Below are 458451 nucleotides of genomic sequence, written 5' to 3' on the forward strand. Positions count from 1 at the left end.
ACCCGCGATGCCGGTGGCCGTGTAGTCGTCGGTGATGTAGACCTTCTGCACGTCGCGGCTGGCGATCATGTGGCCCTGGGTGGCCCGGCGGTCGCCGGCGATCAGCACGCCGCCGGGATACTTGAGCGCCACGATGGTGGTGCCGTGCGGCAGGTCGGCACCGCTACCGGTCTGCTGCGCCCCCACAGTGGGCAGCAGGTGGGGCGCTTCGCGCTGCAGATGGTCGGTGAACGACGACAGGTTCGAGGTCAGGGAACTGGGGGTCAGGCGGTCGGGGAACTGCCAGGTCACTGGCCACCCTTTTGGACGTATGCCCGCACAAAGTCCTCGGCATTCTCCTCCAGGACGTCGTCGATCTCGTCCAGCAGGTCGTCGGTTTCCTCGGTCAGCTTCTCGCGACGCTCCTGGCCCGCGGCCGTGCTGCCGGTGAGGTCGTCGTCATCGCCGCCGCCACCGCCACGCTTGGTCTGCTCCTGAGCCATCGCTGCCTCCTCTAACTAGGTGGTTCCACACTACCGGTTGACACCCGTCATGCCCGGAGCTAGGGCGCTTCCGACACTAATTCGTGAGTTGTTCGACGAGTTCGGCGGCACTGTCCACAGAATCCAGCAGGGCACCGACATGTGCCTTGCTCCCCCGCAGCGGCTCCAGGGTGGGAATGCGCACCAGCGAATCGCCCCCGAGGTCGAAGATCACCGAGTCCCAGCTGGCCGCGGCGATGTCCGCGCCGAACCGGCGCAGGCATTCCCCACGGAAGTAGGCCCGGGTGTCGGTCGGCGGGTTGTCCACGGCATCGAGCACCTGCTGTTCGGTGACCAGCCGCTGCATGGAACCGCGTGCCACCAGCCGGTTGTAGAGGCCCTTGTCCAGGCGCACATCGGAGTACTGCAGATCCACCAGGTGCAGCCGCGGCGCCGACCAGGCCAGGTTCTCCCGGTTGCGGAACCCTTCGAGCAGCCGCAGCTTGGCCGGCCAGTCCAGCAGGTCTGCGCACTCCATCGGGTCGCGCTCCAACAGGTCCAGGACATGCGCCCAGGTCTCCACCACGTGCGACGCGCGGGGATCGGGGTCGCGGCTGTCCACCAGCTTGGCCACCCGGTCCAGGTAGATGCGTTGCAGCGCAAGCGCAGTCAACTCGCGGCCGTCGGCCAGCGCCACCGTGGCCCGCAGCGACGGGTCACGGCTGACGACGTGCACGGCGTGCACCGGCCGGGCCAGGGCCAGGTCGGAGAGGTCCAACCCGTGCTGGGGGCCTTCTTCGATCAGGTCCAGTACCAGGCTGGAGGCTCCGACCTTCAGATAGGTCGACGTCTCGGCCAGGTTGGCATCGCCGATGATGACGTGCAGGCGGCGGTACTTGTCGGCATCGGCGTGCGGCTCGTCGCGGGTGTTGATGATCCCCCGCTTGAGGGTGGTCTCCAGACCGACCTCGACCTCGATGTAGTCGGCCCGCTGGGACAGCTGGAAACCAGGCTCGTCGCCCGAGGGTCCGATGCCCACCCGCCCGGAACCGGTCATCACCTGCCGGGACACCAGGAAGGGCGTGAAGCCCGCGATCACCGCAGAGAACGGCGTCTGGCGGCTCATCAGGTAGTTCTCGTGCGTGCCGTACGAGGCGCCCTTGCCGTCGACGTTGTTCTTGTAGAGCTGCAGCCGAGCCGCACCGGGCACGCTGGCGACGTGGCGGGCCGCGGCCTCCATGACCCGTTCGCCGGCCTTGTCCCAGATGACGGCGTCCATCGGGTCGGTGACCTCGGGGGCCGAGTACTCCGGGTGCGCATGGTCGACGTAGAGCCGGGCACCGTTGGTGAGGATCATGTTGGCCGCGCCCACCTCGTCGGCGTCGACCACCGGCGGCGGACCCGAGGCCCGGCTCAGGTCGAAACCGCGGGCGTCGCGCAGCGGGGATTCGACCTCGTAGTCCCATCGCGTGCGCTTGGCCCGCTGGATTCCGGCGGCCGCGGCATAGGCCAGGACCGCCTGGGTGGAGGTGAGGATCGGATTGGCGGTCGGGTCGGACGGCGAGGAAATGCCGTACTCGACCTCGGTCCCGATGATCCTGTGCATGGGACCAGCCTAGAGAGGGCCGGGCCGGATCGGCTGGGTGGCCCACCTGACGGGCGGTTGTGTGGTGCAGTAATGCCCGACATGGACGCTTACCTGCTGCACAACACGACACTGATCGACGGCACCGGCGCCGACCCCGTTCCGCAGGCGGCGGTGCTGGTGGAGAACGGCACCGTCAGCTGGGCCGGACCGGAGGCCGACTACACCGGGGCCGCCGTGACCCGGGTGGATCTGGGCGCCAACACGCTGTGCCCTGGGTTCTTCGACTGCCACGTGCACTTCGCGCTGCCGGGCGCCTCCGGTTCACCCCTGGAGCACGCCCTGAAGCCGCCCTCCTACGAGATGTTCCGGCTGCTCGAGCGGCTGCGGGTGACCGTCAGCAACGGGGTGACCACCGCCAGGGACCTGATGGGCATCGACCCCGGGGTGCGCGACGCGGTGGCCGACGGACTGATCGTGGGCCCCCGATTGCTGGTCGCGGTCGAGATGTTGTCGCAGACGTCCGGGCATGCCGATTTCCACCTCCCGTCGGGCCTGAACCTGGGGCCGCTGATCGGTGCATCGCTGGTGGACACCGTCGACGCCGCGCGGCTGCGCACCCGGGAGCTGATCCGCGCGGGCGCCGACGTCATCAAGGTCGCCTCCAGCGGCGGGGTGTCCTCCCCCAATGACGACCCGTCCTGGCTCGGCATGCGCCGGGAGATGATCGCCGCCATCGTCGAAGAGGGTCGCAACTACGGCGGCCGGCCGGTGGCCGCCCATGCCATCGGCTACCCCGGTATCCGCGCCGCTGTCGAAGCCGGGGTGCACAGCATCGAACACGGCTACGAACTCGACGACGAACTACGCGCTCAGATGGTGGACCAGGGAACGTTCCTGGTGCCGACGCTGCTGGAGACCATGACGCCGGTGACCGCATCACCGCAGGGCGCCGCCAAGAGCGCAAAATGGCATGCGATGGCCCACGATTCGATTGCGGCATCGGTGGCGGCCGGGGTCCGGGTGGCGGTGGGCACCGACGCCGGACTGTCCCCCGACCACGGCACCAATCTCGCCGAGCTGGGTCTGCTGGTGCGCTTCGGCGGGCTGACCCCGCTGCAGGCCATCGTCGCAGGAACCAGCACGGCGGCCGAATTGTGTGGGGTGGCTGACAGATTGGGCTCGGTGGTGGCAGGCAAGCTGGCCGATCTGGTGGTGGTACGTGGCGACCCCCTGGCCGACATCGACGCCGTGGGCAAGCCGGAGAACATCCTGGCGGTGATCAAAGACGGCAAGCCGGTCAGCAATCGCGGCGGCTTCGGAGTTCCGGTATGAGCGGCGAGCGCGACGCCGCCGAACGCTGGTTCCTGGCTCACGGGTTGCCCGCGGTACTGCGCCCGGGCGCGCTCGCTCGGCGCGTCTGGCCCCGCTCCGCCCCCGCGCTGGCCGGTTTTGCGGTGCTGATGGCCAATTCGGTGCTGATCGTGATGGTCACCGGTCAGCACACCATCGACATCGACGGCGCGCCCACCCGCACCGAGTGGTTCGTGCTGGGCCTGCTGCTGGTGGTGTTGCCGGTGGCCGCGGTGGTGGGCTGGGCGGTCTCGCGACTGGGACAGCGGGGACGCACGGCGGCGTCCGCGGTGTCGGTGCTGATCATCTACGCCGGCGCCATCCTGGGCGGCCTGAGCCCCCGCGACCCGGTCAACCTGGCGCTCGACACCGTGGTGCTGGCGCTGATATTCGGTTGTACTGCAACAGGTCTGGGTTCCATCCTGGGGTGGGCTGCGCGCGTCACGGTGCAGAACCTGGCCGCGGTGGGCAACCTGTTCATCCGGGCACTGCCGGTGGTGCTGCTGACCGTGCTGGTGTTCTTCAACACCTACGTCTGGCTGATGGCCGCACTGGTGAGCCGCGCGCGACTCTGGTTGGCCCTGGGGTTCCTGTTCGCGGTGGCCGCGGTGTTCCTGGTGTCAAGCACCCTGGACCGGGTGCGCCCCATTCTCGACCCCGACGCGAAAAAGGCCGAGGACGCCGCCACGCTGACCGGCACGCCGTTCGAGCACATGCCGGACCGCCCACGCCGGGTGCCGCTGTCTCGCGCCGAGCGGATGAACGTGGGTATCGTGCTGGCACTCTCGCAGATCGTGCAGGTCCTCACCGTTGCCGTGGTGACCGCGATGATCTTCTTCGTGCTGGGGCTGATCCTGCTGAGCCCCGAACTGCTGGCGGCCTGGACCCGCGACGGCGCGTCGGACGGCACGTTCCTCGGGATGACGATCCCGGTGCCGCAGTCGCTGATCCAGATCACCATGTTCCTCGGAGCGCTGACATTCATGTACATCAGCGCCCGTGCGGTGGCCGATGCCGACCAGCGGTCCCGGTTCCTCGACCCGCTGGTGGAGGATCTGCGGCTGACGATGGTGGCCCGCGATCGATACCGCACCTTCACCGCGTCACGCTGAGACACTGTGACCGTGCCTGACATGCAGCGCGTGCACGACTGGTTCCTGCAGCGTGGCCTTCCACTGGTGCTGACCCGGCGCGTGCGCTCCCACGCGCTCATCACCCGTTCAGCACCCGCGGTGGCCGGGGTGGGAGCGCTGACCGCGGTGATGATGCTGCTGGCCGATCTGACCGGCGACACCCATGACTACGCCTACGTCACCCGTCTCGCCGTCATCGCCGTCGTGCTCGTGGCGGCACCCTTCGTGCTGGACATCCTGCACCGGCGCGACACCGCCGCATCCGAACGGGGCCGCCGCACCGCAGCGCTGGCGGTGATGGCCATGTACGTCGTCGTGATGCCACTGGCCGTCGACGGGTGGTCGGCAGCGGCGCTGGCCGAGGTACCCGCTTTCCTGGTGGTGACGTTGCTGACCATCTGGCTGACCTACCTCGGTTTCGGGTCGATCGCGTTGTGGGCACTGCGGTTTGCCTCGGTGCAACTCGGCGCGCTGGGCAACCTGATGAGCCGGGCGCTACCGGTGCTGATGCTGGTGGTCGTGGTGTACTTCACCGGTGAGCTGTGGCAGCTCGCCGCCCGGATGAGCCGCGAACGACTCTGGCAGACCATCGGATTCCTGTCGCTGGTGGCGTTGCTGTTCATGGTCACCACCATCCGGGACGAGGTGCGGGCGCTGCGCGAGGACCGGTCCGAACACAGCGATCCGTCGACGCTGCTGGTGGGCACGCCGTTCGCCGACGGCGTGGTCCGCCCGGTGCCGCCCGAGCGCACACCGCTCTCGCGTGCCGAGCAGTTCAACGTCGTCGCAGTGATGGTGGTGTCGCAGGCCATCCAGGTGGTCTTCTTCACCACCGGCATCTTCGTGTTCTTCCTGGCGCTGGGCATCATCGCCGTGCCCGACGACGTCACCGTGCTGTGGTCTTCGCAGCAGAGCTGCCCGGTGGGCGAACCACCCTGCGCCGGAACATGGTTCGGTATCCACGTCCCCGTCCCGCAGACCCTGGTGCACACCTCACTGTTCGTCGCCGTGCTGTCAGGGCTGTACTTCACCGTGAGCACATCGGTGGATCCGTTGTACCGGCAGCGTTTCTTCGACCCGCTGATCGCCGACGTGGCGGTCAGCCTGGCCGGCCGCGACGCCTATCTCGAGATGGAGGGCGAGCCCTAGTCGTAGATCACGGCCTCGCCGCGGCGGCGCAGCTCCGCCAGTCCGTCACGCATGGCCTGCAGCTGCTGCGCGGAATGTCCCTCCCAGTCGGTGATCTCGCCGACGATGCGCACCGGCTGCCTGCTGCGGTAAGACCGGGTGGGATTGCCCGGGAGCTTCTTGTCGGTCACGTTGGGGTCGTCCTCGATGGGGCCCAGAGGCTCGACGAGGTAGATGTGGCCACGCCCGTCCCCCGGGGCCAGCTCCGCACCCCACACCGCGGCGTCGAGGGTCTGGGTCAGGTAGATGTGGTTCATGATGCGGCCGGGCTCGTAGTTCGACTCCCGGCCCGGAACCAGGAGATCGCCCACCGCCAGCTCGGCTTTGGTGCCGTGCAGGTACGCACCGGACTCGTGCACTTCGAAGGGTGTGGGCACGGCCTCACACCCCCGCATCCACAGCCACTGCCGCTCGGCAGATCCCACAGACCTCCAGCCGACGCCTCTTCCAGCGCGCCACCGGCACGAAGAACAACGTGAACTGTTTGAACTCCTCCATCCGCTGCCAGACCGTGGTGTTGTGGCAGCGCGGGCAGGTGCGCGTCTCGCCGGTCCCCAGGGACTTCTGCTTGACGCCATAACCGAAGAGGAAGAAGAACACCCCCTCGAGGATAGTGAAGCCGCTACAGGCGCACGGGCTGGCGGCTGTGCCTGGACTCCCCCGTGCTCGCATCGAAGAAGTAGGTCCGCTCCGGCGGCAGCACCAGACCGATGGTGGCACCGGCCGGCAGATCGGTGCCCGCCGGGGCGTGCACCATCACCCGGGTCTCACCCACCAGCGCGGTCACCAGGGCATGGCTACCCAGCGGCTCCACCACGTCCACCCGGGCCGTCACTGCCCCGTCGTCGAACGCACCGAACCGCGTCTCGAGGTGTTCGGGCCGGACACCCACCGTCACCGGACCGTCCGGTTCAGCCACCGGCCCGACGGCCGCGCCGGCGATGTGCAGGATCCCGTCTGTGACCTCGGCGGGGATCAGGTTCATCGGAGGGCTACCCATGAACGCCGCCACGAAGGTGTTGGCGGGGCGGTTGTAGATGTCGTCGGTGGTGCCGATCTGCTGCACCGTGCCTTTGGACATCACGCACAACCGGTCCCCCAGCGTCATCGCTTCCACCTGGTCATGCGTGACGTAGATGGAGGTGACGGGGAACTCCCGGTGCAGGCGCTTGAGGTCACCGCGAACCTGGTTGCGCAGCTTGGCATCCAGGTTCGACAGCGGTTCGTCGAGCAGGAAGGCCTGCGGCCGGCGCACCAGCGCGCGGCCCATCGCCACCCGCTGCCGCTGTCCACCGGAGAGCTGGCCGGGCTTACGATCCAGCAGGTCGGTGATCTCGAGCAGTTCCGCGGTGTCGCGCACCCGCCGGTCCACCTCGGCCCGCGGCGTCTTGCGTTGGCGCAGGCCGTAAGCCAAATTCTTGTACACCGACATGTGCGGGTACAGCGCATAGTTCTGGAACACCATCGCGATGTCACGCTCCCCTGGCGAGAGGTGGTTCACCACGTCCCCGCCGATGCGGATCTCGCCCGACGTCGGGGTGTCCAGGCCGGCCAGCAGCCGCAGTGCGGTGCTCTTCCCGCACCCCGACGGACCGACCAGGACCAGGAACTCCCCGTCGGCCACTGTCAGGTTCAGCTTCTCCAGCGCTACCAGGTCACGGCCGAAACTGCGGGTGACATCACGGAACTCGACTGCTGCCACGGCTTTCCCCTCAACCCTTGATGCCGGTGCTGGCCACCGACTGAACGAAGTATTTCTGCGCACCGATGAACACCAGCAGCATCGGCAGCAGGCTCATCACGTTGGCCGCCATCAACAGTGGCCACTTGACCCGGTGCGCTCCCTGGAAGTAGCTCAGTCCCAGCGGAACCGTCATCTGGTCCTGGGAGGTGATGACGATCAGCGGCCACAGGAAGTCGTTCCAGGACGTCAGCACCGTCAAGGCGGCCAGCGTGGACAGCGCCGGCAACGACAGCGGCAGCACCATCTTGAACAGCACCCCCAGTCGGGACGTGCCGTCGACGCGGGCGGCTTCCTCGAGTTCCACCGGCACGGTCATGAAGAACTGGCGCAGGAAGAAGATCCCGAAGGCGGTGGCCAGATTGGGCAGCATCAGAGCGCCCAGGTGGTCGATGCCCAGGCCCTCCCACACGGTGTCACCGAACCACTTCACGATCAGGAACACCGGGATCATGGTGACCTGGAACGGCACCATCAACGTGGCCATCAGGGTGACGAACAGCGCGCCGCGGCCCAGGAACCGGACCCGGGCGAAGGCGTAGCCGGCAAGACTGCACACCAGCAGGTTGCTCACCAGGACCACTGCTGTGACCGTGAGGCTGTTGAGGAAAAAGTGGCCGAAAGGCGCTGCGGCCCAGGCCTCGGAGTAGTTCTCGAACCGGGGACTCTCCGGGAACAACACCGGCGGGAAGCGGTTGGCCTCCCCCTCGGTCTCCAGTGACGTGACCAACATCCACAGCAGCGGCACCAGCAGGATGAAGGAGACCGGGATCAGCACCAGGTGCCAGGGACTGAAGGGCAGCTTCAGCCGCCGCCGGCGAGGGGCAGGTGCGGGCACCGGCTCGACGGCCGGTGTGGCGGGGGCGGTGAGTTGGTCGGTCATGAGTAGTGCACATGTCTGCGAGCGAGGCGGAACTGGATGCCGGTGATCACCAGGATCACCACGAACAGCGCATAGGCCATGGCGGCGGCGTAGCCCGCATCGAACTGGACGAAGGCGCGGTCCCACAGGTAGTAGACGATCACGGTGGTGGCTCGCAGGGGACCACCCCGGGTGGTGGCGTACACCTCGTCGAACAACTGCAGGGCATTGATGGTCAGCCACACCACCAGGAATAGGTTGGCCGGCCCCAGCAGCGGCACCGTGATGGTGCGGAACCGGGTGGCCGCCGAGGCGCCGTCGATGGCGGCTGCTTCGTGCAGCTCGGCCGGGACCCCCTGCAGGGCGGCCAGATACACGATGACCGAGAACCCGGTCCACCCCCAGATCGTCATGGCCACGATCACGAACAGCGCCTGCGACGGGGAGGCCAGGAACGGCTGGGACGGCAGACCGACGGCGTTGAGCCCGGCGTTGACCAGTCCGTAGTCGCGGTCGGTCAGCCACAGGAAGATGATGCCCTGGGAGATCGTCGACACCGCCATGGTGACGTAGGCGGCGGTGCGGTACACCGAGATGAACCGCAGGGAGCGGTTCATCGCGGCGGCGATGAGCAGGCCCACCAGCATGGTGCCGGGCACGAACAACGCGGTGTAGACGATGGTGTGCTTGACCGATTCCAGGAACATCGGGTCTTCGGCGAGCTTGCGGTAGTTGTCGAAGCCCACCCAGGGTGTCCTGTCCGACAACAGGTCCGAATCCTGGAAGGACAGCTGCAGCGACATCAGCACCGGCAGCAGCCCGAAGACACCGATCAGCAGCGCCGCGGGGCTGACCAGCGCCCAGCCGCTCACGGTGTCCGAGCGGCCGAGCCTGCTCATCAAGGTCGTCATCCGGCGCTACTTGCCTGCCAGTGCGTCGTCGGCGGTCTGCGCCGCGGCGTCCAGTGCCTCCTTGGGCTGCTGCTCACCGAGCAGCACCGACACGATGGCCTGGCCCAGGGCCTCGGAGATCGCCGGATACTGCTCGACCGTCGGCCGGGCTTTCTCGACATTGCCGAGATTCTCCACGAACACCCCGACACCGGGCAGGCCTTTGTCGAGTTCGGCCACGAACGCCTGGTCTTCACCCACGGATGCCCGGGTGGGCAGATCGCCGGTGCCCAGGGAGAATTCCCTGACCTGCTCCGGGGCGGTGAGCCACTGCACGAAGTCGACGGCCGCCTGCTTGCGCTCGTCGCCGTTGTCGAACACCACCCAGTTGTCCGGGCCCGAGATGGTCTGATGTCCCCCGGACGAGCCGGCGAAGGTGGGCATCACCTGCACCCCGTACTCGATGTCGGACAGCGAGCTCAGATCCCACGGACCGGTGATCAACATCCCGACCTTGCCGCTGTTCATCAGCTTGGGCCCGGTCTCGTTGGTGGTGTCCAGGTACAGCGACTTGTCGGTCACGGCCATCTGCTGCAGCGTCGTCAGCGCCTCGACGCCGGCCTCGGAGTTGAACGCCGCCCGCTCGTTGTCGTCGGTCAGGATGTCGCCGCCGGCCTCCCAGAGCATGGGCAGGTAATGCCACACCGTGTCCTCGCTGCCGTCGGCGGGGATCAGCCAGCCGTACTGCCCCTTGGAAGGATCGGTCAGTTTGGCTGCGGCGGAGCGGAAGTCGTCCCACGTCCAGTCGGCGCTGGGCGGCTCGATACCGGCCTCGGCGAACAGCTGCTTGTTGTAGACGATCGCCAGGTTGTCCACCAGCGCGGGCACCCCGACCACTTTGTCGCCGACGGTGGCCGCGGCGCGCTCTCCCGGGTAGAAGTCGTCCCACTGCCACGCCGGCTCGGAGACGTAGGAGGACATGTCCACCAGCTGCGGGATCGCCGCGATGTTGGGGGACCAGGAGCCGAACATGTACGCCACGTCGGGGGCGCTGTCGCCGCGGACCGCGGTGAGCACCTTCTGCAGCACCAGGTCGTTGCTGGAATAGAGCTCAGAGATTTCCACATCGGGATGCTCGGAGTTGTACTTGTCCACCAGGGACTTGAAGACGGTGCCCTCGGTGTCCTGGAAGCCGTGCCAGACGGCGATCTCGGTGGGACCCGATGACGAGGAGTCACCACCGCCGCCGCAGGCGGACGCGGCGAGGGCGACCACGGCCCCCAGGGTGGCGAGAAGGCGTGAGCGTTTCACAGTCAGAACTCCTTCGTTGAGGGGACACGCAGGGCTTCGGGTAGCAGATCACCGTGGGCGGTGGTCAATTCGTCGCACAGCTGCCAGATCTGGTCGACGGTCAGGGTGGCCGCGGTGTTGGGATCCACCATGGCCGCCGCCCGGACCAGCCGCGGATCGCCGTCGAGTGCGGCCTGCACCGTCAGATCCACCGGACCCAGGAAGTTGCGGTTCAGCGCGGCGCACTGGGCCGGCAGGTCGCCCACCTTCATCGGGTGCGCGCCCAGGGCGTCGAGCACGGTCGGTACCTCGACGGCCAGCCCGCCCGGCAGATTGGTGATGAGGGCATCGTTGGCGACGTTGGCGGAGATCACCCGCACCGTCCCGGTCTCCAGGGAATGGATGACCTGCGGGGCGTATTCGGTGGAACTGGTGTCGATCTCGAGGGTTCGCCCGTGTTCCAGCTCGGACCGCACGCGAGCGTACTCGGCGAGGTTGGCCGCGCTGATGTCGACGTACTCACCGACATTGAGCCGCAGCCGCTCGACTTCCTCGGGGTGCCGCAAGTACCACGGCACGTATTCACTGCTGTGCTCGCTGGTCTCGGTCGGGTAGTAACCGAGCCGGCGGTACATGTCCACCCGGACCCGTCGGCGCAGTTCGGGGTCGGCGGCGATGCGCTGATCCAGCAGCGGGTAGAGATCCTGGCCGGCCCGCTCCCACTTCAGCACCCACGCTTGGTGATTGACCCCGGCCGACCAGTAACTCACCTCGTCGTAGGGCACGCCGACGATCTCGCAGAGGCCGACCATGGTCCAGTACACCGAGTGGCACAACCCGAGCACCTTCAGCTGCGGCGCCACCCGGTGCAGATAGGTCACGTTCATGGCCATCGGGTTGGTGTAGTTCAGCAGCCACGCGTCCGGGCAGACCTCCAGCATGTCGCGGGCGATGCCGTCCAGCACCGGAAATGTGCGCAGTCCGCGGAACACCCCGCCGATGCCGATGGTGTCGCCGATGGTCTGGTGCAGGCCGTACTTCTCGGGGATCTCGAAGTCGCGCACGGTCGCGTCGTGCATGCCGACCTGGATGACGTTGATGACGTAGTTCGCGCCGTCGAGGGCCCGGCGGCGATCCAGGGAGGCGACCACCTCGGGGGTGGCCCCGGTCTGCGCGGCGGTGGCGCGGGTGATGGCTTCGGCGGTCTCCAGGCGCTCGGCGTCGATATCGTGCAGTACCACCCGTACCGAGCCCAGCTCGGGGAAAGAGAAGATGTCGCCGAGCAGTTCGCGGGTGAACTCCACACTGCCCGCTCCGATGATGACGATGCTGGGTTTCATCGGACGTGCTCCCTGGATGCGCCGACCGCGGGTGTGGGTGCCTCGCCACGCTTTTCGTCGCTGTACACCATGAGCGTCGACCCGACCAGCGCCAGCACGATGGCGATGGCGCCGTAGGGGCTCGGCAGAGTCTGGTAGGCGATCAACGAAATGATCACGGTGAGTGTGGGTGCCAGGGCATTGGTGGTGGGCGCGACGATGGCGGCCTTGCCTCTGGCCAGCGCCATCACCAAGAACAGGGCGCCGGCCGCGTTGAGCACCTGGGTGGCTGCCGTCAGTGCCGGTGCCTGCCACGGGAAGTCGGTCGGCAGGCCGCCGAGCGAAATGAGCGCGACGGGAATCAGGAGCAACCCGCTGATCGTCATCCAGCCGAAGGTGGTGGCTTCGTTGACCCCGATGGTCGCGGTCTTGCGCATGAAGTAGGCCTGCACCCCCCACGCCACGCAGATCAGGATCGCCAGCAGCAGCCACGGGCCGGAGGATTCGTCGGATTCACCACCGGTGATCGTGAAGAGCACGATGGCGGCGAGGGCCAGGACGAGGCCGACGACGGCCAGCGGTGAGATGCGTTCGCGCAGCAGCACCATCGCCATCACGACGGTGATCGCCGGCGAGATCGAGATGATCGGGAAGATCAGGTAGGCCGGCCCCATGGTCAGCGCCTGGAAGAGCACGAGTTGGCCGCCCGCTCCGGTGAGCCCGATCAGCAGGCCGTAGATGGTGGCGGCCGGGCGGCGGTCCCACTTCTGCCCGCGCAGGATGAACGCGGCGGGAATGATCATGGTCAACGCCCAGATGCTGTAGATCATCTCGTCGGGGTAGCCATACCAGGTGGCGGGCAGCGCGGAGAACGCTCCCCACACGCCCCAGAACAGGATGAGCAGCGCCGCGTAGAAGATCCAGCTGCGCCTTCCGGTGGTCGATGCGGTGGTCATGACGACCTCTTCTGTAGTTGGTGGACGGCTGCGGAGGTCAGCGGATGACCCGCCCGCTTGGCCGCGTAGAGGGCAGCCCCGGCGGCCGGATCGAGAATGGGAGGCTGCAGGTCGTACTTGGCGGGCAGCAGCTCCAGGGCCTGCCGGAAAGCGTGGAGAAAGCCGGTGTCGGTGAACATCCCGCCGGAGTACGACACCGGGATCCGGTCGAATTCGGTGAATCCGACGACAGTGCGGGTGGTCTCGACCAGCTGGACCAATTCGGCTGCCGCCGTGGTGATGATCTTGGCGGCCGCCTGGTCGCCGTGGCGCACCGCCTCGCACACCGTGGTGGCCAGCGCGGCGATGGAGCCCCGGTTGCCCTCCCACTGTTCGATCACCAGGCCCACCACGTCCAGGTCGCCGGCCAATTCCAGCCGCTCGCGCAGCAGGCCGTAGAGCGGACCCTTGACCAGCCGGCCGTCGCTCATCCGGCTGAATGTGTTGAGACCCTGGGTGGCAACCCAGTAGGCCGAGCCCTCGTCACCGAACAGCTCGCCCCAGCCGCCGACCCGGCGCCCGACTCCGAGCCGTTCGCCGTAGGTCATGGACCCGGTGCCACAGATGACGTTGATGCCGTCTTCGCCGGCCAGTGACCCTGCCCAGCCGCACACCATGTCGTTGTCACAGTGGTAGCGGTGGTGTCCGAGCACCTGTGCGGGCACTGCGTCGAGCTGTGCCAGATCAGCACTGGCCTCGCCGTAACCGGGCAGCCCGAAGAAGGCGAAGTCGATGTCGGCGGCCGAGATCGCCGCCGCCGCGCACACGTCGGAGACCCCTTGGCGCAGAACCTGTTCCACGACCTCGAAACCCTTGGCGAAGTAGTACGAGCTGGCCGCGGTTGCGCGGGCCAGGGTCCGGCCGTCGTCATCGACGAGCGCGAAGGCGGTCTTGGAACCTCCGCCGTCGACTCCCAGGTAGCGGGCCATGGCTGCTCACCGCTCCATCGGGTAGATGGTGACACCCTTGACGACGCGGCTCACTTCGCCGGAAGGGAAGGGATTGTCCGGCGTCTTGTGGTATTCGAGCGAGGTGAAGAGGGCCAGGTATTGGGCGAACACCAGATAGGCCACCGCAACGGTGGAGTCGTCGAGGCCCTCGAGTCCGGGCAGCACCACGACATCTCCGGCTGCCGCCGGCACCGGCTCAGTGCTGAGTACCACCACACTCTCGCTGCCCAGCTGGCCGCGGATCTCGGCCACCATGTCCAGGTCGTAACGCCGGGTGTGCGGATCAGTGGACAGGTAGACCACCGCCAGGGTGTCACTGTCGAGCACCGATTTGGGGCCGTGGCGGAAACCCAGCGGAGAGTCGAAATACGTGACCACCTCCCCCGCAGTCAGTTCCAGGAGTTTGAGGGCGGATTCGCGGGCCAGCCCCACCAGGGGTCCGCTGCCGAGATAGACGAACCGCTGTTTCTTCGCCTGCGCCAGGGCGCGGATGTCGGCTCTGCGGTCGATCACGGACTGGGCCGCCCGGGCCAGCGCGTCGACCGCTGCGGGGGCGGTGCCCGCCAGCGTCAGCAGGCACGCGAGCATCATCGACGTCAGGCTCGAGGTCATCGCGAATCCGGCATCGTTGGTGCGCTCGGGCATGTACAGCACCAGCGAATCGGCGCGCCCGGCGTGGGCGCGGCCGAGCTGACCGTCCCGGTCACAGGTCAGGACCAGATGCCACACCCGGTCCACGATCTCGTCGGCGAGCGCGGTGGTGGCCAGGCTCTCGGGGCTGTTACCCGAGCGGGCGAACGAGACCAGCAGGGTCGGGGTGTGAGGTTCGAGGTGGTCGAGCGGGCCGGCGACGATGCTGGTGGTCGCGATCGCTTCGACGCGGCAGTTCAGGTGGCGGCGCAGTGCCGGAGCGACGATGGTGCCTGCGAAGGCGGAACTGCCCGCACCGGTGAGGATGACCCGCAGCCCGGGCGCGGCGGTGACCTCGCGCAGGAACCTGTGCGCCGTGTCGTCGATCCCCGCGGCGAGCTCCCGCCAGGCCTCGGGTTGCTGCCCGATTTCCAGAATGGTTGCGCCGCCGTCTACTTGGGCGGGTACGACAGAGTGGTTCATCGGGCGACTCCAGTGTTCAGGCAGGCCAGGGCGTAGGGACGGAGGGCGTCACGGACCCGGTCGATCACCAGGTCCTGCGGATCGGGTCGAAGGTCGCCGGCCCGTATTCGGTCGTATTGGCTGGGGAGATACTGGCTGATCAGCGGCATCGGTATCCCGGTGCCACGCAGATTGGCCAGCAGGGTCTCCCGAGCCGCCTCGATCTCGGCGTCCGGCCAGTAGTAGCGGAGCCGGTCGCTGTAGCTGTACCGGCGCGCGGTGCGCTGCGTCAGCGGGTCGCCGTGGTAGTAGCCCCGCCAATAGGTGGGGTCGGCCAGCATCTGGCGCTCCACCACCTCGACGAGGTTGGACCGCCGGGTCGCGGGGACGAGTTCTGACTCGATGTCGGCGAGCGCGAACAGCGCCTCTCGCATCGCGAAGGTCAGGCCGGGCCCCACTTTCAGGATGGCCCAGTGGTCTTCGACCAGTTCGCGCAGTTGGGCCGGGCGCTGATAGTCCGTGGAGTGGGCTTCGAACACCAGGTTGTCCTGATCATCGAGGACGTGGCGCAGCTCGGCGGTGGCGCTGTGCTGATAGTCCACCACGGCCAGATGGTCGAACTCGACCCCGGGCTGCACCACCAGCGCGATCACCCGCGGCCAGACGTCATCGTGCCCCACCTCCGCGAATGCCGACCGGTGGGCCGCCAGGGTGCGGCGGGCGTGCGCGGCCGGTGTGGGGGTCAGTCCGTGCAATGTCTCGTGCGCTCCCCCGGGCACGGGCACCTCGGTGCCGATGACGTAGACCGGCCCGGGCAATCCGGCGCGGTGCGCCGTGCTTTCGGCCACCCGCAGCAGCCGGGCCGACCGCTGCGCCACCGTCTCGTCGGTCAGGGTGTCGGGGTCGTCCGCGCAGGACATGCTGCAGTCCAGGTGGATCTTGGTGTAGCCGGCTTCGACGTAGGCGGCGATGAGGTCCTCGGCCTTGGCCATGGCGTCCTCCGCAGGCTCGCCCTGCCATCGGTTGGGGCCCAGGTGGTCACCGCCGAACACCACCTGTCCCCGGGCGAAACCGCGGCGGTCGGCGATGTCGAGAACCCGGTCGCGAAAGTCCGCCGGACGCAGGCCGGTGTAGCCGCCGAACTGGTCGACCTGATTCGACGTCGCCTCGATCAGGAGGTAGGAGCCGTCGGCGGCCGCCTGATCGATCGCGGCCTCCACCACGGTGGGGTGCGCCGAGCACACCGAGTAGACCCCGACGGGCTCACCGGCCTTGTGCCGGTGGATGGTCTGCAGCAGGGGGTTCATCAGGGACGTCGGGCTCATCGCGCACCCACCTCACCGACCGCTGCGGCACCGACGGCCCGGCACAGCTGCGCCACGGTGGCCGTGATCGCGTCCCGGCCTGCCGCGAGATAGGGCCGTGGATCGGCGTTGTCGCCCAACGCCTCTCGCACACCGGCGGTGAACGCGACGTTGAGCGCGGTGCCGATGTTGATCTTGCGGACCCCCCGCTGCGCGGCACGCCGGAGTTGCTCATCGGACACCCCGGAAGATCCGTGCAGCACCAGCGGGACGCTGACGGACCCGGCCAGCCGGCCGATCAGATCGTGGTCCAGTTGGGCTGCGCGCGTGGTCATCGCGTGGGTGCTGCCGACGGCCACGGCCAGGGCGTCGACCCCGGTCGCCGCGACGAAGGCGGCAGCCTCGTCGGGATCGGTGCGGGCACCGGAGGCGTGGGCGCCACCTTTGCCGCCGATCTCACCCAACTCGGCCTCGACCCACAGTCCGGCGGCGTGCGCATCTCCGGCGACCGCGCGGGTGCGGTGCACGTTGTCCGCGTAGGGCAGGTGCGCGGCGTCGATCATCAACGACGAGGCACCGAGTGCGACGCCGGTGGTGATGACCTCGCGGACCAGGGCCATGTCCTGCAGGTGATCCAGGTGGATGGCCAGGGGCGCCGAAGACTGTGCCGCGATCTGGGCGCACGCCGCCAACAGCGGGGCGACGCGTCCGCCGTGGAAGGCGACGGTGTTCTCACTGATCTGCAGAATGGCTGCGGCGCAGGCCTGTTCGACACCGGCGGCGATGCCCTCGATGTGTTCGAGGGTGATCACGTTGAAGGCCGGGACGGCAGTTGCGGCGGCGGCGGCCGCGGTCACCAGTTCGGCGGTGGCGGTGATGGTCACGGCTGCGACAACCAACCGGTGTGACATGGATAACGCATGCCTCGATCATGAGAAGATCGCTCACAACGCGCAACAGAACGCGCAGAAGCGATCAGTAAAACTGAGCGTTTGGTGTGTGCGGACGAAGGGAGCAGGCGGCGATGTCGATCAGGCGGACTGACCGCATGCGAGAAGTGTTGGCGCTCTTGCGCGGCCGCGGTGACGTCGGATCCCGCGAACTGTGCCTCGAGCTCAACATCTCCCCCGCCACCCTGCGCCGGGATCTGAGCGAACTGGAGGAGCAGGGGCTGCTGGTCCGCACCCACGGCGGCGCCCGGGCGCTGGACCCCAGCGGCAGCGAGATCCCGGTGCGACTGCGCGATCACCGCACGGTGGCGATCAAACGGCGGATCGCCCAGCACGCGGCCGCGCTGGTGCCCGCCGGTCCGCAATCGGTGGCGCTGACCGGCGGCGTCACCACCGGCGAGGCCGCCCGGGCGTTGAAGGGCAGGCCGAACATGACCATCGTGACCAACTCCCTGACCATCGCCGCGGATTGCGCCGTGGACGCCCACATGAAGGTGATCATGACCGGAGGCCTGGTGCGGGCGAACTCCCTGGAGGCCGTCGGCCCGATGTCCGAACACGCCTTCCAGGTGATCACGGTGGGCACAGCAATCCTGGGCGCGGACGGGATGTCCGCCGAAGTGGGCGCCACCACCTTCGACGAAGCCGAAGCCAGGACCGCAATCGCCATGGCCGCCAACGCACAACGCGTTGTGGTGGCCGTCGACGGCTCCAAGATCGGCGTGGTGACACTCGCCAAGATGGCCACCTTGGACCGTCTCGATCACCTGGTGACGGACTCCACCGCCGACCCCGGACAACTGGAGCGGATCGAAGCGGCCGGGGTGCGGGTGCACGTTGTCGATGTGGTGGACGTCTGACTCAGCCGCGGGCCTCGCGCTGCAGCATCGCGGCCAGCTCCGCGGTGGCCGGGCTCACCCGCTCGGCCTGGGGCGCAGCGAGATACACCTGCCAGAGCACAGGGCGGGTCAGAGGCACGGCGACGAGATCCGGGAACCGCGCCGCCTCGCAGGCCGGCATGAACGCGGTGCCCAGCCCGTGGGCCACCAGATCGGCCAGTGCCGCGAACCCGGCCGGCACCTCGTAGCGGGTGCGCGGCTGCACGCCGGCTGCGTGGAACGCGCCGTCCATCAACCGACGCAACCCGAACTGCGGCGGGAAGCCAACCAGGTCCTCGTCGGCGAGTTCGCCGACGCCGACATCGGCGCGCGGGGCCGCGGGGTGATCGGTGCGGCAGACGAACGTCATCGGTTCCTCGAACATCAGGCGCAGGTCCAGCTGAGCCGGCCGACGGTCGGGCACCGACACCAGCGCCAGGTCCAGCGCCCCCTCCAGCAGGGCCCCGAGGTAGGCCGAGGCGCCGGACTGGTCGAGCCGCAGACGCAACGCGACGAAGGGATGCGCGCGGTGGAAGTCGCCGAGTACACGCGCGACGTCCATCGGACCAAAAGAGATCAGTGATCCGAATTCGACTGTTCCGGAGAGACTTCCGCGAAATTCGGCGACGGAATCTGCTGCGCTGCGGGCCGAGCGCAGCACGCCCTGGGCATGACCACGGAAGCGCTCCCCCGCCGGGGTCAGCGTGATCTGCTGTCGGCTGCGGTCGAACAGGCGGACCCCGAGTTCACGCTCGAGTTTGGCCACCGACGTCGACAGCGCCGACTGCACCACGTGAATGCGGTGTGCGGCCCGGGTGAAGCTGAGCTCACCGGCGACGGCGACGAAGTGTTCGAGCTGGCGCAGTTCCACGGCGATCACATTATCTCTGATCGCGATGACTCGTATTGATGATGATCGTTGGACTTGATGGTTGCGACGCGGTGAACTGATCGCATGGATGTCAGCAGGCGCAGAGTGATCCAACTCGGCGCGGCGACGGCCGCAGGCGTCGCCGCCGTTGCCACCGCCGTAGCCCCCTCCCCGGCCCTCGCCGGGCCGCCGCCCGCGCCCGGCCACCTGCTCGGGCCCGTACGCCAGATCGACGCCGGGGACCTCACCGTCGGCTACACCGACGCCGGCCCCGCCGACGGCACCCCGGTGCTGCTGCTGCACGGCTGGCCCTACGACATCCACAGCTACGCCGACGTCTCGGCCGACCTGGCCCGCCGCGGATTCCGGGTGATCGTGCCGTACCTGCGCGGTTTCGGCTCCACCCGCTTCCGATCGGCGTCCACCGTCCGCAACGGCCAACAAGCCGCACTGGCCCACGACGTCATCGCCTTGATGGACGCCTTGCAGATACCGGCGGCGATCCTGGGTGGTTACGACTGGGGTGCGCGGACAGCCAATATCGTTGCGGCACTGTGGCCGCAGCGCTGCGCCGCACTGGTGGCCGTGAGCGGCTACCTGATCGTCGACCTCGAGGCCAACCGAGAGCCGCTACCGCCGGCGGCCGAACACGAATGGTGGTATCAGTACTACTTCAGCACCGACCGCGGAGAGTCCGGATACCGGCGTTACACAGACGATTTCAACAAACTCATCTGGCAACTCGCCTCACCGTCGTGGCAATTCACCGACGCCACCTATCAGCTCAGTGCGACGGCGTTCGACAATCCCGACCACGCCGACATCGTGCTGCACAACTATCGATGGCGGCTGGGTCTGGCCGCCGGGGAGGCGCGCTTCGACGCCGACGAACGCCGCCTGGCGGACGCCCCGCCGATCACCGTTCCGACGATCACCATCGGCAGCGACTTCGACGGCGCCGCGCGCACCGGCGACTCCTACAGGTCCCACTACACGGGCTGGTACCAACACCGCGTTCTCGACGGAATCGGCCACAACGTTCCCCAGGAGGCGCCCGACGCATTCGCCGCCGCCGTGATCGACGTCAACAACGAGAAAGGTTCACCCCGATGACACCGACCCCACTCGCTGGCCGTACCGCACTGGTCACCGGCTCCACCTCCGGCCTCGGCGCCGGGATCGTCGCCGAATTGGCCGCTGCCGGAGCGCACGTCGTGGTCACCGGGCGCAACCGCACCCGCGGCGCGGAACTCACCGGCCGAATAGAATCCGCCGGCGGCCTGGCTACCTTCGTTCCCGTCGACTTCACCGCCGGGGCCTCCGCCGTGCGAGAGCTGGCCGCGGTGGCCACCGAGGCCGTCGGGGGCCGCCTCGACATCTTGGTCAACAACGTCGCGACCCTCGTGCAGCCGGCACCCACCGCAGAGGTCACCGAGGACGAGATCATGTCCACCTTCGGTGTCAGCGTCGTCGCGCCGTTCCTGCTGACCGGTCTGCTGGCCCCGCCGATGGCTCAACGCGGCGACGGCGCCGTGGTCAACATCGGGTCCATCAGCGGCATCCTGGGATCGCCCGGTTCAGCGCTCTACGGCGCCACCAAGGCGGCGGTGCACTCACTGACCAAATCCTGGGCCGCTGAATACGGACCGCGGGGTGTGCGGGTCAACGCGGTCGCGCCCGGCCCCATCGCCACCGAACGCAGTGCCGACTTCGCCGACGCCATCGCACCGGTCCTGCAGAGGCTGCCCTCTCGGCGGATGAGCACTGTTGCCGAGATCGCCGCCGCCGTGGTGTTCCTGGCCGGGCCCCAGGCCGGCAACATCCACGGCGCCGTCCTGTCGGCTGACGGCGGATGGTCGGCGGTCTGATCAGAATCCCCGACAACGACGCGTCCGGCGCCTAGATTTGGCGCCATGAGCGACTCCATCTACGGCAAACGCTACGGCGAGGTCCTTCTGGTGCGAATGACCGAGCAAGGCCCGGAAGCCACGGTGTACAACACCTTTCCGCTCAACGACTGTCCCGAGGAGCTGTGGTCGAAACTCGACGCCACGGCCATCGCCGCGGAGAACCAGGCGGTGGCGGCGCTGCTGAACGGCCCGCGCCATTGGCTGATGAGCCACATCGAGAAGGACGGCGGAACCGAACAGGAGCGCAGGACCTTCGGCGGCCTCGAGATGCTCAGGCAGGCCACTGTGCTGCTGTCGTCGATGAACCCGGCGCCGTACACCGTCAACGAGGTGGACCGCAAAGCGGTGTTCGTCTACGACGCCGGCCAACCGGTGTACGAACTCCACGACCCCGAGGGCCGCACCTGGGTGATGCAGACCTACCGCACCACCGTCGAGCCGGGAGAACTGCCGCAAGGTTGGACTTATCACACCCGCACACTCGAGCACGAGCTGCGGATCGACACCTCGACGGTGAAAGCACAGGTGCTACAAGACGATCAGGCCAACAGCTACTCGCTGCTGGCCTGATCGACGTGCGTGCCTACAGGTACTGACCCAGATTCGACTCGGTGTCGATGGCCCGGCTCGCCGACGAGCTCTTGCCGGTGACCAGCGTGCGGATGTAGACGATCCGCTCGCCCTTCTTGCCCGAGATCCGCGCCCAGTCGTCGGGGTTGGTGGTGTTGGGCAGGTCCTCGTTCTCGGCGAACTCATCGATGATCGAGTCGAGCAGGTGCTGGATCCGCAGACCGCGCTGCCCGGTCTCCAACACCGACTTGATGGCGTTCTTCTTGGCCCGGTCGACGACGTTCTGGATCATGGCGCCGGAGTTGAAGTCCTTGAAGTACATGACTTCCTTGTCACCGTTGGCGTAGGTGACCTCCAGGAACCGGTTGTCGTCGATCTCGGCGTACATCCGGTCGACGACCTTCTCGATCATCGCCTTGATGGTCAGGGCCGGGTCGCCGGAGAACTCCGAGAGGTCGTCGCTGTGGATCGGCAGGTCCTCGGTGAGGTACTTGCTGAAGATATCCTGCGCCGACTCCGCGTCGGGGCGCTCGATCTTGATCTTGACGTCCAGGCGGCCGGGCCGCAGGATCGCCGGATCGATCATGTCCTCGCGGTTGGAGGCGCCGATCACGATGACGTTCTCCAGGCCTTCCACACCGTCGATCTCCGACAGCAACTGCGGAACCACCGTGGTCTCCACATCCGAGCTGACGCCGGTACCGCGGGTGCGGAAGATCGAGTCCATCTCGTCGAAGAACACGATCACCGGTGTGCCCTCGGAGGCCTTCTCCCGAGCCCGCTGGAAGATCAGGCGGATGTGTCGCTCGGTCTCACCGACGAACTTGTTGAGCAGCTCGGGACCCTTGATGTTGAGGAAGTAGGACTTCGCCTCGCGCGAATCCTCACCCCGCAACTCGGCCATCTTCTTGGCCAGCGAATTGGCCACCGCCTTGGCGATCAGCGTCTTGCCGCACCCCGGGGGGCCGTAGAGCAGCACACCCTTGGGCGGGCGCAGCGCGTACTCGCGGTAGAGGTCCTTGTGCAGGAACGGCAGCTCCACCGCGTCGCGGATCTGCTCGATCTGCCGGGTCAGACCACCGATGTCGTGGTAGCTGACGTCGGGCACCTCCTCGAGCACCAGGTCTTCGACCTCGGCCTTGGGGACGCGCTCGAACGCGTACCCGGCCTTGGTGTCCACCAGCAGCGAGTCACCCGGGCGCAGTTTGCGCGGACGCAGGTCCAGCTCGGCCTCCGACAGGGTGGCCGCCACCTCTTCAGGCAGGTCATCGGGGGCGATCAGCGGCTCGGCCAGCCACACGATGCGCTCCTCGTCGGCGTGCCCGACCACCAGGGCGCGGGCGCCGTCGGCGAGGATCTCGCGCAGGGTGCTGATCTCACCGACCGCCTCGAAGTTGCCTGCCTCAACGACCGTGAGCGCCTCGTTGAGCCGGACGGTCTGCCCCTGCTTGAGGGCCGAGACCTCGATGTTGGGCGAGCACGTCAGCCGCATCTTGCGCCCGGAGGTGAACACATCGACGGTGTCGTCCTCATGGGTGCTCAGCAGCACGCCGTATCCACTCGGGGGCTGCCCCAGGCGGTCGACCTCCTCGCGGAGAGCCAGGAGTTGCTGACGGGCCTCTTTGAGGGTCTCCATCAGCTTGGCGTTCCGCGCCGCCAGCGAGTCGATGCGGGCTTCGAGTTGATGGACGTCGCGGGCAGCGCGGGCGCCGCCGGTGTTCCCTGCCGCGGTGTCGAGCTGGTCACGCAGGATCGCCGCCTCGCGACGCAGGGATTCCAGCTCGGCAGCATCTTCGGCGGAAAAGCCCTGCGGGTTCTCGCCCGAACGCTCTGATGGACTCATGCTGCGCTCCTCCCCCGCACCGAAAGTTGGTGCGGTAACAACTTCAAAGCTACCGGCGATTCAGACTTTGTGTGCGGTGTAGGAATTCGACACACCAGAGACACTGTTAGCCTCTCAACCAGAGGCCGGCCGATCGAAAGGACAGCCGTGAACCTGAAATCCCTCGCCACCGGTGTGGCAACCGCCGCCGGTGCGGTAGCCATCGTCGGCGTTGCGGCGGCAGGTGTGACATCCATTGCCACTGTGACGACCGCCACAGGAGCGCCGGCAGTTCAGCTGGCCACCTGGGACGTCCCTGCGCCTGCCGCGCCGGCCCCCCAGTTGCAGGGTGCGCTGACCCAGACCCTGAACGCACTCACCAGTGGCACGTTCAGCCCGTATGTCGAAGGCGGCCTCGGACGCGGCGAGCAGATCCTGGCGGATCGCGCCTACCGCAACGCCCGCGCGCAGGGGTACTTCCCGGTGACGTTCAACGTCGTCGACATCGACCAGAACGGCCCCGTCGCCACGGCCAACGTCACCGCCACGGCGGCCAACGGTGCGGTCACCTCCCGTCCGCTGACCTTCATCGCGGCGCCGAGCCCCACCGGCTGGGTGATCCAGAAGGGCACCGCGATCGCGTTCCTGGGTTCGCTGGGCTGACCCTGATCCGACTCGCTGTACCGGGCGCCGCCACGATCCTCGTGGCGGCGTTCGGGCTGTCGGGGTGTTCTGCGCAGCCGGCGCCGCCCCCTGCAGCTCCACCGCCGCCGATGACCTCCACCCAGGCCGCCGCGGCGCCGGTGCCCCAGCCCTCGGTGCTGATCGAGGTGCTCACCCGTGTCACCGACCCTGCGGTGCCCGGGACCGACAAACTCCCGCTGATCGAAACCTCCACCGATGCCGATGCGGCCGCCCTGGACCGGTTCACCCGGGCGCTGGTCGACAATCAATTGACACCGCTGGAGATCTCGGCCCGCGATGTGGCCGCCGTCGACGACCGTCCCGGGCTGGTGGTGGCCGACGTGACGATCACCCCGGCGACCCCTGATGCCGCGCCCTTCAGCTTCCCCATGGAGTTCCGCTTTTCCGACGACCACTGGCAACTTGCCCGGCAGACCGCCGACATGCTGCTGGCTTACCAGGGCTGACCCGCACGTGTGGATCGGGTGGCTGGAGTTCGACATCCTGCTCGGGGATGTGCACTCACTGAAGGAGAAGCGCTCGCTGGTGCGCCCCATCGTGGCAGAGCTGCGCCGCAAGTTCAGCGTGTCCGCGGCTGAGACGAATGCCACAGATCTACACCGGCGCACCGGAATCGGGGTGGCGACCGTCTCCGGTGACCGCGCGCACGTCGTCGAGGTGCTCGACGCCGCCGAACGCCTGGTGGCCGCGCGCCCGGAGATCGAATTGCTCGCAGTGCGCCGGGGGTTGTCCCGCAGCGACGACTAGGCCCAGGGATCCCGGCCCGCGACGGGCTCGGCGGCGAAGTCCATTATCTGGTCGCCGAAGCGCGGCCACCTGGGCAGCCCCGGCCCATTGGGGTCCCCGGAGCCGGCGAAGTTCACCAGATAGCCGCTGATGTCGCGCCCCACCCCGCGGTCCTGGTCGGTGGTCTGCTCCCCGTACTTCACGTCCTCGGTGTGCAGGAAGAACGGCACATCGGAAGCGTGCTGGGCGCCGTCGGCACGGTCCGCGGAGGCGGCCACATAGGAGAACCGGTAGTAGAAGGTAGGGACCTGCCCGCCCAGCAGGCCGGCGACGTCGCGGGCGCCGGCCACCATCCACCCGTCGGGTCCCCCGATATCGGCACTGGTGGCACCGACCATCACCGGCACCCGGTCCCATGCACCGCTGCGGTAGGCCTGCACCGGGTCCACGGTGACCACCCCGTCGGCGAAGGGGGCGGCGAAGTCGCGGTCGCCGGAGCCGAACAGCGCCGCCATGTCCAGGTCGCCGCGGATCTGCTCGGCGGTCAGCGCCCGCAGCCGCGCCAGGGCGGCCGGGTCATCGGCGGCGATGCCCTGCGATGCGGCGAACCGGACACCGACCTGCTCGACGTCGGCCAGGGTGGCACCGTCGGTGGTCGCGTCGCCGCCGGACATGATCACCGCGCCGTGCGCCAGCCCCCTGGCCCGTGGAGAGGTCAGCAGGGAGTGGATGGACATGCCGCCGGCGCTCTCCCCCACCAGCGTGACCTTGCCCGGGTCGCCGCCGAACGCCGCGATGTTGCGCTGCACCCACTGCAGCGCGGCGATCTGGTCCATGCTGCCGTAGTTGCCCAGCAGATCCCCGTCTGCCCGGGCGGCGGTCAACTGGGGGTGGGCGAAGGTGCCGAATCGGCCCAGCCGGTAGTTCAGGCTGACCACCACCGTCCCCTGGCGGGCCAGGGCGGCGCCGGAATACACCGCCGGTGAGGCGCCGCCGTTGACGAAGCCGCCGCCGTGGATCCACACCACCACCGGCAGCGGGGCATCCGTGGCGGCCGGGCGCCACACGTTGAGGTACAGACAGTCCTCGGCCGGGGTGGCCCCCAGCGGCGCGGCATCACTGGGAAACGGCCGCTGCATGCAGTCGTTGCCGTACTCGCGTGCATCGCGCACGCCGGGCCAGGCGGGCGCGGGCTGCGGCGCCCGCCAGCGCAGATCACCGACCGGCGGCGCGGCGAACGGGATCCCCTTCCAGCTCTGCACACCGTCGTCTTCGGTGCCGCGCAGCGCTCCGGTCTCGACGCCGATCACCGGGTCGGCCGCCGCCCCCGGCGCCGTGGTCAGCGAGAACAACACGCCGAGAACCAGACTCAACGACCCGAGGCGTCTCACACCTGCTGCTTACGCCGCTTCAACGGAGTCGGGGTGATGGTGTCGGGCGCCAGCCGGCGGGCCGAGATCAGGAAGGCGGTGTGCCCGCGCATGTTGTGCTGGGGCCGCACCGCCAGGCCGACCACATTCCAGCCGCGCTGCATGGTTTCCCACGACCGGGGCTCGGTCCAGCACTGCTGTTCGCGGAGCGCCTCGACGGTCTTCGACAGCTGCGTCACCGTGGCCACATAGATCATCAGCACGCCCCCGGGTACCAATGCCGCCGACACCGCGGGCAGCACCTCCCAGGGCGAGAGCATGTCGAGCACTGCGCGGTCCACCTGGGGCCCGCTGTACTCGGCGAGGTCGCCGATCACCAGGTTCCAGTTGGCCGGCCGTTCCCCGAAGAAGGTCTCGACATTGCGGATGGCGTGCACGGCGTGGTCGTCGCGCACCTCGTAGGACGTCACCTGACCGGTGGGTCCGACCGCACGCAGCAGCGAACAGGTCAGCGCGCCGGAGCCGGCGCCGGCCTCGAGCACGTGGGCCCCGGGGAAGATGTCTCCCTCGTGGACGATCTGTGCGGCGTCCTTGGGATAGATCACCTGGGCGCCCCGCGGCATCGACAACACGTAGTCGATGAGCAACGGCCGCAAGACCAGGAACTGGTCGCCGTTGGTGGACTTCACCACGCTGCCCTCGGGAACGCCGATCACCGAGTCGTGCGGGATGGCGCCGCGGTGGGTGTGGAACTCCGCGCCCGGGGCCAGCACCATGGTGTAGTGCCTGCCCTTGGCGTCGGTGAGTTGCACCCGGTCACCAACGGTGAACGGTCCGGTCAACGACACGTGCTGTACTCCTCCAGGATTGTCCGACCCCCTGCATAAGCTGCCAAGTATGGCCGACGACGCGCTGATCACCGAACGGGTTGCCTCCCGTCCGGCGCTCTCGCCGTCACGGGCCGCCGATTTCAAACAGTGCCCGCTGCTCTACCGGTTCCGGGCGATCGACCGGCTGCCGGAGCCGCCGTCGGTGGCCCAGCTGCGCGGGTCGTTGGTACACGCGGTGTTGGAGCAGCTCTACGGGCTGCCCGCGCCGGAGCGGGGAGCTGACACGGCGTTGGCGCTGGTGGGGCCGGCCTGGGCGCAGGTGGTGGCGAAGGACCCGGCGCTGGCAGACGTGCTGGCCAACGACCAGCTCGAGCAGTTGTTCGCCGAAGCCGCGGCGCTGCTGTCGGGGTACTACCGGCTGGAGGATCCCACCCGGTTCGATCCGGACTGCTGCGAGCAGCGGGTCGAGGTGGAGCTGGCCGACGGCACGCTGTTGCGCGGTTTCGTCGACCGGATCGACGTGGCCGCCACCGGTGAGGTGCGGGTGGTGGACTACAAGACGGGCAAGGCACCGCCGGAGGCCAGGGCGCTCGCCGAGTTCAAGGCGATGTTCCAGATGAAGTTCTATGCGGTGGCGCTGCTGCGGTCGCGCGGTGTGCTGCCGACGCGGCTGCGGCTGATCTACCTGGCCGACAGTCAGGTGCTGGATTACACGCCGGAACTGGGTGAGCTGCAACGGTTCGAGAAAACGCTGACCGCCATCTGGCAGGCCATCCGAACTGCCGGTGAGACAGGCGATTTCCGGCCCAACCGGACGTGGCTGTGCACCTGGTGCGCGCATCAGAGCCGCTGCCCCGAATTCGGCGGCACCCCACCGCCGTACCCGGGGTGGCCACGGCATCCGGCAGACTCGGCGGCGTGAGTTCCTCGTATTACCGGCGCCGGCCCGACGGTGTGTTCGACTCGACCGACCTGACCCGCAGCAACTGGACCCCCGAGATCCAGCACGGCTCACCGCCGCTGGCCCTGCTGACCAAGGCGATCGAAGAGCACCTCGCGGACTCCCCGCTGCGCATCGGCAGGCTGACCCTCGACATCCTGGGCGCCATACCCGTCGAACCTGTCCTGGTGCGGGTCTGGGTGGAGCGGCCCGGTCGCCGCATCTCGCTGCTGGCGGCGGAGATGACCCCGCAGGGCCAGCAACGACCGGTGGCCCGGGTGACGGCGTGGGCATTGGCCGTCAGCGACACCTCGGCGGCGGTCACCGACCGTCATCCCCCGCTGACCGAGGGCTCGACGGTCGAGCTGCCCGACGGCTGGTGGAATGCCGACGGTTACCTCGACTCGGTGGATTTCCGCCGTCAGCAGGATGATTCGGGCTCGCGGGTGTTCTGGATGACACCGAAGGTGGCGCTGGTCGATGACGAACCCAGCACTGCGCTGCAGCGGCTGACCATGGTGGTGGACTCGGCCAACGGGGTGGGTTCGGTGCTGGATCCGCAGCGGTATGTATTCATGAACACCGATACGGTGCTGCACCTGCACCGCCTGCCCACCGGAGCGGACTTCGCCGTCCGGGCGCGCGCGTCCATCGGGGCCGACGGCATCGGTGTCACCACCGCCGAGGTGTTCGACCGCGACGGCTTCGTCGGCACCTCCGCGCAGACCCTGCTGGTGCAACAGCGGTCATGACGTGAGCCGGTGCGAAGCCTTGCCCATCTGAGCCCTGCGGCGAACGACGCTGGGAGCCACGCCATATCGCTCGCGAAAGCTCCGGGAGAAGTGTGCCGTGGTGCGATACCCCCACCGCGCCGCGATGTCGGAGACCGCCAAGTCGTGTAGGACGGGATCGGCCAGATCACGACGACTTCCGTTCAGCCGCTGATCACGCACCCACGCACCGAAAGTGGTCCCCTCGGTGGCGAACAATCTGTGCAGCTGACGAGTCGACACCGCGCACGCCGCTGCCACGTCCGCGGGTGCGAGGTCGCAGTCGCGCAGGCGCAGTCGGGCCTCCCGCCGGATCCGATCCAACATCGTGGCCCTGGGCGTGGAGTGCGCTGCGCTCAGGTGATGCTCAAGGGCACAGGCGAGCAGCTCGAGTCCCGCGTCGAAGAACCGGCGGGTCAGAGCAGACCTCCAGTCCGGGGCGACGATCGCCTGGAAGTAGGGGCCCAGCACCCGTCCTGGTCCTGACGCCGCCGCGAAGGTGACGGGAAGGCCGCCTGGGCGATCCCGCCGCCCGCCGTCGAGGCGCGCGCGGGGGACCCCGATGACGACAGCCTCGACCGGATCGTTGTCACCCAGCGCCACACCGAAAGGCTGTGCGGCGTCGAGCACCAACAGGTCGCCGGCGTGCACGATCCGACGGCTTTCCCCGGTGGCCGCCACCACCACCCCATCTCGCGCGATCAGCACCACATAGTCATCACGGTGGTCGTGTGTGATGTCCGCCGGGGTGCGGTAAGCGTGCACGGGGCCGCCCGAAAAGTGGACGACCCGCACGCCGTCCGGTTCCCAGGTGCGTAGCCAGGTCGCCCGATCATCGGACCTGCCCGCAACCGGAGCCAACGCCCGCAGACCCAGCAGGTCGCGCATCGCCCAGATCAGATCGGGTGGATGGGCACCGGCCACCGCCTCGTGCCGCGGGTACCGAATCGGCTGCTCAGCACACACCCCGTCCACGCCACAAAGCCGACCCACCACACTCCCCTTGTTCGCTCATCGTTTCCGACCCGCCGACAGGAGTGCGGACAGACCACGCAACCGTTACGCGCCCTGGCAGACCTCACATCGAGAATGGCGGCACGTTTATCCCGTAAGCCGCGTTCTCCTCCGCCGAGCACAAGGTGTGGCCGTACTCGGCGCTCTTGCGCATGAACATAGCCAGCTGTTCCGGGGTCGGCGGAGTGGGCGGATCCGTCAGGGGCCGGCCCACCTCGGTGAAGAACCGGCCCATCCGCGCAGTCGTGATGATGAGGTCTATCACCGGCTCGTGCGAGACGTTGCGATGGGCGTGCACCGCATTGCCCGGCACCTTGATGTAGTCACCGGGATGGACCGAAACCCACGCCAGTCCGCCCCCCTGCGGAATCAGCACCTCTTTGGAGCCCGCCAGGACGTAGAAGTCCTCGGGATCCTCGTGGCGGTGCATCGGCACCACCACCCCCGGCTGCACGACACCCCGGATCACACATGTCTCACCACAGGTGCTGAGTATTTCCACGGTGGCACCGAGTACATCAAGCGTCGGTCCGGCTGCGACGGCGGGCAGGTTGCGAAACAGTGCGCTTGAACACGCAGAAGTCACGTCGGTGATCCTTTGATGAAAGACGGGCGCGCGTGAACGGCGACGCGGCGCTTGGGCTCCTGGCCCGAGTCCGACGGTAACCGCGCAGGCGCCACCGAACGTGATGCTGGCACTGCGGGACAACAACTCTGGCACGCCGACGCAGCGCCACCGCTACGTCACGTCAGCGGGGTGAGGTCCTCGAGCATGGTGGGCACCAGTTCACTGACGGTGGGGTGGATGTGCACGGTGTGCGTCAGCGTCGTGTAGGGCGCCTTGGCCGCCATGGTGTCCAGGATGCAGTGGATCACCTCGTCGCCGCCGACGCCCAGGATCGCCGCGCCCAGAATCTCCCCGGAATCGGCGTCCACGAACACCTTCATGAAGCCCTGCGTCTCACCCTTTTCCACCGCCCGGCCCACGCGCGTCATCGGGCGCTTGCCCACCAACGCTTTTCGACCCGACTGGCGGACCTGGGCCTCCGACATCCCGGCCCGGCCCAGCGGCGGGTCGATGTAGAGGGCATAGGTGGGGATGCGGTCGCTGACCCTGCGTGGCTCGTTGTCGAGCAGGTTGGCGGCGACGATCTCGAAGTCGTTGTACGAGGTGTGGGTGAAGGCGCCCTTGCCGTTGGAGTCTCCCATCGCCCAGATGTGCTCGGCGGTGGTGCGCAACTGGTCGTCGGTCACGATGTAGCCGTGCTGATCGAGCTCCACGCCCGCGAGGTCGAGGCCGAGGTCGTCGGTGTTGGGTCGACGGCCCACGGCCACCAGCAGATGCGAGCCGGTGACGGTGGGTCCGGACGCCGAGGTGTGCACTGCAACACCCGCGCCGTCCTTGGCCACCCGGATGTCATCGGCGCCGAGATGGATGGTGATGCCGTCCTTTTCGAGGATGTCCTTGATGGCGGCACACACGTCGTCATCTTCGCGGGAAGCCAGTCGCTGTCCGCGTTCCACCACGGTGACCTGCGCGCCGAAGCGGCGGTACATCTGCGCGAACTCCAGGCCGATGTAGCTACCGCCGATGATGACCAGATGCTCGGGCACGGTGTCGAGATCCAGCACGCCGACGTTGGTGAGGTAGTCGACCTCGTCGAGGCCGGGGATGGCGGGTGCCACGGCACGACCGCCGGTGTTGAGGAAAAAGCGGTCAGCGGTGAGGGTCTGGCCGTCCACGTCGAGGGTGTGGGGGTCGGTGAAGCGGGCGTGACCACGGATCAGGGTGCAGTTGTCCATGCCCTCGAGCCAGCTCTCGACGCCGGTCCGGTCGCCGGTGACGATGCCGTCCTTGCGGGCCTTGACCTTGCCCATGTCGACGGTGACCTCACCGGTGCCGATCCCGAAGTCGGCACCGCGGCGGGCGATGTGCGCCGCGTGGGCGCTGGCCACCAGGGTCTTGGTGGGAATGCAGCCGTAGTTGACGCAGGTGCCGCCGACCAGTTTGCGTTCGATGACGGCCACGGACTGCCCCGCGGCGCTGAGCCTGCCGGCCAGCGGCGGCCCGGCCTGGCCCGCACCGATCACGATTGCGTCGTAATGCACTGTTGCCTTTCCGTTTTCTGTCACAGCGCGGACGCCAGAGCGACGACCACGAAGCCGCCGACGACGGCCACCACATCCTCGGACAGCGCGGCGGGCAGGTCTTTACCCGCTTTGGCGGCCACCGCGCCGCGGGCCCAGGCACCACCGAGAGTACCGAGCACCGCGCCGATGACACCGGCCCCCAGGCACGCCCACGGGTGACCCCAGGCCGTGCCGATCACGGCTCCGGCGAAGCCACCGCTGATCAGCCTCGCCGCGAACTGCGGGGGCACCTTGCGGCTCGGCGTCTTCGGCAGCTGATCGGTGATGAGCTCACCGAGCAGCAGCACGGTGAACACCGCGAGGGTGATCGGGTGGGCCACCCACTGGGCCCAGGTGCCGTCCAGGTTGATCCAACCGAGGAATCCGCCCCACGCCACCGCGGCCGGCGGGGTCAGCGCCCGCAGTCCGGCGACCACGCCGATCAACAACGCAAGCACGATCACCAGCACCTGTGTCATGAGACCCCCTGTCGAAGCGTCAGGGGGAAACTAACACGTCAGCGGGATTCCAGCCCGGGTATCAGAACCGGCAGAACCTGATGTCGGAGGCCAGAATTGCCTTGGCGCCGATTCCGGCGAGCTCGTCCATGATCGCGTTGACAGCCCGGCGCGGCACCAGCGCCCGCACCGCCACCCAATCGGGATCGGCCAGCGGAGCGATGGTGGGCGACTCCAGCCCCGGCGTCACCGCGGTGGCCTTGTCCAGCACCGTGCGCGGGCAGTCGTAGTCCAGCATCAGATACTGCTGGCCGAACACCACACCCTGGACGCGGGCGGCCAACTGATCGCGCGCGCGGTCCGAATCCGGCCCGACACGTTCGATCAGCACCGCCTCGGAATCGCACAGCGGTTCGCCGAACGCCACCAGGCCGTGCTGGCGCAGGGTACGACCCGACCCCACCACGTCGGCGATGGCGTCGGCCACCCCCAGTTGGATGGAGATCTCCACGGCTCCGTCCAGCCGGATCACCGTGGCGTCGATTCCCTTGTCCGCCAGGTCTTTCCGCACGAGGTTGGGATAGGCGGTGGCGATCCGCTTGCCGGCCAGCTCGGCCGGCGTCCACGGGGTGCCCGCCGGTGCGGCGTAGCGGAACGTCGATGACCCGAACCCGAGGGCGAGCCGTTCTTGGACCGGCGCATCGGACTCCAACGCCAGATCGCGGCCGGTGATGCCGAAGTCCAGCTGCCCGGAGCCCACGTAGATGGCGATGTCCTTGGGGCGCAGGAAGAAGAATTCGACGTTATTCACCGGATCGATGACGGTGAGATCCTTGGGATCGGTGCGGCGTCGGTAGCCGGCTTCGGAGAGAATCTCGGCAGCCGATTCGCTGAGCGCACCCTTGTTGGGCACCGCCACCCGCAGCATGGCGCTCACAGCTTTCCGTACACGTCGTCGAGGCTCAGCCCGCGCTTGACCATCAGCACCTGGGCCCAGTAGAGCAGCTGGCTGAGTTCCTCGGCCAGCGCATCGTCGGACTCGTGTTCGGCGGCCAGCCACACCTCACCGGCCTCTTCGAGGATCTTCTTGCCGATGGTGTGTACGCCGGCGTCCAGGGCTGCGACGGTGCCACTGCCTGCGGGCCTGGTGCGCGCGCGTTCACCGAGTTCGGCGAACAGTTCCTCGAAGGTCTTCACGGCCTGCGATTCTTTCACGCGGCCGTGGCCCAGCGGAAACCAGTTACCGGTCGGCGCCGGTCTTGTCGCCTCCCAGGATCTCGCCGTGCATGTCCTCCAGGGACACTCCCTTGGTCTCCATCACCCATCTCCAGACGAACAGGCCGGAGAGCACCGCGCACAGACCGTAGAAGCCGTAGGCCAGGCCGAGGTGGTCCCGCAGGCCCGGGAAGGTGACTGTGATCAGCCAGTTCGCGGCCCACTGACCGGCAGCGGCCAGCCCCAGTGCGGCGGCGCGGATGCGGTTGGGGAACATCTCGCCCAGCAGCACCCAGACCACCGGGCCCCAGGACATGCCGAACGCCACCACGAAGAGGTTGGCCGCGATCAGCGCGATGACGCCGGAGGCGCCGGGCAGGCTGGGATTGCCGTCGGGGCCCACGGTGGCGTTGGCGAAGATGACCGCCATGGTGATGAGGGTGACCGCCATGCCCGAGGAACCGATCAGCAGCAGCGGCTTGCGGCCGATCTTGTCGATCAGGGCAATGGCGATCAGGGTGGTCAACACGTTGATCACCGAGGTGATGACCGTGTAGATCGCGGACTCGTCGGCGCTGAAACCCACCGCCTGCCAGAGCACATTCGAGTAGTAGAAGATGACGTTGATGCCGACGAACTGCTGGAAGATCGACAGCCCCAGACCCACCCAGACGATCCCGTAGATACCGCCGGTGGGTTTGCGCAAGTCCTTCCAGGACGGCTTGTCCTCGCGCTCCAGCGTCTCCTTGATGCGAGTGATGGTGATCTCGAGGTTCTTCTGACCCAGCAGGCTGCTCAACACCCGGCGCGCTTCCGGGATCTTGTGGCTGGCCACCAGATAGCGCGGTGATTCGGGGATGGTGAACGCCAGTGCGCCGTAGACGACTGCGGGGACGGCCATCACCAGGAACATCCACCGCCAGGCGTCCATCCCCAGCCACAGCGGTTCGTTGGGGCCCCCTGCCAGCCATTGCAACAGGTAGTTGACCGCGAAGGACAAGAAGATGCCCGACACGATGGCCAGCTGCTGCAGGGAGCCCAGCCGTCCCCGGATGGAGGGCGGTGAGGTCTCGGCGATGTAGGCGGGTGCGATCACCGAAGCGACGCCGACGCCGATGCCGCCGACAACCCGGAACACCACGATCGCCCACACCTCGTGGCCGAAGCCGGTGCCGAACGCGCTGATCAGGAAGAGCACCGCGGCGATCTTCATGACGGCGATGCGGCCGATCTTGTCAGCCAGCCGGCCGGCGGTCATCGCGCCGAGAGCGGCACCGAGCAGCGCGGACGCGACGGCGAAACCCAGTTCGGCGTTGCCGATGCCGAAGTCTTCCTGGATGGAATCCACCGCGCCGTTGATCACGGCGCTGTCGTAGCCGAAGAGCAGGCCACCCAGGGCAGCCACCGATGCTATTCGGATGGCGGTTTTCCCGGAGGAGAAGTCGGCGTCGGTTATGGCCGACGGAGTGTTGTCGACGGGACCACCCTGACCAGCCATGACCAACCTTCTTTCCGCAGCGTTGCGCAAAAGTGTTACCCACACGATTGCACAGTCACACCGTGAAATTGGCTGTATCGGGGCCCGGTTTCAGCCCAGCTTCGCGTGCACCGCCCGCAGCGCATCGACGTCCAACGACGTCAAGGACGTCGCGTGGTGGCGCCGCGGACTCACCGGTACCTCCACGTCGTTGGGAATCACCAGGACCGGGCAGCCGGCGGTCTCCGCGGACAGCGTGCCGGTCACCGAATCCTCGACGGCCAGGCACTCGTTCGGGGTGAACCCCAGCAGTTGCGCGGCCCGCTGGTAGATGTCCGGCGCGGGTTTGCCGCGGGGCACCTCGTCACCGCACACGGTGACCGTAAAGTACTGGCGGCCAATGCTGTTGAGGGCCTTCTCGGCGAGATCGCGATAGGTGTTGGTCACCAGCGCCATCGGGACCTCCGCGGCCAGCAGCTCGTCGAGCAGCTCCCGGGCGCCGTCGCGCCACGGCAGACCCGAGGAGAACAGCTCGCCGGTGTAGGTGAACAGCCAGTCCATGGACTCGGCCATGGCCACGGGATCCGGCTCCAGGCCCAGATCGTCGTAGACGATGCGCATGACGCTGTGGCCGGACCCGCCGATGGTGGAGTCCCGCACCGCGGGGGTGAGCACCCCACCCATCCGTTCGTAGAGGGCGTGCATCGAGACATCCCACAGCTTTTCGGAGTCGACCAGTGTGCCATCCATGTCCCACAGCACTGCACGCATGGGCGTCATTCTCTCATGCCGTTGCGCATCAACCACATTCGACAGTCGCGCGATGATCCCGGTCACCCTCGCCGCCCCGGGGCGACGAGATTCACACCACGGCGGCGCCGGGGCTAATTTTGCGCCCTGGTGTGAATCTCGACCCGCGAAGGAAGTTCAGTCCTCCGGGTTGTATCCCAGATTGGGGGCCAGCCAGCGTTCGGCCTCCTGCAGGGTCCAGCCCTTGCGGCGGGCGTAGTCGGCCACCTGGTCCTGGGCCAGCCGCCCCACCACGAAGTACTGCGACTGCGGATGGGAGAAGTACCAGCCGCTGACCGCCGCCCCGGGCCACATCGCCATCGACTCGGTGAGCTCGATCCCGGTGCGCTCGGTGACGTCCAGCAGCTCGAACAGCGTCGTCTTCTCGGTGTGCTCCGGGCAGGACGGGTAACCGGGCGCCGGGCGGATGCCGACGTACTTCTCGGCGATCAGCGCGTCGTTGTCGAGCTGTTCGTCGGGCTGATAACCCCAGAACTCGGTGCGCACCCGCTGGTGCATCCGTTCGGCGAACGCCTCGGCCAGCCGGTCGGCCAGCGACTCCAGCAAAATGGCGCTGTAATCGTCGTGATCGGCCTTGAACTCGTCGATCTTGGCGCTGCTGCCCAGGCCCGCGGTCACCGCGAAGGCGCCGATGTAATCCCGCAGGCCCGTTTCTTTGGGGGCGATGAAGTCGCCCTGCGAACGGTTGGGGATGCCCTCGCGGTGCTGACCCTGCTGACGCAGGTTGCGCAGGGTGGTGAGCACCTCGGTGCGGCTGTCGTCGGTGTAGACCTCGATGTCGTCTCCGACGGCGTTCGCGGGGAAGAAGCCGATGACGCCGTTGGCGGTCAGCCACTTCTCCTTGATCAGGGTGTCGAGCATCTCCTGGGCGTCCTCGTACAGCTTGCGGGCGGCCTCACCCGAGGCCGGGTTGTTGAGGATGTCCGGGAAGCGGCCCTTCATCTCCCAGGCGTTGAAGAAGGGCTGCCAGTCGATGTACTCGCGCAGCTCGGCGATGTCGTAGTCCAGGAATTCCCGCACCCCCGTCCCCTGCGCGGGCACCGGCGGGGTGTAGCCGGCCCAGTCGATCGGGGTCCGGTTGGCGCGGGCCTTCTCCAGCGTCAGGGTCGGCCGCTCGTTCTTCTGCGCATGCCGCTCCCGCAGCGATGCGTAGTCCTTCTCGGTGGCCTCCAGCAGCGCCGGGCGCTGCTTGTCGTCCAGCAGGGCGGCGGCGACGGGAACCGAACGGGAGGCGTCCTTGACCCACACCACCGGGCCGCTGCGGCGCGGGGAGACCTTGACCGCCGTGTGCGCGCGCGACGTGGTGGCCCCGCCGATCAGCAGCGGGATCTGCAGCCCTTCGCGTTCCATCTCGACGGCGAAGTTGACCATCTCGTCCAGCGACGGTGTGATCAGCCCGGACAGCCCGATGATGTCGGCGTTGTGCTCCTTGGCCGCCTCCAGGATCTTGGCGGCCGGCACCATCACACCGAGGTCGATCACCTCGTAGTTGTTGCACTGCAGCACCACGCCGACGATGTTCTTGCCGATGTCGTGGACGTCGCCCTTGACCGTGGCCATGATGATCGTGCCGTTGGTGTCCTTGGTCTTGGTGGCGGACTGTTCCTTTTCCGCTTCGATGAACGGCAGCAGGTAGGCCACCGCCTTCTTCATCACGCGCGCCGACTTCACCACCTGCGGCAGGAACATCTTGCCGGAGCCGAACAGGTCGCCGACGACGTTCATCCCGTCCATCAGCGGGCCCTCGATCACCTCGATGGGGCGACCACCGGCCGCGGCGATCTCGGCCCGCAGTTCCTCGGTGTCGTCGTCGACGTGGGCGTCGATGCCCTTGACCAGCGCGTGGGTGATCCGCTCGCGGACCGGCAACGAGCGCCACTCCGCAGCCTTCGGGTCCTCACCCTTGTCCTTGCTGTTGAAGCGCTCCGCGATCTCCAGCAGCCGCTCGGCGGCGTCGGGACGCCGGTTGAGCACCACGTCCTCGATCCGGTCGCGCAGCTCGGGGTCGATCGAGTCGTACGGCACCAGCGCACCGGCGTTGACGATGCCCATGTCCAGGCCGGCCTTGATGGCGTGGAACAGGAACACCGCGTGGATGGCCTCGCGCACCGGGTTGTTGCCGCGGAAGGAGAACGAGACGTTGGAGATGCCACCGGAGATGTGCACCCCGGGCAGGTTCTCCTTGATCCACGCGCAGGCCTCGATGAAGTCGATGCCGTAGGTGGCATGCTCCTCGATGCCGGTGGCCAGCGCGAAGCAGTTGGGGTCGAAGATGATGTCCTCGGGCGGGAAACCCACCTCCTCGGTGAGGATCCGGTAGGCCCGTCCGCAGATCTCCTTGCGGCGCTCCAGGTTGTCGGCCTGGCCCTGCTCGTCGAAGGCCATCACCACCACCGCGGCACCGTATTTGCGGCACAGCCGGGCCTCGCGGACGAACTTCTCCTCGCCCTCCTTCATGGAGATCGAGTTGACGATCGGCTTGCCCTGGACGTTTTTCAGGCCGGCCTCGATGACCTCCCACTTCGAGGAGTCGATCATCACCGGGACACGGCTGATGTCCGGCTCGGCCGCGATCAGCTTGGTGAAGCGATCCATGGCGGCAACGCCGTCGATCATGCCCTCGTCCATGTTGATGTCGATGACCTGCGCACCGACCTCCACCTGCTGCAGGGCCACCGACAGTGCGGTGTCGTAGTCCTCGGCCTTGATCAGGTTGCGGAACCGGGCCGAGCCGGTGATGTTGGTGCGCTCACCGATGTTGACGAACAGCGAGTCGTCGGTGATGTTGAGCGGCTCCAGACCCGACAGCCGGGTGGCCACCTCGATCTGCGGCAGCGCGCGGGGCGTCTTGCCATCGACCACCTTGGCGATCTCGGCGATGTGCGGCGGCGCGGTGCCGCAGCACCCGCCGACCAGGTTGACCAGGCCGTCCTCGGCGAAGCCGGCGATGTAGGACGCCTGGCGCTCCGGCGATTCGTCGTACTCGCCGAAGGCGTTGGGCAGCCCGGCGTTCGGGTAGCAGGACACGAAGGTCTCCGAGATGCGCGCCATCTCGGCGATGTAGGGCCGCATCTCGGGGGCGCCGAGGGCGCAGTTGAGGCCCACCGCCAGCGGACGGGCGTGCCGGATCGCGTTCCAGAACGCCTCGGTGACCTGACCGGACAAGGTGCGCCCGGACGCGTCGGTGATGGTGCCCGAGATGATCACCGGCCAGCGGCGCCCGCGCTGCTCGAACAGCGTCTCGATGGCGAACACGGCCGCCTTGGCGTTCAGCGAGTCGAAGATGGTCTCGACGATGAGCAGGTCCGAGCCGCCGTCCACCAGGCCGTTGGCCGCCTCCAGGTACGCGGCCACCAGCTGGTCATAGGACACGTTGCGGGCGCCGGGGTCGTTGACGTCCGGGGAGATCGATGCGGTGCGGGTGGTGGGTCCGATGGCCCCGGCGACGTAGCGGGGCTTGTCGGGGGTGCTGAACTCATCGGCGGCCTTGCGGGCCAGTGCGGCGCCGGCGTAGTTGAGCTCGTAGGCCAGCTCGGCCATGTCGTAGTCGGTGAGCGAGACCGCGTTCGCGTTGAACGTGTTGGTCTCGAGGATGTCGGCGCCCGCCTCGAGGTACTCGCGATGGATGCCCTCGATGATCTGCGGCTGCGTCAGGGTCAGCAGGTCGTTGTTGCCCTGCAGCGCGGTCGGCCATTCGGTGAACCGGTCGCCGCGGTAGCCCTCTTCGTCGGGGCGATCCCGCTGGATGGCGGTGCCCATCGCGCCGTCGATCACCATGATCCGCTGACGCAGAGCTGCGGTCAGTTCCTCGGTGCAGTCCGGCCGGATGTTGGGTTCCATGACGATCACATGCACTCCTTCCTCAACGGAAGGCGTCCTTGACTCTGCCGAGCGTGGCGGACACCAGGGGCTGGTCGACCCCCCGACAACCGTTGCAACGCCTCTCGACCTCGACGAGTCTAACCGGATTCCGCCGGTCGGTATTTCATTGCCGGGTCGCCGTGCCGAGTGGCGCCGCCACCTGACGCAGGCCTTACGCTGGACAGGTGGCACCCCGGGATCCGCGCAGCACCGATCTGCCGACGCTGCACAACACCATCGTTGTGGCGGCGTTCGAGGGCTGGAACGACGCCGGCGACGCCGCCAGCGATGCGCTGGAGCACCTGGATGCCATCTGGGAGGCCGAGACCATCGTCGAGATCGACGACGAGTCGTACTACGACTACCAGGTGAACCGGCCGGTGATCCGCCAGATCGACGGCGTCACCCGTGAACTGGTCTGGCCGTCCATGCGCATCTCACACTGCCGCCCGCCGGGCAGCGACCGCGACATCGTGTTGATGCACGGGGTCGAGCCCAACATGCGGTGGCGGACCTTCTGCGCCGAGCTGCTGGCGATCGCCGACAAGCTGAACGTCGACACCGTGGTGATCCTGGGCGCGCTGCTGGCCGACACGCCGCATACCCGGCCGGTCCCGGTGTCCGGGGCGGCCTACTCCCCCGAGTCGGCGAAGTTCTTCGGACTCGAGGAAACCCGCTACGAAGGCCCCACCGGTATCGCCGGGGTGTTCCAGGACGCCTGCGTGACGGCCGGCATCCCGGCCGTCACATTCTGGGCCGCAGTGCCGCACTACGTGTCGCAGCCGCCGAACCCCAAGGCCACGGTGGCGCTGCTGCGTCGGGTCGAGGACGTGCTCGACATCGAGGTGCCGCTGGCCGATCTGCCGGCCCAGGCCGAGGAGTGGGAGGAGGCGGTCACCGAGATGACCGCCGAAGACGAGGAGATCGCCGAGTACGTCGCCTCACTGGAGCAGCGCGGCGACGCCGAGGTCGACATGAACGAGGTGATCGGCAAGATCGACGGCGACGCCCTGGCCGCCGAGTTCGAGCGCTACCTGCGCCGCCGCGGCCCGGGCTTTCGGGGCTGACTCACGGCTCGGGGGGGTACGCGGTGCCGCTACTCGACTTTCTCCGGTTCGGGTGCCTGCCACGTGCCGTCGAGCGCATCCGGCTGGGGCCAGTACAGCCGTAGGACCAGGCGGAAGGGGCCTGCCGGGGCCGGCAACCAGTTGGCCTCCCGCGCAGCACCCGGTGAGTCATGTTGCACCGCAAGGGTGTAAGCACCGTCAGGATCGGCGACCAGGCCGGGCAGCATCGACGAGTTGATCAAGTAGCGCCCGATGGGGTTGTCCACCAGCAGACTCTGCGGCATCTGGTACATCGTCAGCGACCAGAAGGCATTGACCGGCGGCAGCTGGTGGGGCGCAAAACGGTAGGTATAGCGGTTGGCGCCGGTGAGCGGGGCGCCGGCGGCGTCGACGTCGGTGGCGGGATAGACGGCCTCCTGCGCGGTGTTGCCGTAGATGCCGAGGACTGCGCCGGCCATCCGGTACAGGTACTTGTCGCCCATCTGCTCCGGGGATCCGAAGAGGTCGGCTGAGCTCACCTTTCCGGTCTGCAGTTGTTCTTTCTGGAACGCCTGCAGCTCGGTCCAGGCGTCGGCCATGCCATCTTCGACCTCGGCACGCAACTCGGGGGTGAGCGCGTCGGCCTGGAAGTCCCCGCCGGGTCGGATGCCGAGGGGAGCGAAGCGGGCCAGCAGATCCTGTTCGCCCCGGCGCCCGGGTGCGAATTGCATGGCGAAGTCCAGGATCTCGAAGAATTGTGGTGAGGTCTTCTGCTGCTCCGGACTCAACGGCGGCACGAAGTCGATGGGCGGCGCCGGGGCGGGCGGCGGCTGGACCAGGTACGCGGACAACGGTTCGACGAGGTATCCGGCCTGGATCTTCTGCACCTCGGTGAGGTCCGACGGCCCGAACAGCTGGGTGCGGTAGATGACCAAGGCCAGCTCGGTGTCGGAGCGGATCACCTCGTTGATGCCCTCGGGGGTGTCACCCTGCCAATTCGGGCCCGCAAGAAGGTATCTGCCGCCGCTGTTGCCGGTGGTGCGGCTGCCCACGTAGGCGATGTTGGCGGTGTAGCCGTCGACGAACTGCAGTGAGTAGTAGCGATCCCGGGCGATCGGCGGCACGGTCAGCACCAGCGGTTCGGCCCGCAGGTCTGCGCCGAGCATCGAATACGGGGTGTCGGAGTTGGGTGTCTGAATCGCTGTGTCCTGCGGGGTGAACAGCCTGGCTGTACTGTGCACCCGGTTCCATGGGCCTTTGTACTCGGGCCCCTCCCCGTCGGCGAAATAGGAGTACATGATGCGGTAGTTGTCGACGATCGGAAACCCGTAGATATAGGCCTCGGCGGCGGTGGCGCGGGCGTGTTCCATACCAGAAAGCGTGGCACGCCGAGCGTGCGTTTCTGTACGCCGAGATCGGCGTGTTGCCGTACAGACGCGCACGCTCGCCGGGAGGTCAGAGTTTGATGCCCAGCAGAGCGTCGACGGCGGTCGCCACCAGCTGCGGCGCCCGGCCGTCGTGGCCCCCGAATTCGAGCGCGTCGGCGACCCAGCCGTCAAGGGCAGCAAGCGCTTTCGGGGTGTCCAGATCGTCGGCCAGATAGCGGCGCACGCGGGCCACCACGTCCGCGGCGTCCGGGCCGGCCGGCAGCGCCGTGGCCGCCCGCCAGCGGGAGAGCCGATCCACAGCCGTGGCGAGCACCTCCGGACTCCAGAACCGGTCGTCGCGGTAGTGACCGGCGAACAGCCCCAACCGGATCGCGCCGGGGTCGACTCCCTCGGCGCGCAGCCGCGACACCAGGACCAGATTGCCGCGGCTCTTGGACATCTTGTGGCCGTCCCAGCCGATCATCCCGGCGTGCACGTAGTGCCGGGCGAAGCGACGCTCACCGGTCACCGATTCGGCGTGTGCGGCGGAGAACTCGTGGTGCGGGAACACCAGGTCGCTGCCGCCGCCCTGGACGTCGAGTCCGGTTCCGATGCGGCTCAACGCAATTGCGGCGCACTCGATGTGCCATCCGGGACGGCCGGGACCGAAGGGCGACGGCCAGGCCGGCTCACCGGCGCGCTCGGCCCGCCACATCAGCGCATCCAACGGGTCCGCCTTACCCGGGCGGTCGGGGTCACCGCCGCGTTCGGCGAACAGCGTCAGCATCGTCTCGCGATCGAACCCGGACTCGTAGCCGAACTGCGCGGTGGCGTCGGCGCGGAAGTACACATCCGGGTAGCGGGGGTCGTCCACCACGTAGGCCGCGCCGGAGGCCAACATCTTCTCCACCAGCTCCACCACCTCGCCGATGGCCTCGGTGGCGCCGATGTAATCACGGGGCGGCAGCACCCGCAGCGCGGCCATGTCGTCGCGGAACAACTGGGTCTCGCGGTCCCCCAGCTCACGCCAGCCGATGCCGTCGCGGTCGGCGCGCTCGAACAGCGGGTCGTCGATGTCGGTGATGTTCTGCACGTAGTGCACCCGGTGGCCGGCATCCAGCCACAGCCGGTACACCAGATCGAAGGTCAGATAGGTGGCGGCGTGACCCAGATGGGTGGCGTCGTACGGCGTGATGCCGCACACGTACATGGTGGCGGTGTCCCCCACCGCAACCGGACGCACCTGCTGGTCGGCGGTGTCGAACAGACGCAGTGCGGGCCCCTGCCCGGGTAGTTGGGGAACCTCGTCGGCCGACCACGATCGCATGGATCGACTCTATCGGTGACCGGCGTTGCGCCCGGTTTCAGCCCGCCAACCGCATGGCACCGAGCAGCACGTCAGCCAGTTCGGGCCGGCAGAACAACAAGTCGGGCAGGTAGGGATCCTCGCGGTTGTAGAGCATCGGCGAGCCGTCGATGCGGGAGGCGTGCAGGCCCGCGGCGAGCACCACCCCCGCGGGGGCGGCGGAATCCCACTCCCACTGACCACCGGCGTGGATGTAGGCGTCGACGTCGCCGCGCACCACCGCCATCGCCTTGGCGCCGGCCGAGCCGATGGGCACCATCTCGAAGTCCACCTGCTCGGCGATCCGGTACAACACCCGCGGCGGGCGATGGGTGCTCGCCGTGATGCGGATGGGCCCGGCCTTCGTGCGGGGACCGGCGGTCACGGTGTCAGTGCGGTAGACCTCGCCGCGGGCGGGCAGCGCCACGGCCGCGTCGGTGATCCGGCCGTCCCGGCCGCCGGTGCGTTGCCACAGGGCCACGTGCACAGCCCAGTCGGCGCGGCCGGGCAACGAGTACTCGCGCGTGCCGTCCACGGGGTCGATGATCCACACCCGGTCTGCCGCCATGCGGCGCGAGATGTTGTCGTGAGCTTCCTCACTGAGCACCGCGTCATCGGGGCGTTCGTCACGCAACCGGCGCAGCAGCAGCGTGTTGGCGCGGCTGTCGCCTTCGTCGCCCAGTGACCACGGGTAGTCGAATCCCACCTCGTCGCGCAGCGCGAGCAGCAGTTTTCCCGCGTCCTGCGCCAGGTCGGCTGCCAGCGCCGCGTCGGTCTGAGGGGTCACCTGCCCAGTATCCCCGGTGCAGCTGCCACGATTGACACCGTGGCAACGCTGGGGCGGGTCGGCTGGGCGGAAGTGGGCGTGTGCGCCCTGATGGTGGCGGGGTGCGCCGGGGAACCGGAACCGCGGTCGCTGGAGGGCACCAGCTGGCGCCTGGTCCAGGTCGAATCGAACAACGACGCCGACGGCGTGACGCCGGTGCCGGAGCCAGCGGCGTACACGGTCTCCTTCGGCGAGGGCGGGCAGGCCACCTTCGAGCTGGACTGCAACACGGGAACGGGTATCTACGACGCGACGCCCACCGGCGACGGCGAGACCGGCACGCTGACGTTCGGCACCATCGCCGTCACCGAGATGGGCTGCCCGCCGTTGTCACCGGATCAGCCGTCACTCGACCAGGAGGTGGGCGCGGCGCTGCCGAGTGTGCGGGGCTACCGCTTCATCGACGACCGACTGCACATGTCGCTGATGTTCGACGGGGGCATCCTGAGCTGGGAACCGCTGCAGTCCTAGAAGGCCGGCCAGGGAATCGGGCGTCTGCGGTCCGGGGTGGGCATCACCGGGTTCTCCAGCATCTCGGTGGCCCGCACGCCCAGTGCCACCACCTCGGTCTCGGTGATGTGCTGGGCCAGTTGGTTTCCGAAGTCACCGTCGACGGCATCGACGAGGCGGGCCACGGCCTCGAGTGCGTCGTCGTCGACGGGTTTACCCGCCCAGCCCCAGAGCACGGTGCGCAGCTTGTCCTCGGTGTGCAGGCACAGCCCGTGGTCCACCCCGTAGACGCGGCCGTCGACGCCATCCAGGATGTGCCCGCCTTTGCGGTCGGCGTTGTTGACCAGCACGTCGAACACCGCGACCAGCTGCAGGCGGGCGTCGTCGGCGTGGATCAGCAGCACGTCGTCGCCGGCGTAGTCCTGCGCCCGCAGCACCGGCAGGTATCCGGCGGGCAGGTGCTCGACCGGGCACAGATCCACCAGGTCCGGAACCCGGGGCTGCTCGTCCTCGGGTTCCTCGGGTTGGTCCACCCACAGCTGACACATCCCCGGGCCCGCGGGTCCGTCGCGAATGATGGTGTGCGGCACGATGTTCCAGCCCAGCTGAGCCGAGACCAGGTAGGTGGCCAGCTCCCGGCCGGCCAGGGTGCCGTCGGGGAAGTCCCACAGCGGCTGCTCCCCCGCCACGGGCTTGTAGACGCAGTGCGCGGTGTCGCCGTCGAAGGCGGCTTCACACAGAAAGGTCGCATTGCTGGCCGAGCGGATGCGCCCGAGAACCGTCAGCTCCCCGTGTACCAGGACGTCAGGGGGTGGGGTCATCGTCTGACCCGAACAGTTCGGCGCGCTTGTATCCGTTGGTGCGCACGCAGATGTGGCCTTCGGGATCCAGCGGTTCCTCGCACAGCGGGCACGGCGGGCGGCCGGCCGAGATCACCCGGTTGGACCGGGTGGCGAACTGCCGGGCCGACTCCGGGGTGAGGAACACCCGTACCGCGTCCGGCCCGTCCTCGGCGTCGTCGAGCACCACGGAGGCGTCGAATTCGGTGTCGGTGACGGCCAACAGCTCCACCACAACGGTCTGCGCGTCGGAATCCCAGCCCAGACCCATGGTGCCCACCCGGAACTCGGCGTCGACGGGGGTGATCAGCGGGTTCAGATCCTCCACGGCGACGGTTTCCGGCGGCAGCGGCGTACCGAAGCGCCGGTTCACCTCCAGCAGCAGCGCATCGATCCGCTCGGCCAGGACGGCCACCTGCTGCTTCTCCAGGATCACCGACACCACCCGCGCGTCGTGCACCGCCTGCAGATAGAACGTGCGGTTTCCGGGCTGCCCAACGGTCCCGGCGACAAAGCGGTCGGGAGTTCGGAAGACGTGAATTGCGCGCGCCATGACTACTCCAAAATACCGTTAGTCGGTGGATCCGCCGACCACGGCGTCGGACTCCGGGGTGGATTCCTTGGCAGGTGGTGCGTTCAGCGCCGAGGCCAGCGCGCCGCCGGTGTGGTTGACGTGGACGACGAACGGCCGCAGCGTGGTGTAGCGGATCACGCTCATCGACGCGGGATCGGCGGTGATTCGCTGGAAGCTGTCCAGATGGGTGCCCAGGGCATCGGCAAGCACACTCTTGATGACGTCGCCGTGGGTGCAGGCCACCCACAGCGCGTCGCCGCCGTGCTCGTCGGCCAGCCGTTTGTCGTGTTCGCGTACGGCGGCCACCGCCCGGGCCTGCACCTGCGCCAGCCCTTCCCCGTCCGGGAACACCGCGGCGCTGGGCTGTTGCTGAACCACCGCCCAGAGCGGCTCTGTGACCAGATCGCCGATCTTGCGTCCGGTCCAGGCGCCGTAGTCCACCTCGGCGAGGCGGTCGTCGACCACAGGCTCGAGCCCCAGGGCCGCCGCCAGCGGCTCCAGTGTTCGCCCACAGCGCAGCAGCGGCGAGCGGATGAGCGCCTTGATGGGCAGCCCGGCCACCCGGGCCACCACACCGTCGGCCTGCTCGCGGCCCTTGTCGTCGAGGTCGACGCCCTCGGCTCGGCCGGCCAGCGTATGCGCGGTGTTGGACGTCGAGCGCCCGTGCCGCAACAGGATCACTGTCATGTGGCGGCCACCACCCCGGTGCCCAGCAGGATCAGCACCACGGTGCCGAGGATCACGCGGTAGCCGACGAACCAGTACATCCCGTGGTTGACCAGGAATTTCAGGAACCAGGCGATGGCGGCGTAGCCCACCACGAAGGCGATCAGGATGGACACCAGCAGCTGCGCTCCGGTGGCGCTCATCCCGTCGGTCACCGGCGCGAAGGCATCGGGCAGGGAGAACAGCCCGGAGGCGAACACCGCCGGGATGGCCAGCAGGAAGCCGAACCGGGCCGCGAGTTCGCGCTCCATCCCGAGGAACAGGCCCGCGCTGATGGTGGCGCCAGAGCGCGACACCCCCGGGATCAGCGCCAGACACTGGGAGAAGCCCACGATCACGGCGTCGCGCCAGGTGAGCTGTTCCACCTTGCGGGTCTGCCTGCCGACGTATTCGGCGGCGGCGATGACGAACGCGAACACGATCAACGCTCCTGCCACCAGCCAGAGATTGCGTGCGCCGCTGCGGATCTGGTCTTTGAAGAGCAGGCCGAGGATGCAGATCGGGATGGTGCCGATGATGACCCACCAGCCCAGCCAGTAGTCGGCGTTGCGCCGAGCGGCGTCACGCAGACCCGCGAACCAGGCGACCAGGATGCGGCCGATGTCCTTGGCGAAGTACACCAGCACAGCGACCTCGGTGCCCAACTGGGTCACCGCGGTGAAGGACGCGCCCGCATCGTCGTCGAAGAACACCCGGGAGACGATCGCGAGATGGCCCGATGAGGAAACCGGCAGGAACTCGGTGAGCCCCTGAACGATCGCCAGCACCACCACCTGCAGCCACGACATTGCCGCCACTGCACTGTCCAATGCTGAGCTCCTCCCCGGTTGCGGCCCCGGGGAAGACCGTACCGTGGGCGGCGGGTCGGCTCAGCGGGAGATCGGCTGGGCGGCGAACACCGCGTCCCGCACGGCGGCGGCGATGCTGCGTTCATCGGTGACGTCGATGTCGACCAGCCCCCGACTGGCGGTGGCCACCACGTCCTCTGCATGCGGGACGGGTCCGGACAACCGAGGCCGGTACACCTCGACCACCAGCAGCTGCCGCTCGATGTGAAAGGAGAAGGTGCGCCCGTCGCCGACCTCACCAAAGCCGCTGGCGTGGATTCCCGCGGTGATGTCCTCGAAGAAGAAACCGTCGCCCCGGACATCCAGGGGGTGGCGCTCAGGGGCCAGCGTCATGAATTCACCATACCGTCAATACGCAACGCGCAGTAGCGTTTCTTATCATTGGCCGGCCAGGAAGAAATCGTCCGCACGCGCGAGAGTTACCCGTTGCCTTTTGCATTGAAACGTACAAGTGTCAGTTCCGCCAGGGTGCGGGCTGCCGCGCTGGTCGCGTTCGCGCTGGTGGGCGCCGGATGTTCGTCCGACGCCGCGGATGACGCCCCGCCCACCATCGAACCGGCCCGCCCCGCCGCGTCCCCCCCGGCGGCGGCCACCCCGGCCGGCGCGGTGCAGCCGCTGCCAGGCCGTCCAGCCGCCGCGGTGTTCGACGCCGGCGCAGGCGCACTGGTGGTGCTGACCCCCGGCGAGCCGAGCGCGCTGCGCGTGCTGGGCCCCACGCCTGCCACCATCGACATCCCTGGCGAGTCCACCGCCCTGACCAGCGACAACCGCGGTACTGCCTACGTCGCCGGGCGCGGCGGCTACAGCCGGGTGGACCTGGCCTCCGGCGCGGTGGTCCGGGTGGACCTGCCCGGCGCCGCGGACACCGAGTTCACCGCCGTCACCCTCCGGGCCGACGACGGCCCCGTGCTGGGCAGCGCCACCGGTGCGGTCTACCTGCTCAACCCGGACGGCTCCGACGTCGAGCACCGCGAGGAGATCTTTGCCCGCGTCGACGCGCTGGCCGCTGTGGGCAACACCACCGTGGTGCTCGATCGCGGGCAGACCTCGGTGACCAGCGTGAACTCCGACGGAGACCGGCAGCAGGCGCTGCGGGCCGGCGACGGCGCCACGTCCATCGCCACCGACCCCGAGGGGCGTGTGCTGGTCACCGACACCCGCGGGGGCGAGCTGCTGGTGTTCGGGGTGGACCCGCTGATCATGCGCCAGCGTTACCCGGTGCCGGCCGCGCCGTACGGCATCGCCGGGTCAACCGACCTGACCTGGGTGTCACAGACCGCGACGAACACTGTCATTGGATACGATCTGGCGACCGGAATACCTGTCGAAAAGGTGCGTTACCCCACTGTGCAGCAACCCGACTTCGTGGCGTTCGACGATGCCGCCGACACCCTCTACGTGGTGAGCGGCTCGGGCGCCGGCGTCCAGGTGATCGAATCCGCGAGCCGGCCGTGACCGCCGCACGGCGCGGCCGGATGCCGGTGGGCTGGGACACCGATCTCTCCGACGACTACGAGTGGGTGCCGTTGCGGCTGCCCCCGGACGTCACCAGGCTGACGGCCTCCACCCGGCTGTCCATCGAAGCCGAGTACCGCGGCTGGGAGCTGACCAAGGTGCGGTTGTACACCGACGGAACGCGTCGGGTGTTGTTGCGGCGCAAGAAATCTCAGAGTCAGAATCCCCGCTTCAATTCTGAAGCTGGCGAACTGCCGGAGCTGTAGTGCTCTACGGCGCGCTACGCCGGGCGATGTTCACACTGCCGCCTGAGCGCATCCACACCATCGCCTTCGCCGCCCTGCGTGGCGCCACCGCACCCACCCCGGTGCGGCGCCGCCTGCACCGCGCCCTGGCCCCGTCGGACCCGGTGCTGGCCAGCACCGTCTTCGGGGTGCACTTCCCGGGCCCCCTGGGACTGGCCGCCGGTTTCGACAAGGACGGCCACGGCCTGACCACCTGGGGTGCGCTGGGCTTCGGGTACGCCGAGATCGGCACCGTCACCGCAGCCGCGCAGCCGGGCAACCCGAAACCGCGCCTGTTCCGGCTCCCCGCCGACCGGGCCCTGCTCAACCGGATGGGCTTCAACAACCACGGTGCCGCGGCGCTGGCCGGTCAGCTGGTCCGCCACCCCGCCGACGTGCCCATCGGGGTCAACATCGGCAAGACCAAGGCGACCCCGGCCGAGCACGCCGCGCAGGACTACCGCACCAGCGCCCGGCTGCTCTCGCCGCTGGCCGACTACCTGGTGGTCAATGTCAGCTCGCCCAACACGCCCGGGTTGCGCGACCTGCAGGCCGTCTCGGCGTTGCGTCCGATCCTGGCCGGGGTGCTCCAGGAAGCGGGCGTCACGCCGGTTCTGGTCAAGATCGCGCCGGATCTCGCCGACACCGACGTCGACGAGGTGGCCGATCTGGCCGTCGAGCTGGGCCTGGCGGGCATCGTGGCCACCAACACCACCATCTCGCGAGCTGGTCTCATCACCCCGGGAGTCGCGGATCTGGGGCCCGGTGGCATCTCCGGAGCCCCGGTGGCCAGCCGCGCACTGGAGGTGCTGCGGCACCTGCATGCCCGGGTGGGCGAGGAGCTGGTGCTGATCAGCGTCGGGGGCATCGAGACCGCCGACGACGCCTGGGAACGCATCACCGCCGGGGCATCGCTGCTGCAGGGCTACACCGGGTTCATCTACGGCGGCGGCTTGTGGGCCAAGCACATTCACGACGGGCTGGCCCGCCGGCTGCATGCCGGGGGCTTTGCCACCCTCTCGGAGGCCGTGGGGTCCGCCGCCCGGTAGCCACCGTCGTAGGGTGGAGACCCATGGATGTTTCGTTTCTCGCCTTCGAATGGACGGACACCAGTCGGCACTGGCTGATCGAAGTCCCCATCCGCGTCACGGCCTACCTGGTGGTGGTCCTGATTCTGCGGTTGATCTTCCACCGGATGATCGACCGCGCCACGGCCGTCCGCAGCGGCAAAGACCCCGACCGTGAGCGCGGGGCGCGCACACCCCCGCTGGTGCGGTACCTGCGCGACCGCGTGCCCTCGACGGCCACCAGCGAACAGGTGCTGCTGCGTCGCCAGCAGCGGGCGCAGACCATCGGCTCGGTGCTGAAGTCGACGGTGTCGATCGTGCTGCTGGTCTGGGTGGTGCTGGCGCTGCTGAACGTGTTCGGGGTCAACATCGCGCCGTTCATCGCGTCCGCCGGCGTGGTCGGGTTGGCCATCGGCTTCGGCGCGCAGAACCTGGTCCGCGATTTCGTCACCGGTGTCTTCATGCTGCTGGAGGACCAGTACGGCGTCGGTGACACCGTCGATCTGGGCGAGGCCGTCGGCGAGGTGGAAAGCGTCGGATTGCGGGTCACCACCGTCCGCGACATCGACGGCACGCTCTGGTACGTGCGCAACGGGGAGATCGCCCGGGTGGGCAACATGAGCCAGGAGTACGCCGTGGCCCGCATCGAGGTGCCGGTGGCACTGACCGCCGACGTGGAGCGCGCCGAGCAGGTGGCCGTGGACGCCGCCCGGGACGCCGTGGCCGACGGGCCCATGGCCGGCAAGGTGATCGGCGAGCCGCAGATGCTGGGCGTCCAGGAGCTCTCCCCGGATCTGATCAAGTTGCGGATGACGGTCAAGGTGCGCCCGAATGCGCAGTGGTCGGTGCAGCGCGGGCTACGCCGGGCCATCCTGCGGGCTTACGACGAACACGGCATCGACCTGCCGTACCCGAACGGGCGGGCGGCCGCCGTCGGCGAGTAGGTTCACAACGCGGTCAGCCAATAGGCCCACCGCGGGTCGGACATCTTCAGCCGCGCCCGCATCAGCTTCCACAGCCCGTACTTGTGGTAGTCGAAATCCCAGGTGGTGTTGAGCTGTTGGTTGACCACCGCCCACAGGCCCCACTTGGTGTCGGCCAGGGCGCAGCACACCTGCACCCGGGCCACGGTGGCGAAGTCGGTGTTGCCGTAGAACTGCTCGATGAGTTCGAGCGCCTGCTCTTCGGTGTAGAACATCTCGACGATCAACAGCGCCAGCTCGTAGGCCCGTTCGTTGTTGGACGCGAACTCGTAGTCCACCATCCGCATCGGCAGGCCGTCGGCCACCAGGAAGTTGCCCGGCATCGGGTCGTTGTGGCAGGCAACGAGATCGAGGCCACCCGCCAGTAATGCCGACTTGGCCTGCTGGTACTCCCCCAGGATCAGGTCGGCGTCGACGGGCAGGCGCACGCCCATCTCCCGGGCCTGGCCCAGGTGTTCGTCGATCATGTCGAACATGGTCTTGGTGCCGCCGAGCAGACTGCCGTCGTGCAGCTTGCGGTAGATGCCGATGATCTCGCGCGGCACCTCCGGCCGTTTGAAGTCGCCGTTGGTGCAGGCCCGGTAGCCCTCCAGGAACTCGATGACCTCGACCCCGGTCGCGGCGTCGAAATGCACCACCTCGGCGCCGATCCCACGCTCACCGGCGCGGCGGGCGGCCTCATTGGCCAGGCTGCGATCGATGAAGGCGTCACTGCCATCGCCCGGGATCTTGAGGAAGTACCGGGTGTCGCAGCCTTCCACGGCGATGCGCCAGTTGCTGTTCATCAGACCACCCAGCACGGGAGCGTAGGTCAGGGTACGACCCTGCCAGCGCTCGATGCCGGTCAGCACGTCCTCGACGCGGCGTTCCACGGCGGTGCGGGCCGAACCCACCGTCCGCTCGCCCGCCCGGTCGGGGCGCTCGTCGGTCAGCGTCACAGACTCTCCAATCGATCGTGGAAGTGCCCGTCGGCCAGGCCGGCCCGGGCCCGCAGGAACTGCCAGTCCGAGAGTTTGGAGTACTCCAGCGTGCCCGGGCGCGCGGCGTCGGCGTACGCGCCGATCAGGCCCCAGCGCACCAGGTCGACGATGCCGTACACCCGGGCGCGGTCGAACAGGCTCTGGTCATAGCTGCCCCAGGCCATTTCGAACGCCGCGCGGGCCTGGGAATCGAACGGGCGGACCTCGGCCAGCAGTACACCGATGTCCTGCAGCGGATCCATCACCGCCGCGACGTCCCAGTCCACCAGGAGCATCCGGCCGTCGTCGGCCAGCAGCACGTTGGAGACGTTGCCGTCACCGTGGGCAGGCACGGAGTCGAAACCAGTTGCCAGGATCTTCTTCTCGGCCATGTCCACCATCCGCAGCATCCACCCGAAGTCCTGCGGCAATGCCACACCGGTGGCGTGCGCCAGAGCGGTCAGCGCTCGGATGTCGTCGAACACCGTCGCCGTTCTGGTGATGCCGGCACCGGTGTGCACCCGGGTCCGGAGCTCGATCAGCGCCGCCAAGGCGTCGGGATCGTCGAACCGGTCCACCGTGGCCGTCGACGCGGTGTCGCAGAGGTTCTCCAGGACCAGCACTCCGGCATCGGCGTCGGCGGCCAGCACCGTGGGCCCGATACCCGACTCCCCCGCCGCGACGGCGGCGCTGAACGCATGCGGGATGTCGACGTACGCCCCGGCGTGGCCGATCATGGTCTTGACGAACACCGCCTGAGACGCCGAACGCACGTCCAGGCATTCGGAATCCGCGCCCCACCAGCTGGGGCTGGCCATCGACGGGGTGGGGTCCGCGCTGACGGCGCCCTGGAGGGACACTCCCAGACCGCCGAGCTGATCGGTGATGGTCACCGCGTGCCTCCTACCCCGGCCGCCACAGGGTGCGGCCAGTCGATATCGAATCCGCGGGCCGTCTCCAGCCACTTGGTCAGCCGCAGGACGGCGCGGTCGGCCAGCCGGGGGCCGATCACCTGTACCCCCACCGGCATGCCGGCCGCAAAGCCGAAGCACACCGCCGACGCGGGCGCGGCGGTCTGATTGGCCCAGGCGGTGAACCCGCAGTGCGCCAACGGGTGTGACTCGTCACCGCCACACACCTCGGCGGCGAAGCCGACCATCGGCAGTACGGGCGCGATGACGAAGTCGTACTCGGCACAGGCGGCGCGCATGGTCTCCGCGGAGCGGGCCACGGCTTCGCTGTCCCGGGTGAAGTCCGCAGCGGTGTGGTCGGCGGCCGAGGCGCACCAGTCGCGGATCACCGGGTGCACCAGGTGGCGGCGATCCTCGGGGATGGACTGCAGCTCGGTGACGGCCCGCACCGCGAACACCCGGTCCAGCGCCGGGTAGGGGTCGCGGTCGAACACCGGCCCCATCGCCGCGATGGTGGCACCCCCCGCGGCCAGTGCCGCGGCGGCGGTGCCCACCACCTCGGCAACGGCCGCTTCGGCAGCGAACCCGGGATTCAGCTCGGTCAGCACACCGATTCGAAGGCCGTTCGGCGACAACGGTTCCGGTGAAGTTGCTCCGGATTCGGCGGCGAGCGCCCAGAGGTCGCGGGCGTCGGGGCGGCTCAGCACGTCGTAGAGCAGCGTCGCGTCTCCGACGGTGCGGGCCATCGGGCCGGCCGAGCGCATGGTCGACGGCGCCAGGTGCGGGATCCGGCCCTGGGTGGGTTTGAGGGCCACCAGCCCGCAGTGCCCGGCGGGCAGCCGGACCGAGCCGGCGATGTCGGTGCCCACCGAGGCGAATCCGATGCCGGCGGCCAGGGCGGCGCCCGCGCCGGAGCTGGAGCCACCGGTGCTGCGGGTCAGGTCCCAGGGGTTGCGGGTGATGCCGTAGAGGGAGCTGACGCCGGCGGCCATCATGCCGAAATCGGGCATGGTGGTCTTGCCGACGATGACGGCGCCGGCCTCTTTGAGCCGCGCGGCCGGCGGGGCGTCGACGCTGGCGTCGGGAACGTCGTCGAAGGCCAGGCAGCCGTGGCGCCAGGGCATTCCGGCGGCGTTCACACTGTCCTTGATGGTCACCGGAACACCGTCCAGCGGTGAGCGCGCGGTGCCCGCGGCCCAGCGCCGTGCCGAGGCGTGCGCGGCCTCCGCGGCGCCGTCGGCGTCGAGGTGGGCCAGCGCGTTGATGGCCGGGTTGCGCTGCGCCACCCGCGCCAGCGTGGCCTCCAGGACCTCCACCGGGGAGGTCTGTCCGCTGCGGTAGGCGCCGGTGAGCGCGGCGATGTCGCCGTCGAGGACGTCGGTCACGTGCGGGCTCCTTCCAGGGCGCCGGTGACCAACCGTGCGGTGGTGGCGGTCAGCATGCCCACGCCGGCCAGCATCTGCGCGTCGGTGCTGAATTCCCGTTCGTTGTGCGAGATCCCGTCGACACTCGGCACGAACAACATCACGGTGGGCACCAGGTCGGTGAGGTTCACCGAGTCATGACCCGCCATGGTGGGCAGCTCCCGGCAGCGCAGTCCCAGCTCTTCGGCCACCGCGCCGGCCAGCCGGACGCCGGCTTCCGGGTAGGCCTTGGAGTGCCGGAGGGTGGCCGACTCCACGGTCACCGTCACCTCCTCGATGGTGGCCAGCTTGGCGCTCAGGCTGGCATGGGCGGCGGCCAGCAGGTCGGCGTCCAGCGCGCGCAGATCGGCGGCCAGGCGGACCCGCGCGGGCACCACCACCGGCGAATTGGGCTCTACGGTGAACTGGCCCACCGAACTCAGCAGGGCGCCGTCGGGGAACTCGCGGGCCACCTCGCGTACCGCCAGCACCACCGAGCTGGCACCCACCAGGGCGTCGCGGCGGTAGCGCATGTGGGTGGCGCCGGTGTGCGACTGTTCGCCGGTGACGGTGATGACGTACTTGTAGGCAGCCCAGTTGCGGTTGACGACACCGATGTCGAAGCCCTCGTCGACCAGGGTGCGGCCCTGCTCGATGTGGATCTCGGCGAACGCCGCGGCCACCAGCGGGGTGTCTCGGCCGTGGAAACCGATGTCTTGCAGCGCCTGCCGCACGGTGGTGCCGTCGGGGGCGGCGGTGTCGAGCACGGATTCGGCATCGAACTTGCCGATGTACACCCCGCTGCCCATCAGGCTCGGCGAGAATCGCGAGCCCTCTTCGTTGAACCAGTTCACCGCGGCCAGGTTCAGGTGCATGCCTGCGGGCGGGTCTGCCTGCAGTCGGGCGGCGGCGTACGCAGCTGCCAGCACCCCGTAGGCGCCGTCGAACCTGCCCGAGGTGGGTTGGCTGTCCAGGTGTGATCCCACCAGAACGTACGGTGCCTCCGGATCGTGCTGTGCGCAGCCGTACATGTTGCCCACCTGGTCCACCAGGGTCGTCAGCCCGTGTCGGGTGAACCAGTCCCGCAGCCACTGCCGGGCCCGGCCGTCGGCCGCGGTGGCCGCTTCACGGTGCACGCCGCCCGCGGCGGTGGCGCCGATGGCCGACAGTTCGGCGAAGTCCGCCAGGAACGTGTGGTCGCTGAGGTCAGCTGAACTCACGGAGCTCCCTGGACCAGTGGTGCCTCAGCGGCGGGAGCACCCTTGACCGAGGTCCGTGCCACGTCGAACATGGCTGTCACCCTGGCCTTTTCGGTGTCATCGGTCTTGATCAACCACGCTGCGCCCAGGAACACCACCAGGTTCACCCCGATGCCGACGATGCCGCCGGTCAGGCTGCCCAGCGCCCGGATGTCGTCGGGGTAGATCCAGGTGAGCACCATGGCGACCAGGAAGCCGGAGACCATGCCCGCGATGGCGCCCTGCTTGTTGCCGCCCTTCCAGAAGATGCCCAGGAACAGCGGCACCGCCAGCTGCACGATGCCCTGGTAGGAGATCTGGGCCAGCAGCTGCAGGCGTTCCATGTTGAACGTCACGTACGCCACCACACCGGCGGCGGCCATGAAGCCCATCATCGACGTCTTCGCCACAAGGGTCAGCTGCTTGTCCGACAGCGGCCGCCGCTCGGTGTTGACCAGGTCGTTGGCGATCTGCAGACCGCACACCTGGACGCTGCCGTCGATGTGGCCCATCGAGGCGGCGAACACGATGGTGACACCCAGACCCAGCAGCCAGGTGCCGCCGTAGTCGCTCATGATGGTGAACCAGCCCATCTGCGGCGCGTCCAGCACGTCGGGCATGACGGTCGCGGCGATACCGACCAGCATCAGCAGCGTGTAGAACACGCCGGAGATCAAGACCGTGCACAACGTGCCGGACTTCACCGACCGGACGCTGGAGGCGGTGTAGATGCGCTGGAAACTGGTGGGCCAGCACAGCGATCCGATCACGCCGGTGAAAATCAGCGCGAAGATGTACAGCGGTCCGTAGGAGCCGCCGTCCCCGGGCAGGGTGAGGAACTCGTCGGCCACATCTCCCAGGACGGCGAAGCTGATGGGCCCGCCGGCCACCCCGGACAGCAGCACCAGACAGACCACCGCGGCGAAGACGTAGGCGACGGTGCCCTGGAAGGCGTCGGTCATGATCAGACCGCGCATCCCCATCCGCACCGTCCAGTACTGCCGGATGATGATGACGGCCAGGCCGACGATCAGGCAGGTGGTCACCGACCATGCGCCGTCGCTGGCCAACTCGAACACCGATCCCAGTGCCTGCATGCCGAGCACCACCCAGGGGAACAGGGACACGATGCCGATCAGGCTGGAGATCACCCGCACGGCAGGCGAATTGAAGCGCTTGCCCAGCAGGTCGGGCTGCGAACGCAGATCGTACTTCTTGCCCCAACGCCAGGCCCGGGTGGCCATGAAGTACATCATCGCCACGCCGAGCGAGGAGTACGCCAGGCCGTAGAGGCCGAACACCCCGGCGCCGGCGGCCAGACCGAAGAAGGCGATGAACGTCGACCCCGGCCACCACGAGTTGACGTAGCTCATGGCCACGTACCAGGGGCCGTAGGCACGGCCACCCACGGCGTACTCATCGAAGCTGGGAGCGGTCTTCTGTTGGGTGACATAGAGAATGGCGACGACGATGGCGTAGAAGACCGCCAGCATGCTGAGCATGATCCACATATCAGCCTCCGAGGCTTCCGGTAACTGGGGCGTTCGATTCGTGTTCGGTCGAGTCGTCGTCGAGCTCGCCGCGGATGTCCTCGACCACGTAGAAGGCCGTCAGCGTCAGCCCGAGGACCAGGGCGTTGACGATCCAGTACATGATGGCGAACGGGATGCCGAGGATCTCGAACCGAATTCCGCTGCCCCACAGATACAGTGGCGGAAAGAGTGCGAACAGCAGCGCCAGCGCATACAGCGTGCCGAAGAACCCGACGATGGTGCGTCGCGGCACGCCCCTGATGAACTCCTTCATGCATGAATCCCTTCGTGGTCGAATGCCGATGACAGCCATGGCAGCAGCTGGTGGTGGATATGTCCGTTGGTGGCGATGCCGTTGCCGGCGTCGAAGACCTCACGCCCGTCCAGGCTGGTGAACCGGCCACCGGCCTCGGCCAGGATCACCGGCATGGGGGCCAGATCGAAGTCGCGCGCGGTGTAGTCGACCACCGCGTCGGCGTGGCCGCAGGCCACCATGGCGTAGCCGAAGGCGTCGCCCCACGTGCGCAGCACCACGTTCTGGCTGTGCAGGTCGGAGATGACCGACGGGTCCCAGTCCTCGAGCCAGGTGGCCATCACATAGGCCCCGTCCAGGCTTGGCCGGTCCGACACCGAGACCCGGGTGCCGTTGCGCCAGCAGCCCTTGCCTTTCTCGGCGTGCACCGCGATCCCTGCGCTGGGCAGGTTGATCATGCCGAAGACGATCTCGTCGCCCTCCTGCAGGGCGATCAGGTTGGCATACAACGGCACCCCGCGGACGAAGGACTTGGTGCCGTCGATGGGATCGACGATCCAGCGGAATCCGCTGGAACCGTGGGTGTCCGGGAACTCCTCGCCGGTGAAGGAGTCCTCGGGGAAATCGGCCTCGACGGCCGCGCGCAGCATCAGTTCGATCTCGCGGTCGGCGGCGGTGACCGGGGACCCGTCGGCCTTGAGGTCGACCGCGAGGTCCTGCGCCTCGAAGTAGCGGCGCGCGATCGCACCGGCCCGGGTGGCCATCGAGAACCCGAGCTCGATGCGGCGGTCTCGTTCAGTCACGGAGTCGACTGTCCGGTTAGACCATTTCTGGTTCGATGAGCCCGGCGTTAAACGCATGTAAACAGCAGCCGCCGCCCCCTGCGGTGGCCGCAGCGCGCCGATAACGTGAATTCATGCTTGCTGTTGCGCATGCGCACGAAGCACTACGACGTCTGGCCGAGGAGCTGGCCGGGCGCGGTGAGGTACGGATGCCCGCCGAACGTGTGCTCGCAGAACGCCTCGGCACATCGCGGACCACGGTGCGCAAAGCGCTGGAACTGCTGGAACGCCAGGGCACCATCCACCGGGTCAAAGGCCGCGCGGGTGGGGCCTATCTGAGCACGGTCACGTCCCGGGATGCCGCACCTGCGGCGTCGCAGCCCTACTGCGGCAGTCGCGGAGTGCTGCGCAGCCTGAACACGGTCAAGGGCATCCCGGAGATCCTGGCGGAGCAGGGTTTCCGCGACGGCACCTCGGTGCTGCGGGCCGGAATGGTCTCCCCCGAGGCCACGGTGTGCCGGGCACTGCAGCTGTCCGCCGGACAGTCGGTGGTCTCGCTGCTACGACTGCGCTTCGCCGACGGCGAGACCCTGGCGCTGGAGCAGATGTATCTGCGCCCGGAACTGGCGGCAGTACTGGACACCGAGATGACGTCGATGTACCAGACGCTGTGGTCGCGGCTGGGCGTGCGCATCTCGGTGGTGGACGAGTCGATCGAGATCGTCTCGCTGTCGGCCGCCGAGGGCGCGCGGCTCGGCCAGCCGGCAGGTACCCCGGTGCTGCAGCTGGAACGGATCGGCTACGACCAGTTCGACCGGCCCATGGAGTACTCGGTGGACCTGTTCCGCGCCGACCGCACCCGGCTGCAGGTGCGCTCGGAGTCCAAGCTCTCCGACGCGATGACGGTCAGTCCGGCAGGAGCCCGTCGAGCGCCACGGTGACCCGGAACCCGCACAGCACCAGGATGTGCAGGATGTAGAGCCACAGCGCCAGTGCGGTCACCGACCCGATGATCGGCATGCCGCCGAACGGCGCCGACCACTCGACGGGAATCGCCAGGAACAACACGAACCCCTGCAGGAACCCGGCCGTCATGGCGCCGGTGCCGAAGGCCCCGAACAGCAGCGCCCGCCGGCCCAGCCGACCGGGCGCGATCAGCGCGAAGACGCCGACCAGAGCCAGCGACACCGTGATCCACACGACGTGGAAGGCCACCACCACCCCCCACACCAGCGTCCAGCCGGTACCCGCATAGAGCGGGCCGACGTAGTGCGCCGACGCCAGCACCCCGAGCACCAGGAACGGTGCCACCGCGGCCACGCCGAGCAGGCCGAAGCGACCGCGCCAGCCGGTGAGCGTGTCGCCGGCCGCGGTCATCTGCCGAAACGCCCGCCGTAACCCTTCCCCGTAGAGGCTGGCCGGGAACAGCACCACCAGGGCCTGCCACCACGACATCGCCAGCGCCACCCGGGTGAGGGTGCGCAGCGCTTCGGGTGTGCCGTGGCCCTGGGGCAACCCGCCGATGGCCGCGTCCATCGCGGCGGTCACGGTGTCGTGGCCGACGAGGGCACCCGCGGCCCACAGCGAGGCCAGCGCCAGCGGCACCAGCCCGATGACGCCGAAGTAGGTGGCCCCGGCGGCCCACAGGGCGATGTCGCTGCCCGGGAACGTCTTGCGGACGTCGGAGGCCATCCTGGTCAACCGGCTCACCGCGGCACCTGGGGTTCCTGGCAGGCTGGCCTCATGACCTCGGACGACAAGGGCTGGTCGGAGCTGCACGGCGGCGTGCAGCCCTCGTTGCTGGTCCGCGGCTGGCTGCGGATGGTGCGGGCGCTGTGTGCCGGGCCGGTGACCAGGATCCCCCCGGATGCGCTGTCGGCTGCGGGTGTGCTGACCCTGGGGCTGGCGTGGGTTGCGGCGGCCCGGGGCCTGCCGGTGCTGGTGGTGCCGCTGGTGCTGCTGGCCGGGGTCTTCGACGGTCTGGACGGGGCGGTGGCCCTGCAGACCGGGCGGGCCCGACCGCTGGGCGCCGTGGTGGACGCGGTGGCCGACCGGCTGGGCGATCTGCTGCTGGGTGCCGTGCTGGTGACACTCGGCGCCCCGCTGGGCTGGGTGGTGGCCGCGCTGACGCTGGTGCTGCTGCTGGAGTACCTACGCGCCCGTGCCCAGTCGGTCGGGATGCCTGGGGTCGGTGCGGTGACGGTCGCCGAACGGCCCACCCGGCTGATCCTGGTCGGGGTGGCCGCCGCCGGCGTGGCGGTGTTCCCGGCCGGAGTCCCCGGACTGGGCTGGGACTGGGCCTTCGGACTGGCCGTCACGTGGACAGCCGTCGGCGTGATGGGGATGCGGCAGCTAATCGTCGGGATCCGGCGGTCGATCCCGCCGCGTTTTCCGCAGGGCCGATGAGGCGCGCGACGATCTCGGCCGACATCAGCACCAGCGGGATGCCGCCACCGGGATGCGCGGAGCCGCCCACCAGGAACAGCCCCGGCACCGGGCTGCGGTTGGCCGGGCGGCGCAGCGCGGCCCGCGGTCCGTGGGAGGCGCTGCCGTAGATCGCCCCGCCGGGCGCACCGGTGCGCCGCTGCAGATCCGCCGGGGTGATGGTTTCGACGAAGCGCAGTCTGCTGCGCACGTCCACCCCACGCCCGGCCAGCACGTCGAGCACCCGTTCGGTGTAGCGCTCGCGGATGCCGGGGGCGTCCCAGTCCACGCCGGATCCCGGCCGGTGCTCCGGGGCATTCACCATCACGAACCAGCCTTCCGAATCGTCATCGGGTCGTAGCGCGGGGTCATCCGGGGCGTGGACGTACACCGTGGGATCGGGCACCGGATGCGGGTGCCTGCCGAAGATCGCGTCGAACTCGGCGTCGTAGTCGGCCGGGAAGTACACCCGGTGTGCGGCACCGGGATGGCGGCCCGAAAGACCCAGCAGCAGAACACAACCCGACATCGAGGCGGCGGTGCGGCGGACCACGCGCCGGGCCACCGGGGCAGCCGCGGCCGGCAACAGCCGCCCATAGAGCACAGCGGCGTCGGCGTTGCACACCACCACGTCGGAGGCCACGTCGCGGCCGTCGACCCGGACCCCGCGGGCCCGCCCGGCCTGCATCAGCACGGACTGCACCGCGGCGCCGGTGACGATCTGTACCCCGAGTTCGACGCAGCGCGCGGCCAGCGCGTCGACGATGCGGCGCAACCCTCCGGGCACGTACCAGGCGCCGAACTCCTGCTCGACGAACGACGTCACCGCCAGCACCGCCGGGGTGCGGCGGGGGTCGGAGCCGGAGTAGGTGGCGTAGCGGTTCAGCCACATCCGCAGCCGCGGGTCCGGCAGCAGTCGGCGCCCCAGGCCGTCGATGGTGCGCCACGGCGCCACGGCGCGCAGGTCGGCCGGCCGCGCACTCATCCGGGCCAGAGCGGGCAGTGAAACGGGTTGGCGCAGAACAGGTTCACCCACCAGCTCCCACAGCCGCGCGGACCGGGCGTGCAGGCGCTGCCAAGACTGACCGGCACCGGCACCCAGCGCGGCGTCCAGTGCTGCGGGCACCTGCGTGGGGTCGTGCGGCATCGTCAGCTCGGTGCCGTCGGCGAACCGGTAGGCACACGCCGGATCCACCGGGGTCCAGCTCAGCTCGGCCGGGCCGCCGGTGTCGGCGAACAGCTGGTCGAGCACCCCCGGCATGGTCAGCAGGGAAGGGCCGGTGTCGAAGGTGAACCCGTCGCGCTCGAGCACACCGAGCTTGCCCCCGACCGCCGGCGCGCTCTCGAACACGGTGACCCGGTGGCCGGCCGCGGCCAGCCGCGCCGCGGTGGCGAGCCCGGCCAGCCCCGCGCCGATCACCACGGCGCGGTTCACAGGGGCCGTCCCTTCCAGTGCAGGGTCCCGGCCAGTCGCCCCACCCAGGACCAGGCGAGCAGGCCGAGCAGGGCCAGCACGGACAGCGGGTGGGCCAGACCGTCGAGCACCGCCGCCGGCCCCCGGTCGCCGCACCAGCGCGCCACCGACACCCGGCCCAGCACGGCGGCACCGTATCCGAGTGCGCCCACCCAGGAACCGGTCAGCATCGCCGCGGCCGGCACCACGTAGACCACCCCGAGTGCGGCGCCGACCGCCACTGCGCCCAGCGGCGAGCCGAACGCCGCCCACAGCGACTTGCGGTACCCGACCGCGAGCTCCCGGCCGGTGGCGTACATGCGGCAGGTCGCCAGCTCGGCCCCGTCGGCCACGGCTGTCCGCGCCCCGGCGCGGCGCATCGCCCGGGCCAGGGCGATGTCGTCGAGTACCTCACCGCGCACAGCCTGCCAGCCGCCGGCGCGCGCCAGCGCATCGGCGTCCAGCACCAGGAACTGCCCGTTGGCGAAGGCCAGCGACGGCCGCGGGGAGCGCTCGGCCACCCGCAGCGGCACGGTGGTCAGCCACGACCAGGCCAGCAACGGCTGGATCAGCCGGCCGAGCACCCCGGCGGTGAGCTGCCGGGGCCAGGGACTCACCAGATCCAGTGGGGTTCCGCGCAGCAGGTCGACGGCTGCGGCGATGGCCCGCGGGTGCAGCACCACATCGGCGTCGACATACACCAGCGTCGAAAAGCGTGCCGCCGCGGCCAGTTGGGCGCAGGCGTGCGGTTTGCCGAGGGTTCCCGGCGGGGGCGGGGTCCCGGCCAGCACCCGCACCCGCGGGTCCGACCGTGCCGCCGCGGTCACCACCTGTGCCGTGCCGTCGGTGGAGTTGTCGTCGAGCACCAGGATCTCCATCCGCGTCGGCCCCTGCTGAGCCACCAGCGCGGCGACGGTGGGTCCGATGCGGTGCGCCTCGTCGCGGGCGGGCACCAGCACGCTCACCCCGTCGCTGTGCGGCGCGGGATCCGCAGGCGGGCGGCGCAACAACCGCCGGTTGAACAGCTGGTGGACGGTACCGACGCACGCCAGCGCGGAGCCGAGGGCGACAATGGTGGAGAACCGGTCTTTGCAGGGTCGCGCGGCGGGCACCTGCAAAGCCTACGGATCCCCGTTCCGAGCGCGGAGGTGCAGACATCGTGGCGTTGGCCCCATCCGTCGCGCCGGTGCGCCTCAGCCAGGTGAGCTGGGCGCTGGTGGTCGCCGCGATCGGAGTCCAGATCGCCTACCCGTTGATCCCCGAATCGTCGCGGACCGCGGTGACCGTGACCAGCGTGGTGGTGTTCTTCCTGGCCGCGGTGGCCGACGTGTTCCGCCGCTACGGGGCATCCGGGGCGGCGGCTCTGGTGGCGGTGGCCGGCGGCGGCGGGCTGCTGGCCGAGTCCGTCGGGGTGGCCACCGGCTGGCCGTTCGGGTCCTACAACTACACCGGCACCCTGGGACTGGAGGTGCTGGGTGTGCCTGCGGTGGTGCCGCTGGCGTGGACGATGATGGCCTGGCCCGCGCTGGTGGTGGCCCGGACCCTGGCCGCCAGACCGGTTGTGGTGGTGCTGCTGGGCGCGCTGGCGCTGTCGGCGTGGGACCTGTTCCTGGATCCGCAGATGGTCGACGCCGGGCACTGGACCTGGCACCATCCCGACCCCGGGCTGCCGCTGGTGCCGGGCATCCCGCTGACCAACTACCTGGGCTGGCTCCTGGTGAGCCTGATCCTGATCGCCGTGCTCAACCTCGCCCTGCCCCGCCAGGACGGGGTGTCCGGTCCGGCGTCGACGCTGTATCTCTGGGTGTACTTCTCCTCCACACTCGGGCACCTGGTGTTCTTCGGGCTGCCCGGGTCCGCCCTCGTCGGTGGTGTTCTGATGGGTGCCATCGCCATTCCGTTCGCTGTGCGGCTCGCGCGCCGCCACTACGCAGAGTGAGGTTCGTTCTGACTCCCCTGACCAGCCGGGCCGCCCCGCTCCGCATGCGACCCCGCCCCTTGGTGACCCCGGACCCGCTGCTGCCCCGGGACGCTCCGCCCGGCACCGAAGCGGTGGTGGTGGGCGGAGGCATCGCCGGCATGTCGGCGGCGGTGATCCTGGCCGAACGCGGGGTCAGCGTGACACTGCTCGAAGCCAACGACCACCTCGGTGGCCGGCTGGGGGCCTGGCCGGAACGGCTGCCCGACGGCACCGAGCAAATGATCGAACATGGTTTCCACGCGTTCTTCCGGCACTACTACACCTGGCGGGCCATCTTGCGCCGCGCCGATCCGCAGTTGACGTTCCTGAAGTCGGCGGGGTCCTATCCCGTGATCTCAGCTTCCTGGCCACCGGAGGATCTCTCCGGCCTGCCCGCGGCGCCGCCGCTGAACCTGGCCGCGCTGATCCTGCGTTCGAAGAGCCTGACCTACCGCGACTTCCTGCATGCCGACCCCAACTCCGGTCAGGCGTTGCTGGCCTACGACCGCGCCACCACCGTCGCCCAACTCGACGATGTGGACGCCGCCGCGTTCCTGGACAGCCTCGGGATGTCCGAGCGCACCCGCAGCATGTTGTTCGAGGCCTTCGCGCGGTCCTTCTTCTGCAACCAGTCCGAGCTGTCGGCTGCCGAGTTGGTGGCGATGTTCCACTACTACTTCCTGGGCAATCCGGAGGGCATCGGCTTCGACGTGCCCGACACCGATCACGGCACTGCCGTGTGGAATCCGTTGCGGCACTATGTCGAACAGCGTGGCGCCGCGGTGCACACCGGCACCCGGGTGAGCACCATCGAACCCGACGGGCCCGGTTGGCGGGTGCGGGCCGGCGGGGCGGAGTTCTCGACCCGGCACGTCATCGTGGCGCTGGATCCCGGGGCGCTGCGCTCGCTGGTGGCGCAGTCGCCGCTGTCGGCTCCGCTGCTCGAGCAGCAGTGCGAGAAGCTCACCGTGGCGCCGCCATTTGCGGTGACCCGGCTGTGGTTCGACCGTGACGTTGCCCCGGAGCGGGCGGCGTTCAGCGCCGTCAGCGGACAGCCGACCCTGGACTCCATCGCGGTGTACTCCCGCCTGGAGAAGCCCAGCATCGAGTGGGCCCGCACGCAGGGCGGTTCGGTGGTGGAGCTGCATTCGTACTCGTGCCCGCTCGATGACGCGCGCTCAGCCGGCGACGCGCTGGCCGCGGAGTTGGCCGTGCTGTGGCCGGAGACCCGGGACGCGGCGGTGCTGCACCGGACCGACCGGCTGGAGGCCACCGCGCCGTCGTTCCCGCCGGGGTCGGCGGGCACCCGGCCGGGGGTGCGCACCGACGCCCGCGGGCTGCGGCTGGCCGGCGACTACATCGAACTGCCCTACCTCGCCGGGTTGATGGAGCGCTCGTCGATGTCGGGGGTACTGGCCGCCAACGACGTGCTGGCCGAGGTGGGGGCGGCTGCCGAGCCGATCATGGGCGTACCGCAGCGGGGCCTGCTGGCCGGGGTGCCGCGACTGCGCCGCTAACTCTGTTCGTAGGTCCCGTGGATCAATGCACGGGCGATGGCTTGGGAGAACAGGTTGAAGCCCAGGTAGGCCGGGGAGGAGTCCTCGGTGACGTCGAGCTTCTCGACCTGCAGCGCGTGCACGGCGACGATGTAGCGGTGGTGGCCGTGCCCGGGCGGCGGTGCGGCGCCGACGAACCGGCGCAACCCGGCATCGTTGCGCAGGGTGATCGCGTCGCCGGGCAGTGAGCTGCCGTCACCCACCCCGGCGGGCAGCTCGGTCACGGTGCCGGGCAGGTTGGCCACTGCCCAGTGCCAGAAGCCGGAGCCGGTGGGCGCGTCGGGGTCGTAGACGGTGACGGCGAAGCTGCGGGTCTCCTCGGGGAACCCCGACCAGCTCAGCTGCGGCGACTGGTCTTCCCCGCCGGCGCCCATCAGGCCGCTGACCTGAGGCTGCGACCACGGCCGGCCGTCGGTGAAGGACTGCGAGGTGACGGTGAAAGTGGGCAGCTTGGGCAGGAAGTCGTACGGGTTGTACGGAAAAGCCATGGTGGTGGGGATCCTCTCGGTCAGCAGTTCTTCAGGAAATGCTCGAGTACCTCGACTCCGAACGTCAACGCGTCAACGTGTACCCGCTCGTCGACGCCGTGGAACAGCGCGGTGAAATCCAACTCCGGCGGCAGGCGCAGCGGGATGAACCCGAAGCACCGAATACCCAGGCGCGCGAAGTGTTTTGCGTCGGTGCCCGCCGAGAGCATGTAGGGCACCGTGCGGGCCTCCGGGTCGACGGCCAGCAGTGCGCTGTTCATCGCCGCCACCAGATCACCGTCGAAAGACGTTTCGTAGGACGGTAACTCGGTCACCCACTCGCGCTTGACGTCGGGGCCGATGATCTCGTCCACCTCCCGCTCGAAGGCGGCCTGGCGCCCCGGCAGCACCCGGCAGTCCAGCACGGCCTCGGCCGTCGCGGGGATGACGTTGGCCTTGTAACCGGCCTTGAGCATGGTCGGGTTCACGGTGTCGCGCAACGTGGCGCTGATGATCCGCGAAATCGATCCGAGCTTGGCGACGGTGCCGTCGAGATCCGGTGACTGCGGATCGAAGTCGTAGCCGGTCTCCTCGGCGACCGCCGCCAGGAACTCCCGCACCGCCGGGCTGAGGACCAGGGGGAACTGGTGGCGGCCGAGCTTGGCCACCGCCTCGGCCAGGATGGTGACGGCGTTGTCGGGGTGGATCATCGAGCCGTGCCCGGCGCGGGCGCGTGCGGTGAGTTTCATCCACAGCATGCCCTTTTCGGCTGTCTCGATCAGGTAGAGCCGGCGCTCGCCGCCGTTGCGGGTGGGTACCGTCAGCGAGTAACCGCCCACCTCCCCCACGGCCTCGGTGATGCCCTCGAACAGGTCGGGACGGTTCTCGATCAGCCACTTGCAGCCGTACTTGCCGCCGGCCTCCTCATCGGCGACGAACGCGAACACCAGATCCCGCGGCGGGACGATGTTTTCGCGCTTGAAGTGGCGGGCGACCGCGACCATCATGCCGACCATGTTCTTCATGTCGATGGCGCCGCGGCCCCACACGTAGCCGTCGGCGACCGCCCCGGAGAACGGGTGCACGCTCCAGTCGGCGGCTTCGGCGGGCACCACGTCGAGGTGGCCGTGGATCATCAGCGCGCCACGACTGCGGTCGGCCCCCTCCAGCCGGGCGAACACATTGCCGCGCCCGGGCCCGCCCGACTCGACGTACTCACACGTGTAGCCGACCTCTTCGAGCTGTTGGGCCACCCAGCGGGCGCACTGCTCCTCGCCCTTGGTGGTGGCCGGCTCACCGGTGTTCGAAGTGTCGAACTGGATCAGCGAGCTGACGAGTTCGACGACCTCTTGCGCTGGTGTGCTCACGGCTTCCTTTCCTACCACCCTGGGTGCCGGGCTCCTGGTTTGGGATCAGGCGGGCAGATCCGTTAGCCTTAGTCGCCCCGCCACGCGTAGTAGCCGAAGCGGGTGCTCACGAAACACAGGTCCGAGTGGCGGAATGGCAGACGCGCTAGCTTGAGGTGCTAGTGCCCTATTAACGGGCGTGGGGGTTCAAGTCCCCCCTCGGACACTCCTGTGGCGGCAATCCGCCGCTCCCAGCATTCTCAGAGCAGGTGGGCACCACCTTCCCACGTCACCGGGGTTTCACGGCGTATATTTTCTCGCCCGCAAAACGCGGCTGCACAGCGTTTCCGCCATTCTTTGCTGCCATTCTGTGTCCAGCGGTCTTCTAACACCGATACCGCCACTGTGCTGCACTTTTGCGGTTACCCTCGCGTCAGTTAGCCCATCGTTGCCCGCCTGATGAATTCATGGTTCAGTATGGCTTCGAGAGGCCCTATTGTGCCCTGAGTCACACACCCGAATTGTAGGGAAATGAACAGCGAAATCCGGTGTTTGCGCTCGTACTTTCGCTCGCATGACCGATATCTCGCACCTCCCCCGTCACGACCTGCACACTCCCGTCACCCGCGGCGCGCCTCGCGTCGCGGGCACCGCCGTGGCCTTCACCCGGCACCGCTATGACCAGACCGACGTCGCGCGTGAGCTCACCACCATGGGTGGCCCGGAGTTCCAGCGCTTCGCCCAGACCAGTGGCGTCGACACCCGCAGCCTCGCGCTGCCGTTGACGCGCTATCCCCACCTCTCCGGTTTCACCGAAGCCAACGACGCCTACCTCGAGGTCGCCGTGGACCTGGCCACCGAAGCCGTGCGCTCCGCCCTCGCCGACTCCCACATCGACCCGTCCGAAGTGGACGCCATCGTGGCGGTGTCGAGCACCGGGGTCGCGGTGCCGACCGTCGACGCACGCGTGGCGACCCGTGTGGGACTGCGCCCGGACGTGAAACGGATCCCGCTGTTCGGACTCGGCTGCGTCGGCGGAGCCGCCGGACTGGCCCGGGTGCACGACTACCTGCGCGGTTTTCCCGACCAGGTGGCTGTGCTGGTCTCCGTCGAACTGTGTTCCCTCACCCTGCAGCGCGACGACACGTCCATCCCGGCGCTGATCGGGGTGTGCCTGTTCGGTGACGGTGCCGCCGCGGTGGTCTGCACCGGCGCCGACCGGGTGCCCTCGCACGCCGGCGTGCACGACGATCCCCGGGTGCTTGCCACCCGCAGCAGGCTGTTCCCCGACACCGTGGACGTGATGGGCTGGAAGGTCAGCTCGGCGGGCTTCGGACTGGTGATGTCGCGCGAGGTGCCTCGAATGGCGGACAGGTATCTGCGGGCGGCGGTGGACGACTTCCTGGCCGAGCACGGACTGACCACCAGCGATATCGACACCTGGATCTGCCACCCCGGCGGACCGAAGGTGATCGATTCCATCGTCGCCGCCATCGAGCTTGACTCGCAGGCACTTTCACACAGCAGCGAGTCGATGCGGGAGAACGGCAACATCTCCTCGGCCTCGGTGCTGGACGTGCTGCGGCGCACCCTGGCCGATCCGCCCCCACCCGATTCGCTGGCCGTGATGCTGGCGATGGGGCCGGGCTTCAGCTTCGAACTACTGCTGCTGAAGTGGTGAGGGCCTGATGTATTACCTGTTCATTCTCGCTGTCGCCGCCGAGCGACTGGTCGAGCTGGTGGTCTCCCGGCGCAACACCCGGTGGTCGATGGCGCACGGCGGCAGGGAATTCGGCCGCGGGCACTACCCCGTCATGGTGGCCATGCACACGCTGCTGCTGGTGTCGTGTGTGGTCGAGGTCTGGGGGTGGCACCGTCCATTCATCGCCTGGCTGGGCTGGCCGATGGTGGCCGTGGTGGTGATCAGCACCGTCGTGCGGTGGTGGTGCGTGGCGACCCTGGGCAAGCACTGGAACCCCCGGCTGATCGTGATCCCGAACGCCCCGCTGGTCCAGGGGGGCCCATACCGGTGGATCCACCACCCCAACTACACCGCCGTGATCGCCGAGGTGGCCGCGCTGCCACTGGTGCACTCGGCGTGGGTGACGGCCATTGTCTTCAGCGTGGCCAACGCGCTGGTGCTCACCGTGCGGATCCGCACCGAAAACACCGCGCTCGGCTACCACGGTGCCACGCCGTCACCGGCCGGATGACACCAACTGGGTCAATCGTTCTGCGGCATCGCCGCCCGGCACCGGCAGGTAGGCGATCACCTGGGTGTCGGGCGCGTCGGCCGGGGTGAGCTGGTGGTGTTCGAGGTGGAGCTCGCCGACCCGGGGATGAAAGAACCGCCGCTCCCGGGAGGCGAACCGCTCGACACTGCTGGCCTGCCAACCCGTCCGGAAATGCGCACTGCCGGCCATCAGGCTGTCGATCAGCCGGGTGTAGGCCGCTTCCCCGACCCGCGGCCCAGCCTCCGCGCGGAACTCGGCCAGAAACCTCCTGCTGTCGATCTCCCAGTCCGGCAACAACTCCCGGATGGCGGGATCCATGAACACCCGCCACAACAGATTGCGGTCACCGGCGGCGTCGGTGTCGATGTTCGGATACAGCGCGGCGTAGGCGTCGTTCCAGGCCGCGATGTCCCAGGTGGGTCCGATCACGAACGCCGGGTAGCCGGCCAGGGCATCGAGGAACCGCTGCAGGTGGGCGGGCGTCGTGCCGTCATCCGGGGTCGTCACCGGTTCGGGTTGGTAGCCACCCAGGGTCAGCACGTAATCCCGCTCGGCCGCCGACAACCGCAGGGCTCCGGTCACCGCGTCGAGCACCTGCTTCGACGGGTTGATGTCGCGGCCCTGCTCCAGCCAGGTGTACCAGGTCACGCTCACGCCGGAGAGCACCGCGACCTCCTCGCGACGCAGCCCACTGGTCCGCAGCCGGGGTACGGCGGGGAAACCGAGTTCGGCCCGGGGTGCAGCCTCGCGGCGGGCGCGCAGGAACTCCCCGAGCGCCAGGCGTTGACGCGCGCGTTTGTCCATCACCTCAGGGTAGTGGTACCAGTACTAGCATCGGTACCGACTTCCCAGGTGGGCGGGCATGCTGCGACGCTGGGTGCCATGGCAGAACTGAGGTCGCGCACGGTCACCCACGGTCGCAACATGGCGGGCGCACGCTCGCTGCTGCGCGCTGCCGGGGTGGCGAGCTCCGACATCGGCAAGCCCATCGTCGCGGTGGCCAACAGCTTCACCGAGTTCGTGCCCGGACACACGCATCTGCAGCCGGTGGGCCGGATCGTCTCCGAGGCCATCTCCGCGGCCGGCGGGGTGCCGCGGGAGTTCAACACCATCGCCGTGGATGACGGCATCGCCATGGGTCACGGCGGGATGCTGTACTCGCTGCCGTCACGCGAACTGATCGCCGACTCGGTGGAGTACATGGTCAACGCGCACTGCGCCGACGCGCTGGTGTGTATCTCCAACTGCGACAAGATCACTCCCGGGATGTTGATGGCCGCCCTGCGGCTGAACATCCCCACCGTGTTCGTCTCGGGCGGGCCGATGGAAGGCGGCACCGCCGTCCTGGTCGACGGCACCGTGAAGACCCGGCTGAACCTGGTGAGCGCCATCGCCGACGCGGTGAACACCGAGGTCTCCGACGCCGACATCGCCCGGATCGAGGAAGCCGCCTGCCCCACCTGCGGATCGTGCTCGGGCATGTTCACCGCCAACTCGATGAACTGCCTCACCGAGGCCCTGGGGCTCGCGTTGCCCGGCAACGGCTCAACGCTGGCCACCCACACCGCGCGGCGCGCCCTGTACGAGGATGCCGGCAGCACCGTGATGGACCTGTGCCGCCGCTACTACGAGCAGGACGACGCGTCCGTGCTGCCGCGGGCCATCGCCACCCGCGATGCGTTCGACAATGCGATGGCGCTGGACATCGCGATGGGCGGGTCCACCAACACGGTGCTGCACCTGCTGGCCGCGGCGCTGGAGGCCGAGCTGGACTACACCCTCGAGGACATCGAGAAGCGCAGCCAGATGATCCCGTGCCTGTGCAAGGTGGCCCCCAACGGACACTTCCTGATGGAGGACGTGCACCGCGCCGGCGGTATCCCGGCCATCCTGGGCGAGCTGTGGCGCGGCGGCCACCTGCACGAGACCGTGCATTCGGTGCACTCCGGCTCCCTGGCGGAGTGGTTGCGGGCGTGGGACATCCGCGGTGGGTCGGCGACCCCGCAGGCGGTGGAGCTGTTCCATGCCGCGCCCGGCTGTGTGCGCTCGGCGTCGGCGTTCTCGCAGTCCGAGCGGTGGGACAGCCTGGACACCGATGCCGCCGACGGCTGCATTCACGATGTCGCGCATGCCTACTCGGCCGACGGCGGGCTCGCCGTGCTGCGGGGCAACCTGTCGGTGGACGGCTGCATCGTCAAGACCGCCGGGGTGGACGAGTCGATCTGGAAGTTCTCCGGCCCGGCCGTGGTGCTGGAGTCCCAGGAGGACGCCGTCGACGCCATCCTGGGCGGACGCATCCATCCCGGTGATGTGGTGGTCATTCGCTACGAGGGCCCCAAGGGCGGGCCGGGCATGCAGGAGATGCTCTACCCCACCTCGTATCTGAAGGGCCGCGGGCTGGGCAAGGTCTGCGCGCTGGTGACCGACGGCCGGTTCTCCGGAGGTTCGTCGGGCCTGTCGATCGGGCACGTCTCCCCCGAGGCCGCTGCCGGCGGCACCATCGCTCTGGTGCAGGACGGCGACCTCATCACCATCGACATCCCGCACCGCAGCATCATCCTCGACGTCCCCGACGACGAGTTGGATCGCCGTCGCGCCGCTCTGGAAACCTCCGGCGGGTACACGCCGAAGGACCGCCAGCGGGTGGTGTCGCCTGCGCTCAAAGCCTATGCAGCGCTGGCTCTGTCGGCGGACAAGGGCGCGGCGCGGGACATCGCGGCGCTCTAGGGGCTCGGCCGGCGAACGCGGTCGCGTGCGTCGCAGTTGATCAGTGGCGCGGGACTTCTCGCGCCTATCAGCAGCACCCTGTGCTCAGCGAGTTGCTATTGCAGTCGATCGAAGTCGAGCATGCGATCAATGCTTGAGGTCGACCGGGTGGCCGAGCGGAATCACCCGGGAGCCACTCAGCTCACGGAGGGTTCCCAGCGGCGTCCTACGCCGCCGCCGGTGGTGGTTGGTAGGGGGTGTACCACCACCAGTCGCAGCGGGCGCCGCCCGGTCCCGGGTGCGGAGCCACTTGCGGTGGCGCTGTGGTGGGTGGCCGGGCCAGGGATCCGTTGGTGAGGTGGCGGCCGGTGGCGTCGGTGACCACCAGTCGGCTGGCCGGCCCGGTCAAGGTGATGCCCCGTGTGTGGTGCAGGCGATGGTGATACGGACACACCAACACGAGATTGTCGAGCTCGGTCGGTCCGCCGTCCTCCCAATGGATCAGGTGGTGGGCGTGCAGGCCGCGCGTGGCGCCGCAGCCGGGCACCACACACGTGCCGTGATCACGGTGCTCGAGGGCTCGGCGTAGCCGGCGGTTGATGGTGCGGGTCTCGCGTCCGGCGCCGATGGGCTGGCCGTCGCGTTCGAACCACACCTCACAGGTGGCATCACAGAGCAGGTACTGACGATCAGCGTCGGCGAGTACCGGACCCAGATGCAGGTTCGCCAGGCGCGATTCGACATCGACGTGAATGACGACGGTGGTGCGCTGTCCGTGCGGGCGTGCCGCGGCGTCGGCGTCCCAGCCGGCGCGCATCAGGCTCAGGAACCCGTCCACCGGGGTGGGGAACGGCGGGGTGGTCTCGGTGAGGTTCTCGGCGTGAGCGCGTTTCCAGTCCGCGACGAGTTTGTCCTGATGGGATTGCAGCCCGGCCTGGAATTCGGCGGCTTCGGCGGTGGGCAGGGTGATGTGCCAGGTGGTCGAGTGCGGGCCCTGGGTGGTGGTGATGGACCGCGGTGCTTCAGGTTCCGGTTCGGGTTCGGGTTGCGGTGCGGGTGGGGGTTCGAGCCGGACCGCTTTGCGGATCTGGGTGACCGTGGCATATCGGGCGAATTGGGCGTAGTGGGCATCGGAGCCGTCAGCGGCGCCGTCGACCACCGCGCCGAGCTGATCCACCGACAGCCAGCCCTCCCGCATCCCGGCCACACACTGCGGGAACTGCTCTGCGCGTTCGGCGACCGCGGTGAAGGTATGCGCCGTATGCGGGGATACCCCGGTTTTGGCGGCCACCAACGAGGCCACCGACCGGAACCCGGTGATGCCGGCCAACCCATCACGGTCGATCTCGGCGATGATCTCCACGATCCGCCCGTCGATGGCATTACGCTGCCCCGACAACTCCGCGATCTCGGCGAACAACACCTCCAGCCGCTGCGCGGGAGTAACCCCGGCAGCGGCCGAAAGTGTTGTGTCGGTGGACATGACCCCATTCAAGCAGAGGCCACCGACAAAAAGCTGGGCTGCGAGGACGCCGAGCGACAAGCATCCCCGTCACCGTGGCACCACAGCGTAGAGCCCGAATCGGAGGAATGGCGCGGCACACATAGCACGGCCACGTTCCGCGGCGCGGGGTCGAACAACCTGAGTCGGAGAAGGTAGCGGTATCGCTAGACGAAGTAGTGCTCGCCCCGCATGTCCTCCAACAACGTCGGGTGCTCCGGCGTCCAGCCGAGCAGCTGCTGAGTGTGCTTGCTCGAGGTCGGATTGTCCAGCGCCGCAACCCAACCGATGAACTGCAGCTGCTCAGTGGCCTCCTCGGGCGACACGCCGACCGCGGGCACCCCGAGGCGAGCGCCGATCACTTTGGCGATGTCCCGAAACGGTATGCCTTCCTCGGCCGCTCCGTGCAGCACCGCCCCGGCCGGCGCCGACTCGATGGCCAGCCGGTACAGCCGCGCGGCGTCGCGGTTGTCGACGGCGGGCCAGCGGTTGGCGCCGTCGCCGATGTAAATCGACTGACCGGTGCGGCGGGCGTTGGCGATGAGGGCCGGGATGAACCCCTGGAGGTCGGTCGGCCCGTGCACGGTGGGCGCCAACCGGATCACGATGGCCCGCACGCCCTGTTCGGCCAGCGCGAGCGCAGCAGCTTCGGACGCCCCCCGCGGGCCCGTACCCACCATGTCCTCGGTGGCGAGCGCACCAGGCGAGGCGGCGGCGAGCGTGGCGGTTCCGGAGGTGTTGATGAACGGCTTTCCGGACCCGGTCAGAGCGGCGCCCATGGCCTCGACAGCCCGCACGTCGGCCTCGGCCGAGGCGGCGTAGTCGGAGAAGTCGTGCTTGTAGGCCAGGTGAATGACGCCGTCGGCGTCCCGGGCGGCGGCGGCCAGGATCTCGAGGTCGTCGAGGGTGCCGCGGACCACCTGCGCGCCGGCGCTGGTCAGCGCGTCGGCCGAGGCCTGCGAACGAGCCAGCCCGACCACGGTATGGCCGTGATCCCACAGCTCGCGCACCACCAGTGAGCCGATGTGTCCGGAGGCGCCGGTGACAAAAATTCGCATGGTTCATCCTTCGTGTCCGTGATGTCAGTGAATGACATCAACCTACGCCTGATGTCAGCGTCTGTCATGGCTCTAGAATTCCCGCATGGCTCGCTGGGAACCCGACGCGCAGGGCCGGCTGGAACGGGCCGCCCTGGAGCTGTACTCCGAGCGCGGGTTCGACCAGACCACCGTCGCGGAGATCGCCGAACGCGCGGGCGTCACCGAGCGCACCTTCTTCCGGCACTTCGCCGACAAGCGGGAGGTGCTGTTCCGCGGCGAGGCGCTCACCCAGGCCATGAACGCCGCCCTGGCGGCAGTGCCGGACTCCACCGCACCGATGGACGCGGTCGCCACCGCCCTGGAAGCGACCGCGGAGTTCTTCGACGAGCGCAAGCCGTACTCGGTGAAACGTCAGGCGGTGATCAACGCCAATCCTGCTCTGCAGGAACGGGAATTGATCAAACTGGCCTCGATGGCCACGCTTCTGGGCGACGGTCTGCGCCACCGCGGTGTCGGCGAACCGGCGGCCAGCCTGGCCGCCCAGGCCGGCATCGGCGTTTTCAAAGTGGCCTTCGAACGGTGGCTCGCCGATAGCCGGGACCGCAACTTCGGCGTGCACATCCGCGAATCGATCGCCGAACTGCGGGCCGTCACCGGCTGAGAGCAGCCGCCAGATACGGTGCGGTGCGGCTGTCGGGGTGGGCGGCCACCTGGGCCGGGGTGCCGGCCACCACCACCTCCCCGCCCTCATCGCCGCCGCCGGGGCCGAGATCGATGACGTGATCGGCGCCCGCCACCACGGTCATGTCGTGTTCGGCCACCACGACGGTGTTGCCGGCGTCGACCAGCCGATGCAGCTGACGTTCCAGCAGTTCGACATCGGACGGGTGCAGTCCGGTGGTGGGTTCGTCGAGTACATAGAGCGTGTGGCCGCGCTTGGCGCGCTGCAGTTCCGACGCCAGCTTGATGCGCTGGGCCTCACCGCCGGACAGCTCGGTCGCGGGCTGACCCAGGCGCAGATACCCGAGCCCGACCTCGCGCAGTGTCACCAGACTCCGTGCGGCAGCGGGCAGATCGGCCAGGAACTCACCCGCCTCGTCCACGGTCATCGCCAGCACGTCGGCGATGGTGCGGCCGCGATAGGTGACCTCCAGGGTCTCCTCCGAGTAGCGGGCGCCCCTGCACGTCGGGCAGGTCGCGTAGGTGCCGGGCAGGAACAGCAGCTCCACCGCCACAAAACCCTCACCCTGGCAGGTGTCACACCGTCCCTCGGCGACATTGAAGGAGAAGCGGCCCGCACTCCAACCGCGGCGCCGGGCTTCGTCGGTGTCGGCGAACGCCTTACGCACCGCGTCGAAGAGCCCGGTGTAGGTGGCCAGATTGGACCGTGGCGTCCGCCCGATCGGTCGCTGGTCCACGGTGACCAACCGGCCGATGAGCTCGGCGCCGTCGGCGGTGACGCCGGCGCTCGCGTCGGCATCGATGTCGAGCATCTCCTCGTCGCCCTCGGCCTCGGTGGCCTCGGTCCGGCCGAGATGGCGGGCCAGGACGTCGCCGAGCACCTTGCACACCAGCGTGGACTTGCCGGACCCGGACACCCCCGTCACCGCGACAAACGCGCCCAGCGGGATGTCGACATCGACGTCGGCCAGATTGTGGAAGCTGATTCCCCGCAACGCCAGCGTGCCCACCGGCGTTCGGGAAGAATTGTGCTGCAGCACTTTCCGGTCAAAGAGGTAGCGGCGCGTGACGGAGGAGTCAACCTCGGCCAGCCCGTCCACCGGACCGCTGTAGAGCACGTCGCCGCCCAGCTCGCCTGCGCCCGGGCCGACGTCGACCACCCAGTCGGCGCGGCGCACCACGTCCATGTCGTGTTCGACGACGAACAGCGAGTTGCCGGCCCGGCGCAGCCGGTCGAGCACCTCCAGCAATGGCTCGGCGTCGGCGGGATGCAGGCCCGCCGACGGCTCGTCGAGAACGTAGAGCACGCCGAACAGGCCCGCGCGCAACTGAGTGGCCAGCCGCAGCCGTTGCAACTCCCCCGGTGACACCGACGGCGTGCGCCGGTTCAGGCTCAGGTAGCCGAGTCCGAGATCGACCAGCACGGCGATGCGGGCCACCAGGTCGGCGGCGATCATGGTGGCCACCTCGGTGAACTCACCGGACTCGGTGGATTCGTAGGCCGCGGCGAATTCGGTTCGGGTGGCGGCCGGTTGCAGCACCTCGGCCAGTACCGTCAACGGCAAGGAGACCAGTTCGGCGATGTTGTGCCCGGCGAAGGTGACCGCCAGCGCCTCGGGTCGCAGGCCCGATCCTGTGCACATCGGGCAGACCACACTGTCGACGTACTGCAACACCCGGCGTCGCATCATCGCGCTCTGCGAATTGGCCAGCGTGTGCCGGACGTGCCGCTCGGCGCTGCTGAAGGTGCCGTTGTAGTAATAGTCGGCGGTCACCGGGTGCTGACTCGGATCGATCTCGACGGTGGGCTGCTCATCGGTGAACAGGATCCAATCACGCTGACGCTTGGGCAGTTTGCGCCACGGCTTGTCGATGTCGTACCCGAGGGTGATGAGGATGTCGCGCAGGTTCTGCCCCTGCCAGGCGCCCGGCCAGGCCGCGACCGCACCCTCCCGGATGCTCAGCGTGGGATCGGGCACCAGCGTCTGCTCGCTCACCCGGTGGATGCGCCCCAGGCCGTGGCACTCCGGACAGGCCCCCACGGTGGTGTTCGGCGAGAAGGCGTCGGAGTCCAACCGCTCGGTGGCCCCGGCCGGGTAGCTGCCGGCCCGGGACAACAGCATGCGCAACAGATTCGACAGCGTGGTGACCGTGCCGACGGTGGAGCGCGAACTGGTGGCCCCGCGGCGCTGCTGCAGTGCCACCGCGGGCGGCAGCCCCGTGATGTCGTCGACCTTGGGGGCGTCGTTGGGGAGCAACAGCCGGCGTGCGTAGGGCGCCACCGACTCGAAGTACCGGCGCTGCGCCTCGGCGTACACAGTGCCGAACGCCAATGACGACTTACCCGACCCGGAGACGCCGGTGAACACCACAAACGCGTCCCGCGGGGCGGCCACGTCGACCGATCTCAGGTTGTGCACACGAGACCCACGCACCCGCACGTAGCGGTCCGGTTCGTCACTCATCGGCTCCATTGTCGCCCATGCGACTACAGGTGGGCCTCCACCACGTCCGCGCCGCGGCCGCTCCCGCCGGCGCGCGCGAAGCCGGCAGCCACCCGCGCGGCGCCCGAGGTCATGCCGATGGCCGACAGCACGCCCGAGCGCAGCCGCGCCGTGGTGAGCCGGCGGGCCGGCAGCCGGGTGCCGCAGCGCGCGACCTCGACCCGGCGGGCCACCTCGAACTGGTCACGTCCGAACGGCACAGCACACACCGGCACACCACGGCTGAGCGCTTTCTGCGTGACGCCCATCCCGCCGTGGGTCACCACGCACACCGCCCGGTCCAGGATGGGGACGTGCGGGGCGAACCGCCGGACGGTGACGCGCGGGTGAGCGGCCAGGTCCAGGGCGTCCGCACCGGCGGGCACGGTAGCCACCACGTGCAGCGGCTGATCGGCCAGCGCCTGCACGGTCGTGCGCACCAGCACCGAATCTGCTTGTGCCACCGACGATGTAGTCACCATGACCACCGGCAGGGTGATGTCGGTGAGCCAGTCGGGCGGCTCACCCTGGGGTGGTTCGAAGATCGCCGGCCCGATCAGGTGCACGTCGTCACCCCAGGTGATCCCCGGGTACTGGAACGGTTCCGCCGTGGCCACCAGCATCCCGTCCGCGCGCCGGGTCAGGTCACCGACCGAGCCCACCCGCGGCAGCCCGAGCCGGGCGCGCAGCGGGTTGACCGCGCGCCGGAACGGCCGATCGAAGATGTAGGAGGTGACCAGCCGGGCGCCCAGATCGCGCACCGTGCCCACCAGATCGGACCGGGGGGCGTAGCCGGGGCCAAAAGGGGCGGCGCCGGGCGCGTCGAGGTACGGGACGAACGGGCTGAACACCAGCTTGGGCAGTCGGCCGGTCTCCGCGGCCGACATGGCGCCCCAGCAGTTCGCGTCGATGAGCAGCAGGTCGGGCTGCGCGTCGACGAGGGCCGCGCGCAGGTCGGCGACTTCGAGCGCCGCGCGCCGGCCCAGCACCTGGACGGTCAGCTCGGCAGCGCGCAGGGTGCTGCCCGACTCCGGGTCCTGTTCCTGGATGGCCTCGATGCGCGGATCCACCGGCTGCGCCGCAAAACCCAGCCCGCGGCACAGCCCCACCCCGGCTGCGAGCGTGCGGACGTGGATCTGGTGGCCGCGGTCGTGGAGTTCACGCAACAACGCGCAGAACGGGTACAGGTGGCCCAGCGCCGGCGACATGTAGGCCAGGATCACCGCCACCGGGCACCGATCCGAGGGCTCGACGGCACCGAATGATGGGCGTGAGCAACAACGGCGCCCCCCACCCCGAGCTGGTGGTTCTGGTCGACGAGCAGGGCCGCAGCATCGGCACGGCCCCCAAGTCCGAGGTCCACCACGACACCACCCCGCTGCACCTGGCGTTCTCGTGTTATCTCTTCGACCCGGCCGGCAACGTGCTGATGACCCGCCGCGCGCTGGACAAGCGTGCCTTCCCCGGGGTGTGGACCAACTCGTTCTGCGGGCACCCCGGCCCCGACGAGGACCTCGACAGCGCGGTGCAGCGCCGTGCCCTGACCGAGCTGGGTGTGCCGGTCACCGACCTGCGTTGCGTTCTGCCCGATTTCCGCTACCACGCGGTGGACGCCGCCGGGGTGGCGGAGAACGAACTGTGCCCGGTATACCGCGCGGTGGCGGCGGGACCGGTGGTCGCCGACCCGGCCGAGGTGATGGACTGGGTGTGGGTGTCGTGGGCGCAGCTGCGCGACGCGGCCCGCTCGCCGTGGCTGATCAGCCCGTGGATGGCCGAGCAGGTGCCGCTGCTCGAGGCCGCCGACGCCCATGTGAGCTGATCCGCTCACGCCGCCGGAGAGCGCAGGCGCGCCGCCCACGCGCGCACGATGCCGGTGCCGGCCACCGCGAGGCGTCGCGCAGTGCCCACGGTCGCACGCCCGGTGAAGATCTGGAAGTCCATCCGCTCGATCTGCTCCAGGATCTGCGAGTAGAGCGTCAGCGCGGCGGACACACACGGCCGCGATTGCGGCGTGAGCATCGCGATGCCCGGGCGTGCCTCGTCATACACCTGCCGGGCCATCGCGTGCTGCTCCCGCAGCGCGCTGCGCACCCGCGGTTCGGTGGTGCCGTGAATCTGACACCAGGACAACAGCTCTCGATCCACCCGGTGGGCAGCCAGCTCGTCGGCAGGCAGGTACACCCGGCCCCGCCGCAGGTCCTCGTCGACGTCACGCAGGAAGTTGGTCAGTTGAAAAGCAGTGCCCAGTGCGGCGGCATGCGGGGCGGCTTCCTCGCGGGGCACGACCGTGCCGAGGATGGGCAGCGTCTGCAGGCCGATGACCTCGGCTGACCCGTACATATACTGTTGCAGCGCAGCACGATCGGGATAGTCGGTGACGGTCAGGTCCATCCGCATGGAGGCCAGGAACGCGTCGAAGAGATCCCACCCGAGGTCGTAGTGCTGCGCGGTGTGTATCACCGCGGTCAGCGTGGGGTCGTCCAGGGTGTCCTTGTCCCCCTTCAGGCCGGCGGCCAGATCATCCGAGAGCACTGTGAGCTCACGGGCCCGCTGCTCGTCGGTGCGGGTGGGATCCACCTCGTCGAGGATGTCGTCGGCCCGGCGGGCGAACCCGTAGAGCGCGTGCACGGCAGGACGCTGTGCGGGTGAGAGCAGGCGGGTGGCCAGGAAGAACGTCTTGCCATGCTCGGCGTTGAGCTCACGGCAGCGCCCGTAGGCCTGGCGCAGTGCGGGATCGGTGATCCCGGCGGCGTCGAGTTCGGATTTCTCGCTCACCGGTGCACCTCGGAGACGGACCGGGCCACCGGGGTCCCGGTGATCCGGTCGGCGGCCAGGCGCCCGGACATGACGGCGGTGGGCACTCCGACACCGGGCACCGTCGAGGACCCGGCCAGCACCACGTTGTCGACCCCGCGCACCGTGTTCGCGGGACGGAACGGACCCGTCTGGGCGAAGTTGTGGGCCAGCGCGAACGGACTTCCCGCGGCCATGCCCTGCCGGGCCCAGTCCGCCGGGGTCACGACGTGCAGCACCTCGGCGTCCTGGCCGACACCCGGCAGCCGGGTGGACACCACGTCGAGCATGTGCTCGACGTAGCTCGACGAGGTGGCGTCCCAATCCACCTGTCCCACTTGGGTGTTGGGTGCCGGGGCCAGCACGTAGAGCAGGTCGCGTCCAGCCGGTGCGAGCGAGGGATCACTGGCGGTGGGCCGGGTGACCAGTAGCGACGGATCGCTCATCACCCGCCCGTCGGTGATGATGTCGCGGAAGGTCTGATCCCAGGCCTGGCCGAAGACGATGGTGTGGTGATCGGGTGCGGCCTCGACGGCGCGGCAGCCGACGTGGGCCACCACCGCCGACGGGGCCGGCCGCAGCGGCACCAACCGGCGCGGGGTGCGCCGCAACAGCCGGTAGGTGTCGGGCAGCTCGGTGGTCAGCACCACCGCGTCGGCCTCGATGCGCTCACCGGTCGCGGTCCGCACCGCGGTGGCGCGCGAGCCGCTCCACTCCAGATCGGTGACTGCGGCGCCGTAGCGGAACTCCACCCCGGCGGCCTGCGCTGCCGCGGCCATCGCGTCGGGCAACGCACGCATGCCGCCGCGCGGGAAGTACACCCCGGCCACGGTGTCCATGTAAGCGATCACGGCGTACACCGCCAACGCGCTCTGCGGGGGCACCCCGGCGTACAGCGCCTGGAAGGTGAAGACCCGCAACAGCCGCTCGTCGTGCAGATAGCGGCGGATGACGTTCTCCCAGCGCCGGAACCCGCCCAGGGCCACCAGTTTGGCCAGGCCGGGGGTGACCAGTGCCAGCGGGGAGTCGAAATTGGACCCGATGAACCCGTCGAACTCGGTCTCGTACAGCTTGGTCAGCCACGCCCGCAGCCGCAGGTAGGCGTCGGCCTCGCGCCGCCCGGCGAACCGCTCGATCTCGGCGTACATCTCCTGGGCTCCGGTGTGCACCGCCAGTGCGTTGCCGTCGGCGAAAGACGCCCGGTAGGCCGGGTGCACCGGCTCCAGCTCGAGGCGGTCGGTGAGCTTCTCCCCGACCGCGGCGAACGCGTCGTCGATGATGTCGGGCATGGTGAGCACCGTGGGACCGGTGTCGATCCGGTAGCCGGCGATGTCAGCCCGGCCGACCCGCCCACCGGGGTGCTGGTCGCGTTCGACCACGGTGACGGTGCGGCCCCGCCCGGCCAGTTGCAGCGCGGCCGACAGGCCGGAGAGCCCGGCTCCCACGACGACCACGCGGTCGGTTCTTCCCCCAACGGTGCGCATCAAGCAGCCCTTTCCGTGCAGACGATGGCCATGTCCTTCAAAGCGGCGCGGGCGGCTTCGGGAATGTCGGCGCCGTCGAGACACTGCAGTGCCTGATCGAGGCGCTCGTCGATGAGCGCCTCGAGCCACGGCACGGCGCCGCTGGCCAGGATGAGCGCCTGCCAGCGTTCGGCGTCGGCCGCGCGCAGCTGCGGTGCGCTCATCAGCCGGGTGAGCTCGCGGCGGCCCGCGGCGTCGGCCAGGTGATGGGCCGCCACGATCACACTGGTCGCCTTCTGGGCCTGCAGATCGGTGCCCACCGACTTGCCGGTGACCGCCGGGGAGCCGAGCACCCCCAACAGGTCGTCGCGCAGCTGGAACGCCTCGCCGATGGCGATGCCGTAGCCCCCGAGGGCGTCGATGACCGGCTCGGTGCATCCCGCCATGGCGGCGCCCAGTTCCAGCGGCCGGCGCACGGTGTAGTTGCCGGACTTGCGCCGCAGCACGTCGAGCACGTCGTCGAGGGTGGGGAACGCTGCTGCGTCGTTGACCAGATCGGCGAACTGGCCGACGGCCAGTTCGATGCACATCTGCTCGAAGCGGGGCTGGGTCCGGGCCAGGGCGTCGGCGTCGACACCGCTTTCCCGCAGCATCGTGGCCGACCACACCAGGCACAGGTCACCCAGAAGCACCGCAGCCGACTCGCCGAACCGCTGGGGTGACCCGGCCAGGCCACGGTCGCGGTGCCACTGTTCGAAGACCACGTGCGCGGCCGGTCGCCCGCGGCGCAGGGCCGACTCGTCCATCACGTCGTCCTGCATCAGCGCGAACGCGTGCAGCAGTTCCAAGCTGGCGCAGGCGCGCAGGACAGCGGGGTCTTCCCGGCCGCCGCAGAGCCAGCCCAGGTACATGAACGTCGAGCGCAGGTACTTGCCACCGTCGATGAATCCGGCCAGCACATCGGCGGCCACATCCACCCGGGTGCCGCCCAACGCGGTGCGGCACTGCCCGGCCAGGAAGTCGTCGAGGTGGCCCCGCACGGCAGTGCGGATATCGCCGCGCCAACCGGCAGGCACGCCTGACGTGTCGTTTGGCACTGACTGATCCTCCTCCGCGTCCGGGCACCTGCATGTCGGATTCGTAGCCGCGGCGCGGCCGGATTGGAGCATCCGTTAATTTCTGATGTGACACCGCTCACCAGCGGGGCAGCGCCGGCGACGTCGGTGCCCATGCTGCCCTAACCTGCGACGCCGGGCGGCGGCGGGTCAGTAGACGTCGCGGACGTAGCGTTTGTCGGCCACCAGGGTGCGCTTGAAGGAATGGGCGGCTCTGACCGACATCCGGCCGTGTTCGGCGACGATTGCGGTCAGGGTGTCGTCGACGTCCTTGGCCATCCGCGCGGCGTCGCCGCAGACGTAGAGGTGCGCGCCGTCGTCGAGCCAGCGCCAGATCTGTGCGCCGTGATCGGCCATCTTGTGCTGGACGTAGGTCCGCTCGGCCTGATCGCGGGAGAAGGCCAGGTCGAGATGGCTGAGCAGGCCGTCGGCGACCATGTGCTGGAGATCGTCGCGATAGTAGAAATTGTGGGCGCGGTGCTGACCGCCGAAGAACAGCCAGTTGCGCCCGGTGTGGCCCAGCGCGCGGCGCTCCTGTAGGAACGCGCGGAACGGCGCGATGCCGGTACCCGGGCCCACCATGATCATCGGGGCGCCGGGGTCGGCGGGCGGGCGGAAGTGCGGTGACTGCTGCAGAAAGACCGGCACCGGGGTCCCCTCCGGCAGGTCGGCCAGGAACGTCGAGGCCACTCCCCCGCGCCGGCCGTCCTGATAGCGCACCACCGACACCGTCAGTTGCACCTCGTGCGGACTGACCTGGGGTGACGACGAGATGGAGTACTGCCGCGGCGTCAGCCGGACCAGGGCCTGCTGCCACTGCTCGGCAGCGGCCCGCACCGGGAACTGCGCCACGATGTCCAACCCGTTGCGGTTGCGCAGCCAGCGGTCGACTTCGGCGCGCGGACCGCGCAGGAACGTGGCTGCCGCGGTGTCGCCGCAGTGCGCGGCCACGAACTCGAGCAGGCCCGGGGTGACGCGGCAGATGTCGTAGCTGTCGGTCAGCGCCCGGCCCAGCGATGTCGGCGCCCCGTCGACGACGACAGACGCCGCTGCGTCCAGACCTGTGGCAGCCAGCCAGGTCTGCACGGCGGAGTCGCTGTTGCGCGGCAGCACCCCCAGGGAGTCGCCCGCGGCGTAGGTGATGCCGTGTGCGGCGACGTGCGCCGAGATGTCGAACCCGAACTGGCGCACCTCCTTGGCTGCCCCTGGCGGTGTGAGCAGGGTGTTGCGCACCAGCGGCGCCAGGACCGGCCGGTTCCTGGTGAACGGTGCGGCTGCCCTGCCCGGCACGGGGGCGGCGGGCTTGCCACCGAGCACACCGGCGAGCGTGTTTGCCCACCCGGTCATCGGGGCCTCGTCCCAGGCTTCGACCTCGGCGCGGTCGATGATCTTGGCGGCCCCCAGATCGGTCAACCGGACGTCCAGCGAGCGGGCGTGGCCGCAGAAGTTCTGGTAGGCCCGGTCGCCGATGCCCAGCACCGCGTAGCGCACCCCGTCCAGGCTCGGCGCCTCCGGCGCGCCGAGCCGCGCCCAGAAATCGGCCCCGTTGTCGGGCGGGCCGCCGTCGCCGAATGTCGAGGTGACGAGGACGATCTCGCGGCCAGGCCGCAGGTCGTCGAGCCGGCAGTCGTCCATGCTGCGCAGTGGGGCGCCCAGTTGCTCGGCCACCCGGGCGGCAAACTCCTCGGCGTTGCCGGTCTGCGACGCCCACAGGATCAACGGGCCGGTGCCGGCATCGGCGGGCCGCGACGGTTGCGCAGCCGGCGGCGCCACCGGTGGCCCGACCGGCCGCAGCAGCACCGCACACGCCTTGAACTCCGGTTGCAGGGAGTCGGGGTCGACGGCGTCGTTGGTCAGGGCGTTGACCGTCAGGTTCTCGCCCTGGGTGTCGTTCCAGTGGAACGGCACCCAGACGGTGCCGGGCAGCACCCGCTCGGTGACCACGGCCGGCAGCACCACCCGTCCGCGCCGCGACGAGACCTCGACGTGCTGACCGTCGGTCACGCCCGCGGCGTCGGCCGGATTGATCTCGACGAACGGACCGGGGTTGAGCTTGTTCAGCGCGGCCACCCGGCCGGTTTTGGTCATGGTGTGCCACTGATGCTGCAGGCGGCCGGTGTTGAGCACCAGCGGGTAGTCGTCGTCGGGCATCTCGGCGGGGTCGATGTGCGGGCGCGGGTGGAACACCGCCCGCCGGGACGGGGTGGCGAACGCCAGCCGGGGCACGGTGCCATCCGCGTGGGTGTGCAGGGTCTGACTCACCCCGTCGTTGAGGTAGCGAATAGGGTTGCGGTCGGCGCCTTCTGGGGCCACCGGCCACTGCACCGGGGCCTGGCGCAGCCGATCGTAAGAGGCACCGCGCAGGTCGTACCCGCTCTTCGGGTTCCAGAATCGCCGGATCTCGTCGAACACCTCGGCGCTGGAGGCGAAGTCGAACGCCGCTCCGAAACCCAGCGCCGCCGCGACATCGCAGATCAACTGCCAGTCCGGCCGGGCCGCGCCGGGCGGTCGGGTGGACTGCTGCAGCAGGGTGAGGGTGCGGTCCGAATTCACCATCACCGCATCGGCTTCCGACCACAGGGTGGCCGGCAGCACCACGTCGGCGTAGGCGTTGGTGGCGGTGTCGCGGTAGGTGTCCTGGGTGATCACCAGCTCGGCGGCCTGCAGACCTTCGATCACCGTCGACCGGTTGGCCACGCTGGCAACCGGATTGGTGCAGATGATCCAGCAGGCCTTGATGTCACCGGCGGCCATCTGCTCGAACATCGCGATGGTGCCGGGGCCGACGTCGGTGCGGATGGTCCCCGGCGCCAGGCCCCAGGCCTGCTCGACGAAATCCCGGTCCTCGGCGTTCAGGACGGCCCGCTGGCCGGGCAGGCCGGGTCCCATGTAGCCCATCTCGCGCCCGCCCATCGCATTGGGCTGACCCGTCAGCGACATCGGCCCGCTGCCCGGGCGGCAGATGGCGCCGGTGGCCAGGTGCAGGTTGCAGAGGGCGTTGGTGTTCCAGGTGCCGTGGGTGCTCTGGTTGAGTCCCATGGTCCAGCAGGACATCCAGTTGCCGGCTTCGGCGATCATGGCGGCGGCGCGGCGGATATCGGCCTCGGCAAGGCCGGTGAGTGCGGCAACCCGGGCCGGGGGGTAGTCGGCCAGGAACTCCGGCATGACCTCCCAGCCCTGGGTGTGCTCGTTGATGAAATCGGCGTCGATGCAGCCGTTTTCGACCAGGAGTGCCAAGATGCCGTTCAGCAGCGCCAGGTCGGTGCCCGGCTTGATCGCAAGGTACAGATCGGCCCGCTCGGCGGTGGTGGTGCGGCGCGGATCCACCACGATCAGCTGGGCGCCCGCCTTGAGCCGGTCGGCCATCCGCAGGTACAGGATCGGGTGGCAGTCGGCCATGTTGGACCCGATGACGAAGAACAGGTCGGTGGTGTCGAAATCGGCGTAGGACCCCGGTGGGCCGTCGGATCCCAGCGACTGCTTGAACCCCGTTCCGGCGCTGGCCATGCACAGCCGCGAATTGGACTCGATGTGGACAGTGCGCAGGTAGCCCTTGGCAAGCTTGGTCGCCAGATACTGCGCCTCGATGGACATCTGGCCCGAGACGTACAACGCCACCGCGTCGGGGCCGTGCCGATCGACGATGGCACGCAGCCGGTTGGCCGCCTCGGCCACCGCGTCGTCCACCGGCGTGGGCGCCGGCTCGTCCCCGCGGGCGGGGCGCACCAGCGCGGTGGACAGCCGCCCGTCGGTGGCGGCCATCAGCTCAGCGTGGGTGGCACCTTTCGTGCACAGCCGGCCGGCATTGGTGGGGTGCAACTTGTCGCCGCTGATCTTGGCGATCACCGGCGCACCCGTGCCGGCGTCGGGGCGGGTCTGCACCGAGATCCCGCACCCGACACCACAATAGGAGCAGGCAGTACGGGTGATCAGTGCGCACCCGCCGCAGCCGGGGAGCGGCCGACCGTCTCACCGGTGGTGGCGGCCCGCCTCATCCGCAGGAACACGAACCACGTCACGAAGGCGCACACCACGTAGAAGCCGAGGAACACCCAGAAGGCGTTGGTGGCGGATCTGGCGTCGCTGACGTAGGACATCCGCAGCACGATGTTGATGCCCACACCACCCAGAGCGCCCACGGCACCGGCGAATCCGATCAGCGCGCCGGACATGCTGCGCGACCACGCCGCCTTCTCGTCCTTGCTCCATTCGTCATGGCTCTGGGCTTTGGCCTCGAAGATCGACGGGATCATCTTGTAGGTGGAGCCGTTACCGAGCCCGGACAGGATGAACAGCAGGATGAATCCGGCCACGTAGGCGAACATCTGGCCACCAGTGGGGGCGCCGGCTGCGGCGTCGTCGAGCACGCCGGCGGCCACCAGCACACCGGCCGCGAAGATCATCGCCACGAACACGTAGAGCGTGATCGTGCCGCCGCCGATCCTGTCGGCCAGCTTGCCGCCGAACGGCCGGGAGATCGACCCCAGCAGCGGGCCCAGGAAGGCGATCTGCGCAGCGTGCAACGCAGCCTGGGCGGGAGTGTCACCGCCGGCGAGGTAGTTGATCTGCAGCACCTGGCCGAAGGCGAAGGAAAAGCCGATGAACGAGCCGAAGGTGCCGATGTACAGGAAGCTCATCACCCACGAGTGCCGGTAGCGCATGGCTTCGACCATGGCGCCGAGATTGGACCGCTGGTTGCCCAGGTTGTCCATGAACAGCGCGGCACCCACCGCCGCCACACCCACGAACACCAGGTAGATGGCGCACACCAGATAGGGGGCGGTGTTGCTGACCGCGGCGATCACCAGCAGGCCGATCAGCTGGATCACCGGGACGCCGATGTTGCCGCCGCCGGCGTTGAGGCCCAGCGCCCAGCCCTTGAGGCGCTGCGGGTAGAAGGCGTTGATGTTGGTCATCGACGAGGCGAAGTTGCCGCCGCCGACGCCGGCGAAGGCCGCCACCACCATGAACGTGGTGTAGGAGGTGCCCGGTTGCGACATCACCCACAGGGTCAGCACCAGCGGGATCAGCAGCAGCAGCGCGCTGGCGATGGTCCAGTTGCGGCCACCGAAACGGGCGGGCGCGATGGTGTAGGGAATCCGCATGAACGCACCCACCAGAGTGGGCATGGCCACGAGGTAGAACTTGCCTGCGGCGTCGATGCCGTAGACGTCCTGCGGCATGAACAGCACCATCACCGACCAGATGGACCACACCGAGAAGCCGACGTGCTCGGCGACGATGGACCAGATCAGGTTGCGTTTGGCGATCTCTTTGCCACCGGACTCCCAGGCGGCGTCGTCCTCGGCGTCCCAGTGCTCGATGGTTTTCCCACGGGTCATGGGAGAGATTTCTACGGAGCGGGCATTCCGCATCGATTGCCCGGCGGTGTCGGAATTGTCAATAGCCGCTCACATGGGTGGCACCCTCGCGGTGAGGGTCTGCGCCATACCGTTACCGGAACCCCGTCCGCTTCGTGACCAGGGCCGTTCACCATGGCCACATGCGTGTTTCCGTGACCCTGTTCGCCGCCGTCAGCATCGTGGCCGCCGGTTGCAGCAGCACCAGTAACGCCGCCTCCCCTGTTCCCGCGCCCACGCTGGTCCCGCGACCGGTGGTCGAACGCGACCTGGACGGGATGCTGCTGACCCCGGGTGAGGTGACGCTGCTGATGGGTGCGCAGATGACGGTCACCGCGGCCGGGGACAGCCACGCCGAGAACACCATGGCCGACAACAGCGCCATCATGTCGCCGCCGGGATGTCTGGGCATCGACGGCGCCGCCGAGGCAGTCGTCTACGCCACCAGCGGTTTCCGCGCGGTCCGCGATCAGAGTTTCACCGACGGCGACGCCTTCCGGCACTACGTCAAACAGTCGGTGGTGCTGTTCCCCTACCGCGCGCCGGCCGAGGCCTTCTTCGCCGCGTCGGTACAGCAGTGGCCGGCGTGCCACACCTACACCCACACGCAGAGCGGCTCGCAGTGGACCGTCGGCGACATCACCACCGACAACCAGGTGCTCAACACGGTCGCTACGCATGTGGATGCCGCCGCGCCCGGCTGGGCCTGCGGGCGCGCGCTGGCCCTGCGCAACAACGTCATTGTCGACGTCAACACCTGCAGCGCCGCGCCCGGTGATTCTGCGGTGCGCATCGCCACGGAGATCGGGGCGAAGGTGCTGCGGCAACGCGGCTGACGCCCGCGACCGGGTAGTGGTCGTTGTTCTCGTAGAGTGATAGCTCCCTGTCCATCGACGAGCCGCGGAGTCAAATGACCGCCCCGAGCAGCAACATGCGGTCGCTGGATCGCGCGTTCGATGTGCTGGCGGTGCTGCAGGACGCCAAGCAGCCGATGCGGCTCAGCGAGATCGCCCGCCACAGCGGTCTGCACATCGCCACCGCACAGCGGATTGTCAACGTTCTGCTGGAGCGGGGTTATGCCGCGCGGACCGGGGAGACCTACACGGCCGGACCCGCCGCACTCGCCGTCGCCCACGCCTTCATGGTGACCAATCCGCTGAGCCTGCTGGCGCAGACCACGTTGCAGCAATTGGCCGCGTCCACCGGCTACACCGCCTCGATCTTCGTCCGGGTGGAGAACTCCCGGGTGCTGATCGGCCGGGTGGAGAGCGACAACCCGCTCAGTTATGTGCTGCCGGTGGGCGAGCGCCTGCCCCTGCACCTCGGCGGGGCGGGCAAGATCATCCTGGCCGATCTGCCGCCCGGCGAGGTGCCGGCGATGGTGCCCCCGGAGGAGATCGCCCTGGCCTCGGGCCGCACGGTGGCCACCGCCGAACTGCTCGCCGAGTTGGACACGATTCGACGCGAGGGCCATGCCATCTCGGTCAGCGAGCGGACCTACGGGATCGCGTCGGTGAGTGCTCCGGTGCGCGCCCCGGGCGGACGGTTGGTGGCTGTGCTCGGTGTCACCGGGCCCGCGGACGCCTTCACCGACACACTGCTGCCCCGCTTGATCACCGAAGTCCGGCGCGCCGCAGCAACGTTGGGCGCCCGCATCCCCGTCACCGGCTGACCGGTCGGCTCCCCTCCCGACGGTGGCGACCGTTGGGGTTCCCACCTGCGCTTTGTGCCTGCGATCACACATCATGCTTGACAAGGCCGCTCCAGTGTGACCACGATTACCACATCAGGTGATAGCAGCTATCACTGTATGAGATTCTACGGAGTGGAGATGTGATGCCCCACGGTGAACCAGACATCCCGGCGTCGGGGGCCGCCGGGTCGCCGACGGCCTGGGAACGGATGTTCGTCCACACCGGCCAGGCGGTGCTGATCGCGGTGGGCGGCTACGTGGCTGCCGAATCCGCGTCGCTCGGGCTGTGGACCACGCTCGGGCCCGGGCCGGGCCTGCTACCGCTGATCCTGGGCGCGGGCCTGGTGCTGCTCACCGCCATCTGGGTGGTTCAGTCGATCGTCGAACTGCGCTCGGGCGCAGGCGGATCCGATGGCGCCGAGCCCCTGGACCGCACCTACGTCCTGGGTGTGGTCGGCGGGCTGATCGCGCTGGCGATCGCCATGCCCTTCATCGGTTTCCAGATCTCCATGGCGGTCTTCCTGTTCACCGAGCTGCTGGTGTTGGGCCGACAACGCTGGTGGATCGCCGCCGCGGTGGCCGTGGTGGGCAGCTTCGGGGTCTTCGTCCTGTTCGACCGGGTGCTGGCCGTGCAGTTGCCACTCTCGTCGTTCCAACTGCTGTCCGGCGTGGGGCTGTAAGCCGTGGACGTGCTGTACGACCTGGCCGGCGGATTCGCCGACGCGCTCACCCTGGAGAACCTGGCCTTCGCCCTGATCGGCTGCCTGCTGGGCACGCTGATCGGCGTCCTGCCCGGCATCGGACCGGTGGCCGGTGTGGCGCTGCTGGTGCCGCTGACCATGAACCTGAACCCGGCCAGCGCCATCATCATGCTGGCAGCCATCTTCTACGGCACCACCTACGGCGGCACCATCACCAGCGTGCTGCTCAACACCCCCGGTGAAGCCGCATCGGCCATCACGGCCCTGGACGGCTACGAGATGACCAAACAGGGCCGGGCCGGCTCGGCCCTGACGATCGCTGCCATCGGGTCCTTCATCGGCGGCACGGCCGCCACCATCCTGCTGGTGATCGCCGCCAAGCCGCTGGGCTCCCTGGGCCTCAAGATCGGGCCGCCGGAGTTCTTCGCCTTGGTGATGGTGGGATTGTCCCTGCTGGTGGCCCTGTCGGGGAAATCGATGGTGCGGGCACTGATCTCGGGTGTCATCGGCCTGCTGATCGCCATGATCGGCATCGACCCGGTGGCCGGGGCGCCGCGCTTCACCTTCGGTTCCGAACGCCTGCTCGACGGGGTGAGTTTCGTGGCAATCGTCGTCGGGCTCTTCGGCCTGTCGGAGCTGCTGATGGCAGGCCGGCACAAGATCGCCGCCGCCAAGGCCCCGGGCTTCCGGTCGCTGATGCCCACCCGCGAGGACTTCCGGCGCAGCACGCCCGCCATCGGGCGCGGCACCGTCATCGGCTCCGCGCTGGGTCTGATCCCCGGCATGACCGGCTCGGTGTCCTCACTGCTGGCTTACGGTGCGGAGAAACGGTTTTCGCGGCACCGCGACGAGCTGGGCACGGGCGCCATCGAAGGTGTCGCCGGCCCCGAGACCGCCAACAACGCCCACGCCAACGGTGCCCTGATCCCCCTGTTCACCCTCGGCATCCCCGCGTCGCCCACCATCGCGGTGCTGATGGGCGCGTTCCTGCAGCAGGGTCTGACCCCGGGGCCCACCCTGTTCGCCGAGGACGCCCCCATCGCCTGGGCCATCATCGCCAGCCTGTTCATCGGCAACGTGATCCTGTTGGCCCTCAACGTTCCACTGGTCAAACTCTGGACGTCGATCCTGCGGATCCCCTACCCCGTCCTGGCCGCGATCATCCTGCTGTTCCTGGTGGTCGGCTCCTACACCATCAACTTCACCGTGTTCGACGTCTTCGTGATGATCGGCGCCGGTCTGCTCGGACTGGCCATGCGGCGCCTGGACATCCCGTTGGCACCCCTGGTGCTGACCCTGGTGCTGGGTCCCCTGATGGAACGGTCCCTGCGCGAGTCCCTGGAACTGTCCCTGGGGGATCCCACGGTGTTCCTCACCCGGCCCATCAGTGCAGTGCTGCTGGTGATCGCAGCACTGATCGTGCTCAGCCCGCTGCTGAAGCTGCGCAAACCGCGCCTGCTGCAAGACGACCCCGAAACCTAGACCCCGAAGCAAGGAGAACGATCATGTCCCGCAACCACATCCGCGTGGCGGTCACCGTCACCGCAGTCACCTCCCTGGCCCTGGCCGGCTGCGGTCAGCGCACCACCGAGGGCGGCAGCGCCAGCGGCGACTTCCCCGGCAACAAGCCGATCGAACTGATCGTCGCCTTCGCCCCCGGCGGCGCTGTGGACACCGCCGCGCGGTTGGTGGCGCCGCAGATCGAGGAGGCCATCGGCACCAATGTCGAGGTGGTCAACCGTCCCGGCGCCGGCGGCCAGATCGGATACACCGAACTGACCAGCGCCAAGGCCGACGGGTACACCATCGGCGCCACCGGATCCCCGTCGGTGGTGGTCTCGCCGCTGGACCCCGCCCGCGGCGCGCAGTACACCCGCGCCAGCTTCGAACCCCTCGGCATGCAGGTGGTGGATCCGGCCGTCATCGGGGTGGCCCCCGACAGCCCCTACACCGACCTGGCTTCGCTCATCGACGCCGCCAAGGCGGCGCCGGGGAGCATCACCGCCACCACCACCGGGATCCAGACCGGTGAGCACTTCGCCCTGGCACAGATCAAAGAGGTCACCGGCGCCGACCTGGCACCCGTGCACTTCTCCGAGGGCCAATCACAAGCTGTGGCAGCGTTTCTCGGCAACCACGTCCCGGTCTACGTCGGCAGCGCCAGCGACGTGATCGATCTGGTGAAGCAGAACAAGATCCGGGTCCTCGGCGTGATGGACTCCCAGCGCAGCCAGTTCCTGCCCGACACACCGACCTTCCAGGAGTCCGGATACGACGTCATCTCCACCACCGCCCGCGGCTACTCCGCGCCGGCCGGTCTGCCCGAGCCGGTGGCCGAGAAGCTGCAGTCCGCACTCAAGGCGGCCATCGAGAACTCCGACGTCCAGGCCAAGATGACCGACCTCGGACTGGAAACCCGCTACCTCGACGCCGGCCAGTACGAGCAGCTGTGGACCGAACAGGAAACCACCTACAAAGAGCTGATGTCCGCCGTCACCCAGGAGAAGAACTGATGAGCACGCACACCCTCGTCGACAGCGGCACCGGAGGACTGGCACCCGAGGTGGCGGCGCGGTGGGCCAAACTCCCCACCGCCAACGTCGGTGACGCCATGCAGCGCCTCGGTGCGCTGAGTTCCCGCATCAAACCCGTGTGGCCCGGCGCCACGGTGGTGGGTACCGCCTACACGGTGTGGACCCGCGCCGGGGACAACAAGGTGCTGCACGAAGCGCTGGGCCTGGCCGCGCCCGGCGACGTCCTGGTGGTCAACGGCGAAGGCGACGAAACACGCGCGCTGCTCGGTGAATTGATGGGCGAGCGCGCCAAGGTCAACGGCCTGGCCGGGTTCGTGGTCGACGGCGCCGTCCGCGACGCCGAAATCCTCGGCGAGATCGGCATGCCGGTCTTCGCCCGCGCGGTCACCCCGGCCGGCCCGTTCAAGAACGGCCCCGGCCGCCTCGGCGTCACCGTCGCCATCGGCGGAGTGGCGGTGTCACCCGGCGACGTGGTGCTCGGCGACTCCGACGGCGTGGTGATCGTGCCGCGCGCCGACGCCGAGACCGTCCTGGCGGCGGCCGAAGCGAAATTCGCCGACGAGACCGCACGCCGCGCCGACATCAAGGCGGGCCGCTGATGACCCAGCCCGGCCGCGTCGCGGTGATCGGACTCGGAGAGGCGGGCGCCAAGTATGCGACCGCGACCGTCGAGCAGGGCTTTTCGGTCACCGCCTTCGACCCTGCGCCCACGGCGACCCCGTCCGGGGTGGCGCGGGCCGCCACCGCCGCCGAGGCCGTGCGCGACGCCGATGTGGTGTTGGTCCTCACCGGCGCACGGGCCTCCCGACCCGTCGCCGAATCGGTGGCCGCGGCGCTGCGGCCCGGGACCTGCTACGCCGACTTCACCTCGTCGTCCCCGTCGGCCATGCGCGAGGTCGCCGCGCTGATGGAACAGCACGGCGCGCGATTCTGCGACGTGGCGATCCTGGGTCCGGTGTCCTGGCACGGCGCCCGCACTCCCCTGATGCTGGCGGGCGCCGGCGCCGCCCGGGTGGCCGAGCTGGCGGCCGGCTGGCAGGCCCCCACCGAGATCGTCGACGGCGAGCCCGGCTCTGCGATGGCCCACAAGCTGCTGCGCAGCGTCTTGATGAAGGGTCTTGCCGGCGTGGTCACCGAAGCGGTCACCGCGGGCGCCGCCGCCGGATACGAATCGTGGATCCGCCAGCAGATCGCCGCGCAGCTGGCCGGGGACGGCCATGCCGTCATTGACCGACTGCTCACCGGTACCCGCACCCACGCCGAACGCCGCGCACACGAAATGCAGGACACGGCAGCCTATCTCGATGAACTGGGGGTGCCGGCCGAACTCACCACGGCGACTGCCACCGCGCTGCGGCGCATTGCCGACGAGGAACGGGCCGCCGCCGCGCAGGCGTGACGGGTTGACCTACCGGCCGTCGAGTGCGCGGTCGAGGTTGATCGCGGCGCTGATCAGGGCCAGGTGGGTGAACGCCTGCGGGAAGTTGCCCACCTGATCACCGGTGGCGCTGACCTGTTCGGCATACAGGCCGACATGGTTGGCGTAGGTGAACATCTTCTCCAGCGCCAGCTGCGCGTCGTCCAGGCGGCCGGCGCGGGTCAGCGCCTCGACGTACCAGAACGAGCAGATGGAGAAGGTGCCCTCCTCCCCGTCCAGCCCGTCGGATTCGGGGTCGTAGCGGAACACCAGCGAGTCGGTGACCAGATGCTCTTCCACGGCACGCAGCGTGGACAGGAACCGCGGATCGGCCGGGGACAGGAATTTCACCATCGGCATCAGCAGCACGCTGGCGTCCAACCGGTCGCCGTTCTCGGTCTGCGTGAACGCCTGCAGGTCCTCGTTCCAGCAGTCCTCCATGATGCGGGTGTAGATCTCGTCGCGCACCGCCGACCAGCCGGCCACGTCACCGGGCAGCCCGCGCTGGCGCGCCATCCGGATGGTGCGCTCGATGGCCACCCAGCACATCAACCGCGACGAGGTGTTTGCCTCCTCGCGGTCGCGGACCTCCCACATCCCGGCGTCGACACGATCCCAGTTCTCGATCACCCATTCCACGACGCGCACCACGTCACTCCACGCGTCGTTGCTGATCCCGGGCCCGTACTTGTTGAACAGGTACACCGAATCGATGATCTCGCCGTAGATGTCGAGCTGCAGTTGGTCCACCGCCGCGTTGCCCACGCGGACCGGCTTCGAGTCGCGGTAGCCGGAGAAGTGATCGAGGGTGAACTCGGTCTCGGGCCGGTTGCCGTCGATGTCGTAGAGCACCCGCAGCGGGCCCAACTCCGAGTCGTCTCCGTCTCGGCCCAGCCGCTCGGAGAGCCACCGCACAAACGCGTTGGCCTCATCGGTGAATCCGAGCCGCAGCAATGCGTACAACGAAAACGCCGCGTCGCGGATCCACACGTAGCGGTAGTCCCAGTTTCGGCTGCCCCCGATCAACTCGGGCAGGCTGGTGGTGGGTGCGGCGATGATGGCGCCGGTGGGTTCGTGGGTCAGCAGCTTCAAGGTGATGGCCGAGCGGTGCACCATCTCCCGCCACCGACCGGTATACGTGCTCTGCGACAACCACCTCCGCCAGAACGCGGTGGTGGCGTCCAGCAGGGTCGCGGTCCGGTCGAGCGAGTCGGGCGAGGGTGTCTCGTCGTCGTCGAGCACCTCCAGGATGAACAACGCGCTGTCCCCGTCATGAAGGGTGAACTCTGCCTGCACCGTGGTCTCGTCGAGGGTCAACTCAGTGGTGCCCGTCAGGCCCAGCCGCACACCGTCACCTTCGATCAGCACCCCGCATTCGGTTGCGTCGGTGCGACTGCGGCAGCGACCGTAGTCGGGCCGGGCGTCGACCCGCATCCGGACGGTGACGGTTCCTCGCACGCCGGTCACCCGGCGCACCAGGCGCTGACGGTGGTCGTCCTCGTGCGCGTCCGAGACCGGCATGAAGTCGTGCACCTCGATCACGCCGTCGGGGGTCAGGAACCGGGTGATCAGCACCGCCGAATTGGGGAAATAGAACTGCTGGGTCCGGCTGACCTCGCCGTCGGGGGCCAGCACCCAACAGCCGCCCTCCTCCGGGTCCAGCAACGCGCCGAAGATGCTCGGTGAATCGAAGCGGGGTGCGCAGAACCAGTTGACGGTACCGGTGGTGCTCACGAGGGCACAGGTGCGTAGATCGCCGATCAACCCGTGGTCGGCGATGGCGGGCCACTCAGTCACTCGCGGATCCGGGCAGGTGCCAACCGCCGTCGATGAGCTGCAGGGCCGCATCGGGACCCCAGGATCCCGGCGAATACGGTTGCACTGCAGGCGGATTGTCGAGCACCGGCTGACAGACCTGCCACAGCCGGTCCACCTCGTCGGCGCGGGTGAACAAGGTCTGATCGCCGCGCATCACGTCCAACAGCAGCCGCTCGTAGGCCTCCAGCGGGGCATCTTCGGGGTCGTCGCCCACGATGTCGAGGCGGAAGGTGCCGCACGTCAACGCCATGTCGGGACCCGGGCGCTTGACGTTGAGGTGGATTTTCGCCGTCGGCGACTCCTCCAGCTCGAGCACCAATTCGTCGGGGCCGTACGCGTTCTCGCCGAACCGGTGGCACGGCGGGGTGCGGAAGCGCAGCGTGACCGTGCGGCGGTTGTCGCCCATCGCCTTGCCGGTACGCAGATAGAACGGCACCCCCTGCCAGCGCTCGTTGTCGACCCAGGCCTCCAACGCCACCAGGGTTTCCACCGTCGAATCGTCGGCCACCCCGTCGACGTCGCGGTAGCCGTCGTACTGGCCGAAGACCACCCGCGCCGGATCCAGCGGCCGCATCGCGGTGAACACCTTGGACTTCTCGTTGCGCAGCTGCACCGCGTCGAGGCGGACGGGCGCCTCCATGGCGATGAAGCCGAGCACCTGGCACAGGTGCGTGGTGACCATGTCGCGGAAACAGCCGGTGGATTCGTAGAAGCTGCCCCGCCCTTCGGCGGTCAGGTCCTCGGGCACGTCGATCTGCACCGACTCCACCGTGGTCCGGTTCCAGGCGGGCTCGATGAGCCCGTTGGCGAACCGCAGCGCCAGGATGTTCTGCACCGCCTCCTTGCCGAGGAAGTGATCGATCCGGTACACCTGCTCCTCACTGACCACCTCTTTGAGCGTGGCGTCCAGCTCGCGGGAGGTCTCCAGATCGGTGCCGAACGGCTTCTCGATGACGACGCGGGCGGCGTCGTCGACGATGTTCTCCCGGCCCAGCATGGTGATCATCGGCTGCATCGCCGACGGCGGCACCGACAGATAGATCAGGGTCCGGACGTCCTCGCCGAGCTTTTTCTGCGCGGCGGAGACCGCCTGCGCCAGGTCGGACCCGTCCTCGGCACTGGAGACGGTGAAGCTCAGCCGCCCGAGCACGTCGTCGGCCAGTGCGCCGTCCAGCTCGCCCACGAACTCCTGCAGCGAGTCCCGGATCTTCGCGCGGAACTCCTCGTCAGAACCCGGCGAATGCCGGCCGGAGCCGATGATCGCATAGTCATCGGGCAACCGGCCGGCGGCCGCGAGGTGGTAGATGCCGGGGAAGAGCTTGCGCTTCGCGAGGTCACCGGTGGCACCGAAGAGCACGAATACGTGCGGTGCGAGTGTGTCAGCCATTCCCGCGGAGATGCCCAGAACCCGCGGCCGTCAAACCACTACTCCTCCGGCTTGACCGCCAGCACCGGTTTGGGGCACTGCAGGATGAGCTGCTGGGAGACACTGCCCAGCAACAGCTTTCCGACGGGGTTGCGATGGCGGATCCCGATCACCAGCATCTCGGCGTCGTAGCGGTCCATCGCCTCCAGCAGGGCGTCAGCGGCGTATTTGCCCACCGGCTGCTCGATCTCGTACTCCACCCCGCAGTCGGTGAGACGGTCCTCCAGCGAGTGGACCTCCTTCTGCTGGGCGAAGGCCGCATCGACATACGAGTCACCCGCGGTGGAGTTCACCACCAGCAGCGTGCTCTGGCGCAGCTTGGCCTCGGTTATGCCGTGTTCGAGCGCGGTGTGCCCGAACTGGTCTGCGGTATATCCGACGACGATCATTGTTGCCCCGCCTTCTCTCGCTGATCCTTGTCGTCTTCCACGATGAGCAGCGACTCTTCACTGCGGTGCATCAGCTTGAGCACCAGCGGAGCCAGCAGCAGCAGCGCCATCAGCACGTACGTGACGATGGCCACCGGCTCGGTGAACAGGCTGCTCCAGTCGCCGCCACCGAGCTGCAGGCTCTGGCGCAGCTGTCGTTCGATGCGCGGGCCCAGGATGACGCCGATGATCAGCGGCAGCACCGGGAGTCCGAAGCGACGCATCATCAGACCCATCAGGCCGAACAGCAGCAGCAGCGCCAGATCCAGCGGCTGGAGGTTGACGGCGAAGGCACCGAGGATGGCGAAGAACAGGATGCCGGCGTAGAGGTAGGGCCTGGGCGTGCGCAGCAGCTTGGCCCACAGCGGCGCCAGCGGCAGGTTGATCACCAGCAGCAGGAAGTTGCCGATGAACAGGCTGGCGATCAGCGTCCAGATCAGCAGCGGTTCCTTGTCGAACAGAGTCGGACCGGGCTGGATGCCGTAGGACACGAACGCCGTGAGCATCACCGCGGCGGTGGCGTTGGTGGGCAGACCCAGCGACAGCATCGGCACCAGAGTGCCGGCCGCCGAGGCGTTGTTGGCGGCCTCCGGGCCGGCCACGCCTTCGATGGCGCCCTTGCCGAATTCCTCCGGGTGCTTGGAGAGCTTCTTCTCGGTGATGTAGCTCAGGAACGTGGGCAGCTCGGCGCCGCCGGCGGGCAGCGCACCGAACGGGAACCCGTAGGCGGTGCCGCGCAGCCAGGGCTTCCAGGACCGGCCCCAGTCCTTCTTGTCCATCCAGGGCCGCCCGACCGGGATGATGTCGGCGGGACGGCGACGCAGGTGAGCCGCCACCCACAGGGCCTCGCCGACGGCGAACACCGCCACCGCGATCACCACGATGTCGATGCCGTCGGAGAGCTGCGGCAGGCCGAAGGTGGCCCGCGGCTGGCCGGTCAGCGAGTCGATGCCCACCAGGCCGATGGCCAGGCCGAGGAACAGCGAGATGGCGCCGCGCAGTTTCGACGAGCCCAGCACCGCGGTCACGGCCACCAGAGCGAACAGCATGATGGCCAGGTAGGACGGCGCGCCCAGGGTGACGGCGAAGCGCGAGACCGCCGGCGCGAACGCGGCCAGCAGCGCGGTGCCGATCGAGCCGGCGACGAACGAGCCGATGGCGGCGGTGGCCAGCGCTTGGGCCGCCCGGCCCGCCTTGGCCATCTTGTTGCCCTCGATCGCGGTGATCACCGACGACGATTCACCGGGTGTGTTCAGCAGGATCGAGGTGGTGGAGCCGCCGTACATCCCGCCGTAGAAGATGCCGGCGAACATGATGAACGCCGCACTGGGGCTGACGTTGTAGGTGATGGGCAGCAGCAGCGCCACCGTCATGGCCGGGCCGATGCCGGGCAGCACGCCCACCGCGGTGCCCAGCAGCACGCCGATCACGGCGTACAGGAGGTTCATCGGAGTCGCCGCTTCGGCGAACCCCTGCATCAACCAGTCGAAGTTCTCCATCTACAGAATCCCGTCCAGAATGCCTGCGGGCAGCGGGATGCCGAGCCCGGAATAGAACGCATAGAAGCTGAGGACGCCCAGCACGGCGCCGATCACCACGTTGCGCACATAGTGTTTGCTGCCCAGAACCGTTGCGGTCCCGGCAAAGAACAGCCCCCCGGCAATGGTCCAGCCCAACGGGTTGACCAGCACGATGACGGCCACGAACAGCGCGATGAGCAGACCGACGGTGCGCCAGTCGCTCTTCATGGTCGGATCGATGTCCTCACCGGCGTCGGCCTCACCCTTGGACCCCCGCGGGATCGCGATGGCCAAGATGACCGACAGCACGATCAGCACCACGCCGATGACCATCGGGAACAGCCGCGGCCCAACGGGATCCACCTTGGCGAAGCCGTCCGCGATGCGCAGCGCGTCGACGATGAGGAAGATGCCCACCGCCACGCACACCGCGCAGACGACGTACTGCCCCCTGTCCTGCGTCCTGTCGATGTCCTTGGGGGTCTTGTCGACCCCGGTCTCGGTCGTCATACCAGCCCCAGATCCGTCAGCGTCGTCGACACCCGCGTGTCCTGTTCTTCGAGGAAACGCTCGAACGGCTCCCCGGTCATGAACGCGTCGGTCCAGCCGTTGGCCACCAGCGCCTCTTTCCACGCGTCGGTGGCATGCATCTCTTCCAGGATCTTCACCATGGCGTCACGGTCCTCATCGGTTATGCCTGGGGGCGCGAGGATTCCGCGCCAGTTGGTGAAGGTGAGGTCGATGCCGGCCTCGGTGAGCGTCGGTGCATCCACCCCCTCGACCCGCTCGCTGCCCGACACCGCAAGCACCCGCACCTGACCGGACTCGATCTGGTCGACGTACTCACCCAACCCTGACGTGCCCGCGGCGATCTTGTTGCCCAGCAGCGCGGTCAGCAGGTCACCGCCGCCGTCGTAGGAGACGAAGTTCACCTGCGTGGGGTCCACCCCCACCGCGCGGGCGGTCTCCATCGGGAAGAGGTGGTCCGGTCCGCCCGGGGACGAGCCACCACCGATGGTGACCCGCGCCGGGTCGGCCTTCCAGGCGGCCACGAAGTCGTCGACCGTCTTGAACGGCGAGTCGGCGGGCACCAGGATGCCCTCCTGCTCCTCGACCATCTTGGCCAGGGCGGTGGCATCGGAGACCCGCGCCGTGGAACCGTTGGTGTACACCGCACCGACCACGCCGAGACCCATCATCATCATGAGGTCGCCGTTGCCGCGCTCGTTCATCAGCCGGGCCATGGCCACGGTGCCGCCGGCGCCGATCACGTTGAACACCTCGACGCGGCCGGTGATGTCGTCGTCTTCCATGATCTTGACCGCGGTGCGGGCGGTGAGGTCGTACCCACCGCCAGGACTGTTGGGCACCATCATGCGCAGCCGGTGCATGCCGGCGGGGTCGTCGCCGCGGGTGACACCGCAGCCGGCGAGCAGCAGCGCGATCAACACGATCGCCGCTGTGCGGACGCCATATGGTCGTCTGGACACCAGATTGCTCCTGAGTTTGGTGGTGATGCTCAGCAATACTGACCCCCTTACGTGATGCACGTCACTCTTTCGGACGCAAAGGACGTTGTGAACATTAAGAACACCCGGCGGGGTGCCAGCCTGGCGGGCCAGTTCCTGGCCTTCCAGCTGGTGGTGGTCGCCGTCGTGCTGCTGGCCGTGGGGGCGGTGTCGGTGGCGCAGTCCACCCGGGAGTTCCAGGAGGTCCGCGGCCAGCGGATGATCGCCGTCGCCGAGAACATGGCGTCCACCCCGATCGTGCGCGAGAGATTCGGCGACCCCTTCGCCGCGCAGGTGCTGGCCCCGGACGTGGACCGGGCCGTTGCGCTGTCGGGGGCGGGCCTGGCCGAGATCATCAGCCCCGACGGGACGGTGCGGGTGTCCACCGACCCCGCGCGGGCGGGACAGCCGGCCGAGTTCGGTGCCAGCGATGTCCGGACGGGACGTGCCTGGTCCGGAGACGTCGACATCGCCGGTGTACACAGCATCGTCGGGCAGGTGCCGATCCTGGGGATCAACGGCGAGGTCCTGGCCATCACCTCGGTGAGCGAGCCCTACCCCACCGTATGGCAGTTGCTCTCCGGCGCCGGGGAACGGTTGTTGGTGTACCTGGGGCTGGGGGCCGTGCTCGGGCTCGCCGCGTCGTGGTTGCTGTCGCGGCGGATCAAGCGGCACACCCGCGGTCTGGAGGTCGCCGAGATCGCCAGCCTGGCCGATCACCGCGAGGCGCTACTGCACAGCATCGGTGAGGGGGTGGTGGCGGTGAACACCGACGGCGAGATCACCCTGCTCAACGACAGTGCGCGCGACCTGCTGGGGCTCGGCGAGGAGGCGATCGGGCGCCGCGTCGACGCGGTGGACATGGATCCCGCGGTGGTGGAGTTCCTGCAGTCCGGGGACACCGACCACGCCGTCATCGCCACGCGCACCCGGGTGCTGGCCCTGCATCGCCGGCCGGCCAGCAGTTATGGACGGTCGATCGGTACGGTGACCACGATGCGCGACACCACCGAGCTGGCCACCATGAGTGGCCAGCTGTCGTCCCACAAGAGCGTCACCGACACGCTGCGCGCGCAGACCCACGAGTTCGCCAACCAGCTGCACACCATCTCCGGCCTGGTGCAGCTCGGCGAATTCGATGCGGTCCGCGAATTGGTGGGTACCTTGACCCGGCGCCGCGCCGAGATCAGTGACGCCGTGACACAACGCATCTCCGACCCCGCGGTGGCCGCTCTGCTGATCGCCAAGACCACACTGGCCGCCGAACGGCGGGTGGCCCTGGAGATCTCCCCCGAGTCGACGCTGCGGCCGTTGGACCCGGCACTGGCCACCGATGTGATCACCCTGCTGGGGAACCTGATCGACAATGCGGTGGACGTCTCGGAGGGCTCGGTACACAGTCGGGTGGTGGTGGAGATGCGCGGTGAGAGCGCGGGGCTGTCGATCACGGTAACCGATTCCGGACCGGGAGTGCCCGAGCATCTGCGGGAATCGATCTTCGCCCGCGGCGTCACGTCCAAGCCCGATGTGCCCGGCGGGCGGGGCATCGGCCTGGCCCTGGTGCGCCTGGTGACCAATCAGCACGGCGGCTCGGTGAACGTCACCGATGCCCCCGGCGGCGGCGCCCGGTTCAGGGTGCGGATTCCGTTGAGCGAGAACGCCCATGCGTGACGTCCTGGTAGTCGACGACGACTTCATGGTCGCCGAGATCCACCGCCGGTTCGTCGAACAGGTCGACGGTTTCCGGAGCGTGGGCGTGGCGCGGACCGGCGCCGAAGCGCTGGAGGCGGTGGCGGAGCTGAGCCCCGACCTGCTGCTGCTGGACGTGTACCTGCCCGACATGACCGGGCTGAAGGTGTTGCAGCAGTTGCGTTCTGCCGGCAACCGCGTGGGCGTCATCATGATCACCGCAGCGCGCGAGCTGGACACCGTGAGCGCCGCACTGGACGGCGGCGCAGCCGACTATCTGATCAAGCCGTTCGAGTTCCCGCAGTTGCGGGCCAAACTCGAGGCGTTCGCGGCGCGGACGGCCGCGTTGCGCGCCGAGCAGCATGTCGATCAGAGTGTGGTGGACAAGTTGTTCGGCAACGCCGGCGGCCCGGTGCCCGAGGCGCTCCCCAAGGGCCTGGGCGCCGAGACCGGGCAGCGGGTGCTGGACGCGGTGCGCGCGGCCGGTGAGGTGTCTGCGGCCGAATGCGCCGAGCTGGTGGGGATCTCGCGGGTGAGTGCCCGACGGTACCTGGAGCACTATCTCAGCGCGGGGACGGTGGAGCTGCGGCTGCAGTACGGTGCGGGGCGTCCGGAGCGGCGGTACCGGGTGGTCTGAGGGCCGCGGGGGTTATCCCCCACCAAGGCGGGGGTTTTCCCCGGCGACACCCGGATGTGCGCGCAGCATGCTGGTGTCATGACACTGATGGGACGCCGTAACTTCCTGGGCGGGGCGGCGGCACTGAGTGCCGGGGTCGGACTGTCGGCCTGTGCCACGTCCACTGATACCGCATCAACAGAGGTGTCGGACCTGTCGGCGCGGGACCCCGACCTGCCCTTCATCGCCACGGAAGAGACTTACACCACCGATGAACTGATCTCCCTGAATGCGTTCAACGATGATCACATCGAATACCTCAGGGAGACAGGGCTTGCCGAACTCGGGCCTGGCCGCATCGGCGCCATGGATGAGGCGGGTGTCGCTGTGCAGATCCTCTCTGCACATACGCCGGGCGTACAGGATCTCGCCGGCCGGGAGGGCAACGATTTTGCCTACCGTCTGAACAGGATGATCGCCGAGGGTCCGATGGCCAGGTATCCGGGGCGGTATCAGGCCTACGCGACCCTGCCCCTGCAGGACCCCGAAGCATCTGCAGACGAATTGGAACGCGCCGTCCGCGAAGACGGCTTTGTCGGTGCCATGACCAATGGCTTCATCGGGACCAGGTTCCTCGACCACCAGGATTTTGAACCCGTTCTGGCCCGCGCCGAGGCACTTGAGGTTCCGATCTACCTGCATCCGGGCTTTCCGCCCACAGAGGTGTTCGACATCTACTACCGGATTGACCGCCCTGGATTCAACGATGAGTACCAGGACTACATTTTCAGCGGTTCAGGATATGGGTGGCATCAAGAGGTGCTCACCCAGTGTCTTCGCCTGATCATGACCGGCGTGTTCGACAGATTCCCCCGACTGCAGATGATCGTCGGCCACATGGGCGAGGGCCTTCCCTTCTATTACGAGCGCATCGTCGAAGACCTGGGAGATGCGACCGAGGGTTCGCTGAACAAGCCTGTCGCGCAATACTTCAACGACAATTTCTGGTACACGACCAGCGCATTCTTCCAGGACGAACTGCTGCACCTCTTGCTGAAGTACATCAGTGCCGATCGAGTGATGTTCGGGACCGACTACCCATTTGCGGATATGAAGGAAGGCACCGACTGGTTTCGGGCAGTGAACCTGCCACGCGAGACCAAAGAGAAGATTGCGTTCCGCAATGCGGAGAAACTCTTCGGCATCAAACTCTGACGCCGTGCGTGTCAACGACCGGGCCTACCGCCCCGACTCGAGCGAGAGGATCGAGATGTCGGGCGGGGCACCCACGCGTACCGGCGGGCCCCAGAAGCCGGCACCGCGGGAGACGTAGAGCTGGGTGTCCTGGTGCGTCGACAGCCCGGCCAGCGACGGCTGTACGGACTCCACGATGTACTGGAACGGCCAGGTCTGGCCGCCGTGGGTGTGGCCGGACAGCTGCAGGTCCACTCCGCGGGCGGCGGCTTCCTCAACCATCACGGGCTGATGCGCCAACAGCACGGTGGCCTGCGACGGATCCACCCCGGCCAGGGCGCGGTCGTAGTCGGGCGGGTCGCCGCGCTCTTCCCCGGCGAGGTCGTTGACCCCGGCCAGGTTGAACCCCGCACCGCCACGGCGGATCAGGGTGTTCTCGTTGCGCAGCGGCGCCACCCCGAAACGTTCCAGTTCACGCAGCCAGGGCGCGGTGTCCTCGACGAAGTACTCGTGATTGCCGGTCACGAAGAAGGAACCTTCACGAGACACCAGATCCTGCAACGGTTCTGCGGCGTGGCCCAGCTCCTCGACCGAACCGTCCACCAGATCACCCACGATGGCCACCAGGTCCGGCTCGGTCTCGTTGATCATCGACACGATGCGCTCGGTGTGCCGACGGCCCAGCAGCGGGCCCAGGTGGATGTCCGACACCACCGCGATGCGGAACCCGCTGAACGCCGGATCGAGGCGGCCCAGCCGCACCGGCACCTGCAGCACCTGCGGCGGCCCCAGCGCGGTGGCCGCGCCGTAGCCCACCAGGCTCACCGACGCGGCGCCGGCGGCGACCGCGCCGGCCCTGGCCAGGAACACCCGGCGGTTCACCCCACCGGGATCCGGTGCTGGTAGCTCCTCGATCGCGGGCGCCGCCGCCGGGACAGCGATCTTGGGTTCGACCGAGCGCTGACGCCGGACCCAGGGCAGCAGCACCAGCCGGATGGGCTCCAGGACCAGCAGCGCCAGCAGCAGGTACCCCACCACGGCGAACCAGAGGTAACCCGGCCACGCCAGCAGCGGCGACTCCGCGACGTCGAAGACGCGCGGCACGAACAGTGTCGTCAGCAGCAGCGCCGCCAACGCCAGGAACACCGTGGTCAACACGCGGCGGGTGCGGCCCGGCCCGGTGGTGTCCTTGATCAGCCGTTTCCAGATGTACAGGTGCGCCAAGCCCAGGACGGCGCAGACGATGACGATGAACATGCAGGCAGTCAGCCGTGCTTCCGGACCCGGTGCATCACACCAGACTAGCCACGGGTTGCGGGTGCCCCGACTCGCGTGATCGCGCTCACCAGCAACCACGAGGCCACGACGGTCGCAAACACCAGTGCCTGGACCAGCCCCACGGCATCGTTGGGGTACAGCACCCCCGTCAGGTAGTGCTCGATGAAACCTTCCGGCGGCAGCGGCGCCAGACCGAGATCAGCGCGGGCCCAGCGCTCCACCCAGGTCAGCGGGCAGGGCAATCCGATGACCACGCTGCAGGCACCCCAGAGCACCGCTGCGAGATGCAGCCAGATGCTGCGCGGCCACCGCAGCGCCACGAATCCCCCGGCCACCAGATACGCGAGGAAGGCGAAGTGGCCGGCCACGGCGAGGGCGAGGATAAGCACACTGATGCCTCCGATTGTAAGCTCAGCTGTGCTGTCGGCCCGGTGTTACGCCCTGCTGGTAATAGGTGTGCTGTGCGCGGGATCCGTCAGCCCCACCGCAGGCGCCACACCCGCCGATGCCCTGCGCACCATCGTGACCGACACCATGCGTTCCGAGCACCTCAAGTCGGTCATCGTCAAGGTCACCGTCGATGGCAACGACCTGATGACCGACGCATTCGGTGAGTCCATGACCGGGGTGCCCGCCACCATTGACATGCATTTCCGCAACGGCGCCGTCGCCATCTCCTACGTCTCGACCCTGCTGCTGCTCCTCGCCGAAGACGGCACCGTCGGCCTCGACGACCTGCTCTCGACCTACCTTCCTGACATCCCGCACGCCGACCGGGTGACACTGCGCCAACTCGCCACGATGACGTCGGGGTACGTGGACTACGTCATCGACAACACCGAGTTCGACGAGGCGCTGTACCGGGATCCGTTCCGGCAGTGGCGACCCGAGGAACTGCTGCCATACGCGACGTCGCAGCCGCTGCAGTACCAGCCGGGCACCAACTGGAACTACGCTCACACCAACTACGTGTTGCTGGGCCTCGCGCTGGAGAAGGCCACCGGTCAGCCGATGCCGAAGTTGTTGTCGGACAGGGTTCTCGGACCGCTGGGTTTATCGGAGACCAGGAACTCGTTCACGCCGGAGATCCCGCAACCCGCGTTGCACGCCTTCACCGCGGAACGGGGCCGCTACGAGGAGTCCACGTACTGGAACCCGTCGTGGACCATCACCAATGGCGCCATCCAGACCTCGACCATCACCGATCTGGCGACCACCGCGGTCGGTATCGGCACCGGAAAACTCTTGTCCGAAGCGTCATTCGCCGAGATGTTGCGCACACCGCCGCGGGGCTCGACCAGGCCGTTGCCCGGCTGCACCACGTGTGCCGAGCTGGGCGACATCTACGACTACGGGATGGGTCTGGTGGTCTCGGGCGACTGGCTGCTACAGAACCCGATGTTCTACGGCTACGCCGCGCTTGAGGCATATCTCCCGTCGCGGGGTATCGCCATTGCCGTCGCGGCGACGTTCGAGCCCGGTGCGTTCGACGACACCGGTGCCTACACCAATGCCGCGGACACCCTGTTCCGCCGCATCGGCGCAGAGCTGGCGCCCGAGAATGCGCCACCGGTGCGCTGAGCCAGTATCGTCGTCGGCGTGGCACGCACCGTCCTGTTCATCTATAACGATCCGAATGCCCCGGAAGCGGTTCTGGGTGACGTCTTCACCGAGCAGGGGTTCGACGTTGACACCGTCAACGTGGTGCCCCTCGAGCGAGCGGACGATCCGGCGTCGGTGACCCCGGTGTTCCCGGATCCGACGCGCTACGACGTAATCGTGCCGCTGGGGTCGCGCTGGTCGGTGTACGGCGAGCAGTTGCGCGCCGGTTGGGTCGGCACCGAGGAAGCGCTGGTGCGTGGCGCGATCGAGGCGGGTGTCGGGGTGCTGGGCGTGTGCTTCGGCGGCCAGCTGGTGGCCCAGGCGCTCGGCGGATCGGTGCGCAAGGCCACCACCCCCGAGCTGGGATGGTACGAGATCAGCACCGACACAACGGAACTGATCCCCGAGGGACCCTGGTTCGAATGGCATTCCGACCAGTTCACCCCACCCCCCGGGGCCACCGAACTGGCCAGCACACCACACGCGGTTCAGGCGTTCAGCTACCGCACCGCCCTGGGGTTGCAGTTCCACCCGGAGCTCAACCTGCCCCTGCTGGATCTCTGGCTGGCCGACGAGGTGGGCGACAGCAGCGACACCGCCCGGCTGAACATCGACGTCGACGCGCTGCGGGCCCGCACCGTTGCCGAACAGGACGCCGCCGCCGCCCGACTGCGCCGTCTGGTGGGCGGATTCCTGGATCGGGTGGCCCGCCCCGTCTATCAGTCGTGACCGAGCTGGTGCGCCAGCGCGTCGGTGACGTCGGGATGGCGGAAGTGGTGCCCGAGTCCGGCCAGCTTGGTCGGCAGCACCCGTTGATTGGCCAGCGCCAGCTCCCGCACCCCGTCTGATCCGAGCAGCAGCTTGGGCCCGACCGCCGGGACGGGCAGGAGGGCGGGCCGGTGCAGCACCCCCGCCAGCGCCGCGGTGTATTCGCTGTTGCGCACCGGCTCCGGACCCACCGCGTTCACCGGACCCGAGAGCGCGGTGTCGTAGAGGGCGCGGTGGTAGATGTCGGTGAGGTCGTCGATGCCGATCCAGCTGAGCCACTGCCGGCCGTCGCCGAGGCGCCCACCGAGGCCGGCGCTGAACAGCGGGCGCAGCAGTTGAAGCGTCCCACCCCGGGCCGCCTGCACGATTCCCGTGCGCACCAACACCACTCGCGCTCCGGCGTCGACTGCCGGCGCGGTGGCCGCCTCCCAGTCGGTGACCACCTCGGCCAGGAAACCCTCACCGCGGGAGCTGTCCTCATGCAGCAGCTCGTCGCCGCGGTCGTAGCCGTAGAAGCCGATCGCCGAGGCGCTGACGAACACCCGTGGCCCGCCCGGGCGGGCGGCGAGTTCGGCAAGTCGACGGGTGGGCTCGATGCGGCTGTCCCGGATGGCCGCCTTGTGGCTGTCGGTGAACCGTCCGGCAATCGACGCGCCGGCCAGGTGCACCACGGCGTCCACCCCGTCCAGCAGGTCGGCCGCGGGATCAGCCGGATTCCATTGCCGCTCATCGGTTCCCGAGGCAGATGTGCGGGTGAGCTTGACGACCCGGTGGCCTCCGGTGGTCAGGAACGCGGCCAGGGCGGTGCCCACCAGCCCGGAGGCGCCGGTGATGGCGACCGTCAGCGGCGTCATTCCGGCCTGCGCCGCAGTGCGGTGCGCCGCGAGGTCGTCGGCGGTCTGCCGGTGCCGATACCGAAATGTCGAGCGCAGCAGCCGGGCCGGCACCGGGGTGTCGACCGTATCGCTGAGCAGGGTGGTGCCGTCTCCGCGGTCGGTGAACTCGTGGGTGTGGCGCCAGCGCCGGGTGGCGAGCGTGGGCCACGACCGCGGCCCACCCGCGATGAGTTCGTCGGCGAAGCGGCGCGGCGGATCGTAGGCATCGGCGTCGTGCTGGGCGTACCACCGCAGCCCGCCCGGCAACCCCAGCACCGCGCGGCCGTCGCGCAGTGAGGTCGCCTCCTGCACGGCGGTCATGGGTTGCCAGGGTGGGATCAGCCGATGGATCGCGCCGGGGCGGGCATGCCAGCCGAACACGTCGTCGATCGGGTGGTCCAGGATGCTGCTGTGCTCGATACCCATAGTGAGCAGTACATACCCGCCGCGGCGAAATCTGACGCTCGTGGGGTTTGACAGGTGGGCGGACGGTGAACCCGGCGCGCATGGCCGGCCGTCGCCTGCGCCGCCGAGGCTTCGTGGATCGCCCCGACGCCGGTCACGCCCTGGCCGAGGCGCTGGGTGAGCGGCCGCCTGACACGGTGGTCCTGGGCCTGGCCCGCGGCGGCGTGCCGGTGGCCGCGGTGGTGGCGCGTGAACTCGGCGCGTCCCTGGATGTCATGGTGGTCCGCAAGCTGGGTGCCCCGGGGCACCCGGAACTGGCGCTGGGCGCCATCACCGCCGAGCGCCGCGTGCTCAACTCCCGGCTGATTGCCGATCTCGGTGTTTTGCCTGCGGACCTCGACGCAGTGGCCGAGCGCGAGCAACTCGAGCTGCGGCGCCGCGAACAGACCTATCGCCAGGGCCGGGCCGCGCTCGACCCGGCCGGACGCCCCGTCGTGCTGGTGGACGACGGAGTGGCCACCGGGGCAAGCATGCGGGTGGCGGCCCTGGCGCTGCGTGAGACCGGGGTGGCCAGGCTGGTGATCGCGGTGCCGACGGGCCCGGCGAACGTCGGCATGCTGTTCTCTGACATTGCCGACGAGGTGGTGTGTGTAGACACCCCGGTACCGTTCACCGCAGTCGGGTTGTCCTACCAGCACTTCGACCAGGTGGACGACGCGGGAGTGCGGGCCGCCCTGGGCGAGACCTAACTGGGCTTGGGCTCCTGCTGCTCGGGCTCGTGTTCGGGTTCAGGTTCTGGTTCTTGGGTGGCGGCGGCCAGTTCTTCGGTGGCCGGGCCGCCCTCGATCACCTGCGTGGCAGGTTCCTCGTCCGGATACTCGGCGTCGAAATTCTGGTAGGTGGCGTCGATGGCCTCACCGCGCTCGGCCTCCTCCGCCGCCTCGGCGGCTTCGGCTGCCCCGCTTTGCCGTTCGCGAACGGCGTCGACGATCAGAAGGATCACGCCGATGACACTGGCTCCGATACAGACCCACGCCACCACCGCATTACTGGTGACCACGGCGGTCACCAGCGCCGCCAGGCCGACGACGGCAAGGATCAGCGCAACGATGAGCATGGCGATCCAGCCGGTTAGTTGTTGCCCCGGTTGAACTGGTTGAAGCCACCGTCATTGCCGGCGCTGGAATCGACCGGCGCTGCGGAACCTCGCTGACCGAGCTCTTCGAGCTGAGATTCGAGGTAGGTCTTCAGGCGGGTGCGGTATTCGCGCTCGAAGGTGCGCAGCTGCTCGAGGCGGCCTTCCAGCACGGTGCGCTGCTGGTTGATGGTGCCCATGATCTCGGAGTGCTTGCGCTCGGCGTCGGCCTGCAGGGCGTCGGCCTTCTCCTGCGCCTGGCGCAGCTGGGTCTCGGACCGGGTCTGGGCGTCCGACAGCAGTGCGTCGGCCCGATTGCGGGCCTCCGTGGTGGTGGCTTCAGCGGTGCGCTTGGCCTCGCTGACCAGCGACTCTGCGTTGGCGCGGGCATCGGCGAGCAGCTTGTCCGCCTCGGCCTTCGCGGTACCGGTGAGCCGGTCGGCGGTGTCCTGGGCCAGGGCCAGCACGCGGGCGGCCTTGAGATGGGCCTCTTCACCCTGCGGCGCGGCGGCGACCGGGGCGGGCGCGGGCGGGGCCTCGTATGCGGGCTGCGGGGCAGGGGTGGGCTCCGGCTCCGGCTCGGGCTGGTACTGCGGGATGGCCTGGGTGGCCGACACGCCTCCCCCGGCGCGCGCTGCGGCCAGCTCCTGGTCGAGCTCGCTGACCCGCTGCTGCAGATCGGCGTTCTCTTCGATGAGCCGCGTCAGCTCGTTCTCCACCAGATCGAGGAAGGCATCGACCTCGTCCTCGTTGTAGCCGCGCTTGCCGATCGGCGGCTTACTGAACGCAACATTGTGCACGTCGGCTGGTGTAAGCGGCATGTTCTGCCCCCTCGGGTCTGGACGGTCGATCCGATCTCGGTGTTAGAACGATAGACCAAGCTGGTAGCCGTGCTGTAACTGGCGTCCATCCTGTCACACCCGACTCGCCGGTTGCGGATCAGCCGAATAATTAAGGCCGAATTTCAAATTTGGTCCGAATACGGTCACGTACAGGCAAAACGGCCGTGATCAGACCGCCGCACCGAAGGCCAGTTGCATGCCGATGAAGGCCAGCAACAGCAGCACCATGATCGACAGATCGAAGCGCACCGCGCCGATGGTCAGCTGCGGGATGATGCGGCGCAGCAACTTCACCGGCGGATCGGTGACCGTCATGATGATCTCCAGGATCACCACCGTGAAGCCGCGGGGATGCCAGTCCCTGCTGAACGAGCGAATGAACTCGACGACGACTCGAGCGATGAGCAGCAGCCAGAAGACGAACAGCGCGAAACCCAGGATTTCGAAGAAGAGCGCCAACGAGAGCCGACCTTACTGACGAGGGGTGTGATGTTGCCGACACCACCTCACGAGACGGTGGTGACGACGTGGAAGGACGCAGCCAGCCTACCGATCCCGCAGTGCGCGAGCGGCGTGGGATCTAGTTGTAGAACCCGGCCTCGGCCATCCGGCGACGCTCCTCGGGGGTGACCTCCACGTCGGCCGGCGACAGCAGGAAGACCTTGGTGGCCACCTTGTCGAACGAACCGCGCAGCGCAAAAGCCAGGCCGGCGGCGAAGTCGACCAGCCGCTTGGCATCGGCGTTGTCCATCGACACCAGATCCATGATCACCGGGTTGCCGTCGCGGAACCGCTCACCGATGGTGCGGGCCTCGCTGTAATCCTTGGGGCGCAGCGTGGTGATCTTGGACAGTGGGCTGCCGGCCTCGAAGATCTCGGCCATCCGGCGAGGGTCCATCGCCAGGGCGCCGCGGGTGCTGGCGCCGCGCAGGCCGCCGAGACGGGGAGCGGGGCGCTCGAACTCACGCGGACGGAAGCGCGGCTCGTCGCCGTAGGCACCGCGGTAGGACGGGGCGTACTCGGGCTCGCGGGCCTCGCGCAGATCGTCGTAGTCACGCTCGCGGGGATCGCCGTAGCGCTCGTAGCCCGCCTCTTCGGCGCCGAAACGCTCTGCGCGACGCGGATATCCGCGACCGGCGCCACGCTCGTCGTCCTCGTAGTACTCGTCGTCGTAGTCCTCCAGCGGAGCCATTCCGAAGTAGGCCTTGACCTTGTGCAGTGTGCTCATCGTGGGACCCTTCTCCGATGCTCTGACTGTGTGGTGCGTGATGAAGATGTGACTGGAGTGACTACTCACGGTGACGTTAGAGGACGACTTCCCAGAAGCGCGGTTCCGACACGCACACACGTCGAGCCATGTTTGATCGCCACCTCGAGGTCGCCGGACATGCCGGCCGACAACCCGAGGCGACGCTGATGGAAGGGCTGTACCCGGTCCCGCTCAGCAGCCAAACTCGCGAAAGCGGCATCGGGGTCGGCGGCCAGCGGCGGGATGGCCATGAAGCCCACGAATTCCAGTCCGGGCGTGGCGGTCACTGCGTCACGCAGCGCGTCGATCCGGTCCGGCGCAGCGATGTCCACTCCCCCGCGCGACTCGTCGCCGTCGAGGCTGAGTTGCAGATAGATCTGAACCGGCTCGGTCCGGGCGCCCTCGTCGAGGGCAGCCTGCGCGCCCCGGCCCAGCGCGGTGATCACCTTGAGCGAGCTGACCGAATGCACCACGTCCGCCCACGACGCGATGTGGCGTGCTTTGTTGCTCTGGATCTTGCCGATCATGTGCCAGCGCACCTCGGCCGGGATGCGGCCGGCCAGCTCGGCCACTTTGGCGGCCGCCTCCTGATCGCGGGACTCGCCGAAGGCGCGGCACCCCAGGTCGGCCAGCAGGGCGACGTCGGAGGCCGGGAAGAACTTGGTCACCGGCAGCAGCTCGATGTCAGCCGGGTCGCGCCCCGCGGCCTCGGCGGCGTCGGTGAGCCGTGTTCTCAATGTGGCCAGCGCACCGGCCAGGTCATCACGACGGCTCATTCCATCCACACCACCGAGGCGAGCCGGCCGGTGGGTGCGCCCCGCCGGTGGCTGAACAGTGTCCGGTCGGCGACCGTGCAGCGCGGATCCACCGCGACAGCCGTGATCCCCAGAGCACGCAGCTGCCGGTCGATCCCGGCCCGCAGATCCAGTCCGGGGGTGCGCCGCGCGGTGAGTGTGCGGCTGCCCGGCAGAGCCGCCTCGACCTCGGCGGCCATGGCTTCGGGTACCTCGTAGTTGGCCCCGCTGACGGCAGGCCCGAGCAGCGCCGAGATGTCCTCGGGGTGGGCCCCCGCCTCGATCATGGCCTCGACCGTACGGACCACCACCCCGTTCTGGGCGCCGACCCGGCCCGCGTGTGCCGCCGCCGCCACGCCGGCGCGCGCGTCACCCAGCAGCACCGGCACACAGTCGGCGGTCACCACCACCAACGCCAGCCCCGGCGTCGTCGTCACCAAGGCGTCGGTGGCGTCCACCGCGGACGTCCGGGGTTCGTCGACCCGTTGCACATGCGCACTGTGGATCTGGTTCATCCACACCAGGTGATCGGGCGCCAGCCCGATCCCTTTCGCCAGTCGGGCCCGGTTGACGGCGACGGCCTCGGGGTCGTCGCCGACATGATCACCGAGGTTGAACGAGTCGTACGGCGGTGCGGAGACGCCGCCGGCCCGCGTGGTGGAGACCCGGCGGATCACCATGTCAGTGACGCATGAAGGGCGGCACGTCAACGTCGTCGTCATCGTCGGGACCACCGACCCTGACGGTGGCGCCGTTGGTGTGCACCGGGACGCTCGCCGGGTCGGACGGTTCGAACAGCGACGAGGACACCTTGCCGGCCCGGCCCTGCGCGACCTGCTGCTGCGGGGTCCCGGGCGCACCCACCGCCGGTTTGCGGCTGGCCGCGCCGGTCTCGAAGCCCGCGGCGATGACCGTCACCCGCACCTCGTCGCCCAGCGAGTCGTCGATGACCGTACCGAAGATGATGTTGGCGTCGGGGTGCGCGGAATCCTGGACCAGCGAAGCGGCCTCGTTGATCTCGAAGAGGCCGAGGTCACTGCCGCCGGCGACCGACAGCAGCACGCCCTGGGCGCCCTCCATGCTGGCCTCGAGCAGGGGCGAGTTGATCGCGATCTCGGCGGCCTTGAGCGCACGCCCGTCGCCGCGGGCGGCTCCGATGCCCATCAGCGCGGTGCCCGCGCCGCTCATCACACCCTTGACGTCGGCGAAGTCGACGTTGATCAGACCGGGCGTGGTGATCAGGTCGGTGATGCCCTGCACGCCGTTGAGCAGCACCTCGTCGGCGCTGCGGAACGCATCCATCAGCGAGACCGCGGCGTCGCCCATCTGCAGCAGCCGGTCGTTCGGGATGACGATCAGCGTGTCGCAGCTCTCGCGCAGCGCGTTGATTCCGGACTCCGCCTGGTTGCTGCGGCGTTTGCCCTCGAAGGAGAACGGCCGGGTCACCACGCCGACGGTCAGCGCACCGAGCTTGCGCGCGATGGTGGCCACGACGGGCGCGCCGCCGGTACCGGTGCCGCCGCCCTCTCCGGCGGTGACGAAGACCATGTCGGCGCCGCGCAGCAGCTCCTCGATCTCGTCCTTGGCGTCCTCGGCGGCCTTGCGGCCCACCTCGGGGTCGGCGCCGGCGCCGAGGCCGCGGGTCGAATCGCGGCCGACATCGAGCTTGACGTCGGCATCGCTCATCAACAACGCCTGGGCGTCGGTGTTGATCGCGATGAACTCGACGCCTTTGAGGCCCTGCTCGATCATCCGGTTGACGGCATTGACGCCGCCGCCGCCGATGCCGACCACCTTGATGACGGCGAGGTAGTTGTGCGGGGGGGTCATGGGTCGCCTTCCTCCCTGAGTGGCTTGCGGACTGCAGATGGTCCTCAACAAGGGGTGTCCCTAAACCCTCAACCTCAACCATAGGCTTAGAGTTATGTCAAGTAGATCCGCGCAAACAGAACGGTAGGGCCGGGCCCCGCCGCCACCCCGCAGGCGCGCCGACGACACGCGGGTGAATTTCTGCACCCGTCAGATCAGCCGCCCGCGCGGTCGGCGTTCGCGTGAATTGCCGCGCGGCAGAAGGCCGCCAGGCCCGGTAGCCCGAAGGACTCGTCATAGGTCCCGACATACCGCGGGTCGCTGACGTACATGTCCCCCAGGCAGCGGTGAAAACTCGGCGGGCAGTCGTAGAACCAGCGTTCGACGTGGCGCCGGTGGCCCTCCGCGGCAGCCACGGCCGCCTCGGAGTCGGCGGGCAGACCCGCCCGGAACGCGTCGGCCAGGGCCCTCTCCACCTCCTGACCCTCGGCTTTGATCCGGATCCAGTCCTGCTTGTCGTAGGTCTGCGCGCGGCGCTGGGATTCCTGCCATTCCGGGGTCTGGCCCCACTTCTGTTGCGCCTCGGTCTGATAGTCGTCGAAACCGTCGCCGAACAGTTCGCGCATGTCGTCGTCGGACATGGGTGTCTTCGTCATCGCTGCCTCCAGTGCGTGATCGATGGCCTCCAGGAGATCGGACATCTCGTGGAGTCGGGCTGTGACGCGGTCGCGCTGCCGGACCAGGTGGCTGATCTGGTCACCGTCGTCGAGCAGGTCAGCGATCTCGGGGAGCGGAAGCTCGAGCCTGCGGTAGACGATGATCAGCGACAGCCGCGTCAGATCCGTCTGCGTGTAGAGCCGGTATCCCGATGCCGAGCGCCGACTCGGGGTCAGCAACCCGATGTCGTCGTAGTGGTGCAGCGTCCGGACCGTGATGCCGAAGCGCTGCGCCACCTCGCCGACGGTCAGTCCGTCCCTCTCATGCGTCACAGCCACCAGGCTGGCACCTCACGCCGCGTGAGGGTCAAGGCCTTGTCCGCTATTTGACGGTCGGCAGATCCGGGCTGGACACGTCGTAGGTCTGACCGGGCTGCGTCAGCAGCGCCGCCAGCTTGTCGGCCTTCTCCTGGGTGCGGTCCTCGGTGCCCCACACCACCACCCGGCCGTCGGTCAGGGTCAGCGTGATCGACGCGACCGACGGTGCGGCCACCCGGGCCACCTGTCCGGCGACCTCCGGGCGCAGCGCGGTCAGCACCGCCAGCGCCGCCCGAGTGGGCAGATCGTTGGGGCCGGGGTTGTCGACGTCCAGGTAGGGCAGCGTCAGCGGCGCCGGGCCGGTGGCGAAGTCCACGCCGTCGCGGTCATAGAGATGCGGACCGTCCGGAAAATCCTTCACCGCGATCGGGATTCGCTCCACGATCGAGATCCGCAGTGTCGACGGGTACTCCCGCTGCACCCGGACGCTGGCCACCCGCCGGATGGCGGCCAGCCGTTGCGCCACCACGTCGGTGTTGATCTGCAGCAGCGGGGTGCCCTCGGTGACCTGCGAGGTCGCGACGACCTCCTCGCGGGTGACCTCCCCGGTGCCCACCACCACGATGTCGCGCGCGGACATCAGCGGTGTGAAGTACAGGATCAGACCCAGCCCGGTGGCCAGTGCCGCCAGCCCGATCGTCCACAGCATCACCTTCAGCCCGGGTACCGCGCCGCGCCGCGGCGGGCGTAGCTCCACCGCAGGCGCACCCAGCACCTTGCGCTTGGCTTCGCGGCGGGCCTCCTCGATGGCCTTGGCCCTGGCCTCGGCCGCGCGCCGCTCGGCCCGCTCCCGCCGGGCCCGCCGGCGCGGCCCCTCGGGGTCGTCGGCCTCCGCCGGTTCGGGATCCGGTTCCGGCGCGTCGGGGTGCGGCGGCTCGGTCACCGGGCCGCCCGCGCCTGTAGTTCGGCGACGATCTCCGGGCCCAGCATGGTGACATCCCCGGCGCCCATGGTCACCACCACGTCACCGGGACCGGCCATCTCGGCCACCGCACGGGCCACCGCCGAGAGATCAGCGATGTAGGTCACCGGGACACTGACGTGCTCGGCCACCGTGGCACCACTGACCCCGGGCAGCGGCTGCTCGCGCGCGGCGTAGACATCGAGGACCACGGCGCGGTCGGCACCGTCCAGCGCGGCGCCGAACTCCTTGGCGAACGTTGCTGTGCGTGAATACAAATGGGGTTGGAAGACGGCGATGACGTGCCCGCCCCCGGCTTGTTCGGTGACCGTTTGCAACGCCGCAAGCACCGCCCGCAGCTCGGTGGGATGGTGGGCGTAGTCGTCGAAGACGCGCACACCGGCGGCGATGCCCACCAGCTCGAAACGCCGGCGCACCCCCTCGAAACCGGCCAGCCCATCGAGCACCGATTCCACCGGCGCGCCGACATCCCGGGCCGCCAGCACCGCGGCCAGCGCGTTGAGGGCCATGTGCCGGCCCGGTACCGCCAGCCGCATCGCCCGCGGCTGCAGCTCCCCGGCCAGCTCGATCTCGGCCACCGCACCGGTGTCGTGCTGATGCCAGCTGCGCAAGGTCCCCGACAGCGGCACCCCGTTGGGCTCGGCGCCGTAGGCCAGTACCCGTACTCCCTGCGCGGCGGCGCGCGAGGCCAGCGCCGCGGACCCGGGATCGTCGGTGCACACCACCAGCGCCCCGCCGGGGACGATGCGCTCGACGAACTGGTCGAACACCGCGCTGTAGGCCTCGACGGTGCCGAAGAAATCCAGGTGGTCGGCCTCGATGTTGGTGACCACCGCGACGTCCGGGGTGTACTCCAGCAGGGAGGCGTCGCTCTCGTCGGCCTCGGCGACGAAGCAGGTGCCGCTGCCGTGATGGGCGTTGGTGCCCGACTCCCCCAGCTCGCCCCCGACGGCGAACGACGGATCGAACCCACTGTGCTGCAACGCCACGGTGAGCATCGAGGTGGTGCTGGTCTTGCCGTGGGTGCCGGTGACCAGCACCGTGGTGTGCCCGGCCATCAACTTGGCCAGCACCACGGGGCGCATCACGACCGGGATGCCGCGCCGCTGCGCTTCCACGAGCTCCGGATTGGTCTTGGGGATCGCGGCGTGGGTGCTGATCACCATGGTGGGCCCGCCGGGCAGCAGGTCCAGCGCGGAGGCGTCGTGGCCGATCCGCACCTGGGCGCCGCGCGCACGCAGGGCCAGCACACCGCGGGATTCCTTGGCGTCGGACCCGGACACCAGGGCGCCGCGATCCAGCAGGATGCGGGCGATGCCGGACATGCCGGCACCGCCGATGCCGACCATGTGCACCCGGCGCAGTTCCTCGGGCAGCGGCACGCTCACCGGCGGGCCGCCCGCGCGACATCGAGAGCAACAGCAGCCACTTTCTCGGCGGCGTCGCGGTGCCCGGCCTGTGCGGCTGCCGCGGTCATGGCGGCCAGCCGGTCGTGGTCGGTGAGCAACCCGGCCACCACGTCGGCCACAAAATCCGGCGACAGCGTGGCGTCGTCGACCAGCAGTCCTCCGCCGGCCTGCACCACCGGCAGCGCGTTGAGCCGCTGCTCGCCGTTGCCGATGGGCAGTGGCACATAGACGGCGGGCAGTCCCACCGCGGACACCTCGGCCACCGTCATCGCGCCGGAGCGGCAGATGGCGAGGTCGGCCGCGGCGTAGGCGAGATCCATCCGGTCCAGGTACGGCACCGCGACGTACGGCGGGTCCTGCGGTGCCGGCGTACGCAGGTCCAGGGTGTTCTTGGCGCCGTAGGCATGCAGGACGGCCACCCCGCGGGCGGCCAGCGACCCCGCGGCCGCCGCGACCGCCCGGTTGAGTGAGGCCGCCCCCTGCGAACCGCCGAACACCAGTAGCACCGGGGTCTGGTCGGCGAAGCCGAAGTGAGCCCTGGCCTGGGCGCGCATCGCCGCGCGGTCCAGGGCGGTGATGGTGTGGCGCACCGGAACCCCGACCACCTCGGCGTGCCGCAGACCCGAGCCCGGCACCGCCGAGAGCACCCGGCGCGCCGAGCGGGCGCCCACTTTGTTGGCGATCCCGGCGCTGGCGTTGGCTTCGTGGATCACCACGGGGACGCGACGGCGCCGGACCCCGCCGCGGGCGGCCAGGTAGGCCGGCAGTGCGACGTAACCGCCGAAGCCGATCACCACGTCGGCGTCGACGTCGTCGAGGATGTAGCGGGTCTGGCGGACCGCCCGGCGCACCCGGACCGGCAGCTTGAACAGATCACCGGTGGGTCTGCGGGGCAACGGAACCGGCTGGATGAGCTCGAGCCGGTAGCCGCGCTGCGGCACCAGGCGGGTTTCCAGGCCGCGGGCAGTGCCCAGCGCCGTGATCCGCACGTCCGGGGACAGGGCGCTCAGGGCGTCGGCCACCGCCATTGCGGGCTCGACGTGGCCGGCCGTCCCTCCCCCGGCGAGCACCACCGAGATCGAATCGTTCACCCGAACTGCTGCTCTTCCAACTACCGGTGACCTTCCAGTGCGCGTGACCGGGCGCTGCGACCGCGCCGCTGGCCGCCTCCATGATGCCCTGTGCGGACCGGCTGACGGTCACCGGTAGGCCGTTTGCGCGGTTGCTTCTTGGCCGGCACCGGCTTGCGGGCCGCGACCTTGGCCTGCGGCCGGGCGGCGGGCCGACGGGTGCGCAACCGGTCGCGTAGTGCCTCCACCCGGGTGGGCACGTACGGCTCGGGCAGCGGCAGGCGCAGGATCCGGTTCATCCGGTCGTCCCGCCCGGCGCGCAGGGCGGCCACCGCATCCGGTTCGTGCCGGGCGGCGTTGGCCATGATGCCGATCATGAGAAGTGTTGTGGACGTGGACGTCCCACCGGCGGAGATCAGGGGCAACTGCAGCCCGGTGACCGGCAGCAGGCCGATGACGTAACCCACGTTGATGAACACCTGGGACAGGATCCACAGCGTGGCGGTGGCCGTCAGCAGCCGCAGGAACGGGTCGACAGACCGGTTGGCGATCCGGGTGCCGGTGTAGGCGAACAACGCGAACAGCAGCAGCAGCCCGAAGGCGCCGATGAAGCCGAGCTCCTCGCCGATGATGGCGAAGATGAAGTCGTTGTGGGCGTTGGGCAGGTAGTTCCACTTGGCGGCACCCTGGCCCAGGCCGTCACCGAACACGCCGCCGTTGGCCAGGGCGAAACGGGCCTGGCGGGCCTGGTAGCCCGATCCCTGGGCGTCGGCGCTGGGGTCCAGCCAGGACTGCACCCGCGCCGAGCGGTAGCCCTCGACCATGGCCAGCACGGCCGCGGCGCTCATCACCGACACCAGCGAGGTGATGAACACCTTCAGCGGCAGGCCGGCGTACCACAGCAGGCCCAGCAGGATGATGCCCATCGAGACGCTCTGCCCGAGGTCGGGCTGGGCCAGGATGAGCGCGAGCGCGATGACCGCGCCGGGCACCAGCGGCACCAGCATCTCCTTGAGCGACGCCCGCTCCAGCCGCCGCGTGGCCAGCAGATGCGCTCCCCAGATCGCGAAGGCGATCTTGGCCAGCTCGGAGGGCTGCATGGAGAAGCCGTAGAAGACGAACCAGCCGCGCGACCCGTTGGCGATCTGGCCGATGCCGGGGACGAGCACCAGCACCAGCAGCACGATGGTGAAGACGAACCCGGGAAAAGCCAAGCGCCGCATCATGTTCACCGGCATGCGCAGCGCCACGTAGAACGCCAGCAGACCGACACAGGTCCACATCACCTGCTTGCCGAACACCGCCCACGGCGAGCCGTCGGAGTCATAGGAGTACACCCCGGACGCCGAGAGCACCATGGTCAGGCCGAGGGTGATGAGCACCCCGGTGATGGCGACGATCAGGTGGAACGAGGTCATGGGCCGCGACAGCCAGCTGCCGAATTTCGTCGACGCCAGGCGCGCGGCCGCCGCAGCGCGGCGGGTCTGACTCGGGGGTCGCTGGGCTTTTTCGGGCGCCGGGGTGATCACCGGGGTGGGTTCGGTGGCGGCTTCGGGCGTCACCTCTGTCGCCCCGGTTGCCTCTGTCGGCTCGGTCGGCGTGGCAGCCTTGTCGTCCATGGCGGCTGCAGGCCTATCCGGCAACGGCGCGCACCGCGGCCGCAAAGGCGTCACCACGGTCGGCGTAGCCGCTGAACTGGTCGAAGGAGGCGCCCGCGGGCGCCAGGAGCACGGTGTCCCCCGGCGCGGCGAGATCGCGCGCGGCAGCGACCACCTCGGTCATCAGCCGGGCGCCGAGGGTGACGGCAGAGGTGTCCGACGGATCCGCGGCACTGATCACACGAGTCACAACTGACCCATCAGTCTCTGTGGCCTCTTGCACCACAGCATCCTCCCCCGTCACAACCGCAACAACGGGGACATCGGGCGCGTGTCGGAGAATCGCGTCGGCCACCACCCCGCGGTCGCGGCCCAGCACCACCACACCCGCCAGCCGGTTTGCGATGCGGGCCACGGTCTTCTCCACGGAGGCGCCCTTGAGCTGCCCACCTGCCACCCAGACCACCCGCGGATACGCCAGCACGGAGGCCTCGGCGGCGTGGGGATTGGTGGCCTTGGAATCGTCGACGAAGGTGACCCCCCCGATGACGGCCACGGTTTCGGCGCGGTGGCTGCCGACCCGGAATTGCGCCAGTGCCTCGGCGATGGCCGGAGCGGGCACGTCCACCGCACGCGCCAGCGCCGCGGCAGCCAGCGCGTTGAGCACGCCGACCGGGCCGGCCACCGGGATGCTGTCCACCGGCGCCAGCCGCACCCCGCCGGGATCGGTGAGCCACCCGTCGCGCACCCCGAAGACATCCGGGCCGGGCTCACCGAGGTGGAAGCCCTGCTTGACCGGTGCTGCGGCGTCGGAGAGCAGGCCGGCCGCCGCCGGGTCGTCGAGGCCGACGATCGCCACCCGGCCGTCGAGCGCGCGGGCCTTCGACTGCGCGTAATGCGGGAAGGAGCCGTGCCAGTCCAGGTGGTCCTCGGCGACGTTGAGCACCGCGCCCGCCTCCGGACGCAGCGACGACGACCAGAACAGCTGGAAGCTGGACAGCTCGACGGCCAGCAGCTCCGAGGGCCGGCGCAGCACGTCGAGCACCGGCTCGCCGATGTTGCCGCACAGCAGGCTGCGCCGGCCCGCGGCGGCCAGCATGGCCTGCAGCATCGAGGTGGTGGTGGTCTTGCCGTTGGTCCCGGTGACCACCAGCCAGGTGCGCGGCGGCCCGAAGTGCCCGGAGCGGTCCAGCCGCCAGGCCAGCTCCACATCGCCCCACACCGGCACCCCGGCCGCGGCCGCTGCGGCCAGCACCGGGGCGGTGGGCGGCAGGCCGGGGCTGGTGATCACCAGCTGGTAGTCGCTGACGTGCGAGACCGCGGAGTCGGCGTCCAGCACCCGCACCCCGTCGAAGGCGAACGGCTCGAGCGCCATCGGGCGGTCATCGGTGAGGTCGGCCAACGCGCCCAGCGGGGTCAGCGCGGCCAGCACCGCCTTGCCGGTGACACCGGCCCCGACCACCAGAACACGGGCGCCGGGAAGCAACGGCTCCACTAGGCGCCGATCGCCGCGAGCCACTCGCCGTAGAACAGCGCCACGCCCAGCCCGCAGGCGATCGCCGTCAGCAGCCAGAACCGGATGATCACCGTGGTCTCCGCCCATCCCACCAACTCGAAGTGGTGGTGGAACGGCGCCATCCGGAACACCCGGCGGCCGGTGGTCCGGAACGCCAGGATCTGCACCACCACCGAGACGATCTCGGCGACGAACAGCGCCCCGAGCACCACGGCCAGCACCTCGGTCCTGCTGGTCACCGAGATGCCGGCGATGATGCCGCCCAGGGCCAGCGAACCGGTGTCGCCCATGAAGATCTTGGCCGGGGCCGCATTCCACCACAGGAACCCGATGCACGCCCCGGCAGTCGCGGCGGCCACGATGGCCAGGTCCAGCGGGTCGCGCACGTTGTAACAGCCCAGGCCCGGTGAGGTGGCGCAGGCGTTGCGGTACTGCCAGAACGTGATCAGCACGTACGCCGCCGACACCATGCCCATCGAACCCGCCGCCAGCCCGTCCAGGCCGTCGGTGAAGTTCACCGCGTTGGACCAGGCGCTGACCAGCACCACCACGAACAGGATGAACACCAGCGGCGGCAGCGCGACGGTGGCGATCTCCCGGACATAGGACAACTCGGTGCTACCGGGTGCCAGCCCGTCGGCGTTGCGGAACCCCAGCACCAACACCCCGAACAGCACCGCCGCGCCGATCTGGCCGACCGTCTTGGCGGTCTTGTTCAGGCCCAGATTGCGGGACCGGCGCAGCTTGATCATGTCGTCCATGAACCCGACCAGCCCGAGCGCGGTGGCCAGCCCCAGCACCAGCAGACCCGACGCCGACGGCCCGTCACCGTCGAGCGCCACCCCGACCAGGTGCGTGCCCAGATAGCCCGCCCAGATGCCGGCCAGGATCGCCACCCCACCCATCGACGGGGTGCCGCGCTTGGTCTTGTGGCTCGGCGGGCCGTCCTCGCGGATCTCGTGGCCCAGGCCCTGCCTGCTGAACAGCCGGATCAGCCACGGCGTCAACAGGATCGACACCGCAAGCGAGATGCCGACGGTGATCAGGATCAGTCTCATTCGCCGGCATCCCCCGCCAGCTGATCGGCCAGTGCCGCCAGGCCCGCGGATTTCGAGGCCTTGACCAGGACGACGTCACCGGAGGAGAGCTCCGCGCGCAACAACTCCAGCGCGGCCTGGGGGTCGGCGACCTGCGTCGTCTCCGAACCCCAGGACCCCTCCATGACCGCCCCGTGGTACATGGCGCTCATAGGCCTCCCGGTTCCGACGACGATGAGTCGACTGACATCTAAGCGCACCACGAGACGGCCGATGCGGTCGTGCTCGGAAATCGCGTCGTCACCCAGCTCCCCCATCTCCCCCAGCACGGCGAAGCTCTTCCGCTTCTGGCCGCCCTCGCCCCGCGACATCCAGGCCAGCGCCTGCAGTCCGGCGCGCATCGAGTCCGGGTTGGCGTTGTAGGCGTCGTTGACGATCGTCACGCCGTCCGGGCGGGTGGACACCGCCATCCGGTGCTGGGACACCGGTCCGGCCCCGGCCAGGGCCGCGGCAAGCTGGGAGTCGGTGGCGCCGCACTCCAGGGCGACGGCCGCCGCACACAGGGCGTTGGACACCTGGTGGTCACCGTGCACGGCCAGGGTGACCGGGACGGCGGCGTCGCCGTGATGCAGGGTGAAGCTGGGCCGCGCTTCGGCGTCCAGGGTGACGCCGTCGGCCCATACGTCGGCGGGCGAGCCGCGGCTGACCCGGACCACCCGGGCCCTGGTCTTGGCGGCCATGGCGGCCACCGCAGTGTCGTCGGCGTTCAGGATCACCACACCGGAGCTCGGCACGGCCTGGGGCAGTTCGGATTTGGTGTCGGCAATGGCCTGCCGCGAGCCGAACTCCCCGAGATGCGCGGTGCCCACGTTGAGCACCACAGCAATCTGGGGCTCGGCAATGGCGGCCAGTGCGGCGATGTTGCCCGGATGGCGGGCCGACATCTCCAGGACCAGGTAGTCGGTGTTGCGGTCGGCGCGCAGCACCGTCCAGGGATGGCCCAGTTCGTTGTTGAACGACCCCGGCGGGGCGATCACGGTGCCCAGCGGCGCCAGCACCGCCGCCAGCAGGTCCTTGGTCGACGTCTTACCCGAGGACCCGGTGACCCCGATGATGGTCAGCCCGTCCTCGACCAACCGGCGCGACACATGGGCGGCCAGCCGGCCCAGCGCGGCCAGGACAGCGGCACCGGAGCCGTCGGTGTCGTGTTCGAGCACGCTGGCGCTGGTGTCCCCGGGGTTCGGGTCCACCACCACCGCGGGCACCCCCACCGGCCGGGCCGCCAGCACGCCGGCTGCACCGTCGGCCACCGCAGCGGCGGCGAAGTCGTGGCCGTCGGCGCGCGCGCCCGGCAGCGCCAGGAACAACCCGCCGGGTGTCACGGCGCGCGAATCGAACTCGACGGTTCCGGTGACGATCGTCGCGGCGGCCTCGTCAGCGCTGATGTCGGCCAACCGACCGCCGGTGATCTCGGCGATCTGGGCCAGGCTGAGTTCGATCATCGGGCGGCGCCCAGGGCTTCGAGCGCGGCGGCCAACTCGGCTCGGTCGTCGAAGGGCCGGGTCTGCCCGGCGGCCGTCTGCCCCGATTCGTGCCCCTTGCCTGCGATCAGCACCACATCTCCGGGTCGGGCCCAGGCCGCGGCGTGGGCGATCGCGGCGGCACGGTCGCCGATCTCGACGAGTTGTCCCGGCCCGGCCGCGGCACCGGCCACGATCTCGGCGCGGATGGCCGCGGGGTCTTCGTCGCGGGGGTTGTCGTCGGTGACCACCACCAGGTCGGCCAGCGCGGCGGCCACCTCGCCCATGGGGGCGCGTTTGCCGGCGTCGCGGTTGCCGCCGGCGCCGAACACCACGGCCAGCCTGCCGTCGGGATGCTGGGAGCGCAGCGTCTGCAGGACGGCCTGCAGCGCGCCCGGCTTGTGGGCGTAGTCCACCAACGCCAGGAACGGCTGCCCGCAGTCCACCGGCTCCAGCCGGCCGGGCACCATGGCGTCGCGCAGCCCGGGTGCGGCCTGTTCCGGCGCCACCCCCACGATGTCCAGAACAGCAAGGGCGACAAGGCAGTTGGCGATGTTGTACCCGCCGGGCAGACGCAGCCCGATGCGATGGTGCACACCGGCGGGATCACACACCGTGAACTCCTGACCGCCGTCGGCGTGGTGCACCACGTCGGCGACGGTCCAGTCGGCCTCACCGGTGGCGCTGACGGTCACTGCGGCCGCGGCGCGCGCGGCCATGGCGCGCCCGGCCTCGTCGTCGACGCAGACCACCGCGGTGCGGGCGTGCACCGGTGACGCGGGATCGAACAGCCGGGCTTTGGCCTCGAAGTAGTCGGCCATCGTCGGGTGGTAGTCGAGGTGATCGCGCGACAGGTTGGTGAACCCGCCGACGGCGAACGCCACCCCGTCCACCCGCCCCTGCGACAACGCGTGGCTGGACACCTCCATCACCGCGGTGTCCACCCCGCGCTGCGCCATCACGGCCAGCAGGGCCTGCAGCGCCGGCGCCTCCGGGGTGGTCAGGGAGCTCGGCACGTCCTGGCCGGCGATCCGGATGCCCACGGTGCCGATCAGGCCGGCGGTGCGGCCCGCGGCGCGCAATCCTGCCTCGATCAGGTAGGTGGTGGTGGTCTTGCCGGAGGTTCCGGTTATCCCGATCACCGCCATGGATTCCGACGGGCGGCCGTACACCTCGGCGGCCAGCGTCCCCAGCACGTCGCGGGGCCGGGGGTGCACCAGCACCGGGACGGAGACGGCGCCCGCGGCGGCCAGTCCGGCCTCGTCGGTGAGCACGGCCACCGCACCGCGGCCTATGGCGTCGGGCAGGTAGCGCGCCCCGTGCGCCCGGCTGCCCGCGAGCGCGGCGAACAGGTCACCGGGCTGGGCGTCCTGCGCGCGCAGGGTCACACCCCGCACCAGCACGTCGGGGACTCTCGCGTCGAGACCGATGGCGGCCGCCAGGTCGGCCAGTGGGACGCCTGTGGTGTCTGCGGGTCGCAGCGCGCTGGACACAGCTTTCACCTCCGATCACGGCTGTTCGTCTGGAGAGAACAGGCTGTGCCACCCTAATGTCAGGTCTGGCGCAGGACCAGCGGCGGGCCCGGGTCCGGGGACAGCGGCACGTTCTCCCGCTGCAGCAGCCACGACGCGATGTTGTGGAACAGCGGAGCCGCCGACGATCCCGGCGATCCGTCGGCAGCGCGGTGCGGGGCGTCCATCATGATGCCCACCACGTAGCGCGGATTGTCGACGGTGACCATGCCGGCGAAGGTGATCCAGTAGACATCGCTGTAGTAACAGCCGCAGTCCGGGTTGATCTGCTGAGCGGTGCCCGTTTTGCCCGCCAGCTGGTAGCCCTCGACCGCGGCCTGCGGGCCGGTGCCCTGCTGGACCCCCATCGGGTCCCGCTGCACCACGGCGCGGAACATGTTGCGCACGGTCTGCGCGGTCTGGGGCGACACCACCCGCACGCCCTCGGGACGCGGCTCCTCGGTGGTGGTGCCGTCAGCGGCGATCGTGGACTTGATGATCCGCGGCGGGATCCGCAGCCCGTCGTTGGCGATGGTCTGGTACATGCCGGTCATCTGCAGCAGGCTCATCGAAAGTCCCTGGCCGATGGGCAGGTTCGAGAAGGAGCTGCCCGACCACTGGTCGATCGGGGGCACCAGGCCTGCCGTCTCACCGGGCAGCCCGACCCCGGTGCGCTGCCCGAGCCCGAACTTCGTGAGCATGTCGGCGAACTTCTCCGGGCCGATCCGCTGGGCCAGCATCAGGGTGCCGACGTTCGAGGACTTCCCGAACACCCCGGTGGTGGTGTAGGGCTCGACTCCGTGGCTCCAGGCGTCGCCGACGGTGACACCGCCCATGTTGATCGAACCCGGAACCTGCAGCACCTCATCGGGATTGGTCAGACCCATCTCGATCGCGGTGGCCGCGGTGATGATCTTGTTGACCGAGCCGGGTTCGAACGGCGAGGACACCGCGGGGTTGCCCAGCTGCCGGTTCTCCTGGCGGCCGAGGTCCTGAGAGGGGTCGAAGGTGTTGTCGTTGGCCATCGCCAGCACCTCGGAGGTCTTGGCGTCCAGCACCACCGCCGAGACGTTCTTGGCCCCGGAGGCGTCCTTGGCCATCTGGACCTGTTGCTGGACGTAGAACTGGATGTCGTCGTCGATGGTCAGCTGCACGGTCGACCCGTCGACGGCTTCGTGCCGGTTGCGGTAGCTGCCCGGGATCACCACGCCGTCGGAACCGCGGTCATAGGTCACCGATCCGTCGGTGCCGGCCAGCACCGAGTCCATGGCGTCCTCGAGGCCCAGCAGTCCGTGGCCGTCCCAGTCGATACCGCCCACCATGTTGGCCGCCAGCGATCCGCCCGGGTACTGGCGCAGGTCCTGGCGCTCCGAGCCGACCTCGGGGAACTTGGTCATGATGGCGGTGGCCACCGCCGGGTCGACCGCGCGGGCCAGGTAGACGAAGGTCTCGTTGCTGCGCAGCTTGCGCAGCACTGTCGCCATGTCCGGGCGCCCGCCCAATTGAGCAGACACCTCCTTGGCGATCTCACGCAGGCGGGTCTGGGGATCCGGAGCCTCGGGCGACTTGGCGCGGGCCTCCTCCAGCTGCTCGCGGATGCGCACCGGCTGGAACGTCAGGGCACGGGCCTCGATGGTGAAGGCGAGTTTGTCGAAGTTGCGATCGACGATGGCGCCGCGCAGGGCCTGCTGGACGTCGGTGACCTTGAGCTGCCCGGCAGCCTCGGCGCGCAGTCCGGCGGCCTGGGGAACCTGCAGGTTGAACAGCTGGGCTGCGGCCACCGCGATCAGCACCCCGATGGCGATGTTGCCGGTGCGCCGCCGGAAGGCGAACGACGCGGTGCGACCGCCGCCGAGCCCGTCGCCGGCGTCGGCAACCGGGCGGATGCGACGTCGGCGCGCCGAATGCCCCTGGGGCGCAGGCGACTTGGGCGCCTTCTTCGGGGTACGACGACCGGCCGGCTGCTGGGCACGCCTCACGCCGGCGCTCCCGGCGCGGGCGCGGGAACCAGCGCGGGGTCAGCCGCCGGCGGGGCGGGAGGCGGGGGCAGTTGCGCCGGATCGGTGGCCAGCGGGGCCGCCGGCGGCAGCAGGGCGGGATCCGCCGCCGGACCCGGCGCAGGCCCGGTGACAGGGCCGGGCAGCGGACCGGTGACGGCGCCCAACGCACCCGCAGGCGGTTCGGCGGCCGGCCCGGCGGGGGCGTGCTGGGCGGCGTCGGGCGCGGGCACTGCTACGGGCACCTCCGGCCCGGCCGGAGCGGGCGCCCCCGGTGCCGTCAGCGGCGTGATCCGCACGGAACGTTCGGGATTGGCCGGATCCCCCGGCGCGGTCAACGCACGCGGGAGCGGCGCCGGGGTGTTCTCGGGCAGCGGCGAGTTCAGCGGCGGCGGAGGTGTTCCCTCGGCAGGCTTGGGAGTGCCCACCACCATCCAGTTGCCCGCCGGATCCTGCACCAGATGGGCGGTGTCGCGAGACGGGATCATGCCCAGACCGCGGGCCGCCTCGGCCAGCGCCGGGGCCGCCTGCGCCTCCAGGACGTCGCGCTCGAGGGCCTCTTTCTGTTGCAGCAGCGCCTGATTGGTCTGGTGGGCCGCGCCCAGTCGATAGGAACGCTCGGCCGCGTCGGTGGACAGCCAGAGGGTGACGCCGAGACCCACCCCGAGGGCACCGATGACCAGCACCACGAACGGCACCCGGGCAGCCAGCGCGCGGGGCCGCAGATCGATGGTCTCCAGCCGGGTGATCAGCCGCTGCTTGAGCGGGACCCGGACCGCTTTGGGCGCTTTGGCCTTGCGCGCCTTAGCGCGAGCCTTGGCCTGGCCGGTGTTCTTGGCGGGTGCCGGTGTGCGCACCGGCGTGGTGGCCGGGCCGTGTGCCGGCGGGGTGCCCAGCCCGCGCGGCTCGCGCTTGGGTGCGCGACTGCGGGCTGCGGGGCGGCCGGCCTTGTCGGCCTTGGCTTTACGTCCTCGCGGAGGGTCGGCCGGGCGCTTGCGCGCGACCGACCCGGGTGCGGCTTTGACCTTGGCCCGACGCCGATCGGGGCTGCGAAGGACGCCGTCGTCGGAGAAATCCGGCTTCTTCGACGTGGCGTTGCGCTTCGTTTTCATGACCCGCCCCTGTCTGTCGGTCGTTGTACGGCACGTAGGCGCACCGCGGCGCTGCGTGGATTGCGATCGATCTCGCGCTGGTCGGCGCGCTCGGCACCCCGGGTCAGCGAGACGAATTCCGGTTCGTGACCGGGTAGTTCGACCGGCAGGCCCGGCGGTGTGCGGCTGGCGGTCGCGGCGGCGAACACGCTCTTGACGATGCGGTCCTCCAGCGACTGATACGCCATCACCACCACCCGGCCGCCGGGGCGCAGCGCGGCCAGCGCGGCAGGCAGCGCGGCGCGCAGGGAGTCGAGTTCGGCATTGACGGCCACCCGCAGCGCCTGGAAGGTGCGCTTGGCCGGGTGCCCGCCGGTACGCCGCGCCGGCGCCGGGATGGCCGCGTAGAGCAACTCCACCAGGTCGCCGGTGGTGGCGAAGGGTGTGCGCTCGCGCCGGCGGATCACCTCTTTGGCGATCTTGCTGGCGAACTTCTCCTCGCCGTACTCCCGCAGGATGGCTGCCAGCGGTCCGTGGTCGTAGGTGTTGAGGATGTCGGCGGCGGTCAGCGGCAGGTCCGGATCCATCCGCATGTCCAGCGGCGCGTCGGCGGAGTAGGAGAATCCACGCTCGGTGCGGTCGAGCTGCATCGACGAGACCCCGAGGTCGAACAGCACCCCGTCCACCGAGTTCTCGGCGGGATGGCCGGCTTCCTCGAGCGCGTCGGCGATGCCGTCGTAGCGGGTGCGGATCAGGGTGACCCGGTTGCCGAAGGGCGCCAGCCGCGCGCCGGCGATCTGGAGGGCGCTGGGGTCGCGGTCCAGGCCGAGGGCGTGCAGTCCGGGCAGATCGCTCAGCAGCCGCTCGGTGTGCCCACCCGCCCCCAGTGTCGCGTCGATGAACAGCGCACCTGTTCCGTCGGCGGCGCGCGCCGTCAGTGCGGGGGCGAGAAGTTCGGTGCACCGGTCCAGCAGAACCGGGATGTGGCCGTATTCGGCTCCCCTGGGTTGCGGATCGTCGGCCACCGCGACACCACTTCCTGTTGTTGCGCTGATCGTCTTCCGGCGGAGCGGGCCCACGGCCCCTGCCCCGAGGTCCCTGCCCGAGAGCGAGAACCTGGCGTCGGGGAAGTACGCCAGGGTCGGCTCGGACAGAGGCCACGTGGCACGGACACGTGCCGGCTCGAATTCCGGAAGGGCCTCCTGATCAGATGATGTCGCTGAGTGCTTCATCGCTGGCCGCGGAGAAGTTCTCTTCGTGAAGCTGCTGGTAGTCCTGCCAGGCCTGGGCGTCCCAGATCTCGAGGTAATCGACGGAGCCGATCACCACGCACTCCTTCGACAGTCCGGCGTAGCGCCGGTGGTCGGCGGACAGGGTGATGCGGCCCTGTGCGTCGGGGTGCTGCTCGTCGGTGCCTGCGGCCAGGTTGCGCAGGAAGGCGCGGGCATCGGGATTGCTGCGCGACGCCTGCGCAGCCCGCCGGGCCACCTGCTCGAACTCCGCACGCGGATAAACGGCGAGGCTGTGGTCCTGACTCTTGGTGACCATCAACCCTCCTGCCAGTGCGTCGCGGAACTTGGCGGGCAGTGTGAGCCGCCCTTTGTCGTCGAGCTTGGGCGTGTAGGTACCGAGAAACACTCGTCACCTCCACGTCTGGGCCCGGTCGGAAAGCTCGGCCTCCTCTGCTGCTCTCTCCGACCTTCGCCACGATACCCCACAATCCCCCACTTTTCTCCAACCGTTGCCACTTTGTGCGCGTCGCGCCCCACTCAGCACAGGAAATGGCCGCGCAACGGGTCGTCCGCTGCGGCCTGACCGGCGGACAGTGGCCCGTCAGCGCGCCAGAACACCAGCTCAGAGCCGTAGTAGGTAGTGGTGGGGTGCAGGTGGGGCGTCGTGGGGGTCTCGGGGGGCCCGCGCCCTACGAACCAGCCCTGAAGCGACGTCTGTGCGGTTTACTCCGCGACACGCCGGTGTGGGCATCGCTGAGCACACATGTGTGCCGGGAAAGAGGCGCCGGACAATGCCGGGCGCACAAAAAACCGGCGCACGTGTCACGTGCGCCGGTCGGAAGAGTCTGCTGAGGGGCTGGCGATCAGCTCACTGGTCGAAGCGCCGCCGGAAACGGTCTTCCATGCGGCTGGTGAAGGATCCGCCGCCACCGCCCTTGGACTTCTTGGGCCGGGCCGAACCACCACCGTCCACCGGACCGGCAGCGTCCTTCGCGATCCCCCGCGGGCCGGTGATGGCATACACCACGCCACCGAACATGACGATGAAGCCGATGACGGACAGGATCGGGAAACCGCCGATCATGGTCGCCTTGAACGCGACGCCGCACACCAGCATCGCCAGCCCGATCACGAAAAGCGCCACGCCCTGGAGGCGACGGCGTGCCGACGGGGCGCGCAGATTCCCACCGCGGACACTGGAAGCGAACTTCGGGTCCTCGGCGTAGAGAGCGCTCTCGATCTGGTCGAGCATGCGCTGCTCATGATCGGAGAGTGGCATTCGTCCCTCCTTGCCGGCACGGCGGGTCTGGACCGGGAGGCTCGTGGGGGGGCCTCGAGAAGGTCGGGTGGTGCGGTGTGTACAACTAGGTGCCCGAATCGGTCGGGCCTCTAACACGATGATACGAGGTGAATCTGAGCCGTACCACCTTGTTCGCACCTCGATTGTATGACGTGCGACAACAGTGAGATGCACTCCCCTCACCGAAGATAATGGGTCGGTCGGGGAAACCCGGCGGGGTACCCCGCCGGACGACGACCGCGCGACCGCAATCGGAGGATTTCCAGCCTTGGCGACATACCTCATCGATCTGTCGCCCGACGCCATGCGACAGCGGCTCGGCGACGCGCTCAGTGTCTACGTCGACGCGATGCGCTACCCGCGCGGCACCGAGGACCAGCGGGCCTCGATGTGGCTGGAACACACTCGTCGGCGGGGCTGGAAAGCGGTGGCCGCCGTGGAGGTGGACGTGGCGGAGGTGGACGCCGACCCGGCCCGGAGAGGCGAGCCTGACCAGGACTTTTCCGGCGCCCCGCTGCTGGGTGTCGCATATGGGTACTGCGGCGCTCCCGACCAGTGGTGGCAGCAGCAGGTGGTGGCCGGGCTGCGGCGCGCGGGGCGCAGCGCCACCGAGATCAGCGCCCTGATGAACAGCTATTTCGAGCTCACCGAGCTGCACATCAACCCGCCCGCTCAGGGCCGCGGCCTGGGCGAGGCCCTGACCCGGCGGCTGCTGGCCGGTCGCGCCGAGGCCAACGTGCTGCTGTCGACCCCGGAGATCAACGGCGAGGCCAACCGGGCCTGGCGGCTGTACCGCCGGCTCGGCTTCACCGATGTGATCCGCGGCTATCATTTCGCCGGCGATCCCCGGGCCTTCGCCATTCTGGGCCGGCCCCTCCCGCTCTGACGCCCGGACCGGTGCCGTCTGGCACTATGACCTGCGTGCGCAACCCGAGACGAACCCGTCGCATCCGCATGCTGACACTGGCGGTACTGCTCCTGGTGGTCGCGCCGCTGGCCGTCGGCTGCGTGAAGGTGCACACCACGCTCACCGTCTCCCCCGACGACCTCGTGTCGGGCCGGATCATCGCGGCGGCCCAGCCCACCGACGATCAGGACGAGGGCCCCCAGCTGCGCTCCGACGTGCCGTTCGCGCAGAAGGTCGCCATCTCGGAGTACAGCGACAACGACGGCTTCGTGGGATCGGAGGCGGTGTTCTCCAACCTCGGGTTCTCCGAGGTGCCCCAGCTGGCCTACCTGAACTCCGAGGCTGCCGGGGTGGACCTGTCCTTCCGCCGCGCCGGCAACCTGGTGATCCTCGAGGGCCGGGTGGACCTCACCTCACTGACCGACCAGAACGCCGACGTGGAGCTAACGGTGTCGTTTCCCGGCGAGATCACCTCCACCAACGGCAACCGGATCGACACCGACATCGTGGAGTGGAAGCTCAAGCCCGGCATCGTCAACACGATGAGCGCCCAGGCCCGCTACACCGATCCCAGCACCCGCTCCTTCGTCGGCGGCGCACTGGTGCTCGGCGTGTCGTCGCTGGTGGTCGCCGGCCTGGTCGGGCTGCTGGCCTGGCTGGCCAGGGACCGCTCCGCCAAGGTGGGCGCCACCCCACCGAACCGGCAGGACAGCTGACTCCGGCTGTCAGACCACCGACGGCCGGCCGAACCGCGCCGTCACACCGGGCGAATAGAGTGCGCGCAGCGTGCCGCCGGACGTGACCACATCGGCGGCTGCCACCAGATCGCTTGTCAGGTCCACAATCTCGGCAGAGTGCAACGGCCAGGGCTCGTGCTCGTTGGGTACCCACCAGGTTCTGCCCGCCTTACGGGTGTGGGCGCCCCAGCGCGCGGTCAACCACACCTCCAGCGAGGTCGGCTCGACGCGCTCGCCGACGTCGACGACGACGCGGCTGCGCAAACCGCGCCGGGGTAGCCGCCGCACGCTGTCGTAGGTCACCCGGTCACCGTCGCGGGACATCGACATGCGCGCCCAGGTGTACGGCACGCCGAGCGACGCCCGGATGGCGGGCACGATCGCCAGCCGCTCGGTCTCCAGCGAGCGGAACAGCACACCGTGACGCCCGGCGTCGTCGGTGGAGTAGAGCCGGACATTGGTCTCGAGGAAGTGCCCCAGGTACGGCACCGCTCGCGGCAGCGCCAGCGTGAGATCCCGCATCGTGAAGGGGATGAGCCCGACGTAGGTGACACCGTCGACCACATCGGGCCGCGTGCCCTGTGGGTAGAGGTGGGCCACGGCGGCAGGTTCCACCGGCCAGTGGATGAACGTCACGTCGGTCCACCGCTGTGAGGTGAAGACCGGCGGCGGTAAGGCAGGCGGGGTGACCGGATAATCGGCCGGCATCGGGCCATCCTGTCATCTGGGGCGCAGGCCGCGCCGCCGGCCCGGCCGGACAGCTAGACCCGCGCCATCATCCCCAGGTTGGCCAGCACCTCACCGGTGGCCCTGGCGAAGTTGAGGGTGCAGAAGTGCAGACACGGCGCCCCCTCGGCGATCAGCCGGGCACTCATCTCGGTGGCCAGCTCGATGCCGACCTTGCGCACCTCGTCACGGTCCTCCTCGGCCCCGGTGCCCGCCGCCGCGGTCAACCGGTCCAGCAGCGCGACGGGGATCTGCGACCCGGCCAGCTCACACTGGCGGCGCAGCACCCGCAGCGAGGTGATGGGCATGATCCCGGGGATCAGCGGCTTGGCGCCCTGCTCCGGATCGGCGGCTACCACTCGGTCGCGCAACCGCAGGTAGTCGTCGACGTCGAAGAACATCTGCGTGATCGAGTACTCCGCCCCGGCCCGCAGCTTGCCCACCAGGTTCGCGGTGTCCTGCTCCAGACCACCTGCGCGCGGGTGACCTTCGGGGAAGGACGCCACGCCCACGTGAAAGTCCCCCAGCCGACGCACCAGGTCGACCATCTCGACGGCGTACTCGAGCCCGTCGGGGTGCTTGACCCACTCGTCGTGCACGCCGCCCTGCGGGTCGCCACGCAACACCAGCACATTGTGGATGCCGCGGTCGGCGTATGCCCCGACCATCGCGCGCAGCTCGGCCACCGAGTGCCCCACCGCGGTCAGGTGCGCCACCGGCAGCAGCGTGGTGGCCTCGGTCAACTCACCCACCACCCGCACGGTGCGGTCGCGGGTGGAGCCGCCCGCTCCGTAGGTCACCGACACGAACGCCGGGCCCATCGGCTCGAACGTCCGCGCCGCACGCCACAGCCGGGCCTCGGCGGCCGCGTCCCGCGGCGGATAGAACTCGACGGAGAACGGCACCCGGTCGCGGCCGACCTCGGCGATGCGGTCGACGACCGAGAGAGTACGGCTGCCGACGTTGCTCACGCTCATCCGAACAGCATAAATGCGGGTGGCGGATGGCACCGACCGTCCCATCCGCCACACCCGGTGGTCTGAGTCACGCAAACCGCTGCCGACGCTCTACCCTTGTATGCGCTCGGGGGTCCAGAGCGGGGGTAGCCAACCTGCACGCAGAAGAAAGGGGCGCCGCGCTGAGCGTCGAAGGAGCGGCACCGTCGGCCGCAGAGCTGGCCGGCGCCGTCACCGAGCAGTTACGGGTCTACCTTCGGGAGCGCCGAGAAGCTGCCGCCTACATCGGCGGCGGCTACGACGACCTGATCGCCCAGCTGGAAGAGTTCGTCCTGCGCGGCGGCAAGCGCATGCGCCCTCTCTTCGCGTACTGGGGCTGGCGCGCGGTGGTACCGGAGCCGCCCGCCGACCTTCTCGACGCCGACATCCTGCGCCTGTTCGGCGCACTCGAACTGCTGCAGGCCTGTGCCCTGGTGCACGACGACGTCATCGACGCCTCGGCCACCCGGCGCGGCTGGCCCACCGTCCACGTGCACTTCGGCGAGCTGCACCGCAGCCAGGGCTGGCGCGGTTCGGCCGGCCAGTTCGGGCTCTCGGCGGCCATCCTGCTCGGCGACCTGTCGCTGTGCTGGGCCGACGACGTGATCGCCACCGCTCCCCTGTCCGTGGGCGCACACTTGCGGGTGCGCCGGGTGTGGTCGGACATCCGCACCGAAGTGCTGGGTGGTCAGTACCTCGACATCATGAACGAATCCAGCGGCGACGAATCCATCGAGGCCGCCATGAAGGTCAACACCTTCAAGACCGCCTCCTACACGATCGCCCGACCGCTGCAGCTCGGCGCCGCAGCAGCCGCCGACCGCCCGGACGTCCAGGCGGTCTTCCAGGAGGTGGGCAACGACCTGGGGGTGGCGTTCCAGCTGCGCGACGACGTGCTCGGGGTGTTCGGCGACCCCGCCGTCACCGGCAAACCCTCGGGCGACGACCTGCGCTCCGGCAAGCGCACCGTGCTGCTGGCCGAAGCGCTGCACCGCGCCGACGGGGCGGACCCGGTGGCCGCCAAGCTGATCCGCACGTCCATCGGCACCGAGCTGAGCGATCCCCAGGTCAGCGAGCTGCGCCAGGTCATCGAATCCGTCGGCGCGCTGACAGCCGTGGAGAGTCGCATCGAGATGCTGTCGCGGCGGGCCACCGACATGCTCGAGGCCGCTCCCATCGATGCGCAGGCGAAGATCGGTCTGGCCGAGCTCGCCAGATTGGTCTCCAACCGGTCCGCCTGAACCCGATGTCCACCCCCACCACGTCCTCCTCGACCGCCGGACACCTGGCCAAGCTGCGTGAGTTCGCCCGCACCGACGAGGCCCGGCCCGCGCTGCTCGGTTTCCTGGGCGCGCTGATGATCACCGCCGGCGGCCTGGGTGCCGGCAGCACCCGTTCACATGACCCGGTGCTGGAGTCGATGCACCTGTCCTGGCTACGCTTCGGCCACGGCCTGGTGCTGTCCTCGGTGCTGCTGTGGGGCGGCGTCGCGCTGATGCTGGTGGCCTGGCTGTGGCTGGGCCGACGCATGCTCGACCACGGCAGCAGCGAATACACCATGCTGGCCACCACCGGGTTCTGGCTGGCGCCGCTGTTGCTCTCGGTCCCGCTGTTCAGCCGCGACACCTATTCCTACCTGGCGCAGGGCGCCCTGCTGCGCGACGGCTTCGATCCCTACGTCGTGGGACCGATCGAGAATCCGAATGCCCTGCTGGACAACGTGAGTCCGATCTGGACCACCACCACCGCTCCGTACGGACCGGCGTTCATCCTGGTGGCCAAGTTCGTCACCATGATCACCGGCGACAACGTCATCGCGGGCACCATGGTGTTGCGGTTGTGCATGCTGCCGGGACTGGCCCTCCTGATCTGGGCCGCCCCCCGCATCGCCCGCCACATCGGCGCCAGCGGCGCTGTGGCCCTGTGGATCTGCGTGCTCAACCCACTGGTGATCATTCACCTGATGGGTGGAGTGCACAACGAGATGCTGATGGTCGGACTGATGGCCGCCGGGATCGCGCTGGTGTTCAGCCGCCGGTTCGTCGCGGGCTTCGTCGTGGCCACCGTGGCCGTCGCGGTGAAAGCCACCGCGGGGCTGGCCCTTCCGTTCATGGTGTGGGTGTGGATACGGGCACTGCGGGAACGCGGCCACCGCCGCCTGACCGCCTTCGCCATGGCCGCCGCCGGTTCGATCGCCATTTTCGTTGGCGTGTTCGCCGTGCTGTCGCTGGCCGCCGGCGTCGGCCTGGGATGGCTGACGGCACTGGCGGGTTCGGTGAAGATCATCAACTGGCTGACCGTGCCCACCGCGATCGCCAACGTGACCAACGCCGTCGGCGGACTGTTCTTCGGCGTGAACTTCTACGCCGTGCTCGACGCCACCCGCATCGCCGGGATCATCATCATCGCCGTCAGCCTGCCGCTGCTGTGGTGGCGGTTCCGCCACGACGACCGCGAGACCCTGGTGGGCATCGGCTGGGCCATGCTGGTGGTGGTTCTCTTCGTGCCCGCCGCGCTGCCCTGGTACTACACCTGGCCGCTGGCGATCATCGCCGCCATCGCCCAGTCGCGGCCCGCCGTCGCGGCCATCGCCGGGTTCTCCACCTGGATCATGGTCATCTTCAAACCCGACGGGTCACACGGCATGTACGTCTGGGTGCACGTCATCCTGGCCACAGTGTGTGCGGTGGCGGCCTGGTACTACCTCAAGCGCGCGGAACAGCCCACCGCTCAGTAGGCCATGGCCTGGGCCCGGCGGACCACCTCGCGGGCCTGGTGGGAATGCAGCGCATCCGCCGGCCTGGCGTTGGACACCGGCTCCCGGTCACCGTCGAACGTCGCCGTCAGCGACGAGTCGGCGGTGAACAGCCAGCGCAGGATCTCGGTCTCGTGGTATCCGCCGTCGCGCAGCACCGCCAGCAGCCCCGCCAGCGGTTTCACCACCGTCCCGGAGGAGGTGAAGAACACCTGCGGCACCACCACCACGCCGTCTCGGCGCAACGCCACCAGATGGCCGTCGCGCAGGTGCTGGTGCACCTTGGTGACCGGGATACCGAGCATGTGGGCGACGGTCGGGAGATCGTGGACCGGCTCGTCCGCATCGAGGACGTCGTCGCCAGCGGGAATGCTGCTCACCGGAGCAGTGTAGGACGGCGGGCACCACCCGTGCACATAACATTGGCGCGGTGACCGCACCGACGCCGCACGACCCCCTGGACGGGATCCTGCTGGACGGCCGCTACCGCGTGGAGACGCCGATCGCCACCGGAGGGATGTCCACGGTGTACCGCGGCACCGATCTGCGCCTGGACCGGCCCGTCGCGATCAAGGTGATGGATTCCCGCTACGCCGGCGATCAGCAGTTCCTCACCCGGTTCCAGATGGAAGCCCGTGCGGTGGCCCGGCTGTCGCATCCCGGCCTGGTGGCCGTCTTCGACCAGGGTCTCGACGGTCAATACCCGTTCCTGGTCATGGAACTCGTCGAAGGCGGCACGCTGCGTGAACTGCTGCGCGAGCGCGGACCCATGCCCCCGCACGCCGCGGCGGCGGTGCTGCGCCCGCTGCTGGGCGGGCTGGCGGTGGCCCACCGCGGCGGACTGGTGCACCGCGACGTCAAACCGGAGAACGTGCTGATCTCCGACGAGGGGGACGTCAAGCTGGCCGACTTCGGCCTGGTGCGCGCCGTCGCGCAGGCCGGCATCACCTCCACGAGCGTGATCCTGGGCACCGCCGCCTATCTGTCCCCCGAACAGGTCAGCAGCGGCAACGCCGGGCCGCGCAGCGACGTCTATTCCCTCGGCATCCTGATCTACGAGATGCTGACCGGCGCAACACCTTTCACCGGCGACACCTCGCTGGCGGTGGCGTACCAGCGGCTGGACCAGGACGTGCCACCGCCCAGTGCGGCGATCGCGGGCATTCCCCCCGAATTCGACGAGTTGGTGCTGCACGCCACCGCACGCGACCCGGCGCAGCGCTTCGCCGACGCCGTGGACATGGGCACCGAACTGGACGCCATCGCCGACGAGCTGGTGCTGCCGCCGTTCCGGGTGCCGGCGCCCCGCAACTCCGCTCAGCACACCTCGGCGGCACGACACCACAGCCGGGCCACCGAGGCGCCCCGCAACCCCACCCGCGCATTCACCCGCGGACCCGACGACTGGGTGCCGCCACCGACTCCCGCCGCCGAACCGGCACAGGTCCCCGAATTCGACTCCCCTGCCGGGCAATTCGCAGGCATCGAGATCTCGGAGTTCGAGTGGGCACGGCAGCGGGCCCGCCGCAGCACGGTGATCTGGTTACTGGTGGTGCTGATCCTGACCGGCGGGGTGGCCGCCGGCGCCTGGACGCTGGGCACCAATCTGCAGTCGCTGATCTGAGGCCGGCTAGCCCCTCAGCATCTCCGCGACCAGGAAGGCCAGCTCCAGGGACTGCTGGGTGTTCAGCCGCGGGTCGCACGTGGTCTCGTAGCGGCCGGCCAGGTCGTCGTCCGAGATGTCCTGGGCCCCACCCAGACACTCGGTGACGTTCTCGCCGGTGATCTCGACGTGGATGCCCCCGGGATGGGTGCCCAACCCGTGGTGCACCTCGAAGAAGCCCTGCACCTCGTCGACGATCCGGTCGAAATGCCGGGTCTTGTAGCCGGTGGAGGCCTCGTGGGTGTTGCCGTGCATGGGATCGCACTGCCAGATCACCCGGTGTCCGGTGGCCTCGACCTTTTCGACGATCGGGGGCAGCAGATCGCGCACCTTGCCGTTGCCCATGCGGGTCACCAGCGTCAGCCGGCCCGGTTCGTTGTGGGGGTCCAGGCGCTCGACGTACTCGACGGCCTGCTCGGGGGTGGTGGTGGGCCCCAGCTTGATGCCGATCGGGTTGGCCACCACCTCGGCGAACGCGATGTGGGCGCCATCGAGCTGGCGGGTCCGCTCCCCGATCCAGATGTAGTGCGCGCTCAGGTCATAGAGCTTGGGCTCGGACTCGGTTTCCCCGTACGTGTCGGTGGACAACCGCAGCATGGCCCGCTCGTAATCCAGCACCAGCGCCTCGTGACTGGCGAAGATCTCGGCGGTCTGCAGGTTGCGGTCGGCCACCCCGCACGCGCTCATGAACCGCAGCGCGCGATCGATCTCCCCGGCCAGCGCTTCGTAGCGGGCGCCCGCGGGCGAGGTGCGGACGAACTCGCGGTTCCAGTCGTGCACCAGATGCAGCGATGCCAGCCCCGACGAAGTCAGCGCCCGCACCAGGTTCATCGCGGCGCTGGCGTTGGCGTAGGCCCGCACCAGGCGCGACGCGTCGTGTTCGCGCACCGCGGCGTCGGGGGCGAAGCCGTTGACCATGTCGCCGCGGTAGGACCGCAGCCCCAGGGCGTCGATGTCCGAGGAGCGCGGCTTGGCGTACTGGCCGGCGATCCGGGCCACCTTGACCACCGGCATACTCGAGCCGTAGGTCAGCACCACGGCCATCTGCAGCAGCGCGCGGATGTTGGCCTTGATGTGCGGTTCGGTGTTGTCGGCGAAGGTCTCGGCGCAGTCGCCGCCCTGCAGCAGGAACGCCTCTCCGAGCGCCACCTGGGCCAGCAGCCCCTTGAGCTTCTCCACCTCAGAGGGCACCGTCACCGGCGGGACGCTCTCGAGCACCGTGCGCATGGCCGCGGCCTGCCCGGCGTCCCAGGTGGGCTGTTGCGCCGCCGGCTTCGACAGCGCGGCGTCGAGACGCTGGCGCAGGCCATCGGGCAGTGGCGGAAGCGAGGGCAGCTGCTCGATGGGAACGTCGACGGTCCAGTTCACCCAATCATGGTAACTACCCGCGCCCGGCGGCCCAGCGTGCGTAGTCGTCCTCCATGTCGGACATGATCTGGAAGCGCCGCAGGTTGTGCTGGGCGTCCACCAGTGCGTCATGGGTGTCGCGGGGCCGCGGCGGCATCCGCGGGCTGCCCTTGTCCTCCCAGAGTTGCCGCAGTTCCCGGGTGAAGCGCGGGATCTGCGGCGGCAGGCTGGTCATCGGTCCCCACAGCTGACACAGGGCCACATGGTCGTACGCGGCCACCCAGGCCCACAGTTCGATGGGTTCGTCCCCGTCGATGCCGAAGAACTCCTCGAGGTCCTCGCGGATCTGGCGCCGGGAGCGCCACAGCTGCGACGCCGGCGGCGGCAGTTTCGGCAACACGTTCTTGCGCACCCAGCTGCCTGCCTGCTCGGGCGGGAATTCGTTTGACACCCCGTAGTATTCGCGACCGTCCTCGGCGGCCACACCGATCGAGATGAGCTCGATGGTGCGCCCGTTGTCGATGAACTCGGTGTCGTAGAAGTACCGCACCCCCAGACCCTATCCAGCGCCCGGCAGCGCCGATTCGGCCTGGCGGGCCTCGTCGGCCTCCTGACGCAGCGACGGCGGCGGAGCCGCGGCGTGGATCTCGAGGTCCAGCTGCGCATCCACCTCGGCGTCGTCGGGGAAGTGCGGCATCCCGGCCACGGCGTCCTGCAACCACAGCTTGGCCTGCACCACCGGGCGGCGCATGTAGCGCTCGCGTTCGAGGGCGCGGTGCATCTTCTTGGGCCGGGTGGTGTAGCGCCAGCGCGCCCAGGGCGCGTGCGGGCGGGACAGCCGGATGGCGCCGACGATCAGCAGCGGGTTGAAGAACATCCCGACCAGGCCCGTCCATACTTTGCCCTTGAGCAGCACGATCACCGCCATGGCCAGGGTGTAGACCGCCCCGCCGACCACGAGGGCCCGCGAGGCCACCGAATCGTCCTCACGCCAGATGGTGATGTCGAAGAACGACAGCGGGTTGAACCCCAGCACCAGCAGCCCGGCCACCGCGACGGCCACGAACACCGCGTCCACCGACGTGCGGCCGTCCTCGGCCCAGTACACGTCCTGCAGATGCAGGATGAGCGCGAACTCATCGAGCACCAGCGCGGCGCCGATTCCGAAAAGGATTGCTGCGGCGGTGAATTCACGAACCCCGCCGTCGACGGCCAGGGTCACCATGGTGACGCCGGAGACCATCACCAGCACCACACCGATCACCACGTGGTGGATGTGGGTGCCACCGCTGCCGGAGATGTTGCGCGGCTGCCACCACTTCTTGGGCTTGTCGCTGGCAGCGGTGGCCCGGATGTAGCGCACGATCGTCCGGGTGACCAGGAAGGTGACCAGGAAAGCGATCAGACACCACAGCAGCGGGATCCGGCCTGCCGGGATCTGCGGCACCAGATCCAGATCGAAGTTCCAGTCATCGGACACGAGCTGTGAACTTACGCTCACCTGCGCCGAATGTGGTGCTGAAACGGCCGTCGGCAGCCACCGCGGTCCGACTATCGCACCCTGGGCCCCGATAGGCTGTCGCCTGACATGACTATGCGGTGGTGGCCCGGCGTCGACCGGGTGGGGGTAGAGCGGCTGGGCTGGCGACTGTTCCAGCTGTTGACGCTGGTCGGCTTCGGCTACGCGGCCTGGCAGCTGCTCGGCCACACCCCGTACCGCATCGACATCGACGTCTACCGGATGGGCGGGCAGGCCTGGCTGGACGGCAACCCGCTGTACGCCGACGGCGCCATGTTCCACACCCTCGGCGGGATCGACCTGCCGTTCACCTACCCGCCGCTGTCGGCGGTGGTGTTCGCACCGTTCGCGTGGCTGCCGCTGCCGGTCGCCAGCGCCGCGATGACGGTGATCACGCTGGTGCTGCTGGTGGTCTCGACAGTCATCGTGCTGACCCGGCTGGACGTCTGGCGCCAGGGCCCCGACCCCACCCTGGTGCGGCGGACCTTCGTGGCGCTGGCACTGGTGGCACTGGCGGTCAGCCACCTGGAGCCGCTGCGGGCCAACTTCGAGTTCGGCCAGATCAACGTGGTGCTGATGACGCTGGTGATCGCCGACCTGGTGCCGCGGCGTACGCCGTGGCCGCGGGGTCTGCTGCTGGGTCTGGCGATCGCCCTGAAGCTGACCCCCGCAGTGTTCCTGGTGTACCTCGCGCTGCGGCGCGACGCGCGCGCCGCGGTGGTGGCCGTCGGCTCGTTCGTCGCGGCCACCCTGCTGGGATGTGCGCTGGCGTGGCGGGATTCGTGGGAGTACTGGACCACGACGCTGCGGGACACCGACCGCATCGGCAACTCGACGCTGAACACCAATCAGAACATCGCGGCGCTGCTGGCACGTGAGCAGTACAGCGAGACGGTGCACTTCGTGCTCTGGACGACGGCGTGCTTCGCGGTGCTGGGCCTGGCCGTGTGGGCGGGCCGGCGGGCGGTGCGGGCCGACGAACCGGTGTTGGCACTGATCTGCATCGCCCTGTTCGGGCTGGTGGTGTCGCCGGTGTCCTGGTCGCATCACTGGGTGTGGACGCTGCCGACACTGGTGGCGCTGGTGGTGGCGGCCTGGCGCAGGCGCAGTGTCGTGCTCGCCGCCGTGACGGTGGCCGGGATCGGGCTGCTGGTCTGGACGCCCATCGAGCTGCTGCCCGAACACCAGGAGGCGGCGGCGGCGTGGTGGCGCCAGCTGCTGGGCGGGTCCTACGTGTGGTGGGCGCTGGCGGTCATCGCTGCGGTGGGCGCTGTGGCGACCGCCCGGCTCAGCCCGCCGCGCTCTCCGGCAGGCGCGAGCCCGGAGCAGGAGTCGGCTCAGGCCCTGCACCCTCTTTGAGGCTGGCAGCGTAGATGTCGACGTACTCCTGGCCGGAGAGCCGCATCAGCTCGTACATCACCTCGTCGATGACGGCGCGCTCGATGAAGCGGTTGCCGGCCAGTCCCTCGAACCGCGAGAAGTCCATCGGCTTGCCGAAGCGCACCTGCACGCGACCGAAGCGCCACATCTTGCTCCCGGGTGGGTTCACCACGTCGGTTCCGATCATCGCGACCGGAATGACGGGAACGCCCGATTCCAGCGCCAGCCGGGCCAGGCCGGTCTTGCCCTTGTAGAGCCGGCCGTCCGGAGAACGGGTGCCCTCGGGGTACATCCCCAACAGCTTGTTCTGATCCAGGATGCGCGCGGCGGTGTTCAGGGCGCTCTGCGCGGAGTCGGCGTCGGTGCGGTCGATCGGCACCTGTCCGGCCACGGTGTAGAACCAACGGGTGAACCAGCCCTTGATGCCGGTGCCGGTGAAGTACTCGGCCTTGGCCAGGAAGGTGATGCGTCTGCGTACCACCAGCGGGAGGTAGAAGCTGTCCGCCACCGCCAGGTGGTTACTGGCCAAGATCGCGGGGCCGTCGTGCGGAACGTGCTCCAGCCCTTCGATTTTCGGCCTGCCCAGCAAGGACAACAGGGGTCCCATGAAGATGTACTTGAACAGCCAATACCACATGGACCCTCCCGCGACGGCCGCACCGGACGGTGCTCGGGCCAACTCTACTGAAGAAGTTCTACCCGATCAGGTCAGCCGCCGAACACACCGGTCACTCGTCGATGTCGATGTGGATCGGCTGATAGCGCCCGGTGGGCGTGGGGTCGGGCGCCGACGGGTCAGGCGTCGGCTCGGTCGTCGGTTCGGGCGCGGCGGGGGTGTCCTCGGTCCGCTCGTCGTCGAGCAGCGCGCGCACCACCGCCAACAGCGCCACACTGTGCTGCGAGATGACCGTCAGCAGCGGATGCTCCTCACCGGTGACCAGGGCCGCCAGCGCACACACCGGACACCACAGCTGCTGGCACCTGCCCGGCCCCTCGGTGGCGCGGGCCGCGGCCACCATGGCCGCCGCGCGCAGCGCCGGGTCGATGCGGTCCAGGATGGCCTGCGCCAGCTGACGCAGCTCAGGACCGAGGTCGGCGTGCCCCGTCGGGTTCATGCCGGCCATACCTCCGGATTCGGTGTGAAACGCACAGTCAGTTCTGTACCCCGCAATTGCGCATCCATGACGGTGCACCGCCGCAGGACGGACGCCAAGCGGACCCGGCGCCGCATTCCGCCCACGCCGATGATCAGGTCGTCGTCCACCCGGCCCAGCGTCAGCGAGCCGGTGTCGAGCTGCGGCAACTCTAACCGCATCCGGTACACCGATCCCAGCCCCGATCCGGACTCCAGATCCACCACCGGCCGCAGCGGCCCGGGCGGTGGCGCTCCCCCGCGCCTGCGGGCCATCTCGAGCAGTTCGGCGAGCGCTTTCGGGCCGATGGGCTCCCCGGGCAGATGCGGGGTGAGCACCAGCGCGATCTCACCGGTGCGGGCGCTCAGTTCGTCGAGCACCAGCCGCTGCTCATTGATCCGCGCGGCGTACCACTCGAACGCCGGGTGGTCGGGAAGGTTGCGATACTCGTACGAATCGTCTTGCACCAGAACCTGGTTGACGATCAGCTCGGCGACGCGCACCCCCATCAACGCCAAGGAACCCAGGGTGCGCACCGCCTCGGCGGCCACCACCCGCTCGGGGGTGAGCACCAGGTGGGCACTGACGGCCTCGGGGTCGGTGAGCAGGGCGCCCAGGCGCTCGACGCCCTCGGTGACCCGCTCGGTGAGTTCGATGACCACCGCCGAGGCACCGGTGTCTGCCATGCTGAGCCGGCGATGGCGGGGCCACGCCCGCTCCAGGTAGAGCCCGAACGTCGCGGGCAGGGTGAGCATGCGCAGCGCATCCGCGGTGGAGGCGCAGTCGACCACCAACCGGTCCCAACTGCCGCAGCCTGCCAGCTCACCCACCTCGTGCAGCCCCAGCACCTCCTGGATACCGGGTAGCGCCGAGAGTTCCTCGGGAGCAACGTTTCCCAATTCCGAATCAGGAAAACGCCGGGCCACCGGGCCGGCCACGTCGCGCCAGCGGGCGGCCAGCAACGCCAAGGTGTCCAGCGCCAGCGCATCCAGCGAACCGCCGCCCTCGTCGGCGAACACCCGCACGGGGTCCCGCTCGCCGGTGGGCGGCACCGGCACACCCAGGACGTCGCCGAGTGAATGCGCCTGGTCGGTCGAGACCACCAGCACCCGCTGCCCCGCCTGGGCGGCCCGTACGGCGGTGGCGGCAGCCAGCGTCGACTTGCCCACCCCGCCCTTGCCGACGAACAGGCTGATCCGGGTGCTGGAGTCTTTCAGCCCTCGACTCGTTTCTTCAGGTCCTTCAACGCGGTGTCGGTGAGCCGCTTCTCGGCCTTGCGCTTGAGCAGCCCGATCATCGGGATCATCAGGTCGACCGACAGTTCGTAGGTGACATCGGTGCCAGATCCCTTGGGCTGCAAACGATATGCCCCATCAAGCGCCTTGAGCAGGGTGCTGGAGTCCAGCCACCAGCGCACCGAGCGCCGGTCGGCAGGCCACTCGTACTCCAGCACCATGGTGTCCTTGAGCACCGCGGCGTCGAGCACCAGCCGCGCCTTACGGGGATAGCCGTCGGCGTCGGAGGAGAGCACTTCGGCGTCCTTGTACTCCTTGACCCAATCCGGGTAGGAGCCGATGTCGGCGATCACGTCCATCACCGTGCCCGGGTCGGCATCGATGTAGATGGTCTGCGCCGTCTTGTCCGCCACTGATTCCGTCCTGCCTCGTCGAGCCACACCTACCGTGAACGGTACCCGTTGGGAAGAACCGACCGCCCACTAACGGGGCTGCGGTGCCACCCCGACCGGGCGGTTGCGTTCCACTTCGGCCTTCACGTCGAACGCCATCCGCCGGCCCGCCACCCGGCGCTGATGCGTCAGCTTCGTCAGGTTCAGTTTGGCCAGCTGCCACGCCGCCACCCCGGCGGGCTCGGCGTGCAGGAAGTAGTGCAGCTTCACCCCGTCGAGCACCGGCTGCAACCAGATCTCCATGGTTCCGGTCACCGGGCCGGCCACCGTCCAGCGCACCCCGAGGGGGCCGCGGTCGTCGACCACCTCGAGCAGCAGGTCCGGCCACCACCGGCGCCAGCGCGCCGGGTCGGCCAGCACCGCGGCCACCGTCGCGCCGTCAGCGGCGACAAACGTCTCGTCGGCCACCTGGATGCTGTTCACCGTCCTAGCTTCACATACCGCCGGAGGTTGCCCGCGGCAGACCCGGGAGGTGTCCGCAGTCACATCGACGCCTGGACAGGGATTACTCTCGTGTCAACCGAGGAAAGGGCCGACCATTGCGTGAGTTGAGTGTTCCTGCATCGTTTTCAGTGGGCGAGCACGACAGCGTCGCCGCTGCTGTCTACGAGCACGAGCGCAACAATCCCGACCACGTCATCTACCAGCGGCTGGTCGGCGGTTCCTGGACCGACGTCAGCTGCGCCGAGGCCGCCGCACAGGTCCGCGCCGCCGCCCGGGGACTGATCGCCAAGGGCGTGAACCCCGGTGACCGGGTGGCGGTCCTGAGCGCCACCCGGTACGAGTGGGCGATCCTGGACCTGGCCATCTTGAGCGTGGGCGCGTTGACGGTGCCGATCTACGAGACGTCCTCGGCCGAGCAGGTGCGCTGGGTGCTGACCGACTCGGGCGCGGTGCTGCTGTTCACCGAGACCGACCAGCATGCCGCGCTGGCTGCTGAACTCACCGCCGAGCTGCCGGACCTGCGGGAAGTCCTGACCATCGACGGCTCCACCCCCGCCGCGCTGGACGTGCTGGCCGAGGCCGGTGCGTCCGTCGATGCCGGCGAGGTGGACGCGCGGGTGGGAGCGCTGCGCTCGGATGCGCCCGCCACGCTGATCTACACCTCCGGCACCACCGGCCGGCCCAAGGGCTGCCAGCTGACGCATTCGAACCTGCTGCACGAGATCCGCGGTGCCAAATCCGCGGTCCCGACGCTGCTGCAGAAGGGCGAGCGGTTGCTGGTCTTCCTGCCGCTGGCCCATGTGCTGGCCCGCGCCATCACCCTGGCCGCGTTCCACAACCTCGTCACCGTGGGGTTCACCAGCGACATCAAGAACCTGGTGCCGATGTTCTCGGTGTTCAAGCCCACCATCGTGGTGTCGGTGCCGCGGGTGTTCGAGAAGGTCTACAACACCGCCGAACAGAACGCCGCCAATGACGGCAAGGGCAAGATCTTCGCCATCGCCGCACAGACCGCCATCGAGTGGAGCGAGGCCCAGGACGGAACCGGGCCCGGGCTGGTCCTGCGGCTCAAGCACGCCGTGTTCGACAAGCTGGTGTACGGCAAGCTGCGCGCCGCTCTCGGCGGCGACTGCCGGGCCTCGATCTCCGGCGGCGCGCCGCTGGGTGCGCGGCTGTGCCACTTCTACCGGGGCGTCGGGCTGACCATCTACGAGGGCTACGGCCTCACCGAGACCAGCGCCGCGATCACCGTCAACCAGGTGGGTGCGCTCAAGGTCGGCAGTGTGGGCAAGCTGGTGCCCGGCAACAGCATGCGCATTGCCGACGACGGCGAGCTGATGGTGCGCGGCGGCGTGGTGTTCGCCGGCTACTGGCGCAACGACGAGGCGACCGCAGGCGCTTTCACAGACGGCTGGTTCCACACCGGCGATCTCGGCGAGGTGGACACCGACGGGTTCCTCAAGATCGTCGGCCGCAAGAAGGAGATCATCGTGACCGCGGGCGGCAAGAACGTGGCCCCCGCTGTGCTCGAGGATCAGCTGCGCGCCCACCCGCTGATCAGCCAGGCGATGGCCGTCGGTGATGCGCAGCCGTTCATCGGTGCGCTGATCACCATCGACCCGGAGGCCTTCGAGGGCTGGAAACAGCGCAACGGCAAGGACTCCGGCGCCACCGTCGCCGACCTGGCGACCGATTCCGATCTGATGGCGGAAGTGGACGGCGCGGTCAAACAGGCCAACACCGCGGTCTCGCACGCCGAGCAGATCCGCAAGTTCCGCATCCTGGGGGTCGACTTCACCGAGGACACCGGCGAACTCACCCCGACGATGAAGGTCAAGCGCAAGGTGGTTGCCGAGAAGTTCGCCGACGACATCGACGCGCTCTACGCCAAGGGCTGATCTCCGGCGTTGACGCTGCGCTCAGCGACACGCTGTGCGAGAAGCGGTCGCGGTCAGCGCAGCGTCAACGCAGGAGGTCGGCGGCGCGGGCGGCAATGGTGTCCCAGCGCCAGTGCTCGGTGACCCACTCGCGGCCGCGGCGGCCCATCTTGGCAGCGCGGTCGGGATGCGCCAGCAGCAGGCTCAGTGTGTCGACCAACTGCTCGGCGTCCCGGCCGTCGATCACGTGGCCGGTCTGGCCCTCCAGCACCGTCTCCGGGGCGCCGCCGGAATCGCCTGCCACGACCGGGATTCCGGTGGCCGAGGCCTCCAGGAACACGATGCCCAGGCCCTCCACGTCCAGACCGGCGCCGCGGGTACGGCATGGCATGGCGAACACGTCGGCCATGGCGTAGTGCGCGGGCAGTTCGTCGGCGGGGACCCCATCGGTGAACACCACGTGGTCGGTGACACCGGCGTCGGCGGCGAGGCCGTGCAGCCGGTTGCGGTCGGGACCGCCCCCTACGATCACCAGCGCCGCGCCGGGGACCCGCTCCCGCAGCACCGGCAGCGCCCGGATCAACATGTCCTGCCCCTTGCGCGGCACCAACCGCGACACGCACACCACCGTGGGGCGGCCGCCCAGGCGGTACCGGGCCCGAAGCTCTTCGCGCGCAGCCGCATCGGGGCGGAACCGCTCGGTGTCGACGCCCGAGGGCAGATGTTCCAGGCCGGCCGCGGGCCCGAACGCGGCGGCGAACCGCCCGCGGGTGTAGCGGCTGACGAACGTCACCACATCGGATCCCTCACCGATGCGGCGCAGCGCCGAGCGGGCCACCGGCAGCATGGACCAGCCGACCTCGTGCCCGTGGGTGCTGGCCATGATCCGGCGCGCACCGGCCTCGCGGGCACGCGGCGCCAGCAGCGCCAGCGGGGCGGCCGCACCGAACCACACGGTGTTGATGTCCCGGTCGCGGATCAGCCGGCGCATCCGCGCGTCGACGCCGGGCTCGGGGAGCATCAGGGTGCCGGGGTGGCGCACCACCTCGAAGGGGGCACGGGCGTCGTACTCCGGCGCGCCTTTCCACTGCGGCGCGTACACCGTCAGCTCGTCACTACCGGCCAGCCGCACCACCAGCTGCTCGAGATAGGACTGGATGCCCCCGCGGCGCGGAGGAAAGTCGTTGGTCACCAGGAGGATCCGCGTCATCGGATGTCACGCTAGCCCGTTGCGCACGCACCACTGCTGCCAGCCCCGCAACGCGTCGACCGGCCGCACCCGCAGCACCTCCCACAGCGCGGTGTCGGGGTCGGGGTGGTGCGGGCCGGCAGCGCGGACGTAGAAAGCCCGCAGTGCCGGCGCTCCGTACCGGTCGGCGAGGTAGCGGGCGAACAACCAGGCCCGGTCATAGGCCAGGCTCGGATCGCCCGCGGCGCCGAAGTCCGCGTCCGACGGCAGCGCCACGGGCAGCGGCCACCGGGCGTCCGCGCCCACGGGCGTCGGCCGGGCCACGTAGTCGGCCACCCCCTCGGTGATCCAGCTCGGGGCATCGGCGGCGGTGGAGGCGCGGGCGGCGTAATGGAAGAGTTCGTGGGTCAACACTAGGCGCAGCGCCTCCGGGCTCATGGTCACCGCGCCCGGGGCGAAGACGATGCGTTGGCCGGTCGCCGAGTTCTCCTGCGGGTTCACCGAGTCGGCCACCGTGACTGCGGCGATGTGGGACGTGTCGGCCACTCCGGTGGCCTGCGCGCGGAACTCCGCGTCGGAACCCGCCGCGACGATCACCACCTCGTGCGGCCACTCCGGTCCCCAGAACAGTTCGACGGCGTCCACGGCCGCATCCAGTTCGTCGGCCACCCTGCGCAGCAGGGGGTCGGTGGCGATGCCGCCGAGGCTGACCAGCGTGACCTCGCGCTGTCCACCGGGCGCCGCGCCCACCGCGGCTGCCGCCGGCGGTGCCATCGGTTCGGGGGTTCGGGTCACCACCACGCCCGCGAACAGCAGCTCGGCGGTCAGCAGGGTCGACAAGACGACCACCGGCCAGCGGGGCCGGGAGCTCGGCATGGTGGAGCGATCGGTAGCGACAGGTCCCAGTATCGCCGACGACTCAGTACCGGCGGGCGTTGTAGAACGGTCCCGCACCGTCCAACGGCACGACCTTGACCGGCACACCGTAGGTGGAGGCGTGCACCACCATGCCGTTGCCGACGTAGATGCCGGTGTGCGAGGCGTCGGAGTAGAAGTTCACCACGTCGCCGGGCTGCAGCTGATCCCGCGAGACCGGCTGCCCACCGGCGGCCAGCGCCTGGCTGGAGTGCGGCAGCGACATGCCTGCCTGCTGGAAGGACCACATCACCAGGCCCGAGCAGTCGAACTGGCCGGGGCCGGACCCACCCCACGAGTACGGCGAGCCGACCTTGGTCAGCGCGGCCTGCACGACGGTCGATCCGACGGGGCTACCTGCACCCGGTGCGGGCTCGACCGGCGGCGCGACGTCACCCGGCGGGATGGCGGCGGGCGGCGGCAGGGCGGGCAGTCCGGGTGCGGGCGGTGCGGCCAGGATCGCGGGGTCGCCCGGGGGCGGCGCGGGCAGCGCGGCGGCGGGTGGTGGCGGCACCGGGCCGGGTGCTGCCAGCGCCATCCGCTGGGCTTCGGTCAGGGAGTCGTACTGCGATTTGACGACGGCGATCTTCAGTTGCAGATCGCTCTGCTTGGCCTGGAGCTCGGCGCGTACCGCGGCAGCCTGTTCGGCAGCGGTCTTGGCGTCGGCGGCCGACTGCGCGGAGGCGATCTCCGCCGCCGCGGCCTGCTCGCTGACGCGACGGTAGTTGGCCATCTGGTCGGACAGTTCGCCGGCGATCACCCGCTGCACGGCCAGCCGGTCGATGAGCCCCTGCGGCGACTCCGCGGTGAGGATGGCGGTCATACCGTCGGTGCGCCCGCCCATGTACATGGCGGCAGCAAACTCGTCGACCCCGGTCTGGAAGGTCGCCAGCTGGGCTTTGGCCGCGTCGACCGCCGCCAGGTCATCGGCGTGCTTACGGTCGGCGGCCGCTTGGATCTCGACCTTGTTGTTGAGGTCCAGCTGCGCGCTGTGCATCGCCTCGGTGGTCTGCTCCGCCTGACGCGACAGGTCGTTGAGCTTTGCCAGGGCATCCTCGGCAGGGTCAGCCTGCACGCTCGAGGCCAGGACTCCGGACAGCACGGTGACACCGGCGACCGCGCAGACGAGGCTCTTGCGAGAGCGCTTCGAAACACGCGAGATCCACTGCGAGCAGACGAAACTCAAGATTACGGGTCCTTAAACTGCCTTCGGTGTGCCGCATGCCGCGTCGCCGCCGAATCGCCTTCAGGTCTCAAATAGGTTACGAAACGGCATCGGCGTTGTCCAACAGGAGACGCAAATTTAACAGTCCCGCGTGCGGTTGTCGCGCGTCGTCTCCAGCGCGCCTCACGCTACCCCAGGTTTCCGGTTGCGATGGATGGGCACCAGCCGCAATCGCGGTGCCATACCCACCTCCGCAAGCGCTTCCAGCGCCGCGCGCTCGTCGGCCAGCAAAGTGTCCGGCACCCCGAGCAAGACGCTGACCACGCAGTCTCTGCAGCCGGGGCCGCGCACCGCACAGTCATCGCAGTCGATGGTCACCGGTTCATCGTGGTCCGGCGGGCGTCCGATGGTTCCCATGTCGCGGGTCCTTTCACTCCAGTTCGAGGTTGGTGTCGCTGACGCTAAACGGACCCTCCGACAAGTCACCGGCAGCTGGCGCACAGACGCGCCGGACCCAGCGCTGCCGCACGATGTCGGTGCGACCTCCTAGCGTCTGGTGCTGTGACCGCCGACCGCACCGCGCAGCTGAGCTTCGCGGACATCGACCCGTCGGCCGACCTGTCTCTGCACGAGACGACGTTCGTGGTGGTGGATCTCGAAACCACCGGCGGACGCGCGGTGGCCCGCGGGACCGGCGCCCACAGCGACGCCATCACCGAGATCGGTGCGGTCAAGGTGCGCGGTGGTGCGGTGCTCGGAGAATTTGCCACACTGGTCGATCCCGGACGCGCCATCCCGCCGCAGATCGTGCATCTGACCGGTATCACCACGGCAATGGTCCGCGACGCCCCGCCCATCGAAGCGGTGTTGCCGATGTTCCTGGAGTTCTGCCGCGGCACGGTGCTGGTGGCCCACAACGCCGGCTTCGACATCGGCTTCCTCAAAGCCGCGGCGCAGCAGTGCGACCTGATCTGGCCCCGCCCGCCCGTGCTGTGCACCGTGCGACTGGCCCGCCGCGTGCTGACCAGGGATGAGGCCCCCAGCGTGCGGCTGTCCGCCCTGGCGCAGCTGTTCCGTTCGGGCACCCAACCCACCCACCGCGCACTCGACGACGCCCGCGCCACCGTCGACGTCCTGCACGGACTGATCGCCCGGGTGGGCAATCAGGGCGTCCACACTTACGCCCAGCTGCGCTCGTATCTGCCCAACGCCACCCCGACCCAGCGCCGCAAGCGGGTGCTGGCCACCGGAGTACCGACCACCCCGGGGGTCTACCTGTTCCGCGGACCGGCCGCCGAGGTGCTCTACATCGGCACCGCGGTGAACCTGCATCGCCGCGTCAGCCAGTACTTCAACGGGGCCGATCCGCGGACCCGGATGAAAGAGATGGTGTCGCTGGCAGAGTCGGTCGACCACGTGGAGTGCGCGCACGCCCTCGAAGCCGGGGTGCGCGAGCTGCGGCTGCTGGCCGCCCACGCGCCGCCGTACAACCGCAAGTCGAAGTTCCCGCAGCGCTGGTGGTGGCTGGCGCTGTCCGAGGAGGCGTTCCCGCGCTGGACGGTGGTGCGCGCCCCGGGGGCGCGGGCGGCCATCGGCCCGTTCCGGGCCCGCTCGGATGCCGTTGACACCGGCGCCCTGCTGGCGCGCTTCAGCGGCATCCGCACGTGCACGCAGCGGTTCGGCCGCTCGGCGCTGCACAGCTGCCCCGAGCGGGAGGTGTCCCCCTGCCCGGCGACCCGCGAGGTGGGGGCGGCCGACTACGCGCACACCGTGGCCCGCGCCGCCGAGCTGATGGCCGGCGGCCACGGCGAGGCCTTCGCCGCGGCCCTGGCCCACATCGACGTCCTGGCCGGGCGCGGCCACTTCGAGAGCGCGGCCCGGCTGCGGGACCACACCGCCGCCGCCGTGGACGTGGTGTGGCGCGGGCAGCGACTCCGCGCTCTGGCAGCGGTGGCCGAATTGGTGGCCGCCCAGCCCGACGGTGCCGGCGGCTGGCATCTGGCGGTCATCCGGCACGGCCAGCTGGCCGCGGCGGGCACCGCGCGGCGCGGGGTGCCGCCCATGCCGGTGGTCGACGCCGTCACCGCCGGCGCGCAGACTGTGCTCCCCGAACCCGCTCCGCTGGGTGGCGCCCTGGTCGAGGAGACCGCACTGCTGGTCCGCTGGCTGGCCGTTCCGGGCACCCGCATCGTGCGGACCAGCGACGGCTGGGCGTCGCCGGCACACGCAGCGGGTCGCTGGGCCGGGTGGGCGGCCACGGCGCGCTCGGCGCGACTGGCGGCCGAGCAGGTCACCGAGCCGGACTATGCCGATCTGCTGGCCCCGGTCCGCCGGCGCCTCAGAGCTTCTGGGTGAACTGCACCCACTTGGTCAGCAGCTTCTCCGCGGCACCCGAATCGATGGCCGTCGCGGCCCGCTCGAGTCCGCTCTCCCAGGCCGGCAGCCACTCCGCGGTGGACGTCAGACCGGCGTGCGCCACCATGGCTCCGGCGGCGTTGAGGATCACCGCGTCGCGTACCGGCCCCGTCGCCCCGGCGAACACCGATCGCGCCTCGGCGGCGTTGCTCTGCGCGTCGCCGCCGAGCAGCTCCGAGAGCTGGGCACGGGGAAACCCGAAGCCGGCGGGGTCGAAGGTCAGCCGGTCGATGGTGCCGGCCTGAACCCGGAAGATCGTCGACGTCGTGGTGGTGGTCAGTTCATCGAGACCGTCGTCGCCGTGCACCACCAGCACACTGGAGCGGCGTGCCGCGAACACCCCGGCCATCACCTCGGCCAGGTCCCCGAAGGCGCAGCCGATCAGTCCGGCGCGCGGGCCGGCCGGATTGGTCAGCGGGCCCAGCAGATTGAAAACCGTCGGCACCCCGATCTCGCGGCGGGCCGCACCGGCGTGCCGCAACGACGGGTGGAACTGCGGCGCGAAGCAGAATCCGATGCCCACCTCGGCGACGCAGCGTGCCACGTCGTCGGGGCCCAGATCGATGCGTACGCCCAGTGCCTCGAGCGTGTCGGCTCCACCCGACATCGACGACGCGGCCCGGTTGCCGTGCTTGATCACCCGGACACCCGCGGCGGCCACCACGATGGCAGCCATGGTGGACAGGTTGACGGTGTTCGCGCCGTCACCGCCCGTGCCCACCACGTCGACCGTGTCGGTGCCGATCACATCGGTGGGGACCTTGCGGGCGTGGCTGAGCATGGTGTCGGCCAGCTCGCTGACCTCCGCGGCCGTGGGGCGTTTGATCTTCATGGCCACCCCGAAGGCGGCAATCTGGGCCGGGGTGGCGGCACCGGTCATGATCTGTTCCATTGCCCAGGCCGCCTGGCCGGTCGCCAGCGGCTGGGAATCGGTCAACCGCGCCAGGATCAGCGGCCACGTGATGGAGGGGTTCAGCGTCGAATCGGGCACAGTCACGGGCGCGATTTTCCCATGTCGCGGAAGACACGCCGACAGCGCCCGGGGCTGTTAGACCCCCTTACCAGGAACACAGTTGTTACCAAACCCCTCCCCGGGTGGAGTTCGACAACTACAAAGCGTCATACTTCTTGATGTGACGAGCGCTGTAGGGAGTTCGGGAACCGCCATCACGTCGCGGATTCATTCGCTGAACAGGCCAAACATGGTCAGTGTCGGCACCATCGTGTGGCTGTCGAGCGAGCTGATGTTCTTCGCGGGGTTGTTCGCGATGTACTTCACCGCACGGGCGCAGGCCGGTGGTGACTGGCCGCCGGCCCCGACCGAGCTGAACCTCGCGCTCGCCGTCCCGGTCACCCTGGTGCTGATCGCCTCGTCGTTCACCTGCCAGATGGGCGTGTTTGCCGCCGAGCGCGGTGACGTCTTCGGCCTGCGCCGCTGGTACACCCTGACGCTCGCGATGGGCACGTTCTTCGTGCTCGGCCAGGGCTACGAGTACTACCACCTGGTGCACACCGGGACGACGATCCCCGGCAGCGCGTACGGCACGGTCTTCTACCTGGCCACCGGCTTCCACGGCCTGCACGTGATCGGCGGTCTGGTCGCGTTCGTCTTCCTGCTCGCCCGCACCCGGATGAGCAAGTTCACCCCGGCCCAGGCCACCGCGGCCATCGTGGTGTCCTACTACTGGCATTTCGTCGACATCGTGTGGATCGCGCTGTTCGCCGTGATCTATTTCGTCCGATGAGCTCACCCAGCCCGATGAACAGGAGTGCTCGGTTGAAGATCTCGCGGTTGACCCGATCAGCCGGCACCGACAAGTCACGGCGGCGCACCCGCCGGCGGCTCACCGCCGGTCTGCTGCTGCTGATCGCGTTGACGATGGCCGGCGGCCTGGCTGCCGTGCTGACCCCCAAGCCGCAGGTCGCGGTGGCGGACGAGTCAGCGTCGGCGCTGCTGCGCACCGGCAAGCAGCTCTACGACACGTCGTGCATCTCCTGCCACGGTGCCAACCTGCAGGGTGTCGGCGACCGCGGACCCGCCCTGGTGGGCGTGGGTGAGGCCGCCGTCTACTTCCAGGTGTCCACCGGCCGCATGCCGGCGATGAGCCTCAACGCCCAGGCGCCCCAGAAGCCACCCAACTTCGACGAGTCGCAGATCGACGCCCTCGGCGCCTTCATCCAGGCCAACGGCGGCGGCCCGATGGTGCTCCGCGACGAGAACGGCCAGATCGCCCAGGAGTCACTGACCCATGGCAACGCGGCCCGCGGCGGGGACCTGTTCCGGCTGAACTGCGCCTCCTGCCACAACTTCACCGGCAAGGGCGGCGCCCTGTCGTCGGGCAAGTACGCCCCCGACCTCGGCGACGCCAATCCGCAGCAGATCTACACCGCCATGCTGACCGGCCCGCAGAACATGCCGAAGTTCTCGGACCGCCAGCTGACTCCCGAGGAGAAGGCGGACATCGTCACCTATGTCCGTGGAGCGTCCGAAACCCCCAGCCCGGGCGGTTACGGGCTGGGCGCGTTCGGGCCCACCTCTGAGGGCATGGCGGCATGGATCATCGGCATGGTCGCCATCATCGGCGTGGCGATGTGGATCGGGGCAAGGGCATGAGCGACGAACACGCACGGGGCAACGATCCCGATCAGGTGAACACCGGTACCGACAGCCCCGGGCAGACCCTGGACGCCGGTGACCCCACCGACGAGCAGCTGGCCAAGATGTCGCGCGAGGAGCTGCTGGCCCTCGGCGGCAAGATCGACGGCGTCGAAACCGTCTTCAAGGAGAAGCGCTGGCCCGTCGAGGGCACCAAGGCCGAGAAGCGGGCCGAGCGCACGGTCTCCTACTGGCTGATGCTCGGCGGTGTCGCCGGACTGGCGCTGCTGCTGGTCTTCATCTTCTGGCCGTGGGAGTACAACCCCGACAGCGTGATGTACAACCTGACCACCCCGCTGTACGGCCTCACCTTCGGTCTGTCGATCCTGGCCATCGGTGTGGGCGCGGTGCTCTTCCAGAAGAAGTTCATCCCGGAAGAGATCTCCATCCAGGACCGCCACGACGGCGCGTCGCCGGAGCTGCAGCGCAAGACCGTGGTGGCGAACCTGACCGACGCGCTCGAGGGCTCGACGATCAAGCGCCGCAAGATGATCGGCATCTCGATGGGCCTGGGTCTGGGCGCCTTCGGGGTCGGCACGCTGGTCGCCTTCATCGGCGGTCTGATCAAGAACCCGTGGAAGCCCGTGGTGCCCACCGCCGACGGCCCCAAGGCCGTGCTGTGGACGTCGGGCTGGACCCCGCGGTTCCAGGGCGAGACCATCTGGCTGGCCCGCGCGACCGGTGACGCCCACTCCCCCTTCATCAAGATGCGGCCCGAGGATCTCGACGCCGGCGGTATGGAAACGGTGTTCCCGTGGCGTGAATCCGACGGTGACGGCACCACGGTGGAATCGCACGAGACGCTGGCACACATCCAGATGGGTGTCCGCAACCCGGTGATGCTGATCCGCATCAAGCCACAGGACATGTCCAAGGTGGTCAAGCGTCAGGGCCAGGAGAGCTTCAACTTCGGCGACTTCTTCGCCTTCACCAAGGTCTGCTCGCACCTGGGCTGCCCGTCCTCGCTGTACGAGCAGCAGACCTACCGCATCCTGTGCCCGTGCCACCAGTCGCAGTTCGACGCGTTGCACTTTGCCAAGCCGATCTTCGGCCCGGCGGCCCGCGCCTTGGCGCAGCTGCCGATTACCATTGATCAGGACGGCTATCTGGTCGCCAACGGCGACTTCATCGAACCCGTCGGACCGGCCTTCTGGGAGCGGAGATCATGAGTCCCAAACTCGCTGAAACGATGGCCAAGCAGGGTGACGCGATCGATTCGCGGTATCACCCGTCAGCGGCGGTGCGGCGACAGCTCAACAAGGTGTTCCCCACGCACTGGTCGTTCCTGCTCGGTGAGATCGCGCTGTACAGCTTCATCATCCTGCTGCTCACCGGCATCTGGCTGACGCTGTTCTTCGACCCGTCCATGGCCGAGGTCACCTACAACGGCGTCTACGAGCCGCTGCGCGGCATCCAGATGTCGAAGGCCTACGAGTCGGCACTGAACATCAGCTTCGAGGTCCGCGGCGGCCTGTTCGTCCGCCAGGTCCACCACTGGGCGGCCCTGCTGTTCGCGGCGTCGATCATGGTCCATCTGGCGCGCATCTTCTTTACCGGCGCGTTCCGGCGGCCCCGTGAGGCCAACTGGGTGATCGGCTCGCTGCTGCTGATCCTGGCGATGTTCGAGGGCTTCTTCGGTTACTCGCTGCCCGACGACCTGCTCTCCGGCACCGGCCTGCGCGCCGCGTTCTCCGGCATCACGATGAGCATCCCCGTGATCGGCACCTGGATGCACTGGGCCCTGTTCGGCGGCGACTTCCCGGGCACCATCATCATCCCGCGCCTGTACGCCCTGCACATCCTGTTGCTCCCGGGCATCATGCTGGCGTTGATCGGTGCGCACCTGGCGCTGGTCTGGTTCCAGAAGCACACCCAGTTCCCCGGCCCCGGCCGCACCGAGAAGAACGTCGTCGGCGTCCGCGTCATGCCGGTGTTCGCCGTCAAGTCCGGCGCCTTCTTCGCGATGACCGTCGGCATCCTGGGCCTGATGGGTGGGTTGCTGCAGATCAACCCGATCTGGGATCTGGGTCCCTACAAGCCGTCCATGGTGTCGGCCGGAAGCCAGCCGGACTTCTACATGATGTGGACCGACGGCCTGATCCGTATCTGGCCGGCGTGGGAGTTCTACATCGGCAACTACACCATCCCCCAGCCGTTCTGGATCGCGATCCTGATGGGCCTGGTGTTCACCCTGCTGATCGCGTGGCCGTTCCTGGAGAAGCGGTTCACCGGTGACGACGCGCACCACAACCTGTTGCAGCGCCCGCGTGACGCTCCGGTGCGCACTGCCATCGGCGCCATGGCCATCTCGTTCTACATCCTGATGACCTACGCCTGCATGAACGACATCATCGCCCTGAAATTCCACATCTCGCTGAACGCGACCACCTGGATCGCGCGCATCGCGATGGTGGTGCTGCCCCCGATCGTCTACTTCGTCACCTACCGGTGGGCCGTTGCGCTGCAGCGCGCCGACCGCGCGGTGCTCGAGCACGGCATCGAGACCGGCATCATCAAGCGGCTCCCGCACGGCGCGTACGTCGAGCTGCACCAGCCGATCGGCCCGGTCGACGACCACGGCCATCCCATTCCGCTGGAGTACCAGGGCGCCGCGGTGCCGAAGAAGATGAACAAGCTGGGATCGGGCGGTGCCCCGGGCCGTGGCAGCTTCCTCTACCCGGATCCGGTGACCGAGGACGCCGCACTCACCGAGGCCGAGCACGCGTCGCACCACCGCCAGCTCACGGCGCTCAAGGAGTACCAGGACACCGAACACGGCACCAACGGTTCGTCGAACGGGCACTCCAACGGACATTCGAACGGCCACTCCAACGGACATTCGAACGGTCATCACTGACCGACTCCGGACAGCGAAACGGCTGCGCGCACTTCGGTGCTCGCAGCCGTTTTGTTTGTGCGGGGACCCGCGCGGACCGCTCCCCTCCCCCACCACCGCGGCCCCAGCAGCGCCAGACGTAAACCTGCGCGACCCACACACACCGGCGAGTCGTCACACAGGGTTACGTATCGCGGAGCTCTAGTCGGCCTCAGCGGCCCCGCTACGGCGCGAGACGTAAACCTGCGCGACCCAGACCGGCGAGTCGTCGCAGGCGGTTACGTGTCGCGCCGGACCAGGGCTCTGGTCGACGTCCCGCAGCTGCGCCAGACGTAAACCTGCGCGACCCACACCGGCGAGTCGTCGCAGGCGGTTACGTGTCGCGCCGGACCACGGCTCTGGTCGACGTCAGCGGCCCCAGCAGCGCCAGACGTAAACCTGCGCGGCCCACACTCGTCACACAGGGTTACGTATCGCGGAGCTCTAGTCGGCCTCAGCGGCCAGCAGGCCGCGCAGCTGACGCAGATAGACCAGCGGGATGGCCACCGTCGCCAGGGTGATGGCGCCTGCCACCCCGTAGGCCACCCAGGAGGCGGTGGTGCTGCCCAGCGCCATCAGATAGGTGGCCACCGCCACCGCCACATACGCCAGTCCCACACCGGTCAGCACCCCGAGCCCGCAGCGCAACCACATCCGGTCCAGGAAGGTCGCCGGGACGGCTTCCGGTGAGTGCCGCGCGGGGGTGGGCCCGGGATAGTCCGGCGGGTCCTGATCGGCCAGCAAGGCGCGCGCCTGAACGGTTTTGGGGCCGGTGCGCGGTGGCGGTGCGGGCTCGTCGACGGCGCGCCGGGCGCGCAACAGCAGCGGCACCGCCAAGAGGATCACCAGCGCAGAGACGCCGATGACGGTGTAGAGCAACCACGGGGTGCCGGCGTCTTCGGCCGGCCGGGAGGTGTGCACGGATCCGAGCTTCACCAGGGCCACGCCTGCCGCCACCGCGACGCCCAGGGCCGCCAGCCACGTCACCGCGCAGGCCGCGATCACACCGCGGTCGATCAGCTCGGGTGAGCCCGACAGCCGGTCCTGCGGGCGCCTGTCCATAGAGCTTCCCCCCGATTTCTGCTTCAACAACTGGTCTGCGCCGCGTTGCCGTTGTTCGACGACAGCACCGTGCCGTCGCTGGTGGTGATGGAGCAGTTGAGGCGGCTGACCAGGAACAGGCTGGAGGCCTGCACCGAGCCGACCTCGGACTGCGAGATGGGCGTGACCGTCAGCGACCAGGGGATGTAGACGTTGCGCTGCGTGCGGCTGCGGCCCGACGCGTCGATGTAGGTCACCGAGATGACGTCACCGGGCGCTTTGGTGCCGGTGATGGAGTAGGTGACCTGCCGCGGTCCCGGGGGCGCCGTGGTGGTCGGCGGCGGAGGCGGCGGCGCCTCGGTGGTGGCCGGCGGCGGAGGCGGGGGCTCCTCCACGGGCGGCGGCGGAGGAGGAGGCGGTTCTTCCGGGGTCACCGTGACCGTCTCGGTGGGCGGTGGCGGCGGAGGGGGCGGGGGCTCCGTCGTGGTCGGCGGTGGTGGCGGCGGGGGTGGCGTGGTGGTGGTGATCTCGTCCTGCACCGGTGCCCGGCTGGTGGTGGACGTCCCGGGCGTGGCGAGATCGTCGGTGCTGGTACTGGTGACCAGCAGCGACACCGACACCACCAGGGAGATCGCGGCGATGATGGCGGTGATGCCGACCACCCACGGCCAGCGCGGCGGCTTGCTGTCCTCGGCTGCGCCAACACCGTCGTAGTTGTCGTAGTCGTAGAGGTGGGGATCGGCCGGTACATAGGGTCCCGTGGTGAACTGCTCGGACTCGGGGGCCGAGTAAGCGCGGGACGGAAACTCGGCGGGCACCAGGTCGGTGCCGTACTCCTTGCTGAGATCCTCGACGAAGCCGTCAGGAGTCGACGAGGTGCCCTCGTCGTCCCCGGAATCCGCCCCTGGTGGATTCGGCCCGCTCATGTCCGCCTGTCCTTCTCGAGTCGATCACCCACTCGTGCGTGGGCAACACTACCCAACCGACGCGCCCGGACGATCGCGACAGACCGTGACAAACCAAGCCCGCTCGGACTCAGTGCTTCTCGGGGCCCCAGTAGTACTCGAACACCAGACCACCGGCGCTGAACAACACGAAGCAGACGCCCGCGACGATCAGCCAGGGCAGCCACAGGGCGGCGCCCACAGCGGCGGTGGAGAAGGACAACGCGATCAGGATCGGCCACCAGCTGTGCGGGCTGAAGAAGCCCAGCTCGCCGGCGCCGTCACTGATCTCGGCATCTTCGTAGTCCTCGGGCCGGGTGTCCAGACGCCGAGCCACGAAGCGGAAGAACGTGCCGATGATCAAGGACAGGCCCGCGGTCAGCACGAGGGCGGTGGTGCCGGCCCACTCGATGCCACCGTATTGGTAGAAGTGCGTCAACGACGCATAGACGATGGCTGCGACAACGCAGAAGGCGGTCAGGATCTCGAACAGCCGGGCTTCGATGTGCATGGTGAATTCCTCTCGGTCCTGCTGCCGTCAGTTCCGCAGGGGGGGCGCCTGCTCACCGCGGCGCGTGTCGAACGGCCGGGTGGTGACGGCGACCGGATCCTGGCCGATGGCCTGCAGCGCCTGGGCGTTGGTGGCGTCGGGGTTGTCGATGCGGTACTGCAGATACGCCTTGAAGTCGTTGGGCTCCACCACACGGACCTCGAAGTTCATCATCGAGTGGTAAGTGCCGCACATCTCGGTGCAGCGGCCGACGAACGCACCGGTCTCCAGGATCTCGCTGATCTGGAAGATGTTGTCGGAGTTGTTCTCCCTGGGGTTGGGCAGCACGTCCCGCTTGAAGAGGAACTCGGGCACCCAGAACCCGTGGATGACGTCGGCGGAGGCGATCTGGAACTCGACGCGCTTGCCGGTGGGCAGCACCAGGATCGGGATCTCGTCACTGGTGCCCAGTGTCTCGACTTCGTCGAAGTTCAGGTAGGAGCGGTCCTCGGGGTTCTTGCCCGCCAGCGGCCCGACCTCGGGGTGGCCTTCCTGGCCCTCACCTTCGCCGGCGCGCCCGTCGCCCTCGGCGGGCGCGGAAACCATGGCTTCCTTGCGCTCGTTGTCCACACCGTCGTAGTCGAACGTGCCGTCGGCGAAGGCGACCTTCTGGTAGCCGAACTTCCAGTTCCACTGGAAGGCGGTGACGTCGATGACGACCTCGGGGTTGGGCTCCTTGGCCAGCATGGTCTCCTGCACCACCACGGTGAAGTAGAACAGCACGGAGATGATGAGGAACGGGATGACCGTCAGGACCAGCTCGAGCGGCATGTTGTAGCCGAACTGCCGGGGCAGCTCCGTGTCGGTGGCCTTCTTGCGGTGGAACACCGAAGTCCAGAACAGCAGCAGGTAGACGATTCCGCCGACGACGAAGGACGCCGCGACCGAACCGATCCACAGTTCGCGGTTCAGATGCGCTTCCGGGGTGATGCCCTTGGGCCATCCCAGGGCCAGCGCGTCGGTGAGGCTGCAGCCGCTGAGAACAAAGGCCAGCGCACCGAACGTGGCCGCCAAAGCCACCATCCTGAGCCGACGAGAACGGCCGGTCTTCACGCTGGCGCCTCCTGTATTCCGTCCGCTGGGTTCCCACCGCGGACACGGCGGATTTCCGTCGAATACTACGCAGCGTAGACCACGCCCACTAGCCGAGCTCGAACCACCTGCCGTATGCGTTTCACCGCCGCTTGGCATACTTGGCGGCGATGTGCGGACTCGTAGCTCTGCTGTGTGAACCGGGCCGGCCCGTCACACCCGAAATCGTCGATGCGGTGGCCGGCGCGGCGCACCTGATGCGCCACCGTGGACCCGATGAACCGGGCACGTGGTCCGACGATCGGGTGGTCCTGGGCTTCAACCGACTGTCCATCATCGACATCGCCCATTCGCACCAGCCGCTGCGCTGGGGACCGCCCGACGCACCGCAGCGCTATGTGCTGGTGTTCAACGGCGAGATCTACAACTACCTCGAGGTGCGCGCGCAGCTGAGCGAGGAGTTCGGCGCGCAGTTCCACACCGAGGGCGACGGCGAGGCCATCGTCGCGGCGTACCACCACTGGGGCGTGGACGCCCTGCCGCGGCTGCGCGGCATGTTCGCCTTCGCGCTGTGGGACACCGTCACCGGTGAACTGTTCTGCGCCCGCGACCCGTTCGGGATCAAGCCGCTGTTCATGGCGACCGGCCCGGGCGGCACCGCGGTGGGCAGTGAGAAGAAGTGCCTCACCGATCTGTCGGAAGTGCTCGGGATCGATGTCGGCGACACCGGCCTCGACCACCGCGCTGTCCAGCACTACACCGTGTTGCAGTACGTGCCCGAGCCCGAGACCCTGCACCGGCAGGTCCGCCGGCTGGAGTCCGGCTGCTACGCCCGCATCTCCCCCGGCGGGCAGCCGCAGGTGTCGCGGTACTTCACGCCCACCTTCCCCGTGTCCGCGTTCCGGGCCGGTGGCGAGCAGGCCCGCTACGACGAGATCACCCGGGTGCTCGAGGACTCGGTGGCCAAGCATATGCGCGCCGACGTGACCGTGGGCGCGTTCCTGTCCGGCGGCATCGACTCCACCGCCATCGCCGCGCTGGCCATCCGGCACAACCCGAAGCTGATCACCTTCACCACCGGGTTCGAACGGGAGGGCTTCTCCGAGGTCGACGTGGCGGTCGCCTCCGCCGAGGCCATCGGCGCCCGGCACGTCGCCAAGGTGGTCAGCCCGGCCGAGTTCGTCGCCGCGCTGCCCGAGATCGTCTGGTATCTGGACGAACCCGTCGCCGACCCGGCGCTGGTGCCGTTGTTCTTCATCGCCAGGGAAGCCCGCAAGCACGTCAAGGTGGTGCTCTCCGGCGAGGGCGCCGACGAGCTGTTCGGCGGCTACACCATTTATCGGGAACCGTTGTCACTCAAGGCATTCGACTATCTGCCCCGGCCGGTGCGGCGCTCACTGGGCAAGGCGTCACAACCGCTGCCGGACGGCATGCGCGGCAAGAGCCTGCTGCACCGCGGCTCGCTGACCCTCGAACAGCGCTATTACGGCAATGCCCGCAGTTTCTCCGACGCCCAGCTACGGGCGGTGCTGCCGGGGTTCCGCGCCGACTGGACGCACACCGACGTGACCGCCGAGATCTACCGGCAGTCGGCGGGCTGGGACCCGGTGGCCCGCATGCAGCATCTCGATCTGTTCACCTGGCTGCGCGGCGACATCCTGGTCAAGGCCGACAAGATGACGATGGCCAATTCGCTGGAGCTGCGGGTGCCGTTCCTGGATCCCGAGGTGTTCGCGGTGGCGTCGCGGCTGCCGCTGGAGCAGAAGATCACCCGGACCACCACCAAATACGCCCTGCGCCGGGCATTGGAACCGATCGTGCCCGCGCATGTGCTGCACCGGGCCAAGCTGGGCTTCCCGGTGCCGATCCGGCACTGGCTGCGCTCCGGTGAGCTGCTGGAGTGGGCGCACGCGATGATCACCACCTCGCAGGCCGGTCACCTGGTCGACCTCGCGGGTGTGCAGCGCATGCTCGACGAACACCGCACCGGCGCCGCCGATCACAGCCGCCGGCTGTGGACGGTGCTGATCTTCATGCTCTGGCACGCCATCTTCATCGAGCGGTCCATCACCCCGCACATCGACGAGCCGGTCTACCCCGTCGAGCTCTAGAGCGATTTGCGGAGTCTCACCGGCGCTCACCGCCGGTGAAACCCCTCAAATCACAGCAGCGCGGCGGCAATCTCGGACTCGGCCTCGGTGCCGTAGACCTCGGCCAGGCGCGGCAGCGCGGCCGCCTTGTCCCAGGTCCACTCCTGGGGACCCGGCGCTTCCAGCACCAGGGTGGCCACCAGCGACGCCAACTGCGCAGAGCGCTCCAAGCTCAGGCCCGCGGTGCGCCCGGTCAGGAACCCCGCGCGGAACGCATCGCCGATCCCCGTCGGGTCGGCCTTGTGGGTCTCGGGTACCACGTCGACGTGCACGAAGGTGCCGTCGCGACCCACCAGGTCGACGCCCTTCTCCCCCAGCGTCGTGACGCGCAACTCGATCTGCTGCATCACCTCGGCCTCGGACCAGCCGGACTTCTGCAACAGCAGGTCCCATTCGTAGTCGTTGGTGAACAGGTAGGTGGCGCCGTCGATCAGGCGGCGGATCTCCTCGCGATTGAGTCGGGCCAGCTGCTGCGACGGGTCGGCGGCGAAGGCCAGACCCAGGGAACGGCACTCCTCGGTGTGCAGGAACATCGCTTCCGGGTCGTTGGCGCCGACGATCACCAGCTCGGGCGTGCCGGTGGCCTCGACCAGCTTGGCCAGTGAGATGGTGCGGGCTTCCGACATCGCGCCGGGGTAGAACGACGCCAGCTGGGCCATGTCCTGGTCGGTGGTGCAGACGAAGCGGGCGGTGTAGGCGTCCTGCGACACCAGCACCTGCGAGCAATCCACCCCGTTGGACTCCAGCCACTGCCGGTAGTCGTCGAAGTCCGAGCCGACGGCCCCCACCAGCGTGGGGCTGCCGCCCAGGATGCCGATGGCGTAGGCCATGTTGCCCGCGACGCCGCCGCGGTGCATCACCAGGTCGTCGACGAGGAAGCTGAGCGAGACCTTCTGCAGATGTTCGGCGAGCAGCTGCTCGGCGAAGCGACCCGGAAAACGCATCAGATGATCCGTTGCGATCGATCCGGTCACGGCAATGCTCACCAGCAGCTCCATCCGATTTTTGTGAGGTTTCGGGGTCAGGCGCATCCGACCCTACCGGTGCCTGCGCATCGGCTCATCTCTCCCCCGGTGCGATAGCCTGGCCGTCCACGCGATGTTGTCGGCCCTACCCCGGGAGAAACCATGTCCGGCGTTTACCCGCCCCACCAGGGCGCCGGCATGCCAGGACCCGAGCGCAGACCCGAGCAGCCCGTCTTCCCGCCCAATTTCGGTGGCGCCTGGGGTCCCTACCGTCCTCCGGAGCCGCCGCCCAGTGCGCAGTTCCCGACGGGACCGGTGGGACCACCGCCGTTCCCCGGGCCGGTGCCCCCGCCGGTGCCGTATCCCGACAAGAGTCGGTGGAAACCGATCCTGGCAGCGGTGACGGCTGTGGTGGTGATCGGTGCCGTGGTGGCGGCGGTGACGCTGCTCGGTCGCGGCGACGACGCGCGGGGCGCGGTGCTCACCACCGCCAGCGCCCAGGAGGCCATCCAGGGGTATCTCGATGCGCTGTCCGACAGTGATGTGGAAGCAATTTCGCGCAACAGTCTGTGTGGGCTCTACGACGGGGTGAAAGACCGTCGCGCCGACGACGCGCTGGCCCGGCTGAGCAGTGACGCGTTCCAGAAGCAGTTCTCCAGCGCCCGCGTCACCAGCGTCGACACCATGGTGTTCGCCTCACCCAGCAGCGCCCAGGCCCTGTTCAGCATGCAGGTGGTACCTGCGGTCGGCAATCGCGGCGGTGACGACACCCGCCAGGGGGTGGCCCAACTGCTGGCCTACGGCGACGACGTGTTGGTGTGTTCTTACGTACTACGCACAGCGGGCACGTTCTAGCAGCTGCTAGAACGTGCCCGGCTGGGTGGATCAGACGATCAGTTGAACGAATCGCCGCAGGCGCACGAGCCCGTGGCGTTCGGGTTGTCGATGGTGAAACCCTGCTTCTCGATGGTGTCCACGAAATCGATCGTGGCGCCCTGGACGTACGGAGCGCTCATCCGGTCGACGGTCAGAGACACCCCGCCGAATTCGACGTTGAGGTCGCCGTCCAGCGTGCGGTCGTCGAAGAACAGGTTGTACCGCAGCCCGGCGCAACCACCCGGCTGCACAGCAATGCGCAGCGCCAGATCGTCGCGGCCCTCCTGGTCGAGCAGCGCCTTCGCCTTTGCGGCCGCGGCGTCGGACAGCGTCACACCGTGGGCAGCGGTGGTGGTCGCTGACTCTTCCTGAACAGTCATTACGTCTCCCTCGGTGACATACGTGGTACGGGCGTCAACCCATACAGCTCCAACGGTACCTTCTCCGATGGCTATTCCCGATCTTCGACCGACTTCGCGATCTCCGCCGCCGCCCGGCGCGCCAGCCCGGCAAGCTGATTTGCCGCGTCGTCGATGGCCACCTGCACCGAGCCGGCGTAATCGGCGACTGCGAACGCCGCGGCGATTCCCGCCCCGCGCAGCGCGTCGGTGTCCAAGGTCACCTGACCGGCCAAGACCAGCACCGGGATCTTGTGCGCGCCGGCTCCGCCTGCCAGGGCGCTGACCACCTTGCCGTGCAGCGACTGGTCGTCGAAGCGCCCTTCGCCGGTGATCACCAGCTCGGCCACGGCGACATCGTCGGCCAGCCGGGTGTGTTCGGCGATGATGGCCGCGCCGGACTCCCGGTGCCCGCCCAGGGCCAGCAGTGCCGCGCCCAATCCTCCTGCCGCCCCGGCGCCGGCCTCGGTGCTGACCGGACGGCCCGCCGCGGCGTCCAGTTCGGCGCCCCAGTCGGCGAGCCGCTTCTCCAGGAGTTCGATGGTGGCCGGATCGGCACCCTTCTGCGGGCCGAACACGTGCGCGGCGCCCATGGGCCCCAGCAGCGGGTGCTCGACGTCGGAGGCCACGATCACCTCGACCTCCGCCAGCCCGGCGCGGGCGGCGGTCAGACCGCCGAGTGCCTCGATCATGCCGCGACCGCCGTCGGTGGTGCTGCTGCCGCCCAGGCCGACGGCGATCCGGGTGGCCCCGGCCGCCAGTGCGGCGGCCACCAACTGACCGACCCCGTAGGTGTGTGCGGCCACTGCGGTGGCCACGGTCGGCGGACCGCCCAGCAAGGTCAGCCCGCAGGCCTGCGCGCATTCGATGTAGGCGGTGGGCCGCTCCGGGTCGGTGACGCGGTCGAACACCCACTCGGCGTCCACCGATTCCGCCCCCGGCGAGTCCAGCGGACCGCACACCCGGCTGTGCCGCAGCTCGCCGAGCCGACTGGCCAGCACCCCGACGAACCCGGGACCGCCGTCGGACTGCGGGGCCAGCGTCAACTCGTCACCGGGACGCGACTGCTGCCAGCCCACCGCGATCGCCTGGGCGGCCTCCACCGCCGTCAAGGTGTCACCGAAACAATCAGGAGCGATCAACACGCGCAGAGCTGAATCCTGTGTGACCGTCATCCCTGCAGATTAGGGTGCGCGTTCTCCCGGTGCATTTCCGGGCACGGGCGTGTCCCAAGTAACCTGGCAGTGTGAAACTGCTGGGCCGCAAGAAAGACGACGGAGATCCCGACGACGTCAGCGTCACGACGACGGAGGAGAACCACACCTCGGACGAGGTGACGGCTCCCGGTACCGCGCCCAAGGGCAGGCCCACCCCCAAACGTGACAGCGCCAAGCGGCGTGGCCCCGTGGCGCCCGCACCGATGACCACCAAGGAGGCCCGGGCCCGTCGCAAGGCGATGGCCGGCCCCAAGCTGTCGAAGGAAGAGCGCAAGATCCAGCGCGCCGAACGCCGCGCGAGCACCAACGAGCGTCGCGAACGGATGATGGCCGGCGACGAGGCCTATCTGTTGCCCCGGGATCAGGGTCCGGTGCGCCGCTATGCCCGCGACATTGTCGATTCCCGGCGCAACCTGCTCGGCCTCTTCATGCCCGCCGCCCTGTTCCTGATCTTCGTGATGCTGGCCGTGCCGCAGGTGCAGTACTACATCTCCCCGGCCATGCTGGTGCTGATGGCGATCATGGCCATCGACGGCATCCTGTTGGCGCGCAAGGTGAACAACGCCGTGGACGTCAAGTTCCCGGACAACACCGAGGGCCGCGTCAAGCTCGGCTTCTACGCCGCCGGGCGGGCCTCGCAGCTGCGCAGGATGCGAGCGCCGAGGCCGATGGTCAACCGCGGCGACAAAGTCGCCTGACCCCAGCTGGTGCGCACGCTGGTGCTCGGCGGTATCCGATCGGGCAAGTCACGCTGGGCCGAGCAGGCCATCGCCGAATCGTGCGGTGACGCACCGGTGCGGTACCTGGCCACCGGCCCGGTGGCCGACGACGAGAGTTGGTCGGCGCGCGTGGCCGCCCATCAGCTGCGCCGGCCGCCGCACTGGGAGACCGTCGAAACCTCGGATGTGGCAGCGCAGTTGCGTGCCCACCGGGGCACCGCTGCACTGGTCGACGACATTGGGAACTGGCTGACGACGGCGATGGACCGGGCCGGCGCCTGGTCGGGGGGCCCGGTCACCGCGGACACCGACGCCCTGGTGGCCGCGGTCGAGGAGTTCGGATCACCGCTGGTGCTGGTCAGCCCCGAGGTGGGCTTGACGGTGGTGCCCGACACCGAGGCCGGACGACGGTTCGCCGACGCGCTCGGTGCGCTGAACCAGCAGTTGGCCGCGGTGTGCGACCGGGTGGTCCTGGTGATCGCCGGGCAGCCGTTGACCCTGACCCCGCAGAGGTCGTAGATGGACTCCGCTTCGATGTTCCCCACTGTGGGCGCGCCCGACGCCGACGCCGCGGCCGCCGCGGCCGCGCGCCAGGGCACGCTGACCAAGCCCACCGGCGCCCTGGGCCGGCTGGAGGCCCTGTCGATCTGGGCGGCCGCGTGCCAGGGACAGTGTCCGCCAGCACAATTCGCGCGTGCGCGGGTGGTGGTGTTCGCCGGCGATCACGGCGTCGCCACCGCCGGGGTGTCGGCGTACCCGCCGGAGGTCACCGCACAGATGGCCGCCAACATCGCCGCCGGCGGCGCCGCGGTCAACGTGTTGGCCGACGTGGCCGGGGCGTCGGTGCGGGTGGTCGACGTCGCCATCGATGACGACACCGACACCGAAGCCGAGTACCGGATCCGGCGGTCCAGCGGCAACATCGCCGTCGAGGACGCGCTGACCGAGGAGCAGGTGGAGGCCGCGGTGCGCGCCGGCGCCCGGGTCGCCGACGAAGAAGTGGACGCCGGCGCCGACCTGTTGATCGCCGGCGACATGGGCATCGGGAACACCACGCCCGCAACGGTGTTGATCGCGCTGATGACCAACACCGAACCGGTGGTGGCGGTGGGCCGCGGCACCGGGATCGACGATCACGGCTGGCGCCGCAAGACCGCGGCCGTGCGCGACGCGATGTACCGCGCGTACGGCGACCGGTTCGACACCCTGGCCCTGCTGCGCATCGCCGGCGGTGCAGATCTGGCCGCGACGGCGGGATTCCTGGCCCAGGCGGCGATCCGGCGGACTCCCGTGCTGCTCGACGGCGTGGTGATCGGCGCCGCGGCGCTGGCGGCCGAACGGCTGGCGCCGGGCGCTCGGGCATGGTGGCAGGCCGGGCACCGCTCCACCGAACCCGCACATGCGCTGGCACTGGCGCAGCTGGAGCTCGAACCCGTCCTGGATCTGCAGATGCGCCTGGGTGAGGGCACCGGTGCGGTGGTCGCGCTGTCGGTGCTGCGCGGTGCGGTGGCCACCCTTGCACATATGGCGACCTTCGATTCCGCCGGGGTCACGAGCCGCCAGGAGTCAGATCCGGCGACGCCGTGATGGGCGCACTCGCCAGTGCGTTCTCCTTCGCGACCGTGCTGCCGGTGCGCAGCCAGGCCCCGATCGGCCGCGCCACCGTGGCGCTGCTGCCGGTGGTGGGCATTGCCCTCGGCGTACTCGCGGCGGCGGTGAACGCCGGTGCTGCAGCGCTTTTCGACGGAATGCTGCCGGGCCTGCTGACGGTGGCGGCGCTGCTGCTGGCCACCCGCGGACTGCACATCGACGGGCTGTCGGACACCGTCGACGGACTGGGCTGCTACGGACCTCCCGAGCGGGCGCTGGCGGTGATGCGCGACGGCACGGCGGGTCCGTTCGGCGTGGCGGCGGTGGTGCTGGTGCTGGGCGTGCAGGCGGCGGCGTACTCGACTCTGGACTGGGTGGCGATCGTGGTCGCCGTTGTCGCCGGGCGGGTGGCCGCGGTGGCGGCGTGCCGACGCTCGGTGCCGGCCGCCGCGGGCAGTGCCCTCGGTGGTGCGGTGGCCGGCACCCAGCCGATCTGGTCGGTGGCGCTGTGGGTCGGACTGCTGGTGTGGCTGGCCGCTTTCGCGACGCCACGGCTGTGGCAGGGTCCGGTGGCGGTACTGGCCGGGCTGGCCGTGACCGCGATCCTGGTGACGCACTGTGTGCGCCGGTTCGGTGGGATCACCGGCGACGTTCTCGGCTTCACCGTCGAGGTGACAACGACGGTGGTGGCGCTGGGATTGCTGGCCCGCTAGGCAGGGCTAGGCGCCGATCGAGAGAGTGCCGTCTTCGTAGGCGCGCGTCAGGATCCGGGCCGCGGGTTCCAATGCCGGGTCCGGCGACGCGGCGATGGCCGGAGGCTCCGGAAGCCGCTGCGCACCGAGCTCGGTGTTGATGTCGTTGACCAGCCGTGCCATCTGCAGATCGGCCGCGGCGGCGGCGTCGCGCAGGCGAACCGCCAAGGCCAGGGCGTCGGCGAGTTCGCGTTGGATGCGGAACATCGAGTTCTTCACCAGCGGGAGCGTGGTGTCGGCGATCATCCCCAACCCGGGCTGGTCCGGAATCTGGCGGACCAGCGCACCGAGGCGGTCCAACGCCACGGCCTCGAACGGATCCAATGGCCGCGACAGCTGCACGATCACCGGGTAGCGCGTCGAGTCCAGTCCGTTGAGCTCCCGGTGGGTCTGCCAGCTGGCCTCGGTCAGCCACACCCGGACCACCTCGACACCCACCCCGCGCTGCGTCATGCGTTCACTTCCGGTCCGGACACGCGACCCCCCTCGACGCCCGTCATATTTACGTTGGCGTCGATAATAGTGATTTTGCTTGCCTGCGCAACAGAAAGTTTGCCGCGCCCCACAACGACAGCAGCCACACCACGGTTCCGTGGTGTGGCTGCTGTCGTCGTCGGTGGCGTCAGCCCAGCCGGGCCATCCAGCCGTGGGTGTCGGCGAAGGTGCCGCGCTGGATCCCGGTGAGGGTGTCGCGCAGCGCCATGGTGACCTCGCCGGGCTCGCCGTCGGCGACGGTGAACTCCCCATCTCCGTATTTCACATGAGAGACCGGGGTGATGACGGCGGCGGTGCCGCAGGCGAACACCTCGGTGATCTCACCGGTGGCCACCCCCTTGCGCCACTCCTCGACATCGATCTTGCGCTCCTCGATCGCGAAGCCGGCGTCAGTGGCCAACTGCAGCAACGAGTCCCGCGTGATGCCCGGCAACAGCGAGCCCGACAGTTCCGGGGTCACCAGCCGCGCCGAGCCGCCACTGCCGAACACGAAGAACAGGTTCATCCCGCCCATCTCTTCGACGTAACGGCGCTCGATGGCATCCAGCCACACCACCTGGTCGCAGCCGTGCTCGGCGGCCTCGGCCTGGGCCAGCAGCGACGCGGCGTAGTTGCCGCCGAACTTGGCCGCGCCGGTGCCACCGGGGCTGGCGCGGACATACTCGGTGGACAGCCACACGCTGACCGGCTTGATACCGCCCTTGAAGTACGCCCCGGCGGGCGAGGCGATCACCAGGTAGCGGTACTCCGTCGCGGGCCGGACCCCCAGGCCCGGCTCGGTGGCGATGACGAACGGCCGCAGGTACAGCGATTCCTCGCCCCCGGCGGGCGGCACCCAGGCGCTGTCGACGGCGATCAGTTGCCGCAGCGACTCGATGAACAGCTCTTCGGGGAGCTCGGGAATGGCCAGGCGCCGCGACGAGCGCTGCAACCGGGCCGCGTTGGCCTCCGGCCGGAAGGAGACGATCGCGTCACCGTTCCACCGGTAGGCCTTGAGCCCTTCGAACACTTCCTGCGCGTAGTGCAGCACCACTGCCGACGGGTCGACGGTGATGGGGCCGTAGGGCAGCACCCGGGCGTTGTGCCAGCCCTGTCCCTCGGAGTAGTCGATCGACACCATGTGGTCGGTGAAGTAGCGACCGAAACCCGGCTCCGCGAGGATCCCGGCACGTACCTCGTCGCTTGCCGGTGCGGTGTTGCGGGCAAGGCTGAATTCGAGGTGGCCGTTGGTCATGCAGGTGATTGTATAACTGCGCGCTACCGGGTTTTAACTGCGACGAAGGGCGGCTTCACCAGTTCGCATTCCACGGCACGGCCGCGGACGTCGACGGTGACGTGCGCACCGTCCTGCAGGCCCGCGGCGGTGTCCACCAGCGCCAGCGCGATGCCGGCCTTCAGCGTCGGCGAGAACGTCCCCGAAGTGGTGACCCCGACGGGGGTTCCCCCGTCGAGCACCGTCAGCTCGGGCCGCAGGACGCCGCGGCCCAGCACCTTGAGCCCGCGCAGCAGCCGCGCCGGGCCGGCAGCCTTCTCCGCGAGCAGGGCGTCGCGACCCCAGAACGTGTCTTTCTTCCAGCCCACCGCCCAGCCGGTGCGGGCCTGCAGCGGGGAGATGTCGAGCGACAGCTCGTGGCCGTGCAGCGGGTAGCCCATCTCGGTGCGCAGGGTGTCGCGGGCCCCGAGGCCGGCCGGTTCGCCGCCGCGTTCGCGGACGGCGGCCACCAGCGCGTCGAACACCACTCCGGCCTGGTCCCACGGCGGCAGCAGTTCGAAGCCGTGCTCGCCGGTGTACCCGGTGCGGCACACCCGCACGGGCACCCCGGCGTACTCGGCGTCGGCGTAGCCCATGTAGTCCATGTCGGTGGGCAGGCCCAGTGCGCTCAGCACCTCGCCGGCCAACGGTCCCTGCACGGCCAGCACGGCGTACGAGCGGTGCTCATCGGTGACCGTGATGCCCTCTGGTGCAGCAGCTTTGAGCGCGGCCACCACGGCGGCGGTGTTGGCCGCATTCGGCACCAGGAAGATTTCGTCGTCGCTGACGTAGTAGGCGATCAGGTCGTCGATGACCCCGCCGGACTCGGTACAGCACAGGGTGTACTGCGCTTTGCCGGGGCCGATGCGGCGCAGGTCGTTGGTCAGGGCGGAGTTGACGAACTCGGCGGCGCCCGGGCCGCGCACCAGGGCCTTGCCCAAGTGGCTGACGTCGAAGAGGCCGACGGCGTTGCGGGTGGCGTTGTGTTCGGCGACGGTGCCGGCGTAGGACACCGGCATCAGCCAGCCGCCGAACTCGGCGAAGCTGGCGCCGAGGGCGCGGTGACGGTCTTCGAGGGGGCCCTGCAGTGGTTCGGTCACGGTGCACCACATTAGTGGTTGATAGCTAGGGTGAATCCCGTGAGCACCACACCCGGTTACCAGTCCCCCACCGTCACCGTCGCCACCGCACTGCCCAAACGCGGCATCTCCTCGGCGGTCCTCATCGTGGCGGTCACCAGCACCGACGACGGCGGAGCCGCGGTGGTGTCCACCCCGTTCCTGGACGCCGAGGCCACCGGCGAGATCGAGCGGGCGCTGAAGGCGCTGGGCGCCAAGGGTGGCGCCGAGTCGCTGACCCGGCTGGTGGTGCCGTCCCTGCCGGTGGCCAGTGTGCTGGCCGTCGGGCTGGGCAGCGCCCGCGACGAGTGGCCCGCAGACGTGATCCGCAAGGCATCCGGTACCGCAGCCCGTTCGCTGAACGGCATCGAATCGGTGCTCACCACCCTCTCGGAGTTGGACCTCGAGGCGGCGATCGAGGGGCTGATCCTGGGCGGCTACCGGTTCGACGCCTTCCGCAGCGCGAAGACCGCGCCGAAGGACACCGGACTGCGCCGGATCACTGCGCTGAACTCCGCCAAGGCGGCCAAGTCGGCGGCCGCGCACGCGGTGGCGGTGGCGACCGCGGTGGCCACCGCCCGCGACTTCGTCAACACCCCGCCGAACGCCCTGTATCCGGACGAATTTGCCAAGCGCGCCAAGGCTTTCGGGGAGGCAGCGGGCCTCTCGGTCGAGGTGCTCGACGAGAAGGCGCTGGCCAAGGGCGGCTACGGCGGCATCATCGGTGTCGGCCAGGGCTCGTCGCGCCCACCGCGTCTGGTGCGGCTGAGCTACAAGAGCGGCAAGCGCAAGGCCAAGAAGGTGGCGCTGGTCGGCAAGGGCATCACGTTCGACACCGGCGGCATCTCCATCAAGCCCGCCGCCTCCATGCACCACATGACCTCCGACATGGGCGGGGCCGCCGCCGTCATCGCCACCGTCGCGCTGGCCGCGCAGCTCGAGCTGCCGGTGGACGTCACCGCCACGGTGCCGATGGCGGAGAACATGCCCTCGGCCACCGCACAGCGCCCCGGCGACGTGCTCACCCAGTACGGCGGCACCACGGTGGAGGTACTCAACACCGACGCCGAGGGCCGGCTGATCCTGGCCGACGCCATCGTGCGCGCGTGCGAGGACAACCCCGACTACCTGATCGAGACCTCGACGCTGACCGGCGCGCAGACCGTCGCCCTGGGTGCGCGCCACCCGGGCGTGATGGGCAGCGACGAGTTCCGCGACCGGGTGGCGGCCATCTCCCAGGCCGTGGGCGAGAACGGCTGGCCCATGCCGCTGCCCGACGAGCTCAAGGACGACCTGAAGTCGCAGGTTGCCGATCTGGCCAACATCAGCGGTCAGCGTTTTGCCGGAATGCTGGTGGCCGGGGTGTTCCTGCGGGAGTTCGTCGCCGAGGGCGTGCAGTGGGCGCATGTGGATGTCGCGGGCCCGGCCTACAACACCGGCGGCCCGTGGGGCTACACCCCCAAGGGCGGGACCGGGGTCCCCACCCGGACCATGTTCGCCGTGCTGGAGGACATCGCCGACAAGGGTTAGTGTTCCCGTCACCGCTCGGCCATCTCGGCGGGCAACGGTGGGCGCATGACCACATCCGTCCCACGTCGTTCGCTGCTGCGCGCAGCCCTGCTGGTTCCCGCCGCCCCTGCCCTGACCGGCGCGCTCTTGCACGGGACGGCCGCCGCGTCGCCGGGGCTGCTGCAGGCACGGCCGCAGCTGACCCACGGCGTCGCCACCGGCGACCCCCGCACCGACGGCGTGCTGGTGTGGGCGCTCGGACGTGCCGGCCACCATGATCGTCGAGACCTCGGCGACGGAGAGTTTTGCCAACCCGGTGGCGGTGCGCGGTCCCATGCTGACGCCGGCGACCGACGGCACCGGGCGGCTGCGACTGCACGGTCTCGAACCGGGCGCGCAGGTGCACTACCGGGTGACCCTCGAAGGCGAGGAAGGGGCCCGCAGCGAGGCACTGACCGGGATGTTCACCACTGCACCCGCCACGCGAAAGGACATCAGCTTCGTCTGGTCCGGTGACGTCGCCGGGCAGGGCTGGGGCATCAACGCCGACACCGGCGGCATGACGGTGTGGTCGGTGATGGCCGACCGGCGCCCGGACTTTTTCATCCACTCCGGTGACGCCATCTACGCCGACAATCCGATCGAGGAAACCCAGAAGCAGAACGACGGCCGGATCTACCGCAACATCACCTCGCCGGACAAGGCACAGGTGGCCCAGACCCTGGATCAGTTCCGCGGCAACTACCGGTACAACCTGCTGGACTCGAACTACCGTTACTTCAATTCCGTTGTGCCGCAGATAATTCAGTGGGATGACCACGAGGTGGTCAACAATTGGTTCCCGGGCGAGAGTCTGGCCGGGCAAAACCGCAAGGGCTACCAGGAGACCAGCGTGGATCGGTTGGCGCAGATGGCCACCCAGGCCTGGAGCGAGTGGCAACCCGTGGACGTGCGCGAAGCAGTCGACGGCAAGCTCTACCGCACGATCTCGTACGGGCCGTTGCTGGAGGTGTTCGTGCTCGACATGCGCAGCTACAAGAACCCGAACCCGGACAGCTGGTCCACCGACGAGCGGACCTCGATCCTGGGACCGGCGCAGGCCCAGTGGCTGATCGATTCGTTGCGGGCGTCCACGGCGACCTGGAAGGTGGTGGCCGCCGATCTGCCGCTGAGCATCGTGGTGGCCGACTCGGCGACCACTCCGGAGGGCGGGCCGAAGTCGATGGAGGCGGTCGCTCAGGGTGATCCCGGCGCACCGCTGGGCCGCGAGTTCGAGGTGGCTCGAATCCTGCGCTCCACCAGAGACATTGCCAACATCGTGTACCTGACGGCCGATGTGCATTACACAGCGGCCATCTCCTATCATCCCGACCGCGCCACGGTCACCGACTTCAGCCCGTTCTGGGAGTTCGTGTCGGGACCGCTGAATGCGGGCGCGTTCCCGTCGAGCCCGCTGGACGGCACCTTCGGCGCCACCTACGAATTCGTGCACGCCCCGCAGGAGTCGAACGTCTCCCCGGCCGAGGGTTTCCAGCACTTCGGCCAGGTGCGCATCGACTCCGACTCGCGGATGCTCACCGTCGATCTGTGCGACAGCACCGGAAGGACGTTGTACTCCAAGGCTTTACCGCCACGCTGAACGGAAACTAGACCACCTTGCCGCGCGCGGTGCTGCGCAGGATCTGCGGCGCCACCCGGGACACGCCGTAGACCAGGTGCGCTTCCGGGGTGACGGGCCGCACCGCGCTGTCCTTGCGCACCGAATCCAGGATGGCTGCGGCCACCTTCTCCGGGCCGTAACTGCGCATCCCGAACAGTTTCTGTGCGCGCGCCCGGGCCGCGTCCGCGGCGGCCCGTTTGTCGGCGGGCACGTCGAAGCGGGTGGTCCGCACGATGTCGGTGTCGACGACGCCCGGGCAGATGGTGGTCAGACCGATTCCGGCGGAACTCAATTCGGCGCGCAGGCAGTCGGAGAACATGAACACCGCGGACTTCGACGTGCAGTAGGCATTCATCCCCTGCAGCGGCGCGTACGCGGCCATCGAGGCCACGTTGACGATGTGTCCGCCGGTGCCGCGATCCACCAGGCGGCCGGCGAAGGCCCGGCAGCCGTTGACCACGCCCCCGAGGTTGACGTCGAGCACCCGGTCGAACCGTTCGGCCGGGGTGTCGAGGAAGTCCCCGGCCTGGCCGATGCCCGCATTGTTCACCACCACGTCGGGCACCCCGTGCCGCTCGCACACCTCGGCGGCAAAGCGCTCCACGGCGGCGGCGTCGGAGACGTCGAGCACGTAGGGGTATGCGACCCCACCGGCGGCCTCGATCTGCGCGGCGGTCTCCTTCGCCACGTCCTCGTTGATGTCGCTGACCACCACGTCGGCCCCCAGCTTCGCGAACGCCGTCGCGGTGGCCCGGCCGATCCCGCTGCCCGCGCCGGTCACCGAGACCAGGGTGTCGTCGAACTCCCTGCGCGGGCGGCCCACCTGCGCGCGTCGGAGTCCTCGTGCGGCCGGTGCGCCGGCTAGGTGGTCGGCGAGTTCGGTGACGGCCTGGGCGAGCACCTGCGGATGCGACATCGGGGCCCAGTGCCCGGCGGTGATGTCACGGCGCCACAACCGCGGCACCCATTGCCCCACCGCATCCAGACCGTGCGGGCGCACCACCGGATCCCGGCGGTTGACGATCAGCTGCACCGGCACCGTGACGTAATGGTCGCCGCGGTAGCGGCGCGGGGACTGCCGGACCATGGCGCGGTAGATCTTCAGCGAGTTCACCAGATCGCGGGTGGCGGTGTCCCCGCGGTAGCGGCGGGTGCCATCGGTCAGCAGCACCGAGGCCCGCCGCCCCCGGAACAGCACCCGCATCAGCATCGGGGTCAGCACCGGCACCGACAGCGGGAACATGTACGTCAGCCGCAGCAGCCGCTCGGCGGCCCGCAGAAAGCGGACCGGATGGTGCGGGCGCGCCAGGTCGTGCCAGATGCCCGCTTTGTAGTGGTCGGTGCTCGGACCGGAGACCGAGGTGAACGAGGCCACCCGGTCGGCGGCACCCGGGCGGCCCAGGAACTCCCACGTCGCCACCGAGCCCCAGTCGTGACCCAGGACGTGCACGGGCACCCCCGGGGAGGTGGCAGCGAGGACGGCCTCGAGGTCATCGGCGAAGCGTTCCATCCGGTAGGCGGCCACCGGGGCGGGCACTGAGGAGGCGCCCACGCCCCGGTTGTCGAAGGTGATGATGCGGAACCTGTCGGCCAGCAGCGCCACCACGCCGTCCCACAGCACGTGCGAGTCCGGCCAGCCGTGGGCCAGCACCAGCGTGGGGCCGTCCGGGTTGCCCTGCTCGTAAGTCGCGATGCGGACACCGTCGACGCTGTTGATGAAGGTGGGCTCCATCGGGCCAGTACCTCATACCGTCGGTACCGGAATCAAGGGGTTTCCGTCCGGCGTGCCCGCGCCGAGGCGTAAACCTCTGCGACACAACGCGGCGTGTCGTCGCAGACGTTTACGTGTCGGGCTCGAGACCGCGAATCAGTCCTCGGAGGCCAGCTCGTCACGCAGCGCGCGCTTGCGCTCCACCCGGCGGCGGGCGTCGTGGTCGCGCATGCGTTGGGGGTAACCGACCTTCTGCACGTCGTAGACCGGGATCTTGAGCTGGTCGGACAGCCGGCGGGCGCCCTTCTCACCGCCGACACGCCGTCGCGTCCATTCACCGTCGTTGGCCACCAGCACCACCGTTAGCTCGGTGACCGTGGTCTTGGGTTCGACGAACGCCTCCACGCCGGTGTGCGAGGCGACCCACTCCCGCATGTAGCGCAGGTCAGCGGCAGGGTCGGTGCCGCGCGCAGATCCGCTGCGCCGAAGCCTGTCGAACAATCCCAACGCCGGAACACTCCTTGCCCGATTGATGAGTTGACTCTCACTTCGATAGTGCCAGAGCGCGGAGCAACCCTGAGTGCATGAGGATCCGCCGAGAGTGAAAGGATGGTTGCGCACAAAATGCACCTGGGTTTCTGAACCGGTACACGACGTTGTGGTAAGCCGGAACGCGAACCGCTCGTTTAGTCGAACAACGACTGACCTTCGAGGAGTCAACAGATGGCCGTTTCAGTCCAGATGCCCGCACTCGGTGAGAGCGTCACGGAGGGGACTGTCACCCGCTGGCTCAAACAAGAAGGCGACACCGTCGAAGTCGACGAGCCCCTGCTCGAGGTCTCCACCGACAAGGTGGACACCGAGATCCCGTCCCCCGCAGCCGGTGTGCTGACCAAGATCGTGGCCCAGGAAGACGACACCGTTGAGGTGGGCGGCGAACTGGCCGTGATCGGCGACGCCTCCGAAGGTGAAGACGCAGGCGGCGACACTTCGGGGGATGCGAGCGAGGGCGAGACCACCGAGCCCGAGGCCACCCCCAGCGAAGAAGCCGCTCCCGAGCCGGAGGCCGAGCCCGAATCTGAGCCCGAGCCCGAGCCGGCAGCGGAGTCGTCGGGTGGCGATGGTGAGGGCACGTCGGTGACGATGCCGGAGCTCGGCGAGTCGGTCACCGAGGGCACGGTCACCCGCTGGCTCAAGAGCGTCGGCGATTCGGTCGAGGTGGACGAGCCGCTGGTGGAGGTCTCCACCGACAAGGTGGACACCGAGATCCCGTCTCCGGTGGCCGGCACCTTGCTGAGCATCACCGCCGAAGAAGACGACACGGTAGCCGTCGGCGGCGAACTGGCCAAGATCGGCGACAAGAGCGCCGCGCCGAAGGCCGAGAAGAAGCCCGAACCCAAGCCGGAGCCCAAGCCCGAACCCAAGGAAGAGCCCAAGCCGGAACCGAAGGCCGAGCCCAAGCAAGAGGCCAAGCCGGAACCGAAGCCCGAGCCCAGGCAAGAGGCCAAGCCGGAACCGAAGCCCGAACCCAAGCCGGAACCGAAGCCGGAAGCCAAGCCGGAAGCCAAGAAGGATTCCGAGCCCTCCGGGGACGGCAGCCCGTACGTGACGCCGTTGGTGCGCAAGCTCGCCGCGGAGAACAACGTCGACCTGGCGTCGGTGAAGGGCACCGGGGTCGGTGGCCGCATCCGCAAGCAGGACGTGCTGGCCGCCGCCGAGAGCGCCAAGGCGCCCGCCGAGCAGGCACCGGCCGCCGCCGCGCCGCAGAAGCCGGCCGCCGCCGCCCCGGCGGAGAGCCCGCTGGCACACCTGCGCGGCACCACGCAGAAGGCCAACCGGATCCGCCAGATCACCGCCAAGAAGACCCGCGAATCGCTGCAGACCACCGCGCAGCTGACGCAGGTCCACGAGGTCGACATGACCAAGATCGTGGCGCTGCGGGCCAAGGCCAAGAAGTCCTTCTCCGAGCGCGAGGGCGTCAACCTGACCTACTTGCCGTTCATCGCCCGCGCGGTGATCGACGCGCTGAAGGCGCACCCGAACGTCAACGCCAGCTACAACGAGGACGCCAAGGAGATCACCTACTACGACGCCGAGCACCTCGGCTTCGCGGTGGACACCGAGCAGGGTCTGCTGTCCCCGGTGGTGAAGAACGCCGGCGACCTGTCGCTGGCCGGGTTGGCGCGCGCCATCAAGGACATCGCGGGCCGGGCCCGCTCGGGCAACCTCAAGCCCGACGAGCTGTCCGGTGGCACGTTCACCATCACCAACATCGGCAGTGAGGGTGCGCTGTTCGACACCCCGATCCTGGTGCCGCCGCAGGCCGCCATGCTGGGCACCGGCGCCATCGTGAAGCGGCCGCGGGTGATCGTCGACGAGTTCGGCAACGAGTCCATCGGCATCCGCTCGGTGAGCTACCTGCCGCTGACCTACGACCACCGTCTCATCGACGGCGCCGACGCGGGCCGTTTCCTGACCACGATCAAGCGTCGCCTCGAAGAGGGGGCGTTCGAAGCCGACCTGGGCCTGTAGCGGCCCGGGAGGTCGGCGAACCCACGATGAGCATCGTCGCCGTGGCCGGGTCGTCCGGCCTCATCGGTTCGGCACTGGTCAACGCGCTGCGCGCCGAGGATCACCGAGTGGTGCGCATCGTGCGCAGGGTGCCGTCCAATGCCGATGAGCTGCACTGGAATCCGGTGACCGGCGAACTCGACCCGGCCGGCCTGGCCGATGTCGACGCGGTGGTCAACCTGTGCGGCGTCAACGTCGCGGGGTCCCGGTGGTCGGGGGCGTTCAAGCAGAGCCTGCGCGACAGCCGGATCACCCCCACCGAGGTGCTGGCCGCCGCAGTGGCCGAGGCCGGGGTGCCGGTCCTGGTCAACTCCAGTGCGGTCGGTTTCTACGGCGACACGCGGGACCGGGTGGTCGACGAGGACAGCGCACCCGGGGCGGGTTTCCTGGCCCGGTTGTGCCTGGACTGGGAGGCCGCCACGGTGGTCGCCGAGGCCGCCGGCACCCGGGTGGTGCACACCCGCTCGGGACTGGTGCTCTCCCCCGCCGGCGGCCTGCTGAGTCGGCTGCGGCCCCTGTTCAGCCTCGGTCTGGGAGCCCGGTTGGGCAGCGGACGCCAGTACATGCCCTGGATCAGCCTCGACGACGAGGTGCGGGCGCTGCTGTTCGCCATCGACCACGACCAGCTGTCGGGGCCGGTGAACCTGACGGGCCCGGCTCCGGTCACCAACGCCGAGTTCACCGCCGCGTTGGGCCGCGCGCTGGGCCGCCCGGCGCCTCTGGTCGCGCCCGGCTTCGTGATCCAGGCCGTGCTCGGCGAGTTCGCACAGGAGGGTCTGCTGGTGGGACAACGAGCCATCCCGGCGGCGCTGGAGCGGGCCGGTTTCCAATTCCACCACCAGACCATCGGGGAGGCCCTGAGCTACGCCGTCCGCCGTGGTGAACCGGCGTAGGTTGGCTGTCATGAGTTCCATCCGGTCCAGCTCCGCCCCGGTCGACGTGCAACAGCTGGGCGTCCTCGACTACGGCAGCGCCTGGGATCTGCAGCGCGAGCTGGCCGACGCCAGGGTGGCAGGCGGGCCGGACTCCCTGCTGCTGCTGGAGCACCCGTCGGTGTACACCGCCGGTCGACGCACCGAGCCCGGCGAGCGTCCCCAGGACGGCACGCCGGTGATCGACACCGACCGCGGCGGCAAGATCACCTGGCACGGTCCCGGGCAGCTGGTCGGCTACCCCATCGTCGGGTTGACCGAGCCACTGGATGTGGTGGACTTCGTCCGGCGCCTCGAAGAGGCCCTGATCAGCGTGTGCACCGGGTTCGGTCTGGACGCCGGCCGAGTGGCCGGCCGCTCCGGGGTGTGGCTGCCCGGCGACAGCCGGCGGCCCGAGCGCAAGATCGGCGCCATCGGTATCAGGGTGTCGCGCGGGGTGACCCTGCACGGCTTCGCCCTGAACTGCGACTGCGATCTGGGCTCGTTCGCGTCGATCATCCCGTGCGGCATCACCGACGCCGGTGTGACGTCGCTGACGGCCGAGCTCGGTCGCCCGGTCACCGTCGCCGAGGTACGTGAGCAGGTGGGCGCCGCGGTATGCGACGCTCTCGACGGTGTGCTGCCGGTCCGGTTGGAGCAGCAGGCAAGCGTAGGATCGTCCCAGTGAGCGTCGTTCCCGAGGGCCGTAAGCTGCTGCGACTGGAAGTGCGTAATGCGCAGACCCCCATCGAGCGCAAACCACCGTGGATCAAGACCCGCGCCAAGATGGGCCCCGAATACACCGAGCTCAAAGGCCTGGTGAAGCGGGAGGGTCTGCACACGGTGTGTGAAGAGGCCGGCTGCCCCAACATCTACGAGTGCTGGGAAGACCGGGAGGCCACCTTCCTGATCGGCGGCGAGCAGTGCACCCGGCGCTGCGACTTCTGCCAGATCGACACCGGCAAGCCCGCCGACCTCGACCGTGACGAGCCGCGCCGGGTCGCCGAGAGCGTGCAGGCCATGGGTCTGCGCTACTCCACTGTCACGGGCGTGGCCCGCGACGACCTGCCCGACGGCGGCGCCTGGCTCTACGCCGAGACGGTGCGCTACATCAAGCAGCTCAACCCCGGCACCGGCGTCGAGCTTCTCATCCCTGATTTCAACGCCGTCCCCGAGCAACTCAACGAGGTCTTCGAATCCCGCCCGGAGGTGTTGGCGCACAACGTCGAAACCGTGCCGCGCATCTTCAAGCGCATCCGCCCGGCCTTCCGCTACCAGCGCAGCCTCGATGTCATCACCGCCGCCCGCGAATTCGGCCTGGTCACCAAGTCCAACCTGATCCTCGGCATGGGCGAGACGCCCGACGAGGTACGCACCGCGCTCGACGATCTGCTGGGCGCCGGTTGTGATCTGATCACCATCACCCAGTACCTGCGCCCGTCGGCGCGCCACCATCCGGTGGAACGCTGGGTCAAGCCCGAAGAGTTCGTCGAGCACGCCGCTTACGCCGAGAGCATCGGCTTCGCCGGGGTGCTGGCCGGGCCCCTGGTGCGCTCGTCATACCGGGCCGGTCGGCTCTATCAGCAGGCCGTCGAGAAGCGGGCCCGAAGCGCCGTATCCTGATCGCATGGCAACCCGCAACAAAGCTGAGGCCAAAGAGGCAAAGGCCCAGGCGAAGGCCGCCCGCAAGGCCGCATCCAAGCAGCGCCGCAGCCAGCTGTGGCAGGCCTTCCAGATGCAGCGCAAGGAGGACAAACGCCTCCTGCCCTACATGATCGGCGCGTTCGTGCTGATCGTGGCGCTCGCGGTGGTCTCGGGTATCGCCATCGGCGGGTTCACCATGTACATGCTGATTCCGCTCGGCATCGTGCTCGGCGCGCTGGTGGCCTTCATCATCTTCGGCCGCCGCGCCCAGAAGTCGGTGTACCGCAAGGCCGAAGGCCAGACCGGTGCGGCCGCCTGGGCGTTGGACAATCTGCGGGGCCGCTGGCGGGTCACCCCAGGGGTGGCCGCCACGGGCAACTTCGATGCGGTGCACCGGGTGATCGGCCGGCCCGGGGTGATCTTCGTCGGTGAGGGCAACGCGGGACGGGTCAAGCCGCTGCTGGCCCAGGAGAAGAAGCGCACCGCCCGCCTGGTCGGCGATGTGCCGATCTACGACTTCATCGTCGGCAACGAGGAAGGCCAGGTTCCGCTGGCCAAGCTGGAGCGCCACCTCAACAAGCTGCCGGCCAACATCAACACCAAGCAGATGGACTCCCTGGAATCCCGCCTGCAGGCGCTGGGCACCAAGATGGGGCCCGCCGCGCTGCCCAAGGGCCCGCTGCCCAATGCCGCCAAGCTGCGGGGCGTGCAGCGCAAGGTCCAGCGTCGCTGACAGTTAGCTGAACACCACCCCACCTCGCGCGTGGGGTCTTGCATACATCGTTGACGCACGCGATACTTCGCCAGCCCGCCGACATCGGTTCGGCCAGCTGAGGGGGTACCGACCATGTGCACTGCGTGCGACTGGGCACCGCATTTCGCGGCATACGGGCAGACTCCAACAGCCACCCTCAGCCGTCGCTCGGCGTTGCGCGCGGTCGCGGCGGTCACCGCGACCGCCGTCGGCGCCACCATGGCCGCCGGGTTGGCGCCCGCGGCCCACGCCACACCCGACGCTCCCGGTGTGCCCGGAGGGCCTGCCGACCTGGTGTTCCGCAACGGCTCGGTGTACACCGTCGCCGGCCCGGCGCCGTGGGCGCAGGCCGTCGCCGTGCGCGGCACCACCATCAGTTATGTCGGCGACGACGCCGGAGCCGACGCGTTCGTCGGTCCGGGCACCCGGGTGGTCGATCTCGCGGGCCGGTTGTTGCTGCCCGGCTTCGTCGAGGGCCACACTCATCCGTTTCTCGGGGCGTTCCTGACCTCGGGAGTGGACCTGCAGGTGCCCACCCTGGCCGACGCCCAGACCGCCATCGCGGAGTACGCCCGGCAGCATCCCGACGGCCCGGTGCGCGGATTCGGTTGGCGGGTGGACATGTTCGGACCCGACGGCCCCACCCGCGCTGACCTGGACGTCGTGCTGCCGGACCGGCCCGGCTTCTTCTTCGCCATCGACGGACACAGTCTGTGGGCCAACAGCAAGGCCCTCGAACTCGCCGGCGTCGACCGCGACACCCCCGACCCCATCCCGGGGTTCAGCTACTACGCGCGCGACGCGTCCGGCGATCCGACGGGCTACATCCTCGAGGTCAACGCGGTGCTCGCCGTGGTGAACGCCGTCGAGCCCATCTCCCCGGACACCATGGGCACGCTGTTGCACGACTGGCTCCCAAAGGCGTCCGCCGCCGGCATCACCTCGGTGTTCGACGCCGGCGTCCCGCCCATCGGCGACGACCAGGCCTCGATCCTCCGGCTGTACACCGACGCCGACCGCAGCGGCGGGTTGCCGTTTCGCGTCGTGGCGTCCTACTCGGTGCGCGGCACGCCGGTCGAGGGCACGGTGGAGCAGTTCCAGCAGGTCCGCAGTGAGGTCTCGGGCCCGCATGTGTCGGTGGATGTGGTCAAGATCGTCGGCGACGGCACCCAGGGCGGGTACACCGCGTGGCTGCTCGAGCCCTACGCCGACAAACCGGATTCCACCGGCGGTTCCCCCTTCACCGAGGAGCAGTGGCACCGGCTCGTCACCGACGTCGACGCCGCCGGGTTCGACGTCCACGTGCACGCCTGCGGGGAGCGCACAGCACGAGTGGCCCTGGACGCCATCGAGCGCGCGGGCGCCGTCAATCCACCGCGCGACCGGCGCCACACCGTTGCGCATCTGGTGTATGTGGCCGACAGCGACAACCCCCGGTTCGCCGAGCTGGGTGTGATCGCGCAATTCTCGGCGAACTGGTCCTCGGCGGACCCGGACACTCTCGAGAACATGGCAGCGCGGTACGGGTCGCCCCGCAAGGACCTGATGTACCGCACGCAGGATGTGCTGCGCACGGGCGGACGGGTGTCACTGGGCACCGATTGGCCCGCGGCGGGCTACTACTCCACCTACAAGCCGCTGGATTCCATCCAGGTGGGCGTCACCCGGCAGTTGATCGGCAACCCGGACGCACCGGTGCTCTCCCCCGCCGACCAGCGGTTGAGCGTCGAGCAGGCGGTGCACGCCAACACCCTGGGCGCGGCCTACCAACTGCGGCTCGACGACCGGGTGGGCTCGGTCGAGGTGGGCAAGCGCGCGGACCTGATCGTGCTGGAGCGCAACATCTTCGACATCGATCCGCACGACATCCACGCCGCGAACGTCCAGATGACGCTGATGGACGGACGGATCGTCTTCCAGAACTAGCGCCGCACCACGGCGGTGAACGTGAACTTGTCCTGCATGCCCCGCATGTCGCTGTCCATGAACAGAGCCGGGATCACCAGGGTGAGCAACAGCCCGCGACCGAGCGCCCGGCCGATCCCGACGTGCATGCGGTTGTCCACCGAGACAACCATCAGCCCCAGCGCGTACTGGCCCGGGGTGAAGCTGAACAGCCGGACCGATACCGCGCCCAGTACCAGCCAGATCACCAGCACCGCCGTGGACAGCCAGGGCGCGGAGAACAACCCGAGGCTGATGCACAGGCCGGCCAGTCCGTAAGCGATCAGCCAGTCGACCAGCAGCGCGGCGAAGCGGCGACCCGATCGGGCCACCGATCGGGGCCCTGATTCGGGCAAATCGAACGCTTCTCCCGGGTACGTGGACTGGTGCCCCGAATCCGCAGGTTCAGGGCCGGACAGCCAGGAGGAGAGCGCGCTGGGCATACCCTCAGCATAGAGTGACTTTGATTGCGTAACGTCCGCGCAACATGTGGTTGACCGCAGTGCAACATCGGATCCATACCGTCAGCGCCGGGTTAATTCCACGCACACTGCACCGACAGATGCACAAAGGAGCACTAAGTGGCAGACAAGACTGCTGACGACATCTTCAAGATGATCAAGGACGAAAACGTCGAGTACGTCGACATCCGGTTCTGTGATCTGCCTGGTGTGGTTCAGCACTTCTCGATTCCCGCCGCCGCGTTCGACGAGAGCGTGTTCGAGGACGGGTTGGCATTCGACGGTTCGTCGGTGCGCGGCTTCCAGTCGATCCATGAGTCCGACATGATGCTGCTGCCGGATCCCGCGACCGCCCGCATCGACCCGTTCCGTGCGGCGAAGACGCTGAACCTCAGCTTCTTCGTGCACGACCCCTTCACCCGTGAGGCCTACTCGCGCGACCCGCGCAACGTGGCCCGTAAGGCCGAGAACTACCTGACCAGCACCGGCATCGCCGACACCTGCTTCTTCGGTGCCGAGGCCGAGTTCTACATCTTCGACTCGGTGAGCTTCGACTCCAAGATGAACGGCACCTTCTACGAGGTGGACTCCGAGTCCGGCTGGTGGAACAGCGGCGAGCCGTTCGAGGCCGACGGCTCCCCCAACCGCGGCTACAAGGTGCGTCCCAAGGGCGGCTACTTCCCCGTCGCGCCGTACGACCACTACGTCGACCTGCGCGACCAGATGGCCACCAACCTGCAGAACGCCGGGTTCGTCCTGGAGCGTGGCCACCACGAGGTCGGCACTGCAGGCCAGGCTGAGATCAACTACAAGTTCAACACGCTGCTGCATGCGGCCGACGATGTGCAGCTGTTCAAGTACATCATCAAGAACACCGCCTGGGCCGCCGGCAAGACCGTCACCTTCATGCCCAAGCCGCTGTTCGGTGACAACGGTTCGGGCATGCACGCCCACCAGTCGCTGTGGAAGGACGGCAAGCCGCTGTTCCACGACGAGGCCGGGTACGCGGGTCTGTCGGACCTGGCCCGCCACTACATCGGCGGCATCCTGCACCACGCCCCGTCGCTGCTGGCGTTCACCAACCCCACGGTGAACTCCTACAAGCGTCTGGTGCCGGGTTACGAGGCCCCGATCAACCTGGTCTACAGCCAGCGCAACCGCTCGGCCTGTGTGCGTATCCCGATCACCGGCAACAACCCGAAGGCCAAGCGCCTCGAGTTCCGTTGCCCGGACAGCTCGGGCAACCCGTACCTGGCGTTCGCGGCCATGCTGATGGCCGGCATCGACGGCATCAAGAAGAAGATCGAGCCGCTGACCCCGGTCGACAAGGACCTCTACGAGCTGCCGCCGGACGAGGCCGCCGCCATCCCGCAGGCACCGACCTCGCTGTCCGCCGTGATCGACAAGCTCGAAGAGGATCACGAGTACCTCACCGAAGGTGGCGTGTTCACCGAGGACCTCATCGAGACCTGGATCTCCTACAAGCGGGAGAACGAGATCATGCCGGTGCAGATCCGTCCGCACCCGTACGAGTTCAGCCTGTACTACGACGTGTAATCACCACACGCGCAAAGACGCCCCGTCCATCCGGACGGGGCGTTTTTGTTGTCCAGCAAGACATGGTTTGTCCGTCTAGAGATTTCACGGTCAACCATCGCCGGCGCGGATGTCCGAACAGCGCCTGCGCCGCATCGCGGCGAGGACACTGACAGAGGTCAGTCCTGTGTGAGGAGGAGTCATGAAATACGTACTGACCTGGACCAGCCGGCTCAACGGCTCCGAGCGCGACAACGAAGACGCCATGCGCCGAGGCTCCGAGCTGTTCGCCAAATGGCAGGCACCGGAGGGCACCACGTTTCATCAGTTCGTCGGCCGCGTCGACGGCGCGGGCGGCTTTGCGGTGGTCGAGGCCGACACCATCGACGGCATCCTCGACGGCGTCTCCAAATTCGGTGCGCTCAATGCCTTCGAGGTCTTTCCGGTGGTCGACGTCGCCGACTGGATGGCTGCCGCCCAGGAAGGCATCGCGTTCCGGGAGTCGATCAGCTGAATTCTCCTGCGCATGTGCTGTAGTTGCTGTCCATGCGGGTCCTGCTCCAGCGCGTCACCTCGGCCAGTGTCACCGTCGGCGGACAGGTGATCGGCGCCATCACGCCGAATCCCCAGGGGCTGGTGGCGCTGGTGGGCGTCACCCATGACGACGACGCCGGCACCGCCCGGCGGATGGCCGAAAAGCTCTGGCAGTTGCGCATTCTCGACGACGAGCGCAGCGCCGCGGACGTCGGCGCGCCCATCCTGGTGGTCAGCCAGTTCACCCTCTACGCCAACACCGTCAAGGGCCGGCGGCCGTCCTGGAACGCCGCCGCGCCCGCGGCGGCGGCCGAGCCGCTGGTGACCGCGCTGGCCGACGCGCTGCGCCACCTCGGTGCCACGGTGGCCACCGGGGTGTTCGGCGCCGACATGTCGGTGGCGCTGGTCAACGACGGTCCGGTGACGATCTTGCTGGAACTCTGACCGAGGGCGCCTCGAAAATTAGGGTGTGGCCATGACTTCCAGATTCGACGCCCAGTTGGACAGCCGCTCCCCGCTCGCCCTCGGCGTGTTCCGCATCGTTGTCGGCCTGCTGTTCCTGCTGCATGGCACCTCGAAACTGCTCGGCTGGCCGGGCGGTCCGCAGGTTCCGGTGGGCACCTGGCCGTTCTGGTACGCCGGCATCATCGAGGTGGCGGTGGGTGTACTGGTCACCATCGGCCTGTTCACCCGCATCGCGGCGCTCATCGGGGCGGGTCAGATGGCCGTCGCGTTCTTCTGGCAGCATCTGCCAGAAGATTTCTGGCCCATCAACAACGGCGGTGAACCCGCGGTGCTGTTCTGTTTTGCCTTCCTGCTGCTGGCCTTCACCGGCCCGGGTGCGCTGGCGGCCTCGCGCCGCTAATCCAGCTGCATGTCCCGCCGGAAGCGCGCCATGCCGTCGATCTTGTCGGCCGTCGAGCAGGTCGGCGGTGAGTAGTACATCCACGGCATGGTGATGACGCCGTCGATTCCTCCCGCTTCGGCCCGGGCGAAGTGCTCGGGCAGAAAAGCATCCGTCAGGGGTGTGATGACGGTGAAGTCGTCCATCGACAGTCCGCGCTCGGCGCGCAGTTCCGCCAACCGTGCCACCCGCGCCAGCGCCTCGTCGGTGGAGATGAGATCGCCGATCCAGCCGTCGTGGCGCGCCGCGCGACGCAAAGCGACATCGGAGAGTCCCCCGACGTAGATCGGGATCGGCGGCGGGGTGGGCTCCATCTCCAGCCGGGGTGCGCTGAAGAACTCGCCGCCGAAGTCGGTCCACCCCGGCTGCCACAGTTGTTGCATCAGGGTCAGCATCTCGTCGGTGCGGGCACCGCGTCGCTCGAACGGCCGGCCCAGCAGTTCGAACTCGTCGCGGCACCAGCCCACCCCCACCCCCAGGTCCAGTCGGCCGGCTGCCAGAACCGCCGCCGTCCCAATGGCTTTGGCTGCCGAGTAGGGCTCGCGCATGGCGGGGATGTAGACGGTGGTGATGAACCGCACCCGGGTGGTCACCGGGGCCAGCGCGCCGATCATCACCCAGGGATCGGGCCAAGGGGTGAACGGCTTCCAGCGTCGCCTGCCGTCGTCGGTGTAGGGATACGGTGTCGCCAGCGTCTCCAGATTCACCACATGGTCCGGGATGCCGATGCCGTCGAAGCCCAATTCGTCTGCAGCGCGGGCCACCTCGACGGCCTCTCGGATGTCCAGGAAGGCGATGCTGACATAGAAGCGCATGCCGGGGTCAGCCGGCTTCGCGCGCCCAGGCGGGGGTGATGAACACGCCCTCGGCTTCGACGGTCACCCCGTCGGCATCGGCGATGAATCCCCGGGCGAAAGTCTTCACACCCTCCACCCGGTCGACGAACGCTTCGGCCCGCAGCCGGCCCAGCGGCGTGGCTCGGACGTACCGGCAGGTGATGGTGCCGGTGAAGTTCGGTTTGCGCAGCCCGGAGCTGGCCGCCTCGCCGAGGATGTGGTCGAGTACCAGCGCTGACATGCCGCCGTGCACATGCCCAGGCGGTCCTTCGTAGGCCGCCCCTAGTTCGAAGTCGGCGCTGCAGCGGTCCTGCTCGTCACGGGTGATCACCAACGGTGGCGCGATCGGATTGCGCAGGCCGATCACCGGGTTGCCCCAGGATCGGCTGCGTCCGTCGGCGTTCAACCGGACGCCGTACGCGCCGTCGATCTGTCGGGTGCGCAATCGGGCCGTCACCGCCTCGATGGCGGCCTGGGCCTCCCGGATGACGTCCTCGTCCATCTCGGTGCGGATGGTGACGTCCAACAGGTCGCGGACCGCGTCGGTGAACGGCTCGAAGTACGCGCGCTGCCGCTCGTGTTCGTTGTCACTGGTGACCTCGTGTGTAAACCGCACCCGATCTTCATATCACCGAGGGGTCTGCGAAACCGCGTCAGCCCCTTGAAGACTTCGCGAATCGCCAACGCCGCAGTATGAACGGTGTCAGCCGCACCGAACTCGCTGGTTCACAGCACTCCCGCGCTGGCCCCCAGGTGGAGATAGTGCTGCCACACCTTGCCGGGCCGGTGCCCACCCCGGTCATAGCTCTCGCTGACGGCGGCCACCTCCTCGGTTGTCAGGGGCTGCAATCGGCCGCCGGTCTGCAGCGCCGTGAGCAGCGTTCTGGCGTTCTCCTCGAGGTCAAGGCAGTCCATGAACAGCACGTCGAAACGCTCCGCGACCAGAACTGTTCCGTGTGAGCGCAGCAGGCAGGCGTCTGCGTCGCCCAGGGTCCTGGCCACCGCGTCGCCCTGATCCCGGGTGCGGATGTGAGTGGGATCGGGATGCACAGCGAGACCCTCCGGGTGTTTGTACGCAAAATGCCGCATGGGAACCAACGCCGTGTCGACCATCGAAAATGACGTCGAGAGGGTCGGATGCCCGTGGCACACCACCCCGACATCGGGCCGTGCCCGGTAGACACCGGTGTGGATCGCGGTTTCGGCCGGTGGCGGCAGTTCACCGGCCACGAGCACCCCGTCGAGATCCACTTCGAGCAGGTCATCGGCCCGCAAACCGGCCCTGCTGGTGTCCCGCGGCTGTATCAGGATCCGATCAGTGCCGGGAATTCGCGCACTGACGTGTCCGCTGTAGTCCAGGATGCCGCAGAACACCAGCAGCCGGGTACAGATCACCAGTTCCTCGCGCAGGTCGGGCGCAGCGGTCGAAGCGGTCATGGTCTTCCTTCCTCGGAATTGTGGGCTGCGTGCATGACAAAAGCCTCGGGCCGCAGCAGGCGCGCCACTTCGTCTGCCGGCAGCCCCCCGAGTTCGGTCGCGAGTTCCGCCACCGGACGTCCGGACGCCATGGCCACTTGTGCTATTTGCGCCGCCGCGGCGTAACCGATGACGGGAGTCAGGGCGGTGACCACGCCGATGGAGTTCATCACCGAGTCGCGGAGGTGCACCGGATTGGCGGTTATCCCCTCGATACATCGCGACACCAGCACGCGGCAGGCGGCGTCGAGGTGTCGGATCGACCGGAACAGCGTGTCGGCGATGATCGGCTCGAAGGCGTTGAGTTGCAGCTGACCGGCTTCAGCGGCCATGGTCACCGTCACATCGTTGCCGATCACCTGAAAAGCCACCTGATTGACCACCTCGGGGATCACCGGGTTCACCTTGCCCGGCATGATGCTCGAACCAGCCTGAACAGCAGGCAGATTGATCTCGTTGAGACCGGCCCGCGGGCCCGACGAGAGCAGGCGCAGGTCGCTGCAGATCTTCGACAGTTTCACCGCGGTACGTTTGAGCACTCCGGAGATCTGGACAAACGCCCCGACATCCTGGGTGGCCTCCACCAGGTCCACGGCCACCGACAGCTTCAACCCGGAGATCTCGGACAATCGGCGGCACACCAATTCCGGGTAGCCCGCCGGTGCGTTCAGACCGGTGCCGATGGCGGTTCCGCCCAGATTGACCTCGGTGATGAGGGTGGCGGCTTCGCGTAACCGCTGGGCGTCCTCCCCCACCATCACCGCGTAGGCCCCGAACTCCTGACCGAGGGTCATCGGCACAGCGTCCTGAAGCTGCGTTCGACCCATCTTGACCAGATGGGCAAATTCTGTCGCTTTGGTCCGAAACGCCGACGCAGCTGATTCGAGGGTGCGGATGAGGTCGGACAACTGCAGCTGCAGCGCCACCTTGATCGCCGTCGGATAGCAGTCATTGGTGCTCTGGCTGAGGTTGACGTGGGAGAGCGGGTGCAGATGCTCGTAGGTGCCCCGCGGCAGACCGAGAATCTCCAGGGCCCGGTTGGCGATCACCTCGTTGATGTTCATGTTGGTGGAGGTGCCCGCGCCGCCTTGGATCATGTCCACGACGAAGCTGGTGTCGAGCCGGCCCGCCCGTACGTCGTCGCATGCCTCGACGATGGCCGAGGCCCGGCGGCCGTCCAGGAGACCCAACTGCTGGTTCGCCTGCGCAGCAGCCTGCTTCACCATCGCAAGCGCAACGATGAAGGCGGGGTGGTCTTTCAGCAGCACACCGCTGATGGGGAAGTTCGCGACCGCGCGGGCGGTGTGGATGCCGTAGTACACCCGCGCGGGCAGCGTGATCGATCCGAGGGCATCGGTCTCTAGTCTGTGCGCCGAATCGCCGGCCGTGGCGGGGGCGGCCCCGCCACGGCCTTTCACCACCTCGGGGTGCACCGCCTCAGCCGCGCAGGTGCGGCAGTACTTCGCGCCCCAGCAGTTCGATCTGATCGAAGAAGCGGTCGAACTTGAACCGGAAGTCGAACACCAGGTGCTCAGTGCCCAGGTCTTCGAATTTCTTCACCTCGGCAACCGCCTCCTGGGGGTTGCCCACGATCAGCTGGCCCTCCAGGTCCTCGACTGTCTCGAAACGGCCTGACGGCGGCTTCACTGCGAACTTCGCTTTGTTGGCCCACGCCAAAAGCCCTGGGATGTTGACGTGTTTGAGCGCCTCATCTCGGGTCTCCTCGATGCTCGTCGGGGGGATCACCGCGATCGTGGGCATCGACTTGCCCTGTTCGTCGGCCAGCTTGCGCATCGTGTCTATCCGTTTGGCCATGGTGCCCAAAGCAATTCGGCCCGGCATCCAGCCGTCGCAGAACTCGACGGCCAGCCGCGCCGATCTGGGGGTACCTCCGCAGTACCAGAACGGGATCCGCCCCCCGATCGGCTTGGGTTCGATGGTCACGTTCTCGAAGCTGAAGTTGTCGTCGGAGTAGTCGACGTCGTTCTCGGTGAACACCTTTCGCAAGATCTCGGCGTTGGAGCGCACCAATTCCACCCGATCGCGGTCGCCCCATCCAATGGCCTCGAACTCGTGGTCGAAGGTTCCTGCGCCGAACCCGAGGATCAGTCGCGGGCCGACCAGTTGGGTGATCGTACCCGCCATCAGCGCGGTGATCAGCGGATGACGGAACGGAATCAACGACCCGGTGCCCAGCTCGATCCGATCCGTGACAGCACCGATCGCCGTGAGCGTGGTGAGCGCATCGTAGAAGGTGCGATTGGGCTTCTCCATCTCGCCGTGCGGTTCGAATACCAGATGGTCACGCACCCACACCGAGTCAAACCCGAGATCCTCCGCTAGCTTGGATCCTTCGAGCAGCTTTTCTTTGTCGGCGTGCTCACCGAAATGTGGCAGCAGAAGTCCGAACTTCATGTCAATGTCTCTTTTCTGTCGGGCTGTGGCGTCAGCGGTTGACCGTTGCGAGGCGGCCGTATCCCGGTTTGCCGATCACCTCGCCGCCGCTGAACACTTCCTCACCGCGGACGAATGTCCGGTCGATGTTTGCGCTGATCTCCCGCCCGTCGTACGGCGTCCAGCCGCACCTGGACAGCACTTGGTCGTTGGCGATCGTCCAAGTCGAATTCATGTCGGCCACAACCAAATCGGCGTCCGCACCCACCTGGATCGTGCCTTTGGTACCCCACAAGCCGAACGCTTCGGCCGGGCGCGTGGCCACCAGGGAAACCACTCGATCCAGCGTCAGGTGGCCCTTGTTCACGGCGTCGAGCAGCAGCGGATAGTAATACTGGATGCCGGGAGTGCCGGTGTGGCAGCTCCACATCTTGGTCCACCCGATTTCCTTCTCCTCTCGGGTGTGCGGCGCGTGGTCTGACGAGCAGATGTCGATGGTGCCGTCGACCATGCCTTCCCAGATCGCCTCCCGCCCTTCGTCAGGCACCCAGTAGGACAGTGCATAGGGCCCCAGTCGTTCGACGTCATCCCAGGTCGACAAGAAAGGTGCCCAGTGGTTCACCTCGCAGGTGACGTCGACACCCGCGGCCTTGGCCCGACGCACTGCGTCGATGGATCGCTTGGTTTGCATGTGAGCGATGTGGATCGGACAACCGGACGCCTCGGCCAGCCGGAGGCAGACGTCGATCGCGGTGTCCCAGATGACCCCCGAACGGGCCGCATAGGCGCTCGCGTACGCCTGCGGCGTGTTCTCGCCGCGCGCCAGATATTCGCCCTCGATGTAATCCATGAGTGCCTGGTCATGCGGGTGAATGATGAACCTGGCGCCGGTCTTGGCAATGAGGTCCATCATCTTGAGCAGATGCCCGTGATCGTGCATGCCCGTGCCCGCCGGGTGTGGATAGGTCCGCCCGGTGTCGACCACCATGTAGATCTTGTAGGCGTTGATGCCCATCTCGGCCATCGGTTGTATCTGGTCGTAGTTCGTGGGCGCCGGGTTGTGGTTGTAGTCGACGATCGACGTCCGCGAGTACCGTTCGAACACGTCGGTCAAGGTCTCGACGTCGTTGGTCGGCGGATTCAGGTTGGGCATACCGAAAATGGTGGTGACCCCGCCGACGGCAGCCTGCCTGCTCGTGGTTTCGATATCCTCCTTGTGCTCGAAACCCGGTTCGCGGGTGTGTACGTGAACATCGACCATGCCGGGCAGTACCACCTTGCCGCTGGCGTCGACTGTGCGATCGGCGTCGATGTGCAGCGAACCATCCACCAGCCCGACGATTTTCCCGTCCTGGACCAGCACGTCGGCCGTGAGACCTCCGGAGGGGGTCAGGACCGTACCACCGGTCACCCTCAGATTGACACTCATGACTGTTCTCCTGTCGTGACGGTGGCCGAACCCGATGGGTCGACTCTGCTTCGTATTTCGAGATCTATCCCGCCGACATAGCGGTCGAACCACTCGACGATGCGGGGCGTGGTCTGCTCCCAGTACCGGTCATAGGCGGCGTAGTGCGTCGTGTGTCGTTGCACGATGAGCTCTTTGGGGCCCATCGCCGCCTCATACAACGCTTCTGCGTGATCAGTCGGTGTCGTCGCGTCCTTGTCCACCCCGATGACCAGCAAGGGGGTGGTGAGGCCGGCCGCAGCCGCCAGCGGCTTGTATGCCCGGATCTCCTCCGCGCAGGACAGCGGCACGCTGGTGGGGATCCTGTCGTCCACATCAGCTTTGACTGTGGTGGTTCGTCGTTCGGCGGTGGGAACCATGATTTCTTCCCGGGGGTGCACTCGTCTGCCTGCCCCCTCCAGCACCCGCGTCCTGCGGTCGGCTTCCAGGTCCGCGAGGAAGGCGAGCCAGTCGGATTCCGACCGCATCCGGTGCAGCCAGTCGTCGCCGTCGGCAACCGGCACCTGCGAGACCGCGGCCTTGATCCGGGCGTCCGTGGCCGCGAGCAGAACCGCATTGCCGCCCCCGGTTCCACCGGTGCCGAAAACACCTATGGCATCGGAGATCACGTCGTCGCGAGTGGTCAGGTACGTGACGGCGTTGATCAGGTCATCCAGCTGCCATGCCGGCGAGAGGTAACCCCGATCACCTTCGGAATCACCGAACCCGCGATAGTCGAACACCAGCACGCCGAACCCGGCTGCGGTGAGTGCCTCGTGGTAGCGCACGTACAGCTTGGCGTCTTTGAGGCCGAGCCAACCCGGCCCTTGCACTATCGCCCGAAGCGGGCCGTCGGTGGCATCCGGTGTTCGCCACAGCGCAGCGATCCGCTCGCCCTCGCTGTAGAACGTGACGGGTGTAGTGCGCATCGCGCGAAACTCCTTAGCTCTCAAACCAGCGAACCGCTGCCTTCACATCTTAGATATAAAATCCACTTTGGGGGAAGTGCCTGGGGAAATCCGGGTTCGATCTCACCCTCCCGACTCCCCTGGTCCGGCCCGCTCCAGCGCGCGCTGTGTGCGCGCAACCCTTTGTGCCACAACCGCACTCAGTACGCTGACAGCCGCGAACGCGAAAAAGGTGTCTGGTAGCGACAGGACCAGTGTGCCGGCACCGAACAGTAACGGCGCCAAGAACTTTCCGGCGTTTCTCACCGTTCCGGTCAAACCGACGTATGCCATTCGCGAGCCCACCGGGGCCAGTTCGTTGACCAGAACGTTGTGCGCGACGCCGAAAACGCCGTCCTGGACTCCGTAGATCAGCAGACCAATGGCCACCACCCAGACCGACGCGGCGCTGCCGATGAGTATCAAACTGACGGCGATCAACAGCATGCATGCCAGGATCAACTCCGACGAGCGGAGTCGTGCCGCCATCCGTTCCGACAGCAGGGCGGTGATCACCGCCAAAACACTGGAGACACCGATGATCTGGCCGAGCAACGCAGGCGACATGCCTACCAGGTCGACCGCGAGCACCGGCGCGTAGGTCAACATCGAGAACTTGAAGACGAACCTGGCAGCCGCCAGAACTTGAACTCCTACGATTGCCGGCGCTTTCCACACCGACACCCCCGCAGCCGCTGGGCCCGTGGGGCTGGACGCGTGCGGGCGCCTGGGAGGCAGTACGAACCACGCGACCACGGCCAACGGCAGGGTGGTGATCTGCATTGCGAATGGTGCGTACCAGGACACCGCCAGCAAAAAGCCTCCCGCAACGGGAAAAAGCGCCTCCGAGGCCGCCATCACCACGATTCGCCGACTCTGACCACGATGGGCCATCGGTCCAGACGGAGCCACCGATCCGATGATGCCCACCGTGATCGACAGCAGGGCCCCGAACACGATGCCCTGGCAGAAGCGGACCGCCAACAACGTGCCCAGGTCGTGTGTCACCAGCAGTGTCACTCCCCCGAGGCCGTACACCCCGAGTCCTCCGATCACGACCGGTCGTTCACCGATGCGCTGGGAAAGCCACCCCGCCGCAAACGCCGAGAACACCCCGGGCAACAGATAAACGCCGGTGATGAGACTGATCTCGAAATTGTCCAGTCCGAAATGGTCCCGGATCGCAGGTATGGCCGGGACGATGCCCTGCATGCCCGAGGTGAGCAGGCCCGCCGTCAGACTGGCAACCCAGATGATCGGCCCCGGCCGCTGCGCACGCGTCGTCGGATGCGGCATCGATCCCCCATCTCATCACGGTAGCCGGCCAGAAAGTGATCTTCGAAAGTTCAGTAGGACAACAACATTCCACCCTCCAACGGCACTCCCAAGAACGTGTGGAACGCCAGATAGAACACCGCAGAACCCAGGATCGTTGTCACCACCGTCGTGCGCCAGCTCTCTTTCGTCACCAGCTTCATGAAGCTGAACAGGGTGAAGGGGACCGCCCACTCGACACCGAACAGGACGGTGATCGCCAACATGGCCACCACCAGCGTCAGACTCAGCCGCAGACGACGCTGCATGCCGGTGGATTCCTCTGCTGTGGCACGCTCCTCGACCACCGGTGACTGGGTGAATTCACGCTGTACGGGCTGCCTGGCCCCGCTGCGCCCTCCCGACCCCTCACTCGGGCGATCCACTGATGCGGTGTCGTGCGCGGTGTCGCCTCGAACGGCTACCCCGTGTTCGAGGTGCGCGACAACATGTTCCATACCGCCGCCGTCGGCGATCACCGCGCCTGCACGGACGCGCAGCGCAGGCACGGTCGCGATGAGCAGGTATCCACCGATCAGCAGGATCAGCAGGACGGAAGTGATCATGGGGAAAGTGGCGCCGTCGGTACTGAACTCGGTGGCCATCACCAGTGCGGCGACTGCCACCAGCCCGAAGGCTCCCATCACTGCCAACGCCCATGGGCGCGTCGCCGAATCGACCCCGCGGACCAGATCGGCGGACGCCCGGCTGGCGGTGCGGCGCGCCGAGTACACCTCGTATCCGATTATCGCGACGATGAGTAGGAGCAACACCACCGAGATCGGCCGCGTGACAAACCCCTGCAGACCACCGTAGGTGGAGATGGTCTGCAGATAGGACCGTTCCACCAGCGGTCCGAGGATGAAACCGAGGATGAGGGGGATCAACGGCATGCCCACCGACCGCATGACGTAGGCGACCAGCCCGAAACCGATCGACACCAGCACGTCGATGATGCTGAGGTTCAAGGCAAATGCTCCGACCACGGCCAGCATCAGAACCATCGGCGAGAGAATGGCGGGCTTGATCCGAGTGATGTGCAGAAGCTGCGGACCGAACAGCAATCCGAGACACGATGAGAGCAGACTGCCCGCCACCAGCACCGCTATGGCAATCCAGATGATGTCGGGGCTCTCCCTGATCAAGTTCGGCCCGGGTGTGAGGCCGTGGATCACCATGGCGCCCATGACGATCGCCCAGTCCGAGCTCCCCGGTATTCCGAATGCCAGACTGGGTAGCGCTGATCCGGAGTCTTTCGCGTCATTGGACGCCTCAGGTGCCAGAACGCCGCGCGGATCCCCCTGGCCGAACTTCGGGTTCTTCACGGTGCGAGCAGCTTGAAAGTAAGCCAGGAACGCCGCGACCGTCCCACCCACCGCCGGGATGATTCCGATACCGGTGCCGATAAGAGAGCTGCGGATCAGAAGGAACGGTTGTTTGAGGGTGTAGACCACACCTTCGAAGAGCTGCCGGTAGCCGAACTTGGTCGGTGTTCCCGTGCGAGCCACAGTTTGATTGGTACGCAACAACTCCAGCGCCTCGGTGATCGCGAACATGCCAACGAGGACCACGACAACTTCGAATCCGTTGAACAGCGCGGGCTGATCGAACGCGTACCGGACGTCCCCGCCCACCGGGGCGAATCCGACGAACGAGAACAGCACACCGAGGAGACCCGCCACGATGCCTTTGAGCATCGAGCCGCGCGACGCCATCGCAATGATCACCAGCCCGAGAAGCCCCAGCAGCGTGAACTCGGGAAAAGAGAACGACAGCACCAACGGTCGGACCGCGGGGATCAATGCGATCAGCACCACCGTGCCGATCAACGAACCCAGGAAAGACGCCGAGGCCGAGATACCGATGGCGAATCCGCCCCGTCCCTGCCGGGCCAAGGGGTATCCGTCGAGTGTGGTTGCTGCGCTGGGGGACGACCCGGGGATGTTCAGCAAGATCGCGCTCACCGAACCGGTGAAGGACTGCCCCGCGATTGCCGCTACGAACAGCCCCATGGCAACCGTGGTTTCCATGCCGTAGGTGAACGGGATCATCAGGGCAATCCCGACCGACCCACCGAGCCCGGGCAGGAGCCCGGTCAACATGCCGTTGGCGCACCCGATCAGAAAGGCCACAAGAAATGGCCACGTCATCATCGCGGCGAGCGCGTCAGGCAGCGCACCCATGAAACTCACGTCTGTCCTCGCTCTCCGTCGTCAGATCCTGTCGGCGTGCGAAACCGCCGGAGATCCGCCCACAGTTGCCGACATGGTGCGGGCGACTGTGGGCGAGATGCTCACTTCGTCAGCGATGGAACCAGTTCCTCCATCTGCACGATCTGCGCGTTCATCACCTCGGTGGCCGCCTCCCAGTCGCGCGGAATGATGGGACGGTCTGCCGTCTTTGCCCACTCTGCAAACTCTGGGCTGCTCATCGTGGCGTACACGGCGTCCCGCAGATAGGTGGCTTGCTGCTCCGGCAACCCCGGCGGTGCCACGATCAGTCGTAGTTCGGTCACCGCACCACCTAGGTCCTCGAACCCTTTCGAGTCCGCGCTCGGTACGTCGGCCAGCCATTCCAGTGACTCGGGCCGCTGGTCCTCGGTGCCCAGGAACAGCACCGGTCGGATGTCTCCCGATTCGACGAACCCAGTCACATCTGTGGACCCGTACACGATGAAGTCGGCGTCGCCCCTGATCAACCCAGTGACCACCTCTGCGGAGCCCTCGGCCCCGTAGGTGACATTGGCGTCCAGATCAAGTGCCTCGATGGTGGCCACTCCGGCCAGAGCCGAAGACGACCCCTCCTCGACGGTCAGCGAACGCAGGCCCTGTGCGCTCTGCAGGTCCTCGATGGTCTGATACGGCGAATCACTCGCGACGTAGACGACGTAGGCATTCTCGTCGACGCTTCCGAGCACGGTGAAGTCGCGGGTCTTCCATCTGGCGAGATCAGGATCCTGGATCTCTTGGGCGATGGCGGCCGGCATCGGCAAGATCCCGACGGTGTAGCCGTCTGGCTTGGCGTTGAACATCTGCGTGATCCCCTGCGGCAGAGGGGGCATGTTCCGAATGACGATGTTCACACCGTCAGGTGTCTGGGTCTGCTGCATGACCTGTGAGATGCCGCGGGCATAGACATCGAACCCACCGCCGGCGCTGTACGGGACGATCCACGTGATGTCCTTGTCGGGCGTCCATGCTCCCGCTGCGCCGTCACCCCCGGCCGAACTCTCTGAATTGGATCCGCCGCACGAGGTCACGCTGAGCGCGGTGACCAGTCCGACGGTCAGCGCACGCAAGCCTCGACGCTGCCGTTGTGACAAGGTGTTCTTCATACCGCCTGACGTCCTTTCTGAGGTCGAAACATTGCCTTCACCATTGATTTCCGTGTCCCGTCGCGCGCCCGCGCCGTGCTGTGGTCAGCGAAACGCCGGCAGTATCTCTGCAGCCCACAACTCCATCTGCCGCGTCAGCTCGTCCATGGTGGGATAGATGAACTTGAGCTCGAAGTGCGTCACGCCGGCATCGACGAACTCACCCACGCGTCGTTTGACGTCGTCCACGGAGCCGAAAATGTGCCTGTCCAGGGCGAACTGGATTTGGTCGACGTCGCGTTCATAAGTCTGAGAACTGGTCTGCACAGTGGGAATAGCTCGTGCCATGGCCGCATCGCGGTCGGTGTCGATGACCGTGAGCTTTTCCACCGCTATCGTGATCTTCGAGGGGTCACGATCGTTCTCCATCGCGGTATCCCGCACGATCACGGCACCGCGAGCCATCTCTGACGGCGACAGCCAGCCCGGCACCCAACCATCACCGATTCGCCCGGTGCGCCGAGCTGCCGCGTCTGTCCATCCGCCGACCCATACCTCAGGTCCCGGCCTCTGCAGGGGTTTCGGGTAGATCTCGGCGTCTTTGAACTCGACATGCCGTCCCGAAAAGGTGGCCAGCGGCTGAGTCCAGATGGCCCGCATCGCTTCGACGAATTCGTCTGTCATCCGGGCTCGTGCCGAGAACGGGACTCCGAACACGTCGAACTCGCTCGATTCTCTCGATGCCTTCGACCCAAGACCGACTCCCGCGATCAAGCGGCCACCTGACAGGTGATCAAGAGTTGCCAGTTGCTTGGCAGCGTAGATCGGGTTGCGCGTCGGCATCACCAAGCACGCCACACCAATTCGCACACGCGAGGTCTTGGCGGCCAGATATCCGATCGTGGTGAGCGCCTCGTAGAAATCGGCTGATTGATCGCTGTCGAGGGCCTCGTGTGCACCGGACGAGATGTGGTGACGGTGCATCTCGGTGCTCCACACCACGTGATCATGCAAAAAAATCGAATCGAAGCCCATCTCCTCGGCTTCGACCGCGGCCCGGTTGATGTTGGCTACAGAGGACAACGGCCCGGAATTGGGCACTCGCACTCCGAATGAAATCTGTGACATACGACTCCTTGTCGACACTTGACGAAGGAAGTGTATCCAAAATCTAAGATAAAAGGGGCGGACTGAGTAACACCGACGTAAAGAGATTCACCAGAAAAAAGGCCTCCCGAGATGCGAATCTCGGGAGGCCCGTTGTCGACTGGGTTGTCTCGCGTCGATCAGGCGGTCGCCATCTCCTCGCGAGCCACGATGTCCTGCAGCTTCTGCGAGACTTTGCGGAGGTGGATCACCAGCCAGGCGATCGCCGATTCCGAGTCTCGCGCACGCAACTGGGCAATGAGTTCCTCATGGCTGTGCTGTTCATCGACGCGTTGCAACAGGAGATACCTGCCCACTGACCCGCGCAGCATTCCCACCTGGGCTAGGGCGCGCGGACGCTCAGCACGCTGATAGAGCTTCTCGTAGAGCTGGAAGCGCAGTTCGAGCCGTTTGCCGAGTTCAGTGGTGTCCTCGAGCTCATGCGCGATGGTCTCGAGCTGATCGACCAGGGCGTCATCCAGCGCGGGAATGGCGAGCTTGAGCAGGTACGTCTCGAGCAGAATACGCAGCTCGTAGATCTCGTTGATCTCCTCGGGTCTCAACACCGAGACAGTTGCACCGCGGTGATGATTGATCTGCACCAAGCCCTCGTTTTCGAGCTGCCGAAGGCTGGCGCGAACCGGCATCCGGCTGACGCCGAGCGACTCCGCAATCGCATCGAGGTTGAGTCGCTGCCCCGGCGGAAATATGCCCTGCATGATCGCTTCCCGGATGAAGGCCTGGGTCATGCCTTCCACGGACTGGAATGTCCCCCGAACAGACTGTGCGATCTGACTGAGATTCTGTGAGTCCACATCGGACAACGCATTCTCGGCGCTTCGCGCCATCTTCACTCCTTGTTGCCGACCTGCATCTCGTATTCAAAGCCCCCCTGAGCCCGAATCTGCTCTCTGCATTTTAGATCAACTGACCTACGAACCGGTATCAGTCCTTCAATCCGTCTCCGGCAGGTCGTTGAGGAGCCTCCACACCCGCTCGGGCGTCAGGGGGAGTCGGGTCGGCCACCGCCCGATTGCCTGCGCCACCGCTGCGGCCACTGCACCTCCGATCGGGTTCAGCTGGCCTTCGCCGGCGCCTTTGGCGCCGTAGGGTCCAATTCCGTCCCGGCGTTCGGCGATCATCAGGTCGACGCGGCGTGCCAGGTCCTTGGCTCGAGGCACCCGGTAGTCCACCACATTTGCATTCGCCAGCTGGGGCCCGTCGTAGACGAGTTCTTCGTAGAGCGCCGCACCCAGACCCTGGGTCGCGGCGCCGAGATCCTGCCCTTCGACCGCCTGCGGGTTGATGGCAAAGCCGACATCGGCGCAGGTCACCAGCTGGTCCACGGTGACATAGCCTGTCTCTGGGTCGATTTCGACCGCAACGCCCACCATGCCGGTCTCCCAGAACGGTGGCATCTTCTTCGTGGCACCTTCACGACGTACGGCGCCCACACCCACCACCTCACCGGCCGAACCGCCGAACCACTGACGTACCACCGCGCCGAGGCCCAGAGAAGATCCACCCGGGCCGGTGACGCCCCCCGCGGTGTCGCGGACCTCGGCAGCGTCGCAGGACCACAGCTCGGCTGCCATCGCGCGTAGCTTCCCGCGGGCATCCGCGCAGGCTCGCTGTACCGACAATCCGGCCAGGGTGGTCGTGCGGCTTGCACCCGTTGTCCGCTCGTATGAGGAAGCAGACGTGTCGGATTGGACCACCGATACCGACTGCAGGTCGATTCCGAACTCCTCGGCGACGATCTGCGCGAGTAGCGACTTACTGCCCTGTCCCATTTCGGTGGACCCGGAGAGCACGATAACCGAACCGTCGGTCTCGACCCGCACCTGAGCGGTCGAGATCGGGTATGCCCCGGCGTCGGACGCTGCTGCGCCGAAACCGACACCGTAGTAGGGCACGTCCCGTCTGCCGTCTTCTAGCGAGCCGACAACCATGTCCAGGTCTGCCGGCAGATCGGCGTCGATGCCGCGGTTGCCGGGCAGGATCTCCTCTCCGAATCGGACCAGGTTCAGGCGGCGAATGTCCGCCCGGGACATCCCCAGTCGGTCTGCGGCCTGGTCCATGTTCGTCTCCCCGGCCAGATTGCCCTGAGGAGCACCGAAACCCCGGTAGGACGACGCTGGTGCGGTGTTGGTGTAGACCGAGCGCCCGCGGGCGCGCAGGTTCGGCACCCGGTAGGGACCGAAGCAACGGTTGACGGACTTGGTCAGCACCAGGGGACTGTTGTCGGCGTAGGCCCCCGAATCCATGGTGATGTCGAACTCACGGGCCAGGATACGACCATCGGCATCAAAACCGCTCTTGACGTGAACCACGGCATCGTCGACCCGCGTGGTGTAGATCGCCTCGTCCACCGCGAGCATCAATTTCACCGGTCGGCCCACCAACCACGATGCCACCGCGGCCAGGGGTTCCACTTTGGTATACGACTTGGAGCCGTAGCCGCCCCCGAGATACGGTGCGCTCACGCGCACCTTGGCCAGGGGCAGCCCGAATATGCGGGCCAGATCGTCACGGACCATGAATGGATGCTGGGCGGTGGTGATGACGGTCAATCCGTCCTCACCGTATGACGCCACTGCGTTGTAGGGCTCCATCGCATACGCGTAGAGCATGGGATAGCGGGTGGTGCCTTCGACGATGAGATGCGCCTCGGCGAACGCAGCGTCCACGTCACCCCACCCGATCTCGACTTCGTGGGCGACGTTGGTGAGTTCGTTCTCACCGCCGTCCCCTTCCGAATCGGTCAGCTCCTTGAAGGACGCGTCGGCGGTGGCAGCGTACGCGGTCTCGTGCACCAGAGGTGCACCGCCGGCCAGGGCGTCTTCCGCCGAGAGGACTGCCGGCAACTCCTCGTAACTCACATCAACAAGATCAACGGCATCAGCTGCTGCAGAACGGCTTTCGGCAAGAACGATCGCCAGGGGCTCGCCGAAGTAGCGGACCTTGCCGGTGGCCAGGATGAAGTGATCCGAGATGATGTGGCCGAATCGCGGAAAGAGTTTTTGCAGATCGTCGGCCGTCACCACGGCGGTTACGTCCGGCATCGCCAGCGCTCTGCTCACGTCGATGCCGAGAATCTCCGCGTGGGCCCGATCGGCACGGACCACCTTGGCGTGCAGCATGCCCGGCATCGTGACGTCGACGGTGTACTGCGCGGTTCCGAGCACCTTCTCGACCAGATCGCGCCGGCGCACCGAACGGCCGACGGTCCGGTAGGCATCAGCATGTACCGAACGAAGCTCATGGCGACTGTGCGAAGCGGAATCGTCGATCATCGCTGTCCACCTGTTCGGCGGCGAGCACAGGGCGACAGTTCGGCGGCGACCTCGCAGACGGCATCGATGATCGGGAGATATCCGGTACATCGACACAGGTTGCCTTCGAGATGTTCCACGATCTGTTCGCGGTCGAGCGGTTGCTCGGCCGACTCCAACAAGGCCGTCGACATCATCAGGAACCCCGGTGTACAGAAGCCGCACTGCAACGCGTGGTGATCGACAAAAGCCTCTTGTAGGCGGTTGGGTGCCCCGCCTTCGGCGAGCCCTTCGACCGTACGCACCGCCGCGCCGTCGGCGTCGGCGGCCAGGAAGGTGCACGCGCTGACCGGCCGGTCGTCAACCAGGACGGTGCAGACTCCGCACACCTGGAGTTCGCAGCTGACCTTGGTACCCGTCAGCCCCAGGTCCTCCCGCAGAAAGTCGGCCAGCAGGGTGCGCGCAGCGACGGTTCGCGTGACCACCACATCGTTGACCGTCAACGAAATGTCGACGACAGCGAGTTCCTCGATACTCATGCAGCCTCCACAGCGGCGAGCGCCCGTCGTACGAAAACGGCAGCGACGTGTCTCTTGTAGCGATCAGAACCGGCCAGATCCGGGGTGGGATCCAGTTCCGCCGCAACAGAATCAGGTTGGATCTCCGCCGGCTCACCGAAAGTCCAGAGCGTCTGGACCTCTCCCACTGCCCCGATCACAAGTCGGCAGAGCCCGGCCCGCGGGTCGTGCACCAATGCCACCCCCACTGTCGGACGCTCGGTCACCTGGTACTTGAGATAGACCGCGCGGGTCCCGGGATCCGGTACCGGAACACGTATGTCGACCAGCAGCTCGTCTGGTTCCTTGTCCGCCCAGTAGGGTCCGGCCACGAACTCCGACACCGGTAACCTGCGGACACCGGCTGGGCCCGCCAGGGACACCTCGGCACCGTAGGCAACCAACGCGGTGGCCACGTCGGACTTGGGTTCGGCGAAACACAGATTGCCGCCGATCGAGCCTTGGACACGGACGCGTGCATTACCCACTGCTGCTTCCACTTTCGCAAGCATGGGCAACACGCCTCGCACGGTGGCATCGTGCGACAGGTCGATGTGCCGTTCACCGGCGCCGATGACGACGACGTCATTGTCGCGCCGAACGCCATTGAGCTCGGGTAGTCGCTTGAGGTCGACCAAGGCGGCGGGCCTGTGCAACCCGGCCCGCATCGCCAGCAGTAGCTCGGTCCCGCCGCAGTAGGGGACCTTGTCCTCACTGATCGATTCCAGGGCTTCGTCGAGCGTGCGGGGACGGATCAGGTGAAACGGTGGCAGCATCAGCGACCCCCGAGCTCGCCCGCGGCCGCACCGAAGAATTCGTCGAGTACCTTCTGCGCCTTCTTGTTGATGGTTCCCGGGCCCATGCTGGCCACCTTGCCCGTCACTTCGTAGACCCCGTCGACGACGATGCACGACCCGTGTTCTTCGGGGCGCACCTGCATCGTGGCCAGAACGAGCAGTCTCGAGCCGACCTGTCGGTCCTCACCGCTTGCCCGGACGCGCAATGACCGCCCTGGGTTCACCTCACTGACCGTGACATCGAGGTCGGCGCGCAGTTTGAAGGGACCCAGGCGATCCATCAGCACGGCTGTGTACTTGCTCAACGGTTCCAGCTCCACCGCGTCCTCGACAACGGAGACCCAACCCACCAGGCGAGGCACGTCGATCATCGCGTCCCAGGTCTGCGCCGCATCGGCTTTCACGGGTAGGTCTCGGTGGAACTCGGTACGTGGCATCGTGTCCTCGCAGGGAGTCGTGGATTGAATTTTAGATCCAATCTAAGGGGCTCAGCACACATCTGCAACAGGGCAGCGGTGGAATGCGCTGAATCTGGCCCTCCAGTGAAGCGTCGGCGCGGTGCCGCAAACAAAAATCTACACTTTTGATTTAGTATCCAAAAAGAGCGCGTTCTCGACCGCGCCCCGGCCGGTCTCAACCCGATCACCGCAACGAGGAGGTACCCCACGTGACCGCTGTGGCGCGAGGACCTCTCCCCTGCCTGTCGGGTTCCACTCCTGCTTCCCTGCGTCGGGTGTTGCGGCGGGCGCGGGATGGGGTGGCGCTCAATGTGGATGAGGCTGCGTTGGCGTTGACGGCGCGTGGTGATGATCTGGTGGATTTGTGTGCGTCGGCGGCGCGGGTGCGCGACGCGGGCCTGGAGTCTGAGGGGCGCCGCGGTGCGGGTGGGCGGTTGCCGGTCAGTTATTCGCGCAAGGTGTTCATCCCGGTCACCCATTTGTGCCGTGATACCTGTCATTACTGCACGTTCGTGACGGTGCCGGGTCGGCTGCGTGCTGCGGGCCGGGGCATGTACATGGAGCCCGATGAGATCCTCGAGGTCGCGCGCCGGGGTGCGCAGGTGGGGTGTCAGGAGGCGTTGTTCACCCTGGGGGATCGGCCGGAGGCGCGCTGGCCAGGCGCGGCAGTGGCTTGATGAGCGTGGGTATGACTCGACGTTGGATTATGTGCGGGCGATGGCGATCCGGGTGCTCGAGGAGACCGGGCTGCTGCCGCATCTGAATCCGGGTGTGATGTCGTGGGCGGAGCTCTCGCGGCTCAAGCCGGTGGCGCCGTCGATGGGCATGATGCTCGAGACCACCTCGCGGCGGTTGTTCGAGGACAAGGGCCAGGCCCATTACGGGTCCCCGGACAAGGACCCCGAGGTGCGGCTGCGCACGCTGACCGATGCGGGGCGGCTGTCGATTCCGTTCACCACCGGGTTGTTGGTGGGCATCGGGGAGACCCTGGACGAGCGCGCCGAGACCGTGCACGCGATCCGCCGGGTGCACAAGGAGTTCGGCCACATCCAGGAAGTGATCGTGCAGAACTTCCGGGCCAAGGAGCACACCGCGATGGCCGCGACCCCCGACGCCGGGATCGAGGACTTCCTGGCCACGGTCGCGGTGACCAGGCTGGTGATGGGCCCGAAGATGCGCATCCAGGCCCCACCGAATCTGGTCTCCCGCCCCGAGTGCCTGGCGTTGATCGGCGCCGGGGTCGACGACTGGGGTGGGGTGTCGCCGCTGACCCCGGATCACGTCAACCCCGAGCGGCCCTGGCCGGCCCTCGATGACCTCGCCGCGGTGACCGCCGAAGCCGGCTATGACCTGGTGGCCCGGCTGACCGCCCAACCGCGCTATGTCCAGGCCGGCGCGGCGTGGATCGACCCGCGGGTCCGCGCGCACGTCGACGCACTGGCCGACCCGGACACCGGGTGGGCCCGGGCGGTGAACCCGGTGGGCCTGCCCTGGCAAGAACCCGATGAGGCCACCGAGTCGCTGGGCCGGGTCGATCTGCACACCGCCATCGACGCCCAGGGCCGGTTGACCGATACCCGCTCGGATCTGGACTCGGCGTTCGGGGACTGGGAGTCCATCCGCGACAAGGTCACCGAGCTCGCCGCCCGCGCCCCCGAGCGCATCGACACCGACGTGCTGGCCGCGCTGCGCTCGGCGGAAAAAGACCCCGCCGGGTGCTCTGATGACGAGTACCTCGCCTTGGCCAGCGCCGACGGGCCCGCGTTGGAGGCGGTGACTGCGCTGGCCGACGCGCTGCGCCGCGATGTGGTCGGCGACGACGTGACCTACGTGGTCAACCGCAACATCAACTTCACCAACATCTGCTACACCGGGTGCCGGTTCTGCGCCTTCGCCCAACGCAAGGGCGACGCCGATGCGTTCTCCCTGTCCACCGCCGAGGTCGCCGACCGGGCCTGGGAAGCCCACGTCGCCGGCGCCACCGAGGTCTGCATGCAGGGCGGCATCGATCCCGAGCTGCCCGTCACCGGCTACGCCGACCTGGTGCGCGCGGTCAAAGCCCGCGTCCCCGGCATGCACGTGCACGCGTTCTCCCCGATGGAGATCGCCAACGGCGTCACCCGCGCCGGCACCAGCATCCGGGAGTGGCTGACCGCGCTGCGCGAAGCGGGCCTGGACTCCATCCCCGGCACCGCCGCCGAAATCCTCGACGACGAGGTGCGCTGGGTGCTGACCAAAGGCAAACTGCCCACCAGCATGTGGATCGAGGTCATCACCACCGCCCACCAGGTCGGGCTGCGGTCGAGTTCAACGATGATGTACGGCCACGTCGACACCCCCAAACACTGGGTGGGCCACCTCAACATCCTGCGCGACATCCAAGACACCACCGGCGGCTTCACCGAATTCGTGCCGCTGCCCTTCGTACACCAGTCCAGCCCGCTGTATCTGGCCGGCGCCGCCCGCCCCGGACCCACCCACCGCGACAACCGCGCCGTGCACGCCCTGGCCCGCATCATGCTGCACGGCCGCATCCCCTCCATCCAGACCAGCTGGGTCAAACTCGGCGTCGAACGCACCCAGATCATGCTCAACGGCGGCGCCAACGACCTCGGCGGCACCCTCATGGAAGAAACCATCTCCCGCATGGCCGGCTCCGAAAACGGCTCAGCCAAAACCGTCGCCGAACTCGAAGCCATCGCCGCCGGCATCGGCCGCCCCGCACGACAACGCACCACCACCTACACCGAAGGAGATCGCTTGTGGCTGAACTGAAACTGGGGTACAAGGCGTCGGCGGAGCAGTTCGCGCCGCGTGAGTTGGTGGAGTTGGCGGTGGCCGCCGAGGCGCACGGAATGGACAGTGCCACGGTCAGTGATCACTTCCAGCCGTGGCGCCACGAGGGCGGGCACGCGCCTTGGTCGTTGGCCTGGATGACCGCGGTCGGGGAGCGCACCCAGCGGCTGCAGCTGGGTACCTCGGTGCTGACCCCGACGTTCCGCTACAACCCGGCGGTCATTGCGCAGGCGTTCGCCACCATGGGGTGTCTGTACCCGGGCCGGATCTTCCTCGGTGTGGGCACCGGTGAGGCGCTCAACGAGATCGCCACCGGTTACGAAGGGGAATGGCCGGAGTTCAAGGAACGCTATGCCCGGCTGCGGGAGTCGGTGCGCCTGATGCGCGAGCTGTGGCTCGGTGACCGGGTGGACTTCGACGGCGACTACTACAAAACCAAGGGGGCCTCGATCTACGACGTGCCCGAGGGCGGTATCCCGATCTACATCGCTGCGGGCGGCCCCCAGGTGGCCAAGTACGCCGGCCGCGCCGGTGACGGCTTCATCTGCACCTCGGGCAAAGGCGAGGAGCTCTACAAGGACAAGCTCATCCCCGCCATGCGCGAAGGCGCCGAGGCGGCGGGCAAGAACCCCGATGACGTGGACCGGATGATCGAGATCAAGATCTCCTATGACACCGATCCCGAGGCGGCGCTGGAGAACACCCGCTTCTGGGCGCCGCTGTCGCTGACCGCCGAGCAGAAGCACTCGATCGACGATCCGATCGAGATGGAGAAGGCCGCCGACGCGCTGCCCATCGAGCAGGTCGCCAAACGCTGGATCGTGGCCTCCGATCCCGACGAGGCCGTCGCCAAGGTCAAGGACTACGTCGACTGGGGTCTCAACCACCTGGTGTTCCACGCACCGGGTCACGACCAGCGCCGCTTCCTGGAACTGTTCCAACGGGACCTGGAACCCCGCCTACGTAAGCTGGGCTGAGCAGAGCCGAGTTCGCCTGCGGTATCGGATCATCCCGGTGACCTACTCGACCAGGTCGTGTCGGGGCCGGTCTGGATTGTTCGCGGCACCGGGAGTCACCCCAGGGGTCCGTAAAACGCTCGGGGTGGCTGTCAGCCGTGCGTGGCGGTGACGACATCCACCAGCGCCGGCGTCCGCGTCGTGAGCACGTGCTCAGTCGCAGCTGCCAGTGCCGGGTCCAGTTCCTGCCCCTCCGTCACGGTCCAGGTGGCCGTGATGCCCTGTGCCCGAGCCAGTCCCGCGAAGTCCACCGCCGGATCGTCTATCAGCGTTCCGACGCCGGGGCGGGCACCCGTACGGTTCCGCGCCGTCGCCATCTTCTGGGCGTGCATGAACGAGTTGCCCCACATCCGGTTGTTCTCCACGACCACGAGCAGCGGCACGCGGTGGTGGGCGGCTGTCCACAGGGCCCCGGGTGTCATCAACGCATCCCCATCGGACTGGATGTCGATCACCAATCGGTCGGTGGACCGGTGGGCCAGCGCGGCGCCGACAGACGCACCCAGTCCGTACCCGAGCCCGGCACCACCACTGGATCCCAAGTACGAGCGCACGTGGTCGATCGACCACAATCTGTGCACCCAATTGTGCAGACTTCCGTTGGCCAGCACCGGATCTGAACCCGCAGTGGCGCGTTGCAGGCGCTCGGCCAGAACGGCGGCAGTCAGCCCTGCGTCGTCGGAAGCAGCCCTCTGCCACTCGGCGCGGTGGCGTGCGGCGTGCGCGGTCAACTGCGCCGTCCGCCTCTGAGCACGCGCCCGATCAACGCAGTTGCGCACCTCGGGCAGGAGTACCTCCAGTGTTGCCGACACCTGGGCTGCCACCAGCACCTCGGCAGGTTGTACACGCTGCAGATCAGCGGCCCATGCTTTGGCGGCAAGGCCGGCGGTGGACACCTGGATCACCGGTGCATCACCACAACCGGGGATCACCTGGGTGTCGCGGACCTCCAGCGCCAGTACCAGGTCCGGGTCCTCGTCCAACGGCATGCCGGTGTGGTTGAGCGGATGCTGGGTCGGCATGCACAATTCCGTGCGGTTGTAATCACGCTGCACTTCCAGCACCGGTGCCCCCAGGGTCTCGGCCAGCGCGACCAGCCGCTCGAGCGTCTCCTGGTCACGGTCCACCGATTCCACGGCCAACACCGGTGAGCGGGCGCCCACAAGCCGCTGTGCGATCCGACGAACCACATCGCGACCGGGGTAGAGCGGCTGCGCCACTGGGTATCGGCCGGGCTCGATACCCGACCAGGCCGTCGGCACGGGGCTTTCCTGGATCTCCGAGTCCACCGCGATGTACACCGGGCCGCGCGGAGCGCTCATCGCCAACTGGCGGGCACGCACCAGCGATTCCATCGCCGCAGGCAACGACCCGGGCTGGTCGTCCCACTTGGTGTAGTCGCGCACTTGGGTCGCCTGCACGTTGGCGGTGTGGATCCAGTCGATCCACGGCCGTCGCAACGCAGCGTCGGCGGGGCCGGACCCGCCCAGAAGCAGTAGGGGCACCCTGTCGCACCACGCGTTGTAGATCGCCATGGTGGCGTGCTGCAGGCCCACGATGTCATGCAGCGCTGCCGCAGTCAGCTTGCCGGTCGCCTTGGCGTAGCCGTGCGCCACCGCCACCGAGATCTCCTCGTGCAGGCAATCGATGATCTCAGGGCCATCACCACGGTGGTGTACCAACGAGTCATGCAGACCCCGAAAGGTGGCGCCGGGAGCCAATGGGATGAGGTCCACTCCCAGGTCCACCAAGAGGTCGACGATGGCGTCGGAGCCGTAGAGCGTCATGACAGCACCAGGTTCACGGCCTTGATCTCGGTGTAGCTCAGCAGCTCGTCGGCAGACTCCTCGCGGCCTATACCCGACATCTTGACACCGCCGAACGGTACCCCGGGAAAATGTGTGGAGGTGTCGTTGACCCAGACATAGCCGGCTTCGAGGCGACGCGACATCCGGTGCGCCAGGGAAAGATCCCGAGTCCACACGCTTGCCGTCAATCCGTACTCCACTGCGTTGGCCGCACCCACCACCTCGTCCTCAGTGGAGAAACCGAATAGCGCCACCACCGGCCCGAACACCTCCTCGTTGGCAATCTCCATCTCGGCGGAAACTCCGTCGAAGACCGTTGGCGTGACGAAGAATCCGCCGCCTCCCGCCGGAGTGCCACCGCCGGTCAGCAGGTGGGCGCCCGCCGCGACCGCACGCTCGACGAATCCGTGTGCGCGATCCTGTTGCGCCGCGGACACCATGGGCCCGATCTGGACGCCCGGCGACCAGGGCATCCCCTGGCGGACAGCGTTCACGGCGGCGACGTACCGCTCGGTGAATTCCGCGAGCAACGATTCGTGCACGAACACCCGCGAAGTCGATCCACACGACTGCCCGGCGAAGGCGAAGTTCATCCCCTTGACGGCAGCTGTCAGCGCGGCATCGACATCGGCATCTGGGAACACGATCATCGCGTTCTTGCCGCCCAGTTCCAGCGACACATGTTTGACGCCCACATCGGCGGCGCTGCGTTGGATCGCGCGACCGACCTGATGACTCCCGGTAAAGGCGATGCGGCGGATCTCACGGTGGCGCACCAGCGCATCACCGACATCGGCTCCCCCGTGCACCACCGAGAGCACACCGTCCGGCAGAACCCCCTCGACCAGTTCGGCCATCCGCAGGGCTGACAAGGGCGTCAGCTCCGAAGGTTTGAGCACCACCGTGTTTCCCGCCACCAGCGGGGCAGCGACCTTGGAAGCTGCAAACATGAACGGGTGATTGAACGGGATGATCCTGGCGACCACCCCGAACGGTTCGGGGAACGTCAGGTGCAGATTCCCTGCGCTGGCAGGAATGGTCTGCCCGGTCAACGCGTATCCCAGATCGGCGAACATCCGCATCCGTTCCACTCCCGTGTCTGCGTCTTTGCGCATCATCCACAGGGGTAGGCCGGCGTCGAGAGTGTCGAGCCACGCCAGCTCCTCCCGATGCCGTTCCAAGACATCGGCAACCGCGCGAACCAGCTCGGCGCGGGAACGCGGCGTACGAGCAGCCCAGTCCCCGGAAGCGGCTTTTCCTTGTGCAACAGCACGTTCCACGTCGGCACCGTCAGCATGACGAATACTGCAGAGCGCTTCGCCGGTGGCAGGATTCAGAATCGGATGAGACTGACCGCCCCCCTCCCCCACATCCGGACCGAGGCCCCAGGTGTGCGCCGCGATCCATTCTGTCCAGTATCGCTGACCAGCTTCGGGGTCATCCGTGCCAAGCGCCATCATCGCTCCTTCGTTGTCGGTAGGTCTGGTTGTCAAAGCTGCTTCCCGGGGGCTCGGTCCCGTTCACCGCGTGCGATGGTCGGCAACACCGCTGTGGACACCAACCCAACCGTCCCGGCCACCGCGAAGGCCACGCTCAGCGGAGCCGCCACGGCCACCCCACCGATGACGGCCAGGGCCGCCACCTTGCCCAGATTGCGAACAGAGCCGGTGAGCCCGAAGAACGCCGACCGCCCGGCATCCGGGGCGGCCAGGCTGGCCGAGACATTGTTGGCAACTCCGATGAGACCGTCACCGAGGCCGGTGATCACCACCAGAACCGCCAGCACCATCGCCGACGGCACAGCGGGGAACACCATCAACGGCACTGCCGCACAGAGCAATCCGGAGAGGGTGGGCCACGCCGTACCCCATTGCCCGATCAGAATCGGGGTCGCCCACGCAGCAACGATGCTCGCCACGGCGGTGGCACTGAGCACTGCCCCGATCGCCCAAGGCGACATCGCGTAGTCGTCGGCCGCCAGTAGAGGCCAGTAGGTCAGCACCGCGAACTTGAGGAGAAACCGGATGAAGCCGGGCACCTGGACGGCGGCGCCGAACGGTGTGTGCAACGCCGAGAGTGCAGGCCGTAGACCACGTTGCGCACCGTCCTTGGACGGCACGTCGTCGTCCCCGGTCAGCAGAACCGCGCAGATCAACGCGGCCGGGATGGCGGCCAGTTGCAGCGCCCCGACCACGCGCCAGTTGGCCACTTCGAGGATGCCTCCGGCCGCCAAGGGCAGCACCACCTCGGCGACCGCCATCGCGATGACCCGGGTGCTCTGCGCCCGGGCCAGAGCCACTGTGCCCAGGCCTTTTCCGGTGATTCCGATGGTCACCGCCAGGACCACTCCGAAGGCCGCACCCTGGACGGTCCGGGCCGCGATCAGCACCCAGATGTTCGGCGCACCCATCACGGCGCCGCCTGCCACGCCGAAAACCAGCAGTGACGCCACCAGTACCCGACGCTCCCCCAACCTGTCCGCCAGAGCCGCCACCGGGGCGGCGATCACGGCGGAGGCCAAGAGATAGCCGAAAGTCAGCACAGATGCGCCCGCGTCGTCCAGCGCAAAGGCGTCGCGCATCTCCGGCAGCGCGGGTGCGACCCCCTGAACTCCGGTGAGTACCACCACCGAAGCCAGCGTGGATGCCGCGTCGGATCTACGCACTGTGCGGTCCCACCGCAATGTGCACGTTCAGTTACTGTGCCGCAGGCTCGTTGGCAATCTCGACCGCTCGCTCCAGCGTCTCGCGATCCACCACGTCCGAGGCGTTCATCGGTTCGGTGAGCACGCCCGAAGCGGTGGCCACGTCGATCATGAAGGCCATGCTGTCGTCACTGAGGCCACCGTCGTCGGTCCAGAAGGGGTACTGCTCGATCAAGCCGAACAACACGCGCAGTTCCTCCTCCGAGGGCGGCTCCTCGACGTACTCGTTGACCGCACTCTGGAACGTCGGGAAGTCGGCTTTCAGGGCCTTCATTGCCTTCAGAGTGGTGGCGCAGTACTTGGCGGCCAGTTCCCGATTCTGTTCCAGCCAGGCCGCGTCTGCAGCCTGGGCTTCTTTGATGAAGGTGTCGACGTTCTCGTACAGGGTGGCGATGCGCACCGGTTCGTTGACGTTGGGCGCGGCGGACTCGTACTGGTCTTCGTGAATGACGGTCGAGTCGACGTCGCCGGCGGCCCAGGCCGCGGTGCGCAGGCTCGAACTCTCGATGATCTGCTGTGTCGGGATGTCCCGGATGCCACGGTCTTCGCCCACCCCCATCAGCAGTGCGTTGAGGATGATCGCCCCGGCGCCCCCGGGACTGTCAATGGCAACCCGCGTGGAGGGATCGAACAGTTGGGCCACCGTGGTGACGCCGTTGGCTCCCGTGAGCACAAAATCGTCCATACTCACGTACGGGCAGAAGATCTTGAAGTCCTCGCCTTGCTCTCGTGCCGCCAGGATCGACGAGATCGAGGATCCCATCACCTGAGCCTGCCCGCCGAGCACGGTCTGCGCCGCGGTCGCGTGCGAGTCGAAGATGGTGACGTTGTTGTCGACACTGATGTCCAGACCCACGTCGCCGCCGAAGTTGTCGACACCGTAGACCAGCGGCACCAGAGACGGCTGCGTCTGAGCGGACAGCGCCACGCGCAGCGAGTCCGCGGTGGTTTCTTCAGCAGGCTGGTCCGAACCCGATCCACACGCAGACAGGGCAAGCACACCGGCCATGCCGGCCGCGAAGAATGTCGTGGCGCGTCGGCCATGACAGCAGGTGTTGGACATTTTTCTCCTTGATTGTGTTGGTTGTTGGCGTAACGAGAACCCCCCGGCGGGGAGTGCGGAGCTCACAGATGTAAGTGGCCGGTGGCGCGCCGCTCGATCACCCCCGCCAACGCCATGAGCACCAGGCCCAAGAGCATGACAAAGATGATGGCTGCGAGCAGTCGCGGAATGTTGAGGACCGACCCGGCGAACAGCACAACCTGCCCCAGGTTCGCTGCGGACAACAGCAACTCGGCCGTGACCGCACCCCGGATGGCTCGACCGACGCCGATCCGCAGGCCTACAACGACCAGTGGGAGGGCAGCAGGAATGACGATGCTGGAGTAGACCTTTGACCGACTGGCTCCGTAAGCGCGACCCATCTCGATCAGAGAAACGGGCGTCGATCGGACTCCCGAGATGGTGCTCACCATGATCTCGAAGACACACCACAGCGCGGTCAGCGCCACCCGTCCGCCCAGTTCGAGTCCGGTGTAGATGCCGATGATCGGGATGAATAGTGATACCGGTGTGGCATAGGCTGCGTGGACCAAGGGTTCGAAGACGTTACGAGCAAATCGGGAGCTCCCGATCCACACTCCCATCGGTACGGCGATCGACACGGCGATCGAGTATCCGAACACCATCGTCATGAGAGTGCCGAGTGCAGCTTTCAGGAAGTCACCGCTGACAATCCCCTCCCAGAACGCTTCTGCCACAACCGTGAATGCCGGTATCGCGAAGCTCCCGCGGGATTCCCCGTACCACTGCCACGTCGCGATGAGCGCGATGACCAGGGTGATCCGGGCGATCCAGCCCCACATTTTCCACGGTTCGAGCGAGGGCAGACCGCCCGCTGCGGCGGTAGCGGCGCCAGGTGGAAGCGCGGTGGTACTCATCGGGCCCCCGACACTGCTGACTCGACATCGTCGGCCCACGGGGTGAGGCGCTTCTGGGCCAACAACAGCAGCCCGGTGAGAGTCGCGCCGATGAGTACCACCGCCGCGGCCGTGGCGAAGAATTGGCCGAGCTCACGCGAGTATCCGAGGTTCATCAGTCGGCGCCCAGTGCCCAGCGTCACCCACAACTCCGCGACGATCATTCCCTGGACCGCCTGTCCGATTCCCAACCGAAGACCGGTGATGATGTACGGCAAGGTGCCCGGAAGTGTGATCGACAGCAGCCTGCGCGACGAGCTGATACCGAACGACGTTGCCATCTCGTTGAGCTCACGGTCGATCGCCCGGACACCCGCGGCCGGTGTGATGATGAGGTAGAACACCGCGAACAGGAACACGACGGCTACCCGGAAAGTGAAGTCGGTGCCGAAGATCAGGATGATGAAGGGAAGCAGCGCGACCAGCGAGGTGACGAAGAGGGCGTTGATGAAGGGACCGACAACGAAGTCGACGATCCTGAACTGGCCCATCAGCAGGCCGACGGGGACCCCGACCACAACCGCCAGCAGGAAACCGGACAGCATCTGCGCAAAGCTCGACAGCACCAACAGGTAGGTGCCGTCGGAGAACGACGCGACCGCGCCGGACATGATGTCCGGGATCGATGGCCAGAAGTAGGGGCCGACCTGCATCGCGAAAATCTGCGAGGCCACCAGCAAACCGCCCCACACCAGGGTGCGTTGAAACCAAGCGCGGTGATGCAGAGGTAGTTTCGCGGCGCGCTCGGCAGCCTCGACCACGGGGGTCGGACCACTGACGCGTTCACGCAACGTCATCGGCCATCCCTTTCTGCAAGGCATGCCAGAGTCGGGTTTTCAGCGCACCGAACTCCGCGGTGCCGCGAAGGTCGTATCCCCGGGGGCGGTCGAAGGGGACGTCGATGACGTCGACGACCCGTCCCGGACGATTCCCCATCACCACCACGCGGCCCGCGAGATACACGGCCTCCTCCATGTCGTGGGTGATCAGAATGGTGGTCTTGCGTTGTGCCTGCCACAGCTGCTCGAGGTCCTGCTGGAGCACCACTCGCGTCTGCGCGTCGAGTGCACCAAAGGGTTCATCGAGCAGGAGCATGCTCGGGCTCACCGCGTACGCCCTGGCGATGCCGACCCGCTGCTGCATACCACCGGAAAGTTGTGCCGGGTAGTGGTCCTCGAATCCCGTAAGACCGACGAGCTCAAGCACTTTGGAGGCAGTTTCACTGCGTTCAGCGCGGCCGACCCCATTGCATTCGAGGCCGAACTCGACGTTGCGTCGCACAGTGCGCCAGGGCATCAGACGCGGATGCTGGAAAACGACCCCACGGTCGGGTCCCGGGCTCGTCACTGGCTGACCGCCGAGCAGGATCTCCCCTCCGCTGGGGGTGTCCAGTCCGTCGATGAGCCGTAACAGCGTCGACTTCCCCGATCCACTGGCACCAATGACCGCGACGAACTCGCCCTCGCTGACGTCAAGGCTGATGTCGGCGAGAGCGTGGGTGGAGACCTGCGATCGCCCACGGCGAACGGTGAATGTCTTGGACACGTGCCGAATTGACAGCAACGGCGCCGCCGTCGAGTTACCCGTCGGGTGAGCCATGCGGACGAACCTAATCGCTCGGCGTCAATTGCGCAGTAGATTCTGGATACAAGATTTAGAATTTAACAAATGGCTTACCTCGAGGTTGCCGCCCGCGACCGAGCACGCCGGGTCAGGGCGTCTCGTCCTCCAGCTTCTCCAATACACCGTCTCGCACCAGTTCCAGATGGTGGCAGATGTCTCGGACGGCAGTGTCGACATCATTGCGGGACACCGCCTCGAGCAAGCTCTCGTGGGAGTGTGGCGTCACCTCTACCATCCGCCAGCCGAGAAGGTATCTGCCCACTTTGAGCCGCAGTTGTTCTATGAGTTCCCACAGCGTCGGGTTGTTCGTGGCGTCGTAGAGTTCGGCGTAGAACTCCGAACGCGCGTCCACGAATTCGGGTCCCTCCTGCTCTGCGTCGACCACCTGCGCCAGTTCCCGCAACCGTGCCAGCCGCTGGGACGTCATGCCGACCATGGACACCCGGACAGCATGGGACTCCAGCACCGCCCGCAGTTCGTAGATCTCGCGAACCTGGGCGGCGGTGATGGATCTGACCACCGCACTGCGGCGGCCGCGCAACTGAACCAGGCCGTCGGCACCGAGCTGAATCAGCGCCGAGCGCACGGGAACTCGGGAGACACCGATCTTCTCGGCAAGCACCTCCTGCCGGAGCTTCAAGCCGGGTCGAAGTGTGCCGTCGAGGATCGCCTCCTTGAGGATGTCGTAGACCATCGAACCGATGGACTGGTGCCCCTGAGAACGCCGCGCAGCCAGCAGTCTCAGGTCGTCGTCGCTACCGCCGGGAGGCGGATCTTCCTCGCTCGATCCAGCCCCGCCCCTACCCACAGATTCTGCCCCCATGGGAAGGCGATCCTAGCCGCGGGGAGCCGGCCGGGTGGATTTATGATCAGGAGAGCTGTCGAGGCTCTCCCCGATCGCTCAGCAGGCTCACTCGGGCCTCTCGCGACCGCGGGGAACACCGCGAAACCGCGTCATCCCCCGAACACCTTGCGAACCACGGCCTTCGCCCGCCGCGTCACCCGCAGGTAGTTGTCCAGGAACTCGCTGCCGTCGTCGTTGTGCCACCCGGCGGCCACCGCCACGGCATTGAGCTGCCGTCCCGGCCCGGGCAACTGGTCGGTGGGCTTGCCGCGCACCAGCACCAGGGCGTTGCGCGCCTTGGTTGCAGTCAGCCAGGCCTGCCGGAGCAGGTCCACGTCTCCCTCGGCGATCAGTTCGGCCGCGCCGATGGCGTCCAGGGAGTCCAGCGTCGAGGTGTTGTGCAGGGCGGGGATGCGGTGGGCGAAGCGCAGTTGCAGCAGCTGAACCGTCCATTCGATGTCGGCCAGCCCGCCGCGGCCCAGTTTGGTGTGGGTGTTCGGATCCGCTCCGCGGGGTAGCCGCTCGGCGTCCACCCGGGCCTTGATGCGGCGGATCTCCTGCACCGCCTGCTCGGACACCCCACCCGCCGGGTAGCGGGTGGCGTCGGCCAGCAGCAGGAACTGCTCTCCGAGCTCGAGGTCGCCGGCCACGCGGTGAGCACGCAGCAGCGCCTGGATTTCCCATGGCTGAGCCCACTGCTGGTAGTAGGCGGCGTAGGAGGACAGGGTGCGCACCAGCGGGCCGTTGCGGCCCTCGGGGCGCAGGTTGATGTCGACCTCGAGCGGCGGGTCCGCGCTCGGAGTGCCCAGCAGTGCGCGTACCTGCTCGGCGATCGACACCGACCACTTCACCGCCCGGGTCTCCTCGACCCCGTCGGCGGGTTCACACACGAACATCACGTCGGCGTCGGAGCCGTAGCCCAGTTCGCCGCCGCCGAGGCGGCCCATGCCGATGACCGCGATCTTGGCCGGGGCCTTCCCGTCCGCAGGGGTGTTGGCGCGGGTCACCGCGTCCAGCGCCGACTGCAGCACCGCCACCCAGACCGAGGTCAGCGCCGTGCACACCGAGCGCACGTCGAGCATGCCCAACAGGTCCGCCGACGCGATGCGGGCCAGTTCGCGGCGGCGCAGGGTGCGGGCGGCGGCGATGGCCTTCACCGGGTCGGCGTACCGGCCGGCCGCAGCCACCAGTGAGCGGCCCAACCCGTCGGGTTCGACCTCGAGCAGTTTGGGCCCCGACGGGCCGTCGGCGTACTGCTGGATGACCTCCGGCGCACGCATCAACAGGTCCGGCACGTAGGCCGAGGTGCCCAGCACGTGCATCAGCCGCTTGGCCACGGCGCTCTCGTCGCGCAGGCTGGCCAGATACCAGCGCGCGTCGGCCAACGATTCGCTGATCCGGCGGTAGGCCAGCAGCCCCGCATCGGGATCGGGGGTGTCCGACAGCCAGTCCAGCAGGGTCGGCAGCAGCACCGCCTGCACCCGGGCCCGTCGGCCGCCCTGGCTGGTCAGCGCCGCCAGATGGGTCAGCGCACTGTGTGGAGCCTGGTAGCCCAGGGCGGCCAGCTGCCGCTCGGCCGCCTCGTTGGTCATGCCCTCCCGGCCCGGGCCCACCGTGAAATCGACTGCGCGGTCCACGGATTCGAGCAGCGGCTGGTAGAAGAGCTTGGCGTGCAGCCGCGACACCCGCACGCTCTGGCGTTTGAGTTCCTCGCGCAGCACGCCGAGAGCGTCGTGCTGGCCGTCGGGACGCACGTGGGCGGCGCGGGCCAGCCAGCGCAGCGCCTCGTCGTCCTCGGGTGCGGGCAGCATGTGGGTACGTTTGAGGCGCTGCAGCTGCAGGCGGTGCTCGAGCAGCCGCAGGAACTCATACGAGGCCGTCATGTTGGCGGCGTCGTCGCGGCCGACGTACCCGCCGGCGCCCAGCGCCGCGAGCGCTTCGACCGTGGAGGTGACGTGTAGTGAATCGTCGTTGCGGCCATGCACCAGTTGCAGGAGCTGCACCGCGAACTCGACGTCACGCAACCCGCCGGTGCCGAGTTTGATCTCGCGGCTGCGCACGTCGGCGGGCACCAGCTCGACCACCCGGCGCCGCATCGCCTGCACGTCGGGCACGAAGTCCTCACGCTCACAGGCTGTCCACACCATCGGCATCAGCGCGTCGAGATACTGCTGTCCCAGCTCGGCGTCGCCCACCGCCGGACGTGCCTTCAACAACGCCTGGAACTCCCAGGTCTTGGCCCACCGCTCGTAGTAGGCGATGTGGGATTCGAGGGTGCGCACCAACTGCCCGCGCTTGCCTTCGGGGCGCAGCGCCGCGTCCACCTCGAAGAAGGTCTCCGAGGCCAGCCGCATCATCTCCCCGGCCACCCGGGTCTCGGTGGCATCCGCTCGCTCCCCCACGAAGATGACGTCGACGTCGGAGACGTAGTTGAGTTCCCGCGCGCCGCACTTGCCCATCGCGATCACGGCCAGTCGCGGCGCCTCGGCGCCCTTGCAGACGATCGTGGTGGCCACGTGCAGCGCGGCGGCCAGAGCGGCGTCGGCCATGTCGGACAGGTGCGCGCCGACCGTGGGGAACGCCAGCACCGGCTCGTTCTCCACGGTGGGGGCGACGTCGAGGGCGGCGAGCACCAGCAGGTGGTCGCGGTAGAGCTTGCGCAGCGTGGGAACGACACTGGCCGTGGAGGTTTCGGCGGTGACGTCGGCGACCGCGGCCAGGAAGATCTGCTTGAGCTGCGGTGCCGACGGCAGCTGGATCTGCCCCTGCAGCAGCCGCCACGAATCGGGGTTGGCCACCAGGTGATCGCCCAGGGCCAGGGAGGACCCCAGCACCGCCAGCAACCGGCCGCGCAGCGCTTTGTCCTTGAGCAGCGCAGTGTTCAGTTCATCCCAATTCGGGCCCAGCGCATCGGCCAGACGCACCATCGCCAGCAGGGCGGCGTCCGCATCGGGAGCGCGCGAGAGCGACCAGAGCAGTTCGATGTGGTCGTCGGTGTCCCAGCCCAGGCGGGTCAGGGCGGTCCGGGCAGTCGCCTCGACCAGTCCCAGCCGTCCGACGCTGGGCAGCTTGGGACGCTGCGTGACGGGTTTGGAGGCAGGCACGACAGCACGGTACTGCACTCGGCGGGCCGTGCGGCAATCTGTTGTGCTCCCGATCGGAGCTACAGGGACAGGTAGGTCTCCAGCTCGTACGGGGTGACCTTGCTGCGGTAGGTCTCCCACTCCGTGCGCTTGTTGCGCAGGAAGAAGTCGAAGACGTGCTCGCCCAAGGCCTCGGCCACCAGTTCGGAGCCCTCCATGGCCTCCAGCGCGTAGCCGAGGCTGCCGGGCAACTCGCGGTAGCCCATGGCCCGGCGCTCCTCCGAGGTCAGGCTCCACACGTTGTCCTCGGCCTGCGGGCCCAGAACGTAGCCCTTCTCGACCCCGCGCAGACCGGCGGCCAGCAGCACCGCGAAGGCCAGGTAGGGGTTGCAGGCCGAGTCGGGGCTGCGCACCTCGACCCGGCGCGACGACGCCTTGTTCGGCGTGTACATCGGGACCCGCACCAGGGCAGAGCGATTGGCGGCCCCCCAGGACGCCGCGGTGGGCGCCTCGCCGCCGTGGACCAGACGCTTGTAGGAGTTCACCCACTGGTTGGTGACGGCACTGATCTCGCTGGCGTGCTCGAGGATGCCGGCGATGAAGGACTTGCCGACGTCGGAGAGCTGCAACGGGTCGTCGGGGCTGTGGAAGGCGTTGGTGTCACCCTCGAACAGGCTCATGTGGGTGTGCATGGCCGAGCCCGGGTACTCCGCGAACGGCTTGGGCATGAACGACGCCCGCACACCCTCACCCAGGGCAACCTCTTTGACCAGGTAGCGGAAAGTCATCACGTTGTCGGCCATCGACAGGGCATCGGCGTAGCGCAGGTCGATCTCCTGCTGGCCGGGCGCACCCTCGTGGTGGCTGAACTCCACCGAGATGCCCATCTGTTCCAGCGCGTCGATGGCGTGCCGGCGGAAGTTCGGCGCGGAGTCGTGCACGGCCTGGTCGAAGTAGCCGCCGTTGTCGGCGGGCACCGGGACGCTGCCGTCATAGGGACCGGGCTGCAGCAGGAAGAACTCGATCTCCGGGTGCACGTAGCAGGAGAAGCCGAGGTCGCTGGCCTTGGCGAGCTGGCGGCGCAGCACGTGGCGCGAGTCCGCCCACGAGGGTGATCCGTCGGGCATGGTGATGTCGCAGAACATGCGGGCGGAGTGGTGGTCCCCTCCGCTGGTGGTCCACGGCAGCACCTGGAAGGTCGAGGGATCGGGCCTGGCCACGGTGTCCGATTCCGACACCCGGGCAAAGCCCTCGATGGAGGATCCGTCAAAGCCGATGCCCTCTTCGAAGGCACCCTCGAGTTCGGCGGGCGCGATGGCCACCGACTTGAGGAATCCGAGCACGTCGGTGAACCACAGTCGCACGAAACGGATGTCCCGTTCCTCGAGCGTGCGCAGCACGAATTCCTTCTGACGATCCATGACCGGAAGCGTAGGCATGCGCTGTTAACTCTGTGTTACAGCGGTGAGTCGGCTGGTGCTCAGCAAAAGAGGTTCGCCGGAGGCAGAACCCGATCCACCAGGTAGTCCACCGTCGCGCTGTCCACGCACTGCTGGCCGTTGAACACCACGGTGTGCTGGGTGCCGTCGAAGCTGATCAACGGTGCCTGCAGCTGACGGGCCAGGTCCACCCCCGCCTGGTACGGGGTGGCGGGATCGCGAGTGGTGGAGACCACCAACACCGATCCCGGCGGTGCGGGGGCGGCCGGCGCGGGTGAGGAGGTGGCGGGGACCGGCCAGAACGCGCAGATGTCGCGGGGGGCAAACCCGGTGAAGCTGCCGTAGGACAGGAAGGGCGCCACCTGGCGCAGCCGCTGATCGAAGGCCACCCACGCGGTCGGGTCGGTCGGCACCGGGGAATCGGCGCACCGCACCGCATTGAACGCGTCGCGCCGGTTGCTGTAGTGCCCTTGGGAGTCACGGCCCTGGTACACGTCGGCCAGTCCCAGCAGGTCGTCGGCCGCGGTGCCGCGCTGCAGCCCCAGCAGACCGCTGGTCAGCAACAGCCAGTACCGCGGCGAGTACAGCGCGTTGCCGGTGCCGATCACCGCGTCGGAGTAACTCAGCCCGCGCGGATCGTCGGTGCGACCCGGCTGCTGCACCAGCGGATCCACCAGTTGGTGGTACCGGTTGACCCACTGCCCCGGGTCCTGTCCGAGCGGGCAGTCGGCGGACTTGGCGCAGTCCGCGGCGTAGGTGTTGAACGCCTCCTGGAAGCTGGCGTTCTGGCGCAGGGTCTCCTCCAGCGGCGGCACGGCGGGATCGATGGCGCCGTCGAGCACCATGGTCCGCACGTGTTGGCCGAACTGCTGCAGATACGACGTGCCGATCTGGGTGCCGTAACTGAATCCGAGATAGTTCAGCTGGTCGTCGCCGAGGATCTGCCGCACGGTGTCGAGATCGCGCGCCGCGTCGACTGCGCCGACTGCGGCCAGGAACTCCGTGCCCATCCGGTCGGCGCACTGCTGGGCGAACTCGCGGTAGCGGGCCTCGATGGCCGCCACCCCGGCCGGGGTGTAGTCCACCATCGGGTCGCGGCGCCAGGCATCGAACTCGGCGTCGGTGCGGCACCGCAGTTGCGGGGTGGAGTGCCCGATCCCGCGCGGGTCTACCCCGACCAGGTCGAAGTGCTCGTTGACGGGGCTGCCGGCCAGCGCCCGGCCCATCCCGGCCACGGTGTCCACCGCCGAGGCGCCCGGGCCGCCCGGGTTCACGAACAGCGGGCCGATGCGCTCACCCGACGCCGGGATCTTGATCACGGCCAGCTCCGCCTGCGGCACGCTCACCGTGGTGCACTGGGCGGTGGGCAGCATCTCCGGCCCGTAGCCGAAGCGCGCGCAATCCGTCCAAACCTGTTGCTGGGCAGCCGGTTGCGCGGGTTCCGCCTGCGCGGCGGGGGCTGCCACACCGGCCAGTAGGGCGATCGAGAGCAGCATCGAGCCCGGGAGCCTGGTGTGGAGCATGCGCACATCGTTGCATGCCGGGCGAGGCCCCGAGTGACCCAGCTGGTCACGGCCAGGTCTCATTTACCGCTTGGGCAGCTCAGCACTCGGTGTCGGGGCCCGGCACGGCGCCGTCGACCAGGTATTTCACCGCATAGTCGTCGACGCAGGAGTTCCCGCGGAACACCACGGTGTGCTGGGTGCCCTTGAAGGTCACCAGCCCGCCGCCGAGCTGGTCGGCCAGTTTCACGCCGGCCTCATACGGCGTGGCCGGGTCGCCGGTGATCGAGACCACCAGTGTCGCAGGCAGATCTGGCACCGAGAGCTCGTGCGGCTCGCTGGTGGGCGGCACCGGCCACTTGTTGCACGTGGGCTCGGGGACCAGGCCCGTGAACTCGCCGGTGGCCAGGAACGGCGCGACCTCGCGCAGCCTGCGGTCCTCGTCCACCAGGGTCGCCATGTCGGTGACGCGCTGCTCGTCCATGCAGTTGACCGCCATCCGCACGTCGGTGGCATTGGTGTAGTGGCCGTTGCCGTCACGCCGCATGTACAGGTCGGCCAGGATCAGCAGGGTGTCACCGCGGCCCTCACGCAGTTCGGCCAGGCCCTGGGTGAGGTGGCGCCACAGCGTCGGCGAGTACAGCGCCATGATGGTGGCGGTGGTGGCGTCGTAGTGCGACAGCCCGCGCGGATCGGCGGTGGGCGCCGGGGTCTGCTGCCACGGGTCCAGCAGATCCCGGTACACCTCAACGGCTTTCGCGGGATCGGTACCCAACGGGCAGTCCGGACTCGTGGCGCAGTCCGCGGCAAAGTCGTTGAACGCCGACTGGAACGCCGCCGCCTGAGCGATGTCGGCCTCCACCGGGTCAGCGTTGGGGTCGATGGCGCCGTCGAGGATCATCGCCCGCACGTTCTGCGGGTACATCTCGGCGTAGGTGGTGCCGATCCGGGTGCCGTAGGAGTAGCCGAGAAAGGTCAGCTTCTCGTCACCGACCGCCTGACGGATCCGGTCCAGATCGCGGGCGACGTTGTCGGTGCCCACGTTGGCCAGGAAGTCCACCCCCATCTTGTCGATGCAGCGTTGGACGTATTCCTGGGTCTGCTCGTTGAGGTAGTCCACGCCTTCCTGGGTGTACTCGATCACCGGTTCGGCGCGCTGACGGTCGTTGTCGGCGTCGGAGTTGCACCACAGGGCGGGCGACGAGGACGCCACCCCCCGGGGGTCGAAGCCCACGAAGTCGAAGTGCTCGCGGATCTCGGGCGGCAGCGTCGGCAACAGCCCGAAGGCGGCTTCGATTCCGGACTCCCCCGGCCCGCCGGGGTTGAACACCAGCGACCCGATCTTCTCTCCGGTGGCCGGGAACCGGATCAACGCCAGGTCCAGGGAGTCGCCGTCGGCGACGTCGTAGTCGACGGGGACGGCCAGCAATCCGCATTCCGTGCCCTCGGGCACCTCGATGGTGGCAGGGGCATTCAGCTGGCAGGGCTCCCACGCCACCGGCGCGCTGGCACCGGCTCCTGCCGTGGTGGCCTCGCCATCGACCTGCCTGCTGCAGCCCCCGACGGTGAGCACCAGTCCCGCGATGGTCACCCCGGCCACGGTGGCACGCAGGGACCGACGTCGGGGTAACAGACTCATGGGCAACATGCTGCCATGACGGCTACGCGAAACCTCGAAGCGCAGGTAGGCGGGTCTCAGCGGTTGCAGGCGGCCAGCAGCTCCTCCATGCCGACGGCGAAGTCGTCGGCCATCGACCACAGGTCGGGCAGCAGTTCCGGGCAGGAGATCAGGCCCACGTCCAATTTGCCGCTCAGCGACATCACGGTGATGTTCAGGCCCGAGCCGTGGAAGATCGGCCCCAGCGGATACATGGCCTTGACCTCTGAGCCCAGGAAGTACAGCGGCACCTGCGGGCCGGGCACGTTGGACACCACCAGGTTGTGCACCGGGCGGGCCTCGGTGAGCCGGGAGCTGGCGTACAGCCGCATGGCGGCCCCGAACACCGCGGGGGCGGCAAACTGCGACCAGTCCTGCAGCAGCGTCGCCGCGATCGCCGAACTGTGTTCCTTGGCAACCGAAGTGGCGTCGGCGATGGCACTCAGCCGTTCGGCGGGGTCGCCGATGTGGGTCTGCAGGCTTGCGAACATGCCCGAGACCTTGTTGCGCCCGGGGCGGTCCGAGCGGTCGTGCACCGACACCGGCACCATCGCCACCAGCGGGCTGTCGGGCAGTTCGTCGCGGTCGGCCAGGTAGGCCCGTAGCGCCCCGGCCACCAGTGCCATCACCACGTCGTTGACCTTCACCCCGAAGTGGTTCTTGACCTTCTTGACGTCCTCGAGGTCCAGTTGGGCGTAGGCGACGTTGCGGTGCGGGGTGACGGTGGTGTTGAACGCCGTCTGCGGTGCGGTGAACGGACTGGTCATGGCGGCGCCGGACAGGGCCCGACGCACGGTGTCCACCACCGTGGTGACGGTCGCGGGTAGCGTTTTGGCGGCCAGGTGCACGGGCCGGTTGGCAAAACGCACCAGCCCGGTGGCCGCGAGCTCCAGGGTGTTGGCATCGCCGGAACCCGCCACGGGTTCGGGCGCAGCGGCATCGGCCTCGGTGGAGCACAGCTGCGACATCAGGTTCGCACCGGTCACGCCGTCGACGGCGGCGTGGTGGACCTTGGTCATCACCGCCATCCGGCCGCCGGCGTGCACGTCGGTGCCCGCGACGTTCTCGATGACCCACATCTCCCACAGTGGCCGGGAGCGCTCCAGTGGCAGCGAGGCGATGTGCCCGCAGATCTCGGACAGCTCGGCACGGCCACCGGGGGCCGGTAGCGCGATCCGGTGCAGATGCCGGTCGACGTCGAAGTCCTTGTCCTCCACCCACACTGGGTGATCGAGGTTGAAGAAGCTGTCGGCCAGCTTGTCGCGGAACTCCGGCATGGCGGCGATGCGGACCACCAGTTCGTCACGCAGCTTGTCGAACGTGTAGCCCCCGGGCATCGTCGAGGTGTCGACGTCGAGGATGGAGCACACGTGCAACGGCTGCGACGGAGTTTCGAGATACAGGAAGCTGGCGTCGAGCCCGCTGAGCCGTTGCATCGGCAGATCGTATGTCCACCGAGCGCAAGGTGTGAGGAACTCCACTTAACTCACAGTTCACCTGGGCGAGGCGCGGTGGCAGACTTGACGCGTCAGCCGGCCCGGGGACCCGTAGTGGCCTCGAGGATCGAACCGACCACCTCGTTAGGACAGTGATGTCTGAACAAAGCGGAATGCAAGAACAACGTCTATACGGCGCTTCCTCCGAGCCCAAGAAGCGCATCAAGGTACGCACGCATCATCTGCAGCAGTGGAAGAGCGAAGGCCACAAGTGGGCCATGCTCACCGCCTACGACTTCTCCACCGCGCGGGTGTTCGACGACGCCGAGATCCCGGTGCTGCTGGTGGGTGATTCCGCCGCCAACGTCGTCTACGGCTACGACACCACCGTGCCGATCACCATCGACGAGCTGATTCCGCTGGTGCGCGGTGTGGTCAAGGGCGCCCCGCATGCACTGGTGGTGGCCGACCTGCCGTTCGGTTCCTACGAAGGGGGCGCTGCGCAGGCGCTGGCGACGGCCACCCGGTTCCTCAAGGAGACCGGTGCGCACGCGGTGAAGCTCGAGGGCGGCGAGCGGGTGGCCGAGCAGATCGCCACGCTCACCCAGGCCGGCATCCCAGTGATCGCGCACATCGGCTTCACCCCGCAGAGCGTCAACGGCCTGGGCGGTTTCAAGGTGCAGGGCCGCGGCGACGCCGCTGAGCAGACCATCGCCGATGCCATCGCCGTGGCCGAGGCCGGCGCGGTGGCCGTGGTACTGGAGATGGTGCCGGCCGAATTGGCCACGCAGATCACCGGCAAGCTCACCATCCCCACCGTCGGCATCGGCGCGGGCCCCAACTGCGACGCGCAGGTGCTGGTCTGGCAGGACATGGCCGGCATGACCTCCGGGCGCACCGCCAAGTTCGTCAAGCGTTTCGGCGATGTGGGCGGCGAATTGCGCCGCGCAGCAACCGAATACGCCGGCGAGGTGGCCAGCGGTTCCTTCCCCGCCGAGGAACACTCCTTCTGACGTTCTGTCGAGATTCACTCAGCGGCGGGATTTTACGAGATTTCCCGCCCCTGAGTGAATCTCGGCGCTCGCTCGCGGGCGGTCTGGATTCGTCGGACGACCTGCCCCTCGAGATCCTCGGCCACCACGCGGACGACGATCCAGCCCAATCGATCCAGCTCTTCTCGACGGCGCATGTCCCGGACGTATTGGCGGCGGTCCCTGCGGTGCTGGTCGCCGTCGTACTCGATGGCGATTTTGAGATCGGGCCAGCCCATGTCGAGCCGGGCGACAAAGCTGCCGTGCTCGTCGCGAACCTCGATCTGCGTCTGCACGGGCGGAAAACCCTGCCTCCGGATCAACAGTCGCAGCCACGTCTCTTTCGGCGACTCGGCACCGGCATCGACAAGCCGCAGCACCTCATCGGCCTGCCGCAATCCACGAACGCCGGGGTGTTGTCGAGCGACGGCCCCGACATCGCCGACTCCGATGCGGGTCGCGTTCAGCAGTGCGTCGACGGCAGCAACCACGGGTGCGATGCCGGTCCTCCTGGTCGACACTCGCCGAGCCAGGTCGAACGCGGTCCGCGCGGCGGTGGTGACAGTCATCCCGCGCAGCCGTTCATGTTCTGTCGTGTGCAGGCGGTCGTGATGCGTCCGAACACCAGGCGGGGGCCTGGTGCTGGCGAAATACAGGTCGACATCGACACCGGGATCGACCCACTTGGCACCCAACAGCGCCGACGCTGCAGGTCCGCCGACGATGCCTTGCCGCTTCGACCATAGCCATGCCGCTCGGGTACGTACCTGCAGCGTCGGCTCGACGGCGTTGTCGACGTAGACGCCGGGCAGGACGGGGCGACACCTGCTGCGTAACCGGTGTCGGGTCATGACGCCGGCAGCCAGCGCTTCGGCGCCGATGAAGGGTTCGGCCATACCCCGACGATGGCAGCCAGGACGCCAACTCCGCGTACGGTCATCCACAGGCGGCTCGAGATTCACTCAGGGGCGGGACTTCACGAGATTTCCCGCCCCTGAGTGAATCTCGGCGAGTCCCCCTACGCGAACTTCGGCGCCCGCTTGCCCAAGAACGCCTCGATCCCCTCGCGGCCGTCGGAGCCGTCGGCGTTGGCGGAGATCAATTCCGACTCCAGCGCCATCTGCGTCTCGATGTTGTTGCCATGGGACGCCAGTATGAGTTTCTTCACCGCGGCGTGCGAACCGCGTGCGCCCGTGGCGATCTGGGCGGCCAGCGCACCGGCGCGGGCCACCACGTCACCGGAGACCACCTCGTTGACCAGGCCCCACTCGAGCGCCTCGGCCGCCGAGAGCGTCCGGTTGGTCAGCATCAACTCGGCGGCCCGCCGCGGCCCGACCAGGCGCGGCAGGTAGTACGACGCGCTACCGTCGGGGCTCAGCCCGGCCTTGGTGTAGGCCATGGTGAACGAGGCGGCTTCGCTCGCGAGCACCAGGTCGGCGCTGATGGCCAGGGAGAATCCGGCACCCGCGGCGACGCCGTTGACGGCTGCGATCAGCACGGCGTCCATCCGGGCGAAGGTCGCCACCGCCCGGTGCAGGTTGTCGGCGATGCTCGCGACAAACGGTCCGGGACCGGCGGGTGAGGCTGCCATGGCCTTGAGATCGCCTCCGGCACAGAAGAATCGACCGGCGCCGGTGATCACCACTGCTTTGATGTCGGAGGCCGCCACCGTGTCGGCGACCTCGGCCAGCTCGCGGGTCAGCACATCGTCCATACCGTTGGCGGCCGCGGGGCGGTTCAGGGTGATGGTGGCGACGGCGCCGTCTCGGGCGAACAGCAGAGTGTCGAAGGTCATGCCGTGACGTTAACCGGTGCATCCAGCCGGTCTGCCGTGCCCTGCCGCAGCACCTGGGTGTCACCGGCCCAGCCCAGCACCCGCAGCGCGCCCTCGGCGATCACCCAGGGTTGCTCCGGCGGGCACTGCTGATCATCGGAGCGGCGGTTGATCACCGATTCCACCAGCCGGAACGGCAGGTCCGCGGCCTCGGCGGGGCCGTCGCATTCGTCGATCACCCGCGCCGACAACGCACCGTAGTGCGCCCGCAGGGTGGCGCGCCGCTGCCGGAAGCCTTCGAACCGTGCCACCCGGAGTTCGGGCAGCAGGTACAGGGCGCCCAGATTCCACCGGCTGCCGCACAGTTGGCGCACGTCGCTCACCACCAGCAGGTGCAGCCGCGGGACGGCCGACGACGATTCGGTCAGCAGTTCGCCCGCCAGGGCCAGCGGGGCGTCCACGGTGTCGGCCAGCAACGCGTCCAGCAGGTCGTCCTTGGTCGCGAAGTGGTGATAGAGCGAGGCCTGCCGCATGCCGACCGCGTCGGCGATGGCCCGGGTGGAGGTGCTGGCGAAGCCGTGGGTGGTGAACAGTTCCGCGGCAGCGTCGAGGATCTCCTCGCGGGCGGTGTTGCCCGGCCGTCGGGATTGCTCCAGCCGGGGGCGTCCGCGGCCGTCGGTGCGCATGGGTCACATCCTCGCATCCCCGCCACTCGCACACCTGCACCCTAATTCCTGTCATCTGACAGAAATTGTCATGTGAACGTAACAGCCCAGATACGGCCCCGGAACGGGCGCGTTCAAAACTTTCAGTCGACAGTTAATCGTGCCGAGGAGGAACCATGAGCACCGCGTCGACCGACGGCGCACGATCGCACGCCCGGTCCCAGGCCGGCGGCGCCACCATGCGCATCCCCGCCACCCCGGCCGAGGTGGATTCCACCCGGCTGACCTGGGCTGAGAGCGTTCCTGCCGGGTCCTACACCACCCGGGTCCTGGGCCGCGGCAGCCGCCTGCGTCTGGCCGATCCCGACGGCGGCGCTGCGGCGAACCTGCTGATGTTCCGCGCCGACGCCAACTGGGAGCGCCTCAACGTCGCAGACACCATGAAGGTGCCGTGGCAGGCCTATCTGAGCGTCGGGCACCCCCTGCTCTCCGACCAGGGCCGGGTGCTCGCGACCGTGGTGGGCGACACCTCGGGTCATCACGACCTGGTGTGCGGCATGACGCCCGCCGCCCAGGCCGCCATGCTGCTGGCCGTCGCCAAACACGGCATGGACGTGCGCGACGTCGCCCCGTCCGCGTCCTTCTTCCAGGGCGCGCGGGTGGGCGCCGACGGCGGCCTGCACTTTACCGGATCCGCCGGGCCCGCAACGTATGTCGACCTGCTGATCCACCTGCCGGTCGTGGTGGCGCTGGTGAATTCGGCGCACCCACTGGACCCGGCGCCCGCCACCACCGCGCTCGACGTCCTGGCCTGGCGGGCCGACGCCGACGAACTGAGCACGCCGGTCAACGACGACCCCGAGTATCTGCGGGCGCTGTTCAACACCGAGAGCACCTGGGCCCTGGCCCGCAACAGTGAGGGACTGTGATGACCCTGACCACCGGCATCGTCTCCGACCAGACCGTCGCGGCCTGCGCCCCGTGGTCGACCGTGCTGCGACCCGGCCAGCACCTGCAGATCATCGACCTGGAGGGCAACCAGGCGGTCGACACGCTGTTCTACGGCGTGTTCCCCGGCACCAGCACAGTGGACCCCGCCAAGCGGTACAGCTGCCAGGCCACCGTCACCGCGCAGGGCAACATCTTTCTCACCACCGGTTCGGTGCTGCGCGCCACCGACGGCACCCCGCTGGTGACGATCGTCGCCGACGAGGTGGGCAATCACGACACGTTGGCCGGCGCCTGCTCCAAGGAGTCCAACACCCTGCGCTACGGCCACCACACGGTGCACCAGCATGCGTGCGCCGAGAACTTCCTGGCCGAAGCCGCCAAATACGGTATGGGCAAACGGGATATCGTGCCCAACATCAACTTCTTCATGAACGTACCGGTGGAGGCCGATGGCACCCTCGGCATCGTCGACGGGCTGTCCGCGCCGGGGAAGTCGCTGACGGTGCGCGCCGAGACCGACACGCTGGTGCTGGTCTCCAACTGCCCGCAGATCAACAATCCCTGCAACGGCTTCAACCCGACCCCGGTGCGGATGGTGACCACCGCCCCATGACCGCCAAAGTCGATGTGGTCGAGCCCGGGATGCTGACCACGGTGCAGGACTGGCCGGGCCGAATCGGCTACTGGCACATCGGCGTTCCGCCGTCGGGCCCCATGGACGACCTGTCGTTCCGCCTCGGCAACCGACTGCTGGGCAATGCCGAGGGCGCCCCCGGCCTGGAATGCACCCGCGGCGGTCCGACGTTGCGGTTCCCCGACGGCGCGCGGGTGTGCGTCACCGGAGCACCCGCGCCGGTCAGCGTCGACGGAACCGCTGTGCCGCAGTGGCAGTCCATTACCGTGCCGCCCGGGGGCACGCTGACGGTGGGAATGATCACCGGACCCGGCATGCGCAGCTACGTGCTGTTCTCCGGCGGCCTGGTGGAGCCCGACTACCTGGACAGCACAGCCACTTTCACCATGGCAGCATTCGGCGGGCACGACGGCCGGGCCCTGCGCGCCGGCGATGACCTGACCATCAGCGGTGACCCGGGGGCCGATGAACCGGCACCCGAGCGTGCCGCCCGGGTCGCGATCGAGGAACAGCCCAGCATCGGACACCGCTGGGAGCTGGCGGTCACCGAGGGTCCCCACGGGGCTCCGGAGTTCTTCACCCGCGCCGACATCACCACGCTGCTGAGCACGGACTACACCGTCCACTTCAACTCCGACCGCACCGGCGTGCGCCTGGAGGGACCCAAGCCGCAGTGGGCCCGCACCGACGGCGGCGAGGCCGGGTTGCACCCGTCGAACATCCACGACAACGCCTATTGTGTTGGTGCACTGGACTTCACCGGCGACACCCCGATCCTGCTCGGCCCGGACGGGCCCAGCCTCGGCGGCTTCGTCTGCCCCCTGACAGTGGTGCGCGCTGATCGCTGGAAGCTGGGTCAGCTGGCCCCGGGCGACGCCGTGCGGTTCGTCCCGGTGCGGGCGCAACGCGCCCCCTCGCTGGACCGCCTCGACGTGCAACGCAGAGCGTCGTTCCCGGTGGTGTTCTCCCGGTCCGGTGACGGCGACGACGGCGTGCTGGCCCGCTTCCAGACCCGGGACGGCACCGACGTGACCCTGCGACGCAGCGGCGACGGCGGGGTGCTCATCGAGTACGGGCCGATGCTGCTGGACCTGGCGATGCGCGCCCGCGTCCATGTGCTCTACGAGGAGCTCAGCCGGCGGGGCATCGACGGGATCACCGAGATGGTGCCGGGGGTGCGCTCGCTGCAGGTGCAGTTCGACCCGAGCAGGCTGAGCATCGACGAGCTCACCGAGCTGCTGGCGGGCATCGACGAAACCCTGCCGGCCACCGAGCAGCTGGTGGTGCCCAGCCGCGAGGTCCGCCTGCCACTGTCCTGGGACGACCCGTCGACGCACGAGGCGATTCAGCGCTACATGCACGGTGTGCGCGCCGACGCGCCCTGGTGTCCGTGGAACATCGAGTTCATCCGGCGGATCAACGGCCTGGCCGACGTCGAGGCGGTGCACGACATCGTCTATGGCGCCCAGTACCTGGTCCTCGGGCTCGGCGATGTCTACCTCGGCGCACCGGTGGCCACTCCTTTGGACCCGCGGCACCGACTGGTGACCACGAAGTACAACCCGGCCCGGACCTGGACCCCGGAGAACGCCGTCGGCATCGGCGGTGCCTACATGTGCATCTACGGCATGGAAGGCCCGGGCGGCTACCAGTTCGTGGGCCGTACCACCCAGGTGTGGAACCACCGGCATCCCCGCGATGCCGGTTCCTTCGAACCGGGCACGCCGTGGCTGCTGCGCTACTTCGACCGGATCAGCTTCTACCCGGTCAGGGCTGCCGAGCTGATGGATCTGCGGGCTGACACCGCCGCCGGCCGCGGGGACGTGGACATCGCAGACGGCACCTTCTCCCTGCCGGATTACCTGGAGTTCCTGGCCGCCGACGCCGACCCGATCGCGGCGTTCCGCCGCCAGCAGGCCGACGCCTTCGCCGCCGAACGCCAGGCGTGGGACACCGCCGGGGAGTTCACCAGAAAGTAGCCGTCAGCGTGCGTAGCTCGCTGTTCACCTGGGTGTGGCACTCTGTTCAGATTCTCGGACCCATCCCAGCAGCGAAGGTGGACATGCCAACCGCGAAACCGACCCGGCACAAGGAGATCGAGCGCAAGTTCGACGTCACCGAATCCACGGTGTCGCCGTCCTTCGACGGACTGAACGCTGTCGCCCGGGTGGAGCTCTCCCCCGCCGAGTCACTCGACGCCGTCTACTACGACACCGCCGGCCATGACCTGGCCGCCCACAAGATCACCTTGCGCCGCCGCACCGGGGGCAGCGACGAGGGGTGGCACCTCAAACTGCCCGCGGGCGCCGACGCGCGCACCGAGGTCCGGGTGCCGCTGGAGGCCGGTACCGACACTGTGCCGGCCGACCTGCTCGACGTGGTGCTGGCGATCGTCCGGGACCGTCCACTGGCGCCCGTCGCACGCATCAGCACGACTCGCCACATCCAGCTGCTCTACGGCGCCGACGGGGTGGCGCTCGCCGAGTTCTGCGATGACCAGGTGACCGCATGGGCCACCGACGGTGACGAGCAGGCATGGCGGGAGTGGGAACTGGAACTGCTGTCCCCCGACGCCGACCCCGCGCTGTTGGGCCGGCTCGGCAATCGCCTGCTCGACGCCGGCGCCGCCCCCGCCGCCAGCGGGTCGAAGCTGGCCAGGGTCCTGGGCAGCGCCCCCGCCCCAGCACCGACGCCCGAGGATCCGGTGCACCGCGCGGTCGCCGAGCAGGTCGCCGAGCTGGTGGAATGGGACCGCGCCGTGCGCGCCGACGTCTGGGATTCGGTGCACCAGATGCGGGTCACCACCCGCAAGCTGCGCAGCCTGCTCAAGGAGTCCGAGGAGTCCTTCGGCCTGACCGACGACAGCTGGGTGCTGGACGAACTCAAGGCCCTGGCTGCCATCCTGGGCGTGGCCCGCGACGCCGAGGTGCTCGCCGAGCGGTACGAGAAGTCGCTGGCCGACCTGCCCGCCGAGCTGGTGCGCGGCCCGGTGCACGAGCGGCTGGTCGACGGCGCCCAGAAGCGTTACGCCGTCGGGCACCGCAGGTCGCTGGCCGCCATGCGCACCCCGCGCTACTTCCGGCTGCTGGACGCCCTCGAAGAGCTGGCCACCTCCGAGCCGGTGACCACCGACGGTGCCGAGCACAAGCCGGTGACCGTCGACTCGGCGTACAAGCGGGTCCGCAAGGCCGCCCGGGCCGCCGACGAGGCCACCGAGGACCGCGACGAAGCGCTCCACCGAATCCGCAAGAGCGCCAAGCGATTGCGATACACCGCCTCGGCACTGGGCGCCGACAAGGTGGCCGGCGCCGCCAAGGAGATCCAGACGCTGCTCGGCGACCATCAGGACAGCCACGTCAGCCGCGCCCACCTGCTGCAGGAGGCCGAGGCCGCCCACGCCGCCGGCGAGGACACCTTCACCTACGGATTGCTCTACCAACGCGAGTACGAGTTCGCCGAGGCGGCGCGGCTGCAGGTGGAGGATGCGCTGGCGGCGCTGCAGAAGGCGGTGCGCAAGCTCTGAGGGGCGAACGAGCTGGCCTGTAAGCCGGATTCTGTCCTGAACCCGTGAGGGTTCAGTGGCGACCATCCATCTGGGCACACCGTCGCCGGGTACCTCGAGCGGCCTACCCGCAGACTCGGGCGAGCAACCCTCGAACGTCTGCGCGATCGCGCCCCCACGCGATCTTCTTGGCCTTGCTTCGGGTGGGGTTTGCCTAGCCATCCCGGTCACCCGGGATGCTGGTGCGCTCTTACCGCACCGTTTCACCCTTACCAGTACTGGCGGTCTGTTTTCTGTGGCACTGTCCCGCGAGTCACCTCGGATTGCCGTTAGCAATCACCCTGCTCTGTGAAGTCCGGACTTTCCTCGAAAGATCCGGCCGTCCCTCCTCCCCCTCTGCAGGACCGGTCGGTCTTCCGCGGCCGCCCAGCCAACTCGTTCGCCCAACCAAGGTACTGGTTACCGCAGGCGAAAGGCGAATGAATGACGGCTGCCCCCAGTGCTCGCCGCCCGGTTTCACGGACGGTGTCATGCCGGTCTGGGCCGTTGCTCGGTGTAATCGATGCAACGAGAGGAACCGTGCTTGAGCACCAGCTTTCACCTGCGTCCGGTGGCACTGGCGTCGTCGACGGCCACCATGTCGATCGCCCCCTCGCTGTTGGTGGCTGCCACCGCGGTCCAGATTTCGGCGGATCTGCACCTCGACATCGGTCAGGTCGGTCTGGCGGTCTCGGGGTTCTACGGCGCCACCGCCGTCACCACCGCGGCGCTGGGTCGGCTGGTGTCCCGTCAGGGCCCGCGCCGCAGCCTGATGGCGGTGATGACGGTCAATGCCGCGGTGCTGGTGATCCTGGGCTTGGCGCAGAACATCTGGGTGATGGCGGCCGCGCTGCTGGCGGGAGGGATGGCCAACGGCGCGGTGCACCCCGCCAGCAACGTGGTGCTCGCGGAGGGTGTGCGGGGGCATCTCGGTCTGGCCCTGGGGATCAAGCAGTCGGCGATGCCGGCCGCCGGGATTGCCGGAGGTCTGGCCGTGCCGGCCATCGCCCTGACGGTGGGCTGGCGGTGGGCTTTTGCCGTCGCCGCCCTGGTGAGCTGCGGGCTGGTCGTGGCAGCGTTCTGTCACCGGCCCGACGCCGGTCCGGCCCGACTCCACGTCGACACCGAAGGTGTGTCCGGTGCAGCGTTTCCGCTGCGGCTCCTCAGCCTCGGCGTCTGTTGCGGAGCGGCCGCCGGGACCTCGTTGACGGTGCTGCTGATCTCCGGCACCGTGGCCTCGGGCATGCTGGCGCCCGGGCAGGCCGGCCTGCTGGCCGCAGGCTGCGGCACCCTGGCCGTGCTCGCGCGCATCGGCCTCGGCCGGTACGGCGACCGCCGCCCGCAGCGTGATCCGACGGTGAACGCCGTTGCCCTGCTGTTCCTCTGCTGCGTCGGCGGTGCCCTGATGGCAACGGGGTGGCCTCCGCTGTTCGTTCTCGGCGCGACGCTGGCAGCGGGACTGGGATTCGGGTGGACTGGGCTGGTCCATCTGGCCACCATGCGCGCACACGCCGACGACCCCGCCCGCGCCACCGGAACCCTGATGACGGGCTTTGCCACCGGATCGTTCCTGGGCCCGCTGGTAGTGGCGCAGGTGGCCTCGCAGTGGGGCTACCGGCCCGTGTGGATCAGCGTCGCGGCACTGGCGTTGATCAGCGCGCTGGCGCTGGCGGCCGTAATTCGCAGTGGCCGGCGCAGCCTGGCGCGCACTGCGGGTTAAGGGTCGTCGCCGGGGTCGATGATCCGTTCCGGGTGGTGGAGGTTGTTGGTGCGGGACTGGCCGCAGTCGAGGTGTGGCGGCGGGATCCACTCGGTGACACCATCCTCGGGGCGGTTTCTTGTGGTCCATCCGGTGGTCTCCACCATCCGATTGTTCGGCCCGCACGCCAACGTCAGGTCCTCGATGTCGGTGCGCCCACCGTCCTTCCAATCCTGATTGGCGTGATGCACCTGGGAACGGTAGGCGCTGGCGGTGCAGCCGGGCATCGTGCAGCCCCGGTGCTTCGCGAGCAGCATCAACCGCTGGGCGAGGGTGGCGGTCCGGCGGGCCCGGCCCAGATGCAGCGGTAGCCCTTTGCCGTCGAACAGCGCCAGCCATGGGCGGGAGTGGGCGGCGAACTTCAGCACATCGGCGATCGGCAGCAGCGTGCCGCCGGCGGTCAGCCCGTGGCCGGTGCCCTTCTCCAGATCGGTCAGACTCACCGTGATCACCACGTTCGCCGGTAATCCGTTGACGGTCCCCGTCGGCTGCGTGGTGAGCAGGCGTTGGCACAACGCCAGCAGCGCGTCGTGATTCCGCTTGCCCGTGGTGCGGGTGTCGTTGCGTATCTGCTCTTCTGTGGGTTCACCGTCAAGGCAGGGGTTCTCATCAGCCGGGTTGCACATCCCCGGGGCGGCGTTGCGCTCCAGCAACGGCTCCAGAGTCGCCCAGGCCTCCGGGGTCAACAAGCCTTCGAAGGGCCGCATCCCGTCGGGGCGTTGCTTGCCGACCCGGATGTAGGCCAGGGCTTGACGGTCCTCATCGGAGAGCTCCCCGTCCTGGTTCAGCAGATAGAGCATGTGCGCTGCGGCTGTGCGGAACGCCTCAGGCCCCAGCTCACAGGCATGCTGGGCCAACTTGGCCTCGGCGTTGGCCCGGGTCTGAAAATCCACCGCCAACGGCAGCTTGCTGAAGAACCACCGCAGATGCTTGATGTGCTCGGCGCCGATCAACCCCTGCGCCTGACCGCGCGCGAACGTCGGCATGGAGGGTGCCAGCGGTTCACCGGTCAGCGAGGTCCGCGGCCCCAACAACGCCGCCTCATCCAACCGGCGGCGCGCCTCCGAGGTGGAGATCCGCAGCCGCTGCGACAGCACTGCCGCGTAATTCTTGGCACCCAAGGCCACCGGTGAACTCTGAGACGTGATCCGCTGATACACCCGATGATCGAGCACCGGCTGCGCGCGGTGCACGGCTTCGCGGCGCTGCTGCACATTCAACAACTCGGCATCGGAGAACGCGTCGATGGACAGCCGATTCATCCGGGCGGTCAGTTCTTCGATCTGCGCCAGGGCAGCCAGCATCGCCTCTCGGTCTGCGACTGCCGATCTGCCCATGCCTCGAACATATAGGCGACCACCGACATTTAGATTGAGTGAGTGCTCGCGGACAGCCAGGCTACCGACTGGAACCTTCTGGGATTCCTGATTTCTGAGTGGCTGTCGCGGCACAACCTGCGCGATTCTGGTGTCCCTGTTCGGGAACTTGGAGCCGACTGATGGTTGGACTCCTGCTTATGGAATGTCTGGGCTATGCCAGCCTCGATCGCAGGTTAACCACCCACTTGATCGAAAGGACATGGCATGGAACTGATCCTAGGCATTGATGTCGCCTGCAGGGCTGCTCATCAAGCGTCCCTGGCGCGCCCTGACGGGACCTTCGTCTGGACAGGTCGGCGATTCTTCACTCGCCCCGATGAACTCGAGAAGCTCTGGACCGCTTGCGGACTAAAGAAGCGCGACACCGTACGCATCATCATGGAACCCACCCGCAACGCCTGGGCGCCGTTGGCATCGTGGTTCCGCCACCGAGGTGCACGAGTGTCCATGGTTCCCACGACGCAATCTGCCGATCTACGAGCCTATTACTCCAAACACGCCAAAAACGACCACCTCGACTCCAAAATGCTGGCCCGGCTGCCACTCCTGCACCCCGAAGGATTGCGCGATCACACCGGCGGCGGCCCGGCTGAGCCACTGCGCCGGATCGTCAAAATCCGATCATCCATCGTCAAACGCCGCACCGCGGTCTTTCAACGCCTCGATGCCCAACTGGAGTTGCTCGGCCCGGCCTGGTACGACGCCTTGAGTGCCCGATTCGGCAAGACCGCCCTAGAACTGCTGGCCCGCTACGCCGATCCCAACACAGTGATCCGCCTCGGACATGCACGGCTGACCCGATTCCTGATCCGCCACTCCCGCGGCGCCTGGCGTGAAACCTACGCCACCGCGATCCTCGCTGCAGCTCGGGAATCGTTGCAGCTGTGGGGCTCTGGCGACGACGCGCGCATCGATTTCGCCGAGTTGGCCGCCGATATCGCCGTAGAAGCCGAACAAGCCCTTGCGTTGACCGAACAAATCGACGACCTCGATGAACGAGCCGCCAACCTCTACGCCGAAGCCGACCCCAACGGCATCATCGCCTCCGCGCCCGGCGTCGGTCCGATCATTGGCGCCGTCATCGCCGGCCGTCTCGGGACCCCACCGATTCCACTCGTTAGCTGCCATCCGCGCCTACTCCGGGCTGATTCCCAAGCTCAACCAGTCCGGGCAAACCCATCAACAGACCGGATTGACCAAGGCCGGCGATCCGCTGCTGCGGGAAGCGCTCTTCGCCGCCGCCGATCATGCCCGCAAGACCGATCCCCAGTTGGCCGCCAAGTACAAACGGCTCATGCAAACCGAGCGTCATCATGACTCAGCGCTCTGCCACATCGCCACCATACTGCTGACCCGTATCGCCACCTGCCTCCGCACAGGTCAGCCCTACAAAATGCGGGATATCGACGGCCGACCCATCCACGCTGACGAAGGCCGAAAATTGGTCACCGCCCACCACCGCGTCGACCAGAAGATTCGAGTCAAGGCCGCCGACACCCGCCGCACACAGCGACTCAAAGGAAGGACGGGCCGGGGACAACAGGAGTCGCCAAGCGCTCCAATCCACCGGCCCGTCAACCACAGTCTAGAAGCCGCCTCATGACTTGACATCGCTTAGGAACTCAAAAATCCGCGTGATGTTACACGCGATACTCAAGTGGTACAGGTGTTTTCGATCCCTGCCGCGCTCAGCCCCGGCGCCGCAGCACCATCACATTGTCAGCGATCCGGGCCTGCTGCCCATCGGGCCCGGTGGCGTCGCGCATCGCCGCCTCGGCGCGCACCACCTCCCAGTCGGACTCCGGCAGCGCCAATCCGGCCAGCACCTCCTGCACCGAAGCGAAGTGGTGATCCTGGTGGCGGTGCCCCGACCAGGGCGGCGCCTCACAATGATCGACGAGCAGGAACAGCCCGCCGGGCGCAACGGCTGCTGCGGCACGCCGCAGCAGCGTGTAGCGGTCCCACTCCACCGGCGACTGCAGGAACTGCGCGGACACCAGGTCGAACTCGCCGTCGGGGAAGCTGCGGGTCAGGTCATGGTGCTGGAAGTCGATGCGAGAAGCCAACTCTCCGGCATCCTCGGCAGCCCGCCGCAGCGCCTCATCGGAGATGTCCACGGCCGTGACCTGCCAGTCCCGCGAGGCCAGCCACTTGGCGTCACCGCCTTCGCCGCAACCCAGGTCCAGCGCCCGCCCCGGCGGCAGCGCGTCCGCCACCTCGACCAGCCGCACATTGGCCGCGCCGCTCCAGCGTCGGGCCGACTCGCGGTACATGGTGTTCCAGAGTTCCTGTGTCTCGGCACTGTTCATCGTGCGTCTCCTCGTGGGGGTATCGGAAGTCCGACGTCTTCGGACATCAGTGTCTGCATGATCGCTGCGCCGGCCAGTGCCCCTGCGGCCACTGCGGCGGCCACCTGCGGCATCTGGGTGCTCACGTCGCCGGCGGCGAAGACGCCGGGAATACTGGTGCGGCAGAACGCGTCCACCTTCACCGCGTCCACAACAGCGGGACCCGGCTCAGTGAACTCCACGCCCAGCTGCTGCGCCAGCGCCGAGCGCTGGTGCAGGGTGGTCGACACCAGCAGCCCACCCCGCAGCAGGCGCTCGTCGTCATCGAACACCACCGCCTTCAAGCGTCCGTCCGCGCCGTCGAGGCGCACGATCCGGCGTTCGTCCACGGACACCTTGGCCGCCGAGAGCAGAACCTGTTGTGCGGCATCCAGTTCGGCGCGGCCATTGGTCAGCAGCACCACGTCGTCGCTCCAGCCGCGCAGCAGCAGGGCCATGTGCACGGCGCGATCGCCGTTGGCGCACACCGCCAGCGGCCGGTCGCGGACCTCCCAGCCGTGGCAGAACGGGCAGTGGAACACCGAGTCACCCCACAGCTCCGCAGCGCCGGGCAGGTCGGCGGGCCGATAGTCCATGCCGGTGGCCAGCAGCACGGTGCGGGTGCTGATCTCGGCGCCGTCGTCCAGCCGCGTCACGAACCCGCCGGCCACGGCAGTGGCGTCCACCACGGTCCCGTCCCGCACCTCCACCGTGGGGTAAGCCGTCAACTCCGCGCGGCCGTCTTCGTACAACTGCGCCGGCGCTCGCCCGTCGTGGCCCAGCAACCCGCCGATCCCGTGGGCCGCCCGGTTGCTCTGCCGGCCGGCGTCTACCACCACCACCCGGCGGCGGGCCCGGCCCAGCACCAGTGCGGCGCTCAGTCCGGCAGCCCCGCCGCCGACGATCACACAATCAACATCCATGACTCGAGCTTGCCCACGCAGGACAAAAATGCCAAGGTGATTTGCCATGGAGGCAAAAGAACCGGATGTGGATGCCCTGGTGCGCCGTCGGCTCCGGGAACTGCGGGTCCGCCAGGGCCTGACCTTGGACGACGTGTCCCGCCGCGCTCAGATCGACGTCTCGACGTTGAGCCGGCTGGAATCCGGCAAGCGGCGCCTGGCACTCGACCACCTTCCCCGCCTGGCGGCCGCGCTCTCGGTGAGCACCGACGACCTGCTGCGCGAACCCGAGTTACCGGACCCGCGGGTGCGGGGCGCCTCGCAGACCCACAACCAGGTGACCTTCTGGCCGCTCACCCGCCACGGCCCGGCAGGCGGACTGCATGCGTTCAAGATCCGCGTCGACCCCCAGCGCAACACCCCGCCATCGGAGTTCCCAGTCCATGAAGGTCAGGACTGGATGTATGTGCTGTCCGGCAAGATGCGGCTGATCCTGGGTGACCGGGACTTCACCATCGAACCCGGTGAGGCCGTGGAGTTCACCACGTGGACACCGCACTGGTTCGGTGCGGTCGACGAGCCCGTCGAGGCCATCATGATCTTCGGCGCCCAAGGCGAGCGACTGCACCTGCACACTTAGAGGTGCGAGGTCTGGTTCACCAGCCGCACCGACGCCCCGCCGTCGGGGTAGAACTCGGCGATCGACAACGAGGCCAGGTCCAGGTGCAACCGGTAGAGAATGCCGGGGCCGGCGTCGAGCGCCATCCGCAGCATCGTCTTGATGGGCGTCACGTGCGAGACCACCAACACCGTCTCACCGGCATGCTCGGTCAGGATTCGGTTGCGGGCCTGGCGGATTCGGCGGGCAACAGTGTCGAAGCTCTCACCACCCGGTGGGTCGACGCTGGTATCGCGTAACCATCGCCCGTGCAGCTCGGGATCCGATGTCGAGGCCTCCGAGAACGTGAGCCCCTCCCACCCACCGAAGTCGGTTTCGATCAGATCGTCGTCCACGGTCACGTCGAGCCCCAGCACCTTGGCGGCTGCGGCCGCGGTGTCGTACGCGCGCTGCAACGGTGAGGTGTACACCGCCGAAATCCCGTCGATGCCACCGATATGCGCCGCGGCAGCGCTCGCCTGACGCTGGCCCAGCTCGGTCAGCGGCGGATTGCCGCGCCCGGAGTAGCGCCGCTCCACCGAGAGTTCGGTCTGACCGTGGCGTAGCAGCAGCATCCGCGTCGGCGCACCGCGGGCACCGGTCCACCCCGCCGGATTGGTGGCCACTTCCACCGATTCGGTCGTTGCTGCGGCGTCCATCGCCTCGTTGGCCAGACGGTCGGCGTGCGAGTTCTGCGCACGCGGAATCCACCGGTAACTGATGGCGTCGAACTGCCGGGCCAACTCCTGGGCCTGCTCGAACAGCACAGCCAGATCGGGGTTCTTGACCTTCCACCGGCCCGACATCTGCTCCACCACCAGCTTGGAGTCCATGGCGACCGCCGCCTCGGAGGCCCCCGCTGCCAGCGCCTCGGTCAACCCCGCGATGAGGCCGCGGTACTCGGCGACATTGTTGGTGGCCGTGCCGATCGACTGCTTGGCCTCCGCCAACACCGCCCCGCGATCGGCGGAGAAAACGACCGCGCCGTACCCCGCCGGGCCCGGGTTACCCCGCGATCCCCCGTCGGCCTCGACCAGAACTTTCACGAACCGAAACCCTTACTGCGCAACAGAATTGCACCACACTCCGGGCACCGCACCACATCGTCCTCGGCGGCGGCGGCAATACGCGCAGACTCGCCACGGTCGATCTCGATTCGGCAGGCGCCACACCGGCGGCCCTGCAGCACCCCGGCTCCCGCCTTCTGGTAGAGCGCCACCAACTCCGCATCGAGGCTGTCCACCAACGCGATTCGGCGCTGGCCGGCCACCGTGCGGCTCTGCTCGATCTCGGCCAGCGCAGCATCGCGGTCGGACAGCGCGTGCGCGACGTCGGCCCCCAGTCGGTCGATCTGCTCCTGCTCACCGGACTGCTGGGCCACCAACTCCTCGCGGCGCTCCATCACCTCCAGCAGCGAGTCCTCCAGCGACGCCTGCCGCCGCTCCAGGGTCTCGAGTTCGTGCTGGAGCTCGGAGAGCTGTTTGGGATTCACCGATCCCGAGTCCATCAGTGAGCGGTCGCGGTCTTCTCGCTGGCGCACCCCGTCGATCTCGGTCTCCAAGCGGGCTGCCTGTCCGTCGAGGTCGTCGACGGAGATCTGCAGCACGGCCACCCGGTCAGCAGCGGCACGCTGCTCGGCCTGAAGCTCATCGAGGCGCTTCTGCTCGGCCAAAGTCTTGGCGCGGTGCGCGATCCGGCTCAGATCGGCGTCCAGCTCGGTCAGTTCCAGCAGCAGACGCTGTTGCGCGCTATCGGCTTTCATCACTCTCCACATTCCACGGGTCGGTGCGGATCTCACTGACCCGCACCGGCAGTCGGCCACCGAAGTGGCTGGTCAACAGGGCCGCAGCCTGGTGGCACCAGGGCTGTTCACTGGCCCAGTGCGCTACGTCGACAAGCGCCACCGGCGAACCCCGCCGGTACTCGTCGGCCGGGTGGTGTCGCAGGTCGGCGGTCACGTAGGCCTGCACCCCGGCGTTGTCCACCGCATCCAGCAGCGAGTCACCGGCCCCGCCGCACAGCGCCACCCGCGAGATCAGCGCTTCGGGGTCACCCGAGGCGCGCACGCCCCAGGAGGTGGCCGGCAGCCGTCGTCGCACCCGTGCCACGAACGCCGAGAGCGGTTCGGGCTCGGGCAGTGCCGCCACCCGCCCAATCCCCACGTCCGACGGCAGCGGCGCCAGCGCCAGCACGTCGAACGCCGGCTCCTCGTAAGGATGCGCCGCCCGCAGCGCGGCCAGCACCCGGGTACGCAGGCGTGCCGGCGCGATCACCTCCACCCGGTCCTCGACCACCCGCTCCAGGGCGCCGGGGGCACCGATCATCGGAGTGGCGGCCGCGCCCGGCAGGAACTGTCCGGCGCCCGTCACCGACCAGCTGCACTGGGAGTAGTCACCGATCCGGCCGGCGCCGGCGTCGAACAGCGCCGCGCGCACCGCGTCGGTGTGCTCGACGGGAACGAACGTCACCCACTTGTCCAGCTCCGCGGCCGACTCGGGGTCGAGCACGCGGGTGACCGTCAGCCCCAGCGCGTCGGCCAGCGCATCCGACACCCCGGGCGCGGCGGCGTCGGCGTTGGTGTGCGCGGTGAACAGCGCCGACCCGGCCCGCAGCAGGCGGTGCACCAGGGCACCCTTGGGGGTGTCGGCGGACACGGTGTCCACCCCGCGCAGCAGCAGGGGGTGATGCGCCAGCAGGAAGCCCCCGGCGGGTGAGTCTGCGACCACGGCCGCGGTGACGTCGACCGTCACTGTCGCCGAGGTCACCGTCTCGTCGGGGTCACCGCAGACCAGGCCCACGGAGTCCCACGAATGCGCAAGGTGGCGGGGGTAGGCAGCATCGAGCACCTCGATGACCTCACCCACGCGCGCACTCACACTCAGAAACAGTAGTGGTCGCGGCATCAGGGACAATGGCAGCGTGGCACAACCCCCGGAACCCGTCTCGACGCCAGAGCTCGTGCTGTTCGACCTCGACGGCACGCTCACCGATTCCGCCGAGGGCATCGTGGCCAGCTTCCGCCACGCCCTGGCGGCGGTGGGGGCCGACGTTCCGCGGGGTGATCTGGCCGGCCGGATCGTCGGCCCGCCGATGGCGCTGACGCTGCAGCGTCTGCTCGGTGACCAGGCCGCCGCGGCGCTGACCGCTTACCGGGCCGACTACACCACCCGCGGCTGGTCGATGAACAGCGTCTTCGACGGTGTCGAGGACCTGCTGGCGGATCTGCGCGCCGCCGGGGTGCGGTTGGCGGTGGCCACGTCGAAGAACGAGAAGACCGCCCGGCGCATCCTCGAGCACTTCGGGTTGGCCGGCTACTTCGAGGTGATCGCCGGCGCCGACGGTGCCCGCGAACACAAGGCCGACGTGGTGGCCCACGCCCTGGCGCAACTGGCGCCGCTGCCCGAACGGGTGGTGATGGTCGGCGACCGGCTCCACGACGTGGAGGGCGCCGCCGTTCACGGCATCACCACCGTGGTGGTGGGCTGGGGTTACGGGCGTGCGGATGTGATCGACGCCGCTCTGGGTGCACGGCGGGTGTCCGACATCTCCGAGCTGCGGGAGGCACTGCGTGCCTGACCCGCTGCATGTGACGTTCGTGTGCTCCGGCAACATCTGCCGCTCCCCCATGGCGGAGAAGATGTTCGCGCACCAGATTGCCGAACGGGGCCTGACCGACCGGGTTCGCGTCACCAGCGCGGGCACCGGGGCATGGCATGTCGGCGAGGGCGCCGACCGGCGCGCCAACCGCGTGCTGCGCGAGCACGGTTACCCCACCCAGCACATCGCCGCCCAACTCGACGACGACCACCTGTCGGCCGACATGGTGGTCGCCCTGGGCCGCAACCACCTGCGCATCCTCACCGACCTCGGCGTCGAGAAGGACCGGCTGCGGATGCTGCGCTCGTTCGATCCCCGCTCCGGCGCGCACGCCCTCGACGTGGAAGACCCGTACTACGGCGACCACTCCGATTTCGAGGAGGTCTTCACTGTGATCGATGCGTCCTTGCCCGGGCTGCACGAGTGGGTGGACGAGGCGCTGCGATGAAGCGCTGGGCCTTCGTGTTCAAGCCGCAGTGGCTGGCCATGGCGGTGGTGGTGGGCGCGTTCGCCTACCTCTGCTTCACCGTGCTGGCGCCGTGGCAGCTGGGCAAGAACACCAAGACCTCCCGCGAGAACAGCCAGATCAACGCCGCCCTGACCGCGGACCCCGTGCCGGTGAGAGACGTGCTACCGCAGCAGGATTCCGCGGCGCCGGACCTGCAATGGCATGAAGTAACCGCCACCGGGCGCTACCTGAGCGATCAGCAACTGCTGGCCCGGCTGCGCGTGGTCGAAGGAGAGCCCGCCTTCGAGGTGCTGGTGCCGTTCGCGGTCGACGACGGGCCCGTGGTGCTGGTGGACCGCGGATACGTGCGCCCCGAAGAGGGGTCACGACCGCCGGAGATCAACGCGCTTCCGGACGGGACGGTCACCATCACCGCCCGGCTGCGGGACTCGGAGACCGCACCCGCCGGCCGCGACCCCTTCACCCAGGACGGTTACCAACAGGTGTACGCCATCGACACCCGGCAGGTGTCGACGCTCACCGGCACTCCCCTGGCCGGGTCCTACCTGCAGCTCGTCGACAACCAGCCCGGGGTGCTCACTCCGATCCCGATACCGCATCTGGACGCCGGGCCGTTCCTGTCCTACGGCATCCAGTGGATCGCCTTCGGCATCTTCGCGCCGATCGGGCTGGGCTACTTCATCTATGCGGAAGTCACAGCGCGCCGACGCGACCGCGAAGCCGCCGAGCAGATCGCGGCCGCCGACACCGCGCCGACGGTCGAAGACAAGCTCGCCGACCGGTACGGGAAGCGACGCTGACCGCCAGCACGGCCGCCGCCAGCTGAACCCACCGGGACAGCACCACCGCGCGCCGCAGGTCGACGACCTCGGGGATCCTGCCGTCGCCCAGGGTCGGCCGAATCTGCAGTTCGTGACGGTACTGCGTCGGCCCACCCAACCGGACCTCCAACGCGCCGGCGAACGCCGCTTCCACCACCCCGGCGTTGGGGCTCGGATGCTGCGCGGCGTCGCGGAACCACGCGCGCGCGGCACCGCGCGGGGAGCCCCCGACCAGTGGTGCGCACACCACCGTCAGAAGCCCGCCCACCCGCGCCCCGACGTAGTTCGCCACGTCGTCCAGACGGGCTGCCGCCCAACCGAACCGGGCGTAGCGCGGTGAGAAGTTGCCCACCATGGCGTCCAGGGTGTTGACGGCGCGGTAGGCCAGCACTCCGGGCGCTCCGGCCACCGCTGCCCACATCAGCGGTGCGACGTGGGCGTCGGAGGTGTTCTCGGCGATCGACTCCAGCGCCGCGCGGGCCAGTCCGGCCGCGTCCAGGAACTCGGGGTCGCGGCCACACAGCGACGGCAGCAGCGCCCGCGCCCCGTCGAGGTCGTCGGCTTCCAGGAGGTCGGCCATCCGTGCGCCCGTTGCCGCGAGCGACCGTCCCCCGAGCGCCACCCAGGTGGCCGCGCCCACCCCCGCCGCTCCGGTGAGGGCACTGCCGAGCAGGCCCGCACCGCCCACCAGAACGCCGGTGTACACCGCACCCGCCCACCGGCTGTCCCGATAGAGCGGCCGCTCCAGCGCAGCGGCCGCGGTGCCGAGGCCCGCCACCGGGTGACCCCGCCGGGGGTCGCCGAGAATCTGGTCGGCCAGGTAGCCGGCGAGAATTCCCACAGCTCTGCGCCCAAACACCCCGGCAGCGTCTCACAGCGTGCTTCACTGCCCTCATGCCCATGCCGGATCGCATCCTCACCGCTGCCACCGTCATCACCATGGACGACGCCGTCCCCCGCGCCGAGGCGGTGGCTGTCTCGGCGGGGCGCATCGTCGCCGTCGGGTCGCTCGCCGACTGTCGGGCAGCCCTACCGAATGCCGAGGTGGTAAACACCGGGGCGGCCGCCCTGCTGCCGGGTTTTGTTGAGCCGCACGGACATCCGCTGGTCAGCGGTATCGCCACCCAGGCGCCCGCCCGGTCCATCGCCCCGTGGGACGCCCCCACCTGGGCCGATGTGCAGGCCATCTACGCCGACGCCATGACCAACTCCGATCCCGCCGAGCCGTTGTGGTTCGCCGGCTACGACGCCCTGCTGCTGCAACGTCCGTCGCCCAAGGCGGCCGATCTCGACGAGATCTTCGGCGACCGGGTGGTGATCGTCACCGACAACTCCGGGCACGGGGTCTACTTCAGCAGCGCCCTCATCCGCAAGAACGGTTGGGACGTCGCCCCGCCGCCGGACCCGGTGGCCAGCCGCTACGGACGCAACGCCGACGGTTCACTCAATGGTCAGGGGTTCGAGCTGCCGGTGGTGCTCGCGGTTACCGGGCCCTTGCTGGCATCGATGGGCAACCCGCTGATCGCCGCGGCCCGCTACTACGCCGAGATGGCCCGTGGCGGCTACACGTCGTGTTCGGACATGACCTACGACCCGAAGTTCCGGGCCGGGTACGAGGCGCTGGCCGCGGCGACGTCGTGCCCGCTGCGGGTCAGCATGTGGGAGGTGTCCACCTCGGACACCTACAGCCAGCCGGAGACCTTTGCGACCTCCGAGGACTGGCTGCACAAGGCCGGGGTGAAGCTGTGGACCGACGGATCCCCGTGGGTGGGCAACATCGCCATCTCCTTCCCCTACCTCGACACCGAGACCACCCGAACGGCGGGCATCGACCCCGCGGTGGCCGGCAGCGTTGCCTCGATGAACTACACCCGCGAGCAGTTGGACGCCATCCTGGACAAGGCGGTACCGGCCGGCTGGCAGATGGCGTTCCACGCCAACGGCGACCTCGCCCTCGACCTGGCCCTGGACGCCTATGAGGATGCGCTGACCCGGCACGGTGTGCTGGGCACCGATCACCGCTGGCGCCTCGAGCACGCGGGCGCGGGCACCCGCGCGCACTTCGACCGCGCCGCGCGCCTCGGGGTCCACCTGTCCATGTCGCCGTTCCAGTACTACTACTGGGGCGATCTACTGGACGGGCAGATCTTCGATCACCAGCACGGCAGCCAGTGGCAGGCCTTCGCCGACGCGGTGGCCTCCGGGGCCTGCGTGTCGTTCCACAACGACGGGTCGGTGTCGCCGCCGGCGCCGGTGAACAACATCGCCACCGCCGTGTCGCGGCGGACCCGCGCCGGGGGCGTCCACGGTGCCGAGCAGGCCATCTCCCTGGACGACGCGCTACGCGCCCAGACCATCAACGCCGCCCGCACCCTGCGTCGCGAACACCTCGTCGGGTCGATCAGCGTCGGCAAGCTGGCCGATTTTGTGGAACTGACCGCCGACCCCTACACCGTCGACCCCGCACAGTTGGCGGAAGCAGCGCGGGTGACGGGCACTTGGCTGAGCGGTACACGGATTGATCTGGACGCGTTCCTCGATTCCGTGGGCGATGTCGATCACGCCGAGCACGCGCAACTGACAGCTCATGTGAAGCCTGGCTGCTGCTGAACGAGAGCCGGCGCCAGGATTGGGGTACTCGGTCGCCATGTTGAGCAAAATCCTGCAAGTGGTCGAAGGCCTGCCGAGCATCGTCGGTGTCCGCATCGGAACCGAGGAGCCGTTCTTCGTCGAGGAAGCCACGGTGGGGCCCGTTCAGATCCGCCGGTACGGCCCGCGGATCGCCGCGCAGACGGCGGTCGACGGCGACGGGCAGGACGCCCGCAGCGAGGGTTTCCGCCGGCTGGCCGGTTACATCTTCGGCGGTAATCACCGCTCCACGGAGATCGCGATGACGGCACCGGTGGCTCAGCAGAGCCAGTCCATCGCGATGACGGCACCGGTGGCGCAGTCCCGGACCGCCGATGGCGCGTCGGTGATCCGCTTCTTCATGCCCTCGAAGTACTCGCTGGACACGTTGCCTGAACCCGATGACGGCCTGGTGACCCTGGTCGAGGTGCCCGGCGAGACCATGGCTGTACTGCGGTTCAGCGGTGACCGCAGCGAGCGCGCGGTGGCCACCAAGACCGCGGAGCTGCTGGATCTGTTGCGCGACAGCAGCTTCGCACCCGCCGGCGACCCGGTGGCGTGGTTCTACGATCCGCCGTGGACGCTGCCGCCGCTGCGGCGCAACGAGGTCGCGGTCCCGGTCGCCGCGGCGGCGCCCCAGCCGTAACTACGTCTTGTCCGCCATCCGCGGGTCCGGGATCGCGCGGATGGCCAGTAAACCGGTCGGCGAGGTGTGCAGCGCTTCGTACTTCGCCGCGTCGATCTCGCGAGCCGGCGGCGTGGGGCGCGGTTCGGTCAATCGTTCGATCAGGAATCCGGCGCCCCGCAGCTCCTCGCAGGTCTGCTCCAGCGGTGACAACCACCACCGCACGTGCCAGCCGGCGTTCCAGGTCTCTTCGATGACGCGAGGTTGAAAGTAGTTGCCGCCGTGGCGCAGCCAATCACCGGTTGGATGCATCCGGGAGAGCACCAGCGCGCCGCCAGGCCGCAGCACCCTGGTCAATTCCGCCAGCGCGGCGGTTCTGTCGTCGAGGTACTCCAGTGCCAGCGCCAGCAGCACCAGGTCCACCGAGCCGTCCGGCAACCAGTCCAGCGGGTGCGCCAGGTCGTGGGTGCGGAATTGCGCCTGTGGGACCCGCTGGGTACTCAGCTCCACCATGCGTGGGCTCTGATCGAACCCGATCACCTGGGCACCGCGGCGGGTCAGCTCCGCCGCGTAGTGGCCGGGCCCGCAGGCAGCGTCCAACACGGTCTTGCCGTCGACGTCGCCGAGGAGGTCCAGACAGGCCGGGCGGTCGTAGTGGGCGTTGTAGAAGTTGTCGCGAGCGTGGTCGGCGAATTCGTCGGCGAACAGGTCGTACTGCGGCTGGGTTCCGACTTCCTCAGGCACTCGCGTGAGTCTGCCCCACCGTTGACACTGCGTCCACCGCGACTCCTTCTCGCACTTTCTCGCGCTCACCGCAGTGTCAACGCATAGTTCCTGCCACGGTGGGAGCAATGGCTGCCAACCCGAAATCTTTGCCCTGACCTGCCGGTTATGCCTCTCAGAACGGAGCGGAAAACCCTCCCGAACCGCTGACATAAGAGAGAAGAAGACCATGAAGAATTTCACCGCCGCGACTTTGATCGGCACCGCCCTGACCGCCGCCACCCTCGGACTGGCCGCCCCCGCGCTGGCCGCCCCCACCGGCGCCGGCAACGCCCAGGACACCATCAGCTCGCTGCAGGACCAGGGCTACAAGGTGATCGTCAACCGCCTCTCGACCGCCCCGCTGTCGGAAGCCAGCGTCGTCTCTACCGGCTTCGGCCCCACCTTCAGCCACACCAACACCAACGCCGGCAATCAGGGCGGTTACGGCGCCGCGTCCGACCGCGCTTTCGCCCCGGTGAACACCCAGACCGTGTACGTCAACGTCCGCTGACCCCAGCGTCGCAGAGAAAAGCTCCCCGCACCTGGGGAGCTTTTCTGCTGTCTGGACCATCCCGATGAGTTCCCCTCGACAGCAGGGTCTACCTGGCATGGGATTCATCGACATCGAACTCTTCGCAACTCTGGATCTGGTGGGCCAGGGCCCCGGGGGCCCTGAGGAGGACCCGATCGGGTTTCCGTTCAGCGGGTGGCAGGCCCCGCTGATGAACGAGACGGCGGGCGCGCAGGTGGCCGCGGCGTACGAGGGCACCGATGCCCTGCTGCTGGGGCGACGCACCTACGACATCTTCGCGGCCCACTGGCCACATCAGGACGACGAGTTCGCCCGACTTTTCAACAGCATTCCCAAATACGTGGCCTCACGTGGCATGCCCCAGCTGTCCTGGGCCGGCTCCACCCAACTCGGTCCGGACCTGGCCGCCGCGGTGCGCGAGATCCGCGAACGCCACGAGCGGATCAAGGTGGTCGGCAGCCTGAACCTTGTTCAAACCCTCCTGCATGAACGGCTTTTCGACCGGATCGACCTCTGGTTGCACCCGATCATGCTGGGCGTCGGCAAGAAGGTGTTCGACCACGGCGTGGTGCCCTCAAACCTCACCCTCCTGGAGCCACCTGCCACGTGCCCGACGGGCACGGTATACCTGCGGTACGGGCTGGCGGCCGGTGTTCCCGCGACCGGGGACATGACCGCGGGATAGCTGGCACCCACGTGTGCGCACTGATCGCTACGCTTGACCCAGCACGCCGCGACGGCACACCAGCGCGCGGGAGGGAGATGGCATGGCGACACCGTTATACCGACGTGTGCTGCAATTCACCTCCAAATATGCTGTGCGTCTGCTGATCTCGGTCGCAGCTGTGGTCGCGATCGTGTGCGCACTGGTCACCTGGGGTGGCACTGCGTCGCTCACGGCGTCCGCCTCCGACTGGTGTCCCACCCTGACCGACCACGACGTCGACTGCGGCGTCATCACCCGTCCACTGGTTGCCGGGCAGCCGCAACTGGGCACCATCGAGATCGGCTACGCCTTGGTGCACCACAGCGGCCCCGATGCCACACCCGCCGGCACCATCATGCCCAATCCCGGCGGCCCGGGTCTGCCGACCATCGCCTTCGGCACCGACGTGGCGACACTGCCCGACGACATGCTCGACGACTACGACGTGCTGCTGATCGATCCACGCGGAACCGGTGTGTCCACGCCGATGCAGTGTGGTGTTGACCAACGCGATTTCGAGACCGGCTCACGCGACGATCAGCGCACCGCGGTGGCCGAGTGTGCTGATGACCTGGGTGCCCGGGCGGCTGGATATACCTCGGCAGCCACCGCCGACGATTTCGACGCCGTGCGTGCCCATCTCGGCATCAACAAGGTGATCGCCTACGGATCCTCCTACGGCACCTATTTGATGACCGTGTACGCCCAGCGCCACCCACACCGCGTGCAGTCGGTGATCCTGGCCGGGGCCTACCCGCTGGACTTCGATCCCCTGCAGCGTCCCAACGCCGAAGCCGTCGACCTTGCGCTGCAACGGATCTGCGAGCGCAGCGGGCAGTGCGACGGAGACATCGCTGTCGACGATCTGCACACTGTGGCAGCACAATTGCGCGACAACCCGATACCGCTGGGCCGGGTGGATCTGACCGAGGGCGAGTTCGCGAACCTGGTCTTCGAAAGAGCAACCAGCGGGGTCGGCGGGGATCCCGACTCGATGACGCCGCTGGGCGAGTTGCCGGCGGCGCTGCACGCCGCGGTCAACGGCGACGACGAGCAGCTGCAAGCCCTGATGCTCGATCTGTTGGGCGACGATGACGACGGCGGCGGCGACGGTGATGACCTGTACGTAGCGGTGTCCTGCAACGACTACGTGACGTTGTGGTCACCGGACGCCGATCCGGCCACCCGCCAGGCGCAGTATCAGGCCGCGCTGGCCGACGCCGGTGACCTCGGCGCCTTCAGCGCGTCCGGGTTCGCCCAGGCTCAGCACGACGGCGGCGATGTCTGCATCGACTGGCCGGCCGGTGGCGCGCAACGCCTCGACGCCACCCAGCACCCCCTGCCCGCGGTTCCGGTCCTGGTGCTGTCCGGCGATCTGGATGCGGTCACCCCCGACGAGAACGGTCTACGGGCCGCCCGGCAATTTCCGCAGGGCACGTTCGTGGAGGTACCGAACCTCGGCCACACCCCGGACAACGAACCCAGCGGCTGCGTCGCGGGCATCATCGGCACGTTCATCCGTAATGGCGCCACGGGTGATTCCGCACAATGTCTGGACGACATCCCGGCCATCGACGTCGAACCGGTGTCGTGAGGGCGCTGTCCGCCGGTTTCCGGTGAAGCGGGTGGCGCGGGTTCCGACCCCCCGACCGCCGTTGTGTAGGCGCCACCTGTGTGCACACTGCTGGCACAATCGAAGGACTCATCAGTAGGCCGAAGCGGGCGAAGCGGCCCGCTCTGGCACAGTGGACTCATGACCACAGCCAGCAGCGGAGAAGCCGACACCACCGACCTCGGCACCACGATGCAAGACCCCGAACACATCTACGTCAGCACCGTCACCAACCCCAACGCCGGCAACCAAGTCATCACCGCCCACCGCACCAGAACCGGAGCCGAGGCCCAGGTCCAGGACCTCGCCACCACCTGGGGCGCCGACCCCACCACTCTCGAACCGACCATCCTCGAGCTGCCCCTGCTGCCCTGACCATAGGACAAGCCGAGGGCAGTAACGCACGCTCACAACAACTCCCGCGGGCTGCCCTGGTGTCTCATCGGTCAGCAGCGCGCACATCGCCGGCCTCCTGGGCGGTCTCCTTCACCAACCGAGGCACCCGCGAACCCGCCAAACAGGTTGTCGATCGCATACGGGCAGCGGCGGTTTCAGGAAGCCAGCAGTGACTCGCCCAACTGTTGTCCGGCCTCCACTCCGGGGAGGATGGCGAACACCGCGGACCCGACGGTGGTGATCCAGGGGTTGAACCCGTCGGCGGCTGCGAGGCGCTGCTGCACAGGGATGAACTGCGTGGCAGGGCTCTTCTGGTAGGCCGCGAAGATCAGGCCGCTGTCAGTGGTGTCGCCGGGTTCGGGAGGGTCGTCGTAGTTGTAGGGCCGGCGCAGAAACTGTTCGTCGTCGGTACGGTGGCGAGCCAGGGCGATGTGTGAATGGGGAGCGATGACGGGGATTCCCCCGATGTTGGCCTCGAAGTCGGGTTCGTCGGTCTCCGCACTTCCGGTCAGGGGTGCACCGTCACTCAGCCGGCGGCCGACCACCAATTCTTTCGAATCGCGGTCTAGTTCGTCCCACCCGTCCATATCTGCTCGGATTCGCCGCAACACCAGCACAGTGCCTCCGTTGAACCAGGGTTGCTCGGAGCCGTCGTCCCACACGTGCCGGTCGAACCCCGCCTCGTCGTGGATGTTGACCGTCCCGTCGACCTGTCCCATGAGATTGCGCATGCTCCCGCCGGCCTGATTGGAGCCGTGGGCGTTGCGAAAACCGCTCTGGCGCCAGCGCTGCCGCGTCATCGACCGGACATTCTTCAACAGCACGCGGCTGGCGTGGGCGATCACCATTGGGTCGTCGGCACACACTTGGAGAAGCAGATCTCCACCGCCCCACTTCGGTTGCAGCCGATCGGTGCTGAACGCGGGCAGATCAACCGCAGGTTCGGGTCGTCGGTGCGGCAGTCCGATGCGGTCGAAGATCGTCGGGCCCAGTCCTACGGTGACGGTCAGACGTGCGGGACGGAGCGCGAGTTCGGGCTCGGTGTCGGCCAACGCGGGCTGGCCCTGGGTCAGTCGTTGGGCGTCAGCAGTCCACAGACCCAGGATGGCGGCGAGAGTATCGCGTGCACTGCGTCCTGATTGCGGTGCGAGGTCGAGCCCGAGGAACAGCGCATAGGCTTGCGGGGCCGTGGCGATCCCGCCCTGGTGGTGCCCGTGGAATGGCTCTGTCGAGCTGCCGAAACCATCCACTGGCAAGGCTGATTGGGCTGCGGCGCACCCTGCGACCCCGGCGCCTGCAGCCAGCGCCGCGGCGCCTCCGGTGAGGAGGCGCCGCCGGCTGACGGCAAACCGGGGCTCACCGTGTTGCTCAGCCATGCTTGTGCGGACCCCCCGCCCCGTCAGTGCTCGGCACGTAGTTCTCATTCGCTCCGGCAAAATCACGGACTTGAGCGGTGACCGGCAACGTCGATCCATCCTCGAACTCGACGGTCAGCGTGACGTCGGCGCCCGGCCGTAGGGGTTCGGTGAGGTCCATCAGCATCAGATGGTCACCCCCGGGAATCAGCTCGCGGGTCTCCCCCGCAGGGACGACGAGACCGCCCTCTTTGGACTGCATGACCTTGCCGCCCGCGGCGTCGGGCACGACCTCGTGAACCTCGACGCTGCCGGCCGCCGGCGACGTCCCGGCCACGATGCGCGCGTCGCGACCGCCGGTGTTGGTGAAGGTGCCGAAGACAGCAGTCATGCCCTCATCGGCAGAACCCGCCCACTGATTCTCGAAAGTCACCTGGTCGGCCATGGGTCCGGCGTCCTGCTCAGATGACGAGCAGGACGATGTCAGCAGCACCGAGCCCATGACGAGGCCGGCAAGGATGGAACGAATTGTGTTGTCAGACATGTTCTTTGTTCTCCGTTGCTGGATTGGCGGCCTCGACGAGTGCACCTGCCGGTACCTCTGCAGCATCAGTGAGGTTGCTGTGCTGCGCGGTCGATGGCTCGTGAGCGGCGTGATGTTGGCGCGAGCGGCGTCGGCGGGTGAGCACCGCATCCACCGCGAGGACCACGAGCACCGACAGACCGAAAACAGGGAAGATCACGCCGAGGACCACCGCGGCCACCGACACCGCGATGACGGCACGTTTCGGCGTGTTGGATCGGGTGGCGGTGCTGGTGGCGGTGGGCAGGCCGGCGCCGCCGGCGGGGCGGCGTTTCCACCACATGGTCAGCCCGGTCAGGATGCTGGCCAGCACGCCGAGGCACGCCAACGTTGCCGAGATGCGGGTCACGACGCCGTACTGGTTGCCCATGTGCATGGCGATACCGAAACTCGTCAACCGCGACAATGCCCCGTCCTGCGCGGCGGTGGCGTTGGTGATGGTCTGACCGGTGAACTGATTGAGGTAGAGGGTGCGCTGCTCGGAGGTCTTCTGCGGCCAGGCGTTGACGACGGTGTAGCTGCCGTAGACCGGGCCTGCGCCTGCATCCGAGTCCGTGGGAGGGATGATCGCATAGCCGGGCACCATGTGTTCACCTTTGGCGATGCGATCGATGTCCGCGAATGACATCTGTTGCGGTGCAGCCCCGTTGGAGTCCGATGCAGGGATCGGATCGTCGGTGGCGGCCCAGGGGATGCGTCGGCCCAGTCGGTCGTAGTCACCGAGGGTGGCCGCGGTGGACGGCGCGTCGATGGATTCCGACGGCGCCACCGTGGCCGAGAGGGCGCGCCAGTTTTCGCCCCAGTACCGCGACCAGGTCATCCCGGACAGCACGTAGCAGATGAGCACGACCGACAATCCGATGCCGATCAGGGCGTGCAGATCACGCCAGCGGATACGGCCGCCGCGACTCCACCGGACCTTCAGCAGGGGTTTGGTGGCTTCGATCGCCCGCGGCCACCACAGGTAGATGCCACTGGCCAGCAGCACCAGGATCCACGTCGCGGTCAATTCCATCCAGAGGTTGCCGATGCCCACCGGGATGGTGGCGTCGGGATGGTCCGACGGGGCGATCAGGTGGCCGAGGGAGGGCAGCTGGATCTTCGGCGCGTCGTTGCCGAACATCCGGTGGACCTGATTGGCCCACCCGATCAGACCGGAGAGTTGATCGCGCTGCCCGAGGTACGCACCGGTGTACGGGTCGACGAACACCTGGGTGACGTCGGCCTCGCCGGCGGGATACTGCGGGGCGTCCGGCGCGACGAAATCGACGCGGGTTGATCGGCCGGGGCCGGCGGGCGGGGTGACGGCGTCCAGCGCATAGTCGGCGCCGACCTGCTGTGCGGCAGTATCGACCTGCTCGTCGAGGGGCACCGTGTCAGCGCCTTGCGCGACCACCAACAGGTCGCGGTTGAGCCAGGTGTCCAGCGGCTGGCTGTACAAGATGATCAACCCAGAGCAGGCCAGGACAACCAGGGGCGGGGTGGCGAACAACGCCACCCAGAAGTGCAGTCGCCATATTCGGCGCAGAACGGCGGCATTACCGCGGCGCTGGCTCGATATCGCAGTGCTCATCGACCTCCTCCCGGGGTGGCAGGGGGGGTCACGGTGGAGATACGGGTGCGCTGAAAAAGGCTCACGGAAAAGTTCTTTCGACGTGGGGTGGTCCAGGGACGCGCGACCGTCAGACAGATCTCACGACGTGAGGGGTCGACGCGCGAATACCGCGGCGCCCGCGCCGCGGTGGAAAAGGTCAGGAGAAAGTGCGAACCGCTATGCGGCTGCAGTGGCGGCGCGCGGCGGCGCCCGCATACCCAACCCCGCCCGGCCCAGGACCGGTCGGGCGACGACCACGCGCACAACCACACGCCGCAGGCGCGCCGTGGAACGCTGCGGGACCATGGCGAACAACCGCAACCAGCACAGCAGCGTGCCGCACACCGCGTAGAGGTGTTCGACGACAGCAATCGCCGATCCGAGAACCGCGGCGGCCGCCAGGTGGGCGACCACCATCGACGGTGACAGCTCCAGGCCGCCATGTTGGTGACCGCCGCCGGCCACCAACGTGGCATGCCCCAGGGCTTGAGCGATGACCAGCCCACCAGTGGCGGAGGCCCATCGCAGGCGCGGACCGTCGAACACCATCGCCGCGACCGCGACCCCGACCACCGCGCACACCAGCGCCGACAGGATCAGCGCGGATCCCTGGGGCAGGCCGCCGCCGGCGGCCCCGTGGGCACCGGCAGTGACGACCGCCGAGCACACACCGACCAACGCGCCGCGCAATCCGCGTGCGTGTGACCTCGGTGTGCTCACGCTGCGCACCTTACCGCCCGTGCAGCGACACCACTGAGCGGCGGGCGCTGGGCGGAACGCGGTGTCGGAACGAACCAGTGCCAGGTGGGCCCACCCGTTGGCACACTCTTGGCACAGCGAGGGTTTACCTCGCGGGCCAACCAGAGCCTGTCGAATCAGCCCCAGGGTTTGGTGGCACGGTTTCTCGTGATCGAGCACGGCATGGAAGGCAATCCAGCTTCAGATGCGTCGATTAGTTTCGCACTCGGGGTCGTGAATTTCAGCGCTGTAATTATGTTGCAGGTGTTACCGCTGGTGCAGTTGTGGGATACGCTCACCTACGTACCTAATACGTAGATGTTTGCTACGCGGCCGAAAAGGCTGCCCCAGTCGCGGTGCGACGACCTGATGACCGTTGCTCGCACAGCCGGAGGAAATCAACAATATGAGACCCATTGCCGGTTGCATCAGGTCTGTGGACGTCCGCACATTCGGCAACTCTCCTCGACGTCGGACAATGGCGGTGGCCATTGTTGTGTCGCTTCTGATGGTGTTTTCGCCATCAGTGTCCGCCGAACCGGCCTCAGGGCCGTGGGATCCGCTCCTGCCGAAGACGCCCAGCGCCGGAGCTCCCGGAGATCCGGTCGCCATCGCCAACGCATCGTTGCAGGCGACGTCCGTTGCCACGCAAACAGCCATGGACTTGGGACGCAGCTTCCTCAGCGGCCTCGGCATCATGAAGCCCACTGCAAGCCCGCAGGCAAGCATTCGCGGCAGCCGCGTCTATGGCACGCAGGCGATCGAATACGTGATTCGCAGGGCGGGGACACAGATTGGCGTTCCCTACTCCTGGGGTGGGGGTAGCCTCACAGGGCCGAGCCGGGGTGTGGACCGAGGCGCGGGCACCGTAGGCTTCGACTGCTCGGGATTGACGCGGTTCGCCTTCGCCGGCGTCGGGGTCCTGTTGCCACGGTGGTCCGGTGACCAGTACAACGCCGGCCGAAAGATTCCTCCCTCTCAGGCCAAAAGGGGCGACCTGCTGTTCTGGGGGCCTGGCGGAAGCCAACACGAGGCGATCTACCTAGGTGGAGGGCAGATGATAGAGGCGCAACAAACTGGAGTTCCCATCAAAGTGTCACCCGTGCGCACCGCTGGAATGACTCCCTACGTCGTTCGAGTCATCGAAACCTAGGTCAGAGACGCTCAGTTGCGGCGTCAGCGTGCCCGTCACGTCACTGGCTTCTTCTGCGGTCGTCTCGCCATGCACTCTGCGTTGTAAGACCTCATCCGGCTGCGACCTTGCGCAACAAGCGATTTGAGTAGTCTAGTCCTCTCTGACCCGATGAACCGATGCGTCGGTGGCGACAACGACTTCACCGGTGCACAGGACCAGGATGGCTCGAGAGTGTCGCCAAGCGCCGGGCGTTGCTACCAGTCTTGGTCACTGTCGCGCTCAGAGCTCGGTCCCATCGACGTGCAAAAGCTTTACCAGATCTTGAGGAAACGGCGAGAGGACCCATATTGCGGGTCTGCACGCTGGAAGAGACATTCCCGCCGCCGGGTTTCGCGGTCGTGCGGCGCGGTTGGAGTAAGCGACGTGGGAGAAGGCACTATGCAGATCAAACGATGCGCGGCGGCACTGGGTATCGGCGCGGCCCTGGTCGTGTTGAGCGGATGCTCCGGTTCCGGTTCGGATTCGGCGGAGTCAGCGACCACGCAGGCGCAGGCGTCGTCGGCGGCCTCGAGTGCTGCTCCGGCCACGTCAGCTGCGGACCACAACGATGCCGACGTGACGTTCGCCCAGGCAATGATCCCGCACCACGAACAGGCCGTCGAGATGAGTGACATGGTGCTGGGTAAGCAGGGCATCGCCCCTGAGGTCATCACCCTGGCCAACGAGATCAAGGCTGCTCAGGGTCCCGAGATTCAGCAGATGCAAGGCTGGCTTGCCGAGTGGGGTGTCGAGTCCGGCGAGGGCGGGATGTCGAGCATGCCGGGCCACGACATGTCCACCATGCCGGGCCATGACATGTCCGGAGACGGTTCGATGCCCGGCATGAGCGGGGGCGGCATGATGTCCGAGCAGGACATGACCGATCTGCAGAACGCCCAGGGCGTCGCCGCGAGTCGGCTGTTCCTCACGCAGATGATCGAGCACCACGAAGGCGCTATCACCATGGCGCAGACCGAGATCGATGCGGGACAGTTCCCCGCCGCGGTCGAGATGGCGCGCGCCATCGTCACCTCGCAGCAAGAAGAGATCACGACCATGGAAAACCTGCTCGAGACCCTGTGACCGGAGGTGTCGAGGCGAGTCAGTGACGCGCGCTCAAGGGTCGGGGCCGTCGCGTCCCGCTGCTCGTCGATTCGACCGCTGGTCTGTCCTCGGCGGGCAGGGCGATGCGGAAGGTGGTCCCGGCGCCGGGGCCGGGGCTGCTCGCAGAGATGGTGCCGCCGTGAGCTTCTACCAGCGCTTTGGCAATGGCCAACCCGATCCCGGCACCGCCTTCATCGCGAGCACGGGCAGAGTCGGTGCGATAGAACCGTTCGAAGACGCGCTCGAGGTGCTCAGCTGCGATGCCGGTGCCCGTATCGGCGACCGAGATGACCACATTGGCGCCCTGGTGGATGGCCGCGACCTGCACGACCCCTCCGGCGTCGGTGTGGCGCAGCGCATTGTCGATGAGATTTCCCAATACCTGCAGCAGCCGCTGGGTGTCACCCCACAGCTGCGGTAACCCGTTGTCGGCGTGCGTGTTCAGCACTACCCCCTTGGTGATGAACCGGTCGCGGGCCGCGGTCACGGCACCATCGAGGAGATCGGCGGGATTGATCCACGCGTAGGCCAGTGACGCGGAGCTTTCCTCGGCTTTTGTCAGCGCCGACAGGTCGTGGGAAAACCGGACCAGGCGGCGGGTCTGGTCGTTGAGCATCGCGGTGGTGTCGCTGTCCAGGGTGCGTACACCGTCGCCGATGGCCTCGATATAGGCCTGCAGCACCGCGATCGGGGTCCGAATCTCGTGGGCAAGGTCGCTGAAGAGTCGTCGTCGGGTTTCGTCCACGGTCTGCAGACGGGTCGCCATCTGGTTGAAGGAGTCGGCAAGGGCGTCGAAGTCCTCACCGAGGCGCGGTGAGGACACCCGAATGTCGTAGTCTCCGTGAGCGACTGCGCGTGCTGCGGATGCTACTTCGGCCACCGAGCGCTGAAGCCGGCGGCTGACGTACCAACTCACCGCAAGAGCCGCGAGAACCGATACAGCCAACGCCCCGCCGACCGAGAACGCGGTGGCATAGACGTACGCCTCCTCGGCGTGGAGCTCTTCCATGGAGTTCGCCGGCACCCCGGCTCGGTGCAGGTGCTCGCGAAACAGCGGAGGTCCGATGACGGCGGCGATGACCGCAGTGGTGGCGACTCCGGCGAGCAGAACCATCGCCTGGGCCAGCAACAGCCGTGCTCCGAGTCCGTAGCGACGAGCCGACGTGGGGCCGACGGCCGCTGACGGTCTGGGAAGGTTCATTGGCCGCAGCCCATCCGGTAGCCGACCCCGCGGACGGTCACGACGAAGCGGGGCGCGGCGGGGTCGTCACCCAGTTTGCGGCGCAGGTGGCCGATGTGGACATCGATGAGGTGATCGCTGCCCACCCAGGGTTGGTCACGGATCGCTTCCAGCAGTTGGCGCCTGCTCAACACAAGGTTCGGCCGGTCAGACAGCGCGGCGAGCAGGTCGAACTCGGTGCGCGTCAACAACACTGGTCGGTCATCGAGGAGCACTTCACGGGAGTCGATGTACAGGGTCAGCGCTCCGAACGTGCGCGGAGGGCTCGAAGCTGCGCTGCCGGTGCGGTAGTCGGCTCCAGGGTGTGAAGCGGTGCGCGGTCGGCGCAACATCGCCCGGATACGGGCAACCAGTTCGCGGGGGCTGAACGGTTTGGTGACGTAATCGTCGGCGCCCACGGTGAGACCGACAATGGTGTCCATCTCGGTGTCGCGGGCGGTCAGCATCACCACGTACGCGTCGGAGAAGGTCCGCAGCTGCCGGCACACTTCGAGTCCGTCGATGCCGGGCAAGCCCAGATCGAGGACGACCACGTCGGGATCGAGTTCCTTGGCGATCGTGATGGCCTCGGTCCCATTGCCTGCCACGGTGGCCTCGAACTGTTCGCGTTCCAGGTAGCTGGCAACCACCTCGGCCAGCGGCAGTTCGTCGTCGACGACCAGCGCCCGATAACCCGGTACCGAGGAGGGGGTGGCGTCCATCTGTTCATGGTGCCCGTCGCACCTGCGTCCCGGAACCCCGCACGGCGGTGTGCGCAAAACTTGAACTGATCTTTATCCAACCCCGACGAAGGGCTACCGCGAGCCAACAGGCTGAGACGAATGCCCACACAGCGCCTCGTGAACGACGCGGCTCGGCTACTGCCGGCGCGTGTCCCCCGTCAACGGGATGCGCGGCGGTTACGTTGAACCTCGGCAACGTGGTGTTCCACGCGCGCCTGCGGCGCCGGCCGCCGGTGTACGGGCTGAGAGCGGAGGTGGCGATGCTGGCGCGAGGGTTCGGCGACCTGGAGGCAGCCGTCATGAACAAGATCTGGGACCGCCGTGCGGCGGTCACGGTGCGCGATATCTTCGACGACCTGTCCCGAGACCGCCAGATCGCCTACACGACCGTGTTGTCCACGATGGACAACCTGCACCGCAAGCGCTGGCTGGAGCGGGAACGCGACGGCAAAGCGTATGTGTATCAGCCGGTGATGAGCCGGGAGGAGCGATCTGCGCGGCTGATGCGCGAGGCGATGGAGACCGGCGGCGATGCCGACGCCGTGCTGGCGTTCTTCGTCGAACAGATGAGCCCTGATGAATCCGCGCAACTCAAAGCCGTGATCCGCCGCGTCTCGGGTCGTCGCCGATGACCACCGCGCTGTGGCTGGTGGTCTACGGCGGGGCGTTGACCTGGGGTGCGCCCGTACTGCTGGGCCGACTCACCGCATCGGGGCTGAGCCCTCGGATGGGTGTCGCGGCGTGGCTCACCGCCATTGCGACGGCGATGCTCACCTGGGCGCTCGCCTTGATCTTGATTGCCGACGCGGCAGTGCACGGGGTGACGGATTCCTCGGCGGTCACGCTGTGCCTGGAGCTCTTCGGGTTCCCGGAGCACACGCCGCTACCAGGCCGGATCGGTGCGCTGACACTGATCGTGGGTGGGATGGCGGCGTCGGCCGTTGTCATTGCGCGCGTCGGTCGTTCACTGCGGCACCTGCGCTCGCGGAGTCATGAACATGCACAGGCCGCGCGGTTGGTGGGCCGCCGCACGGACCGTTCTGATGTCGTGGTCGTCGATGCCCCGCAGCGGACCGCTTACTGCGTGTTGGGCCGCCCCAACGCCATCGTGGTGACCTCCGCAGCCTTGTCATCGTTGAGTCACTGCCAACTGGCCGCGGTCCTCGCTCATGAAGACGCTCACATCCGTGGCCGTCACCACCATCTGTTGATGGTGCTTCGCGCGCTGGCTTCGACGCTGCCGTGGTTGCCGCTGCTGCGCCGCGGGAGGCTCGCCGTCGGCGAGCTCCTGGAGATGTGCGCCGACGATGCCGCCGCCCGCCACTGCGGCACGCCCCCGCTACTGAGCGGGCTGCTGACCCTCGCCGGTTCCGGGCCCGCGCCCGCTGACGGGCTTGCCGCCGCCACAACCGCCGTCGTATCGCGAGCACAGCGGTTGGCGGATCCCGCCGGGCCCACACAACAGTGGAAGCAACGAATTGTGTTGACCACCATCATGGTCGGCACCGTGTCCGCGCCCCTGTTCATCAACCTGCTCTGCCATCACTGAGCCTGACCGTCCGTACTCAACCGCGCTGACGGGCTGAGACCTCGGAAACCCTCGCCGTGATACCCCCGTACGGTATGTGCATCACACTGCGCCAGCAGGGTTGGGTTGCACCTGGGACGTGAACAACGTGATCGAAACCTCCTGCCCGAACGGCAAGTACTGAGCAGTTACGGAGATTCGCAGCGGTTGGAGAACAGCGGTCCTTGCATACCCCCCAGGGGTATGGTAGACCTGCTGCTGTCCACAGTTCAACCCCCACCGGAAGGCCACCATGAGCACCACCGTCAAGATCACCGTCACGGGCATGACCTGCGGGCACTGCGCATCCTCGGTCAGCGAGGAGATCCGCAGCATCGAAGGAGTCACCGATGTGGCGGTCAACGTGGGCACCGGCCAGGTCGTCATCCACGCAGATCGCGACCTTGACGCGGCCGCCATCGACGCCGCGGTCCGGGAGGCCGGGTACAGCCTGACCGGCTGAACCACCGGCCCTCGACCGCGAACGAAGGAGTTGATCATGAAACCTGGGACAACCCTGGCGGGCTTCGCCGTCGGGCTGGCCGTGATCTCCGCCGCCGCGATCGGTGTGGGCGCCTTTACCGCATGACGCGCGTGACGGGCCATCCTCGGCGAGGCAACGCCACAGGAACCGCACCCGAGCGCGGACACCAGCTCTGGAGGAAGACAGAAATGACACTGGGAACCCCGTCCCCCGGAACGCAGGAGGCCCACCGATGACCAACCATGACCACCACGGCCATCAGGACATGGGCGACGTCAACTCGATGGCCGTCAGCGCCACCCTGCATTGTCTCACCGGCTGCGCCATCGGCGAGATCATCGGACTCATCATCGGCACCGCGCTGGGCCTCGGCAATCTGGCCACCATCGCCATCGCCGTCGCGCTGGCATTCCTGTTCGGCTACACCCTGTCCACCTTGCCGCTGCTGAAAGCAGGCCTCGCCCTGGGCACCGCGCTCAGCGTCGTCCTGGCCGCCGACACCATCTCGATCGCCACCATGGAGGTCGTGGACAACCTCGTCATGGCCGCCATCCCCGGCGCCATGAACGCCGGACTGGTCAATCCCGTCTTCTGGATCGGCATGGCCATCGCCTTGACTGCGGCGTTCTTCGCCGCGTATCCCGTCAACCGCTACCTGCTCAAACGCGGCAAAGGGCACGCCCTGACACACCAGTACCACCAAGGCGGCAGCCCGGTAACCGGCTTTCGGCGCCTCATCCCGTCGTTCAGCACAGGTGCACTGGTCGCCGTCATCTCCGCGTTCATGGTGGGCGGCTTGGTCGTGTCCGTGGCCGACAGCCTCACCGGACCCGCCTCCAGCGTCCATGGCAGCAGTGCGGCTCCAGGACCAAGCGCGCGCGGATAGGTCGTCCCCCTCGCTCGCGACGTCGTGGGAAGCGCGCGCTGACGACGCCGATCACAGCGACGTTCGAGACCTCAGCGGTCAGTGGTCATGATCGTGATCGGCATGCCCATCGTCCAGCGGCTGCGCCGGCGCAGTCGGGGTTGGTGCGAGTTGTGGCGGTGCCGCCGGAGCCCCCGCCGGTTGTGACGGTCCCGCCGGGGTCCTCACCGCTTCTGCCGGCGCCACCGGGCTTCCGTTGGCTTTCTCGACAGGCGCGGAAGCGGGCGGATGAGGGTGATGGCCCAGGTGTCCATCCGCCTGCTCGACGTGAGGCCCGTGATGATCACTCTCCGCGCCCGCCGGCCCGTGATGGTCGTGCCGGAGGCCGGACGCCACGCCCACCGTGGAAGCCAGCGCGACCACACCTACGGCACCGAGAAGAACCACAGCACTCGCGAAGGCGGTGACCGGCTCGCCACGCAAGCCGCGGTACCACACCCAGCCTGCACCCATCACCACGTAGATCTGCAGCAGGAGAGCACACAGGTCCGCGCCCTGCACAACTTCGGCTTCTCCTGCGTGCGGACCGAACGGGGCTCCCGCAGTCCGCGACAGTGCCCACATTGCGATCGCTGCGATGTTGAGGACAATTCCTGCGGCGAGGACTGCGGTTGTGGCGCGGACGAGCACTGCCCGGGCCCAGATCAGTTGAAAAGTCGCGAGAGTCACGAAGAACGCGCCGGCCGGCATCCATTCGAGCCAGTGGGCCGGGACGACGGCGAAGTGAATGACAGCGGCGCCCAGCGAGGCCAGCGCCGCGAGGCGAGCTGCCAGCCTACTGTCGGTCCTCGGCTCGGTTCTTGGTGCCACTCGTCCGATGATGACAGCAGCGGACTCAGAGGCGATTGTGCGACATCACATCTCAACCGGACCGAGATGCTTCCGTCACCCGATGAGCACGATCACGTACATCTGCATTCGGCCCACACCGGTCATCGGGAGATGAATCTACGGCAACACCTGTGAGGCAGAAAGATTCAATGGATCATCTGTGACTCTGTGTCAGACGTTATCGACCTGGGACGTGGGACTGTGTCGCGTGATCGTGAAAATGTGTACGTCACAGACAAGTACGTATTTACTACGTACTTCATGATTACGAAGATGACGGCACTGCCGTCGCAGGCGACCACAAGAATTGCGTCCGCGTCCGCTGACCCTCGCGAAATCTTCGATGGGTCAAAGACGTTTCCCAACAGTCGAATACGCTCGATCCCTGGCAGTCAACGGCTGCAGACAATCGCAGTGAAGGCTCACGGATAACGCGCTCGGGATGCTGCTCGACCTCGCGTTCGGCGGCGGCGGCCTCTTCCCGAGCGGGTGACGTCCAGAGAATCTGGGACGGTCGATTCAGTGTCGTTGCTCAGTTCAGCATCGCCGTTGACCACGAGGTCCCAGACGCCCTGGTCACCGCCGCTCCCTTCGATGGACTCGCTGGTGAAGGAGTCGTCGCTGGAGTCGCTGTAGCGGCCGGACTGCACCGGGCGTGATCGGGCGACCAGATCTCGGACATGACAGTAGGCTGCGCGCACCGCTTCGCTCTGAACCAGCTCACGGACACTGCTGACAGCAGACGTCCTGTACGCGCTGATCTCTGCGTCCTTGGTCGCTTGATCCAGCATGGACAGCCGCCGCAGCTTGTCGACGGTGCCCACCATGGCCCCGTGGATGAGCAGCGCAGTCCAGCGGGACTCTGTCTTCAACAGCATGGTCGAGCGAGAGCCGCTCTTCCTCCCTGTTGACGTTTGAACGCGCGCTCATTGCTGAACTCGGAATAGTCCACGACGGCTGTCGCCGCCGCGAGGCAGCCGGCCAGAACGCGGAGCCCAACCGGCAATCACCCGACGGGATGAGACCGACCGCAACGGCGGCCGCCGAGGTCCGAACAGCCAACGTCGTCAGTGCGACAGTGAAGGCGACCGCGGTTCTTCGACGGTCTTCATCTGGTCCACCCCACCCCCACCGCGGCGGCATCGCACAACGCAACGACGAGTCATGAGAGCCGACGCGGAGAGCGTCGGAAGAGGCTTGTGCTCAATGCGCTCACTCGTTCCAAACCTCGTGGCGCGTTCGTGGCGCAACGGGGGTTCCGGAATCGACTGCATGTAGGGGCTGCAAGCCTCTGAACAGAACTTTTGTTGGTGGGCGCGGAGGGTTTCGAACCCCCGACCGCTGGTGTGTAAAACCAGAGCTCTACCACTGAGCTACACGCCCGGACCGCAGCAGGTTACACGGCGGGCCACAGGGAGACCAAAACCCTCATTCCGACGACAGCGCCGCCAGCGCGTCCACCCAGAGTCCCTGCTCGCGCGGCTCACCGGGCTGCTTCATCTCGGCGAACGTGATCAGGCCACGCTTGTCCACCACGAACGTGCCCCGATTGGGCACGCCCGCAACATCGTTGAACACGCCGTACTCGGCGGCGACGGCGCCGTGCGGCCAGAAGTCGGACAGCACCGGAAAGGTGAACCCACGCTGGGTGGCCCAGACCTTGTGGGTGGGCGGCGGGCCGACGGACAGGGTCAGCACGGCGGTGGAGTCGTTCTGATACCTCGCCAGGTTGTCGCGGATGGCGTCCAGCTCACCCTCGCAGATGCCGGTGAACGCCAGCGGGAAGAACACCAGCAGGACATTTTTGGCACCCCGGTACGAACGCAGGGTCACAGCGCGCCCGTTCTGGTCCTTCAGACTGAAATCGGGGGCGCTGCTGCCGATCGTCACCATCTAGCGACGAGGAGCCTTCGCGGTCTTGGGCTGCACCAGCCGGCTCCCGATCCAGTCCCCCAGGTTGGCCGAGGAGGTCTGCATCAGCCCCGCGGTGGGCGCCGATTCGGCGATCTCCGCCGGCAGTACGTGCCCCGGCTTACCGGTCTTGGGTGTCAACACCCAGATCACACCGTCGTCGGCCAGCGGGGTGATGGCGTCCATCAGGGCGTCCACCAGATCACCGTCGTCGTCGCGCCACCACATCAGCACGACGTCGATGACCTCATCCGCGTCCTCATCGAGGAGCTCGCCACCGCTGGCATCCTCGACATCGGCGCGGATGTCGTCGTCGGTGTCCTCGTCCCAGCCCAACTCCTGGACAACCTGACCTTTTTGGATGCCCAGACTGCGGGCGTAGTTCGCTGCGTTGTCCGCCGCGACCACCGTGGGACCTCCTAATTGTTCATGACACATGTGCGCTTGTCTCATAGTCGCACAGAGCGCAGGCGCAGGTGACAGCAGACACAGCGGGAGTTCCGCGGGATTGCCGGCACGGCGGGCTCAGTAGAAGCCGTCACACAGGTTCAAAGCATTCGATCGCGAGTCGTTCAGGCCGGTGACGGCGTCGTTGAATTCGCCCGCGGGCACCCGCGTCAGCACCGCCGTGGCGGTGGCCCGGGCGGCATCCACCCAGGCGTTCAGCGCGTCGCGGAGCTCCGGTGGCAGGGTGTCGTCGATGTCTGCGAGCACCACGTCAGCGCTGCGGTTGAGCGCCTCACCGGCCGCCCCCTCGGTGGCGATGCCGTCACCGCCGGCGTTCATCGAGTCCACGTAGACGTTCAGCGCGTCGATGGCATCAGCACTGGTGGTGCTCATGGTCTCGCAGGCGGTGTGTACGGCCTCGACGGTGAGCGATCCCTGGCGTTCGGACTCACGGGCACTCGAGGTCGCGGCCGACGCGGACAGCGACTCCGACACCGAGGTCCGGTAGGCGGGCGCGTCGGAGGCGTCGACGGTGGGCGTACCGTCGGTGATGCTGCTGCAGCCGATCGCCGCCATCAGCATCACCGCGGCCATCCCCAGCGCCACCCGCAGCCGTCCGATCAGCACAGATACAGACGGTACCGGCTCGGCGGCGCCTTCACGGTCCGACCATCACAGATCCGCTCGCCTCAACCGATCCACGTGCGGAAAGATGGGAGAGGTAGGACACCCCCTACGCCCTCAATTTAGGAGTAGCGCGTTGACAACCGAGTTCGTGCGCCAGGACCTGGCCCAAAACTCCGGCACCGCAGCTGAACCAGATCGTGTACGTGTGATCCGGGAAGGCGTTGCCTCGTATCTGCCCGACATCGACCCCGAAGAGACCGGTGAGTGGCTGGAGTCCTTCGACGATCTGGTGTCGCGGTCCGGACCGGCCCGGGCTCGTTACCTGCTGCTGCGAATGTTGGAACGCGCCAGCGAGCAGCGCGTCTCCATCCCCGCGCTGACCTCCACCGATTACGTCAACACCATCCCCACCGAGCTGGAGCCGTGGTTCCCCGGCGACGAGGACGTGGAGCGCCGCTACCGCGCCTGGATCCGCTGGAACGCCGCCATCATGGTGCACCGCGCGCAGCGGCCCGGCGTCGGCGTCGGCGGCCACATCTCCACCTACGCGTCCTCGGCGGCGCTCTACGAGGTGGGCTTCAACCACTTCTTCCGCGGCAAAGGCCACCCCGGCGGCGGCGACCAGGTGTTCATTCAGGGTCACGCCTCTCCCGGCGTCTACGCCCGCGCCTTCCTCGAGGGCCGGCTCACCGCCGACCAGATGGACGGCTTCCGTCAGGAGCACAGCCATCCCGGTGGTGGGCTGCCGTCCTACCCGCACCCGCGCCTGATGCCCGACTTCTGGGAGTTCCCCACGGTGTCGATGGGCCTGGGCCCCATGAATGCCATCTACCAGGCGCGGTTCAACCATTACCTGCACGACCGCGGCATCAAGGACACCTCCGATCAGCACGTGTGGGCGTTCCTGGGCGACGGCGAGATGGACGAGGCAGAGAGCCGCGGCCTGACCCACATGGCCGCCCTCGAGGGCCTGGACAACCTGACGTTCGTCATCAACTGCAACCTGCAGCGCCTGGATGGCCCGGTGCGCGGCAACGGCAAGATCATCCAGGAGCTGGAGTCGTTCTTCCGCGGCGCCGGCTGGAACGTCATCAAGGTGGTGTGGGGCCGCGAGTGGGACGCGCTGCTGCACGCCGACCGCGACGGCGCCCTGGTCAACCTGATGAACTCCACCCCCGACGGTGACTACCAGACCTACAAGGCCAACGACGGCGGTTACGTCCGTGACCACTTCTTCGGGCGCGACCCGCGCACCAAGTCCCTGGTGGAACCGATGACCGACGCGGAGATCTGGAATCTCAAGCGCGGCGGCCACGACTACCGCAAGGTGTACGCCGCCTACCGCGCGGCCATGGAGCACAAGGGCCAGCCCACCGTCATCCTGGCCAAGACCATCAAGGGCTACACCCTGGGCAAGCACTTCGAGGGCCGCAACGCCACGCACCAGATGAAAAAGCTTGCGCTGCAAGATCTCAAGGACTTCCGCGACGCTCAGCGCATCCCGGTCTCCGACTCCCAGCTCGAGGACAACCCGTACCTGCCGCCGTACTACCACCCGGGTTCGGACGCACCGGAGATCCGCTACATGCTGGACCGCCGGCGCGCCCTCGGCGGGTTCCTGCCCGAGCGTCGCACCAAGTCCAAGCCGCTGACGCTGCCGGGCCGCGACGCGTACAAGGCGTTGAAGAAGGGGTCGGGCAACCAGGAGGTCGCCACCACCATGGCGACGGTGCGCACGTTCAAGGAACTGCTGCGCGACAAGAACATCGGTTCGCGAATCGTGCCGATCATCCCCGACGAGGCTCGGACCTTCGGGATGGACTCGTGGTTCCCGACGCTGAAGATCTACAACCGCAACGGCCAGCTGTACACGGCTGTGGACGCCGAGTTGATGCTGGCGTACAAGGAAAGCGAAGTCGGTCAGATCCTGCACGAGGGCATCAACGAGGCGGGGTCCACAGCGTCGTTCACCGCGGTGGCCACCTCGTATTCCACCCACAACGAGCCGATGATCCCGATCTACATCTTCTATTCGATGTTCGGGTTCCAGCGCACCGGTGACGGCTTCTGGGCGGCCGCTGATCAGATGGCGCGCGGTTTCGTGCTGGGCGCCACGGCCGGCCGGACCACGCTGACCGGCGAGGGCCTACAGCACGCCGACGGGCATTCGCTGCTGCTGGCGTCCACCAACCCGGCTGTGGTGGCCTATGACCCGGCGTTCGCCTACGAGATCGCCTACATCGTCGAAGACGGGCTGCGCCGGATGTACGGCGAGAACCCGGAGAACATCTTCTACTACATGACGATCTACAACGAGCCGTACGTCCAGCCCAAGGAGCCGGAGAACTTCGACCCCGAGGGTGTATTGCGCGGGATGTACAAGTTCCGGGCCGCGTCGGAGAAGCGCAACAGCACCGCGCAGATCCTGGCCTCGGGCGTGGCCATGCCGGAGGCGCTGCGCGCCGCGGACATGCTGGCCGAGAAGTGGGACGTGGCCGCCGATGTGTGGTCGGTGACCAGCTGGGGCGAGCTGAACCGCGACGGTGTCGAGGTGGAGAAGCAGAAGCTGCGCCACCCCGATCGCCAGGCCCCGGAAAGCTACGTGACCAAGGTGCTCTCCGATGCCGTCGGCCCCGTGGTGGCGGTCTCGGACTGGATGCGCGGCGTGCCGGAACTGATCCGGCCCTGGGTGCCCGGCACCTACCTCACCCTGGGGGCGGACGGGTTCGGTTTCTCCGACACCCGGCCCGCGGCGCGGCGGTATTTCAACACCGACGCCGAGTCCGTGGTGGTGGCCGTGCTGGAGGCCCTGGCCCGCGACGGTGAGATCGATCCATCCGTCGCCGTGGCCGCGGCCAAGGAGTACAAGATCGACGACGTGTTGGCCGCCGGGGTGTCGTTCAAGGACACCGGCAGCGCGTAACCGGCTCGCCGAGACTGCACCGAGTGCGCCGTCAGCACCCCCGACGGCGCACCGTGTGCAGTCTCGGCGTACAAAAACGCGGCGTAGATTTTAGTGGTGGCCGACAATCCGTTCTCCGACCCGCGGTCGCCGCTGGAGATGCTCGGGAACGTGCCCGAGTCGCTGCGGCGCCGGCTCAAGCAGTACTCCGGGCGGCTGGCCACCGAGACGGTGCAGGCCATGCAGGAGCGGTTGCCGTTCTTCGCCGAGCTGGAGGCATCGCAGCGCTCCAGCGTGCAGTTGGTGGTGCAGACCGCGGTGGTGAACTTCGCCGAGTGGCTCAACGACCCGTCCAGCGACGTCGGCTACACCGCCGAGGCGTTCGCGCTGGTGCCTCAGGACCTCACCCGGCGGGTGGCGCTGCGGCAGACCGTGGACATGGTGCGGGTCACCATGGAGTTGCTCGAGGAACTGGTGCCGATGCTGGCCCGCAACGACGAGCAGTCCAAGGCGCTGACGGTCGGCATCCTGCGGTACAGCCGGGATCTTGCCTTCGCCGCCGCCTCGGCCTACGCCGACGCCGCTGAGGCGCGGGGTTCCTGGGACTCCCGGATGGAAGCCAGCGTGGTCGACGCCGTGGTGCGCGGAGACACCGGGTCGGAACTGCAGTCCCGCGCGGCGGCGCTGAACTGGGACACCACCGCGCCGGCCACCGTTGTCGTCGGCACTCCCCCGCCCGGGCGGGCGGACTTCGCCAGCGAAGACGTCCGCCTGATCGCGAACCGGCACGGACGCGCTGCGCTGACCGACGTGCACGGCACCTGGCTGATCGCCATCGTGTCGGGCCATCTGTCGGCCACCGACAGATTCCTGGCGGATCTGATGAACGCGTTCTCCGACGGCCCGGTGGTGGTGGGCCCGACGGCGCCGATGCTGACGGCGGCGTATCACAGTGCCAATGAAGCGATTTCGGGGATGAACGCCGTCGCCGGCTGGTCCGGGGCACCACGCCCGGTAGCGGCCCGGGAACTGCTGCCCGAGCGGGCCCTGCAAGGTGACCAGTCGGCGATAGCAGCACTGCACACCGACGTGATGCGGCCGCTGGCCGACGCGGGCCCGGCGCTCACCGAGACCCTCGATGCCTACCTGGACTCCGGGGGCGCCATCGAGGCCTGCGCGCGCACCTTGTTCGTTCATCCAAATACGGTTCGCTACCGCCTCAAGCGCATCACCGATTTCACCGGCCGCGATCCGACCACCCCGCGGGACGCCTACGTGCTGCGGGTGGCCACGACCGTCGGCAGGCTGACGCAGCATCTGTATTCATCAAGCACGTCAAACACCTCTATGATCCCGATCACAGAGGCGGCCCCAGCGGCCCCTGGCGCCACACGGGTTCCGTGACACATATCGAGAAGGTGTCGATGACGTCGCATCACATGCCGTTTTGTGGACTTTCCACAAAAAGATAAGACAAGGTTCATAATCTCTTACACCGCGCAAAACCGTCTTCACAATGTTCTCTTAATAACGTGACTCAAACGGCTATCGCGCTGCTCGCACCCGGACAGGGTTCGCAGACTCCGGGGATGCTGTCCCCGTGGCTCGAACTGCCGGGCGCCGCCGAGCGGATCGCGTCCTGGTCCGCGATCAGCGGCCTGGATCTGGCCCAGCTGGGCACTACCGCCACGGCCGAGGAGATCACCGACACCGCGGTCACCCAGCCCCTGGTCGTCGCCGCCACGCTGCTGGCCCACGAAGAGTTGAGCAAGCGGGGCCTGTTCGCCGACCGCGACCTCGTGATCGCCGGACACTCTGTCGGCGAGATCGCCGCGTACGCCATCGCCGGCGTCATCTCCGCCGACGACGCGGTGGCTCTGGCCGCCACCCGGGGCGCCGAGATGGCCAAAGCCTGCGCGGACGCGCCCACCGGCATGTCCGCCCTGCTCGGCGGCGACGAGGCCGAGGTGCTGGCCGCGCTCGACGACTTGGAGCTGGTTCCGGCCAACCGCAACGCCGCAGGTCAGATCGTGGCTGCCGGGCGCCTGGAGGCACTGGCCAAGCTCGCCGAGAACCCGCCCGCCAAGGCCCGGGTACGCCCGCTGGCCACCGCCGGGGCGTTCCACACCCACTTCATGGCGTCGGCACTGGACGGCTACGCGGCCGCTGCCGCCGCGGTGAGCACCCACGAGCCGTCCGGCACGCTATTGTCGAATGCCGACGGTCAGCCCGTCGCCTCTGCCGCTGACGCCATGGAGAAGCTCGTGGCCCAGCTGACCAAGCCGGTGCGCTGGGATCTGTGCACGGCCACCATGCGAGACCACTCCATTGCCGCGATCGTCGAGTTCCCGCCCGCGGGCACCCTCGCCGGTATCGCGAAACGTGAACTTCGGGGGACTCCGACGCACGCCGTCAAGACCCCCGCAGACCTGGACACGCTCGCCGAGCTCTGACCGCCCGGCCAGCCAGGACTAGCAAGAACAGGACCGGATGTGCCGGTCCGACCAGAAAAATATGAAGGGAGCCACGCAGTGGCCGCCAGCCAGCAGGAAATCATCGCCGGTCTCGCCGAGATCATCGAAGAGGTCACCGGCATCGAGCCGTCCGAAGTGACCCCCGAGAAGAGCTTCGTCGACGACCTGGACATCGACTCGCTGTCGATGGTCGAGATCGCCGTGCAGACCGAGGACAAGTACGGCGTGAAGATCCCCGACGAGGACCTCGCCGGTCTGCGCACCGTCGGTGACGTTGTTGCCTACATCCAGAAGCTCGAGGAAGAGAACCCCGAGGCTGCTGCCGCCCTGCGCGAGAAGTTCGCGGAATGAGCCGGCCTTCCACTGCTAACGGCGGTTTCCCCAATGTCGTGGTTACCGCTGTAGAAGCCACGACCTCGGTTGCGGCCGACGCCGAGGGCACGTGGAAGGCACTGCTCGCCGGCCAGAGCGGTATCCGCGAGCTCACCGACGACTTCGTCACGAAGTGGGACCTGCCGGTTCGCATCGGCGGTCACCTGGTCGACGGTGTCGACGACCACATGACCCGCCTGGACATGCGCCGCATGTCGTACGTCCAGCGCATGGGCAAACTGCTGGGCAACCGGCTCTGGGAGAACGCGGGCAAGCCCGAGGTCGACCCAGACCGGTTCGCCGTGGTGATCGGCACGGGCATCGGTGGCGGCGAGAAGATCGTCGAGACCTACGACTCGATGAACGAGGGCGGCATCCGCAAGGTGTCACCGCTCGCCGTGCAGATGATCATGCCCAATGGCGCTGCCGCGGTCGTCGGCCTGGAGCTCGGGGCGCGCGCCGGAGTCATCACCCCGGTCTCCGCCTGTTCGTCGGGTTCGGAAGCCATTGCCCACGCGTGGCGCCAGATCGTCATGGGTGACGCGGACTTCGCCGTCTGCGGCGGCGTCGAAGGCGGGATCGAGGCACTGCCCATCGCGGCGTTCTCGATGATGCGCGCGATGTCGACCCGTAACGACAACCCGGAAGGCGCGTCGCGTCCGTTCGACAAGAACAGGGACGGCTTCGTCTTCGGTGAAGCCGGCGCGCTGATGATCATCGAGACCGAGGAACATGCCCTGGCCCGTGGCGCCAAGCCGCTGGCCCGGATCATGGGCGCGGGCATCACGTCGGACGCCTACCACATGGTGGCGCCGGCCGCGGACGGCCTGCGGGCCGGCCAGGCGATGAAGCGGGCGATGGAGACGGCGGGCTTGGCCCCCGAGGACATCAACCACGTCAACGCCCACGCCACCTCGACGTCGATCGGGGACACCGCCGAGGCCAACGCCATCCGGGTCGCCGGTGTGGGGCACGCCGCGGTGTACGCGCCGAAGTCGGCGCTGGGTCACTCGATCGGCGCGGTGGGTGCGCTGGAATCGATCCTGACCGTGCTGGCGCTGCGTGACGGCGTGATTCCCCCGACACTGAACTACGAGACGCCCGACCCCGAGATCGATCTCGATGTCGTTGCGGGTGAGCCTCGGTATGGCGACTACCAGTACGCCATCAACAACTCGTTCGGCTTCGGTGGACACAATGTCGCCCTGGCGTTCGGTCGCTATTAGTCACGAAATGAGTTCGGAGCTGTAATGGCAGGGGTCAAGGGACTCTCGACGGGGAACGGGTTTCCCAACGTCGTCGTCACGGGATACACCATGACGACGGCGCTGGCGACCGACGCCGACACCACCTGGAGGAAACTGCTCGACGGGGAGAGCGGCATCCGCACGCTCACCGATCCCTTCGTCGAGGAATACGACCTCCCGGTGCGTATCGGTGGTCGCCTTCTGGAGGATTTCGACGACGAGCTGACGCGGGTGGAACTGCGTCGGCTGTCGTACCTGCAGAAGATGTCGACGGTGCTCAGCCGGCGGGTGTGGGAGCACGCCGGCAATCCCGACGTCGACCCCAAACGCCTGATGGTGTCCATCGGTACCGGGATGGGCTCCACCGAGCAGCTCCTGTTCGCCTACGAGGGCATGAAGGCCAAAGGCCTGCGCGCGGTGTCCCCGTTGGCGGTCCAGATGTACATGCCCAACGCCGCCGCGGCGGCGGTGGGTCTGGAGCGCAAGGCCCGGGCCGGGGTGATCACCCCGGTCTCGGCCTGCGCCTCCGGCTCCGAAGGCGTGGCGCAGGCATGGCGCAACATCGTCCTCGGTGAGGCCGATGTCGCGATCTGCGGCGGCGTCGAGACCCGGATCGAAGCAGTGCCGATCGCCGGCTTCGCCCAGATGCGCATCGTGCTGTCGACCACCAACGACGACCCCCCGGGTGCCTGCAAGCCGTTCGACAAGGACCGCAACGGCTTCGTCTTCGGTGAAGGCGGCGCGCTGATGGTCATCGAGACCGAGGAGCACGCCAAGGCCCGCGGCGCCACCATCCATGCCAGGCTGATGGGCGCCTCCATCACCTCCGACGGCTACCACATCGTGGCTCCCGACCCCAACGGCGAGCAGGCCGGCTACGCGATGACGCGGGCCATCCAGCTCGCCGGGCTGCAGCCGTCGGATATCGACCACATCAACGCCCACGCCACCGGGACCTCTGTCGGCGATGTCGCCGAGAGCAAGGCGATCCGCAATGCCATCGGCGACCACCAGCCCGCGGTCTACGCACCCAAGGGCGCACTGGGTCACTCCGTCGGTGCCGTGGGCGCGGTGGAGTCCATCCTCACCGTCCTCGCCATCCGCGAGGGCATCATCCCGCCGACCCGGAACCTGAAGAACCTCGACCCGGAGATCGACCTCGACGTCGTGGCCGGGTCGCCTCGCCCGGGCAATTACGAGTACGCGATCAACAATTCCTTCGGATTCGGCGGGCACAACGTCGCACTCGCCTTCGGCAAGTACTGACGCAACAACGCTAGGAGACTGCATGACCACCATGGCGCCCGAATCGGTGAACGAGTCGCTGGACCCCCGTGATCCGCTGCTGCGGCTGAGCACCTTCTTCGACGACGGCACCGTGGAACTGCTGCACGAGCGTGACCGCTCCGGTGTCCTGGCCGCGGCCGGCACCGTCAACGGCGTGCGCACCGTCGCCTTCTGCACCGACGGCACCGTGATGGGCGGCGCCATGGGTGTGGAGGGCTGCGCACACATCGTCAACGCCTATGACACCGCCATCGAGGAGCAGAGCCCCATCGTGGGTATCTGGCACTCCGGCGGTGCGCGACTGGCCGAGGGCGTCAAGGCCCTGCATGCCGTGGGCCTGGTGTTCGAGGCCATGATCCGCGCCTCGGGCTACATCCCACAGATCTCGATCGTGGTCGGATTCGCCGCCGGCGGCGCCGCCTACGGCCCCGCCCTGACCGACGTGATCATCATGGCGCCGGAGTCCAAGGTGTTCGTCACCGGGCCCGACGTGGTGCGCAGCGTCACCGGCGAGGACGTCGACATGGTGTCGCTCGGTGGTCCCGAGGCCCACCACAAGAAGTCCGGCGTGTGCCACATCGTCGCCGACGACGAGCTCGACGCTTATGAGCGCGGTCGTCGCCTGGTTGGATTGTTCTGCCAGCAGGGCCATTTCGACCGCACCAAGGCCGAAGCACAGGATTCTGACCTCAAGGCGCTGCTGCCGGAGTCGGCACGGCGGGCCTACGAGGTGCGTCCGCTCATCAGCGCGCTGCTCGACGAGGGCGTGCCGTTCGAAGAATTCCAGTCCCGCTGGGCCCCGTCCATCGTCGTGGGCCTGGGCCGGCTGGCCGGGCGCTCGGTCGGTGTGATCGCCAACAACCCGCTGCGCCTGGGCGGCTGCCTGAACTCCGAGAGTGCCGAGAAGTCAGCACGTTTCGTGCGGTTGTGTGACGCCTTCGGCATCCCGCTGGTGGTCATCGTCGACGTCCCGGGTTATCTGCCCGGCGTCGACCAGGAGTGGGGCGGCGTGGTCCGTCGCGGCGCCAAGCTGCTGCACGCTTTCGGTGAGGCCACCGTCCCCCGCGTCACGCTGGTGACCCGCAAGATCTACGGCGGCGCCTACATCGCGATGAACTCCCGGTCGCTGGGCGCCACCAAGGTCTTCGCCTGGCCGGACGCCGAAGTCGCCGTCATGGGCGCCAAGGCCGCGGTCGGCATCCTGCACAAGAAGAAGCTGGCCGCCGCCGCTCCCGAGGATCGCGAAGCGCTGCACGAAGAGCTGGCCCTCGAGCACGAGCGCATCGCCGGTGGCGTGGACTCGGCCATCGAGATCGGCGTGGTGGACGACAAGATCGACCCCGCCCACACCCGCAGTGTGCTGACGCAGGCGCTGGCCGAAGCTGCCCCCCGCCGCGGCCGGCACAAGAACATCCCGCTGTAGGTCACCTTCTCAGCGCGAGCAGACATGAAATCGGGTGGATCCGGCAGGGTTCACCCGATTTTCTGTCTGCTCGATGAGTTCGTGCGCGCCGGATGGTCCAACTCCTATCCACCCACATGAGGAGAACCAGGTGACGCAGTTGCTGAGGGTCCAGAACTTCAATGTCTCCGCGGACGGTTTCGGCGCTGGTGACGGCCAAAGCCTGGAACGGCCTTTCGGCCACGCCGATCCGGGGACGATGTTCGCCTGGTGCGGAGCCACGGCCAGCTGGCCCAATCGCACCGAACCCGGGGGCACCCGAGGCCTCGACGACTACTTCACCCGGGATTTCGCCAACAACATCGGCGCCGAGATCATGGGTCGCAACAAGTTCAGTCCGCAGCGCGGCCCGTGGGCCGACCACGACTGGCGGGGCTGGTGGGGTGACGAACCGCCCTTTCACACTCCGGTGTACGTGATGACCCACCATCTGCGTCCATCGTTCACCCTGTCGGACACCACCTTCCACTTCGTCGACGACGATCCGGCCGAGGTGCTGGCTCTCGCCCGGGCCGCAGCCCAGGGCAAGGATGTACGCCTGGGCGGGGGCGCCACCACCATCCGGCAGTTCCTCGACGCCGACCTGGTCGACACGCTGCACGTCGCCGTGTCACCGCTGGAGCTCGGGTCCGGATCGCGGCTGTGGGAGTCGCCCACGCAGTTGGACGACAGATTCCACCACGACGTGGTATCCAGCCCTAGCGGCGTCACCCACCACCTGTTCTGGCGGGATTAGCCGCCCGCCACAAATTCCTCGGCGGTTGCCAGGGCCCGCTCCCGATCCTCGGCCACCAGCCCGATGCGGGTCCGGCGGTCCAGGATGTCGTCGGCGGTCAAGGCCCCTTCGTGGGTGACGGCGTACTCGAATTCGGCTCGCAAGACGTCGATTCCGTCCGCCACCGGGTCGGTGGGGCGATCGCAGGTGGCTGCGGCGATGACGTCCGCGGCTTCGGCGCCGTAGCGGGCCACCAGCGATGCCGGCAGACCGTCAGGGACGGCGCCGAGTGCCCCGACCAGCGGCAGGTTCCGAGTCCGGCACGGTGCACCCACCAACCCCCGCTTCACCACCGCCTGGTCCAGCACATCTTGGGCCATGTGCCGGTATTCGGTGAGCTTGCCGCCGACCACGCTGATCACCCCGTCGGCCGATTCGATGACGGCGTGATCGCGCGAGAGGTCCGCGGTCCTGCCCGCTCCGGTATCGATGAGCGGTCGCAGCCCGGCATAGGTTCCGCGAATGTCGTTGTGGGTCAGCGCTGAAGACAGCGCGGTGTTGACCGTGTCCAGCAGGAACTGCACCTCCCCCGCCGTCGGCTGCGGCTCGTCGGGGATCGGGCCGGGGGCGTCCTCGTCGGTGAGCCCCAGGTACACCCGGCCCAGCTGTTCGGGCATGGCGAAGACAAACCTGTTGCGCTCACCGGGTATCGGAATGGTCAGTGCAGCAGTGGGATTGCCGAAGGATGCGGCGTCGAACACCAGGTGGGTGCCGCGGCTGGGCCGCAGTGTGAGCGCCGGGTCCACCTCGCCGGCCCACACCCCGGTGGCATTGAGCACCGTCCGCGCACGCACGGTCAGCGTCGCCCCCGTCCTCATGTCGGTCAGAAGCGCCGAATCGCCGGTGACCCGGGATGCCCCCACGTAGGTCAGCACCCGCGCCCCATGCAGGGCGGCCGTCCGCGCCACCGCCGTGACCAGCCGGGCGTCGTCGATCAGCTGTCCGTCGTAGGCCAGCAGACCGCCCGCCAGGCCGGCGCGCGCCACCGTCGGCGCCAATTCGGCGGCACGTGCGGCCGATACCCGTCGCGAGCGCGGCAGCACTGATGCGGGTGTGCCCGCCAGCCGGCGCAATCCGTCGCCCGCCCGAAAGCCGGTGCGCACCAGTGCCCGGTCCGCGGCGCTCATCGACGGCAGCAGCGGCACCAGTTGGGGCATGGGCTTCACCAGGTGCGGCGCGGTGCGGGTCATCAGAACTCCGCGTTCGACGGCGCTGCGCCGCGCGATGCCCACATTGCCCGAGGCCAGATAGCGCAAGCCGCCGTGCACCAGCTTCGAGCTCCACCGGCTGGTGCCGAATGCCAGATCGTGTTTGTCGACCAGTGCCACCGACAAGCCGCGCGACGCCGCGTCCAGCGCGATGCCGGCACCGGTGATCCCGCCGCCGATCACCAGAACGTCCACGGCAGAAAGGGATTCGAGTTCGCGGGCACGGCGCGCGGCGTTCAGCGTTGCCGAGAGTGTCATCAGCGCAGGTATCCGTTCAGGGTGTGGGTGAGTTCGGCGGTGAGCGCGTCGGGAGGCAGCAGCCCCGCGACGATCTGGCCCGACTGGATGGCCGACTGCGCAATCAGCAGCACCATGGCCGCCAGTTGCCGGGGATCGCCGGGGCGCACGCTGCCTTCCCGCTGGGCTGTCTCGAGGTCGGCAGCCAGCGCGTCGATCAGGATGTGCTGGCTGGTGCCCAGCCGTTCGGCGATGTAGACCATGGCCAGCTCGGGGGCGGAGTGCAGCACCGCGGTGATCAGCTCGTCGTCGCGGAGCCGGACCGCGACTGCCACCGCCCGGTCGACGATGGCCGCCCGGTCGGTCCCCCACCGCGGCACCTCGTCCATAACCGACGTCACGCGGAGTGTCAGCAGTGCCGCCAGGAGCGACTGGGTGTCCGGCCAGCGCCGATAGATGGTGGGACGGCTGACCCGGGCCCGGCGGGCTATCTCGGCCAAGGTCACGCGGTCGATGCCGTAATCGCGCACGCACTCGGCGGCGGCAGTCAAGATCCGGTCCCCCACCTCATCAGCGTTACTGATTGACATCATGTGTAAGACTGTAACGCATGAACCGCCCGCCGATGAAGTGGAACGCCTGGGGTGACCCGGCCGCTGCCAAGCCGTTGTCCGAGGGGATCCGCACGCTGCTGTCCCAAGCCCTCGGCGTCGACGCCCCCGACGCACCCGAACCCGGCGCCGAGGAGGTGCGGCTACGCCCCAGCACGTTGACAGCCGCGCACACCGAGGCGCTGGCCGCCCTGGTGGGCGCTACCAACCTCAGCACCGACGACGCGGACCGGCTGCTGCGCGCCGGAGGCAAGTCCACCCTGGACCTGTTGCGCCGCAACTCATCCGAATTGCAGGATGCTCCGGACGCAGTGCTGACGCCCGGCACCGAGGACGAGATCGCCGCCATCCTGGCGTACTGCTCGCAGCACGGCATCGCGGTGGTGCCCTTCGGTGGCGGCACCAGCGTGGTGGGCGGACTGGACCCCGACCGGGGCGCCCTGAACGCCGTCATCAGCCTGGACCTGCGTCGATTCGATCAGCTGCACACCCTCGACGCAGAGTCCGGTGAGGCCGAGCTGGGCGCCGGTGTCACCGGTCCCCGCGCCGAGGAACTGCTGGCCCAGCACGGTTTCTCGCTGGGACACTTCCCGCAGAGCTTCCTGTTCGCCACGATCGGCGGATTCGCCGCGACCCGCTCGTCGGGTCAGGACTCCGCTGGGTACGGGCGCTTCAGCGACATGGTGCGCGGACTGCGCGCCGTCACGCCCATCGGCGTCCTCGATCTGGGCCGCGCTCCGGAGTCGGCCGCAGGCCCGGACCTGCGTCATCTGATGGTCGGTTCCGAGGGGGTCTTCGGCATCATCACCCGCGTCCGGCTGCGGGTGCACCCGGTCCCCGCCAGCACGCGTTATGAAGCCTGGAGCTTCCCCGACTTCGCCACCGGCGCCGCCGCGCTCAAGGCGGTGGTCCAGACCGGGACCGGTCCCACCGTCATCCGGTTGTCCGACGAGGCCGAGACCGGGGTGAACCTGGCCACCACCGACCAGATCGGCGAAGAACAGATCACCGGAGGGTGCCTGGCCGTCACGGCTTTCGAGGGAACCGACAGCCACACCGCGAGCCGTCACCAGGAAACCCGGGAGTTGCTGGAGCAATTCGGGACCTCGCTGGGTGAGGCGCCGGCCAGGGCATGGGAGCACGGCCGCTTCAACGCGCCGTATCTGCGGGACTCGCTGCTGGCCGCCGGCGCCCTCTGCGAGACCCTGGAGACCGCCACCAGCTGGTCCAACCTGCACGCGCTCAAGCAGGCCGTCACCGCGGCCCTGACCGGCGCCCTGGCCGAATCGGGCACCCCGGCGCTGGTGCTGTGCCACATTTCCCATGTGTATCCCACCGGGGCGTCGCTGTACTTCACCGTGGTCGCAGGCCAGCGGGGCAACCCGCTGGAGCAGTGGCAGAAGGCGAAAGCCGCCGCGTCCGAGGCGATCATGGCGGCCGGCGGCACCATCACCCACCACCACGCCGTGGGCGCCGATCACCGCCCGTGGATGGGCCAGGAGATCGGCGAGGTCGGAGTCCAGATCCTGCGGGCGGTCAAACAGTGTGTCGACCCGGCCGGAATCCTCAACCCCGGCAAGCTGATTCCGTGATCTCCCGCGTCACGGTCCTGACCAACCCGGCGTCCGGGCACGGCAACGCCCCGCACGCTGCCGAACGGGCCATCGTCCGGTTCCAGCAGCGCGGAGTCGACGTCACCGCCATCGTCGGCGCCGATGCCGCGCACGCCGCCCGCCTGGTCGCCGAAGCGCTCGACCGCGGTACCGACGCGCTGGCGGTGGTCGGCGGTGACGGCGTGATCGCCCTGGCGCTGCAGGCGCTCGCCACCCGCGACACCCCGCTCGGCATCGTGCCCGCAGGCACCGGCAACGACCACGCCCGGGAGTACGGGCTGCCGACGGACAATCCCGAAGCGGCCGCCGACGTCATCGCCGACGGACACACCGAGACTGTCGACCTGGGCCGGATCACCGCACCGGACGGGTCGATCCGGTGGTTCGGCACCGTGGTGGCCGCGGGGTTCGATTCGCTGGTGTCCGATCGGGCCAATCGGATGCGCTGGCCGCACGGCCGGATGCGGTACAACGTGGCGATGGCCGCCGAGTTGTCCCGCTTGCGGCTATTGCCTTTCCGGGTGTCCTTCGACGGCGGCCCCACCGAGGACCGGGCCCTGACGTTCATGGCGATCGGCAACACGCGCAGTTACGGCGGCGGCATGCTGATCTGCCCGGGAGCGGACCACAGCGACGGGCTGTTGGACGTGACGATGGTGGCCTCGGATTCCCGAGCGCGTCTGGTGCGGTTGTTCCCGACGGTGTTCACAGGCACCCACGTCGACCTGGACTCGGTGACCACGACCCGGGTGAAGAGCCTGACCGTCGACTCCCCCGGCATCAACGCCTACGCCGACGGGGACTACGCCTGCCCCCTGCCGGCCACCATCGAGGCGGTGCCGGGTGCGCTGCGACTACTTACCCCACGCCCTCGCGCAACCAGGTGATCTCCGCGCCGATGTCCCCACCGGTGCGGTAGGGCTCCAGCGCCTCGTCCCATGCGGTGCCCAGCACCGAGTCCAACTCCGACGCCAGCATGTCGGCACCTTCGCGCATCAGGGCGCGCAGACGCATCTCGCCCACCATCACGTCGCCATTGGCACTCATCGCGCCACTCCACAAACCGAGCGACGGCGTGTGGCAGAAGCGCTGGCCGTCGACACCGATGCTCGGGTCCTCGGTGACCTCGAACCGCAACACGGACCACGAGCGCAGCGCATTGGCCAGTGCGGCGCCGGTCCCCACGGGACCGACCCAGTTCGTGACCGCACGCAGTTGCCCGGGCATGGCCGGCTGCGGCGTCCACTTCAAGTTCGCCCTCGAATTCAGGGTCGACGACAGCGCCCACTCCACGTGTGGGCAGACCGCCGCGGGTGAGGCGTGGACGTACACCACACCGGTAGCCGCGTCGGCAAATTGGTTCGACGCACGCATTGGCTGCTCCTTCAGTTCCACGAGGGACGTCTTCCCCAACGACCTGGCAGAACTTCGAGCATTACAAAACGTGTGTCACGCGTGTCTATTGTGCCCTGTGGGGCATGTGTTGCGCTAGTGTGCCGCGAATTCTCTCAGAGCTTCATCAGACACAGCAGGCCACAGCGGGTGGGCCCAGTCACCGAAGTCCCGATCGGTGAGCACCACCAGCGCCAACTGCACCTCCGGGTCCACCCAGATGAAGGTGCCCGACTGGCCGAAATGACCGAAGGTCCGCGAAGAATTCGACGCCCCGGTCCAGTGCGGGGATTTATCCGAACGGAGCTCGAAACCCAGCCCCCAGTCGTTGGGCCGCTGCGCTCCGTACCCGGGCAGCACCCCGTCGAGCCCCGGGAACTGCACCGAGATCGCGTCGGTGGCCATCGCCTCTGACACCAATTCCGGGGTCAGCAACTCCGAGGCGAACAACACGAGATCGGACACGGTCGAGAACCCGCCGTAGCCGGCCGCGGCCGCCCCGCCCTCCACCGTCGACGTGGCCATCCCCAGCGGCTCGAACACCGCTGCGCTCAGATACTCGGCGAAGTCGATGTCGGTGGCCCGCTCGATCGTCTGCGCCAGCACCGCGAACCCGGTGTTCGAGTACACCCGCCGGGTGCCGGGTTTGGCGATCACCTTGTCGTCGAGCATCGCCAGCCCCGAGGTGTGCGCCAGCAGGTGCCGGACGGTGGATCCGGGCGGGCCGGCCTCGGTGTCGAGATCGACCGCCCCCTCCTCGACGGCCACCTGTGCCGCGCGTGCGACCAGCGGTTTGGTCACCGACGCGAGCCGGAAACGACGGTCCAGGTCGCCGTGGGCGGCCAGCACGCCGGAGGGCCCGACCACCGCCGCGGCGGCGGTCGAAACGGGCCAGTCGTCCAGGAGATCGAGTGCGCTCATCGAGGCACGACGTTACTTGTGGCAGACGTAGTAGCTGTTGATCGGATCCGAGTCGATCTCGGTGACGGTGATGTCGGTGAAGCCGGCGTCGCGCAGCATCGCCTCGGCGAGTTGCCGCCCCCACACCGTGCCGAGCCCGGCGCCGTCGTGGTGCAGCGACACCGACATGCAGTGCATGGTCGACACGGTGTAGAGGTAGGTGCCCAGCGGCACCCCGATGTTGTCCTGCAGCCGACTGGATGCCCGGATGTCGACCATCAGGAACATCCCGCCGGGGCGCAGCGCCCGGTAGATATTGGCGAGCATTGCCGCCGGCTGCGCCTGGTCGTGCACGGCGTCGAACGCGGTGATGACGTCGTAGGCCCCGTCGACCTCGAGCCTCGCCACGTCGTGCGCCTCGAACGTGGCATTCGGCAACCCCAGCCGGGCGGCTTCGGAGCGGGCCGCTTCCAGACCCTGTTCGGAGAAATCGATGCCGGTGAAGCGGCTGGCCGGAAACGCCTGCGCCATCACGTTGACGGCATGGCCGCTGCCGCAGCCCCAGTCCGCGACATCGGCACCGTCGTGCAGTCGCTCCGTCAGCCCGGCCAGCGGCAGCACCACCTCCACCAGCGCGGCGTCGAACACCTCCCCGCTCTGCTCGGCCATCAGGGCGTGGAAGCGCGGGTATTCGGCGTAGGACAGGCCGCCGCCGTCGCGGAAGCAACCGAGAATCTTCTGTTCGGTCTCGGCGAGCAGCGGGATGAACTGCGCCACCCGCGCGATGTTGGCCGGCCCGGCGGCGCGGGTCAGAACCGCCGCTCGATGAGGGGGCAGGACGTAGGTCGCCTCGGCGGGCGCGAACTCGATCACCCCCGCCGCGGTGAGTCCGCCCAGCCACTCCCGGACATAACGCTCGTGCAGGCCGGCGGCATCGGCGATCTGCGTGCTGGTGGCCGCGGGCAGGGTGGCCATGGTGTCGAACAGCCCGCTCTGGTGCCCGATGCTGGCCAGCAGGGTCAGGCTGGCGCTGTCGATCGCGGCAGTCATCCGCTCCGCGAACTCCTCGGTGGTCTCCGTCATGTCCAGCATTGTCGCGCCGGCGGCGCGGCTGACGCTGACGAATTTCAGCCCTGCTCCTGCAATGCCACCGTGGGCCCGTCGGCGCTGCGAACCTCGACACCGGTGCATTCGCCGATCCATCCCGACCCCACCTCGACCGTGATGCCGTCACCGCGCAAGAGTCTGGTTCCGTACCAGATGGTGGTCTGATCGACCTGCTGTCCATCGACCACCAGAGTCAGGCGGTTGAGGAAGACCAGCCGTTCGTCGAAGACCACTTCCACACTGCGACCGCGGTATTCACCGCGCCGGCTGCGGCGCGCGAAACCCCAGCGCCTGGTCTGGGCCCGCCGCGCCGCGAGAGTCAGGACGATCAGCAGGACCACACTGACGACCGCGCTGAGCCACGCCGACGCACCCGCGACGTAGGCCAGAGCTGCGCCCGCCAACGCGACGACTGCGGCGCCGACGGAGAACACGATCAGCCGACCTTCGTGCCTGGAATCCATGGTGACCCCATTCCCCGGCACACCGACTGCCACACACGGAGGTGCTCGCACACCGCCCGTCCGGGCACCCCTACCCATTAGGTTGTAGGCATGAGTCAGACAGTGCGCGGTGTGATTTCTCGGTCCAAGGGTGCCCCGGTGGAGGTCACCGACATCGTCATCCCCGACCCGGGCCCCGGTGAAGTGGTGGTCAAGATCATCGCCTGCGGGGTCTGCCACACCGACCTGACCTACCGCGAGGGCGGCATCAACGACGACTACCCGTTCCTGCTCGGCCACGAAGCCTCCGGCACCGTCGAAGCCATCGGCGACGGCGTGGTCAACGTCGAGCCCGGCGACTTCGTCATCCTCAACTGGCGCGCGGTCTGCGGGCAGTGCCGCGCCTGCAAACGCGGCCGCCCACACCTGTGCTTTGACACCTTCAACGCCACCCAGAAGATGACACTGACCGACGGCACCGAACTGTCCCCCGCCCTGGGCATCGGCGCCTTCGTCGAGAAGACCCTGGTGCACGAAGGGCAGTGCACCAAGGTCGATCCCGACGCCGACCCCGCCGTCGCGGGACTGCTGGGCTGCGGTGTCATGGCCGGCATCGGTGCGGCCATCAACACCGGTGCGGTCACCCGCGACGACACCGTGGCCGTCATCGGCTGCGGCGGCGTCGGTGATGCCGCCATCGCCGGAGCCGCCCTGGTCGGCGCCAAGACCATCATCGCCGTGGACACCGACAACAAGAAGCTGGCCTGGGCCCGGGAATTCGGCGCGACCCACACGGTCAACGCCAAGGAGCTGGGCGCGGTCGAGACCATTCAGGATCTGACCGGCGGGTTCGGCGCCGACGTCGTGATCGACGCCGTGGGACGTCCGGAGACCTGGAAGCAGGCCTTCTACGCCCGCGATCTGGCCGGCACCGTGGTGCTGGTCGGTGTCCCGACGCCGACCATGCAGTTGGAGATGCCGCTGGTGGACTTCTTCTCCCGCGGCGGCTCCCTGAAGTCGAGCTGGTACGGCGACTGCCTGCCCGAGCGCGACTTCCCCACCCTGATCTCGCTGTACCTGCAGGGCCGGTTGCCGCTGGAGAAGTTCGTCTCCGAACGCATCGGCCTCGACGACATCGAAGACGCCTTCCACAAGATGCACGCCGGTGAGGTGCTGCGCTCGGTGGTGATGCTCCCGTGAGGCGAGTGAGCAGAACGAGCGCTGGGGGTACCGCCCGCGCGGAGCGCAGGGGGCCGAGAGATGGGAACGAGGCGAACAAATGAGTGACAAGCTGAACATCCAAAGGCTGGTCACCTCCGGCACATTCGAGCTCGACGGCGGATCCTGGGACGTCGACAACAACATCTGGATCGTCGGCGACGACTCCGACGTCGTGGTCTTCGACGCCGCCCACACCGCGGCCCCGATCATCGAGGCCGTCGCCGGCCGCAACGTCGTCGCGGTGGTCTGCACCCACGGCCACAACGACCACGTCACCGTCGCACCCGAACTCGGCGAAGCCCTCGACGCGCCGGTACTGCTGCACCCGGCCGACGACGTGCTGTGGCAGATGACCCACCCCGGCAAGGACTTCCGGAGTGTCGAGGACGGCCAGAGGTTGCAGGCCGGCGGCATCGAGCTGATCGCGCTGCACACCCCCGGACACTCCCCGGGCTCGGTGTGCTGGTTCGCTCCCGAGCTGAACGCCGTGATCTCCGGGGACACCCTGTTCCAGGGCGGACCCGGCGCCACCGGCCGCTCGTTCTCCGACTTCCCCACCATCCTCGACTCCATCAAGAACCGACTCGGCACCCTGCCGCAGGACACCGTGGTCTACACCGGCCACGGTGACACCACCAAGATCGGCGACGAGATCGTCAACTACGACGACTGGGTGGCCCGCGGGCACTGACAAGCGGGCACCGAGGGGCGCTGCGAGGAACAAGCAGGCACTCAGCGGCGCTGACAACATTGTGATCAATCACCCCATCAACGCCGACCTGCTGCGCGGCGCCGCCGAGCTCGAAGACACCGGCCGCGGTCTGCTGCCGCACCGACTGCCGAAAGCCGAGCGGGAGCAGACCGACGATGCTCAGCTGCACACCGCCGAGTCTCAGCCCTCGGGTGTGCGGTTCGTGTTCCGGTCGTCGGCCACGGTCGTGGAACTGGACATCCTGCGTTCGCGGGTTGTCATCGCCGGGATTCCGGACCGCCCGGACGGGGCGGTCGATCTGCGGGTCGACGGCCGCCTGGTCGAGACGGCGCTGACGTCGGGTGGCGAGGTCACCCGTCTCGACCCGGCCACCGGGGCTGTGGATCGCGAGCCCGGCCCGACGGCGACACTGCGCTTTGACGGCTTGCCTGCAGGGACCAAGGAGATCGAGATCTGGCTGCCCCACCGGGAACGGGTCGAGCTGGTGGCGTTGCGGTCTGATGCACCGATCACCGTGGCACCGAGCAGTCGTCGGGTGTGGGTGCATCACGGCAGCTCGATCAGCCAGGGCTCGAACGCCGATACGCCGAGCACCACCTGGCCGGCACTGGCCGCCGCGCAGGCCGGCCTGGAACTGGTGAACCTCGGCCTGTCCGGAAGCGCGATGCTGGACCCGTTCACCGCCCGCGCCATTGCTGCGCAGCCCGCCGACCTCATCAGCGTCAAGATCGGCATCAATCTGGTCAACGCGGACCTGATGCGGCAGCGGGCGTTCCGGCCCGCGGTGCACGGCTTCCTCGACCTCATCCGCGACCAGCACCCCACCGTGCCCCTGATCGTGATCGGGCCGCTGTACTGCCCCATCCACGAGACCACTCCAGGGCCGGGCGCCTTCGACACCACTGCGCTGACTCGCGGCGAGGTGCGGTTCCAGGCCACCGGGGCGCCGGACACCCCCGAAACGCCGGCCGCCCTGCGCCGCCTCACGCTGACCACGATCCGGGCGGAACTCGCTGCGGTGCTGGCGCATCGTCGCGACGCCGACCCGCAGTTGCACTACGTGGACGGGTTGGATCTGTACGGACCGCAGGATGAAGCAGCGCATCCCCTGCCCGACGGGCTGCACCCCGACGGTGACACCCACCGCCTGATCGCCGACCGATTCGTCGCTGCGACGTCCGGCCCGTGGGGGCCGTGGGTCTGACTCCGCCCAGCTAACTGTTTGACGCACCCGTCAGCTGGGTAAGCTGGCCCGGGTGGGGACCGGGCGAATGTCCACAAGAGCGTGGCGGTGGTGCATTTCTGCGCTGGTAGCAACCGCGGCGACGTTTGCTGTCTCGTGCGCCCCCGAACCACAACTCCCGCTCTACCCCACCAACTCGGCAGCAACGAGCCCGTACCCCATGCCCAAGGTGGGCGTCAGCGGCACCGCGCTGACCCTGGACGGTCGGCCGTGGTGGCCGGTCGGCATCAACGCCTACCAGCTGGGCACCAACTGGGACATCAACGCCGGCTGCGGTGCTCAGGTCGATCTCGACCGGTACTTCTCCAGCCTGCCCCCCCATTCCCTGACCCGGATCAACGTCTACTCCAGCTTCGCGGTGAACAAGCGCACGGGCCGGCTGGACTTCTCCGCCCTCGACGCCGTGTTCGACGCGGCACTGCGGCACAACCAACTCCTCATCGCCGTACTCACCGGCGGCGAAGGCGGCTGCGAGAACGAGTGGTTCAAGGACTACGACTGGTACGCCGGTGGCTGGAAGTACCAGATGTCCCAGGACGCTCCAATGCCGTTCGGCGACTGGCTGAAGCTGGCCGTCAATCGTTGGGGCGGCTCCCCCGCCCTGGCCGGGTGGACCGCCGTGGGTGAGCCCGAGCCGGGCGTGTGCACCGACGCCGACTGCGGGTGGCAGACCCGGTTCTGCCCGGCGGATTCCGCCGCAGTACTGCGGACGTTCTTCGACGACGTGGGTGAACAGATCCGGGCGCTCGACCCCGACGCATTGTTGTTCAGCGGTCACACCGGCGGGGGCCAGTGTGGTTCGGTAGGCCAGGACTACGAACTGGTGGCCGCATCCCCCGGCATCGACGTGGTGGAATATCACTACTACCAGTCCACCGATTCGTTTCCCGGCGATACCCGTGACGGGTTGCAGCGACGCATCGAGCAGGCGCACGAGCTCGGCAAGCCCCTGATGGTGGCCGAGGTGGGTGTGGAAGCCGGCGCCCCGTGCACATCACTGGCCGAACGCGAGCAGGAGATCTCCCTCATCGTCGGCGCACAGCGCGCCCATGGGGCCGCGGGGGTGATGTTCTGGTCCTACGTGCCAGACCCTCGGCTGGACCAGTGCACGCTCGACATCGGCCCCAACGATCCACTGTTCCGGATGATCGGCGCCGCCAGCAGCTGATTCCTCACCGGCCTTCGAGCAGGCGGCGTTTCTCCGATTCGAACTCGTCCTCGGCCAGGGCACCGGAGTCGCGCAGCGCGGCCAGGGTCTTGAGTTGCTGGATGCGGATACCGGCCTCGGTCGGTTCATAGGACACCGGCGCATCACGTACCGCGTCGCGGCGGTCCGTGTCCACGTCGGCGAACTCAGGAAAGTCCAGCAGGCTGACGGGCGCAACGGGTTTCGGCTTCGCCCGCGTCACCCAGAACAGTGCAATCACCAGGTCGAGGATGCTGACGCCCATCGCCACGCCGAACACCACCGGCAACCACCCCAGCCCACTGCCGTGCCCGAACGCCAACCGCGGGCTGACGAACGCACCCACCTGCCCGTTGGTGGTGATGTCGTAGACCCCGGCTTGCGGTATCCGGGCCAGCCACACCTGCACCCGGGCGTCGTTGTTGACCGTGGTGGTGGCACCGATGTCCTCGGTCAGCTGCGGGTCGGGCACGCCCTCGGGAGCGATGATGCCCACCGAGATGGGAGGCACCGGCAACGTACCGCCGGAGCCGATGATCTGGGTGTGGAAACTGATCGTCACCTCGCCCTGCGGTAGTTCCAGACTCGCCGACCCGGGTATCGGCACCTCGCCGTAGGCATCGAACTCATCCCAGACCAAGATGTGCAGCAGCAGGGTCGTGATGAACCCGACGATGGACACCACCAACATGGCGACGGCAGCGCCCACCACGAGCTTTGCGACGCTACGCGAGCCGGCCATGGCCGAAGTCTGACACGGCCGGGGGTTCCCGGCGTACATATCGGCGGGTGCCAGGCGCCGTACAGGACTACCGTCGTCGGTATGCGCGAGTCCAGTATCGTGGTGCGGCCCGAGCCCTTGGGCAGCCCCCGCTACACCGAATCCTCCCGGCTGCAGGCAGCCGGATTGCTGGAGGCCACAGCACTTTTCGAGCAGTGCGCCGCGCAGGTGCCACTCCCCCAGGCTCCGCAGCCGGTGGTGCTGGTCGACTACGGCGCAGCCACCGGTCACAACTCGCTGGTTCCGGTGGGTACGGCCATCCGCACGTTGCGCGGGCGAACCCGCAGCGAGCACGCCGTCCTCGTGGTCCACACCGACATCGCGGAGAACGATTTCACCGCGTTGTTCCAGACGCTCGCCGACGATCCCGACAGCTACCTGCGTAACGACGCGGCGACGTTCGCCTCCGCTGTCGGCCGCTCGTTCTACGGCCAGATCCTGCCGTCCAACAGCGTCACGCTGGGGTGGAGCTCCTGGGCGTGCCAGTGGTTGAGCCGGTCGCCCGTTCCGGTGCCCGACCACATCCAGGCGGCGTGTTCGGCCGACGCCGACGTCCGCGCGGCCTACGCACGCCAGGCGGCGCACGACTGGCATGAGTTCGTCGCCTTCCGCGGCCGGGAGTTGTGCCCGGGCGGGCGCCTGGTGGTGCTCACGTTGGCAGTCGACGAGGACGGCGAATTCGGGTTCCGGCCGGTGCTGGACGCCATCCTCGCCGGTCTGGACGCTCTGTGCACCGACGGGTTCATCACCGCAGATGAGCTGGCCGGCATGTCGATTCCGATGGTCAGCCGATCCGCCAAGGACTTCGGCGTGCCGTTCGCGCCCCGGGACCGGTTCGAGGATCTGATCATCGAGCGGGTGCAGGTGTTCCACGGTGAAGATCGCGCGTGGACGCGGTACCAGGCGGACGAGGATCGCGCGGCGTTCGGTGCACACTGGGCGGACCTGGCCGCAGCATCGGTGTTTCCTGCGCTGGCCGCGTCGGTCGACCAGGCGCGCCGTCCCGAGTTCTTGGGCCGCTTGCACACCCACGTCGCTGCCCAGCTGGCCGCCGCACCCCAGCACATCGTGATTCCACTGGCCACCGTGGTGCTGACCAAGGTCGGCCGGCCCGGCTGACGCCGAACTACCCCTGCGGCGCCCCGAGGGCAGGTAACTCGGGGATGATCGGCAGCGGCGGCAACGTCCAGGGCGGCGCTTGGCCGTCCTGCGGCACCGGGTCGGAAGCCGGTGGATCAGGCTGCGGGACAGGCGTTTCGGGCGCCGAACTGGCTGGCGGCGCCGCGGTACTCGGGGTCGTAGAACTCGGAGTGGGGGTGTTCGGCGGTGTCGTGGTCGGCGGAGCCGTCGTGGTGCTCGGCGGAGTCGTGGTCGGCGGAGCCGTCGTCGTGGTCGGCGGCGTCGTGGTCGGCGGGGCCGTCGTGGTGGTCGGCGGCGTCGAGGTCGGCGGAGCCGTCGTGGCGGGCGCCGCCGGCGGTGGCGCTGCCGGCGCGGGCGCCGCGCCCCGGATGACCTTGTTTCGGGTCACGGGTGCCGGCATCCCCGTCACGGGTTGGATCTGCTGTACCACCGGCACAGGTGACGGCGGCTGTGCCACAACCGGTTCGGCTGCGGGCGGCGGTGCCGGAGCGGCCGCCGACGGCCCGGCAGTCTGCGTGGCGGTCGAATCCCCGGTCATCGCGATGCCGACCCCGCCTGCGGTGACCAGCAGCAGCGCTGCGGCGGCACCCACAGCCAGCGCAGGTCGGCGGTGCCACGGGGCCACCACGTCCGCTTCGCCGCTCTGCTGCGGTTCGGCAACGAACTCGACGTACGGGCGGGCCCCGGTCCAGCCGTCGCCGTCGGCCGACTCCGGGACATCATCGGCCTGCGACCAGGCCAGAGCGGGCGCCGGGTCGGGGACCGCAGCCGCCATGGTCGAGGTCATCGACGCCGGGACCATGGCGGTGGTGCCGCTGTCGTCGGCGCTGCGCAGCGCGTGGAGGGCGGCGCCCGTGGCCGCTGCCAGGGCGGGGCGCACAGCGGTGATCACCGGCGCCCGCAGAGCGTGGGACAGCGTTGCGGTGACGGCCACCATGGCGGCGGCGCCACCGACGGTCGCGACGGCCACCACATCGGCCGGTCGCAGCCCGTTGCGCTGGATGGTGTCGTCCAGGGCGGCCAGGACTCCCCGCAGCGGGGCCCGCACCACTTCGTCGAGTTCGGTCCGGGTGAGCCGGACCTCGCCGCGGTGCCCGGGCAGGTCCACCGGCAGCGTTTTCACGGTGGCCTGCGACAGCCGCTCCTTGGCAGACCGGCAACTGCGCCGCAACGCGGTCAGCGATCCGATGGCTGAGGTCGAGGAGAGATCTACGGCGCCGGCATCGGCCAGGCCGCCCATGACATGGGTGAGCAGCGCCTGGTCCACCAGGTCACCGGAGAAGTCGAGGTGGCGCACCGTGGGCCCGATGGGCCGGTAGCCCGCGGCGGCATCGAGCAGCGTGACGCTGGTGCCGCTACCACCGAAATCGCACAGCGCGATCACCCCGCGGGTCGGCAGTCCAGGGGTGCGGTGCAGCGCGATGGCCGCGGCGGTGGCGTCGGGAATCAGCGGGACGGCAGCTCGGGACCACTCCGGCACGTCACGCAGCGCCGCTCGCAGCGCGTCGACTTCCCGGGTGCGCCAGTGCGCGGGATAGCTCACCGCGGGACGCACCTGCGGCCCCAGCCCACCGGCCAGCCGGGTCAGCGACCGGAGCGCCTCGGCCAGCACCCGCTCGCCAAGGTGACTGGACCCATCGGAAGCCAGGATGCCCACCGGGTCGCCCACCCGGTCGACGAAATCGGCCAGCACCCGGTCCTGCGCAGTCGCGCGGCGCTGTGGGTTCTCCTCCGGTGTCCCGACGACGGGCAATTGCCGCTCCGTCAGCGTCAACACCGGTGTTCTCACCACCGCGGTATCAGAAGTCACAGCGGCCACACCGGTGGCGCCGATGGACAGTCCGACCGCCTGCACCGTTTCGCCTGTCATCTCATCCCATCCGGGCCGACACCTGCTTCGGCCCCGAGACTCCCTGTGTTGGGTTTCTCGGTTCCCGCCCGGTCGGTGTTACGTCAGCACATCAGCGGATGGTGCCTGCCCCGGGGATCAGCGGCAGGTCCAGGGCGGTCACCCAGCCGGGCGGTAGATCGTTGACGGCAGGCACCGCGTTCAGCGCGCGCAGACCGGTGGCCAGGCAGCCGGCCGCCGCCGGATCCCGCCCCGAGCCGTCGGTGAACCGGAATGCCGTCTCCTGGAAGATGCTGGGCGTTCCTTCGATGTCGACGCGGTACACGTCGTCCTCGCTGCCCGAGGGCCAGTCCGGTGCGGCGTCGTGGCCGATCCGGTTGACGTGCTCGAGCTGGATCCTGGTCTCGCCGCGGAAGACGCCGTTGATGGTGAACCGCACGGCCGCCACCTGCCCCGGCTGGATGACTCCCTTCACCGTCTTGCGTTCGGTGGGCGTCACCCACTTGTCCCAGGTGGTGGTGATCGTGTCGAGCTCGATTCCGGCGGCGTGCGCCATCATCGGCACCGTCGCACCCCAGGCGAAGATCAGCACCTCGGGGTGTTCCAGAAGCGGGCGAAACTCCGGTTCCCGACCGATGCCCATCTCGAACTCGTAGTCGCCCTCGTAATTGGTGTAATCCAGCAGTTCGGAGGCCCTGACCTTGCGGACCTGCGAGCACAGCCCCATCAGGGTCAACGGGAACAGATCGTTGGCAAACCCCGGGTCGATTCCCGTGGTGAAGCATGACGCGCCGCCCTCGGCGCAAGCCTGCTCGATCGGGGTGATCCAGTTGGGCGGGTTGACGGCCATCGCGGGCCACACCCACGGTGTCATCGCCGTCGAGCAGACGTCGATCCCCGCCCGCAGAAACCGTGAGATCAGCCGGATGTTGTCCTCGGCGTGGGCCGCGGTGGGACCGTAGTGCACCAACGCATCCGGCCGGAGTGCGATCAAGGCATCCACGTCATCGGTGGCCGCGACGCCCACCGGGACGGCCATCCCGCAGATCTCCCCCACATCGCGCCCCACCTTGTCGGGATTGCTGACACCCACCCCCACCAGCTCGAAGTTCGGATGATCGACGATCTCGGGGATCACCATCCGCCCGACAAAGCCGGTGCCCCACACCACCACTCGTTTCGGTGCCATGCACACACAGTGACACGCACATCGGCGCCGGAAGCCGAGATCGGCGAAGTTGTCCCGAACAAGGCGGTTTACCGATTTTTGTTTCCGGGCAACCCCTACGGGCCGTCGTATCCGATCGTGGGGTGAATTCTGATGCGCAGACCAGCGGTGTCCGCCGCTGTCGCTGTGCTGTCTGCAGTACTCCTGCTCGTCACGGGCTGCTCAACCGGCCAACGGGTTGACCTGGGCGCCGGCGCCGGCAACCTGGTCGCGGCGATCGCCGGAGAGCCCGATCAACTGGATCCGCACAAGACCTCGGCGTACTTCTCGTTCGAAGTGCTGGAGAACGTGTTCGACACCCTGGTCGAACCGGACGCCGACCTGGAGATGAAGCCCGCTCTGGCCGAGTCCTGGGAGGTGTCCCCGGACGAGCTCACCTGGACGTTCCGTCTGCGCCCCGGAGTGAGGTTCCACAACGGGGACCCGTTGACCGCCGAGGACGTGGTGTTCTCCTACCGCCGGATCATCGACGAAGGGCTGACCAACGTCGACAAGTTCAGTGCGGTCGCCGACGTCAGCGCGCCGGACCCGGCCACCGTGGTCATCCGACTCGACCGGCCCACCCCCAACTTGCTGACCAACCTCGGCGGCTTCAAAGGCATGGCGATCGTGTCGCGCCGCAATGTCGAGAGCGGTGAGATCGCCACCAATCCGGTGGGCACCGGCCCGTTCGCGTTCGCCGGGCAACGCAGCGGTGACTCGATCACGCTGCGGGCCAATCCGGACTACTGGGGCGGCCCACCGAAGGTTCCCGGTGTCACCTTCCGGTTCATCTCCGAGCCGTCGACCGCGCTGTCGGCACTGCAGGCCGGCGAGGTGGACTGGACGGATTCGATTCCCACGCAACGGGTTTCGCAGCTCGAGGGTGACGATTCGCTCTCGCTGGCGGTGACGCCCAGCAATGACTACTGGTACCTGGCGCTCAACAATGCGAAACCGCCGTGGAACGACGTGCGGGTGCGCCAAGCCGTCGCCTACGGGATCGACCGCGACGCCATCGTGGCGGCCACCAGCTATGGCACCGCGGCCCTGAACCAGTTGGCCATTCCCGAGGGCAACCCGTGGTTCACGCCGTATGACACCTACTCCTACGATATCGACAGAGCCAGATCGCTTCTGCAAGAGGCAGAGTCGCAGCCGCAGAATCTGGACATGCTGGTCACCAGCGAGTATCCCGAGACCGTGACCGCCGCCCAGATCATCGCCGACAACCTCGCGCCGCTGGGCATCACCGTCAACATCCGCACGGTGGATTTCGCCACCTGGCTCGACGAGCAGAACAACGGCAACTTCGACATGTTGATGATGGGCTGGTTGGGCAACATCGACCCGGACGATTTCTACTACGCCCAGCACCACACCGACGGCACCAGCAACGCGCAGAAGTTTTCCGACCCCGAGGTCGACCGACTGCTCGACGCCGGCCGCGTGGAGACCGACCGCGATGCCCGGGCCGACGACTACGCCAAGGCCGCCACCCTGATCGCCGACAACGTGAGCTACATCTACCTCTACAATCCGTCGGTCATCCAGGCGTGGACGCCTGCCCTGCAGGGGTATGAAGCGCGCCGCGACGGCGCCATCCGATTCCGCACCGCAGAACTCAGCGAGGAGGGTGCGGCGTGACGTCTCCGTTGCTGCGCTTCCTGGCCCGGCGGCTGCTCTACACCGTGATCGTGTTGTTCGGTGTGCTGGTGGTCGTGTTCGCCCTGGTTCACCTGGTCCCCGGCGACCCGGTGCGAATCGCCCTGGGCACCAGATACTCTCCTGAAGCCTACGAGGCGCTGCGATCGGCCAGCGGATTGGATCGCCCGCTGATCGAGCAGTTCTTTTCGTATATCGGCTCGGCACTCACCGGCGATCTCGGCGTGAGCTTTCGCAACGGTGATCCCGTCACCCTCACGCTGCTGGACCGGCTTCCGGCCACCGTGTCCCTGGCCGTGGTCGGGATCATCTTCGCGCTGGCCTTCGCGGTGCCCGCGGGCATCTACTCGGCCCTGCACGAGGGCAAGCTCAGCGACGCCATCGTCCGGGTGACCAGCCAGTTCGGCGTCTCGGTCCCCGACTTCTGGATGGGCATCCTGCTGATCGCCCTGTTCTCCACCACACTGGGCTGGTTGCCCACCTCGGGGTACCGACCGCTACTGGGCGACCCGGCGGGATGGCTGCAGCACATCATCTTGCCCGCGCTCACCGTCGGGGTCGTCGCCGGTGCCATCATGGCTCGCTACATCCGCTCCGCAGTGCTGGAGGTGGCGTCGTCCGGGTACGTCCGCACCGCGCGGTCCAAAGGCCTTGCGCCGTCGGTCATCACCCAGCGGCACATCGTCCGCAACGCCCTGGTACCGGTGCTGACCATCACCGGCATCCAGTTGGCCACCATCCTCGGCGGCGTCATCGTCGTGGAGGTGGTGTTCGCCTGGCCGGGCCTGGGACGCCTGGTGTTCAACGCCGTCGCCGCGCGCGACTACCCGGTGATCCAGGGCGCGGTGCTGTTGATCGCGGCGCTGTTCCTGCTGATCAACCTGGTGGTCGACGCGTTGTACGCCGTTGTCGATCCGAGGATCCGGCTGTCATGACCCCGAGCAACACGGCCGAGGCCCGACTGTCGTCGTGGCGCATTCTGCTGTCCAATCCGGTGACGGTGGTCAGCGGCGCGCTGCTTCTGCTGGTGGCGCTCATCGCGGTCACCGCGAACTGGATCACTCCCTACGGCATCAACGACATCGACGTCCCCAATGCGCTCCAGAGCCCCAGTGCGGCGCACTGGTTCGGCACCGACGAGTTGGGCCGTGACGTGCTGTCTCGGGTCCTGGTGGCCATCCAGGCCTCAATGCAGGTAGCGGTGGTCAGCGTGGTCATTGCCGCCGTGGTGGGGGTGACAGTGGGCCTGGTGGCCGGCTATTGGGGCGGCTGGCTGGACGCGGTGTTCATGCGCATCGTCGACGTGATGTTCGCCTTCCCGGTGCTGCTGCTGGCGCTGGCGGTGGTGGCCATCCTGGGGCCGGGGGTCACCACCACCATCCTGGCCATCGCCATCGTCTACACCCCGATCTTCGCGCGGGTGGCCCGGGCGAGCACCCTGAGCGTGCGGGTGGAGCCGTATGTTGCGGCGTCGCGCACCATGGGCACCGGCCACGGCTACATCCTGCGGCGCCACATCCTGCCCAACATCGCCGGACCGCTGATCGTCCAGACCTCGCTGTCGTTGGCGTTCGCCATTCTCTCCGAGGCCGCGCTGTCCTTCCTGGGCTTGGGAATCCAGCCGCCGCAGCCTTCGTTGGGCCGGATGATCTTCGACTCCCAGGGCTTCGTGACGTTGGCCTGGTGGATGGCGGTGTTCCCGGGCGTCGCCATCTTCCTCACCGTCCTGGCCTTCAACCTGTTCGGCGACGGGCTGCGCGACGTGCTCGATCCCAAGCAGCGCACCATCGCCGAGACCCGGAAGACCGGGGGCAGCGCATGAGTGTGCTGCGGGTCGACGCCCTGCGGGTGGGCATCGGCAGACGGGAGATCGTGCGCGGTGTCTCCTTCGAGGTGGAGCGCGAACAGACGCTCGGTCTGGTCGGTGAGTCGGGGTCGGGCAAATCGATGACCGTGCTGGGTGCCACCGGGTTGTTGGACGCCCCCGGCGCCACGGTCAGCGGCTCGGCTCTGCTCGACGGTGAGGTGGAACTGGTCGGCGCCACGGCCCGCGCCCTGCGGAAGGTGCACGGCGGGCGCATCGGCTTCGTCTTCCAGGACCCGGGCACCTCGTTGAATCCGCTACTCACCCTGGAACGCCAGATCACCGAATCGCTGGAGGCGCACCGCAATCAGACCCGCCGCGCGGCCAAGGACCGGGCCCTGGAACTCCTGGAGGCGGTGGGGCTGCCCGATCCGCAGCAGCGACTCGAGGCCTATCCGCACCAGCTGTCCGGCGGTCAACGCCAGCGGGTCATGATCGCCATCGCGTTGGCGTGCGATCCGGCGCTGCTGATCGCCGACGAACCCACCACGGCACTCGATGTCACCACTCAGGCCCAGATCATCGAGTTGGTCCGCACCTTGCAGCACGACTTCGGCACCGCCGTCGTGTGGATCAGCCACGACCTCGGCGTCATCGGGCAGGTGGCCGACCAGGTGACGGTGCTGCGCGACGGCGAAGCGGTGGAGCAGGCACCGGTCCTCGACGTCTTCGATCGTCCGCACCATGACTACACCCGCGAGTTGCTGGCCGCCCGGCCGATGATCGGCGACCGCGGACCCGCCGCCGCGGATCCCGGCGCACCGGTGCTGCTCGACGTTCGGGATCTGGACGTCCGTTTCCCGGTCCGCGGCCCCACCGGGACGTCGGAAGTGCATGCGGTGAAACGGGTTTCGTTCGAGATTCCGCGGGGCTCCACGCTGGGCCTGGTGGGCGAGTCCGGATCCGGCAAGTCGACGGTCGCTGCCGCGCTCACCGGCCAGCTCGCCCCGGACGGCGGCAGCGCCACGCTGGGTGACACCGATGTGTTCGCCGCGTCCGGCCGTGCCGCAGCGGGTCTACGCCGCCGGATCAGCCTGGTGTTCCAGGACCCGTTCTCCTCGTTGAACCCGCGGGCGCGGGTGGGTTCTGCAATCGCCGAGCCGTTGCTGGTGCACAAGCTGGCCGACGGCCGCAGCGGCCGGGCGGCCCGGGTGGCCGAGCTTCTCGAGATGGTCGGGCTCCCGGCCGAATTCGCCGATCGGTATCCCCACGAACTGTCTGGCGGCCAGCGTCAGCGTGTCAGCATCGCCCGGGCGCTGGCCACGGAGCCGGAACTGTTGATCCTCGACGAGTCCACGGCGTCGCTGGATGTCTCCGTGCAGGCCAAGGTGCTGGACCTGTTGGGGCGGTTGCAGTCCGAGCTGGAGCTGACCTACCTGTTCATCGCCCATGACCTTGCGGTGGTGCAGCGCATGTGCCACCGGGTGGTGGTGCTGCGCCGTGGCGAGGTCGTCGAGAACCGCCCGGCGGCTGAGCTGTTCGCCGATCCGGCCGCTGACTACACCCGCGCCCTGCTCGACGCGGTACCCCCGGCGCGACCGCGCGCCGACGTCCGGTGAGAGGTCAGCTCTGCACGGTGGGGCGGATCGTGATGTCGCCGATCTCCACGTCGGCCGGTTGCTCGATCGCAAAGGCGATGGCCCGGGCCACCGCAGCGGCGTCCAAACCGAAGTCCGCCATGGATTTCCGGACCTGCGCGCGCAGCGTGTCGTCCTCGATCGTGTCGGCCAGCTCGGTGGCCACGTAGCCCGGAGAGATGGACGTCGTGCGGATCACGCCGTCGGTGTTCTCCTGACGAAACGCCTCCAGAAGCGTGCGCACCGCGTTCTTCGTCGCCGCGTACACGCCCTGGCTCGGCACGATCTTGAGCCCCGAGGTCGAGATCGTGGTCACGAAGTGTCCCCGCCCCTGCTCCCGGAAAACGGGCAGTGCTGCGGCGATTCCGTGCAACACGCCCCGGAAGTTCACGTCGATCATGGCCGTCCAGCCGGCGACGTCGCGCTCGGCGATCAGCCCGGTCTTCGCGATTCCGGCGTTGCTCACCAGGACGTCGAGGCGTCCGAACTCACGCACCGCCGCGGCGACCAGGGTCTCCATGTCGGCGTACCGGGTGACGTCGGTGACCACGCTGAGGGCGACACCTCCCTGCGCCCGGATCCGTGCGGCCACCCCGTCGATACGCTGCTGCCGCCGCGCCGCCAGCACCACCGGGTGACCCTGGGCCGCCAACAGCTCCGCGGTTGCGGCGCCGATCCCGGTCCCGGCTCCCGTGATCGCCACGACCTTCGCCTCTGCACTCATCTCCATCAACCTCTCGACTAAAGTGGACATTTGTCCGCTTACCGCGTTCCACCGTAGCGGACATGTGTCCGTTTAGCATCCCCCGGGAGGGAGCCACCGATGGCCGAATCGCGCCGACGCGCAGACGCCGTGCAGAACCGCGACCGGATCCTCGAGGTCGCACGTGAGCAGTTGCTGAGCTCAGATGATGTGCGGCTCAACGCCATCGCCAAGGCCGCCGGGGTCGGCCAAGGCACGCTGTACCGGCATTTCCCCACCCGCGAACACCTGCTGGCCGAGGTGTACCGCGCCGATGTCGAGGACCTCACCGCGGCTGCGCCCGCACTGCTGACGGAGTTCGAGCCGGCGGAGGCGCTGTCACGCTGGTTCGACCGGGTGGCCGAGTACGCGCGGGTCAAGCGGGGCGTGTTCTCCGCCGTCGAGGTCGCGGTATGGAGGGATCTGTCGGCGCACAGCCTGGGCCCCATCGGCGACGCGGTGAGCGTCCTGCTCGCCGCGGGGCGCGACGCCGGGCAGCTCAGGGACGATGTCGACGCCCGGGACGTGATCCTGCTGATCGGTTATCTCACCCGCCTGGAGGACGCCGAGTGGGAGCAACGGGCCCAACACCTGCTGCAGGTGATTCTCGACGGGCTGCGTGTGAGACAGTCACACAATGACTGACCTGACGGGCAAAGTGGCCCTGGTGACCGGCGCCTCTTCCGGACTCGGCGCCGCCGTTGCACAACTGTTCGCGGCGCGGGGCGCCTCGGTGTACGGGATCTCCCGCGACGCCGAGCGCATGGCCGCGGTCTTCGACGACGTGCCCGGCGGGGTCTACGAATCCGTCGACATCATCTCGTCGCAGGCGTGCGCACAGGCGGTGGACAACTGCGTCGAGAAGTTCGGCCGCCTCGATGTTCTGGTGAACGTGGCGGGGTTCCACACCATGCGGCACACCCGCGACGTCAGCGACGAGGACTGGGCCTACGATCTGGCCGTCAACCTCAACGGGCCGTTCTTCCTGTGCCGCGCGGCCTTGCCGCATCTGCTGGAATCGGCAGGCAACATCGTCAACGTCTCGTCCATCGCGGGTGTCGAGGGCGAGGTCTACTCGGCGGGGTACTGCGCAGCCAAGCACGGTCTGGTCGGGATGACCCGCGCGCTGGCCATCGAATTCACCGCCGACAAGCTGCGGGTGAACGCCGTCTGCCCCGGCGGCATGGTCACCCCGCAGGCCACCGAGTTCGCCGCACCCGAGAACGCGGACTGGAACCTGATCCTGCGCATCGCCTCGCCGCGCGGACTGATGGATGTCGCCGACGTCGCCAAGACCATCGCGTTTCTGGCCAGCGACGACGCCTCGGCGGTGCACGGTGCGGTCTACGTGGTGGATAACGGGAAAACGGCGGGCTGAGCTGGCATCATCAACGCCGTGCACATGCAAGAGGGCCACCCGGGAACCGAAGACGGCAGCGCAGTCGCCGGTTCCAAGGACACAGTCCACAGCATCGCGGTGGCCGGCTCGGTGGCCACCGTCAGCAGCACTGCGGTCGCCGGGTCGGCGGCCACTGCCGTCAGTGCGGGCGTCACCGCGTCGGTGGGCACCGTCGCCAGCACCGCGGTAGCCGGCTCGTCCGGCACGGCCGGCAGCGTGGCCGTGGCCGCGAGCGTCCTGACCGTTCTCTCGGTCGCCGTCGCGGCCTGCGTCGCGGTCCTCGGATGTGTGGCCTGCACGCGGTGCATCGCCTGCGTCCTGTGCCTGAAGTGCACCGACTGCATCGGGTGCATCGCGTGCTCCAATTGCACCGGCCTGCGGTTCGCCATCGGCAAAACCGACGTGCACGCCTAGTTCAGCGTCGTGCGCATCAGCATCACGCTGTAGGTGTCCCACACCGAGAGCGTGAAGTACAGGTCCGACCCACTGGACCACGGATGGATATACGGGGCGTAGATCCCGCCCGGCACCTGCGCGGTCGTCACGATCGTCTTCGCCTGACTCCACGGGCCTTCCGGTTTGTCGGCAGTCCGCATCACCACATTGTTGAGCGTGTTGGTGTAGAGCATCACGAACTTCTTCAGGTGCTCGTTGTAAGCCACCGACATCTCACTGCCCGGCGCCCACACCACCTGCAGGGCCAGATACGGCGTGTTCCTGATCCAACCGAACGGGGTGAAGTACTCGTACGCCGAGTTGTCGGCCACCTTGTTCTCGGGAACCCGTGACAGGAAAGGCATTCCGCCGCGACCCGCGCCGGTGCCGTAGGCGTAGACGAAGCCGCCCGAACGAACGTACGCGGCCATCTGGAAGTTCTGGAAACCCCAGACGAACGGAACACCGGGGACGGTGTTGAACCAGCTGGGCCGGATTCCGCTGCGCGGCACCGTCCATGTCTCACCGTTGTCGTCAGAGACGGCCACCGCCGAGAAGTTGGTGGACCACTGCCCCGGATTGCCCCACTGACTCACCGACATGAAGTTGACGTACTGACGATTGCCCACCGAGATCCCCGCTGTGGGAATCACCGTCACCTCGGTGGCGGAGACGCCCAAGCTGGCGATCACCTGCCGCGAGAAGTCAGGCCGCTGCTGGGCCACCGGCGAGCCCGCGTAGATGTCCCCGAACTTCGGATCGGGAATCCGCATGCCGTCGGCCAGATTTCGGTCGGCGCTGCGGTACAGGACGTTCTTGCGCCATTCCTGGTCCTGCACAGCGCAGTTGCCGAACGTGTCACCGAAGGCGATGAGGACCTGCGGATCGGTGGCCGAACCGTTGTCCCACGTGATGCCCAGGTCGGTCCCGGAGATTCCGAACCGCTTGTAGGAATCCGTCTCTGGTCCGGTGAGCCACTGCACCCGGGTTGCGGTGGCCGCTGCGGGCGCGGCGGCGGCACGCGCGGTGGTCTCGGGCGCGACGGCGCTGTCGGCCTGCGCGGGGGTGAGGTTGTTCGGATTGGCCACCGCTCCGGGTTTGCGTCCGATGGGTACATGCAGAACCGGCAACTTCGGCAACGCCGAGGGAGCCAGGCCGCGCGTGGACGCACTCGGCGGCGGCACCGAACACGGATCGGCCGCCGCAGGCGCCACCACCACGGCGGGAATGGCCAGCGCTGCCACCAATGCGGACGCGGCTGTCATCGACACGAGTCGCGTGGTCGGAGTCATGGGGCCTTCCGGGCACGAATCACAGCCCACCACAGGGCTTTTGGGTTGTCGAAGTGGGCCATGACGCCGGCCCCGACAGACGGCATCTCCAGTTACAGTAGTGACCGATGTGGCAAAAGTGTCAGCAGCAACGCACCTGACACCCACTCGTGACGGTGCCGTGACTTGACCTCAACGCCGCTTCAGGTCCTACGGTCACGGGCATGACCGACCTGGGACCCTGGGGTATCGCCGTCAGCAACGCCGACCTGGCCGCGGCGCCCGCGCTCGAAGATCTCGGCTTCACCACCATGTGGCTGGCCGGCGGCCAACTCGACCGGTTGAGCAGACTCGACGACCTGCTGACCGCCTCCCGGAACGCGGTGGTGGCATCGGCCATCATTCCGGCGGACGTCTATCCACCGTCCGCGGTGACCGAGCTGTACCGACGCACGGAGGCGAACTTCCCCGGCCGCTTGTTGGTGGGGCTCGGCGGTCCGCAACACACCCCCACGATGGCGGCAGCCGAGGCCTACCTCGATCAGCTCGACGAGGTTCCCCCGCACCGCCGCGTCCTGGCCGCAATGGGCCCCCGCAAACTCGACCTGGCCCGTCGGCGTGCCGCAGGCGCGATCCCGATCCTGGTGACACCCGAATACACCGCCTACGCACGGTCCACGCTGGGACCGGACCGTCTGCTGGCGGTCGGGCTGTTCGTGGTGCTCGACGATGACCCGCGAACCGCCCGGCGGGTTGCGCAGGAGCCGTTACAGTTCCTGCTCGGCCGCGTCCCCACCTATCGGGAGTCCGCGCGCCGACAGGGATTCACCGACCACGACGTGGCCACCTTGAGCGACCGGCTGGTCGACACCCTGACGGTGTGGGGCTCGCCCGACACCGTGGCCGGGAGGGCCCGGGCCCTGCGGGCAGCAGGAGCCGACCACGTGAATCTGACCGTGCTGCCCGCCGGCAACCGCTCAGACCTGCTGTGGGCCGCCGACCGGCTGGCCGCTGCACTGTCCCGCTGACCGCACATCCGCCGGCTCGTCGGAGAACTCCCTGCCGATTACTCCCCGGATGTCCACCAATCCGCCGTAACGACCCTGTAAGTTTGCTCAGCAATCAGCCGGTCGGGGGGCCAGTGATGCGAAGGGGTACTTCTAACCATGGGTGCGACCAAAAACGCGGCAACACACATCGGCCGCATCGGTGGCCTCGCCGTGGCCCTCGGCGTCGGCGCAGCAATTGCCAGCGGAGCGGGCGCCGCCTGGGCAGACAGCACCGACAGCGCCCCCTCGCAGTCCCAGACCTCGGATACCAAGACCGAGTCGAAAACCGAGTCCAAGACCGCATCGAAGGCGGATTCTTCTGACGGCGACAGTTCGACGGAGAAGAACAGTTCGACGAAGAAGAACACCTCGGCGAAGGACGACACCGACGACAAGGACTCCGAGAGCGACACCAAGACCTCCACGAAGTCCGAGCGCTCGAGCAAAGCCGAGAAAAAGTCCTCCTCTCGCTACGAACGGCCCGGCGAAGCCGACTCGGAGTCCTCGCCAGAGCCGGCCTCTGACACCTCCGAGGAGTCGGAGACCACCGATCCGAGCGACGACTCAGAGGACCGTCCGACCACCGCAGTCGTCACCACCGTCGCCGCGTCGCAGAGCCCGTCGGCGGAAACCGAAGCCGCCGAGACCCCACAGGAGCCCGCGAGCTCTCCGGTGACCCCAGCGCTGACGCACATGCTGACCTGGATGCGCAAGGAAACCGCACGCCATTCCACTGTCACACCCTCGGCGGCGAACACCGTCCAGACGGCCGCCGTGGTGGTGGACCCGCTGCCCAGCCGGTTGCCGTCCACGCCGCTGGGCTGGGTCACCGGATCCGGAACACGCTGGCTCGACGGCAAACCGGTCAACGCGACGCAGAACACCTCCACCGAATTCGGCATCGGCAGCACCGATCTCGGCATCATGTGGGACGGCGGCACCATCAACGGTGAGCGTTTCGTCCACGTCGCCTTCGGTGATTCGTTCCGCGGTCCGCGCATGACCGGCGAATGGCTCAACAACGCCCTGCTCATCAGCTATGACCGCGACCTGCAGTCGGGGCTGGAGCTGGCCGATACCGGCCGGGTGCTCGGGCAGTTCATCGACCGTTCCCGTGGCCAGCTCGGACTGTTCAGCTCCGAGGTCACCGTCATCCCCACCGCCGGCATCCAGATCGACGGCACGCAGTACGTGAACTACATGTCGGTGCGCTCCTGGGACACTCCGGGCCGCTGGACCACCAACTACTCGGCGATCACCCAGTTCTATCCGGGCTCCGACGGTGGCGACTGGCGAATCGTTCCGTCCACCATCCGCTCGGCAGGCTGGCTGCGCTCGTCGACCCCGTACCGCGCCGGTGACCAGAACTTCCAGCAGATGGCCTACGTCCTGCAGCCGGAAGACCAAGTGGCCGAAGGGGATCCGCGCTACCTGTATGCCTTCGGCACACCCTCGGGCCGCGCCGGGTCGGCCTACCTGTCCCGGGTCGCCGAGGGCGACGTCACGGACTTGTCCAAGTACGACTACTGGGACGGCAACAAGTGGGTCCGCGGCAATGCCGCCGTGGCGAAACCGGTGATCGGCAGCAACCGTTCGTCGGGTCTGTTCGGGTTTGTCGTCGATTGGGCCAACGACCCCAACGTGTTCGGCGGCTACCTGGGCGGGTTGTTCGGCCCCAAGACCGGCGGCAACGTCAGCGAGATGTCGGTGCAGTACAACGAGTACCTGGACAAGTACGTGGTGCTCTACGGCGACGGCAATAACAACATCCAGATGCGCGTGGCCGACACCCCGGAAGCGGCCTGGTCGGCGCCCGTTCAGCTGGCCAGTTCGGCGGCCTACCCGGGTCTGTACGCGCCCATGATCCACCCGTGGTCGGGTACCGGCCTGCTGGAGGACAGCAGCGGTGACAGCGACTACAACAATCTGTACTGGAACATGTCCATCTGGGGTGACTACAACGTCGTGCTGATGCAGACCGACCTCAGCCCTCTGCGCCCCGTCGAGGTCTGAGCGCCATCACGGCCCGGTAACAAGTGGCCATGCGGTTGATAACGCCGCGCGTGTGCTGTGCGGACATCCGCGTGAGGCGCGGTTAGCTGGCGGACGTGACACGGGTACAGGCGGGCGACAACTGGTTCCGACGCAAGACCACAGCGCTGTCGGTGGCGATGGCCACTGCCGTATCGGCGGTGCTGCTCGGGATGGCGCCCGACGCGTCGGCGTTCTCCCGGGAGGGCCTGCCCGTGGAGTATCTCGAGGTGCCGTCGCCGGCGATGGGGCGCAACATCAAGGTCCAGTTCCAGGGCGGCGGTCCGCACAGCGTTTACCTGCTCGACGGCCTGCGCGCCCAGGAGGACTTCAACGGCTGGGACATCAACACCGCCGCCTTCGAATGGTTTCACGACTCCGGCATCTCGGTGGTGATGCCCGTGGGCGGCCAGTCCAGCTTCTACACCGACTGGTACGAGCCGGCGCAGAACAACGCCGGCACCGTCACCTACAAATGGGAGACGTTCCTCACCCAGGAGCTCCCGGCCTGGCTGGCCGCCAACCGCGCTCAGGACCCCAACGGCAACGCCGTGGTGGGGCTCTCGATGGCCGGTGGCGCCGCCCTCACACTGGCCGCCTGGCACCCACAACAGTTCATCTTCGCCAGCTCGCTGTCCGGCTTCCTGAGCCCGTCACAAGGGTTGTGGCCCACTATGATCGGCTTCGCGATGGCTGACGCGGGCGGCTTCCGAGCCAAGAACATGTGGGGCCCGTCCAACGACATCGCCTGGCAGCGCAACGATCCGACGGTCAACATCCCCCGGCTGGTGGCCAACCGGACCGCACTGTGGATCTACTGCGGCAGCGGGATGCCCGCCGAGTTCGACACCGGCCACGATTTCGGCACCAACTTCTCCGCCCAGTACCTGGAGAACATCACCGTCAGCTCCAACAAGGAGTTCCAGCAGAAGTATCTGGCTGCCGGCGGCCGCAACGCCATCTTCCAATTCCCCGCCAACGGCACCCACAGCTGGGGCTACTGGGGCGCACAGTTGCAGGCGATGAAGCCGGACATGATCCGCATCCTGAACGCGCCGCCGCCTGCGCTGCCTCCGGTGCCCATGGCGCCTGCGGCGCCCGCTCCGGCCGCCGCTCTCCCGGCACCCCCCGCTCCCGCGGCGCTGCCCGCCTCGGTGGTCCTGCCCGCCGGCTGACTCACAACACGGGGCGACCGCCGGTCACCGCGACCCTGGCGCCGGAGATATAACTGCCTTCGTCGGACGCCAGCAGCACGTACACCGGAGCCAGCTCGGCGGGTTGACCTGCCCGGCCCAGAGGGGTGTCGTCACCGAAGGACGCCACCTTCGCAGGAGGCATCGTCGCCGGGATCAGCGGTGTCCAGACCGGACCGGGTGCCACACTGTTGACTCGAATCCCCCTCTCCCCCAACATCTGTGCCAGGCTGGCCGAGAAGTTCGCGATGGCCGCCTTGGTGGCCGCGTAGGGAGCCAGCTGCGGTGAGGGCGAGTCGGAGTTCACCGAGGAGCTGCCGATCACGGAAGCACCGGCGGACATGTGCGGCAGCGCAGCCTTCACGAGGTAGAAGTACGCGCCGACATTGAGCCGGAACGTGTGCTCAAATTCCTCGTCGCTGATCTCCTCGAGCGAATCGTGGCTCATCTGGTAGGCGGCGTTGCTCACCAGGATGTCGATGCCACCAAATTCTGCTGCGGCGCGGTCGATGACGGCCCGGCAATGGGCGGGGTCGGCCAGATCACCGGGCATCAGGACACAGCGCTGCCCCGCGTCCTGCACCAGGGCCGCCACCTCGGCGGCGTCCTCGTCCTCGTCGAGGTAGGAGATCAGCACGTCGGCACCCTCGCGGGCATACGCGATGGCCACCGCCCGCCCGATGCCGCTGTCGCCGCCGGTGATGACGGCACGTTTGCCCTGCAGCCGGCCGGAGCCCCGATAGCTGTGCTCACCGCAGTCGGGCACCGGGTCCATCGCCGACTGGACGCCCGGCACCTGCTGTTGTTGCTCGGGGAAACCCATGGGGAACCTTTCGTCGTGGAGTCCGTGGAGTCGCTGTGCCGCCCCGCCTACCCGCAGCATCGACACCGAAACGCCGCCGGCAGATCAGGGGCGTCCGTCACAGCCGGGTTTGATTCACCGCAGTCGTGGAACCAGCACCACATGACAGAGCACCAGAAGGCCGACCAGGCCCGTAAAGGACTGATCGACACCGTCAAGGGAAAGGCGAAGGAAATCGCGGGTGCGGTGACCAACAACGATTCCCTGACCGCCGAGGGGCAACTCGAGCAGGCCCAGGCCCAGCAGCGTAAAGACGCCAATGCACTGGACGCCGTGGCGGACGCCGAAGCCGCCGAGGCTCGGGAGCAGAAGGTCGACGCGCAGGTCGAGGCGGCCCAGGAACGCGCCGTGGTGAGCGCCCAGACGGCGGCCACCGAGGACGCCGTACGCGCTCAGGAGGCCGAGCAGAAGCGCCAGGCCGAGCGGGCTGCCGCTCAGCAGAAGGCGGCCGCGGCTGTGCGAGCCGATCAGGAGGCCGGCTCGGCCGTGGCCCAGGCCACGGCCAAGGAGCAGGCGCAGCGGCGGGAGGCCACCGAGCAGGTGGTCGAGGCAGCCGAGGAGTACGACGAGCGCACCCTGGCTGCCGAGGCGGACCGGGCTGCCGCCAAGAGCCTGCGCCAGCAGGCCGACGCCATGACCGACGACCACTGACCATCAGGAGTTCACGATGAACATCACCACTGTGCCGAAGGCCGTCCTGCGCCTGCAGTATCAGCTAGTCCGTTTTCCGCTGGGGGTGATCGACCAGCAGATCCGCGCTCGCGTCGACGAGGACGCCCCGGTCCGGCTGATCTTCGAACGGTCGCTGGGCGCCCTGGACGCCACCGTCGGCCAGTTGCTGGGTGACCCGACGCTCACCGACCGGGGCACCACCATGAAGGTGCGCAGCGAGACGCTGGCAGAGGCCGTCGACCTGGAAGCCAGGGCCGAGGCCACCGAGGAGGCGGCCGAAAGCGCAGTCGAGGAGCAGGTCGAGGACGCGCGGGCCACCCAGGAGAAGGCCCGCCAGAATCGCGAACGCGCCGTGGCCGGAGCCAAAGCGGATGCCGCCGAACGCAAGCGGACAGCAGCTGCCAACGCTGACGCGGCCAAATCTGCAGCTCAGCGGCGCGCCGACGAGACGGCGCGCAAGCGGGTCGACGCCGCCGAGGCGAAGAAACGCGCGGAGCAGGACGCCATCTCGAGTGCCGAGCACGCCGTGGTCGCCGACGCCGAGGAGCAACAGGATCAGGCGCGTGAGAAGGCCGGTGCCGCTGCGTCGCTGCGCACCCGGGCAGACCAGGTGGAGGACCTCGCAGACGCCGAGAAGCAGAGTCGCAAGCAGTCCTGACCCACCCGTGCGGGCGGGTAATTCTCAGGACACGGCCGGGGCAACCGGCCTCCAACACCACGGTGGGCGGGCAATCCCCTTAGGGTGCAACCGTGACTCGCCTCGACCGCTTCTTCGAGATCTCCGCGCGCGGCTCCACCATCGCCACCGAGCTGCGCGGCGGAGTCGTCACCTTCATCGCGATGGCGTACATCATCGTGCTGAACCCGATCATCTTGTCGGGGACGCCGGACGTCGACGGAGCAGAACTGGGCTTCACCCAAGTCTCCGCCGTCACCTCGCTGGCGGCCGGTGTGATGACCATCGTGTTCGGGGTGGTCGCCCGGCTGCCGTTTGCGTTTGCGGCGGGGCTCGGCATCAACTCGTTCCTGGCCAGCTCCATCGTGGGAGACCTGACCTGGGCCGAAGCCATGGGTCTGGTGGTGATCAACGGCCTGATCATCGTGGCCCTGGCGGTCACGGGGTTGCGGCGGTTGATTTTCGATGCGGTGCCGATGCAGCTCAAGCTCGCCATCACCGCGGGCATCGGGCTGTTCATCCTGTTCATCGGTCTGGTGGATTCCGGTTTTGTCGGAGCCACCGGATTCGCATCGCCACCATTGGGCCTGGGCAAAGAGGGTGGCGGCTCCATCGCGACCATCCCCACCGTGATCTTCGTGTTCACCTTGCTGGTGACCGGCATCCTGGTCGCCCGCAAGGTGCGCGGCGGCATCCTCATCGGTCTCATCACCGGCACCGTGGTCGCGGTGATCGTGGAAGCTGTATGGCACCTCGGTCCCGGTACCGAGAATCCCGGCGGCTGGGGTCTGTCCGTCCCGACGCTGTCGGGCTCCCCGTTCGCCGTGCCCGACCTGTCGCTGGTGGGCGCGTTCAGCCTGGACAGCTTCGGCCGGATCGGCATCCTGGCCGCCGTGATGCTGGTCTTCACGTTGGTGTTCACCAACTTCTTCGACGCCATGGGCACCTTCACCGGACTGTCGAAGCAGGCCGGCCTGGCCGACCAGCACGGCAACTTCCCGCGCCTGCAGTCGGCACTCGTGGTCGAGGGTGCCGGCGCGGTGGTCGGCGGGTCGGTGTCGGCATCGTCGAACACCGTCTTCATCGAGTCCGGCGCAGGCATCGGTGAGGGCGCCCGCACCGGACTGGCCAGCTTGGTCACCGGCGGATTGTTCCTGGCGGCGATGTTTCTCACGCCGCTGGCCGCCATCGTGCCCACCGAGGTGGCAGCGGCCGCGCTGGTCATCGTCGGTGCCATGATGGCCGCCAACCTCAAGGAGATCGACTACGCCGACTTCTCGGTGGCGCTGCCCGTTGTGCTGACCGTGACGGTGATGCCGCTGAGCTACTCGATCGCCAACGGCATCGGCGTCGGCTTCATCTCCTGGGTGGTGCTGCGCAGCGCCTCGGGCAAGGCCAAGGAGATCAGTCCCCTGTTGTGGGTGGTGGCCGCCGGCTTCCTGCTGTACTTCGGCCGCGGCTGGATCGACACCCTGGTGGGGGCCTGACCGAGTTACCAGACGCGGATGTAGTCGACCAGCATCTGCGCCGGGTAGATGCCGGCGCTGGGGTCGCCGCCACCGGAGCCGCTGACCGCCAGGTTCAGCACCGGGAACATCTGGAAGCCGGGGTCGTTGAACCGCCAGTTCGCCATCGACCCGGCGGGGACGTCGAAATAGGGCGGCATGCCGGGCACCGGGTCTTTCCAGAACCGGATGCCCGCGGCGTCCCATTGGCAACGCCACACATGCCATTCGGGGTCGACGACGATGGGATGGTTGGCGGCCGTGGTGCCGTCCAACCGGGTGTGCACGGTGGATCCGGGACCCCAGCCGCCGTTGCCGAACCACTCGAGCACGTCGATCTCGCCGCCTTGGCCGAGCCGGTCGTTGAGCATCCAGAACGCCGGCCACGCGCCGGGGGTGAGGCATTCCAGTTTGATCCTGGCCTCCCAGGTGTGCCCGATGCCGATCCACTGCCTGCCCTGGATCTTGGCGCCGAAGTACCTGTCGCCCTCCCGGGTGGCCCGGATGACCAGGTTGCCCATGCCGTCGAGGTAGAGGTTCTGCCGGTCGTCGCGGTATTGCCCCATGTTCTCCGGGCGGTCCCAGAACGCCGGGTTGCGAATGGTCTCCCGGGCGGGCACCACGAACCATTTGTTGTAATCCGGTGGCGCGCCCGGGGGTCCGTCGAACTCGTCGGAGAACACCGGCGGCGCCAGGATTTCGGCGCCGGGGAACGGGGGTTCGGCAGCGGCACCGGGCATTTGAGCGGTCCCGGCCAACAGACCGAGCCCGGTCAGCATCAGCAGGCTGCGGCGATCCAAGTTCGGCACCCCCGCAATATAGCGATCTGGGCGCGTTTTCAACCGCTGACCGGTTGAAAACGCGCCCGAATCCCGTTACCAGCCCGGCAGGACGAAGATGCCCCACGCCAGTACCGGTGCGGCCACGATCATCGCCAGGCCCCACCGCAGCAACTGGCCCATCACCCGATCCCGGTCCTCCTCTGCGGCATTGGCCACGATCAGCGCGCCGGTGGTCGAGAAGGGCGAGGCGTCGACGATCGATGACGCCAAGCTCAAGGCGATGAGCATCGCCACTGCGTTGACCTCGCCGGCCAGCAGGAACGGAACCGCCAGCGGCACCAGGGCGCCCAGGATTCCGGTGGTGGACGCAAACGCCGACACCACCGCGCCGATGACGCAGATCAGCAGCGCGATCACCAGCGGCGAATCCAGATGTGCCACAGCGTCAGAGACGTAGGTGACGGTCCCGAGCTCTTGGAGCAGGTTCACATACGTGACGATCCCGACGATCAGGAACACCGAAGGCCAGGCGATCCGGGGCAGTGCCTCCTTGGCCACCGCCGGTGTGAGCATGCTCAGGACCACCGCCAGAGTCATTGCCACAAAACCGATGTCGAGATCGGTGAACATGACGATGCCCACCATGGCCGCCAGCCCGGCCAACGTCACGGCGATCTGGCGGGTCATCGCAGGGCGCACCGGCGCTTCGACTGCGGTGCGTTCGGCGACCAGCTGGCCACCCGTCGGTCTGGTCGCCGCTCCCCCGCTGCCGCCGTCGGAGTCGGCGACGTCCGAGACTGCGCGCCGGCGTGCCCGCGTCGTGATCACCACAAACAGGATGTAACAGAGCACCGCGTTGACCACGAAGCAGCTGAGGAACAACAGTACGGGCGACGACTGCACACCGTTCTCGACGGCGATGTCGTTGACGATGATGCCGAACAGGCCGATCGGTGAGAACTCGCCGGCGCTGACCCCGTTGGCCACCATGAGACCCATCAGCAGCGGGCTGATCTGGTAGCGCTGCGCGATGCGCATGGCGGTGGGGGCGATGATCGCGACGGCTGCCGGTGGCACCGCACCGATTCCGGCCAGACCGGCGGCGATCAGGAACATGATCCAGGGGAACGCCCAGACCCGGCCGTGCACCAGGCTCACCGCACCGTCGACCAGCCAGTCGATGGTGCCGTTGACTTTGGCGATCGCGAACAGAAACGTGACGCCGACGAGGATGACGAACAGACCGGCGGGGAATCCGCTGAGGATCTCCTTCTCCGACATCCCGGCCATGCCGAATCCGACGACGAACGTGGCCACGAACGCCAGGGCGCCCATGTGGACGTTGAGAAAGGTCGCGATCACGAAGACCCCGACGAGCATGGCGATGGAGAGCAATTGAAGCGACATGATGGCCTACTCTTCGTCTCAGTGCTTGGCGATCAAGGCGCCGAATCCGTCGAACTGGTCACCGATGCCCATGGCGCGCAGCGCATGCCAGTAGATCACCGTGCCCACCGCCCAGACCGGTTTTCCGAGTTCTTCCTCCAGCACGGGCGCCAGCCGGCCGAAACGCAGGTTGGTGCCGAGTTGGATGATGGCGTCCGGCCGGTGGGAGTCGGCCACCCGCACCGCCTCGCGCAGCCGGTCCTCGGTCTGCGAGGCGACTTCGATGATGCTGCGGCACTTGAGCCCCTCCACGCCCACCACGTCGAATCCGCGGCCTTCGAAATAGGCGACGGCATTTTTCTCGATCACCGGGTAGTACGGGGTCACCAGGGCGATTCGGCGGGCCCCGACTTCGTGCAGTGCAGCCTCGGACGCCTGGGCGCCCTGGGAGACGTCGACCCCCGACACCTTCCGCAGGTGGTCGAGCAGCGCGAAGCTGCCTTCGACTCCGCCCATGAAGCTCTGTGAGGACATACCGAGCACCAGGTGGTCGATCAGCGCTTCGTTGAGTCGGTGCACCGACTCGTCGAGGTTGGCGGCGACATGCCGCATGATGATCGACCAGTCCTCGTCCTCGGCGATCGACTGGTTCGGGACGTAGTAGCGGTCGACCGCGTTGATCACCCCCTCAGGGCGCAGATCCATCATCTCGTTCTCGACGACGACGTTCGGGCCGGGCGTCATGATCCCGATGACACCGCGCGGTCCCATGGCGTTGCGGTAGCGGGTGCGGTCGTGGGTGGTCCCGGCGATCGAGGCGGACATGGCTTCTCCTGGGTGTGAGTCGGATCACGTGCCCGTGGAGCGTAAGAGCTGTTCGTCTCCATTCAACCCGCCACAATCGGATACGCAGAATCCGATTTCCAGATATTGTCAGCCGGTGCATCTGGATTGGATCAAGGCGTTTGTCGCCGTCGCCGAGAAGGGCGGCTTCCTCCAGGCGGCCCAGTCGTTGGGGCGGGCACAGTCGCGCATCAGCGACCAGGTGGCCAAGCTCGAGGCCGACCTGGGGGTCGTGCTGGTGGACCGGGCGGTGCGGCCGGTGCGCCTGACTGTGGCCGGTGAGCTGTTCCTGGGCCACGCCCAGGACGTGCTGGCCACGCTCGACACCGCTCGTGCCGAAGCGCTGGCGCTCAGCGGATCCACGTACGGCACCGTGCGCCTGGCCTGCATGTCCAGTGTGGCCGGAGCTTTCGTGCCCCGACTCATCGACCGATTCAGCCGGGTGGAACACAACATCGAGGTCAACGTCCTGGAGGGCCCCACCGCCACCCTGCCGGAGGTGCTGCACCGCCGCGACGCGGACCTGGCCGTGGTACCGCTCGCCTACGTCCTCAATGATCCGGAACTGCAATACATTTCACTGTGGGACGAGCCACTGCGGCTGCTGGTGCATCCCGCCCACCGGTTGTCGGGCTCCGACGGGGTGGCCGTATCGGCGCTGACGGGCGAAACGGTGATCACCCCGGGCAGCGGCGACGGCGCCCGCGGGCTGTCCCCCGAAGTCGCCGCCCTGCTCGGTGAGGCGGGCGTCACCGTCGCCTCCGCACGCCGCGTGGCCAGTCCGCACACCCTGGTGTCGATGGTGCGGTCCGGACTCGGCGTCGGCGTGCTCAGCGAGCTGGCCGTACGCCTCACCGGCACCGAGGGCATCGACGTGCTGCGGTTCACCGAACCGGGCGCGATCCGGCACACCGTGCTGGCCTGGCGCCGTGATCGCAAGAATTCCTCGGCAGCACAACAGCTCTGCACCTTCATCGCGACTCACCGTCCGCCGGAGGGAACCACCCGGGCGCGTTAGCGCATTCAGTCCTGCACGGCCTTGGCCACCGCGATACAGGTGGTGAGCCAGGTGCGGTCCAGCGGGCCGGGGTCTGTCAGTGCCCACATCGCGTTGTGCACCATCCGGACCACCACCCAGGCCCGGGCGCGGTCCTCGTCGAACCCGGCGGCCTCGACCGCGGCGTAGAAGCGCCGGCGCACGCCGCCGCGGACATCGCCGGCCAGTTCCTCCCACCGGTTCCACAGCAGCGGCGCCACTTCGTAGTGCGGGTCGCCGCTCAGCGGGATCGGGTCGATGGCCAGCCACGGCTCCCGGTCGGCGGCCAGGACGTTGTCGTAGTGCAGGTCGGTGTGCAGCAGCACGCTCGTCGCGCCGGCGTCGGCGGTGAGGTCGCGACTGTGGGCCTGCGCCTGCTCCACCAGCCGGCGCGGCAGCGGTGCGTTGCGCGGCAGCGCGTCGAGCTCGGCGCTGTACTTCGTGATGGCGTCGGCGAGGCGGTCCAGCTGCGGCAGGGCAGGTACGTGCAGTCGCCCGTAGAGTCCGGCGATCACCTCGCAGGCCTCGACGTCCCACAGGTCGTTGAGGTCCCGGGAATGCAGCCGCTCGAGCAGCAGGGCGCGGTGCGGCGGGTCGGCACTGAGCAGCCGCACCGCGCCCGCGCCGGCCCACCTACGCAGCGCCAAATGCTCGTGTTGCGTCTCAGGGTCGGGGAATCCCAGCTTGAGCATCGCGGGGGCGCCGGCGTCGGTACGCACCGGCACCACCAACGACGCCCACCCGTGCAGCGGGCCACCGTCGGGCGTGATGTTCCAGTGGTCCAGCTGGCGTTCCAGCAGCGTGGGCAGTCCGTTCACCCAGCTCTGCCACTGCGGACCGCGAGTCGCCATCGCAGAGACTCCCGGCGGCAGTTCGATCACGGCCACCATGGTGCCAGCCGGGTGCTGTTCACCCACGTGACGCCGGCGGTGCATTTGCTGTAACACAGAGGTGACAGACTGACCCGTCCTCACCCCAGGTATCAGGAGTAGGTAGTGACCGACACAGCACAGTCCTCGTCAGAGTTGTCCGCCTTCGACGGCCAGCCGGCCCGGCACGAACACTCCCGCACGGGAATGTCGGCTGAGGCCCTGCGCCGCGCGATCTCCGACCACCTCGTGTACTCGATCGGCCGGCCGGCGGCCGCCATCACCACCGCGCACTACTACCAGGCGCTCTCCCTGGCCGTACGGGACCGGATGCAGCAGCGCTGGATGGCCACCACCCAGGACTGGCTGGACCTGTCCAACAAGGTGACCTGCTACCTGTCGGCGGAGTTCCTGATGGGCCCGCAGCTGGGCAACAACCTGCTGAACCTGGGTATCGAGGACGAGGCCCGGGCGGCGTTGGCCGAGCTGGGCCAGGACCTCGACGAGGTCATCGACTGCGAAGAGGAGCCCGGTCTGGGTAACGGTGGACTGGGCCGGTTGGCCGCCTGCTATCTGGATTCGTTGGCCACCCTGGAGCGTCCGTCGATCGGCTACGGCATCCGCTACGAGTTCGGCATCTTCGACCAGGAGATCCACGACGGCTGGCAGGCCGAGAAAACCGACAACTGGCTGGTGGGCGGAAATCCCTGGGAGATCGGCAAGCCGGACGCCAGCTACTTCGTCTGCTGGGGCGGCAAGACCGAGCAGTACACCGACATCGCCGGGAACCTGCGGGTGCGCTGGATCCCCCGCCGCGTCCTGCAGGGCATCTCCTACGACACGCCCATCCAGGGCTACAACACCAACACCTGCAACACCCTGACGCTGTGGAGCGCGCGTTCGGTCACGCAGTTCGCCCTGGACGCCTTCAACACCGGTGATTTCTACAAGGCCGTCGAGGACGAGGTCCTCTCGGAAAAGGTGTCCAAGGTCCTCTACCCCAATGACGAGCCGGAGGCGGGTAAGCGGCTGCGCCTGCAGCAGCAGTACTTCTTCGTGACGTGCTCGCTGCAGGACATCATCCAGATCCACACCGAGCGGGTGGGGCTGCCGCTGAGCGCGCTGCCGGACAAGTGGGCCATTCAGCTCAACGACACCCACCCGTCCATAGCGGTGGCCGAGTTGATGCGTCTGCTGATCGACGAGCACCACATGGACTGGGACGAGGCCTGGCGGATCACCGTCGCCACCTTCGGCTACACCAACCACACCCTGTTGCCGGAAGCGCTGGAAAAGTGGTCACTCGGACTGTTCGGCGACTGCCTGCCGCGGCACCTGGAGCTGATCTACGAGATCAACGAACGGTTCCTCGAGGAGGTGCGGGCCAAGTTCGGTGACGACGAAGACCGGGTGCGCCGGATGTCGCTCATCGGCGAAGACGGGGGCAAGACGGTCCGGATGGCGCACCTGGCCACCGTCGGCAGCCACTACGTCAACGGCGTGGCCGCGCTGCACTCGGAGCTGCTGAAAGACAGTGTGCTCAAAGATTTCTACGAACTGTGGCCCGAGCGCTTCGGCAACGTCACCAACGGGGTCACGCCGCGGCGGTTCCTGGCGCTGTCCAATCCCGGCCTGCGCCAGTTGCTCGACGAGAAGATCGGCGACGGGTGGCTCACCGACCTGTACCGGCTGCGCGAACTGGAGAACTTCGTCGACGACCCGTCCTTCCGGGAGCGGTGGCGAGAAGTCAAGCGCGCCAACAAGGGACGTCTGGCCGAATACGTGCACTCCGCCACCGGCATCGAGCTCGACCCGATGTGGATGTTCGACGTGCAGGTCAAGCGCATCCACGAGTACAAGCGCCAGCATCTCAACGCGCTGCACATCATCACCCAGTACCACCGGCTCAAGACCATTCCCGGTTACACCATGCCGCCACGGGCCTTCATCTTCGGCGGCAAGGCAGCACCGGGGTACTACCTGGCCAAGCGGATCATCAAACTGATCACCGCGATCGGTGACGTGGTCAACGCCGATCCGGACGTCAACCGATTCATGAAGGTGGTGTTCCTGCCGAACTTCAACGTGCAGAACGCCCATCTGATCTATCCGGCTGCCAACCTCAGCGAGCAGATCTCCACAGCCGGCAAGGAAGCCTCCGGTACCGGCAACATGAAGTTCATGATCAACGGCGCCCTGACCATCGGCACGCTCGACGGTGCCAACGTCGAGATCCGTGAGGAGGCCGGGGCGGAGAACTTCTTCCTGTTCGGCCTCACCGAGGACGAGGTGGAGAATGTGAAGGCCGGCGGATACCGGCCGCTGGACCATGTGGACCGGGATCCTGAACTGGCGGCGGTGCTCGAGTTGATCCGCGAAGGACGCTTCACCCACGGCGACACCGAGGTGCTCAAGCCCGTGCTGGACAACCTCATCCACGATGACCCGTTCATGGTGCTGGCCGACTACCGCTCGTACATCGATTGCCAGGACCGGGTGAGCGCTGCCTGGCGGGACGGTAACACCTGGACCCGGATGTCGATCCTGAATTCCGCACGCAGCGGCAAGTTCTCGTCGGACCGGGCCATCGAGCAGTACTGCGACGACATCTGGAACGTCACCCCGATGAACGTCGACATCTGACCGTTCTCAGACGGCGACGGCGTACCCGCGGCTCATCGCGACGCCGGCGAGCAGCTCACGCAGCTGCCGCCGGCCGCGATGCAGCCGGGACATGACGGTGCCCAGCGGGGTGCCCATGATCTCGGCGATCGCCCGGTACGGGAAACCCTCGACATCGGCGTAGTACACCGCCATCCGGTAGTCCTCGGGTAGCGCCGCCAGGGCGTCGGCGATCTCGCTGTCGGCCATGGCCTCCAGCGCTTCCACCTCTGCCGAGCGCAGCATGGTCGTGGCCGGGACGGCACGGTCCTCCCACTGGGAGAAGTCGACGCCGTATTCATCGACCCGCCGCTGCTTTTTGCGGTAGGCGTTGATGTAGGTGTTGGTCAGAATCCGGTACAACCAGGCCTTGAGGTTGGTTCCGGCTTGAAAAGTGCGAAAGCCGGTGTAGGCCTTGATCATCGTGTCCTGGACCAGATCCTCGGCGGCGTAGGGGTCGCGGGTCATCCGCAGTGCCCCGCCGTAGAGCTGGTCCAGCAGCGGCAAGGCATCCCGTTCGAAGCGCTCTGCCAGCTCGTCATCGTCGATAGATCTACGCAGCTGTGTCATCCCCGACTCCCATCTCTGTGTGGATGTCTTTCATCCTGGTCGCCGGGTGGGCGGGGGTCTGCGGTGTTGTCCTGACGGGTTTGCGGGGGTTTTCCCCACTACGAGCGACGGTCGGCTGCCTGGGTCCGGCAGTTCGTAGGGTCACGAGGGTGTGTTCGCGATCGAATCGCGAATTGCCTCGACCACACGACCGGAGATCGCGGGATCGCCGTCGGTGCAAACGCGCACCTCGATCACGAGGTTGGATTTGGCGGCCACAGATTGCGCGCATTCCGGCCGGGCGTCTGAAGTCACCGAATCGGGCACCGTCAAGATGTCGTCGAACATTCCGTACATGCCGAGTAGTCGCGGTGCGAAGTCGCCGCGATACGGCAGAGTCACCATCCGACCATGACATTGCGCCCACATCTGATGAACACTTCGTATGTAGTCCGCAGCAGCCATCGGGTGCTCCCAACGCGACACCTGCTGACGCATCCATAATGAGCCCGCAGCGCTCTCCCGTGTCCGCACGTCCGGGGGAATCGCCACCTCGCGCCCACAGGTGTCACCCCCGGCCGTGCTTAGGACCACACCGCCGCCCACCCCGATCTCGGGGACGTCGGTCACACCACCACCGAGGATCCGTCGCTGGTCCTCGGGACTGAGCAGCATCGCATCAAGCTGTTCAGTCCCGAAGACAGGCACGATCTCGGGACACTGCCAGAACCGAGTGACGTTCTGCCCATGGCCTATCCGTTCATAGAGTCCGTGATGGACGACGGTGGACAAGCGAGTCGCATCCCCGGGCAGTACCGTTACCGTGTAGCCATCGCCACTGGTCCACCCCGCCGGCACCAGAACCCATTCGTCGCCGACCACCTTGACCGCACGCAGGCATTCATACCGCGACATCGGCGGTTGTTGCGGATGGGCGCCGGGCAGAATCGACTCCCGGACCATCCGACCCGGGATACCTAGCGGGACAGCAGAATCCACAATCACACCCACCTCGTCAGACCACAGGTGTTCGGCGGCGTAGGTTGCGCGGCTCTCACCTTCCTCCACCGCGTGGATAGCGGTGACCCAGAACAAGGCCAGCACCATCACTGCCACACCGAGAGCGCCCAGCACCCGACACGCAGGCGTGGTGTCGGCGCCGTGTGCGGCACCGCGGGTGATGCGCAGCAACCAGTTGCCCGCGATCAGTAATGCCGGACTGCAGAAGATCAGCCAAGCCACCTGCCTGGGCGTGGTCTGCACATTGGGCACGCGTTCCAGTACCAGCCAGGTGAACCCGGCCAGCGCGCATACAAACCCTGACATCTGCATCAGCCAGGCAAGGACGCGCAGCAGACCGGTGTGACGTCCCCTCAACGCCAGACCGCGTAGCATCGTTGCGATCGCGACCACCGCGGCGACGGCGCCAAGGAACAACAGTGCGGCAAAGAAGAGCACCCCGAGCGTCTCCACTACGTAGTCGCGGGTGGTCAGGTTCAGAGTTTGCGGATCGATTCCGAAGTACTGCAACCGCGTTCGCAGCGACACTGCACCGAAGAAATAGCAGAGCCCGGTGATCAATGTGGCTGGCGCGACAAAGATCCCGGCCAGGCTGAGCAGGTGCTGCGCAGTTTGCAGCAACGATCTGTTGTCATCACTCATCGGGTGACACCACCGCAGTCGTCGTGTCCGGCACCGCCGAGCTCGGCACCACCGCGGTGGTGAGGGCGGGCAGCGTCGTGACGGTCGGGGCGGGGAGCGTCGTGGTGGGTGGTGGCGATGTCGACGGATAGAAGGCCCCGGATGTGGTGCCAGGCGGAATTTCCGCCCAAGTTCGGACCGTCGAGTTGGATACAGCCGTCGAACCCTTGGTTGAGGGCAACGTCATGGTCGTCGGATCCGGCGGCAGGGCAGGCGGATCGCCGGCTTGGGCGCATGCGCCGGCCCAGAAGGCGCACACGCCGATGATCACGAGCGAGATGGTCCTGACGATGAGGTGCATGGTGTCCCCCGACGGTCGAATGTGACCGATGCTGCCGCAGAAGGCGACGGGGGGTGTGAGTAGCTCACTACTCCATGTCAGCTCGTACTGGGCTCCTCGGCGAGTTTGGCGGCCGCAAAGTCGGCGGCCTGCACCACCATGCCGTCGGAGATGTAGCGGCCATGGGCTCCGAGGTCGCCGCCTTCGGAGCACACGAAGTCGTTGGGCACACACAACTCGATGGTCTTCGGCTGGTACAGGGGGCCGATGCTGACCGACGGCTGCTGGATCATGTTCATGAACCGGTCCGACGGTGTTCCCAGCAGCGCGACGGCCGCCACGTGATCGGCGACGTCCGCGGGCATCGGCGCGGGCACCTCTGATGCCGTAACGCCTTCCGGCACAATCTCATTGGTCACGAAGCCCATGACAGCGGCGCCCTGGGAGAAGCCGCCGAGCACCATCTGGGTGTCGGGGCAGTTCATGGCGATCTCCTGCACATGGGTGCTGGCATCGACGACACCCTGGACACCGGTGGGGAAATCCGGGCTGGCCGGATAGTCGACGGGGTACACCCCGACGGACTTACCGGCCACCCTGGCCCGCAGATCGTCGACGAAGGCCTGCCCCATGGCACCCACGCCCGGGGGCTCGGTGGTCCCGCGCGCGAACACCACCTGGACATCGGGACACCCCGGCGGGGCGGGAGCGGCCACCGGCAGGGCCGGCGGAGGCGCCGCCGGATCGACCGGCATCGACGCCACGGGCGGCGCCGCCGCAGGGGCCGGCACCGGAACGGGGAGCACGTCGGGCGCCGGACCCGGGGCGGGACCCAGCGGCACGGGAGCGGGCACCGGCGGTGGCGGCGGCGCGGGCTCGGCACCCGCAAGGGGCACCCCCACACCCAGCACCAAAACCGGCGCCAGAACGGTTGCGCTGCAAACACGAGTTAGATGAGCTGACAAACCCATACATCGATGGTGACACAGGTGCGCCGGGTGCGCCTGATGCACGTCCGATGTTGCATGCATCTCGCCAGCTCAGGACCACCGCGGCTCGGGACAGCCAAAGGATGTGGTGGCGGCCCCACGTGCACCATCTCCGCCCGCGCCGGCATCCACCCGCGGGCGCTCTGGCACACAAACGCGGCGGCCACCGCGGCCGCGCCGCACCGGCGCCGCGCACCCTCCAGCGAACTCCGGAAGTCGCGGCGAGCAGGCTCACAGATCCCTCCTTGACCTCGTGTGTTGTCAGCACGGTGGCGCGCCACGCCGAGGAATTGACGTTTCTGTAGGCAGGGGTCCGGGTACTTCTGCCCTGCGGACGAGGAGGTCACACATGCCTAGTTGGGGCTGGATTCTGATCGCGGTCGTCGTCGTCATCCTGGCGGTGGTCGCGATCATGGCAACCCGCTCGAAGAGCGGCGGAAAACGCACCGAACGACTCAAGCAGCATTACGGACCCGAGTACGACAGGGCGGTCGACACGGCGGGCGACGAGAAGTCCGCCCAGGCCCTCCTGCTCGAGCGGGAGAAGCAGCACAAGAAGCTCGACATCAAAGGCTTGTCGCCCCAAGCGCGCACCATGTACGCCGAACAATGGCGGCTGGTTCAAACCGGTTTCGTCGACAACCCGACCACCGCGGTCAAGGATGCTGACCTCCTGGTCAACCAGGTGATGCGCGAGCGCGGCTACCCGGTGGACGATTTCGAGCAGCGGGCGGCCGACATCTCCGTCGACCACCCGGGTGTGGTGTCGGATTATCGTGCCGCACACGGCATCTACCTGTCCCAGCAGAAGGGGCAGATACCCACCGAGACGCAGCGTGAGGCCTTTGTGCACTACCGCGCGCTGTTCGAAACCTTGTTGCAGCATGACACCCCCGAGGAGGCCCGAGCATGACCACACCGCGCCAGCACACCGACGCGTATCCCGACCAGCCGAACGCCGATCAGTACCCGCCCCAACAGCAGGGCGGCGACGCCTACCCCGCCCACCCGGGAGCGGAGGCCTACCCCACCCAGCAGGGCGCGGACCCCTACGCCGGCCAACAGGACGCTGACCCGTATTCGGGTCGCCAGGATTCGCCGATCGAACCCCAGGCAGCCGGATTCAGTGACACCACTGCACGCACGGATCCGTCGGCGCAGCAGCATGATCGGTCCACGTCTGCAACTGCGTCGGAGGCTCCCACCGGCGACGCGCTGTTCGCCGACAATGATCTGTCCGAGCTGCGGGCCCGGTGGAACGATGTGCAGGCCGCATTCGTCGACGATCCCCGCGCGTGCGTCCAGAAAGCCGACAGCCTGGTGTCGTCGGCGGTGGACCAACTGACCGCCAACTTCAGCCATACCCGCGCGCAGCTCGAGGAGCAGTGGTCGCGGGGCGAAGATGCCTCAACCGAGGACCTGCGTGTCGCCCTGAAGCGGTACCGGGACTTCTTCGATCGCCTGCTCTCGGTGTAAGCCAGCCACGTTCAATGCCGGTGTGCCAGTGGCACACCGGCATTTGCGTGTTCAGACCAGGCCTGCCAGTGCGACGTCTGACTGCGGGCGACCATCATTCCGCGATGGATCACCACGCGGTCAGCGGGAGCCGTCCCGATAACCTCGGCAGCGCTGGTACCGCGCACCGCGAGCAGATCGGCGCGAGCACCCACGTGTGGCCCGGCCTGCGGCAGGCCCATCACCACCCGCGCCCGGTCGGTCACCATGTCCAAGGCGACCTCGGGATGGACGTGACCGGCGGTCACCGCGAGCATCGCGGTTTCCAGCGCGTCACTGCGACCGAGGGGGTTGAACGGATCACGGACATTGTCCGCGCCCGCGGCCACCGGTACACCTGCATGCTGCAGAGCGGCGATCGCGGTGATGCCGCGTGGCGTAGCGACCGGTGTGTCACGGCCCTGCAGATAGAGATTGGTGATGGGGTTGGTCACCACCCCCAGCCCGGCCGCGGCGAGCTGCGGCAGTAGCACCGCGAGTTCATCCGCGGACATGGTGCCCAGGCGGGTGCAGTGGCTGGCTGTCCGGGTGCGCCCCTGCGGCCACCGGCCGGCGCGCTGTGCGTAATCGGCGATGGTGATGTGGTCACCGAAGAGGAACTCGTCGGTGTGCAGGTCCGCGCCGACTCCCCTGTCCTCGGCAACTCCGAGCAACCGATGCAGCTCTGCCGCTGGATCCGGAGCGTTGTGTGGCGAGCCGCCCACCAGATCGGCCCCGGCATCAAGTGCGGCATAGAGCAATCCGGTGTCGGAGTAGGCCTTGATGAGGGCCACGATCTCGATATCCATCACCTCGGCGAGTTCGCGACGTACGGCATCCACGGCGCGGATTCCGCGCAGCGGGTCGTCCCCGGCGAGCACGTCGACATGGGTGCGCACCGCGGTGGTGCCGTTGCGCAGTGCAGCCAGAGCCGCTTCGCGGGCCCGGCCGCGGAAGTTCGCCTCGTCGAAGCGCACCGACCCCGCCTTCCATGCGGCGATGGCGTCGTTCAGATCGCCCAACGGAGGCTGCAAAGCGTCCCAGGACAACGCCTTGTCCAGATGCGCATGGGGCTCTGCCGGGGCGGTCATCAGCAGATGACCCTGCAGGTCTATCCCGTCCTGAGCCGCCGGGTCGGCGGGGGTCACGGAGGTGATGATGCCCCCGGCGATACGGACGTCCACCACCGCACCGTCGATCAAGGTGGCACCCCGCAGCAACGAAATCGGCTGTGCGGTCACCGGTCAGGTCCGCCGGGTGCGCACGTAGAGCCCCGCCACGTGGGCACAGGCCGCCGACCGCGCCTCTTCGGCGTCGCCGGCCTCGATGGCCGCAACAATGCGTTCGTGCTCGCCCACGGCCAAGCGCCGGTTGAGTTCGGTCCCCCACATGTCGGCCCGGTAGAGATGCGACTGCCCGTCGAGGCGGGCCAGTGCGTCCGAGAGCGGGCGGTTGCCGGCGGTGTCACGGATGAGCGTGTGGAACTCCAGGTCCAACTTCGCGTCCCGCTGCCGGTCGGCCGTCTCCTCGAGGAGTTCGCGCTGAACCTGCACCATCTTGCGCAGTTGCTCCACCACCGCATTGCCGGCGATCAGGGTCGCATGGTGGGCGGCCAGGCCGTCGAGTACCTCACGGACGTCGAACACCGCCTTGACCGCCTCGTCGTCGAGCAGGGTCACCCGCGCCCCGGCATTGCGGGTATGGGTCGCCAGACCCTCGAAGATCAGCTGCTGCACCGCCTCCCGCACCGGGGTTCGGCTGACGTTCAGCCGGGCCGCGAGTGCCGGCACCGACAGCGGACTGCCCGGGGCCAGCTCGCCGGTGAAGATCATCTCCTGCAGCGAGTTGTGCACCGATTCGGTGAGCAGGGCTCCGTTGGACGCTGGCATGGCTGCCCTCCTAGTTCCCGGCGGCCGATACCCGGGCCGCCTCCCGCAGCGGCTGCGCAGGGGCGACACCGGTGCGCAGCCCGGCCACCTTCATCGCGATGTTCTCGGCAACGGTAATCGGTGGGTAGCCCACCTCCCCCTGGGCCAGCGTCCCGGGCAGCGCCTCGAGGACCGCGTCGTAGTTGCCGTCGAAGAAGAACGCCGCCGAACGCCGGCGCTGGATGCGCCCGTCGCAGACGGGTGGGCACACCCGGTGCACCGTCGACAACCACCGGTCGTTGGTCCAGCGCGCCATGGCGTCACCGAGGTTGATCAACAGCGCCCCGTCCGCGGGCTGCACGTCATGCCAGGCACCGTCGCGGTCGAGCACCTGCAGCCCCGGCACTTGGTCGGCCCACAGGATGGTGACGATGCCGAAGTCGGTGTGCGCCCCCATCCCCTGCAGCTCCGCGCCGATCTCCGCATCACCCTCGGGCAGTGCGAAGTTGTTCATCTTGAGGACCTCGATCGAATGGTCGATCATCGGCTCGAAGTACCCCGCGGGTAGGCCGAGGACATCGGTGAACGCGACCATCAAGATCCGGGCCAGCCGCTGCGTTTCCCGGAAGTAGGCCTCGATCTTCGGCTGGAAGCCCGGCGTGTCGGCCGGCCAGTTGTTGGGCGCATAACTGGATTCCGGCAGCTCCACATCGAAGTCGGCGGCCTGGGTACCCACGGTGAACGCCTCGTAGTAGTCGTTCATCTGGTTGGCGGAAATTCCGAGGCTCATGCTCAGCGATTCGCTTTTCGGCGGTGAGTAGCCCCGGTTCGTCGCCGGGTCGCGCCGGTACTGTTTCTTCACCTCCAGTGGCAGCGCGAAGAACTCGTCGAGGGCGTCGGTGAGGCCGGCAACAGCAGCGGGGCTGACACCGTGCCCGACGATCTGGATGAAGCCGACGCTGCGGCAGGCCCGGTCCAACGCGACCGCCACCGCCGCGCAGGTCTGATCCGTGGCGGCGTCTCCGCCGGCCACGTATCCGCTGACATCCAGCACAGGTACTTCGAACACATTCTCTCCCTTCACAGTTGACGTCCCGATTCGTGCCAGCGCCCGACGGCCAGCCGGGTCACCACGCCCATCGCAGCGAACACCAGCACACCGAAAACCGATGCCAGCACTATCGCGGCGATCAGATCCTCGGACTGCAGGCGGCCGCGGTAGACGTCGAGCAGGGTGCCGATACCGGGCTGGCCCTTGGCGAAGAACATGTCGCCGATGATGGCGCCCACCACCACCAGTCCGGCAGCGGTGCGCACTCCGGTGAGGATGGCCGGAAGCGCCGCCCGTAGTTCGAGTTTCACCAACCGGTCCCAGCGGGAGGCGCCGGAGATCGTGAACAGCTCGTGCATGCCGCGGTCCACCGAACGGATCCCGAAGTGCGTGTTGGTGATGATCGGGAACACCGCGATCAGGACGCACACCAGGGTGCGCGCCGCCATGCCGTAGCCCAGCCACAGTCCGATCAGCGGGACGATCGCCAGAATCGGAATCACCTGGATCACCACGGCGTACGGGTAGATCAGCTTTTCCAGCCAACGTGCCTGACACATCAGCACACCCGTCGCGATCCCGGCCGCCACTGCGACCGCGAAACCGACGGCGGTCACCTGGGCGGTGACCGACAACGCCGCCAGCATGGGCTGCAGGTGCGACCAGTCCAGCAGAGAGTTGCGTAGCACGTCCACCGGCGGCGGCAGCATGAACCGGCGGTGCGGTTCCAGTAACAGGTAGCTGACGGCGGACCAGATCACCAGTCCGGCGCCCAGTGCCAGCACCGGGTATCCCACCGCGGCCCGCAACCGGGCGGACCGGGTGGGTTCCGCATCCACCGCGCGGGCAGTGGCCCGCGCCAGTAGGCGCGCGGGCGTGTCGAGAACCGTCATGAGTGCCTCCCGTGCAGCAGCGCCGACACCGCGGCGACGAGATCGGTGAACCGGTTCTCGAAGCGGAGTTCTGCTGACCGCGGATAGGCGAAGTCGATGTCGACCACGCCGGCGATCCGGCCGGGCCGTGATGTCATGACCACCACCCGATTGGCCAGGTACACCGCTTCTGAGACGGAGTGCGTCACGAACATCGAGGTGAAGCCACGCTGGGTGTAGAGCCGTTGCAGTTCGACCTGCATGTCGAGTCTGGTCATCTCGTCCAGAGCTCCGAACGGCTCGTCGAGCAACAGGATGTCCGGGGACAACGTGAGGGCGCGGGCCAGTGACACCCGCATCTTCATGCCGCCGGACAGGGTGTTGGGAAGCTGGTCGGCGAACTGGTCCAGCCCGACCGCCGAAATCGCCTCCGCGGCACGCTGTCTGCTCTGCGCACGGTCGGCCTTGCCGAGTTCGGCACACAGTGCCACGTTGTCTCGCACCGACCGCCACGGCAGCAGCGTGGGTTCCTGGAAGATGAACCCGACCGAGGTGGTGTCCAGCCGGACCTCACCGGTGCTCGGCGACTCCAGCCCGGCGGCCATGCGCAGCAGGGTGGACTTGCCGCAGCCGGAGGGGCCGACGACCGCGACGAACTCACCGCGTCCGATCGCCAGATCGGCCCGTTCGACGGCCACGGTCCCCGTGTCGAATCGTTTGGTCACCGCACTGAATTCGATCCCGGGCCGGCTGCCGGGCGACGGTTCCAGCAGTGACGGGGACGAGGAGGGGGCTGACTCCACGGCGACTCCTGATCAGTCTGCATGCACTTGACATTGCTTTGGTCTCTTTCAGGGTTGATTACATGTATTACGGTCGCGTTTCCCGAGGTGAACCCGATGTAAGAAGATCCGATAAACGTGCAGTTAATGCCGGTACTTCCGCCGATGCCGCCGAGGTTTTACCCAACGGCAACACTGGTCATGATTGCATGTAATTACCGGTCCCGTTGATGCGCCGAAACCGTCCCGCCCCGTCCCGCCCCGTCAGGAGCCACCATGCCCCGATCCCGCCTCACCGGAGGCGCCGTCGCCGCCTGCGTCGCCGTCACGCTGTCGGCGTGCGCCTACAGCAGCGAAGAGACCCCCCAGAAAACCAGTGTCGAAACAGCGCCTGAGGCACAGTCATTGGCTGATGTGTGCCCGGCGAACGTCGGCATCCAATTGCAGTGGCAGCCGCAGTCGGACATGGGCGCCGTCTTCGGATTGCTCGGCCCCGGCTACCAGGTGGACACCGAGGACAAGTCGGTGACGGGCCCGCTGGTGGCGGCCGGTAAGGACACCGGTGTCGATCTGACGCTGAAGTCCGGTGGGCCCGCCATCGGTTTTCAGTCCGTCCCGTCGCAGCTCTACGTGGACGACACCCTGGTGATGGGCATCGTGCACGGGGACCAGCTGATCGCCGCGGCCGCCGACCAGCCCGTCATCGGCGTCACTCCGCTGCTGAAATACAGCCCCGCCATTCTGATGTGGGATCCGGCCAGTCACCCCGACTGGCAGACGGTCGCCGATATCGGCACCACCGACGCCACCGTGGTGGTGTCCAAGGACCAGATCTTCCCGCAGTGGATGGTGGGCAAGGGGATGCTGCAGCAGTCGCAGATCGACACCAGCTACGACGGCGCACCGGCCCGCTTCGTCGGCGACCCCTCCATCGCGCAGCAGGGTTTCGCCAACTCCGAGCCCTACACCTACGAGCACGACACCCCGTCCTGGGACAAGCCCGTGGGCTACGGGCTGATCAAGGATGTGGGCTATGACATCTACGCCTCCAACATGTCGGTGCGCGCCGACAAACTCGACGAACTCGCACCGTGTCTGGAGAAGCTGGTGCCCATCATCCAGCAGTCGGGGGTGGACTACGCCGCCGCACCCGAGGCCGTCAACAAGGTGATCGTCGACGTGGTGTCCCAGGACAGCACGTACTCGCCCTACTCCGAGGGCGAAGCTGCCTTCAGCGCCGATCTTCTGGTGGACAAGGGCCTGCTGGCCGCCGAGGACGACGGTTCCTTCGGCGTCTACGACCCGGCCCGCACCGCCCGCAACGTTGAGGATCTGCGCGGTGTGCTGGCCGGGAGCGGCAATGTGGTTCCCGCCGAGATGACCGGGGACACGCTGTTCACCAACCGTTTCAGCGATCCCTCGATCGCCACCAACTAGCAGGACAGGACTCACGATGACAGAGCTGACCGAACTGCAACGCGAACGCGCCATGGGCGCGCTGGGCACCGAGAGTGACCGCGAGGTGCGACGCATCTCGCTGGCCGGTCTGGCGACCCGGCGCTCAGAAATCGCCGACGAAATCTGGAGCGCAGCAACCGATATCGGCTTCTTCCAAGTGGTCGATCATGGCATCGACCTCGCGGAGGTCCGGGCGGCGTTCGCCATGGCCGAGAAGTTCTTCGCCCTACCCGATGAGGTCAAGGCGCGGTGGCCGAAACGGTACAACTCCGGGTGGGAGCAGTTGACCCAGATCCGGCCGTCGGTCGGCGTCCCCGATCAGAAGGAGTCCTATCAGGTCACGCTGTCGAACATGGACGGCCTCTGGCCCACCGACGCGGAACTGGCGGGGTTCACCTCGACCATGCTGGATTTCGAGCACCGCTGCTGGGAGCTGGCCATGGAACTGCTGTCGTTGTTCGCCGACAAGCTGGGCTTCGACCGTGACTTCTTCACCCGGGCCCACGACCCGTCGTCGTCGACCTACCAGAGCACGCTGCGGCTGCTGCACTACTTCGCGCTGCCCGCAGATGCTGACCTCACCGGAGTGTGGCGCGCGGGTGCGCACACCGACTTCGACTGCCTGACCCTGCTGTTCCAGCGGGAAGGCCAGGGCGGATTGCAGGTGTGCCCGGGCAAGGAGCGCGACGCGCAGCAGTGGACCTCGGTACGACCGTCCGAGGACGCCATCACCTGCAACATCGGTGACATGCTGATGCGCTGGAGTGACGACCTGCTGCCGTCGAACTTCCATCGCGTGAAGAGCCCGGGCCCGGACGACCACCGCGGAGCGCGCTACAGCATCGCGTTTTTCGCCCAGGCCAACAGTGAGGTCACCATCGCCGGGCCGAGCGCCAAGTATCCGGAGATCAGCGCCAAAGACTATCTGCAGCAGCGGATCAGCGCGAACTTCGCGCGCTAGCATCCCACCAGTCCAGGACTCGCAACGCGATCAGCGTGAGCCACTTGGAGGGCTGCCCGGCCGGCACGTCGACGTGGAACCAGACTCGGCCGCGATGGCGGCCGGCATTGTGCCAGGTGCCATCCGGTGCACGGGCGTCCCGGATCATGGTGATGGCGTCGGCCAGCCGTGGATCGGGGCGCCCGACTGCCCGAAAGTAGTCCGCGGCATTGAGCACGCTGTAGCACCAACGGAACGGGAAGCTGAACTCCCCCACCCACGGCGCCACCGGCTCGCCGGTGGACAGGCGGTTGATGAGGCTGCGCTGCAACAGGTACTCCTCGCCGCTGCGGCGAACTGCGGCGTCTCCGTCACAGGCGGCCAGGCCCTTCAGTGCATTCAGCGTCGAATGGAATGACGACCGGGTGGACCCGTTCACCCATTCGCAGTTCCACCCGCCGTCGGGTAGCTGGTGATCGACGAACCAGTCGGTGATCCCGGAGACGTCCACGCCCAGCCACACGCCGCTGGCCAGCGTCCACGCGTTGATGCAGCAGTCCACCTCGCCGCCCCAGAACGGCAGGTCGTCGTACTCCCAGCGGCTGTGGGCGGCCAGTCGCTGCGCCGTGTCGCCCAGCACCGCGGCGTCCACACCCCACTCCCGCAGATCCTTGAGCGCCCAGGTGGTTGCCGTCCACGGCTGCGCTTCCCGGGCCTCGTCGAAGTCGGCGGGAAAGAACGCACCGCCGGCCCACTGGCCATCCGCGTCCTGCTGGGCGAGCAGGCGGGCGCCGAAGCCTTCGACGGCCACACGTGCCCGGGTGGCCTGCCACACCTCGGGCGGTGCGTGCAGCACATCACGTTCGACCTGCCAGCGCAGGGCCGGGTCGGAGTCCAACAGCCAGGCGACCACGGAGTCGTGGAGCATGCGCCGATGGTAATCGGGCAGGATGGCGTCAGGATGACCGACAACGCGAGCCCGGCCCAGCCCAGCCGCCGGAGCCACATTCTGCGCCTGGGCGTGTTCGCCGGGTTCCTGGCGGTGCTGTTCTATCTCGTGGCCGTCGCGCGGGTGATCGACGTCGACGCCGTCCGCGGCGTCATCAGCGCGGCCGGCCCGGCCGCGCCGTTGGTGTATGTGGTGGTGTCGGCGGCGCTGGGGGCGGTGTTCGTGCCCGGGCCCCTGCTCGCCGCGGCCAGTGGGTTCCTGTTCGGGCCGGTGATCGGGACCTTCGCGACGCTGGGTGCCACCGTCGGCACCGCGACCATCACCAGCCTGGTCGGTCGTCGCGCCGGCCGCGAGAGCGCCCGCGGACTGCTCGGCGCGGACCGGGCCGACCGCCTCGACGCGCAGATCGCGCGCCGCGGTCTGTGGGCCGTGGTCGGGCAGCGGTTCGTGCCGGGCATCTCGGATGCGCTGGCCTCGTACGTCTTCGGCGCGTTCGGGGTTCCGTTGTGGCAGATGGCCGTCGGCGCATTCATCGGCTCGGCGCCGCGGGCGTTCGTCTACACCGCCCTCGGCGCCTCCATCGGGGAGTTCTCCGCTCCGCTGGCCTATACCGCCATCGGGGTCTGGTGCGTCACCGCCGTCATCGGCGCCTTCGCCGCCCACCGCGGCTGGCGCGCCTGGCGTGGTCACCGAACGCCCGAAACCGACACACGGGCCCCAAAGTCCGAGTAGCTGGCGGCATCTTGTCGGTCTCGGTGTCGTGGCGAGGCGCAGTCAGTCGAAGTACTCCCGCTCAGCCGAGTGCACTGCAGCCCGCACCGCCTCCGCCAATTCGTCGATCCGATCGCAGTCATCGGGCAACTGCAGCACCGACACCCGCAGCAGCCCACCCGGCGGGTTGACGAACGACGTCGACCCAGCCGCGACCACCAGCCCCTGCCGCGCCAGATTCACCAGCGTCGTAGTCTCATCGGGCACCTGCACCCACACCACGAACCCGTCCGGACTCCCGGTGGCGGTCAACCCGGACCGGGCGAACGCGGCCAGGGCAGCCTGCCGACGGCGCCGATACACAGCGCGGGCCCGGAGCAGCGTGTCGGCAGTCTGCTGATCCTCGATCAGAGCAGCCAGAGCATTCTGGAGGATCCGGCTGTTGGACGCCATGCCGAAGCTGCGCAACCGGATGGTCCTTTCGATCAGCTCGGCGCTGCCGCCCATCACCGCAGTCCGCAGATCGATGCCGAATGCCTTGCAGTAACTTCGGATTCGCAGCACCTGCCCCGGGAGGCAAGTCCCCAGTGTCGCGGGCTCCCCGTCTGTCAGCGGGCCTGCGCTGTCGTCCTCCACAATCCAGGTGTGCGGCGCGCGGTCGGCCATCAGTGCAGCCAGGCGCGTCGCGCGCTGCTCGCTGAGCGCACCGGACACCGCATAAGCGCCGCTGGGTTGCAGCACCACCGCGGTCACCCCGGCGTCCAGCGCGGCGCTCACCGAGGCGATGGTGGGGCCCTCGGCGTCGGCACGCACCGCCACCGGCTCGATCCCGAGACCGCGCAGGATCTCCAGATATCCAGGACTGACGGGCTCCTCCACTGCCACCGGACCGCCACCTGCCGCTGCCGCGGTGGCAAGCACCACCGCCTCGGTGCCGCCACCCACGCAGTTCCACGCCTGCGCCTCGAACGGCCACTCACCGGCCACGCTGCGCAACAGCCGCGGCGTGATGTAGGCCCGCTGCGCGGCATGCAGGTCCGGAGTGTCGAGCGCCCGCACGAGTGCCGCCGCCAGATCAGGCTGCAACGCCGGATCCGGTGTCACCGTCGACATTTCAATCTCTGACCAGTCCAGCACCCGGGGTGCAGCGGCATGCAGGTCCACCACCACAGTCCCGCCGCGGCGACGGGTCGCCAGGCGTCCGGTGTCCCGCACCCGGCTCCACGCCGTCATGACCGTACCCGGGCTCACGCCCGCGGCTCGGGCGAAGTCGCGGATGGTCGGCAGCTGCGCGCCCGGGGCCAACTCGCCCGCATCGATCAACCGGGTCAGTCCGGAACCGAGCGCCTTGGCGCTGGTGCCCGGTAGCCGCTGCGCCAGCCATTCCGCCTCGACCTGGCCGGTCGCGGCGCTTCGGGGCGCCACCGACGGCAAGCCCGTCATGCGAGCGCGCCGGAACCCAGGCGGTGCGGCGCCAACCCGTAGTGCTGCCGCAACGTGCTGCCCTGGTAGTCGGAGTGGAATACCCCGCGGGCCTGCAGCAGGGGGACCACGTGGTCGACGAAGTCGATCAGCACACTCGGTGAGCTGGCCATGTGCAGGTTGAAACCGTCGGCTGCCTCGGCCAGGTACCAGTCGGTGATGGTGTCGGCTACCTGCTCTGGGGTGCCGATCACCGAGACATGCTGGGTGCCGTTGCGGCGCAGCCGGAATACCTCCCGCAACGTGAGGTTGTCCTTCGCTGCCCGGTCCAGCAGCCCGTCGAGTTCACTGGCCGCGGTACGGCTGATCTCGGCATTCGCCAGCAGATCGAACGGCAAGGTCCGGTCCATGTCCAACGCGTCGGCCGGGATGCCGAGCTGGCGGGCGAAGAACGAGACCCGGGTGGCGTCCGGGGTGGCCTCGTCCAGCTCCCGCTGCCGGGCTCGGGCAGCGGCCTCGGTGTCACCGATCACCACGAAGAACCCCGGTAGTACCTTCATGGCATCCGGATCACGTCCGGCGTCGGCCGCCCTGCTGCGCAACAGGTTACGATAGGTCACCCCGTCGCCCAGTTCGGTCTGGTGGGTGTAGACCGCATCGGCGGTGCGCGCCGCCAGTACGATGCCGTGCTCGGACGCCCCCGCCTGGACCAGCAGCGGCCGGCCTTGCGGCGACGGCGGTACCAGTGGCTCCCCGGCCACCTGGATGCGTTCGCCGGCGAACGCCGCGGGCCGCAGGGCGCCGGGCCGCAGGTAGTCGCCGCTGGCACGGTCACCGGCGATCGGGTCGGGCTCCCACGCCTCCCACAACGCGACCACGGCGTCGACGAACTCGTTGGCACGGGCGTACCGATCCGTCTTGGCCAGGGCATTCGGCGCCGAGAAGTTGCGTGCCGCTTTGTCTCCCGCGGTCACGACGTAGTTCCACGCCGCACGGCCACCGCTGACCAGATCGAGCGACGACACCTGGCGCGCCAGGTTGTACGGGTCGTTGTAGGACGTGGATGCCGTGCCGATGAGTCCGATCCGCCGGGTGGCGCCCGCGACGGCAGTCAGAGCGATGAACGGGGTCAACGCCCGCCAGGGGTGATGCCAGTAGGCGCCGTCGAAAGCCGGCGTGTCCGCCAGGAACACCGCCTGCAGTTTGCCCCGTTCGGCGATCTTCGCCAGTTCGACGTAGTGGTGGTGCGTGACGAACCAGGACGGATCGTGCTCGTCGAGCCGCCACGAACCCTTGGCGGTGCCCCCCGGCAGCAGGTTGAGGTTGAGAATCAGTCCCTCGTCAGGCCGTCGCGACATGGACCACCTCCCGCAGCGGCGCCAGCACCTCGGACACGGTGAGCTCCAGGCTGGACTTCCACTGCGCCAGCGTGAGTTTGGCTGGTGCCACCTGGAGCAGCACCTCGTCCACCAGATGCAGCTCCGGGTCGTTGCGCAGGGCGGTGCGCACCAGCTCGGGGTCGCCGTACCAGGGGTCACCGTTGCCATTCTTGCGGTGCAGCGCGATGGCACGCTCCCCCGCAATGGCGCGCGCCTGCGCGGTCGTCTCGGCGACGATCACCGTGCGGGAAGCCGCGATCCGCTGTTGTGGCCCGGCGTGCGCCCGGAATCCGTCGATGGCCTCACTGTGCCGGTGCAGATTGCCCTCGTAGTCCAGCGCTTTCGACGACCGCAACAGCAGGTTGTCCCCGATCGCCCCGATCTCGGCGGCGTGCGCCGGGTCGCTGGCCACCCGCCACAGGCGCTGACGTAGATTTCCCGCCGGTGGGTACAGCCGCTTGCCGCCGCCGAGGTCATCCCCGTCGAGCACCCGGCGCAGGGTGGCCGCCTTCTCCGTGTACACCCGCAGTCGGTCGTCCCAGTCGACACCGAACGGACCGAACGCCCAATCCTCGAGCCCCGAGCCGAGTCCGAGTTGCAGTCGACCGCCGGACAGCGCATCGGCGATCACGGCATCCTCGGCCACCCGGATCGGGTTCTCCAAGGTGATGACGACGACACCGGCGCCGAGCCGGATGCGGCTCGTGCGCTGGCTCGCCGCGGCCAGGAACACCAGCGGTGAGGCGATGGTGCCCTTGTCGGAACGGAAGTGGTGGGAAGTGACCCACGCTGTCGAGAGTCCGAGCTCTTCGGCGTAGGCGATGAGCTCGAGTCCGTCGTGGTACTGACGTACCGGGTCGGCCTCGGTGTCGTTGAGGCGGAAGAAGATCCCGAAATCCGGCAGGGTGGGTCGCGTCATGTCAGCTCTTCCAGGTGTCGTAGGCCCAGAAGTTGGTCATCCCGCGCGGCGGGTCCAGCCACCGCTCGATCTCGTGCACCGCGCTGCTGGCGGCCACGTTGTAACGCTCCGTGTACAGCGGCAGTGTCGTCACCTGATCCACCAGCGCGTACTGAGCCACCCTGTCGTACGCAGCCCTGCGGGCGTCGTCGTCGAGCGCGGTGCGTCCGTCTGCAAGCCAACCGTCCACCTGCGGATCCTCCAGTTTGGGCCCGTTGATGGCACCGCCGGTCTCGTAGATCTTCTCCAACACCACACCGATGTCGACGCCGCCGACCGCGCGGGGGAACGCCTCATAGGTGTTGGTCTCGCGCACCACGTCCACGGTGCCTTCGTCACGGAACTGCAGATCCACGTCGATGCCGGCGTTGGTGCGGGCCTCGGCCTGATACGCCTCGAGCACGGTCGACAGCGGGGGCTTGGGCTCGGTGGCGATCAAGCGGATGGTGAGGCGCTGGCCCGCGGCGTTGGTGCGGTACCCGTCGCTGTCGCGGGGACCCGTCCAGCCGGCCTCGTCGAGCAGCCGGTTGGCCTCATCGATGTTCCCGCCATAGGAGTTCTCGTATTTGGCGTCGTAGAACGGGCTCTGCGGTCCGACGATGCTCCAGGCCCGATCCGAGCTGCCCTGCAGCACGGTGTCGATGATCGGGTTCAGGTCAACCGCTTCCCGCAACGCCCGACGGACGCGGACGTCCTTGGTGTTGTCACCGGTGACGTTGAAATACAGCGAATAGGGCGAGACATTGGACGGCTTCCACTCGAATTGGAAGCCCTCCACGCCGTCGAAGGTCGCGATATCGGCAGGCGCCACCTGGGCGATGGCATCCACCTCACCGGAGGTCAGCAGGCCCGCCCGCACGTTTGGTTCCGGCACGATCTTGACCACGAGCTCGTCGAGGTAGGCCTTACCCTCGTGGGACGCCAGCGCCGAGGGCCAGTTGTAGTCCTCGTTGCGCGTGAATCGCAGCTCGGAACCTTCGACCACCTCGTCGAGGATGAAGGGCCCGGTACCGGCGATGCCCACGCCGCCGGCAGCAGCATCCGGGTTCTCCAGTGATTTGGGTGAGATCTGCCCGCCCTGCAGCGAGGCCAGGGTGTTCAGCCAGTTGGCGGTGGGCTCTTTGAGCACCGTCCGCACCGTGTAGTCGTCCACCACCTCGGTGGCGGCCAGGTTCTGAAAGGTGCTCTTGGCCACCGACGGTGCATACTCGGTGTCGGTGATGATCTTGTCGAAGTTCGCCTTGACGGCCGCGGCGTTGAACGGTTCTCCGTCGCTGAACTTCACGTCGTCACGCAGCGTGAAGGTGTAGGTCAGGCCGTCGTCGGAGCGCTCCCAACTCGTGGCCAGCCACGGGTGGATGGACTCGTCGTAGTCGATGGCCACCAGGCTGTCGTAGACGTTGCGCATCACCTGCACCTCCGAGCAGCAGCCACGCACCTGGGGGTTCATCCCCTCTTCGGGGTAGTCGGCCTGCGCCACGGTCAAGGTGCCGCCGCTGACCGGCTCGCCGCCGGCGTCACCGCCACTATCGCTGCCGCCGCACGCAGTCAGCGCCAGCATCGCGGCGGCCCCCAGGGCCGCCAGCCTCAATCGTCTCTTCACTTCGTGGGTTCCTTTCGTGGGATTTGTGGGGTTCCACCGGCGCTGAGCGCCGGTGAGACTCCACAAATCGCTGGTTTCAGAGCGTGGGGACTGCTTGGAGAAGCGTCTGGGTGTATTCGTCGCGGGGGTTGTCGAACACCTCGTCGGCGGTGCCCTCCTCGACGACGCGGCCGCGGTGCATCACCAGCACCCGGTCGGCGACGTGGTGCACCACTCCGATGTCGTGAGAAATGAACAGCAGACCGGTATTTCGGTCGGCGCGGATCTCCAGCAGCAGGTCCAGGATCTGCGCCTGGATCGACACGTCCAGGGCAGAGACCGCCTCGTCACACACCAGCAGTTCGGGGTCCGAACCCAGCGCGCGGGCGATCGACACGCGTTGGCGCTGCCCACCCGACAGCGAACGCGGATGCCGGTCGATGACGCCGAGCGGCAGGTGCACCAGGTCCAACAGCTCCCGGATCCGGCCTTCCCGCGCGCCCTTCGCATGACCGAGTGCCACGGTCTCGGCGATGATCTCGCGCACCGTGTACCGCGGATCGAAGGAACCCACGGAATCCTGCGCCACGAGCTGGACGGCCCCCAGCCGAGGTGCCGTTCGCCCGTCCCACCGGGTGTCGTTGACCGCGACGTAGCCCTCATCGGGAGCCAGCAGGCCGGTGACGATGCGTGCCACCGTCGACTTCCCGGACCCGGACTCCCCCACCAGGCCGACCACCTCCCCCCGCCGGATGGAGAACGTGACGTTCTCGGCCGCGGTGAACCGCTGACGCCGGCCTTGCCGGTAGTACTTGCTCACACCTGCGACGTCAGCGACCACCTCCGCGCCCACCGAGAACGTCGGCAGCGCAGGGGATTCCAGGTCGCTGAGTCGGCGCCCGCGGGTTTCGCGGCCCGGAACGGCGGCCACCAGCCTGCGGGTGTAGTCGTGCTGGGGGTGGTGGATCACCTCGTCCACCGAACCGCGCTCGACCACCCGCCCCTTGTGCATCACCACAACGTCATCGGCCACCCGGGATACCACAGCCAGATCGTGGCTGATCAGCAGCACCCCACGGCCGTCGTCGGCCAAGGTGCGCAGCAACTGCAGGATGCGGGCCTGCACGGTGACGTCGAGAGCTGTCGTGGGTTCGTCGGCCACCAGCACGTCGGGGTGTCCGGCCAGCGCCGAGGCGATCAGGGCGCGCTGCCGCAGTCCGCCGGAAAGCTGATGCGGGTAGTTGCGGCGCCGGTAGGCCGGCTCCGGGATCCCCACCGAGTCCAGCAGTTCCTCCACCGCCGCGGCACGCTGCCGCCGGGGCACCCGAAGAGCTTCGGACACCTCGGCCTGCACGGTGCGCAGGGGGTCCAGCGAGGTCAACGCGTCCTGCAGCACAAAACCGATCTGCGCGCCGCGGACCTTGCGCCACTGCTTTTCGGTGAACCCCCGGATGTCGGCACCCAGCACATCGAACGTCTCGGCCTGTACCCGGCTTCCGTCCCCGGCCAGCCCGATCAGGGTGCGTGCCGTCACCGACTTTCCGGAACCGGACTCCCCCACAATGGCCAGGATGCGCCCCCGCCGGATGGTCAGGTCGACATCGCTGACCACCTCCAGCGCGCTGCCGTCCTCGGCGCGCACCGAGTCGAAGGACACCGTGAGGCCCTTGATGTCCACCAGGACTTCGCTCACGACACGGCCCGCCTCTCGAAGCGGCGCTGCAGGTTCCGTCCCACGATCGACACGCTGATGACCGTGACGGTGATGAACAGACCCGGGAAGAATCCCACCCACCAGGCGATCCGCAGATCCTGGCGCGCATCGGAGAGCATCGCGCCCCATTCCGGTAGCGGCGGGGTCGGGCCGAAGCCCAGGAAACTCAACCCGGCGGCACCGATGATGGCGGTGCCGATGCCCAGGGTGGCCAGCACCGGAACGGTGCCCAACGCATTCGGCAGGACATGGCGCACCGTGCGGGTGGCCGCCGACGCGATCGCCAACCGCGACTGCGCCACGTAGTCGGATTCGCGGACCCGCAGAGTCTCGGCCCGGACCACGCGGCCGTAGCGCGGCGCCGAGGCGATCGCCAGAGCCGCGATGACGTTTCCGGTGCCGGGGCCGGTGAGAGTGATGAGCATGAGTGCGAACAGCAGGTCCGGGAAGGCCCCCAGGGCGTCGAAGACGCGCGAGATGCCCTCGTCCACCCGGCGGTGCGCCACGCCGGCGATCAGTCCGAACAGCACACCGAGGACGACGGCCAGCGCGGTGGATGCCACGCCGATAAGAATCGAGTATCGGGCGCCGTGGATGACGCGAGACCAGACGTCGCGGCCGAGATGGTCGGTGCCGAAGACGTGTTCGAGGCTGGGTGCGGCCAGGGCGTTGGCCATGTCGCTGGCCAGGGGGTCGCGGCTGGTGTAGAGCCCGGGGAACACGACGGCGACCATCAGCAGCACCAGGATGGCCGCGGCGATCACCAGGCCGGTGCTGCGGAAGCGGGTCAGTCCCGAGGACAGCGACCGGCCGGGAAAGGCGAATGTTGTTGCCATGTCAACGCACCCGCAGCCGGGGATCGATCCAGAGATAGAGGATGTCGACGAGGGTGTTGACGGCCACGTACAGCGCCACGGCCAGCAGGGTGATGCCCAGCACCGTGGGGACGTCCTGCCGGGTGACGGCGACGACGGTGGCCTGTCCGATGCCGGGCCGGCCGAACACCTGCTCGACGATCACGGTTCCGGTGAGCATGCCGCCCACCGACCAGCCGGCCAGGGTGGCCGCCGGGATGAGCGCGTGGCGCAGACCGTGGCGCAGCTTCAGCTGCCACGGTGAGATGCCGCGGGCCAGCGCTGTGACGGCGTAGGGCTGTTCGAGTGCTTTCTCGATACCTTCACGCAGCACCTGGGACAGCACCGCCGCCAAGGGCAACCCGAGGGTGAGGCTGGGCAGGATCAGATTCTCGAGTGTGCTGCCGCCGACCACCGGCAGCAGCCCCAGCTGGAACGACAGCACGGTGATGAACACGATGCCCAACCAGAAGGTCGGGATGGACGCGAAGGTCAGCTCACCCAGATACGTGATCCGGGTGCCGATTCCGCGGCGGCCTGCTGTCACCACCGACACCACCAGCGCCACGGTCACGGCGACCAGCGTGGCGGCCGCGGTCAGCTGCGCACTGGCCACCAGGCGGTGGCTGAACAGGATGTCGGCGACAGGTTGGCGCTGCACGTAGGACATGCCGAAGTCACCGTGCACCAGGCGGATGAGGAAGTCGAGATACTGCACGGGCAGCGACTTGTCCAGTCCCCATTGGGCTTCGATGGCGGCGCGCAGCTCCGGGGTGTCGAACTCCCCCATCAGCAGGGTCACCGGATCGCCGGGTGAGAAGTGCACGGCCAGGAAAGCCGCGGTGGCTGCCAGCCAGAGCACCACCACCGCCGCGAGGATCTTCTCGCCGATGTAGCGGGCCTGGAAGGCGATGCCGGTCCACCGGCTGTCATGCCGGTTCGCCGAGGGGCGGCCGGGTTTCGGTGCACCCACGACGTCAGCGCCGCTGGTGGGCGAACTCTCCAGGATCGTCATGATGAATGCGTACGGCCTCAGCCGAACGCGGCCTCCCCCACTTTGTGACGGCTCTGCACAGGCGGCACGTAGTTCTCGAAACCGTCACCGGGGCGCTCCAGACCCAGGGTGTCGCGCAGCGTGGTTCCCGGGTACTCGGTGCGGAAGATGCCCTTGCGCTGCAGCAGCGGCACCACGTGATCCACGAAGGCGGTGGCGACATCGGGCAGCTGCGCACTCATGATGTTGAAGCCGTCGGCGGCGCCGGCCTTGACCCAGGTTTCGATCTGGTCGGCCACCTGCTCAGGGGACCCGATGGCGGTGACGTGGGTGAGACCTCCGCCCTGGCGGGCCAGGATCTGCTTGACGGTGTACTTCTCGCGGCGCGCAGTGGCGATCAGAGCGGCGAAATGACCACCCTGAGCACCCAATTCGCCGTCGCCGGGCACCAGGTCCCACGGCAGTTCCCGGTCCAGGTCCAGCGCTTCCACCGGCACCCCGATCTGCAGCGCCAGCGCGTTGATGGCGAACTTCTCGGTGTGCAGTTCGCGCAGTTCGATCTCCCGGGCCCGCGCCTCGGCCTCGGTGGGCGCCACCAGCGTGATCAGACCGGGCAGCACCCGGATGGTCTCGGGGTCGCGGCCCCAGCCCTGCGCCTGTTCACGCACGGTGTTGCGGAACGCGATCGCCGATTCGATGGTGGACTGCACGGTGTAGACGGCATCGGCGAACCGCGAGGCCAGCCCGATGCCATCGGGTGACGATCCGGCCTGCACCAGCACCGGATGTCCCTGCGGCGACCGCGGCAACGGCAGCGGGCCCGCCGTGTTGACGAACTCTCCGGTGACATCGACCGAACGGATCCGGCTCTCCTCGACATAGGTGCCCGTCTTGCGGTCGGCCACCCAGGCGTCGTCAGCCCAGCCGTCCCACAGTGCACGCACAGCGGCGACGAATTCGTGCGCTCGGCGGTATCTTTCGTCATGATCGAGGCCGTGTTCACGCCCGAAGTTGCGGGCCACGTCATCGCCGTTGGTGGCGACGATGTTCCAGGCGGCCCGGCCGTTCGAGATGTGGTCGAGGGTGGAGATGCGCCGCGCCAGATTGTAGGCGGAGTTGTAGGAACTCGAACCGGTGGCGACCAGCCCGATGTGACTGGTGTGCTGGGCGATCGCGGCGAACGCCAGGGTGGGATCCAGGCCGCGGAACGGCCGGTACTCACCGCGGTAGCGCCACACCGGGGTGTCGGCCAGGAACACGGCGTCGAATTTGCCCCGCTCCGCGATCTTGGCCACCTCGATGTAGTGCTCGAGGCTGCTGTACTGGCGGGCGTCGCCGCTGCCGGCACGCCACGCTCCGGGGAACACTCCACCGGGAATCAGGTTGAGGTTGAGGGTGATCGATTTTGTGGTCATGACGGTCCTCATTTCTCGATGGGAAAGCCGACGATGGAGCCCCACTCGGTCCAGGAACCGTCGTAGACCCGAACGTTGTCGTAGCCAAGCACCTCGTGCAGAGCGATCCACCCCAGGGTGGATCGATGCGAGAGCCGGCAGTAGTTGACGATCAACCGGGGATCGCCCTGGATCGCGTCCGAAACCAGTTCCTGCAGATCATCTTTGGATCTGAGCCGGCCATGCTCGTCGAGCAGCTGCCGGAAGAACAGCGGTCTGGCGCCGGGGATCCGGCCATGCCGTTCGGCGCCGTGGTCGATGGCGGCAGTGGGGCCGCTGACCCGCTCGCCTGCGTACTCCTGCGGGGTGCGGTAGTCCAGCAGCACCACGTCGTCGTCACCGAGCAACGCCCGCACGTCGTCGCGGCCGATGCGCAACTGTTCCTGCTCCGCAGTGGGCTCCGGCACCGGGAGCGCAGCGGCGGCCGGTTCCCGCTCGACGCTCTCCCGGCCGGTCGGTGCTCCTGCCGCCGTCCAGGCCTCGATGCCCCCGTCCAGGTAGGCGATGTCGGTGAAGCCGCGTACCCGCAGCGTCCACAGCACATACGCCGCGAACTGCGTCGGCTCGCCGGCCAGCACGATCCGCGACCCGGCGCCGGCGCCCAGATCGAACAGCCGCTGCGACAGCAGTTCACCGCCGGCGAGTTCACGTTCCAGCGGATGCCAGGCCAGGTCTTTCCAGAACACCGCGCGCGCACCCGGGATCACCGGGGCGGTCGGGGTCGTGGCGTGCACCTCGATGACCGCCAGACGCGGGTTGTGCAGATCCGCGACGATCTCCTCCACGGAGACGACGGCACGGGTTATCAAAGGCATCGAATCAATCCTTTTGTTTCACGCCATATTTGATACATAACTGGCATCACGTGAAAACATTATTGGCGCCCACAACATGTGTCTAGATTTATTCACACGTGAGTTTATTAGTCAGCCGACACGGATAGAGCTGCTAATTTGGCTGCCATACAGGTGTTTTCGCCGCACGCTCTGCATTCAGCTCACGCCGATTGTTTGTGGTAGCAGGTTGGCTGATATGTGCCGTGAAACATCGACGGAGGAACAGAGGGGACCCCATTGGATGACACACCGCGCGCGGCCAACCTGATCAGCGTGGACGAACTGACTGCACAATTGCCCGGTACCGTCCTGCTCGACGTCCGGCAGGCGGGCGATCGTCCCGACCACCGGGCGTATCTGGACGCTCACCTGCCCGGGGCGCTGTTCGCTGACCTGGATGCCGACCTGGCGGGACCCAGCACCGGCACCAACGGCAGGCGCCCGCTGCCCGGAGCCGAGGAGTTCCAGAAGACGGTGCGCAGCTGGGGCATTTCGGTCGACACCCCCGTGGTGGTGTACGGGGCCCCCGCCTCACCCGCACCGGCGCGGGCGTGGTGGCTGCTGCGGTGGGCCGGGGTGCGGTCGGTGCGCCTGCTCGACGGTGGGCTACACGCCTGGGCCGCTGCAGGCGGCACAGTGCAGCCGGGTGCAGCCGACATTCCCGTCGAGAGTGACTTCGTGATCGAACCCGGTGGCCTTCCTGTCGTCCTCGTCGACGAGGTGCCGGCCTTCGCCGGCCGGGGTCTGCTCCTCGACGCACGCCCGGCGGTCAAGTTCTCCAACCCCGCCGATCCCGAGGCCGGTCACATTCCCGGCGCACGCAGCGCGCCGGTGGCCGAATCATTCGACGACAGCGGCTTTTTACTGCCTGACGAGCAACTGCGCCACCGGTTCGCCGGCATCGGGGTGGGTGCGGGCAGCGAACCGGCCGCCTACTGCGGCACCGGGGTGTCAGCCGCGCTCGAGGTCTTCGTGCTCGCCGTGCTCGGTATCCGCGCCCGGCTCTACGTCGGCTCGGCGTCGGAGTGGACGGCCGATCCCACACGCGTGCTCGAGCGGTGAGCGCACCGGCCAAGAGTCTCTTTCTCGATCTCACCCCGTTCCGGCGCAGTCGCGCCTTCGGACGATTGTGGCTGGGCACCGCACTGGGCAGCATCGGCCAGGAGATGACCGTCGTCACGGTGGCCCTGCAGGTGTATGCCCTCACGTCCTCGACGTTCGCCGTGTCCCTGATCGCCGGAATCGCATTGGGGCCCATTGTGATCATGGGTCTCTACGGTGGCACCCTGGCCGATCGGTTCGACCGCCGCTGGGTGGCGATGTCCGCCTCGGTCATCTCCTGGGGGGCGATCATCGTGTTGACGGTGCACGCCTGGCTCGGCGGCACGTCCCTGTGGCTGCTGTACATCGCGGCCACCGTCAACGCGGCGGCCAACACCGTCGGCAGCATCACCCGCCGCGCCATCATTCCCCGGCTGCTGCCACGCGAACTGTTGCCCGCGGCCGGGGCGCTCAACGGCATCAACGCGGGGCTGATGGCCACGGTGGGTCCCTTGCTTGCTGCCGCGGCGGTGGGCATCGGCGGGTTCGAGGCCGCCTATCTGGTGGACACCGTGCTGCACACCGCGGCGTTCCTGGGTGTCTGGAGCCTCCCGGCACTGCGGCCGTTGGCCGAGACCCGAGGTGTGGGTGTGCTGCGCTCCGTGCGCGAGGGCCTGGCGTATCTCCGGCGGGCCAACAACATCCGGTTCGCACTCACCGTGGACCTGGTGGCCATGGCGTTGGCCCAGCCGCGGGTGCTCTACCCCGCGCTGGGCGCCGTCACGCTCGGTGGCGGGGTCACCACGGTCGGAGTCTTGTCGGCGGCGTTCGCCGCCGGTGCAATGCTCAGTGCACTGTTCTCGGGGTGGACGGGTTCGGTGCGACGTCAAGGTCTGGCGATCCTCGTGGTGTCCTACCTCTACGCCGCCGGTATCGCGGTGGCCGGTGTGGTGGTGCTGCTGGCGGTCATCTGGCCGGTCGACGGTACCCACACCATCGCGATTGTCGCCCTGGCCCTGACACTTGCCGCCGCGGGCGCAGCCGACGGGATCTCGGCGATCTTCCGGGGCGCCATTCTGCAGGCAGCGGTGCCCGACGAGCTCCGTGGCCGCGTGCAGAGCATCTTCTCCATCATCGTCACCGGCGGTCCTCGGGTGGGTGATGTGGTCACCGGCGCGGTCGCCAGCATGCTGGCCATTTGGAGCCCGCTGGTGGCCGGCGGCGTCGCGATACTGCTCGTGATCTGGCTGCTGGCCCGCCGCGTCCCGTCTTTCGCCCACTACGACCGCGACCACCCCGAACCCTGACCCTTCCCCGCCGAACCCGACACACGGGCCCATGTGTCCGAGAAGAATCGGGCATAACGTCGGTCTCGACGCGCGGGTGTCAGGGCATCTCGGGCTGGACGGCCAGCCGGGCCCCGAGTGTGCGGCCTTTGCCCCAGCCCAGCGCGGCGCGGTAGGAGCCCAGTAGGCCCGTTTCGATGACATGGTCCAGATCGCGGAACTTCGAGCCCTCGGGCTCGGGCTGCACCGTCGGCGCCACGAACAACGCGTCGGTCGGGCAGTAGGCCTCACACTGGAAGCAGGTCTGGCAGCTGTCGTGGCGCGCGATCACCGGCACCCCGTCCTCCCCCCGGTCGAAAACCCGGGTCGGGCACACGTCGATGCACATGTCGCAGGCGATGCAGCGTTGCGCGGAGACGATCTCGATCATGCGGCGCGGCCCTCTGAAAGCCACAGCGGCTCAGGGCGACTCCACAGAGTGTCCAGGCCGCCGGTGATCAGCCGGTGCTCCTGGGCCGGGTCCAGGTCGGTGTAGTCGAAGCGGCGGTGCATGCCGCGGCTCTCCGTGCGCTCCAGCGCGGCGTGGTACATCCACCGGGCGTGCGCCAGCATCGCCGTCGCCTCGCGCGCTCGGAACTGATCCTCCCCCACCGCGTGCTCACCACCGCGGGCATCCCACAGCTGGTGCAGCTCCTGCAGCGCGGGCGTCAGCCGGGACTCATGCCGCAAATAGTTGATCTCGTACGGCAGTACCAGTTGCCGTACCCGGGACACCACGTCGCGGTGGCCTGTAGCACCGGGCTCACCGACGGCGTGTGTGCGACCCGATGGCCGACCCCGCTGCAGCGCGAACGCTGCAGCACCCGTGCCGGCCCAGCCGCCCGAGCACGCCGCCCAGGATGCGTTGTGAGCGCCACCGCCGGTCCAGGCGCCGGCGATCAGTTCCCGGGTGGCAGTGTCGCCGGCGGCATAGAGCCCGGAAATGTCCGTCCCACAGTCGGTATCGGCGATCCGCACACCCCCGGTGCCGCGGACGGTGCCCTCGGTGACCAGGGTGATCTCGAACCGTTCGGTGAACGGATCGATGCCGAGGCGATCGAAGGAGAGGAAGAAGTTGGGTTGCGCCAGCCGCATCTGAGTCCGCTCGGCGGCGGTGGCACGGTCCAGACTGGCCAGCACCGGTTCCTGCAACATCACCGATGCCATCAGAGTGCGGTCTTTGGACTTCGGCACCTCGAACACCGAGCCGTCGGCGCGGTAGAACGTCGCCCAGTTGTAGAAGGCGTTCTTGGTCACCGCGGTACCCACCGGTGCGATGGCATAGGAGTTGGAGAACTCCATCCCGGACAGCACGGCCCCGGCCTCCACGGCCATCAGAGTGCCGTCACCGGTGTCGACGTCGCAACCCAGTGTCTTGGACTGGAACGCGCAGCCCCCGGTAGCCAGCACCACTGCGGCAGCCTCGACCCGCACGGTCTTGCCTGACTTGCGCTGCACCGCAACGGCTCCGGACACCACACCGGAATCGTCGACCAATAGGTGCAATGCCGGTGTGTGATCGAGGATCTGCACACCGAGGCGCTGAACCCGCAACCGTTGGCGTTTCATGTATTCCGGGCCCTGCAGGTCGTCGATGATACGCCGCCCGTCGGCGTCGACGGGGAACGGGTAGCGCTGCACCCGGGCCAGCTCGTCCATCCGGGCGTAGGTCTCGTCGAGCACCCGGAGCATCCAGGTGCGGTCGGTCAGCCCGGCGCCCAGGTGCTCGCGCTTGGCGATGGCCGCCTCGCGCCGGGCCGGCTCGACATACCAGACCCCGGTGCCCGCCGATGCGGTGGCACCGCTAGTGCCGGTGTAGCCCTTGTCAGCGAGGATGACGCCGACCCCGGACTCGGCGGCCCTGATCGCAGCCCACGTTCCGGCTGGGCCGCCGCCGATCACCAGGACGTCGGTCGACAGTGATTCGGTCATATCGACGCCAGCGTGCCGTACACGAACTCTGCAGACCACCCAAACGATCGCCGCGATTCTAAGTAACGCCGTCGACACTGCGTCCACCGCGACTCCCACTCGAACTTCCTCGCGGCCACCGCAGTGTCAACGGACGTAGGCCTTGCGCAGCCCGCCTCTTTACTTAGGCTAGCCTCACCTATGAAAGGAAGGTGTATGCGGAATATCCGTGTGGCCGTGATCGGCGCAGGCCCGGCAGGCATCTACGCCTCGGACATCCTGACCAAGGAGCACGAGGGCGCCCGCGTCGATCTCTTCGATCGGCTGCCGGCCCCCTACGGCTTGGTGCGCTACGGCGTGGCCCCCGACCATCCGCGCATCAAGGAGATCATCAAGGCGCTGCGCCGGGTGCTCTCCCGCGACGAGATTCGCTTCATCGGCAACGTGCACTACGGCACCGATCTGAAGCTGTCCGACCTGCGTAGACACTACGACGCGGTGATCTTCTCCACCGGCGCCCGCGCCGACCGCACGCTCGACATCCCCGGCATCGACCTGCCCGGCAGCCACGGCGCCGCCGATTTCGTGTCCTGGTACGACGGGCATCCCGATGTGCCCAGGGACTGGCCGCTGGACGCCAGGCAGGTCGCGGTGCTCGGCGCGGGCAACGTGGCCCTCGACATCGCCAGGGTGCTCGCCAAACCGGCCGACGAGCAACTCACCACCGAGATCCCCGACAACGTCTACCAGGGCCTGAAACGCAACCAGGCCACCGACATCCACGTCTTCGCCCGACGCGGCCCGGCGCAGATCAAGTTCACTCCCATGGAGTTCCGCGAGCTGTCGCACTCCCCCGCCGTGGACGTCATCGTGCATCCCGAAGGGTTCGAGATCGACGAGGCCAGCCAACAGGCCATCAACACCAGCAAGTCCACCCGCCTGGTGGTGGACACCATGCTGAAGTACATGGAGCGTGAGCCGACCGGCGCGCCACACCGCATCCACCTCCACCTGTGCCAGGCGCCGGTGGCGATCCTGGGCACCACGCGCGTGGAGGGACTGCGCACTGAGCGCACCGAACTGACCGGCGACGGAACCGCCCGCCGCACAGGCGAATACTTCGACTGGCCGGTGGACGCGGTGTACCGCGCAGTCGGCTACCTGTCCACGCATCTGGCCGATCTCCCGTTCGACCACTTCGAGGCAGTGGTCCCAACGCCGGCGGCCGCGTGCTCGAGATGGACGGCGTGGAGATGAACGCCACCTACGTCACCGGCTGGATCAAGCGCGGACCCGTCGGCCTGATCGGGCACACCAAATCCGATGCTGCCGAGACCATCTCGAATCTACTGACAGATCTTCCGGGTATCCGGCCGCCGGAGATCTCCGATCCGGACGCCATCCTGGCGCACCTGGCGAGCACCGGCGTGGACTTCACCACCTGGCAGGAATGGGAACGCCTCGACGCCCACGAGATGTCGCTGGGTCAGGGCTCGGGCCGCGAACGGATCAAGGTGGTGGCCCGGGAGGACATGGTGCGCGCCGGTCGGGTGGCCTGAATCCCCGGTGGGTAGGCTCACCCCATGTCGTTCTCACTGCAGCTCAGCGACGATGTGATCGCCGTCCGTGATTGGGTCCACGAGTTCGCCGCCGAGGTGGTGCGACCCGCGGCCGCCGAGTGGGACGAGCGGGAGGAGACCCCGTGGCCGGTGATCCAGGAGGCCGCCAAGATCGGGCTGTACTCCCCCGAACTGTTCGCCCAGCAGGCCGTCGAGGAATCCGGCCTCGGCATGCTGACGGTGTTCGAGGAGCTGTTCTGGGGTGACGCGGGGATCGCGTTGTCCATCCTGGGCACCGGACTGGCGGCAGCGGCGTTGGCGGGCAACGGAACTCCCGAACAGCTGGGTCAGTGGCTGCAGCCGATGTTCGGCACGGCCGAGGAACCCAAGCTGGGCGCGTTCTGTTCCTCGGAGCCCGACGCCGGGTCCGACGTGGGGGCCATCCGCACCCGTGCCCGCTTCGACCAGGCTGCACATGAATGGGTACTCAACGGCACCAAGACCTGGGCCACCAACGGCGGCATTGCCGACGTCCACATCGTGGTGGCCTCGGTGCACCCAGAACTCGGGTCACGGGGCCAGGCCACGTTCATCATCCCGCCCGGCACCCACGGTCTGAGCCAGGGGCAGAAGTTCAAGAAGCACGGCATCCGCGCCTCGCACACCGCCGAGGTGGTGCTCGACAACGTGCGCCTGTCCGAGGACCTCATCCTCGGTGGCCGGGAGAAGTTCGAGGAGCGCATCGCGCGGGTGAAGTCCGGGGCGTCCACCGGCGGGCAGGCCGCCATGAAGACCTTCGAACGGACCCGGCCCACAGTGGGGGCCATGGCCATCGGGGTGGCCCGGGCCGCCTACGAGTACGCACTCGAATACGCCTGCCAGCGCGAGCAATTCGGTCGCAAGATCGGCGAGTTCCAGGCTGTCGCGTTCAAGCTCGCCGACATGAAGAGCCGCATCGACGCCGCCCGGATGCTGGTGTGGCGGGCCGGCTGGATGGCACGCAACAACGTGGCGTTCGACGCCGCCGAGGGATCGATGGCCAAACTGGTCGCCAGCGAGACCGCGGTGTACGTCACCGATGAGGCCATCCAGATCCTCGGCGGCAACGGCTACACCCGTGACTACCCCGTGGAGCGCATGCACCGCGACGCCAAGATCTTCACCATTTTCGAGGGCACCAGCGAGATCCAGCGCGTGGTGATCTCCCGCGCGTTGACCGGACTGGCCATCCGGTAGGGCAACCACCAGGATGGTCGTCATGGAGCATGTCACCTTCATCCCGACCGTCGATCAGCTCAACTACACCTTCGGCGGCGCCGCGCCGGTGATGCGGATAAAGCCGGGCACCGTACTGACCCTGTGGACCGAGGACGCCTACGGCGGACGGATCACCAGTCGCGACGACGTGGCCAGCGTGGCGCTGGACACCGAGGACCTGAACCCGCAGACGGGGCCGTTCTTCATCGAGGGCGCCGAACCCGGTGACACGCTGGCCGTGCACCTGGTGGACCTGACACCGGCGCGCACCTGGGGCGCCTCGACGCTCATCCCGTTCTTCGGTGGGCTGACCAGTGTGCCTGCCAGCCCCACCCTGCAACCGGCACTGCCCGAGCAGACGTGGATCTACGACTACGACTCCACCCGGCGCACGGTGACGTTCTCCGCCCAGCGCAGCGAGTTCGAGGTGGCGCTGCCGGCCAATCCGATGCTGGGCACCGTCGGCGTGGCACCCGGGCGCCGCGAGGTCCGCAGCTCCCTGGTGCCCGACTCGTTCGGGGGCAACATGGACACCCCGGAGATGACCGCCGGCGCCACCTGCTACCTCGGTGTCAACGTGCCCGGCGCCCTGTTCTCCCTCGGTGATGGCCACTACCGCCAGGGCGAAGGCGAATCCTGCGGTACGGCCGTCGAAGGCGCCATGCACGTCACCGCGATCGTCGAACTGATCAAAGGCGGTGCCCCGGCCTGGCCGAGGCTGGAAACCGACACCCACCTGATGACCATCGGTTCGGGTCGCCCTCTGGAGGAGGCGTGGCGAGCCGGCCAGGTCGAGATGATCACCTGGATGGGCGAGCTCTATGGTCTGGATCGCCTGGATGCCTACCAGCTGCTGACCCAGATCTCGCAGGTACCGATCGCGAATGTGGTGGACACCAACTACAGTGCGGTCACGAAGATCGACAAGAGGCTGCTGCCCCCGGCGGTGGCTTTCGGTGGCGTACACACCGAATTACGTTCTGCAGCACGTTCTCTCGGATCGATCAACTACTAGGAGACAGGCACACATGGATCTGGGTTTGGCAGGCAAGCGGTTCCTGGTCACCGGCGGCACCCGCGGCATCGGCCGGGCGATCGTCGAGGGGCTGCTCGCCGAGGGCGCGACGGTGGCTTACTGCGCGCGTACCGTCGAGGATCCGAGCGCGATCGCCGGGGCCACCGGTACCGCGGTAGATGTTGGTGACAATGAAGCACTTTCGAGCTGGGTCAGCACCGCCGCAAACACTCTCGGCGGCATCGACGGTGTGGTGGCCAACGTCAGCGCGCTGGCCATCCCGGAGAACCCGGACAACTGGCGCAGCAGCTTCGAGGTCGATCTGATGGGTACCGTCGGACTGGTGGATGCCGCGCTGCCGCATCTGCTCGAGAGCCGGGGCTCCATCGTCACCATCGCCAGCGTCTCCGGTCGCGAGATCGACTTCGCCGCGGGGCCCTACGGCACCTTCAAAGCCGCGATCATCCACTACACCCAGGGGCTGGCCTACCAACTGGCCGGCAAAGGCGTACGCGCCAACACCGTCAGCCCCGGCAACACCTACTTCCCCGGCGGTGTGTGGCCTACGATCGAACAGAGCGATCCCGAATTGTTCGCCAGCGCACTGGGTCTGAACCCCACCGGCCGGATGGCGACGGCGCAGGAGGTGGCCAACGCCGTGGTGTTCCTGTCCAGCGCGGCCGCCAGCTTCATCACCGGGACCAATCTGCTGGTCGACGGCGCGCTCACCCGCGGCGTGCAGTTCTGAGCCCGACACAAGCAGAAAGGGGCGCCCTCGTGGAGGGCGCCCCTTTTGTGTGCTGTGGGTAAGGGTCAGCGGACGTTCACATAAACCGTGGACGTGGTGACCGGCCCGAACTGCAGGGCAGCACTGCTGTCGGCAGTACCGGCGGCGTGAGTCACGCTGGCTCCTTCGCCCAGTGACACCACATTGGCTTCCGAGAGCGGGCGTTCGGACAGGCGGTTGACCACCACGTGGAACCCCTGCTCTTCGAGCGAGGTGATGGTGGCCTGGGCGTTGGTGTTGGCGCTGGGCGCGGCAACTGCCGGCGCGGCCAGACCCATGAACCCTGCGGTCAGCGCGGACGCACCCGCGGTGGCGATGACGAACCTCTTCATTTGTCGTGCTTCTCTCTGTTACTCATCCGTCGACCGGCCGGCGCCGAGGGGCATACCGGTCGTCAGAGTTAACCCCGTGTTCACACGTTTAATTCCACGCGCACAAAACCCGTGACACGGATTCATGTGAGCCCCAACACATCAGGGGTGGTTCCAGTATTGAAGCCACGGCACGGTACCGAAGAGCAGCAGCCAACCGAGGTACACCGCAGCGACGATCGCGGCCCCGGCCACCGACACCCGCACCGTCGCCCCCGCCACCGGATCGAGCCAGCGCGCGAACAGTCGGGTGGCCACCGGCATCAGCCCGTAGGTCATCGCGCCCACGCACACCACCTGCGTCAACCACGTCGACAACCACGGGTGGGCTCCCCACCCGATCCACAGCGGTGCCAGGAAACGGGTCACCAGCATCGCTGTGGGGTAGAGCACCAAGACGATCAACATCGCGGTCCGCCACTTCTGCGTCACCCGGGGACGGCCGTCCTGGAACCGCAGGATGGATCCGAAGGGGGCGTCGATCGAGAAGTCGCGGGTCAGGTTGGCCCGCAGGTGGGGCACCCGGGCGGCCCGGTCCTGCGATGCGAGCCACGCCGACAACTGGTCGTCGGTGTGGAAGCTCAGGATCGACACCCACTGGTGCTGCCCGGGCAGCGGCGGCAACAGCACCAGCGAGACGAACCCGGGAAAGCCCGCGGTGGCCGCCGCGATCGACTCTTCGGCGGCCATGAACCCGTCGGTGCGCCCGGGAATGACGTCGTGATGGAACACGGCGGTGCCCGGCGGCAGGCGGTGCCCGTCGCCGAACAGCAGAACCGACGACCTGCCGAGCACGTCGTCGGTCAACGCCTCGCGGTAGGCCGGTGAATCGAGCCACGCGGTGAGGTGTTCACCGCTGTCGAAGGTCACCGCCGCCGCACTGGCCAGATGCGGACCCCGAGTGGACAGCCGCACCGCCATGAATCCCGGCATCGCTGCCGCCGAGGCGCTCACCCGCTGCTGCCAGGCGCTCAGCTGCTCCGGTGTCGCGGCGTGCAGGAGGACCACCCCGGTGGCCGGGCTGTCGACAGACACCGGTCATCACCCCAGCAGGACGGTCAGCATCAGATGGCGCAGGGTCGCGCGCGCCAGGGCCGGGTCGTCGCTGACCAGCCGGCCGACGTCGACGGCCAGGGCCAGCGCGGCGTGCACAGCGAACCGCGCTTCATCCGGGGCGAACTCGGTCCGCGCCGCGGCGACCTGACTGGACCAGGCTTCCACGGTGGCGCGTTGCATGTTGTGGAGCACGGCGCGGTCCTCGGCGGGCACGTTGGCCCGCTCGGCGTAGTAGACGTAGGCCAGCTCCGGGCTCGCGATGGAGCGCTGCACGTAGGCGTCCACGAGGCCGATCACCGCCTCGCGCGGGTCCGCCGCGACGGCCAGCACGTCGGCGACGTCCCCGGACACCCGGTCGGCCCCCCGTCGGAACACCGCCGCGAGAATCGCACCCTTGCTGGGAAAGAACCGGTAGATGGACGGCGGTGACATCTCGACGGCGGTCGCGATGTCGTCGACGCCGGTGTCACGGAACCCACGCTCGTTGAAGAGCACCAGCGCGGCCTGCAGGATCTGCTCGTACTCGCCGGCCGCCGCGCCCACCGCACGGCGGCGCGGTTCGGCGGCGGTGACCGCAGGCAGTTCGGTGTCGCGCAGATCGCGGGCGATGCGACCCATGGTGGCCTGCACCCGGTCCGTGGCCAGGCGGGCGTGGTGGTCGGTGATGCTGCCGATGACGCTGAGCACGGCCGACGTCAGCAGCGTCCGGTGCCGGCATGACAGGTCGGGGCGCAGCACCGCGATGGGCCGCTGCAGCCGTCTGTTCACCAGCGCCATGTGCGCGTCGAGCACCTGCTGGTCGTCCGGCTGGAGGAACCGGCCTTCCCAGCGATACAACGGTCCGCTGGTGCGGTTGCGCAGCGCCGAATCCGTCAACGAGGCGACGGCGCGGTCCCAGGTGGCCGCGGCGTCGGCGTCGGGGGCATCCTCCATGTAGGCAGTCAGTTCGATCAGGTGCTCCCCCATCCCGAGTACCGCGGCACGGAACAGGTCGTATTTGCCGGCGTAGTGGCGATACAGCGAGGCCGCTGTCACCCCCACCCGGCGGGCGATGTCCTCCATGCTGACGCCGTGGTAGCCCAGTTCACTGAACGCCTCCGCTGACGCACGGGCGATCTGCTCCTTGCGGTCCTTGGGCCGCGTGCGGCGTTGCGGGGTCACGGGGGCGACGCTGGGCATCCGAACATCGTATAGGTGACCTGCGGCGTTGCCCGGATCGACGAGTCCTGCACCGGGGCCGTGCCACCATCGCTGCATGGCATCGTCGTGGTTCCACCGCATCACCGGCTTTCACGAGGGCGAGTACACCGACACGCAGCGCAGACTGGCTGTCGAGGGTGACGAGCTCGTGTCGCTGGTCGACGGCAGCCGGGCCGGGATCGGCGCGCTGTCACTGCCCACCCTCGCGCAGCTGCGCGACGGCGTGCAGCCGGCCCGCGGCACGCGCAGCACCATCAGCACACTGGTCGGGGACGCCCGGGCGTTGCATTCCGATCCGGAGTTCGCCGGCGCCACGTTCCAGGTCGCCTCGCAGTTCAATGTCCTGGAGATGACGGGTCCGTTCGTCACTCCCGAGCACGGCGTGACCCGCTATGAGTCCGACCCCACGCAGGGCCCGGCGTGCGCGGTCGCTGCGGGCGCGGCAACCATCTACCGCAACTACTTCGCGCCCGTCGGGGATCAGGTGGGTCAGCGCAGCGACCGCCAGCTCGACACCCTCGCCCACCTGGGCACCGAGCTGGCCGCGCTGCTGGACCGCCCGGTCGCCCAGCTGTGGACCATGCAGAACGGATACGCGTTGTGCACCGAGGACGGGCTGACCGCGGTGTCGGAGCTGCTGTCGGGGATGTCCGAACCCGACCGCGACCGGCTGCGGTCGATGCTTGCGGTGGGTGTGCACCGTGACGTGGAGGTCACCGACATGCGCGACGGGCACCGGGTGACGCAGGTGTTCTGCTCGGCGTTGCCGGTGTCCTACGGAGTGCGCAGCCCGCACTGGGAACCGCTGGCCCGCCTGGTGCTGGAGGCCTGCTACGAGGCGACGCTGCTGGCGGCCGCCGAGCGCCCCGGCGCCCCGGTGCTGCTGACCCGGGTGGGGGGCGGAGCGTTCGGCAATGACGACACATGGATCGACGACGCTCTGGAGCGCGCGCTTGCGGTGGTGTCCGACGCCGGGCTCGACATCCGGTTGGTCAGCCGCGGGCAGGTCCATCCCTCGTTCGCCCAGCTGGCCTCGCACCGGTGAGATCAGCTGAGCGGATTCTGCGGACCGTATATGCCGTAGTCGTAGACCCGGGTGCCCTCGCCGACGAACCGGGTGGCCGCGGTCATGTCCAGTGGTTGCAGCGCGACCTCGATGAAACACAGGCGTGGTGCGTTCGCCGCCTCGGCCAGTGCGGCATCCAGTTCGGCCACGGTGGTGCAGACCCGGCTCAGTAGCTGGTCCTCGGCGATGCCGAACACCCTCGGTATGTCGTGGTACGCCCAATTGGCCACATCGTTGTACGCCGAGTGCGCGCCCAGGATGGCCCGTTCGATGGTGTAGCCGCGGTTGTTGAGCAGAAAGATCACCGGGCGATGGCCGCGGCGGATGACGGTGGACAGCTCTTGGGCGGTCACCTGGAACGAGCCGTCGCCGGTGCACAGCACGTGGCGGCGGTCCGGTTCGGCCACCAGCGAACCCAGAAGGGCGGGCAGTGCGTAACCTATTGAGCCCCAACTGGACTGGTTGATGTACCGGGTTCCGGCGGGCAGCGTCATCCCGACGGTGTTCTGCGCCGAGGTCCCGGTCTCGGCGATCAGCACGTCCCCGGCGCACAGGAATTCCTGCAGCCGGGAGAAGAACAGCTCCTCGGTCAGCGTCGCCGCATCCACTGCCGGCGCGGCGACTGGTGCCGGCACGGTCCACCAGCGTTGCCGCTCAACGAGTTTCCCACCGACGGCGGCAAGCAGCTCGGCAATGCCCACGCCGTAGTACACCGCCGAGCCCACCCGCGCCGAGGTCGGGTCCAACCGCACTGTGTCGGCGTAGTCGATCGAAAAGCCGCCGGTGGTCACATCGGAGACGGTGAGCCCGCAGGCGATGATCAGGTCGGCCTCGTCGAACAGGTGCTGGCGGTCCCGGCTGGGCAGCATGCCCTGGAACTGCGGGCGGGCGGGGTCGGCGTGGTGCACCGCGGGCAGCGTGCAGAAGTACGGCAGATCCGTCGCAGTGCAGAACTCCTCGATGGCGGCCAGGGCGCCCCAGCGCACAGCTTGCGTGTCGAACACCACCAGCGGCCGCGCCGCCGCGGCCACTACCTGCGCCACAGCGGCTGCGGCATCGGCGAGCTGCGGGCCGGCAGACGCTTCGTCGCGGACTGTCAGCACTGGGCCGGGCACGGTGATCTCGACGGTCGCCAGGTCCGATGGCAGCTCCAGGCGTACCGGCCGCCGCGAACGGTGCGCCGCCAGCAGGGCATGGTCGATCACCTCGACGGCGTTGGCGGCCGAGATGGTGGCGCCGTACTCGATGAACTCGGCGAAGGCCCGGTGCACGTTGCGGTACCCGCCGTCGAGCAGGCTGTGATGTAGCGGAACACGGTCGCGCACAGCGTGTTCCGGTGGTGCACCGGAGATGTGGATGAGGGGGATGTGCTCACAGTAGGCACCGGCGACGCCGTTGAGCGCGCTGAGGCAACCCACGCCGTAGGTGGTCAGCAGGACACCCGGCCGCCCGGATCGGGCATGTCCGTCGGCGGCGTAGGCCGCGTTGAGTTCGTTGCAGTTGCCCACCCAGTCGATGCCGCGGTGGGCTTCGAGTTGCTCGAGGAAGGCCATGTTGTAGTCGCCGGGCACACCGAAGACGTGGGTGGTTCCGATCTCGGCCAGCCGGCGTAACAGGAACTCACCGATCAACACAAGCCACTCCTGACGATGCTGCGGCCGACGGTGCGGCCGGTGAACAGACAACCTCCGACGAACGTGCCCTCCAGGGACCGGTGCCCATGGATGCCGCCACCCCCGAACCCGGACACCTCGCCGGCGGCGTACAGGCCCGCGAGCGCGTCTCCGGACTCGGTGAGTACCCGGCCCTGCAGATCAGTTTGCACCCCGCCCAACGTCTTTCGGGTGGTGATGTGCAGTTTGACGGCGATCAGCGGACCGGCGCCGGGGTCGAGGATGGGTCCGGGCCTGGCGACCTTGAACCGGTCCGGCCAGTAGCGCCGGGCGTTGGCGATGGCGGCGAACTGCGGGTCCTTGCTGTAGTGGTTGCGCGCCTGGGAATCCCGCGCGGCGATCTCGCGCTGCAGGGTCGCCTCGGGGACCGACATGGCCTTCGCCAGGGCGCCCACCGTCGTGGCAGACACGAAGTCGGCTCCACGCTCCAGGAACTGTCGGTTGGCGCCGCCGATTCTCGGCCGCAGCAGACCTCGGAGCACCGCCCACGGGTGGCGCCCGGTGATCGCCGGGTTCAGCTCCTGACCCGACATCGCGAACTCCCGGCGGAAGATGTCGGCATTCATCACCAACCACGAGTGTGAATACCCGGAATCCATCACGTATCTGACCGCACCCACGGTGTCGAAGTTGGGGAACAGCGGTGCCGGCAGTCGCCGACCCGCGGCGTCGAGCCACAGCGCAGACGGTCCTGCCGTGACGTGGATTCCGTGGCCGGGCCAGATGGGGTCGATGTTGGCGACGCCGTCCGGATAGAACCAGAGCCGGTTGGCATTGGCGATCTTGGCGCCCGCCTCGCGCGCGATGGCGATCATGGCGCCGTCGACGTATGCCGGGTTTCCGCAGAGCATTCCGTCGGGATACCGGCCGAAGCTCTGGGTGAACAGCTCTTCGACCATGGTCGGGCTGCCGCCGACACCGCCGGTGGCCAGGACAACAGCACCGGCCCGGGCGCAGAAGTCGTCCACTTCGCCGTTCGGGGACGGCGCCCCGCGCGGATGGTCGGCGGGTTCCAGGACCCGGCCGTGCACACCGGTGACGACGCCGCCGGTACGGTCGAGCCCGGTGACCCGGTGCCGGAACAGCCGCCGCACCAGTCCACGCGACTCGGCGTCGGTCACCCGGCGGGCGAACACCTCGACCAGCCCGGGTCCGGTGCCCCAGGTGATGTGGAACCGGGGCACGCTGTTGCCGGAGCCCAGCGCCCCGCGCCCGCCCCGTTCGGGCCAGCCGGGGATCGGGAACGCGCGCCAGCCCAGGCCGCGCAGCCAGCGCCGCTTCTCCCCCGCGGCGAAGTCGACGTAGCTGCTCGCCCACTGCCGGGGCCAGTGGTCGTCGTCGGTGAACTGCGCAGACCCCAGCCAGTCCTGCCAGGCCAGTTCCCGGGAGTCCCGAATGCCGCAGAGCCGTTGCTCGGGGGTACCGACCATGAACAGGCCGCCGAAGGACCAGTACGCCTGGCCGCCGAAGTCCTGGGGCCCCTGCTGGTCGATGAGCAGCACCGTCTTGCCCGCCGCAGCGATCTCGTGGGTCGCCACCAGGCCGGCCAGACCGTGACCGACCACGATCACGTCCGCCACCAGCCTCGCCATCGGCACCCTTCCCGTCGCTGTTGCAGCGAACGGTACTCATCGCGGGGAGCAAAACCCGGATGCCACGACGGGCCGACTCTGCGAACAGACGAAGGCGCCCCCGAGTGCATCGGGGGCGCCTGTCGTGGGTGGGTGCGTCTACTTCACGTTGACGTAGATGGTGCGCGTGGTGACAGGCACCATGTAGTCGCTGCTGCTGCCGTCGGCCGCGACGTTGTGGCTGAAGGACGGGCCTTCGCCGACGGAGACGACGTTCGCGTCGGCCAGCGCGGCGGTGGACTGGCGGTTCACCACCACCTTGTACCCCTGGTCCTCCAGGGAGGAGATGGTCTCCAGAGCGTCGCCGTTGCCGCTGGGGGCGGCCAGCGCCGGCGCGGCGAGGCCGAGGGCACCGGCGGTGAGGGCGGTGGCGGCGAGGGTAGCAAATCCGAGGTTCTTCATGATCCGTCTTCTCTCATTATCTGGTTCGGGTGCGATCGCAACACTGCCGAATCGCGCTTCCAGCCGGCGCAGGAGGGGAACTGGCCGATCTGACAGTTCAAACCAGCAGTTCACGCCATTTGATTTCCCGTGGCAGGAATTTGTTGTTGATTGGCAGGATTTTTATGTAACACCGCTCGAGAGAGAATTCACTGGCACGGCACCGGCGAAATATTCCCGCGGTTGTGCAGCTCATAGCAAACACATGAAAGCCGTCATCACGTTCGCGAACAGGAGGTGGTCATGATCACGGTCCACCGCCTGGTGCCCCGCCGCGTCGGTGGGGCGAAAGCGGCGTGAGAGACGCCAGTCAACGCAAGACACGCCTGTTGCGACCCAGGGCACGGACACCCTGAGTTCCATCCCCAACACGCCGCCCCGCGGGGGCAGCGCAGCGCTCGGGTCGCCTATCTTGGACCCTCCGGTGACCATCACGACGACGGTCACGAGAACGACAAGGGGTGGGTAGGTGGACGACGACACAGCCGTGCCGGCCGCCGAACTGCTCACGCTCAATCGGGACATCCAGAGCTCGCCCACGCTGCGCCTGCTGGCCACCACGAACCTGGGGCTGTACGCGACGTTGATGGAACGCCACCTCAGCGGCGGCGTGATGCCCGAGACCGAGCTGGTGGTGGCCTTGGAACGCGACCTGGCCGGCCTCGCCGACGGCGACACCCAGTCCGGACTGGGCCTGATCAAGTCCTGGGCCAGCCAGGGCTGGCTGCACCGGGTGGCCGACACGCGTTCCGGCCACGAGCGCAACCTCTGCTATCTGACCCAGGAGGCGCGCCGCGCCCTGGACTTCGTACGGGGCATGCGCCGCCAGGACACCATCGCCACCGGCGGATCGATCAATGGCATCGCATCCCGGCTCAAGCAGGTGGCGCTGCGGGTGGACACCGATCCCGAGCGGATCCGCCGCAGCATCGAAGCCGAGATCCAGGCGCTGCACGACGAGCTCGACGGACTGGCCTCGGGTGAGATCGAGCGTGCCGAGCCCGACCTCACCGACTCCTATGACGAGGCGCGCGCCATCGCCCTGCAGATGGAACGACTGATCACCGACATCGGCCAGTACGGCACCATGATCGAGCAGGCCACCGCCGCGCTCGACGAACCCATCGACAGCAACGTCGAGTACCGCGACCGGCAACGCCAGATGTACGCCGACTACCAGGCCGCCTGGGACTCCCAGGGCCGCGACTCCCACCGCGCCTTCCTGCGCATGGTCAACGATCCCGACCAGCGCGCGGAGTTCGAGGCCGACGTGGCCGCGGTCGCCGAGGCGCTGCCCGCGCTGGACCCGCAGCTGCGTAAGGTGATGGCCGGGTTCTTCGAACTCGTCGGCCACCAGATCGACGAGGTGGAACGCATCCAGCAGCGCTGCGCCCAGCGCGTCAAACGCTTCACCGCCTTCGGCACCCTGGAGCAGAGCCGGGGCGTGGCCCGCCAACTCAGTGAGGCCATCGGTGCCGCCCGCAACCTGCTCAAGGCGTCGCTGACCGATTCCCGCCTGGACATCGAGCTGCCGCTGGCCCGCCATTCCATCAGTTCCGTTGGCGCACTGAGCTTCCGGATCGGCGACCTGTCCAATCCGAAACCCGCCCACCCCGCGGGCAGTGAACTGGACCTGTCCAGTTTCGCGGCGCTGACCACCCAGGTGGACGCCCCCGCGATGTCGGACATGATCAACACCGCTCTCGAGACCGGGCCGCTGTCTCTGCCCGACGCCGTGGACCGGCTGGACTCGGCCTACCTCGGTCACGTCATCGTGCTGTGGTCCTGGGCGCTCAAACAACCGCACGCACTCGTTCAACCGAACCACGGCGAGGTGCCCGAATCCCACACGGTGCGGTTCCGGTCGCTCGACGGCCGTGACCGCGAGATGGAGGTCCCGCACCTGATGTTCACCGAACCCGTCTCCAACGCCGCAGGAGCACTGCAATGACAGATGCCGACATCGACTTCTCCTCGCTGCCGCAGGTCGACCAGAACACCCGCACCCCGCACGCGAAGCGCCCGCGCTTCGACGGTGATGTCAGCGAGCTGCCCGACCGTGCCTGCTGGGCACTGCAGCAGCTGCTCACCCGCCGCTACATCAGCGCCGAGGCCGACCGCGACCTCTACAGCTGGGTGCTGGAGTACCGTAAGGACCTCACTGTCCGGCTCTCGGAACTGGACCTGCTGCTGCGCATTGTGGAGGGCGTCGAAGTCGCGTTCGTCGAGCAGGCCCGCTACGAATCCGCCAGGGGCGCCAAGCTGTTGCGCCGCGAACCACTGGGCACCTATGACTCCATCCTGGCCCTGCACCTGGCCCAGATGATGCGCGCTTCGGGCGACAGCACAGTGTTGATCAGCCGCGACGAGGTGCACGGCCTGTTCGCCGGGGTGCTCAACGACGTCGACCGCGACACCGTGACCTTCACCGCCCGCATCGACGCCGCGATCGCCCGGTTGGCCGGCCTGGACATCCTGCGCCGCAGCCGCGACGACGAGGACAGCTACACCGTCAGCCCCGTCATCACCGCCGTCATGACGGCATCGGTGATCGCCGAGCTTCAGCAGCAGTTCGAGGTGCTGCTGCGCGGCGGCGCCCCTCAAGAGGAAGTAGTGCTCGATGCCTGAGCAGTTCCACCTGTCCCGCCTGCAGGTCATCAACTGGGGGGTGTTCGACGGCTACCACTCCATTCCGTTCAGCGAGGGCGGCGCACTGATCGCCGGAGCCTCCGGCAGCGGCAAATCCTCACTGCTGGACGCGATCTCACTGGGCTTCCTGCCCTTCAACCGCCGCAACTTCAACGCCTCCGGCGACAACTCCGCGGCCGGCTCCAGCGCGGGCAGGCGCACCGTCGACAAGTACGTGCGCGGCGCCTGGGGCCAGCGCAGTGACGGCGGCACCTCCAAGGTGATGTACCTGCGCGGTGACGGCACCGCGTGGTCGGCCATCGCGGTGACCTACACCAGCAACACCGGGCGCACCGTCACCGGCCTGGTGCTCAAGTGGCTGACCGGTGAATCCCGCTCGGACTCCTCCAGCCGCTTCGTCCTCGCCGACGGCGACCGAGACATCGAGGACGTCTGCAACCGCTGGGCGGCAGGCCGTTTCGACACCGGTGTCTTCAAGGACGACAACTGGCGCTTCTCCACCAAGGTCGAGTCGCAGTACCTGGCCCAGCTGTACGCCACCATCGGCATCCGCGCCTCCGACGCCGCCCAGCAGCTGCTCGGCAAGGCCAAGTCGCTCAAGAGCGTCGGCGGGCTGGAGCAGTTCGTCCGCGAGTTCATGCTCGACGAGCCCGACAGCCTGGCCCGGCTGCCCGAGGCCCTCAAGCAGATCGACCCCCTGGTGGAGGCCCGCGAACTGTTGGCCGTCGCGCAGCGCAAGCGCAAGATCCTCGGCGACATCGAGAAGATCCAGCAGCGCTACGCCTCCGAATCCTCCGACCTGGGCATCATCGACCTGGTGGATGCCCCGATGGTGCGCGCCTACACCGATCACATCCGACTGCAGCAGTGCCCGGCGCAGATCGAGTCGCTGGACAACACCATCGATCAGTTGGGCAACGAGTACGAAGACGTCACCCGGTCGCTGAATCTGGCCAAGGCCGAGGCGGATTCGCTCAACGCCCAGATCAGTGGGTCCAGCGCCAGCATCGGTCCGCTGCAGTCGCAGGTGCAGGCCGCCGAGGCCCAGGCCGAGGAAGTCTCGCGACGCCGCAACGCCTACGAGTCACTGCTGGAAGCTCAGGACATCCGGCCACCGGACAGTGCCGACGACTTCTGGAACCTACGCGAGGAACTCACCACCGCGGCCACCGAACTGATGGCCAAACTGGACCGCAGCCGGGAGGCGTCCACCGACGCCGAGTACGGCCAGAAGGTGGCGCGGATGGCCCGCGATGACGCCGCCAAGGAACTCAAACGTGTCGAGCACGTCGGTTCCGCCCTGCCTGAGTCAGCCATCACCATGCGCGAACTCATCTGCACGGCACTCGGTCTGGACGCCACAGAACTGCCCTACATCGCCGAGCTGATGGATCTGCGACCCGAGCACAACCGGTGGCGGGTGGCAGTGGAGAAGGTGCTGCGCGGTGTCGGCCTGCGCCTGCTGGTGCCCGACCGCCACTACGGCGCGGTGCTGCGCTTCGTGAACGAGACCAACATGCGCGGACGCCTGCAGCTGCACCACGTGCGGGCCTCGCTGGTCGGCAAGGAACCTGACGACGCCGAGCCGAACACGTTGGCCGGCAAGCTGTTCGTCGTCGATCCCACCCATCCGTGCGCGGCCGAGGCCGCCGATGTGGTGGCCGCCGCCGGTGATCACATCTGCGTCGACACCCCCGACGTGTTCCCCCGGTTCCGGCGTGCGGTCACCGACACCGGCCTGTTCAAGGATTCCGACCGACTGGCCGTCAAGGACGACCGACGTCCGCTCAAACAGTCCGACTACATCTACCAGGGTGACGTGCGGGCCAAGATCGATGCGCTCACCGTGGATCTCGCCGCCGCCGAGGAGGCCTACCAGAAAGCCCGCCGCGCTGCGGACGACATCGCGGCCGAACGCCAGCAGATGCGTGACCGCGCGGCCGCCAACAAGGCCATCTGCGAACAGTTTCCACAGTGGAACCACATCGACACCGAGACCGCCGACAAGCACCACGACCGACTGCGCGAACAGTTCGAGATCCTGCTGGCCGATCATCCGGACATCGAGGCACTCTCAGCCCGCTCCGAGGAGTGCTGGGCCGAGATCCAGACGCTGATGACGCGCCGCGGCGCCATCCAGACCCGCCGCGACGACCTGGATCGCCGGCGGACCCAGCTGCTCGAGCTGTCCGAGCGTCTGCAGCCGGCCTTCGTCTCCGAGCCGCTGACCGAACTGCTGCACCGCTACGCCGACGACGTGCCGGTGGCGCTGGAGTTGCTCAACCCCGAACCGCACCGCGAAGCGGTGTTCACCACCATCCGCCGTGAGCGCGAGCAGCTGCGGGAGAGCCGCAGACGCTCCTATGACGAGCTGGCCCGTATCCTCAACACATTCGACACGGCGTTCCCCGACGCGATCCCCAACGACAGCGACGTGTTCGACGAGCGGGTGCACGACTACGTGGCGCTGTGCCGGCACATCGACGAACGCGAGCTGCCCGAGGCCTACGAGCGGATGATGCGCCTGGTCACCGAGCAGGCACCGGACGCCATCCTGACGCTGCACCGGGTGGCCGAGCAGGAGACCCGGCGCATCAGTGAGCAGATCACCCGCGTCAACACCGGCCTCGGCGCCGTCGAGTTCAACCGCGGCACCCGGCTGACACTGCGGGCCACTCCGCGCCACCTGACCGCCGTGGCCGAGCTCACTGACATCGTCAAGGCCATCTCGCGGCGCATCGCCGAGGTGGGGCTGGGCGACAAGCAGGCCATCCTGGACCAGTACGCCGACATCCTGCGGCTGCGCAACCGGTTGGCGTCGACGGCGCCGGAGGACAAGGCCTGGACGCGCGACGCACTCGATGTGCGCAACCGGTTCACCTTCGACTGTGCCGAATGGGATGTGCGGACCGAGGAATTGATCCGCACGCACAGCAATGCCGGCGACAACTCCGGCGGCGAGCAGGAGAAGCTGATGGCCTTCTGTCTGGCGGGCGCGCTCAGCTTCAACCTCGCCAGCCCTGATGCCGGCGACAACAAGCCGGTGTTCGCGCAGCTGATGCTCGACGAGGCGTTCAGCAAGTCCGACCCGCAGTTCGCGCAGCAGGCGCTGCAGGCGTTCCGCAAGTTCGGCTTCCAGCTGGTGATCGTGGCGACGGTGCAGAACGCCACCACCATCCAGCCCTACATCGACAGTGTGGTGATGGTGTCCAAAAAGGAGGCCACCGGCCGCAATGCCCGCCCGGTCGCGACTGTGGCGACCAAGACCATCTCCGACTTCACCACGCTGCGCCGGGAGATGACGGCGGCGGCGCAGGTGCCCGCCGGGGTGTAGCTCAGGTGCCGAGGCCGGCCAGCACCAGATCGACGGCGGCCTCGATCACCGCGTCCGAGGGCCGGGTGCCGAACATCAGGCTCGGACAGGCCACCACCCCGGAGAGCATGGACACCGACGCCTCGAGCCGCGGGCCTTCGGTGATCTCGGCGAGCATGGTGCGCAACGGGCGCTGACCGTCGCTGTTGATCCTGTCGCGCAGTTGTGCCATCTCATCGGCGGATGCCCACTGCGTCATGACCGCCAGGATCTGATCGAGGCGCAGGTCGTCCATGGCGCTGCGGAACACCTGCAATTCGGCGATCAGGTCGGTGCGCAGATCGCCGGTGGGACTCAGGTGGGGCATGTCCCCCAAGGCGTCGAGAGCCATCATGATCAGTTCGAGTCGCGACGGCCAGTGGGTGTAGAGCGTGGTTTTGGAGTAACCGGCGATCTCGGCGACGTGGGCGTGGGTCAGCGCTTCGGCGCCTTCGGTGGTGAGCACATGAAGCGCGGCGCGTGACACATCGGTGCGGGTGCGCGCCACCCGGGCATCCTGGCCGGTCTCCGACACGGAGCGTTCCGCCGGTGTCACCTCATCACCTCCTCACCGATGTCGTCGTTCACCGATCGGACAGAAGTTACTTGATGAACTTTCCGTCCAATACTGGTAGACAAATACAGAGATGAACGGTTTGACCACTACTGTACTGGCAATTCATCTCCGAGGCGGGCAGTTGAGCGACAGCGCCCAGCCACCTCATGTGAGGACCGTGGCTCCAGGGAAGGAAACCCATGTCCGCAATCCTGTTCGGTTCGATCAGCACTCTGGCTGATACCTCCGAGCTGCAACGTCGCGCCTTCAACGAGGCCTTCCAGGCGCACGGCCTGGACTGGAACTGGTCGCGCGACGACTATGCGTCGATGCTCGGCTCCAACGGCGGCCAGAACCGCATCGCCGACTACGCCTCGGCCAAGGGCGTCGACGTCGACGCCGCCGAGGTGCACGCCACCAAATCCTCGATCTTCCAGGAACTGCTCGGCTCGGTCGGGGTGTCGCCGCGGGCCGGCGTCCTGGACACTGTGAAAGAAGCCAGGCAGCAAGGTGTTTCGCTCGGTTTCGTCACCACCACCTCACCGGAGAACGTCGCGGCTCTGCTGTCCGCGCTGTCCCCGGACCTCAGCACCGACAGCTTCGACATCGTGGTCGACAAGACGTCGGTCTCGGACGTCAAACCCGACCCGGCGGTGTATCTGTACGCCCTCGAGCAGCTCGGTGAGGACGCCGGCACCGTCGTCGCCATCGAGGACAACCAGGGCGGCGTGCAGGCCGCCTCCGCCGCCGGCATCAGCTGCGTGGCCTTCCCCAACGAGAACACCGCCGACGGTGATTTCTCCGCCGCCACCACCACCGTCGACACGCTGGACGCCGAAACCGTCCTCGCCCTCATCAAGGAGGCTCGATGAGCACCATGGCTGCCACAGTCACCCAGGACGACAAGGCTTTTCACGTCGTCGGACACGAGACCATCTCCTACGACCTGGTCTATGTCGACGGCGTGTTCGACGTCGGACAGACCGCTCTGGCCGACTGCTACCGCCCCTACGGCCGCGCACTGATGGTGGTGGACGAGTCGGTCTACGCGCTCTACAGCCGGCAGATCCACGCCTACTTCGATCACCACGGAATCACGTTGACCGTGGTGCCCATCCAGATCCGCGAGACGGCCAAGTCGCTGGAGACCTTCGAGCGCATCGTCGGAGAGTTCGACACCTTCGGGCTGGTGCGCACCGAACCGGTGCTGGTGGTCGGCGGCGGGCTGACCACCGACGTGGCCGGATTCGCCTGCGCCAGCTACCGGCGCAACACGCCCTACATCCGCATCCCCACCACCTTGATCGGCCTCATCGACGCCAGCGTCTCGATCAAGGTGGCTGTCAACCACGGCAAGCACAAGAACCGCCTCGGCGCCTACCACGCGTCATCGACGGTGTTCCTGGACTTCTCCTTCCTGGCCACCCTGCCCGAGGACCAGGTACGCAACGGCATGGCCGAGCTGATCAAGATCGCCGTCGTCGGCAACAGCGAGATCTTCGGGCTGCTGGAGGATTTCGGTCCGGAACTGCTGCGCACCCGGTTCGGCCACCGCGACGGCACCCCGCAGTTGCGGGAGGTGGCCCACCGGCTCACCTACCAGGCCATCGCCACCATGCTCGAACTCGAAGCGCCCAATCTGCACGAGATCGATCTCGACCGGGTGATCGCGTTCGGCCACACCTGGAGTCCCACTTTGGAACTCACTCCGGAGCGGCCGTTCTTCCACGGCCACGCCATCAACATCGACATGGCGCTGTCCACCACCCTCGCCGAGCAGCGGGGACATCTCAGTGCCAACGATCGCGACCGCGTGCTGGGCGTGATGAGTTCCCTGGGCCTGGCACTCGACAGCGAACACCTGACGCCGGAGCTGCTGGCGTCGGCCACCGAATCGATCCTGCGCACCCGCGACGGGCTGCTGCGCGCCGCGGTGCCGGACCCGATCGGTCACTGCCGCTTCCTCAACGACGTCACCGTCGACGAGCTGGCCGACACCTTGACGCTGCACAAGAAGCTGTGCCTGGACTTCGACCGTGGCGGCGACGGGTTGGACATGTTCACCCCGGTGGACACCGAGGACGACGCGCGGTGACCGGTGCCGCCCTCACCCCGAGGCCGGTGACCCCGACCAGCATCCTGGCCGCCGAACTCGCCGAGTTGTGCCGCGAACTCGGCACCGTCGCCGGTCTGCCGGCGGCGGTGCTCGACCGCGCGCAGCGGGCCGGCGCCCTGGCCGCGGGCCTGGACCCCTACCTGGACCGGTGCACCTCCCCCGAATCGACCGCGCTGGCCCGGCTGAGCGAACGCACCGCGCACACGGACTGGAGCGCCCGCGCCGACGGTGCGGTGTTCCTCGAGCAGGAGATGCTCTCCGGTCACGTGGAGGGCAAGGCGCTGCAGTTCCTGCTGCACCTCTCGCGCTGCACCCGGGTGCTGGAAATCGGGATGTTCACCGGTTATTCGGCGCTCGCGATGGCCGAGGCCATGCCCGCCGGGGGAACGGTGCTGGCCTGCGAGATCGATCCGGACGTGGCCCGCTTCGCTCGGGAATGCTTCGACGCCTCACCGTTCGGGGACCGCATCACCATCGCGGTGGGCCCGGCACTGGAGACGCTGCACCAGCTGCCCGACACCGAGCCGCCCTTCGACTTCGTGTTCATCGACGCAGACAAAGCCGGTTACCTGGGCTACGTCGACTTCCTGCTGAGCAGCCCGCTACTGGGACCAGAGGCCGTCATCGCCGTCGACAACACGCTGATGCAGGGCCAGCCCTACACCGGCTCGGGCGTGACGGCCAACGGGGCGGCCATCGCGACGTTCAACCAGGCGATCGCCGACGACCCCCGGGTCGAGCAGGTGCTCATTCCGTTGCGCGATGGGCTGACGCTCATTCGGAGAACGCCCGCGTGACCGCCACCGCCACGGTCGCACCGGCAGCGGAGGTGACCCGCCGGCCGGTGGCAGCGGCTCCGGCACGCACTCTGCTGGCGCTGGCAGGCCTGGGTGCCACGCTGCCGCTGGACGCCGCGCTGGTGGGTCTGGCGCTGCTGTTCGTGCGACCCACCACGCCGGCGGCGCATCCACGTCCCCGGACCGTGCTGATCAGCGGCGCCAAGATGACCAAGGCGCTGGCGTTGGCGCGGTCGTTCCATGCCGCCGGGCACCGGGTGATCCTGGTGGAGTCGGCGAAGTACCGCTTCACCGGACACCGCCTGTCCCGGGCCGTCGACCGCTTCCACGTGGTGCCCGAACCCCACGAACCGGGCTACGCCGAAGCGCTGCTGGAGGTGGTGCGCCGGGAACACGTCGACGTGTACGTCCCGGTGTCCAGCCCGGCCGCCAGCGTGCACGACGCCGACGCCCGGGCACTACTCGACGGCGTGTGCGAGGTCATCCACGTCGACTCGCGCATGGTCCGCAATCTCGACGACAAGGTCCGGTTCTCCCGCGCGGCAACAACTCTGGGGCTGCGAGTCCCGGACTCCCATCAGATCACCGACGCCCGCCAGATCCAGGACTTCCCGTTCCCACCCGGGCGCAGTTACATCCTCAAGCGGGTGGCCTACAACCCGGTCGGCCGGATGGACCTCACCCGGCTGTCGGCGGATACACCCGAGCGCAACGTCGCCTTCGCGCGCAGCCTGCACATCAGCGAGGACGATCCGTGGATCCTGCAGGAGTTCATCGCGGGACAGGAGTACTGCACCCACAGCACCGTTCGCCAGGGCCGGGTCCAGGTCTACGGCTGCTGTGAGTCATCGGCGTTCCAGATCAACTACGCACAGGTGGACAAGCCCGAGATCCACAACTGGGTCCAGCGCTTCGCCGCAGGCACAGGCATCACCGGTCAGGTGTCGTTCGACTTCATCGAGGGTCCCGACGGTCACCCGTACGCCATCGAGTGCAACCCGCGGACCCATTCGGCCATCACGATGTTCTACGACCACCCTGGCGTGGCCGCGGCGTATCTCGAGGACGGTCACCCCATGATCGTGCCCAATCCCTCGGCCCGACCGACGTACTGGATCTATCACGAGCTGTGGCGGCTGCTCACCCAGCCGCGCCGGCTGGCCCGCCTGCGCACCATCGTCTCCGGAACGGACGCGGTGTTCTCCTGGCAGGACCCGCTGCCCTACTTCGGGTTACATCATCTGCAGATCCCGGCACTGCTGCTGGGCAACCTGCGCGCCCGAAAAGGCTGGAGCCGCATCGACTTCAACATCGGCAAGCTGGTGGAGCCTGGTGGGGATTGAGACGCGGCGGCGCATCCTGCACCTGATCGGCTCCCCGGTCGATGAGTTCCACGCCGAACTGTCCCGGTTGTACGCCCTGGGCTGCCTGCTGGCGCTCGAGGATCCGCACCGCTACGAGATGCACCTGGCGCACGTCGAACCCGGCGGCACCTGGCGGTTCCCGCGCGCCCTTTCAGCGGCGGCGCTGTCCTCGGCCATCCCGATGTCGCTGTCACACGCGGTGGCGCACATCGAGCAGCTCGAGGTGGATGTCGTGGTGCCGCAGATGTTCTGCCACCCGGGGATGACGGCCTACCGCGCGCTGTTCGACATCCTCGGCATCCCGTACGTCGGCAACACCGCGACCGTGATGGGTATCGCCGCGGACAAAGCCAAGACTCGGGCCATCGTCGCGGCCGCCGGGGTCGCGGTACCCGCCGCACGGGTGGTGAACGATCAACAGCCGGTGGACATCCCGTTCCCGGTCGTGGTCAAGCCGGTCGCCACCGACAACTCCGTCGGCGTCACGCTGGTCCACGATCGCCGGCAGTACGCCGTGGCCGTCGATGCCGCGCTCTGCCACGGCGACACCGCTCTGGTGGAGCAGTACGTAGAACTGGGCCGCGAAGTGCGTTGTGGCATCGTCGCCCGCGACGGTGACCTGGTGGGGCTGCCGCTGGAGGAGTACGCCGTGGACCCGGTGACCAAACCGATCCGCGACAGCGCGGACAAACTCGCGCGCAGCGCCGACGGTCAGCTGTACCTGGTGGCCAAAGACCGGGCCCACGCCTGGCTGGTGCCCGAGGACGATCCGCTCACCGACCGCGTCCGGGCAGCGGCGCGGGCTGCCCACCGGGCGCTGGGGTGCCGGCACTACAGCCTCTTCGACTTTCGCATCGACCCGCAGGGCAACCCGTGGTTCCTGGAAGCCGGACTGTATTGCTCGTTCGCCCCGAGCAGCGTGATCGCGGTGATGGCGGCCGGCGCAGGCACCGGCGTCGGCGAGCTCTTCGCCGGCGTGCTCACCGAACTGGACCAGGAGGCCAAGACGTGCACGCCGAGCCACTGAAACCCGTTGGCGCGCTCATCACCGGCGTCCCCGTCGGTGCGCTGGGGCTGCGTCAGGCGTCGTGGTTGCGAACCCAGCTCGCGGAGCACGGTGTGGTGATCCTGCGTGACCAGAACGCCGACGACGAAGCGCTGCTGGACTTCCTGCGCAGTTTCGGCCGGGTGGTCTTCACCCAGGGTGAGACCCCCGTGGACGGCCATCCCGACCTGAACATCATCAGCAATGTCGGCCGAACCCGGCCGCCGCGCTCCAGCTTTCATGTCGACACCAGTTACGTGCAGGAGCCGCCGGCCTACACGGCACTGCGCGCGGTGCGGATACCGGCCCACGGTGGGCAGACCCTGTTCAGCAACCAGTACCGCGCGCACGACACCCTTCCCGAGCACATCCGCCGGGACCTTGCACGGCGGTCCATCACCCACGTGGCCACCGGGGTCAGCCTGAGCGACGGCGACGAGGCGCAGGCCACCCACCCCGCGTTGCGCACCCACCCGGTCAGCGGCCGCACCGCACTGTTCCTGTCGACTCCCCCGCGGTGCCGGTCGGTGTCCGGGTTGACCGACCGGCAGGCCGGCGAATTGGTGGGTTATCTGTTCGAGCATTCCACCCGTGACGACAACGTGTTGCGGCACAGCTGGTTGCCCGGCGACGTGGTGGTGTGGGACAACCGGGTGGTGATGCACCGCGCCGACCACCAGGGGGTGGTCGGCGACCGGGTGATGCACCGCGGCATGGTCACCGACGGTGCGGCACCGCGTCAGCTCCAGAAGTGGGTGTAGCCCCGGTTGTCGAAGCCGAGCACGAACAGGTCCAGGTTGCTCGGCCCTCGTGACACCGCGGCGATCTGCTGGGTCTGGTTGTCGAAGATGTGCCCGCCCGGCAGCGGGAACCAGTCGGCGGCCCAGGCGCCGTTCCAGAAGTGGGTGTAACCGCGATTGTCGAAGCCGATGACGAACAGGTCCAGATTGTTCGGGCCCCGCGAGACCACCGAGAGCCGCTGCTTCTTGTTGTCGAAGACGTGGCGTCCGGGCAGCGGGAACCAGTCGTTGTTCCACCGGCCGTTCCAGAAATGCGTGTACGCCTTGTTGTCGAAGCCGAGCACGAAGAGGTCCAGGTTGCCGGCGCCGCGGGAGACCGCGGCCACGTGCTGGGTCTTGTTGTCGAAGGTGTGACCCCCGGGCAGTGCGAACCAGTCGCTGTTCCACTGGCCGTTCCAGAAATGGGTGTAGACCTTGTTGTCGAACCCGATGACGAACAGGTCCAGATTGTTGGGGCCGCGGGACACCGCGGCGATCTTCTGGGTGGTGTGATCGAAAGTGTGCCGGCCCGGCAGTGGGAACCAGTCCCTGCTCCAGCCGCCCTGCGCGGTCCAGAACGTGGTGTAGACACGGTTGTCGAACCCGATGACGAACAGGTCCAGGTGGTTCGGTGTGCGCGAGACCGCGGCGATGTGCTGGGTACGGTTGTTGAAGATGTGTTGTCCCGGCAGCGCGAACCAGTCGGAGTTCCACTGCCCGTTCCAGAAATGGGTGTAGACCTTGTTGTCGAACCCGATCACGAACAGGTCCAGATTGTTCGGGCCCCGCGACACCGCGGCGATCCTCTGGGTGGCGTGGTCGAAGATGTGCCGGCCCGGCAGCGCGAACCAGTCACCGTTCCAGCGGCCGTTCCAGAAGTGGGTGTAGGCCTTGTTGTCGAAGCCCAGGACGAACAGGTCGAGGTTGGTGCGTCCGCGGGAGACGGCGGAGATCTTCTGCTTCTTGTTGTCGAAGATGTGCCCGCCGGGCAGGGCGAACCAGTCCGGCGCCCAGCCGCCGTACATGGCCTGGATGGCCAGCCGGTCCCCGACCGACAGTCCGTTCCGCTGACCCATCACCACCCCCGGCGGCAACGGCACCTTGGGGACGATGGTGGGTTGACCGTTGGTACTGAAAGCCGTTGCGGGGTAATGCATGATGGATCCGAAGTCGTACCCGCCTGTGTCGTCACCGTCGCTGATGTGTTGCTGGAAGTTGTGCTGATCCCCCGAGGCGATGTTGGCGAAGTTGACGGTGATCAGCGCGTTGCGGTCCTCCCGGCTCTGCTCGTGCCACAGCCCGATGGCATGCCCCATCTCGTGGATCACCGTCCCGGTGGGTGCGCCCGCGGCGATGCGGATGTCCTGACGCCCGCCCTGGCGGCCCACGCGGGAACTGCTGCCGGTGTCAGGGATGAAGCGGACGTAATCGGACTGTCCGTTGCGCGGCACAAAACGCACCGGGGTGAGCGCCCCGTAGTGCGCCACCGCGTCGGTGACCCGTTGCGGATTGGGCAGATTGGGGTCGACCTCGAACGGGACCACCGCGCCCGGCCATCGGTGGCCGGCCCCGGTGACGATGACGCCCTCCTGCCCCACCGTCTCCCCCAGCACGATGTCGCCCTCGAACAGCGCCAGGCCGTCGATGTCGCTGTAGGTCACCTCGGTGCGGACCCCGCCCGGGGTCTCGACGAAGCCGGTGCCGGTGGTGCCTCCGGACCGGAATTCGCCGCTGTCGTGTTCGGTGGTGGTGTTCTCGATGGTGGTCATGGGTTGCCTGCTTCCTGGTTGAGTCGCGTGTGCCGCGAATGTGCCGTGTGCAGCATCGGTCCGTCACGCAGACGTGGTCGTGCGTAGCGGGCTACCTGTTCACACGGCGACGACGCGCACGGTCAGGCCGGTCACGTCCCCGGCGGAGGCGACGGGGATGCTCTCGACGGACACCAGGTCTCCCGCGCCGAGCTGCTGGGAGCCGGCCAGACTGATCTGACACTGCAGCGAAAGCTGCTGGTGGGACGAGGTTTCCGGCGCCTGCATCGCGAAGTGTTGACGGCGGCCCGGTGATACCGCGGTGTCGGGAAAACTGGCGACGGCGATCTGCGGCGCCTGCGCGTCGGCCCATGAGGTGTCACGCAGTTCCAGCACCATCGCCGCCGTGGTGACGGGGGCGTCCGGTGGCATCACCACTGTCCCGCTGATCCGGCGCATCACCATGCCCCCATCGTCGCCTGGGCCGCGCCGCCGCGGGCAGGTAGCGCACTACTCGGCTCACCGCGCGGCCCCTGTGCCAGCATGGGGCAGATGACGACCAGGCAGTCACCGACCGCACGCGCTGCAGTCACGCCTCGCAGCCCCGGCAAGCTCGCCGATGTCACCGGCCCCGGCCTGACCGACCGCTGGGGCGCCGCGGCCACCGACCTCGGCGCCTCCATCGAGGCGCCCGACGGCAACCTGGTGTCGGTCTTCGGGGACACGTTCTCCGGGGACCGGGTGGGCGTCGGCGACTGGCGTTCTCCGGTGGTACTGATCGGCACCGGTGACGCCCGTCGCCCGGTGCGCTATCACCAGGCCGGCGGACCCGATGCCGGGTACGCCCGTCAGTTGTGGCACTACATCCACGATGACACCGCACCGCGGTGGACCAAAGGCGGTATCAGCACGGTGATCCCGTCGGATCTGCTCCGGGTCGGCGACACGCTCTATCTGCACGCAATCGTCAACCGCGGCTTCGGAAACGCGGTCTGGACGGAGATCTGGCGCTCGGGCGACAGCGGCGTGACGTGGCATCACCTGGGTGAGCGTGCCAAGTTCCCCGCCGCCCTGCACGGTGGCCACGCCCAACTGTGGTCCTGGGACTTCGACCCCGATGATGGCTGGGTCTATGTGGTGTCCACCGGCTTTCAACGCAATAAGGGCATCATCTTGCGCCGGGTCCGCCCCGAGCATCTGGGCGAGCGCACTCGCTACTCGGGGTGGGGGTTCCGCCACGGCGTCTGGGGATGGGGCAACGAGCCGACACCCATCACCCCCGGCGGGGAGACCTGGGGTGAACTGACATTACGCCGGCTGGCAGCCGGAACCTGGGTGCTGGGCGGCTTCCTGTCGTCGAAATATGCACTGGGCTACCGGGTGATCAGCTCGCCGGTGGCCAACATGTTCGCCACCGAGGTCCAGATGCCGGTGCTGGGATGTGGTTGGGACGACGAAGACCACACCCGCAACCGCGTCGCCCAGCTCTACGGCGGCTACCTGCTACCGAATTCGCGCGTCGGCGTACCCGGCGGGGTCGGGCTGATGGTCTCGCAGTGGCACACCCGGGCGCACTGGCCTTACCGCGTCATGCATTTCGGCGTGACACTGCGCGACACCCGGTAGGTCACTCTTTGATGTAAGGCACCAGCAGTGTCGACCAGGCGTAACTCATCCGGTCGTACTCGTCCTCGCACTGGCCGGCCCGTTCCTGCGGCAGCAGTTCGTTGTCCACCAGGTCGGCGTTCATCTCGGGATCGGCGCCGTAGGCCCAGCACAGCAGGTTGAACATCCGGGTCTGGTCCAGCGAGTGTTCGTCGGCGAAGGCCGCCTCGTCCAACTCGCCGTAGTCGGAGAAGGCGGCGAAGAAGCGGGCGTTGTCACGCAGCACGTCCACCGACTCGGGGTCCAGCTGGTCGTCGTCGCCGGGCACCAGCAGCATGAAGGCCGAAAGCTGGTCTGCCACATCTTCTTCGCGTCCTGTGGTGGGCAGGTCGTAGATGTCGATCACCATGTGGCCCATCTCGTGGAAGAAGGTGGCATAGGTGGCATTGACCGCCGAATTCAGCGCGTCCTCCGGGGTGTCACCCGCGTCCAGGAACATGCTCTCGGCGAAGTCGACGTACTCGTAACACATGGTCATGGTCTGCTCGGACGGGCTCCACCAGGCGTTGGGCTCGTCGCACTGGGCGCCCACCAGCGGAATGTCGAAGGGCAGCTTCAGCAGATCGGTGGCGCCCTCGGCCATGTCCTCGAGCATCTTGCCGTCCTCGAAGATCTGCTTGCCGCGGATGGCCTCCGGGGTGGTGGCGTCCTGGTATTCGGGAATCATGTCGCCGGCGTCGGGCACCGACTCGGCGTCCGCCGCCTCGACCGCCGTCGTCTCCGGCTCCGCCGACGGCGCGGGCGCCTCTTCGGAGCTGCCGCAGCCGGCGATCACCATCGTCGCCGCAAACAACGGCAGCCAGAAAGAACGCACCACGCCTGACCTTCCCCAGCGGCGCCGAGCGCCCGCATCACATTCATGAATTCACAAGTTGACGCTCAGGAAGATATCGCAGCAAACATCTCCGCGCTACTGTTCGGGCAAAGTGTCGCTCAGGCCACCAGTGCGGTGCCCGCACCGGCATAGCCCCGGTCGCGGGCCACCTCGGCCAACTGCGAGCGCAGCTGCCGGCGCCCGCGATGCAGCCGGGACATCACGGTTCCCAGCGGGGTGCCCATGATCTCGGCGACCTCCCGGTAGGCGAAGCCCTCGACATCGACGTAGTACACCACCATGCGGAACTCGTCCGGAAGTGTCTGCAGCGCCGCGACGATGCGCGCGTCGGGCATCGCCTCCAACGCCTCGACCTCTGCGGAGCGCAGGCCCGTGGACGAGTGCGCTGCTTCGTCGGCCAGCTGCCAGTCGGTGATCTCGTCGGTGGCGTACTCCGTCGGCCGGACCCGGCGCTTGCGGTACCCGCTGATGTAGGTGTTGGTCATGATGCGGTACAGCCACGCCAGCAGGTTGGTGCCGTCGCGAAAGCTGTGGAAGCCGACAAAGGCGTTGATCATCGTCTCCTGCAACAGATCTTCGCAGTCGGCGCGGTTCTGCGTCATCCGCAGCGCGCCGCCGTAGAGCTGGTCCAGCCTGGGCAGGACGTCGCGTTCGAACCGCTGCCGCAGCGCGGCGTCCCGGCCGGCAATGGCCGGGTGGTGGTCTGCTGCCTCGAGATTCCGTGCCATCGCTGTGCTCCCCTGACTGGACCCGTATTCACTCCTGCGGTTGATATTCGTCCCGCAGCGGCCCGTGGTCGCCCGTGCTGACCCCACTCTCGAACTACCGGCTAGCACTACCCACGTTCATCACCTTCCCCATCGTTACGCAAAAGCCCTTCAGTAGGGATGTATAGGGTAGGTTTCTGTCATGTCTGCGACGATGTACTCGCCAGATGACGTGGCCGACCTGCTCGGTCTGCACGTCCGGACCATCCGCCACTATGTGCGCGACGGACGGCTGCCGGCCGTGCGAATCGGAAAGCAGTACCGCATCTCCGAGGTCGATCTGCGCGCGTTCACCGGTGGTGCGCCCGCGGCGGCGCCACCGCGCCTGGACACCACCACCGTCGTGCGGATCGCCGACATCACCCGCGAACTGATGGACCGGGTGTCCACCCTGGCGCTGGCCGGCGCGAGCGCCGCACGACTGCAGGTGCACACGTCCTACGAACCGGTCCAGCGCACCCTCACGGTCGTCGCCGTGGGTGATGCCGATGACGCCGCCGCACTGTTGTCCATGGTCAGTGCGCTCATCCGGGACGCCGCGTCATGACACGAGACGCCGACGCCGTGCGCGCCGCCCTGCGCCGCGACCTGCTGGCCGCCATGAAAATCCGCGACACCGTTCACGTGGCGGCCCTGCGCACGGCGATCGCGGCCATCGACAACGCCGAAAGTGTTGATGCCGAGGGGGTCACGGCCACTGAGGTGGCCCGGCGCGAGCTCTCGGCCGACGAAGTCCATGCCGTGCTGGCCGGGCACGTGCATGGTTATGCCGTCGAGGTCGACGGTTACGACGCGGTGGGTCAGGCCGGGCCCGCCGCGCGCCTGCGCCGCCAGGCCGCCCTGCTGCGCCGCCACCTCCCGTGATTTCGGCGCGCTGGTAACCGCTGCGCGGTTACCAGCGCGCCCAAGTCACGTGATGCTGTCGTGCGTACACGAATGGTCGCCGCAGAAGTCCCCGATACGCCAGACGGCATTATCCGACGACTCCGATTTGCTGTGTCCCCGCCCCGGTCGAATTGTGTACCGACGCCGTTGCGCTGAGACAATGAGTCCCGGCGCCATTGTCCCGAGAGCAACTTTGCTTGAATTGGCAAAAATACCCGGCTTGACGATTTTTGCCGAATCACGCTGTAAAAGCGTCGATGTCGCTGTCAAGGACGAGTCAGACCCCTCACTTGGGTCAGATTTCGGATTTGCCAGTCGAATGGCGGACGGAATACAGGCACGGCAATAAGATGTATTTGCCGCGATCCGCGACACGTCCGATTAAGGTAGGGCGTCTTGAAGTTGCGGATTTGCGGTATCTGCATCGCGGGTCGGGGGAGGTCCAGTATTGGTCACTGGAGGCGCGCAGCGACGGGTCACAGTTGCGGTCATCGACGACCAAGACGTGGTGCACGCTGGTGTTGAGGCGTGGTGTGCCGCCGCGGACCCGCCCATCGATCTGGTTGGCAACTACCTGCATCCGAAAGAGTTCTTGACGGCCTTTCCCGCCGTCCCACACGAGGTGGACGTCGTCTTGTTGGATCTGCAAATCGAGGGCAGCCGGCCGGACTTCGACATACTGCGCACGCTCAGCCAGGCAGGCCAACGGGTGGTCGTCTACTCGCATCTGGCGGCCGATGAGATCATCCTCAGCAGCTTGGATCTCGGGGCCGTGACCTACCTGGTCAAATCGGAAGGACGCTTACACCTGATCGAGGCCCTGCATTCGGCGGCATCCGGCACGCCGTACATCGGCCCCAGGATGGCCAAAGCGCTGGCCCATGACCGGAACTCGGGCCGGATCAAGCTGTCCGAGCGCGAGATCGAGGTTCTGCGGGCGTGGTTTCAGACCGAGAGCAAGGAACTGGTGGGCAAGAGACTTTATATCGCGCCCACCACCGTGCGCACCCACCTGCAACGGGCCCGCGCCAAGTACGCCGCGGTAGGCCGTCCTGCGCCCACCAAATCGGCCCTGCTGGCGCGGGCGGTGGAAGACGGGATCCTGAGCCTCAACGAGCTCTGATCCTGTCGTACGAACCACCCAATTCCCGAGCTCGACTTCACCGCTGCGCCGACGTCGCCCAGAATCGTCGGCGGCTTCCGGGTATCGCCGGCCCGTCCCGAGACGCTCCGGGTAGGCCTGGGCCGGCTTCCGCAGGTAAGCCAATCCTGGCGTTTCGACCGCCCGCGGGCGGGGCAATCCCCGAAACGCGCGCAGCCCGCGCACGCTCCGTGCAGGCTGGAGCGGACAGCACCAGTGAAAGAGGCCCCCATGGCGATCAACGACGATGACATCAGCACCTCCGCGGCAGGCGGCGGCGAAGGCCCGGCCGACGGCGGCAGCAACCCCGGTGGCCACGACGGTGGCGCGGACGGCACCGCAGGCGGCGAAGGCCCGGCCGACGGCGGCAGCAACCCCGAGGGTCACGACGGCGGGGCCGACGGCACCGCAGGCGGCGAAGGCCCGGCCGACGGCGGCAGCAACCCCGACGGCCACGACGGCGGCGCCGACGGCACGGCCTAGAGTTCGATAGTGCTCAGCCGCTGCATCAGCGTCGACCAGTCCGTCTTCGCCGCGGAGTACTGGGGACGCAAGCCGCTGCTGAGCCCAGCCGGTGCGCTACCCCGCGATTTCGGTGATCTGCTCTCCCCCGACATGGTGGACGAGCTGATCGCCGAACGCGGGGTACGCGCGCCGTTCATCCGGCTGGCCAAAGAAGGTCGGCTGCTGGCCAAGGACTCCTACCTGGGGCCGGCCGGTTTCGGCGCGGAGGTCACCGATCAGGTCGATTCCGCCAAGGTGCTCGAGCAGCTCGCCTCGGGTGCCACGGTGGTCTTGCAGGGTCTGCACCGGTTGTGGCCGCCTCTGATCGACTTCACCCGCGACGCAGTCGACGACATCGGCCATCCGGTCCAGGTCAACGCCTACATCACCCCGCCGGGCAACCGCGGGTTCGACTTTCACTACGACGTGCACGATGTCTTCGTCCTGCAGGTCTCGGGAACCAAGCGGTGGATGGTCCACGAACCGGTGCATCCGCATCCGCTGCCGTCGCAGCCGTGGACCGATCACCGCGAGGCCATCGCCGAGCGGGTCCGGGATACACCGGCGATCGACGCCGAACTGTCCGACGGCGACGCACTGTATGTTCCGCGCGGCTGGGTACACGCCGCGCAAGCCCTGGACACCACCTCCATTCACCTGACCGTTGGTGTCGCGGCCACGACACCCCTGGATGTGGCCCGGGCTGTGCTGGAGGAACTCAGCGCGATCGAGCAGCTGCGCGCGCCACTGCCGCTGGGCATGAACCCGATCGATCATGACGACGTGGCCGCCACCGCCGCCAAGGTGATCTCGCAGCTGAGCACCCACTTGCGTGACAACGCCGAGACGCTCAGCGCGCTGGCGACCGAACGTCTTGTCTCTCAGCATGTTTCACGCACCCGCCCAGATGCCGTGCGTCCGCTGGCTGCACTTCGCGCCGCTGTAGACCCCACCGCGGGACCGGTGCGGTGGCGCCGCGGCCTGCACGCCACCCTGACGCAGGACAGCGACAACCGGGTGGCGGTGCACCTGCCCACCAAGACCATCAGATTCCCCGCGTTATGCCTTGCCGCGCTGACCCATCTGGCCGCCGGCCACGACAGCGACCCTGCGGCCCTGCCCGGTCTGGACGCCGCTGACGGCGCCGTGGTGGTCCGACGGTTGTTGCGGGAGGGCGTCCTGGCGCCCTCGTCGGCCGCGTCGTGACAACCCCGAGGCGGCCGCCGTGCAGCGACCAGTCGCTGGCGCGCGAAGAGCCGATGTACGGCACCGCGTCGGCGGGCTCGGCCTGGCTGCTGCTGGAGGTCGAAGGCGGCTGGGGACCATCGGCGTTCCTGCAGTCGCCCACCAGTATCGACCCGGTCCTCGGGCGGGCGATCGTGCGCCGCGCCGAGGCCGCCGGAATGCGCATCGCCGCGATCCGCCGGCATGGTCGCCGCTCCGGGGCGCCGCGCTGGCGGTGGTTCGTGGCCAGGGCCGACGTCGGTCGCTCGCAGCTGTTCCACGGTGAGGTCGACACCGCCACCGAGTACCTCGACATCGACCTGGACGGACACGACGGCACCCGGGCCACCGGACCGCTGGTGGCCGTCTGCGCCCACGGCCGGCACGACCAGTGCTGCGCGGTGCGCGGCCGGGTCGCCGCCGGCGCCATCGCTGCCGAGTATCCCGAGCTGGTCTGGGAGTGCTCACATCTGGGCGGCGACCGGTTTGCTGCCACGATGCTGATCCTGCCGGAGGGGTTGTGTTACGGCCGGGTGGACGGCACCGACGCCGCTGAACTGGTTCGGCTGTATCTCGACGGGCGCCTCGATGACCGGTTTCTGCGGGGCCGCACCTCGGTCCCGCACGCCGTGCAGGCCGCACAGCATTTCGCGCGGCAGGCGTACGGCGATGACCGGATCGAGGCTCTGCCCGCCGTCGCCATGGAGGGCGGCACGGGGCAGATCCGGGTGGTCCTGGCACGCGAGCGCGGAAACCTGGAGGTGGTGCTCGACGAAGTGGTCTCCGAGCCGTTGTTCTCCCAGTGCTCGGCAACGGTGGCCGGACCGGTCCGCTGCTTCGGCTTGCACTCCATCGCTGCACATCCGCCCGGCTGACCCCCGCCCCTACTGCCGCCCAACCAACTGGTCGGCTAGCCTGTTGAACATCGGTCCAAGATCTCCGACACCGAGCAGGGAGGCCGCTCATGCAGCTGGCGTTGACACCGGAGGAAGCCGCGTTCCGCGACGAGCTCCGCACCATCTACACCACGAAGTTCCCCGAGGACATGCGGGAGCGGAGCCGGACGGAAACGCACCTCAACAAGGACGACATCGTCAACTCCCACAAGATCCTGCACGAGCACGGCATCGCCGTGCCGAACTGGCCCGTCGAGTGGGGCGGCAAGGACTGGACGCCCACCCAACACCAGATCTGGCTGGACGAGATGCAGCTGGCGGGCGTGCCCGAACCCTTGACGTTCAACGCCAAGATGGTGGGTCCCGTGATCGCCGAGTTCGGCAGCCAGGAGATCAAGGAACGCTTCCTGCCGCCGACGGCCGCGCTGGACATTTTCTGGTGCCAGGGGTTCTCCGAGCCCGAGGCGGGCTCCGACCTGGCGTCGCTGCGCACCACCGCGATCCGCGACGGTGACACCTACGTGGTCAACGGTCAGAAGACCTGGACCACCCTGGGCCAGTACGCCGACTGGATCTTCTGCCTGGTGCGCACCGATCCGCAGGCACCGAAGAAGCAGGCCGGCATCTCGTTCCTGTTGATCGACCTGGACACCCCCGGCATCACCATGCGCCCGATCAAGCTGATCGACGGCAGCTTCGAGGTCAACGAGGTGTTCTTCGAGGACGTCCGGGTGCCCGCCGAGAACCTGGTGGGCCAGGAGAACCAGGGCTGGACCTACGCGAAGTTCCTGCTGGGCAACGAGCGCACCGGTATCGCGCGCATCGGCGCCACCAAGGTGGCGCTCGCCGAGGTCAAGAAGCACGCCACCAAGACCGGTCTGATCTCCGATCCGTTCTTCGCCGTGCGTCTGGCCGAGGCCGAGAACGATCTGCTGGCCTTGGAGCTGACGCAGATGCGGGTGGCCTCGGGCTCCAAGGACGGCCAGCCGAACCCGGCGTCGTCGGTGCTCAAGCTGCGCGGCAGCCAGCTGCAGCAGCTCACCACCGAGCTGATGATGGATGTCGCCGGACCCGACGTCCTGCCGTTCGAGGCAGCGGCCATCCTGTCGCCGCAGTGGGCACAGGCCAGCGCGCCGCACTACCTGAACTACCGCAAGACTTCCATCTACGGCGGCAGCAATGAGGTGCAGCGCACCATCATCGCCTCGACCATCCTCGGATTGTGAGGTAAGAAGTGGACTTTCAACTCAGCGATGAGCAGGAGATGCTGCGCGACACCACGCGCGACCTGCTGGCCCACAGCTACGACGCCGAGCGGCGCAACAAGATCATCGAGACCGACCTGGGCTGGAGCCGTGAGGTGTGGAGCCAGCTCGCCGACACCGGAATCCTCGGTCTGGGCTTCGACCCGGAGGAGTCCGGGCAGATCGAGATCATGCTGGTGCTCACCGAACTCGGTCGCCGGCTGGCACCCGAGCCGGTGCTGCACGCCGCACTGGCGCCCGGCCTGGTGATCGCCGAGGCCGGCACCGACGAGCACAAGCAGCTGCTCGACGAGGTGGCCGAGGGCCGGTTGTTGTTGGCATTCGCCCACTTCGAACCGGGCATGCGGGGAGCCGCTACCGCCGTGACCACCACCGCCCGCCAGGACGGCGACGCCTGGATGCTCAGCGGCCAGAAGAACCCGGTGCTCGCCGGCGACACCGCAGACAAACTGGTCGTCACCGCCGCGCTGCCCGACGGCGGCACCGGGCTGTTCCTGGTGGACGGCGATGCTGTCACCAAGACCGGCTACCGCACGTTCGACGGCCAGCGTGGTGCGCAGATCGACCTCAACGGCTCCCCCGCCGTGGCGCTGGGATCCGCCGCCGACGACGCGACGGTCACCATCGAGCGCGCCCTGGTCCGCATCCAGTCCGCCCTGTGCGCGGAGGCGCTCGGCGCCATGGAAGAGTCTCTGCGGCTGACCTCGGAATACCTGAAGAGCCGCAAGCAGTTCGGTGTCACGCTCAACGCATTCCAGACGCTGACCCAGCGGGCCGCCGACATGTACGTGTCGCTGGAGCTGGCCCGCAGCATGACCCTGTACGCAGCGATGTCGATCTCCGACGGTGTGCTGGACCCGACCATCGCCGCACGGGCCAAGCTGCAGGTCGCCCGCTCGGGACGCCACATCAGCCAGGAGGCCATCCAGCTGCACGGTGGCATCGGCGTCACCGCCGAGTATCCGGTGGCGCACTTCGCCGCCCGGCTCACGGCCATCAACCAGACCCTGGGGTCGGCCGACGATCAGCTGCACGTGCTCGTGGACCAGCTCGGCGGATACGAGATCGCCGCGCTCTGAGCGGCGGTCACGTGTAGGCGACGTGGACCCTGGAGATGTGGCCTTCGAAGGGGAACGGTGCGCGTTCGCGGTACTCGTGTGACACGGGCGAGCCGAGGCAGGTTCCGATGTCGAGGCAGTCGTTGGCGGTGAACAGCAACGGGGCACTGACCGGAACCCGCCCCGATGCCACGGTCTGCCCGTCGACGGCCACCGTGACGTCCAGCGGCCCGGCCGGTCGCGGGTCGGCGTACTGGGTTCGTACCTCGATCCGAGCTGTCCCGGCCTCGATCTCGGCGCTCGAGCGCACAACGGTGCGCGACAAGATGAACAGGTTGTACTCGTACACCAGGTGGCCGCCGTCGAAGTAGCACGTCAGCCCGCCTGCAGCGCCGCCCAGTGCGTACAGGACTCCACTGGCGTGCGCCGGGATATCGACATCGATGGTGACGACGTTGTTCTTGTTGCCCAGCGCGGGCGCGCAGAATTCCGGCATCCGTACCATGTCCCCGGCAAACGTCCATTCCCGGTAGGGCGGGGTGATGCGCAGTTCCGGGTGGTACACCGGCACCCACAAGCCACCTCCGATGGGCAGCACCGCGTTACGCGCCGCCTCGATGGCGAACATTTCCCGCATCTGCCCGAGTTTGTCGGGTTCTGCGGCGGCGAGATCGTGGGCCTGCGACCAGTCCCGGTCGAGGTGATAGAGCTCCCAGGTGTCGTGGTCGGGGGTCCAGGTCGCGATGCCCTCGGGCTGTCCCGGCACCCACGGCAAGCGTGGCCCGCGGGCGCAGGCCAACCAGCCGTCGTGGTAGATGCCCCGGCTGCCCATGATCTCGAAGTACTGCGTCTGCTTGCCGCCGGGGGCCGACCGGTCCACCAGGGTGCGCGCGAAACTGGCTCCCGCGAGCGCGGTCTGCGGTTCGCCGTACACCGTGCGCGGCGTCTCGATGCCCACGATGTCGTAGATGGTCGGGACCACGTCGTTGCAGTGCAGGAATACGTCGCGCGGAGTGGTGTCGGCGGTGATCTTCGCAGGCCAACGCACCGCCATCGGATTGCGCGTGCCGCCGAGGTGTGACGCCAGCAGCTTCATGCCTTTGTACGGCGTCGAGCCGGCCCAGGCCCATCCGGCGTGGTATTGGTTGTCCACCAGCGGTGAACCCAGCACGTCCAAGCCGCCGAGTTGGTCGAGGGCATCGATGTGCTGGCGCACCGTGGTGGGAATTCCGTTCTGCGCCAACAGTTCTGCGATGGTGCCGTTCTGGCCCTCACCTGAGGACCCGTTGTCCCCCCAGATGTAGAAGAACAGCGTGTTGTTCCCGTATCCCAGCTCGTCGAGTTCGTCGGCGATCCGGCCCACCTGGACGTCGACGTGCTCGGCGTAGCCGGCGGCCACTTCCATCAGGCGGCGCTGGAACGGCTTTTCGTCGTCGGGAATGTCGTCCCAGGCGGCCAGTGTCGCGTCCCGCTCGGTCAACTCACAATCCTGCGGAATCCAGCCGGTGGCTTTGGCGCGCTCGAAAACCCGCCGGCGGTAGGCGTCCCAGCCGTCGTCGAACTTTCCGGCGTACTTGTCCGCCCACTCCTTCATGATGTGGTGTGGCCCGTGCAGGCACCCGCTGGCCCAGTACATGAAGAACGGCTTGTCGGCGTTGAATGCCTTGTGGCGGCGCAGCCAGCCGATGGCGTCGTCGGCTAGATCCTCCGACAGGTGGTAACCCTGCTCCGGGGTACGCGGCGGGGGCACCACCGTGGTGTTGCGCACCAGATGCGGCTCGTACTGTGAGGCCTCGCCGGCGAGGAACCCATAGAAGTACTCGAATCCCAGCCCCGTGGGCCAGTTCTCGAACGGCCCCGCTGCGGTGGTCTCCTCGGCAGGGGTGTTGTGCCATTTGCCGAATGCCGATGTCGCGTAACCGTACTGCTTGAGCACCTCGGCCACCGTCGCGCTCGAGCGCGGGATCTTGCCCGAGTAGCCGTCCCAGTCGTTGGCCAGTTCGGCGATCTGCCCGTTGCCGATCTCGTGGTGATTGCGCCCGGTCAGCAGGGACGCCCGCGTCGGCGAGCACATCGCCGTGGTGTGGAACCGGTTGTAGGAAACTCCCCCGGCAACGATGCGGTCCAGCGTCGCCGTTGTCACTTCACCCCCGAACGTCGTCGGCAGCCCGGGACCCGCGTCATCGATCAGCACGATCACGATGTTGGGCGTGTCGGGATGCAGACGGCGTGGCGCTTCGCGGGGAGCGTAGCTCGACTCACCCAGCGTGCGCCCCGCCACGCTGCCTGACGGCACCGGCGGGAACGGCAGCACCGCGCCACCGGGCAACGTGGGGGCCACGATCTGTTCTCCGGCCATCGGCTCACTCCTTCTCCACCGGTCGATCGCGATCATTGTGGTCCATCGTGCTGCACGCGGGACGGATTTCCCGCACGGCAGTCCAACGCCGCCGCTGCTGCCGCAAGACCCCGCGACCCGGGCCCTTCGGCCCTGGTGCCGCCGCCGTCGCCCTCGTAGCGTCGAGGGTGGCGTCGGCGATGTCGCCGGGCGTGGGAGAAGGGACGCTGACCATGACGCTGGGTATCGCTGTCGGGGTGGACGGGTCGGACCCGTCGGATGCCGCACTCCGCTGGGCCGCGCGGGAAGCGGCGTTGCACGCCGCGCCTCTGAAGCTGCTGCACGTCGTGACACCGCCGAACATGGTGGCCTGGCAGGAGCCTCTGGCCATGACGGGCTACGGCGAATGGCAGCAGACCCGGGCGCGCGAGATCCTCGACAAGGGACGCCAGCTGGCCGAGGAGGCCGCCCCCGGCATCGACGTGTCCACCGAATCCCTCGCGGGACCGTCTGTCGCGACCCTCATCGACCTCAGCAAGGACGCTCAGATGATGGTCGTCGGTTGCCGCGGGCTCGGTGCTGTCGGGCGCGCCTTGCTGGGTTCGGTGAGCCGCGCGATGGTGCATCACGCCCACTGCCCGGTGGCGGTCGTCCACGACGCCACCGCGCCCGACGATGCTCCCGTGGTGGTGGGCATCGACGGGTCACCGGCGTCGGAGCGGGCCGTGGCCATGGCGTTCGATGAGGCTTCGTGCCGCGGTGTGGGCCTGGTCGCGGTGCACGCGTGGAGCGACGCGGGGGTGATGGACTTTCCCGGGTTCGATTTCACCCCGCTGGAGCAGGACGCCAACGAGGTGCTCGCCGAGCGGCTGGCCGGCTGGCAGGAGCGCTACCCCGACGTGGCCGTCGAACGGATCGTCGCCTTCGACCGCCCGGTGCCACAGCTGCTGCTGCAGGCCAAACGCGCCCAGCTGCTGGTGGTCGGCAGCCATGGCCGCGGCGGCTTCGCGGGCATGCTGCTGGGCTCGGTGAGCTCTGCGGTGGTGCAGTCGGCCACGGTTCCGGTGCTGGTGGCCCGGCAGGCCTGACGGGTACGTTCCTGAGTATGGGTACCGAAATCGTTGTGGGCGTTGACGGCTCGCCATGCTCGCAAGCCGCGCTGAGCTGGGCCGCTGCCGAAGCGAAACTCCGCGGGGCACCTCTGGTGGTGCTGTATGCGGCCGTCCCGGCCACCGTGGCCACCTGGGCCTCGTCGGCGGCCCTGCCGGCCGCGTGGGCCGACCTGCAACGTGACGCCGGGGAGCAGGTCCTGCGCGACGCGACGGCCCGAGTAGGTGCCGACGTCCCGGTCAGCACCGAGTTGGTGCCGCAGGGCCCCGCTGCGGCGCTGATCGAACGGTCCCGCGACACCGCGCTGGTGGTGGTGGGCAGCAACGGTCGCGGGGCCCTCGCGCGCGCTGTCCTGGGCTCGGTCAGTACCGCGCTGCTGCACCATGCGAAGGCCCCGGTGGTGGTGGTCCGCGAACCGGCAGTCCCCGGCGACAAACCGGTGCTGCTGGGGTTCGACGGCTCGGGGTTCTCTCGTCAGGCCGCCGCCCTGGCGTTCGAGGAGGCTGCTCGCCGAGGCGTGGAACTCGTTGTGCTGCATGCGTGGTGGTCACCCGGCGCCTACGATCTGCCGGGTCTGGACTGGGACAGCGTGCAGGCGCAGATCGATGAGGAACTGGCAGCCCAGCTGGCCCCGTTCAGTGCGCAGCACCCCGATGTGATGGTGCGGCGGGTGGTGGTCAAGGACCAGCCGGCGCACCACTTGGTGGAGGCGTCCGACGAGGCCCAGCTGATCGTCGTGGGCAGCCGCGGCCACGGCGCGCTGGCCGGAACATTGCTGGGGTCGGTGTCGTCGGCGGTGGCGCAGGCGGCGCAGTGCCCGGTGATGGTGGTTCGCGAATAGCAACCTCTATGTATACTAATCGTTCATTTCCGTGTGTGGAGGAGGACGCGACGTGCGGCCACGTGCGACGGTCGAGAAGGCAGTGCGGCCGGGACGGGGCCGTCGCCCCGCGTCCGAGGTACGGCAGGCGGTCCTCGAGGCTGCGGCGCGTCTGCTCTACGACGAGGGACTGAGGGCCGTCACCTTCGAGCGCGTGGCCGCCGCCGCCGGTGCCAGCAAGGTCACCTTGTACAAGTGGTGGTCCACCCCGGCGGTGCTGGCGTTCGAGGCATACCATGCCGATGTCATGCCGGGCCTGGCGTTCCCGGACAACGGTGACTTCCAGACCGATCTGCGCACCCAGCTGCACTCGTTCGCCCGCGCCATGATGGAGCGCCCGGGCTCGGGAGCCCGCACCCGCGGGCAGGTGATCGCCGAGATCGTCGGCGCCGCCCACGGAGACGCCACCTTGGCCGACGCCTTCCACGCGTACTACACGACGCCCCGCCGGGAGTTGACCCAGCGGATGTTCCGGCTCGCCCGTGAACGCGGACAGATTCCCGCGCATCTGGACCTACCGGCGCTGGCCGACCAACTCTGGGGTGCGTGCTACCACAAGCTGATGATGTTCGGCGAGCCCCTGGACGACGGTTACATCGACGCGCTGATCGCGAACCTCTTCGGCCGAACGGGCTGAGATCAGCCGAGTTCGGCGAGTTGCCGGACAGCCGGTGCCATGGCGTCGATCCACGCCGCGGGCGTTCCCGAGGTGGGAGTGACGATCACCGTGTGCACGCCCAACCGCGCGTAATCGTCCATCGCGGAGACGAATTCGTCGCGGCGATCGGGTTCGGGCCGCGGGAACGCCGCCGTCACCGTCACGTCGATCTCGGTGTGATCGCGGCCGAGGTCGTCGCAGTGTCGACGCAGCACCTCGATCTTGCGGGCGACGTCCTCCACGGAGGTGGTGAACAGGTTGCACGCATCGCCGTAGCGGGCCACCAGCCGCAGTGTCTTACGTTCTCCCCCACCGCCGATCAGCACCCGCGGTCGCTGCAGCGGCTGCGGCCGGCACAACGTCTCCGCCAGTTGGTAGTGCGTACCCTTGAACGGCCCGTCGTTGTCAGGGTCCCACATCTGGGCGCAGATCTGCAGCGTCTCCTCCAGCCGTTCGAAGCGCTCGGCCAACGGCGGGAACGGCACTCCGAGCCCGCGGTGCTCACGCTCGTACCAGGCAGCGCCGAGTCCGAGTGCCGCTCTGCCGCCGGACAACACGTCCAGGGTCGTCACGATCTTGGCCAGCAGACCGGGGTGACGGTAGGTGACTCCGGTGACCAGCACGCCCAGTTCGACGGTGCTGGTGTGGGCGGCCAGGTAGCTCAGGGTGGTGTAGGCCTCGAGCATGGTGGACTCCGCCGGCAGCCCGGTGGGCTCGATCTGGAAGTAGTGGTCCATCAGGGACAGCCAGCTGATGCCGGCGTTCTCGACGGCGGCCCCCACGCGGGCCAGCTCACCGCTGATGGCGGCGGTGCCGCCATCGATGTCCAAAAAGGGAAGGTGAATTCCGAGCTTCATCGTTGCACTCCTAGTGATTCAGGGCCGGGACGAGTACGTCGAGGCACCATTGCCGAAATGTGGTCGCAGACGAGGATTCCGGGGTGCGCGGCTCGGCGTTGTCCAGCCCGCCGTCTTTGGCGACCGCCATGTCGAGCATGCCCTGGGCCATGGCTGCCGACATTCCGTGACTGCGCATGGTCGCCGCGTAGGCGTCCCCGTCGATCTGCTGGTACCGCACCGGCCGGCCCAGCACGTCGGACATCACCGCCGCCATGTCCTCGAACGAGAGGTCCTGCGGGCCCAGCACCGGCACGCTGCCGGCTCCGGTCCACGACGAGTCGGTGAGCAGCCGCACGGCCGCCGCGGCGATGTCGCGGGTGGCGCAGGTGGGCAGCGCACGCTCACCGCTGATGGGGCCGAAGAACATCCCCCGCTCGGCGATGGCGGCACGCTGGCGCAGCAGGTTGTCCATGAACGACGGCAGGACCAGCGCCCGGTAGGGCACCCCGGTGTCGGCCATCATGTCGTCGACGGCCAGCGTGGCGGTGACAAACCCGGCGTAGGCGGCCATCGGCGTGCCGCGGCCCAGCGCCGAGATGCCCACCACCCGCGCGATGCCGCTGGCCGGCAGGGCTGCGCAGGCGGGTTTGGCGAAGTCGACGTAGGCGGCCTCGACGCTGGCGGCCTGCGGATTCGGCGGTACCAGCCAGAACAACGCCTCGGTACCGGCGAAGGCGGCGGCGATCACGTCGGGATCGGCGTGCGACCCTTCGATGACGTCCCTTCGATGACGTCGACGGCCGCGCGGACGCGATGGGACAGCCGGGCGGGGTCGCGGACGACGACGCGCACCGGAGCCCCCTGCTCGAGGAGTCGGTCGACGACCTGGGCGCCGATGGTGCCCGTGGGTGCGGTGACGGTGATCATGCGGGTGCCTCTCGTATTAGTGTTGTGCTCAAACATCTTTGGCGACGGCGGGCGTGGTGCCGGAGCCGGAGATTGCGGGAACCCTGACCACGGCGAGCATCATCAAGGCGATGGCCGCCGTGATCTGGATGGCGATCACCCAATAGGGGGCTGCGGGTGCGACGGCCAGGTACAGCCAGCCGACCGCGAGCGGGCCGAGCACCTGGGCCAGTGCCATGGTGGCGGACACCGCTCCCTGCACCCGCCCCTGGATCGCGGCGTCCATGGTCGTGGACATCGTGGCGATCAGGCTGGTCTGCACCAGTGGTTGACCGATACCGAAGAGCCCCACCGCCAGATAGATCAGGGTCGCCGACTCGGCTCGGGTGAACAGGGCGATGAGGATGAAGGCCAGGACGGACAGGGCGGCACCGGCCATGGCCAGGTGGATCTCGCGGATGTAGCGCACGAGCAGCGGGATCACCACCAGTTGTACCGACACCACCAGCACTCCGTAGAGCACCAGCACCGAGGCGATGCGGGCGGTGTCCCATCCGCCCAGATCCGTGAGCAATGTCGGCAAGTTCGCCGAGAGCGCGATGACACCCGGCCAGAACAGCAGATAACTCAGCAGCAGCAGACGCAGCTGCGGAAAGCTCAGCAGGTCGCGGAACTGCGCCAGGGGATTCATCTGCGATACGCGCAGACTCGTGGCCCGATGCTCCGACGGAAGACTTTCCGGCATGGACAGATAACCCCACACCAGCGCCACTCCCAGCAGCGCCAGCAGCACGAACAACGGGGTCACCGGACTGGTGGCCGAGAACAGGCCACTGGTGGCCGGCCCGATGATGAAGGCCGATCCGATGGCGGCGGTGAGGAATGCGAAGTACCGGGTGCGCACGGCGGGTGCGGTGGTGTCGGCGACGTAGGAGTAGGCCGTGGCGATCCAGCAGTCGGAAGCGCCGACGATGATCCAGCCGAGGAACAGCATCCACAGCCCGGCCCCGGTTGCCGCGCCGGCGGTGAAAATGCCGAACCCGATCAGTGCGCCGATGAAGCTGGACACCAGGACTGTGCGACGGCCGAATCGGTCACCGAGGGCGCCCAGCACCGGCGCGGAGAGGAACTGCGCCAGTGAGTAACTGGAGAACAGCATGCCGATGGCGAGTGCGTCACCGCCCAGCGGTCCTGCGACGGCCGGCAGGATGGGGCCCAGCAGGGCGACGTAGTAGGTGCTCAGGAAACCCACCCCGAGAACAAAGGGGTGCAGGCGTCGGGGCGCGGTGTTCGTGGTGGACGTTGAGGTCATCGAAGGAGTCACTGTCGTCGGTCCCTGTTCGGTATCGAAGTGCCGGCTATGAATAAACAAGTGGCGCAGACGTTTTCGCGCACCGCGCGACGCCAGTCCACCGTGTTCGGATAGATCCCATATGTGAACAGCTTGTCCATATCTCACTATATACAGATCGTTCATTTACGCAAGGTGGGCCTCGGTGAACCAGGGCAGTAAGGCCGCCGGTGAGGGACCTAAGACTCCTGCGCTCCCGCATCGGCAATTTCTAGCCTGGGAACAACGAATCCAGGGAAGGGACAACGCATGGCCGTTGAACAGCAGCACCGTGAGGACGTCGTTGTCGGGGTGGACGGTTCACCGGCGTCGAAGGTGGCCGTCGATTGGGCCGCCCGCCAGGCGGCATTGCACCGGGTTCCGCTGAGAGTGGTCCACATCGCCCAGCTGCCGACGATGTCGACGGTCATCGAGCCGCTGGTGATCGTCGGTATGTCGGAGTGGCTGGACAAGCACGGGCGCGATGTGCTGGCGGATGCGGTGCGGATCGCCGCCGAGGCCGCGCCCCAGCTGAATGTCAGCACCGAGATGCTCACCGGCTCCGCGGTGTCCGGGTTGCTCGACCATTCCAAGGACGCGCGCATGCTGGTGGTCGGGTGCCGGGGGCTCGGGGCCGTCGGCCGCACCATGATGGGTTCGGTGAGCTCTGCGCTGGTGCATCACGCCCGCTGCCCCGTGACCGTGGTCCGCGACGAAGAGTCACCCACGGCGACGCCTGCGCAGGCTCCGGTGGTGGTCGGCGTGGACGGGTCCGAGGTGTCCGAACGCGCGCTGGCGCTGGCCTTCGAGGAGGCGTCGCTGCGCGGGGTGGGGTTGGTCGCCGTACACGCCTGGAGCGACGCAGGTGTGCTCGACTTTCCTGGCTTCGACCACGCCGAACTGCAGCAGACCGCTCACCGGGTGCTCGCCGAGCGGTTGGCGGGCTGGCAGGAGCGCTATCCCGATGTCCACGTGGAGCGCGTGGTGGCGTGGGACAACCCTGCTCACGCCCTGCTTGAACAGTCGCGGCGGGCACAGTTGGTGGTGGTCGGCAGCCACGGCCGGGGCGGTTTCGCGGGCATGCTGCTCGGCTCGGTCAGCGCCGAGGTGGTGCACGGCGCCGCCGTCCCGGTGACGGTGGTGCGCCAGTCCTGATCTGGCCGGGTCTGTCGGGGGCCACCCGTACCGTCACGGACATGAGGTCTCGCACCGAATCCGAGGAGCTGGTGGTCGAGGGGCTGCGTCAGCCATTGAGCTTGGGCTGGCTGCACGGCTTTTTCGAATACGACCTGCTGGACCACGGCCGGGCCCAGCAGCGCACGCTGGAGATGCTGCGCCATCTGCTCGAACAGGACCTGTTCGTGGTGGGCACCCCGGCCACCATCGGCTACCACCAGTGGCTGATGTCGGTGGACGAGGTGCTCGCGGAGATCACCGCGGTCTACGTCGATCGCTTCGCTGATCGGGGCGGCTGGGCCGAGTGCATCGAGTTGCACCTGACCACCAAGGGAAAGGAGCTCGGGCGCAGTCTGTTTCGCCGGTCGGCCTAGGAGAACGGGTGGACATCACGCCCTCCGCAGCACCAACAACTCCCCCGTCACCGTCCCGTCCGCCAGCAGCCCACCGATGAGCTCACTCTGCTTTTCGGCCAGTTGCCAGGCGCGTTCATTGTGATGGCGGGCCTTGATCTCCTCTGTCACCGCGTCGATCTTGGCTTGCCAGTCGTCGGGGATGTCCGGTAGGTCGGCAGTACCGTGCCAGTGCTCCACACGCAACCCACTGCGGACGATCAGGTCGGTCAGGGTGCTCCGGGTCGGGAAGTTGTTGCCGTCGGGCTGGCCGGCGGGATCGGGTATCTGCGCCATGAACACCAGCAGCCCGATGCGACCCGGTGAGCGCACCACCCGCCGCAACTCGGTGAGGAAAGCCAGCTGGTCCTCGAGTGTGCACATCACGCCCAGCGCCCAGGCGGCGTCGAACATCTGATCCTCGAACGGCATGTCCGTGGCGCTGGCCTGCACCACCGGATATCCGAAGAGCGCCTGGGCCGCCCGGCACGCACCGTGCTCGGGCTCGAGCAGCGTCGGGCGTACCGACCGCCGCTGCACGGCGTACGCGGCGGGCCCGCCGACGCCGGCGCCGCTGTCGAGCAGGCTCTCCCCCGGCACCAACTCGAGATGCTCCATCAACCAGTCCAGCGCGGCCGGGCTGCCGCTACCCCGGCACCCCGCCGGGATGTGGAACGACGGCCCAAAATCGCGCGCCACCTGCGCGGTGAACTCCGCGACCGTGCCGAACTCCGCTTCCATCGCCTCGCTCATGCGAACTCCGTCCGGATCCGTTGCCCCACTTCGGCTTTGATCTGCGCCCCGACACGCGTGCCCGCGCTCGATGCCGAACCCGACAGGTTCACCCCGTCCACGCCGTCGATGGCCAACAGTGCCCGCGCCTCGGCCACCGCTGCGGCGATACCGGCCTCCACCGGGTCCCTGGCGTTGATCACCTGCGCCACCACCTCCTGGTCGAGTTCCAGCCCCGGAAGGCCTTCCAGAATCGCTGCGGACCAGGGGTCGGTGAACACTGCCACCGCGGCCAGCACCGGGATCGAAAGCCCCAGCGCCCGGGCCTCTGCCATGAACGCAGCCACCTGAGCGGGGTACGGCACATGGTTGAGCACTGCGATCCGCGCGCCGGCACGCTGCTTCTGCACCAACCGCGCCGGGCGGCCTGTCACCGGTGGAGCCGTCGGTGTCTCGGGTGCCGCGGCCGTCACGCCCAGCGCGGCTGCCAGCGACAGCAGCCGCGGCCCGTCGAGGTCGAAGGTCTGCGTGACGTCCGGGCGCACGTCATAACCTCGCCCGTCGCCGGTCACACAGAAAACTGTCTGTACCCCCACCTGCCGAAGACCTCGCAACTCCTGCTCCAGGACGATGCGGTTGCGATCGCGACAGGACAGCGTGATCCACGGGCTGACGCCGCTGTCGAGCAGCATCCGGCCGGCCAGTGTGGGTGGAAAATCGGGCCGGTTCTGATGCTCACCGACCAGCACCGCATCACACGCCGGAGCCAGGAGCTCGGCGGTCGCAACCAGGTCGGCGGGGTCGAACGGGGCGGCGCTGAAATCCGTGAGCACCAGTGGCGCCGTCACCGGCACACCGTCGGCGACCGGCCCCGACCAGGGCACCACCTCAGGGAACGCACACGGACCCGGACGCATCTCGCAGGAGCCGTCGGGGTGCACACCACCACACGGGCCGAAGTCCATTCGCTTCGGGCAGCACACACCCACTACCTCCCCCTTCCGCGAACGCCGGCGAGGTACAGGTCTACCCGCTGCGGACGGGGGTAATCGTCAGTAGACGGTGTACCCGCCGTCGATCACGACCACCGAGCCGGTCATGAACGCCGAGGCGTCAGACGCCATGTAGACCACCGTGGGGGCGATCTCCTCGGGCATCGCGTAGCGCTTCATCGGCGCGTCTTCGATCCAGTGCTGCCGGAACTCCGGGCGGTCCACCGGGGCCATCTCGGTCTTGACGTATCCGGGTGCCAGCGCGTTGACCCGGATGTTGTAGGGCGCCCACTCCGCGGCCAGTGATTTGGTCAGCTGGTGCACCGCGGCCTTGGACGCGTTGTAGGACGCCTGCCACTGCGGACGGTTGACGATGATGGAGCTGATGGATCCGATGTTGAGGATGTTGCCGCCGCCGTGGTCTTTCATATAGGCTCCGGCGCGCTTGCTCAGCCGCCACAGCGAGCGGGTGTTGACGTCGAACACCAGATCCCAGTCGTCGTCGGCGATCTCGAGTGCCGGCTGGTGGATGGCCAGCCCGGCGTTGTTGAGCAACAGGTCCAGCCCGCCCAGGCGCTCCACGGCGCCGTCGATGGCTGCCGCGGGCCCGTCGTCGGCGGTCACGTCCACCTCGAAGGCCTGCACCTTGAGTCCCTCGTCGGCCAGCGCCGCGAGTGCGGAGGCGTTGCGGTCGACATCGCGCGAGACGAACACCACGTCGGCACCGGCCTCGGCGAGCCCGCGCACGAATGCGAACCCGAGCCCGCGGTTGCCCCCGGTCACCAGGGCACGCTTGCCGGCCAGCGAGAAGGCATCAAGAACTGTCACTACGTCCTCCGTTTCGACCGGGCGGGCTCAGTCGCCGCCACGGAACCTTCGGGTGGTCAACCCGTTGAGCAGCGCGGCCAGGATCAGCACCACACCGAGCGCGAGCAGCTGGAACTGGGTTCCGGTGTTGCCCGAGAAGTACAAGATGATGCCCGCGTTGAGCCACACGATCAGCAGCGTGGCCAGCAGCACCCCCGCGATACGCCCGATGCCGCCGGTGATCGCGACCCCGCCCAGCACGGCGATGGTGATGGCAGGCAGCGCCAGCCCGTTGCCCGCGGTGCCGGCATCAGGCCGCGCGGAGGCGAACTGAGCGGTGATGTAGACCGCCACCAACCCCGAGAGCACCCCGGAGGTCACGTAGGCGCGCATCCGGGTGGCGGCGACATCGACGCCGGCCCAGCGCGCCGCCACGTCGTTGGTGCCAATGGCGTACAGCCGGCGCCCGTAGGTGCCGCGGCCCAGCGCAAGCCACAGCACCAGCAGCACCGGGATCAAGAAGGTGAACACCCCCAGGGGCACGTTGGGGATGTAGGGCCCGATCACGGGCAGCTCCACAGAACTGGTCAGCGAGTACAGCCCCTGGATCTCGGGGCTGTTGATCGGCTTCTGGCCGTTGATCACCATCGCAATCGACTTGTACGCGTAGTAGGTGGCCAGCGTGGCGATGAGGGCGGGAAAACCGATGCGGGCCACCAGGAATCCGTTGACGGCGCCCAGCAGCGCACCGACGGCCACGGCCAGCAGGATGGCCAGCGGAAGCGGCCAGCCCCACTGCCCGTAGGCGAACCCGAAGATCATGCCGACAAGCGACACCATGGCACCCACGGACAGGTCGATGCCGCCGCGGCCGGAGACGATGACCACCAGCTGTGCGAAGGCCAGCATGGCCAGCGGCACCGCGTCGATCAGCACGGCCGACATGTAGTCGAAGTCGTAGTCGCCGGACAGATATCCGTTGGCGCTCAGGTACATCAACCACGCGACGACGATGACGATCAGGATGCCCAACAGCACGATGCGCTGGGTCAGGACGGCCTCGAGGATCCGGTCGGCCCGGCTGCGCCCGGCCGGCTTGGGCGTGGCCGGCGGCGCCGCGGTCTCAGCGGTCACGGTTCCCTCCTGGCACGTCGACGGAGCAGATCGGTTCCGACCGCGACGACGATGAAGATGCCGACGAACAGGTCGGACAGTTGTGAGGGCCAACCCAGTTGGGTGACACCTGATTTGACGGTCTGCACCAGCAACGCGCCGAGCAGGGTGCCCAGCACCGAGCCGCGGCCGCCCATGATCGACGTACCGCCGATGACCACTGCGGCGATCACCGCGAGTTCCTGGCCCGAGCCCACCGACTGGTCCAGGTTCGAGGTGCCCTTGGCCAGGGTGAAAATCGAGGCGAGTCCGACCAGCAGTCCGGTGACCACGTAGGCGATCAGGATGCGGCGCTGCACCCGGATGCCGGCCAGCCGGGCGGCCACCGGGTCACCACCGACGGCGAAGAAGTGCCGGCCACCGGGGGTGTGTCGCAGATACCACCAGGCGATGGCCGCGAGGATGACGGTGATGGCGAAGCTGTTCGGCACACCCAGTGTGCGGCCGTCGACGCCACGTCCGAACCACGCCAACGTGTTCGGCATGCCGGCCACCGGGGTGGACCCGAAGATCTGCAGTCCGATGAACAGGAAGAGGTTCGCGGTGCCGAAGGTGATGATGATGGCGTGCACCCGGCCGTAGGCGATCAGCAGACCGTTGAGCAGGCCCAGCACCGCGCCGGTGCCGAGCGCCACCACCAGACACCACCACACCGGCAGGGCGGCGTCGCGCATCAGTTTGGCGGTCACCACCGAACACACCATGATGGCGCCGGCGACGGAGACATCGATGCCGCCGGTGATGATGACAAAGGTCATCCCGATGCCGATCAGCGCCACCGGTGCGACTTCGACCAGCAGCGGGATGATCGACCCCGCGCTCAGGAACGCCGGGGTGGCGAACGCCAGGACGATCCACAGCACCACCAGCACGCCGATCAGGACGATCTCGGCCGGGGTCACCGGTGAGGGCAGCACGCGGCCGCGGGTTTTCACCGCGGCGGCAGACGGTGCCGCGTTGGGATCCACTGTGGTGCTCACTGTGCTCTTCTCACGATTGTCTTTCTCACGGCGTCGCCGATCCTTCCCGGTCGCCGGCCGCGGCGGCCAGCACGTCGGCCTGCCGGGCGTCGGGACCGAACTCCGCGGTGATGGTGCCGGCCCGCACCACCAGCAGGCGGTCGGCGATGCGCAGCGCTTCCTGGAGATCGGAGGTGACCACCAGAACCGCGGTGCCGTTGTCGGCGAGTTCGGCGATGATGCGGTGGATCTCCTCCTTGGCGCCGATGTCCACGCCCTGGGTGGGCTCGGCCAGCAGCAGCAGTTTCGGGCGTTCCACCAGCTGTCGCGCCAGCATCACCTTCTGTGCGTTGCCGCCGGACAGGGTGCCCACGGCCTGGTTCTCGTCGGAGGCCCGCACCGCCAGCCGCTTCATCAGATCCCGCACCACACTGCGCTCACCACGCCGGTCCACGAATACCTTGGCCAGCGAGAGCTTCTGCAGGTGCCCGATCGAGACGTTGAACGCGATGGACTGGAACGAGAACATGCCCTCGGTCTTGCGGTTGGCCGGCAGCAGGGCGATGCCGGCGCGGGCGGCTTCGCGCGGGGAACGCGGAGCCACCGCGCGTCCCTCGACGACGATGTCGCCGCCGCTGGTCTTGGCCAATCCGTAGATGCATTCCGCGATTTCGGCCACACCGGAGCCGACGAGGCCGTAGAGCCCGAGGATCTCTCCCGAACGCAACTGCAGGCTCACGTCCTGGAAGGAGCCGGCCCGCCCCAACGACTTCAGCTCCAGCACCGGCTCCCCCTTGGGGGTGGTGCGTGGCTCGGTGTTCTCCGAGAGCGCATCGCCCACCATGAGTTCGGCGATGCGGCGCACCGTCATGTCCGCGATCGGGTAGGTGCCGATGGTGGCGCCGTCGCGCATCACGGTCACCTGGTCGGCGATGGTGATGACCTCATCGAGGCGGTGCGAGATGTAGATGACGGCCACACCGTCGGCGGCCAGCCGGCGGATGACGCCGAACAGCACTTCGATCTCGGCGTCGGTCAGGATGGCCGAAGGTTCGTCGAGGATCAGCACCCCGGCGTCGCCGGCCAGCGCCTTGGCGATGGACACCTGCTGCTGGGTGGCCACCGACAGGGTTCCCACCACGGCAGTGGCCAGCGAGGCCGGCAGATCCAGGGATTCGAGCAGGGTGACCACGGCTTCGTTCTGCGCGGTCCAGTCGACGCGGCCGCGGGTGACCATCTCGCGACCCATGAAGATGTTCTCGGCGACGGTCAGTTCGGCGAAGAGTTGCGGCTCCTGGTACACCGTGGCGATGCCGAGGTTGATGGCATCCAGCGTCGAGGTGATGGTCACCGGTTCACCGTTGTAGGTCACCGAACCCGCGTCCGGCGCGGTGGCACCGGAGATGATCTTGATGAGGGTGGACTTCCCGGCGCCGTTCTCCCCCACCAGGGCGTGCACCTGCCCGGGTTGCAGCTCGAAGTCGGCGTGCCTGATGGCCTTGACCGCGCCGTAGCTCTTGACGACCCCGGTGAGGGTCAGTCGAGGCTGCTGCGCCATGAACTCTCCCATGGGTGGTAGCGGAACCGGATGGGCGGCAGGCACGTCGGCCTGCCGCCCGTCCAGAGTGGATCAGTAGTCGAAGTCGCCGACGTTCTCGGTGGTGATCAGCAGCGGATCACCGAGGACCAGGGTCTTGCTGGCCTCGTCCCACTTCACGTCACTCATGTCGTCGTTGACCTTGTTGTCGGCTTCGAACGGCTTGCCCTCGGCCACCTGCTGGCCGGCCCACACCGTGAGGTAGCCGAGGTTCTCGACGTTCCACAGGATCGAACCGGAGGAGGATCCGTCCTCCAGGTAGGGCGCCATCGACTTCGGGGTGCCGACGCCGACGGTGAAGACCTGTCCGATCTTGCCGGCATCCTTGACCGCCTGTGCCACACCGACGGCCGAGGTGGTGCACTGACCCAGCAGACCCTTGAGGTCGGGGTGTGCGCTCATCAGGTCGGTGGACATCTGGGTGCCGCGAGCCTGGTCCTCGCCGGAGTACACCACGTCGACCAGCTCGGCCTCGGGGTACTTCTCTGCGACATAGGCCTTTTCGACCTCGATCCAGGAGTTCAGGTTCTCGGCGGTCTCACCGCAGGACACGATGGCCCACTTGCCCGTTCCGCCCATTGCCTGCATCAGCGTCTCGGCAGTCGTGGTGCCGATGCCCTCGGCGGTGGCCTGGTTGACGAACGCCTCGCGCACCGAGTTCGGGGCGTCGGTGTCGGCGGTCATCACCTTGATGCCGGCGTCGGCGGCTTCCTTCATCAGCGGCGCCATGGAATCGGGGTCGTTCGGGGCGACCACGAGGACGTCGACGTTCTGCTGGATGAACGACCGCACGATCTGCGCCTGGGCGGCGGCGTCGGCCGAGGTGGGGCCCTGGTAGAGCCACTCGATGTTGCCGAGTTCGGAGGCAGCCTTCTTGGCGCCGGAGTCCATGGCCTCGAAGTAGGGCGAACCCTGCAGCTTCGGCACGAACGCGACCTTGATCGCCTCGCCGGAGGCGGCTCCACCGCTCTGTTCAGCGCTGCCGCCACCCGTGGTGGCCGGAGCGGCTTCTTCGTTCTTCTTGGTACAGCCGCCGGTGATCATTGCCATGGCCAACGCCACGCTGATCACTCCGACGACACGTTGGGAAATCGCCATCGATTCTTCCTTCGGCCCGGGGTCAGTATCACGTGCCGCCGTCGTTCCGACGCCGGCTGCGTGCACCTCGCCCGAGACCTCCCCGGGCAGGCGAACACCCGGCGCTTGCGTTTCATATATCGAACTCAGCGTCGAGTGATGAAACACACAGTAAGCATCCGGTCGGCGCCTTGTCAACAACGACGGCCGTCGCGTCGGAACGCGAAAGTGCCACTGGTCGAAGGCCGGAAATCCCGTACGCTTCCTCGAATGGCGGTGGTTGCAGACGTGGCGGCGCACGGTGGGCGCGTCCCCGCCATGACGCGTGCAGCCGTGGTTCTGCAGACCGTCAGCCGTGCCACCCGGCCGATGACGCTGGCCGAACTGACCGAGCTGACCGGGTTTCCGAAGAGCAGCGTGATGGGCATCTGCCATGCGCTGGCCGATGAGCTGCTGCTGACCCGCGGGGTCGACGGCACCTACGTACTGGGGTCGCGGGTGTTCGAGCTCGCCTCCGCCGCCCGGGCCCGGAGCTGGCCCGTCCACGACATCGGCTTCAGCTATCCGGTGGACGAGAGCTTCTTCCTCGCCGAGATCGGGGCCCTGCACGCCGAAGCCGAGCGTCTCGACGCCCGGCTGCACATCCACACCGCCATGCAGGACAGGGTCGGCCAGGCCCGGCAGATCCTCGAATTCGTGGACGCCGGACTGGATCTCATCCTCGTCGAACCGGTGGCCTCCGAGGGCCTCGAAGAAGCCTGCGCCCGCGCCCGGGCCGCCCGTATCCCGGTGGTGGCCCTCGGCTCGGCAGTCAGCGGCGCCGACGCCGTGGTGGCCACCGACAACACCAAGGCCGGCTTCCTGGCCGGCTCGGCGTTGGCGACCGCGCTCGACGGACGTGGACGGGTGGCCGTTGTCGGTGGCATCCCGATCACCGCCAACTCCGACCGGATCGCCGGCTGCCTGGCCGCGCTGGCGCCACACCCGGCCATCCAGGTGGTCGCCACCAGCCGAGGTGAACTCGACGCCGGGTCGGGCCAGCGGGCCGCCGAGGAAATCCTGACCGCCGAGGTCCACGTCGACGGCTTCTTCGCCGCCAATGACCAGATCGCAGTGGGCATTTCGCAGGTGCTGCGCGAGCGTCGCCTGCATGTCCCGATCGTCGGGGTCGACGGCGCCCGCACCGCCGTCGAACAGATCCGCGCCGGCGGGCCGATCATCGCCACCGCGACGCAGGATCCGCCGGCGCTGGTGCGCGAGGCCATCGACATCGGGATCGCCCTGCACAGCGGTGCGCGGGTGATCAGGCCGACCCGCTCCATCGCCCCACGACTGATCGATGTCCACAATGCCGCGGGATACACCCCATGGGGGTGACCGGCCCGCGCACCCCGGCGGTGCATCGCGGTGTCAGAGTGCTCGACGCGGTGTCCACCGGCACCGCCCGCACCCCGGCCGCGCTGATCGGGCTGCTGGGGTTGCCCAAGAGTTCGGTGTCGGACCTGCTGAGCACCCTGGAGGGGGTGGGCTTTTTGGCCCGCGGCGCCGACGGCAGCTTGCACGCCGGGGCCCGCTGGTCGGAGCTCACCGATCCCGACGCCGTGACACACAACCTCTTCCGCGCCTGCGCTGCAACGGATCTCGACGGTCACACCGTCTCACTGGTACGACTGCTGGGCAACCAGGCGATCGTCGTCGATGTTCACCTGGGCACGCTGCCGCTGCCGTTGCCCCCCCGCCCCGGACAGCGCCTGCCCGCGGCGTCGTGCGCCGGGGCGGTGGCCATCCTGTCGGCGATGTCGACCGAGGACGCAGCGCAGGCGGTTACGTCGGCGGCTGCGCACCTGGGCCTTGACGACGAGGACGTGGCGCAGTGCCTGAAACTGCGGATGCCCAAGCGCCGCAGATTCTACGAACTGACCGCTCCGCCTCTGGGCCGTCAGGTCGCCTGCGCGGTGGCGGGCCGCGACTACGCGCTGGTGCTGCACGTACCCGCGCGGTGGCCGGAGAGCTCGATGCGCAGAGCCGCGCGTGCATTGCACGCGGCAGCCAACGACAGCTGAGGAACAACGTTAACGTTCGTTAACGTCACTGACACCCATTTTGCGCGTTGTTGGGTTCGAATAACGCGTGTGCACACCACGCTCGCCCTGGGGCATCACTGTTGACAACATCACAGTGTCGCCATACGTTAATGCTCAGTCACATTTCCGGACGCCTTCCGCGAAGTGGTGATGGCTCACGCTCGTCAGTCCGAAAAGCCACTCTGCCCAGGTCATCTCGACAGCTCCGGACCTGACCTTCTCCCCCACGACCACGAAAGGAGCAGCACCATGTCACTGCGAAACTCCCATGACTCACGGGCCACGGCGCCTGACCGGCGCGCCCGCGCAGGTGCGATCCTCGCTGCGGTGATTGGATGCGTCGCTGCGTTCAAGGGCCTCAACGAGTCGGTGACGCCGCCGGCCCTGCCGATTCTGCAAGAACAGTTCCAGGTTCCCGGGTCCACCATCTCCTGGGTGATCACCGGCGTTCTGCTGACCGGGACCATCGCGACGCCCATCGTCAGCCGTCTCGGCGAGGTCTGGGACAAACGTCGGGCACTGCTCGGGGTTCTCGCCATCGTGTCGATCGGGACGCTGATGTCGGCCCTGTCGGTGTCCATCGAGATGCTCATCGTCGGTCAGTTGCTGCAGGGCATCGGGCTGAGCACCGTCCCCCTGGCCATCGGGATCATCCGAGACACCCAGAACGAAGTTCGGACCAAGTCCGCCAACGGTATTCTCGTCGGGGCGATCTTCGGCAGCACAGCAGCGGGAACCATGATCGCCGGGCCGATTGCCGACCACCTCTCCTACCGCTGGCTGTTCTGGGTTCCGTTCATCGCGCTGAGCGTATGCATGGTCGCGGTGTGGTTCTTCGTTCCGCGTTCGCCGAACTCCGGCGGCCCGCGACCGCGCATCGACGTCCTCGGCAGCATCCTGCTCGCGCTGGGCCTGGCCAGCATCCTGCTGGCGCTGACCTTCGCCCCCACCTGGGGCTGGTTGTCCCCGAAGCTGTTGCTGCTCGCCACCGCTGGTGTTGCGGCGTTCGCACTGTTCGCCCGGACCGAACTGACCGTCGCCGCTCCGCTGATCGATCTGCGGCTCATGCGTAGCTTCACCGTGGTCGCCGCGACGGGCCTGATGTTCCTGGCGGGCTACTGCATCAACGCGTTTCTGATCAGTGTGCCCATCCAGATCCAGCTGCCGGCGTCCACCGGCTACGGGTTGGGCCAGACAGCTACCGTGACGTCCGTGATCCTGGTCTCGGCGATGATGATCGGGTTGTCCGCCCCCTTGATCTCCCTACTGGACCGCAGATTCGGCTCGCGCATCGCGTCAGCACTCGGTCCCGCGTCGATCCTCGGCGGCGCTGTGCTGATGCTCGCAGCCGGGCACCGCGGCAGCATCATGGTGATCATCGTCGTCGCTCTGCTGGTCAACTTCGGGATCTCGGTATCGATGACCCAATCACTCAATCTCGTGGTCAGCGGTGTACCCGCGGACAAGGTGACCGAGTTCAACGGGCTCAATTTCGCCATCCAGGCGGTGGCCGGAACCGTCGGGGCCCAGGTGTCCGGCGCGGTCCTCACCGTCGATGGCGCTGACGTGGGCACGCCTCCCCCGTGGAGTGGGTTCGCAATCGGGTGGGGACTGTCCGGGGTGCTGGCCATGGTGGCGCTGGCTCTGGTCATCGCGGTCCGGACGCCACGGGCTGCCGCCCGGTAAGACCGTCGACGTCGGCCCCGGATCGCATCCGGGGCCGACGTGTCAGGTGATGGTGAGACCGCCGTCCACCGCAAGCGTCTGTCCGGTGACAAAGGCACCGGCGGCTGAAGCCAACCAGACAGCGGTGGCCGCCAGCTCGACAGGCTCACCGATCCGCCCCAAGATGACCCGCGGCATCTGTGCCTCGAGGTAGCCCGGTAGGTAGGAGTCGGTCATCTCCGATCGAAAGAATCCGGGTGCCAGGGCGTTGACGCGAATCCCCTTCCGGGAACCCCACTGCTGAGCGAGATCTCGGGTCAGTCCCATCACGGCGGCCTTGGACGATGCGTAAGCCGCCTGCGGCAGCCCGGCAGTGGTGATACCCAGAACACTGGCGATGTTGATCACCGAGGAACCGGCCTGCATCACCCGGGCGCACGCCTGCGCCATCCAGTAGGAACCGTGCAGGTTGACGTCCACCACGCGGCGGAACTCGTCGGGAGTCTCCCGCAAGGCGGGGACCGCCGTGCCCACGCCCGCATTGTTGATCAGGACGTCGACCCTGCCGAACTCGGCCATGGCCGCATCGACCAGTAGCTGACACGATGTCGGGTCGGCCACGTCGGTACCCACGACCAGCGCTCGACGACCACTGGCAGTCACGAGTTCAGCCGTCGCCGAGAGCTTGTCGATGCGACGGGCGCCCAGCGCGATGTCCGCACCGGCCTGGGCGAAGGCCTGGGCGAAGGCCACGCCGAGGCCGGAGGACGCACCGGTGATGATCACCACCTTGCCGTCGAGGTCGAACAGATCCAGAACACTCATCAGGGGCTCCTCGTGTCTCATCGTGGGGTCAGGCGCTGTCAGAACGGGACGTTGTCGGCCGGGAGGTGAGCGCCTCGACCGCCGCGGTCGTCATCGTCACGACGATCTCCTCGCGGTTCAGACCGCGGTTGAGGGTGCCCACCGAGTTCACCATCGCGAACACCGCCTGCGTCAGCAGGCGCACCTGCGGCTCGGCAAGATCCGGTCGCAGCCGCTGCACCAGCGAAACCCATTCTTGAGCATACGCATTCATCGACCGCCGAATACGTCGTCGATCAGATTCGGGCAGGGTGTGCTCGTTCTTGGTGAAGATCAACGTCGTGGGCGGACCCGCGACGACAGATCGGGTGTGGAAATCGATCACTGCCTCCAGCGCGACGCGCGGATCGGGCTCGGCGTCAGCGGATCCTTGGGCGAACCGGTGCAAACCATGCAACCCCTCCTCGACCACCGCGATCAGCAGCGCTTGCTTGCTGGCGAAGTGGCGGTAGAGCCCCGGCCCGGAAATGCCGGCTTCGGTGGCGATCATGCCGACCGTGACCGAGTCGTAGGGATGGCGCAGGAACAGGGCCGCAGCAGCGTCGAGAAGCTGACCCCGTCGCGAACCCCCGGCCCGCGCCGCACCGTCACGTGCGGTCGCTGCAGTCGGAGCCATGGGCGGTCACTCTACATGCATAGACCCCTCCTCGTTAACATTATCGGTCAGCGGTCGTCCCGCTTCCCGTTGTCCGCCGATACGCCAAAGCGGCTGTACAGGAACCGATTTGAGGCCGTTATCCCGGGACTCTTGACAGAGCTTACCAGTCCGCTTACGTTAATGAGCATTCACACCGATAGGAGATGACGAAGACCGTGAGATTCATATTCATGAGTGAGGGCGAGACCGCCCCCGGTGCCTCCTACGAGCACCGTTACCGGGAGTTGATCGACGAGGTCCTGCTGGCCGAAGAGGTGGGATTCGACGCGTTCGGCACCTCCGAACAGCACCTGGCCATCGGCACCGCGACCACCTCGGCACCGGAGGTGCTGTACCCGTACCTGATGGCCCTGACCAGCAGGATTCGATTCGTCCACCTGGTCACCCTGCTGCCGACGCGGATCAATCACGCCATCCGGGTCGCCGAGCGGCTCGCCACCGAGGATCTGCTGTCCCACGGCCGGGTCGAGCTCGGCGTGGGGCGCGGAAACACAACGCTCTCGTTGCGCGCATTCGAGGTCTCCCCCGCCGAGAACAAATCCCAACAGCTCGAAGGCATCGAAGTGATCCGCCGGGCGCTGCACAACGACGTGTTCTCCTTCGTCGGGGAGCACTACAAGATCCCGCCCCGCAGCCTCGTGCCCAGGACCATCCAGACCCCGTATCCCCCCATCCACATGGCCACCGGCAGCCCCGAATCTGTCCGCGCCGCCGCGCAACTCGGCATCGGCGCCATCGTCGGTGGCTTTTACCTGGGTTTCGATTTCGTGGAGAACATGATTCGCCTCTACGACGAGGCGCTGGCCACGGCGACACACACCTACCCGTTGCAAGCCGAACGGCTGGTGGCCATCGGCGGCGGTATGCACTGCGCGGAAACCCGAGAGGAAGCCCGCACCTGGGCGCGCGGCCTGAAGGAGACCGTCGGCCTGTCCACCGACGCCTACGAGCGGCTGTCGAAGCTGTCCAGCGACTACCAGTACATGGGCGCCGTGAAGCACCTCGACTTCAGCGACGAGCAGTACATGTTCGAGGATTCATCGGGGTTCATCGTCGGCGACCCCGATGACTGCATCGCCCAGGTCCAGCGGTTCGCCGATCTCGGTGTCGATTCGCTGGTCATGCGTATCGACGGCCTGCCGCACAAAGAGCTGATGAAGTCGATCGAGCTCTTCGGCAAGTACGTGATCCCCCACTTCAAAAACCCGCGTGGCGTAGCGCGCACACCGGAGGCCATTTTGGCCGACATCCGCGCTGCCCGCCCGGCCCACTACGCCGAACGAGAGGCCTTCGAGGAGAACATGAACCAGAAACAACCGGTGATCAGCGGTGTCGGCGCGGGCGCAGGTGATGCCCGATGAGCACACGCAACGGCGACGACATCTTCTCGCGCTACCCCCGGGAGTTCCTGATCGAACGCAAACCCAACGGGGTCCTGCTGATCACCCTCAACCGGCCCGACCATCTCAACGCCTTGACCATGCCGATGTTCGAGATGATGGGCGACCTGCTCACCGACGCCGACCGCGACCCACAGACCCGCGTGGTCGTCGTCACCGGCGCCGGACGCGGCTTCTGCACGGGCATGGATGTGGCACAACCCGATCCGTCCCTCGAGGACGCCATCGTGCTCATGGAGACCGAGCGCCGGCGGATCACCGCGACGATGAACATGGACAAACCGATGATCTCGGCGATCAACGGCCCCGCCGTCGGGTGGGGTCTGTCGCTGGGACTGCTGGCCGATATCAGCGTCGCCGCCGAGGACGCGATCCTCATGGACGGTCACACCCGCGTCGGTGTGGCCGCCGGTGACCATTCGTCTCTGATCTGGCCGCTGCTCGTCGGCATGGCCAAAGCGAAGTACTACCAGCTCACCTCGGCCCGATTGACCGGGATCGAAGCCGAACGCATCGGTCTGGTGAGCCTCGTGGAGCCGAGGGACAAGGTGCTCGAGCGCGCTCTGGCGATCGCCGATGACCTCGCGATGGGCTCACAGCGAGCGATCCAATGGACCAAACGGTCCCTGAACGCGGGCTGGCTCACCAATGCCCTGCCCCAACAAGAACTCTCGGCCGCCCTGGAGACACTCAACTTCGCCGGCGCCGACTACTTGGAGGCACGCCAAGCGTTCCGGGAGAAGCGTCCGACGCGCTTCCCCTCCGCTCACGGCCACCTCCCGGCACCGGAACCCGCCGGCCAGGCGTGAGCGAGGTGAAGCTGTCGGAGATCCCCGGGGCGACGTGCGCCGACCACTCCGGCGTCCTGGTCCTCACCATGGACCGCCCGCCGGCGAATGCGCTCAACCGCGGCCTCATCGTCGGTCTGGGCAGGTTCTTCACCGAACTGGGCTCCCACGATGCTCCTGCACCGGTGGTGCTCACCGGTGCAGGAGCACGTTTCTTCACCGCCGGGGGCGACATCAAAGAACTGGAGGGCACCGGCCCCGGGGAGATCGAAGGACGGATGCGTGACTTCCACGCGCTGCTCGTCGCCCTGGACCGGTTCCCGGGACCGCTGGTCGCTGCCGTCAACGGATACTGCGTCGGCGGCGGAATGGAGTTGGCGCTCTTCGCCGATGCCATCCTGGCGTCTCCGAATGCCACGTTCGGGTTCCCCGAGATCAACCACGGCCTCCTGCCGGCGGACAAGGGTCTGCAGCGGGCGGTGCGCATCCTCGGTGCGCCCGCCGTGCGATCCATGGTGCTGTCCGGCAGGCTGTTCTCCGCGCACGAGGCGGTCGATCTCGGTGTGGTCGACCGTCTGGAGGACCCCGCCGCGCTGCTCGACGCCGCGCTCGAGACCGCCCGTGCCGCCGCTGCCAAGGCTCCGGTGCTCTACCGGTCCCTGAAGCGAAGCATCAACGATCCTGACAGCGGCCGAGACGAGCGGTCGCTGGCCACCACCATCAGCGCGGCGCACGACTATTTCGGTGATCCGGTCGCCGCCGCGCTGCGTGCCGGCTGGAACCGCGGATGACCGGGGAACCTGAGGTGCGCATCGAGCGGATGACCAGCCAGGAGGTGGGGTCGGCGGTTGCCGGGGGCGCGCGTACGGCGATCCTGCCGCTGGGGGCCGTCGAACAGCACGGCCCGCACCTGCCGCTGTCGATGGACGCCGAGCATGCCGACGCGCTGGCCGTGCGCATTGCCCGTGCCTTGGGGGACGCACTGGTGCTCCCCACCATCCGGGTCGGGTGCTCGGAGCACCATCTGGGGTTTCCCGGCACCCTGTCGCTGCGACCGTCGACGCTGGAAGCCCTGTGCGAGGACTACGGAGCCCATCTGGCTCACTCGGGTTTCGAGACCCTCGTCCTGTTCTCCGGGCACATCGGCAATTACCCCGTGATGCGCGGATTCGAGGACCGGCTGGCGGCCAGGTTGGCACCGCTGTCGGTGATCGTGTTCGGAGGCAGCGAGGCAATTCTGACCGCGTGGCGGACTGCCGCGCAGGCATCGGGGTTTGGCACGCGTGTCGGCGGGCACGCCGACATCGCCGAGACGTCGGTCATGCTCGCCCTGCATGCCGACAGCGTGCGCTCCGACCGGATGGAACCCGGCCTTGTGGTCGACACCGACGATGCGTTTCTGGCGCGTGTGTTCGATGAAGGCCTCAAAGCCCTCTCCCCCAATGGCATCCTCGGTGACCCCACGGGCGCGGACCCGGCGATCGGCACGGCCTGTCTCACCGCCGTCACGGATCTGATCGTCGATTACGTTCGCGCACAACGAGCTTTGCCCGTATCCAGGAAAGAGACCCGATGAAGACCCTCACCAGCGATCTGACCCAGGACGTGTCGCGACTGCGGAGACTCTACGGCCGCTATCCGACCGGTGTGGCCGCGATCTGCGCGGTGCGCGACGGACAACCGGTGGGAATCGTCGCCACGTCGTTCACGCCCGTGTCGATCGAACCCGCACTGGTGTCCATCTGCGTGCAGCACACGTCGACCACGTGGCCGCGGCTGTCCCGAGACGGCCATGTCGGCATCTCCGTGCTCGCCGAAGGTCACGCCGAGGTATCCCGGCAACTCGCGGCCAAAACCGGTGATCGCTTCGCCGGACTGACCTGGTTCGCCGGCGACTCTTCCGCGGTCTTTCTCGCCGATGCCGCCGCATGGCTGGACTGCCGGATCACCTCGTCGATCACCGCGGGTGACCACGACGTGGTCCTGCTGGAGGTCACCGGCGCCGCTGATGACGACACCGTCTCGCCACTGATCTTCCACGACAGCCGGTTCCGCACCATGCTCGCCGATGACTGACTCCGATCTGGCCTCCAGGATCGCCGAGGTCGCCGCCGATCCCGTTGCGGTTCCGGCGCAGACGCAGGCCATGGTGATCAACCGCATCATCGACAATGCCGCGGTGAGCGCCGCATCGGTGGGTGATCACCTCGTTTCGGGGGTTCGCGCCCAGGCCCGTGCACATCGAACCACCCCGGGCGCAACAATTTTCGGTATCGACGGGACGTTCTCCCCCGAGTGGGCCGCCTTCGCCAACGGTGTCGCCGTTCACCACCTCGAGCTCAACGACGCCGTCGGCGCCGATCAGCCCACCCATCCCGGTGGTGTCATCCCGGCTCTGGTGGCCGTGGGCCAACACACCGGGCTGCGCGGCGTCGACCTGATCCGCGGCATCGCCACCGCGTATGAGATACAGGTTCGCCTGACCACCGCGGACAGCACGGTGGATCATGGTGCGCTGCTCGGTACGTCGGTGGCCGCAGGTCTGGGCACCATGCTGCGACTGCCGTCGCCAACCATCCGGGCGGCCATCGAACATGCCGTGCACCTGACCGGCGTTCGTCACACACCCGCCTATGCAGGCAAACTGGCCGTCGATGCTGTCGACCGCGCGATGCGCGGCGGTGACGCACCACCCCCATCCGCCCTCGAGCAGATCGACGGTGTGGCCCTTCCCGATATCGGCGAGCCCAAGCAGGCCATCCTGGCCAGCTACCCCCGGCAGCATTCCGCCCATTGCCACGGCCAGGTCGCCATCGATCTGGCTCTGCGATTGCATCACCGGGTCGGCCGGGTCAGCGACATCGAGTCCGTCGTCCTGCACACCGGGCATGACACCCACGTGCAGCTGGGTTCCGGTGCTGACGACCCCGACAAGTTCGACCCGGATGCGCCGCGGGAGGTCTTGAGCCGGTCGCTGATGTACCTGTTCGCCGTCGCCCTGGAGGACGGCCAGTGGCATCACGAGCGGTCCTACACCTGCGAACGGGCGCACCGCCCCGAGACGGTCGCGTTGTGGCGCTCGATCTCCACCGTCGAAACGGCCGGTGTGCAGGCCTGCACCGTCCGCGCGGTGATCACCCTGCGCAGCGGCGAGGTCATCGTTGATGAGCTCGCAGTCGCGCATGCCCACCCGGCCGGGGCTCATCCGTTCACCCGGAACGACTACGTGGCAAAATTCGCCCTGCTCACCGACGGGGTGATCGACAGGCGCGAACAGCAGCGTTTTCTGGACGTCGCGGTGTGCCTGAGTGAACTGCGACGGGGTGCACTGGGCATGCTGAACCCGTTGGTGGACAGGCGCATCCTCGACGACGCGCCCACCACCTACGGGATCTACCGCTGACCACCTGAGCGTCCGCCAGGCTTGGCGTACCGGGCCTGGCGGGCAATCGCCTCGAGATCACCGGCGTCATACATCTCGTCAACCAGGTCGCTGAACGCGGCGAGGATGGCGGCCCGCCGGATGGTGCCCTTCGCGGTCAGCTCGCCGGCCGTGATCGACAGCGCCCGCGGCAGCACCCGGTACTTCTTGATCTGGTAGGGGCGGGACAAGTCGGCGTTCACCTCGTTGAGCCACGCGGTCACTGCGTCGTCGCGCTCCCGGTCCGGCAGCGCGGCGGCTTCCGGGCTCAGACTCAGCAACACCGACAGGTACTTTCGGCCGTCGCCCACCACGATCGCTTCGTCGATCAGCGGGCCGGCCTTGAGACGCACCTCGATCGGTTGTGGGTTCACCATCTTGCCCCCGCTGGTTTTCAGAACGTCCTTCAGCCGGCCGATGATGGTGATCTCGCCGTCGGGGGCCAGCTCGACCAGGTCGCCGGTGCAGTACCAGCCGTCGGACATGGCCGCCGCAGAAGCCTCCGGATTCTCCCAGTACCCCACGAACAGCGAAGGCGTGCGCAACTGCAGTTCGCCGCGGTCGGACACCCGCACGGCCCAACGCGGATCCGGCAGGCATTTGCCGATGGTGCCGGGCTCGGGGAAGGCCCGATCCCATTGCGCGAGAACCGAACCGCATGTCTCTGTGGTCCCGAAGAGTTCTCGCAGATCCAGACCCCAGGTGTGCCACAGTGCGGCCACGTCGGGGGTCATGCTCCCCGACGCCGTCCAGGTCACCTGGATGCGGTCCATGCCCACCTTGGCCAGCAGGGGCCCGAAGACGGCCTTGCGGGTCAGTGCGTTCGCCGCCGAGAGATACCAGGGCAGTGCGCGGCCCTGCCAGCGAAGAGCACTGACCGGTCGGGCCACTGCCATCGCGGCGCGGTAGGCGAGCTGGAACACCGCACCCGATTCCGACAGCGCCTGCAGCGCTTCGGCAGCGAGCTTCTCGTGCATGCGCGGCGGCCACAGCACAGCCGTCGGCCGCACCCCGATCAAGGCGTCGAGGCGTTCCTCCATGGTGCAGTGCGTGATGACCAGTCGGGTCATGAGGGGGGCGTACACGGCGATCAGCGCGGGTGCCACGTGCGACAACCCCAGGAACCCCACCAGGTCGTGACGGGTGCGCCCGAGTTCGGGGTAGGACATCGCGAAGCCGAGCACCGAGTACTGGAGGGTCCGGTGGGTGTGGGTGACGCCCTTCGGCGCGCCCGTTGATCCCGAGGTGTAGAACAACCCGGCGGGCTGATCGATGTCGCCCTGGCTGACCAGATCGTGGAACAGCTCAGGTGAGGCGGCGGCTCGCTGCCGACCGATGACCCGCAGGTCCTCCCACGACTGCGCCACCATGTCGCCCGCCGGCCCGGCCGGGCGCACCTCGAGCCCGATGGCCACTCGCAGCTGCGCGAGCTCGGGTGCCAACGCTGCCAATTTTGCTGCATCGTCGGCCGTTTCGACGATCATGGCCGTGGCGCCGCAGTTGTCCAGGACGTGTCGGACCTCCGAGAGGGAGCTGGTCTGATGCACACCTACCGGGATCGCGCCGACGCTGAGGATGGCCTGCGCGCCGGTCACCCACTCCTGCCGGGTCCCGGACAGGATCGCCACCCGGTCCCCCGCCACCACGCCGTGGTGGTGCAGACCCAGCGCAACCTCACGCACCTGCTCGAGATACTCCCGCCAGCTGGTGGTGCGTACCGTACCGGCCGACCAGCTCTGGTAGGCGACGGCATCCGGTTCCGATTCGGCTCGCTCGCACAGCATCTGCGGGAAAGTCCGCTCCACGGCGACGAAGTCGGTCAAGGACGCCAGCACCGGGGCCCCGTCACTGATCTCAGCAGTCATCGGCTCAGTTCCTCAGTAGGGTTTGTCATCATCCGCCGGCTTCGTACGGTCCAGGCACCACTGAACGTCGGGAGCACGGAGACGTTCACATCGGGTAGCGCCGGACCGCGGCACCGGAAAACCAACAATGTGAACATAGATTAACCTAGAGTGGGTGCATGCGCTTTGTCAACGATGGATATCGTGGTGGTCATGAGTGAAGCCCCAGTGCAGAGCCGGACACCGCGCGCCCGCGGTTCCCGGCGTGAGCTGCTACTCAAGGTGGCCGCGGACCTGTTCCTCGAGCACCCCTTCGACTCGGTCACTGTCGAGATGCTCTGCGCGAAGGCGGGGATTTCCGCACCGGGGTTGTATCGCCATTTCCAGAACAAGCAGGCCCTGCTCATTGCCGTCGTGGAGGACCCGATCGGAGCACTGCAGGAGTTCGCCCGGAAAGCCGCCGAGGATGAAGCCGATCCGCACACCGCGCTGATGGCCATGGTGGACTTTCACATCCGCAGTGTCCTGCAGGGCCCGCCGACGCCGTTGATCTTCCTCAAGAACGAGCACTCGTTGCCCGAGAGCGATCGGCGCCGCATCCGGCGCTCCATGAACCTCTATGCCGAGGAATGGATCTCGGTGGTCTCGACGCTGCGCCCCGATCTGTCCGATCCCGCGGTGCGACTGTTGACCCAGACGGTGTTCTCGATGCTCAACGCCGCGGCGACATTGCACAAGGGCCTCGACCACGAAACCATCGTGACCACGATGTCCACCGCGGCGTACCACGCTCTGACGGCGCCGGTGCAACCAGCGACGTGATCACGTCTCCACGCGGGAGCGGACTGCGCTCAGGTAGCGCGCCGCGTCCGCACCGTCGACGAGCCGATGGTCGTAGGTCAGCGACAGATACGCCATGGTCCGGACGGCGATGAGCAGCCCACCGTCGTCGTCCCGCCGCGGGATTACACGTTCGACGGCGGCCCCCACGCCGAGGATGGCCGACTGCGGCTGGTTGATGATGGGGGTGTCGAACAGTGCGCCGCGGCTGCCGGTGTTGGTGATGGTGAACGTGCCGCCGCTCAGGTCGTCGGGCCGGATTGTTCCCTTACGGACCGCCGAGGCTGCGGCCGCGATGGCCGTGCCCATCTCCACGACATCCTTGGTCTGAGCGTCGCGGATCACCGGCACCATGAGGCCCTTGGGGCTGTCGACCGCCATCCCGAGGTGTACCGAACCGTGGTACGTCACCTCCGAGCAGTCGGCATCGAGGGAGGCGTTGATGACGGGATGCTCGGCCAGCGCCTGCACTGCAGCCACCGCGATGAACGGGAGATAGGACAGCCGGGTCCCGGTTTGTTCGCGCATCGTCGCCCGACGGGCCGCCAGGGCGGTCAGGTCCGCTTCGACAACAGTGGTCAACTGCGCTGCGGTCTGCAGCGATTCGACCATCCGACGGGCAATCGTCCGGCGGATCCGCGGTAGCTTCTCCACCCGGTCGCCTCGCGTATCGGCCTCGGTGTCCGGCGCCGGTGCAGGGTCGACGTCCGGGACATCCGGCGCCGCTGTCTGCGAAGTGGCGTCGGCCGGCGCGGTGACCCCGAGACGCGCGACGACAGCCCCCACCGCGACCGCGGCGTCTTCGGGCTCGAGGATCTCCAGTAGGACGCCCGCTGCGGGAGCGGGGATTTCGGTGTCCACCTTGTCGGTGGACACCTCGAACAGCGGCTCGTCGAACTCCACCGGGTCACCCACCGCCTTGAGCCAGCGCGTGATCGTGGCCTCGGCGACCGCGTCGCCCAGGCTGGGTAGCGGCACCGCGATGGCATTGTCGGCTGCAGTCATGTTCGGAGCGTCCTCGTTGTCGGGCGTTGTCGTCTGTCGGGCGTTGTCGTTTGTCAGGCGTCGTCGTCTGTCGGGCGTTGTGGGTGGTGAGTCGACCATCAGGCTCCCTGAATGCGCAACCATGCACACGCTTGTAGCGCAATGTGCCCAACGGACCCAGTGGATTCCGTGGCGCGATGCGCAGAATGCAGATTTTCGGCGTCACCCGTTGTGCGACAGCCACACCACAGTGTTGACTGCCCCTACCGGAACCCGATGTCGATTCCGGAGAAGGGATGCCGTGATGCGATCCATGAGTTACGAACCGTTGACGCCCACCGCCTACCTCGACCGCGCCGCCAGTTCCCACGGGGACCGGGTGGCAGTGGTCGACGGTGAGCAGAGCTGGACCTACGAGCAGCTACATCAGCGCTCCGCTCAGCTGGCCGGGGCGCTGGCGCAACTGTCGTCGGGTCGGCCGGTGGCTGTGCTGGCGCCCAACTCGCACGTCCTGCTGGAGGCGCATTTTGGTGTGCCCTGGTCGGGCTCACCGCTGATCGCGCTCAACACCCGGCTCTCGGCTCACGAGATCGCCTACATGCTCGGTCATTCCGAGGCAGCCGTGCTGATCTACGATTCGGTGTTCACCGATGTGGTCGAGCAGGTGCGGGTGCAGATGAGCATCCCGCCGCTTCTGGTGCGGGCTGACGACGATCCGCAGGGTGAGTACGAGCGGATGCTGTCGACGGCCGCGCCGCAGCGCCGCACCCCGGACGACGAGCTGGGGCTGCTGTCGGTGAACTACACCTCGGGAACCACGGGAAAACCCAAGGGGGTGATGTACTCCCACCGGGGGGCCTACCTGCAGGCGCTGGCCATGGTGGGGCACACCGGCCTGTCCCCGTCGTCGGTGTACCTCTGGACACTGCCGATGTTCCACTGCAACGGCTGGTGTTTCCCCTGGGCGGTCACGGCCGCGGCCGCCACCCACGTGTGCCTACGCAAGGTCGACCCGTCGCAGATCTGGCGGCTGATCCGGCAGCAGGGCGTCACGCATCTCAACGGTGCGCCGACCGTGCTGTCCATGATCGCCCACGCGCCCGAGGCGGACGCCATCGCGGGCAGTCCCGTTCGGATCGCCACCGGCGGAGCCCCACCGTCGCCGGCCATCCTGCGCCGCATGTCGGAGCTCGGCTTCGACGTCACGCATCTGTACGGGCTGACCGAGACCTACGGCCCGGCCGCCATTTGTGATTGGCGCCCCGAGTGGAACACCCTCGATCTGGCCGCGCGCGCGAAAATCAAGGCCCGCCAGGGTGTGGCGAACATGATTTCGTGCGAGATCCGGGTGCTCGCCGAGGACGGCGCCGATGTGCCGTCTGACGGTGTGCGCACCGGCGAGATCGCGCTGCGGGGCAACAACGTGATGCTCGGGTATCTCCACGATCCGGGCGCCACCGCGGCGGCGGCACCCGACGGCTGGTTCCGGACCGGGGACATCGGCGTGCGTCATCCCGACGGATACATCGAACTGCGCGACCGCAGCAAGGACGTGATCATCTCGGGCGGCGAGAACATCGCCTCGGTGGAGGTCGAGCAGGCGATCATGGAACACCCCGCCGTGCTCGAGGTGGCGGTGATCGCCGTCCCGGACCCGCAGTGGGGCGAGGTGCCCGCCGCCCACGTCGCGCTGAAACCCGGCTGTGAAGCGACCGCCGAGGACATCATCGAGCACGTGCGGGCCACCATCGCACGGTTCAAGGCCCCCAAGCACGTGATCTTCGGCGAGTTGCCGAAGACCTCCACCGGCAAGACGCAGAAGTACCTGCTCCGCGAACGCGCCTGGCAGGGTGTGGACACGCGCGTGCAGTGACTGGCCTACAGCCGCAACGCGTCGGCGATCAGCGCCGCCTGGGCAATCACCGCGTCCTGCCACGGCTGCAGCAGGTGCGCCGGCGAGTTGTCGAAGCTCTGTCCGAACGGGTCGACCACCCCGGTCTCGTGGCCGCTCAATGCTTCCAGCACCGCCAGCCCACAGAACGGCACGTGCACCGGCGAGTAGCCGCCTTCGTGACTGAAGACGATCTTGCCGCCGCAGACGTGCTCGGCCAGGGTGACCAGTCGTGCGGCCATGTCCTTGAAGCCGCCTGAGGTGACGGTCATGCAGCCGAGTGGATCGACGGGGCTGGGGTCGAATCCGCTGGAGACGAAGATGATGTCGGGTGCAAACGCCGTCACAGCCGGGACGGCCACGCGTTCGATGGCCGCCAGGTAGGCGCCGTTGCCCGACCCGGCATGCAGGGGCACGTTGATGTTGGTGCCGCCGGCGCCGGTCTCGGTGACCGCTCCGGTGTCCTGGGGGAAGAGCCGGTCCTGGTGCAGGGAGATGGTGAGCACATCCGGGTCGTCCCAGTAGATGGATTCGGCGCCGTTGCCGTGGTGGACGTCGTAGTCCACGATGGCAACCCGCTGCACTCCCAGGTGCGCGCGCACGTATTCGATGGTGATGCAGACATTGGAGAACATGCAGAACCCCATCCCGATGTCACGGCGGGCGTGGTGACCGGGCGGGCGCACCAGCGCGTAGGCGTTGTCTGCTGCGCCGGTGAGCACGGCCTCGGCGGCGGCGATGGTGCCGCCGGCGGCCAGTCGGGCGATGTCGTAGGAGCCGGGCCCGAACGGGGTGAAGCCGTCTCCCCCGTCGCCGCCGCGGTCGGCACTCTCGCGCTCGATGCGGTCGACGTGGTCGGCGTCGTGTACCCGCAGCAGATCCTCGCGGGTGGCCATTCGGGCGGGGACCCGGACCAGTTCGTCGATCATCCCGGAGACTTCGACCAGGCCGGCCATCCGGGATTTGGATTCGGCGCTCTCGAAGGTCATGTGCGGCTGGTTGAATCCTCCCGCGGGGAAGATGCCGACGTGTGTGCCGGTGTCGTGCCATGCGTAGCGTTCATGCCAGACGTAGCCGGTACGTCGTTGTGCGGTCACGGGGTTGCCACCTTGTCGGTTGTGTGCAGGGAATCGAAAAGCTGGTCCACGCGCCGCTTTTCGTCCACGCTGTGCGGCATGGCGAAGGACACGACGATGTAGACGGCGACATTGACGGCCAGGGCCGCCACCCCGGAGGTCATGCCCCCGAGCACCGGGATGGCGATCGGGTACAGCACCTGCAGCACGCAGGCCGTGCCGAAACCGAGGACCATCGCGGCCACGGCGGCGGTGGCATTGCCTCGGCGCCAGAAGATTCCGAGGAACACCGTGGGCGCCAGCTGCACGATGCCCTGGTACGACACCTGCGCCAGCGCCACCATGCCGGAGGACAGCGCATCCGTCGTCGCCACCGCGACCGCACCGGCCAGCAGCGTCAGCACGCCGACCGAGATCTTGCCCCACCGAGGATCTTCCACGCGGGTGCCGCGAGCCACGCCCACCACGTCGTTGGCGATCTGGGCGCCCAGGGCCTGCAGGTTGGCCCCGACGTTGCCCATGGTGGCGGCCAGTACGCACACCCCGGCCAGCGTCAGGATCACCGGTCCGCCGATGGAGGCCGTCAGGAACCACACCTCGTCGGGGGCGTCGGCCACGCCGGGGTAGGTGGAGGCCGCCACGGCCAGCAGGCACAGTGACGAGCCGAAGATCAGCAGCAGCGGGGAGGCCATCACCGCGGCGCGTTTGATGGTGTGGGTGCTGTTGGAGGCGAACAGCCGCACGAAGATGTCCGGCCAGCACCAGCCGCCGAGGGCGCCGGTGGCGATCAGCGAGAACAGGTACAGCGGGCCGTCGACGCTGCCGGGGCCGGGCAGGGTGAAGAACGCCGGGTCCACCTCGCCGAAGCCGTGCCCGTTGGTGAGCAGCCAGGTGAGCAGGCCGAGGATCAGTACGGTGCCGATCAGGTAGGCGACGATGCCCTGCACGAAGTCGCTGATGACCAGGCCGCGGGCGCCCAGGCGCACCGTCCACCACTGCCGCGCGACCAGGACGCCGATGCCGATGAACGCCGCCCCCGCCGCGGGAACGGCGCCGAAGGACAGGTATTCGAACACCAGGGTCAGCGACTGCATGCCCAGCACAATCCACGGGAACGAGGCGATGACGCCGATGATGGCCGCGACCACCCGCACCGCGGTGGAGCCGTAGCGCAGGCCCAGCAGGTCAGCCTGGGTGCGCAGGTCGAATTGGCGGCCCCACTGGTGGACGGGCTTGGCCAGCAGGAACATCAGCACCACGGCCAGGATGGAGTAGGCCACGAAGTAGAAGCCGATGGCGCCGGCGCTGGCCGCGTATCCGGCGAAGGCGATGAAGATGGTGCCGGGTAGCCAGGTGTTGACGAACGCCATGGACGAGAACATGGGGCCGAAAGAGCGCCCCGCCGTGGCGTATTCGCTGAAGTCGGCGCTGCCCTTGGTGCGTTGCAGCACCACCAGCAGCACGATGAGGAAAACGGCGACGCCGCCGTAGCCGATGAGGATCTCCATGTCAGTCCTCCCCCGCCGAGCTGTCGGCGCGGTACATGATCAGCAGTGAGAGCACGCCGATGACGCCGGTGATGAGGAAGAACCAGATCCCGTTCTGGCCGAGGTACCACGTCAACGGCGGGAAGAGCAGGATCACGAAGTTCAGGACGGCCAGGGCGACCACGATGGTCGCATTGCGGCGTTTCGCTGGGCGCGGTGCCTCGGTGGACATTGATGTCTCCGTTCATGCCGGAACGTTCCGGCATGTCTGAGACTCGCGCCACACCGGGGGTCTTGTCAAGGGGTGAGCGGCAATTTACGAGCTGGTTACGATGGCCGCATGGCAGCGCGACGGGTGACGATCGTGGAGATTGCCCAGCGTGTCGGGTTGTCCAAGACGACGGTCTCCGATGCGCTGCACGGCGGCGGCCGCGTGTCGCCGGCCACCGCGGCCAAGGTGGCCGCCGCGGCGCGCGAACTCGGCTACGTGACCAACCGGGCGGCGCGGCAGCTGCGCGGTCGCAGCGTCGGCGCGTTCGGCATCTACATCCCGCCGATCGCCAGGAACTTCAACTTCTACATGGAGTTCGCCTTCGGCGCGGCACACGGTTCGGCCGAGCACGACGCCGATCTGACGCTGTTTGCCCGCGACGCCGACGTGGGACCGCGGCACTTCCAGGTCGATGGCGTGCTGGCGGTGGACCCACTACCCGGCGATCCCATGCTGCAGCGGCTGGCCGATGCCGGCATCCCGATGGTGACCGCCGGGCGGCCACCCGAGGCGCTGGCGGATGCCGTGGCGGCGGTGATCGAAGCCCCGCACAGCGACCTGGCCCGCCTGGTGCTCGACCACCTGCACCAGTGTGGTTATCGCAGGCCGGCTTTCGTGGGATCGGATCGCCAGTTCTACTCGTCCTGGGCCGACGATGTGCGACAGAGCTATCTCGACTGGTGCGCAACATATTTGACTGAGCCGTCGGCTTGTGACTGCCCGCTGGATGCGACGGCGGAGGAACTCGGCGCGGCGGTACGGTCGGCCGTCGCGCCGACGGATGTCGACGCCCTGGTGTGCGCGCCGCAGGGTTTCGCCGGCCGGGCCATCGGCATCCTCGAGTCGGTGGACCGGCACGTCGGCCCCGGATTCGGGCTGGCGTCACTGAGTAGCGATCCGACAACGGAATTGAGCAATCAGCGGATCACCGCGGTGGACCTCGCGCCATGGACGTTCGGTCGGGAAGCGGTCAACCTGCTGGCCGCGGTGATCGCCGGGGAGCCCCGCCCGTACCTCAACCGCTTCGAGAAGGTCGCTATCCGCAAGGCCGGCGAGTCGACCGGCCGACCGTGGGCGTCGGAGTAGGAAACGGGCTCCACCATGTCATCCCCATAGCTTCACGCTATGGAGTGCATTCCATTTCACCCCGTTGTCCTGTATGGCGAAGCTCCCTAAGCTGATTTTTCATCAGGTACGGCCCGCGGAGCTGAATGCGCTGAGCACCAGCGCAGTTCATCACTCGCAGAATCGATGTGGACGTTTTCTCCTCTGTCGTCGATCGAGTTGAGGGCATCTCCCGCCGACCGCACAAAGGAGCAGACGTGACACTGATCGGATACCTGGACCACCTCAGCTGTCGAGCCGGAGACCAACTTTCGGTGCGTGCGTCCAGCGACCACACCGACGTCCACCTCGACCTTGTCCGCCTGCTGCATGGTGACGAGAATCCCTCTGGCCCAGGGTTTCTCATCGAACAATGTGAGAGCGTCGAAGTGCACACATTCCAGGGAACGCTCCAGCAATGTCGGCCGGGGTCCTTCGCGTACAGCGAGGCAGTACTGAACGAGACTCCAGGAGCTGTCACCGTCGAGGTTCGCATCTGGCCCACCCTGCCGGCGGACGGTCGGCGTCAAGGCGTTGTGAGTGTCGTGGATCGCCATGGATCATGTGTGGCTGCCGTGGCTGTGGACGAAGAAGGCCGAGTCGTCGTCGTGAGCCGCGACGCGGTGATGATCAAGACAACGGCACGCCTGCGGCCCCGCCGGTGGTATGAGATCACTGCAAGCTGGGACGAGAACCGTAGCGAGCTCACGTTGACCGCCCTCGAGCCGTTGGCCGGTGATCTCGCCTCGGAGCGGCTGGCCGGCCCGGGCGTGCGACTCGAGGGCAGTTCAGGTGTGTTGGCGGCCGCCCTCTCGGTCGAGGATCACGGGTCGTCCCTCAGCGGCACCGGTGTGTACAACGGCAAGATCGAGAACCCCCGGCTCAGTAGAGGCGCCGACTGCCTGCTGCACTGGGCGTTCGAAGTGGACAGCGGCACCCAACGTACCGGCGACCGCAGCGGGAACGGCCACCACGCACGTCTGGTCAACTTTCCCACCAGGTCGGTCACGAGCAGCGCGTTCGACGGCACAGCGCAGAGGGTCGGCGACGATCCATCCCAGTACGCGGCCATCCACTTTCACGATGACGACCTTCTCGATGCGGGCTGGGAGGTCAGCGCCACAGTCGACGTCCCGCTCGCGGTGCCACCCGGTATCTATGCGATCAGGCTTCAGGGCGGTGGCGAAACTGACTACATCCCCTTCGTGTTGCGACGACCCGAAACAGACCGCAGTGCCCCGAGAACGCTTCTCGTCCTGCCTACGTACACCTACGTGGCGTACGCGAACGAACGGCTGATTCAGGGAAAGGATTTCGAGGGAGCGGGTTTACTCGATCATCAGGTCAACGCAACCTCACATGATCGGCTACTGGCTGCCCACCCCGAGTGGGGAGCAAGCCTGTACGACCTGCACCGTGATGGCTCGGGAACGTGCTACTCGAGCCACCGGCGGCCAGTACCCAACCTCCGACCCGACTACCGGTCGTGGCTTCAGAACGCGCCGCGGCACTTGGCTGCCGAGTTGTACACCAGCAGGCTGCTCGAGATGCTGGGCATCGACTTCGATGTGATCACCGACCACGACATCGCCGCTGAAGGCTCGGCGGCCCTGCGCGGGTATGACGTGATCATCACCGGATCCCATCCCGAGTACTGCAGCGGCACGATGCTCGATGCGTTCGAGAACCACCTGGGCACCGGCGGTTCACTGCTCTACCTGGGTGGCAACGGCTTCTACTGGGTGACGTCGGCGGACCCAGAGCGCAGCGACGTACTGGAAGTGCGCCGGTGGGGCGGCATCCGGGCCTGGGAGGCCGGCCCCGGAGAATTTCACCATTCGACCAGCGGGGAGCTCGGGGGGCTGTGGCGCTACCGGGGTCGCGCGCCGAACAAAGTTGTCGGTGTCGGAATGAGCAGCCAGGGCTGGGACGCGAAAGCATCCGCATTTCGTCGGCGGGAGGTGTCGTTCGACCCGCTGTACTCATGGGTGTTCGACGGGATCACAGACGATCTGATCGGCGATTTCGGTCTCATCATGGACGGCACCAGCGGGGACGAGATCGACCGATTCGACGTCGCTCTCGGCAGCCCGCCGAACGGCGTTGTCCTCGCCACCTCGACGCCGCACAGCGCCCATTACAAACTGACCGTCGAGGACGTGCCGATGCTGACCGCCGGGCTTGAGGGCGGTTCCTGCAGCGATGTTCGCTCTGACATGGTGCTGATCGAGCAGGCATCGGGTGGAGCAGTCTTTTCGGTCGGCTCCATTTGCTTCTCTGGTGCCTTCCCCGTCAACAACTTCGACAACAACATCACGCGCCTGGTCTCCAACGTACTCACGAACTTCTTGTCGCGGCCCCGTTGATTCGTGCTGTTCACGTGTCGAACGGCCGCACCCTTGAGAGGAACATCATGAAAGAAGCTGTCCAGCAACAGATCAGACGAGTATTCGGCGCTGCCGTCGTGGCCGGCACCGCACTCGCATTGTCGGGCTGCTCCGGAGTGCAGTTGGACGGACCGGCCGGCGGAGATGCTGCCGACTGCGAACGCAAACCCGAAAAGGTCATCGGAATCGACTACCCGCTGACCCAGCTGTCCATTTTCAACAGTCTCAAATCGTTTGCCGAGGAACGCGCAGAGCAACGGGGGTATGAACTGCTGTTCACCGCCGCCAACGGCGATGTACAGCGCCAAGCCGAGCAGGTACAGACCTGGGTCACCCAACAGGTTCCGGCCATCACCACGTTCGCGCTGGAAACATCGTCGATGGAACCCATCGCGCGGGAAGCCCGTGCCAACTGCACGGTCGTCGTCGCCTATGCGAGTCAGCTCGAGAACCAGGACGGCTACGTCGGACTGTCTCTCGAGCAGAGCGGGCGCCTACTGGGAGAACAGGCACTCGCCTGGGCGCGGACACAGACGCAGCCTGTCAAGGCACTGATTTTGAACAACCGTGATCTGCAGGGTGGCATCCTGCGCGACGACGGGCTTCAGGCGACCTTTCCCGGGGGCGAGGGCAATATCGAGATCGTCGCGACGCAGAAGGCCGGCTCGCGCGAGGAGGGCGAAGAAGTCACTCGTACTGTGCTGCAGGCGCATCCCGATCTGAACATGGTTCTCGCCTTCAACGACGACGGGGCCATCGGCGCATACCAGGCGTTCGTCAACGCCGGCATCGCGCAAGACGCCCCGAACGTCTTCATCGGTGGCCAGGACGGGTCCGAGGAAGCGCTGCAGCTGGTTGCCCAGGGCGGAATCCTGCGGACCACCGTGGCTCTCGCCATCCGCGACGTGGGATACGCCATGGTCGACGTGCCTGCCGACATCCTCGAAGGCGAAAACCCCGACGCCGCATCTCTGGAACTCGGACTGATCGCGATCACTGCCGACAGCCCAGAAATCAACGGGTTGCTGGATGACTATGCCAACCGGTGATGCGCCCGAATCCGGCCTCCGGATACGAGATCTGAGGAAGAGCTACGCAGACGTCAGTGTGCTCCGCGGGGTCGACTTGCGGACAGGCTCCGGGCAGGTGCATGCGCTACTCGGACCCAACGGCGCCGGAAAGTCGACGCTCATCAAGTGCTTGTCGGGCGGCACTACGCCGACGAGCGGGGAGATTCATCTCGATGGTGAAGCGCTGGTGGAGCTGACCCCGCGCAGGGCGGCCGCTGCCGGGGTGGCCGTGGTCCACCAACACCTGAGCCTGGTCGACACCCTCTCGGTCACGGACAATCTCTTCCTCGGCCAGGAAGACGTCCGCTTCGGCCTCACTCGGCGCCGCGCGCAACAACGGGAGGCGCGCGCCCTCCTCGATCGGTTCGGCATCGACGTCGACGAACGGGACACCGTGGGAAACCTGCCGATGGGCGTGAAGCAGTTGATCGAAATTGCCAAGGCCTGGCACCGCAGCGAGGTGAAGCTGCTGATCCTCGACGAGCCCACCGCCTCGTTGTCAGAAGCCGAGACCAACCGGCTGTTCGCGGAAGTCACGAGATTGCGCGACGCCGGTGCAACGATCATCTACACCACGCACCGGCTTCCGGAAGTCTTCGAGATCGCCGATGCCGTAACGGTGTTACGCGATGGCGTGGTCGTACTCTCCGGTGGGGTTCGAGCGTTGTCGACCGACGAGTTGGTCTCTGCGATCTCCGCCGGCGGCGTCCGCAGCGAGCGGAGGGTCTCCAGGTCGACAGGTGAGAACGTGATGCTCGAGGGGCAAGCGCTGGAGGGCCGAAACTTCGGACCCATTGATTTTGCAGTTCACGCTGGGGAAATCGTCGGACTGTATGGTGTTCTCGGATCCGGGCGGACCTCCATTCTGGAAACGATCGCAGGCCGGTTTCCCACCACCGGTGGAAGTCTCTCCCTCGCCGCTCATCATGTGCGCGCCAACGGTCCCCGAGCGCGCATAGCAGACGGAGTGATGCTGGTCCCGGCTGACCGCGCCCGCCAGGCTCTGTGGTCAGAACTGGACGCCGCAAGCAACATACTTCTGCCGTCGATGTCCCGACTCGCTCGGTACGGCCTCCGGAGCAGCAAGCGCGAGCGGCGCGAATTCCACCGTCTGGCAGAGCAAGTCGATCTTCAGCCGCTCGCGTTTTCGCGACCGGGTGGCCAGTTCTCGGGCGGTAATCAGCAGAAGCTGGTCATTGCACGTTGGCTGGGACGCAGCCGAGAACTGCGCGTTCTGCTGCTGGACGAACTCACCCAGGGTGTCGACGTGGGTGCCCGGCGCAAGATCTACGAGACCCTCTACGCATTGGCAGCCGAGGGGGTCGCAGTGCTGTTCGCATCGACAGACGCTGCGGAAGTCGCACTCGTGGCCGACCGCGCTCTGGTCATCGACCGCGGTGTGGTCCGCGGTGAGTTGGCAGATGACGAACTGACCGAGGAGAACCTCATCAGGCAAACCCATCAATTCGTGGGAGCTACACAGTGAACACCGTTCTGACACGAGACACCGCTACCGCCCCGGAGCCCCGGAGCTTGTCTCGACTCATCGAACTGAGCACGCGGGCAGCGCTGATACTCGGGCTCGCAGTGCTTGTCGTCTACTTCTCGCTCGGCTCCGAGCTGTTCCTGACGATGGGCAACTTCCGCACCATCGCGCTGTCGAGCGCAATTCTGCTCATCGTCGCCGTGCCTCAGGCAATACTCGTGATCCAGGGATACGTGGATCTGTCCGTCGGGTCCATTGTCGGCCTCAGCGGTGTGATCACAGGGCTTCTCATTGTCGACCATGGTGTCGCTTGGTGGATCGCGGTGCTTGCGGGTGTCTGCATCGGTGTGGTGGCCGGCGCACTGAACGGCCTCCTGGTCGCGGTGACCGCACTGAGTCCCATCATCGTGACCCTCGGCACTTTGCAGGCGTATCGGGGCATCACCCAGGCCCTGAAAGACGGGCCTCCGGCGGGCTTCGGGATGGACATGCAACTGTTGGGCCGCGGCGTCCTCGGGGGTGTTCCCGTTCCGGTCTGGATCGCGCTGCTCGTGTTCGCCGTCGGCGCGGTGTTCCTGTATCGAACACCGTCGGGACGCTATTCCTATGCCATCGGGGTGAACAAGGAAGCCGCGTTCCTCTCGGGCATCCCCACCCGCACACTCCCACTGCTCACCTACGCCGCGTCGGGGGCCGCTGCGGGCATCGGCGGCGTGCTGCTCGCCGCACGCCTGGACAGCGCGCCCCCATCGACGTTGGGTGCGGGCTTCGAACTCGACGTGCTCACCGCTGTCCTGCTCGGTGGAGTCGCGTTCAGCGGAGGCCGCGGGACGGTGGTCGGTGTGCTCGTCGGAGTGGCATTCCTCGGTGTGCTGCGAAACGGCATGACCTTGATGAACGTCCCCTACTTCACCCAGGCCATCGCGACGGGCGCGGCGTTGATCGTCGGTGCGTCGCTGGACCATCTGAGTCGTCGATCCCGTTCGCGCACGCTTGTCGGCAAGCGTTCTGTCGCAGATGTCAGCCGACCGACGGACCCCAGGTGATCCGCAGATAGGGTCCGGCACCCTCGTTCGGATCCCGGGGCGTCTCGTTGTCCTCGGACGCATCGACGGTCTCGACCATGTCCTCGGGGTCGATGGGCTGCGGTAAGCGCCGGTACTTGGCGCGGGGGTCATCGTCTGTCATCTCGGCTCCTTGCTGATCAGACGGCGTTCATGCGTCAGCATACGGGCCCGAAGTGCCCGCCTCTGCGCGACTTTTCAGCGACGCATTCTCAAAGTCGCGCGAAAGTCGCGCAGAGGTGGGCACAACACCGTCCCTCAGGTGTTGCTCGGCTGCCTGGCCTCCGGGCACGCCGAGACCAAGCTGGCGATCGCCGTCTGGGTCGAGAGCGAGCCTTCGACGTATCCGCGGGGCGCGGGATCGGTGACGCTCCGGTTGGGATCGTTCACCTGATCTCGGCGACTTTGCGCGATTTGTTCTGCGCCGGAGGCCCATTGGTCGAGGTAGCCCGCAATGTCCGCCGAGTCGACATCCCCTTCTGCCTCTCGGATGGCGCTGGCCATTGAGGATTCGGCGTCCGCGAGGTCGAGAGTGCCCTCTCGACCTCCTTCGCCGCTGGTGATCGCCGCCTCCGCCGCGCCAACGGTGTCGTTCCACTGCGCGAACACCGAGCTGACCACGCCGCAATCCGTGGTCGGTTCGGAGTCGTCGCCCCGCATCACGATCAGTACCGCGGCGACGGCAACCACCACGACCGTCACCGCTGCTGCGACCCACACCACCGTTGTCCGAGAGGTCATTTGGGCACCGACGCGGTAGGGAGTCCCGGGGTGATGGGCGATTCATCGGCACCGATGGCGATGACGGGCCCACAAATATCGGGAATGTACATGGTCAGACGCGAATTATGGGCTGCCGCGTTGTGGATTTCCTGGATGGTGATCGGCTCCCATTCCCCGAGGCCGACAGCCGGCAGGGAAAGTCCTGCAACGTCGTGCTCGGTGGCGACCTTGGTCAGATGCTCGGCTTCGAATTGATAGTCCACCCACTTGGCCTGATACCAGCGACCGTCCTCCTGGATCCAGCGCACGTGTTCGGCGGAGCCGTCAAAGCTCTGACCGGTGATCCGCAACCGGTACGCCTCTTGGAGGTGAGCTATCGGCTCGGCCTCCATTCCGGGCCAGTTCGGCTCGGCCACCTCCTGCATTCCGGACGACGGGCCGGTCAGTTGCTTCATGTCCGACGGGTCCATGGCTCGTTGCCAGGGCGCGACGGGTCCATGCACGGGCTTGTCGAATCCGCCCTGCGACCGGTCCACCGACCAGTACCCGCCACCCCGCGCCGAGTCGGGTGGAGGTGCGAGGTCGGCCGTGGTGGGCGGGACGGTGCCCGGAATCGGCGGAATGGGAGGGCCGTCGCCGCTGGCGATCTCGATGGCGTTGGCGAAGGTGGCGTCCACGGCATTGGCATCTGCCACGATCGCGGTGAGTTCCGGCTGCAGCTCCATGGCCTTGAGTTCGGCTTCCATCAACGGCATGGACACCCCAGCCGCAGGCACGATGGTGTTGGTTGCCGCATCGACCTGCATATCCATCGACGCCGCCTTCTGGCGCAGTACCTGCAGGCGGTTCTTGACCGCAGCCAGGTCGTCAGCGGCCTGGCCCGCAGCGACTGCTACGACGTGCGCCTCGACGGCGTCCATTTCGAGGTCCTTGCCGGTGCTCGCCACCGCCGCGCGCGCCGCGTCCGCTGTCTCGCCTTCCCACGACTCGAAGATCGCCAGTGCGTTCAGGCCTTGGGCCGCATCTCGAGATGCCCTAGACCGTGCCACCGCAGCTTGATGGACCTCCCGGATGGACTCGACGCTCCATTCGTCGATGTCGGCGACAGTCACAGTCATGGTGTGGGGCCCTGGGGCCGGAGCCGGTCGAACGCAGCTGCGTGCCGCCCCTCCATGTCGGCGAAACCTTGCCCGCTGCCCCGCAGCGCCTCAGCGTGCCCAGCAACGGCTCCACCGAGCACCGCGGTGCGCTGTCGCCAAGCCGCCGTCTTGAGGCCCAGTGCCCGCGCCGAAACGCCTCTGAGTCCTGTTTCGGCGGATTCGATGCGCCCGTCGGCCTGGGAATGGCCGGTCAGTACGGCTTCGGCATGGCCGTCGACCTCGACCGCAGTGGCATATAGCTGTTCGATTCCTGCGTTCAGGTTCTTGCCCATACGTCCGCCTTCCCCGGGTCGCGTTCCATCGGAACTCAGCTGGCCACAGATCTCCGGATCCATGCATAGCAGCAAAGCGGCATAGTCGGCCAGTCACTCTGTAGAAGTAGCCGCCCGGGTCTAGCCTGGGAACAATGGTGAGTCTGCAGCCCCGAACCGGGGACCCAGCATGTGGCTGACTCTGGCCAAGTGGGCGCTGCTGGTCTTCATCGCCGCCGGCCTGACGGTCTTCGTGGTCGTCTACCTGCGCAACGTGGGCAAGTTCAAGGCGCAACGCCTGCGTTCGAACCCGGATCTGGGACCATCCACCACGTGGGCGGTGGTGCCACCCACTCCCCTACCCGAATGGGCTGAGTGGGACGACGACGAGCCGGAGGATGACACGGCGCCCCGCAGGGAACGGTAGCCGCCCTCAACTTAAGGCGTCGACGATGCGCACTTCGCGCTCCACCGCGTCACCGAGTACCGCACACGCCCGCTGGTACTCCTCACTGTGGTAACAGTCCAGAGCGGCCTGGTGGCTGGGGAACTGGATGAGCACGATACGCACAGCGGAGTCCGGATACAGCGACGTGAATTCCCCACTGCGAGCCAGGAACTCCCCACCGGCAGCCGCGATGGCAGGCCCGGCGATCTCGGCGTACTGCTTGTGCCGCTGCGGGTCGGAGATCGACCGGTAGATCGCGATCCAATACGCGCTGGCCATGGCGGTCCCTTCGTGGTGGTCTGGTTCCGCGACTTTACCGGTCCGGGCGCCGTCGACCCCGCTCAGGGCGGGACTGGCAATACCCGGATAACTGATCCCTGAATAGGCCCGGAAAGCGCTGCCACTGTGGTGTCAACCCCCTGCCGACCTGCAACGACACGGAGAGATGATGCCAGAGAACAGCTCTGACACCACCACTGAACCCGATCCACCATCCCAGATGTCGGTGCTGCCCTTCGGTGTATCGCGCCGGCGGTTCATCGCCTACTCCGGCACCGCTGTCGCGGCGACGGCCGGTGCTGCCGTGGTGATCTCCCGCCTGGGCGACGACGACGCCGGCACCGACGTCGACCCCGACCTCATTTCCACGGTGCTGGTGGTCAACGGCACCGAGCACACCCTGGCTCTTGATCCCACGACCACGCTGCTCGACGCAGTGCGCGACCAGATCGGGCTGACCGGCACCAAGAAGGGCTGTGACCACGGGCAGTGCGGCGCGTGCACCGTGCACGTCGACGGACGCCGGGTGCTGTCCTGCCTGACCCTCGCAGCCAGCGTGAACACCCGCGCGGTCACCACCGTCGAGGGCCTCGCCGACGGTGACGACCTGCACCCCGTCCAGCAGGCGTTCATCGACAACGACGCCATGCAGTGCGGGTTCTGCACCCCCGGGCAGGTCATGTCCGCCGTCGCGGTCATCGAAGGTGGATACGCCCACAACGACGAGCAGATCCGGGAACACATGTCGGGCAACATCTGCCGCTGCAGCGCCTACCCGTTCATTGTCGAAGCCGTCAAAACCGCCCGCGATCGGATGGCATGACATGCGCCCCTACACCTACGCCGTCGCCGACTCGGTATCGGCGGCCACCACGCGCACCGGCGCCACCTTCCTCGCCGGCGGCACCACGCTCGTCGACCTGATGAAGCTGGAAGTGCTGACCCCCGACCAGGTGGTCGACATCAACAGCCTGCCGCTGACCGGCATCACCGCCGATGGCAACGGCCTGCGCATCGGGGCTCTCGAGCGGATGACCGAGGTGGCCGAACACCCCGCGGTGCGCAGCGACTACACCCTGATCAGCCAGGCACTGGAGCTCAGCGCCTCCCCCCAGCTGCGCAACATGGCCAGCATGGGCGGAAACCTGTTGCAGCGCACCCGATGCAGCTACTTCCGCGACCCGTCGATGCCGTGCAACAAACGCAGCCCCGGCACCGGCTGCCCCGCCACCACCGGCTACAACCGCATGCACGCGGTGCTGGGCACCAGCGACGCCTGCGTGGCCACCCACGCCAGCGACGTCGCCGTGGCGCTGGTGGCCGCCGAGGCCTCCGTGCAGATCAGCAACGCCGACGGCGAACGCACCGTGGCTCTCGAGCAGTTCTACCGGCAGCCGCAGAACACCCCGGAGGTCGAGAACGACTTGGCACCAGGAGAACTCATCACCGCCATCACCGTTCCCCCACTACCCGCGGGCACCCGCAGCGGCTATCTGAAGATCCGCGACCGGCAGTCCTACGAGTTCGCGCTGACGTCGGTGGCCGCCGCCGTCACGATGCGCGGAGCCACCATCACCCGGGCCCGCGTCGCGGCCGGCGGCGTGGCCACCGTGCCGTGGCGGTTGCCCGAGGTGGAAAACCTGCTGGTGAACCGCCCTGCCACTGCGGACACCTTCAGCGCAGCGGCCGCAGCAGCCGCCACCGATGCCCGGCCGTTGACCAACAACGGTTTCAAACCCGCTCTGCTGCGTCGCGCCATTGCCCGTGCCCTCACCGACATCACGGAGATCTCATGACGACCCCGTTGGGCGCCAACATCTCCCGGGTGGACGGCCGGGTCAAGACCACCGGCGCCGCCCGCTACCCGGCCGACTACCGGGAGACTGACACGGCGACTGCCGTGCTGGTGACCTCCACCGTCGGGCTGGGCCGGATCACCGGCATGGACACCGACGCCGCCACCCAGGCGCCCGGCGTCATCGCCGTCTACACCCCGTTTGCGCCCCTGCGTCTGGAACCAGTCGACCCGAGCGCGCTCGGCGAGAACTACCGCCCGCTGCAGGACCAGGAGGTGCGGTTCCGCGGCCAGGCCATCGGCGTCGTGGTGGCCGACACCTTCGAACATGCCCGCGACGCGGCGGCGATGATCACCGCGTCGTACGACGAGCGGGCACCGAGGACGTCGCTGGCCGATGCCGGGGCCGGTGTGAGCATGCCGGCGGAGGCCTCGGGCAACACCACGATCCTGGCGCCGGGGGTCGGTTCCATCGACAGCGCCCTCGGCAGCAGCGAGGTCACTGTCGACATCACCGTCAGCCAGCAGGCGCAACATGCCGCGGCCATGGAACCTCATGCCTCCCTCGCAGTCTGGAACGGCGATCAGCTGACCATGTACACCGGCACCCAGTTTCCCGGCCGCGCCGTGGTCGGGCTGACGGGCGCCCTCGGGCTGCGGCCGGATCAGCTGCGGATCATCTCTACCTACGTCGGAGGCGGGTTCGGTAGCCGGGTGTTGCCCTGGGCGGACGCGGTGCTGGCCGCCGCCGCCGCGCGGGAGCTACGCCGGCCGGTCCGGTTGGTGCTCAGCCGAACTCAGGTGTTCACCGTCGTCGGGCACCGTTCGGCGGTGCGGCAGCGGATCCGGCTGGGCGCCCGCGCAGACGGCACGCTGAACGCCGTCAGCCACGAGTCCGATTCCGAGGCTCCGGCGGTGGGCGGTTGGCCGATGCGCACCGCCGCCGACACCAGCGCGGTGCTGTACCGCACGCCGAACCTGCATGTCGACCAACGACAGGTCACGCTCGACACCCCACCCACCTGGGCCACCCGCGCCCCCAATGAGGCGCCGGGGGGCTTCGCCATCGAGACGGCGATGGACGAACTCGCCATCGCGACCGGGGTCGATCCGGTGGAGTTGAGGCTGCGCAACTACGCGACCGTGGTGCCGGGCACCGATCGCCGGTGGACCAGCAAGCGGCTCGACGAGTGTTACCGCGTCGGCGCCGCCCGCTTCGGCTGGAACCGCCGGGCTGCCCCGGGTACCACCCGGGACGGGCAATGGCTGGTGGGAATGGGCATGGCGACGGCGATCTATCCGGCCTCAGGCCGGGCCGAGAACGCGGTACGGGTGCGGTTTCGCGACGACGGCACCGTGCTGGCGCAGTCGGGCACCATGGACATCGGCACAGGCTCGGCGACCGCGCTGGCGATCGTCGTCGCCGATGCGCTGGGTCTGCCGATGGACCGCGTGGCGGTCGAGGTGGGCGATACTGCGCTGCCGCCGGGGGCCGGTGCGGTGGGTTCGCGGGCGACCGGCAGCTTGGCCCCGACGGCCCGTACCGCTGCGCGCGCCGCCGTCGCTCAGCTGGTCGAGGCGGCTGGCACCGACCCGAATTCGCCGCTGGCCGAATCCGATACGCCGGTGACCTACGACGCCGGCATGCTGCGCTCGGCCAACGCCGACATCCCGTTCGCCGATCTGCTGCGCGGGCTGGGCCGTTCGGAGATCGAGGCCACCCACGCCGACGAGAACATCATGGTCCCCTATGCCGCACATGGCTTCGGTGCGCACTTCTGCGAAGTGCGGGTCAACTCCTTCACCGGCGAGACCCGCGTCAGCCGATTCACCACCGTGGTGGACATCGGCCGGGTGATCAACGTGAAGACCGCCCGCAGCCAGGTGGTCGGCGGCGTGATCTTCGGGATCGGACACGCGCTGCTGGAAGCCAACCCGATCGAACCGTCCGGGCGCATGGCAGCGGCCAACCTGGCCGACTACGTGGTGCCCGTCAATGCCGACGTGCCGTTCATCGACGCGGTGTGCCTGGACGGAGATGACCCCGACTTCAGCGAGGTCGGCGCCCGCGGCGTGGGCGAGTTGGGCGTCGTCGGCTCGGCCGCGGCCATCGGCAACGCGGTCTTCAATGCGACCGGCATCCGCATCTACGACCTGCCGATCCATCCCGAGAAGCTCTTGCGCTGAAAGGTGCTGTGTTGACCACACTTCGGAGACCCGAAGATCCTGCAGTATCACGCGATGGTGGTGTACTTGGTAGGGCCAATCGCTGGCTCGGCGTGGTGCTGGTGGCGCTGCTCAGCGTCAGCGGCCTGCAGTTCGTCCTCTACATCGCACTCACGTATATCGCCCGGCTGTTCGACGGCGACCTGGACCGCTGGAACGGGGGCTTCCTGCCGGGGCTGTACTCCCCCGAGAACGCCGGCGCCACCGGGTCCATCGGGTTGCACTTCGTCACCGGCGCGGTGGTGATGGTGCTGGGCTGTGTTCAGCTGATCCCGGTGATCCGCACCCGCTGGCCGGTGGTGCACCGGTGGATCGGACGGCTGTATGTGGCCACCGCGATTCTGACCGCCATCGGTGGTCTGGGCTTCATCGTGCTGCAGCGCACGGTGGGCGGCATCGTGATGGACATCGGCTTCGGCCTGTACGGGCTGCTGATGATTCTCTCCGCAGTGCAGGCCATCCGGTATGCCCGCGCCCGGGACTTCGACCGCCACCGCGCCTGGGCCGTGCGGCTGTTCGCGTTGGTGATCGCGTCCTGGCTCTACCGGATGCAGTACGGGCTCTCGACACTGGTCGACTTCGGCGGCCGCACAACCGATTTCCGCGGCTGGTTCGACTACACCATGGACTTCTTCTTCTACCTGCCGAACCTGGCCATCGCCGAGCTGTATCTGCGCGCGCGACGCATGAACAGTTCGGCGGCGATGCGGGGTGCTGCGGTGGCGGCGCTGCTGGTGTCCGTGGCCGTGGTCGCCGGTGGTGCGTACGTGCAGCTACAGCGGTTGTGACCTCAGAGTGACATGTAGTTGCGCGGATTCACGCGACCGTAGATCCCGGTGCGGCTGTTGAGGGGCATAGGCAGCACCTCAAAGTGCAGATGCGGTCCCGTGCACTGGCCGGTGCAGCCGACGTAGCCGATCACCTGCCCCTTCGACACCCGTTGCCCCTGATCGATGACGGTTCGCGACAAATGGGCGTAACCGGTCATCACCCCTTGCGCATCATGCTGGATCAGCACGCTGATGCCGGCTGAGGTGCCCATCCAGTTGGAGCGGGCTCCGTTGTTGCCGCTGGTTCCCCAGCCCTCGAAGTAAATGACACCATCGGCCGCCGCGTACACCGGCTGACCGGCGCCGAGCGCGAGATCGATACCGGTGTGCGCGCCGCCGTACTCCTGGGTCACGCGGTACCCGTTGACCGGGCGGGTCCACGGGCTGACCGGCGGCGGGGGCGGAGGCGGAGGCGGTTCGGCCACGTCGTTGACGGTGATGTTCACAACGCCGATCGAGACCCCGGTGCCGTCGCTGACGGTGTAACTGAACGAGTCCGCTCCGAAGAAGTTGGCCGCCGGCGTGTAGGTGAACGACCCATCGGCGTTCATCGCCACCGATCCGTGGCTGGTGACCGTGTTCAGCGCCGCCGTCATCGGATCCCCCTCGGGATCAATGTCGTTGGCCAACACGTTACCCGTGAGTGTGGTGTCCTCGTTCATCACGAAGTTGTCGGTGACGGCATTCGGCAGCTGGTTGCCGGGGGTGACCGCACTGCCGGCGACCAGATAGTGGATTCCGGCGGCCAGCGGACCCCCGACGATCGGCACGAGACCCACCACATCGACTGCGATGTCGCCTATCTCATCGACGATTCCCGCGACGTCACCGTCAACCAGAGCGGACACCAGTTCGGTGGCGTCCATTGCCAGACTGAGGGCGTTGTACACCGTGCCCAGGCCGGGAATCCAACCCAGCGACAGGTTGAACTGCGCGTCACTCGCTTCGCGCGCCGCCTCGGCCGGATCGATGTCGACGCCGATGGTTGTTGGAGCGCTCACCGTGGAGATGCGTCCTTCTGGCAGCGCGAGGTCGAGGCCGTCGGGTATGAGTCCGTGACCGGTGACCGATGCCGGAAGCTGCAGATTCCTGATCGTGTTCTGCGTCTGGGCCGCGGCGAGCCACAGTGTCTGACTGAGTCCACCCAGCGGGGCATCCGGGCTGTCCGGAACGGGTTCGGTCAGGTCTGTTGAGGTCAGCGCGGCACTCGCCGGTTGCGCTGAAGGCGGTGCAATCAAGGGGGTTTCGTCGGGATCGTCCTCCGACGGGGTGTAGTCCGCGGATTCGGCGGGAGCCTGCGCGACGTCCTCGTCCTCGGACAACTCGTCATCGGCGTCCGCCGTGTCCGTCGGTTCGACCTCGACAGGATCGTCGTCGGCGCTCCAAGTGGACGCGTCAGACTCCAGCGAGTCGGTGTCCGCAGCCTCCTCGTCCTGGTCCTCGTCGTCGCCCGTGGCGTCGTCGGTGTCGGTGTCCTCGGTGTTATCGGTAGCGCCTGCGCCGGTCTTTGAACTGGACGACGCCTCGGAGGATGACGATGACGAAGTGTCGTCTGCGCTCGAAGGGCTGTCATCAGAACCTTGGGTGCTCGAGCTCGCCGTATCGTCGGTTGCCGCGGCTGCGACGCCGGGGCCGGCGATCAGCGCGGCGCCCAGACCGAAACCTACTGCGCCGACACGCAACAATTGCACCACCGGGAGATGATCCCGTCTCGACGGCTTGCGATGACGACCCCGCGACCTCGGCTGCACCTTTGCCACCAAGAACCCCTTTGCTCTCGCCACCGTCACCGACGCGCAAGCGCACCGGCGGCCCCCGACTGGCCACGGTGAACAACGTGGACGTTAATTGGCGAGCGGCGCCCCGTATGTCCTTCGAACGGATGACAGTCCATGACCGTCCGGCTGTTATCGGGACGCCGCACCCGGCGCGCCGCCAATGTCAGCCTCGCCTGTCCGGCAGGCAGGCAGGCAGGCAGAACATCATCACCAGGAAGCGGAGCCGAAGTGGGGGGGCGTGCATTGCAGCGCCGGACCGCTCGTGGCGCTTCGCGCCGTCCGGAGTGCGGCAGTGTCACGGATCATGTCCCGACCCGGTCTCTCCTGACAACTGGATGTACCAGCGGAAGGGAGCGCGAACATGAAGATCGTCGTCATCGGGGGCACCGGGCTGGTGGGCTCCCAAGTGGTACAGCTGCTGAAAGAGCACGGCCACAGCGCCATTGCCGCAGTACCGGCTACCGGCGTGAACACAGTCACCGGGGAGGGCCTTGCTGACGTGCTCACCGGCGCCGATGTGGTGGTGGATGTCTCGAATTCGCCGTCGTTCGGACGCGAGGCCGCCATCGACTTCTTCCAGACCGCCACCGGCAACATCCTCGACGCCGAGAAGACCGCAGGCGTTCGGCACCACGTGGCACTGTCGGTGGTGGGCACTGCTGAGCTGGCCCCGGCCAGCGGCTACTTTCGCGCCAAACAGATCCAGGAAGAGCTGATCGCCACGTCGGACGTGCCGTACACCATCGTCCACGCCACGCAGTTCTTCGAGTTCATCAAGGGCATCGTGGACGCGGCCACCGACGGAGACACGGTCCGGTTGGCGCCGGTGTACTTCCAACCCATCGCCTCGGCGGACGTGGCGAAGGCGGTCGCACGCGCCGCAGTCGCGTCGCCGGCGAACGACATCGTGGAGATCGCTGGGCCGCAACGGTTCCGGCTCGACGAACTGGCTGCTACCACCCTGGCTGCTCGGCAGGATCCGCGCAGTGTGATCAGTGACCCCGATGCGCAGTACTGGGGCGCGACCCTGGCGGAGAACACCCTGACCCCAGGTGACGGAGCCACTGTCTTCGACACCCACCTCAAGGACTGGCAGGCGCACGCATGAATCTCACCGGCAAACGCGCACTGATCACGGGCGGCACCGCCGGCATCGGACTGGCGTGCGCCCGACTGTTCGCCCGTGCGGGCGCGACGGTCACCGTCTGCGGCCGCGACGCCGAGCGGGGCCGCCAGGCCGCCCACGGAATCGCCACCTTCATCCAGGCCGACCTGGCCGACGTCTGGTCGGTGCACACCCTGATCGAGCAGGCCGGCGACATTGACATCCTGGTCAACAACGCCGCCCTGTTCCCAGGCGCGATGACCATCGACCAGGACGTCGACGTGCTGCGAAGAACCCTGGAGGTCAACATCATCGGCACCTATGTCCTGACTCAGGGTCTGGTGGCCGGGATGCTGGCCCGCGGCCACGGCAGCATCGTCAACGTCACCAGTTTGGTTGCCTCCAAGGGGGTCCCGGGCGCGTCGGTCTACAGCGCGTCCAAGGCGGCGGTGGAAGCCCTGACCCGCAGTTGGGCCACTGAGTTCGCGCCGCACGGCATACGCGTCAACAGCGTGGCACCCGGACCCACCGCCACCGAAGGCGTCACCGCAGTCTGGGGTGACACCAACGACGAGCTGGGCCGCGGGCTACCCATGGCCCGTACCGGCATGCCTGAGGAGATCGCCGAAGCCGTGCTCTACCTGGCGTCCCCGCACTCCAGTTTCATCACCGGCGCCCTGCTGCCGGTCGACGGTGGTGGTGCCGCCGCCTGACTGGTTAAGGTCATGGCACCCTCAACCACGGCGGTGCAGACATGGCGAACCAGGGACGTGCCCTGTCCGGTCGTGCCCGGGAGATCCAGGTGCTGCAGGACTTGGTCGCCACCGTCCGATCCGGCGCGGGACAGGCGCTGGTGATCCGCGGGGAGGCCGGCGTCGGCAAGACCGCGCTGCTGGAGGTCGCCCAGGATCTTGCCGACGGCTTCGGGCACACCGCGGTGTCCGGCGTGGAGTCCGACATGGAACTCGCCTTCGCCGGCCTGCAGCACCTGTGCGCGCCGCTACTGCACCACCTCGACAGCCTGCCAACCCCCCAGCGCGACGCGGTGAACGTGGCCTTCGGCCGAGGCGCCGGACCCGCCCCCGACCGCTTCCTGGTCGGACTGGCGGTGCTGAGCCTGCTGGCCGCAGCCTCCGACGGCCAACCGCTACTGTGCATCGTCGACGACGCACAGTGGCTCGATGAGGTGACGGTGCAGACCCTGGGTTTTGTGGCCCGCCGGCTGATGGCCGAACCGGTGGCACTGCTGTTCGCGGTGCGCGACAGCGAACGCTTGAAAGGGCTGCCCGAACTGAACGTTCAAGGCTTGGATGACAGCGCTGCCCGCGCGCTGCTGGATACCGTGGTGGCGGGCCCCATCGATGCGCACGTTCGCGATCGCATCGTCGCCGAGACACGCGGAATTCCCTTGGCACTGTGGGAGATTCCGAACAACATTTCAGCGGCCGAACTCGGCGGCGGATTCGTCGACGCGGCCGAGCGTCCCGCCGCGGGCGAGATCGAGGACGGCTTTGTGCGCCGCATCGCCGCTCTACCCGATGCGGCCCGGCAGCTGCTCACGCTGGCCGCCGCCGAACCGGTGGGTGACCTCACACTGTTCCTGAGGGCAGCAACCCATCTCGGCGTGCCTGTCGAGGACCTGACCCCCGCTGCGGCGGCCGGGCTGATCGAGCTCGGGCCGCGGATCCGGTTCCGTCATCCGCTGGTGCGCTCGGCGTCCTACCGGGCGGCCAGCCTGGGCTCCCGCCGCGCCGTGCACCGGGCATTGGCCCAGGCCACCGACCCGCAGACCGATCCCGACCGCCGCGCCTGGCACGCCGCCAACGCCGCCGTCGGCCCCGACGACGCCATCGCCGAGCAGCTCGAGGGGTCCGCTGCCCGGGCGCAGGCCCGCGGTGGCGTCGCCGCCGCCGCCGCGTTCTGGGAACGGGCCACCGCACTCACGGCCACCCCGGCGCTGCGCGGCACCCGGGCCATCGCGGCCGCCACGGCCAAACGAGATGCCGCCGAACCCGCCGCCGCGCGGGAACTGTTGGCCATCGCCGAACTGAACCCACTGACCGACCTCCAGCAGGCCCAGATCGCTCGATTGCGGGCCCAGATCGAGTTCACCCGCAGCCGTAGCGGTGCACCCGCAGCCGCCCGCGTCGGGGATACCGCAGCACAGCTGCTGGACGCCGCCCGGCGGTTGCAACCGCTGGACGGGAACGCCGCCCGCGAAACCTATTTGGAAGCCCTGGCCGCTGCCATGTTCGCGTCGCGCTTCGGTGACGTCGCCGGGGTGGCCGACGCCGCCCGGTCTGCCCTGGACCCGCCGCCCGAGCCCCTCGAACCTCTCGACCATCTGGTGCGCGGAATGGCCGACCGGATCACTGACGGTGTTGCCGCGGCCGCACCGTCGCTGCGCACCGCCCTGGAACTGTGGTGCCGGCACGCCGAGGCCGGCGACATCGCCGACCTGCCGTGGATGTCGTTGGCATTTCCGATTGTTCAGGAATCAGCGGCCGGCGAACTCTGGGACGACGTGCTGTTGCGCCGGCTGGCGGCGGCCATGGTGCGCTGCGCCCGCGACGCCGGCGCGCTGGCCATCCTGCCGGCCGCCCTGGCGTTCCAATCCGGGACCCATCTGCTGGCCGGCGAACTATCCGCTGCAGCAGCGCTTCTCGATGAAGCCGACACCCTCTCGGCAGCCGCCCAATACCAGCCGGTGAGATACCACCGGCTGCATCTGCAGGCCCTGCAGGGACACCCGGAGGGTACCGAGACACTGATCGACGACGCTCGCCAGATGGCACAGCGCAACGGCGAAGGCCGGTTGTTCGGCCTGGGATGTCTGACGGCCGCGATCCTCAACAACGGGCTGTCCCGCTACCCGCAGGCCTATGACGCCGCCAGTCAGATCCTGGACCATGACGATCTCGGTTTCTACGGCTGGTGTCTGCTCGAGCTGGTGGAAGCCGCGGTGCGAACAGACCAGCTCGACAGCGCTCAGCATGCGGTGAACCAGCTCCACGACCGTGCCGGCGCCAGCGGATCGGAGTGGGGCCTGGGCGCCCTGGCCGGAGCCAAGGCGTTGCTGGCCGACGATCCGGATGCCGACGCCCTGTTCAACGAAGCCATCGAGCGGCTGCAACGCACCACCGTCACCACCCATCTGGCCCGCACCCACCTGCGCTACGGCGAATGGCTGCGCCGGATGAGGCGTCGCTCCGAGGCACGTCACCACCTCGGCCACGCCCATCAGATGTTCACCCGGATGGGAACCGACGCCTTCGCCGAACGGGCCCGACGCGAACTCGTCGCCGCCGGGGAGAAGGTGAGCTCCGCCGAGCCGTCGCACCCGGACCTGACCGCGCAGGAGCGTCAGATCGCGGCCCTGGCCGCCGGCGGGATGACCAACCAGGAGATCGGCGCGCACCTGTTCATCAGCGCGCACACCGTGGAATGGCACCTGCGCAAGGTCTTCGTCAAGCTCGGTGTCACCTCGCGTCGGCAGTTGCGTGGCATGCCGTGGCCCGACTGACCACGTAGCTGCCACGAACTCTCAAGGGTTACCGGGGCCGGTCGCCCCACCAGGCTGGTGGTGTGGACGAATTCATGAAGATGCGCCCCCAGCTGTTCGGCATCGCCTACCGGATGCTCGGGTGCCCCGGAGAAGCCGAGGATGCGCTGCAGGACGTGTGGATCCGTTGGCAGGGGTGTGATCGCCACGTCATCCGGGACCCGTCGGCGTTCCTGGTCACCACCACCACCCGGGTGTGCCTCAACGTCCTGCAATCGGCCCGGGTGCGCCGCGAAACCACGCTCGGCACCTCGTGGTTCCCCGAACCGGTGGACATCGACGCGGATCCGTCCGCGGGTGTGCAGCGTCGCGAGGCCGTCCAGCATGCAACGCAGGTGCTCCTGGAGACTCTGCCGCCCGCCGAACGCGCCGCGTTCATCCTGCGCGAGGCCTTCGACTACCCCTACGCAGCCATCGCCCGCATCCTCGGGGTCACCGACATCAACGCCCGCCAACTCGCGCATCGGGCGCGTAAGCATCTGGCTGCCCGCCGGCGTCGCGCCACCGCGGGAACCGCCGAGCATCAACAGCTGCTTGCGGCATTCGTAGCCGCGGCACACCACGGCCACACCAGCGGGCTGGAAGACCTGCTGGCGGCCAGCGCCTAGAGGAGAGGACCCCACCATGGATGTCTACGAGGCCGTCACCACACGACGGGCTGTCCGCGACTTCACCGACGAGCCGGTCCCACACGAGGTGCTCACCCGAGTTCTGACGGCGGCCACCTGGGCCCCGTCCAGTTCGAACATGCAGCCCTGGCGTTCCTACGTGGTCACCGGACCCGCATTGACCAGGCTCAAGAAGCTCGCCCGTGAACGGCTGGCCGCCGCGGATCCGTGGGACGCCCGTCAGTACGAGATGTATCCCCCCGACCTGAAGAGTCCCTATCGGGAACGGCGGTACGCCTTCGGGGAGCAGCGGTACGGAGCCCTGGGTATCCCAGCCGACGACATCGACGGACGGCGGCGGGCCGCATCGGGCAACTGGGAGTGTTTCGGCGCTCCCGCCGCGCTGTTCTGCTACATCGACCGGGACATGGGGCCGGCGCAGTGGGCCGACGTCGGCATGTATCTGCAGACCGTGATGCTCTTGTTGCGGGCCGAAGGACTGCACAGCTGCCCGCAGATGGCGTGGTCGATGTTTCGCACCTCGGTCGCCGAGATCGTCTCGCCGGCAGAGGATCTGATTCTCTTCTGCGGGATGTCCATCGGGCACGCGAGCACGGCGGCAGGCAGCGAGCGCACCGGGCGGGCACCCTTGGCGGAAACCACCGTCTTCGTCGACGGATGAGTCCGCGGTACCATCGGCGTCCCGGAGAGGCTGATGTGCATGACCGTAGAACGGACTGCCAGACCACTGATCGGACGCGCCGCCGAACGCGACACCCTGCGGCGCCTGGTGTCCGACCCTGCCTCGGGTGAGCAGCACGTGCTGGTGGTGCGGGGTGAGGCCGGTGTCGGCAAGACCGCCCTGCTCGACGACGTGGCGGCCCACGCCGAAGCCGGCTTCCAGATCACCCGGGTGGCCGGCATCGAATCGGACATCGGGCTCACGTTCGCCGGGCTGCAACACCTGTGCCTACCGCTACTCGGCTACCACGACACACTGCCTGAATTGCAGCGCAACGCTCTCGAGGTCGCTTTCGGCCGCGCGAGCGGGCCCACCCCCGACCGGTTTCTGATCGGGCTGGCAGTGCTCGGCCTGCTGGCGACTGCCGGCGAGCGACTCCCGGTGCTGTGCGTCATCGACGATGCGCAGTGGCTCGACCAGATGTCGCTGCAGACCCTGAGTTTCGTCGCCCGCCGACTGCTGGCCGAACGCGTGGTCCTGGTGTTCGCCGCCCGCACCGGCACCGCCGGGCTACTGGCCGGACTGCCCGAGCTCACCGTCACCGGCCTGTCAGACTCCGATGCACGCCAGCTGTTGGAATCGGTGGTGGTGGGCCGTCTCGACAATCGGGTGTTCGACCGCATCGTCGCCGAGACCCGAGGCAATCCCCTTGCTCTGGTGGAGGTTCCGCACAACGTCTCCCCCGCCGAGCTTCTTGGTGGGGTTCCGGTGACAGGTCACCGACCGTCGGCCGGGCACGTCACCGAGGGCTACGTCCGGCGCATCCAGGCGTTGCCGCGAGACACCCGCAAGCTGGTGCTGGCCGCCGCCGCCGAACCCGTCGGCGACACCACCCTGCTGATGCGAACCTTCAGCGAGCTCGGAATCCCGATCGAGGCGCTGGCCCCCGCCGAAGACAGCGGACTGCTCGAGTTCGGAACCCGGTTACGGTTCCGCCACCCACTGGTGCGTTCTGCGGTCTATCACGCGGCAGATCTCGAGGACCGCCGAGAAGTGCACCGCGCCCTGGCCGTTGCCATCGACGCAGATACCGACCCGGACCGCCGGGCCTGGCACGCCGCCCACGCGGCAGCCGGTCCCGACGACCGCGTCGCCGACGATTTGGAAGCCTCCGCCGCGCGGGCGCAGGAGCGCGGCGGGCTGGCCGCGGCGGCCACGTTCCTGGAACGGGCGGTTGCGCTTACCGCCGATCCGGCACTGCGCGCGTCACGCGCGTTGGTGGCCGCGCGCGCCAAACGGGAGGCGGCCGCGCCACACGAAGCCTACGAACTGTTGGCCATCGCTGAGTCGGGACCGCTGACCGAGCTGCAGCGGGCCGAGGCGATCCGCATGCGGGGCGCCATCCTGTTCACCCTGGGCCGGGTCGGCGACCCGGCCGCACCACCGCTGAGTACCTCTGCGGCACAACTGTTGCAGGCGGCCGGCCACTTCGAGCCGCTGCACCCGCAACTCGCCCGCGACACCTACTTCGAGGTGTTCGGCACTGCCATGTACACCGGCCGCAGCGACCCCGCCGCCCTCCCCCGCGCCGCCGGCGCCATCACCGCGGCGATGGCCGGCGCGGACCTCGACCGTCCCACCGATCGCCTGATCAGCGCGCTGTCGAGGCACGTGGCCGGCGGTGCAGCGAGCACCGAGATCCGTGCCGCTCTGCATGGTTGGCTGGCGCGCTACGCACCACAAGGCGGACAGACGGTGCAGTGGATGGCGCCGGCGACCCCGGTGCTGCAAGAGGCGGCAGCCAGTGAGATCTGGGACGACGATCTTTATCACCGATTGGCGGCTGACACCACCGAGCACGCGCGTCGGTCCGGATTCCTCTACGCCCTGCCGTTCGCGTTGGAGTTCCTGGCCGGATCCCAGCTTCTGGCGGGTGAATTCGACACCGCACAAGGTCTTCTCGACGAGGCGATGACCGTCTCGCAGGCAGTGGGTCATGTGCCGGCGAAGTACCACACACTGACGCTGCTGGGCTGGCGCGGCGACCCCGAGCAGGCGCTGCCCGCCCTGCACGCCGCCCGGGCAGCGGGCCTGGCGTGCGGAGAAGGGCGACTGGCCGGCGTGACGGCCTACGCCACCGCGGTGCTCTACAACGGCCTCGGCGAGTACGCACTGGCGCTCGAGGCTGCCCGGGAGGGCTGCGCGTACGACGACGTGGGCATCGTCGGGTGGAGCCTGGCCGAGCTGGTCGAAGCTGCCGTGCGGGTCGGTGACCGCCCGGCCGCCGAGTCCGCGATGTCGCGGCTGCGCGACCGCGCCGCGGCGGGCGGCACCGACTGGGGCCTGGCCACCGTCGCCGGCGCACAGGCGCTGCTGACCGAGGACGAGGACGCCTACCGCGAGGCGATCGAACGCTTCGAGCGGACCCGCCTGGCAGTACACACCGCACGCAGTCACCTGCGCTACGGCGAATGGCTACTGCGCACCGACCGAAAGACACCAGCGCGCAAGCATCTTCGAGCTGCCTTCGACGCATTCACCGGCATGGGTGCGGCCGCATTCGCCAACCGTGCGCGTCGACAACTGGCCACGGTGGGCGTCCGGGCCGGCAGCACCCGGGCCGGTGCCGGCGACTTGACCGCCCAGGAGGCCCAGATCGCCGACCTGGTGCGCAGCGGCCTGACGAACCAGGAAGTCGGCGCGCGGCTGTTCCTGAGCCCGCACACCGTGGACTGGCACCTGCGCAAGGTCTTCATCAAGCTCGGCATCACCTCGCGACGGCAATTGCGCACCAGGGGATGATTACCGGCGTGTGATCCCTTCTGGAGACCGACAGCGTCCGTCTCAAGACCAGAAGGCTTCATCATGAACATCGTCGTCATCGGAGGCACCGGACTGATCGGGTCCCGAGTGTTGCGCCACCTGACCGAGCTCGGCCACCAGGTGGTCGCAGCGTCGCCGTCCACGGGGGTCGACACGGTCACCGGTCTCGGTCTGGACCGCGCACTCGACGGCGCGCAGGTGGTGATCGATGTGAGTAACTCCCCGTCGCTCGACGGCAGCGCCGTCGAGTTCTTCGAGGCATCCACCCGCAATCTGCTGGCCGCCGAGAAGAAAGCCGGCGTGCAACACCATGTGGCGCTGTCGGTGGTCAACACCGATGCACTGGCACGCAAGATCGACTACTTCACGGCGAAAGTCCAGCAGGAGAACAGGATCGCCGCCGCTGACACGCCGTTCTCGATCGTGCGCGCCACGCAGTTCTTCGAGTTCATCCGGGCCCTCACCGACGCCTCGACCGACGGCGCAACAGTCCGGTTGCCGCACATCCTCATCCGGCCCATCGCCGCCGCGGACGTCGCCGAGGCGCTCGCCATCGCCGCGGTCAACGACCCGTTGAGCCGCACCATCGACATCGCCGGCCCGCGGGTCTACGGGCTGGACGACCTGGTACGCACCGCGTTGACCGCCCGCGGTGATCACCGCACCGTGATCACCGATCCGTCAGCCGGGTACTGGGGAGCACAGTTGGACGACGACGCGCTGGTACCGCAGGGGGAAGCCGTGCTGTTCGACACCCTGTTCGAGGAGTGGCTGCTGGAGACCGCTGCCACCGGCGACTGACCTGTCACAGAAACCCCCGCTGCGCTGTCTTCCTTGCTGAGGCCGGCAATGCGGAGGACGTGATGAGCTACCCCTGGGGAACCAAGCCACGGCTGTCACGCAAGCGGGGCCCCACCCCGCATGACTTGCGCGGGCGCGCCGCCGAGATGCGGGAGCTGGAGGAGGTGCTCGCCGGCGCCCGGTCGGGTTCGGCTCAGGCGCTGGTCCTGCGCGGCGAACCGGGCGTCGGTAAAACCGCGCTGCTGGCGCAGCTGATGTCCGAGGCGGACGACGTCACCATCACGCGGGTCGCGGGTGTCGAGTCCGACATGGAACTCGCCTACGCCGGGCTACACCAGCTGTGCATCCCACTGCTGGGTCATCTGCCCGACCTCCCCGAACCCCAACACACCGCGCTGACAGTGGCATTCGGCCGCGGCACCGGTGCGGCGCCGGATCGGTTCCTGGTGGGTTTGGCGCTGCTGACGCTGTTGGCCGTCGCGGCGGTCGACGCACCGGTGCTGTGTGTCATCGACGATGCCCAGTGGCTGGACCAGGTGACGGTCCAGACACTGGCTTTTGTGGCGCGCCGGTTGGCGGCCGAACCGGTGGCGCTGGTGTTCGCCGCCCGCGACGAGGGTGCCGAACCGCTGCGCGGGCTGGCCGAACTACACGTCGGCGGGCTCAGCGACGCCGAGGCCCGGCGCCTGCTCGACGACGTGATCGTCGGCCCCGTCGACGCTGCGGTACGCGACCGCCTGATCGCCGAGACGCGCGGCAATCCCCTGGCTCTGCTGGAACTCCCCCGCATCCTGACCGCGACCGAACTCGCGGCCGGATTTGGCCAGACCGGCACGCCGCAGCTGGCCGGACGCATCGAGCAGAGCTATCTGGCTCGAATCCGCAACCTGCCCAGCCAGACTCAGCGACTGCTGTTGGCCGCCGCAGCCGAACCCGTGGGTGATGCGGCGGTGCTGATCCGCGCCGCAGCGGGTCTCGGCATCCCGATCGACATGCTGGCTCCCGCCGAGTCGGCCGGTGTGATCGAGTTGGGTCCGCGGGTGAGGTTCCGGCATCCGCTGGTGCGGTCCGCGGCCTACCGGGGTGCCGATCTCAGCGCCCGCCGGACGGTGCACAGTGCGCTGGCCGACGCCACCGACCCGGAGACCGATCCCGACCGGCGGGCGTGGCATCTCGCCAGCGCCGCCGCCGGACCCGACGACGCGGTGGCCGCCCTGCTCGAGGAATCCGCGGGCCGGGCCCAGGCCCGCGGCGGGGTCGCGGCTGCCGCGGCATTCCTGGAACGCGCGGCCGCACTGACCGCTGATCCCAGCCGCCGCGCCGCCCGGGCGCTGGCGGCCGCCCGGGCCAAACGGGACGCCGCCGCCCCCACCGAGGCTCATGAGCTGCTGGCCGTCGCGGAACTGCACCGACTGCCGGCGCTGCACCAGGCGCAGGCCGCCCGGTTACACGGCCAGATGCAGTTCGTCCGGCGCCGCGGCGGCGACATATCCGCAACCCCACTGGCCGATACCGCTGCTCAACTACTGGATACTGCAGCACAATTCGAGGCTCTCGACGACTACACCGCGCGGGAGACCTATCTGGAGGCCTTGGCCGCCGCGATGTTCGCCGGTCGGCTGGGCAACCCCGGCTCGGTGGCCGAGATCGCGGCTGCCGCGCAGGATGCCCACCACAGGATGCCGGCGTCGTCGCTGTCGGTGGCCGCGCTGATGAACGTCATGACCCAACGCATCACCGAGGGCACGGCCCCGCTGGCGCAGGCGCTCGCATTGATGAGCACCCAGGCCGACGGCCGGGACCGGCAGCTGTCGCGGTGGATGGTGCCCGGATTCCCGGTGGTGCAGGAAACCGCGGCCTACAAGTTGTGGGACGAGGCGATCGTGGCGCGTCTCGCTGCGGCAGTGATGCGTCGGGCCCGCGACACCGGTGCGCTGGCCATGCTCCCCGAGACGCTGGCCTACCGGGCCGGACCACATCTGCTCGACGGTGAGTTCACCGAGGCCGCCATCCTGTTGGACGAGGCGCATGCCATCACTGAATCAACGAAATACCCGGCGCCGATCCGCTATCAGACCGTCCTGCTGGCCGCCTGGCGTGGGGACGACACCGCCTCCCGCGTGATCGACGCCGCGGCAGCCGACGGTACCGCCCGCGGCGAAGGCCGGTTGCTGGGCTTGACCTCCTATGCCACCGCGGTACTGCACAACGGTTGCGCACGGTACGAGGAGGCGCTGGCCGCGGCCGAGGTGGCATGTGAGTACGAGGACCTCGGCCTCTTCGGGTGGAGCCTCACCGAGCTGA

426 protein-coding genes, 2 tRNA genes, 1 other RNA gene and 5 pseudogenes (2 of these 434 cut by a window edge) are annotated in these 458451 nt (G+C 68.1%); 191 read left to right on the forward strand and 243 right to left on the reverse strand.

Annotation, left to right across the window (positions count from 1 at the left end; all coding sequences use genetic code 11):
• The 3 genes from prcB to dop all read right to left on the reverse strand — a co-directional run.
• Positions 1-291, reverse strand: partial view of a proteasome subunit beta gene (gene prcB, locus G6N58_RS26645; protein WP_115280830.1) — the start only. 573 nt of this gene lie to the left of the window's left edge; only the first 291 of its 864 coding nucleotides appear in the window; it begins with the start codon at positions 289-291; its stop codon lies off the left edge, out of view.
• Positions 288-482, reverse strand: a complete 195-nt coding sequence (locus tag G6N58_RS26650) for a ubiquitin-like protein Pup (protein WP_068917438.1) — start codon at positions 480-482, stop codon at positions 288-290. The genes prcB and G6N58_RS26650 overlap by 4 nt, the downstream gene beginning before the upstream one ends.
• Before the next feature lie 76 nt (positions 483-558).
• A complete protein-coding gene (gene dop, locus G6N58_RS26655; RefSeq protein WP_115280829.1) occupies positions 559-2067 on the reverse strand; it encodes a depupylase/deamidase Dop in 1509 nt (502 codons plus the stop codon).
• Positions 2068-2148: 81 nt separating this feature from the next.
• Between dop and G6N58_RS26660 the strand changes: the two genes are divergently transcribed.
• Genes G6N58_RS26660 through G6N58_RS26670 form a run of 3 tightly spaced genes read left to right on the forward strand, consistent with a single transcriptional unit; the run spans position 2149 to position 5681 of the window.
• A complete protein-coding gene (locus tag G6N58_RS26660; protein ID WP_115282036.1) occupies positions 2149-3381 on the forward strand; it encodes a metal-dependent hydrolase family protein in 1233 nt (410 codons plus the stop codon).
• A complete protein-coding gene (locus tag G6N58_RS26665; protein ID WP_115280828.1) occupies positions 3378-4511 on the forward strand; it encodes a hypothetical protein in 1134 nt (377 codons plus the stop codon). Before G6N58_RS26660 ends, G6N58_RS26665 begins: the two co-directional genes overlap by 4 nt.
• 21 nt (positions 4512-4532) lie before the next feature.
• Positions 4533-5681 (forward strand): hypothetical protein, encoded by a 1149-nt coding sequence (locus G6N58_RS26670; RefSeq protein ID WP_115282035.1) that lies wholly within the window; start codon positions 4533-4535, stop codon positions 5679-5681.
• Here the strand turns inward: G6N58_RS26670 and arr are convergent.
• From arr to G6N58_RS26730, 12 genes are read right to left on the reverse strand one after another with little or no spacing between them, the layout of a single operon-like run.
• Positions 5678-6115 carry an NAD(+)--rifampin ADP-ribosyltransferase gene (gene arr, locus G6N58_RS26675; protein WP_115280827.1) on the reverse strand — a complete coding sequence of 146 codons (438 nt, stop codon included), beginning with the start codon at positions 6113-6115 and terminating at the stop codon, positions 5678-5680. The two genes, G6N58_RS26670 and arr, sit on opposite strands and share 4 nt — an antisense overlap.
• On the reverse strand, positions 6102-6320 hold the full coding sequence (locus G6N58_RS26680; RefSeq protein ID WP_115280826.1) for a zinc-ribbon domain-containing protein: 219 nt from the start codon (positions 6318-6320) through the stop codon (positions 6102-6104). Before G6N58_RS26680 ends, arr begins: the two co-directional genes overlap by 14 nt.
• 22 nt (positions 6321-6342) lie before the next feature.
• Positions 6343-7422 (reverse strand): ABC transporter ATP-binding protein, encoded by a 1080-nt coding sequence (locus G6N58_RS26685; RefSeq protein ID WP_115280825.1) that lies wholly within the window; start codon positions 7420-7422, stop codon positions 6343-6345.
• Between the two features lie 10 nt (positions 7423-7432).
• Positions 7433-8344, reverse strand: coding sequence for a carbohydrate ABC transporter permease (locus G6N58_RS26690; protein ID WP_115280824.1), 912 nt, complete (start codon positions 8342-8344; stop codon positions 7433-7435).
• Positions 8341-9234, reverse strand: coding sequence for a carbohydrate ABC transporter permease (locus tag G6N58_RS26695; RefSeq protein ID WP_115280823.1), 894 nt, complete (start codon positions 9232-9234; stop codon positions 8341-8343). The genes G6N58_RS26690 and G6N58_RS26695 overlap by 4 nt, the downstream gene beginning before the upstream one ends.
• 6 nt (positions 9235-9240) lie before the next feature.
• On the reverse strand, positions 9241-10524 hold the full coding sequence (locus G6N58_RS26700; protein ID WP_115280822.1) for an ABC transporter substrate-binding protein: 1284 nt from the start codon (positions 10522-10524) through the stop codon (positions 9241-9243).
• Positions 10525-10526: 2 nt separating this feature from the next.
• On the reverse strand, positions 10527-11843 hold the full coding sequence (locus G6N58_RS26705) for an alpha-glucosidase/alpha-galactosidase (RefSeq protein WP_115280821.1): 1317 nt from the start codon (positions 11841-11843) through the stop codon (positions 10527-10529).
• A complete protein-coding gene (locus G6N58_RS26710) occupies positions 11840-12778 on the reverse strand; it encodes a DMT family transporter (RefSeq protein WP_163908443.1) in 939 nt (312 codons plus the stop codon). Before G6N58_RS26710 ends, G6N58_RS26705 begins: the two co-directional genes overlap by 4 nt.
• The gene (locus G6N58_RS26715) at positions 12775-13746 is read right to left on the reverse strand and encodes a BadF/BadG/BcrA/BcrD ATPase family protein (protein WP_115280819.1); all 972 of its coding nucleotides are present in this window, start codon (positions 13744-13746) and stop codon (positions 12775-12777) included. Before G6N58_RS26715 ends, G6N58_RS26710 begins: the two co-directional genes overlap by 4 nt.
• Positions 13747-13752: 6 nt before the next feature.
• Entirely contained in the window at positions 13753-14880 is a 1128-nt protein-coding gene (locus G6N58_RS26720; RefSeq protein ID WP_115280818.1) for an SIS domain-containing protein, read from the reverse strand.
• On the reverse strand, positions 14877-16184 hold the full coding sequence (locus G6N58_RS26725) for a D-tagatose-bisphosphate aldolase, class II, non-catalytic subunit (RefSeq protein ID WP_170314365.1): 1308 nt from the start codon (positions 16182-16184) through the stop codon (positions 14877-14879). Before G6N58_RS26725 ends, G6N58_RS26720 begins: the two co-directional genes overlap by 4 nt.
• The gene (locus tag G6N58_RS26730) at positions 16181-17074 is read right to left on the reverse strand and encodes a class II fructose-bisphosphate aldolase (protein WP_232068015.1); all 894 of its coding nucleotides are present in this window, start codon (positions 17072-17074) and stop codon (positions 16181-16183) included. Before G6N58_RS26730 ends, G6N58_RS26725 begins: the two co-directional genes overlap by 4 nt.
• Positions 17075-17211: 137 nt before the next feature.
• Between G6N58_RS26730 and G6N58_RS26735 the strand changes: the two genes are divergently transcribed.
• Positions 17212-17973, forward strand: a complete 762-nt coding sequence (locus G6N58_RS26735; protein ID WP_232068016.1) for a DeoR/GlpR family DNA-binding transcription regulator — start codon at positions 17212-17214, stop codon at positions 17971-17973.
• Between the two features lies 1 nt (position 17974).
• On the opposite strand, the gene G6N58_RS26740 is transcribed toward G6N58_RS26735, so the two are convergent.
• Positions 17975-18862 (reverse strand): LysR family transcriptional regulator, encoded by an 888-nt coding sequence (locus G6N58_RS26740; RefSeq protein ID WP_115282033.1) that lies wholly within the window; start codon positions 18860-18862, stop codon positions 17975-17977.
• An 84-nt stretch (positions 18863-18946) separates the two neighbouring features.
• Between G6N58_RS26740 and G6N58_RS26745 the strand changes: the two genes are divergently transcribed.
• Genes G6N58_RS26745 through G6N58_RS26755 form a run of 3 tightly spaced genes read left to right on the forward strand, consistent with a single transcriptional unit; the run spans position 18947 to position 21342 of the window.
• Entirely contained in the window at positions 18947-19975 is a 1029-nt protein-coding gene (locus G6N58_RS26745) for an alpha/beta fold hydrolase (RefSeq protein WP_115280815.1), read from the forward strand.
• On the forward strand, positions 19972-20730 hold the full coding sequence (locus G6N58_RS26750; RefSeq protein ID WP_115280814.1) for an SDR family NAD(P)-dependent oxidoreductase: 759 nt from the start codon (positions 19972-19974) through the stop codon (positions 20728-20730). The genes G6N58_RS26745 and G6N58_RS26750 overlap by 4 nt, the downstream gene beginning before the upstream one ends.
• 45 nt (positions 20731-20775) lie before the next feature.
• Entirely contained in the window at positions 20776-21342 is a 567-nt protein-coding gene (locus G6N58_RS26755) for a hypothetical protein (protein WP_115280813.1), read from the forward strand.
• Between the two features lie 13 nt (positions 21343-21355).
• Here the strand turns inward: G6N58_RS26755 and arc are convergent, their stop codons facing one another.
• Positions 21356-23185: a proteasome ATPase gene (gene arc / locus G6N58_RS26760; RefSeq protein ID WP_115280812.1), complete on the reverse strand. Its 1830-nt coding sequence runs from the start codon at positions 23183-23185 to the stop codon at positions 21356-21358.
• A gap of 147 nt (positions 23186-23332) precedes the next feature.
• Here arc and G6N58_RS26765 point away from each other — a divergent pair, with 147 nt between their 5' ends.
• Genes G6N58_RS26765 through G6N58_RS26775 form a run of 3 tightly spaced genes read left to right on the forward strand, consistent with a single transcriptional unit; the run spans position 23333 to position 24616 of the window.
• Positions 23333-23827 carry an MTB12 family secreted protein gene (locus G6N58_RS26765; RefSeq protein ID WP_115280811.1) on the forward strand — a complete coding sequence of 165 codons (495 nt, stop codon included), beginning with the start codon at positions 23333-23335 and terminating at the stop codon, positions 23825-23827.
• A 5-nt stretch (positions 23828-23832) separates the two neighbouring features.
• Positions 23833-24315 (forward strand): lipoprotein LppK, encoded by a 483-nt coding sequence (gene lppK, locus G6N58_RS26770; protein ID WP_494337755.1) that lies wholly within the window; start codon positions 23833-23835, stop codon positions 24313-24315.
• Positions 24316-24322: 7 nt separating this feature from the next.
• Positions 24323-24616 carry a DUF503 domain-containing protein gene (locus tag G6N58_RS26775; protein WP_115280809.1) on the forward strand — a complete coding sequence of 98 codons (294 nt, stop codon included), beginning with the start codon at positions 24323-24325 and terminating at the stop codon, positions 24614-24616.
• Here G6N58_RS26775 and G6N58_RS26780 read toward each other — a convergent pair.
• Both G6N58_RS26780 and G6N58_RS26785 read right to left on the reverse strand, forming a co-directional pair.
• Positions 24613-25986 carry a carboxylesterase/lipase family protein gene (locus G6N58_RS26780; RefSeq protein ID WP_115280808.1) on the reverse strand — a complete coding sequence of 458 codons (1374 nt, stop codon included), beginning with the start codon at positions 25984-25986 and terminating at the stop codon, positions 24613-24615. The genes G6N58_RS26775 and G6N58_RS26780 overlap by 4 nt on opposite strands.
• Positions 25983-26813 carry a tRNA (adenine-N1)-methyltransferase gene (locus tag G6N58_RS26785; protein WP_115280807.1) on the reverse strand — a complete coding sequence of 277 codons (831 nt, stop codon included), beginning with the start codon at positions 26811-26813 and terminating at the stop codon, positions 25983-25985. Before G6N58_RS26785 ends, G6N58_RS26780 begins: the two co-directional genes overlap by 4 nt.
• Positions 26814-26862: 49 nt before the next feature.
• Here G6N58_RS26785 and G6N58_RS26790 point away from each other — a divergent pair, with 49 nt between their 5' ends.
• Positions 26863-27717 (forward strand): RecB family exonuclease, encoded by an 855-nt coding sequence (locus G6N58_RS26790; protein ID WP_115280806.1) that lies wholly within the window; start codon positions 26863-26865, stop codon positions 27715-27717.
• Entirely contained in the window at positions 27714-28487 is a 774-nt protein-coding gene (locus G6N58_RS26795; RefSeq protein WP_115282032.1) for a thioesterase family protein, read from the forward strand. Before G6N58_RS26790 ends, G6N58_RS26795 begins: the two co-directional genes overlap by 4 nt.
• Here G6N58_RS26795 and G6N58_RS26800 read toward each other — a convergent pair.
• The 9 genes from G6N58_RS26800 to metH form a co-directional block, all read right to left on the reverse strand.
• On the reverse strand, positions 28482-29480 hold the full coding sequence (locus G6N58_RS26800; protein ID WP_115280805.1) for an AraC family transcriptional regulator: 999 nt from the start codon (positions 29478-29480) through the stop codon (positions 28482-28484). The two genes, G6N58_RS26795 and G6N58_RS26800, sit on opposite strands and share 6 nt — an antisense overlap.
• 103 nt (positions 29481-29583) lie before the next feature.
• Positions 29584-29988, reverse strand: a complete 405-nt coding sequence (locus G6N58_RS26805; protein WP_232068018.1) for a cupin domain-containing protein — start codon at positions 29986-29988, stop codon at positions 29584-29586.
• A 275-nt stretch (positions 29989-30263) separates the two neighbouring features.
• Positions 30264-31652: an FAD-containing oxidoreductase gene (locus G6N58_RS26810; protein ID WP_232068019.1), complete on the reverse strand. Its 1389-nt coding sequence runs from the start codon at positions 31650-31652 to the stop codon at positions 30264-30266.
• A complete protein-coding gene (locus tag G6N58_RS26815) occupies positions 31649-32128 on the reverse strand; it encodes a DUF4126 family protein (RefSeq protein WP_115280803.1) in 480 nt (159 codons plus the stop codon). Before G6N58_RS26815 ends, G6N58_RS26810 begins: the two co-directional genes overlap by 4 nt.
• 61 nt (positions 32129-32189) lie before the next feature.
• Positions 32190-33035, reverse strand: coding sequence for an ATP phosphoribosyltransferase (gene hisG, locus G6N58_RS26820; RefSeq protein WP_115282030.1), 846 nt, complete (start codon positions 33033-33035; stop codon positions 32190-32192).
• A gap of 5 nt (positions 33036-33040) precedes the next feature.
• Complete coding sequence (locus tag G6N58_RS26825) at positions 33041-33322, reverse strand: phosphoribosyl-ATP diphosphatase (RefSeq protein ID WP_115280802.1); 282 nt, start codon at positions 33320-33322, stop codon at positions 33041-33043.
• Positions 33323-33347: 25 nt separating this feature from the next.
• Positions 33348-34820 (reverse strand): sugar porter family MFS transporter, encoded by a 1473-nt coding sequence (locus G6N58_RS26830; RefSeq protein ID WP_115280801.1) that lies wholly within the window; start codon positions 34818-34820, stop codon positions 33348-33350.
• Between the two features lie 90 nt (positions 34821-34910).
• Positions 34911-35570 carry an HAD family hydrolase gene (locus G6N58_RS26835; RefSeq protein WP_115280800.1) on the reverse strand — a complete coding sequence of 220 codons (660 nt, stop codon included), beginning with the start codon at positions 35568-35570 and terminating at the stop codon, positions 34911-34913.
• A 156-nt stretch (positions 35571-35726) separates the two neighbouring features.
• Entirely contained in the window at positions 35727-39449 is a 3723-nt protein-coding gene (metH, locus tag G6N58_RS26840; protein ID WP_115282029.1) for a methionine synthase, read from the reverse strand.
• Positions 39450-39655: 206 nt separating this feature from the next.
• On the opposite strand from metH, the gene G6N58_RS26845 reads away from it, so the two are divergent.
• Positions 39656-40537, forward strand: a complete 882-nt coding sequence (locus tag G6N58_RS26845) for a PAC2 family protein (RefSeq protein WP_115280799.1) — start codon at positions 39656-39658, stop codon at positions 40535-40537.
• A 29-nt stretch (positions 40538-40566) separates the two neighbouring features.
• Here the strand turns inward: G6N58_RS26845 and G6N58_RS26850 are convergent, their stop codons facing one another.
• The 3 genes from G6N58_RS26850 to G6N58_RS26860 form a co-directional block, all read right to left on the reverse strand.
• Positions 40567-41886: a DUF1254 domain-containing protein gene (locus G6N58_RS26850; protein ID WP_115280798.1), complete on the reverse strand. Its 1320-nt coding sequence runs from the start codon at positions 41884-41886 to the stop codon at positions 40567-40569.
• A gap of 85 nt (positions 41887-41971) precedes the next feature.
• Positions 41972-43210 carry a cysteine--1-D-myo-inosityl 2-amino-2-deoxy-alpha-D-glucopyranoside ligase gene (gene mshC, locus G6N58_RS26855; RefSeq protein ID WP_115280797.1) on the reverse strand — a complete coding sequence of 413 codons (1239 nt, stop codon included), beginning with the start codon at positions 43208-43210 and terminating at the stop codon, positions 41972-41974.
• A 37-nt stretch (positions 43211-43247) separates the two neighbouring features.
• Positions 43248-44015, reverse strand: a complete 768-nt coding sequence (locus G6N58_RS26860) for a 3'(2'),5'-bisphosphate nucleotidase CysQ (RefSeq protein ID WP_115280796.1) — start codon at positions 44013-44015, stop codon at positions 43248-43250.
• Between the two features lie 39 nt (positions 44016-44054).
• On the opposite strand from G6N58_RS26860, the gene G6N58_RS26865 reads away from it, so the two are divergent.
• Positions 44055-44525 (forward strand): META domain-containing protein, encoded by a 471-nt coding sequence (locus G6N58_RS26865; RefSeq protein ID WP_115280795.1) that lies wholly within the window; start codon positions 44055-44057, stop codon positions 44523-44525.
• Here the strand turns inward: G6N58_RS26865 and G6N58_RS26870 are convergent.
• The 5 genes from G6N58_RS26870 to G6N58_RS26890 form a co-directional block, all read right to left on the reverse strand.
• On the reverse strand, positions 44522-45325 hold the full coding sequence (locus tag G6N58_RS26870; RefSeq protein WP_163908447.1) for an Rv2133c family protein: 804 nt from the start codon (positions 45323-45325) through the stop codon (positions 44522-44524). The two genes, G6N58_RS26865 and G6N58_RS26870, sit on opposite strands and share 4 nt — an antisense overlap.
• Positions 45309-45896 (reverse strand): Rv2134c family protein, encoded by a 588-nt coding sequence (locus G6N58_RS26875; protein WP_163908449.1) that lies wholly within the window; start codon positions 45894-45896, stop codon positions 45309-45311. Before G6N58_RS26875 ends, G6N58_RS26870 begins: the two co-directional genes overlap by 17 nt.
• Positions 45897-45914: 18 nt before the next feature.
• Positions 45915-46604 carry a histidine phosphatase family protein gene (locus G6N58_RS26880; protein ID WP_115280794.1) on the reverse strand — a complete coding sequence of 230 codons (690 nt, stop codon included), beginning with the start codon at positions 46602-46604 and terminating at the stop codon, positions 45915-45917.
• On the reverse strand, positions 46601-47431 hold the full coding sequence (locus G6N58_RS26885) for an undecaprenyl-diphosphate phosphatase (RefSeq protein ID WP_115280793.1): 831 nt from the start codon (positions 47429-47431) through the stop codon (positions 46601-46603). The genes G6N58_RS26880 and G6N58_RS26885 overlap by 4 nt, the downstream gene beginning before the upstream one ends.
• 81 nt (positions 47432-47512) lie before the next feature.
• A complete protein-coding gene (locus tag G6N58_RS26890) occupies positions 47513-47824 on the reverse strand; it encodes a hypothetical protein (RefSeq protein WP_115280792.1) in 312 nt (103 codons plus the stop codon).
• A 105-nt stretch (positions 47825-47929) separates the two neighbouring features.
• On the opposite strand from G6N58_RS26890, the gene G6N58_RS26895 reads away from it, so the two are divergent.
• From G6N58_RS26895 to G6N58_RS26910, 4 genes are read left to right on the forward strand one after another with little or no spacing between them, the layout of a single operon-like run.
• Positions 47930-48946 carry a YncE family protein gene (locus G6N58_RS26895; protein WP_179968225.1) on the forward strand — a complete coding sequence of 339 codons (1017 nt, stop codon included), beginning with the start codon at positions 47930-47932 and terminating at the stop codon, positions 48944-48946.
• Entirely contained in the window at positions 48943-49212 is a 270-nt protein-coding gene (locus G6N58_RS26900; protein ID WP_115280790.1) for a DUF5703 family protein, read from the forward strand. The genes G6N58_RS26895 and G6N58_RS26900 overlap by 4 nt, the downstream gene beginning before the upstream one ends.
• Positions 49212-50279, forward strand: a complete 1068-nt coding sequence (locus G6N58_RS26905; protein WP_115280789.1) for a quinone-dependent dihydroorotate dehydrogenase — start codon at positions 49212-49214, stop codon at positions 50277-50279. The genes G6N58_RS26900 and G6N58_RS26905 overlap by 1 nt, the downstream gene beginning before the upstream one ends.
• Before the next feature lie 23 nt (positions 50280-50302).
• Entirely contained in the window at positions 50303-51241 is a 939-nt protein-coding gene (locus G6N58_RS26910) for a mechanosensitive ion channel family protein (protein ID WP_115280788.1), read from the forward strand.
• A 2-nt stretch (positions 51242-51243) separates the two neighbouring features.
• On the opposite strand, the gene G6N58_RS26915 is transcribed toward G6N58_RS26910, so the two are convergent.
• From G6N58_RS26915 to G6N58_RS26945, 7 genes are read right to left on the reverse strand one after another with little or no spacing between them, the layout of a single operon-like run.
• Entirely contained in the window at positions 51244-52218 is a 975-nt protein-coding gene (locus G6N58_RS26915; RefSeq protein ID WP_172545032.1) for a choline/ethanolamine kinase family protein, read from the reverse strand.
• The gene (locus G6N58_RS26920) at positions 52215-53132 is read right to left on the reverse strand and encodes a phosphotransferase family protein (RefSeq protein WP_115280787.1); all 918 of its coding nucleotides are present in this window, start codon (positions 53130-53132) and stop codon (positions 52215-52217) included. The genes G6N58_RS26915 and G6N58_RS26920 overlap by 4 nt, the downstream gene beginning before the upstream one ends.
• Positions 53129-54535 carry an amidase gene (locus tag G6N58_RS26925; RefSeq protein ID WP_163908451.1) on the reverse strand — a complete coding sequence of 469 codons (1407 nt, stop codon included), beginning with the start codon at positions 54533-54535 and terminating at the stop codon, positions 53129-53131. Before G6N58_RS26925 ends, G6N58_RS26920 begins: the two co-directional genes overlap by 4 nt.
• On the reverse strand, positions 54532-55773 hold the full coding sequence (locus G6N58_RS26930; protein ID WP_115280785.1) for a hydantoinase/carbamoylase family amidase: 1242 nt from the start codon (positions 55771-55773) through the stop codon (positions 54532-54534). The genes G6N58_RS26925 and G6N58_RS26930 overlap by 4 nt, the downstream gene beginning before the upstream one ends.
• Positions 55770-57302 carry a sodium:solute symporter family protein gene (locus G6N58_RS26935; protein ID WP_115280784.1) on the reverse strand — a complete coding sequence of 511 codons (1533 nt, stop codon included), beginning with the start codon at positions 57300-57302 and terminating at the stop codon, positions 55770-55772. The genes G6N58_RS26930 and G6N58_RS26935 overlap by 4 nt, the downstream gene beginning before the upstream one ends.
• 1 nt (position 57303) lies before the next feature.
• Complete coding sequence (locus G6N58_RS26940; protein ID WP_115280783.1) at positions 57304-57597, reverse strand: hypothetical protein; 294 nt, start codon at positions 57595-57597, stop codon at positions 57304-57306.
• A complete protein-coding gene (locus G6N58_RS26945) occupies positions 57594-58379 on the reverse strand; it encodes an inositol monophosphatase family protein (protein WP_163908453.1) in 786 nt (261 codons plus the stop codon). Before G6N58_RS26945 ends, G6N58_RS26940 begins: the two co-directional genes overlap by 4 nt.
• A 113-nt stretch (positions 58380-58492) precedes the next feature.
• Between G6N58_RS26945 and G6N58_RS26950 the strand changes: the two genes are divergently transcribed.
• Positions 58493-59299, forward strand: coding sequence for a GntR family transcriptional regulator (locus G6N58_RS26950; RefSeq protein WP_115280781.1), 807 nt, complete (start codon positions 58493-58495; stop codon positions 59297-59299).
• On the opposite strand, the gene G6N58_RS26955 is transcribed toward G6N58_RS26950, so the two are convergent.
• Positions 59265-60068 (reverse strand): YhjD/YihY/BrkB family envelope integrity protein, encoded by an 804-nt coding sequence (locus tag G6N58_RS26955; protein WP_147289419.1) that lies wholly within the window; start codon positions 60066-60068, stop codon positions 59265-59267. The two genes, G6N58_RS26950 and G6N58_RS26955, sit on opposite strands and share 35 nt — an antisense overlap.
• Before the next feature lie 33 nt (positions 60069-60101).
• Here G6N58_RS26955 and G6N58_RS26960 point away from each other — a divergent pair, with 33 nt between their 5' ends.
• Positions 60102-60764: a CDP-alcohol phosphatidyltransferase family protein gene (locus G6N58_RS26960; protein WP_115280779.1), complete on the forward strand. Its 663-nt coding sequence runs from the start codon at positions 60102-60104 to the stop codon at positions 60762-60764.
• Here the strand turns inward: G6N58_RS26960 and G6N58_RS26965 are convergent.
• Positions 60673-62217 (reverse strand): phytoene desaturase family protein, encoded by a 1545-nt coding sequence (locus tag G6N58_RS26965; protein WP_115280778.1) that lies wholly within the window; start codon positions 62215-62217, stop codon positions 60673-60675. The two genes, G6N58_RS26960 and G6N58_RS26965, sit on opposite strands and share 92 nt — an antisense overlap.
• On the reverse strand, positions 62214-63347 hold the full coding sequence (locus tag G6N58_RS26970; RefSeq protein WP_163908455.1) for a glycosyltransferase family 2 protein: 1134 nt from the start codon (positions 63345-63347) through the stop codon (positions 62214-62216). The genes G6N58_RS26965 and G6N58_RS26970 overlap by 4 nt, the downstream gene beginning before the upstream one ends.
• 47 nt (positions 63348-63394) lie before the next feature.
• Between G6N58_RS26970 and G6N58_RS26975 the strand changes: the two genes are divergently transcribed.
• Together G6N58_RS26975 and G6N58_RS26980 are read left to right on the forward strand one after the other, a co-directional pair.
• Positions 63395-64174: a carotenoid biosynthesis protein gene (locus tag G6N58_RS26975; RefSeq protein WP_232068020.1), complete on the forward strand. Its 780-nt coding sequence runs from the start codon at positions 63395-63397 to the stop codon at positions 64172-64174.
• Positions 64171-65712, forward strand: coding sequence for an FAD-dependent oxidoreductase (locus G6N58_RS26980; RefSeq protein ID WP_163908457.1), 1542 nt, complete (start codon positions 64171-64173; stop codon positions 65710-65712). The genes G6N58_RS26975 and G6N58_RS26980 overlap by 4 nt, the downstream gene beginning before the upstream one ends.
• On the opposite strand, the gene G6N58_RS26985 is transcribed toward G6N58_RS26980, so the two are convergent.
• On the reverse strand, positions 65709-66239 hold the full coding sequence (locus G6N58_RS26985; protein ID WP_115280775.1) for a YbhB/YbcL family Raf kinase inhibitor-like protein: 531 nt from the start codon (positions 66237-66239) through the stop codon (positions 65709-65711). The genes G6N58_RS26980 and G6N58_RS26985 overlap by 4 nt on opposite strands.
• Before the next feature lie 20 nt (positions 66240-66259).
• Positions 66260-67585, reverse strand: coding sequence for a M20/M25/M40 family metallo-hydrolase (locus tag G6N58_RS26990; protein ID WP_115280774.1), 1326 nt, complete (start codon positions 67583-67585; stop codon positions 66260-66262).
• Between the two features lie 119 nt (positions 67586-67704).
• Between G6N58_RS26990 and G6N58_RS26995 the strand changes: the two genes are divergently transcribed.
• The 3 genes from G6N58_RS26995 to G6N58_RS27005 all read left to right on the forward strand — a co-directional run bounded on the left by G6N58_RS26995 (position 67705) and on the right by G6N58_RS27005 (position 69777).
• Positions 67705-67790, forward strand: a tRNA-Leu gene (locus G6N58_RS26995).
• A 348-nt stretch (positions 67791-68138) separates the two neighbouring features.
• Positions 68139-69245 (forward strand): type III polyketide synthase, encoded by a 1107-nt coding sequence (locus tag G6N58_RS27000; RefSeq protein ID WP_163908461.1) that lies wholly within the window; start codon positions 68139-68141, stop codon positions 69243-69245.
• A gap of 7 nt (positions 69246-69252) precedes the next feature.
• Positions 69253-69777 (forward strand): isoprenylcysteine carboxyl methyltransferase family protein, encoded by a 525-nt coding sequence (locus G6N58_RS27005; RefSeq protein WP_115280773.1) that lies wholly within the window; start codon positions 69253-69255, stop codon positions 69775-69777.
• Here the strand turns inward: G6N58_RS27005 and G6N58_RS27010 are convergent.
• A complete protein-coding gene (locus G6N58_RS27010) occupies positions 69763-70602 on the reverse strand; it encodes a helix-turn-helix transcriptional regulator (protein ID WP_115280772.1) in 840 nt (279 codons plus the stop codon). The genes G6N58_RS27005 and G6N58_RS27010 overlap by 15 nt on opposite strands.
• Before the next feature lie 78 nt (positions 70603-70680).
• On the opposite strand from G6N58_RS27010, the gene ilvD reads away from it, so the two are divergent.
• Positions 70681-72525 (forward strand): dihydroxy-acid dehydratase, encoded by a 1845-nt coding sequence (ilvD, locus tag G6N58_RS27015; protein ID WP_115282026.1) that lies wholly within the window; start codon positions 70681-70683, stop codon positions 72523-72525.
• A 205-nt stretch (positions 72526-72730) separates the two neighbouring features.
• Here ilvD and G6N58_RS27020 read toward each other — a convergent pair whose 3' ends face one another.
• Together G6N58_RS27020 and G6N58_RS27025 are read right to left on the reverse strand one after the other, a co-directional pair.
• The gene (locus tag G6N58_RS27020; RefSeq protein WP_115280771.1) at positions 72731-73987 is read right to left on the reverse strand and encodes an HNH endonuclease signature motif containing protein; all 1257 of its coding nucleotides are present in this window, start codon (positions 73985-73987) and stop codon (positions 72731-72733) included.
• A gap of 185 nt (positions 73988-74172) precedes the next feature.
• Positions 74173-75063 (reverse strand): SDR family oxidoreductase, encoded by an 891-nt coding sequence (locus G6N58_RS27025; protein WP_115280770.1) that lies wholly within the window; start codon positions 75061-75063, stop codon positions 74173-74175.
• A gap of 85 nt (positions 75064-75148) precedes the next feature.
• On the opposite strand from G6N58_RS27025, the gene G6N58_RS27030 reads away from it, so the two are divergent.
• Positions 75149-75706 carry a TetR family transcriptional regulator gene (locus tag G6N58_RS27030; RefSeq protein ID WP_115280769.1) on the forward strand — a complete coding sequence of 186 codons (558 nt, stop codon included), beginning with the start codon at positions 75149-75151 and terminating at the stop codon, positions 75704-75706.
• Here G6N58_RS27030 and G6N58_RS27035 read toward each other — a convergent pair.
• Both G6N58_RS27035 and G6N58_RS27040 read right to left on the reverse strand, forming a co-directional pair.
• Positions 75696-78191 (reverse strand): excinuclease ABC subunit UvrA, encoded by a 2496-nt coding sequence (locus tag G6N58_RS27035; protein ID WP_115280768.1) that lies wholly within the window; start codon positions 78189-78191, stop codon positions 75696-75698. The genes G6N58_RS27030 and G6N58_RS27035 overlap by 11 nt on opposite strands.
• Positions 78192-78214: 23 nt before the next feature.
• Complete coding sequence (locus G6N58_RS27040; RefSeq protein WP_115280767.1) at positions 78215-79438, reverse strand: glycosyltransferase; 1224 nt, start codon at positions 79436-79438, stop codon at positions 78215-78217.
• A 41-nt stretch (positions 79439-79479) separates the two neighbouring features.
• On the opposite strand from G6N58_RS27040, the gene idi reads away from it, so the two are divergent.
• The gene (idi, locus tag G6N58_RS27045; protein ID WP_232068021.1) at positions 79480-80028 is read left to right on the forward strand and encodes an isopentenyl-diphosphate Delta-isomerase; all 549 of its coding nucleotides are present in this window, start codon (positions 79480-79482) and stop codon (positions 80026-80028) included.
• A gap of 5 nt (positions 80029-80033) precedes the next feature.
• On the opposite strand, the gene G6N58_RS27050 is transcribed toward idi, so the two are convergent.
• The 5 genes from G6N58_RS27050 to G6N58_RS27070 all read right to left on the reverse strand — a co-directional run bounded on the left by G6N58_RS27050 (position 80034) and on the right by G6N58_RS27070 (position 88922).
• Positions 80034-80984, reverse strand: coding sequence for a phytoene/squalene synthase family protein (locus tag G6N58_RS27050; RefSeq protein WP_115280766.1), 951 nt, complete (start codon positions 80982-80984; stop codon positions 80034-80036).
• Positions 80981-82486 carry a phytoene desaturase family protein gene (gene crtI, locus G6N58_RS27055; RefSeq protein WP_115280765.1) on the reverse strand — a complete coding sequence of 502 codons (1506 nt, stop codon included), beginning with the start codon at positions 82484-82486 and terminating at the stop codon, positions 80981-80983. Before crtI ends, G6N58_RS27050 begins: the two co-directional genes overlap by 4 nt.
• Complete coding sequence (locus G6N58_RS27060) at positions 82486-83562, reverse strand: polyprenyl synthetase family protein (RefSeq protein WP_232068022.1); 1077 nt, start codon at positions 83560-83562, stop codon at positions 82486-82488. Before G6N58_RS27060 ends, crtI begins: the two co-directional genes overlap by 1 nt.
• A gap of 168 nt (positions 83563-83730) precedes the next feature.
• Complete coding sequence (locus G6N58_RS27065) at positions 83731-87510, reverse strand: bifunctional nitrate reductase/sulfite reductase flavoprotein subunit alpha (RefSeq protein ID WP_115280763.1); 3780 nt, start codon at positions 87508-87510, stop codon at positions 83731-83733.
• Positions 87510-88922 (reverse strand): MFS transporter, encoded by a 1413-nt coding sequence (locus G6N58_RS27070; RefSeq protein WP_115280762.1) that lies wholly within the window; start codon positions 88920-88922, stop codon positions 87510-87512. The genes G6N58_RS27065 and G6N58_RS27070 overlap by 1 nt, the downstream gene beginning before the upstream one ends.
• Before the next feature lie 161 nt (positions 88923-89083).
• Between G6N58_RS27070 and G6N58_RS27075 the strand changes: the two genes are divergently transcribed.
• The 7 genes from G6N58_RS27075 (at position 89084) to G6N58_RS27105 (ending at position 95267) form a co-directional block, all read left to right on the forward strand.
• Positions 89084-89776, forward strand: a complete 693-nt coding sequence (locus G6N58_RS27075) for a sensor domain-containing protein (RefSeq protein WP_115280761.1) — start codon at positions 89084-89086, stop codon at positions 89774-89776.
• Between the two features lie 74 nt (positions 89777-89850).
• Complete coding sequence (locus G6N58_RS27080) at positions 89851-90612, forward strand: IclR family transcriptional regulator (protein ID WP_115280760.1); 762 nt, start codon at positions 89851-89853, stop codon at positions 90610-90612.
• Positions 90613-90776: 164 nt separating this feature from the next.
• Complete coding sequence (locus tag G6N58_RS27085; protein ID WP_115280759.1) at positions 90777-91313, forward strand: tripartite tricarboxylate transporter TctB family protein; 537 nt, start codon at positions 90777-90779, stop codon at positions 91311-91313.
• Between the two features lie 3 nt (positions 91314-91316).
• On the forward strand, positions 91317-92816 hold the full coding sequence (locus G6N58_RS27090) for a tripartite tricarboxylate transporter permease (protein ID WP_115280758.1): 1500 nt from the start codon (positions 91317-91319) through the stop codon (positions 92814-92816).
• Positions 92817-92839: 23 nt separating this feature from the next.
• Complete coding sequence (locus G6N58_RS27095) at positions 92840-93847, forward strand: tripartite tricarboxylate transporter substrate binding protein (protein WP_115280757.1); 1008 nt, start codon at positions 92840-92842, stop codon at positions 93845-93847.
• Positions 93847-94467, forward strand: coding sequence for an RraA family protein (locus G6N58_RS27100; RefSeq protein WP_115280756.1), 621 nt, complete (start codon positions 93847-93849; stop codon positions 94465-94467). The genes G6N58_RS27095 and G6N58_RS27100 overlap by 1 nt, the downstream gene beginning before the upstream one ends.
• Positions 94467-95267: an NAD(P)-dependent oxidoreductase gene (locus G6N58_RS27105; RefSeq protein ID WP_115280755.1), complete on the forward strand. Its 801-nt coding sequence runs from the start codon at positions 94467-94469 to the stop codon at positions 95265-95267. Before G6N58_RS27100 ends, G6N58_RS27105 begins: the two co-directional genes overlap by 1 nt.
• A gap of 9 nt (positions 95268-95276) precedes the next feature.
• On the opposite strand, the gene G6N58_RS27110 is transcribed toward G6N58_RS27105, so the two are convergent.
• From G6N58_RS27110 to G6N58_RS27135, 6 genes are read right to left on the reverse strand one after another with little or no spacing between them, the layout of a single operon-like run.
• Positions 95277-97082: a glycoside hydrolase family 15 protein gene (locus G6N58_RS27110; protein ID WP_232068023.1), complete on the reverse strand. Its 1806-nt coding sequence runs from the start codon at positions 97080-97082 to the stop codon at positions 95277-95279.
• Complete coding sequence (gene zwf / locus G6N58_RS27115; RefSeq protein ID WP_115282024.1) at positions 97075-98490, reverse strand: glucose-6-phosphate dehydrogenase; 1416 nt, start codon at positions 98488-98490, stop codon at positions 97075-97077. The genes G6N58_RS27110 and zwf overlap by 8 nt, the downstream gene beginning before the upstream one ends.
• 38 nt (positions 98491-98528) lie before the next feature.
• Positions 98529-98918, reverse strand: coding sequence for a universal stress protein (locus G6N58_RS27120; RefSeq protein ID WP_115280754.1), 390 nt, complete (start codon positions 98916-98918; stop codon positions 98529-98531).
• The gene (locus G6N58_RS27125; protein WP_115280753.1) at positions 98915-100456 is read right to left on the reverse strand and encodes a tripartite tricarboxylate transporter permease; all 1542 of its coding nucleotides are present in this window, start codon (positions 100454-100456) and stop codon (positions 98915-98917) included. Before G6N58_RS27125 ends, G6N58_RS27120 begins: the two co-directional genes overlap by 4 nt.
• Positions 100457-100987, reverse strand: coding sequence for a tripartite tricarboxylate transporter TctB family protein (locus G6N58_RS27130; protein ID WP_115280752.1), 531 nt, complete (start codon positions 100985-100987; stop codon positions 100457-100459).
• Positions 100984-101868 carry a Bug family tripartite tricarboxylate transporter substrate binding protein gene (locus tag G6N58_RS27135; RefSeq protein ID WP_163908687.1) on the reverse strand — a complete coding sequence of 295 codons (885 nt, stop codon included), beginning with the start codon at positions 101866-101868 and terminating at the stop codon, positions 100984-100986. The genes G6N58_RS27130 and G6N58_RS27135 overlap by 4 nt, the downstream gene beginning before the upstream one ends.
• A 153-nt stretch (positions 101869-102021) precedes the next feature.
• On the opposite strand from G6N58_RS27135, the gene G6N58_RS27140 reads away from it, so the two are divergent.
• The 3 genes from G6N58_RS27140 to G6N58_RS27150 all read left to right on the forward strand — a co-directional run bounded on the left by G6N58_RS27140 (position 102022) and on the right by G6N58_RS27150 (position 105505).
• Positions 102022-103656 carry a sensor histidine kinase gene (locus tag G6N58_RS27140; protein ID WP_115280751.1) on the forward strand — a complete coding sequence of 545 codons (1635 nt, stop codon included), beginning with the start codon at positions 102022-102024 and terminating at the stop codon, positions 103654-103656.
• Positions 103649-104311 carry a response regulator gene (locus G6N58_RS27145; protein WP_115280750.1) on the forward strand — a complete coding sequence of 221 codons (663 nt, stop codon included), beginning with the start codon at positions 103649-103651 and terminating at the stop codon, positions 104309-104311. Before G6N58_RS27140 ends, G6N58_RS27145 begins: the two co-directional genes overlap by 8 nt.
• 78 nt (positions 104312-104389) lie before the next feature.
• Positions 104390-105505: an amidohydrolase family protein gene (locus tag G6N58_RS27150; RefSeq protein ID WP_197746448.1), complete on the forward strand. Its 1116-nt coding sequence runs from the start codon at positions 104390-104392 to the stop codon at positions 105503-105505.
• Positions 105506-105529: 24 nt separating this feature from the next.
• Here G6N58_RS27150 and G6N58_RS27155 read toward each other — a convergent pair whose 3' ends face one another.
• Both G6N58_RS27155 and G6N58_RS27160 read right to left on the reverse strand, forming a co-directional pair.
• Entirely contained in the window at positions 105530-106741 is a 1212-nt protein-coding gene (locus tag G6N58_RS27155) for a metallophosphoesterase (protein WP_115280749.1), read from the reverse strand.
• Between the two features lie 44 nt (positions 106742-106785).
• Positions 106786-107151 (reverse strand): DUF2784 domain-containing protein, encoded by a 366-nt coding sequence (locus G6N58_RS27160; protein ID WP_407664125.1) that lies wholly within the window; start codon positions 107149-107151, stop codon positions 106786-106788.
• 4 nt (positions 107152-107155) lie between these two features.
• On the opposite strand from G6N58_RS27160, the gene G6N58_RS27165 reads away from it, so the two are divergent.
• Both G6N58_RS27165 and G6N58_RS27170 read left to right on the forward strand, forming a co-directional pair.
• A complete protein-coding gene (locus G6N58_RS27165) occupies positions 107156-108343 on the forward strand; it encodes a serine hydrolase domain-containing protein (RefSeq protein ID WP_115280747.1) in 1188 nt (395 codons plus the stop codon).
• Between the two features lie 18 nt (positions 108344-108361).
• Positions 108362-109093, forward strand: coding sequence for a type 1 glutamine amidotransferase (locus G6N58_RS27170; RefSeq protein WP_115280746.1), 732 nt, complete (start codon positions 108362-108364; stop codon positions 109091-109093).
• On the opposite strand, the gene G6N58_RS27175 is transcribed toward G6N58_RS27170, so the two are convergent.
• Positions 109084-110433 (reverse strand): TIGR01777 family oxidoreductase, encoded by a 1350-nt coding sequence (locus G6N58_RS27175; protein ID WP_115280745.1) that lies wholly within the window; start codon positions 110431-110433, stop codon positions 109084-109086. The genes G6N58_RS27170 and G6N58_RS27175 overlap by 10 nt on opposite strands.
• A gap of 65 nt (positions 110434-110498) precedes the next feature.
• On the opposite strand from G6N58_RS27175, the gene G6N58_RS27180 reads away from it, so the two are divergent.
• Positions 110499-111161, forward strand: coding sequence for a phosphoribosyltransferase (locus tag G6N58_RS27180; protein WP_232068024.1), 663 nt, complete (start codon positions 110499-110501; stop codon positions 111159-111161).
• Here the strand turns inward: G6N58_RS27180 and G6N58_RS27185 are convergent.
• The 21 genes from G6N58_RS27185 to G6N58_RS27285 form a co-directional block, all read right to left on the reverse strand.
• The gene (locus G6N58_RS27185; RefSeq protein WP_115280744.1) at positions 111158-111529 is read right to left on the reverse strand and encodes a hypothetical protein; all 372 of its coding nucleotides are present in this window, start codon (positions 111527-111529) and stop codon (positions 111158-111160) included. The two genes, G6N58_RS27180 and G6N58_RS27185, sit on opposite strands and share 4 nt — an antisense overlap.
• A gap of 14 nt (positions 111530-111543) precedes the next feature.
• The gene (gene wag31, locus G6N58_RS27190) at positions 111544-112368 is read right to left on the reverse strand and encodes a DivIVA-like cell division protein Wag31 (protein ID WP_115280743.1); all 825 of its coding nucleotides are present in this window, start codon (positions 112366-112368) and stop codon (positions 111544-111546) included.
• Between the two features lie 189 nt (positions 112369-112557).
• Positions 112558-112848 (reverse strand): YggT family protein, encoded by a 291-nt coding sequence (locus G6N58_RS27195; protein WP_068917527.1) that lies wholly within the window; start codon positions 112846-112848, stop codon positions 112558-112560.
• A 121-nt stretch (positions 112849-112969) separates the two neighbouring features.
• Positions 112970-113617 carry a cell division protein SepF gene (locus G6N58_RS27200; protein WP_115280742.1) on the reverse strand — a complete coding sequence of 216 codons (648 nt, stop codon included), beginning with the start codon at positions 113615-113617 and terminating at the stop codon, positions 112970-112972.
• A 65-nt stretch (positions 113618-113682) separates the two neighbouring features.
• The gene (locus G6N58_RS27205) at positions 113683-114414 is read right to left on the reverse strand and encodes a YggS family pyridoxal phosphate-dependent enzyme (protein WP_115280741.1); all 732 of its coding nucleotides are present in this window, start codon (positions 114412-114414) and stop codon (positions 113683-113685) included.
• Positions 114411-115112 (reverse strand): peptidoglycan editing factor PgeF, encoded by a 702-nt coding sequence (gene pgeF, locus G6N58_RS27210; protein ID WP_179968226.1) that lies wholly within the window; start codon positions 115110-115112, stop codon positions 114411-114413. Before pgeF ends, G6N58_RS27205 begins: the two co-directional genes overlap by 4 nt.
• A 1-nt stretch (position 115113) precedes the next feature.
• Positions 115114-116262: a cell division protein FtsZ gene (ftsZ, locus tag G6N58_RS27215; protein WP_115280739.1), complete on the reverse strand. Its 1149-nt coding sequence runs from the start codon at positions 116260-116262 to the stop codon at positions 115114-115116.
• A 194-nt stretch (positions 116263-116456) separates the two neighbouring features.
• Positions 116457-117236, reverse strand: coding sequence for a MerR family transcriptional regulator (locus G6N58_RS27220; RefSeq protein ID WP_435406182.1), 780 nt, complete (start codon positions 117234-117236; stop codon positions 116457-116459).
• A 43-nt stretch (positions 117237-117279) separates the two neighbouring features.
• On the reverse strand, positions 117280-118158 hold the full coding sequence (locus tag G6N58_RS27225) for a cell division protein FtsQ/DivIB (RefSeq protein WP_115280737.1): 879 nt from the start codon (positions 118156-118158) through the stop codon (positions 117280-117282).
• Entirely contained in the window at positions 118155-119546 is a 1392-nt protein-coding gene (gene murC, locus G6N58_RS27230; RefSeq protein WP_115282020.1) for a UDP-N-acetylmuramate--L-alanine ligase, read from the reverse strand. The genes G6N58_RS27225 and murC overlap by 4 nt, the downstream gene beginning before the upstream one ends.
• Positions 119547-119581: 35 nt before the next feature.
• A complete protein-coding gene (gene murG, locus G6N58_RS27235) occupies positions 119582-120697 on the reverse strand; it encodes an undecaprenyldiphospho-muramoylpentapeptide beta-N-acetylglucosaminyltransferase (RefSeq protein ID WP_115280736.1) in 1116 nt (371 codons plus the stop codon).
• Positions 120698-120717: 20 nt separating this feature from the next.
• Positions 120718-122295 carry a putative lipid II flippase FtsW gene (gene ftsW / locus G6N58_RS27240; RefSeq protein ID WP_115280735.1) on the reverse strand — a complete coding sequence of 526 codons (1578 nt, stop codon included), beginning with the start codon at positions 122293-122295 and terminating at the stop codon, positions 120718-120720.
• A 13-nt stretch (positions 122296-122308) separates the two neighbouring features.
• Complete coding sequence (gene murD, locus G6N58_RS27245; protein ID WP_232068162.1) at positions 122309-123760, reverse strand: UDP-N-acetylmuramoyl-L-alanine--D-glutamate ligase; 1452 nt, start codon at positions 123758-123760, stop codon at positions 122309-122311.
• Between the two features lie 8 nt (positions 123761-123768).
• Positions 123769-124848, reverse strand: a complete 1080-nt coding sequence (mraY, locus tag G6N58_RS27250; protein ID WP_115280734.1) for a phospho-N-acetylmuramoyl-pentapeptide-transferase — start codon at positions 124846-124848, stop codon at positions 123769-123771.
• The gene (locus G6N58_RS27255) at positions 124845-126329 is read right to left on the reverse strand and encodes a UDP-N-acetylmuramoyl-tripeptide--D-alanyl-D-alanine ligase (RefSeq protein WP_115280733.1); all 1485 of its coding nucleotides are present in this window, start codon (positions 126327-126329) and stop codon (positions 124845-124847) included. Before G6N58_RS27255 ends, mraY begins: the two co-directional genes overlap by 4 nt.
• Positions 126326-127840: a UDP-N-acetylmuramoyl-L-alanyl-D-glutamate--2,6-diaminopimelate ligase gene (locus G6N58_RS27260; RefSeq protein WP_232068025.1), complete on the reverse strand. Its 1515-nt coding sequence runs from the start codon at positions 127838-127840 to the stop codon at positions 126326-126328. The genes G6N58_RS27255 and G6N58_RS27260 overlap by 4 nt, the downstream gene beginning before the upstream one ends.
• A gap of 59 nt (positions 127841-127899) precedes the next feature.
• A complete protein-coding gene (locus G6N58_RS27265; RefSeq protein WP_115280731.1) occupies positions 127900-129837 on the reverse strand; it encodes a peptidoglycan D,D-transpeptidase FtsI family protein in 1938 nt (645 codons plus the stop codon).
• On the reverse strand, positions 129834-130967 hold the full coding sequence (ftsL, locus tag G6N58_RS27270; protein ID WP_232068026.1) for a cell division protein FtsL: 1134 nt from the start codon (positions 130965-130967) through the stop codon (positions 129834-129836). The genes G6N58_RS27265 and ftsL overlap by 4 nt, the downstream gene beginning before the upstream one ends.
• Complete coding sequence (gene rsmH, locus G6N58_RS27275) at positions 130964-132178, reverse strand: 16S rRNA (cytosine(1402)-N(4))-methyltransferase RsmH (protein ID WP_163908467.1); 1215 nt, start codon at positions 132176-132178, stop codon at positions 130964-130966. Before rsmH ends, ftsL begins: the two co-directional genes overlap by 4 nt.
• The gene (gene mraZ / locus G6N58_RS27280) at positions 132153-132584 is read right to left on the reverse strand and encodes a division/cell wall cluster transcriptional repressor MraZ (protein ID WP_068917540.1); all 432 of its coding nucleotides are present in this window, start codon (positions 132582-132584) and stop codon (positions 132153-132155) included. Before mraZ ends, rsmH begins: the two co-directional genes overlap by 26 nt.
• 462 nt (positions 132585-133046) lie before the next feature.
• Positions 133047-133457 carry an SCO2097 family morphological protein gene (locus G6N58_RS27285; RefSeq protein WP_115280730.1) on the reverse strand — a complete coding sequence of 137 codons (411 nt, stop codon included), beginning with the start codon at positions 133455-133457 and terminating at the stop codon, positions 133047-133049.
• 289 nt (positions 133458-133746) lie between these two features.
• On the opposite strand from G6N58_RS27285, the gene G6N58_RS27290 reads away from it, so the two are divergent.
• Both G6N58_RS27290 and G6N58_RS27295 read left to right on the forward strand, forming a co-directional pair.
• Positions 133747-134364, forward strand: a complete 618-nt coding sequence (locus G6N58_RS27290; protein WP_163908470.1) for a GNAT family N-acetyltransferase — start codon at positions 133747-133749, stop codon at positions 134362-134364.
• A 26-nt stretch (positions 134365-134390) separates the two neighbouring features.
• Positions 134391-135101: a DUF3153 domain-containing protein gene (locus G6N58_RS27295; RefSeq protein ID WP_115280729.1), complete on the forward strand. Its 711-nt coding sequence runs from the start codon at positions 134391-134393 to the stop codon at positions 135099-135101.
• A 9-nt stretch (positions 135102-135110) separates the two neighbouring features.
• Here the strand turns inward: G6N58_RS27295 and G6N58_RS27300 are convergent, their stop codons facing one another.
• Both G6N58_RS27300 and G6N58_RS27305 read right to left on the reverse strand, forming a co-directional pair.
• On the reverse strand, positions 135111-135830 hold the full coding sequence (locus G6N58_RS27300; RefSeq protein ID WP_115280728.1) for a YqjF family protein: 720 nt from the start codon (positions 135828-135830) through the stop codon (positions 135111-135113).
• 53 nt (positions 135831-135883) lie between these two features.
• Entirely contained in the window at positions 135884-136825 is a 942-nt protein-coding gene (locus tag G6N58_RS27305; RefSeq protein ID WP_115280727.1) for a methylenetetrahydrofolate reductase, read from the reverse strand.
• 197 nt (positions 136826-137022) lie between these two features.
• Between G6N58_RS27305 and idsA2 the strand changes: the two genes are divergently transcribed.
• Together idsA2 and G6N58_RS27315 are read left to right on the forward strand one after the other, a co-directional pair.
• Positions 137023-138084: a bifunctional (2E,6E)-farnesyl/geranyl diphosphate synthase gene (gene idsA2, locus G6N58_RS27310; RefSeq protein WP_232068163.1), complete on the forward strand. Its 1062-nt coding sequence runs from the start codon at positions 137023-137025 to the stop codon at positions 138082-138084.
• 5 nt (positions 138085-138089) lie between these two features.
• Entirely contained in the window at positions 138090-139580 is a 1491-nt protein-coding gene (locus G6N58_RS27315) for an alpha-(1->6)-mannopyranosyltransferase A (RefSeq protein ID WP_115280725.1), read from the forward strand.
• Here the strand turns inward: G6N58_RS27315 and G6N58_RS27320 are convergent.
• Positions 139574-139978, reverse strand: coding sequence for an Rv2175c family DNA-binding protein (locus tag G6N58_RS27320; protein ID WP_115280724.1), 405 nt, complete (start codon positions 139976-139978; stop codon positions 139574-139576). The two genes, G6N58_RS27315 and G6N58_RS27320, sit on opposite strands and share 7 nt — an antisense overlap.
• A 41-nt stretch (positions 139979-140019) precedes the next feature.
• Here G6N58_RS27320 and G6N58_RS27325 point away from each other — a divergent pair, with 41 nt between their 5' ends.
• The gene (locus G6N58_RS27325) at positions 140020-141222 is read left to right on the forward strand and encodes a protein kinase domain-containing protein (protein ID WP_435406381.1); all 1203 of its coding nucleotides are present in this window, start codon (positions 140020-140022) and stop codon (positions 141220-141222) included.
• A 6-nt stretch (positions 141223-141228) separates the two neighbouring features.
• Here the strand turns inward: G6N58_RS27325 and G6N58_RS27330 are convergent, their stop codons facing one another.
• Genes G6N58_RS27330 through G6N58_RS27340 form a run of 3 tightly spaced genes read right to left on the reverse strand, consistent with a single transcriptional unit; the run spans position 141229 to position 144088 of the window.
• Positions 141229-142629 carry a class II 3-deoxy-7-phosphoheptulonate synthase gene (locus G6N58_RS27330; protein ID WP_115280722.1) on the reverse strand — a complete coding sequence of 467 codons (1401 nt, stop codon included), beginning with the start codon at positions 142627-142629 and terminating at the stop codon, positions 141229-141231.
• Between the two features lie 13 nt (positions 142630-142642).
• A complete protein-coding gene (locus G6N58_RS27335) occupies positions 142643-143158 on the reverse strand; it encodes a polyadenylate-specific 3'-exoribonuclease AS (RefSeq protein ID WP_115280721.1) in 516 nt (171 codons plus the stop codon).
• A 9-nt stretch (positions 143159-143167) separates the two neighbouring features.
• Positions 143168-144088, reverse strand: coding sequence for a hypothetical protein (locus G6N58_RS27340; protein WP_115280720.1), 921 nt, complete (start codon positions 144086-144088; stop codon positions 143168-143170).
• Positions 144089-144196: 108 nt separating this feature from the next.
• Here G6N58_RS27340 and G6N58_RS27345 point away from each other — a divergent pair, with 108 nt between their 5' ends.
• Positions 144197-145486 (forward strand): glycosyltransferase 87 family protein, encoded by a 1290-nt coding sequence (locus tag G6N58_RS27345; protein ID WP_115280719.1) that lies wholly within the window; start codon positions 144197-144199, stop codon positions 145484-145486.
• Here the strand turns inward: G6N58_RS27345 and G6N58_RS27350 are convergent.
• The 5 genes from G6N58_RS27350 to G6N58_RS27370 all read right to left on the reverse strand — a co-directional run bounded on the left by G6N58_RS27350 (position 145416) and on the right by G6N58_RS27370 (position 148750).
• Entirely contained in the window at positions 145416-146144 is a 729-nt protein-coding gene (locus G6N58_RS27350) for a lysophospholipid acyltransferase family protein (protein WP_115280718.1), read from the reverse strand. The two genes, G6N58_RS27345 and G6N58_RS27350, sit on opposite strands and share 71 nt — an antisense overlap.
• A 91-nt stretch (positions 146145-146235) precedes the next feature.
• On the reverse strand, positions 146236-146631 hold the full coding sequence (locus tag G6N58_RS27355) for a hypothetical protein (protein ID WP_115280717.1): 396 nt from the start codon (positions 146629-146631) through the stop codon (positions 146236-146238).
• Positions 146619-147857, reverse strand: a complete 1239-nt coding sequence (locus tag G6N58_RS27360; RefSeq protein ID WP_115280716.1) for an ArsA family ATPase — start codon at positions 147855-147857, stop codon at positions 146619-146621. The genes G6N58_RS27355 and G6N58_RS27360 overlap by 13 nt, the downstream gene beginning before the upstream one ends.
• A complete protein-coding gene (locus G6N58_RS27365; protein WP_115280715.1) occupies positions 147854-148288 on the reverse strand; it encodes an SRPBCC family protein in 435 nt (144 codons plus the stop codon). The genes G6N58_RS27360 and G6N58_RS27365 overlap by 4 nt, the downstream gene beginning before the upstream one ends.
• Before the next feature lie 69 nt (positions 148289-148357).
• A complete protein-coding gene (locus G6N58_RS27370; RefSeq protein WP_115280714.1) occupies positions 148358-148750 on the reverse strand; it encodes a polyketide cyclase / dehydrase and lipid transport in 393 nt (130 codons plus the stop codon).
• A gap of 116 nt (positions 148751-148866) precedes the next feature.
• Here G6N58_RS27370 and G6N58_RS27375 point away from each other — a divergent pair, with 116 nt between their 5' ends.
• Positions 148867-150669, forward strand: coding sequence for an AMP-dependent synthetase/ligase (locus G6N58_RS27375; RefSeq protein ID WP_115280713.1), 1803 nt, complete (start codon positions 148867-148869; stop codon positions 150667-150669).
• A 64-nt stretch (positions 150670-150733) separates the two neighbouring features.
• Here G6N58_RS27375 and G6N58_RS27380 read toward each other — a convergent pair whose 3' ends face one another.
• From G6N58_RS27380 to G6N58_RS27395, 4 genes are all read right to left on the reverse strand, one after another.
• Positions 150734-151858, reverse strand: coding sequence for a glycosyltransferase family 4 protein (locus G6N58_RS27380; protein ID WP_115280712.1), 1125 nt, complete (start codon positions 151856-151858; stop codon positions 150734-150736).
• A gap of 6 nt (positions 151859-151864) precedes the next feature.
• The gene (locus tag G6N58_RS27385; RefSeq protein ID WP_115280711.1) at positions 151865-152713 is read right to left on the reverse strand and encodes a hypothetical protein; all 849 of its coding nucleotides are present in this window, start codon (positions 152711-152713) and stop codon (positions 151865-151867) included.
• 43 nt (positions 152714-152756) lie between these two features.
• Positions 152757-153938 (reverse strand): peptidoglycan hydrolase RipC, encoded by a 1182-nt coding sequence (gene ripC / locus G6N58_RS27390; RefSeq protein WP_276017204.1) that lies wholly within the window; start codon positions 153936-153938, stop codon positions 152757-152759.
• 162 nt (positions 153939-154100) lie between these two features.
• Positions 154101-154334, reverse strand: a complete 234-nt coding sequence (locus tag G6N58_RS27395) for a hypothetical protein (protein ID WP_115280710.1) — start codon at positions 154332-154334, stop codon at positions 154101-154103.
• 144 nt (positions 154335-154478) lie between these two features.
• Between G6N58_RS27395 and G6N58_RS27400 the strand changes: the two are divergent.
• Positions 154479-156363: pseudogene (locus G6N58_RS27400) on the forward strand (DEDD exonuclease domain-containing protein); the annotation flags it as partial.
• On the opposite strand, the gene trpD reads toward G6N58_RS27400, so the two are convergent.
• On the reverse strand, positions 156256-157338 hold the full coding sequence (gene trpD / locus G6N58_RS27405) for an anthranilate phosphoribosyltransferase (RefSeq protein WP_115280708.1): 1083 nt from the start codon (positions 157336-157338) through the stop codon (positions 156256-156258). The pseudogene G6N58_RS27400 and the gene trpD sit on opposite strands and share 108 nt — an antisense overlap.
• Positions 157339-157465: 127 nt before the next feature.
• On the opposite strand from trpD, the gene ctaE reads away from it, so the two are divergent.
• From ctaE to qcrB, 4 genes are read left to right on the forward strand one after another with little or no spacing between them, the layout of a single operon-like run.
• Positions 157466-158077, forward strand: a complete 612-nt coding sequence (gene ctaE, locus G6N58_RS27410) for an aa3-type cytochrome oxidase subunit III (protein ID WP_068917558.1) — start codon at positions 157466-157468, stop codon at positions 158075-158077.
• Entirely contained in the window at positions 158074-158946 is an 873-nt protein-coding gene (gene qcrC / locus G6N58_RS27415) for a cytochrome bc1 complex diheme cytochrome c subunit (RefSeq protein ID WP_163908474.1), read from the forward strand. Before ctaE ends, qcrC begins: the two co-directional genes overlap by 4 nt.
• Positions 158943-160157 carry a cytochrome bc1 complex Rieske iron-sulfur subunit gene (gene qcrA, locus G6N58_RS27420; RefSeq protein ID WP_115282017.1) on the forward strand — a complete coding sequence of 405 codons (1215 nt, stop codon included), beginning with the start codon at positions 158943-158945 and terminating at the stop codon, positions 160155-160157. The genes qcrC and qcrA overlap by 4 nt, the downstream gene beginning before the upstream one ends.
• The gene (gene qcrB, locus G6N58_RS27425; RefSeq protein ID WP_115280706.1) at positions 160154-161845 is read left to right on the forward strand and encodes a cytochrome bc1 complex cytochrome b subunit; all 1692 of its coding nucleotides are present in this window, start codon (positions 160154-160156) and stop codon (positions 161843-161845) included. The genes qcrA and qcrB overlap by 4 nt, the downstream gene beginning before the upstream one ends.
• A 462-nt stretch (positions 161846-162307) precedes the next feature.
• Here qcrB and G6N58_RS27430 read toward each other — a convergent pair whose 3' ends face one another.
• The 4 genes from G6N58_RS27430 to ctaC all read right to left on the reverse strand — a co-directional run bounded on the left by G6N58_RS27430 (position 162308) and on the right by ctaC (position 165421).
• Positions 162308-162925, reverse strand: a complete 618-nt coding sequence (locus G6N58_RS27430; protein WP_115280705.1) for a DUF2561 family protein — start codon at positions 162923-162925, stop codon at positions 162308-162310.
• Positions 162926-162948: 23 nt separating this feature from the next.
• Positions 162949-163830 carry an MmpS family transport accessory protein gene (locus tag G6N58_RS27435; protein WP_115280704.1) on the reverse strand — a complete coding sequence of 294 codons (882 nt, stop codon included), beginning with the start codon at positions 163828-163830 and terminating at the stop codon, positions 162949-162951.
• A 109-nt stretch (positions 163831-163939) separates the two neighbouring features.
• The gene (locus G6N58_RS27440) at positions 163940-164359 is read right to left on the reverse strand and encodes a cytochrome c oxidase subunit 4 (protein ID WP_068917563.1); all 420 of its coding nucleotides are present in this window, start codon (positions 164357-164359) and stop codon (positions 163940-163942) included.
• 27 nt (positions 164360-164386) lie between these two features.
• Positions 164387-165421: an aa3-type cytochrome oxidase subunit II gene (gene ctaC / locus G6N58_RS27445; protein WP_115280703.1), complete on the reverse strand. Its 1035-nt coding sequence runs from the start codon at positions 165419-165421 to the stop codon at positions 164387-164389.
• A 179-nt stretch (positions 165422-165600) separates the two neighbouring features.
• Here ctaC and asnB point away from each other — a divergent pair, with 179 nt between their 5' ends.
• A complete protein-coding gene (gene asnB / locus G6N58_RS27450; protein ID WP_115280702.1) occupies positions 165601-167541 on the forward strand; it encodes an asparagine synthase (glutamine-hydrolyzing) in 1941 nt (646 codons plus the stop codon).
• Positions 167542-167591: 50 nt separating this feature from the next.
• On the opposite strand, the gene G6N58_RS27455 is transcribed toward asnB, so the two are convergent.
• The gene (locus G6N58_RS27455; RefSeq protein WP_115282016.1) at positions 167592-168566 is read right to left on the reverse strand and encodes a carbohydrate kinase family protein; all 975 of its coding nucleotides are present in this window, start codon (positions 168564-168566) and stop codon (positions 167592-167594) included.
• A 141-nt stretch (positions 168567-168707) separates the two neighbouring features.
• Between G6N58_RS27455 and G6N58_RS27460 the strand changes: the two genes are divergently transcribed.
• Positions 168708-169400: an Rv0361 family membrane protein gene (locus G6N58_RS27460; protein ID WP_115280701.1), complete on the forward strand. Its 693-nt coding sequence runs from the start codon at positions 168708-168710 to the stop codon at positions 169398-169400.
• A gap of 38 nt (positions 169401-169438) precedes the next feature.
• Here G6N58_RS27460 and G6N58_RS27465 read toward each other — a convergent pair whose 3' ends face one another.
• Both G6N58_RS27465 and G6N58_RS27470 read right to left on the reverse strand, forming a co-directional pair.
• Positions 169439-169801, reverse strand: coding sequence for a HesB/IscA family protein (locus G6N58_RS27465; protein WP_068917567.1), 363 nt, complete (start codon positions 169799-169801; stop codon positions 169439-169441).
• Between the two features lie 71 nt (positions 169802-169872).
• Positions 169873-170970 carry a glycerate kinase family protein gene (locus tag G6N58_RS27470; RefSeq protein ID WP_232068166.1) on the reverse strand — a complete coding sequence of 366 codons (1098 nt, stop codon included), beginning with the start codon at positions 170968-170970 and terminating at the stop codon, positions 169873-169875.
• A gap of 95 nt (positions 170971-171065) precedes the next feature.
• Between G6N58_RS27470 and G6N58_RS27475 the strand changes: the two genes are divergently transcribed.
• Genes G6N58_RS27475 through G6N58_RS27490 form a run of 4 tightly spaced genes read left to right on the forward strand, consistent with a single transcriptional unit; the run spans position 171066 to position 174058 of the window.
• On the forward strand, positions 171066-171734 hold the full coding sequence (locus tag G6N58_RS27475) for a DUF3043 domain-containing protein (protein WP_115280699.1): 669 nt from the start codon (positions 171066-171068) through the stop codon (positions 171732-171734).
• Between the two features lie 9 nt (positions 171735-171743).
• Positions 171744-172274, forward strand: coding sequence for a bifunctional adenosylcobinamide kinase/adenosylcobinamide-phosphate guanylyltransferase (locus G6N58_RS27480; protein WP_115280698.1), 531 nt, complete (start codon positions 171744-171746; stop codon positions 172272-172274).
• Positions 172275-173342: a nicotinate-nucleotide--dimethylbenzimidazole phosphoribosyltransferase gene (gene cobT, locus G6N58_RS27485; protein ID WP_115280697.1), complete on the forward strand. Its 1068-nt coding sequence runs from the start codon at positions 172275-172277 to the stop codon at positions 173340-173342. It abuts the gene before it with no gap.
• Positions 173342-174058: an adenosylcobinamide-GDP ribazoletransferase gene (locus G6N58_RS27490; RefSeq protein ID WP_276017207.1), complete on the forward strand. Its 717-nt coding sequence runs from the start codon at positions 173342-173344 to the stop codon at positions 174056-174058. The genes cobT and G6N58_RS27490 overlap by 1 nt, the downstream gene beginning before the upstream one ends.
• A 6-nt stretch (positions 174059-174064) precedes the next feature.
• On the opposite strand, the gene G6N58_RS27495 is transcribed toward G6N58_RS27490, so the two are convergent.
• The 3 genes from G6N58_RS27495 to gcvT form a co-directional block, all read right to left on the reverse strand.
• Positions 174065-174550, reverse strand: coding sequence for a hypothetical protein (locus tag G6N58_RS27495; protein WP_115280695.1), 486 nt, complete (start codon positions 174548-174550; stop codon positions 174065-174067).
• 169 nt (positions 174551-174719) lie between these two features.
• On the reverse strand, positions 174720-175826 hold the full coding sequence (locus G6N58_RS27500) for a branched-chain amino acid aminotransferase (protein WP_115280694.1): 1107 nt from the start codon (positions 175824-175826) through the stop codon (positions 174720-174722).
• Between the two features lie 23 nt (positions 175827-175849).
• The gene (gene gcvT / locus G6N58_RS27505) at positions 175850-176956 is read right to left on the reverse strand and encodes a glycine cleavage system aminomethyltransferase GcvT (RefSeq protein WP_115280693.1); all 1107 of its coding nucleotides are present in this window, start codon (positions 176954-176956) and stop codon (positions 175850-175852) included.
• Positions 176957-176983: 27 nt separating this feature from the next.
• Here gcvT and G6N58_RS27510 point away from each other — a divergent pair, with 27 nt between their 5' ends.
• The gene (locus tag G6N58_RS27510) at positions 176984-178492 is read left to right on the forward strand and encodes a leucyl aminopeptidase (RefSeq protein ID WP_115282015.1); all 1509 of its coding nucleotides are present in this window, start codon (positions 176984-176986) and stop codon (positions 178490-178492) included.
• Positions 178493-178537: 45 nt separating this feature from the next.
• Positions 178538-180110 (forward strand): annotated as a pseudogene (locus G6N58_RS27515) (alkaline phosphatase D family protein).
• 7 nt (positions 180111-180117) lie between these two features.
• Here the strand turns inward: G6N58_RS27515 and G6N58_RS27520 are convergent.
• Both G6N58_RS27520 and G6N58_RS27525 read right to left on the reverse strand, forming a co-directional pair.
• Positions 180118-181863 (reverse strand): SDR family oxidoreductase, encoded by a 1746-nt coding sequence (locus tag G6N58_RS27520; protein ID WP_115280692.1) that lies wholly within the window; start codon positions 181861-181863, stop codon positions 180118-180120.
• A 135-nt stretch (positions 181864-181998) separates the two neighbouring features.
• On the reverse strand, positions 181999-182349 hold the full coding sequence (locus tag G6N58_RS27525; protein WP_115280691.1) for an oxidoreductase: 351 nt from the start codon (positions 182347-182349) through the stop codon (positions 181999-182001).
• A 216-nt stretch (positions 182350-182565) separates the two neighbouring features.
• On the opposite strand from G6N58_RS27525, the gene sucB reads away from it, so the two are divergent.
• The 6 genes from sucB to G6N58_RS27555 all read left to right on the forward strand — a co-directional run bounded on the left by sucB (position 182566) and on the right by G6N58_RS27555 (position 189648).
• Positions 182566-184374, forward strand: a complete 1809-nt coding sequence (gene sucB / locus G6N58_RS27530) for a 2-oxoglutarate dehydrogenase, E2 component, dihydrolipoamide succinyltransferase (RefSeq protein ID WP_115280690.1) — start codon at positions 182566-182568, stop codon at positions 184372-184374.
• 26 nt (positions 184375-184400) lie between these two features.
• A complete protein-coding gene (locus tag G6N58_RS27535; RefSeq protein WP_115280689.1) occupies positions 184401-185306 on the forward strand; it encodes a TIGR01777 family oxidoreductase in 906 nt (301 codons plus the stop codon).
• Between the two features lie 10 nt (positions 185307-185316).
• Complete coding sequence (gene lipB, locus G6N58_RS27540) at positions 185317-186012, forward strand: lipoyl(octanoyl) transferase LipB (protein WP_115280688.1); 696 nt, start codon at positions 185317-185319, stop codon at positions 186010-186012.
• Positions 186009-186947 carry a lipoyl synthase gene (gene lipA / locus G6N58_RS27545; protein ID WP_115280687.1) on the forward strand — a complete coding sequence of 313 codons (939 nt, stop codon included), beginning with the start codon at positions 186009-186011 and terminating at the stop codon, positions 186945-186947. The genes lipB and lipA overlap by 4 nt, the downstream gene beginning before the upstream one ends.
• Positions 186948-186951: 4 nt before the next feature.
• A complete protein-coding gene (locus G6N58_RS27550; protein ID WP_068917581.1) occupies positions 186952-187701 on the forward strand; it encodes a DUF4191 domain-containing protein in 750 nt (249 codons plus the stop codon).
• 114 nt (positions 187702-187815) lie between these two features.
• The gene (locus G6N58_RS27555; protein ID WP_163908476.1) at positions 187816-189648 is read left to right on the forward strand and encodes an amidohydrolase; all 1833 of its coding nucleotides are present in this window, start codon (positions 187816-187818) and stop codon (positions 189646-189648) included.
• On the opposite strand, the gene G6N58_RS27560 is transcribed toward G6N58_RS27555, so the two are convergent.
• Positions 189645-190109 carry an RDD family protein gene (locus G6N58_RS27560; protein WP_115280686.1) on the reverse strand — a complete coding sequence of 155 codons (465 nt, stop codon included), beginning with the start codon at positions 190107-190109 and terminating at the stop codon, positions 189645-189647. The genes G6N58_RS27555 and G6N58_RS27560 overlap by 4 nt on opposite strands.
• 138 nt (positions 190110-190247) lie before the next feature.
• Here G6N58_RS27560 and glnA (G6N58_RS27565) point away from each other — a divergent pair, with 138 nt between their 5' ends.
• The 4 genes from glnA (G6N58_RS27565) to G6N58_RS27580 all read left to right on the forward strand — a co-directional run bounded on the left by glnA (G6N58_RS27565) (position 190248) and on the right by G6N58_RS27580 (position 193062).
• Entirely contained in the window at positions 190248-191684 is a 1437-nt protein-coding gene (gene glnA / locus G6N58_RS27565; RefSeq protein ID WP_068917583.1) for a type I glutamate--ammonia ligase, read from the forward strand.
• Between the two features lie 181 nt (positions 191685-191865).
• The gene (locus G6N58_RS27570) at positions 191866-192177 is read left to right on the forward strand and encodes a DUF3303 domain-containing protein (RefSeq protein WP_115280685.1); all 312 of its coding nucleotides are present in this window, start codon (positions 191866-191868) and stop codon (positions 192175-192177) included.
• 32 nt (positions 192178-192209) lie between these two features.
• Complete coding sequence (gene dtd, locus G6N58_RS27575) at positions 192210-192641, forward strand: D-aminoacyl-tRNA deacylase (protein ID WP_115280684.1); 432 nt, start codon at positions 192210-192212, stop codon at positions 192639-192641.
• A gap of 31 nt (positions 192642-192672) precedes the next feature.
• Positions 192673-193062 carry a DoxX family protein gene (locus G6N58_RS27580; RefSeq protein ID WP_115280683.1) on the forward strand — a complete coding sequence of 130 codons (390 nt, stop codon included), beginning with the start codon at positions 192673-192675 and terminating at the stop codon, positions 193060-193062.
• Here the strand turns inward: G6N58_RS27580 and G6N58_RS27585 are convergent.
• The 16 genes from G6N58_RS27585 to G6N58_RS27660 all read right to left on the reverse strand — a co-directional run bounded on the left by G6N58_RS27585 (position 193059) and on the right by G6N58_RS27660 (position 211040).
• On the reverse strand, positions 193059-193916 hold the full coding sequence (locus G6N58_RS27585; protein WP_163908478.1) for a TIGR03619 family F420-dependent LLM class oxidoreductase: 858 nt from the start codon (positions 193914-193916) through the stop codon (positions 193059-193061). The two genes, G6N58_RS27580 and G6N58_RS27585, sit on opposite strands and share 4 nt — an antisense overlap.
• A gap of 7 nt (positions 193917-193923) precedes the next feature.
• Positions 193924-194553 carry a PaaI family thioesterase gene (locus G6N58_RS27590; RefSeq protein ID WP_068917588.1) on the reverse strand — a complete coding sequence of 210 codons (630 nt, stop codon included), beginning with the start codon at positions 194551-194553 and terminating at the stop codon, positions 193924-193926.
• Positions 194554-194663: 110 nt separating this feature from the next.
• The gene (locus tag G6N58_RS27595; protein ID WP_115280682.1) at positions 194664-195374 is read right to left on the reverse strand and encodes a class II aldolase/adducin family protein; all 711 of its coding nucleotides are present in this window, start codon (positions 195372-195374) and stop codon (positions 194664-194666) included.
• Positions 195371-196831, reverse strand: coding sequence for an aspartate ammonia-lyase (locus tag G6N58_RS27600; RefSeq protein WP_163908691.1), 1461 nt, complete (start codon positions 196829-196831; stop codon positions 195371-195373). Before G6N58_RS27600 ends, G6N58_RS27595 begins: the two co-directional genes overlap by 4 nt.
• Positions 196832-196850: 19 nt before the next feature.
• A complete protein-coding gene (locus G6N58_RS27605) occupies positions 196851-197828 on the reverse strand; it encodes an LLM class flavin-dependent oxidoreductase (RefSeq protein ID WP_115280681.1) in 978 nt (325 codons plus the stop codon).
• Positions 197829-197859: 31 nt separating this feature from the next.
• Entirely contained in the window at positions 197860-199170 is a 1311-nt protein-coding gene (locus G6N58_RS27610; protein WP_197746449.1) for a dihydroorotase, read from the reverse strand.
• 62 nt (positions 199171-199232) lie between these two features.
• The gene (locus G6N58_RS27615) at positions 199233-200183 is read right to left on the reverse strand and encodes an alpha/beta hydrolase (RefSeq protein WP_115280679.1); all 951 of its coding nucleotides are present in this window, start codon (positions 200181-200183) and stop codon (positions 199233-199235) included.
• 102 nt (positions 200184-200285) lie between these two features.
• Positions 200286-201497 carry an MFS transporter gene (locus tag G6N58_RS27620; protein ID WP_115280678.1) on the reverse strand — a complete coding sequence of 404 codons (1212 nt, stop codon included), beginning with the start codon at positions 201495-201497 and terminating at the stop codon, positions 200286-200288.
• A 50-nt stretch (positions 201498-201547) separates the two neighbouring features.
• A complete protein-coding gene (locus G6N58_RS27625; RefSeq protein WP_147289418.1) occupies positions 201548-203698 on the reverse strand; it encodes a tripartite tricarboxylate transporter permease in 2151 nt (716 codons plus the stop codon).
• 110 nt (positions 203699-203808) lie between these two features.
• Positions 203809-204849, reverse strand: coding sequence for a tripartite tricarboxylate transporter substrate-binding protein (locus tag G6N58_RS27630; RefSeq protein ID WP_115280676.1), 1041 nt, complete (start codon positions 204847-204849; stop codon positions 203809-203811).
• A gap of 84 nt (positions 204850-204933) precedes the next feature.
• Entirely contained in the window at positions 204934-205929 is a 996-nt protein-coding gene (locus tag G6N58_RS27635) for an LLM class flavin-dependent oxidoreductase (RefSeq protein ID WP_163908479.1), read from the reverse strand.
• Positions 205930-206114: 185 nt separating this feature from the next.
• Positions 206115-206822, reverse strand: coding sequence for a GntR family transcriptional regulator (locus G6N58_RS27640; RefSeq protein ID WP_147289417.1), 708 nt, complete (start codon positions 206820-206822; stop codon positions 206115-206117).
• Between the two features lie 105 nt (positions 206823-206927).
• On the reverse strand, positions 206928-209270 hold the full coding sequence (locus G6N58_RS27645; protein WP_163908481.1) for a xanthine dehydrogenase family protein molybdopterin-binding subunit: 2343 nt from the start codon (positions 209268-209270) through the stop codon (positions 206928-206930).
• Entirely contained in the window at positions 209267-209788 is a 522-nt protein-coding gene (locus tag G6N58_RS27650) for a (2Fe-2S)-binding protein (protein WP_115280673.1), read from the reverse strand. Before G6N58_RS27650 ends, G6N58_RS27645 begins: the two co-directional genes overlap by 4 nt.
• The gene (locus G6N58_RS27655; RefSeq protein WP_115280672.1) at positions 209785-210582 is read right to left on the reverse strand and encodes an FAD binding domain-containing protein; all 798 of its coding nucleotides are present in this window, start codon (positions 210580-210582) and stop codon (positions 209785-209787) included. The genes G6N58_RS27650 and G6N58_RS27655 overlap by 4 nt, the downstream gene beginning before the upstream one ends.
• Positions 210582-211040, reverse strand: a complete 459-nt coding sequence (locus G6N58_RS27660; protein WP_115280671.1) for an SRPBCC family protein — start codon at positions 211038-211040, stop codon at positions 210582-210584. Before G6N58_RS27660 ends, G6N58_RS27655 begins: the two co-directional genes overlap by 1 nt.
• Before the next feature lie 230 nt (positions 211041-211270).
• Between G6N58_RS27660 and G6N58_RS27665 the strand changes: the two are divergent.
• Positions 211271-213836, forward strand: a pseudogene (locus G6N58_RS27665) (bifunctional FO biosynthesis protein CofGH).
• Positions 213824-214834, forward strand: coding sequence for a glucose-6-phosphate dehydrogenase (coenzyme-F420) (fgd, locus tag G6N58_RS27670; protein ID WP_083230912.1), 1011 nt, complete (start codon positions 213824-213826; stop codon positions 214832-214834). The pseudogene G6N58_RS27665 and the gene fgd overlap by 13 nt, the downstream one beginning before the upstream one ends.
• Positions 214835-214965: 131 nt before the next feature.
• On the opposite strand, the gene G6N58_RS27675 is transcribed toward fgd, so the two are convergent.
• The 13 genes from G6N58_RS27675 to G6N58_RS27735 all read right to left on the reverse strand — a co-directional run bounded on the left by G6N58_RS27675 (position 214966) and on the right by G6N58_RS27735 (position 232949).
• Entirely contained in the window at positions 214966-216660 is a 1695-nt protein-coding gene (locus G6N58_RS27675; RefSeq protein ID WP_115280670.1) for a thiamine pyrophosphate-binding protein, read from the reverse strand.
• Positions 216657-218138 carry an aldehyde dehydrogenase family protein gene (locus tag G6N58_RS27680; RefSeq protein ID WP_115282010.1) on the reverse strand — a complete coding sequence of 494 codons (1482 nt, stop codon included), beginning with the start codon at positions 218136-218138 and terminating at the stop codon, positions 216657-216659. Before G6N58_RS27680 ends, G6N58_RS27675 begins: the two co-directional genes overlap by 4 nt.
• 32 nt (positions 218139-218170) lie before the next feature.
• Positions 218171-219346: an MFS transporter gene (locus G6N58_RS27685; protein WP_163908484.1), complete on the reverse strand. Its 1176-nt coding sequence runs from the start codon at positions 219344-219346 to the stop codon at positions 218171-218173.
• A 31-nt stretch (positions 219347-219377) separates the two neighbouring features.
• Positions 219378-220448 carry an ABC transporter substrate-binding protein gene (locus G6N58_RS30595; RefSeq protein ID WP_174904657.1) on the reverse strand — a complete coding sequence of 357 codons (1071 nt, stop codon included), beginning with the start codon at positions 220446-220448 and terminating at the stop codon, positions 219378-219380.
• A 62-nt stretch (positions 220449-220510) separates the two neighbouring features.
• Positions 220511-221326, reverse strand: coding sequence for an ABC transporter permease (locus G6N58_RS27695; RefSeq protein ID WP_115280668.1), 816 nt, complete (start codon positions 221324-221326; stop codon positions 220511-220513).
• A complete protein-coding gene (locus G6N58_RS27700; RefSeq protein WP_163908486.1) occupies positions 221323-222162 on the reverse strand; it encodes an ABC transporter permease in 840 nt (279 codons plus the stop codon). The genes G6N58_RS27695 and G6N58_RS27700 overlap by 4 nt, the downstream gene beginning before the upstream one ends.
• The gene (locus G6N58_RS27705; RefSeq protein WP_232068028.1) at positions 222149-222910 is read right to left on the reverse strand and encodes an ABC transporter ATP-binding protein; all 762 of its coding nucleotides are present in this window, start codon (positions 222908-222910) and stop codon (positions 222149-222151) included. Before G6N58_RS27705 ends, G6N58_RS27700 begins: the two co-directional genes overlap by 14 nt.
• A gap of 166 nt (positions 222911-223076) precedes the next feature.
• Positions 223077-223811 (reverse strand): GntR family transcriptional regulator, encoded by a 735-nt coding sequence (locus G6N58_RS27710; RefSeq protein WP_115280666.1) that lies wholly within the window; start codon positions 223809-223811, stop codon positions 223077-223079.
• Between the two features lie 131 nt (positions 223812-223942).
• Positions 223943-226936, reverse strand: coding sequence for a bifunctional [glutamine synthetase] adenylyltransferase/[glutamine synthetase]-adenylyl-L-tyrosine phosphorylase (locus G6N58_RS27715; RefSeq protein WP_163908488.1), 2994 nt, complete (start codon positions 226934-226936; stop codon positions 223943-223945).
• Between the two features lie 59 nt (positions 226937-226995).
• Positions 226996-228336 (reverse strand): type I glutamate--ammonia ligase, encoded by a 1341-nt coding sequence (gene glnA / locus G6N58_RS27720; protein ID WP_068917608.1) that lies wholly within the window; start codon positions 228334-228336, stop codon positions 226996-226998.
• Positions 228337-228395: 59 nt separating this feature from the next.
• Entirely contained in the window at positions 228396-229877 is a 1482-nt protein-coding gene (locus G6N58_RS27725) for an alpha/beta hydrolase (protein ID WP_115280665.1), read from the reverse strand.
• A gap of 79 nt (positions 229878-229956) precedes the next feature.
• The gene (locus tag G6N58_RS27730; RefSeq protein WP_232068029.1) at positions 229957-231495 is read right to left on the reverse strand and encodes an alpha/beta hydrolase; all 1539 of its coding nucleotides are present in this window, start codon (positions 231493-231495) and stop codon (positions 229957-229959) included.
• Positions 231496-231551: 56 nt separating this feature from the next.
• Positions 231552-232949, reverse strand: a complete 1398-nt coding sequence (locus G6N58_RS27735; RefSeq protein ID WP_115280663.1) for a WS/DGAT/MGAT family O-acyltransferase — start codon at positions 232947-232949, stop codon at positions 231552-231554.
• 173 nt (positions 232950-233122) lie between these two features.
• Here G6N58_RS27735 and panB point away from each other — a divergent pair, with 173 nt between their 5' ends.
• Positions 233123-233962 carry a 3-methyl-2-oxobutanoate hydroxymethyltransferase gene (gene panB, locus G6N58_RS27740; RefSeq protein WP_115280662.1) on the forward strand — a complete coding sequence of 280 codons (840 nt, stop codon included), beginning with the start codon at positions 233123-233125 and terminating at the stop codon, positions 233960-233962.
• 32 nt (positions 233963-233994) lie between these two features.
• On the opposite strand, the gene G6N58_RS27745 is transcribed toward panB, so the two are convergent.
• From G6N58_RS27745 to G6N58_RS27755, 3 genes are all read right to left on the reverse strand, one after another.
• On the reverse strand, positions 233995-234876 hold the full coding sequence (locus tag G6N58_RS27745) for an endonuclease domain-containing protein (protein ID WP_115280661.1): 882 nt from the start codon (positions 234874-234876) through the stop codon (positions 233995-233997).
• A gap of 122 nt (positions 234877-234998) precedes the next feature.
• On the reverse strand, positions 234999-235775 hold the full coding sequence (locus G6N58_RS27750; RefSeq protein ID WP_115280660.1) for an enoyl-CoA hydratase/isomerase family protein: 777 nt from the start codon (positions 235773-235775) through the stop codon (positions 234999-235001).
• Complete coding sequence (locus G6N58_RS27755) at positions 235772-236440, reverse strand: TetR/AcrR family transcriptional regulator (protein WP_115280659.1); 669 nt, start codon at positions 236438-236440, stop codon at positions 235772-235774. The genes G6N58_RS27750 and G6N58_RS27755 overlap by 4 nt, the downstream gene beginning before the upstream one ends.
• A 155-nt stretch (positions 236441-236595) precedes the next feature.
• On the opposite strand from G6N58_RS27755, the gene G6N58_RS27760 reads away from it, so the two are divergent.
• The 4 genes from G6N58_RS27760 (at position 236596) to G6N58_RS27775 (ending at position 241527) form a co-directional block, all read left to right on the forward strand.
• Complete coding sequence (locus tag G6N58_RS27760; protein WP_115280658.1) at positions 236596-237348, forward strand: DUF1989 domain-containing protein; 753 nt, start codon at positions 236596-236598, stop codon at positions 237346-237348.
• The gene (locus tag G6N58_RS27765) at positions 237348-237983 is read left to right on the forward strand and encodes an urea amidolyase associated protein UAAP2 (RefSeq protein ID WP_172545029.1); all 636 of its coding nucleotides are present in this window, start codon (positions 237348-237350) and stop codon (positions 237981-237983) included. Before G6N58_RS27760 ends, G6N58_RS27765 begins: the two co-directional genes overlap by 1 nt.
• Complete coding sequence (locus G6N58_RS27770) at positions 237980-239983, forward strand: 5-oxoprolinase/urea amidolyase family protein (protein ID WP_163908490.1); 2004 nt, start codon at positions 237980-237982, stop codon at positions 239981-239983. The genes G6N58_RS27765 and G6N58_RS27770 overlap by 4 nt, the downstream gene beginning before the upstream one ends.
• 83 nt (positions 239984-240066) lie before the next feature.
• Positions 240067-241527 carry a CYTH and CHAD domain-containing protein gene (locus G6N58_RS27775; RefSeq protein ID WP_115282008.1) on the forward strand — a complete coding sequence of 487 codons (1461 nt, stop codon included), beginning with the start codon at positions 240067-240069 and terminating at the stop codon, positions 241525-241527.
• A 4-nt stretch (positions 241528-241531) separates the two neighbouring features.
• Here G6N58_RS27775 and rnpB read toward each other — a convergent pair.
• Positions 241532-241944, reverse strand: an RNA gene (rnpB, locus tag G6N58_RS27780) — RNase P RNA component class A.
• Positions 241945-242089: 145 nt separating this feature from the next.
• Here rnpB and G6N58_RS27785 point away from each other — a divergent pair.
• A complete protein-coding gene (locus G6N58_RS27785; RefSeq protein ID WP_163908492.1) occupies positions 242090-243265 on the forward strand; it encodes an MFS transporter in 1176 nt (391 codons plus the stop codon).
• Here G6N58_RS27785 and G6N58_RS27790 read toward each other — a convergent pair.
• Entirely contained in the window at positions 243262-244641 is a 1380-nt protein-coding gene (locus G6N58_RS27790) for an HNH endonuclease signature motif containing protein (RefSeq protein ID WP_115280655.1), read from the reverse strand. The genes G6N58_RS27785 and G6N58_RS27790 overlap by 4 nt on opposite strands.
• Before the next feature lie 246 nt (positions 244642-244887).
• Here G6N58_RS27790 and G6N58_RS31375 point away from each other — a divergent pair.
• Positions 244888-245310 (forward strand): annotated as a pseudogene (locus G6N58_RS31375) (IS110 family transposase); the annotation flags it as partial.
• Between the two features lie 364 nt (positions 245311-245674).
• Positions 245675-246286 (forward strand): transposase, encoded by a 612-nt coding sequence (locus tag G6N58_RS31380; RefSeq protein ID WP_232068066.1) that lies wholly within the window; start codon positions 245675-245677, stop codon positions 246284-246286.
• 85 nt (positions 246287-246371) lie between these two features.
• On the opposite strand, the gene G6N58_RS27800 is transcribed toward G6N58_RS31380, so the two are convergent.
• On the reverse strand, positions 246372-246992 hold the full coding sequence (locus G6N58_RS27800; RefSeq protein WP_115280654.1) for a class I SAM-dependent methyltransferase: 621 nt from the start codon (positions 246990-246992) through the stop codon (positions 246372-246374).
• Positions 246989-247933, reverse strand: coding sequence for an NAD(P)/FAD-dependent oxidoreductase (locus G6N58_RS27805; protein WP_115280653.1), 945 nt, complete (start codon positions 247931-247933; stop codon positions 246989-246991). Before G6N58_RS27805 ends, G6N58_RS27800 begins: the two co-directional genes overlap by 4 nt.
• A 46-nt stretch (positions 247934-247979) precedes the next feature.
• Here G6N58_RS27805 and G6N58_RS27810 point away from each other — a divergent pair, with 46 nt between their 5' ends.
• Positions 247980-248552, forward strand: a complete 573-nt coding sequence (locus G6N58_RS27810; RefSeq protein ID WP_115280652.1) for a helix-turn-helix domain-containing protein — start codon at positions 247980-247982, stop codon at positions 248550-248552.
• Here the strand turns inward: G6N58_RS27810 and G6N58_RS27815 are convergent.
• From G6N58_RS27815 to G6N58_RS27825, 3 genes are read right to left on the reverse strand one after another with little or no spacing between them, the layout of a single operon-like run.
• A complete protein-coding gene (locus G6N58_RS27815) occupies positions 248549-249616 on the reverse strand; it encodes a bifunctional RNase H/acid phosphatase (RefSeq protein WP_115280651.1) in 1068 nt (355 codons plus the stop codon). The genes G6N58_RS27810 and G6N58_RS27815 overlap by 4 nt on opposite strands.
• Positions 249613-250332, reverse strand: coding sequence for a zinc ribbon domain-containing protein (locus tag G6N58_RS27820; RefSeq protein WP_115280650.1), 720 nt, complete (start codon positions 250330-250332; stop codon positions 249613-249615). Before G6N58_RS27820 ends, G6N58_RS27815 begins: the two co-directional genes overlap by 4 nt.
• A complete protein-coding gene (locus tag G6N58_RS27825) occupies positions 250319-251446 on the reverse strand; it encodes a Nif3-like dinuclear metal center hexameric protein (RefSeq protein WP_232068030.1) in 1128 nt (375 codons plus the stop codon). Before G6N58_RS27825 ends, G6N58_RS27820 begins: the two co-directional genes overlap by 14 nt.
• Between G6N58_RS27825 and G6N58_RS27830 the strand changes: the two genes are divergently transcribed.
• The 3 genes from G6N58_RS27830 to G6N58_RS27840 are packed head-to-tail and all read left to right on the forward strand — an operon-like array spanning position 251421 to position 253436.
• A complete protein-coding gene (locus G6N58_RS27830) occupies positions 251421-252146 on the forward strand; it encodes an HAD-IA family hydrolase (RefSeq protein ID WP_115282007.1) in 726 nt (241 codons plus the stop codon). The two genes, G6N58_RS27825 and G6N58_RS27830, sit on opposite strands and share 26 nt — an antisense overlap.
• Positions 252139-252615, forward strand: a complete 477-nt coding sequence (locus G6N58_RS27835) for a low molecular weight protein-tyrosine-phosphatase (RefSeq protein ID WP_115280648.1) — start codon at positions 252139-252141, stop codon at positions 252613-252615. Before G6N58_RS27830 ends, G6N58_RS27835 begins: the two co-directional genes overlap by 8 nt.
• Positions 252612-253436 carry an SURF1 family cytochrome oxidase biogenesis protein gene (locus tag G6N58_RS27840; protein WP_115282006.1) on the forward strand — a complete coding sequence of 275 codons (825 nt, stop codon included), beginning with the start codon at positions 252612-252614 and terminating at the stop codon, positions 253434-253436. Before G6N58_RS27835 ends, G6N58_RS27840 begins: the two co-directional genes overlap by 4 nt.
• Here the strand turns inward: G6N58_RS27840 and G6N58_RS27845 are convergent.
• Positions 253330-254316: a cobalamin biosynthesis protein gene (locus G6N58_RS27845; RefSeq protein WP_115280647.1), complete on the reverse strand. Its 987-nt coding sequence runs from the start codon at positions 254314-254316 to the stop codon at positions 253330-253332. The genes G6N58_RS27840 and G6N58_RS27845 overlap by 107 nt on opposite strands.
• Positions 254317-254351: 35 nt before the next feature.
• On the opposite strand from G6N58_RS27845, the gene G6N58_RS27850 reads away from it, so the two are divergent.
• Positions 254352-256067, forward strand: coding sequence for an amidohydrolase (locus G6N58_RS27850; protein WP_232068032.1), 1716 nt, complete (start codon positions 254352-254354; stop codon positions 256065-256067).
• 37 nt (positions 256068-256104) lie between these two features.
• Positions 256105-256731: an SOUL family heme-binding protein gene (locus G6N58_RS27855; RefSeq protein WP_115280646.1), complete on the forward strand. Its 627-nt coding sequence runs from the start codon at positions 256105-256107 to the stop codon at positions 256729-256731.
• Here the strand turns inward: G6N58_RS27855 and G6N58_RS27860 are convergent, their stop codons facing one another.
• Positions 256732-257454, reverse strand: a complete 723-nt coding sequence (locus tag G6N58_RS27860; RefSeq protein ID WP_115280645.1) for a class I SAM-dependent methyltransferase — start codon at positions 257452-257454, stop codon at positions 256732-256734. It abuts the gene before it with no gap.
• 208 nt (positions 257455-257662) lie between these two features.
• Between G6N58_RS27860 and G6N58_RS27865 the strand changes: the two genes are divergently transcribed.
• The 4 genes from G6N58_RS27865 (at position 257663) to G6N58_RS27880 (ending at position 260700) form a co-directional block, all read left to right on the forward strand.
• On the forward strand, positions 257663-257986 hold the full coding sequence (locus G6N58_RS27865; RefSeq protein ID WP_163908494.1) for a hypothetical protein: 324 nt from the start codon (positions 257663-257665) through the stop codon (positions 257984-257986).
• 97 nt (positions 257987-258083) lie between these two features.
• Positions 258084-258692: a dihydrofolate reductase family protein gene (locus G6N58_RS27870; protein WP_115280644.1), complete on the forward strand. Its 609-nt coding sequence runs from the start codon at positions 258084-258086 to the stop codon at positions 258690-258692.
• An 82-nt stretch (positions 258693-258774) separates the two neighbouring features.
• Positions 258775-260307, forward strand: coding sequence for an alpha/beta fold hydrolase (locus G6N58_RS27875; RefSeq protein WP_115280643.1), 1533 nt, complete (start codon positions 258775-258777; stop codon positions 260305-260307).
• A 159-nt stretch (positions 260308-260466) separates the two neighbouring features.
• Positions 260467-260700 (forward strand): hypothetical protein, encoded by a 234-nt coding sequence (locus tag G6N58_RS27880; RefSeq protein ID WP_115280642.1) that lies wholly within the window; start codon positions 260467-260469, stop codon positions 260698-260700.
• A 176-nt stretch (positions 260701-260876) separates the two neighbouring features.
• Here G6N58_RS27880 and G6N58_RS27885 read toward each other — a convergent pair whose 3' ends face one another.
• The 4 genes from G6N58_RS27885 to G6N58_RS27900 all read right to left on the reverse strand — a co-directional run bounded on the left by G6N58_RS27885 (position 260877) and on the right by G6N58_RS27900 (position 264973).
• Positions 260877-262097 carry a Dyp-type peroxidase gene (locus tag G6N58_RS27885; protein WP_115280641.1) on the reverse strand — a complete coding sequence of 407 codons (1221 nt, stop codon included), beginning with the start codon at positions 262095-262097 and terminating at the stop codon, positions 260877-260879.
• Positions 262090-262620, reverse strand: coding sequence for a copper chaperone PCu(A)C (locus G6N58_RS27890; RefSeq protein WP_115280640.1), 531 nt, complete (start codon positions 262618-262620; stop codon positions 262090-262092). Before G6N58_RS27890 ends, G6N58_RS27885 begins: the two co-directional genes overlap by 8 nt.
• Positions 262613-264232, reverse strand: coding sequence for a PepSY-associated TM helix domain-containing protein (locus tag G6N58_RS27895; protein ID WP_115280639.1), 1620 nt, complete (start codon positions 264230-264232; stop codon positions 262613-262615). Before G6N58_RS27895 ends, G6N58_RS27890 begins: the two co-directional genes overlap by 8 nt.
• Before the next feature lie 198 nt (positions 264233-264430).
• Positions 264431-264973, reverse strand: coding sequence for a hypothetical protein (locus G6N58_RS27900; RefSeq protein WP_115282004.1), 543 nt, complete (start codon positions 264971-264973; stop codon positions 264431-264433).
• A 496-nt stretch (positions 264974-265469) separates the two neighbouring features.
• On the opposite strand from G6N58_RS27900, the gene ripB reads away from it, so the two are divergent.
• The gene (gene ripB / locus G6N58_RS27905; protein ID WP_232068033.1) at positions 265470-266144 is read left to right on the forward strand and encodes an NlpC/P60 family peptidoglycan endopeptidase RipB; all 675 of its coding nucleotides are present in this window, start codon (positions 265470-265472) and stop codon (positions 266142-266144) included.
• Between the two features lie 420 nt (positions 266145-266564).
• On the forward strand, positions 266565-267248 hold the full coding sequence (locus G6N58_RS27910; protein ID WP_115280637.1) for a DUF305 domain-containing protein: 684 nt from the start codon (positions 266565-266567) through the stop codon (positions 267246-267248).
• Between the two features lie 19 nt (positions 267249-267267).
• On the opposite strand, the gene G6N58_RS27915 is transcribed toward G6N58_RS27910, so the two are convergent.
• Positions 267268-268470, reverse strand: coding sequence for a sensor histidine kinase (locus G6N58_RS27915; RefSeq protein ID WP_115280636.1), 1203 nt, complete (start codon positions 268468-268470; stop codon positions 267268-267270).
• Complete coding sequence (locus G6N58_RS27920; protein WP_115280635.1) at positions 268467-269210, reverse strand: response regulator transcription factor; 744 nt, start codon at positions 269208-269210, stop codon at positions 268467-268469. Before G6N58_RS27920 ends, G6N58_RS27915 begins: the two co-directional genes overlap by 4 nt.
• 281 nt (positions 269211-269491) lie before the next feature.
• Here G6N58_RS27920 and G6N58_RS27925 point away from each other — a divergent pair, with 281 nt between their 5' ends.
• The 4 genes from G6N58_RS27925 to G6N58_RS27940 all read left to right on the forward strand — a co-directional run bounded on the left by G6N58_RS27925 (position 269492) and on the right by G6N58_RS27940 (position 272168).
• Complete coding sequence (locus tag G6N58_RS27925; protein ID WP_115282003.1) at positions 269492-269863, forward strand: BlaI/MecI/CopY family transcriptional regulator; 372 nt, start codon at positions 269492-269494, stop codon at positions 269861-269863.
• Entirely contained in the window at positions 269860-270780 is a 921-nt protein-coding gene (locus G6N58_RS27930; RefSeq protein ID WP_115280634.1) for a M56 family metallopeptidase, read from the forward strand. Before G6N58_RS27925 ends, G6N58_RS27930 begins: the two co-directional genes overlap by 4 nt.
• A 271-nt stretch (positions 270781-271051) precedes the next feature.
• Positions 271052-271261 carry a heavy-metal-associated domain-containing protein gene (locus G6N58_RS27935; RefSeq protein WP_115280632.1) on the forward strand — a complete coding sequence of 70 codons (210 nt, stop codon included), beginning with the start codon at positions 271052-271054 and terminating at the stop codon, positions 271259-271261.
• Between the two features lie 253 nt (positions 271262-271514).
• Positions 271515-272168 carry a DUF4396 domain-containing protein gene (locus tag G6N58_RS27940; protein WP_232068034.1) on the forward strand — a complete coding sequence of 218 codons (654 nt, stop codon included), beginning with the start codon at positions 271515-271517 and terminating at the stop codon, positions 272166-272168.
• 78 nt (positions 272169-272246) lie between these two features.
• Here G6N58_RS27940 and G6N58_RS27945 read toward each other — a convergent pair whose 3' ends face one another.
• The 6 genes from G6N58_RS27945 to G6N58_RS27970 all read right to left on the reverse strand — a co-directional run bounded on the left by G6N58_RS27945 (position 272247) and on the right by G6N58_RS27970 (position 276023).
• A complete protein-coding gene (locus tag G6N58_RS27945) occupies positions 272247-273017 on the reverse strand; it encodes a hypothetical protein (protein ID WP_115280631.1) in 771 nt (256 codons plus the stop codon).
• Positions 273018-273460: 443 nt separating this feature from the next.
• The gene (locus G6N58_RS27950) at positions 273461-273865 is read right to left on the reverse strand and encodes a hypothetical protein (protein ID WP_147289416.1); all 405 of its coding nucleotides are present in this window, start codon (positions 273863-273865) and stop codon (positions 273461-273463) included.
• Positions 273866-274346: 481 nt separating this feature from the next.
• A tRNA-Val gene (locus G6N58_RS27955) sits at positions 274347-274421 on the reverse strand.
• 45 nt (positions 274422-274466) lie between these two features.
• A complete protein-coding gene (locus G6N58_RS27960) occupies positions 274467-274931 on the reverse strand; it encodes a peroxiredoxin (protein ID WP_115280629.1) in 465 nt (154 codons plus the stop codon).
• Entirely contained in the window at positions 274932-275387 is a 456-nt protein-coding gene (locus G6N58_RS27965; RefSeq protein ID WP_276017196.1) for a DUF3052 domain-containing protein, read from the reverse strand.
• A gap of 87 nt (positions 275388-275474) precedes the next feature.
• Positions 275475-276023 (reverse strand): Rv2240c family protein, encoded by a 549-nt coding sequence (locus G6N58_RS27970; protein WP_232068035.1) that lies wholly within the window; start codon positions 276021-276023, stop codon positions 275475-275477.
• A 133-nt stretch (positions 276024-276156) separates the two neighbouring features.
• On the opposite strand from G6N58_RS27970, the gene aceE reads away from it, so the two are divergent.
• The 8 genes from aceE to G6N58_RS28010 all read left to right on the forward strand — a co-directional run bounded on the left by aceE (position 276157) and on the right by G6N58_RS28010 (position 286503).
• A complete protein-coding gene (gene aceE, locus G6N58_RS27975) occupies positions 276157-278946 on the forward strand; it encodes a pyruvate dehydrogenase (acetyl-transferring), homodimeric type (protein WP_163908497.1) in 2790 nt (929 codons plus the stop codon).
• A 138-nt stretch (positions 278947-279084) separates the two neighbouring features.
• The gene (locus tag G6N58_RS27980; RefSeq protein WP_115282000.1) at positions 279085-280329 is read left to right on the forward strand and encodes a PucR family transcriptional regulator; all 1245 of its coding nucleotides are present in this window, start codon (positions 279085-279087) and stop codon (positions 280327-280329) included.
• Between the two features lie 128 nt (positions 280330-280457).
• A complete protein-coding gene (locus G6N58_RS27985; RefSeq protein ID WP_272866090.1) occupies positions 280458-281378 on the forward strand; it encodes an ACP S-malonyltransferase in 921 nt (306 codons plus the stop codon).
• A gap of 78 nt (positions 281379-281456) precedes the next feature.
• The gene (acpM, locus tag G6N58_RS27990; RefSeq protein ID WP_068917647.1) at positions 281457-281750 is read left to right on the forward strand and encodes a meromycolate extension acyl carrier protein AcpM; all 294 of its coding nucleotides are present in this window, start codon (positions 281457-281459) and stop codon (positions 281748-281750) included.
• Positions 281747-282997 carry a 3-oxoacyl-ACP synthase KasA gene (kasA, locus tag G6N58_RS27995; RefSeq protein WP_115280627.1) on the forward strand — a complete coding sequence of 417 codons (1251 nt, stop codon included), beginning with the start codon at positions 281747-281749 and terminating at the stop codon, positions 282995-282997. Before acpM ends, kasA begins: the two co-directional genes overlap by 4 nt.
• A 24-nt stretch (positions 282998-283021) precedes the next feature.
• Positions 283022-284284: a 3-oxoacyl-ACP synthase KasB gene (gene kasB / locus G6N58_RS28000; protein WP_115280626.1), complete on the forward strand. Its 1263-nt coding sequence runs from the start codon at positions 283022-283024 to the stop codon at positions 284282-284284.
• Between the two features lie 22 nt (positions 284285-284306).
• Positions 284307-285728: an acyl-CoA carboxylase subunit beta gene (locus G6N58_RS28005; RefSeq protein WP_115280625.1), complete on the forward strand. Its 1422-nt coding sequence runs from the start codon at positions 284307-284309 to the stop codon at positions 285726-285728.
• A gap of 130 nt (positions 285729-285858) precedes the next feature.
• Positions 285859-286503 (forward strand): dihydrofolate reductase family protein, encoded by a 645-nt coding sequence (locus G6N58_RS28010; protein WP_115280624.1) that lies wholly within the window; start codon positions 285859-285861, stop codon positions 286501-286503.
• On the opposite strand, the gene G6N58_RS28015 is transcribed toward G6N58_RS28010, so the two are convergent.
• Both G6N58_RS28015 and G6N58_RS28020 read right to left on the reverse strand, forming a co-directional pair.
• Complete coding sequence (locus G6N58_RS28015) at positions 286500-288008, reverse strand: glycerol-3-phosphate dehydrogenase/oxidase (RefSeq protein ID WP_115280623.1); 1509 nt, start codon at positions 288006-288008, stop codon at positions 286500-286502. The genes G6N58_RS28010 and G6N58_RS28015 overlap by 4 nt on opposite strands.
• The gene (locus G6N58_RS28020; RefSeq protein ID WP_172545028.1) at positions 288008-288580 is read right to left on the reverse strand and encodes a TetR/AcrR family transcriptional regulator; all 573 of its coding nucleotides are present in this window, start codon (positions 288578-288580) and stop codon (positions 288008-288010) included. Before G6N58_RS28020 ends, G6N58_RS28015 begins: the two co-directional genes overlap by 1 nt.
• A 32-nt stretch (positions 288581-288612) precedes the next feature.
• On the opposite strand from G6N58_RS28020, the gene G6N58_RS30985 reads away from it, so the two are divergent.
• Complete coding sequence (locus G6N58_RS30985; RefSeq protein WP_115281998.1) at positions 288613-290190, forward strand: FAD-binding oxidoreductase; 1578 nt, start codon at positions 288613-288615, stop codon at positions 290188-290190.
• On the forward strand, positions 290187-291098 hold the full coding sequence (locus G6N58_RS28030) for a diacylglycerol kinase (protein WP_115280622.1): 912 nt from the start codon (positions 290187-290189) through the stop codon (positions 291096-291098). The genes G6N58_RS30985 and G6N58_RS28030 overlap by 4 nt, the downstream gene beginning before the upstream one ends.
• On the opposite strand, the gene G6N58_RS28035 is transcribed toward G6N58_RS28030, so the two are convergent.
• The 4 genes from G6N58_RS28035 to G6N58_RS28050 all read right to left on the reverse strand — a co-directional run bounded on the left by G6N58_RS28035 (position 291070) and on the right by G6N58_RS28050 (position 294074).
• Positions 291070-291585 (reverse strand): DUF3145 domain-containing protein, encoded by a 516-nt coding sequence (locus G6N58_RS28035; RefSeq protein ID WP_115281997.1) that lies wholly within the window; start codon positions 291583-291585, stop codon positions 291070-291072. The genes G6N58_RS28030 and G6N58_RS28035 overlap by 29 nt on opposite strands.
• Positions 291586-291699: 114 nt before the next feature.
• Positions 291700-292524 (reverse strand): serine hydrolase domain-containing protein, encoded by an 825-nt coding sequence (locus G6N58_RS28040; protein WP_115280621.1) that lies wholly within the window; start codon positions 292522-292524, stop codon positions 291700-291702.
• Positions 292525-292536: 12 nt separating this feature from the next.
• Positions 292537-293595: a class I SAM-dependent methyltransferase gene (locus G6N58_RS28045; RefSeq protein ID WP_163908693.1), complete on the reverse strand. Its 1059-nt coding sequence runs from the start codon at positions 293593-293595 to the stop codon at positions 292537-292539.
• A gap of 35 nt (positions 293596-293630) precedes the next feature.
• On the reverse strand, positions 293631-294074 hold the full coding sequence (locus G6N58_RS28050) for a hypothetical protein (RefSeq protein WP_115280620.1): 444 nt from the start codon (positions 294072-294074) through the stop codon (positions 293631-293633).
• Between the two features lie 90 nt (positions 294075-294164).
• On the opposite strand from G6N58_RS28050, the gene G6N58_RS28055 reads away from it, so the two are divergent.
• The 4 genes from G6N58_RS28055 (at position 294165) to G6N58_RS28070 (ending at position 298397) form a co-directional block, all read left to right on the forward strand.
• Positions 294165-295253, forward strand: a complete 1089-nt coding sequence (locus tag G6N58_RS28055; protein WP_115280619.1) for an S-(hydroxymethyl)mycothiol dehydrogenase — start codon at positions 294165-294167, stop codon at positions 295251-295253.
• Between the two features lie 79 nt (positions 295254-295332).
• Complete coding sequence (locus tag G6N58_RS28060; RefSeq protein WP_115280618.1) at positions 295333-295965, forward strand: MBL fold metallo-hydrolase; 633 nt, start codon at positions 295333-295335, stop codon at positions 295963-295965.
• A gap of 61 nt (positions 295966-296026) precedes the next feature.
• On the forward strand, positions 296027-297190 hold the full coding sequence (locus G6N58_RS28065; RefSeq protein WP_163908502.1) for a GDSL-type esterase/lipase family protein: 1164 nt from the start codon (positions 296027-296029) through the stop codon (positions 297188-297190).
• Between the two features lie 199 nt (positions 297191-297389).
• A complete protein-coding gene (locus tag G6N58_RS28070; protein WP_232068036.1) occupies positions 297390-298397 on the forward strand; it encodes a glycoside hydrolase 5 family protein in 1008 nt (335 codons plus the stop codon).
• A 4-nt stretch (positions 298398-298401) separates the two neighbouring features.
• Here the strand turns inward: G6N58_RS28070 and G6N58_RS28075 are convergent, their stop codons facing one another.
• Complete coding sequence (locus G6N58_RS28075; protein WP_115280616.1) at positions 298402-299157, reverse strand: SHOCT domain-containing protein; 756 nt, start codon at positions 299155-299157, stop codon at positions 298402-298404.
• Between the two features lie 81 nt (positions 299158-299238).
• Here G6N58_RS28075 and G6N58_RS28080 point away from each other — a divergent pair, with 81 nt between their 5' ends.
• Positions 299239-300315, forward strand: coding sequence for a class I SAM-dependent methyltransferase (locus G6N58_RS28080; RefSeq protein ID WP_115280615.1), 1077 nt, complete (start codon positions 299239-299241; stop codon positions 300313-300315).
• A gap of 7 nt (positions 300316-300322) precedes the next feature.
• Here G6N58_RS28080 and G6N58_RS28085 read toward each other — a convergent pair whose 3' ends face one another.
• Both G6N58_RS28085 and G6N58_RS28090 read right to left on the reverse strand, forming a co-directional pair.
• Positions 300323-302206 (reverse strand): Hsp70 family protein, encoded by a 1884-nt coding sequence (locus tag G6N58_RS28085; protein WP_115280614.1) that lies wholly within the window; start codon positions 302204-302206, stop codon positions 300323-300325.
• Positions 302207-302297: 91 nt separating this feature from the next.
• Positions 302298-303374: an NAD(P)H-dependent amine dehydrogenase family protein gene (locus G6N58_RS28090; RefSeq protein WP_115280613.1), complete on the reverse strand. Its 1077-nt coding sequence runs from the start codon at positions 303372-303374 to the stop codon at positions 302298-302300.
• A gap of 132 nt (positions 303375-303506) precedes the next feature.
• Between G6N58_RS28090 and G6N58_RS28095 the strand changes: the two genes are divergently transcribed.
• The 4 genes from G6N58_RS28095 to G6N58_RS28110 are packed head-to-tail and all read left to right on the forward strand — an operon-like array spanning position 303507 to position 308480.
• A complete protein-coding gene (locus G6N58_RS28095; protein WP_115280612.1) occupies positions 303507-305039 on the forward strand; it encodes an ABC transporter substrate-binding protein in 1533 nt (510 codons plus the stop codon).
• Positions 305036-305992, forward strand: coding sequence for an ABC transporter permease (locus tag G6N58_RS28100; RefSeq protein WP_115280611.1), 957 nt, complete (start codon positions 305036-305038; stop codon positions 305990-305992). The genes G6N58_RS28095 and G6N58_RS28100 overlap by 4 nt, the downstream gene beginning before the upstream one ends.
• Entirely contained in the window at positions 305989-306879 is an 891-nt protein-coding gene (locus G6N58_RS28105; RefSeq protein ID WP_115280610.1) for an ABC transporter permease, read from the forward strand. The genes G6N58_RS28100 and G6N58_RS28105 overlap by 4 nt, the downstream gene beginning before the upstream one ends.
• Positions 306876-308480 (forward strand): ABC transporter ATP-binding protein, encoded by a 1605-nt coding sequence (locus tag G6N58_RS28110; RefSeq protein WP_115280609.1) that lies wholly within the window; start codon positions 306876-306878, stop codon positions 308478-308480. Before G6N58_RS28105 ends, G6N58_RS28110 begins: the two co-directional genes overlap by 4 nt.
• Positions 308481-308484: 4 nt before the next feature.
• Here G6N58_RS28110 and G6N58_RS28115 read toward each other — a convergent pair whose 3' ends face one another.
• Positions 308485-309222, reverse strand: a complete 738-nt coding sequence (locus tag G6N58_RS28115) for an SDR family oxidoreductase (protein WP_115280608.1) — start codon at positions 309220-309222, stop codon at positions 308485-308487.
• Between the two features lie 99 nt (positions 309223-309321).
• Between G6N58_RS28115 and G6N58_RS28120 the strand changes: the two genes are divergently transcribed.
• Genes G6N58_RS28120 through G6N58_RS28130 form a run of 3 tightly spaced genes read left to right on the forward strand, consistent with a single transcriptional unit; the run spans position 309322 to position 311053 of the window.
• Positions 309322-309885, forward strand: a complete 564-nt coding sequence (locus tag G6N58_RS28120) for a TetR/AcrR family transcriptional regulator (RefSeq protein ID WP_115280607.1) — start codon at positions 309322-309324, stop codon at positions 309883-309885.
• The gene (locus G6N58_RS28125) at positions 309878-310618 is read left to right on the forward strand and encodes an SDR family NAD(P)-dependent oxidoreductase (RefSeq protein WP_115280606.1); all 741 of its coding nucleotides are present in this window, start codon (positions 309878-309880) and stop codon (positions 310616-310618) included. Before G6N58_RS28120 ends, G6N58_RS28125 begins: the two co-directional genes overlap by 8 nt.
• A gap of 24 nt (positions 310619-310642) precedes the next feature.
• Positions 310643-311053, forward strand: coding sequence for a hypothetical protein (locus G6N58_RS28130; RefSeq protein WP_115280605.1), 411 nt, complete (start codon positions 310643-310645; stop codon positions 311051-311053).
• On the opposite strand, the gene G6N58_RS28135 is transcribed toward G6N58_RS28130, so the two are convergent.
• Positions 311050-312339: a glycoside hydrolase family 183 protein gene (locus tag G6N58_RS28135; RefSeq protein ID WP_232068037.1), complete on the reverse strand. Its 1290-nt coding sequence runs from the start codon at positions 312337-312339 to the stop codon at positions 311050-311052. The genes G6N58_RS28130 and G6N58_RS28135 overlap by 4 nt on opposite strands.
• Positions 312340-312569: 230 nt before the next feature.
• Here G6N58_RS28135 and G6N58_RS28140 point away from each other — a divergent pair, with 230 nt between their 5' ends.
• The 3 genes from G6N58_RS28140 to G6N58_RS28150 all read left to right on the forward strand — a co-directional run bounded on the left by G6N58_RS28140 (position 312570) and on the right by G6N58_RS28150 (position 316600).
• The gene (locus G6N58_RS28140) at positions 312570-313373 is read left to right on the forward strand and encodes a TIGR03620 family F420-dependent LLM class oxidoreductase (protein ID WP_115280603.1); all 804 of its coding nucleotides are present in this window, start codon (positions 312570-312572) and stop codon (positions 313371-313373) included.
• A 138-nt stretch (positions 313374-313511) separates the two neighbouring features.
• Entirely contained in the window at positions 313512-315407 is a 1896-nt protein-coding gene (locus G6N58_RS28145; protein ID WP_115280602.1) for a glycoside hydrolase family 183 protein, read from the forward strand.
• 158 nt (positions 315408-315565) lie between these two features.
• A complete protein-coding gene (locus G6N58_RS28150; protein WP_115281995.1) occupies positions 315566-316600 on the forward strand; it encodes an esterase family protein in 1035 nt (344 codons plus the stop codon).
• A 1-nt stretch (position 316601) separates the two neighbouring features.
• Here G6N58_RS28150 and G6N58_RS28155 read toward each other — a convergent pair whose 3' ends face one another.
• On the reverse strand, positions 316602-317441 hold the full coding sequence (locus G6N58_RS28155; RefSeq protein WP_115280601.1) for an SDR family oxidoreductase: 840 nt from the start codon (positions 317439-317441) through the stop codon (positions 316602-316604).
• Positions 317442-317582: 141 nt separating this feature from the next.
• On the opposite strand from G6N58_RS28155, the gene G6N58_RS28160 reads away from it, so the two are divergent.
• The 3 genes from G6N58_RS28160 (at position 317583) to G6N58_RS28170 (ending at position 320315) form a co-directional block, all read left to right on the forward strand.
• The gene (locus G6N58_RS28160; protein WP_115280600.1) at positions 317583-318131 is read left to right on the forward strand and encodes a CsbD family protein; all 549 of its coding nucleotides are present in this window, start codon (positions 317583-317585) and stop codon (positions 318129-318131) included.
• A 16-nt stretch (positions 318132-318147) separates the two neighbouring features.
• Positions 318148-318810, forward strand: coding sequence for an IF2 family translation initiation factor (locus tag G6N58_RS28165; RefSeq protein WP_115280599.1), 663 nt, complete (start codon positions 318148-318150; stop codon positions 318808-318810).
• Positions 318811-318902: 92 nt separating this feature from the next.
• A complete protein-coding gene (locus tag G6N58_RS28170; RefSeq protein WP_115280598.1) occupies positions 318903-320315 on the forward strand; it encodes an NCS2 family permease in 1413 nt (470 codons plus the stop codon).
• Positions 320316-320320: 5 nt separating this feature from the next.
• On the opposite strand, the gene G6N58_RS28175 is transcribed toward G6N58_RS28170, so the two are convergent.
• From G6N58_RS28175 to G6N58_RS28185, 3 genes are all read right to left on the reverse strand, one after another.
• The gene (locus G6N58_RS28175) at positions 320321-321142 is read right to left on the reverse strand and encodes a glycoside hydrolase family 16 protein (protein WP_163908504.1); all 822 of its coding nucleotides are present in this window, start codon (positions 321140-321142) and stop codon (positions 320321-320323) included.
• A 66-nt stretch (positions 321143-321208) separates the two neighbouring features.
• On the reverse strand, positions 321209-322522 hold the full coding sequence (locus G6N58_RS28180; protein WP_115280597.1) for an SLC13 family permease: 1314 nt from the start codon (positions 322520-322522) through the stop codon (positions 321209-321211).
• An 18-nt stretch (positions 322523-322540) separates the two neighbouring features.
• Entirely contained in the window at positions 322541-323326 is a 786-nt protein-coding gene (locus tag G6N58_RS28185; RefSeq protein WP_115280596.1) for a maleate cis-trans isomerase family protein, read from the reverse strand.
• A 115-nt stretch (positions 323327-323441) separates the two neighbouring features.
• On the opposite strand from G6N58_RS28185, the gene G6N58_RS28190 reads away from it, so the two are divergent.
• Positions 323442-324362 (forward strand): LysR family transcriptional regulator, encoded by a 921-nt coding sequence (locus tag G6N58_RS28190; RefSeq protein WP_163908507.1) that lies wholly within the window; start codon positions 323442-323444, stop codon positions 324360-324362.
• Positions 324363-324367: 5 nt separating this feature from the next.
• Here the strand turns inward: G6N58_RS28190 and G6N58_RS28195 are convergent, their stop codons facing one another.
• Complete coding sequence (locus G6N58_RS28195; protein ID WP_115281993.1) at positions 324368-325261, reverse strand: aminoglycoside phosphotransferase family protein; 894 nt, start codon at positions 325259-325261, stop codon at positions 324368-324370.
• Positions 325262-325456: 195 nt separating this feature from the next.
• Between G6N58_RS28195 and G6N58_RS28200 the strand changes: the two genes are divergently transcribed.
• Positions 325457-327892 (forward strand): glycogen/starch/alpha-glucan phosphorylase, encoded by a 2436-nt coding sequence (locus tag G6N58_RS28200; RefSeq protein WP_115281992.1) that lies wholly within the window; start codon positions 325457-325459, stop codon positions 327890-327892.
• A gap of 6 nt (positions 327893-327898) precedes the next feature.
• Here the strand turns inward: G6N58_RS28200 and G6N58_RS28205 are convergent, their stop codons facing one another.
• The 4 genes from G6N58_RS28205 to G6N58_RS28220 all read right to left on the reverse strand — a co-directional run bounded on the left by G6N58_RS28205 (position 327899) and on the right by G6N58_RS28220 (position 331195).
• Positions 327899-328480, reverse strand: coding sequence for a sigma-70 family RNA polymerase sigma factor (locus G6N58_RS28205; RefSeq protein WP_115280594.1), 582 nt, complete (start codon positions 328478-328480; stop codon positions 327899-327901).
• Between the two features lie 141 nt (positions 328481-328621).
• Complete coding sequence (locus tag G6N58_RS28210; protein WP_115280593.1) at positions 328622-330121, reverse strand: sensor domain-containing protein; 1500 nt, start codon at positions 330119-330121, stop codon at positions 328622-328624.
• Positions 330114-330461, reverse strand: a complete 348-nt coding sequence (locus G6N58_RS28215) for a hypothetical protein (protein WP_147289415.1) — start codon at positions 330459-330461, stop codon at positions 330114-330116. The genes G6N58_RS28210 and G6N58_RS28215 overlap by 8 nt, the downstream gene beginning before the upstream one ends.
• 77 nt (positions 330462-330538) lie before the next feature.
• Positions 330539-331195: a cutinase family protein gene (locus G6N58_RS28220; RefSeq protein ID WP_232068170.1), complete on the reverse strand. Its 657-nt coding sequence runs from the start codon at positions 331193-331195 to the stop codon at positions 330539-330541.
• A 583-nt stretch (positions 331196-331778) separates the two neighbouring features.
• Between G6N58_RS28220 and G6N58_RS28225 the strand changes: the two genes are divergently transcribed.
• Positions 331779-332342, forward strand: a complete 564-nt coding sequence (locus tag G6N58_RS28225; protein ID WP_115280590.1) for a hypothetical protein — start codon at positions 331779-331781, stop codon at positions 332340-332342.
• Positions 332339-332905 (forward strand): hypothetical protein, encoded by a 567-nt coding sequence (locus G6N58_RS28230; protein WP_115280589.1) that lies wholly within the window; start codon positions 332339-332341, stop codon positions 332903-332905. Before G6N58_RS28225 ends, G6N58_RS28230 begins: the two co-directional genes overlap by 4 nt.
• Positions 332906-332916: 11 nt before the next feature.
• Here G6N58_RS28230 and G6N58_RS28235 read toward each other — a convergent pair whose 3' ends face one another.
• The 5 genes from G6N58_RS28235 to G6N58_RS28255 are packed head-to-tail and all read right to left on the reverse strand — an operon-like array spanning position 332917 to position 337487.
• Entirely contained in the window at positions 332917-334164 is a 1248-nt protein-coding gene (locus G6N58_RS28235) for an amidohydrolase family protein (protein ID WP_115280588.1), read from the reverse strand.
• A 3-nt stretch (positions 334165-334167) separates the two neighbouring features.
• A complete protein-coding gene (locus G6N58_RS28240; protein ID WP_115280587.1) occupies positions 334168-334812 on the reverse strand; it encodes a GntR family transcriptional regulator in 645 nt (214 codons plus the stop codon).
• Between the two features lie 10 nt (positions 334813-334822).
• Positions 334823-335860 (reverse strand): isopenicillin N synthase family dioxygenase, encoded by a 1038-nt coding sequence (locus G6N58_RS28245; RefSeq protein WP_115281991.1) that lies wholly within the window; start codon positions 335858-335860, stop codon positions 334823-334825.
• 11 nt (positions 335861-335871) lie between these two features.
• Positions 335872-336735, reverse strand: a complete 864-nt coding sequence (locus G6N58_RS28250; RefSeq protein WP_115280586.1) for an ABC transporter permease — start codon at positions 336733-336735, stop codon at positions 335872-335874.
• Positions 336732-337487, reverse strand: a complete 756-nt coding sequence (locus G6N58_RS28255; protein ID WP_115281990.1) for an ABC transporter ATP-binding protein — start codon at positions 337485-337487, stop codon at positions 336732-336734. Before G6N58_RS28255 ends, G6N58_RS28250 begins: the two co-directional genes overlap by 4 nt.
• 285 nt (positions 337488-337772) lie before the next feature.
• Between G6N58_RS28255 and G6N58_RS28260 the strand changes: the two genes are divergently transcribed.
• The gene (locus G6N58_RS28260) at positions 337773-338933 is read left to right on the forward strand and encodes a nitrate ABC transporter substrate-binding protein (RefSeq protein ID WP_115280585.1); all 1161 of its coding nucleotides are present in this window, start codon (positions 337773-337775) and stop codon (positions 338931-338933) included.
• A 16-nt stretch (positions 338934-338949) separates the two neighbouring features.
• Positions 338950-339915: an isopenicillin N synthase family dioxygenase gene (locus G6N58_RS28265; protein WP_115280584.1), complete on the forward strand. Its 966-nt coding sequence runs from the start codon at positions 338950-338952 to the stop codon at positions 339913-339915.
• On the opposite strand, the gene G6N58_RS28270 is transcribed toward G6N58_RS28265, so the two are convergent.
• The gene (locus G6N58_RS28270; protein WP_115280583.1) at positions 339893-340822 is read right to left on the reverse strand and encodes a squalene cyclase; all 930 of its coding nucleotides are present in this window, start codon (positions 340820-340822) and stop codon (positions 339893-339895) included. The genes G6N58_RS28265 and G6N58_RS28270 overlap by 23 nt on opposite strands.
• A 33-nt stretch (positions 340823-340855) precedes the next feature.
• Here G6N58_RS28270 and G6N58_RS28275 point away from each other — a divergent pair, with 33 nt between their 5' ends.
• Positions 340856-341575, forward strand: coding sequence for a TVP38/TMEM64 family protein (locus G6N58_RS28275; RefSeq protein ID WP_115280582.1), 720 nt, complete (start codon positions 340856-340858; stop codon positions 341573-341575).
• A 42-nt stretch (positions 341576-341617) separates the two neighbouring features.
• Here the strand turns inward: G6N58_RS28275 and G6N58_RS28280 are convergent, their stop codons facing one another.
• The 9 genes from G6N58_RS28280 to G6N58_RS28320 form a co-directional block, all read right to left on the reverse strand.
• A complete protein-coding gene (locus G6N58_RS28280; protein ID WP_115280581.1) occupies positions 341618-342997 on the reverse strand; it encodes an aminotransferase class I/II-fold pyridoxal phosphate-dependent enzyme in 1380 nt (459 codons plus the stop codon).
• Positions 342994-344334 (reverse strand): NtaA/DmoA family FMN-dependent monooxygenase, encoded by a 1341-nt coding sequence (locus G6N58_RS28285; protein ID WP_115280580.1) that lies wholly within the window; start codon positions 344332-344334, stop codon positions 342994-342996. The genes G6N58_RS28280 and G6N58_RS28285 overlap by 4 nt, the downstream gene beginning before the upstream one ends.
• Positions 344318-345274 (reverse strand): LLM class flavin-dependent oxidoreductase, encoded by a 957-nt coding sequence (locus G6N58_RS28290; RefSeq protein WP_115280579.1) that lies wholly within the window; start codon positions 345272-345274, stop codon positions 344318-344320. Before G6N58_RS28290 ends, G6N58_RS28285 begins: the two co-directional genes overlap by 17 nt.
• A gap of 1 nt (position 345275) precedes the next feature.
• Complete coding sequence (locus tag G6N58_RS28295) at positions 345276-346916, reverse strand: ABC transporter substrate-binding protein (RefSeq protein ID WP_147289414.1); 1641 nt, start codon at positions 346914-346916, stop codon at positions 345276-345278.
• Positions 346917-346992: 76 nt separating this feature from the next.
• Positions 346993-348588 carry an ATP-binding cassette domain-containing protein gene (locus G6N58_RS28300; RefSeq protein ID WP_115280577.1) on the reverse strand — a complete coding sequence of 532 codons (1596 nt, stop codon included), beginning with the start codon at positions 348586-348588 and terminating at the stop codon, positions 346993-346995.
• The gene (locus G6N58_RS28305) at positions 348585-349445 is read right to left on the reverse strand and encodes an ABC transporter permease (protein WP_115280576.1); all 861 of its coding nucleotides are present in this window, start codon (positions 349443-349445) and stop codon (positions 348585-348587) included. Before G6N58_RS28305 ends, G6N58_RS28300 begins: the two co-directional genes overlap by 4 nt.
• A gap of 1 nt (position 349446) precedes the next feature.
• A complete protein-coding gene (locus G6N58_RS28310; RefSeq protein WP_115280575.1) occupies positions 349447-350478 on the reverse strand; it encodes an ABC transporter permease in 1032 nt (343 codons plus the stop codon).
• A 17-nt stretch (positions 350479-350495) separates the two neighbouring features.
• Positions 350496-351872, reverse strand: a complete 1377-nt coding sequence (locus G6N58_RS28315) for an NtaA/DmoA family FMN-dependent monooxygenase (protein WP_163908508.1) — start codon at positions 351870-351872, stop codon at positions 350496-350498.
• Positions 351873-351880: 8 nt separating this feature from the next.
• Entirely contained in the window at positions 351881-352726 is an 846-nt protein-coding gene (locus tag G6N58_RS28320) for a sulfurtransferase (protein ID WP_115280573.1), read from the reverse strand.
• Positions 352727-352984: 258 nt separating this feature from the next.
• Between G6N58_RS28320 and G6N58_RS28325 the strand changes: the two genes are divergently transcribed.
• Both G6N58_RS28325 and G6N58_RS28330 read left to right on the forward strand, forming a co-directional pair.
• Complete coding sequence (locus G6N58_RS28325; RefSeq protein WP_232068038.1) at positions 352985-353809, forward strand: sulfurtransferase; 825 nt, start codon at positions 352985-352987, stop codon at positions 353807-353809.
• The gene (locus G6N58_RS28330) at positions 353806-355095 is read left to right on the forward strand and encodes an MFS transporter (protein WP_197746450.1); all 1290 of its coding nucleotides are present in this window, start codon (positions 353806-353808) and stop codon (positions 355093-355095) included. The genes G6N58_RS28325 and G6N58_RS28330 overlap by 4 nt, the downstream gene beginning before the upstream one ends.
• A gap of 79 nt (positions 355096-355174) precedes the next feature.
• On the opposite strand, the gene G6N58_RS28335 is transcribed toward G6N58_RS28330, so the two are convergent.
• Positions 355175-355504 (reverse strand): 4Fe-4S dicluster domain-containing protein, encoded by a 330-nt coding sequence (locus G6N58_RS28335; protein WP_163908509.1) that lies wholly within the window; start codon positions 355502-355504, stop codon positions 355175-355177.
• Positions 355501-357045 carry an FAD-dependent oxidoreductase gene (locus G6N58_RS28340; protein WP_115280571.1) on the reverse strand — a complete coding sequence of 515 codons (1545 nt, stop codon included), beginning with the start codon at positions 357043-357045 and terminating at the stop codon, positions 355501-355503. The genes G6N58_RS28335 and G6N58_RS28340 overlap by 4 nt, the downstream gene beginning before the upstream one ends.
• A 195-nt stretch (positions 357046-357240) precedes the next feature.
• Between G6N58_RS28340 and G6N58_RS28345 the strand changes: the two are divergent.
• From G6N58_RS28345 to G6N58_RS28360, 4 genes and pseudogenes are all read left to right on the forward strand, one after another.
• Positions 357241-358583, forward strand: a pseudogene (locus G6N58_RS28345) (FAD-dependent oxidoreductase).
• A gap of 24 nt (positions 358584-358607) precedes the next feature.
• A complete protein-coding gene (locus G6N58_RS28350; protein ID WP_115280570.1) occupies positions 358608-359819 on the forward strand; it encodes an acyl-CoA dehydrogenase family protein in 1212 nt (403 codons plus the stop codon).
• 22 nt (positions 359820-359841) lie between these two features.
• Positions 359842-360855 (forward strand): acetamidase/formamidase family protein, encoded by a 1014-nt coding sequence (locus tag G6N58_RS28355; protein ID WP_115281988.1) that lies wholly within the window; start codon positions 359842-359844, stop codon positions 360853-360855.
• Between the two features lie 13 nt (positions 360856-360868).
• Positions 360869-361603, forward strand: coding sequence for an SDR family NAD(P)-dependent oxidoreductase (locus G6N58_RS28360; protein ID WP_115280569.1), 735 nt, complete (start codon positions 360869-360871; stop codon positions 361601-361603).
• A 65-nt stretch (positions 361604-361668) separates the two neighbouring features.
• Here the strand turns inward: G6N58_RS28360 and G6N58_RS28365 are convergent, their stop codons facing one another.
• The 3 genes from G6N58_RS28365 to G6N58_RS28375 all read right to left on the reverse strand — a co-directional run bounded on the left by G6N58_RS28365 (position 361669) and on the right by G6N58_RS28375 (position 364248).
• A complete protein-coding gene (locus tag G6N58_RS28365; protein WP_115280568.1) occupies positions 361669-361974 on the reverse strand; it encodes a hypothetical protein in 306 nt (101 codons plus the stop codon).
• Positions 361975-362115: 141 nt separating this feature from the next.
• Entirely contained in the window at positions 362116-363048 is a 933-nt protein-coding gene (locus G6N58_RS28370; protein WP_115280567.1) for an antibiotic biosynthesis monooxygenase, read from the reverse strand.
• Positions 363049-363054: 6 nt separating this feature from the next.
• Positions 363055-364248 (reverse strand): TetR/AcrR family transcriptional regulator, encoded by a 1194-nt coding sequence (locus G6N58_RS28375; RefSeq protein ID WP_115280566.1) that lies wholly within the window; start codon positions 364246-364248, stop codon positions 363055-363057.
• Positions 364249-364324: 76 nt separating this feature from the next.
• On the opposite strand from G6N58_RS28375, the gene G6N58_RS28380 reads away from it, so the two are divergent.
• Positions 364325-365314 (forward strand): hypothetical protein, encoded by a 990-nt coding sequence (locus tag G6N58_RS28380; RefSeq protein ID WP_115280565.1) that lies wholly within the window; start codon positions 364325-364327, stop codon positions 365312-365314.
• A gap of 2 nt (positions 365315-365316) precedes the next feature.
• On the opposite strand, the gene G6N58_RS28385 is transcribed toward G6N58_RS28380, so the two are convergent.
• The 3 genes from G6N58_RS28385 to G6N58_RS28395 form a co-directional block, all read right to left on the reverse strand.
• Positions 365317-366969 carry an alpha-keto acid decarboxylase family protein gene (locus tag G6N58_RS28385; protein ID WP_163908510.1) on the reverse strand — a complete coding sequence of 551 codons (1653 nt, stop codon included), beginning with the start codon at positions 366967-366969 and terminating at the stop codon, positions 365317-365319.
• Entirely contained in the window at positions 366963-368600 is a 1638-nt protein-coding gene (locus G6N58_RS28390) for an FAD-binding dehydrogenase (RefSeq protein WP_115280563.1), read from the reverse strand. The genes G6N58_RS28385 and G6N58_RS28390 overlap by 7 nt, the downstream gene beginning before the upstream one ends.
• A gap of 138 nt (positions 368601-368738) precedes the next feature.
• A complete protein-coding gene (locus G6N58_RS28395) occupies positions 368739-369041 on the reverse strand; it encodes a hypothetical protein (RefSeq protein WP_115280562.1) in 303 nt (100 codons plus the stop codon).
• Between the two features lie 508 nt (positions 369042-369549).
• On the opposite strand from G6N58_RS28395, the gene G6N58_RS28400 reads away from it, so the two are divergent.
• The 3 genes from G6N58_RS28400 to G6N58_RS28410 are packed head-to-tail and all read left to right on the forward strand — an operon-like array spanning position 369550 to position 375063.
• Positions 369550-371031, forward strand: coding sequence for a DUF3375 domain-containing protein (locus G6N58_RS28400; protein WP_115280560.1), 1482 nt, complete (start codon positions 369550-369552; stop codon positions 371029-371031).
• Positions 371028-371708 (forward strand): DUF4194 domain-containing protein, encoded by a 681-nt coding sequence (locus G6N58_RS28405; RefSeq protein ID WP_115280559.1) that lies wholly within the window; start codon positions 371028-371030, stop codon positions 371706-371708. The genes G6N58_RS28400 and G6N58_RS28405 overlap by 4 nt, the downstream gene beginning before the upstream one ends.
• Complete coding sequence (locus G6N58_RS28410) at positions 371701-375063, forward strand: ATP-binding protein (RefSeq protein WP_115280558.1); 3363 nt, start codon at positions 371701-371703, stop codon at positions 375061-375063. Before G6N58_RS28405 ends, G6N58_RS28410 begins: the two co-directional genes overlap by 8 nt.
• 1 nt (position 375064) lies before the next feature.
• On the opposite strand, the gene G6N58_RS28415 is transcribed toward G6N58_RS28410, so the two are convergent.
• Complete coding sequence (locus G6N58_RS28415; protein WP_115280557.1) at positions 375065-375637, reverse strand: TetR/AcrR family transcriptional regulator; 573 nt, start codon at positions 375635-375637, stop codon at positions 375065-375067.
• 200 nt (positions 375638-375837) lie between these two features.
• On the opposite strand from G6N58_RS28415, the gene G6N58_RS28420 reads away from it, so the two are divergent.
• From G6N58_RS28420 to G6N58_RS28445, 6 genes are read left to right on the forward strand one after another with little or no spacing between them, the layout of a single operon-like run.
• The gene (locus G6N58_RS28420) at positions 375838-376509 is read left to right on the forward strand and encodes an HAD family hydrolase (protein WP_115280556.1); all 672 of its coding nucleotides are present in this window, start codon (positions 375838-375840) and stop codon (positions 376507-376509) included.
• Positions 376506-377732, forward strand: coding sequence for a sedoheptulose 7-phosphate cyclase (locus tag G6N58_RS28425; RefSeq protein ID WP_115280555.1), 1227 nt, complete (start codon positions 376506-376508; stop codon positions 377730-377732). The genes G6N58_RS28420 and G6N58_RS28425 overlap by 4 nt, the downstream gene beginning before the upstream one ends.
• The gene (locus G6N58_RS28430) at positions 377729-378550 is read left to right on the forward strand and encodes an O-methyltransferase (RefSeq protein WP_232068039.1); all 822 of its coding nucleotides are present in this window, start codon (positions 377729-377731) and stop codon (positions 378548-378550) included. The genes G6N58_RS28425 and G6N58_RS28430 overlap by 4 nt, the downstream gene beginning before the upstream one ends.
• Positions 378547-379893: an ATP-grasp domain-containing protein gene (locus tag G6N58_RS28435; protein WP_232068040.1), complete on the forward strand. Its 1347-nt coding sequence runs from the start codon at positions 378547-378549 to the stop codon at positions 379891-379893. Before G6N58_RS28430 ends, G6N58_RS28435 begins: the two co-directional genes overlap by 4 nt.
• Positions 379883-380941: a D-alanine--D-alanine ligase family protein gene (locus tag G6N58_RS28440; RefSeq protein ID WP_232068041.1), complete on the forward strand. Its 1059-nt coding sequence runs from the start codon at positions 379883-379885 to the stop codon at positions 380939-380941. The genes G6N58_RS28435 and G6N58_RS28440 overlap by 11 nt, the downstream gene beginning before the upstream one ends.
• Positions 380923-381720, forward strand: a complete 798-nt coding sequence (locus tag G6N58_RS28445; RefSeq protein WP_115280554.1) for a TauD/TfdA dioxygenase family protein — start codon at positions 380923-380925, stop codon at positions 381718-381720. The genes G6N58_RS28440 and G6N58_RS28445 overlap by 19 nt, the downstream gene beginning before the upstream one ends.
• Here the strand turns inward: G6N58_RS28445 and G6N58_RS28450 are convergent.
• Positions 381699-383507 (reverse strand): M12 family metallopeptidase, encoded by a 1809-nt coding sequence (locus G6N58_RS28450; RefSeq protein ID WP_115280553.1) that lies wholly within the window; start codon positions 383505-383507, stop codon positions 381699-381701. The genes G6N58_RS28445 and G6N58_RS28450 overlap by 22 nt on opposite strands.
• A 99-nt stretch (positions 383508-383606) precedes the next feature.
• Positions 383607-383951 carry a hypothetical protein gene (locus tag G6N58_RS28455; RefSeq protein WP_115280552.1) on the reverse strand — a complete coding sequence of 115 codons (345 nt, stop codon included), beginning with the start codon at positions 383949-383951 and terminating at the stop codon, positions 383607-383609.
• Between the two features lie 87 nt (positions 383952-384038).
• On the opposite strand from G6N58_RS28455, the gene G6N58_RS28460 reads away from it, so the two are divergent.
• Complete coding sequence (locus G6N58_RS28460; protein WP_115281984.1) at positions 384039-385112, forward strand: glycoside hydrolase family 183 protein; 1074 nt, start codon at positions 384039-384041, stop codon at positions 385110-385112.
• A 1-nt stretch (position 385113) separates the two neighbouring features.
• Here the strand turns inward: G6N58_RS28460 and G6N58_RS28465 are convergent, their stop codons facing one another.
• Both G6N58_RS28465 and G6N58_RS28470 read right to left on the reverse strand, forming a co-directional pair.
• Positions 385114-385965 carry a DUF4344 domain-containing metallopeptidase gene (locus G6N58_RS28465; protein WP_232068042.1) on the reverse strand — a complete coding sequence of 284 codons (852 nt, stop codon included), beginning with the start codon at positions 385963-385965 and terminating at the stop codon, positions 385114-385116.
• Between the two features lie 119 nt (positions 385966-386084).
• Positions 386085-386714 carry a sigma-70 family RNA polymerase sigma factor gene (locus G6N58_RS28470; RefSeq protein WP_115280551.1) on the reverse strand — a complete coding sequence of 210 codons (630 nt, stop codon included), beginning with the start codon at positions 386712-386714 and terminating at the stop codon, positions 386085-386087.
• 181 nt (positions 386715-386895) lie between these two features.
• On the opposite strand from G6N58_RS28470, the gene G6N58_RS28475 reads away from it, so the two are divergent.
• The 8 genes from G6N58_RS28475 to G6N58_RS28510 all read left to right on the forward strand — a co-directional run bounded on the left by G6N58_RS28475 (position 386896) and on the right by G6N58_RS28510 (position 393747).
• Positions 386896-387300 carry a helix-turn-helix domain-containing protein gene (locus G6N58_RS28475; RefSeq protein WP_115280550.1) on the forward strand — a complete coding sequence of 135 codons (405 nt, stop codon included), beginning with the start codon at positions 386896-386898 and terminating at the stop codon, positions 387298-387300.
• Positions 387297-387617 (forward strand): GatB/YqeY domain-containing protein, encoded by a 321-nt coding sequence (locus tag G6N58_RS28480; RefSeq protein ID WP_115280549.1) that lies wholly within the window; start codon positions 387297-387299, stop codon positions 387615-387617. Before G6N58_RS28475 ends, G6N58_RS28480 begins: the two co-directional genes overlap by 4 nt.
• Before the next feature lie 469 nt (positions 387618-388086).
• Positions 388087-388761 (forward strand): LuxR C-terminal-related transcriptional regulator, encoded by a 675-nt coding sequence (locus tag G6N58_RS28485; RefSeq protein WP_115280548.1) that lies wholly within the window; start codon positions 388087-388089, stop codon positions 388759-388761.
• A 249-nt stretch (positions 388762-389010) separates the two neighbouring features.
• Positions 389011-389262: a BatC protein gene (locus tag G6N58_RS28490; RefSeq protein WP_068917713.1), complete on the forward strand. Its 252-nt coding sequence runs from the start codon at positions 389011-389013 to the stop codon at positions 389260-389262.
• Between the two features lie 9 nt (positions 389263-389271).
• Entirely contained in the window at positions 389272-390489 is a 1218-nt protein-coding gene (locus G6N58_RS28495; protein ID WP_115280547.1) for a cupin domain-containing protein, read from the forward strand.
• A complete protein-coding gene (locus G6N58_RS28500) occupies positions 390486-391382 on the forward strand; it encodes a ferredoxin family protein (RefSeq protein WP_115280546.1) in 897 nt (298 codons plus the stop codon). Before G6N58_RS28495 ends, G6N58_RS28500 begins: the two co-directional genes overlap by 4 nt.
• Positions 391383-391471: 89 nt before the next feature.
• Entirely contained in the window at positions 391472-392629 is a 1158-nt protein-coding gene (locus G6N58_RS28505; protein WP_115280545.1) for an acyl-CoA dehydrogenase family protein, read from the forward strand.
• An 8-nt stretch (positions 392630-392637) separates the two neighbouring features.
• Positions 392638-393747 (forward strand): acyl-CoA dehydrogenase family protein, encoded by a 1110-nt coding sequence (locus G6N58_RS28510; protein ID WP_115280544.1) that lies wholly within the window; start codon positions 392638-392640, stop codon positions 393745-393747.
• A gap of 7 nt (positions 393748-393754) precedes the next feature.
• On the opposite strand, the gene G6N58_RS28515 is transcribed toward G6N58_RS28510, so the two are convergent.
• Positions 393755-396085 (reverse strand): arylsulfatase, encoded by a 2331-nt coding sequence (locus G6N58_RS28515; protein ID WP_115280543.1) that lies wholly within the window; start codon positions 396083-396085, stop codon positions 393755-393757.
• A 179-nt stretch (positions 396086-396264) separates the two neighbouring features.
• Between G6N58_RS28515 and G6N58_RS28520 the strand changes: the two genes are divergently transcribed.
• Genes G6N58_RS28520 through G6N58_RS28530 form a run of 3 tightly spaced genes read left to right on the forward strand, consistent with a single transcriptional unit; the run spans position 396265 to position 398691 of the window.
• A complete protein-coding gene (locus G6N58_RS28520) occupies positions 396265-397152 on the forward strand; it encodes a universal stress protein (protein WP_232068043.1) in 888 nt (295 codons plus the stop codon).
• 17 nt (positions 397153-397169) lie between these two features.
• Entirely contained in the window at positions 397170-398015 is an 846-nt protein-coding gene (locus G6N58_RS28525; RefSeq protein ID WP_115280541.1) for a universal stress protein, read from the forward strand.
• A 52-nt stretch (positions 398016-398067) separates the two neighbouring features.
• Positions 398068-398691 carry a TetR/AcrR family transcriptional regulator gene (locus G6N58_RS28530; RefSeq protein WP_115280540.1) on the forward strand — a complete coding sequence of 208 codons (624 nt, stop codon included), beginning with the start codon at positions 398068-398070 and terminating at the stop codon, positions 398689-398691.
• 2 nt (positions 398692-398693) lie between these two features.
• Here the strand turns inward: G6N58_RS28530 and G6N58_RS28535 are convergent, their stop codons facing one another.
• From G6N58_RS28535 to G6N58_RS28545, 4 genes are read right to left on the reverse strand one after another with little or no spacing between them, the layout of a single operon-like run.
• Positions 398694-399569, reverse strand: a complete 876-nt coding sequence (locus G6N58_RS28535; RefSeq protein WP_115280539.1) for an LLM class F420-dependent oxidoreductase — start codon at positions 399567-399569, stop codon at positions 398694-398696.
• Positions 399570-399579: 10 nt separating this feature from the next.
• Positions 399580-400299: a Rossmann-fold NAD(P)-binding domain-containing protein gene (locus tag G6N58_RS28540; RefSeq protein WP_197746451.1), complete on the reverse strand. Its 720-nt coding sequence runs from the start codon at positions 400297-400299 to the stop codon at positions 399580-399582.
• Entirely contained in the window at positions 400296-400478 is a 183-nt protein-coding gene (locus tag G6N58_RS31135) for an NAD(P)H-binding protein (RefSeq protein ID WP_197746452.1), read from the reverse strand. The genes G6N58_RS28540 and G6N58_RS31135 overlap by 4 nt, the downstream gene beginning before the upstream one ends.
• Positions 400479-400506: 28 nt before the next feature.
• On the reverse strand, positions 400507-401769 hold the full coding sequence (locus tag G6N58_RS28545) for an MFS transporter (protein ID WP_163908511.1): 1263 nt from the start codon (positions 401767-401769) through the stop codon (positions 400507-400509).
• Between the two features lie 288 nt (positions 401770-402057).
• On the opposite strand from G6N58_RS28545, the gene G6N58_RS28550 reads away from it, so the two are divergent.
• Positions 402058-402942 carry a universal stress protein gene (locus G6N58_RS28550; RefSeq protein WP_115280536.1) on the forward strand — a complete coding sequence of 295 codons (885 nt, stop codon included), beginning with the start codon at positions 402058-402060 and terminating at the stop codon, positions 402940-402942.
• 41 nt (positions 402943-402983) lie between these two features.
• Positions 402984-403337, forward strand: a complete 354-nt coding sequence (locus tag G6N58_RS28555; protein WP_115280535.1) for a hypothetical protein — start codon at positions 402984-402986, stop codon at positions 403335-403337.
• A 15-nt stretch (positions 403338-403352) separates the two neighbouring features.
• On the opposite strand, the gene G6N58_RS28560 is transcribed toward G6N58_RS28555, so the two are convergent.
• The 7 genes from G6N58_RS28560 to G6N58_RS28590 all read right to left on the reverse strand — a co-directional run bounded on the left by G6N58_RS28560 (position 403353) and on the right by G6N58_RS28590 (position 410713).
• Positions 403353-404108, reverse strand: a complete 756-nt coding sequence (locus tag G6N58_RS28560; protein WP_163908512.1) for a class I SAM-dependent methyltransferase — start codon at positions 404106-404108, stop codon at positions 403353-403355.
• Entirely contained in the window at positions 404105-405052 is a 948-nt protein-coding gene (locus G6N58_RS28565) for a methylenetetrahydrofolate reductase (protein WP_115280534.1), read from the reverse strand. Before G6N58_RS28565 ends, G6N58_RS28560 begins: the two co-directional genes overlap by 4 nt.
• 87 nt (positions 405053-405139) lie before the next feature.
• Complete coding sequence (locus tag G6N58_RS28570; protein WP_068917727.1) at positions 405140-405907, reverse strand: SDR family NAD(P)-dependent oxidoreductase; 768 nt, start codon at positions 405905-405907, stop codon at positions 405140-405142.
• Positions 405908-405934: 27 nt separating this feature from the next.
• Complete coding sequence (locus tag G6N58_RS28575; protein ID WP_197746453.1) at positions 405935-407020, reverse strand: ABC transporter permease; 1086 nt, start codon at positions 407018-407020, stop codon at positions 405935-405937.
• A complete protein-coding gene (locus G6N58_RS28580) occupies positions 407017-408039 on the reverse strand; it encodes an ABC transporter permease (RefSeq protein WP_197746454.1) in 1023 nt (340 codons plus the stop codon). Before G6N58_RS28580 ends, G6N58_RS28575 begins: the two co-directional genes overlap by 4 nt.
• Before the next feature lie 25 nt (positions 408040-408064).
• Complete coding sequence (locus G6N58_RS28585; protein ID WP_115281981.1) at positions 408065-409576, reverse strand: sugar ABC transporter ATP-binding protein; 1512 nt, start codon at positions 409574-409576, stop codon at positions 408065-408067.
• Positions 409577-409648: 72 nt separating this feature from the next.
• On the reverse strand, positions 409649-410713 hold the full coding sequence (locus tag G6N58_RS28590; RefSeq protein WP_197746455.1) for an autoinducer 2 ABC transporter substrate-binding protein: 1065 nt from the start codon (positions 410711-410713) through the stop codon (positions 409649-409651).
• A gap of 249 nt (positions 410714-410962) precedes the next feature.
• Between G6N58_RS28590 and G6N58_RS28595 the strand changes: the two genes are divergently transcribed.
• The 3 genes from G6N58_RS28595 to G6N58_RS28605 all read left to right on the forward strand — a co-directional run bounded on the left by G6N58_RS28595 (position 410963) and on the right by G6N58_RS28605 (position 414462).
• The gene (locus tag G6N58_RS28595; protein ID WP_163908515.1) at positions 410963-412069 is read left to right on the forward strand and encodes a substrate-binding domain-containing protein; all 1107 of its coding nucleotides are present in this window, start codon (positions 410963-410965) and stop codon (positions 412067-412069) included.
• Complete coding sequence (locus G6N58_RS28600; protein ID WP_163908517.1) at positions 412060-412755, forward strand: helix-turn-helix domain-containing protein; 696 nt, start codon at positions 412060-412062, stop codon at positions 412753-412755. Before G6N58_RS28595 ends, G6N58_RS28600 begins: the two co-directional genes overlap by 10 nt.
• Before the next feature lie 270 nt (positions 412756-413025).
• Positions 413026-414462, forward strand: coding sequence for an MFS transporter (locus G6N58_RS28605; protein WP_115280531.1), 1437 nt, complete (start codon positions 413026-413028; stop codon positions 414460-414462).
• A 42-nt stretch (positions 414463-414504) separates the two neighbouring features.
• On the opposite strand, the gene G6N58_RS28610 is transcribed toward G6N58_RS28605, so the two are convergent.
• Together G6N58_RS28610 and G6N58_RS28615 are read right to left on the reverse strand one after the other, a co-directional pair.
• Positions 414505-415266, reverse strand: coding sequence for an SDR family NAD(P)-dependent oxidoreductase (locus G6N58_RS28610; RefSeq protein WP_115280530.1), 762 nt, complete (start codon positions 415264-415266; stop codon positions 414505-414507).
• Positions 415267-415294: 28 nt separating this feature from the next.
• Positions 415295-415921: a TetR/AcrR family transcriptional regulator gene (locus tag G6N58_RS28615; protein WP_115280529.1), complete on the reverse strand. Its 627-nt coding sequence runs from the start codon at positions 415919-415921 to the stop codon at positions 415295-415297.
• 212 nt (positions 415922-416133) lie between these two features.
• Between G6N58_RS28615 and G6N58_RS28620 the strand changes: the two genes are divergently transcribed.
• From G6N58_RS28620 to G6N58_RS28645, 6 genes are read left to right on the forward strand one after another with little or no spacing between them, the layout of a single operon-like run.
• Positions 416134-417324, forward strand: coding sequence for an LLM class flavin-dependent oxidoreductase (locus tag G6N58_RS28620; RefSeq protein WP_232068044.1), 1191 nt, complete (start codon positions 416134-416136; stop codon positions 417322-417324).
• Positions 417321-418172, forward strand: a complete 852-nt coding sequence (locus G6N58_RS28625) for an enoyl-CoA hydratase-related protein (protein ID WP_115280528.1) — start codon at positions 417321-417323, stop codon at positions 418170-418172. Before G6N58_RS28620 ends, G6N58_RS28625 begins: the two co-directional genes overlap by 4 nt.
• Positions 418169-418942 carry an enoyl-CoA hydratase/isomerase family protein gene (locus G6N58_RS28630; RefSeq protein WP_115280527.1) on the forward strand — a complete coding sequence of 258 codons (774 nt, stop codon included), beginning with the start codon at positions 418169-418171 and terminating at the stop codon, positions 418940-418942. The genes G6N58_RS28625 and G6N58_RS28630 overlap by 4 nt, the downstream gene beginning before the upstream one ends.
• On the forward strand, positions 418939-419727 hold the full coding sequence (locus tag G6N58_RS28635) for a creatininase family protein (RefSeq protein ID WP_232068045.1): 789 nt from the start codon (positions 418939-418941) through the stop codon (positions 419725-419727). Before G6N58_RS28630 ends, G6N58_RS28635 begins: the two co-directional genes overlap by 4 nt.
• Complete coding sequence (locus tag G6N58_RS28640; protein WP_115280526.1) at positions 419724-420227, forward strand: flavin reductase family protein; 504 nt, start codon at positions 419724-419726, stop codon at positions 420225-420227. Before G6N58_RS28635 ends, G6N58_RS28640 begins: the two co-directional genes overlap by 4 nt.
• Positions 420220-421554 (forward strand): MmgE/PrpD family protein, encoded by a 1335-nt coding sequence (locus G6N58_RS28645; RefSeq protein WP_115280525.1) that lies wholly within the window; start codon positions 420220-420222, stop codon positions 421552-421554. Before G6N58_RS28640 ends, G6N58_RS28645 begins: the two co-directional genes overlap by 8 nt.
• Here G6N58_RS28645 and G6N58_RS28650 read toward each other — a convergent pair.
• Entirely contained in the window at positions 421545-423437 is a 1893-nt protein-coding gene (locus G6N58_RS28650) for an AMP-dependent synthetase/ligase (protein WP_115280524.1), read from the reverse strand. The genes G6N58_RS28645 and G6N58_RS28650 overlap by 10 nt on opposite strands.
• Positions 423438-423629: 192 nt before the next feature.
• Here G6N58_RS28650 and G6N58_RS28655 point away from each other — a divergent pair, with 192 nt between their 5' ends.
• Positions 423630-424238 carry a TetR/AcrR family transcriptional regulator gene (locus G6N58_RS28655; RefSeq protein ID WP_068920012.1) on the forward strand — a complete coding sequence of 203 codons (609 nt, stop codon included), beginning with the start codon at positions 423630-423632 and terminating at the stop codon, positions 424236-424238.
• Here the strand turns inward: G6N58_RS28655 and G6N58_RS28660 are convergent, their stop codons facing one another.
• On the reverse strand, positions 424239-425261 hold the full coding sequence (locus G6N58_RS28660) for a dihydrolipoamide acetyltransferase family protein (RefSeq protein WP_115280523.1): 1023 nt from the start codon (positions 425259-425261) through the stop codon (positions 424239-424241).
• A gap of 283 nt (positions 425262-425544) precedes the next feature.
• On the opposite strand from G6N58_RS28660, the gene G6N58_RS28665 reads away from it, so the two are divergent.
• Complete coding sequence (locus tag G6N58_RS28665) at positions 425545-427113, forward strand: AMP-binding protein (protein WP_115280522.1); 1569 nt, start codon at positions 425545-425547, stop codon at positions 427111-427113.
• A 5-nt stretch (positions 427114-427118) separates the two neighbouring features.
• Here the strand turns inward: G6N58_RS28665 and G6N58_RS28670 are convergent, their stop codons facing one another.
• Genes G6N58_RS28670 through G6N58_RS28680 form a run of 3 tightly spaced genes read right to left on the reverse strand, consistent with a single transcriptional unit; the run spans position 427119 to position 429926 of the window.
• Entirely contained in the window at positions 427119-428228 is a 1110-nt protein-coding gene (locus G6N58_RS28670) for a histone deacetylase-like amidohydrolase (protein ID WP_115280521.1), read from the reverse strand.
• Positions 428225-429715, reverse strand: a complete 1491-nt coding sequence (locus G6N58_RS28675) for a sodium:solute symporter family protein (RefSeq protein WP_115280520.1) — start codon at positions 429713-429715, stop codon at positions 428225-428227. Before G6N58_RS28675 ends, G6N58_RS28670 begins: the two co-directional genes overlap by 4 nt.
• Before the next feature lies 1 nt (position 429716).
• Entirely contained in the window at positions 429717-429926 is a 210-nt protein-coding gene (locus G6N58_RS28680) for a hypothetical protein (RefSeq protein WP_068917743.1), read from the reverse strand.
• Positions 429927-430034: 108 nt separating this feature from the next.
• On the opposite strand from G6N58_RS28680, the gene G6N58_RS28685 reads away from it, so the two are divergent.
• The 5 genes from G6N58_RS28685 to G6N58_RS28705 all read left to right on the forward strand — a co-directional run bounded on the left by G6N58_RS28685 (position 430035) and on the right by G6N58_RS28705 (position 437058).
• The gene (locus G6N58_RS28685; RefSeq protein ID WP_115280519.1) at positions 430035-431051 is read left to right on the forward strand and encodes a LacI family DNA-binding transcriptional regulator; all 1017 of its coding nucleotides are present in this window, start codon (positions 430035-430037) and stop codon (positions 431049-431051) included.
• A 236-nt stretch (positions 431052-431287) separates the two neighbouring features.
• Positions 431288-433435 (forward strand): N,N-dimethylformamidase beta subunit family domain-containing protein, encoded by a 2148-nt coding sequence (locus tag G6N58_RS28690; protein WP_147289413.1) that lies wholly within the window; start codon positions 431288-431290, stop codon positions 433433-433435.
• A gap of 14 nt (positions 433436-433449) precedes the next feature.
• The gene (locus G6N58_RS28695; protein WP_115280517.1) at positions 433450-434505 is read left to right on the forward strand and encodes a sugar ABC transporter substrate-binding protein; all 1056 of its coding nucleotides are present in this window, start codon (positions 433450-433452) and stop codon (positions 434503-434505) included.
• Positions 434492-436012, forward strand: coding sequence for a sugar ABC transporter ATP-binding protein (locus G6N58_RS28700; protein ID WP_264038468.1), 1521 nt, complete (start codon positions 434492-434494; stop codon positions 436010-436012). The genes G6N58_RS28695 and G6N58_RS28700 overlap by 14 nt, the downstream gene beginning before the upstream one ends.
• A gap of 47 nt (positions 436013-436059) precedes the next feature.
• Positions 436060-437058, forward strand: coding sequence for an ABC transporter permease (locus G6N58_RS28705; protein ID WP_197746456.1), 999 nt, complete (start codon positions 436060-436062; stop codon positions 437056-437058).
• Here the strand turns inward: G6N58_RS28705 and G6N58_RS28710 are convergent.
• From G6N58_RS28710 to G6N58_RS28725, 4 genes are all read right to left on the reverse strand, one after another.
• Complete coding sequence (locus G6N58_RS28710; RefSeq protein WP_163908523.1) at positions 437033-437200, reverse strand: hypothetical protein; 168 nt, start codon at positions 437198-437200, stop codon at positions 437033-437035. The genes G6N58_RS28705 and G6N58_RS28710 overlap by 26 nt on opposite strands.
• Before the next feature lie 134 nt (positions 437201-437334).
• Positions 437335-437778 (reverse strand): hypothetical protein, encoded by a 444-nt coding sequence (locus tag G6N58_RS28715; RefSeq protein WP_147289412.1) that lies wholly within the window; start codon positions 437776-437778, stop codon positions 437335-437337.
• Positions 437779-437813: 35 nt separating this feature from the next.
• Positions 437814-438917, reverse strand: a complete 1104-nt coding sequence (locus G6N58_RS28720) for an Rv0964c family protein (protein ID WP_147289411.1) — start codon at positions 438915-438917, stop codon at positions 437814-437816.
• Positions 438914-439231: a hypothetical protein gene (locus G6N58_RS28725; RefSeq protein WP_115280513.1), complete on the reverse strand. Its 318-nt coding sequence runs from the start codon at positions 439229-439231 to the stop codon at positions 438914-438916. Before G6N58_RS28725 ends, G6N58_RS28720 begins: the two co-directional genes overlap by 4 nt.
• Positions 439232-439400: 169 nt before the next feature.
• On the opposite strand from G6N58_RS28725, the gene G6N58_RS28730 reads away from it, so the two are divergent.
• Positions 439401-439637: a hypothetical protein gene (locus G6N58_RS28730; protein WP_115280512.1), complete on the forward strand. Its 237-nt coding sequence runs from the start codon at positions 439401-439403 to the stop codon at positions 439635-439637.
• 6 nt (positions 439638-439643) lie between these two features.
• On the opposite strand, the gene G6N58_RS28735 is transcribed toward G6N58_RS28730, so the two are convergent.
• The gene (locus tag G6N58_RS28735; RefSeq protein ID WP_115280511.1) at positions 439644-439937 is read right to left on the reverse strand and encodes a DUF1330 domain-containing protein; all 294 of its coding nucleotides are present in this window, start codon (positions 439935-439937) and stop codon (positions 439644-439646) included.
• A gap of 169 nt (positions 439938-440106) precedes the next feature.
• On the opposite strand from G6N58_RS28735, the gene G6N58_RS28740 reads away from it, so the two are divergent.
• From G6N58_RS28740 to G6N58_RS28755, 4 genes are all read left to right on the forward strand, one after another.
• On the forward strand, positions 440107-440760 hold the full coding sequence (locus G6N58_RS28740) for a (2Fe-2S)-binding protein (RefSeq protein ID WP_232068046.1): 654 nt from the start codon (positions 440107-440109) through the stop codon (positions 440758-440760).
• Between the two features lies 1 nt (position 440761).
• Entirely contained in the window at positions 440762-441733 is a 972-nt protein-coding gene (locus tag G6N58_RS28745) for an FAD binding domain-containing protein (protein WP_115280510.1), read from the forward strand.
• A complete protein-coding gene (locus G6N58_RS28750) occupies positions 441730-443919 on the forward strand; it encodes a xanthine dehydrogenase family protein molybdopterin-binding subunit (protein WP_115280509.1) in 2190 nt (729 codons plus the stop codon). Before G6N58_RS28745 ends, G6N58_RS28750 begins: the two co-directional genes overlap by 4 nt.
• Before the next feature lie 92 nt (positions 443920-444011).
• Positions 444012-444746, forward strand: coding sequence for a DUF2306 domain-containing protein (locus tag G6N58_RS28755; RefSeq protein ID WP_115280508.1), 735 nt, complete (start codon positions 444012-444014; stop codon positions 444744-444746).
• 2 nt (positions 444747-444748) lie between these two features.
• Here the strand turns inward: G6N58_RS28755 and G6N58_RS30650 are convergent, their stop codons facing one another.
• A complete protein-coding gene (locus G6N58_RS30650; protein WP_197746457.1) occupies positions 444749-446482 on the reverse strand; it encodes a peptidoglycan DD-metalloendopeptidase family protein in 1734 nt (577 codons plus the stop codon).
• Positions 446483-446927: 445 nt separating this feature from the next.
• On the opposite strand from G6N58_RS30650, the gene G6N58_RS28765 reads away from it, so the two are divergent.
• The 8 genes from G6N58_RS28765 to G6N58_RS28800 form a co-directional block, all read left to right on the forward strand.
• Positions 446928-447674, forward strand: a complete 747-nt coding sequence (locus G6N58_RS28765; RefSeq protein WP_115280507.1) for an SDR family oxidoreductase — start codon at positions 446928-446930, stop codon at positions 447672-447674.
• Positions 447671-448384 (forward strand): SDR family NAD(P)-dependent oxidoreductase, encoded by a 714-nt coding sequence (locus G6N58_RS28770; RefSeq protein WP_115280506.1) that lies wholly within the window; start codon positions 447671-447673, stop codon positions 448382-448384. Before G6N58_RS28765 ends, G6N58_RS28770 begins: the two co-directional genes overlap by 4 nt.
• 41 nt (positions 448385-448425) lie before the next feature.
• Positions 448426-451194, forward strand: coding sequence for a helix-turn-helix transcriptional regulator (locus G6N58_RS28775; RefSeq protein WP_115280505.1), 2769 nt, complete (start codon positions 448426-448428; stop codon positions 451192-451194).
• Between the two features lie 62 nt (positions 451195-451256).
• Positions 451257-451841, forward strand: a complete 585-nt coding sequence (locus G6N58_RS28780; RefSeq protein ID WP_232068047.1) for a sigma-70 family RNA polymerase sigma factor — start codon at positions 451257-451259, stop codon at positions 451839-451841.
• Positions 451842-451857: 16 nt separating this feature from the next.
• Positions 451858-452523, forward strand: a complete 666-nt coding sequence (locus G6N58_RS28785; RefSeq protein WP_115280504.1) for a nitroreductase — start codon at positions 451858-451860, stop codon at positions 452521-452523.
• A gap of 39 nt (positions 452524-452562) precedes the next feature.
• Positions 452563-455325: an ATP-binding protein gene (locus G6N58_RS28790; protein ID WP_115280503.1), complete on the forward strand. Its 2763-nt coding sequence runs from the start codon at positions 452563-452565 to the stop codon at positions 455323-455325.
• 63 nt (positions 455326-455388) lie between these two features.
• A complete protein-coding gene (locus tag G6N58_RS28795) occupies positions 455389-456147 on the forward strand; it encodes an SDR family oxidoreductase (protein WP_115280502.1) in 759 nt (252 codons plus the stop codon).
• Between the two features lie 62 nt (positions 456148-456209).
• Positions 456210-458451, forward strand: the 5' portion of a protein-coding gene (locus G6N58_RS28800; protein WP_115280501.1) for a helix-turn-helix transcriptional regulator. Its footprint extends 566 nt past the window's final position; only the first 2242 of its 2808 coding nucleotides appear in the window; it begins with the start codon at positions 456210-456212; the stop codon falls past the right edge of the window.

It is taken from the genome of Mycolicibacterium tokaiense, assembly GCF_010725885.1.
Taxonomy (GTDB): domain Bacteria; phylum Actinomycetota; class Actinomycetes; order Mycobacteriales; family Mycobacteriaceae; genus Mycobacterium; species Mycobacterium tokaiense.

Excerpts from the sequence above, each read along its gene's own strand:
- G6N58_RS26650 (WP_068917438.1), bottom strand. The coding sequence starts at position 482 with ATGGCTCAGGAGCAGACCAAGCGTGGCGGTGGCGGCGGCGATGACGAC.
- dop (WP_115280829.1), bottom strand. The coding sequence starts at position 2,067 with ATGCACAGGATCATCGGGACCGAGGTCGAGTACGGCATTTCCTCGCCG.
- G6N58_RS26660 (WP_115282036.1), top strand. The coding sequence starts at position 2,149 with ATGGACGCTTACCTGCTGCACAACACGACACTGATCGACGGCACCGGC.
- G6N58_RS26665 (WP_115280828.1), top strand. The coding sequence starts at position 3,378 with ATGAGCGGCGAGCGCGACGCCGCCGAACGCTGGTTCCTGGCTCACGGG.
- G6N58_RS26670 (WP_115282035.1), top strand. The coding sequence starts at position 4,533 with ATGCAGCGCGTGCACGACTGGTTCCTGCAGCGTGGCCTTCCACTGGTG.
- arr (WP_115280827.1), bottom strand. The coding sequence starts at position 6,115 with ATGCGGGGGTGTGAGGCCGTGCCCACACCCTTCGAAGTGCACGAGTCC.
- G6N58_RS26690 (WP_115280824.1), bottom strand. The coding sequence starts at position 8,344 with ATGACCGACCAACTCACCGCCCCCGCCACACCGGCCGTCGAGCCGGTG.
- G6N58_RS26695 (WP_115280823.1), bottom strand. The coding sequence starts at position 9,234 with ATGACGACCTTGATGAGCAGGCTCGGCCGCTCGGACACCGTGAGCGGC.
- G6N58_RS26705 (WP_115280821.1), bottom strand. The coding sequence starts at position 11,843 with ATGAAACCCAGCATCGTCATCATCGGAGCGGGCAGTGTGGAGTTCACC.
- G6N58_RS26710 (WP_163908443.1), bottom strand. The coding sequence starts at position 12,778 with ATGACCACCGCATCGACCACCGGAAGGCGCAGCTGGATCTTCTACGCG.
- G6N58_RS26715 (WP_115280819.1), bottom strand. The coding sequence starts at position 13,746 with ATGGCCCGCTACCTGGGAGTCGACGGCGGAGGTTCCAAGACCGCCTTC.
- G6N58_RS26720 (WP_115280818.1), bottom strand. The coding sequence starts at position 14,880 with ATGAACCACTCTGTCGTACCCGCCCAAGTAGACGGCGGCGCAACCATT.
- G6N58_RS26725 (WP_170314365.1), bottom strand. The coding sequence starts at position 16,184 with ATGAGCCCGACGTCCCTGATGAACCCCCTGCTGCAGACCATCCACCGG.
- G6N58_RS26730 (WP_232068015.1), bottom strand. The coding sequence starts at position 17,074 with ATGTCACACCGGTTGGTTGTCGCAGCCGTGACCATCACCGCCACCGCC.
- G6N58_RS26735 (WP_232068016.1), top strand. The coding sequence starts at position 17,212 with ATGCGAGAAGTGTTGGCGCTCTTGCGCGGCCGCGGTGACGTCGGATCC.
- G6N58_RS26745 (WP_115280815.1), top strand. The coding sequence starts at position 18,947 with ATGGATGTCAGCAGGCGCAGAGTGATCCAACTCGGCGCGGCGACGGCC.
- G6N58_RS26750 (WP_115280814.1), top strand. The coding sequence starts at position 19,972 with ATGACACCGACCCCACTCGCTGGCCGTACCGCACTGGTCACCGGCTCC.
- G6N58_RS26755 (WP_115280813.1), top strand. The coding sequence starts at position 20,776 with ATGAGCGACTCCATCTACGGCAAACGCTACGGCGAGGTCCTTCTGGTG.
- arc (WP_115280812.1), bottom strand. The coding sequence starts at position 23,185 with ATGAGTCCATCAGAGCGTTCGGGCGAGAACCCGCAGGGCTTTTCCGCC.
- G6N58_RS26790 (WP_115280806.1), top strand. The coding sequence starts at position 26,863 with ATGGCCGACGACGCGCTGATCACCGAACGGGTTGCCTCCCGTCCGGCG.
- G6N58_RS26815 (WP_115280803.1), bottom strand. The coding sequence starts at position 32,128 with ATGACACAGGTGCTGGTGATCGTGCTTGCGTTGTTGATCGGCGTGGTC.
- hisG (WP_115282030.1), bottom strand. The coding sequence starts at position 33,035 with ATGCTGCGGGTGGCGGTGCCCAACAAGGGTGCGCTCAGCGAATCGGCT.
- G6N58_RS26830 (WP_115280801.1), bottom strand. The coding sequence starts at position 34,820 with ATGGCTGGTCAGGGTGGTCCCGTCGACAACACTCCGTCGGCCATAACC.
- G6N58_RS26835 (WP_115280800.1), bottom strand. The coding sequence starts at position 35,570 with ATGCGTGCAGTGCTGTGGGACATGGATGGCACACTGGTCGACTCCGAA.
- metH (WP_115282029.1), bottom strand. The coding sequence starts at position 39,449 with ATGGAACCCAACATCCGGCCGGACTGCACCGAGGAACTGACCGCAGCT.
- G6N58_RS26850 (WP_115280798.1), bottom strand. The coding sequence starts at position 41,886 with ATGGAACACGCCCGCGCCACCGCCGCCGAGGCCTATATCTACGGGTTT.
- mshC (WP_115280797.1), bottom strand. The coding sequence starts at position 43,210 with ATGCGATCGTGGTCGGCCGACGAGGTTCCCCAACTACCCGGGCAGGGG.
- G6N58_RS26870 (WP_163908447.1), bottom strand. The coding sequence starts at position 45,325 with ATGACCCCACCCCCTGACGTCCTGGTACACGGGGAGCTGACGGTTCTC.
- G6N58_RS26875 (WP_163908449.1), bottom strand. The coding sequence starts at position 45,896 with ATGGCGCGCGCAATTCACGTCTTCCGAACTCCCGACCGCTTTGTCGCC.
- G6N58_RS26880 (WP_115280794.1), bottom strand. The coding sequence starts at position 46,604 with ATGACAGTGATCCTGTTGCGGCACGGGCGCTCGACGTCCAACACCGCG.
- G6N58_RS26885 (WP_115280793.1), bottom strand. The coding sequence starts at position 47,431 with ATGTCGTGGCTGCAGGTGGTGGTGCTGGCGATCGTTCAGGGGCTCACC.
- G6N58_RS26890 (WP_115280792.1), bottom strand. The coding sequence starts at position 47,824 with ATGACGCTGGCCCCTGAGCGCCACCCCCTGGATGTCCGGGGCGACGGT.
- G6N58_RS26910 (WP_115280788.1), top strand. The coding sequence starts at position 50,303 with ATGGATGTTTCGTTTCTCGCCTTCGAATGGACGGACACCAGTCGGCAC.
- G6N58_RS26935 (WP_115280784.1), bottom strand. The coding sequence starts at position 57,302 with ATGTGGATCATGCTCAGCATGCTGGCGGTCTTCTACGCCATCGTCGTC.
- G6N58_RS26940 (WP_115280783.1), bottom strand. The coding sequence starts at position 57,597 with ATGAAGGAGTTCATCAGGGGCGTGCCGCGACGCACCATCGTCGGGTTC.
- G6N58_RS26950 (WP_115280781.1), top strand. The coding sequence starts at position 58,493 with ATGCTTGCTGTTGCGCATGCGCACGAAGCACTACGACGTCTGGCCGAG.
- G6N58_RS26960 (WP_115280779.1), top strand. The coding sequence starts at position 60,102 with ATGACCTCGGACGACAAGGGCTGGTCGGAGCTGCACGGCGGCGTGCAG.
- G6N58_RS26985 (WP_115280775.1), bottom strand. The coding sequence starts at position 66,239 with ATGGCTTTTCCGTACAACCCGTACGACTTCCTGCCCAAGCTGCCCACT.
- G6N58_RS27000 (WP_163908461.1), top strand. The coding sequence starts at position 68,139 with ATGACCGATATCTCGCACCTCCCCCGTCACGACCTGCACACTCCCGTC.
- G6N58_RS27005 (WP_115280773.1), top strand. The coding sequence starts at position 69,253 with ATGTATTACCTGTTCATTCTCGCTGTCGCCGCCGAGCGACTGGTCGAG.
- G6N58_RS27010 (WP_115280772.1), bottom strand. The coding sequence starts at position 70,602 with ATGGACAAACGCGCGCGTCAACGCCTGGCGCTCGGGGAGTTCCTGCGC.
- ilvD (WP_115282026.1), top strand. The coding sequence starts at position 70,681 with ATGGCAGAACTGAGGTCGCGCACGGTCACCCACGGTCGCAACATGGCG.
- G6N58_RS27020 (WP_115280771.1), bottom strand. The coding sequence starts at position 73,987 with ATGTCCACCGACACAACACTTTCGGCCGCTGCCGGGGTTACTCCCGCG.
- G6N58_RS27025 (WP_115280770.1), bottom strand. The coding sequence starts at position 75,063 with ATGCGAATTTTTGTCACCGGCGCCTCCGGACACATCGGCTCACTGGTG.
- G6N58_RS27030 (WP_115280769.1), top strand. The coding sequence starts at position 75,149 with ATGGCTCGCTGGGAACCCGACGCGCAGGGCCGGCTGGAACGGGCCGCC.
- G6N58_RS27035 (WP_115280768.1), bottom strand. The coding sequence starts at position 78,191 with ATGAGTGACGAACCGGACCGCTACGTGCGGGTGCGTGGGTCTCGTGTG.
- crtI (WP_115280765.1), bottom strand. The coding sequence starts at position 82,486 with ATGCGCACCGTTGGGGGAAGAACCGACCGCGTGGTCGTCGTGGGAGCC.
- G6N58_RS27070 (WP_115280762.1), bottom strand. The coding sequence starts at position 88,922 with ATGACCCGTGGGAAAACCATCGAGCACTGGGACGCCGAGGACGACGCC.
- G6N58_RS27075 (WP_115280761.1), top strand. The coding sequence starts at position 89,084 with ATGCGTGTTTCCGTGACCCTGTTCGCCGCCGTCAGCATCGTGGCCGCC.
- G6N58_RS27080 (WP_115280760.1), top strand. The coding sequence starts at position 89,851 with ATGACCGCCCCGAGCAGCAACATGCGGTCGCTGGATCGCGCGTTCGAT.
- G6N58_RS27085 (WP_115280759.1), top strand. The coding sequence starts at position 90,777 with ATGCCCCACGGTGAACCAGACATCCCGGCGTCGGGGGCCGCCGGGTCG.
- G6N58_RS27095 (WP_115280757.1), top strand. The coding sequence starts at position 92,840 with ATGTCCCGCAACCACATCCGCGTGGCGGTCACCGTCACCGCAGTCACC.
- G6N58_RS27100 (WP_115280756.1), top strand. The coding sequence starts at position 93,847 with ATGAGCACGCACACCCTCGTCGACAGCGGCACCGGAGGACTGGCACCC.
- G6N58_RS27105 (WP_115280755.1), top strand. The coding sequence starts at position 94,467 with ATGACCCAGCCCGGCCGCGTCGCGGTGATCGGACTCGGAGAGGCGGGC.
- zwf (WP_115282024.1), bottom strand. The coding sequence starts at position 98,490 with ATGGCTGACACACTCGCACCGCACGTATTCGTGCTCTTCGGTGCCACC.
- G6N58_RS27120 (WP_115280754.1), bottom strand. The coding sequence starts at position 98,918 with ATGATCGTCGTCGGATATACCGCAGACCAGTTCGGGCACACCGCGCTC.
- G6N58_RS27125 (WP_115280753.1), bottom strand. The coding sequence starts at position 100,456 with ATGGAGAACTTCGACTGGTTGATGCAGGGGTTCGCCGAAGCGGCGACT.
- G6N58_RS27130 (WP_115280752.1), bottom strand. The coding sequence starts at position 100,987 with ATGACGACCGAGACCGGGGTCGACAAGACCCCCAAGGACATCGACAGG.
- G6N58_RS27135 (WP_163908687.1), bottom strand. The coding sequence starts at position 101,868 with ATGCACCGGCTGCGCATGATGGTGCCCAACAGTCCTGGCGGTGGGTAC.
- G6N58_RS27140 (WP_115280751.1), top strand. The coding sequence starts at position 102,022 with ATGCACGTCACTCTTTCGGACGCAAAGGACGTTGTGAACATTAAGAAC.
- G6N58_RS27145 (WP_115280750.1), top strand. The coding sequence starts at position 103,649 with ATGCGTGACGTCCTGGTAGTCGACGACGACTTCATGGTCGCCGAGATC.
- G6N58_RS27150 (WP_197746448.1), top strand. The coding sequence starts at position 104,390 with ATGACACTGATGGGACGCCGTAACTTCCTGGGCGGGGCGGCGGCACTG.
- G6N58_RS27155 (WP_115280749.1), bottom strand. The coding sequence starts at position 106,741 with ATGTTCATCGTCATCGTCTGCGCCGTCCTGGGCTTGGCGCACCTGTAC.
- G6N58_RS27165 (WP_115280747.1), top strand. The coding sequence starts at position 107,156 with ATGCCTCCGATTGTAAGCTCAGCTGTGCTGTCGGCCCGGTGTTACGCC.
- G6N58_RS27175 (WP_115280745.1), bottom strand. The coding sequence starts at position 110,433 with ATGGGTATCGAGCACAGCAGCATCCTGGACCACCCGATCGACGACGTG.
- G6N58_RS27185 (WP_115280744.1), bottom strand. The coding sequence starts at position 111,529 with ATGCTCATCGTTGCGCTGATCCTTGCCGTCGTCGGCCTGGCGGCGCTG.
- wag31 (WP_115280743.1), bottom strand. The coding sequence starts at position 112,368 with ATGCCGCTTACACCAGCCGACGTGCACAATGTTGCGTTCAGTAAGCCG.
- G6N58_RS27200 (WP_115280742.1), bottom strand. The coding sequence starts at position 113,617 with ATGAGCACACTGCACAAGGTCAAGGCCTACTTCGGAATGGCTCCGCTG.
- G6N58_RS27205 (WP_115280741.1), bottom strand. The coding sequence starts at position 114,414 with ATGAGCCGTCGTGATGACCTGGCCGGTGCGCTGGCCACATTGAGAACA.
- pgeF (WP_179968226.1), bottom strand. The coding sequence starts at position 115,112 with ATGGTGATCCGCCGGGTCTCCACCACGCGGGCCGGCGGCGTCTCCGCA.
- ftsZ (WP_115280739.1), bottom strand. The coding sequence starts at position 116,262 with ATGACCCCCCCGCACAACTACCTCGCCGTCATCAAGGTGGTCGGCATC.
- murC (WP_115282020.1), bottom strand. The coding sequence starts at position 119,546 with ATGGTCGGCATCGGCGGTGCCGGCATGTCCGGCATCGCCCGCATCCTG.
- ftsW (WP_115280735.1), bottom strand. The coding sequence starts at position 122,295 with ATGGACGACAAGGCTGCCACGCCGACCGAGCCGACAGAGGCAACCGGG.
- mraY (WP_115280734.1), bottom strand. The coding sequence starts at position 124,848 with ATGAGACTGATCCTGATCACCGTCGGCATCTCGCTTGCGGTGTCGATC.
- G6N58_RS27255 (WP_115280733.1), bottom strand. The coding sequence starts at position 126,329 with ATGATCGAACTCAGCCTGGCCCAGATCGCCGAGATCACCGGCGGTCGG.
- ftsL (WP_232068026.1), bottom strand. The coding sequence starts at position 130,967 with ATGAAAACGAAGCGCAACGCCACGTCGAAGAAGCCGGATTTCTCCGAC.
- rsmH (WP_163908467.1), bottom strand. The coding sequence starts at position 132,178 with ATGAAGCACTCAGCGACATCATCTGATCAGGAGGCCCTTCCGGAATTC.
- G6N58_RS27285 (WP_115280730.1), bottom strand. The coding sequence starts at position 133,457 with ATGCCACTCTCCGATCATGAGCAGCGCATGCTCGACCAGATCGAGAGC.
- G6N58_RS27295 (WP_115280729.1), top strand. The coding sequence starts at position 134,391 with ATGACCTGCGTGCGCAACCCGAGACGAACCCGTCGCATCCGCATGCTG.
- G6N58_RS27300 (WP_115280728.1), bottom strand. The coding sequence starts at position 135,830 with ATGCCGGCCGATTATCCGGTCACCCCGCCTGCCTTACCGCCGCCGGTC.
- G6N58_RS27305 (WP_115280727.1), bottom strand. The coding sequence starts at position 136,825 with ATGAGCGTGAGCAACGTCGGCAGCCGTACTCTCTCGGTCGTCGACCGC.
- G6N58_RS27315 (WP_115280725.1), top strand. The coding sequence starts at position 138,090 with ATGTCCACCCCCACCACGTCCTCCTCGACCGCCGGACACCTGGCCAAG.
- G6N58_RS27345 (WP_115280719.1), top strand. The coding sequence starts at position 144,197 with ATGACTATGCGGTGGTGGCCCGGCGTCGACCGGGTGGGGGTAGAGCGG.
- G6N58_RS27350 (WP_115280718.1), bottom strand. The coding sequence starts at position 146,144 with ATGTGGTATTGGCTGTTCAAGTACATCTTCATGGGACCCCTGTTGTCC.
- G6N58_RS27355 (WP_115280717.1), bottom strand. The coding sequence starts at position 146,631 with ATGGCCGGCATGAACCCGACGGGGCACGCCGACCTCGGTCCTGAGCTG.
- G6N58_RS27380 (WP_115280712.1), bottom strand. The coding sequence starts at position 151,858 with ATGACGCGGATCCTCCTGGTGACCAACGACTTTCCTCCGCGCCGCGGG.
- G6N58_RS27385 (WP_115280711.1), bottom strand. The coding sequence starts at position 152,713 with ATGCCGAGCTCCCGGCCCCGCTGGCCGGTGGTCGTCTTGTCGACCCTG.
- G6N58_RS27395 (WP_115280710.1), bottom strand. The coding sequence starts at position 154,334 with ATGGGAACCATCGGACGCCCGCCGGACCACGATGAACCGGTGACCATC.
- qcrC (WP_163908474.1), top strand. The coding sequence starts at position 158,074 with ATGAGCTCACCCAGCCCGATGAACAGGAGTGCTCGGTTGAAGATCTCG.
- qcrA (WP_115282017.1), top strand. The coding sequence starts at position 158,943 with ATGAGCGACGAACACGCACGGGGCAACGATCCCGATCAGGTGAACACC.
- qcrB (WP_115280706.1), top strand. The coding sequence starts at position 160,154 with ATGAGTCCCAAACTCGCTGAAACGATGGCCAAGCAGGGTGACGCGATC.
- G6N58_RS27430 (WP_115280705.1), bottom strand. The coding sequence starts at position 162,925 with ATGGACAGGCGCCCGCAGGACCGGCTGTCGGGCTCACCCGAGCTGATC.
- G6N58_RS27435 (WP_115280704.1), bottom strand. The coding sequence starts at position 163,830 with ATGAGCGGGCCGAATCCACCAGGGGCGGATTCCGGGGACGACGAGGGC.
- G6N58_RS27440 (WP_068917563.1), bottom strand. The coding sequence starts at position 164,359 with ATGCACATCGAAGCCCGGCTGTTCGAGATCCTGACCGCCTTCTGCGTT.
- ctaC (WP_115280703.1), bottom strand. The coding sequence starts at position 165,421 with ATGGTGGCTTTGGCGGCCACGTTCGGTGCGCTGGCCTTTGTTCTCAGC.
- asnB (WP_115280702.1), top strand. The coding sequence starts at position 165,601 with ATGTGCGGACTCGTAGCTCTGCTGTGTGAACCGGGCCGGCCCGTCACA.
- G6N58_RS27460 (WP_115280701.1), top strand. The coding sequence starts at position 168,708 with ATGTCCGGCGTTTACCCGCCCCACCAGGGCGCCGGCATGCCAGGACCC.
- G6N58_RS27465 (WP_068917567.1), bottom strand. The coding sequence starts at position 169,801 with ATGACTGTTCAGGAAGAGTCAGCGACCACCACCGCTGCCCACGGTGTG.
- cobT (WP_115280697.1), top strand. The coding sequence starts at position 172,275 with ATGGACTCCGCTTCGATGTTCCCCACTGTGGGCGCGCCCGACGCCGAC.
- G6N58_RS27490 (WP_276017207.1), top strand. The coding sequence starts at position 173,342 with ATGGGCGCACTCGCCAGTGCGTTCTCCTTCGCGACCGTGCTGCCGGTG.
- G6N58_RS27495 (WP_115280695.1), bottom strand. The coding sequence starts at position 174,550 with ATGACGCAGCGCGGGGTGGGTGTCGAGGTGGTCCGGGTGTGGCTGACC.
- G6N58_RS27500 (WP_115280694.1), bottom strand. The coding sequence starts at position 175,826 with ATGACCAACGGCCACCTCGAATTCAGCCTTGCCCGCAACACCGCACCG.
- gcvT (WP_115280693.1), bottom strand. The coding sequence starts at position 176,956 with ATGTGGTGCACCGTGACCGAACCACTGCAGGGCCCCCTCGAAGACCGT.
- G6N58_RS27520 (WP_115280692.1), bottom strand. The coding sequence starts at position 181,863 with ATGGAGCCCACCTTCATCAACAGCGTCGACGGTGTCCGCATCGCGACT.
- sucB (WP_115280690.1), top strand. The coding sequence starts at position 182,566 with ATGGCCGTTTCAGTCCAGATGCCCGCACTCGGTGAGAGCGTCACGGAG.
- G6N58_RS27535 (WP_115280689.1), top strand. The coding sequence starts at position 184,401 with ATGAGCATCGTCGCCGTGGCCGGGTCGTCCGGCCTCATCGGTTCGGCA.
- lipB (WP_115280688.1), top strand. The coding sequence starts at position 185,317 with ATGAGTTCCATCCGGTCCAGCTCCGCCCCGGTCGACGTGCAACAGCTG.
- G6N58_RS27550 (WP_068917581.1), top strand. The coding sequence starts at position 186,952 with ATGGCAACCCGCAACAAAGCTGAGGCCAAAGAGGCAAAGGCCCAGGCG.
- G6N58_RS27555 (WP_163908476.1), top strand. The coding sequence starts at position 187,816 with ATGTGCACTGCGTGCGACTGGGCACCGCATTTCGCGGCATACGGGCAG.
- G6N58_RS27560 (WP_115280686.1), bottom strand. The coding sequence starts at position 190,109 with ATGCCCAGCGCGCTCTCCTCCTGGCTGTCCGGCCCTGAACCTGCGGAT.
- G6N58_RS27570 (WP_115280685.1), top strand. The coding sequence starts at position 191,866 with ATGAAATACGTACTGACCTGGACCAGCCGGCTCAACGGCTCCGAGCGC.
- dtd (WP_115280684.1), top strand. The coding sequence starts at position 192,210 with ATGCGGGTCCTGCTCCAGCGCGTCACCTCGGCCAGTGTCACCGTCGGC.
- G6N58_RS27580 (WP_115280683.1), top strand. The coding sequence starts at position 192,673 with ATGACTTCCAGATTCGACGCCCAGTTGGACAGCCGCTCCCCGCTCGCC.
- G6N58_RS27585 (WP_163908478.1), bottom strand. The coding sequence starts at position 193,916 with ATGCGCTTCTATGTCAGCATCGCCTTCCTGGACATCCGAGAGGCCGTC.
- G6N58_RS27595 (WP_115280682.1), bottom strand. The coding sequence starts at position 195,374 with ATGACCGCTTCGACCGCTGCGCCCGACCTGCGCGAGGAACTGGTGATC.
- G6N58_RS27605 (WP_115280681.1), bottom strand. The coding sequence starts at position 197,828 with ATGAAGTTCGGACTTCTGCTGCCACATTTCGGTGAGCACGCCGACAAA.
- G6N58_RS27615 (WP_115280679.1), bottom strand. The coding sequence starts at position 200,183 with ATGCGCACTACACCCGTCACGTTCTACAGCGAGGGCGAGCGGATCGCT.
- G6N58_RS27620 (WP_115280678.1), bottom strand. The coding sequence starts at position 201,497 with ATGCCGCATCCGACGACGCGTGCGCAGCGGCCGGGGCCGATCATCTGG.
- G6N58_RS27625 (WP_147289418.1), bottom strand. The coding sequence starts at position 203,698 with ATGGGTGCGCTGCCTGACGCGCTCGCCGCGATGATGACGTGGCCATTT.
- G6N58_RS27630 (WP_115280676.1), bottom strand. The coding sequence starts at position 204,849 with ATGAAGAACACCTTGTCACAACGGCAGCGTCGAGGCTTGCGTGCGCTG.
- G6N58_RS27640 (WP_147289417.1), bottom strand. The coding sequence starts at position 206,822 with ATGGCGCGAAGCGCCGAGAATGCGTTGTCCGATGTGGACTCACAGAAT.
- G6N58_RS27645 (WP_163908481.1), bottom strand. The coding sequence starts at position 209,270 with ATGATCGACGATTCCGCTTCGCACAGTCGCCATGAGCTTCGTTCGGTA.
- G6N58_RS27650 (WP_115280673.1), bottom strand. The coding sequence starts at position 209,788 with ATGAGTATCGAGGAACTCGCTGTCGTCGACATTTCGTTGACGGTCAAC.
- G6N58_RS27655 (WP_115280672.1), bottom strand. The coding sequence starts at position 210,582 with ATGCTGCCACCGTTTCACCTGATCCGTCCCCGCACGCTCGACGAAGCC.
- G6N58_RS27660 (WP_115280671.1), bottom strand. The coding sequence starts at position 211,040 with ATGCCACGTACCGAGTTCCACCGAGACCTACCCGTGAAAGCCGATGCG.
- G6N58_RS27675 (WP_115280670.1), bottom strand. The coding sequence starts at position 216,660 with ATGACGCTCTACGGCTCCGACGCCATCGTCGACCTCTTGGTGGACCTG.
- G6N58_RS27680 (WP_115282010.1), bottom strand. The coding sequence starts at position 218,138 with ATGGCGCTTGGCACGGATGACCCCGAAGCTGGTCAGCGATACTGGACA.
- G6N58_RS30595 (WP_174904657.1), bottom strand. The coding sequence starts at position 220,448 with ATGTCCAACACCTGCTGTCATGGCCGACGCGCCACGACATTCTTCGCG.
- G6N58_RS27695 (WP_115280668.1), bottom strand. The coding sequence starts at position 221,326 with ATGAGTACCACCGCGCTTCCACCTGGCGCCGCTACCGCCGCAGCGGGC.
- G6N58_RS27700 (WP_163908486.1), bottom strand. The coding sequence starts at position 222,162 with ATGACGTTGCGTGAACGCGTCAGTGGTCCGACCCCCGTGGTCGAGGCT.
- G6N58_RS27710 (WP_115280666.1), bottom strand. The coding sequence starts at position 223,811 with ATGGGGGCAGAATCTGTGGGTAGGGGCGGGGCTGGATCGAGCGAGGAA.
- glnA (WP_068917608.1), bottom strand. The coding sequence starts at position 228,336 with ATGGATCGTCAGAAGGAATTCGTGCTGCGCACGCTCGAGGAACGGGAC.
- G6N58_RS27725 (WP_115280665.1), bottom strand. The coding sequence starts at position 229,877 with ATGCTCCACACCAGGCTCCCGGGCTCGATGCTGCTCTCGATCGCCCTA.
- G6N58_RS27730 (WP_232068029.1), bottom strand. The coding sequence starts at position 231,495 with ATGAGTCTGTTACCCCGACGTCGGTCCCTGCGTGCCACCGTGGCCGGG.
- G6N58_RS27735 (WP_115280663.1), bottom strand. The coding sequence starts at position 232,949 with ATGCAACGGCTCAGCGGGCTCGACGCCAGCTTCCTGTATCTCGAAACT.
- panB (WP_115280662.1), top strand. The coding sequence starts at position 233,123 with ATGCAAGAACAACGTCTATACGGCGCTTCCTCCGAGCCCAAGAAGCGC.
- G6N58_RS27745 (WP_115280661.1), bottom strand. The coding sequence starts at position 234,876 with ATGGCCGAACCCTTCATCGGCGCCGAAGCGCTGGCTGCCGGCGTCATG.
- G6N58_RS27750 (WP_115280660.1), bottom strand. The coding sequence starts at position 235,775 with ATGACCTTCGACACTCTGCTGTTCGCCCGAGACGGCGCCGTCGCCACC.
- G6N58_RS27755 (WP_115280659.1), bottom strand. The coding sequence starts at position 236,440 with ATGCGCACCGACGGCCGCGGACGCCCCCGGCTGGAGCAATCCCGACGG.
- G6N58_RS27760 (WP_115280658.1), top strand. The coding sequence starts at position 236,596 with ATGAGCACCGCGTCGACCGACGGCGCACGATCGCACGCCCGGTCCCAG.
- G6N58_RS27765 (WP_172545029.1), top strand. The coding sequence starts at position 237,348 with ATGACCCTGACCACCGGCATCGTCTCCGACCAGACCGTCGCGGCCTGC.
- G6N58_RS27770 (WP_163908490.1), top strand. The coding sequence starts at position 237,980 with ATGACCGCCAAAGTCGATGTGGTCGAGCCCGGGATGCTGACCACGGTG.
- G6N58_RS27775 (WP_115282008.1), top strand. The coding sequence starts at position 240,067 with ATGCCAACCGCGAAACCGACCCGGCACAAGGAGATCGAGCGCAAGTTC.
- G6N58_RS27790 (WP_115280655.1), bottom strand. The coding sequence starts at position 244,641 with ATGGGCAGATCGGCAGTCGCAGACCGAGAGGCGATGCTGGCTGCCCTG.
- G6N58_RS31380 (WP_232068066.1), top strand. The coding sequence starts at position 245,675 with ATGAACGAGCCGCCAACCTCTACGCCGAAGCCGACCCCAACGGCATCA.
- G6N58_RS27800 (WP_115280654.1), bottom strand. The coding sequence starts at position 246,992 with ATGAACAGTGCCGAGACACAGGAACTCTGGAACACCATGTACCGCGAG.
- G6N58_RS27805 (WP_115280653.1), bottom strand. The coding sequence starts at position 247,933 with ATGGATGTTGATTGTGTGATCGTCGGCGGCGGGGCTGCCGGACTGAGC.
- G6N58_RS27810 (WP_115280652.1), top strand. The coding sequence starts at position 247,980 with ATGGAGGCAAAAGAACCGGATGTGGATGCCCTGGTGCGCCGTCGGCTC.
- G6N58_RS27820 (WP_115280650.1), bottom strand. The coding sequence starts at position 250,332 with ATGAAAGCCGATAGCGCGCAACAGCGTCTGCTGCTGGAACTGACCGAG.
- G6N58_RS27830 (WP_115282007.1), top strand. The coding sequence starts at position 251,421 with ATGACCTCACCCACGCGCGCACTCACACTCAGAAACAGTAGTGGTCGC.
- G6N58_RS27840 (WP_115282006.1), top strand. The coding sequence starts at position 252,612 with ATGAAGCGCTGGGCCTTCGTGTTCAAGCCGCAGTGGCTGGCCATGGCG.
- G6N58_RS27850 (WP_232068032.1), top strand. The coding sequence starts at position 254,352 with ATGCCCATGCCGGATCGCATCCTCACCGCTGCCACCGTCATCACCATG.
- G6N58_RS27855 (WP_115280646.1), top strand. The coding sequence starts at position 256,105 with ATGTTGAGCAAAATCCTGCAAGTGGTCGAAGGCCTGCCGAGCATCGTC.
- G6N58_RS27865 (WP_163908494.1), top strand. The coding sequence starts at position 257,663 with ATGAAGAATTTCACCGCCGCGACTTTGATCGGCACCGCCCTGACCGCC.
- G6N58_RS27870 (WP_115280644.1), top strand. The coding sequence starts at position 258,084 with ATGGGATTCATCGACATCGAACTCTTCGCAACTCTGGATCTGGTGGGC.
- G6N58_RS27875 (WP_115280643.1), top strand. The coding sequence starts at position 258,775 with ATGGCGACACCGTTATACCGACGTGTGCTGCAATTCACCTCCAAATAT.
- G6N58_RS27880 (WP_115280642.1), top strand. The coding sequence starts at position 260,467 with ATGACCACAGCCAGCAGCGGAGAAGCCGACACCACCGACCTCGGCACC.
- G6N58_RS27885 (WP_115280641.1), bottom strand. The coding sequence starts at position 262,097 with ATGGCTGAGCAACACGGTGAGCCCCGGTTTGCCGTCAGCCGGCGGCGC.
- G6N58_RS27890 (WP_115280640.1), bottom strand. The coding sequence starts at position 262,620 with ATGTCTGACAACACAATTCGTTCCATCCTTGCCGGCCTCGTCATGGGC.
- G6N58_RS27895 (WP_115280639.1), bottom strand. The coding sequence starts at position 264,232 with ATGAGCACTGCGATATCGAGCCAGCGCCGCGGTAATGCCGCCGTTCTG.
- ripB (WP_232068033.1), top strand. The coding sequence starts at position 265,470 with ATGGCGGTGGCCATTGTTGTGTCGCTTCTGATGGTGTTTTCGCCATCA.
- G6N58_RS27910 (WP_115280637.1), top strand. The coding sequence starts at position 266,565 with ATGCAGATCAAACGATGCGCGGCGGCACTGGGTATCGGCGCGGCCCTG.
- G6N58_RS27915 (WP_115280636.1), bottom strand. The coding sequence starts at position 268,470 with ATGAACCTTCCCAGACCGTCAGCGGCCGTCGGCCCCACGTCGGCTCGT.
- G6N58_RS27920 (WP_115280635.1), bottom strand. The coding sequence starts at position 269,210 with ATGGACGCCACCCCCTCCTCGGTACCGGGTTATCGGGCGCTGGTCGTC.
- G6N58_RS27925 (WP_115282003.1), top strand. The coding sequence starts at position 269,492 with ATGCTGGCGCGAGGGTTCGGCGACCTGGAGGCAGCCGTCATGAACAAG.
- G6N58_RS27930 (WP_115280634.1), top strand. The coding sequence starts at position 269,860 with ATGACCACCGCGCTGTGGCTGGTGGTCTACGGCGGGGCGTTGACCTGG.
- G6N58_RS27935 (WP_115280632.1), top strand. The coding sequence starts at position 271,052 with ATGAGCACCACCGTCAAGATCACCGTCACGGGCATGACCTGCGGGCAC.
- G6N58_RS27940 (WP_232068034.1), top strand. The coding sequence starts at position 271,515 with ATGACCAACCATGACCACCACGGCCATCAGGACATGGGCGACGTCAAC.
- G6N58_RS27950 (WP_147289416.1), bottom strand. The coding sequence starts at position 273,865 with ATGGTGGGCACCGTCGACAAGCTGCGGCGGCTGTCCATGCTGGATCAA.
- G6N58_RS27960 (WP_115280629.1), bottom strand. The coding sequence starts at position 274,931 with ATGGTGACGATCGGCAGCAGCGCCCCCGATTTCAGTCTGAAGGACCAG.
- G6N58_RS27965 (WP_276017196.1), bottom strand. The coding sequence starts at position 275,387 with ATGTGTCATGAACAATTAGGAGGTCCCACGGTGGTCGCGGCGGACAAC.
- G6N58_RS27980 (WP_115282000.1), top strand. The coding sequence starts at position 279,085 with ATGCTCGGGAACGTGCCCGAGTCGCTGCGGCGCCGGCTCAAGCAGTAC.
- kasA (WP_115280627.1), top strand. The coding sequence starts at position 281,747 with ATGAGCCGGCCTTCCACTGCTAACGGCGGTTTCCCCAATGTCGTGGTT.
- kasB (WP_115280626.1), top strand. The coding sequence starts at position 283,022 with ATGGCAGGGGTCAAGGGACTCTCGACGGGGAACGGGTTTCCCAACGTC.
- G6N58_RS28005 (WP_115280625.1), top strand. The coding sequence starts at position 284,307 with ATGACCACCATGGCGCCCGAATCGGTGAACGAGTCGCTGGACCCCCGT.
- G6N58_RS28015 (WP_115280623.1), bottom strand. The coding sequence starts at position 288,008 with ATGACACTCTCGGCAACGCTGAACGCCGCGCGCCGTGCCCGCGAACTC.
- G6N58_RS28020 (WP_172545028.1), bottom strand. The coding sequence starts at position 288,580 with ATGATGTCAATCAGTAACGCTGATGAGGTGGGGGACCGGATCTTGACT.
- G6N58_RS30985 (WP_115281998.1), top strand. The coding sequence starts at position 288,613 with ATGAAGTGGAACGCCTGGGGTGACCCGGCCGCTGCCAAGCCGTTGTCC.
- G6N58_RS28035 (WP_115281997.1), bottom strand. The coding sequence starts at position 291,585 with ATGCGTGCGTCGAACCAATTTGCCGACGCGGCTACCGGTGTGGTGTAC.
- G6N58_RS28040 (WP_115280621.1), bottom strand. The coding sequence starts at position 292,524 with ATGAGCGCACTCGATCTCCTGGACGACTGGCCCGTTTCGACCGCCGCC.
- G6N58_RS28045 (WP_163908693.1), bottom strand. The coding sequence starts at position 293,595 with ATGCTGGACATGACGGAGACCACCGAGGAGTTCGCGGAGCGGATGACT.
- G6N58_RS28050 (WP_115280620.1), bottom strand. The coding sequence starts at position 294,074 with ATGGATTCCAGGCACGAAGGTCGGCTGATCGTGTTCTCCGTCGGCGCC.
- G6N58_RS28055 (WP_115280619.1), top strand. The coding sequence starts at position 294,165 with ATGAGTCAGACAGTGCGCGGTGTGATTTCTCGGTCCAAGGGTGCCCCG.
- G6N58_RS28060 (WP_115280618.1), top strand. The coding sequence starts at position 295,333 with ATGAGTGACAAGCTGAACATCCAAAGGCTGGTCACCTCCGGCACATTC.
- G6N58_RS28070 (WP_232068036.1), top strand. The coding sequence starts at position 297,390 with ATGCCCAAGGTGGGCGTCAGCGGCACCGCGCTGACCCTGGACGGTCGG.
- G6N58_RS28075 (WP_115280616.1), bottom strand. The coding sequence starts at position 299,157 with ATGGCCGGCTCGCGTAGCGTCGCAAAGCTCGTGGTGGGCGCTGCCGTC.
- G6N58_RS28080 (WP_115280615.1), top strand. The coding sequence starts at position 299,239 with ATGCGCGAGTCCAGTATCGTGGTGCGGCCCGAGCCCTTGGGCAGCCCC.
- G6N58_RS28085 (WP_115280614.1), bottom strand. The coding sequence starts at position 302,206 with ATGACAGGCGAAACGGTGCAGGCGGTCGGACTGTCCATCGGCGCCACC.
- G6N58_RS28090 (WP_115280613.1), bottom strand. The coding sequence starts at position 303,374 with ATGGCACCGAAACGAGTGGTGGTGTGGGGCACCGGCTTTGTCGGGCGG.
- G6N58_RS28095 (WP_115280612.1), top strand. The coding sequence starts at position 303,507 with ATGCGCAGACCAGCGGTGTCCGCCGCTGTCGCTGTGCTGTCTGCAGTA.
- G6N58_RS28105 (WP_115280610.1), top strand. The coding sequence starts at position 305,989 with ATGACCCCGAGCAACACGGCCGAGGCCCGACTGTCGTCGTGGCGCATT.
- G6N58_RS28110 (WP_115280609.1), top strand. The coding sequence starts at position 306,876 with ATGAGTGTGCTGCGGGTCGACGCCCTGCGGGTGGGCATCGGCAGACGG.
- G6N58_RS28115 (WP_115280608.1), bottom strand. The coding sequence starts at position 309,222 with ATGAGTGCAGAGGCGAAGGTCGTGGCGATCACGGGAGCCGGGACCGGG.
- G6N58_RS28120 (WP_115280607.1), top strand. The coding sequence starts at position 309,322 with ATGGCCGAATCGCGCCGACGCGCAGACGCCGTGCAGAACCGCGACCGG.
- G6N58_RS28125 (WP_115280606.1), top strand. The coding sequence starts at position 309,878 with ATGACTGACCTGACGGGCAAAGTGGCCCTGGTGACCGGCGCCTCTTCC.
- G6N58_RS28130 (WP_115280605.1), top strand. The coding sequence starts at position 310,643 with ATGCAAGAGGGCCACCCGGGAACCGAAGACGGCAGCGCAGTCGCCGGT.
- G6N58_RS28135 (WP_232068037.1), bottom strand. The coding sequence starts at position 312,339 with ATGACAGCCGCGTCCGCATTGGTGGCAGCGCTGGCCATTCCCGCCGTG.
- G6N58_RS28140 (WP_115280603.1), top strand. The coding sequence starts at position 312,570 with ATGACCGACCTGGGACCCTGGGGTATCGCCGTCAGCAACGCCGACCTG.
- G6N58_RS28145 (WP_115280602.1), top strand. The coding sequence starts at position 313,512 with ATGGGTGCGACCAAAAACGCGGCAACACACATCGGCCGCATCGGTGGC.
- G6N58_RS28150 (WP_115281995.1), top strand. The coding sequence starts at position 315,566 with ATGGCCACTGCCGTATCGGCGGTGCTGCTCGGGATGGCGCCCGACGCG.
- G6N58_RS28155 (WP_115280601.1), bottom strand. The coding sequence starts at position 317,441 with ATGGGTTTCCCCGAGCAACAACAGCAGGTGCCGGGCGTCCAGTCGGCG.
- G6N58_RS28160 (WP_115280600.1), top strand. The coding sequence starts at position 317,583 with ATGACAGAGCACCAGAAGGCCGACCAGGCCCGTAAAGGACTGATCGAC.
- G6N58_RS28165 (WP_115280599.1), top strand. The coding sequence starts at position 318,148 with ATGAACATCACCACTGTGCCGAAGGCCGTCCTGCGCCTGCAGTATCAG.
- G6N58_RS28180 (WP_115280597.1), bottom strand. The coding sequence starts at position 322,522 with ATGTCGCTTCAATTGCTCTCCATCGCCATGCTCGTCGGGGTCTTCGTG.
- G6N58_RS28185 (WP_115280596.1), bottom strand. The coding sequence starts at position 323,326 with ATGTCCGCCTCGATCGCCGGGACCACCCACGACCGCACCCGCTACCGC.
- G6N58_RS28200 (WP_115281992.1), top strand. The coding sequence starts at position 325,457 with ATGTCGGCTGAGGCCCTGCGCCGCGCGATCTCCGACCACCTCGTGTAC.
- G6N58_RS28205 (WP_115280594.1), bottom strand. The coding sequence starts at position 328,480 with ATGACACAGCTGCGTAGATCTATCGACGATGACGAGCTGGCAGAGCGC.
- G6N58_RS28210 (WP_115280593.1), bottom strand. The coding sequence starts at position 330,121 with ATGAGTGATGACAACAGATCGTTGCTGCAAACTGCGCAGCACCTGCTC.
- G6N58_RS28215 (WP_147289415.1), bottom strand. The coding sequence starts at position 330,461 with ATGCACCTCATCGTCAGGACCATCTCGCTCGTGATCATCGGCGTGTGC.
- G6N58_RS28220 (WP_232068170.1), bottom strand. The coding sequence starts at position 331,195 with ATGCCGGTCGATCCGGCGGCGCCTCCGCCGGCCCTGCCGGTGGCCGCT.
- G6N58_RS28225 (WP_115280590.1), top strand. The coding sequence starts at position 331,779 with ATGCCTAGTTGGGGCTGGATTCTGATCGCGGTCGTCGTCGTCATCCTG.
- G6N58_RS28230 (WP_115280589.1), top strand. The coding sequence starts at position 332,339 with ATGACCACACCGCGCCAGCACACCGACGCGTATCCCGACCAGCCGAAC.
- G6N58_RS28240 (WP_115280587.1), bottom strand. The coding sequence starts at position 334,812 with ATGCCAGCGTCCAACGGAGCCCTGCTCACCGAATCGGTGCACAACTCG.
- G6N58_RS28250 (WP_115280586.1), bottom strand. The coding sequence starts at position 336,735 with ATGACGGTTCTCGACACGCCCGCGCGCCTACTGGCGCGGGCCACTGCC.
- G6N58_RS28260 (WP_115280585.1), top strand. The coding sequence starts at position 337,773 with ATGCCCCGATCCCGCCTCACCGGAGGCGCCGTCGCCGCCTGCGTCGCC.
- G6N58_RS28265 (WP_115280584.1), top strand. The coding sequence starts at position 338,950 with ATGACAGAGCTGACCGAACTGCAACGCGAACGCGCCATGGGCGCGCTG.
- G6N58_RS28270 (WP_115280583.1), bottom strand. The coding sequence starts at position 340,822 with ATGCTCCACGACTCCGTGGTCGCCTGGCTGTTGGACTCCGACCCGGCC.
- G6N58_RS28275 (WP_115280582.1), top strand. The coding sequence starts at position 340,856 with ATGACCGACAACGCGAGCCCGGCCCAGCCCAGCCGCCGGAGCCACATT.
- G6N58_RS28280 (WP_115280581.1), bottom strand. The coding sequence starts at position 342,997 with ATGACGGGCTTGCCGTCGGTGGCGCCCCGAAGCGCCGCGACCGGCCAG.
- G6N58_RS28285 (WP_115280580.1), bottom strand. The coding sequence starts at position 344,334 with ATGTCGCGACGGCCTGACGAGGGACTGATTCTCAACCTCAACCTGCTG.
- G6N58_RS28290 (WP_115280579.1), bottom strand. The coding sequence starts at position 345,274 with ATGACGCGACCCACCCTGCCGGATTTCGGGATCTTCTTCCGCCTCAAC.
- G6N58_RS28305 (WP_115280576.1), bottom strand. The coding sequence starts at position 349,445 with ATGGCAACAACATTCGCCTTTCCCGGCCGGTCGCTGTCCTCGGGACTG.
- G6N58_RS28310 (WP_115280575.1), bottom strand. The coding sequence starts at position 350,478 with ATGACGATCCTGGAGAGTTCGCCCACCAGCGGCGCTGACGTCGTGGGT.
- G6N58_RS28315 (WP_163908508.1), bottom strand. The coding sequence starts at position 351,872 with ATGACCACAAAATCGATCACCCTCAACCTCAACCTGATTCCCGGTGGA.
- G6N58_RS28320 (WP_115280573.1), bottom strand. The coding sequence starts at position 352,726 with ATGCCTTTGATAACCCGTGCCGTCGTCTCCGTGGAGGAGATCGTCGCG.
- G6N58_RS28335 (WP_163908509.1), bottom strand. The coding sequence starts at position 355,504 with ATGATCGAGATCGTCTCCGCGCAACGCTGCATCGCCTGCGACATGTGC.
- G6N58_RS28340 (WP_115280571.1), bottom strand. The coding sequence starts at position 357,045 with ATGACCGAATCACTGTCGACCGACGTCCTGGTGATCGGCGGCGGCCCA.
- G6N58_RS28350 (WP_115280570.1), top strand. The coding sequence starts at position 358,608 with ATGTCGTTCTCACTGCAGCTCAGCGACGATGTGATCGCCGTCCGTGAT.
- G6N58_RS28355 (WP_115281988.1), top strand. The coding sequence starts at position 359,842 with ATGGAGCATGTCACCTTCATCCCGACCGTCGATCAGCTCAACTACACC.
- G6N58_RS28360 (WP_115280569.1), top strand. The coding sequence starts at position 360,869 with ATGGATCTGGGTTTGGCAGGCAAGCGGTTCCTGGTCACCGGCGGCACC.
- G6N58_RS28365 (WP_115280568.1), bottom strand. The coding sequence starts at position 361,974 with ATGAAGAGGTTCGTCATCGCCACCGCGGGTGCGTCCGCGCTGACCGCA.
- G6N58_RS28375 (WP_115280566.1), bottom strand. The coding sequence starts at position 364,248 with ATGCCCAGCGTCGCCCCCGTGACCCCGCAACGCCGCACGCGGCCCAAG.
- G6N58_RS28380 (WP_115280565.1), top strand. The coding sequence starts at position 364,325 with ATGGCATCGTCGTGGTTCCACCGCATCACCGGCTTTCACGAGGGCGAG.
- G6N58_RS28390 (WP_115280563.1), bottom strand. The coding sequence starts at position 368,600 with ATGGCGAGGCTGGTGGCGGACGTGATCGTGGTCGGTCACGGTCTGGCC.
- G6N58_RS28395 (WP_115280562.1), bottom strand. The coding sequence starts at position 369,041 with ATGAAGAACCTCGGATTTGCTACCCTCGCCGCCACCGCCCTCACCGCC.
- G6N58_RS28405 (WP_115280559.1), top strand. The coding sequence starts at position 371,028 with ATGACAGATGCCGACATCGACTTCTCCTCGCTGCCGCAGGTCGACCAG.
- G6N58_RS28410 (WP_115280558.1), top strand. The coding sequence starts at position 371,701 with ATGCCTGAGCAGTTCCACCTGTCCCGCCTGCAGGTCATCAACTGGGGG.
- G6N58_RS28420 (WP_115280556.1), top strand. The coding sequence starts at position 375,838 with ATGTCCGCAATCCTGTTCGGTTCGATCAGCACTCTGGCTGATACCTCC.
- G6N58_RS28425 (WP_115280555.1), top strand. The coding sequence starts at position 376,506 with ATGAGCACCATGGCTGCCACAGTCACCCAGGACGACAAGGCTTTTCAC.
- G6N58_RS28450 (WP_115280553.1), bottom strand. The coding sequence starts at position 383,507 with ATGACCACCATCGAGAACACCACCACCGAACACGACAGCGGCGAATTC.
- G6N58_RS28455 (WP_115280552.1), bottom strand. The coding sequence starts at position 383,951 with ATGGTGATGCGCCGGATCAGCGGGACAGTGGTGATGCCACCGGACGCC.
- G6N58_RS28460 (WP_115281984.1), top strand. The coding sequence starts at position 384,039 with ATGACGACCAGGCAGTCACCGACCGCACGCGCTGCAGTCACGCCTCGC.
- G6N58_RS28470 (WP_115280551.1), bottom strand. The coding sequence starts at position 386,714 with ATGGCACGGAATCTCGAGGCAGCAGACCACCACCCGGCCATTGCCGGC.
- G6N58_RS28475 (WP_115280550.1), top strand. The coding sequence starts at position 386,896 with ATGTCTGCGACGATGTACTCGCCAGATGACGTGGCCGACCTGCTCGGT.
- G6N58_RS28480 (WP_115280549.1), top strand. The coding sequence starts at position 387,297 with ATGACACGAGACGCCGACGCCGTGCGCGCCGCCCTGCGCCGCGACCTG.
- G6N58_RS28490 (WP_068917713.1), top strand. The coding sequence starts at position 389,011 with ATGGCGATCAACGACGATGACATCAGCACCTCCGCGGCAGGCGGCGGC.
- G6N58_RS28505 (WP_115280545.1), top strand. The coding sequence starts at position 391,472 with ATGCAGCTGGCGTTGACACCGGAGGAAGCCGCGTTCCGCGACGAGCTC.
- G6N58_RS28515 (WP_115280543.1), bottom strand. The coding sequence starts at position 396,085 with ATGGCCGGAGAACAGATCGTGGCCCCCACGTTGCCCGGTGGCGCGGTG.
- G6N58_RS28520 (WP_232068043.1), top strand. The coding sequence starts at position 396,265 with ATGTCGCCGGGCGTGGGAGAAGGGACGCTGACCATGACGCTGGGTATC.
- G6N58_RS28525 (WP_115280541.1), top strand. The coding sequence starts at position 397,170 with ATGGGTACCGAAATCGTTGTGGGCGTTGACGGCTCGCCATGCTCGCAA.
- G6N58_RS28535 (WP_115280539.1), bottom strand. The coding sequence starts at position 399,569 with ATGAAGCTCGGAATTCACCTTCCCTTTTTGGACATCGATGGCGGCACC.
- G6N58_RS31135 (WP_197746452.1), bottom strand. The coding sequence starts at position 400,478 with ATGATCACCGTCACCGCACCCACGGGCACCATCGGCGCCCAGGTCGTC.
- G6N58_RS28545 (WP_163908511.1), bottom strand. The coding sequence starts at position 401,769 with ATGACCTCAACGTCCACCACGAACACCGCGCCCCGACGCCTGCACCCC.
- G6N58_RS28550 (WP_115280536.1), top strand. The coding sequence starts at position 402,058 with ATGGCCGTTGAACAGCAGCACCGTGAGGACGTCGTTGTCGGGGTGGAC.
- G6N58_RS28555 (WP_115280535.1), top strand. The coding sequence starts at position 402,984 with ATGAGGTCTCGCACCGAATCCGAGGAGCTGGTGGTCGAGGGGCTGCGT.
- G6N58_RS28560 (WP_163908512.1), bottom strand. The coding sequence starts at position 404,108 with ATGAGCGAGGCGATGGAAGCGGAGTTCGGCACGGTCGCGGAGTTCACC.
- G6N58_RS28565 (WP_115280534.1), bottom strand. The coding sequence starts at position 405,052 with ATGGACTTCGGCCCGTGTGGTGGTGTGCACCCCGACGGCTCCTGCGAG.
- G6N58_RS28585 (WP_115281981.1), bottom strand. The coding sequence starts at position 409,576 with ATGGCGCAGCAGCCTCGACTGACCCTCACCGGGGTCGTCAAGAGCTAC.
- G6N58_RS28590 (WP_197746455.1), bottom strand. The coding sequence starts at position 410,713 with ATGGCGATTTCCCAACGTGTCGTCGGAGTGATCAGCGTGGCGTTGGCC.
- G6N58_RS28595 (WP_163908515.1), top strand. The coding sequence starts at position 410,963 with ATGGCGGTGGTTGCAGACGTGGCGGCGCACGGTGGGCGCGTCCCCGCC.
- G6N58_RS28600 (WP_163908517.1), top strand. The coding sequence starts at position 412,060 with ATGGGGGTGACCGGCCCGCGCACCCCGGCGGTGCATCGCGGTGTCAGA.
- G6N58_RS28605 (WP_115280531.1), top strand. The coding sequence starts at position 413,026 with ATGTCACTGCGAAACTCCCATGACTCACGGGCCACGGCGCCTGACCGG.
- G6N58_RS28610 (WP_115280530.1), bottom strand. The coding sequence starts at position 415,266 with ATGAGTGTTCTGGATCTGTTCGACCTCGACGGCAAGGTGGTGATCATC.
- G6N58_RS28615 (WP_115280529.1), bottom strand. The coding sequence starts at position 415,921 with ATGGCTCCGACTGCAGCGACCGCACGTGACGGTGCGGCGCGGGCCGGG.
- G6N58_RS28620 (WP_232068044.1), top strand. The coding sequence starts at position 416,134 with ATGAGTGAGGGCGAGACCGCCCCCGGTGCCTCCTACGAGCACCGTTAC.
- G6N58_RS28625 (WP_115280528.1), top strand. The coding sequence starts at position 417,321 with ATGAGCACACGCAACGGCGACGACATCTTCTCGCGCTACCCCCGGGAG.
- G6N58_RS28635 (WP_232068045.1), top strand. The coding sequence starts at position 418,939 with ATGACCGGGGAACCTGAGGTGCGCATCGAGCGGATGACCAGCCAGGAG.
- G6N58_RS28640 (WP_115280526.1), top strand. The coding sequence starts at position 419,724 with ATGAAGACCCTCACCAGCGATCTGACCCAGGACGTGTCGCGACTGCGG.
- G6N58_RS28645 (WP_115280525.1), top strand. The coding sequence starts at position 420,220 with ATGACTGACTCCGATCTGGCCTCCAGGATCGCCGAGGTCGCCGCCGAT.
- G6N58_RS28650 (WP_115280524.1), bottom strand. The coding sequence starts at position 423,437 with ATGACTGCTGAGATCAGTGACGGGGCCCCGGTGCTGGCGTCCTTGACC.
- G6N58_RS28655 (WP_068920012.1), top strand. The coding sequence starts at position 423,630 with ATGAGTGAAGCCCCAGTGCAGAGCCGGACACCGCGCGCCCGCGGTTCC.
- G6N58_RS28660 (WP_115280523.1), bottom strand. The coding sequence starts at position 425,261 with ATGACTGCAGCCGACAATGCCATCGCGGTGCCGCTACCCAGCCTGGGC.
- G6N58_RS28665 (WP_115280522.1), top strand. The coding sequence starts at position 425,545 with ATGCGATCCATGAGTTACGAACCGTTGACGCCCACCGCCTACCTCGAC.
- G6N58_RS28675 (WP_115280520.1), bottom strand. The coding sequence starts at position 429,715 with ATGGAGATCCTCATCGGCTACGGCGGCGTCGCCGTTTTCCTCATCGTG.
- G6N58_RS28680 (WP_068917743.1), bottom strand. The coding sequence starts at position 429,926 with ATGTCCACCGAGGCACCGCGCCCAGCGAAACGCCGCAATGCGACCATC.
- G6N58_RS28685 (WP_115280519.1), top strand. The coding sequence starts at position 430,035 with ATGGCAGCGCGACGGGTGACGATCGTGGAGATTGCCCAGCGTGTCGGG.
- G6N58_RS28700 (WP_264038468.1), top strand. The coding sequence starts at position 434,492 with ATGCCAACCGGTGATGCGCCCGAATCCGGCCTCCGGATACGAGATCTG.
- G6N58_RS28710 (WP_163908523.1), bottom strand. The coding sequence starts at position 437,200 with ATGACAGACGATGACCCCCGCGCCAAGTACCGGCGCTTACCGCAGCCC.
- G6N58_RS28720 (WP_147289411.1), bottom strand. The coding sequence starts at position 438,917 with ATGACTGTGACTGTCGCCGACATCGACGAATGGAGCGTCGAGTCCATC.
- G6N58_RS28725 (WP_115280513.1), bottom strand. The coding sequence starts at position 439,231 with ATGGGCAAGAACCTGAACGCAGGAATCGAACAGCTATATGCCACTGCG.
- G6N58_RS28730 (WP_115280512.1), top strand. The coding sequence starts at position 439,401 with ATGTGGCTGACTCTGGCCAAGTGGGCGCTGCTGGTCTTCATCGCCGCC.
- G6N58_RS28735 (WP_115280511.1), bottom strand. The coding sequence starts at position 439,937 with ATGGCCAGCGCGTATTGGATCGCGATCTACCGGTCGATCTCCGACCCG.
- G6N58_RS28740 (WP_232068046.1), top strand. The coding sequence starts at position 440,107 with ATGCCAGAGAACAGCTCTGACACCACCACTGAACCCGATCCACCATCC.
- G6N58_RS28745 (WP_115280510.1), top strand. The coding sequence starts at position 440,762 with ATGCGCCCCTACACCTACGCCGTCGCCGACTCGGTATCGGCGGCCACC.
- G6N58_RS28750 (WP_115280509.1), top strand. The coding sequence starts at position 441,730 with ATGACGACCCCGTTGGGCGCCAACATCTCCCGGGTGGACGGCCGGGTC.
- G6N58_RS28765 (WP_115280507.1), top strand. The coding sequence starts at position 446,928 with ATGAAGATCGTCGTCATCGGGGGCACCGGGCTGGTGGGCTCCCAAGTG.
- G6N58_RS28770 (WP_115280506.1), top strand. The coding sequence starts at position 447,671 with ATGAATCTCACCGGCAAACGCGCACTGATCACGGGCGGCACCGCCGGC.
- G6N58_RS28775 (WP_115280505.1), top strand. The coding sequence starts at position 448,426 with ATGGCGAACCAGGGACGTGCCCTGTCCGGTCGTGCCCGGGAGATCCAG.
- G6N58_RS28785 (WP_115280504.1), top strand. The coding sequence starts at position 451,858 with ATGGATGTCTACGAGGCCGTCACCACACGACGGGCTGTCCGCGACTTC.
- G6N58_RS28790 (WP_115280503.1), top strand. The coding sequence starts at position 452,563 with ATGACCGTAGAACGGACTGCCAGACCACTGATCGGACGCGCCGCCGAA.
- G6N58_RS28795 (WP_115280502.1), top strand. The coding sequence starts at position 455,389 with ATGAACATCGTCGTCATCGGAGGCACCGGACTGATCGGGTCCCGAGTG.